The organism is Paenibacillus sp. GQ49 (assembly GCF_059759055.1).
Map to the genome: position 1 here is coordinate 115,343 of NZ_JCAXEL010000002.1, position 461,373 is coordinate 576,715.

399 protein-coding genes, 4 tRNA genes, 1 other RNA gene, 1 pseudogene and 2 other annotated features (2 of these 407 only partly in view) are annotated in these 461,373 nt (G+C 46.4%); of the genes and pseudogenes, 70 read left to right on the plus strand and 335 right to left on the minus strand.

Annotation, left to right across the window (positions count from 1 at the left end; genetic code table 11):
- Nucleotides 1-640, minus strand: partial view of a family 10 glycosylhydrolase gene (locus tag AC6CIF_RS05130; RefSeq protein ID WP_498198336.1) — the 5' portion only. 971 nt of this gene lie to the left of the window's left edge; only the first 640 of its 1,611 coding nucleotides appear in the window; it begins with the start codon at nucleotides 638-640; its stop codon lies off the left edge, out of view.
- Between the two features lie 209 nt (nucleotides 641-849).
- Nucleotides 850-1,278 (minus strand): transcriptional regulator MntR, encoded by a 429-nt coding sequence (mntR, locus tag AC6CIF_RS05135; protein ID WP_036614415.1) that lies wholly within the window; start codon nucleotides 1,276-1,278, stop codon nucleotides 850-852.
- 192 nt (nucleotides 1,279-1,470) lie between these two features.
- Between mntR and splB the strand changes: the two genes are divergently transcribed.
- Complete coding sequence (gene splB, locus AC6CIF_RS05140; protein ID WP_498198338.1) at nucleotides 1,471-2,541, plus strand: spore photoproduct lyase; 1,071 nt, start codon at nucleotides 1,471-1,473, stop codon at nucleotides 2,539-2,541.
- Nucleotides 2,542-2,688: 147 nt separating this feature from the next.
- Here the strand turns inward: splB and AC6CIF_RS05145 are convergent, their stop codons facing one another.
- From AC6CIF_RS05145 to adhE, 17 genes are all read right to left on the minus strand, one after another.
- A complete protein-coding gene (locus AC6CIF_RS05145) occupies nucleotides 2,689-3,402 on the minus strand; it encodes a cytochrome c biogenesis CcdA family protein (RefSeq protein ID WP_498198339.1) in 714 nt (237 codons plus the stop codon).
- Nucleotides 3,403-3,451: 49 nt separating this feature from the next.
- Nucleotides 3,452-4,255 carry a metal ABC transporter permease gene (locus AC6CIF_RS05150; RefSeq protein WP_017687569.1) on the minus strand — a complete coding sequence of 268 codons (804 nt, stop codon included), beginning with the start codon at nucleotides 4,253-4,255 and terminating at the stop codon, nucleotides 3,452-3,454.
- 52 nt (nucleotides 4,256-4,307) lie between these two features.
- A complete protein-coding gene (locus AC6CIF_RS05155; RefSeq protein WP_498198341.1) occupies nucleotides 4,308-5,066 on the minus strand; it encodes a metal ABC transporter ATP-binding protein in 759 nt (252 codons plus the stop codon).
- Nucleotides 5,067-5,165: 99 nt separating this feature from the next.
- Complete coding sequence (locus AC6CIF_RS05160; protein ID WP_498198343.1) at nucleotides 5,166-6,236, minus strand: metal ABC transporter solute-binding protein, Zn/Mn family; 1,071 nt, start codon at nucleotides 6,234-6,236, stop codon at nucleotides 5,166-5,168.
- 237 nt (nucleotides 6,237-6,473) lie between these two features.
- On the minus strand, nucleotides 6,474-8,534 hold the full coding sequence (metG, locus tag AC6CIF_RS05165; protein ID WP_498198345.1) for a methionine--tRNA ligase: 2,061 nt from the start codon (nucleotides 8,532-8,534) through the stop codon (nucleotides 6,474-6,476).
- A gap of 465 nt (nucleotides 8,535-8,999) precedes the next feature.
- Nucleotides 9,000-9,251 (minus strand): membrane protein insertion efficiency factor YidD, encoded by a 252-nt coding sequence (gene yidD, locus AC6CIF_RS05170; protein WP_091018158.1) that lies wholly within the window; start codon nucleotides 9,249-9,251, stop codon nucleotides 9,000-9,002.
- Nucleotides 9,252-9,253: 2 nt separating this feature from the next.
- On the minus strand, nucleotides 9,254-9,718 hold the full coding sequence (locus AC6CIF_RS05175) for a Fur family transcriptional regulator (protein WP_017687564.1): 465 nt from the start codon (nucleotides 9,716-9,718) through the stop codon (nucleotides 9,254-9,256).
- Nucleotides 9,719-10,056: 338 nt separating this feature from the next.
- On the minus strand, nucleotides 10,057-12,309 hold the full coding sequence (locus tag AC6CIF_RS05180) for a stalk domain-containing protein (RefSeq protein WP_498198347.1): 2,253 nt from the start codon (nucleotides 12,307-12,309) through the stop codon (nucleotides 10,057-10,059).
- 275 nt (nucleotides 12,310-12,584) lie between these two features.
- Nucleotides 12,585-14,222, minus strand: a complete 1,638-nt coding sequence (nagZ, locus tag AC6CIF_RS05185) for a beta-N-acetylhexosaminidase (protein ID WP_498198349.1) — start codon at nucleotides 14,220-14,222, stop codon at nucleotides 12,585-12,587.
- A 28-nt stretch (nucleotides 14,223-14,250) separates the two neighbouring features.
- A complete protein-coding gene (locus AC6CIF_RS05190) occupies nucleotides 14,251-15,882 on the minus strand; it encodes a response regulator transcription factor (RefSeq protein ID WP_498198351.1) in 1,632 nt (543 codons plus the stop codon).
- Complete coding sequence (locus AC6CIF_RS05195; protein ID WP_498198353.1) at nucleotides 15,879-17,714, minus strand: cache domain-containing sensor histidine kinase; 1,836 nt, start codon at nucleotides 17,712-17,714, stop codon at nucleotides 15,879-15,881. The genes AC6CIF_RS05190 and AC6CIF_RS05195 overlap by 4 nt, the downstream gene beginning before the upstream one ends.
- 32 nt (nucleotides 17,715-17,746) lie before the next feature.
- Nucleotides 17,747-18,577 carry a carbohydrate ABC transporter permease gene (locus AC6CIF_RS05200; RefSeq protein WP_091028779.1) on the minus strand — a complete coding sequence of 277 codons (831 nt, stop codon included), beginning with the start codon at nucleotides 18,575-18,577 and terminating at the stop codon, nucleotides 17,747-17,749.
- Complete coding sequence (locus tag AC6CIF_RS05205; RefSeq protein ID WP_036614432.1) at nucleotides 18,577-19,461, minus strand: carbohydrate ABC transporter permease; 885 nt, start codon at nucleotides 19,459-19,461, stop codon at nucleotides 18,577-18,579. Before AC6CIF_RS05205 ends, AC6CIF_RS05200 begins: the two co-directional genes overlap by 1 nt.
- Before the next feature lie 51 nt (nucleotides 19,462-19,512).
- Nucleotides 19,513-20,880 (minus strand): ABC transporter substrate-binding protein, encoded by a 1,368-nt coding sequence (locus AC6CIF_RS05210; protein WP_406881067.1) that lies wholly within the window; start codon nucleotides 20,878-20,880, stop codon nucleotides 19,513-19,515.
- A 223-nt stretch (nucleotides 20,881-21,103) separates the two neighbouring features.
- Nucleotides 21,104-21,856 (minus strand): pyruvate formate-lyase-activating protein, encoded by a 753-nt coding sequence (pflA, locus tag AC6CIF_RS05215; protein WP_076215706.1) that lies wholly within the window; start codon nucleotides 21,854-21,856, stop codon nucleotides 21,104-21,106.
- An 83-nt stretch (nucleotides 21,857-21,939) separates the two neighbouring features.
- Nucleotides 21,940-24,198, minus strand: coding sequence for a formate C-acetyltransferase (gene pflB, locus AC6CIF_RS05220; RefSeq protein ID WP_498198356.1), 2,259 nt, complete (start codon nucleotides 24,196-24,198; stop codon nucleotides 21,940-21,942).
- A gap of 787 nt (nucleotides 24,199-24,985) precedes the next feature.
- Entirely contained in the window at nucleotides 24,986-27,598 is a 2,613-nt protein-coding gene (gene adhE, locus AC6CIF_RS05225; protein ID WP_498198358.1) for a bifunctional acetaldehyde-CoA/alcohol dehydrogenase, read from the minus strand.
- Nucleotides 27,599-28,028: 430 nt separating this feature from the next.
- Between adhE and AC6CIF_RS05230 the strand changes: the two genes are divergently transcribed.
- Nucleotides 28,029-28,745, plus strand: a complete 717-nt coding sequence (locus AC6CIF_RS05230; protein ID WP_036614443.1) for a Crp/Fnr family transcriptional regulator — start codon at nucleotides 28,029-28,031, stop codon at nucleotides 28,743-28,745.
- Between the two features lie 87 nt (nucleotides 28,746-28,832).
- On the opposite strand, the gene AC6CIF_RS05235 is transcribed toward AC6CIF_RS05230, so the two are convergent.
- The 6 genes from AC6CIF_RS05235 to AC6CIF_RS05260 form a co-directional block, all read right to left on the minus strand.
- Nucleotides 28,833-29,546, minus strand: coding sequence for a hypothetical protein (locus AC6CIF_RS05235; protein ID WP_017687552.1), 714 nt, complete (start codon nucleotides 29,544-29,546; stop codon nucleotides 28,833-28,835).
- Between the two features lie 197 nt (nucleotides 29,547-29,743).
- Nucleotides 29,744-30,475 carry a hypothetical protein gene (locus tag AC6CIF_RS05240; RefSeq protein ID WP_498198361.1) on the minus strand — a complete coding sequence of 244 codons (732 nt, stop codon included), beginning with the start codon at nucleotides 30,473-30,475 and terminating at the stop codon, nucleotides 29,744-29,746.
- A gap of 191 nt (nucleotides 30,476-30,666) precedes the next feature.
- A complete protein-coding gene (locus AC6CIF_RS05245) occupies nucleotides 30,667-30,963 on the minus strand; it encodes a winged helix-turn-helix transcriptional regulator (protein WP_076333333.1) in 297 nt (98 codons plus the stop codon).
- Nucleotides 30,964-31,294: 331 nt separating this feature from the next.
- Entirely contained in the window at nucleotides 31,295-32,023 is a 729-nt protein-coding gene (locus AC6CIF_RS05250) for a ThuA domain-containing protein (RefSeq protein ID WP_498198363.1), read from the minus strand.
- 24 nt (nucleotides 32,024-32,047) lie between these two features.
- A complete protein-coding gene (locus tag AC6CIF_RS05255) occupies nucleotides 32,048-33,016 on the minus strand; it encodes a sugar phosphate isomerase/epimerase family protein (protein WP_017687548.1) in 969 nt (322 codons plus the stop codon).
- Nucleotides 33,017-33,217: 201 nt separating this feature from the next.
- The gene (locus AC6CIF_RS05260) at nucleotides 33,218-34,330 is read right to left on the minus strand and encodes a Gfo/Idh/MocA family protein (RefSeq protein WP_076216963.1); all 1,113 of its coding nucleotides are present in this window, start codon (nucleotides 34,328-34,330) and stop codon (nucleotides 33,218-33,220) included.
- A gap of 190 nt (nucleotides 34,331-34,520) precedes the next feature.
- Here AC6CIF_RS05260 and AC6CIF_RS05265 point away from each other — a divergent pair, with 190 nt between their 5' ends.
- Nucleotides 34,521-35,339, plus strand: coding sequence for an AraC family transcriptional regulator (locus tag AC6CIF_RS05265; protein WP_017687546.1), 819 nt, complete (start codon nucleotides 34,521-34,523; stop codon nucleotides 35,337-35,339).
- Between the two features lie 25 nt (nucleotides 35,340-35,364).
- Here AC6CIF_RS05265 and yxiS read toward each other — a convergent pair whose 3' ends face one another.
- Both yxiS and AC6CIF_RS05275 read right to left on the minus strand, forming a co-directional pair.
- Complete coding sequence (gene yxiS, locus AC6CIF_RS05270; protein WP_036614451.1) at nucleotides 35,365-35,679, minus strand: protein YxiS; 315 nt, start codon at nucleotides 35,677-35,679, stop codon at nucleotides 35,365-35,367.
- 32 nt (nucleotides 35,680-35,711) lie between these two features.
- A complete protein-coding gene (locus AC6CIF_RS05275) occupies nucleotides 35,712-36,650 on the minus strand; it encodes a Gfo/Idh/MocA family protein (protein ID WP_498198365.1) in 939 nt (312 codons plus the stop codon).
- Nucleotides 36,651-36,849: 199 nt separating this feature from the next.
- On the opposite strand from AC6CIF_RS05275, the gene AC6CIF_RS05280 reads away from it, so the two are divergent.
- Nucleotides 36,850-37,461 carry a TVP38/TMEM64 family protein gene (locus AC6CIF_RS05280; RefSeq protein ID WP_221822185.1) on the plus strand — a complete coding sequence of 204 codons (612 nt, stop codon included), beginning with the start codon at nucleotides 36,850-36,852 and terminating at the stop codon, nucleotides 37,459-37,461.
- Nucleotides 37,462-37,641: 180 nt separating this feature from the next.
- Nucleotides 37,642-38,604 carry a peptide-methionine (S)-S-oxide reductase MsrA gene (gene msrA / locus AC6CIF_RS05285; RefSeq protein ID WP_036614455.1) on the plus strand — a complete coding sequence of 321 codons (963 nt, stop codon included), beginning with the start codon at nucleotides 37,642-37,644 and terminating at the stop codon, nucleotides 38,602-38,604.
- Nucleotides 38,605-38,713: 109 nt separating this feature from the next.
- Here the strand turns inward: msrA and AC6CIF_RS05290 are convergent, their stop codons facing one another.
- The 3 genes from AC6CIF_RS05290 to AC6CIF_RS05300 form a co-directional block, all read right to left on the minus strand.
- Nucleotides 38,714-39,949 (minus strand): MFS transporter, encoded by a 1,236-nt coding sequence (locus AC6CIF_RS05290; protein ID WP_498198367.1) that lies wholly within the window; start codon nucleotides 39,947-39,949, stop codon nucleotides 38,714-38,716.
- Nucleotides 39,950-40,030: 81 nt separating this feature from the next.
- Entirely contained in the window at nucleotides 40,031-40,639 is a 609-nt protein-coding gene (locus tag AC6CIF_RS05295; protein WP_498198369.1) for a TetR/AcrR family transcriptional regulator, read from the minus strand.
- 135 nt (nucleotides 40,640-40,774) lie between these two features.
- The gene (locus AC6CIF_RS05300; RefSeq protein WP_498198371.1) at nucleotides 40,775-41,575 is read right to left on the minus strand and encodes a lipid II flippase Amj family protein; all 801 of its coding nucleotides are present in this window, start codon (nucleotides 41,573-41,575) and stop codon (nucleotides 40,775-40,777) included.
- Nucleotides 41,576-41,965: 390 nt separating this feature from the next.
- Between AC6CIF_RS05300 and AC6CIF_RS05305 the strand changes: the two genes are divergently transcribed.
- On the plus strand, nucleotides 41,966-42,436 hold the full coding sequence (locus AC6CIF_RS05305) for a DUF2188 domain-containing protein (protein ID WP_498198373.1): 471 nt from the start codon (nucleotides 41,966-41,968) through the stop codon (nucleotides 42,434-42,436).
- Between the two features lie 125 nt (nucleotides 42,437-42,561).
- On the opposite strand, the gene AC6CIF_RS05310 is transcribed toward AC6CIF_RS05305, so the two are convergent.
- Entirely contained in the window at nucleotides 42,562-43,296 is a 735-nt protein-coding gene (locus tag AC6CIF_RS05310; protein ID WP_036614465.1) for a YitT family protein, read from the minus strand.
- Between the two features lie 944 nt (nucleotides 43,297-44,240).
- Here AC6CIF_RS05310 and AC6CIF_RS05315 point away from each other — a divergent pair.
- From AC6CIF_RS05315 to cysK, 4 genes are all read left to right on the plus strand, one after another.
- A complete protein-coding gene (locus tag AC6CIF_RS05315) occupies nucleotides 44,241-45,278 on the plus strand; it encodes a nucleotide-binding protein (protein WP_051447360.1) in 1,038 nt (345 codons plus the stop codon).
- On the plus strand, nucleotides 45,275-45,508 hold the full coding sequence (locus AC6CIF_RS05320) for a hypothetical protein (RefSeq protein ID WP_017687536.1): 234 nt from the start codon (nucleotides 45,275-45,277) through the stop codon (nucleotides 45,506-45,508). Before AC6CIF_RS05315 ends, AC6CIF_RS05320 begins: the two co-directional genes overlap by 4 nt.
- 466 nt (nucleotides 45,509-45,974) lie before the next feature.
- Complete coding sequence (locus tag AC6CIF_RS05325) at nucleotides 45,975-46,358, plus strand: YhjD family protein (protein WP_498198375.1); 384 nt, start codon at nucleotides 45,975-45,977, stop codon at nucleotides 46,356-46,358.
- A gap of 162 nt (nucleotides 46,359-46,520) precedes the next feature.
- Nucleotides 46,521-47,477, plus strand: a complete 957-nt coding sequence (gene cysK, locus AC6CIF_RS05330; RefSeq protein ID WP_192134052.1) for a cysteine synthase A — start codon at nucleotides 46,521-46,523, stop codon at nucleotides 47,475-47,477.
- A gap of 489 nt (nucleotides 47,478-47,966) precedes the next feature.
- Here the strand turns inward: cysK and AC6CIF_RS05335 are convergent, their stop codons facing one another.
- Nucleotides 47,967-49,931, minus strand: coding sequence for an ATP-dependent DNA helicase (locus AC6CIF_RS05335; protein ID WP_498198377.1), 1,965 nt, complete (start codon nucleotides 49,929-49,931; stop codon nucleotides 47,967-47,969).
- Between the two features lie 209 nt (nucleotides 49,932-50,140).
- On the opposite strand from AC6CIF_RS05335, the gene AC6CIF_RS05340 reads away from it, so the two are divergent.
- Both AC6CIF_RS05340 and AC6CIF_RS05345 read left to right on the plus strand, forming a co-directional pair.
- Nucleotides 50,141-51,733 (plus strand): catalase, encoded by a 1,593-nt coding sequence (locus AC6CIF_RS05340; RefSeq protein WP_498198379.1) that lies wholly within the window; start codon nucleotides 50,141-50,143, stop codon nucleotides 51,731-51,733.
- A 563-nt stretch (nucleotides 51,734-52,296) separates the two neighbouring features.
- Nucleotides 52,297-53,658, plus strand: coding sequence for a right-handed parallel beta-helix repeat-containing protein (locus AC6CIF_RS05345; protein ID WP_498198381.1), 1,362 nt, complete (start codon nucleotides 52,297-52,299; stop codon nucleotides 53,656-53,658).
- Between the two features lie 137 nt (nucleotides 53,659-53,795).
- Here the strand turns inward: AC6CIF_RS05345 and AC6CIF_RS05350 are convergent, their stop codons facing one another.
- The gene (locus tag AC6CIF_RS05350) at nucleotides 53,796-54,065 is read right to left on the minus strand and encodes a DUF6809 family protein (RefSeq protein WP_498198382.1); all 270 of its coding nucleotides are present in this window, start codon (nucleotides 54,063-54,065) and stop codon (nucleotides 53,796-53,798) included.
- Nucleotides 54,066-54,178: 113 nt separating this feature from the next.
- Here AC6CIF_RS05350 and AC6CIF_RS05355 point away from each other — a divergent pair, with 113 nt between their 5' ends.
- Entirely contained in the window at nucleotides 54,179-54,397 is a 219-nt protein-coding gene (locus tag AC6CIF_RS05355) for a helix-turn-helix domain-containing protein (protein ID WP_498198384.1), read from the plus strand.
- A gap of 741 nt (nucleotides 54,398-55,138) precedes the next feature.
- Here the strand turns inward: AC6CIF_RS05355 and AC6CIF_RS05360 are convergent.
- From AC6CIF_RS05360 to AC6CIF_RS05380, 5 genes and pseudogenes are all read right to left on the minus strand, one after another.
- Nucleotides 55,139-55,477: pseudogene (locus AC6CIF_RS05360) on the minus strand (transposase); the annotation flags it as partial.
- A gap of 529 nt (nucleotides 55,478-56,006) precedes the next feature.
- Entirely contained in the window at nucleotides 56,007-56,786 is a 780-nt protein-coding gene (locus AC6CIF_RS05365) for a hypothetical protein (RefSeq protein ID WP_498198386.1), read from the minus strand.
- A 152-nt stretch (nucleotides 56,787-56,938) separates the two neighbouring features.
- Nucleotides 56,939-57,262, minus strand: coding sequence for a hypothetical protein (locus tag AC6CIF_RS05370; protein ID WP_498198387.1), 324 nt, complete (start codon nucleotides 57,260-57,262; stop codon nucleotides 56,939-56,941).
- A gap of 24 nt (nucleotides 57,263-57,286) precedes the next feature.
- The gene (locus AC6CIF_RS05375) at nucleotides 57,287-57,688 is read right to left on the minus strand and encodes a hypothetical protein (RefSeq protein ID WP_498198389.1); all 402 of its coding nucleotides are present in this window, start codon (nucleotides 57,686-57,688) and stop codon (nucleotides 57,287-57,289) included.
- Nucleotides 57,689-58,212: 524 nt separating this feature from the next.
- Complete coding sequence (locus AC6CIF_RS05380) at nucleotides 58,213-58,353, minus strand: IS3 family transposase (RefSeq protein ID WP_498198715.1); 141 nt, start codon at nucleotides 58,351-58,353, stop codon at nucleotides 58,213-58,215.
- A gap of 852 nt (nucleotides 58,354-59,205) precedes the next feature.
- Here AC6CIF_RS05380 and AC6CIF_RS05385 point away from each other — a divergent pair.
- Nucleotides 59,206-59,769: a DUF4879 domain-containing protein gene (locus tag AC6CIF_RS05385; RefSeq protein ID WP_498198391.1), complete on the plus strand. Its 564-nt coding sequence runs from the start codon at nucleotides 59,206-59,208 to the stop codon at nucleotides 59,767-59,769.
- Nucleotides 59,770-59,974: 205 nt separating this feature from the next.
- On the plus strand, nucleotides 59,975-60,280 hold the full coding sequence (locus AC6CIF_RS05390; protein ID WP_498198393.1) for a hypothetical protein: 306 nt from the start codon (nucleotides 59,975-59,977) through the stop codon (nucleotides 60,278-60,280).
- Between the two features lie 200 nt (nucleotides 60,281-60,480).
- On the opposite strand, the gene AC6CIF_RS05395 is transcribed toward AC6CIF_RS05390, so the two are convergent.
- From AC6CIF_RS05395 to AC6CIF_RS05480, 18 genes are all read right to left on the minus strand, one after another.
- Nucleotides 60,481-60,681, minus strand: coding sequence for a DUF4279 domain-containing protein (locus AC6CIF_RS05395; RefSeq protein ID WP_498198395.1), 201 nt, complete (start codon nucleotides 60,679-60,681; stop codon nucleotides 60,481-60,483).
- Nucleotides 60,682-61,143: 462 nt separating this feature from the next.
- Complete coding sequence (locus AC6CIF_RS05400) at nucleotides 61,144-61,473, minus strand: hypothetical protein (RefSeq protein ID WP_498198396.1); 330 nt, start codon at nucleotides 61,471-61,473, stop codon at nucleotides 61,144-61,146.
- A gap of 17 nt (nucleotides 61,474-61,490) precedes the next feature.
- Nucleotides 61,491-65,363, minus strand: a complete 3,873-nt coding sequence (locus AC6CIF_RS05405; protein ID WP_498198717.1) for an RHS repeat-associated core domain-containing protein — start codon at nucleotides 65,361-65,363, stop codon at nucleotides 61,491-61,493.
- Nucleotides 65,275-66,246 (minus strand): DUF6531 domain-containing protein, encoded by a 972-nt coding sequence (locus AC6CIF_RS05410; protein ID WP_498198398.1) that lies wholly within the window; start codon nucleotides 66,244-66,246, stop codon nucleotides 65,275-65,277. Before AC6CIF_RS05410 ends, AC6CIF_RS05405 begins: the two co-directional genes overlap by 89 nt.
- A 31-nt stretch (nucleotides 66,247-66,277) precedes the next feature.
- On the minus strand, nucleotides 66,278-69,574 hold the full coding sequence (locus AC6CIF_RS05415) for an RHS repeat domain-containing protein (RefSeq protein ID WP_498198400.1): 3,297 nt from the start codon (nucleotides 69,572-69,574) through the stop codon (nucleotides 66,278-66,280).
- A gap of 362 nt (nucleotides 69,575-69,936) precedes the next feature.
- Nucleotides 69,937-70,689, minus strand: coding sequence for a peroxide stress protein YaaA (yaaA, locus tag AC6CIF_RS05420; RefSeq protein ID WP_498198402.1), 753 nt, complete (start codon nucleotides 70,687-70,689; stop codon nucleotides 69,937-69,939).
- A gap of 214 nt (nucleotides 70,690-70,903) precedes the next feature.
- Nucleotides 70,904-71,782: a prohibitin family protein gene (locus AC6CIF_RS05425; protein WP_498198404.1), complete on the minus strand. Its 879-nt coding sequence runs from the start codon at nucleotides 71,780-71,782 to the stop codon at nucleotides 70,904-70,906.
- A complete protein-coding gene (locus AC6CIF_RS05430; RefSeq protein WP_165789856.1) occupies nucleotides 71,760-71,918 on the minus strand; it encodes a DUF8570 family protein in 159 nt (52 codons plus the stop codon). The genes AC6CIF_RS05425 and AC6CIF_RS05430 overlap by 23 nt, the downstream gene beginning before the upstream one ends.
- Before the next feature lie 218 nt (nucleotides 71,919-72,136).
- Nucleotides 72,137-72,418 (minus strand): hypothetical protein, encoded by a 282-nt coding sequence (locus AC6CIF_RS05435; protein WP_498198406.1) that lies wholly within the window; start codon nucleotides 72,416-72,418, stop codon nucleotides 72,137-72,139.
- Nucleotides 72,419-72,480: 62 nt separating this feature from the next.
- Nucleotides 72,481-72,840, minus strand: a complete 360-nt coding sequence (locus tag AC6CIF_RS05440) for a hypothetical protein (protein ID WP_498198407.1) — start codon at nucleotides 72,838-72,840, stop codon at nucleotides 72,481-72,483.
- A gap of 133 nt (nucleotides 72,841-72,973) precedes the next feature.
- Complete coding sequence (locus AC6CIF_RS05445) at nucleotides 72,974-73,648, minus strand: hypothetical protein (protein ID WP_498198409.1); 675 nt, start codon at nucleotides 73,646-73,648, stop codon at nucleotides 72,974-72,976.
- 241 nt (nucleotides 73,649-73,889) lie between these two features.
- A complete protein-coding gene (locus AC6CIF_RS05450; RefSeq protein ID WP_498198410.1) occupies nucleotides 73,890-74,777 on the minus strand; it encodes a cell wall hydrolase in 888 nt (295 codons plus the stop codon).
- 278 nt (nucleotides 74,778-75,055) lie between these two features.
- On the minus strand, nucleotides 75,056-76,273 hold the full coding sequence (locus tag AC6CIF_RS05455) for an MFS transporter (RefSeq protein ID WP_036614537.1): 1,218 nt from the start codon (nucleotides 76,271-76,273) through the stop codon (nucleotides 75,056-75,058).
- 113 nt (nucleotides 76,274-76,386) lie between these two features.
- Nucleotides 76,387-76,698 carry a carbohydrate ABC transporter permease gene (locus tag AC6CIF_RS05460; RefSeq protein WP_498198412.1) on the minus strand — a complete coding sequence of 104 codons (312 nt, stop codon included), beginning with the start codon at nucleotides 76,696-76,698 and terminating at the stop codon, nucleotides 76,387-76,389.
- On the minus strand, nucleotides 76,592-77,203 hold the full coding sequence (locus tag AC6CIF_RS05465; protein ID WP_498198413.1) for a carbohydrate ABC transporter permease: 612 nt from the start codon (nucleotides 77,201-77,203) through the stop codon (nucleotides 76,592-76,594). The genes AC6CIF_RS05460 and AC6CIF_RS05465 overlap by 107 nt, the downstream gene beginning before the upstream one ends.
- A gap of 49 nt (nucleotides 77,204-77,252) precedes the next feature.
- A complete protein-coding gene (locus AC6CIF_RS05470; RefSeq protein WP_017687487.1) occupies nucleotides 77,253-78,125 on the minus strand; it encodes a carbohydrate ABC transporter permease in 873 nt (290 codons plus the stop codon).
- A gap of 3 nt (nucleotides 78,126-78,128) precedes the next feature.
- The gene (locus AC6CIF_RS05475; RefSeq protein ID WP_498198415.1) at nucleotides 78,129-79,403 is read right to left on the minus strand and encodes an ABC transporter substrate-binding protein; all 1,275 of its coding nucleotides are present in this window, start codon (nucleotides 79,401-79,403) and stop codon (nucleotides 78,129-78,131) included.
- 230 nt (nucleotides 79,404-79,633) lie between these two features.
- Entirely contained in the window at nucleotides 79,634-80,818 is a 1,185-nt protein-coding gene (locus tag AC6CIF_RS05480) for an LLM class flavin-dependent oxidoreductase (RefSeq protein WP_498198718.1), read from the minus strand.
- A gap of 692 nt (nucleotides 80,819-81,510) precedes the next feature.
- Between AC6CIF_RS05480 and AC6CIF_RS05485 the strand changes: the two genes are divergently transcribed.
- Nucleotides 81,511-82,383, plus strand: a complete 873-nt coding sequence (locus AC6CIF_RS05485) for a helix-turn-helix transcriptional regulator (protein ID WP_498198417.1) — start codon at nucleotides 81,511-81,513, stop codon at nucleotides 82,381-82,383.
- 448 nt (nucleotides 82,384-82,831) lie between these two features.
- Here the strand turns inward: AC6CIF_RS05485 and AC6CIF_RS05490 are convergent, their stop codons facing one another.
- The 6 genes from AC6CIF_RS05490 to AC6CIF_RS05515 all read right to left on the minus strand — a co-directional run bounded on the left by AC6CIF_RS05490 (nucleotide 82,832) and on the right by AC6CIF_RS05515 (nucleotide 91,220).
- Entirely contained in the window at nucleotides 82,832-83,752 is a 921-nt protein-coding gene (locus tag AC6CIF_RS05490) for a hypothetical protein (RefSeq protein ID WP_498198419.1), read from the minus strand.
- An 8-nt stretch (nucleotides 83,753-83,760) separates the two neighbouring features.
- The gene (locus AC6CIF_RS05495) at nucleotides 83,761-85,128 is read right to left on the minus strand and encodes a nucleotide sugar dehydrogenase (protein WP_307534534.1); all 1,368 of its coding nucleotides are present in this window, start codon (nucleotides 85,126-85,128) and stop codon (nucleotides 83,761-83,763) included.
- Nucleotides 85,129-85,281: 153 nt separating this feature from the next.
- Nucleotides 85,282-86,085, minus strand: a complete 804-nt coding sequence (locus AC6CIF_RS05500; RefSeq protein WP_221825278.1) for a response regulator transcription factor — start codon at nucleotides 86,083-86,085, stop codon at nucleotides 85,282-85,284.
- Between the two features lie 248 nt (nucleotides 86,086-86,333).
- A complete protein-coding gene (locus AC6CIF_RS05505) occupies nucleotides 86,334-87,734 on the minus strand; it encodes a glycosyltransferase family 2 protein (RefSeq protein WP_498198421.1) in 1,401 nt (466 codons plus the stop codon).
- 22 nt (nucleotides 87,735-87,756) lie between these two features.
- Nucleotides 87,757-88,965, minus strand: a complete 1,209-nt coding sequence (locus AC6CIF_RS05510; RefSeq protein ID WP_091018251.1) for a HEAT repeat domain-containing protein — start codon at nucleotides 88,963-88,965, stop codon at nucleotides 87,757-87,759.
- Between the two features lie 26 nt (nucleotides 88,966-88,991).
- Complete coding sequence (locus AC6CIF_RS05515) at nucleotides 88,992-91,220, minus strand: hypothetical protein (protein ID WP_498198423.1); 2,229 nt, start codon at nucleotides 91,218-91,220, stop codon at nucleotides 88,992-88,994.
- An 855-nt stretch (nucleotides 91,221-92,075) separates the two neighbouring features.
- Here AC6CIF_RS05515 and AC6CIF_RS05520 point away from each other — a divergent pair.
- Both AC6CIF_RS05520 and AC6CIF_RS05525 read left to right on the plus strand, forming a co-directional pair.
- The gene (locus AC6CIF_RS05520) at nucleotides 92,076-93,320 is read left to right on the plus strand and encodes a DNA polymerase IV (protein ID WP_036614560.1); all 1,245 of its coding nucleotides are present in this window, start codon (nucleotides 92,076-92,078) and stop codon (nucleotides 93,318-93,320) included.
- A complete protein-coding gene (locus tag AC6CIF_RS05525) occupies nucleotides 93,317-93,658 on the plus strand; it encodes a YolD-like family protein (RefSeq protein ID WP_498198425.1) in 342 nt (113 codons plus the stop codon). The genes AC6CIF_RS05520 and AC6CIF_RS05525 overlap by 4 nt, the downstream gene beginning before the upstream one ends.
- A 215-nt stretch (nucleotides 93,659-93,873) precedes the next feature.
- Here the strand turns inward: AC6CIF_RS05525 and glsA are convergent, their stop codons facing one another.
- The 9 genes from glsA to AC6CIF_RS05570 form a co-directional block, all read right to left on the minus strand.
- Nucleotides 93,874-94,815: a glutaminase A gene (glsA, locus tag AC6CIF_RS05530; protein WP_036614565.1), complete on the minus strand. Its 942-nt coding sequence runs from the start codon at nucleotides 94,813-94,815 to the stop codon at nucleotides 93,874-93,876.
- A gap of 60 nt (nucleotides 94,816-94,875) precedes the next feature.
- On the minus strand, nucleotides 94,876-95,358 hold the full coding sequence (locus AC6CIF_RS05535; protein WP_498198427.1) for a GNAT family N-acetyltransferase: 483 nt from the start codon (nucleotides 95,356-95,358) through the stop codon (nucleotides 94,876-94,878).
- Between the two features lie 258 nt (nucleotides 95,359-95,616).
- Nucleotides 95,617-96,852, minus strand: a complete 1,236-nt coding sequence (locus tag AC6CIF_RS05540; RefSeq protein ID WP_036675050.1) for an L-lactate MFS transporter — start codon at nucleotides 96,850-96,852, stop codon at nucleotides 95,617-95,619.
- A gap of 180 nt (nucleotides 96,853-97,032) precedes the next feature.
- Nucleotides 97,033-97,833, minus strand: a complete 801-nt coding sequence (locus AC6CIF_RS05545) for a LytR/AlgR family response regulator transcription factor (protein ID WP_498198429.1) — start codon at nucleotides 97,831-97,833, stop codon at nucleotides 97,033-97,035.
- Between the two features lie 10 nt (nucleotides 97,834-97,843).
- Entirely contained in the window at nucleotides 97,844-99,496 is a 1,653-nt protein-coding gene (locus AC6CIF_RS05550) for a sensor histidine kinase (protein ID WP_036614944.1), read from the minus strand.
- Between the two features lie 668 nt (nucleotides 99,497-100,164).
- The gene (locus AC6CIF_RS05555; protein ID WP_498198430.1) at nucleotides 100,165-101,718 is read right to left on the minus strand and encodes an alpha-L-rhamnosidase-related protein; all 1,554 of its coding nucleotides are present in this window, start codon (nucleotides 101,716-101,718) and stop codon (nucleotides 100,165-100,167) included.
- Nucleotides 101,719-101,731: 13 nt separating this feature from the next.
- A complete protein-coding gene (locus AC6CIF_RS05560) occupies nucleotides 101,732-102,568 on the minus strand; it encodes a carbohydrate ABC transporter permease (RefSeq protein WP_498198432.1) in 837 nt (278 codons plus the stop codon).
- A complete protein-coding gene (locus tag AC6CIF_RS05565; RefSeq protein ID WP_036614579.1) occupies nucleotides 102,565-103,443 on the minus strand; it encodes a carbohydrate ABC transporter permease in 879 nt (292 codons plus the stop codon). Before AC6CIF_RS05565 ends, AC6CIF_RS05560 begins: the two co-directional genes overlap by 4 nt.
- A gap of 85 nt (nucleotides 103,444-103,528) precedes the next feature.
- On the minus strand, nucleotides 103,529-104,860 hold the full coding sequence (locus AC6CIF_RS05570) for an ABC transporter substrate-binding protein (RefSeq protein ID WP_498198434.1): 1,332 nt from the start codon (nucleotides 104,858-104,860) through the stop codon (nucleotides 103,529-103,531).
- A gap of 131 nt (nucleotides 104,861-104,991) precedes the next feature.
- On the opposite strand from AC6CIF_RS05570, the gene AC6CIF_RS05575 reads away from it, so the two are divergent.
- Together AC6CIF_RS05575 and AC6CIF_RS05580 are read left to right on the plus strand one after the other, a co-directional pair.
- Nucleotides 104,992-106,800 carry a sensor histidine kinase gene (locus AC6CIF_RS05575; RefSeq protein ID WP_498198436.1) on the plus strand — a complete coding sequence of 603 codons (1,809 nt, stop codon included), beginning with the start codon at nucleotides 104,992-104,994 and terminating at the stop codon, nucleotides 106,798-106,800.
- An 8-nt stretch (nucleotides 106,801-106,808) separates the two neighbouring features.
- A complete protein-coding gene (locus tag AC6CIF_RS05580) occupies nucleotides 106,809-108,389 on the plus strand; it encodes a response regulator transcription factor (RefSeq protein WP_498198438.1) in 1,581 nt (526 codons plus the stop codon).
- Between the two features lie 33 nt (nucleotides 108,390-108,422).
- On the opposite strand, the gene AC6CIF_RS05585 is transcribed toward AC6CIF_RS05580, so the two are convergent.
- The 5 genes from AC6CIF_RS05585 to AC6CIF_RS05605 all read right to left on the minus strand — a co-directional run bounded on the left by AC6CIF_RS05585 (nucleotide 108,423) and on the right by AC6CIF_RS05605 (nucleotide 114,218).
- Complete coding sequence (locus AC6CIF_RS05585; RefSeq protein WP_498198440.1) at nucleotides 108,423-108,590, minus strand: hypothetical protein; 168 nt, start codon at nucleotides 108,588-108,590, stop codon at nucleotides 108,423-108,425.
- Nucleotides 108,591-109,003: 413 nt separating this feature from the next.
- Nucleotides 109,004-109,291, minus strand: a complete 288-nt coding sequence (locus tag AC6CIF_RS05590) for a stage VI sporulation protein F (RefSeq protein ID WP_036614589.1) — start codon at nucleotides 109,289-109,291, stop codon at nucleotides 109,004-109,006.
- A gap of 115 nt (nucleotides 109,292-109,406) precedes the next feature.
- Nucleotides 109,407-111,452: an ATP-dependent DNA helicase RecG gene (gene recG, locus AC6CIF_RS05595; RefSeq protein ID WP_498198442.1), complete on the minus strand. Its 2,046-nt coding sequence runs from the start codon at nucleotides 111,450-111,452 to the stop codon at nucleotides 109,407-109,409.
- A gap of 10 nt (nucleotides 111,453-111,462) precedes the next feature.
- Complete coding sequence (locus AC6CIF_RS05600; RefSeq protein WP_339283403.1) at nucleotides 111,463-112,326, minus strand: DegV family protein; 864 nt, start codon at nucleotides 112,324-112,326, stop codon at nucleotides 111,463-111,465.
- 80 nt (nucleotides 112,327-112,406) lie between these two features.
- Nucleotides 112,407-114,218 (minus strand): DAK2 domain-containing protein, encoded by a 1,812-nt coding sequence (locus AC6CIF_RS05605; protein ID WP_127545462.1) that lies wholly within the window; start codon nucleotides 114,216-114,218, stop codon nucleotides 112,407-112,409.
- Between the two features lie 637 nt (nucleotides 114,219-114,855).
- On the opposite strand from AC6CIF_RS05605, the gene rpmB reads away from it, so the two are divergent.
- Nucleotides 114,856-115,044: a 50S ribosomal protein L28 gene (gene rpmB, locus AC6CIF_RS05610; RefSeq protein ID WP_017687459.1), complete on the plus strand. Its 189-nt coding sequence runs from the start codon at nucleotides 114,856-114,858 to the stop codon at nucleotides 115,042-115,044.
- A gap of 194 nt (nucleotides 115,045-115,238) precedes the next feature.
- On the opposite strand, the gene spoVM is transcribed toward rpmB, so the two are convergent.
- The 19 genes from spoVM to AC6CIF_RS05705 form a co-directional block, all read right to left on the minus strand.
- Nucleotides 115,239-115,319 carry a stage V sporulation protein SpoVM gene (gene spoVM / locus AC6CIF_RS05615; protein ID WP_019424875.1) on the minus strand — a complete coding sequence of 27 codons (81 nt, stop codon included), beginning with the start codon at nucleotides 115,317-115,319 and terminating at the stop codon, nucleotides 115,239-115,241.
- A gap of 167 nt (nucleotides 115,320-115,486) precedes the next feature.
- Nucleotides 115,487-115,738, minus strand: coding sequence for a hypothetical protein (locus AC6CIF_RS05620; RefSeq protein WP_076211372.1), 252 nt, complete (start codon nucleotides 115,736-115,738; stop codon nucleotides 115,487-115,489).
- A gap of 3 nt (nucleotides 115,739-115,741) precedes the next feature.
- On the minus strand, nucleotides 115,742-116,401 hold the full coding sequence (gene rpe / locus AC6CIF_RS05625) for a ribulose-phosphate 3-epimerase (RefSeq protein WP_017687456.1): 660 nt from the start codon (nucleotides 116,399-116,401) through the stop codon (nucleotides 115,742-115,744).
- 1 nt (nucleotide 116,402) lies between these two features.
- Nucleotides 116,403-117,311 carry a ribosome small subunit-dependent GTPase A gene (gene rsgA / locus AC6CIF_RS05630; protein WP_498198446.1) on the minus strand — a complete coding sequence of 303 codons (909 nt, stop codon included), beginning with the start codon at nucleotides 117,309-117,311 and terminating at the stop codon, nucleotides 116,403-116,405.
- A 61-nt stretch (nucleotides 117,312-117,372) separates the two neighbouring features.
- Nucleotides 117,373-119,583 carry a Stk1 family PASTA domain-containing Ser/Thr kinase gene (pknB, locus tag AC6CIF_RS05635; protein ID WP_498198448.1) on the minus strand — a complete coding sequence of 737 codons (2,211 nt, stop codon included), beginning with the start codon at nucleotides 119,581-119,583 and terminating at the stop codon, nucleotides 117,373-117,375.
- On the minus strand, nucleotides 119,580-120,356 hold the full coding sequence (locus AC6CIF_RS05640) for a Stp1/IreP family PP2C-type Ser/Thr phosphatase (RefSeq protein ID WP_036614606.1): 777 nt from the start codon (nucleotides 120,354-120,356) through the stop codon (nucleotides 119,580-119,582). Before AC6CIF_RS05640 ends, pknB begins: the two co-directional genes overlap by 4 nt.
- Before the next feature lie 7 nt (nucleotides 120,357-120,363).
- On the minus strand, nucleotides 120,364-121,404 hold the full coding sequence (gene rlmN, locus AC6CIF_RS05645; RefSeq protein WP_017687452.1) for a dual-specificity RNA methyltransferase RlmN: 1,041 nt from the start codon (nucleotides 121,402-121,404) through the stop codon (nucleotides 120,364-120,366).
- 252 nt (nucleotides 121,405-121,656) lie between these two features.
- The gene (gene rsmB / locus AC6CIF_RS05650) at nucleotides 121,657-123,126 is read right to left on the minus strand and encodes a 16S rRNA (cytosine(967)-C(5))-methyltransferase RsmB (RefSeq protein ID WP_498198449.1); all 1,470 of its coding nucleotides are present in this window, start codon (nucleotides 123,124-123,126) and stop codon (nucleotides 121,657-121,659) included.
- Entirely contained in the window at nucleotides 123,123-124,076 is a 954-nt protein-coding gene (fmt, locus tag AC6CIF_RS05655; protein WP_076211380.1) for a methionyl-tRNA formyltransferase, read from the minus strand. Before fmt ends, rsmB begins: the two co-directional genes overlap by 4 nt.
- A 12-nt stretch (nucleotides 124,077-124,088) precedes the next feature.
- A complete protein-coding gene (gene def, locus AC6CIF_RS05660; protein ID WP_017687449.1) occupies nucleotides 124,089-124,577 on the minus strand; it encodes a peptide deformylase in 489 nt (162 codons plus the stop codon).
- A gap of 115 nt (nucleotides 124,578-124,692) precedes the next feature.
- Nucleotides 124,693-127,242: a primosomal protein N' gene (priA, locus tag AC6CIF_RS05665; protein WP_047843685.1), complete on the minus strand. Its 2,550-nt coding sequence runs from the start codon at nucleotides 127,240-127,242 to the stop codon at nucleotides 124,693-124,695.
- Nucleotides 127,243-127,245: 3 nt separating this feature from the next.
- Nucleotides 127,246-128,481: a bifunctional phosphopantothenoylcysteine decarboxylase/phosphopantothenate--cysteine ligase CoaBC gene (gene coaBC, locus AC6CIF_RS05670; protein WP_498198452.1), complete on the minus strand. Its 1,236-nt coding sequence runs from the start codon at nucleotides 128,479-128,481 to the stop codon at nucleotides 127,246-127,248.
- Between the two features lie 138 nt (nucleotides 128,482-128,619).
- Nucleotides 128,620-128,832, minus strand: a complete 213-nt coding sequence (rpoZ, locus tag AC6CIF_RS05675) for a DNA-directed RNA polymerase subunit omega (RefSeq protein WP_036614619.1) — start codon at nucleotides 128,830-128,832, stop codon at nucleotides 128,620-128,622.
- 157 nt (nucleotides 128,833-128,989) lie between these two features.
- Complete coding sequence (gmk, locus tag AC6CIF_RS05680; protein WP_017687445.1) at nucleotides 128,990-129,562, minus strand: guanylate kinase; 573 nt, start codon at nucleotides 129,560-129,562, stop codon at nucleotides 128,990-128,992.
- Nucleotides 129,563-129,575: 13 nt separating this feature from the next.
- On the minus strand, nucleotides 129,576-129,836 hold the full coding sequence (remA, locus tag AC6CIF_RS05685) for an extracellular matrix/biofilm regulator RemA (protein WP_006209218.1): 261 nt from the start codon (nucleotides 129,834-129,836) through the stop codon (nucleotides 129,576-129,578).
- A 51-nt stretch (nucleotides 129,837-129,887) separates the two neighbouring features.
- On the minus strand, nucleotides 129,888-130,787 hold the full coding sequence (locus AC6CIF_RS05690; protein ID WP_498198455.1) for a YicC/YloC family endoribonuclease: 900 nt from the start codon (nucleotides 130,785-130,787) through the stop codon (nucleotides 129,888-129,890).
- Between the two features lie 19 nt (nucleotides 130,788-130,806).
- Complete coding sequence (locus AC6CIF_RS05695) at nucleotides 130,807-132,696, minus strand: bifunctional homocysteine S-methyltransferase/methylenetetrahydrofolate reductase (protein WP_498198456.1); 1,890 nt, start codon at nucleotides 132,694-132,696, stop codon at nucleotides 130,807-130,809.
- 213 nt (nucleotides 132,697-132,909) lie between these two features.
- Entirely contained in the window at nucleotides 132,910-133,743 is an 834-nt protein-coding gene (dapF, locus tag AC6CIF_RS05700) for a diaminopimelate epimerase (protein WP_036614947.1), read from the minus strand.
- A gap of 183 nt (nucleotides 133,744-133,926) precedes the next feature.
- Nucleotides 133,927-136,785, minus strand: a complete 2,859-nt coding sequence (locus tag AC6CIF_RS05705; RefSeq protein WP_498198457.1) for a calcium-translocating P-type ATPase, SERCA-type — start codon at nucleotides 136,783-136,785, stop codon at nucleotides 133,927-133,929.
- A gap of 357 nt (nucleotides 136,786-137,142) precedes the next feature.
- On the opposite strand from AC6CIF_RS05705, the gene AC6CIF_RS05710 reads away from it, so the two are divergent.
- A complete protein-coding gene (locus AC6CIF_RS05710) occupies nucleotides 137,143-138,915 on the plus strand; it encodes an Rqc2 family fibronectin-binding protein (RefSeq protein WP_498198458.1) in 1,773 nt (590 codons plus the stop codon).
- A 287-nt stretch (nucleotides 138,916-139,202) separates the two neighbouring features.
- Nucleotides 139,203-139,649, plus strand: a complete 447-nt coding sequence (locus AC6CIF_RS05715) for a GNAT family N-acetyltransferase (RefSeq protein WP_498198460.1) — start codon at nucleotides 139,203-139,205, stop codon at nucleotides 139,647-139,649.
- A 143-nt stretch (nucleotides 139,650-139,792) separates the two neighbouring features.
- Here AC6CIF_RS05715 and AC6CIF_RS05720 read toward each other — a convergent pair whose 3' ends face one another.
- The 8 genes from AC6CIF_RS05720 to AC6CIF_RS05755 form a co-directional block, all read right to left on the minus strand.
- On the minus strand, nucleotides 139,793-140,662 hold the full coding sequence (locus AC6CIF_RS05720; RefSeq protein ID WP_498198462.1) for a PHP domain-containing protein: 870 nt from the start codon (nucleotides 140,660-140,662) through the stop codon (nucleotides 139,793-139,795).
- Nucleotides 140,663-140,729: 67 nt separating this feature from the next.
- Entirely contained in the window at nucleotides 140,730-141,653 is a 924-nt protein-coding gene (locus AC6CIF_RS05725) for a selenium metabolism-associated LysR family transcriptional regulator (RefSeq protein WP_036674887.1), read from the minus strand.
- 132 nt (nucleotides 141,654-141,785) lie between these two features.
- Nucleotides 141,786-142,223, minus strand: coding sequence for a hypothetical protein (locus AC6CIF_RS05730; RefSeq protein WP_017687436.1), 438 nt, complete (start codon nucleotides 142,221-142,223; stop codon nucleotides 141,786-141,788).
- Nucleotides 142,224-142,388: 165 nt separating this feature from the next.
- Nucleotides 142,389-142,652, minus strand: a complete 264-nt coding sequence (locus tag AC6CIF_RS05735) for a YlbG family protein (protein WP_498198721.1) — start codon at nucleotides 142,650-142,652, stop codon at nucleotides 142,389-142,391.
- A 30-nt stretch (nucleotides 142,653-142,682) separates the two neighbouring features.
- Nucleotides 142,683-143,120, minus strand: coding sequence for a YlbF/YmcA family competence regulator (locus tag AC6CIF_RS05740; RefSeq protein ID WP_036614642.1), 438 nt, complete (start codon nucleotides 143,118-143,120; stop codon nucleotides 142,683-142,685).
- A gap of 152 nt (nucleotides 143,121-143,272) precedes the next feature.
- Complete coding sequence (locus AC6CIF_RS05745; RefSeq protein ID WP_498198465.1) at nucleotides 143,273-144,991, minus strand: helicase-associated domain-containing protein; 1,719 nt, start codon at nucleotides 144,989-144,991, stop codon at nucleotides 143,273-143,275.
- Nucleotides 144,992-145,027: 36 nt separating this feature from the next.
- A complete protein-coding gene (locus AC6CIF_RS05750; RefSeq protein ID WP_498198467.1) occupies nucleotides 145,028-146,722 on the minus strand; it encodes a DNA repair helicase XPB in 1,695 nt (564 codons plus the stop codon).
- Between the two features lie 195 nt (nucleotides 146,723-146,917).
- Nucleotides 146,918-148,087 (minus strand): M20 family metallopeptidase, encoded by a 1,170-nt coding sequence (locus AC6CIF_RS05755; RefSeq protein ID WP_076211400.1) that lies wholly within the window; start codon nucleotides 148,085-148,087, stop codon nucleotides 146,918-146,920.
- A 210-nt stretch (nucleotides 148,088-148,297) separates the two neighbouring features.
- Between AC6CIF_RS05755 and AC6CIF_RS05760 the strand changes: the two genes are divergently transcribed.
- Together AC6CIF_RS05760 and ftsW are read left to right on the plus strand one after the other, a co-directional pair.
- Entirely contained in the window at nucleotides 148,298-148,645 is a 348-nt protein-coding gene (locus AC6CIF_RS05760) for a YugN family protein (RefSeq protein WP_036614650.1), read from the plus strand.
- Between the two features lie 13 nt (nucleotides 148,646-148,658).
- Nucleotides 148,659-149,948 (plus strand): putative lipid II flippase FtsW, encoded by a 1,290-nt coding sequence (gene ftsW, locus AC6CIF_RS05765; RefSeq protein WP_339310018.1) that lies wholly within the window; start codon nucleotides 148,659-148,661, stop codon nucleotides 149,946-149,948.
- Nucleotides 149,949-150,076: 128 nt separating this feature from the next.
- Here ftsW and AC6CIF_RS05770 read toward each other — a convergent pair whose 3' ends face one another.
- Nucleotides 150,077-150,439: an Asp23/Gls24 family envelope stress response protein gene (locus AC6CIF_RS05770; RefSeq protein ID WP_017687428.1), complete on the minus strand. Its 363-nt coding sequence runs from the start codon at nucleotides 150,437-150,439 to the stop codon at nucleotides 150,077-150,079.
- A 183-nt stretch (nucleotides 150,440-150,622) separates the two neighbouring features.
- Here AC6CIF_RS05770 and cax point away from each other — a divergent pair, with 183 nt between their 5' ends.
- A complete protein-coding gene (cax, locus tag AC6CIF_RS05775) occupies nucleotides 150,623-151,693 on the plus strand; it encodes a calcium/proton exchanger (protein ID WP_036674882.1) in 1,071 nt (356 codons plus the stop codon).
- Between the two features lie 183 nt (nucleotides 151,694-151,876).
- Here the strand turns inward: cax and AC6CIF_RS05780 are convergent, their stop codons facing one another.
- From AC6CIF_RS05780 to AC6CIF_RS05800, 5 genes are all read right to left on the minus strand, one after another.
- Nucleotides 151,877-152,170 carry an Fpa/YlaN family protein gene (locus tag AC6CIF_RS05780; RefSeq protein ID WP_017687426.1) on the minus strand — a complete coding sequence of 98 codons (294 nt, stop codon included), beginning with the start codon at nucleotides 152,168-152,170 and terminating at the stop codon, nucleotides 151,877-151,879.
- A 225-nt stretch (nucleotides 152,171-152,395) separates the two neighbouring features.
- Nucleotides 152,396-152,641 carry an HPr family phosphocarrier protein gene (locus tag AC6CIF_RS05785; protein WP_036614658.1) on the minus strand — a complete coding sequence of 82 codons (246 nt, stop codon included), beginning with the start codon at nucleotides 152,639-152,641 and terminating at the stop codon, nucleotides 152,396-152,398.
- Nucleotides 152,642-152,737: 96 nt separating this feature from the next.
- Entirely contained in the window at nucleotides 152,738-153,853 is a 1,116-nt protein-coding gene (locus AC6CIF_RS05790) for an aminopeptidase (RefSeq protein ID WP_076328038.1), read from the minus strand.
- Between the two features lie 111 nt (nucleotides 153,854-153,964).
- Nucleotides 153,965-154,822: a hypothetical protein gene (locus AC6CIF_RS05795; protein ID WP_498198471.1), complete on the minus strand. Its 858-nt coding sequence runs from the start codon at nucleotides 154,820-154,822 to the stop codon at nucleotides 153,965-153,967.
- A 134-nt stretch (nucleotides 154,823-154,956) separates the two neighbouring features.
- Entirely contained in the window at nucleotides 154,957-156,948 is a 1,992-nt protein-coding gene (locus AC6CIF_RS05800; RefSeq protein ID WP_498198473.1) for a sensor domain-containing diguanylate cyclase, read from the minus strand.
- Between the two features lie 465 nt (nucleotides 156,949-157,413).
- Between AC6CIF_RS05800 and rpsD the strand changes: the two genes are divergently transcribed.
- The 3 genes from rpsD to AC6CIF_RS05815 all read left to right on the plus strand — a co-directional run bounded on the left by rpsD (nucleotide 157,414) and on the right by AC6CIF_RS05815 (nucleotide 163,632).
- Complete coding sequence (gene rpsD / locus AC6CIF_RS05805; RefSeq protein ID WP_076211410.1) at nucleotides 157,414-158,013, plus strand: 30S ribosomal protein S4; 600 nt, start codon at nucleotides 157,414-157,416, stop codon at nucleotides 158,011-158,013.
- Between the two features lie 189 nt (nucleotides 158,014-158,202).
- Nucleotides 158,203-160,308 carry a methyl-accepting chemotaxis protein gene (locus tag AC6CIF_RS05810; protein ID WP_498198474.1) on the plus strand — a complete coding sequence of 702 codons (2,106 nt, stop codon included), beginning with the start codon at nucleotides 158,203-158,205 and terminating at the stop codon, nucleotides 160,306-160,308.
- A 228-nt stretch (nucleotides 160,309-160,536) separates the two neighbouring features.
- A complete protein-coding gene (locus AC6CIF_RS05815; RefSeq protein WP_498198476.1) occupies nucleotides 160,537-163,632 on the plus strand; it encodes a transglycosylase domain-containing protein in 3,096 nt (1,031 codons plus the stop codon).
- A gap of 239 nt (nucleotides 163,633-163,871) precedes the next feature.
- Here the strand turns inward: AC6CIF_RS05815 and acsA are convergent, their stop codons facing one another.
- Entirely contained in the window at nucleotides 163,872-165,596 is a 1,725-nt protein-coding gene (gene acsA / locus AC6CIF_RS05820; RefSeq protein ID WP_498198478.1) for an acetate--CoA ligase, read from the minus strand.
- A gap of 298 nt (nucleotides 165,597-165,894) precedes the next feature.
- On the opposite strand from acsA, the gene AC6CIF_RS05825 reads away from it, so the two are divergent.
- Nucleotides 165,895-166,527, plus strand: coding sequence for a GNAT family N-acetyltransferase (locus tag AC6CIF_RS05825; RefSeq protein ID WP_498198480.1), 633 nt, complete (start codon nucleotides 165,895-165,897; stop codon nucleotides 166,525-166,527).
- A gap of 137 nt (nucleotides 166,528-166,664) precedes the next feature.
- Here AC6CIF_RS05825 and AC6CIF_RS05830 read toward each other — a convergent pair whose 3' ends face one another.
- The 4 genes from AC6CIF_RS05830 to AC6CIF_RS05845 form a co-directional block, all read right to left on the minus strand.
- Complete coding sequence (locus tag AC6CIF_RS05830; protein WP_253501826.1) at nucleotides 166,665-167,360, minus strand: 5'-methylthioadenosine/adenosylhomocysteine nucleosidase; 696 nt, start codon at nucleotides 167,358-167,360, stop codon at nucleotides 166,665-166,667.
- A 122-nt stretch (nucleotides 167,361-167,482) separates the two neighbouring features.
- Complete coding sequence (ccpA, locus tag AC6CIF_RS05835; protein ID WP_036614690.1) at nucleotides 167,483-168,496, minus strand: catabolite control protein A; 1,014 nt, start codon at nucleotides 168,494-168,496, stop codon at nucleotides 167,483-167,485.
- Between the two features lie 92 nt (nucleotides 168,497-168,588).
- The gene (ytxJ, locus tag AC6CIF_RS05840) at nucleotides 168,589-168,936 is read right to left on the minus strand and encodes a bacillithiol system redox-active protein YtxJ (protein ID WP_215078203.1); all 348 of its coding nucleotides are present in this window, start codon (nucleotides 168,934-168,936) and stop codon (nucleotides 168,589-168,591) included.
- A 122-nt stretch (nucleotides 168,937-169,058) separates the two neighbouring features.
- The gene (locus AC6CIF_RS05845) at nucleotides 169,059-169,472 is read right to left on the minus strand and encodes a hypothetical protein (protein WP_017687413.1); all 414 of its coding nucleotides are present in this window, start codon (nucleotides 169,470-169,472) and stop codon (nucleotides 169,059-169,061) included.
- 276 nt (nucleotides 169,473-169,748) lie between these two features.
- Between AC6CIF_RS05845 and AC6CIF_RS05850 the strand changes: the two genes are divergently transcribed.
- Nucleotides 169,749-170,273 carry a type 1 glutamine amidotransferase domain-containing protein gene (locus AC6CIF_RS05850; protein WP_498198483.1) on the plus strand — a complete coding sequence of 175 codons (525 nt, stop codon included), beginning with the start codon at nucleotides 169,749-169,751 and terminating at the stop codon, nucleotides 170,271-170,273.
- A gap of 120 nt (nucleotides 170,274-170,393) precedes the next feature.
- On the opposite strand, the gene ptsP is transcribed toward AC6CIF_RS05850, so the two are convergent.
- The 4 genes from ptsP to aroA all read right to left on the minus strand — a co-directional run bounded on the left by ptsP (nucleotide 170,394) and on the right by aroA (nucleotide 176,017).
- Complete coding sequence (gene ptsP, locus AC6CIF_RS05855; protein WP_036614699.1) at nucleotides 170,394-172,154, minus strand: phosphoenolpyruvate--protein phosphotransferase; 1,761 nt, start codon at nucleotides 172,152-172,154, stop codon at nucleotides 170,394-170,396.
- Nucleotides 172,151-174,031, minus strand: coding sequence for a glucose PTS transporter subunit IIA (locus AC6CIF_RS05860; protein ID WP_498198485.1), 1,881 nt, complete (start codon nucleotides 174,029-174,031; stop codon nucleotides 172,151-172,153). The genes ptsP and AC6CIF_RS05860 overlap by 4 nt, the downstream gene beginning before the upstream one ends.
- A gap of 196 nt (nucleotides 174,032-174,227) precedes the next feature.
- Nucleotides 174,228-174,662, minus strand: coding sequence for a CoA-binding protein (locus tag AC6CIF_RS05865; protein ID WP_017687409.1), 435 nt, complete (start codon nucleotides 174,660-174,662; stop codon nucleotides 174,228-174,230).
- 59 nt (nucleotides 174,663-174,721) lie between these two features.
- Entirely contained in the window at nucleotides 174,722-176,017 is a 1,296-nt protein-coding gene (gene aroA, locus AC6CIF_RS05870; RefSeq protein WP_498198487.1) for a 3-phosphoshikimate 1-carboxyvinyltransferase, read from the minus strand.
- A gap of 105 nt (nucleotides 176,018-176,122) precedes the next feature.
- Here aroA and AC6CIF_RS05875 point away from each other — a divergent pair, with 105 nt between their 5' ends.
- Nucleotides 176,123-176,428: a rhodanese-like domain-containing protein gene (locus tag AC6CIF_RS05875; protein WP_017687407.1), complete on the plus strand. Its 306-nt coding sequence runs from the start codon at nucleotides 176,123-176,125 to the stop codon at nucleotides 176,426-176,428.
- Nucleotides 176,429-176,564: 136 nt separating this feature from the next.
- Here the strand turns inward: AC6CIF_RS05875 and AC6CIF_RS05880 are convergent, their stop codons facing one another.
- The 4 genes from AC6CIF_RS05880 to AC6CIF_RS05895 form a co-directional block, all read right to left on the minus strand.
- Complete coding sequence (locus AC6CIF_RS05880) at nucleotides 176,565-177,074, minus strand: shikimate kinase (RefSeq protein WP_036614703.1); 510 nt, start codon at nucleotides 177,072-177,074, stop codon at nucleotides 176,565-176,567.
- Nucleotides 177,075-177,275: 201 nt separating this feature from the next.
- Nucleotides 177,276-178,685, minus strand: a complete 1,410-nt coding sequence (gene gnd, locus AC6CIF_RS05885) for an NADP-dependent phosphogluconate dehydrogenase (RefSeq protein WP_498198489.1) — start codon at nucleotides 178,683-178,685, stop codon at nucleotides 177,276-177,278.
- 172 nt (nucleotides 178,686-178,857) lie between these two features.
- The gene (locus tag AC6CIF_RS05890) at nucleotides 178,858-179,457 is read right to left on the minus strand and encodes a YkzI domain-containing protein (protein ID WP_498198491.1); all 600 of its coding nucleotides are present in this window, start codon (nucleotides 179,455-179,457) and stop codon (nucleotides 178,858-178,860) included.
- A gap of 253 nt (nucleotides 179,458-179,710) precedes the next feature.
- Nucleotides 179,711-181,003 carry an MFS transporter gene (locus AC6CIF_RS05895; RefSeq protein ID WP_498198493.1) on the minus strand — a complete coding sequence of 431 codons (1,293 nt, stop codon included), beginning with the start codon at nucleotides 181,001-181,003 and terminating at the stop codon, nucleotides 179,711-179,713.
- Between the two features lie 176 nt (nucleotides 181,004-181,179).
- Between AC6CIF_RS05895 and AC6CIF_RS05900 the strand changes: the two genes are divergently transcribed.
- Entirely contained in the window at nucleotides 181,180-182,655 is a 1,476-nt protein-coding gene (locus tag AC6CIF_RS05900; RefSeq protein WP_047844430.1) for an aminotransferase class I/II-fold pyridoxal phosphate-dependent enzyme, read from the plus strand.
- A 207-nt stretch (nucleotides 182,656-182,862) separates the two neighbouring features.
- On the opposite strand, the gene AC6CIF_RS05905 is transcribed toward AC6CIF_RS05900, so the two are convergent.
- The 5 genes from AC6CIF_RS05905 to AC6CIF_RS05925 all read right to left on the minus strand — a co-directional run bounded on the left by AC6CIF_RS05905 (nucleotide 182,863) and on the right by AC6CIF_RS05925 (nucleotide 185,753).
- Complete coding sequence (locus AC6CIF_RS05905; RefSeq protein WP_036614722.1) at nucleotides 182,863-183,180, minus strand: DUF1292 domain-containing protein; 318 nt, start codon at nucleotides 183,178-183,180, stop codon at nucleotides 182,863-182,865.
- A 97-nt stretch (nucleotides 183,181-183,277) separates the two neighbouring features.
- Nucleotides 183,278-183,832: a stalk domain-containing protein gene (locus tag AC6CIF_RS05910; RefSeq protein ID WP_036614723.1), complete on the minus strand. Its 555-nt coding sequence runs from the start codon at nucleotides 183,830-183,832 to the stop codon at nucleotides 183,278-183,280.
- A 474-nt stretch (nucleotides 183,833-184,306) separates the two neighbouring features.
- Nucleotides 184,307-184,486, minus strand: coding sequence for a hypothetical protein (locus AC6CIF_RS05915; RefSeq protein ID WP_017687398.1), 180 nt, complete (start codon nucleotides 184,484-184,486; stop codon nucleotides 184,307-184,309).
- A 113-nt stretch (nucleotides 184,487-184,599) separates the two neighbouring features.
- Nucleotides 184,600-185,163, minus strand: a complete 564-nt coding sequence (locus tag AC6CIF_RS05920) for a YdhK family protein (RefSeq protein ID WP_498198495.1) — start codon at nucleotides 185,161-185,163, stop codon at nucleotides 184,600-184,602.
- 170 nt (nucleotides 185,164-185,333) lie between these two features.
- Complete coding sequence (locus tag AC6CIF_RS05925; protein WP_017687397.1) at nucleotides 185,334-185,753, minus strand: organic hydroperoxide resistance protein; 420 nt, start codon at nucleotides 185,751-185,753, stop codon at nucleotides 185,334-185,336.
- A 220-nt stretch (nucleotides 185,754-185,973) separates the two neighbouring features.
- Here AC6CIF_RS05925 and AC6CIF_RS05930 point away from each other — a divergent pair, with 220 nt between their 5' ends.
- Nucleotides 185,974-187,185 (plus strand): chromate transporter, encoded by a 1,212-nt coding sequence (locus AC6CIF_RS05930; RefSeq protein WP_498198497.1) that lies wholly within the window; start codon nucleotides 185,974-185,976, stop codon nucleotides 187,183-187,185.
- A 124-nt stretch (nucleotides 187,186-187,309) separates the two neighbouring features.
- Here the strand turns inward: AC6CIF_RS05930 and AC6CIF_RS05935 are convergent, their stop codons facing one another.
- From AC6CIF_RS05935 to AC6CIF_RS05955, 5 genes are all read right to left on the minus strand, one after another.
- A complete protein-coding gene (locus tag AC6CIF_RS05935; protein WP_047843708.1) occupies nucleotides 187,310-187,996 on the minus strand; it encodes a hypothetical protein in 687 nt (228 codons plus the stop codon).
- A 2-nt stretch (nucleotides 187,997-187,998) separates the two neighbouring features.
- Nucleotides 187,999-188,997 carry a hypothetical protein gene (locus AC6CIF_RS05940; RefSeq protein ID WP_498198499.1) on the minus strand — a complete coding sequence of 333 codons (999 nt, stop codon included), beginning with the start codon at nucleotides 188,995-188,997 and terminating at the stop codon, nucleotides 187,999-188,001.
- A gap of 1 nt (nucleotide 188,998) precedes the next feature.
- Nucleotides 188,999-189,256 carry a hypothetical protein gene (locus AC6CIF_RS05945; RefSeq protein ID WP_498198501.1) on the minus strand — a complete coding sequence of 86 codons (258 nt, stop codon included), beginning with the start codon at nucleotides 189,254-189,256 and terminating at the stop codon, nucleotides 188,999-189,001.
- A 246-nt stretch (nucleotides 189,257-189,502) separates the two neighbouring features.
- The gene (locus AC6CIF_RS05950; RefSeq protein WP_498198503.1) at nucleotides 189,503-191,713 is read right to left on the minus strand and encodes a M1 family metallopeptidase; all 2,211 of its coding nucleotides are present in this window, start codon (nucleotides 191,711-191,713) and stop codon (nucleotides 189,503-189,505) included.
- A 187-nt stretch (nucleotides 191,714-191,900) separates the two neighbouring features.
- A tRNA-Val gene (locus AC6CIF_RS05955) sits at nucleotides 191,901-191,973 on the minus strand.
- Nucleotides 191,974-192,117: 144 nt separating this feature from the next.
- Here AC6CIF_RS05955 and AC6CIF_RS05960 point away from each other — a divergent pair.
- From AC6CIF_RS05960 to AC6CIF_RS05970, 3 genes are all read left to right on the plus strand, one after another.
- Nucleotides 192,118-192,375, plus strand: a complete 258-nt coding sequence (locus AC6CIF_RS05960; RefSeq protein ID WP_498198505.1) for a hypothetical protein — start codon at nucleotides 192,118-192,120, stop codon at nucleotides 192,373-192,375.
- Nucleotides 192,376-192,613: 238 nt separating this feature from the next.
- Nucleotides 192,614-193,057 (plus strand): GNAT family N-acetyltransferase, encoded by a 444-nt coding sequence (locus tag AC6CIF_RS05965; RefSeq protein ID WP_036614958.1) that lies wholly within the window; start codon nucleotides 192,614-192,616, stop codon nucleotides 193,055-193,057.
- A gap of 113 nt (nucleotides 193,058-193,170) precedes the next feature.
- A complete protein-coding gene (locus tag AC6CIF_RS05970; RefSeq protein WP_076211448.1) occupies nucleotides 193,171-193,407 on the plus strand; it encodes a DUF3892 domain-containing protein in 237 nt (78 codons plus the stop codon).
- Between the two features lie 75 nt (nucleotides 193,408-193,482).
- Here AC6CIF_RS05970 and AC6CIF_RS05975 read toward each other — a convergent pair whose 3' ends face one another.
- The 4 genes from AC6CIF_RS05975 to AC6CIF_RS05990 all read right to left on the minus strand — a co-directional run bounded on the left by AC6CIF_RS05975 (nucleotide 193,483) and on the right by AC6CIF_RS05990 (nucleotide 194,850).
- Nucleotides 193,483-193,764, minus strand: a complete 282-nt coding sequence (locus AC6CIF_RS05975) for a hypothetical protein (RefSeq protein ID WP_498198506.1) — start codon at nucleotides 193,762-193,764, stop codon at nucleotides 193,483-193,485.
- On the minus strand, nucleotides 193,748-193,969 hold the full coding sequence (locus AC6CIF_RS05980; RefSeq protein ID WP_076328059.1) for a hypothetical protein: 222 nt from the start codon (nucleotides 193,967-193,969) through the stop codon (nucleotides 193,748-193,750). The genes AC6CIF_RS05975 and AC6CIF_RS05980 overlap by 17 nt, the downstream gene beginning before the upstream one ends.
- A 195-nt stretch (nucleotides 193,970-194,164) precedes the next feature.
- Nucleotides 194,165-194,485, minus strand: coding sequence for a DUF3889 domain-containing protein (locus AC6CIF_RS05985; RefSeq protein WP_036614744.1), 321 nt, complete (start codon nucleotides 194,483-194,485; stop codon nucleotides 194,165-194,167).
- A 56-nt stretch (nucleotides 194,486-194,541) separates the two neighbouring features.
- Complete coding sequence (locus AC6CIF_RS05990; protein WP_498198507.1) at nucleotides 194,542-194,850, minus strand: hypothetical protein; 309 nt, start codon at nucleotides 194,848-194,850, stop codon at nucleotides 194,542-194,544.
- A 261-nt stretch (nucleotides 194,851-195,111) separates the two neighbouring features.
- On the opposite strand from AC6CIF_RS05990, the gene AC6CIF_RS05995 reads away from it, so the two are divergent.
- On the plus strand, nucleotides 195,112-196,014 hold the full coding sequence (locus AC6CIF_RS05995) for a manganese catalase family protein (protein WP_036614750.1): 903 nt from the start codon (nucleotides 195,112-195,114) through the stop codon (nucleotides 196,012-196,014).
- A gap of 223 nt (nucleotides 196,015-196,237) precedes the next feature.
- Here AC6CIF_RS05995 and AC6CIF_RS06000 read toward each other — a convergent pair whose 3' ends face one another.
- The 9 genes from AC6CIF_RS06000 to AC6CIF_RS06040 form a co-directional block, all read right to left on the minus strand.
- Entirely contained in the window at nucleotides 196,238-196,531 is a 294-nt protein-coding gene (locus AC6CIF_RS06000) for a DUF6809 family protein (RefSeq protein ID WP_413407871.1), read from the minus strand.
- Between the two features lie 142 nt (nucleotides 196,532-196,673).
- Nucleotides 196,674-196,853 carry a ribbon-helix-helix domain-containing protein gene (locus tag AC6CIF_RS06005; RefSeq protein ID WP_017687382.1) on the minus strand — a complete coding sequence of 60 codons (180 nt, stop codon included), beginning with the start codon at nucleotides 196,851-196,853 and terminating at the stop codon, nucleotides 196,674-196,676.
- A gap of 191 nt (nucleotides 196,854-197,044) precedes the next feature.
- Nucleotides 197,045-198,130, minus strand: coding sequence for a DUF3626 domain-containing protein (locus tag AC6CIF_RS06010; protein WP_498198509.1), 1,086 nt, complete (start codon nucleotides 198,128-198,130; stop codon nucleotides 197,045-197,047).
- Between the two features lie 179 nt (nucleotides 198,131-198,309).
- Nucleotides 198,310-198,891, minus strand: a complete 582-nt coding sequence (locus AC6CIF_RS06015; RefSeq protein WP_498198510.1) for a DUF3221 domain-containing protein — start codon at nucleotides 198,889-198,891, stop codon at nucleotides 198,310-198,312.
- Nucleotides 198,892-199,016: 125 nt separating this feature from the next.
- Nucleotides 199,017-199,346 (minus strand): hypothetical protein, encoded by a 330-nt coding sequence (locus tag AC6CIF_RS06020; protein WP_498198512.1) that lies wholly within the window; start codon nucleotides 199,344-199,346, stop codon nucleotides 199,017-199,019.
- A 243-nt stretch (nucleotides 199,347-199,589) separates the two neighbouring features.
- Nucleotides 199,590-201,305 carry an ABC transporter ATP-binding protein gene (locus AC6CIF_RS06025; RefSeq protein WP_498198513.1) on the minus strand — a complete coding sequence of 572 codons (1,716 nt, stop codon included), beginning with the start codon at nucleotides 201,303-201,305 and terminating at the stop codon, nucleotides 199,590-199,592.
- 44 nt (nucleotides 201,306-201,349) lie between these two features.
- On the minus strand, nucleotides 201,350-202,381 hold the full coding sequence (locus AC6CIF_RS06030) for a FecCD family ABC transporter permease (protein WP_237174416.1): 1,032 nt from the start codon (nucleotides 202,379-202,381) through the stop codon (nucleotides 201,350-201,352).
- Between the two features lie 2 nt (nucleotides 202,382-202,383).
- Complete coding sequence (locus AC6CIF_RS06035) at nucleotides 202,384-203,439, minus strand: FecCD family ABC transporter permease (RefSeq protein ID WP_036614761.1); 1,056 nt, start codon at nucleotides 203,437-203,439, stop codon at nucleotides 202,384-202,386.
- Between the two features lie 272 nt (nucleotides 203,440-203,711).
- Nucleotides 203,712-204,449, minus strand: a complete 738-nt coding sequence (locus AC6CIF_RS06040; RefSeq protein WP_498198515.1) for a glycerophosphodiester phosphodiesterase — start codon at nucleotides 204,447-204,449, stop codon at nucleotides 203,712-203,714.
- Between the two features lie 231 nt (nucleotides 204,450-204,680).
- Between AC6CIF_RS06040 and AC6CIF_RS06045 the strand changes: the two genes are divergently transcribed.
- Entirely contained in the window at nucleotides 204,681-204,947 is a 267-nt protein-coding gene (locus AC6CIF_RS06045; protein ID WP_498198517.1) for a hypothetical protein, read from the plus strand.
- A gap of 217 nt (nucleotides 204,948-205,164) precedes the next feature.
- On the opposite strand, the gene AC6CIF_RS06050 is transcribed toward AC6CIF_RS06045, so the two are convergent.
- The 5 genes from AC6CIF_RS06050 to AC6CIF_RS06070 form a co-directional block, all read right to left on the minus strand.
- Nucleotides 205,165-205,293 carry a hypothetical protein gene (locus AC6CIF_RS06050; RefSeq protein WP_255319930.1) on the minus strand — a complete coding sequence of 43 codons (129 nt, stop codon included), beginning with the start codon at nucleotides 205,291-205,293 and terminating at the stop codon, nucleotides 205,165-205,167.
- An 83-nt stretch (nucleotides 205,294-205,376) separates the two neighbouring features.
- Nucleotides 205,377-205,961, minus strand: a complete 585-nt coding sequence (locus AC6CIF_RS06055) for an LOG family protein (protein ID WP_498198518.1) — start codon at nucleotides 205,959-205,961, stop codon at nucleotides 205,377-205,379.
- A 230-nt stretch (nucleotides 205,962-206,191) separates the two neighbouring features.
- The gene (locus tag AC6CIF_RS06060) at nucleotides 206,192-206,611 is read right to left on the minus strand and encodes a hypothetical protein (RefSeq protein WP_017687369.1); all 420 of its coding nucleotides are present in this window, start codon (nucleotides 206,609-206,611) and stop codon (nucleotides 206,192-206,194) included.
- 200 nt (nucleotides 206,612-206,811) lie between these two features.
- Nucleotides 206,812-207,489 carry a uracil-DNA glycosylase gene (ung, locus tag AC6CIF_RS06065; protein ID WP_498198520.1) on the minus strand — a complete coding sequence of 226 codons (678 nt, stop codon included), beginning with the start codon at nucleotides 207,487-207,489 and terminating at the stop codon, nucleotides 206,812-206,814.
- Nucleotides 207,490-207,730: 241 nt separating this feature from the next.
- Nucleotides 207,731-208,951 (minus strand): MalY/PatB family protein, encoded by a 1,221-nt coding sequence (locus AC6CIF_RS06070; protein ID WP_498198522.1) that lies wholly within the window; start codon nucleotides 208,949-208,951, stop codon nucleotides 207,731-207,733.
- Between the two features lie 251 nt (nucleotides 208,952-209,202).
- Between AC6CIF_RS06070 and AC6CIF_RS06075 the strand changes: the two genes are divergently transcribed.
- Nucleotides 209,203-209,910 (plus strand): helix-turn-helix domain-containing protein, encoded by a 708-nt coding sequence (locus AC6CIF_RS06075; protein ID WP_017687366.1) that lies wholly within the window; start codon nucleotides 209,203-209,205, stop codon nucleotides 209,908-209,910.
- 152 nt (nucleotides 209,911-210,062) lie between these two features.
- Here the strand turns inward: AC6CIF_RS06075 and AC6CIF_RS06080 are convergent, their stop codons facing one another.
- The 3 genes from AC6CIF_RS06080 to AC6CIF_RS06090 form a co-directional block, all read right to left on the minus strand.
- Nucleotides 210,063-212,984, minus strand: a complete 2,922-nt coding sequence (locus AC6CIF_RS06080) for an insulinase family protein (protein WP_498198524.1) — start codon at nucleotides 212,982-212,984, stop codon at nucleotides 210,063-210,065.
- Nucleotides 212,985-213,356: 372 nt separating this feature from the next.
- Nucleotides 213,357-213,442, minus strand: a tRNA-Leu gene (locus AC6CIF_RS06085).
- A gap of 462 nt (nucleotides 213,443-213,904) precedes the next feature.
- Nucleotides 213,905-214,354 carry a general stress protein gene (locus AC6CIF_RS06090; RefSeq protein WP_076211483.1) on the minus strand — a complete coding sequence of 150 codons (450 nt, stop codon included), beginning with the start codon at nucleotides 214,352-214,354 and terminating at the stop codon, nucleotides 213,905-213,907.
- A gap of 207 nt (nucleotides 214,355-214,561) precedes the next feature.
- On the opposite strand from AC6CIF_RS06090, the gene AC6CIF_RS06095 reads away from it, so the two are divergent.
- Nucleotides 214,562-214,786, plus strand: a complete 225-nt coding sequence (locus AC6CIF_RS06095; protein WP_017687353.1) for a hypothetical protein — start codon at nucleotides 214,562-214,564, stop codon at nucleotides 214,784-214,786.
- A 194-nt stretch (nucleotides 214,787-214,980) separates the two neighbouring features.
- Here the strand turns inward: AC6CIF_RS06095 and AC6CIF_RS06100 are convergent, their stop codons facing one another.
- Nucleotides 214,981-215,463, minus strand: a complete 483-nt coding sequence (locus tag AC6CIF_RS06100) for a NucA/NucB deoxyribonuclease domain-containing protein (protein ID WP_083657086.1) — start codon at nucleotides 215,461-215,463, stop codon at nucleotides 214,981-214,983.
- A 109-nt stretch (nucleotides 215,464-215,572) separates the two neighbouring features.
- The gene (locus AC6CIF_RS06105; RefSeq protein ID WP_498198527.1) at nucleotides 215,573-216,721 is read right to left on the minus strand and encodes a sensor histidine kinase; all 1,149 of its coding nucleotides are present in this window, start codon (nucleotides 216,719-216,721) and stop codon (nucleotides 215,573-215,575) included.
- Nucleotides 216,722-217,037: 316 nt separating this feature from the next.
- On the opposite strand from AC6CIF_RS06105, the gene AC6CIF_RS06110 reads away from it, so the two are divergent.
- Together AC6CIF_RS06110 and AC6CIF_RS06115 are read left to right on the plus strand one after the other, a co-directional pair.
- Complete coding sequence (locus tag AC6CIF_RS06110) at nucleotides 217,038-217,226, plus strand: DUF6199 family natural product biosynthesis protein (protein WP_051447369.1); 189 nt, start codon at nucleotides 217,038-217,040, stop codon at nucleotides 217,224-217,226.
- 140 nt (nucleotides 217,227-217,366) lie between these two features.
- Entirely contained in the window at nucleotides 217,367-218,590 is a 1,224-nt protein-coding gene (locus tag AC6CIF_RS06115) for an MFS transporter (RefSeq protein WP_498198529.1), read from the plus strand.
- 41 nt (nucleotides 218,591-218,631) lie between these two features.
- Here AC6CIF_RS06115 and AC6CIF_RS06120 read toward each other — a convergent pair whose 3' ends face one another.
- From AC6CIF_RS06120 to pyrR, 21 genes are all read right to left on the minus strand, one after another.
- On the minus strand, nucleotides 218,632-218,961 hold the full coding sequence (locus AC6CIF_RS06120) for a DUF1904 family protein (protein ID WP_498198531.1): 330 nt from the start codon (nucleotides 218,959-218,961) through the stop codon (nucleotides 218,632-218,634).
- Nucleotides 218,962-219,120: 159 nt separating this feature from the next.
- Nucleotides 219,121-219,234 (minus strand): YjcZ family sporulation protein, encoded by a 114-nt coding sequence (locus AC6CIF_RS06125; protein WP_082219140.1) that lies wholly within the window; start codon nucleotides 219,232-219,234, stop codon nucleotides 219,121-219,123.
- A gap of 117 nt (nucleotides 219,235-219,351) precedes the next feature.
- On the minus strand, nucleotides 219,352-220,026 hold the full coding sequence (locus AC6CIF_RS06130) for a hypothetical protein (protein ID WP_498198532.1): 675 nt from the start codon (nucleotides 220,024-220,026) through the stop codon (nucleotides 219,352-219,354).
- Between the two features lie 171 nt (nucleotides 220,027-220,197).
- Nucleotides 220,198-220,365, minus strand: a complete 168-nt coding sequence (locus AC6CIF_RS06135) for a hypothetical protein (protein ID WP_498198534.1) — start codon at nucleotides 220,363-220,365, stop codon at nucleotides 220,198-220,200.
- A gap of 145 nt (nucleotides 220,366-220,510) precedes the next feature.
- The gene (locus AC6CIF_RS06140) at nucleotides 220,511-222,067 is read right to left on the minus strand and encodes a tetratricopeptide repeat protein (protein WP_498198535.1); all 1,557 of its coding nucleotides are present in this window, start codon (nucleotides 222,065-222,067) and stop codon (nucleotides 220,511-220,513) included.
- 237 nt (nucleotides 222,068-222,304) lie between these two features.
- Complete coding sequence (locus AC6CIF_RS06145; RefSeq protein ID WP_498198537.1) at nucleotides 222,305-222,727, minus strand: hypothetical protein; 423 nt, start codon at nucleotides 222,725-222,727, stop codon at nucleotides 222,305-222,307.
- A gap of 182 nt (nucleotides 222,728-222,909) precedes the next feature.
- Nucleotides 222,910-222,983 (minus strand) — tRNA-Ile (locus tag AC6CIF_RS06150).
- Between the two features lie 56 nt (nucleotides 222,984-223,039).
- Nucleotides 223,040-223,113, minus strand: a tRNA-Met gene (locus AC6CIF_RS06155).
- 71 nt (nucleotides 223,114-223,184) lie between these two features.
- A complete protein-coding gene (locus AC6CIF_RS06160) occupies nucleotides 223,185-223,349 on the minus strand; it encodes a hypothetical protein (RefSeq protein ID WP_017687342.1) in 165 nt (54 codons plus the stop codon).
- 133 nt (nucleotides 223,350-223,482) lie between these two features.
- Nucleotides 223,483-224,934, minus strand: a complete 1,452-nt coding sequence (locus AC6CIF_RS06165) for an ABC transporter substrate-binding protein (RefSeq protein WP_498198538.1) — start codon at nucleotides 224,932-224,934, stop codon at nucleotides 223,483-223,485.
- Between the two features lie 21 nt (nucleotides 224,935-224,955).
- A complete protein-coding gene (locus AC6CIF_RS06170; RefSeq protein ID WP_498198540.1) occupies nucleotides 224,956-225,819 on the minus strand; it encodes an ABC transporter ATP-binding protein in 864 nt (287 codons plus the stop codon).
- Nucleotides 225,820-225,821: 2 nt separating this feature from the next.
- Nucleotides 225,822-228,740, minus strand: a complete 2,919-nt coding sequence (locus AC6CIF_RS06175; RefSeq protein ID WP_498198542.1) for an ABC transporter permease — start codon at nucleotides 228,738-228,740, stop codon at nucleotides 225,822-225,824.
- Entirely contained in the window at nucleotides 228,740-229,849 is a 1,110-nt protein-coding gene (locus tag AC6CIF_RS06180; protein ID WP_498198544.1) for an efflux RND transporter periplasmic adaptor subunit, read from the minus strand. Before AC6CIF_RS06180 ends, AC6CIF_RS06175 begins: the two co-directional genes overlap by 1 nt.
- Nucleotides 229,812-230,759 (minus strand): ABC transporter ATP-binding protein, encoded by a 948-nt coding sequence (locus AC6CIF_RS06185; protein WP_498198546.1) that lies wholly within the window; start codon nucleotides 230,757-230,759, stop codon nucleotides 229,812-229,814. The genes AC6CIF_RS06180 and AC6CIF_RS06185 overlap by 38 nt, the downstream gene beginning before the upstream one ends.
- Nucleotides 230,760-231,031: 272 nt before the next feature.
- Entirely contained in the window at nucleotides 231,032-231,673 is a 642-nt protein-coding gene (gene pyrE / locus AC6CIF_RS06190; RefSeq protein ID WP_498198548.1) for an orotate phosphoribosyltransferase, read from the minus strand.
- The gene (pyrF, locus tag AC6CIF_RS06195; RefSeq protein WP_498198550.1) at nucleotides 231,670-232,410 is read right to left on the minus strand and encodes an orotidine-5'-phosphate decarboxylase; all 741 of its coding nucleotides are present in this window, start codon (nucleotides 232,408-232,410) and stop codon (nucleotides 231,670-231,672) included. The genes pyrE and pyrF overlap by 4 nt, the downstream gene beginning before the upstream one ends.
- A 103-nt stretch (nucleotides 232,411-232,513) precedes the next feature.
- The gene (carB, locus tag AC6CIF_RS06200; RefSeq protein ID WP_253439279.1) at nucleotides 232,514-235,732 is read right to left on the minus strand and encodes a carbamoyl-phosphate synthase large subunit; all 3,219 of its coding nucleotides are present in this window, start codon (nucleotides 235,730-235,732) and stop codon (nucleotides 232,514-232,516) included.
- Nucleotide 235,733: 1 nt separating this feature from the next.
- Nucleotides 235,734-236,876 carry a glutamine-hydrolyzing carbamoyl-phosphate synthase small subunit gene (carA, locus tag AC6CIF_RS06205; RefSeq protein WP_498198551.1) on the minus strand — a complete coding sequence of 381 codons (1,143 nt, stop codon included), beginning with the start codon at nucleotides 236,874-236,876 and terminating at the stop codon, nucleotides 235,734-235,736.
- Nucleotides 236,877-237,312: 436 nt separating this feature from the next.
- Nucleotides 237,313-238,617, minus strand: coding sequence for a dihydroorotase (gene pyrC, locus AC6CIF_RS06210; protein ID WP_289389866.1), 1,305 nt, complete (start codon nucleotides 238,615-238,617; stop codon nucleotides 237,313-237,315).
- Nucleotides 238,618-238,743: 126 nt separating this feature from the next.
- On the minus strand, nucleotides 238,744-239,655 hold the full coding sequence (locus AC6CIF_RS06215) for an aspartate carbamoyltransferase catalytic subunit (protein WP_445254831.1): 912 nt from the start codon (nucleotides 239,653-239,655) through the stop codon (nucleotides 238,744-238,746).
- A complete protein-coding gene (gene pyrR, locus AC6CIF_RS06220) occupies nucleotides 239,655-240,218 on the minus strand; it encodes a bifunctional pyr operon transcriptional regulator/uracil phosphoribosyltransferase PyrR (protein ID WP_017687330.1) in 564 nt (187 codons plus the stop codon). The genes AC6CIF_RS06215 and pyrR overlap by 1 nt, the downstream gene beginning before the upstream one ends.
- 708 nt (nucleotides 240,219-240,926) lie before the next feature.
- Between pyrR and AC6CIF_RS06225 the strand changes: the two genes are divergently transcribed.
- Complete coding sequence (locus AC6CIF_RS06225) at nucleotides 240,927-243,602, plus strand: YhgE/Pip family protein (protein ID WP_498198554.1); 2,676 nt, start codon at nucleotides 240,927-240,929, stop codon at nucleotides 243,600-243,602.
- Nucleotides 243,603-243,692: 90 nt separating this feature from the next.
- Here AC6CIF_RS06225 and AC6CIF_RS06230 read toward each other — a convergent pair whose 3' ends face one another.
- The 8 genes from AC6CIF_RS06230 to lspA all read right to left on the minus strand — a co-directional run bounded on the left by AC6CIF_RS06230 (nucleotide 243,693) and on the right by lspA (nucleotide 250,210).
- Nucleotides 243,693-244,997 (minus strand): DUF6080 domain-containing protein, encoded by a 1,305-nt coding sequence (locus AC6CIF_RS06230; protein WP_498198556.1) that lies wholly within the window; start codon nucleotides 244,995-244,997, stop codon nucleotides 243,693-243,695.
- A 31-nt stretch (nucleotides 244,998-245,028) separates the two neighbouring features.
- Nucleotides 245,029-245,349, minus strand: coding sequence for an EamA family transporter (locus AC6CIF_RS06235; RefSeq protein WP_336886750.1), 321 nt, complete (start codon nucleotides 245,347-245,349; stop codon nucleotides 245,029-245,031).
- Nucleotides 245,336-245,626, minus strand: coding sequence for an EamA family transporter (locus AC6CIF_RS06240; RefSeq protein WP_498198724.1), 291 nt, complete (start codon nucleotides 245,624-245,626; stop codon nucleotides 245,336-245,338). The genes AC6CIF_RS06235 and AC6CIF_RS06240 overlap by 14 nt, the downstream gene beginning before the upstream one ends.
- Nucleotides 245,627-245,652: 26 nt before the next feature.
- A complete protein-coding gene (locus AC6CIF_RS06245) occupies nucleotides 245,653-246,285 on the minus strand; it encodes an HAD family hydrolase (protein ID WP_339177952.1) in 633 nt (210 codons plus the stop codon).
- 18 nt (nucleotides 246,286-246,303) lie between these two features.
- Nucleotides 246,304-247,194, minus strand: a complete 891-nt coding sequence (locus AC6CIF_RS06250; protein ID WP_498198726.1) for a decaprenyl-phosphate phosphoribosyltransferase — start codon at nucleotides 247,192-247,194, stop codon at nucleotides 246,304-246,306.
- Nucleotides 247,195-247,396: 202 nt separating this feature from the next.
- Nucleotides 247,397-248,650 carry an LL-diaminopimelate aminotransferase gene (locus AC6CIF_RS06255; RefSeq protein WP_036674844.1) on the minus strand — a complete coding sequence of 418 codons (1,254 nt, stop codon included), beginning with the start codon at nucleotides 248,648-248,650 and terminating at the stop codon, nucleotides 247,397-247,399.
- A gap of 110 nt (nucleotides 248,651-248,760) precedes the next feature.
- A complete protein-coding gene (locus AC6CIF_RS06260; protein WP_372238382.1) occupies nucleotides 248,761-249,723 on the minus strand; it encodes an RluA family pseudouridine synthase in 963 nt (320 codons plus the stop codon).
- The gene (gene lspA, locus AC6CIF_RS06265; protein WP_017687321.1) at nucleotides 249,716-250,210 is read right to left on the minus strand and encodes a signal peptidase II; all 495 of its coding nucleotides are present in this window, start codon (nucleotides 250,208-250,210) and stop codon (nucleotides 249,716-249,718) included. The genes AC6CIF_RS06260 and lspA overlap by 8 nt, the downstream gene beginning before the upstream one ends.
- A gap of 222 nt (nucleotides 250,211-250,432) precedes the next feature.
- Here lspA and AC6CIF_RS06270 point away from each other — a divergent pair, with 222 nt between their 5' ends.
- Nucleotides 250,433-251,170, plus strand: a complete 738-nt coding sequence (locus AC6CIF_RS06270) for a TraR/DksA C4-type zinc finger protein (protein WP_076211518.1) — start codon at nucleotides 250,433-250,435, stop codon at nucleotides 251,168-251,170.
- A gap of 41 nt (nucleotides 251,171-251,211) precedes the next feature.
- On the opposite strand, the gene AC6CIF_RS06275 is transcribed toward AC6CIF_RS06270, so the two are convergent.
- The 37 genes from AC6CIF_RS06275 to AC6CIF_RS06455 all read right to left on the minus strand — a co-directional run bounded on the left by AC6CIF_RS06275 (nucleotide 251,212) and on the right by AC6CIF_RS06455 (nucleotide 294,272).
- A complete protein-coding gene (locus AC6CIF_RS06275; protein ID WP_498198560.1) occupies nucleotides 251,212-251,571 on the minus strand; it encodes a DUF5665 domain-containing protein in 360 nt (119 codons plus the stop codon).
- A gap of 165 nt (nucleotides 251,572-251,736) precedes the next feature.
- A complete protein-coding gene (gene ileS / locus AC6CIF_RS06280) occupies nucleotides 251,737-254,835 on the minus strand; it encodes an isoleucine--tRNA ligase (RefSeq protein WP_498198562.1) in 3,099 nt (1,032 codons plus the stop codon).
- Nucleotides 254,836-255,346: 511 nt separating this feature from the next.
- Nucleotides 255,347-255,639 (minus strand) — a binding site (T-box leader).
- A gap of 57 nt (nucleotides 255,640-255,696) precedes the next feature.
- Complete coding sequence (locus tag AC6CIF_RS06285; protein ID WP_458127311.1) at nucleotides 255,697-256,206, minus strand: DivIVA domain-containing protein; 510 nt, start codon at nucleotides 256,204-256,206, stop codon at nucleotides 255,697-255,699.
- Nucleotides 256,207-256,444: 238 nt separating this feature from the next.
- The gene (locus AC6CIF_RS06290) at nucleotides 256,445-257,227 is read right to left on the minus strand and encodes a YlmH family RNA-binding protein (RefSeq protein WP_091014083.1); all 783 of its coding nucleotides are present in this window, start codon (nucleotides 257,225-257,227) and stop codon (nucleotides 256,445-256,447) included.
- Between the two features lie 20 nt (nucleotides 257,228-257,247).
- Nucleotides 257,248-257,514 carry a YggT family protein gene (locus tag AC6CIF_RS06295; protein ID WP_440131282.1) on the minus strand — a complete coding sequence of 89 codons (267 nt, stop codon included), beginning with the start codon at nucleotides 257,512-257,514 and terminating at the stop codon, nucleotides 257,248-257,250.
- Nucleotides 257,515-257,521: 7 nt separating this feature from the next.
- Complete coding sequence (locus AC6CIF_RS06300) at nucleotides 257,522-257,989, minus strand: cell division protein SepF (protein WP_036614853.1); 468 nt, start codon at nucleotides 257,987-257,989, stop codon at nucleotides 257,522-257,524.
- Nucleotides 257,980-258,681, minus strand: a complete 702-nt coding sequence (locus AC6CIF_RS06305) for a YggS family pyridoxal phosphate-dependent enzyme (RefSeq protein ID WP_307416743.1) — start codon at nucleotides 258,679-258,681, stop codon at nucleotides 257,980-257,982. The genes AC6CIF_RS06300 and AC6CIF_RS06305 overlap by 10 nt, the downstream gene beginning before the upstream one ends.
- A gap of 6 nt (nucleotides 258,682-258,687) precedes the next feature.
- Nucleotides 258,688-259,587, minus strand: a complete 900-nt coding sequence (gene pgeF / locus AC6CIF_RS06310) for a peptidoglycan editing factor PgeF (RefSeq protein WP_307416742.1) — start codon at nucleotides 259,585-259,587, stop codon at nucleotides 258,688-258,690.
- A gap of 51 nt (nucleotides 259,588-259,638) precedes the next feature.
- Nucleotides 259,639-260,031 carry a YlmC/YmxH family sporulation protein gene (locus AC6CIF_RS06315; RefSeq protein ID WP_017687310.1) on the minus strand — a complete coding sequence of 131 codons (393 nt, stop codon included), beginning with the start codon at nucleotides 260,029-260,031 and terminating at the stop codon, nucleotides 259,639-259,641.
- A gap of 174 nt (nucleotides 260,032-260,205) precedes the next feature.
- Complete coding sequence (gene sigG / locus AC6CIF_RS06320; RefSeq protein ID WP_017687309.1) at nucleotides 260,206-260,988, minus strand: RNA polymerase sporulation sigma factor SigG; 783 nt, start codon at nucleotides 260,986-260,988, stop codon at nucleotides 260,206-260,208.
- A 111-nt stretch (nucleotides 260,989-261,099) separates the two neighbouring features.
- Entirely contained in the window at nucleotides 261,100-261,822 is a 723-nt protein-coding gene (gene sigE, locus AC6CIF_RS06325; protein WP_017687308.1) for an RNA polymerase sporulation sigma factor SigE, read from the minus strand.
- 11 nt (nucleotides 261,823-261,833) lie between these two features.
- Nucleotides 261,834-262,814, minus strand: coding sequence for a sigma-E processing peptidase SpoIIGA (spoIIGA, locus tag AC6CIF_RS06330; protein ID WP_498198567.1), 981 nt, complete (start codon nucleotides 262,812-262,814; stop codon nucleotides 261,834-261,836).
- A gap of 261 nt (nucleotides 262,815-263,075) precedes the next feature.
- Nucleotides 263,076-264,191: a cell division protein FtsZ gene (gene ftsZ / locus AC6CIF_RS06335; protein ID WP_017687306.1), complete on the minus strand. Its 1,116-nt coding sequence runs from the start codon at nucleotides 264,189-264,191 to the stop codon at nucleotides 263,076-263,078.
- A gap of 150 nt (nucleotides 264,192-264,341) precedes the next feature.
- Nucleotides 264,342-265,625: a cell division protein FtsA gene (gene ftsA, locus AC6CIF_RS06340; protein WP_036614863.1), complete on the minus strand. Its 1,284-nt coding sequence runs from the start codon at nucleotides 265,623-265,625 to the stop codon at nucleotides 264,342-264,344.
- A 293-nt stretch (nucleotides 265,626-265,918) separates the two neighbouring features.
- Nucleotides 265,919-266,686, minus strand: a complete 768-nt coding sequence (locus AC6CIF_RS06345; RefSeq protein WP_307416740.1) for a cell division protein FtsQ/DivIB — start codon at nucleotides 266,684-266,686, stop codon at nucleotides 265,919-265,921.
- Nucleotides 266,687-266,744: 58 nt separating this feature from the next.
- Nucleotides 266,745-268,028 (minus strand): UDP-N-acetylglucosamine 1-carboxyvinyltransferase, encoded by a 1,284-nt coding sequence (gene murA / locus AC6CIF_RS06350; protein ID WP_124116022.1) that lies wholly within the window; start codon nucleotides 268,026-268,028, stop codon nucleotides 266,745-266,747.
- A 17-nt stretch (nucleotides 268,029-268,045) separates the two neighbouring features.
- On the minus strand, nucleotides 268,046-268,951 hold the full coding sequence (gene murB / locus AC6CIF_RS06355; RefSeq protein ID WP_498198570.1) for a UDP-N-acetylmuramate dehydrogenase: 906 nt from the start codon (nucleotides 268,949-268,951) through the stop codon (nucleotides 268,046-268,048).
- A gap of 149 nt (nucleotides 268,952-269,100) precedes the next feature.
- Complete coding sequence (gene murG / locus AC6CIF_RS06360; protein ID WP_498198572.1) at nucleotides 269,101-270,210, minus strand: undecaprenyldiphospho-muramoylpentapeptide beta-N-acetylglucosaminyltransferase; 1,110 nt, start codon at nucleotides 270,208-270,210, stop codon at nucleotides 269,101-269,103.
- 7 nt (nucleotides 270,211-270,217) lie between these two features.
- Complete coding sequence (spoVE, locus tag AC6CIF_RS06365) at nucleotides 270,218-271,315, minus strand: stage V sporulation protein E (protein ID WP_074095851.1); 1,098 nt, start codon at nucleotides 271,313-271,315, stop codon at nucleotides 270,218-270,220.
- 48 nt (nucleotides 271,316-271,363) lie between these two features.
- Nucleotides 271,364-272,785 (minus strand): UDP-N-acetylmuramoyl-L-alanine--D-glutamate ligase, encoded by a 1,422-nt coding sequence (gene murD / locus AC6CIF_RS06370; RefSeq protein ID WP_498198574.1) that lies wholly within the window; start codon nucleotides 272,783-272,785, stop codon nucleotides 271,364-271,366.
- A 3-nt stretch (nucleotides 272,786-272,788) separates the two neighbouring features.
- Entirely contained in the window at nucleotides 272,789-273,757 is a 969-nt protein-coding gene (mraY, locus tag AC6CIF_RS06375; protein WP_047843751.1) for a phospho-N-acetylmuramoyl-pentapeptide-transferase, read from the minus strand.
- Between the two features lie 12 nt (nucleotides 273,758-273,769).
- Entirely contained in the window at nucleotides 273,770-275,182 is a 1,413-nt protein-coding gene (locus AC6CIF_RS06380; RefSeq protein WP_498198727.1) for a UDP-N-acetylmuramoyl-tripeptide--D-alanyl-D-alanine ligase, read from the minus strand.
- Nucleotides 275,182-276,669: a UDP-N-acetylmuramoyl-L-alanyl-D-glutamate--2,6-diaminopimelate ligase gene (locus AC6CIF_RS06385; RefSeq protein WP_307416736.1), complete on the minus strand. Its 1,488-nt coding sequence runs from the start codon at nucleotides 276,667-276,669 to the stop codon at nucleotides 275,182-275,184. Before AC6CIF_RS06385 ends, AC6CIF_RS06380 begins: the two co-directional genes overlap by 1 nt.
- A gap of 140 nt (nucleotides 276,670-276,809) precedes the next feature.
- Entirely contained in the window at nucleotides 276,810-278,762 is a 1,953-nt protein-coding gene (locus AC6CIF_RS06390; RefSeq protein ID WP_076211545.1) for a stage V sporulation protein D, read from the minus strand.
- 94 nt (nucleotides 278,763-278,856) lie between these two features.
- Nucleotides 278,857-281,199, minus strand: coding sequence for a penicillin-binding transpeptidase domain-containing protein (locus tag AC6CIF_RS06395; protein WP_498198577.1), 2,343 nt, complete (start codon nucleotides 281,197-281,199; stop codon nucleotides 278,857-278,859).
- A 12-nt stretch (nucleotides 281,200-281,211) separates the two neighbouring features.
- A complete protein-coding gene (locus AC6CIF_RS06400; protein ID WP_036614881.1) occupies nucleotides 281,212-281,640 on the minus strand; it encodes a hypothetical protein in 429 nt (142 codons plus the stop codon).
- 27 nt (nucleotides 281,641-281,667) lie between these two features.
- Nucleotides 281,668-282,618, minus strand: a complete 951-nt coding sequence (gene rsmH, locus AC6CIF_RS06405) for a 16S rRNA (cytosine(1402)-N(4))-methyltransferase RsmH (RefSeq protein ID WP_498198579.1) — start codon at nucleotides 282,616-282,618, stop codon at nucleotides 281,668-281,670.
- Between the two features lie 18 nt (nucleotides 282,619-282,636).
- Nucleotides 282,637-283,074 carry a division/cell wall cluster transcriptional repressor MraZ gene (mraZ, locus tag AC6CIF_RS06410; RefSeq protein ID WP_017687291.1) on the minus strand — a complete coding sequence of 146 codons (438 nt, stop codon included), beginning with the start codon at nucleotides 283,072-283,074 and terminating at the stop codon, nucleotides 282,637-282,639.
- Between the two features lie 274 nt (nucleotides 283,075-283,348).
- Nucleotides 283,349-284,614: an adenosylhomocysteinase gene (locus AC6CIF_RS06415; protein ID WP_047843755.1), complete on the minus strand. Its 1,266-nt coding sequence runs from the start codon at nucleotides 284,612-284,614 to the stop codon at nucleotides 283,349-283,351.
- A gap of 44 nt (nucleotides 284,615-284,658) precedes the next feature.
- A complete protein-coding gene (gene bshC, locus AC6CIF_RS06420; RefSeq protein WP_498198582.1) occupies nucleotides 284,659-286,290 on the minus strand; it encodes a bacillithiol biosynthesis cysteine-adding enzyme BshC in 1,632 nt (543 codons plus the stop codon).
- Between the two features lie 157 nt (nucleotides 286,291-286,447).
- A complete protein-coding gene (locus AC6CIF_RS06425; protein WP_076211563.1) occupies nucleotides 286,448-288,217 on the minus strand; it encodes an ABC transporter ATP-binding protein in 1,770 nt (589 codons plus the stop codon).
- Nucleotides 288,218-288,234: 17 nt separating this feature from the next.
- Nucleotides 288,235-289,116: an ABC transporter permease gene (locus tag AC6CIF_RS06430; RefSeq protein WP_371129057.1), complete on the minus strand. Its 882-nt coding sequence runs from the start codon at nucleotides 289,114-289,116 to the stop codon at nucleotides 288,235-288,237.
- A 47-nt stretch (nucleotides 289,117-289,163) separates the two neighbouring features.
- Nucleotides 289,164-290,096, minus strand: coding sequence for an ABC transporter permease (locus tag AC6CIF_RS06435; RefSeq protein ID WP_076211567.1), 933 nt, complete (start codon nucleotides 290,094-290,096; stop codon nucleotides 289,164-289,166).
- 189 nt (nucleotides 290,097-290,285) lie between these two features.
- The gene (locus AC6CIF_RS06440; protein WP_498198585.1) at nucleotides 290,286-291,983 is read right to left on the minus strand and encodes a peptide ABC transporter substrate-binding protein; all 1,698 of its coding nucleotides are present in this window, start codon (nucleotides 291,981-291,983) and stop codon (nucleotides 290,286-290,288) included.
- Nucleotides 291,984-292,136: 153 nt separating this feature from the next.
- Nucleotides 292,137-292,511, minus strand: coding sequence for a DUF3397 domain-containing protein (locus AC6CIF_RS06445; RefSeq protein WP_307416729.1), 375 nt, complete (start codon nucleotides 292,509-292,511; stop codon nucleotides 292,137-292,139).
- Nucleotides 292,511-293,470 (minus strand): ketopantoate reductase family protein, encoded by a 960-nt coding sequence (locus tag AC6CIF_RS06450; RefSeq protein WP_498198587.1) that lies wholly within the window; start codon nucleotides 293,468-293,470, stop codon nucleotides 292,511-292,513. The genes AC6CIF_RS06445 and AC6CIF_RS06450 overlap by 1 nt, the downstream gene beginning before the upstream one ends.
- Before the next feature lie 151 nt (nucleotides 293,471-293,621).
- Entirely contained in the window at nucleotides 293,622-294,272 is a 651-nt protein-coding gene (locus tag AC6CIF_RS06455; protein ID WP_076211575.1) for an RsfA family transcriptional regulator, read from the minus strand.
- Nucleotides 294,273-294,586: 314 nt separating this feature from the next.
- Between AC6CIF_RS06455 and AC6CIF_RS06460 the strand changes: the two genes are divergently transcribed.
- Together AC6CIF_RS06460 and AC6CIF_RS06465 are read left to right on the plus strand one after the other, a co-directional pair.
- The gene (locus AC6CIF_RS06460) at nucleotides 294,587-294,823 is read left to right on the plus strand and encodes a DUF2626 domain-containing protein (RefSeq protein WP_017687281.1); all 237 of its coding nucleotides are present in this window, start codon (nucleotides 294,587-294,589) and stop codon (nucleotides 294,821-294,823) included.
- Between the two features lie 191 nt (nucleotides 294,824-295,014).
- The gene (locus AC6CIF_RS06465) at nucleotides 295,015-296,094 is read left to right on the plus strand and encodes a hypothetical protein (RefSeq protein ID WP_498198590.1); all 1,080 of its coding nucleotides are present in this window, start codon (nucleotides 295,015-295,017) and stop codon (nucleotides 296,092-296,094) included.
- 23 nt (nucleotides 296,095-296,117) lie between these two features.
- Here the strand turns inward: AC6CIF_RS06465 and AC6CIF_RS06470 are convergent, their stop codons facing one another.
- On the minus strand, nucleotides 296,118-297,389 hold the full coding sequence (locus AC6CIF_RS06470) for an extracellular solute-binding protein (protein ID WP_498198592.1): 1,272 nt from the start codon (nucleotides 297,387-297,389) through the stop codon (nucleotides 296,118-296,120).
- A gap of 221 nt (nucleotides 297,390-297,610) precedes the next feature.
- A complete protein-coding gene (locus AC6CIF_RS06475) occupies nucleotides 297,611-298,945 on the minus strand; it encodes a PhoH family protein (RefSeq protein ID WP_024628438.1) in 1,335 nt (444 codons plus the stop codon).
- A gap of 151 nt (nucleotides 298,946-299,096) precedes the next feature.
- Between AC6CIF_RS06475 and AC6CIF_RS06480 the strand changes: the two genes are divergently transcribed.
- On the plus strand, nucleotides 299,097-299,795 hold the full coding sequence (locus AC6CIF_RS06480; RefSeq protein WP_498198594.1) for a YhcN/YlaJ family sporulation lipoprotein: 699 nt from the start codon (nucleotides 299,097-299,099) through the stop codon (nucleotides 299,793-299,795).
- A gap of 7 nt (nucleotides 299,796-299,802) precedes the next feature.
- Here the strand turns inward: AC6CIF_RS06480 and AC6CIF_RS06485 are convergent, their stop codons facing one another.
- The 6 genes from AC6CIF_RS06485 to AC6CIF_RS06510 form a co-directional block, all read right to left on the minus strand.
- Complete coding sequence (locus tag AC6CIF_RS06485) at nucleotides 299,803-300,255, minus strand: pyridoxamine 5'-phosphate oxidase family protein (RefSeq protein WP_076211583.1); 453 nt, start codon at nucleotides 300,253-300,255, stop codon at nucleotides 299,803-299,805.
- A 98-nt stretch (nucleotides 300,256-300,353) separates the two neighbouring features.
- The gene (locus AC6CIF_RS06490; RefSeq protein ID WP_036614987.1) at nucleotides 300,354-301,415 is read right to left on the minus strand and encodes an LCP family protein; all 1,062 of its coding nucleotides are present in this window, start codon (nucleotides 301,413-301,415) and stop codon (nucleotides 300,354-300,356) included.
- Between the two features lie 90 nt (nucleotides 301,416-301,505).
- Nucleotides 301,506-301,802 (minus strand): YlaH-like family protein, encoded by a 297-nt coding sequence (locus AC6CIF_RS06495; protein WP_036614990.1) that lies wholly within the window; start codon nucleotides 301,800-301,802, stop codon nucleotides 301,506-301,508.
- A 298-nt stretch (nucleotides 301,803-302,100) separates the two neighbouring features.
- On the minus strand, nucleotides 302,101-303,945 hold the full coding sequence (typA, locus tag AC6CIF_RS06500) for a translational GTPase TypA (protein WP_036614992.1): 1,845 nt from the start codon (nucleotides 303,943-303,945) through the stop codon (nucleotides 302,101-302,103).
- 177 nt (nucleotides 303,946-304,122) lie between these two features.
- Entirely contained in the window at nucleotides 304,123-304,617 is a 495-nt protein-coding gene (locus tag AC6CIF_RS06505; RefSeq protein ID WP_498198729.1) for a hypothetical protein, read from the minus strand.
- A gap of 296 nt (nucleotides 304,618-304,913) precedes the next feature.
- Complete coding sequence (locus tag AC6CIF_RS06510; protein WP_091014030.1) at nucleotides 304,914-305,573, minus strand: TerC family protein; 660 nt, start codon at nucleotides 305,571-305,573, stop codon at nucleotides 304,914-304,916.
- A 90-nt stretch (nucleotides 305,574-305,663) separates the two neighbouring features.
- On the opposite strand from AC6CIF_RS06510, the gene AC6CIF_RS06515 reads away from it, so the two are divergent.
- Entirely contained in the window at nucleotides 305,664-306,374 is a 711-nt protein-coding gene (locus AC6CIF_RS06515; protein WP_076211589.1) for a TerC family protein, read from the plus strand.
- 123 nt (nucleotides 306,375-306,497) lie between these two features.
- On the opposite strand, the gene thiI is transcribed toward AC6CIF_RS06515, so the two are convergent.
- From thiI to AC6CIF_RS06545, 6 genes are all read right to left on the minus strand, one after another.
- Nucleotides 306,498-307,739, minus strand: a complete 1,242-nt coding sequence (gene thiI / locus AC6CIF_RS06520; protein ID WP_498198731.1) for a tRNA uracil 4-sulfurtransferase ThiI — start codon at nucleotides 307,737-307,739, stop codon at nucleotides 306,498-306,500.
- A gap of 5 nt (nucleotides 307,740-307,744) precedes the next feature.
- A complete protein-coding gene (locus AC6CIF_RS06525; protein ID WP_498198597.1) occupies nucleotides 307,745-308,893 on the minus strand; it encodes a cysteine desulfurase family protein in 1,149 nt (382 codons plus the stop codon).
- A 172-nt stretch (nucleotides 308,894-309,065) separates the two neighbouring features.
- Complete coding sequence (locus tag AC6CIF_RS06530) at nucleotides 309,066-309,818, minus strand: lytic transglycosylase domain-containing protein (RefSeq protein WP_498198599.1); 753 nt, start codon at nucleotides 309,816-309,818, stop codon at nucleotides 309,066-309,068.
- A 189-nt stretch (nucleotides 309,819-310,007) separates the two neighbouring features.
- Nucleotides 310,008-310,412 (minus strand): hypothetical protein, encoded by a 405-nt coding sequence (locus AC6CIF_RS06535; protein ID WP_498198601.1) that lies wholly within the window; start codon nucleotides 310,410-310,412, stop codon nucleotides 310,008-310,010.
- 36 nt (nucleotides 310,413-310,448) lie between these two features.
- Complete coding sequence (locus AC6CIF_RS06540; RefSeq protein WP_076211597.1) at nucleotides 310,449-310,667, minus strand: DUF1540 domain-containing protein; 219 nt, start codon at nucleotides 310,665-310,667, stop codon at nucleotides 310,449-310,451.
- Nucleotides 310,668-310,834: 167 nt separating this feature from the next.
- Nucleotides 310,835-311,341 (minus strand): YpuI family protein, encoded by a 507-nt coding sequence (locus tag AC6CIF_RS06545; RefSeq protein ID WP_062835484.1) that lies wholly within the window; start codon nucleotides 311,339-311,341, stop codon nucleotides 310,835-310,837.
- A 283-nt stretch (nucleotides 311,342-311,624) separates the two neighbouring features.
- Here AC6CIF_RS06545 and AC6CIF_RS06550 point away from each other — a divergent pair, with 283 nt between their 5' ends.
- Nucleotides 311,625-313,499 carry a S8 family peptidase gene (locus AC6CIF_RS06550; protein WP_498198602.1) on the plus strand — a complete coding sequence of 625 codons (1,875 nt, stop codon included), beginning with the start codon at nucleotides 311,625-311,627 and terminating at the stop codon, nucleotides 313,497-313,499.
- A 100-nt stretch (nucleotides 313,500-313,599) separates the two neighbouring features.
- Here the strand turns inward: AC6CIF_RS06550 and AC6CIF_RS06555 are convergent, their stop codons facing one another.
- Nucleotides 313,600-313,857, minus strand: a complete 258-nt coding sequence (locus AC6CIF_RS06555) for a hypothetical protein (RefSeq protein WP_076211601.1) — start codon at nucleotides 313,855-313,857, stop codon at nucleotides 313,600-313,602.
- Between the two features lie 86 nt (nucleotides 313,858-313,943).
- A complete protein-coding gene (pdxR, locus tag AC6CIF_RS06560; protein WP_498198604.1) occupies nucleotides 313,944-315,464 on the minus strand; it encodes a MocR-like pyridoxine biosynthesis transcription factor PdxR in 1,521 nt (506 codons plus the stop codon).
- Between the two features lie 107 nt (nucleotides 315,465-315,571).
- On the opposite strand from pdxR, the gene AC6CIF_RS06565 reads away from it, so the two are divergent.
- Nucleotides 315,572-316,801, plus strand: coding sequence for an aminotransferase-like domain-containing protein (locus AC6CIF_RS06565; RefSeq protein ID WP_036615022.1), 1,230 nt, complete (start codon nucleotides 315,572-315,574; stop codon nucleotides 316,799-316,801).
- A gap of 254 nt (nucleotides 316,802-317,055) precedes the next feature.
- Here the strand turns inward: AC6CIF_RS06565 and rnpB are convergent.
- The 24 genes from rnpB to AC6CIF_RS06685 all read right to left on the minus strand — a co-directional run bounded on the left by rnpB (nucleotide 317,056) and on the right by AC6CIF_RS06685 (nucleotide 339,943).
- Nucleotides 317,056-317,465: RNase P RNA component class A (gene rnpB, locus AC6CIF_RS06570), an RNA gene on the minus strand.
- Between the two features lie 81 nt (nucleotides 317,466-317,546).
- On the minus strand, nucleotides 317,547-318,662 hold the full coding sequence (locus tag AC6CIF_RS06575) for a Nif3-like dinuclear metal center hexameric protein (RefSeq protein WP_498198606.1): 1,116 nt from the start codon (nucleotides 318,660-318,662) through the stop codon (nucleotides 317,547-317,549).
- Nucleotides 318,638-319,396 carry a tRNA (adenine(22)-N(1))-methyltransferase gene (locus tag AC6CIF_RS06580; protein WP_498198607.1) on the minus strand — a complete coding sequence of 253 codons (759 nt, stop codon included), beginning with the start codon at nucleotides 319,394-319,396 and terminating at the stop codon, nucleotides 318,638-318,640. The genes AC6CIF_RS06575 and AC6CIF_RS06580 overlap by 25 nt, the downstream gene beginning before the upstream one ends.
- Nucleotides 319,397-319,580: 184 nt before the next feature.
- Nucleotides 319,581-320,720 carry an RNA polymerase sigma factor RpoD gene (gene rpoD, locus AC6CIF_RS06585; protein ID WP_062835490.1) on the minus strand — a complete coding sequence of 380 codons (1,140 nt, stop codon included), beginning with the start codon at nucleotides 320,718-320,720 and terminating at the stop codon, nucleotides 319,581-319,583.
- Between the two features lie 43 nt (nucleotides 320,721-320,763).
- Nucleotides 320,764-322,584 (minus strand): DNA primase, encoded by a 1,821-nt coding sequence (gene dnaG, locus AC6CIF_RS06590; RefSeq protein WP_124115984.1) that lies wholly within the window; start codon nucleotides 322,582-322,584, stop codon nucleotides 320,764-320,766.
- A 47-nt stretch (nucleotides 322,585-322,631) separates the two neighbouring features.
- The gene (locus tag AC6CIF_RS06595) at nucleotides 322,632-323,099 is read right to left on the minus strand and encodes a YaiI/YqxD family protein (RefSeq protein WP_017687254.1); all 468 of its coding nucleotides are present in this window, start codon (nucleotides 323,097-323,099) and stop codon (nucleotides 322,632-322,634) included.
- A 229-nt stretch (nucleotides 323,100-323,328) separates the two neighbouring features.
- Nucleotides 323,329-325,404 carry a glycine--tRNA ligase subunit beta gene (gene glyS / locus AC6CIF_RS06600; RefSeq protein ID WP_498198610.1) on the minus strand — a complete coding sequence of 692 codons (2,076 nt, stop codon included), beginning with the start codon at nucleotides 325,402-325,404 and terminating at the stop codon, nucleotides 323,329-323,331.
- Nucleotides 325,397-326,284, minus strand: a complete 888-nt coding sequence (glyQ, locus tag AC6CIF_RS06605; RefSeq protein WP_017687252.1) for a glycine--tRNA ligase subunit alpha — start codon at nucleotides 326,282-326,284, stop codon at nucleotides 325,397-325,399. Before glyQ ends, glyS begins: the two co-directional genes overlap by 8 nt.
- 410 nt (nucleotides 326,285-326,694) lie before the next feature.
- Nucleotides 326,695-327,447 carry a DNA repair protein RecO gene (gene recO / locus AC6CIF_RS06610; RefSeq protein ID WP_047843778.1) on the minus strand — a complete coding sequence of 251 codons (753 nt, stop codon included), beginning with the start codon at nucleotides 327,445-327,447 and terminating at the stop codon, nucleotides 326,695-326,697.
- Nucleotides 327,448-327,480: 33 nt separating this feature from the next.
- On the minus strand, nucleotides 327,481-327,621 hold the full coding sequence (locus tag AC6CIF_RS06615; RefSeq protein WP_082219141.1) for a YqzL family protein: 141 nt from the start codon (nucleotides 327,619-327,621) through the stop codon (nucleotides 327,481-327,483).
- A gap of 104 nt (nucleotides 327,622-327,725) precedes the next feature.
- On the minus strand, nucleotides 327,726-328,625 hold the full coding sequence (era, locus tag AC6CIF_RS06620) for a GTPase Era (protein ID WP_076211614.1): 900 nt from the start codon (nucleotides 328,623-328,625) through the stop codon (nucleotides 327,726-327,728).
- Nucleotides 328,626-328,662: 37 nt separating this feature from the next.
- Entirely contained in the window at nucleotides 328,663-329,076 is a 414-nt protein-coding gene (locus AC6CIF_RS06625; protein WP_076211616.1) for a cytidine deaminase, read from the minus strand.
- Between the two features lie 257 nt (nucleotides 329,077-329,333).
- Nucleotides 329,334-329,705 carry a diacylglycerol kinase family protein gene (locus AC6CIF_RS06630; protein WP_498198611.1) on the minus strand — a complete coding sequence of 124 codons (372 nt, stop codon included), beginning with the start codon at nucleotides 329,703-329,705 and terminating at the stop codon, nucleotides 329,334-329,336.
- The gene (gene ybeY, locus AC6CIF_RS06635; RefSeq protein WP_036674804.1) at nucleotides 329,705-330,202 is read right to left on the minus strand and encodes an rRNA maturation RNase YbeY; all 498 of its coding nucleotides are present in this window, start codon (nucleotides 330,200-330,202) and stop codon (nucleotides 329,705-329,707) included. Before ybeY ends, AC6CIF_RS06630 begins: the two co-directional genes overlap by 1 nt.
- Nucleotides 330,203-330,420: 218 nt before the next feature.
- Nucleotides 330,421-332,670 carry an HD family phosphohydrolase gene (locus tag AC6CIF_RS06640; protein ID WP_498198612.1) on the minus strand — a complete coding sequence of 750 codons (2,250 nt, stop codon included), beginning with the start codon at nucleotides 332,668-332,670 and terminating at the stop codon, nucleotides 330,421-330,423.
- A gap of 16 nt (nucleotides 332,671-332,686) precedes the next feature.
- Nucleotides 332,687-333,658, minus strand: a complete 972-nt coding sequence (locus AC6CIF_RS06645) for a PhoH family protein (RefSeq protein WP_017687243.1) — start codon at nucleotides 333,656-333,658, stop codon at nucleotides 332,687-332,689.
- Nucleotides 333,659-333,664: 6 nt separating this feature from the next.
- Nucleotides 333,665-334,858 carry a sporulation protein YqfD gene (gene yqfD, locus AC6CIF_RS06650; RefSeq protein WP_076211622.1) on the minus strand — a complete coding sequence of 398 codons (1,194 nt, stop codon included), beginning with the start codon at nucleotides 334,856-334,858 and terminating at the stop codon, nucleotides 333,665-333,667.
- Nucleotides 334,855-335,148: a sporulation protein YqfC gene (gene yqfC / locus AC6CIF_RS06655; protein ID WP_017687241.1), complete on the minus strand. Its 294-nt coding sequence runs from the start codon at nucleotides 335,146-335,148 to the stop codon at nucleotides 334,855-334,857. Before yqfC ends, yqfD begins: the two co-directional genes overlap by 4 nt.
- A gap of 180 nt (nucleotides 335,149-335,328) precedes the next feature.
- Complete coding sequence (locus tag AC6CIF_RS06660; RefSeq protein ID WP_076211624.1) at nucleotides 335,329-335,928, minus strand: YqfB family membrane protein; 600 nt, start codon at nucleotides 335,926-335,928, stop codon at nucleotides 335,329-335,331.
- Nucleotides 335,929-335,941: 13 nt separating this feature from the next.
- Entirely contained in the window at nucleotides 335,942-336,952 is a 1,011-nt protein-coding gene (gene floA / locus AC6CIF_RS06665) for a flotillin-like protein FloA (protein WP_076211626.1), read from the minus strand.
- A 161-nt stretch (nucleotides 336,953-337,113) separates the two neighbouring features.
- The gene (locus AC6CIF_RS06670) at nucleotides 337,114-338,436 is read right to left on the minus strand and encodes an NfeD family protein (RefSeq protein ID WP_076211727.1); all 1,323 of its coding nucleotides are present in this window, start codon (nucleotides 338,434-338,436) and stop codon (nucleotides 337,114-337,116) included.
- A gap of 282 nt (nucleotides 338,437-338,718) precedes the next feature.
- Nucleotides 338,719-339,162, minus strand: a complete 444-nt coding sequence (locus tag AC6CIF_RS06675; RefSeq protein ID WP_017687237.1) for a GatB/YqeY domain-containing protein — start codon at nucleotides 339,160-339,162, stop codon at nucleotides 338,719-338,721.
- Between the two features lie 15 nt (nucleotides 339,163-339,177).
- A complete protein-coding gene (gene rpsU / locus AC6CIF_RS06680) occupies nucleotides 339,178-339,351 on the minus strand; it encodes a 30S ribosomal protein S21 (RefSeq protein ID WP_005547957.1) in 174 nt (57 codons plus the stop codon).
- A 232-nt stretch (nucleotides 339,352-339,583) separates the two neighbouring features.
- The gene (locus AC6CIF_RS06685) at nucleotides 339,584-339,943 is read right to left on the minus strand and encodes a histidine triad nucleotide-binding protein (protein WP_024628477.1); all 360 of its coding nucleotides are present in this window, start codon (nucleotides 339,941-339,943) and stop codon (nucleotides 339,584-339,586) included.
- 220 nt (nucleotides 339,944-340,163) lie between these two features.
- Between AC6CIF_RS06685 and AC6CIF_RS06690 the strand changes: the two genes are divergently transcribed.
- Nucleotides 340,164-341,114, plus strand: coding sequence for a PLP-dependent cysteine synthase family protein (locus AC6CIF_RS06690; protein WP_498198615.1), 951 nt, complete (start codon nucleotides 340,164-340,166; stop codon nucleotides 341,112-341,114).
- A 1-nt stretch (nucleotide 341,115) separates the two neighbouring features.
- The gene (locus AC6CIF_RS06695; RefSeq protein WP_498198617.1) at nucleotides 341,116-342,249 is read left to right on the plus strand and encodes a bifunctional cystathionine gamma-lyase/homocysteine desulfhydrase; all 1,134 of its coding nucleotides are present in this window, start codon (nucleotides 341,116-341,118) and stop codon (nucleotides 342,247-342,249) included.
- Nucleotides 342,250-343,031: 782 nt separating this feature from the next.
- Here the strand turns inward: AC6CIF_RS06695 and AC6CIF_RS06700 are convergent.
- The 6 genes from AC6CIF_RS06700 to AC6CIF_RS06725 all read right to left on the minus strand — a co-directional run bounded on the left by AC6CIF_RS06700 (nucleotide 343,032) and on the right by AC6CIF_RS06725 (nucleotide 358,053).
- Nucleotides 343,032-343,376, minus strand: coding sequence for a hypothetical protein (locus AC6CIF_RS06700; RefSeq protein ID WP_036674796.1), 345 nt, complete (start codon nucleotides 343,374-343,376; stop codon nucleotides 343,032-343,034).
- Between the two features lie 480 nt (nucleotides 343,377-343,856).
- Entirely contained in the window at nucleotides 343,857-347,276 is a 3,420-nt protein-coding gene (locus AC6CIF_RS06705; RefSeq protein ID WP_498198619.1) for an AAA family ATPase, read from the minus strand.
- Nucleotides 347,273-348,457, minus strand: coding sequence for an exonuclease SbcCD subunit D (locus AC6CIF_RS06710; protein ID WP_076211634.1), 1,185 nt, complete (start codon nucleotides 348,455-348,457; stop codon nucleotides 347,273-347,275). The genes AC6CIF_RS06705 and AC6CIF_RS06710 overlap by 4 nt, the downstream gene beginning before the upstream one ends.
- 59 nt (nucleotides 348,458-348,516) lie before the next feature.
- On the minus strand, nucleotides 348,517-352,944 hold the full coding sequence (addA, locus tag AC6CIF_RS06715; RefSeq protein ID WP_498198622.1) for a helicase-exonuclease AddAB subunit AddA: 4,428 nt from the start codon (nucleotides 352,942-352,944) through the stop codon (nucleotides 348,517-348,519).
- Complete coding sequence (gene addB, locus AC6CIF_RS06720; protein WP_076211639.1) at nucleotides 352,941-356,444, minus strand: helicase-exonuclease AddAB subunit AddB; 3,504 nt, start codon at nucleotides 356,442-356,444, stop codon at nucleotides 352,941-352,943. The genes addA and addB overlap by 4 nt, the downstream gene beginning before the upstream one ends.
- A 232-nt stretch (nucleotides 356,445-356,676) precedes the next feature.
- A complete protein-coding gene (locus AC6CIF_RS06725; RefSeq protein ID WP_498198624.1) occupies nucleotides 356,677-358,053 on the minus strand; it encodes a class I SAM-dependent rRNA methyltransferase in 1,377 nt (458 codons plus the stop codon).
- Nucleotides 358,054-358,614: 561 nt separating this feature from the next.
- Here AC6CIF_RS06725 and AC6CIF_RS06730 point away from each other — a divergent pair.
- On the plus strand, nucleotides 358,615-359,616 hold the full coding sequence (locus AC6CIF_RS06730) for a Na/Pi cotransporter family protein (RefSeq protein ID WP_498198626.1): 1,002 nt from the start codon (nucleotides 358,615-358,617) through the stop codon (nucleotides 359,614-359,616).
- 57 nt (nucleotides 359,617-359,673) lie between these two features.
- On the opposite strand, the gene AC6CIF_RS06735 is transcribed toward AC6CIF_RS06730, so the two are convergent.
- From AC6CIF_RS06735 to gpr, 18 genes are all read right to left on the minus strand, one after another.
- Entirely contained in the window at nucleotides 359,674-360,111 is a 438-nt protein-coding gene (locus tag AC6CIF_RS06735; protein WP_076211644.1) for an NUDIX hydrolase, read from the minus strand.
- Between the two features lie 111 nt (nucleotides 360,112-360,222).
- Nucleotides 360,223-361,569, minus strand: a complete 1,347-nt coding sequence (mtaB, locus tag AC6CIF_RS06740; RefSeq protein ID WP_076211647.1) for a tRNA (N(6)-L-threonylcarbamoyladenosine(37)-C(2))-methylthiotransferase MtaB — start codon at nucleotides 361,567-361,569, stop codon at nucleotides 360,223-360,225.
- 2 nt (nucleotides 361,570-361,571) lie between these two features.
- Complete coding sequence (locus AC6CIF_RS06745) at nucleotides 361,572-362,336, minus strand: 16S rRNA (uracil(1498)-N(3))-methyltransferase (RefSeq protein ID WP_498198629.1); 765 nt, start codon at nucleotides 362,334-362,336, stop codon at nucleotides 361,572-361,574.
- A 140-nt stretch (nucleotides 362,337-362,476) separates the two neighbouring features.
- A complete protein-coding gene (locus tag AC6CIF_RS06750; protein ID WP_076211651.1) occupies nucleotides 362,477-363,157 on the minus strand; it encodes a site-2 protease family protein in 681 nt (226 codons plus the stop codon).
- A 3-nt stretch (nucleotides 363,158-363,160) separates the two neighbouring features.
- The gene (gene prmA / locus AC6CIF_RS06755) at nucleotides 363,161-364,126 is read right to left on the minus strand and encodes a 50S ribosomal protein L11 methyltransferase (RefSeq protein WP_498198631.1); all 966 of its coding nucleotides are present in this window, start codon (nucleotides 364,124-364,126) and stop codon (nucleotides 363,161-363,163) included.
- 190 nt (nucleotides 364,127-364,316) lie between these two features.
- On the minus strand, nucleotides 364,317-364,709 hold the full coding sequence (locus AC6CIF_RS06760; protein ID WP_498198633.1) for a hypothetical protein: 393 nt from the start codon (nucleotides 364,707-364,709) through the stop codon (nucleotides 364,317-364,319).
- Nucleotides 364,702-364,881: a YfhD family protein gene (locus tag AC6CIF_RS06765; RefSeq protein WP_076211664.1), complete on the minus strand. Its 180-nt coding sequence runs from the start codon at nucleotides 364,879-364,881 to the stop codon at nucleotides 364,702-364,704. Before AC6CIF_RS06765 ends, AC6CIF_RS06760 begins: the two co-directional genes overlap by 8 nt.
- 28 nt (nucleotides 364,882-364,909) lie before the next feature.
- Complete coding sequence (locus AC6CIF_RS06770; RefSeq protein ID WP_017687219.1) at nucleotides 364,910-365,278, minus strand: hypothetical protein; 369 nt, start codon at nucleotides 365,276-365,278, stop codon at nucleotides 364,910-364,912.
- Nucleotides 365,279-365,519: 241 nt separating this feature from the next.
- Nucleotides 365,520-366,644 (minus strand): molecular chaperone DnaJ, encoded by a 1,125-nt coding sequence (gene dnaJ, locus AC6CIF_RS06775; protein ID WP_062835521.1) that lies wholly within the window; start codon nucleotides 366,642-366,644, stop codon nucleotides 365,520-365,522.
- 129 nt (nucleotides 366,645-366,773) lie between these two features.
- Entirely contained in the window at nucleotides 366,774-368,618 is a 1,845-nt protein-coding gene (gene dnaK / locus AC6CIF_RS06780; protein ID WP_076211666.1) for a molecular chaperone DnaK, read from the minus strand.
- 161 nt (nucleotides 368,619-368,779) lie between these two features.
- Nucleotides 368,780-369,343, minus strand: coding sequence for a nucleotide exchange factor GrpE (gene grpE, locus AC6CIF_RS06785; RefSeq protein ID WP_076211668.1), 564 nt, complete (start codon nucleotides 369,341-369,343; stop codon nucleotides 368,780-368,782).
- Between the two features lie 44 nt (nucleotides 369,344-369,387).
- Nucleotides 369,388-370,419 (minus strand): heat-inducible transcriptional repressor HrcA, encoded by a 1,032-nt coding sequence (gene hrcA, locus AC6CIF_RS06790; RefSeq protein ID WP_076211670.1) that lies wholly within the window; start codon nucleotides 370,417-370,419, stop codon nucleotides 369,388-369,390.
- Between the two features lie 255 nt (nucleotides 370,420-370,674).
- Entirely contained in the window at nucleotides 370,675-371,145 is a 471-nt protein-coding gene (locus tag AC6CIF_RS06795) for an N-acetyltransferase (RefSeq protein ID WP_017687214.1), read from the minus strand.
- A gap of 119 nt (nucleotides 371,146-371,264) precedes the next feature.
- Complete coding sequence (gene hemW, locus AC6CIF_RS06800; protein ID WP_036668565.1) at nucleotides 371,265-372,449, minus strand: radical SAM family heme chaperone HemW; 1,185 nt, start codon at nucleotides 372,447-372,449, stop codon at nucleotides 371,265-371,267.
- Between the two features lie 98 nt (nucleotides 372,450-372,547).
- A complete protein-coding gene (gene lepA, locus AC6CIF_RS06805) occupies nucleotides 372,548-374,362 on the minus strand; it encodes a translation elongation factor 4 (protein ID WP_076211672.1) in 1,815 nt (604 codons plus the stop codon).
- 145 nt (nucleotides 374,363-374,507) lie between these two features.
- Entirely contained in the window at nucleotides 374,508-374,867 is a 360-nt protein-coding gene (locus AC6CIF_RS06810) for a hypothetical protein (RefSeq protein ID WP_047843798.1), read from the minus strand.
- Nucleotides 374,868-374,920: 53 nt separating this feature from the next.
- The gene (locus AC6CIF_RS06815; RefSeq protein ID WP_047843799.1) at nucleotides 374,921-376,216 is read right to left on the minus strand and encodes a stage II sporulation protein P; all 1,296 of its coding nucleotides are present in this window, start codon (nucleotides 376,214-376,216) and stop codon (nucleotides 374,921-374,923) included.
- A gap of 145 nt (nucleotides 376,217-376,361) precedes the next feature.
- On the minus strand, nucleotides 376,362-377,363 hold the full coding sequence (gpr, locus tag AC6CIF_RS06820) for a GPR endopeptidase (RefSeq protein WP_036615103.1): 1,002 nt from the start codon (nucleotides 377,361-377,363) through the stop codon (nucleotides 376,362-376,364).
- 175 nt (nucleotides 377,364-377,538) lie between these two features.
- Between gpr and rpsT the strand changes: the two genes are divergently transcribed.
- Nucleotides 377,539-377,811, plus strand: a complete 273-nt coding sequence (gene rpsT, locus AC6CIF_RS06825; protein WP_024628504.1) for a 30S ribosomal protein S20 — start codon at nucleotides 377,539-377,541, stop codon at nucleotides 377,809-377,811.
- A 189-nt stretch (nucleotides 377,812-378,000) separates the two neighbouring features.
- Here rpsT and holA read toward each other — a convergent pair whose 3' ends face one another.
- The 3 genes from holA to AC6CIF_RS06840 all read right to left on the minus strand — a co-directional run bounded on the left by holA (nucleotide 378,001) and on the right by AC6CIF_RS06840 (nucleotide 381,103).
- Nucleotides 378,001-379,017, minus strand: coding sequence for a DNA polymerase III subunit delta (holA, locus tag AC6CIF_RS06830; protein ID WP_036668560.1), 1,017 nt, complete (start codon nucleotides 379,015-379,017; stop codon nucleotides 378,001-378,003).
- 257 nt (nucleotides 379,018-379,274) lie between these two features.
- The gene (locus AC6CIF_RS06835; RefSeq protein WP_498198639.1) at nucleotides 379,275-380,558 is read right to left on the minus strand and encodes an anti-sigma factor family protein; all 1,284 of its coding nucleotides are present in this window, start codon (nucleotides 380,556-380,558) and stop codon (nucleotides 379,275-379,277) included.
- The gene (locus AC6CIF_RS06840) at nucleotides 380,555-381,103 is read right to left on the minus strand and encodes an RNA polymerase sigma factor (RefSeq protein WP_017687205.1); all 549 of its coding nucleotides are present in this window, start codon (nucleotides 381,101-381,103) and stop codon (nucleotides 380,555-380,557) included. The genes AC6CIF_RS06835 and AC6CIF_RS06840 overlap by 4 nt, the downstream gene beginning before the upstream one ends.
- A 350-nt stretch (nucleotides 381,104-381,453) precedes the next feature.
- Between AC6CIF_RS06840 and AC6CIF_RS06845 the strand changes: the two genes are divergently transcribed.
- Nucleotides 381,454-381,756: a hypothetical protein gene (locus AC6CIF_RS06845; protein WP_145323317.1), complete on the plus strand. Its 303-nt coding sequence runs from the start codon at nucleotides 381,454-381,456 to the stop codon at nucleotides 381,754-381,756.
- 246 nt (nucleotides 381,757-382,002) lie between these two features.
- Here AC6CIF_RS06845 and AC6CIF_RS06850 read toward each other — a convergent pair whose 3' ends face one another.
- The 5 genes from AC6CIF_RS06850 to sigV all read right to left on the minus strand — a co-directional run bounded on the left by AC6CIF_RS06850 (nucleotide 382,003) and on the right by sigV (nucleotide 386,288).
- Nucleotides 382,003-383,442, minus strand: a complete 1,440-nt coding sequence (locus AC6CIF_RS06850) for a polysaccharide deacetylase family protein (protein WP_498198642.1) — start codon at nucleotides 383,440-383,442, stop codon at nucleotides 382,003-382,005.
- 52 nt (nucleotides 383,443-383,494) lie between these two features.
- Entirely contained in the window at nucleotides 383,495-383,641 is a 147-nt protein-coding gene (locus tag AC6CIF_RS06855; protein ID WP_498198644.1) for a hypothetical protein, read from the minus strand.
- A 299-nt stretch (nucleotides 383,642-383,940) separates the two neighbouring features.
- The gene (locus AC6CIF_RS06860) at nucleotides 383,941-384,717 is read right to left on the minus strand and encodes a DUF3298 and DUF4163 domain-containing protein (RefSeq protein WP_498198646.1); all 777 of its coding nucleotides are present in this window, start codon (nucleotides 384,715-384,717) and stop codon (nucleotides 383,941-383,943) included.
- A gap of 171 nt (nucleotides 384,718-384,888) precedes the next feature.
- The gene (rsiV, locus tag AC6CIF_RS06865; RefSeq protein ID WP_498198647.1) at nucleotides 384,889-385,779 is read right to left on the minus strand and encodes an anti-sigma-V factor RsiV; all 891 of its coding nucleotides are present in this window, start codon (nucleotides 385,777-385,779) and stop codon (nucleotides 384,889-384,891) included.
- Entirely contained in the window at nucleotides 385,776-386,288 is a 513-nt protein-coding gene (gene sigV / locus AC6CIF_RS06870; RefSeq protein WP_498198649.1) for an RNA polymerase sigma factor SigV, read from the minus strand. The genes rsiV and sigV overlap by 4 nt, the downstream gene beginning before the upstream one ends.
- A 625-nt stretch (nucleotides 386,289-386,913) precedes the next feature.
- On the opposite strand from sigV, the gene AC6CIF_RS06875 reads away from it, so the two are divergent.
- On the plus strand, nucleotides 386,914-387,366 hold the full coding sequence (locus AC6CIF_RS06875) for a hypothetical protein (RefSeq protein WP_498198651.1): 453 nt from the start codon (nucleotides 386,914-386,916) through the stop codon (nucleotides 387,364-387,366).
- A 15-nt stretch (nucleotides 387,367-387,381) separates the two neighbouring features.
- On the opposite strand, the gene AC6CIF_RS06880 is transcribed toward AC6CIF_RS06875, so the two are convergent.
- The 3 genes from AC6CIF_RS06880 to AC6CIF_RS06890 all read right to left on the minus strand — a co-directional run bounded on the left by AC6CIF_RS06880 (nucleotide 387,382) and on the right by AC6CIF_RS06890 (nucleotide 391,485).
- A complete protein-coding gene (locus AC6CIF_RS06880) occupies nucleotides 387,382-390,189 on the minus strand; it encodes a ComEC/Rec2 family competence protein (RefSeq protein ID WP_498198653.1) in 2,808 nt (935 codons plus the stop codon).
- Between the two features lie 102 nt (nucleotides 390,190-390,291).
- Entirely contained in the window at nucleotides 390,292-390,810 is a 519-nt protein-coding gene (locus tag AC6CIF_RS06885) for a deoxycytidylate deaminase (protein ID WP_017687196.1), read from the minus strand.
- 39 nt (nucleotides 390,811-390,849) lie between these two features.
- On the minus strand, nucleotides 390,850-391,485 hold the full coding sequence (locus AC6CIF_RS06890; protein ID WP_498198655.1) for a ComEA family DNA-binding protein: 636 nt from the start codon (nucleotides 391,483-391,485) through the stop codon (nucleotides 390,850-390,852).
- Between the two features lie 185 nt (nucleotides 391,486-391,670).
- Here AC6CIF_RS06890 and comER point away from each other — a divergent pair, with 185 nt between their 5' ends.
- A complete protein-coding gene (gene comER / locus AC6CIF_RS06895) occupies nucleotides 391,671-392,516 on the plus strand; it encodes a late competence protein ComER (protein ID WP_036615122.1) in 846 nt (281 codons plus the stop codon).
- Here comER and leuS read toward each other — a convergent pair.
- From leuS to spoVAC, 17 genes are all read right to left on the minus strand, one after another.
- Complete coding sequence (gene leuS / locus AC6CIF_RS06900; protein WP_498198657.1) at nucleotides 392,497-394,941, minus strand: leucine--tRNA ligase; 2,445 nt, start codon at nucleotides 394,939-394,941, stop codon at nucleotides 392,497-392,499. The two genes, comER and leuS, sit on opposite strands and share 20 nt — an antisense overlap.
- A gap of 78 nt (nucleotides 394,942-395,019) precedes the next feature.
- Nucleotides 395,020-395,289, minus strand: a binding site (T-box leader).
- 111 nt (nucleotides 395,290-395,400) lie between these two features.
- Entirely contained in the window at nucleotides 395,401-396,357 is a 957-nt protein-coding gene (locus AC6CIF_RS06905) for a phosphotransferase family protein (protein ID WP_498198659.1), read from the minus strand.
- A gap of 225 nt (nucleotides 396,358-396,582) precedes the next feature.
- Complete coding sequence (locus AC6CIF_RS06910) at nucleotides 396,583-397,353, minus strand: class I SAM-dependent DNA methyltransferase (protein WP_498198661.1); 771 nt, start codon at nucleotides 397,351-397,353, stop codon at nucleotides 396,583-396,585.
- Nucleotides 397,354-397,711: 358 nt separating this feature from the next.
- Nucleotides 397,712-398,617, minus strand: a complete 906-nt coding sequence (locus tag AC6CIF_RS06915; RefSeq protein WP_237174336.1) for a CvfB family protein — start codon at nucleotides 398,615-398,617, stop codon at nucleotides 397,712-397,714.
- Nucleotides 398,614-398,961, minus strand: a complete 348-nt coding sequence (gene rsfS, locus AC6CIF_RS06920; protein ID WP_036615136.1) for a ribosome silencing factor — start codon at nucleotides 398,959-398,961, stop codon at nucleotides 398,614-398,616. The genes AC6CIF_RS06915 and rsfS overlap by 4 nt, the downstream gene beginning before the upstream one ends.
- Nucleotides 398,962-399,037: 76 nt before the next feature.
- Complete coding sequence (yqeK, locus tag AC6CIF_RS06925; protein ID WP_498198663.1) at nucleotides 399,038-399,604, minus strand: bis(5'-nucleosyl)-tetraphosphatase (symmetrical) YqeK; 567 nt, start codon at nucleotides 399,602-399,604, stop codon at nucleotides 399,038-399,040.
- Nucleotides 399,588-400,178 (minus strand): nicotinate-nucleotide adenylyltransferase, encoded by a 591-nt coding sequence (locus tag AC6CIF_RS06930; protein ID WP_074095918.1) that lies wholly within the window; start codon nucleotides 400,176-400,178, stop codon nucleotides 399,588-399,590. Before AC6CIF_RS06930 ends, yqeK begins: the two co-directional genes overlap by 17 nt.
- Before the next feature lie 15 nt (nucleotides 400,179-400,193).
- Nucleotides 400,194-400,487, minus strand: a complete 294-nt coding sequence (yhbY, locus tag AC6CIF_RS06935) for a ribosome assembly RNA-binding protein YhbY (protein WP_017687186.1) — start codon at nucleotides 400,485-400,487, stop codon at nucleotides 400,194-400,196.
- Between the two features lie 82 nt (nucleotides 400,488-400,569).
- A complete protein-coding gene (gene aroE, locus AC6CIF_RS06940) occupies nucleotides 400,570-401,439 on the minus strand; it encodes a shikimate dehydrogenase (protein ID WP_498198665.1) in 870 nt (289 codons plus the stop codon).
- Nucleotides 401,440-401,484: 45 nt separating this feature from the next.
- Nucleotides 401,485-402,612, minus strand: a complete 1,128-nt coding sequence (gene yqeH / locus AC6CIF_RS06945; RefSeq protein ID WP_017687184.1) for a ribosome biogenesis GTPase YqeH — start codon at nucleotides 402,610-402,612, stop codon at nucleotides 401,485-401,487.
- Nucleotides 402,609-403,136: a YqeG family HAD IIIA-type phosphatase gene (locus tag AC6CIF_RS06950; protein WP_036615148.1), complete on the minus strand. Its 528-nt coding sequence runs from the start codon at nucleotides 403,134-403,136 to the stop codon at nucleotides 402,609-402,611. Before AC6CIF_RS06950 ends, yqeH begins: the two co-directional genes overlap by 4 nt.
- 110 nt (nucleotides 403,137-403,246) lie before the next feature.
- Complete coding sequence (locus tag AC6CIF_RS06955) at nucleotides 403,247-405,460, minus strand: DUF4129 domain-containing transglutaminase family protein (RefSeq protein ID WP_498198666.1); 2,214 nt, start codon at nucleotides 405,458-405,460, stop codon at nucleotides 403,247-403,249.
- Nucleotides 405,457-406,704, minus strand: coding sequence for a DUF58 domain-containing protein (locus AC6CIF_RS06960; protein WP_498198668.1), 1,248 nt, complete (start codon nucleotides 406,702-406,704; stop codon nucleotides 405,457-405,459). The genes AC6CIF_RS06955 and AC6CIF_RS06960 overlap by 4 nt, the downstream gene beginning before the upstream one ends.
- A 3-nt stretch (nucleotides 406,705-406,707) precedes the next feature.
- The gene (locus tag AC6CIF_RS06965; protein WP_221821935.1) at nucleotides 406,708-407,664 is read right to left on the minus strand and encodes an AAA family ATPase; all 957 of its coding nucleotides are present in this window, start codon (nucleotides 407,662-407,664) and stop codon (nucleotides 406,708-406,710) included.
- Between the two features lie 207 nt (nucleotides 407,665-407,871).
- Nucleotides 407,872-408,222: a stage V sporulation protein AE gene (spoVAE, locus tag AC6CIF_RS06970; protein ID WP_498198670.1), complete on the minus strand. Its 351-nt coding sequence runs from the start codon at nucleotides 408,220-408,222 to the stop codon at nucleotides 407,872-407,874.
- A gap of 5 nt (nucleotides 408,223-408,227) precedes the next feature.
- Entirely contained in the window at nucleotides 408,228-409,244 is a 1,017-nt protein-coding gene (spoVAD, locus tag AC6CIF_RS06975) for a stage V sporulation protein AD (RefSeq protein WP_076214289.1), read from the minus strand.
- Nucleotides 409,241-409,744 carry a stage V sporulation protein AC gene (gene spoVAC / locus AC6CIF_RS06980; protein ID WP_445253694.1) on the minus strand — a complete coding sequence of 168 codons (504 nt, stop codon included), beginning with the start codon at nucleotides 409,742-409,744 and terminating at the stop codon, nucleotides 409,241-409,243. The genes spoVAD and spoVAC overlap by 4 nt, the downstream gene beginning before the upstream one ends.
- A 579-nt stretch (nucleotides 409,745-410,323) precedes the next feature.
- On the opposite strand from spoVAC, the gene AC6CIF_RS06985 reads away from it, so the two are divergent.
- From AC6CIF_RS06985 to AC6CIF_RS06995, 3 genes are all read left to right on the plus strand, one after another.
- The gene (locus tag AC6CIF_RS06985; protein WP_076214286.1) at nucleotides 410,324-411,397 is read left to right on the plus strand and encodes a M42 family metallopeptidase; all 1,074 of its coding nucleotides are present in this window, start codon (nucleotides 410,324-410,326) and stop codon (nucleotides 411,395-411,397) included.
- Between the two features lie 162 nt (nucleotides 411,398-411,559).
- Nucleotides 411,560-411,880, plus strand: coding sequence for a hypothetical protein (locus AC6CIF_RS06990; RefSeq protein ID WP_076214284.1), 321 nt, complete (start codon nucleotides 411,560-411,562; stop codon nucleotides 411,878-411,880).
- A gap of 23 nt (nucleotides 411,881-411,903) precedes the next feature.
- The gene (locus AC6CIF_RS06995; protein ID WP_483874440.1) at nucleotides 411,904-412,023 is read left to right on the plus strand and encodes a twin-arginine translocase TatA/TatE family subunit; all 120 of its coding nucleotides are present in this window, start codon (nucleotides 411,904-411,906) and stop codon (nucleotides 412,021-412,023) included.
- Between the two features lie 87 nt (nucleotides 412,024-412,110).
- Here AC6CIF_RS06995 and AC6CIF_RS07000 read toward each other — a convergent pair whose 3' ends face one another.
- On the minus strand, nucleotides 412,111-412,818 hold the full coding sequence (locus AC6CIF_RS07000) for a metal-dependent hydrolase (RefSeq protein WP_498198673.1): 708 nt from the start codon (nucleotides 412,816-412,818) through the stop codon (nucleotides 412,111-412,113).
- A gap of 275 nt (nucleotides 412,819-413,093) precedes the next feature.
- On the opposite strand from AC6CIF_RS07000, the gene nirB reads away from it, so the two are divergent.
- The 4 genes from nirB to AC6CIF_RS07020 all read left to right on the plus strand — a co-directional run bounded on the left by nirB (nucleotide 413,094) and on the right by AC6CIF_RS07020 (nucleotide 417,645).
- Entirely contained in the window at nucleotides 413,094-415,523 is a 2,430-nt protein-coding gene (gene nirB / locus AC6CIF_RS07005) for a nitrite reductase large subunit NirB (RefSeq protein ID WP_405130490.1), read from the plus strand.
- Between the two features lie 58 nt (nucleotides 415,524-415,581).
- Nucleotides 415,582-415,908: a nitrite reductase small subunit NirD gene (gene nirD, locus AC6CIF_RS07010; protein WP_076214275.1), complete on the plus strand. Its 327-nt coding sequence runs from the start codon at nucleotides 415,582-415,584 to the stop codon at nucleotides 415,906-415,908.
- 49 nt (nucleotides 415,909-415,957) lie between these two features.
- Nucleotides 415,958-416,740: a formate/nitrite transporter family protein gene (locus AC6CIF_RS07015; protein WP_498198675.1), complete on the plus strand. Its 783-nt coding sequence runs from the start codon at nucleotides 415,958-415,960 to the stop codon at nucleotides 416,738-416,740.
- 275 nt (nucleotides 416,741-417,015) lie between these two features.
- A complete protein-coding gene (locus AC6CIF_RS07020; RefSeq protein WP_074095934.1) occupies nucleotides 417,016-417,645 on the plus strand; it encodes a YfbR-like 5'-deoxynucleotidase in 630 nt (209 codons plus the stop codon).
- Here AC6CIF_RS07020 and AC6CIF_RS07025 read toward each other — a convergent pair whose 3' ends face one another.
- Nucleotides 417,646-418,455 (minus strand): response regulator transcription factor, encoded by an 810-nt coding sequence (locus tag AC6CIF_RS07025; RefSeq protein ID WP_221821924.1) that lies wholly within the window; start codon nucleotides 418,453-418,455, stop codon nucleotides 417,646-417,648.
- A gap of 4 nt (nucleotides 418,456-418,459) precedes the next feature.
- Entirely contained in the window at nucleotides 418,460-420,337 is a 1,878-nt protein-coding gene (locus tag AC6CIF_RS07030; protein WP_498198678.1) for a sensor histidine kinase, read from the minus strand.
- Nucleotides 420,338-420,517: 180 nt separating this feature from the next.
- On the opposite strand from AC6CIF_RS07030, the gene AC6CIF_RS07035 reads away from it, so the two are divergent.
- From AC6CIF_RS07035 to AC6CIF_RS07045, 3 genes are all read left to right on the plus strand, one after another.
- Nucleotides 420,518-421,819 (plus strand): ABC transporter substrate-binding protein, encoded by a 1,302-nt coding sequence (locus AC6CIF_RS07035; RefSeq protein WP_498198680.1) that lies wholly within the window; start codon nucleotides 420,518-420,520, stop codon nucleotides 421,817-421,819.
- Between the two features lie 100 nt (nucleotides 421,820-421,919).
- Entirely contained in the window at nucleotides 421,920-422,792 is an 873-nt protein-coding gene (locus AC6CIF_RS07040; protein WP_091028318.1) for a carbohydrate ABC transporter permease, read from the plus strand.
- Nucleotide 422,793: 1 nt separating this feature from the next.
- Nucleotides 422,794-423,618, plus strand: coding sequence for a carbohydrate ABC transporter permease (locus AC6CIF_RS07045; protein ID WP_498198682.1), 825 nt, complete (start codon nucleotides 422,794-422,796; stop codon nucleotides 423,616-423,618).
- Between the two features lie 161 nt (nucleotides 423,619-423,779).
- On the opposite strand, the gene AC6CIF_RS07050 is transcribed toward AC6CIF_RS07045, so the two are convergent.
- The 16 genes from AC6CIF_RS07050 to AC6CIF_RS07125 form a co-directional block, all read right to left on the minus strand.
- Nucleotides 423,780-425,108 carry an MFS transporter gene (locus AC6CIF_RS07050; protein ID WP_133385584.1) on the minus strand — a complete coding sequence of 443 codons (1,329 nt, stop codon included), beginning with the start codon at nucleotides 425,106-425,108 and terminating at the stop codon, nucleotides 423,780-423,782.
- A 20-nt stretch (nucleotides 425,109-425,128) separates the two neighbouring features.
- Nucleotides 425,129-425,764 carry a TetR/AcrR family transcriptional regulator gene (locus AC6CIF_RS07055; protein ID WP_133385585.1) on the minus strand — a complete coding sequence of 212 codons (636 nt, stop codon included), beginning with the start codon at nucleotides 425,762-425,764 and terminating at the stop codon, nucleotides 425,129-425,131.
- 60 nt (nucleotides 425,765-425,824) lie between these two features.
- Nucleotides 425,825-426,592, minus strand: coding sequence for an ABC transporter ATP-binding protein (locus AC6CIF_RS07060; protein ID WP_091028310.1), 768 nt, complete (start codon nucleotides 426,590-426,592; stop codon nucleotides 425,825-425,827).
- Between the two features lie 12 nt (nucleotides 426,593-426,604).
- The gene (locus AC6CIF_RS07065) at nucleotides 426,605-428,938 is read right to left on the minus strand and encodes an ABC transporter permease (RefSeq protein ID WP_498198685.1); all 2,334 of its coding nucleotides are present in this window, start codon (nucleotides 428,936-428,938) and stop codon (nucleotides 426,605-426,607) included.
- A gap of 35 nt (nucleotides 428,939-428,973) precedes the next feature.
- Nucleotides 428,974-429,714: a thioesterase II family protein gene (locus AC6CIF_RS07070; protein ID WP_076214239.1), complete on the minus strand. Its 741-nt coding sequence runs from the start codon at nucleotides 429,712-429,714 to the stop codon at nucleotides 428,974-428,976.
- A gap of 25 nt (nucleotides 429,715-429,739) precedes the next feature.
- Entirely contained in the window at nucleotides 429,740-430,624 is an 885-nt protein-coding gene (locus tag AC6CIF_RS07075; RefSeq protein ID WP_179088561.1) for a hypothetical protein, read from the minus strand.
- Nucleotides 430,621-430,884, minus strand: a complete 264-nt coding sequence (locus tag AC6CIF_RS07080) for an acyl carrier protein (RefSeq protein ID WP_017687156.1) — start codon at nucleotides 430,882-430,884, stop codon at nucleotides 430,621-430,623. The genes AC6CIF_RS07075 and AC6CIF_RS07080 overlap by 4 nt, the downstream gene beginning before the upstream one ends.
- Before the next feature lie 65 nt (nucleotides 430,885-430,949).
- On the minus strand, nucleotides 430,950-431,198 hold the full coding sequence (locus AC6CIF_RS07085) for a hypothetical protein (RefSeq protein WP_498198738.1): 249 nt from the start codon (nucleotides 431,196-431,198) through the stop codon (nucleotides 430,950-430,952).
- 19 nt (nucleotides 431,199-431,217) lie between these two features.
- Nucleotides 431,218-432,069 (minus strand): 3-hydroxyacyl-CoA dehydrogenase family protein, encoded by an 852-nt coding sequence (locus tag AC6CIF_RS07090; RefSeq protein WP_100526999.1) that lies wholly within the window; start codon nucleotides 432,067-432,069, stop codon nucleotides 431,218-431,220.
- A 28-nt stretch (nucleotides 432,070-432,097) separates the two neighbouring features.
- Complete coding sequence (locus AC6CIF_RS07095; protein WP_076214233.1) at nucleotides 432,098-433,417, minus strand: aspartate aminotransferase family protein; 1,320 nt, start codon at nucleotides 433,415-433,417, stop codon at nucleotides 432,098-432,100.
- Nucleotides 433,414-434,394, minus strand: a complete 981-nt coding sequence (locus AC6CIF_RS07100; RefSeq protein WP_498198688.1) for an ACP S-malonyltransferase — start codon at nucleotides 434,392-434,394, stop codon at nucleotides 433,414-433,416. The genes AC6CIF_RS07095 and AC6CIF_RS07100 overlap by 4 nt, the downstream gene beginning before the upstream one ends.
- Entirely contained in the window at nucleotides 434,391-435,542 is a 1,152-nt protein-coding gene (locus tag AC6CIF_RS07105) for an acyl-CoA dehydrogenase family protein (protein ID WP_100526996.1), read from the minus strand. The genes AC6CIF_RS07100 and AC6CIF_RS07105 overlap by 4 nt, the downstream gene beginning before the upstream one ends.
- Entirely contained in the window at nucleotides 435,539-435,796 is a 258-nt protein-coding gene (locus AC6CIF_RS07110; RefSeq protein WP_036615207.1) for an acyl carrier protein, read from the minus strand. The genes AC6CIF_RS07105 and AC6CIF_RS07110 overlap by 4 nt, the downstream gene beginning before the upstream one ends.
- Entirely contained in the window at nucleotides 435,793-439,992 is a 4,200-nt protein-coding gene (locus tag AC6CIF_RS07115; RefSeq protein WP_498198691.1) for a non-ribosomal peptide synthetase, read from the minus strand. The genes AC6CIF_RS07110 and AC6CIF_RS07115 overlap by 4 nt, the downstream gene beginning before the upstream one ends.
- Nucleotides 439,982-456,775, minus strand: a complete 16,794-nt coding sequence (locus tag AC6CIF_RS07120; protein ID WP_498198733.1) for an amino acid adenylation domain-containing protein — start codon at nucleotides 456,773-456,775, stop codon at nucleotides 439,982-439,984. The genes AC6CIF_RS07115 and AC6CIF_RS07120 overlap by 11 nt, the downstream gene beginning before the upstream one ends.
- A gap of 63 nt (nucleotides 456,776-456,838) precedes the next feature.
- Nucleotides 456,839-457,315: a DUF6790 family protein gene (locus tag AC6CIF_RS07125; RefSeq protein WP_026080959.1), complete on the minus strand. Its 477-nt coding sequence runs from the start codon at nucleotides 457,313-457,315 to the stop codon at nucleotides 456,839-456,841.
- A 424-nt stretch (nucleotides 457,316-457,739) separates the two neighbouring features.
- Between AC6CIF_RS07125 and AC6CIF_RS07130 the strand changes: the two genes are divergently transcribed.
- Together AC6CIF_RS07130 and AC6CIF_RS07135 are read left to right on the plus strand one after the other, a co-directional pair.
- Nucleotides 457,740-458,165 (plus strand): Rrf2 family transcriptional regulator, encoded by a 426-nt coding sequence (locus AC6CIF_RS07130; RefSeq protein WP_498198693.1) that lies wholly within the window; start codon nucleotides 457,740-457,742, stop codon nucleotides 458,163-458,165.
- Between the two features lie 162 nt (nucleotides 458,166-458,327).
- A complete protein-coding gene (locus tag AC6CIF_RS07135) occupies nucleotides 458,328-459,185 on the plus strand; it encodes an SDR family oxidoreductase (RefSeq protein ID WP_498198695.1) in 858 nt (285 codons plus the stop codon).
- A gap of 181 nt (nucleotides 459,186-459,366) precedes the next feature.
- Here the strand turns inward: AC6CIF_RS07135 and AC6CIF_RS07140 are convergent, their stop codons facing one another.
- From AC6CIF_RS07140 to AC6CIF_RS07150, 3 genes are all read right to left on the minus strand, one after another.
- On the minus strand, nucleotides 459,367-459,906 hold the full coding sequence (locus AC6CIF_RS07140; RefSeq protein WP_498198696.1) for an RNA 2'-phosphotransferase: 540 nt from the start codon (nucleotides 459,904-459,906) through the stop codon (nucleotides 459,367-459,369).
- Between the two features lie 31 nt (nucleotides 459,907-459,937).
- Nucleotides 459,938-460,378 carry an Imm48 family immunity protein gene (gene imm48 / locus AC6CIF_RS07145; protein ID WP_498198697.1) on the minus strand — a complete coding sequence of 147 codons (441 nt, stop codon included), beginning with the start codon at nucleotides 460,376-460,378 and terminating at the stop codon, nucleotides 459,938-459,940.
- 179 nt (nucleotides 460,379-460,557) lie between these two features.
- Nucleotides 460,558-461,373: the 3' portion of a nucleotidyl transferase AbiEii/AbiGii toxin family protein gene (locus AC6CIF_RS07150; RefSeq protein WP_498198699.1), read on the minus strand. 81 nt of this gene lie beyond the right edge of the window; only the last 816 of its 897 coding nucleotides appear in the window; its start codon lies off the right edge, out of view; the stop codon is at nucleotides 460,558-460,560.

A 461,373-nucleotide genomic window follows, 5' to 3' on the forward strand; every position in this document is an offset into this window, starting at 1 on the left:
TACCTTGCAACGTATCTAGCTGTTTCGTATACTCCTGTTTTTGCTTCTCTACATTTCCCTTGGCACCAGATGTAGGCCAGTCTCCATTCACAGTGGAAATCCAGGCTCCCCGCATCTCTTCAGAAGCTGGTACAGTGCCCGTGCCTCCAGGCTCCGCTGGGGTTACCGGGGTTGGTTCAGGAGTTGGGACTGATTCGTCTCCTGTGTTCAGATCAATGGTCTGGGCAGTCTGATTCCAGTTCACTCGAATGCCCAGGTTCTCACTGACAAATCGAATGGGTACCATGACCCGACCCTGTTTCAATTCGACCGATGCATCCAGACCAACTACAGCGTTATCCACCGTCGCCTGCTGGCGTCCGCTCGTCATAGAGATGACCGAATCGGATTTCTGAATGGTCACGGTACGAGTAGCTTGAGACCAGAGAACAGACGCCCCCAGTCCTTCGCTAATAACACGCAGAGGCACCATCGTTACATTTACTTTGGGCAAGATGTAGGGTGATACATCCGATTCCAAACGGTTGCCGTCTAGAAAAATAGCGATTTCCTTCTGCCCGGCTGCTTGTGCCGTCATGCCTGCTGTCTGTAATCCAAGTACAAAAATGAGTAGCAGCATCAATCCTTTACGAACGTTCATTAGTGCAGTCCTCCAAAATCATTATAAATTTGCGGTAAATTCTACTAGTTTAATAGACGCTCCTACCAATCGTTTGGTTGCGAAAATCACCAAATTATGGTGTGATTGCACAAAAAAAAATGCTTCCTGCCATTGAAACGGCAAGAAGCATCCTTTGATCACAGGATACAATTCATTGTATATCACCATGTGTATTCCACTGCTGAAACTTAAGATTCTGTATTACTCATGACATCCTGAAGATTTTTGAGGTCACGCAACCGACTCTCGTCCTGACGGAAGTATTCAACCAAGGACTCGATGCATGTAATGGAGTCCCAGCTCAGATGATGTTCAATGCCTTCAACATCATTGTAGATATTTTGTTCCTGAACACCAATCGTTGTCAAAAATTGTTCAAGCAGATGATGGCGCTCCATCAAACGTTTGCCCATCTTTTTGCCTTTTGGCGTAAGCACCAGTCCGCGGTACTTTTCATAGATCAGGTACTCGTCTTTGTCCAGCTTTTGGATCATCTTCGTCACCGATGAAGGATGTACTTCCAGTCCTTCAGCTATATCAGACACACGAGCATAGCCCTTTTCATCAATTAATTTGTATATACGCTCCAAATAATCTTCCATACTGGGCGTTGGCATCTGCTTCCCTCTTTTCTCTCTGACCGGCCCCTATTCGTGCCTGGTCCCTATCTTATAATGATACATGTTATCAATACGCATTGGCAAGTCCTGCACAGTTCGGAGCGCGCTGTTTCACAAGTAATTGGCAGGCGTGACTTCTCCCCAAACGAGGCAAACTAAGCAAAGTTCCGCATAGAAAGGAGTGATTTCGTGAGTACAAGTGTAGCCTCACCGCCCGTTCGTAAAGCAAAAGGCACTAAACCTTTTATTCCCGATTTGGTGTATTTTGAACCCGGTGCGTTGGAATATGATAAAGGCAAACGGATTATGGAGTGGGTGACATCCAAAAACATACCTTATCAGATGACCACATCCCATAACCGAATCACAAACTTGCCGGGTGAAACCGAACAAGAAAAATATCGGATGGCGAAGCGTACTCTGGTCGTTGGTGTGCGCAAAACACTCAAGTTTGACCAGTCGAAACCTTCAGCGGAATATGCCATTCCCATCTCTACAGGCTGTATGGGGCACTGCCATTATTGTTATCTTCAAACTACACTTGGTGCAAAACCTTATGTCCGTGTCTATGTTAATACCGAGGAGATCATTCAGGCTGCAAAAGGATACATTGAAGAACGCTCGCCTGAAATCACACGATTTGAAGCTGCCTGTACGTCTGATCCCGTAGGACTCGAGCATATCACGGAGAATTTAAGTGACCTGATTCGTTTTATGGCGGAAGAAGAATATGGACGCTTGCGGTTTGTAACCAAATATCATCACGTTGATCCGTTACTGAACCTTAAACATAACGGACACACCCGTATCCGGTTTAGTGTCAATTCGGATTATGTCATCAAAAACTTTGAACCGGCTACCTCCAGATTTGAGGAACGCATTGAAGCTGCTGGCAAAATTGCACACGCCGGTTATCCCCTGGGATTCATTATCGCTCCGATTATGTGGTATGAAGGCTGGGAAGAAGGATACTCGGATCTGTTGCAGAAGCTGGCAGATACACTTCCAGAGGAAGCAACCAAGGATCTTACCTTTGAGATGATCCAGCACCGTTTTACCAAAACGGCCAAAGCAACCATTGAGAAGCGTTATCCTAAAACCAAGCTGGAGATGGATATCGAGAAACGTAAAATGAAATGGGGACGCTGGGGTCAGTACAAGTATGTGTATAAGGATGACCAGCAAGATGCGCTGCGCGAATTCATTACGGAACGAATCTTTGAACATTTCCCACTAGCCAATATTGATTACTTCACCTAAACGAACAACAGGATTGCCTAAAATCATATGCAGTTAAAAGCATGCCTAACAAACGATTAAAAAGCAGGTTACATGACCCAGAGTGACTCTGGTTAACATGTAGCCTGCTTTGTCATGCATTTTTAAATTCGAATTCAGTTCATCCGTTTAAATAACCATCCAGTCTGGTGTAATCTGCTGCAACCAGATGGTAATCTTCGTCATCTGATCTGTGAAAAGCAATACCCCAAGGAACAACATTAATGCTCCTCCGACTTTCATCATGACATTGGAATACCGTAAGATCCAGCGTGTTGAACCGATGAAAAAGGCCAAAATGAAAAACGGGATTGCAAACCCTGCCGTATAACCTGTAATCAACGCCAGCCAGGTTGTGGGCTCACTTGCAGCCATAGCAATGATTGCTGTTAGAATAGGGCCAATACACGGCGACCAGCCTGCTGAGAAACCGATGCCAAATATAAAAGAGCCCAGATAGCCTGCTGGTTTCCATTTCATATCCAGCTTGCGTTCCTTCATTAGAAACTGTGGCTTAAACACACCAAGCAAAAACAACCCCATAAGCATAATCAAAATCGCAGACAATTGCCGAATCAGTTCACGGTTATCATTGAAAAATTGGCCAAACAGTCCCGCACCAAGGCCAAGCGAATAAAATACAGCCGAGAAGCCTAAAATAAACGCCAGCGTATGCGTCATGGTCTTAAAGCGGACTTCGCGCTGATTGCGGTCATCCTTCAATTGTTGCACCGTCATACCTGTAATGTAGGAGAGGTATGATGGATACAACGGAAGACAACAAGGTGATATAAATGAGACCAAACCTGCTACAAAAGCCATCCATACATTAACATCAGGCATGAAGCGGATGTCTCCCTTCCCCGGGCTCACGTGCTTGCTCGTTCAATCGTCAGGCTCGGAACCCTTTTTTTCCAATCATCGTCAGAATCAGCATCATGATCAGCAGTAATACAATCGTTGCTCCAGGTGCGAGGTTCCAGATACCTGCTACAACCAGTCCAAGGACTACGGCAATTTCGCCAATCACCACGGACAAAATAATAGCGGATTTAAAACTTCGGGCCATCAACAGGCTGACTGCTACCGGAATGGTCAATAGCGCTGACACCAGAAGCGCACCGACAATCTTGATCGCCGTGCTTATGACAAGTGCTGTCATCACAGTGATCAACATGTTCAGAATTCTCACAGGCAACCCTGTAACCGCTGCCGCATCTTCCTCAAAGCTGAGCAGGAAAAATTCCTTATGTAACAATGCCACTACAATTACCACGATCAGCGTAACCACACCTACGAGCTTCAGATCCGTAGCGTCTAATGTATATATACTGCCGAACAAATAACTCATGACATCTGCATTATACCCTTTGCCCAGCGTGAAGAACAAGGAAGCAAGAGCCACGCCACCGGACATGATAATGGCAATCGATAATTCGGCGTAACTCTTGTACGCTTTGCGCAATTTCTCTATCGCAAATGAAGCAAGCACGGCAAATATCAAGCCCACTGCAATGGGGTACACTTCAATCAGGAATCCAAGTGCAACACCGGCAATAGTCACATGAGACAAGGTGTCTCCAATCATGGATAACCGCCGTAAGACCAGGAACAGTCCGATTAACGGAGCGGTAATGCCAATTAACAACCCACCCGCCAGGGCACGCTGAAAAAAATCACTCATTAATATTTCCAAAACAAACACGACTCCTTCGGCCATACTCTAATCTAATGGGCCATAAATACGGCTAGCGTACCTGTGCAGTGGTATGTTGCAGATTGGTCTCAGCACAATCCTGTACCTCATGTGAATGACGGACATGGAAATTAATTTTGCCATTCGTTACCGCAGCTTCAGAACCCAGATAACTCTCCATTCGATCCATATCATGAGACACCATTAGAAAAGTCATGCGGTGATGTTCATGCATATGGGTAATCAGTTCAAAGAAACTGGCCTGTGATTCAGCATCAATACCTACAGTGGGTTCATCCAAAATCAACAGATCCGGGTGATTGATAAGCGCTCGTGCCAAAAATACACGCTGCTGCTGCCCGCCGGACAATTGACCAATACGTTTGTTCGCCAGATCCTCGATCCGCATGACCTGCATCGCATCCGTGCACTGTTGCTGACATTTGCGAGACATACGACGGAACATGTTTTTGTTATTATACAAGCCTGACATGACCACTTCACGAACGGTCGCAGGAAACAACGGGTTAAATGCATTCTTTTGTGGCACATACCCGATTCTGTCCCAGTCCTTGAACCTGCGGATCGACTCTCCGAATAGTTTGATATCTCCCTGCGCAGGAGGAAGAAGTCCTACCAGCATGCGCAGCAATGTCGTTTTACCCGCCCCATTGGAACCGATAATCCCGACAAAGTCCCGTTCCTGGGCCATAAAATCGAGATTCTCAATCACTCGCTGGTCCCCGTAGGAAAATGATAGTTTCTCGATCTCTATAATTGGATCATGACATAGTGACATGATTTGCTGCATGGCAAAGCCGCCCTTCATTATATATAAGAATCCCATAGCGTCCTAAGAGCCTTCACCGTGAACGGTAAAGACTCTTCGATCTGAATACTTCATTCTATCTTATTTTAATGCGATCAGCAGATTTTGCAAATTTTTCTCCATGAGGGTGAAATAATCATCCCCGTTTGTTGCCTGCTCCTTGGTCAATCCCTCAACCGGATTAAGGACCATGGTCTCCACTCCTGCTTCACTTGCCAATGTTTTCGCCAATTTGTCAGATACCAGCTCTTCGAAGAAAATGTATTTAATGCCTTCATCTTTAACGAGTTTCGCAAGCTTCACAATATCCTGTCCTGTCGGTTCAGCATCCGGGGAAAGTCCCATAATGGCATGCTGAGTTAATCCATAATCACGTGCAAGGTAGCCAAACGCTTGGTGCGAGACAACAATCTCGTTGTTTGGTACGTTAGCCAATTCATCTGTAAAACGCTGATCCAGCGTCTCAAGCTTCGTACGAAGCTCTTCATAACGTTGTTCGTAACCTGTTTTGTGATCAGGATCTGCCTCGACCAGACTATTTTTGATGTTTTCAGCCATGATCATGGCTGATTTCGGACTAACCCACGTATGTGGATCAATATGATGATCAGCGACATCTTCACTGGTAGCCTCATCTGTATGTTCATCTGTATGTTCATCTGCATGCTCGTCTTCGTGCTCTTCACCGTGACCGTGCCCATCATCACCCTCAGCAGTTAACAGTTTAACCCCTTCGCTAACGGCAACAGACTTCACCTGTGTATCGCTATTCAGCGACTTCAGGAAATTTGGCACCCATCCTTCCAGTCCAGCTCCATTATAGAGAAACAGCTGTGCCTTGGACGTATTAACAATATCCTGACTCTTCGGAGTCCAGTCATGTGGCTCTACTCCCGTTGGCAGCAGGTTAATAACATTGGCATCCTCACCACCGATTGCAGTCGTAAAAGCATATACAGGATAAAATGTCGTGACAACGTTTACCTTGCCTTCCACAATCTTCGCACTATTGGAACTTTCCTGCCCACACGCTGACAATACCAGCAAAGTGAGAATAAGCAAACCCGTCCACAATAACTTCATGTTGCCTCTTTTGCCCGTCTTCCCAGCCCGGTTATCCTGAACTTGATGTTGCATTTTATAAAATGTCATTATGATTCACTCCGCATCTCTTAATCGTAAACATTACTGAAAGAATTATAGGTAACCTGAACCTACTTGTCAAGCTATCCCGTCCTATTCATTCTTTCCTGAAGTACGGAGTTCATAACAGTATATGCTTGTTCTCTTCCCGTCAGATGCGAATTCTTCCAACAAAAAAAGAGGCCCGAATTACATCGGGCCACCTTGAGTCATAGTTACGACACTATTTATATATTCATTTATATTTTATTTTACTTGTGCGCCATTAGGCATGTTGTCCGGCACTGTAGCAAGTGTAAGCTGGTCGCCATGTGATGCTGCAAGGATCATACCCTGAGACAGTTCACCACGAAGTTTCACCGGTTTGAGGTTGGTCACACAGATGACTTTGCGTCCAACCATCTCTTCTGGCGAATAGAACTTCGCGATTCCCGATACGACCTGGCGCTGCTCATAACCCAGATCGAGCTGCAATTTCAGCAACTTATCCGCTTTTTTGACCGGTTCGCAGGCAATGACTTGTGCGACACGCAGTTCAACTTTGGCAAAATCGTCAATACCGATCTCTTCGGTACCTTCAGGTGCTGTTACCGGTTCAACAGCTGCCGAAGCTCCAGCATCTGCTTGACTTGCTTCAGGTTGTGCTGCTTTTTGGCCACCAGTCATTGCTTCGGAGATATAAGCAATTTCCTGTTCGGAATCCAGACGCGGGAAGATTGGATCCCCTTTTTGTAAGGCGTTTCCTGCTGGAACCAGACCCCATTGCTTGGCTGTATCCCAAGCCGTAAGTTCACCTTCCTGAATGCCAAGCTGTGCCCAGATTTTATGAGGAGCACGTGTCAGGAATGGTTGCAACAGAATGGAAGCAATTCTCAAGCTTTCGATCAGGTGAGCCATAACGGATGCCAATTCATCGCGTTTTGCTTCATCACGAGCCAGCGCCCATGGCTGCGTCTCATCAATATATTTGTTGGTGCGGCTGACAAACTGGCTGATCGCCGTCAGTGCTACGGAAAACTGCAGGTTTTCCATCGCCTGTTCCACTTTTTCCACTGTAGCATGGCCTGCTTCTTCCAGCGAAGCATCAAATTCCGTTACATTCGAAGCAAACGCAGGGGCTTTGCCTTCAAAATATTTGTCTACCATCGCAACGGTACGGTTCAACAGGTTACCCAGATCGTTCGCGAGGTCGGAGTTGACACGTTCTACGAAGCTCTCCGGTGTAAATGTACCATCGGAACCAAACGGTACTTCACGCAGCAGGTAATACCGCAGTGCATCGAGACCGTAACGGTCAATCAGAGTCACTGGATCAACGACATTACCTTTGGATTTGGACATCTTGCCATCCTTCATCAACAACCAGCCATGTGCAAACACTTTCTTCGGCAAAGGCAGATCCAATGCCATCAACATAATTGGCCAGTAGATCGTATGGAAACGAACAATTTCTTTCCCTACCAGATGAACATCCGCTGGCCAGAACTTGTTATAAAGAGATGCATCGGATGAACCGTAGCCCAGAGCTGTAATATAGTTGGACAACGCATCAATCCACACGTAAACCACGTGTTTTGGATCGCCTTTAACTTTGACGCCCCATTCAAATGTAGTCCGCGATACGGCCAAATCTTCAAGACCTGGCTTGATGAAGTTGTTGATCATCTCATTCTTACGGGATTCCGGCTGAATAAAGCCTGGGTTCTCTTCATAATATTTCAACAAACGATCTGCATATTTGCTCATACGGAAGAAGTAGGATTCTTCTTTGACCAATTCAACCGGGTGTCCACTATCCGGGCTCTTGGCCGAGATAATCTCACCCTTCTCATTCTTCTCTACATCCACCAGTTGAGTCTCCGTGTAATACGTCTCATCCGGAATGCTGTACCAGCCTTCATACTCACCTTTGTAGATATCTCCCTGTTTCAGCAAACGGTCAAAGATATCCTGAACAATGGTTTTGTGACGCTCTTCGGTTGTACGGATAAAGTCGTCATTGGAAATGTCCAACTTGTTCCACAGTTCCTTGATCCCCACAACGATATCGTCGATAAAAGCTTGCGGTGTCTGTCCTTTCTCTTGTGCCTTGCGCTCAATCTTCTGGCCATGTTCGTCGGTTCCTGTCAGATAATGAGCATCATAACCGCGTAAACGCTTGTAACGAACCATCGCATCTCCCGCCACAGTTGTATACGCATGCCCAATATGCAATTTGTCACTCGGATAATAAATCGGGGTTGTCAGATAAAATGTTTTTTGGTCAGCCATGAATGACTTCTCCTCCTTCAAATGTTCCTGCTTCATGTGATCCCTTCGTCCAAAACAACTAAAAAAGAACACAAAAAACTCCCGCCCCTATGGGACGAGAGTTGCTCTCACGTGTTACCACCCAAATTCCCCATGTTTTTCGCAAAACACAGGCTCTGTCGGTCCTTCGACCGCCCATTAACGCTGGATCACGCCTCAGCCTTACGACAGCAGCTCTGAAATCACTGTCTGCACGCTCGAAAGAGGTTCCTCCGGGACCATGTTCCATCCTCCTCCCAGACCGGTTCTCAGCTCATCCGGCTCTCTGCACTGGGGGTGTGTCTGTACTTATCCCTTCACTGGAAATCATATAGAAGTTGTTCAAAAAGTAAAACTAGACTTTTTGAACTCGCATATATAGGAAAAATATACTGAAATGCGGACCCCTTTGTCAAGTGGACAGCATCCTCAAGTTCAATCCTGGCCTGCCTTCAGGCCAACTGAATGCTTCCGGCTATAACGTTACTCTGATACCAGAGTAGACTTTTCCGCCTTTGGTGGCACCAGATCTACACCGCCTGGATGAAACGGGTGACATTTGGCAATACGTTTCGCTGTTAACAACGAACCTTTGAGCGCACCGTGCACTTCAATCGCCTCCATGGCGTAAGCCGAACAGCTCGGATAGAACCGACATGTTGGCGGTGTTAATGGAGAGATATAGTTGCGGTACACCCGAATGGGTGCCTGAGCAATTCTGCGCGATAACTTCATGGTCAGTGCTTCCCATGAGCGTGCGTATGTCCCGATGCCGCTTTGGCCGGAGCATGTTCTGCACAGTCCTTACAATATCCAAATACCTCGAACTTGTGGTCTACAACCTGAAATTGCTCAGGCGCATCCGCAAGCTGCATCGGGCAAAAAATAATAGGATATGTCTTCTGACACTTCAGACAGATCATATGATGGTGATGATGATCTTCACTACAGTGCGCTTTGAATTTAACGCCATCTTCGAAGATGACCTGTTCCAGTACACCCAGTTCCTGCATCACCCGCAAATTACGATATACTGTGTCAAAACTCAGTCCGCTGTAAGTCTTACCCATATATTCATAGACGTCCTTGGGTGTAAGATACCCCGGAGACTCGGCAAATAACCGGGCCAGTGTTTTCCGCTGATCGGTAATGCGAAGCCCCTGTGAGGACATGGTCGAAATAATCTGTTCTGTCGACAGCATGATCTAAAGCACCTCCTGTCATACGAGCATTTTGCATCATTCATAGAGCGACAGTTTATTCGGCAAAAGCGAAAACTTTTGCTTTCTTGTATACCTCTAATAATGCATCAAATTACGATTAGAGTCAACGAAGACACCGGTTTAGGTCATTCCAACATCACATAAAAAGGACTCCATGCACATGCATTGCCATTAGTCTAGCTTGAGCTAATGACATTACATTTTTATGGAGTCCCTTCCTGACGGTTCAGATGATCAATCGTTCGGGCGACTTTTGGGGTGAACGGGTATATATGATATAAGCTTTCACTCCAAACCGTCCGTGCATGTTCATGATATTACTTTTCAGCCGGAAGCGGCGTGAACAGCAGGTTAACAGGCAAGTTACTGCCTGGTGCCGCCGAGAAGAGAATAGTTACACTCTCGCCGTACGAACCTGTGCGATACATTACGCTTTGCTCATTAGGTGCAGTTACAGATTTACCTGTGGAAATCTGAACGACCTGTCCGTTCACGAGTGCCACACCTGAGTATCTGCCTCCACGAGGGTTGAATGAAATCAACGTGCGCGGAGCAACATTATTCAATGTAATTTTGTATAATACACCGAAGTTACCTGCGTTGGATGCTTCTGTGAAAGCCATAGGGTCCGTTCCCACGAGGTTTGGATCACTTGCATTGTCTCCAAGTGGAAGACGTGCAGGCTTCGATCCTATTTCCTGATCATACGTAATGATTCGTGTTGCATTCGGGTACGTTCCGCGGTTGTGAACACCATCACGATCTAGAACCGGCAGGCTCGACAACACTTCCATCGGGTCCTTGTTTTCTTCGATCATGATAATGTTGTAATCCAGTTCATAATCACTGAATACATCGGAATACAAGGAAATGACTTGTCCCTGTTGCATCGGAAGAACGCTCAGATCATTGAGAATCAGCTTGCTTTCTCCTGGCTGGATGTACACTTTCTTTTGTCCGGTACCATTCTGCATGGATTGGAACCAACGGTCAATCGACAACTTTCCAGCTACCGTTGCAAAAGGAGACGGTCCTGCAAAGCCCATGTTTTGCTGGTCAATGGACGCCGTGTATGCGTTGTTGTTTGTCGCTACAACATACATTTTTACGTTTTTGCCCGTGTTGTTCACATGGTGAATCATGAAGCGTGTCTGTCCGAAGGAAGATTCCTTGTACACAATGCCTTCTGTGTTCACGGTTTCCGGGCTGTTACTGCGGATCAGCAGACTTGGTTCGTCATAATACGTGAAAGGTACTTTCTCCAATGCCGGTACTCCACCACCGTCAAAAGTGAACTTCTCACCAACTGGTGTGAACAATTGATTGAAATCAGTCAAACTATAAAGCGTTTCGCCCGTAATATTGATCATCTTGGTATAGCTATCGCTAGCACCATGTTTATCGGTAACTGTAATCGTTACGGTCTTCGGTCCTGGAACAAAGAATGCAAGTGCATTGTTATCCCATTCTGTTTTTACAATTGCGTTCTCATCATCTGTACTTTGATCAATATAAGTGATTTTCTCACCCATTTTGTATTCTTCTTTATCTGTCGTAAACATTGCGACAGGTGGCAGATTCGGTCTTTCAACCTTAATCGTAACCGAATACGGATCACTCCATTGACCACTTGAATCCTGGACCGCATAGGTTACTGTGTATACACCTGGTTGGTCGAATGAATCCTGACGACCTGTCCAACGCTCATCTACAATGCTGAGTCCCTTGGGAGAGCTGGATCTGGTTGTGTAGGTTACCTGGTCTCCGGCAAAGACCTCTTTTTGTACCGTGAAGCTTGCCACCGGTTTGGTACTCAGATTCAATACAACCGTTTTGGCAGATTGATTTACTTTATACGTAATGTCCAGAGCCTGTGTAATTGAAGTCAACGGCACCATGAACGTATTTTTTTGTTGATAAGCCGCGCCCTTCATCGTTCTGGACACACCATTAACGGTATAGATCTTGCTGTTTGTTTTGAAACGCAACTCATCTTCACCACTAATAATGATCGTTTCTTTGGTTGTGTTATCATATTTAACATCATAGCCAACCCGATCAACGAGAGCACGGATCGCTACATAGGATACACCATTTTTAACAGCCATTGGCTGTCCAGCAAGATACGTTTTGCCATCTTGCATCATTTTATTACTGTTCATATAAAGAGTGAGGTCTCCACCCCCGCCTCCAGCAACAGATGAACCGCCTGTAGATGGTTGCTCCACTTCTACTGGTGCAGGTGCTGGTGTTTCCTCAGCTGTACCTTCTTCCTCCGTAGGTTCAATTACCGGCTCAACAGGAGTCGCGTCTGTTCCTGTAGGAACATCTGTCTCAGGGTTCACTTCTTCAGTTGTTTCATTATTTGATGTTGGCGTGTTTGTTCCGGATTTCACTTCGGATTCCGCGATGGTCTGTTCTTTCTTCACAACCTCCACGGATTTAACTTTGGCTGTATTCACTGATGTAGTATCGCTCTGATCTGCTGATTGTGCATTGGCAGGAATCACTGCAAACGCCTGAAACACAGCAAAAGCGGTAAGTATGGACAATTTCTTCTTCAAATTCATTCTTTGTCTTTGGCTCCTTCTGCTCCCATTTTATAAATATCCCCCTCAAAAAGTCATATTATTAGACGCTTGGAACCGGGAAAAGTTGCTAAAAAGTTAAGAGGAGAATTGTAAACTTTTAATAGAAGGAAAATACTATGAAAATAGTTATCTATCAATTATCTTTTCGGCATTCATATCCCAAAATTAACCAATAGAAAATTTCAACAAAAAAATCTCTCCGGGAGATGGTCAATTAACACCATATCACAGAGAGATGTAAGGATTGAATACGTCTAGCGCAAACGGACAGGCAGACTTCCTGTTGGCTGCAGTCCTCCGGTTAACACCTGGGACAGTACCCGAACAACTGCGGGTGTATTCTCATACGTACACACATAACTTCCCGGCCTCGAAATCTCCAGCAGATCATATGGATTGCGCAAAGCAATTACAATCAGGGAATGATTCTTACTAAGCTTTTCAACCAAATACTGTTGCCCTTTCGGAAGTTGACCTGCCGATGTGTACGTACATACGATAACTTGTTCATTATCTGACACATCCTTCCATATGTGATCTACTTCCTCATATGAAGGCTGAGTCGTTATTTTACGCTCACGAACTCTGCCCCGCAGCTGCGATAGCGCCATACCCAACGATTCTGTGTGGGACCATGGTTCATCCACCTCTGTCCGTTGCACAACCTCAGGCCAGATGACATATACGTCCTTCTCTGGGTCCAACGGCAACAGCCCATCATTATGAACGATGGTAATACTGCTTGAAGCAATCTTGAACAACGTCAATTCGTTGGGCTCAGTGGGTTTAGTGGATTCAGTGCAATCAACAGGTTCGACATCGGTAGCTTCGACCGTTTCACTCGCTTTCGGCGAAACAAGAAGATCATTCTGCTGGCTGCAGCGCTTTCTTTTCCATGTCATAATGCGTTCCACCGCCTGATGAATAACCTCTTCCGATACTCGCCCCGTTCGAACTGCTTCCACAATGGCTTCCAGCGCAGCAACCTGATCTTGCAAGGTATGACTCACCAGAATCAGATCTGCTCCTGCTTCCACAGCACGAACGGCAGCTTCAGCTACCCCATATGGCTTGGATATCGCATGCATTTCAAGACAGTCTGTAATAATAATGCCTTCAAAACCCATCTCCTCACGTAGCAGACCCGTTAACACCTTATGTGACAACGTAGCCGGAATGGGCTCGGGCTCAATCGAAGGGAACATCACATGAGCTGTCATAATAGCATCAACCCCGGCCTCAATCGCCTTGCGGAACGGTACAAGCTCCATCTGTTCCAGCCTGTTTCGATCATGAGGTACTGTAACCATACCAAGATGAGAATCTACGGCGGTATCTCCGTGTCCCGGAAAATGTTTGGCAGTAGCAGCTATGCCCTGTAATTGATATCCGGTGATGGCTGCTACGCCATGAGTGGCCACACTCTCAGCATGTTCACCATACGAACGCACACCGATAACCGGGTTAAGTGGGTTGTTATTCACGTCGACCACTGGCGCAAGGTTCATATCAATACCAATGCTTTTTAGCTCACGACCCAGAATTTGGGCACACTCTAGGGTATATTCCGGATTGCCTGTCGCACCAAGCGCCATATTACCCGGCACTTGGGTCATTCCCTCTTGGTCAATCCGTGCAACCATGCCACCTTCCTGGTCCACCGAAATCATGAGTGGTAGGGCCCCCGCTTCAGCAGCCATATCTTGCAGTTCGGCGGACAGCCGTGTCAATTGATCTATACTCTCGACATTACGCCGGAAATAAATGACACCCCCGACGTGATAGTCACGGATTAATCCAGTAATCTGTTCATCTGCGTGCTGACTGTGAAATCCACACATCAACAATTGTCCTACCTTTTGCTCCAATGTCAGATCATTCAAGGGTTTCATTTGACCTCTCCTCCCGTTTCCCTTGGTACTACAAACCCAATTGTTTACTCTGCCTGTACTCGGAGGGTTTCATGTGAAAGTGTTTATGAAACACCTTGGAGAAGTAACGGCGCTCCTTGAACCCTGTTGCTTCCCCAATCGCTGTAATACTCCATTCGGTTGTACTCAACAATAAAGCGGCACTTTCCATCCGTTTCTGCGTCATATATTCCACAAAAGTAACACCCATTTGGGTTTTAAATAGCTGGCAAAAGTAACCCGGGCTGATTCCGAGCCAATCTGAGACTTCATCTATTCCCAAGTCCTGTTGCAGCCGTGCATCCATATACTCACATGCAGACAGGATCAGTTCTGATACAGAAGGACGTGGCTGCGTTTTTTTGCCCTGACAGGCATGGGTAACAACCTCTGCAAGTTCAAGGAGTTCCCTCATGGATACAGCCCCTTGCAGTGCATTCCAGTAATTCACTTCGTGCTCTTCAGCGAGGGCCTGTACTTCACGCAGTTCCCGAAGCATGTGTACAAGCATAAACCGAAGATTGGTTTCATCTATCCTGTTGAAGGATTGTCTTGAGTTCCCCATTTGCTGTTTAAGCCGCTCCAATACATCACGCAACCCCTGCTTGTTCCCTTGCCGAATCCACCGAGTAACAAGCTCCAGATCTTCTCTTGTAACCCATGAGTTAGCCCCTTTGGAGGCCGTATGATCATACGATGATGTGTTTTCGGGACAACTCGCCTTTAGCACCCCGTCTTCACTTTCCGAATGGGACATCAGTATTTTTTGACAATGCCGGTATCGCTCCAGAATGTGACTTTCCAGGTTCACGGGTACAGCATCCTGAACAACCCTAACCTTCACATTTGAATCCATGGATAATATCTCATTTAATTCGAGACACAGTTGATGGGCCAGTTCCTCTGAGCGACGTTTCCACTCACCTGATGCCTCCAGCAGGATGCACCACTCCCCTTTGCGAGTCGAAAGAATCTGACAGTCCCCCTCAACTCTCTCTGCTACTTCCCTAAGTCTGGAACTTAAGGTCTCATGCCATCGTTGGTGCTGAAGCTCGGACCAGCCGATCGAATGGCGAAAATAACCGACCGCATCCACCAGCAGCAACGTATACGGTGTAGCAGTTGTTATGAATTCAGGAACAGAGGCAGGATAGGCAACCTTCAACGGTGCTTCTCCTCGTAACAGGTCAATCAATTGTTTGTGTCTGATCCAGCTTTCCATCTCTTGGCTGCGATAACGTTGCGAATCGTTTTCCTGACGTCTCTTCTGGATCTGTCCGGCAAGTTCACGCAGTTTATGTTCCAGATTCAAATAATCAATTGGCTTACATATGTATTCATGTACGTTATATTTAATAGCGGTTCGAGCATATTCAAACTGCTGATAACCGGTCAGCAAAATAATTTCACACGTTTCACCCTGCTCTCGCAGCAAACGAATTAGTTCCAATCCATCCATAGACGGCATCCGAATATCGCACAAGAGAATGTCTGGATGACTTTCTGTAACTTTCCCCAGCGCTTCTGCCCCGCTTCTCGCTGTACCTGTGATTTCAATCCCCATATCTTCCCAGGGTAAAATATAGTTCAGATTCTCCAGAATCGGCAGCTCATCGTCAACCAGCATTGCAGTCAGATTCATCCGGCTTCCTCCTGCTCATATAATGGAATGATGCATCGAATAACTGTGCCATACCCCGGTGCTGAACATATAAATATGCCATACCCGGCCCCGTATTGAATACGAATTCGATCTGCCACACTTCGTAATCCCAATCCCCGGCGTTCCGTTATGGACGATAATAATTCCGCCCCTTCCGCGAGCATAACTTCCGGCGGATCTTCTGCCATATACTCAAATCGTGCGAGCATTTCCTGGGGAATACCGATCCCATTATCCTCAACACATAACATCAGATGATCCCGTTCCGCATATGCGCTTATCCGCAGTACACCTGGATAGGTGATCCCCTCAAACCCATGTTGAATGCTATTTTCCACCAGAGGCTGGAGGGTAAGCTTGAGCAGGATTGAGCTGTATAAATGAGGTGGAATGTCAATCTCATAGGTGAACAAATCACTGAACCTGTACTGTTGAATCTCCAGATAACTCTGCAAATGCCTGATTTCCTCACCCAGCGGAATCTCCTCCTGATCCTGAATGCTGATACGAAGCATATTGCCAAGTCTGGTCACCATCTCGCTTACTTTGCGGCCCTCCCCACGCAGCGCTAATCCATTAATGGATTCCAATGTGTTAAACAGAAAATGAGGTTTGATCTGGGCCTGTAGTACACGTAGTTCCGCTTGGGCCTTCTGCTCTTGCTCTGCCCGAACACGACGGAATAATCCCCCGATCCGATCCAATAGTTCATTGAACCCTTGCGCAAGCAGCTGCATTTCATCGAACCCTTTTCCTTCCACCCTCGCATTAAAATCACCATCATCCACACGACGCATAAACCTTACAAGTACAGCAATGTTACCCGTAATGCGATTCATGAAAAAAAGATTAAAGATCATCGCTGCGAGCAGGCATAATAGAATAATGATGACAGACCAACCGGCAAAGGCATTTGTTTCCGCAGATAAGGCTTCCCATGAAGTCACACTGACGAGATTCCAGTTATAGTTCTTCAGATGATATTGCGAAATGATACTTTCCTTGCCGTCAAAGACCGTTCTGACACTGCTAAAACCTGGACCGTACCTGTCAGATTCAGCACCAAGGTTTTGCATGTTCTCACCGTTATAAATACCTGCAGGATCATAGACGATCAGTCCTTCTTCATTAATTAATAGGAACGACGTATCCTGTGCCGAATCGCTGATTTGCAGGTGACGAAAGATCCGGTCAATCTCTCCTTTTTTGATCTGAACAACAAGCACGCCGATATTTTGAAAATAACTGAGTTCTTTGACCAGTCTGATCTGGGTGAAGACAGGTTCTACCCCGGTTAATTCGGGATATTCCAGAGGTGCGAGCCATTTAGGCACGCCATTAAGTTGCTGAATTTCGTTGAATAAGGGATGTACTTTGAATTGCTGAAAAGGAAGGGCTTGAAAATTTTCTTTAGTGAAAATGGAGACAATCTGGTTATTCTCAGACGAACGCAAATCATATAAAAAGGCATAACTGATGAACGGATAATTATATAGAAGGGAACGGAAATTGCGCTGGCTGGCATTCAGGGATAACTGATTACCGGTTCCCAGATCCTGGTTGGTCGGATCTTTGGCGTTCAACGCCATTTGGAAAACCGATGTGGCTATCCCGTTGTCGGTCACATTGTTAATCTGCTGAAATACATTCTCGATATTGTAACTGATGGCCTGAAGCGCATATTCGGCCTGTTGATTGTATTTTTTCTCAATCGTATGTGATGTGACCAGAAACATGCCAATGCCCAGCGCACACATCGGTACAATGATCAGCAGCAGAAATGCCAAGGCCAGCTTCATTCGCAAGTTCATATCCCGTTCTCCCTATTCACTGGTTCATGGTATTAACCTTTGACACCACCTGCAGTTACTCCTTCTATAATTTTCTCCTGGAGTATAGCGTAGATCACAAGTACAGGTACAACGCTGTATACAATACCTGCCGACATCTGGGCATAGTTCATCTGATATTGATCCCGAAACTGAACCATGCCCACTGGCAGCGTACGCAATTTATCGGTGGATAAGAAATAGTTGGCGAGTAAAAATTCGTTCCAGTTGCCGAGGAAATTAACGATAAAAACGGTAACAATAGCCGGAACCGTAAGAGGTATCACTATTTTAGCAAAGATACCCGGGGCCCTCAAGCCGTCCATGACCGCCGCTTCCTCAATTTCTCCAGGCAGAGAACGCATAAAAGCCGCCAGTATAATAATTGTAAAAGGGATCGCATTGGCCACATAGGGCACGATTAATGCCAGATGTGTATCCAATATGCCCATTTTGCGAACAAGCAGATAAATCGGCAGCATAAGTGCATTGTTGGGAATAAGCATACCCGCCAGAATCAGACTGTACAGAAACAGACTCCATCTCCGGTGTCTCATCCGGGTCACGGCAAAAGCAAACATGGCACCGAGCACAATCGTACACGCCGACGATAAAACCGAAATGTACAGGCTATTCCAGAAATATGTGCCAATCTTTGCATTCACCCAAGCCTCCACGTAATTGTTAAACTCCCATGTTGTAGGCAGACCGAATGGATTCAAGGCGATTTCATTGTTATCCTGCTTAAATGAAGAGAAGATTACAAATAAAAAGGGAAACAAAATCGCGATTAAATACAATATTAACAACACATGAGGTATACTGCTTTTTAAGCTTTTTGCCATCAATATTCCACCTTCTCGCTCCGCCTCGCTACCAGCAGTTGATACACCGCAGTGAGCACAAGCGTCAGAGCAAAGATCAGCACTGCAATGGTATTGCCATAGCCATATTTGAAGTTGGTAATCGCGTATTTGATCATATATGTGGCCAGAACCTCGGTGGACCCAGCGGGCCCACCTTTGGTCATGACAATCACGATGTCGGCGGCTTTCATGGCACCTGCAATGGACAACATGATCACCACTGAAATGATCGGCCGGATCAGCGGCAACGTAATTCGCATTGCACGTTGTACCGCTGTTGCCCCATCGATTGCAGCCGCTTCATCCAGATCACGGGGAATCGCCAGTATGGCAGCCAGCACCATGACAATGTAAAATCCCGTCCACTGCCAGGCATTGGTCACCAAAATGGACAACATGGCAAATCGGTTATCCGATAACCAGTAGATTGGATCGATGCCCAGCACATGAAGTATTTTGTTTAATAGTCCGATATTGGGTTCATAGATGAACCCCCACAAGATACCGATAACGGCTGTCGACATAATGGATGGTAAAAAAACAGCGGTTTTATACAGACCTTTTAGCCTTTTCACATTGGCAATCAGAAGCGAAAACAGGACGATCAGGGGTACCTGAATCAGTACCGAAAATCCGATGAAAAAGCCGTTATTCCGTGTGGAAATCCAAAAGCGTTCATCGGTCAGTGCCTTCACATAATTGGATAAACCCACAAAACGTGGCTCAGCCGATACCCCATTCCAACTCGTCAGACTGTAATACAGGGAGCTGCCAATAGGATATAAGAAGAACATCACAAACAGAATTAGGGCTGGCATTACAAACAGCGTATAGATTAACGGGCTGCGGAGTGAAGTATTCATGGTCAGCCTCCTTCAGTCACTTCAACGATCGCAGTTTCAACTTGGATTGATTTATTCTACGGAAGCGTTTGCTTCCTCCTGCACCTTTTGCAGCTCTTCTGCCATTTTCTCTGGCGTCGTCTGCCCACCAATCAACTTCTGGATTTGCAGATTGCTGATCTCTGTCGTCACATCGGCCTGAACGAGTGCATCAAATGCCGGGAACGACGTCTTGGACGCATTAAGCACAGCCACAATTTCTTTCATCAGATCATCGGTAATGCTGTCGGTCAGCACTTTCTCGTCCAGCTTCATCGCAGGCAACACACCGTCTTCCACAAGACCACGGACCTGCATATCTTCATTGTAGAAATTTTTGATAAAAGCTTTCACTGCTTCCAGCTTCTGCGGGTCATCCGCCACTGCTGCCGAGAATCCGTATCCATTGTTCACATCCCGCATCAAAGACGTCTGATCACCTGCTCCGTTCTCTACCGGAGGCATATTGAAGAATCCAACCTTGCCAATGAGCGATTCACCACTCTGGCCTTCTTTGAATACAGATGATTTCCACGTTCCGTCATACATCAACACCGCTTCTCCGCTCGTAAATTGCGTGGTATATTCGGCATACTCGAAGCCCAGCTCACCTTTTTTGAAATAACCCTTATCCACCCATTCCTTATGTTTGGCAAAACCTTGCACAACACCCGGATCGGTCCACTTCGCTTCACCTGTTGCAAACTTTGCGGTAATCTCCGGTCCGGCATACCGGGACCACAGGTGGTTGGTTAACATAAGCGGTACCCAGCCCGCCTTGGATGCTGAAGCAAGCGGCACTTTGCCATCGGCCTTGATCTCGGCCAGTATATTGTCCAGTTCAGCCATGGTGGTTGGAGCTTTCCATCCTTTTTGTTCGAAGTACTCTTTATTATAGAAAAAACCTTCGCCCGAACCGCCAATCGGCAGTCCATATACTTTGCCTTCATACGTAAACGGTTCAAGCGATGTAAACTGGTCCTGAATGCCCAGCTCTTGCAAGATCGGAGTCAGATCAAGCAGCATACCTTCCTTGGCATAAACTTTGGAATCCGGGCTACCGAACAGTTCAAATATATCCGGCGGGTTACCTGCCGCCATCTCTCCGCGAAGCTTTTCCTTACGATTCACATCAGATTCGACGCCATCCAGCGTAAAGGTCAGATTGGGTATCTCACCTTCAACTTTGTCCACTACATCCTGGAGAATGGCCAGTCTTTTCTGTTTGTCGGCCCCCACCTGTGTGTGGCGGAGAAGCATTTCAACCGGTTCCTTACTTGTTTCCTCCACAGGTGTATTGCCTGCGCCTTGCTGTGGCTCGTTACTTGAGCTTGCACATCCCGCCAAAGTCCATGAAGTGATAAGCAATAATGAAAGCAGTAATGTCATTCTTTTTTTCATCTGGTTGACCCTCCTCAACATATTGAGCATTTGGCTTTACACTCTGATTATAAAAAGCCGGAGCTTACATCGTAAGGATGACAATTCATCAATGGAGGGATAAAATCCTTCACTGGACCCATAATCTTGCATTTACAATGGATAACAGCAAAAAAACAGCCCCTGCGAAACATGTTCGCAAGGACTGCTTGATTGATTGTTTTTACTATATATAAAGGTTAGATTACTTACCTGAACAAGCCACGCCAGCCGTTTCCTGGCGACCTTGTTCGATCAGGCGATACGCCCGCTCCACTTCTTCTTCACTTGGCGAAGGAACTCCATCCAATGGATATACTTTACCGAGCGCTTCCCATTTGTAAATCCCCATCTGATGGTATGGAAGAATTTCGAACTTCTCGACGCCATTTAATGTTCCAATAAATCTTCCGAGGTTAAGCAGATCCTCTTCCTCGTTATGAATGCCAGGCACATACACGTGGCGTATCCACATTTTCCGACCTTGCTCCGATAACCACTTGGCCGTTTTCAACGTTCTCTCGTTGGATTTGCCTGTCAGCTTGATATGTTTCTCATCATCAATATGCTTGAGGTCCAGCAGAACCAGGTCTGTGTGATCCAACAGATCGTGAATCCGTTCCGGTTCGTTAAATCCGTTGCTATCCAGTGTCGTATGCAATCCCCAGCGGCGCTTCACTTCCTTGAAGATCTCGGCTACAAAGTGAGCCTGTAACGTTGGTTCTCCGCCAGATATCGTGAGTCCGCCTCCGGAGCTGCGGTAGTAAGACAGGTAAGGCTCAATTTCAGCCAATACCTCCTCTAACGTCATTTCTTTCCCGCCATCCAGCGCCCATGTATCAGGGTTATGGCAATATTGACATTTGAGTAGACATCCTTGCATAAAAAGCACAAAGCGGATGCCTGGGCCGTCAACCGTCCCGAAAGTTTCGAGTGAATGAATATGTCCGTTAACCATGCTGCCTCTTCCTTTCTGTATCCGCATCCGCTGTGCGTTTAATATGATTTGGAATATCTTGCTCTAGCTGTATTGAAAATTACTTACATGGAGCCATGGAACGTACGGTTGATGACATCCAACTGTTGTTCACGAGTCAGTTTAATGAAGTTAACCGCATATCCGGATACACGTACAGTCAGTTGCGGATAGTTTTCCGGGTGATCCATCGCATCAATTAATTGCTGACGATCAAATACGTTAACGTTCAGGTGATGGGCGTTTTGACCGAAGTATCCGTCCATCATCGCAGTCAGATTGGATTTTCGTGTAGTCTCTTCTTTACCCAATGCTTTTGGCACGATGGAGAAGGTATTGGAAATCCCGTCAAGACTGTGTTCATAAGGCAATTTGGCTACAGAGCCGAGGGATGCCAGTGCACCTTTTTTATCACGACCATGCATTGGGTTCGCACCAGGAGCAAACGGTTCACCCGCTTTACGACCGTCCGGTGTAGTCCCTGTTTTCTTACCATATACCACGTTGGAAGTGATCGTCAGCACGGATTGTGTTGGTATTGCGTTACGGTATGCTTTGTGCTTGCGAATCATGCCCATGAAGTTCTCAACCAGTTCAACAGCAATGCTGTCCACGCTATCTTCATTGTTACCGTAACAAGGGAAGTCTCCTTCGATTTCGAAATCAACAGCGATGCCTTGTTCGTTACGAATTGGTTTTACTTTGGCATATTTGATTGCACTCAGTGAATCCGCTGTAACCGAGAGACCAGCGATACCACAAGCCATCGTACGTACAATGTCACGGTCATGCAATGCCATTTCGATACGCTCATAGCTGTATTTATCGTGCATGTAGTGAATGACATTGAGGGTGTTCATATACAGCTTCGCCAGCCACTCCATCATTGGTTTGAAGCGTTTCATAACCTCATTGTAATCCAGCACTTCGCTAGTGATGGCAGGATACTCAGGTCCAACTTGTGCTCCGGATTTCTCGTCACGACCACCGTTGATCGCATACAGGAGAGCTTTTGCCAGGTTGGCACGAGCGCCGAAGAATTGCATTTGTTTCCCGATCTTCATAGCCGACACACAGCAAGCAATACCGTAATCGTCACCGTAGATTGGACGCATCAGGTCATCATTCTCATACTGGATTGAACTTGTTTCAATGGATACTTTACTGCAATAATCTTTGAAAGCTTCTGGAAGTTTCGTTGACCAGAGAACAGTCAAGTTTGGTTCTGGTGCAGGACCCAGGTTGTGCAGTGTATGCAGGAAACGGAAGCTGTTTTTGGTTACACGTGTTTCACCATTCACGGACATACCACCGATGGACTCCGTCACCCATGTTGGATCTCCACTGAACAGTTCGTTGTAATCCGGTGTACGCAGGAATTTGACAATCCGCAGTTTCATTACAAAATGGTCAACCAATTCCTGAGCCTGTTCTTCGGACAGAATCCCTTCTTGCAGGTCACGTTCAATGTAGATATCCAGGAAAGAAGATACACGTCCCAGTGACATCGCAGCACCGTTCTGTTCTTTGATCGCAGCGAGATAACCGAAGTACAACCATTGGAACGCTTCTTTTGCTGTTGTCGCTGGCAAGGAAATATCGAACCCGTGCATATCGCCCAATTGTTTCAATTCTTGCAATGCACGAATCTGTTCAGACAATTCTTCCCGCAGACGAATGACATCTTCATCAATAACATCAACTTCGAGTGCATTCAGTTCGCCTTTTTTGTTACGAATCAGGAAGTCTACCCCGTACAAAGCTACACGTCGATAGTCACCGATGATCCGACCACGGCCGTAAGCATCTGGCAGACCTGTAATAATTCCTGCTTTACGCGCTGCACGCATGTCGGAAGTATAAGCATCGAATACACCCTGGTTGTGTGTTTTGCGAATATTTGTAAATATATCAATGACGCCCTGTGGCATTTCAAAGCCATATGCCTCACATGCGTCAATCATCATGCGAATTCCGCCTGTTGGTTGAATGGAACGTTTGAACGGAGCATCGGTCTGAACGCCGACAATCTGCTCTTTGGATTGATCCAGATAACCGGGTTGGTGAGAAATAATAGTACCTGGTGTGTTCACGTCAACGTCAAGGACACCGCCGTTATCACGTTCTTTTTTGGTCAGATCAGATACGATCTCCCACAATTCTTTGGTATTCTGGGTTGCACCTGCGAGAAATGCTTCGTTTCCGTAATACGGAGACAAGTTGTGTGCCAGAAAATCATTCACATCTACGGATTTGGTCCATGTTCCTTTGGTAAAGTTTCTCCAGCCTGTTTGTTGTTTGACATCTTTTTCAATCACCGACATCGTAATCCCTCCACTAATTTGGATTTCTGGACACATAACATCTTGCTTCATTCGTAGCATTGTGTGCCCAGAGCCGCGATTAATGTGAATTGTTTCACATAAACCGGAACATGTTCTCTCTACTTGGGAACCGGAACCGCGGGATGAATGTTTTTCTTACATTTTCAGTATACGACTTGGGGCTTTCATCATCTGTGATTTTTGTCACAAAGCCAGTGAACTAACTCACTCCACCTGCGCTGTGTCCCATTGAACCCGGTAAATTCACACTTAGCCACTGCGCGGGCAGAACAACTTCCGATCGCTGTTATCCCCGGATTTTTTCAATTTTATTTTTCAAAGGGGAAAATCCGGGGATAAAGGCGAACGCTCCGCTTCTTCAGTTTTTTCTGCCCTCTCCGTTATTGTGTGAACATCTGGTTCAAACGGCCACATCACGAATTCCGTGCCACCTCTTTAGAACATTTTGCTCCTCCATGCTCGGAGCAAAACAAATCTTAAAATAAATCCTGAAAAACAGATGCTCGCTCTTCTGTTTTTCTGCCCTTTTCTTTATTGTCGAACATCTGGCTCAAACGGCCACATCACGGATTCCGTGTAACCTCTATAGAACCTTTTGCTCCTCTATGCCCGGAGCAAACCAAATCTTAGAATAAATCCTGAAAAACAGATGCTCGCTCTTCTGTTTTTCTGCCCACTCCGTTATTGTGTGAAAGACGGCAATCGGGGCTCCCCTCTCGGGGAACCCTGATCTTCTTGCCGTAAAGCACGCTTTGTTCTAAATTTATTATTCAAACTTTCCGTAGAAAGCGTTGCGGTATACATCAGCCAGTTCAGTTACCAGCGGCAACTTCGGATTGGCGGTTGTACATTGGTCTTCGAAGGCACGGTCAGCCAGATAATCGACATGTGCTTCAAAGTCTTTGGCATCAAATCCGATTTCCTGGAATGATTCTTCAATACCCAATGTTTTGTTCAATTTGCGAATGGCATTGATGAGACTGGTTACGCCTTCTTCTGTCGTACGAGCAGGCAATCCCAAGATGCGGGCGATTTCGGCATACCGCTCATCCGCTACAAAGTGCGAATATTTCGGGAACGATGCAAATTTGGTCGGTTTTTTCGCGTTGTAACGAATGACGTGTGGCATCAGGATCGCATTGGTGCGTCCGTGTGCGGTGTGGTACTGACCGCCCCATTTGTGCGCCAAGCTGTGGTTAATGCCCAGGAATGCGTTGGCAAATGCCATACCGGCAATTGTGGAAGCATTATGCATTTTCTCACGTGCCAGTTTGTCACCTTGCAGTGCGGATTGCTCCAGGTATTGGAACACCAGTTGGATTGCTTTGATCGCAAGTCCATCCGTGTAATCATTTGCCATGACAGACACATAAGCTTCAATCGCGTGTGTCAGTACGTCCATTCCTGTATCGGCAACGGCTGTTCTCGGTAGGGAGTATACAAACTCCGGATCGACAATCGCCACGTCTGGTGTCAGCTCATAGTCGGCCAATGGATATTTGGTGTTACCTTGATTTTTATCTGTGATAACAGCGAACGATGTAACTTCAGAACCTGTACCGGATGTGGTTGGAATCGCTACAAATTTCGCTTTTACGCCGAGACGTGGATATTTGTAGATCCGTTTGCGGATATCCATGAATTTCTGTTTCAGGTCGTTGAAGTCCGTGTCCGGATATTCATAGAACAGCCACATGGCTTTGGCAGCATCCATCGGTGATCCACCGCCAAGTGCGATAATGCAGTCTGGTTGGAAGCGGCGCATCATTTCGGTTCCGCGGTCTACCGTTGTTGTCGATGGATCTGGCTCAACATCAGAGAATACTTCGATCGCTACTGGCATTTGGCGTTGCCGCAGATAGTGTTCTACCTTTTCAACATATCCAAGCTTCACCATCATGGCATCCGTAATAATCGCCACACGTGTGATGTCAGGCATTTTGGCAAGATACTGCGTTGCCCCTTTTTCGAAGTAGACTTTGTTCGGCACTTTGAACCATTGCATATTCACGGTACGGCGAGCCACCCTTTTCACATTGATTAAGTTTACAGCGGTTACGTTGGAAGAAGTCGAGTTACGTCCGTATGATCCGCATCCCAGTGTCAATGACGGCATGTTTGTGTTGTAGATATCCCCGATGGCACCGTGTGTGGATGGTGAATTCACAATAATCCGTCCGGTTTGCAGACGATCTGCGAATTTGCCGATCACTTCTTCATTTGTGGAGTGGATAACCGAGGAGTGACCCATGCCGCCAAAAGCAACCACTTCTGCTGCACGCTCAATGCCCTCTGCTGCCGTTTTGACTTTGTAACAAGCCAGTACCGGACTTAATTTCTCAGCCGACAATGGGAATTTGGTACCTACCCCTTCAATCTCGGCCACAAGAATTTTGGTGCCTGCTGGAACTTCAATACCGCACAACTTCGCAATGCTCACCGCAGATTGACCAACAATCGCCGGGTTCACCGCACATTTCTCGGCATTAATTGCACCTGCTGTCAATTTTGCTGCTTCATCTTTGTTAACAAAGTAACAGCCATTTGCAATCATTTTTTTCTTCACTTGATCAAAGATCGGTTCTTCAATGATGACCGCTTGTTCGGAAGCACAGATCATACCGTTGTCGAAGGACTTGGACAGAATCAAATCCGTTACTGCCTGATTGATATCCGCGCTTTTCTCGATAAAGCAAGGTACATTACCCGGTCCTACGCCCAGTGCAGGTTTACCACAGCTGTACGCTGCACGTACCATGCCTGATCCGCCTGTTGCCAGAATGAGAGCCACATCATTGTGATTCATCAGTTCGTTTGTACGATCCATGGAAGGATCATCAATCCATTGAATACAATCTGCTGGTGCACCATGCTTCACCGCTGCATCACGCAAGATTCTAGCAGCTTCCCGGCTACAATTCTGTGCAGATGGGTGGAAACCAAAGATGATTGGGTTACGCGTCTTGATGGAGATCAGTGCTTTAAACATCGTTGTTGATGTTGGGTTCGTTACTGGGGTGATCCCCATGATGATCCCAACCGGCTCCGCAATTTTCTGGAAGCTTTCGTACTCATTATCTTCAATTACACCTACCGTTTTGTCATATTTAATGCTATGATACACATATTCTGTAGCAAATATATTCTTGGTGATTTTATCCTCATATACTCCGCGGCCTGTTTCTTCTACGGCCATCTTGGCGAGCATCATATGTTTATCTAGACCCGCAAGCGCCATTGCTTGCACAATCCGGTCAATCTGCTTCTGGTCCATCTTCATGAATGCGGCGTGTGCTTTATTCGCTTTGTCGATTAACGTTTGAATATACTGACCTGCTGTCGGTTCTTTTGCTGGGGCGACTTCGTTCTTTACAGCCATCTCCCTCATCCTCCTAAAGGTTCGTTTTGGTTTGTCTCTCTTCTTTACATTCACATCGTACCATGGGTAAAAGGTTAAATATGTGATTTTTTTCACAAAGTATAACAAATTTAATTTAAGTTTTGTAGTGTCCTTCACACGACCATTTTCACTTCCTATTTAAAATAGAGGGCTATAAAATTCATCCTCTCCATCAAAAGTGAATTTAATCACAATGTTTGAAATTTCGTCATTTTTGCCCCCTTTCCTTCCCCCTCAAACGGTAAGATTAGGTATATACTGAACTTAAAAATTGAACCACCGCAATTTGTACCGTCCTTCCTCCCGGCCGAGATGACCCTGATCAGGACGGCAACGGTTTGCGGCGAACCTCGGAGGCTACTGCTCACTACAGAAGGTCGTCCGATGGACATAAAGGGGAGATAGACTAATGAGAGAACTAACAACTGTACTGGAAAAGCGCGGTAATACCAACTGTTTCTCGGAAGCGAATTTCAACCATCTGCTGGTTACCATGAAAGATAGAACCTATCCGGAAGGTACACATCTGTACTGGGAAGGCGACATCTCTGACAAACTTTATTATATGAAACGAGGTCGTGCCCAGATCACCAAATCCACGGATGAAGGCAAGGAACTGATCATGTACATGTATCAATCCGGTGATATGATTGGGCAGGCTGATCCCTTCTTTGGCTCTAAACACAGCTTCTCAGCGGAAGTGCTGGAGGACAGTGAGATTGGTGTACTGGAGCATAAAGACCTGGAAATGTTAATCTGCCAGCATTGTGACTTTGCGATCGATTTTATGAAATGGATGGGCATCCACCACCGGTTGACACAGACCAAATTCCGGGATCTCATGTTATATGGCAAACCGGGTGCACTCTGCTCCACCCTCATTCGGTTGTCGAATTCGTATGGTGAGCCTCATGGAGAGCATGTCATTATTCACAAAAAAATTACCCACACGGACCTGTCCAATATGATTGGAGCCACTCGTGAAAGTGTAAACCGCATGTTAAGCGACCTGCGTAAGAAAGATGGGATTGAATATGACAATGGCATGATTGTTATCAAAGATCTGAAGATGCTGCAAGGGATCTGTCACTGTGAACTTTGCCCGAACGAGATCTGTCGTATTTAATATTTGACTGTGCTAATCGGATATTGCTTATATATTTAATGAAAAAAAGCCCAGTTCTCTAAAAAGAGATTGGGCTTCTTGGTATACTTAGGATGCATTGGTCAATTCAAGCTTTACCGCATCACGTGGATTCAATTTCATGTCGAGACCATTTTCCATTAATTCTTTGTCATTCACCATAATGACCCACCGCTCATTCATACGAGGCGTGACATTCTCGACCGAAACGACAAATTTGTTATTCTCCGACATTCTTACAATGCCGCTGGACTTCAACACATCGCGAACTGTGCACTCTTGAACGTAGACGCCGGCATATTGACGATTAAGGGTTGGCATAATGTTTCCACCGCTAACCTTGAGTAACGTTGTCTGATATGCAACGCCATCCCCCCCACTGTCAGCGGCTTTCACGTAAATGATCACTTCATCTTTGGCATGAAGTTCCATGTCCCAATCTTCCTGCTCAATATCCTTGCCATTTAATTTGACAGCCCAGCTAAGCGAAGAATCCAGAGAAACTTCACCGACGGATTGAATCCGTTTGCCATCTGCCGTAAAATCAACCAGTCCGCTATTAAGTAATGCTTTTTTGAGTGTCAAACCCTCACTAAAATCTCGCTTAATGGACTTTGTTGCATCAGGCAAAAACGTACTGCCATCTACAGCCACTGTGATTGTATTCGCTGTTTCTGTCTCTTTGACAATTGGCTGCTCAGAAGGCTGTGTCTCACTACAACCAGCCAAGATCGCCAGTAGGAGCAAACATACACCTATGTAACCGGGGATTTTTTTCATCATGTAGGTAACACCACCCTGCGTAAAATCATTCACCCTGTTGTCCATAACCTCTATTATGGCACAACCTTAAGCAAAAAAAAGTGTCAAAGCCGTTACTTTTATAGGGTACCGCCTTCAAATAAGGCTTGTACAAGAAAGAGAGCCTGCACACAGGCTCTCCAATCTAAATTATTTTCACGTTATCATTGGTTACGTTATCATTGGACACAAGCCTGCATGTATGTCCGTCCTCCATCGCCATCTTTCAGATATGGATTAAGCCCGAAGAACTGCTCCTCAGATACGTATACCCCTGTCAGCAATCGCCCTTCAAGCAATCCACCGTCCACCTGCACGCAGCATGAAGGTGCGTCTACATATTCCTGATACAACGGAATCTGACCATATTGTTGATGGACCTTGAATACCTTCCCTTGCTCATGCAAAGGTCGTTCTGAGAAATAGGTAGGCACAATATAACGGGCAATGACATCCAGTTCCTGAACGCTATAAAAGGGTTCATCGCCAAGCCATGGTGCAAACATTCGAATCTTCTCATATTGAGACCAGACAACCGCCTGAATCAGCATTTCTGCCTGAACCAACCGACCTTCTCCCACATCCAGAACCCATTGCTTACCATGGATAGTTTCTTCCATCTGAGACATCGTTGAATCAGGATGTCCCAGCTCACATCCGATACACTTCCAGCCCCTGGACGTTTGAATCCATTTTTGCAGCACCGCCGGAGCTAATCTCGGACCATCGCTGTTCACAGAATGTGTATTCACTTCGGCAAAATCATCTTTAACCGAACGCGAATATGCTGTGCGCTTAAACAACTCCGCAGCTTTTTTGTAGATTAGATGGACCTGAATGGATGCGCTCTCAAGTTCTGCAATATCTTTTTTGCCGTAGCGTACTTCACGGGATAAGCTTTCTTCTCTCATGACAAGTGGGCCTCCTTCGCTCCGGCCGTCTGTGGCCATTTTCTATAGATTATACTACAACTCATGACAACATGTGCATAGCCCAAGAGAAAAACGCCGATCAACATAATACTTAAGACAAAAACCCCTGATTTCCACGGAAATCAGGAGTCTATGTCATTCATGCAACGAAAGCGGGTGATGCTTATACGTTAGTCAACCCACTTCTCAGCCCAGTCTTGAATTTGATTCATGACAGGCTGGAGCGCTCTACCTTTATCCGTCAGTTCATATTCAATACGAACCGGCGTCTCGGGGTAGACGTGACGAACCAGAATACCTTCACTCTCCAGATCTTTCATCCGTTCGGATAACATCTTATCACTCATGGATGGGATTAGATTGGAGATATCCTTGAATCGCTTCGAACCACTCATCAACGTTTGAATAATTAAACCATTCCAGCGCTTGCCCAAAAAAGAAAACGCCGTCTCAAAACGCGGACACATCCGCAAGTCTTGACCTTCCACATTAATCACCTCTTTAGAGATCACTCAAATCAACTTACATTTTGTTAGTATATTTCATATTAACATATTTAAGCTTCAAAGAAAACGCCTGCAACTAAAAAGTTTAAATTTTAGAAGCATAACATCCAAAATGGATCATACATCCCAGTATACATTACACGCTACGTCGTCACCATGGGAAATATCGTATAACTTCCCCATAGTACTATCTTACCCAAAAAGAACCCAACTGCCACAGTCATCAATGACTCGGAGAAGGGTTCTTTTTGAATAAAACTTATAATTTCCATTACACGATTGAGTTAGTGAATTAAACTAGCACGCCACCAAATGGTCTTACAGGTTCACTCTTGCCATATTCCGGCTTAAAGCTGCGGGTAGGATATGCCCATTTCACAGCGTTGCTGATCACTCTTAATATTTCCGGCTTGTAATAGGTCGGATATGTCTCATGACCTGGTCGGAAATAGAAGATTTTACCTTCACCACGCCGAAACGTACATCCGCTCCGGAATACTTCCCCACCCTGGAAGTTGCTTACAAACACCAGTTCATCCGGCACTGGAATATCGAAGAATTCACCGTACATCTCTTCTTTTTCCAATACAATCTTGCCCTCAATGCCATCCGCAATCGGATGAGATGGGTTAACACACCATACAATTTCCTGCTCGTCAGCTACACGCCATTTCAGATCACAGCTTGTTCCCATCAGCGCTTTGAATGGTTTGGAGAAATGACCTGAATGGAGCACAATCATTCCCATCCCGTTCAGCACTCGCTGCGCAACCTTCTGTGAGATCTCATCGCTTACGCGATCATGTGCCATATGTCCCCACCATATGAGCACATCTGTGGAATTCAGCACTTCATCACTTAATCCGTGTTCAGGCTGATCCAGTGTAGCTGTACGAATAGCAAAGCCTTCGCCGCCAAGTCCGTCAGCCAGTGCTCGATGCAGACCATCCGGGTAGACTTCCCTTACTTCATCGTGAATTTTCTCATGGACAAATTCATTCCAAATGGTGACGTTGATCATATTCAATTTCCCCCTAGTGTAGCTCTAAACCCACCACATATCGCCCAGCGGTTCTTCAATCAAAACTTGCTGGAGATTTTGCACGGCTTTAGAGAATCCTTCTTCAACCGACATCAGACCGTCTTCGTGTTCAATACTTACTACATAATCATATCCGACCAGACGCAAGGCACTCATAATATCTGCCCAAGTCTTGTTATCATGTCCATAACCAACCGAGCGGAACTGCCAAGCCCGATCCAGCATATTGGTATAGTCCTGCATATCCGTTACACCGTGTTTGTTCACGTTTACCGGATCAATCGTTGTATCTTTTGCATGGAAGTGATGGATAGCTCCTTCACGTCCCAAGATGTGAATTGCCTGAACCGGATCAATACCTTGCCACCACATGTGACTTGGGTCCAGATTGGCTCCGATCACTTCACCTGCTGCTTCACGCAGTCTCAGCAAGGTTGCTGGTGTATGAACGGAGAATCCACCGTGCAGCTCCAATCCAACTTTTACGTTACGATCTGCTGCAAATTTACCCCACTCTGTCCAGTAAGGGATCACTTTGTTCTCCCACTGCCACTTCAGAATCTCCTGGAAGTCATTTGGCCATGGTGCAACAGGCCAGTTCGGATATTTGGCATCCTCATGGTCTCCCGGACAACCGGAGAATGTATTCACTACAGGTACTTCCAGCTTCTCAGCCAGTTCTACCGATTTAACAAAATCATCGTGAAATCCTTTGGCAATATCCTTTTGCGGATGTAGCGGGTTACCGTGACAGCTAAGTGCACTGATCGTCAAACCACGTGATTCCACTGCATTTTTGAAGTTTTTCAATGCTGTAGGATTACTTAACAACTCATCTGGCTTACAATGTGCATTGCCTGGATGTCCGCCTGTTCCGATCTCTACTGCTTTTAATCCCTTGGATGCTACATAATCAAGAGCATCCTCCAATTTACGTCCTCCGAATAGTACCAAAAATACGCCGAGTTTCAAGTGCGATTCCTCCCTGGATTAGATATCGTATGATTGCTGAATTCATGAATATTGAACTGTATACAATTACCGTTCAGATCACATGCCTGTTTGATTAGTGTGGAAAATCGAGAGTGTTTCTATCCTGAAATTGAACGTAAGAATACTGGTTATTCTGCATCACTCGTAAGAGCATCAAGCTTGGATCACTTTTTACTCAGACTAGTGTGATTCCACGGTTTCAACCTCAGTTTGAACTGTGTGAGTTACTGCAAAAGAATCATAGCTGCTCTCCAGATGGATGTGCTTGCCTTCAAGTGAAGAACGCTGGAATGAATGCATGGCTTCCAGTACGTGATAAGCAAGCTTGCCACTGGCTTTGTGTTCCCGTCCGGCACGAATGGATTCAACCATTTCCGTTACGCCGATGCCTCGTTCGTTTTGTCCACTTTCGAAGACTGGTTTGACCGTCTCCCAAGTGTCTTGACCGTATCTGCGAACCTTCACTTCCCCGTTAAAATAATTGGGGTCCGGTACACTAAGCGTACCTTCTGTACCATAGATTTCAATACGTGGCAGATCCGAAGCTCCGCGAATATCAAAACTGGTGATCATGGTTGCAATGGCACCCTCTGCAAAATCAATGGTTCCTGCCAAGTGGGTAGGCGTCTCTACTTGCAGTGCTGTGCCTTCCTTCGGCCCAGAGCCAATCTTGCGATCTGCAATCTGTATGCCTGCCGAGGCGCTGATTCTGCGTATCGGTCCAAGCAGCGTAATCAGAGCGGTCAGGTAGTAAGGTCCCATATCAAACATCGGTCCGCCACCTGCGACATAAAAGAACTCCGGATTAGGATGCCAAGCTTCTGGTCCTCCACCCATAAAGAATGAAGTCGCTGCAACCGGCTTGCCAATGAGCCCATCCTCAATGGCTTTACGAGCTGTCTGTATGCCTGAACCAAGGAAGGTATCCGGTGCAGAACCAACATACAATCCCTTTTCCTCAGCCAACTCAACAACCTTGCGACCATCCTCAAGAGAAATTGCCAGCGGCTTCTCGGCATACACATGTTTGCCTGCTTCGAGTGCAGCCAGATCGGTCATGGCATGACTGCCAGGAACCGTAAGGTTCAACACAAGTTCAATTTCGTTATTTTGCAGCAACTCATCTACATTGTAAACGTTTGCGATATTAAATTCATCTGCCCGTTCCTGAGCGCGTTCACGAATCAAATCCGCAACAGCCACGACTTCAATGACCGGGTTGTTTTTGAGATTTTCCAAGTAGATGGCGCTGATGTTACCACACCCGATGATGCCTGCTTTCATTTTCTCCACTGTGACGTTCATCTCCTTACGCATGGTGAAAATCTGCGTTTGAATGGTTGAGATACATATGTTTTGTTGGATGTTTCCTGTTCCTTGAATCTAATACTATGGTATTCCGTTTCAGCTTCAATTAAAATGAATAATATGATTGAAACATGAACTATCTGGTCATAATTTTCAAATTGCAAGGAGTATGCCCATGCCGACAGATCAATCCTGCCAAGTTCTTACAGCAGGCTTTTCATTTCATCGTAAACCCTACGCTATGGTGCAGCCTGAAGGCGTGAAGAACTACCTGTTAAGACTGCAAACAGACGGACGTTGCCGTGCACGCATAGACGGGGACATGTCCCTGGTAGATGCGGGCGATCTGCTTCTTTTTGATCCTGACGAGCCCTATGAGCTGAGAATAGACAATGAAACCAATCCGATGGGAGAACGACTGGTGGAGAGTGGTGACTATCACATCTTCTTCAATGGTTCCTGGGTGGATGAGTGGTGGAAGCGTCACAAACGGCCGACCCGGATCAAAGTCGAACTGACGGAAAGCCTCTTGGTCCTGTTTCGACAGCTCGTACTGGAGCAGCGCCGCATCTCCAATCCTTATCCGGAAATTTCAAGTTATTATATGCGAATTTTATGTCTCGAAGTGGATCGTCTGCTCGCGGAGCATCCAACGATAACCAACACCAATTATGTGGCTTATGAGATCAAGAACTATATTGAAGAAAACGCTTCCTCTTTATTCAAGCTCGATGATGTGGCAACACATATTGGCATCAGTGTCTCACGGGGGGTTCATCTCTTCAAAGAAGCGTTTGGCAAAAGCATCATGCAATACACGCTTGACGTACGGCTCAACATGGCCAGGGAACGGATTATTTTCAGTCCAATGACCCTGGAGCAAGTGTCTGAGTCTTCCGGCTTTAACAACTATACCTATTTCCATCGGGTATTCCGTTCCCGGTTTGGCATGTCCCCGAAGGAATTCCGCGTCATTCACCGGGAACAGATGTAATCATACCAGTATACGTAAGTTGAACTTATTTGCGCGCGGCTATGGCCTCGGATACAACCATCGCCAGATCTTCATTGCCAAACATGGACAACACGCCAAGTACCGTATCATCCGGGATCTCACCGGCTTCCTCCTTGGATACAATCAGCTTCTGCACCTGCTGCAAACGCTCGTTGCTCTGCTGATTCGGGTAGGCTTGCCGGTACATCTCTTCCGGGTCCAAACCATTATTGACACACCACTGGGCAAATACGAGGATCATCATCTCTTCTTCCTGTTTATAGGTTTCTACAACAGCTTCCTCGATCTGTTTATTACGTTCCTTTTCATATTCATCCATGACTTGTATTCCTCCGTATGTGTATTCTGCAATTATTTCCGAATCAATTGTTCCGCCAGTTCATGACTGTCCATTACATGACTTGCACTGATCAGGCAATCATCAGGTGAGTCCAGACAAGCCAGGAAATTATCAACTGCTCCGCTAAAACCTCTGCGTGTTAACACGGTGTCCCAGCTCCCGAACGTTTCTTTGGTTTCCAGACTCCCCTGTTCCATGCAGCTGATCGTGTCCATGTTCACCACTTCAACAGATCGTCCACCACCATGCAATTCGATCTTCTCCAGATCTGCCCCAGCTTCACGCACCATATCGAATCGACCGTAGGCTGTTCTGCCCAGCTTGGCCGTTCCGGTTGCATGCAGCAGTCTGTCCAGATCATTCTTCCGAATCCATTGATGAAGCAACTCCACATTATGATCCGAGTACCACAACATCAGATCCAGCATATGGATGAGATCATCATAGATGGTTTCTGCCGCAGGACGATCCTGTATGCCTGTACGATGTTTGGTCACTGTCAAGGATTCAAAACCTTTTCCACCCTGCATCCATTCTTTCGCTTTTTGGTACATCGGTGCGAATCTGCGGTTGAAGCCTACTGCGAGTAGCAGCCCTTGTGCTTCGGCAAAAGCAGTCATCTCTTCCGACTCCCGAAGCGTATAGGACAACGGCTTGTCTACGTACACGGCTAATCCCTGTTCCAGACATTGCATGACAATGTCAAAGTGCGCTTCCGTTGCTGTATGTACAAACACCGCATCCAGATCCCAGGACAACAGTTCTTTCAGATCCGTTGTTCCCCGTTCTAATCGATACGCCTCCTGAACGGCTTTGACCGGCTCCGGAGATCGGTTCATTATGCCTACAATCTCCACGTTCGGATGAGCTGTTAACAGCGGCAAATATACTTTACGTGCAATATCGCCGAGGCCGATAATTGCAACTCGTTTACGTTGGGTTGTTTCCATGATGATCATTCCACCTTCAGTTCGGTTCTATATTTCCACGTCCTATAGTGTAACCCTTCGGACAGCAACTTGCCAGTGATTGCAGCACACTTCGCACGAATTGTTCAGACAATGGGCGAACGTGGTAAACTTATGAGGAACAGCAGTACAGATCGGGACACGACTAGACCTGCCTGATCTGAAAGGAGCGTTTGGGATTTTGCGAAAATGGTTATGGCTTCTGTTATATGTTTTACTTGCAGGAGTCACGTTTATTTACAGATATGAACTGCTGGCCTGGACCGATCTCCATCAGTCCATTCCGCTGTTACTCGCCATGGCAACATTGTTTGCTCTTGTGCCAGTAATTCCTTATAAGTTTGTTATTATCGCCTTTGGTTACAGTTACGGTACCACCACGGCAGCCTGGATATGCTGGCTTGGCACAACACTTGCAGCCATGCTCGTGTATGGCGGAGCAAGAACCATCTTCAGACATCAGGCGAGATCGTACCTCGAACGTATTCGGGGTCTAAACCGTTTTACCACATGGATGGAAGCACATCCGTTCATGGGTGTCATGTCGATGCGACTGTTGCCGATCGTGCCTCAGATGGCCGTTAATATCTACGCAGGTATAACGTACACGCCATTCTGGGTCTTCATGCTTGCCACGGCCATTGGGAAAATGCCAGCGATTTTTGTATTTGCCTATGCAGGTGCACAAGCTGAAACCTCCATCTGGCTGAGCCTAGCCATCCTTGCCGCATATCTGGTGTTCATGGCCATTGTTCTGCTCTTATTTCGTTTTCGATCACGCAACAAAGTCTGAATTCAGAATTCGCAAACCGTTCAGATTCAGCTTGTTTTCATTCCGGCTTGGTTGGCTTGCCAATTCAGGATATAATAGAAGAGCAAGCCTAATGCTTGTGTAACAAGTTTAATAAAACGGTAGATTGCTGGAGCTCGAACACGAGCGCTAAATCTTCATCAGAAATGGAGTGACTATAGCATGGAACAACATTCAAGTGAGTTAGCAACTTTTGCAGGCGGATGCTTCTGGTGTATGGTATCCCCCTTTGAAGAACTGCCCGGTATTCATAAGATCGTATCGGGTTATACAGGAGGACATACCGAGAATCCAACATATGAAGAGGTCTGCTCGGAGACAACAGGACATGTAGAGGCTGTACAAATTACGTTTGACCCTGCCATCTTCCCTTATAAGAAACTGGTTGAACTGTTCTGGCAGCAGATTGATCCTACGGATACAGGCGGGCAATTCCATGACCGCGGATCTTCCTATCAGACGGCCATCTTCTATCACAGCGAAGAACAGCGCCAGATTGCGGAAGCTTCCAAAGCGGAGCTGGGACAAAGTGGACGTTTTGACAAACCAATCTTCACGCCGATCTTGCCAGCCAAACCGTTCTATGAAGCGGAAGAACATCACCAAAATTATCACCGGAAGAACCCTGCCCATTACAAACGCTACAGCAAAGGTTCTGGACGTGTAGATTTCATCGAACGCAACTGGACCGGTAACGTGGATAAAGACGGGCTGAAAGAGCGTTTGACGCCGCTTCAATATGAAGTTACGCAGAACAGCGCGACCGAGCCTGCATTCCATAACGAATTCTGGGATCACCACGGTGATGGTATCTATGTGGACATCGTATCTGGCGAGCCATTGTTCAGTTCTACCGACAAATACGACTCCGGCTGCGGCTGGCCGAGCTTCACACGTCCATTGCGTGACCACAACGTGAAGGAAAAAACCGATCTCAGCCACTTCATGATTCGTACCGAAGTGAGAAGTCGTGAGGGTGATTCCCATCTGGGTCACCTGTTCAACGATGGTCCTGCCGAAGCAGGTGGAATGCGTTATTGCATCAACTCTGCGGCACTTCGTTTTGTACCCAAAGAAGACTTGCAAAAAGAAGGATACGGTGAGTACGCCGTCCTTTTCCAATAAGTTATAATACAAATACAAAAAGAGCAGTGGGATGATCCAGATCCCGCTGCTTTTTTGTTGTACATTCTTGTTTTCATAGACGAACTATTGTTGCACGAGAATGCATTGATTAGGTTTGGCTCGAAGAAATTTCCGAAGTCAAATGGCTGGCAGGAGCCGTCTGATCATTATGAAATTGAATACGCATCGCTGGAACAATACCCATGATCATCACGGTAACCGAAATTGCGTAGACGATAAAAATGGATGTGCTGTTCATCAGTACACCTGCCATGGAAGATCCAAGAAGCATGCTTCCTATGAATAAAGGTGTGATGGTGCCATTCACTCTCCCGATCAAGTGCTCATCTATCCGGGTGACCAGGTACGTGGAGATGATAACGTTGATAAATGCCAAACTGATGGAGCTCAAGAAGCTGATCAAAAGGGTCAGCCAGAACCAACTGGATAACACTTCTCCCATCGTGGCTACAGCCAGACACAGCACACCTACGATCAGAGTTAGAGTCTGGTTCAGCTTGGCACTTACAGCAGCCGCAATCCCTCCTCCAATCAATAAACCTAATCCGGACGCTCCAGAGAGAAACTGTAATGACGTTGCTTCAAGTCCCAGACGTTCGGTGATCAGAAATATTCCAAGTGGGCTGATGAGACCCGCAGAAAGCCCTATACAGATGAATACCAGACTAAGCATTTTTAACGATTGAGATCGAGCAACATATTGCCAGCCCTCTCTGATATCCGCTAATAATGAGGTATTTGTTTCCCGCTGGGTGGCGTCTTTAGGCAGAAATGTGAGTAGAAGCGCAGAGATGAGGAACAGAATGAGTAATGCGTACATGGATGCCTGAATGCCCATTGCAGTGTATATAAACGTTCCGACGATTGGTCCGAGAATTAAAAACAACGATTGACCACTCTGTGTAATAGCAATTGCAGACTGCAAATGTTCTCCCTTTACATTTCGCCTCACAATCTTGAGAGAGGATGGTTGAGAAAACTGGCTAACGACAGAGGATACAAACGTGGCTACGTATAGAATCTGCCAATACCCGGAAGATAAGACGCCAATAATCATGACAATAGATAACGCACTCAGAATATCCCCCAGTATCATCGTACGTTTGGGATTCCAGCGATCAGCAAGTGCACCGCCAATGATGGAGAAAACAAAAATTGGAGCATATTCAAGTACAGTAATCAGCGAGACAGCTATTGGACTTCCCTGAGTTTGATCCATCACATAATAGAGGATCGCCATATTCCGGATCCATATCGCCAGATTTTGCAGCAGATCAGACCCTGTCACGATTAAAAAAGCTTTATTTCTGAACAATGTATTCATTCTCCATCTCCTCTTTTAAACCGACTGTCCGGTTTATTAATATTTAAAAAGAAAAACTGACGTTACATCAGCTTTTCATGGTTAACGTTGTTGAATGCCTGCTAGCAGACTGGCCATCCCTTTGTGGTAAATACGACGAATATCCGTCAGGTCCTTCTCATAATAGAGTGTAGTCAATCCGCTAAACAGACCGTAGATAATGTGCATTACATCCTGTGGGTCATCCGGTTTTAACTCCCCATCTTCCATCCCTTTAGTAATAATGGACTCATATGTCGCATACGGAATACGGATCAGGGAAAGCATCTCATCAAGCATCTCCTGGCTGACGACCTGACCCGAGACAAACTCGTTAATGGCGTGATTCAGCGGGTTAGCCAAATCATCCACGTAATGGTCAGCAAGTCCGTACAGTTTGTCTATGGCAGTCTTATACCCGGATTCTTTGTCCAGCCAAGCATCCATCCAATCTTCATTGTTAAGCTTGATTAGATACATGAATAACTCTTCTTTGCTTTTGAAATGATAATAGATGCTGCCTTTACTCCGATTGTTAATCGTACATATGTCTTCCATGGAAGTTGCACTATATCCCTTTTGGGCAAACAGTTCTTTGGTATTACGTGCAATGTCTTTCTTTATCTGGGTAACATCTTTTCTTCGTTTAACTTCGATTGGAAAAACCTCCATAAATTAAACCGACTATTCGGTCTAATAGTATCACAGCACAAATACTCCGTCAATTCAATTTGCACAGGCACCCTCTCATTTGCTGTTTCAAAAGATGTACAAGAGAGTGCCTGGCTAAAATTCAGGAAAGAGTCGTCACATCATACTTACAATCCAACCGATCCAATACGCAAATGGAATTAATAACAACTGTGCCAACAGTGTACCGAATAGACGGGACACGAGCATGCAACCATAAATCTGATTCATGCGATCCAAACCGATCTCGCCACGTAATGATCGGTCACTGAGCAGGGAAATCCGCGGATCAATCAGGATGGTTAACAAAATAGTCGCTATTCCGTTAATCAGCCCTGTTGATTGGGATGCAGCTACAGCCTGCCCTGGGTAAAGATAAGCTGCGTATAAGCTGGACAGGACACCTGTGGTATAGATTGCGGTTACTGCTACATTCAGCATCATTAACCGTCTTGGCATTCCATGTTGTACCAATCGTTTGGCCATCTTCCAGGATGGCGGGGTGAAGTAATACGTTGCATTTCTAATCTTGCTTCGCTTCAGCATACCGCGAACCATCGCAGGGATGGAACCGGCTGCTTCAAAATGTACAACCATTCTTGATGAGAGCTTCACCATGGTTGGGAAACACAATATGGCTAATGCCGTTCCAATTGTTGCCGCACCCATTAACCAGTGCAGCTGCGCCGCAAAGTGTGGATTGGCTCCACGTGTTGCAGTATCCACCAGATTACCTACCATCGGACCTTGGGCCATATTCGAGGTTCTAGAAACCAGCAGCAAGATACCCGCCAAAGAAATGGCTAGCGCAATTCTGCGAGTGCGTAAACCACCAAGACGCAGCGCATATGACAAGCTGTCTGCGGCATGAATCAGCATGGTGAATAGCATAGGGATTGCCAGGCTAAGACTAAACATATATATGTACTCCTTTATCTTCCTTTTGTTGAACTTATTTCTTTCATGGACAGCATTATACTCCTCTGGCTTGCAAAAGTATAGGATCGAGATCCTTTTATATAAGTTGAAATAAAGAATGTTTACACTGGACACTCCGATGACAGAACAACCTTCCGATCGCTGTTATCCCCAGATTTTTTGATTCCTTTTAGAAAGGGGTAAATCCGGGGATAAAGGCGAACACTTCGTTTCTTCAGGTTTTTTCTGTCCTCTCCGTTTCGTGTAAATGTTTATTTCAATTTATATAGATCATCGGTAAATGCACTTACGACCTCGGCTGTTCATCGTTTATCCCTCCCCTCAAAGGGTAATATACAACTAATCCATTATTGTACAGGAGGGGTTCATATGCCTTGGAACAAACAGGATTATCCGGTATCCATGAAGAATCTGGAACCACGTGTCAGACATAAAGCAATTGAGATTGCCAATGCTCTGCTCGATGACGGGTATGAGGAAGGACGCTCGATTGCCATAGCGACAGCTAAGGCGGAAGAATGGGATGAAAATCATCCCGCACCGGAAAGTTCGAAATCGGACTCCACATCTTCTTCCGATAATTCCAACCCTAAAAAGTCGTCTTCCACGGATCGTCGTCATTCCGAGCCCGTTTCTTCGTCAAAAAGTCATGACAACATCCATGTCGTGCCTACTGACTCCGGCTGGGCGATCAAGGAAGAAGGAAAGTCTAGCTATCTGTCCACATTTGATACTAAGGCAGAAGCTGTAAATAAGGCCAAAGAACTGAGTAGCAAACAAAATATTCGAGCGATTATCCATAATCAGGATGGTCAGATTGCTTCTTCGATCAAACCCTGAATGAATCGGAAAACAACAAAATCCCTTTTGCTGCTGAAGAGCAGTCAAAAGGGATTTTGTATGAACTTTAACTATCAAGACCTGAATATGATGCATACAGGTTATCGTTGTTCTGAAACGTATGGTTAATTGGATACACCTCTAGCCACCGTAGTCCGTTGTGAAATAGCAGCAGCGTTAACTGCCTTGGCTGCAGCCGATGGCATCGGCAATTTCACAGCCGAAGTTGTAACCACGGTTCCGCGAGCCGGAACACTAACGACGTACGTGATGACTTTGCTGGCAATCCATACGGCCAGAATCGTATATAAAGTTTCTTTTACCGGAAGAAAGAAAAGCGACAATCCCAATACAAAAGCATCGCTGACAAAGAAAACTGTTCCCAGCTTCCATCCCTTCCAGCGGCTAACCAGCACGGCGAGAATATCGTCTCCACCTGTCGCTCCACCGAATCGAAGCACGATCCCAGCGCCTACCCCTGTCAATATACCGGATAGAACTGCCGGAATCCACAGATTTCCGTTAAACGACAATACCAGTGTGGAGTATCGTTCAAAGCCGTCATAGAATAGGGAAAATGCACCGACGCCAAGCAATGCCTGAATCATGAATTTCCAGCCTTTGAGGAACCAAGCCAGGATCATGACCGGAATGTCCAGTAACAACATACCGATAGCAGGTGATAAGCCTGTTGCGTATTTTCCGAGCAGGGCCAGACCAACAAATCCGCCCTCCGATAAATGATTCTGAAAGTTAATGTGATAATAAGCAAAAGCTAAAATAAATGTACCGAGTAGCATAATGGCGAATTTGATCGCCTCTGTTTTAACGTGTTGTAAGGTTAACGATGTTCTCTTCATTCAGGTTCCCTCGCAGTTTGTAGGTTGGTTTTTTAGACCGACCGTACCCTGCAAAAGGTAAGCCTGGAAGAAATCATCGTGTACGTCCTTCGAATATTCATTCCAATCCCCTCTTTCGCAGAGTCAGCCGTTTTTTTGAACCGGTTGGTGTACTCTACAAGGGGCGCTATGTGTATGAGAGATCGTAACGTTTCCAGATCGTCCTTGGGGAGATTGTCCTTCGGGAACTCATGGTATCCTGATCCTTTCTGTTCTGTTGTGGTTAGCTGTGCTCAGTTAAACTGAAAAATAACTACAATGCATAAGCTTGAACATTTAATTGTACACTTGGATTACAGTACCCTCTTTTGATCGCGGTTATCCCCGGATTTTTGGAATTCCATTTTCCCTCTGGGGAAAATCCGGTGATCGCTTATGCTTCCGAAGCTGCTTTCATTCAAAAAAGCTTTCAGGCGAACGCTTCGCTTCTACAGATGGGTTCTGCACTCTTCGTTCCTGTGTAAATTGTAAATCCAACTTACAGCAGTTGCAAGTTCATTCAGTTTAAACACCAAAGCTAACTTGCTTGTTCTTCTATTATATAACACCAACGTGACCGGGTCTAAACAGCAGACCCCTCAAAAACAGGCATAAAGCAGCCTTTGGACTGCTCCAGCAGTCATACGGCAACACCAGGATAAGCAATGCTTGCTAATGGTGCAACCTGCTCCTTTATTCTATGACCAAAGCTTCCAAAAATAACTGTCAGTCACCCAACTGTGACAAATTGGGGCCTTTTTTTATTTTCTTGCGCTTTTTAAAGGAATCATTTGCCTTTCACACATACACTATAGCAAACGTAATCGGCTTATTCTTTGTCCAGTTCAGACGTTTCCAGACTTACTCTGCTGTTTATGGTATAATATAACAATTGAATCCCACTACCGTTTAAGCGAGGCGGATTGATGAAAACGTTAAAGCCAAGAGTCTTTATTGGCTGCTCGCTGGAAGCGAAGCCGATTGCAGCCGCAGTACACGAAAACTTACGTTTTTCAGCCGAAGTTACCCCTTGGTATTCCGGGGTTTTTAATCCAAGCAGCTATACCATGGACGATCTGGAAGTAGAGGTCCGTACGACTGACTTTGCCATTTTTATTTTTCATCCGGATGATATATCCAAAATTCGCGGGAAGTACTACGCGTCAGTCCGGGATAATACAATGCTGGAAATGGGTCTGTTTATGGGTCGTCTGGGACGAAAACGTATTTTTTTCATTCTTCCTGAGGATATTACAGACATCAAGGACACAACCAAGGTTGAAGGATTGCGTATGCCCACAGATCTGCTGGGATTAAATCCACTCGTATATGAAATCCGTTCTGACGGAAAGTGGGCACCAGCCGTGTCCGTGGCATGTTCCAAAATCGCAGACAGTATTGAGGAACAAGGACGCTGGAGTGATCCAGAATTGGAGAACATCATTGAGAAGCATAAACGCACTGAGGGAGAAGCGAGGTTACAACTGCTTAAGTTGCTGCGGTTCTTTAGGGAATTGCTGCGTACCCGCAAAGCAGATGCCAAGATGCTGGAGCGAATGAGCGATGCCCTGCGTACTGCCTTTGTCTCTCATCCTCCATTCGCTGTACGTGGCACAGCCATATACCGTACAGATGACAGTGGTTATATTGAGCAATTATGTGGTAATGTTGGAGAACCGGGGAGAAAGTATGACTTGTCCGCTAACGACGACAAACAACCGGATGATCCCAAGCGCATCCTGGTGATTGATTCTTACCGGGAGAATAAAATCAAGATTAACCTGTATGATGATTACCTTGAGAAAGAGTATCTGCTATGCTATCCTGTAGCCAAGAGGTATGTAATCACCGTTCACATTATTGGACATATTGAAGCGGATGAGGCGGTATTTCAGCAGATTGACCTACAGAATCGTCAACTGTTCAACGCCATCAACGATTTGTTAGGAGGCGAACCGGAATGAAACCGGAAACGAAAAAAATAAGCAAGCGCTGGGGCAGCGAAAAAAAGGTACGCCTCAGTTCTGCGCCCGAATCATCACGACCGGTTCCGGAACCCAAGGAAGAAGATCGTTTCCACAAGCCGGCCGTACCGCTAACTACCATTGGGCCCTCCCTGAAGGGCAAGGAAAGACCTTATAAGGTCATCCTTGAAAAAGAGGCGTTCTACGAAAAGCCTCAATATCTTGCTTAATTTCTGAACACATCATCAAACCTGCCGCTGAATCGGCAGTATTCCATAGGCCCCGCCGCCCAAGGCAGGGGCTTTTTTGTTGCTCATTTTCGTCCAATTAAAACTGCTTCTACTCGTTGACCTGGTGCCATCATGTTAAGCAAGACAGCCTTGAATCATGATCGCAATTCATTGCAGTAATTCATTGCTTGTAATTACTTCTGTAGCAGACTGCATTGCATAAGGCTTATTTGGTTTATGGCCTTAGGTTTCCTGCAAAACCCATAAATTATACCTTATTTTGGAGCAGGCTTGTCCCTAAATCCCTAGCCTCATTCACGATCTGTATCTTTAGGAAAATGCGGTAAAGTTTGCTTCCAATATTTCTCGGTTGTATTGTGTATCTCCATTACATATATTGATTATAATATAGGAACACATGTTCTGTAAATATAAAATTCCAATTAAAGGTTAAGGAAGTGAACATATGACATCCTCAACTTCCGCCCCATCCCCTTCGGATGAAGACCATCGTCTGATTAAAGGTCTGGTTGTGCGCACGCTATTGCTGGATGTACTTGAACGAGATATTCGCACACTGGATACGCTGCTGCTGAAGATGCCCGAAGTCTACATTCTGTCGCTGACCCGCATTCAGAACAATGTGCTCAAGGAGATGTTGGCCCTTCGTAAACAGATGAGAACCCGCGGTGTCAAAGTACTGGAAGAGAAACGGGAAGCCGAGGGAATCGAAACTCTGTATATGTGCAGAGGGTATTGGCAACGGTTCTATATGCTGTGGACATTTGCACGCAATGAAGTCAAAAAAGAACTCAGTCGGCATCTGCAGATGGACTTGGCGCAGACTTGATACAACTCTAACAATATTGAACCCATCCCCTGCAAAACAAGTTGACCACGGAAGGTTACGTTCATTAAGATGGAGAAGAGATATCCAACCATTCCAATAAGGCATGAATTGATTTCAACCGGATATACTCTCAACGTCTTATCAATCAAGGAGCTGTACTTCATGGATTTGAATACACATTCGATTAAACAAACACCCGCACATACAGGCATTGCCGCAGATGTAACCGAACTGATCGGCCAGACACCTGCCGTTAAACTGAACCGACTCACAGGCAGCGACTCCGCTGATGTATACGTGAAACTGGAATACTTCAACCCAAGTGGCAGCGTCAAAGACCGTGCCGCCTACAACCTGATCGTTCAGGCTGAACTTGCGGGACACTTGCTCCCTGGTGCTACCATTATCGAACCAACCAGTGGCAATACCGGGATTGGTCTTGCGATGAATGCCGCCGCCAAAGGATATAAAGCCATTCTGATCATGCCGGACAATATGTCCAAGGAGCGCATCAACATTCTGAAAGCCTATGGCGCAGATGTGGTGCTCACCCCTGCTGCGGAGCGGATGCCTGGTGCGATTCGCAAAGCGAAAGAGCTTCAGGCAGACATTCCAGGAAGTTTCATTCCGCAGCAATTCGAGAATCAGGCGAACCCGGACATTCACCGGATCACGACGGCTCCCGAGATTATGCAGCAGATGGAAGGCAGGCTGGATGCTTTCATCGCTACGGCGGGAACCGGCGGAACCATTACCGGGACAGGAGAAGAACTGCGAAAGCAGTTACCTGACATCCGCATCTATGCGGTGGAGCCCAAAGGTTCTCCGGTGTTGTCCGGTGGCGAGCCCGGACCACACAAGCTCGTCGGTACAAGTCCGGGGTTCATTCCGGACATCCTGAATACCGACGTGTGGGATGCCATCATCCAGGTGTCCGATGAGGACGCACTGGATACGATGCGGCAGCTTGCTGCCCGGGAAGGGCTGTTGCTCGGCCCTTCCTCTGGGGCTTCGGTGTGGGCCTCCCTTCGCATCGCGAAGGAACTGGGGCCGGGGCACCGAGTGCTCTGCATTGCGCCGGATACCGGGGAACGGTATCTGAGCATGGGTATTTTTTAACACAGCATAAATCTGTACACATCAAAAAGGGGCTTCCATGTCCCATAAGTCATGAGCATGACAGAGGCCCTCCCTTATTAGCGCTCATTGGTCATTGGTTCTAATGAATCTGACACACGCTATTCGCTCCTATTTGCGCAGGTCTGACGTGTAAAGAATCCCAGCGACGTTACTTCTCCAAATTCGGTCGATTTCCAAGTTGAAAAGCCATTTTCGGCGGGATAACGTTACTGAGATACGTTAGAATTTACATCACTTAATTATCACCCTAATAAGGTGCGGTAGGTTCGTTAGAATGTTGGAGCGATAGATAGCGAGGAGCAAGGGAAAATCCCTCGAAAAAAAGGGAAGAGAAGTACATTGAAGAAATCATCAAAATAAAAAAATAAGCTCTTGTTCACATACGAATGGTGAATCCGCAGAAAACAAGAACTTATTTGGGCAAGAAGCCTTATCATCAAAAATAAAAAAACATTTAACCTAAGCTAATTAGTGTGTCAGGGTTGTCCATTCCACACCTTCAGGAAGCAGGGCCGCAATGCGGTCTTTGGCTTCCTTTTTGGTATACAGTGATTCATCGAGAATGACCGCGGAACCGGAATCCGTGCTTGTCCGAATCAGACGTCCGAGACCTTGCTTCACACGCAAGAGCATATACGGAAGATCGATCTCTTCGTATGGTGCTGCCGACGCACTGCGTTTTGCATTGAAGACAGGGTCCTGTGGTGGATACGGAAGCGACCAGATCATGACATTGGATAATGACGGACCTGGGACGTCCAGTCCTTCCCACAGATTAACGGAGCACAGTACACTTTCCTCATCCTGCTGGAACGCAGCGATCAGATCACTGATCTCCCGGTCGCCCTCATACATAAAGCGCAAACCTTCTGCTTCAGGTACATGAACGATGTCCTGCTTGAACGCGCGTAGCTCTTCCATCGTACGGAACAGAATCAGCGCACGTCCTCCACTCTCCTGAAGTAACGACACCGCATCACGCATGCGATTTTCATTCTCAGGGTGGCCCGGTACAGCTTCACCGGTAATCTTCATCTTCATTTTGTCCGCATAATCATACGGGGAAGCCACCGAGAATGATACAAAATCATCAATGCCCAGGCTGTCCGCCACATATCGGAATGAACTGTCCACAGATAACGTGGCGGAGGAGAACACGATTGGAATACCTGTGTTGAACACACGCTCGTTCAGCATTTCCTTCACGGTGCGCGGCATGATCGATAAGGTCGTCTCATCCTCGCTCTCTTCCGCCCAACAGATGTAACCATCTTCCTTGCGGAACAAAGCAAGTGCAGACTGAATCATGTCCAGATGTTCTTCCACGACACGCATCTGATAACCATCCAGCGAGAACAATCCGCTCTCAAATACCAGTTCTTCACCGATCGCATCCAGCACACTCGTCAGACGTTCAATCTCACGCAGAAGCGGTGCTTCTACCCGCACTTCTTTCCGTTCCGACCCCGGAATCGCCACCGTGTAGGTATCCAGCAACGCAAACAGTCGCTCACTGCTCTCAATCGCTTCATCCACACACTCCGCGAGGGATTCACGAATCTCTCCTTCTAACAGACGGGTTACGAGTTCCTCGAAAATACGGTGTTTCAGTTTGTAGCTTAATGCGTTCAGGGCTGCTTCTTCCAGCAAATGTCCTTCATCAAATACAACCGAGCTGTGGTCAGGCAACAGTGGCAATTGTCCCTCGCGTTTGCGCGCATCATAGGTCCACACATGCTCCATGTAATAATCATGGGAACAGATGATGATGTCTTTGGAACGACGGTAATGGTCACGCGACAGCGTGAGGCCGCAGCGTTGTCTTTTTGGACAAACAAAACAATCCTGGAACGGGTCCCAGTTGATTTTGTTCCACTGACGATCATTCAGATGTGGATACTGTTTGCGGTCACCATATGGATGGAAGGCCTGAAGTGTACCCGGCGTGTTCACAAAATCCGGCAGACTCTCATGCACTTCTTCAATAACAGGCGCATCTTCATCCGCAAATCGCATCGCACTTAATTTGTTCAAGCAAACGTATTGGTCCGGTGATTTGCCCAGACGTGCGTCCACTTCCAAGTCCAGATGTGCAGCCAGCTTCGCAATATCTCCGCCGGGCTTCACAAGCTGTTCAATCAAAGACTCATCGGCACAGGCGATCACCGCCGGTTTGCCCGTATAACGTGCATAACAGACCGCGTAGAGCAGATAGACTAACGTCTTGCCTGTTCCGACACCGGCCTCAGCCATAATGGTCTTTTTATCTCCATAGGCCCGTTCGAGCTGGTACGCCATAAAAATCTGTTCATCCCGTACCTCGAAGCCGAACTCTGGCAAAATATCGTAAAAAACATCGGCAACCCATTCTCCCAGACGGGATACAAAAGGTTCAGCCGGATCATATGCAAAAGGATAACGTTGTGTAGACAATCCTAGGTCAGCCTCCATTCTTAGACAAAGCGGTCCAATTTCAATTTTCCGTTCCAAAAAGGCCGCTGGGCAAAAGTTAATTATCTCACGCGATGAAGCGGGTGACAAGCTTTTTTTACGAGATTATTTGCGAGGTTTAATGTATAGAACCAATTTTCAGGGAAAATATATACAGGAATCCACTTTAAGGAAAGGCGGTGCTCCACTCCATGAATCATCAGTCTTCACAACCAGAGCATTCCTCAGACAAATCAGCTGAGACATTAACGGATCGACAAGGGCATCCCATTACGGACAATCAGAATGTACGAACCGTTGGCAGCCGCGGACCGACTACGCTGGAGAACTATCATTTTCTCGAAAAGATTACTCACTTCGACCGTGAACGTATTCCAGAACGGGTGGTTCATGCCCGCGGCGCTGGCGCTCATGGCATATTTGAAGCGTATGGAACGGCCGGGGATGAACCGGTGTCGAAGTACACACGTGCACGCCTATTTCAGGAAAAAGGCAAACAAACGCCCGTTTTCGTTCGCTTCTCTACCGTTATACATGGCGGACATTCACCGGAGACCCTGCGGGATCCGCGCGGATTTGCTGTAAAATTCTATACCGAAGATGGCAACTGGGATCTGGTGGGTAATAATCTGAAAATCTTTTTCATTCGTGACCCGCTTAAATTCCCGGATATGGTACACGCCTTCAAGCCAGACCCGTTGACCAATGCACAGGATATGGAGCGGTTTTTCGATTTTGTCTCGCTGAGCCCTGAAGCTACCCATATGGTGACATTCCTCTTCTCTCCATGGGGCATTCCAGCGAATTATCGGCAGATGCAAGGGTCGGGTGTTAATACATACAAATGGGTCAATCAGGAAGGCACGGGCGTACTCATCAAATACCACTGGGAACCGCTCAATCAAGGGATACGCAACCTGCTGCAAAAAGACGCGAGCGAGATTCAGGGACAGAATTTCAATCATGCGACATTGGACCTGTATCACGCTATTGAAAAAGGGGAGTATCCCGAATGGGAGCTGTGCGTTCAAGTGATGGAGGACGGCGAGCATCCAGAGTTGGATTTCGACCCGCTGGACCCGACCAAGCTATGGCCGCAGGAGCAGTTTCCTTTTCTACCTGTGGGCAAAATGACGCTGAATCGCAATCCCGAGGATTATTTCAATGAAGTGGAGCAAGCAGCGTTTGGCACAGGCGTATTGGTGGACGGGCTGGATTTCTCAGATGACAAACTGTTGCAAGGACGGACCTTCTCCTATTCGGATACCCAGCGTCACCGGGTGGGTGCGAACTATCTGCAACTGCCTGTGAATGCGCCGAAGAACCGTGTTGCGACCAATCAAAGCGGCGGGCAGATGCAGTATCAAGTGGATCGTGCGCCGGGTCAGAATCCACATGTAAATTACGAGCCTTCGTCGCTGGGTGGCTTAAAAGAAGCAACCCCTCGTGGCAAGGATCATGAACCACTGGTGGAAGGCCGACTTGTGCGCGAGAAGATTGAGCGAACCAATGACTTTGGACAAGCGGGGGATACGTATCGGGCATTCGAGGATTGGGAGCGGGATGAGCTGATCAGCAATATGGTTGGCGCATTGGCGCAATGCAAACCGGATATCCGGGAGCGCATGATCTCTTACTTCACCCAAGCGGATGCGGATTACGGTCGGCGCGTCTCTGAAGGGTTAGCCTCTGTTCCAACCGATGATAGTGCAACGGTCCAACCGAAACATGAACCAAGTGTCGAGCAAGCAGAGAAACGCAGTCGTGAGACGGACGGTTATTAAGGTAGATTGACAGCGTTTAGACTGATGATTGATGAGTCTGACAACGTTAGTACATGTGAGTATTTTGGATATGCAGATTACGTTCTGAATTAAACATAGCCCTGATCGTCAAGTTGCCCGTTGCAGCTGCTATCAGGGCTTTTTCATGACTAGCTGGAGTGTAATCTCCACTTCAGGATGCATGTAGCTATGTATTTTAAATTAAAAGAAGTTCATATGAGTGGATCGAAGGTAAGACTTGTGCTCGTGGGATGGAAAAGTGTACTTCTATACGTTCATTTCAGATGATTCTTCGTTAAATGAGAGCTATCACCCAATGGAAAGATTACATAATTCACGTGATATTACAAGCATTGGAAGCTTGCAGGCCTGACCTGCCTGCATGTACCTCCATCTGATCAGATGATTATTGATGATAACGCTTACAACATTTACCATAAAGCTGTGTCCTAGAGATTGCATCTAGCCAGCCGGCATGACTTATTTCGCTTTTGATAACAGTCTGGTACACGGCTACTACGTGCTCTTCATTCTATTCCCAATTAACCAAGGAGGTTTGCGTAATGAAATTATTCCCATCTACATCCACTCATTCATCTGTACGATCCGAACGTTCTCTGAAATCGAAAATGGCCCAGATCTGTCTGAGCGCCGCGTTCCCTCTATTATTGATTGGTGGTGGATCGGTCGGTGCTGAGGAACTGATCGAGAGCAGCTTGCAAAATCCCTCTGAATCGGTGGCGACTTCGAATATCGCACTTGCTGCGGGTGATCTGTATGTGTCTCCTGGGGGTTCAGCCAGCAATCCGGGAACACTCAACAGCCCTACGTCACTCGCTAACGCATTAACCCAGATCGCCCCAGGCAAAACCATCTATCTACGAGGCGGAACTTACAGTTTCTCCGAAACCATTACCATTGAGCGTGGCAATAGCGGTACATCCGGACAACGTAAAAACCTGGTGGCGTATGGATCGGAAAAACCGGTCTTTGATTTCTCAGCCCAAGCCTTCGCTTCCACCAATCGAGGACTGCAAATGTTCGGAGACTACTGGTTCGTCAAAGGGCTTGAGGTGAAGGGTGCGGGCGACAACGGCATCTTCATCGGAGGCAGTTACAACCGTCTGGAGCAGATCGAGGCCCATCACAACCGGGATACGGGTATTCAAATGGGACGTTATGCTTCCACAGCCGCCAAGAGTGAGTGGCCTGCATATAATGAAGTGATTCGTTCGTATTCCCATAATAACTATGACCCGGATGACGGCGAGGATGCAGACGGTTTTGCGGCCAAACTGACCGTAGGCCCCGGTAATGTCTTCGACGGTTGTATTGCGGCCTATAACGTGGACGATGGCTGGGATCTGTACAGCAAAACAGACACAGGCGCCATTGGCGCGGTCACGATCCGCAACAGCATCGCCTACGCGAACGGTGCAACATCAGACGGCACCTCTACCTCCAACAGCGATGGCAACGGCTTCAAGCTCGGCGGTGAGAAAATCGCAGTGAATCATATCGTTGAGAACAGCATTGCTTTTAATAACAAAAAGCATGGCTTCACCTACAACAGCAATCCCGGTTCGATCCAGATGAAAAATAACACCTCCTGGAACAACGGGCAAAGCAACTTTGCCTTCGATAAAGGCACCCACATCTTCACCAACAACCTGTCCTTCCAAGGCGGCGCCAGCGACAAAACAAGCGGAACCGACGTCAGCAGCACCAACGTCTGGTGGAAGAACAAAAAAAGCGAGAACGCCAAAGGCCTGCTCGCCAGCGCAGCCGACTTTGTCTCCCTCGTTCCTTCAGTAACGCGTAGCGCGGATGGCACGCCTGTATTGGGCAATTTCCTCAAGCTTGCGGGTGGTAGTGATTTGGTTGGCTCAGGTACGCCATCAGGTACTAATATTGGTGCACGGTAGGTGGTAAGTAATAAGATAAAAGAATAATTTAAAAGCAAGATCCCCTCCCCCATGCCAGCCTGATCGGTGGTAATGGAGGAGGGGATTTTTGAATTGCTGTGTATTGTCTGCCGCTGGCTTATGAAGTAGGTAAATACTCACGTTTTAGCTAAAACCTCAATTATCAGTCTGCCGCCTGTGCGAAAACCTTGTTCAAACGCTGCTTCCACATACATGGACGTGGACTGTCCGATCAAGTCTATCAGTTGCTCCAGAGCATCGTATTCTGTATCTGTGAGATTTGTTTTGTAGTTCTGCATCAGGTCCGATATCTGGCGATTGATCTCCTGATATTCGGCTTGTTCAGGATGAATCGACTCGTCCAACCGCAGGTTTCCGTGAAACAAATCTTCAATCAGGTTTGACATGTTATCCCCACCTAGTCTTTTTACCAACTATTCTCACTATACTTTAGCGGATTTTCCGCTAAAAATCAATAGCGGATAACACGCTAAAGTATGATATTGGTGAGGTGATGAACATGTATGCTCGTATACGCAATTTGCGTGAAGACAAAGACTTATCCCAAACACAAATGGCCACCTATCTTGGCTGTAGCCAACGTGTCTATAGCAACTATGAACGTGGCGAGTTGGACATTCCAACAGCTATATTGATTAAGCTGGCTGATTATCATCAGACCAGCACAGACTATCTTTTGAATCGGACGGATGTAAGGAAGCCTTATCTTTCAAATTGATTTACTTTGAGTTCTTTCAAACAGAATCCGAGGCTAAGGGCACGCACATTGAAGGCATAGCCTCGGGTGAAGCATACAGTACTGTGACAAAAAAACTGATTCCACCATCCCCATCATGACAGGTACGCGAGAATGAATAGCATTAGTTATATTCAATAGATAAAAAGAGAGGTTTATACTTTCGTTCTCCAAGAATCTGTAAAATAATCTTGAAAACACTCAAACATTTGCTCCTTATTTAGAAGCTTTATTTGACTCAATTATGTCTTACTTTTAATAAATTATAATATATTTTAAAATTTCTTTATTCCTTAAAAATCCATTCAAGCAAATCTTCAAAATTATTTCTTATACAACACATCAAAATTTTACCGATTGTTATCGGACAAAAATCGCATGAATTCGCCCAATTTCTTTCAAGGAAAGCATAGCTTCACTTATTGCTTCATAATCTCCAATGTTACTAATAGTCTCATTCAATTCATCATACTTCTTTTTCCAGTAAGAGTCATATTGTAATAATATTACTAGCGGTTTATATAGTCTATCTTATATATCCCAAGAAACTTCGTCACGCTTAAGGTTGTCTTTTAAAATATTAACTGACGGAGGAGTTGTTCGATATAATCAGATGATTCTATAGACGGGATAAAGTCTCCGATTAACCGCTGACGAATATGTGCATCTGGTAAATTAATAAAAAAACTTGCCTTCCAGTATATATAAGCCCTGTCGAGTTCAGTCTAGCAGTTCCATTCCGCCGAGACGCAGCTTGCGGAATTTGGTTAACAGGCTGGGATCAATCACGTCTTCTTCTGGTGCCATATGTAGAAAAAACTTAAAAGCAAGTTCGGTTTTGGTTCGTTCCACGAGATCTACATCAGACAAGTCATGCATGCATTTTCGCAGCAGATATTTAAACATCCGCACAGGGTCTACCGCTGAACGACCATTGTTCTGGCAATAAGCACTTTGAAGCTCCTCATAGACAAAATGGGAGTCCACAAGTCCATTCATTTTTCGCAGCACATGCTCTTGTGGGATGAGAATACGGTAGAGTTCCACATAGGGACTCAGAATGAAGGTTTACTGCTCTGGAAGCATGCAGATCACCAGCCTTTGTCATGTTACTTTCAGTATAGCGAAAAAATAGACAACTTTCTTTAAAAATCAAGAAAGTTGTCTATTAAGGACTTTTTCAGAGGCCACATACTATGGCCTCTGCTGATTTCTCACCACAAGATTTACTCCAACTTTAGGATTTTTTCCTACTTTGACGTCAGTGAGACCTCCCCGGGTAAGAGCGATAAGCTTCCCCCGCATCCATCTGCCACATTTACATGTTAGGATTGGGTAGTATTGGACTTTGCTTTGTCTAGCAAGCTCGTCCGTCCCCCCATGCCTTTTATGTGGTTTCTGTTCGTCAGACCGAGGGTTTCCCTCCGGCTTCCTTCAAATTCCGCTTCTCGGCGGAAACCCTTGCCTTTAGCTAATAGTTCCTACTGCCAAGCCTGTAGCGAACTTTCACAGCCAAGTTATCGCCCAAGCCGGACGCACAACGAAAAAGTCACTATACTAGGTGACTTTCAAACGAAATGCCTTCAGTATTTTAATTGTCGGCCCTCACTAGCTGTTTAAAATTGAAAATTGTATCAGACAAGTCTTTCTTGATTTGGTTGTTATTACTTGAAAGATTGTTAAGACTCTGATTAAAACCTTGTTCACATTCTACAGAATCAGTGTAAACATTTGGCTTATCATCTAAGTAAAATACATAAGTGGCTCTTGCATCACCAGACTGCTCTTTTTGACAGGGAGTCAATCGTTTCGGAGCGTTTTCATCAGCTAAATTGATTGACTCACCTAAGAATAAAGAAGCTTGATTAATAAAATCATCTTTTAAAAATTTTGTGGCGCTTTCTTTATCATCGAGTAATGCATATGCACACAGAATATTACAAGCAGCTAAAAAATATGTCCATAGTGCTGCGCCTCCTTTATAACGAAGTTTATTTAGTGTATCTTTATTTTTTTCGATGGTGTCACGTATCAGCAGAAGTTCTTCAGCTTCTGCTGATACGTTATAATTTTGAAATAATGAAAAGGTTTGTTTTATTTGTTCCTCATAATACTTCTTTTCGCTTTCATCTAAACGTTCTCTTCTACCACTAAGAAAAAGCCCGCAGTCATGTACGCAAGAAAGAATCACATTTTCCGAGTTAAAATCTCCTGTTCCAGGTGTTACAAAAGGGGGGATATCAACATTTAAAGTTGTTGTGCCCAATTTAATTTGGTTTCGATAAAGCGCTAAAACATACCTTTTATCCCATGAAAGGAAATAGTTGGAGGCAAGTTCAATAAACATGGTTCCTATTGAAAATCCACTCATTAATTCAATCTCCTTTATTATTTTTTTGTTAGAGGCATGTGTTGCTTAAGATGAAGTCTTCGAATTCATGCGTGACGTTATATGTTGGAATCGTGGGTCCTATGTTATAGATCTTTCAGGGGTGATTTTGCTGTCACCTTGCCTTCGTGGAGTTATATTGAAACGGGTTCGATCGTTTCATTGACTATTGTTGTATATACTGATTCTCCATTAAGACGAATTTCTACCTCATTATGTTGATCATCTTCGATATCGATTTGAGATAACCATGGGGTCAAAAGTGTAGGACAAATATCAGGACTACTTGTAAATTCAATAAAAACTTGAGCAAAGCCTGGGTCACGTACATATATAATGTTTCCACCAGGGTATTTATCAACAATTTTAGCAGAATCACAAGGTCTTGGAAGGTTCCCCATAACTAATATTGTAATGACACCTTCTTTTCGATAAGCAATAGCGGATGATATTTGCATTTTGATTAAGCTCCTTAGATTAATTTATTGAACTATGATTGGGACCGATATGGAAATATTTCCGTATCTTCCCATGAGGGTATATATACCATTATCATGATTCACACGGAACGTCGCATTTTTTTCTAAAGTAGCTTGAGGATTCAGTTGAAATTCACGCAGATCACGGGTACAAACCCTCGGTTGTATACTACCTTCGCCAGACCATTCATCTCCGCTTTTTTTCGTTTTAGATATTGAGAAATATAAACTGTTATCGCAAGTACTTGAGCCTTTATAAGAATACGTTTCAGAGCCCGTATTCTTGATGATCCCTCTAACCTGTATTTGATCTCCACGGTTATATACAGGTTTATTAGTGATTAACTGGAATTGAATATGTTCCAACTTACAATTAGTTTCTATTTCTTCCGTAATTGTTGACATTTTGACACCTTCCTGTTAATTAATTGAGTCATTTATCGACCTTCACGAATTAATATAAGCATTATCTTTATAATTTATGTTTAATAAATTTTCCCAATAAGCCAAACTAATTGTAATGGAGAATATTATGGATCTTGTCCGTTTAATATGTGACGGATAGTTATATGAAGTGAGACACCCCGATCCTGATGCTCAATAGATTGGGCTAGCCGCTATTGAGATGCCAATTCGATTTCATACAAGCATATATTTTCTGAACTCATTTTTAGCATTTTAACAAGTGGGGAAATTATTGATCATCATGTTCTTGTCCTTGACTCGGTACCGATAAAATAAAAAGCCTATAATAGCGACTGGTCAAGACCCCATTTGTAGACATTGAAAAAAGGCCCTAGGCTGCAAATTGGCGTCAGTACTCTGATCTTGCCCCCGTCAAGTAGACAGTATTAAAACTGGAGTCATTAAGAAACCTGACTTCGGTACTCCACAGGACTAAGGTTGTCTAGTTTTGCCTGGAATCTGTCTTAATTGTAAAAACTTATGTATTCATGAATAGCGGTGATGAGTGCTTCTTCCGAATCAAATGATTTAAGGTATAAACATTCTGATTTAAAATGCCCAAAGAAACTTTCCATACAGACATTATCCTTTGCCCTTTCTAGTATTTGTCCATTTTATTTCTCAAAATAGTTATAAATGTAACACTCGAGAGATTTTTTGGATTTCATGGAATAATAAAAAAGAAAGCCCCAGAGTGTATCATAGCAATAGAACAATCCAGATTACTTGAAGATGCAGATGTATTGACGATATATCGTATTCACGTAAACTAACAAAAGTTTTAAATTCTTCACCAGTCCTTAACAAAATTCCCCATCAGTTATTGCCTTTACCAATATCTATCCTGCACTGAAAGGACGATTTCAATATAATGCTGATAACAGCAAAAATGTTAAAATTCATTACTTATAAATGGACAAATAAACCATAACTTTAATCACTATTCGGACGCGGCTGTTTAAGCTGAAGATCATAAGCCAAATTCCTCGTTCAAGATACTGAGGGGGTTAGGCTTTTTTTGTCTTTTAAGATCTATTTTTGATAAATAATAGAATTAATGAAGAAACTTGACTGTGCCAATGATTAGGTGTACTATATGTTTGTATAAATGGAATATATTACAATTTAAATATTTATTTTGGAATCTTATATTTTCAAGATGGGTATCAGAGCCTAACATAACTAAGATATCAATGCGTATAAATGAGTTTTACATTTTGTCTGCAACACATAATCATTGGCAGGCATTCATTTTACATATACATTCCTACTTCATAGAGTTTTCTAGCCTGTAGAGTTCTACCTCCTTAATTTCTTTTTCAGTAAAGAAAAAAGGGGAAGAACCATCTTTAAAAGAGAGGAGGGCAAGAGGCTTTAATCTGCAAGCAGGTCTATTTGTCGTAACCGCACGTTTTTGTAAATGAATACCCATAACAAGAAAGGTGGAATTTATTGCTATGAGAAAATTGATTAGTTTAGCTCTTATTCTTGTTCTAATGCTTTCGTTTAATGTTGCTGCTTATGCAGACGGTGACGTGAGTCAAGCCAAACCGTTGACAAAGGAAGAAATTATTAATTCCAAAGAATTCCGTGAAGCTGTGAAAGCGGCTAAGGCTGAATTTGAATCGCAGAAGGCTGATAATGCGGGTGGTCCAGTTCTGTTTGCGCCTGCACCAAAAGTATCTCACATTAATGTATATGGTGTCGTATCTCCTAATGGCGGTCAAGAAATTTACGGATTCAATAACAACCCGCTCTCCACGACCAATGATCATGGTGGGGCTTGGATTCAGTGTATTACTTTCCAGATCGGTTATGACAGTAGTCACTACGGCACACTCGCTGGCAACACAATGACAAACAACTGGTCTGAAGCTATTGATCTGGACGGTGATCGTGTCGTAGATGCTTGGGCCCATTCTTGGGTTTATGAAGCCCCTAGTACAGGGGGACAATTTGTAGGAACGGTCTATTCCATTAATATTCCAACACAGTGGACCGCTTGGATTAATGTTCGTTAACAGGTAGGATGTAATCTGAATATTGGAGGAATTGGCTATCCTGGTTCTATCATGAGGAATACGGAAAGTAAGCCCAAAGGCTCATCAGCTTCGGATACGAATCAAATCGCACCTAAATTGGATGTGACAGCTCCCTCTTCTGCTAACAATTATGTTAGTACATTTTCTCAGGTGACCTTGAAGAATGCGTCTCAAGAAGTCAAGGATGCGTGGAACAAAGCAGAGGAAAAAAAGCAGTGGCTTCAATCCCTTAACTGATGCTGATGGTAAACTTGCAGGTTCCTCCTTGCTCGCGCGACATATGGAGATGGAATACAACCCGATGCTGCGTTATTGTGCTAAGGAAGCCTGTGTACGCATGGACAATGTGGTTGCAGACAAAGATTCTGCCAAGTCTCTAATCCGTACGGCTTTGGAACGAGCTAATCATCCGTTAACAAGTGCTAAAGGCTCTGCCCAGATTGAATTAGAAAAGCATTTTTTAGAGTCTTTTTTATCGCATCTGGATTGATGGACACGGATTTGACTCTTGATTAGGCGCAGGGATATACATCCCCTGCGTCTTTTCTCCGTTGTGACGTGATCCTAAGACCAACATTGCAAAGAGCATCGCCGAGTATCCTGCCACGAACAAGCTAGAAGTTGCAGCCCGCCACTACCACGTTTTCAACTTTTCAATATGTGGCTTCAAAAAATGAGGATCTGGTTCAATTACTGATTGATATCAAAAAATTCCTGATAGTCCGTATCCAAGAACCAACAGGTTTCTTTTCGATACAAATCTCTATCATCAATCTTTTCTCCTTTTATATAGGTTCCTGATGGCTCGATTCCAATCTGTTCTGAGATTAACTTCGGCTCGAAAGGATCTCCCGTAATATTAAATTCAGCCATGATATTCGTTTTGTCCATTAAGAACTCCCAACTTGTTCATATTCATTTGTCAGAAATCACCCAAAATATATCTAATAAATTGCTTAATTATCTCCTCATTGACATTGTCACCGGAGAAAACTTGCGCTAACTCTTCATCACAATCTGAAATGTGTTGTTGATAAACTGCTTTAGTAGTCTTTTACATCAAATTCCCCTCCGATCCCCATGAGTTTCTTACTTCTTCCGACCTTAGATATAGTAATAAAGTTAACAGTAGCCAGAGTTTTTCTAAATCGGGTTATTAATGTGTAGTCTACAATCATAAAATATGCTACGAATATAGAAGTTTCTAAGGAACCCGAATTGAATCGTCCTTATAGCAACATTTGTTTAATGGTTCACAAGTTTATTCAAACATAAAGAAGAACACCAACCTCTATTAGCAAGTTGGTGTTCTTTCTCTTTGCATTTTTATCTAAGTGAACATTTGCTGATTATCTAGTAAAAAACAACATTAAATATAAATGCTTTGTTAGTATCTGTTGAAGACAAGAAATAATAGTTTATGGAATTTAAATGATCTTCTCTAACATATAAAGTTGATTTATACTCAAGGAATTGAACTAGAGAATTAAAAATCTCTTTAGCCGTTACTTTACAGAATTCTCCTAGTTGGATCCTCAAATTATATTGTTCATCTTGAAATGCCAATGAAAAATTCTCAATTTTTTGCTGGCGCTCCATAAAGTCCATTGTTTCAGACCAAACTCCTATTTCATATCTACAATCTAATCCCTTTGACAACTCAAACAATGTACTTTTATTCATTATTTTATACTTCCCTTTCATCGTTTTGGTTTAGGTATATAATTGCCTCCGGCAGCAGGAGAGTGCACAGATATTATACCTCCACTCTCATTAGTTACAACTTTATTTCCTCGAGAATCAATATATTCATAAGTTTTTTTTCCATCTTTGTCAACTTTGCTTTTTCTATTCCTTTTATTGTTATTTATAATATTATCTATTGTTTGTGCAGTGAACCCTCTCTCGTTAGCACGTTCAGCGCCATGTGTACTAAATGAGTGACCTGCTGGAGTCTTGTCTCCTGTTTTATAAAGGCCTAAAGCGCTGCTCGATTTACCAGCCAAGAAACTTCCTGCAACCGATGCCCAAGCAACTTTTACATCATACGAATCTTGCCCTCTTTCCAGTGCATCTAGTAACTGCGTTTTGGCCCATCCAGCATTTCCTTTAGAGTTTTTATATGCACTGGTTTGTGTTAATACTGCATATAAATAATTGAATCTACTTCCCTTGTCATTATATACCTTAGTATAGACTTTTTTAAGACTTGCTTTGTAAGTATTGTCTCCTTTCATTGCTGCATTAAGCAGCATCTCAACTTCGTAATATGTCGAGGTTTTGCGATGCCCACTCGGGTCTACATATTTCAACGGATTATTACTTACATAGGAGTACAAATTCAAACTTAATGGATCATTCAGTTCGCCTTCGTACGTGTCCTCACCGATGAAACGTGCCATGCCTGGATCATACCAGCGTGCTCGCAGATATTGCAGACCTACCGTATCATCCCAATATTCTCCGGCATAGCGAAGCATATTCGGTACGGTTTCTTCAGTCGTTAACGGTCCACCCCAGATATCATAAGTGTAACTGTTCAGCACTTTGCCTGCATCGTCCACGAGGCCAACGACATCGCCATGACCATTCAACTGGTAGTATTCCAGTTTACCTGTTTGCTTGTCCTGGCGAGCCCATAATTGCCCATACAGATCATAGATATAGGCATATGTCAGCTCTGCTTTTCCAGACGTTACAGTGCCTTCAGCCATAAGTTTGGCTTCTTCATCGTAGTAATAACGAATCGTTTGGTCACCTTCCGTACGTTCATACAACAGTCCATCTCCATTATAGCTGTAGGTTACCGTTTTGCCTTCACCCGTTGCTTTAATCAGACGATTCTGGCTGTCATACGTATACTGTGCATCCTTTAGGCCGTATACCTTACCACTTCCGGTACTGTACCGGTTACCATTCGGGTCATAAGTATACGTTTCTTTTTGCGTACCCGTTTCGGTCTGAATCCGGCTCAATTCATCGTATGTGTATTGATCAGTTTCCCCATTCTGTGTACGGGACGTGATGTTTTTATTACCATCATATTCATAGGCGAACTGTTGCACCGCAGATGTCCCTTGAGAGATCGTGATACCCGACAGGTCATAGCCGCTGAACTGGTAGCTTGTGCTGAGGCCCTTGCCAAACGACAATTTCTCCAGCAAGCTATTGGACGCATAACTGAATGTCATACGATCCACAGGCGTCGTTCCCGATGCTGCGAGTGCAGAGGCCCCTCCTGAACCCGAGGTAATATCCATGGAGGTTACCCGATTCATGGCATCTACTTCGCCGTGAATGCGCAAGGATTGTCCTTTGGCATCCGTTAAGGTATACCCTAGACGTTGCTGGGTATTGTTTTCGTAATCAAGTCGTGTCCCATCCGGGAACGTCAGTCCGTTCAACATCCCATCTGCTGCTTGATAACTGTACGTGGTCTTTCCATGATCATCGGTCATCGATGTTCTGCGGCCAATCTCGTCGTACGTATAGGATACATTCGTATCCGGTGCTTTCATACCTGTGAGCATGTTGTCACTGTTATACGTATACTCTGTTACTTTCCCAAGTCGATCCTGTTTTTTAATCAGATTACTTTTCTTATCGTAATATAACGTTGTCGCATACCCGGCTGGACTCGGATGCGTCTGTTTAATGAGTCTTCCCAATTCATCATACTGTTTTGTGACTGTTTGCGTATTCGGTGATACGATCTGTGTCACTTGGCCCTGATAGCTATAGAAGTACCGGCTTGTCTCTTGCTTCGGTGTGGTTACCGTCGTGATTTGTCCAAGCGCATCATACGTATAGGTCGTTTGTTGACCGTTACCATCGATAGATGCAATTACGTTACCATCGATATCATACTCGGTTTGTTGTAACGGAACATATGCACCATTCCGATATTCTTCCACCGCCGTCACTCGACCAAGTAAATCCTTCTTCTCCCGTGTTTGATTGTCAGCAGCGTCCCTATAGGTCACTGTTTGACCCACAGCATCAATATTGGTTGTTCCAATGGTCCCGTCTGGATACTTTGTCTCTATCGTTTGTCCAAACGCGTCGACTACAGCTCTCGTAACATTGCCTTCGGCATCCTCAACAGCCGTTACATTACCTTCGCGGTCATAGGCGTATTTGTACGTAGCCTCAGCCGTCTGCTCTTCTACCAAAAGGCCTAGCGGATTATACCGCTCGGTCGTGACAATGCCATCTGGTGATGTATTTGTAATGATGTTCTTAACATCATCGTACGCCGTAGTTGATTTCGTACCATCAGCATGCACGATTTGCAGAAGTCGCTCTTCCTTATCATACTGATACGATTCCTGTTCCCCGGATGCATCGGTTGTCTTTTCCAGTTCACCAGCATTCGTATATTCATACGATTCCACGAGGGCTTCTGCTTTACCGGCAGCATCATTCACGGTCATGGACTTGGATTTCACCAAATGCCCTGCATTAGCCTGATAACTCAACGTAGCTACGCTGTCTTTAGCTAAATAGCCGCCTTTATCCGTAGTGCTGATGACTCTTCCTTTATCATCCAGCTTCACTTCCGATTCAGTGAGCAACTGACCACCGTATCCATTTTTGGTGGTAGTACGTAATGCGTCACCTTGATTGTTGTATGTCGTCTCGGTATATCGCTCTAACGAGCTGTTAATTTTCGTGGTAGACCGCACTGGCTTAATCCAGTTATACGGAGCTTTGCCAGTTTCGTACGCATAGGTAGATTCCTGTCCTGTACTTTGTTTTTCGGACGTCACCATGCCGTTGGCATCGTAGGTCATGGTCGTGGTTAGCTTCTCGCCCGAACGGCCATTCTCGCTTACCCACTCCGTCATTTGAGTCGGAAGGTTTCGCTTCGTCTGGTTATCGTACTGCAACTCCGTGGAATAAGTCACGTCATCTCCAGTTAACGTGTGCTTATCTGCGCGAACCAAATCTGGATGAATTGCAGCGCTAAACGTTTTGGAAAACGTCCAAGTATCTACAGTGTTCTCTGCTTTCACTTTCGTTGTCCATGATGCAGATTGACCGTAAGAGTCCAGATCTTCTCCAGAGTAATCAAAGTTAACCTTGTCCAGAACGCCTTCGCCATCCGTTGTGCTAAACTGGCTCTTGCGCTCTCTTACTTTGAATACGAAATGGGAGGAAGCTTCGCCAATCTGCTTCAGCGCCGGAATATATGCATAATCCGTTATAGCTGATGAAGGGCTTGTAATGCGCGATAGCAACGCTGTATGCATCACACCTTGAGCATTTTGGTTGCTTTGCAAGTCAGGCAGGAAATTGAATTTGGATTCCGGATAATAGTACGTATACGTCGTTGTGCGATCGAGAGCATCCGTGTATTCTCGCAAAATGCGAATGCCTTCGTCCTCGCGTTGCGTGTACGTTGCTTTCCGATCCGTTCCGGCAAGCTGTACAGTAACCTTCAGGTTGTCATAAGTAAATGTCAGCGCCTGACCTTCGCTGTTTTCAATTCGTGCAATAGCTTGGTTTCCGTTCAATGTCGTATAGTGAAAATTCACGGTATTGCGGTATTTGCAACAGCTCTCCGGCTTCATTAAATAGATAATCGTAGCCGTTTCGGATGGATAGACGATAACTGCTAGATACGCCATTAACAGTCACGGTCGCATCTCGCTTAACGGTTAAGTCATTCCATACGTAACCTTCCAGTTCCAGGTTCGCATTTAAGCGGTAATTGCCCACGCCTGGAATCAGAATATACTGATGATCGCCACGCTTTTCCATGAAAGGAATGTCCCAACGCCAGCCTTGCCCCAATCCAGCAGAGAGTTCTTCCTCGCGTGGCGTAACTATATTAGAATACGTCTGTGTCGTTTCGTCATATTCAACGCCCAGCTGTCCACTCGCTCTAGCGCTGTCATAGACGCGTGTCAGATCAAACGGAATGAGACCAGGTAGAGAAAGGTCAGTACTCTGAATCATCATTTCCCCTGTAGCAGTTGAGATGGATTCTGCTCCATAAGACGTCATATAAAGCGATGCGTCATCTCGGATATCTACATGGTTAAGTCCAGTTTCGTCCACGGTTGTTCCTGTACCTGGAGCATCCTCATTAAGAGCATTAATCGAGAAGTTATTTTGCTGTGATGATCCGGAAGGGCGTAGCCCCTCCATTTGAATCGGTTCGCTTATTTCTTGTGCTTCTAGCCATTTTTCAGCAGCCTCGCCGCCTGTGCGATCTGTCTGTAAAGCTTTATACAATTGGTACAGCGAGTAACCTTGATCTAGTTTTTTCTCAATCCAATCTTCTTTAATACCAAATTGCTCTTTTAAACTATGGATTGTAATGTAGGTAGCGGAAAGGAGGGAATCCCTACCTTCTGCCGCCGCTGCTGCTTGTCCTCCATATCCAAAAGAACTGAACCCACTAAGAACCAATATGACGCACAACCAAATAATCGTTATTTTCTTAAACACTCCATCACCTCAACCTAGATTTAGACAATCATTAATTAAATGGGAAAATCTTTTTCGTTCGTTTCGTTAAATTACCGTTGCGATCATACTCAAACACAATTTGATCTCCTGTAAATAGAACGACTTTAAGCAATTGATTGCCATAGCCGTACTCATAGCTATTGTCATTACGAATGTCCATCCATGCTGCTTTTATGGCTCCCTGAATCGGTTTTCCATCCTTTTCACTTAGCTTGAGATAATAATTCTGTCCACCTTCAAGCTCCCATTCAAGAACGGTATATTGCTCACCATATACCTGTTCTTGCTCTATTGAAGCAGCTACCGGCATGCTCAATTCCTTATCTGAATACAATTCGATCCGAGGTTCAATAGAAAAATCACCTGATTCCTTTATGGCAATCCGATACTTGTCAGAGCTATACGGACTAAAACGGTAGTATACATTCCCTTGCTGAACTTTCGGAAGCGCCGTCTCTGTGTTTTCATACAAAGTCAGAAACTCCACTTCCACTTCCTTGACCGTAAAGTGCCGATAAGCACCTACAAATTTCAGCGTTTGAGCTGACACGTTATGCACCTGAATATCAGACTTTCCAGGTACAAATTGTCCTCCTGTAGCGTTCTTTCCTTCCTTAATAACTACTTGATTCTGATTCCGAATAACGTAATCATAGGTTCCTCCTTCAGAAGGAGAACCAACGAGTATAGCCTCATAAGGTGAGGTATTCGAGAACAAGAGCGTGTTATTTGGCGTCAAATTCCGCTTGATAAGTGCAGGCTCCTGACTTGAGCTGGCTGTCACAGGAGAATGATATTTAATCGTTACAGGTTCCGTAGATACTACGGTAACAACAAGCGTTGCACCTGCTGGAATATCCCATGTTGCATGACTCATACCTTCCACGAAATACAATGCTTTATTAGATTTATCGTAGACTGTATAATCCACAACGGATGCTACTCCTGCGATTCGTTCAATTTGAGCAGGTTCCGAACCCGGATTTGTAAATACTGCGCTCTGCCCTTGGTTAACAGTGATTTCCGATTCTGGTGAAGGGACTTGATCATCTTGTCCACGGAAAACGCGGTAAATCCCACCATACGTTATGGGTTGATCCGAGATGTTGGTAACAACAACTTTTTTACCACCCAAGACATACGCCTCGATCGCTGTTGCTGTTCTACTGCTTGACACTGTTCCATCTACGTTGTAAATCGTGTAATCATACACCCGTCCCGCGCTGCTGGAAGCATCATTTCGGACCCTTTTCGCATCTGAGCTTATGTTGGTGAAGGCATAGCTCTCGCCCTTGTTCAACGTAACGCGCAGATAAGCTGGTTCCTGGCTGTCCACGACAGAGAAATCATCCGTGTATTCAAATAATACAGGTGTACTTCCCCCTACAGTAACGATGGCTTCACCACCAGAAGGAATGGTAGCGAGACTTACATTGCTATTGAATTTGTCACTATGCGCTCTGCCGTCTGCCTTATACACGACAATATCAAACAGTGCACCTATTTTTTTGGCATTACTCCGTATTGGGTTGCTGAGTGAGCCTCCATTATGGAATTTGACCGATTGACCCGGTGATACGGTAATCTTACTTAGTGCTTCATTTGGTCTATCCTCTACATCAAAAATGGTGTAAATCGCACCTATGGTTACAGGCTCCGCAGATACGCCTGTGATTACTGCTTTATTTCCATAGTAAACAACTGGTTCAACCGCTGTGGCTTTTCTTGTACTCCGTTCTGTTCCATCCGGATAATAGGTGACGTAATCAAATATTCGCCCTTGACTGGTGGACGCATCACTGTCGAGATATTCCCGATCGGTACTGTTATTCCAGAATGTCACGCTTTCTCCCTGTTTGAGTGTTACGCGATGGTACGCAGGTTCCATGCTTTCTTCAACCGAGAAATCATCCGTATAACTAAACTCAATTGGGACTTGCCCAACTACGGTCACGACTGCGTACCCCTGTGAGCGAATGATCGGATTAGTATTTTTGTTGAATCCATCCGAATGAACGACGTTTTCTGCTGTATAAAGAACATAGTCAAAAAGGGCTCCATTGGTACTGCTGGCATTGTTTTTTATCGGATTGGCCAACGAACCATTATTACTGAAAATCATAGATTCTCCAGGATATACAGTGATTCGAGTAATTGCATCGCCACCGGCTTTTTGGACATCAAATGTCCGATAGGGTACACCATATGTTACAGGCGTTGCTGTAACCAAAGTTACAACGGCGGTTCTTCCTGCTGCTACAGTAGGTTTAGTGGTCGTATTCGTCCCTGTAGAACTTTCCGTTCCATCCGGAAGATAAACAACGTAATCATGCTTATCTTTGGTCGTTCCATCCGTTTGGAGTGCATCGGATTTGGAACTGATATTAGTGAACTGGTAGCTATCTCCCTGATATAGCGTTGTACGCGTATAGGCTGGCTCATCGCTCCATTCACCGGTATAGACTTCATAGGGAAAACCAACACTAACAGGCTGTGAGCCCGCTCCAGTAATAATGATTTCGTTCCCTCCCGCAAGTGAAGGTTTCCCAGTCGTTTCGAAATTGGAAGCTACAAGACTACCATCTTCTTTGTATGAAGCGTAATCTATCTTCCTGTCCTGAGCTGTGGAAGTATCGGCACTTAGAACTCTTGACTGTGTCCCTTCATTAAAGTATCGATAGCTCTCTCCTTTGGATAACGTAACCCTAAGCATGGCTGGGTTAGCTGATACACTGTAAGAAAATTCTGAACGGATTGTCACTGTAAACGGATTCTGACCCGTTGAGGTGATCACAGCTGTATAGCCTGATCCTACTGACAAACTGCTAATAGAATTCATGTTTTCGCTCATGATGCTGCCATCTGGTCTATAAATAACGTAATCGTATGCACTGCTTCTTGAAGTCGCCGCATTGGTACTTAACGATCTTGCGGCACTTCCGTTATTCGTGAACGTATAGGAATCTCCGGGACTCATGGTCAAAGTTCCGTCTGCCATAGCCATAGCTTGAGGAGAGAAAGAGTTTTCCCCGTATGTATCATCAGTTACCGTCGGTTCATCTTCTGCTTCTTCGATAACTTCATCTACACCTTCTGGTTCTTCGTAGACATCCGGATCAATAACATCTAGATTCTCGCCATCTGTTAAAGCTGATTCCTCCATAGAAACATCAACATTCTCCGCGCTACTTTCACTTATTATTATGGCATCCGATTGATCCGAAAGCGCATAACCGCTAGTCGGATACATGGTTCCAATCAACAACAAAGCCATCAGAAAAACAATAAAACCTTTTCTTAAACTCATGGAATTCATATTCCTCCTTTATGTTTTTTCTCCATTTCCTCCCTCAACAGATGTATAAATGGAGCCTAATAAATCATTATCGTCATTTTCCTTATTTTAGGACATAGTAAATTAGCCCCTAAATTCAGGGACTTTTTTCCTTTTATATCTCAGATAACAATTTAAAATACAACCTTTCATTATCCTGATACAAAATAGAATAATAGATTAGATGCAGTTCAAATGCTATTTCAACTGAGTTAATCTTTCCTATTTAGATTAGGACTTAGAGTTATTATCTGAAGAATAAAAAAAGCCGCCAATTGGCGACTTTTAAGTGAATCAAATAGTATCATTCTGGTACATGATCAGTGCACAGCAGGCTACTTTCCCTCTGCTTGTATGAATACATACGTACTCTCGTCGGATCGTTCTTCTGAAAAAGCGAAGTTCAACCGATCAAAGTTCCTTACGCCCTTCACATCTGTAATCTTATGCTCTGCCATATAACGTACCATTTCACCTCTGGCCATCTTGGCCCAGGTTGCCTTTTCAACAAGCTTCCCATTGACCATTTGTCCGAATACACAAGTAATGAACCGGGTTTCCTCACTCAGAAAAGGTAAAATATTTTTGCTATACTCTTTGGAAGCCAGATTTAGGATGTAGTTGCTTTCTGATTGAAGCTGATCTGCGAGTTTGCTACCCCAGAATTGATAGAGCGTTTTGAAGCCTGGACCTTGCAGCTTGCCCTGCATCTCCAACCGATAAGGAGTTACCCCATCCAGAGGCCGCAACATGCCATAAAAACCGGATAATATGCGTAAATGCTGCTGAAGATACGCCAGTTCCTCATTTTGAAAAACACCTGGAGCCATATACTGATACTGAATGCCCTCATAGGCATAGATTGCTGGTGTCAGATTTGCTTTTATATTCATATTCTGAATCCGCTCCACGTTCTGTTCGGCGATTGCATCGTTACACTTCCACATCGCTTTGAGTTCGTCATAGGATAACTCTTTAAGCAGACTCAATAGCTGTTCTGACTCGTTTATAAACTGCGGCATCTGCGCGATAGCCATAAGATCGGTATCAATCTTCATCTTTTTAGCTGGTGATATAATAATTCTCATCGTGCTGATCCATCCTTAATCTACGTTGTTTTTGTCGTTATCCATTGTACAGGATTGGACAGGCGAATCCAATGCCAAGGCTTAACTAAATCCCTCATGGTACCTTTGAAAAGACTCAAAAATGAACAAGTCAGCCCACGATTGGACCGGCTTGTTCATTCGAATTCAACACATTCAATTGGTGAGAAAGCAAGGCTCGCATTTCAAACCGCTATTAGGGAGATACGCTCCCCGCGCTGCTATTTTGCTCTGTTTTTGTAGTCGGCAATTGAATCATTGGCGTATTTGATCCACTTACATATGGAAGGGCTCCATCCCATTTCTTGATAGTTTCATATTCAACGAGTTGACTCGATAATGATTGTTGAAGTTCTTTATTTGCTTTAGCTTGACCTTCTGCTTCGATCAAAAGTTTGTCTGCATTACCTTGCGCTTCCACGCGCTTGCGCTCTGCTTCTTTTTTGGCGATCTCAAGTTCAGTCGTTTTACGTTCCAGTTCTTGAGAAGCTTCAACACGCTTATCGATTGCTTCCTGAGTCTTAGCGTCAGGTTGAGGAACACCTACAGTAACGTTGGATACAATGAAGCCTAACTCTTTAACATCATCAGAAAAACGTTGTTGCACGTCTACTCCTGCTTCGGATGACTTTTCACCATACACATCAATGACTGTAAACTTGGAAATCCCCTTACGAGCTGCGTCACGGAAACGTGTTTTGAGATATGTATCCTCAATTTCTTGAATGCTAATTGGCCCAAATGTATTAAAGATAGAAGATACTTTACTTGGTTCTACTTGGTAGTTGTAAGCAAAATCGATTGTGATGTTTTTCCCGTCAGAAGTAGCAATCTGAATATCTCTGTATTCCACCGTTTGAATTCGGATCGGATATTTCGTCACTTTATCAAACGCTCCAACGAGTTTCCACCCTTGACTCAGTGTACTATCTTTTACGCCTCCATTGGGTGAATAGACAACACCGACATATCCATTAGGAATTCGTGTGACAAAGAAGGTCACCAGTAGTGCTCCCACAATAATAGCCAATGCCACCGTAATTGCTCCTACCCTAAACGTCTTTGAATTTTTCATCACCATTCTCCTCTTGTTTGAATTTATTGTATTTCTTCAAAATTCTACTACCTATTTTATTGAATAACGGGAACATTAATGACCATAGAATAAATGCTAGGATAAAAATTAAAATGATTCCCCCAATAAATGGCATATCCGTCCTCCCCTCTATGGATGTAACCGAGTACAAATTTATAAATGGTAACTAATTATATCCTCTTTTATATATACTTTGTAAATTCGTATTAGGTTTCAAGGATGTTTAGAGCTTGAAGTACTATTAGGTAAAGTAGAGAAGAGAAAGGTGGGTGAATGGGCGTCCAGTACCATGTTATTCATATTCAAGAAAGTGATCAATAATTCATCTGGCTATTATGGATCAGGCCATAATTGTACCCATTTCGTTTCTCTCTGGGTGTATACAACTTCCTGTGGATTGTCCTTCAATATGACGACTACAGGATACTGTGGCATTTTACTGCGACGAGCAGTGATGCTAATGATATCATGTTCATCCACACCCTTTTCAACGATTAAATACGTTCTTAAACCATCTTCAAGATCCTTCATATCATTCTTATAGGAGCCATACCATGTGACTGAAGCTATCACTATTAATGTGATTACAATCAATAATCCCTTTAAGAATTTCATTTTATTCACCTCACTTTAGCCTGTAGTTTGTAATCTATTAAGATTCCCACTTATTATCACCATCATTTGGTAACCACTATCTTTTCCGAGTTTCCTTCCCAATCAATCTGAACTATAAATTCATCCTCATCCAAAAATGGGGAAATCCCTTCAGCTTTTCCTCTGATCACAGTATTAAAAGGAACTTCTCTTGTAGAATGAATATTTTCGCTCATGAATTTGGTTTTAATTTTTTCGATTAATGAAGGATTATCTCCTAAGTACCTAATTTCATATTCATAGCTTGCTACATCGCTATTACTTTGAACTGTAAATGAGACACGCCAATTCTCACTCTCTCCTGTATATGAAGTGACTTTGTTTGAACAAGCGGATGCTGTCAATAGAAGAAGAAAAAGCAGAAAAAACGATACTCTTTTCATATAAATCCCCTTTATTATGGATTTCAAATGTTAATCCTGTTATTGCAACACAGGACGAACCAGACTTTGACACAAGCAAATATACTATTGTAAAAAAGACTGTCGCATTTGTATGACAATCTGCCAAAGTGATCTATAACACTCCGTTCAAGCCACCGAATAATCGCCCTAGAACATCAAAATATATCATGATGAAAGACAATATTATAGATATTGGTAGTATAATCAAAAATTTAAGTCTTTTCGTAGGAACAATAAATAATAAAATAATGACCATGATTAGATATATTCCCATAAGTATTGGGATCAAATAGTAATGAGTATGCTCGGGCAAGTAAGCGTCGCGCAATTGATACCCTTCGGACAGTAGAGCTGTGATTGGAAGGGATACAACTAAACTAGATACCCATCCATTGCCACGTGCATACCACATCACATAAGCACACATCGGAGATACTACTGCACACATCCCCCAAAAAACAATTTCTCTCCTTGGAAAGAAATGTAGGAAAAACACGGTGTATAGGTAATAAACGGTTAACAGCGACAAAAAAAAGAAGAATACCTTAACTGCTGCTAGTTTAGGAGAATAACTAAAAACTGATATGAGTGTGGCAACAAAAATCCAAATACCTAGACGCCCACCGATATCGTCAAATATGGGGTGAACCCCCTGAGCATCCACAAGCTTTGCCGCTAAACCTAAAATCAATCCGATCGTTATCGCACATACAATTGAAAAAACTTTTTGTTTAGTAGTTGATTGGTTTTCAACTCTAATTTGACTTAACTCATTATGTATTCCCACTGCAATCCTCCAACTTCCATAATTCCTATATTCTAACACAAGCGATCCAGCCTGTAGAATCTGTTCGATCTGTTACTCCGATACATTTCATTGTTATTCTTCTAAAATGGTTCTATGCACAATCCTCACTGCATAAACAAAACATTAAACAACCCCCGGTAGCACGTCTGCATATACAGCAGCGCACAGCCGAGGTTTATCATTATTATCTCAAATATTAAACTACATAACTCAAACTATCTTATCTCGTAAAATCATGCTGCCCAATGGTCAGCAACGTCGGCCTGCTCTTACTCCACACCGAAGTGGCAATCTTCGGATTGTAATAATAGAGCGCTCCGTTCGTCGGATCAGCGCCATTCAAAGCCTTGCGAGCAGCCCTGTAAGAGGTCTGGGTTGGCTTGGTATTAAACTGCCCATCATCTATAGCCGTGAATTGCCCTTTCTGGAAAATAACCTTCGAAATAGATGACGGGAATTCACTCGAATGTACCCGATTCAACACAACCGCTCCGACAGCGACTTGCCCTTCAAAAGATTCTCCGCGCGCTTCACCATGGATCAGCTTCGCCAACTGGCGTAACGTCTCACCTTCGGCTTTAGCCTTTTTGTTTAGCCTATTCAGCGTCACCGGACCTGCAACACCGTCTGCACTCAACCCCTGGGCCTGTTGGAACTTGCGGACAGCACCTTTGGTGATGGTACCGTAATATCCAGTCATTCCGGCGTCAAAGTACCCCAGATCGCTTAATTGCTCCTGCAATTGCAGTACATGCTCGCTGCGAACGCCCTGTTCCAACTTCTGTGCTCCCGCTGAAGGAGCTGCCACGGTTAATCCCAGAGTCAACGCGCAGGCACCGAGAAGCATGCTGACCCGCCCTGCTCTTTTGCCAGCCGTGTTCCCATTCCCATGAGTGACTTTCCGACTGACAGTGATAGGTTCCATGCTGTCAGCAAACATTAATAGATCCCGCCCCTGATTCGTGCTATCAACTGTAGTCCGTTCAGTACTGTTCACATTGCTTACCACCTTCATCTCTGTCATCTCACTCACGCTATCTAATTCACTTATCATATTCTTTTCATTGATTTCATTCGGTTGATCCATTCCAATATTGTTCTTCATCATTCCATTAACCTCCACTTTTCTGAATCCAGATCCCACATCTTCCTCCTGAATCCTCACGGTTGGACATCCCGAGTGTCATTATAGGATATAGAAAAAATGAAGTCTATCGGACCGATGACGCAGTGAAAAAACGACGCTGAACATAACAAAAAGAGGCATGAGCCCATGGTCACACCATGGTCATACCCCTTCTTCTATCAACCTTACACCGCTTGTCCAACCCGGCATTTTCGTAGGCTGGCAGACCTGTACAAAAGTTGCGTTGTATTTATTGACAATTACTCGGCCAGTTCCTGACCCTTCGTTTCCCGGCCCCAGAACAGTACAGCCGCTGCGCCAATGAGGATTGTCACGAAGAAAATCGTGAAAATCAGGCTGATCGCAACCTCACGTTGAACCAGCATACCGACCATTAATGGTGCAAGTACCCCACCGATCCGGCCAACCGATGTGGCAAGTCCAACACCTGTCGAACGAACGGAAGTCGGATACAATTCCGGGCTGTAGGCGTACAGACCACCCCAGGCTCCCAGATTGAAGAAGGAAAGACAGATTCCCGCGGTCAGGATCGTGGCTTCCGTTGTAGCCAATCCAAACGCAATCGCACTGAATGCAGTCAAGGTAAGGTACACAACCAGTACGAACTTGCGCCCGTAACGTTCAATGAAGTACGCCGCGGTGAAGTAACCTGGCAACTGTGCGATCGTCATGATCAGCACGTATTGGAAGCTTTTAACCAACGTAAATCCTTTTGCCATCACAACCGAAGGCAACCACAGGAACATTCCATAATAAGAGAAAATGACGGTAAACCACAAAATCCAGAGCATCAACGTTGTACGGCGATGTGGTGCTGACCAGACGGTAGCCACTTTCTCGCGGAACGTGATTTTATGAAGCTTGGTATGATTCTTGTACCGCGGCGGGTCCTGAATGGCACGTCGCAGATATAATGCGTAGAACGCCGGAAGTGCACCAATGGCAAAAGCAATTCTCCATCCGTACTCCGGGATGACAAAGTTGGCAATGAGCGCCGATACAATCCAGCCCCCTGCCCAGAAACTTTCCAATAATACAACGGCACGTCCACGTTCCGCTGTAGGCATCGACTCCGATACCAGTGTGGATGCCACGGGCAGCTCTCCGCCAAGTCCAATACCCGCAACCAGACGCAGTGCACACAATACCGCAAATCCAGTCGCCAATGCAGACAGACCGCTTGCAATCGTAAAGATTAACAAGGTCCACATCAGTATGGCCTTCCGTCCAAATCGGTCCGCAAGTGCACCTGCAAGCAAAGCACCTAGCGCCATACCGATGGAGTTAATACTCGTAAGCACGCCGACTTGTCCCGGACTGAGACTCCATTCCTTGGCGAGTGCAGCCACGATAAAGGAGATCATGCCAACTTCCATCGCATCAAACAGCCAGCTCATGCCGGCACTGAACAGCAGCTTGCGCTGCTTGGGATTCCGCAATACTTCCAGTTTGCTCATCACTTATAGCTCCCTTGATCTCTATGTAGTCATTCTGACACTAAATCATTATTATGCAGAATGCTCCAGAAATCAATGCAAAATAAGCTTTTCCTTCCGATTTCTGCGATACCTCACCCCTTGAGTGAACCCGCTGTCAGACCTGCTACAAAGTAACGCTGGAGTAGAAGGAACAGCACGATCATCGGAATGGCCGTTACCAGCACACCCGTAAGCATCATCGGATAGTTCGTCACATATTCCCCGCGGAACTGCATAAGCGCGAGCGGTAAAGTGAGCTTGGACTTACTGCTGAGCATCAGCATCGGAATAAGCAAGTCATTCCATACCATGACGAGCAGGAACGTAGCCGTTGCCGCCAGCGAAGGTGCAGCCAGTGGCAGTGCAATCCGCGTATAGAGTCTCCACTCGCTGGCCCCATCCATACTGCCCGCTTCCAGAATTCTCCGAATTGAGCATGCGCATGAAACCTGTCAGCATAAATACAGAGACAGGCATCAGCACAGCTGCGGATACGACAATCAATCCCGTGAGACTGTCCGACCACCCGAGTGTACGCGTGAGAGAATAGATCGGCAGCATACTCACTTGGGAAGGAACGATCAGCCCTGCTACGAACAGAGCAAACACGATTTTGCCTACACTGCCGCCCCAGCGGACAATGGCGTAAGCAATCATGCTGCTCAGCACTAACTCAATGGCAACCGTACCAAGCGTCACGACCAGACTGTTTCCGAAATATTGCCACATCGGCTGATTGCGGAACATGCCGGTGATGTTATCCCACGTAAACGGGTCCGGCCAGCTGAATGGACTGGTGAAGAAGTTGCTGCTTGTTTTGAACGAGGATACAAATACAAAGTAAAGCGGCACCAGAATCAGCAGCGCGTACACCAATAAGATCAGGCGATTGAACCATTTTAAAAACATGTGAACTCCCTTCTGCCTCGATTACAGGATGAATGCTCCAACATCAACCTCAATAACTTACCCGGTCGGCACGCAGTGCCTTGAACTGCAACAGCGTCAAGAGCGCGAGCAACACCAGGAAGATCATGGAACCGGCAGAAGCCAGACCAAATGAATAGCTGCCAAAGGCGGTATGATAGATATATGTTGTTAAAATTTCAGTTGCGTAGTTCGGCCCTCCGTCCGTCATTGTGAAAATAAGGTCAAATGCCTTGAACGACTGAATCGTCGTATAGGCCACAACAATCGTTGCCGAAGGTGCCAGCAGTGGCCAGGTCACGGTACGGAATACCTGCCATTTGCTACCGCCATCCATGCGAGCCGCTTCATACAGTTCTGCCGGGATGCCTTGCAGACCTGCGATGAATACAATCATCATCTGCCCAGCATGGGCCCAGACCTGCACCGCAGCGATGGAATAGATGGCGATCTTGGGATCACCAATCCAGTTACGAGCGATGCTGCTCATCCCGGCTTCATTCAGTCCATAGTTGATCAATCCAATGGATGGATCATACATAAATGCCCAGATCAGTCCAACCGATACGGAGGACAGAATCGCAGGCAGGAAATACAATGCCCGAAGCACAATGCGTGTCTTGGTATTACGTACCAAGAGCAGAGCCAGGACAAGTGAAATAAAGGTTTGTGCAATAACAACCGTTAACATGAACTCCACGTTGTTACCAAAGGCTTTGCGGAATACGATGCTGCTGAGACTGTCCTTGTAATTATCCAGCCCTACAAATGCATACGACGGGGATACCCCATCCCAATCCGTAAAGGAGTAGAACAGCCCCGTCAATGTAGGAAATACAAACAATCCAACGTACAGCAGCAACCCAGGGATCAGAAACAGGGATAGCTGAAGACGGTTTTTCATCGTTTATTTCCCGATATGCTGATCAATGATCGCTTGTGCCTGCTGTGCTGCTTCTTCTGGAGAAGTGCCGCTTAGTACAGCCTGGATGGAGTTGGTTACGGCTTTTTGATTATCTCCATTCAGGATGGTGAACCGTGGCTGGAACACGGTCTTTTTGCTCGCCCATTCTCCGGCTACCTGAAGCTCAGGCGTATCGTACTTCACATCATTCACCGTTACATTCTGTCCCGTTTGGTTGGCATAGTCACTCGCTACATCGGGATTGCTAAGGAATTCGAGGAACTTCTTCGCTTCTTCCGGATGTTTTGATTTGCTGTTCACGGCGAGCATGAATGTGGTCGTATGCACTCCTTCATACTTCGCTTGATCGGCACTTACCGTAATCGGTGCAAGCAGTTTTTGCTCCAGGTTCGGATTCTGCTGCTTGTTCTGAGCCAACTGATACGATCCACTTGCCAGCATCGCTGCTTTCTCTTGAATAAACAGCGCGCCCGCCGCAGGATCTTTGGTACCCAGTGCATCCTGCTGGAAGTAACCTTTATCGTTCAGTTCCTTGATTTGAGTCAATGTTTTCACCCAAAACTCATCTGTCAGTTTGGCTTCGCCCGCTTCTACTTTGGTAAAAATGTCGTCACTCGGTGCATTGTTCATCACCATCGTGTTCATGAATTGCCCTGGGCCAATGTCCGCTCCAGCGAAGGCAATCGGAATGATCCCATTGTCTTTCAGCTTCTGGCAAAGGGCCAGAAAGCCTTCCCAATCGGTTGGTGGCGTCAGGCCGTATTGTTCAAACAGTTTTACGTTATAGATGGGATCGTTATATACGAGTTGATACGGGATCGCATATTGCTTGCCATCGTGCTGTCCTGATTCAATCAGCTTTGAATTGTAGGCCGACAGAAACGATGATCCGGTCAGGTCCGTGAACAGGTCGGCTTTGGTGAAAGCTTCGAACTGTGCACCCGGGAAGGATGCAAATACATCCCCTACCGAACCGTCACTGATTTTGGATTGAACGGTGGATTGGTATTGATCGGAGGGCAGTGTCTGCATCTCAACGTTGATGTTCGGGTTTTCTTTTTCAAATGCGTCAATAGTCTTGTTGAGTGCTTCGGAATCTTCTCCACGCCAGTGCATGAAGCTGAGGGTCACTTTGCCTGAACCAGAGGAGCCGTTCTCTCCAGATGACGCATTATCCCCACCGCCGCAAGCTGACAGCAGGATGGACATGACCAGCATACTGACGAGCGGTAGGATCAATTTTTTATTTTTTTTCATGAAAAGGTGACCTCCTGAGGATGATTAATGTAAGTTGCACGAAAGTTTTTACACGGGGCACTCCGAGTGCAGTACCATCTTCCGATCGCTGTTATCCCCGGATTTTTTGAATCATTTTTCTCAATGGTTAAAATCCGGGGATAAAGGCGAGCGCTCCGCTTCTTCAGATCGGTTCTGCCCTCTCCGTTAAAGTGTAAAAAAAGGGGCACTTACTTAGAGTTGGTAGTAACTTAGTTAGTAGTAACTGAGTGCTGCTTCTGTCTTGTTTTCCATTTCTCGCGAATGATCGGCATCACGGTCCGTCCGAAGATTTCTGCCTCTTCCAGATGCGGATAACCGGATAAAATGAAGGTTGTAACGCCGAGATCTCCATACTCCATCAAACGCTCTGCCACCTGTTCGGCTGTACCCACAATAAGGATCGCACCACCGGAACGCACAACGGACAAGCCTGTCCACAGGTTGGGACCTACGACAAACTGCTGCTTCTCGGACAGTTCCCGTAACTCGTTTTGTCTGCGTTGGTTGGTTGCATCCGTCTCGGCAAAAGCGGCTTTGGCTTTCTCAATCGCTTCTGGTGGTACTTTACTAATAATCTCCCAAGCTGCTGCCCATGCTTCTTCTTCGGTATCCCGAATGAGTACCTGAGCACGCATGCCGTAACGGAGTTGACGATCTTGTCCGGTTTCCTCTTTCACCTGCTGTCGGATGACCTCAATCTCTTCAATCTGCTCTTGAATCCAATCATGAGGCTCGCCCCACATGAGGAACGTATCCGCATGTTTAACAGCGACCTTCTTGGCAATTGGTGAACTTCCTCCCAGATAAAATGGTGGATGCGGATTTTGCACCGTCTCCGGCATGCCTACCGGTCCTTTGAAGTTGTAATACTGACCGTTGAATTCAGGATTGGGATCGCTGGGTGCGTCTGCACCAGATTTTGAACCACTTCCGGCAAACTCCGTCAGATTCAATCCTGTCGATTGAGTCCATGAACGCTTCATCACTTCCATATACTCGCTCGCCCGTACATACCGTTCATCATGCGCATGTGCCAGTGGATCGCCGAGTTCCTCCAGATCTCGAACAGAACTGCCTGTCACCACATTGATCATGGCGCGACCACCCGATAGCTGATCCAGTGCGGCTCCCATGCGTGCAGCGAGTACGGGTGTAACCAATCCCGGGCGAATGGCGACAAGGGGACGCAATGTCTTCGTGTGACTCATTACTGCCGAGCCGACAACCCACGCGTCCAGACAGGCTCCCCCTGTCGGAATCAGTACAAATTCGAATCCTGCCTTCTCCGCCGTCTGTGCCACATCAACCAGATAATCCAGACTTGGCTCCCGCTCCGGGGCAACTCCCACATACTTACCATCCCCTGCTGTAGGCAAAAACCATCCAAACTTCATTTCTTCCTGTTCGCTCACAAAAGTCAATCCCTTCTATGAATAAATAAAGTCTCATGTTAAAAATAAGATCGCTGTTATGCAACTTGGCCGTTACGGTTACGAATCGTTCTTACGATCACTGTTATCTCCAGATTTTTTGATCCCCTTTTCTAAGGGAAAATCCGGAGATAAAGGTGAACACTACGTTTCTTCAGAATCGATTTCGTCCCCTCCACTACTTGGCATCTCTTGAAACTTATTTTTAAAGTGCGCCTAATTTCTAACTCATTTTCAAAGTACACACTCAAATGCCGATTAATTAACTTGGTTTAATAGGTATGGACATCATAACAATTGATTTGTCTGTGAGCAATGTCATTTCGCGGCAATTTCATTTTGTCATTTTGTGGTCTTTTCTCAGATTTAGGTCTTCCTGATCTTGAATATATATAAAACCCACCTGTATAATAGGTTTAAATGCGTGTTCAAAAAGTCTGGTTTTCAGTACCAAGAAGATGGAATGAAGCTAGAAATGGAGTAGCGGAGCGTAGGAAAACTACGTGAGCAACGGACATCTCGGCTGAATTTCAGCTTCGATGTTGATGATGCCACTAGGCATGATTCGTAATCAAAAGTGGACTTTTTGAACTACATCTGTAAGCGAAACTTTTGGAATGTACAAACGATACTTATACAATAAAGAGGTGTTCCTGATGACCGAGAGCATGAAGGAGGACCACCATGAGTTTTTGGATATTATTTTCTTCACTCCATCTGAATTCGAGAAAGCTGGTGGCGCCTGGCCGATTCGCATCGGCCGTAATATAGCCAAAACCAACTATCATATCGGCCCTCGTACCACACCTTATCATTATTTGCTGTTTGTGCTGGAAGGGGAAGGTACATTCATACAGAACGGACAGCGTCATGCCCTTCGAGCAAGGGATGCGTTCTGTCTGTTTCCACATGTTACGCATGAGTACTGGACGGACCCGGAAGACACGTTACAGAAAATATTTATTGCCTTTGACGGTGCACATGCAGCCGAGCTGCTGTCTCGAATCGGACTTACACCCGACTCACCGTATCGTTCAGGTGTACTGACGCCGGAGACTGCAAGCGCCATGCGCTCGTTCATGGAGGATGTTCGCAAACCGCAGGATGGAGCGAGCGATCTGGGACGACTCACCCGGTTTCTAACCCTCTTTGACCGCATAGCCCGTTCCCCGGCAACCAAAGGATTACAACCGGATTCGGCCACACCTTGGCTTCAGAAAGGCAAGGAATACATGGACATTCATTTTGCAGGCGGCATCTCCGTGGAAGGTGTGTCCACTCATGCAGGTGTGGATCGAACCCATTTTGCCAAACAGTTCCGCAAAGCCTATGGTCTGTCCCCTGTACAATATATCCAGCAATTGAAAATGAATCAGGCCAAACGTCTGCTCGTGCAGACGCCGCTAAGCTTAACCGAAGTGGCTCATTCTGTAGGTTACCCGGACTTGTTCTCCTTCTCTAAAGCGTTCAAAAAGCAAGTCGGTTTGCCGCCCAATCGCTATCGCACATCGGAGAGCACGAAAGAGTGAGGGAGCGACCTTTCGCTCCCCAGCCTAATCCATGCCTCTGCACCACGCCTTGTGTACGGTTTGTACGATACCGCGTCTACCAAATTGCCAATAGACTCCTGAGTTTCATATCCTGCACATCATAGTGCTGCAAAACCCATTACTATATAAATTGAACTAAACATTTACACGGGAACGGAGAGGACAGAAATAACCTGAAGAAGCGGAGCGTTCGCCTTTATCACCAGATTTTCTCCTTTGTAAAGCCGAATATAAAAAATCTGGGGATAACAGCGATCAGATGGTTGTTCTGTCATCGGAGTGGCAAGTGTAAATTTTCTTTAGTTCAATTTATATAGATCCACCACCAAAAAAGGCAAGCCCCATCTACTCGGGACTTGCCTTCTTTCTATACAATAGTCTTGACGCATGTACCAGGAACCAGCAACTTGTTAACACTGACCTAACGCTATTCCTTCTTTTCATCCTTGCGCGCAAGCGGAATACCGTTCTCCTTCGCATACCATGCTTCATAATGATGCACAGCTACACCTGCAAATGAAGAATGCGAGGAACCGAAATCAAACACCTTTGCCATCTCTTCATTCATATTGCTAACCGGTTTACGGAAAAAGGTCAGGTGATCCCCCTCGTGTGTATCCGCGAGTTCCGCTCCAATCCAGACTTTCTTGCCGAGATCATCCGCTTCGTCCAGTTCTTCCTTGGACAGATCATACATCTGCTGCCCACTATCCCGGTAAGCCATAATGGCCACCGCATCAAAGTGGGAGATCACCCAGCGACTGAATGTACCTCCTTCAGCCGACTGACGGGCATCAAGCCAGAACGGAATGGCAGCGCTCATGTACAGTCCGGCATCCTCGCCGGCTTTTGTCCAGGCCTTCATGTTGTTCTGCCACTCTGCAATGACGCTGCTCTCCTCGTTCTCCCAGCGCTTCAACTGATACGGCTCCACATCCAGTTGAATACCTTGGAAGCGTTCATTCTTGGCCGAAGCTGCATTGTATGCTCGTACTCGCTCGATAAAAGCAAGTCCTTCATCCCGCTTCTCCTCATAGGCCCAGTCTGCATGACCGTTAAGTCCATGCACTTCAATCTCAGCCTGTCGGGCAGCCGCAATGAATTTACGGTATGTTGCGTCAGGCAACTCATCCTGGATTTGCAGGAAGATGGTATCTACGCCCTGTTCTTTGGAGAAAGCAATAATCTCAGGTGTCTGCTCTGCAATAATGGACGCGTCCCACAGCCAGGTCGCTTTGTGTTCCTCTGCCGAGAACCATTTGAACATCCAGGACAGAAGCAGCAGGCACAACACCACAGCCAGAATAGCCCATTTCGCCATACCCACCAGTTTGCCCCGTTGCCTCATATATTTCCTCAGACGAGCAACGCTTCACTTGGCTCAAGCACAGGATGCTGTACCGAGTGACCAATCTTGTAGATATGCGGATGTGTGTACGAACGGAACGCATTACGTGTATCCAGAATCGGTACACCCATCTCGGCAATATCAAAGTAAGGCAAATCGCTGTGGTTGGTGATCAGCACGATGCAATCGTACTTTTTGAACTGTTCCAGATTGAACACTTCGCTGTGTACGGTCTCCCCATGCTTGTCCTGGAAGGAATCCGCATGTGGATCGTAGTAGCTAACGTTAGCTCCACTTTCCTTGAACAGTTCATATACTTCCAGTCCTGGTGATTCACGCAGGTCGGCAATATTCGGTTTGTATGACATACCGAGGAGCAGAATATTGGATTTACGTACGGATTTAGCGTATTCGTTTAGAATCGTTGACGTTTTGTTCAACACATAATATGGCATGTTGTCATTGGTAGATTGTGCTAGCTCAATGAATTTGCTATAGAAACGGAAGCCTTTGGCCTTCCATGACAGGTACATCGGATCAAGCGGGATGCAGTGTCCACCGATGCCTGGGCCTGGATAGAAAGGCATGAAACCAAATGGTTTCGTCGCCGCCGCGTCAATAACTTCCCAGATATCAATTCCCATACGGTCACACATCATCGCCATTTCATTTACAAAGGCTATGTTCACACTGCGGAAAGTGTTCTCTAGCAACTTGGACATCTCAGCCACTTTTGGCGAAGATACCGGTACTACGGTTTCTACATATTTGCTATATAACGCTGTTCCAAGTTTCAGGCAGGCTTCGGTTGTACCCCCGATTACTTTCGGCGTATTAAATGTGGTGAAACGTCCGTTGGACGGGTCCACACGTTCAGGCGAGAAGCAGAGGAAATAGTCTTTACCTGCTTCATGTCCAATCTTGTCCAGCTTCTGCTGGATCAATTCTTCGGTAGTACCCGGATAAGTGGTGCTCTCCAAGGTAATCAGCATGCCTGGTTTCATATGCAGTTTGATCTGATCCACAACGGTCTCAATGTAAGACGTATCCGGGTCCTGATTCTCACTAAGCGGTGTTGGTACGCAGATACTGAGTGCGTCGATCACGCGCAGCATGCTGTAATCTGTCGTTGGCTGGAAACGGCCGCTTTGCATTACTTTTTTTAACTCATCGGACGAAATATCGTGAATATAGGAATCTCCTTGATAGATACTGTCTACTTTGGACGCATCCAGATCAATTCCGATTACCGTGAAACCTTGATTGACCATCTCCACGGCAAGTGGAAGTCCTACGTAACCGAGCCCGACGACGCCGAGTACAGCTTCTTTATTTTCAATCGCATTCAGTAATGTGTGGAATTGTTGATTCTCCATGATATTCCCTCCGGGCAGTGTATTTGGTGGTGCTTAAAATCCATATAAATAGATGAGTGTCTGTGCTCTAAATGTTGCTCTAATCTATCTGATTCATAGTGTGAAAAAGCTCTTACTTGGCACTTCACACAATCAGCTTATTCAAGCCGTCTTTTAATGCAGGCAGCGTCTGATTCGGGCATCCAGCTCTACAGGTGAGAACGGTTTGGTCATGTAATCATCGACTCCGCTGCGGAAGCATTGGCTGATCGTCTGCTCGACACGTTGCTCGGTCAACACGACAATTTTGGGCGGATGCTCCATCTCCAGGTTCTGAATATGATGGATGAACGGCAGACCGTCGATGCCATACAGATTCAACTCGGTGAGCACCAGGTCTGGTGTGACTTTCTCGATCAATTCCAGTGCAGCCAGTCCATCGACGGCTTCATAGGTTTCGTAGCCCTGCATCTTCAACCGCAATTGCAGAAATTCGCGTACCGTAGGATCGTTATCCACAATCAAAATTCGCTCCGGCTCGTCCGCCGTATTGTCCAGCGTGTAGATATGAATCTCCGACGAATCTATAAGCTTCGAGGACTCAGCCATATGCTGAATGGTTGCCTTCGAAGGGCGCTCCCCTTCCGGGAAACTGGCCAGTGTAATCTGTGGATCGGCACCGGGTACAGTCTCTTGCAACTCATGCTTGATCCGAAGTCCTTCATAATGAACTTCATCCAGTGACAACCCTGGCAGCAGGACGGCAATCGCCTGAGTGGCCCCATCCTTCCACACCTGGAAGGCTGTCCCGCTCGTCTGCTCCAGATGTGTCCTGACCTGCTGCTCAGGTTGAGAGTTTCCTGCACAATGGATGAACATTAAGCCGCATGTTTCGGCACCCGTTTCCTTCAATCCCTGTTCTACACTTCGGTACACATTAACGGCAGCCTCACGCTGCAATGTCGCCGTATTTGGCATGTTCTTTTCCACCCTTCTCCTCGATTATCTATACATGTTCAAAATGTTATTTACACTGACACTCCAATGACAGAACAACCTTTTGATCGCTGTTATCCCCAGATTTTTTGATTCCTTTTAACAAGGGGAAATCCGGGGATAAAGGCGAACGCTTCGCTTCATCAGGTTATTTCTGTCCTCTCCGTTATCGTGTAAATATTTAGTTGAACATCTATATTGCTGTTACTGTATTACCATGATCTCTTTACTTAAGCGGCTTCGCTTGTTTTCTTCTCATCCTCGGACCAGCTTTGGCGTGTCATGGTACCCCATGAGTTGTTGTTTTGCATGAACTGCACATGTCCCTGCAATCTCCACAGTACGCCGAGCTGGTGGTAACCCACGAATTTCAGCGCGGAGTAGACCAGCATTTTGACCAGATCGGAGAGTTTGTTGTAACGCTTGAAAGCAATCTCCTCCAGGACAAGTGCGCCTACACTCAGCAGATAACCACTCACAAAGTTCAGCAGTCCGAACAGAACCAGAATCGGCCATTGCGTCATATCCAGAAGGACATATCCGGCGAGAGCCAGAAGTCCGGTAATCCGGAAATACGGGTTCAGCGCTTCAAAAAGGACGTTATATGGCATGGTCACCATACCCATAACCTTATATTTTGGATTGAACAACATGCCGCGATTCTCGATCATGTTCTTCAGATTCCCGCGGCCCCAGCGCTTACGCTGACTGGACAAGATCCGGTAGGAATCCGGTGCCTGCGTCCAACATACGGCCTCAGGACAGAAGGCAATGCGGTACTTCAATTTGTTTTCCAGCATGTAACGGTGAAGTTTGATGATGATGTTCATGTCTTCCCCAGGATAACCATCCCGGTATCCACCCACGGCGATTACAGCGTCCTTACGGAACATGCCGAAGGCACCGGAGACAATGATTAGACCGTTCATGTGACTCCAGCCAATCCGTCCGCCCAGGAAGGCTTTGAGATATTCAATGGACTGGAACATGGGCCAGATTTTGCGTGGCAGCGATACATCTTGCACTGCCCCGTTTTCAATTTTGCAGCCATTGGCGATCCTTACATCTCCACCGATGGCTACCGTCTCTTCCGGATTCTCCATATACATGCGTGCCATGCGGATCAGGGCATCCTTCTCCAGCAAAGAATCGGCATCGATGGAAGAGATCAACGGATAATGGGACAGGTTGATCCCGGCATTGAGGGAATCGGCCTTTCCGCCGTTTTCCTTGTCAATGACATACAGATCAGGGAACTCGGGATTATGGTAGATCCCGCGAATTTTCTGACAGGCGATCTTGCCCCGAATCTTCGTATTGGGTACTGGCTTCAGACGATATTCCTCCAACAGGATCTTCAGCGTGGCATCACTGGACCCATCATTCACAACAATAACTTCATATGTTGGATAATTCAGCGTCATCAGACAGTTCACATTTTCAATAATCGTCAGTTCCTCGTTGTATGCCGGTACCAGCAGAGAAACGGAAGGTACCAGTTCCGAGCCTGACAATGTATTGTATTTGGAATAATGCGACCGTCGGAAGATCGTCCAGATGTTACGGAACGATAAGGCCAGAATGGAAAAGTAGAGCGTATTTACAAAAACAACATAGTAGATTGCGACCATGCCGTAGATTAATAGTAGATCCCTAAGCAGTGTAATCCCCTCCTACCGTAGCGACACCTGTACGTTTCTTGCTGGTTCTGTTCTCTCGTACAGGGCCAAAATAACGATCGTACAGCAGTCTTTTTTTGTTATGTGCAATCATCTGCTCTACAGCTCTGTCATCGGTTCTCGTATGCTGCATGGTGCTCTCAATCTGCTGCATCGCAATCTCACGCTCAGCAACTGTACCTTGCACCGCAGCCTGACACAGCGCTTCGAATCCCGGTTCACCGAGCTTGCTCAGACTCTCCGCACTGTTATAACGAACTCTCCAGTCTTCATCCCGCAGCGCTTTGCGCAGCAATGGAATACTGCCAGATGCATGCTTCGAACCAAGCGCTTGTACCACTTCGGCGCGAACTTCCGGATCGGGGTCCTGGATCAACTTCAGAATGGTCTCATCCCGGAGCGCCGGACTTGCGCTAAGATACAACTTCACCGCTTCGGCACGTACATCCTGATGTTCTGCGCCTACCAGTCTGTCGAGTGCAGGCATCACTTCAGGTACAGCCTGTCCCCACATGGCAACCAGTCCGACTTTGACAAAATCAGGATTCCGATCCTCCAGCAATTCAATTAGAATTCTGCTCGTATCCAGACTCGTTTCGAGCAGAATATCGGCTGCCAGATGGTGAATGGACTTACCTTTGGTTAACAGCAACGCGAGCATGTCTTTCAGTTCACCTTGCCGAGTCGTACATCTGGAGATGGATCGACCAATCATAATGGCCATCGGGCCCGGTTTCTCATCCTTCAGCAATTCCATCAAACCCGGAACGGCTTCGGGACAACGCATGCCACCCAAGCGATAAGCCGCATCAATCTGGCGACCATAACGCAGACGGCCCAGTTCCTTCAGATCATGCTCTACGAATCCTGCTTCGCGGCACAGTGCAATTAATTTGTCGCGATACTCACCTTTGAACTGGTCGATCCATTCAATCAGTCTGTCCTGAATGACTCTGCGTTCCAGCGGAGCCAGCTTGCCTGGCGGCAATTTGAGCGGACTATTCTCGGTCAAGGCTGTTTGCAGATAGGTGAAGTAGTCACGCTGCTTCAATTCATAAAACGCCGTCTTGCGTCGTTTGCCATTGTGGGACATTTTCATGGCAAACAATACGATGACGCCTACAACAACAAGTGCGATACAGATGTACAAAAACAGATAGGCCAAAGCCAAACTTGGAAACATGTGAAAAGGTCCTCCTTTATACTCATTTATTCGATCTGAAAACTAGGAATTTCTTCATAACTCTTCTTCATTTTTTCGTAGCTTAGCTTCAGGCGTTCACTATACTGCACCTGCTCCCAAGGCTGCCAGCTATATACCGGCAATGTATTAAGATCCAGGGTCGTCTGTTCACCCCCAGGCCAAGATACTTTCTTCGTGGCGCGGTCCGTTAACCACGGAATGAGGGTAACGCCTTCCACAGCAACTGTGGAGAACTCACGTCCATTCTTGAGCGGTCCATAGTCGATCGCTTGCAGCGAACTCGGATCACCGAACCCAAGCAGCATCCAGGGAATTCGCATCTCCACCTGATTGCCGTTATACTGCCATGACGTTAATGAATCCGTATCAGGCTGGCCGGGAGCCGTCGTTCCTCGCTTCAATGTTCCGACCTTTTCATTCATGAACGGTTGAGCAGATCGGGTATCCGGCGGTGTCATCCTCAGGCTGACTGCCAGATTCCATGGGTGGAACGGATTATCTGCGGAATCTGACTGCTGATCTGGCAGCATATCGTATCCTTCTTTGCCGTACAGACGCTGATTAAAGTCATAATCCTTGGCAATCTCCACCTGTGATTCTTCATCCTGCCCCAGTGTAATCACTGTCTCAAGACCATCACTGAGTGTCCGGCCCGGGAGTAACTTGTCAGGCTGACTGCCTCCAGCAAGTGTATCTGTGCCAATTCGCAGCACTGTCTTCTCCGGGTCAAACGGTTGATCCAAGGTCAGCCCAATATACAGATAGGCTTCATCATGGGTCATCTTCATTTCCTGAATGCCGTCCACTTGGCCCTGCCAGGTCGTGACCTCTTCAACCTTCAGATCATCCCAGTCATCCAGTGATCCGTCGATGGTCAACTGTTCCTGTTTACCCGGGTCCATGGCAAGCAGACCAAACATCTTCTCGTTTGTCAGCACGTTCAGCCAATATGCACGGCGATCAGCCGGGATTTCCAGTGGCATCGTGTTCCATGTTTTTTTGAACCATTCATCCTGCCACATGAACACAATCGCTCCCGAGTATCCTTCATCATAGATATCCTGCGTCAGTGACGCGTCAATATCTCCCTGCTCTACTTCGTTATGTCCACCCTGATTCCGGCCTCCCATACCCAGATGGGAAATACCATGAGAAGAGGGTACGCCATATTCTGTAATCATTACAGGCATATCGGAAAACTCGGCTTTTAGCTTGCGCAGATAACTTTTGTACGTGTTGTACTCACCGTTCTCATCCTTGATCGTTTGGAGTGTTTTATCGATATGGAACAGATCAGGGTAATACGGGTACACATGGTAGGCTGCAAAATAACCTCCCTGCCACGCCTCCGGCTGAATATGTCGGGCATCCACACTGACGAGATCCTCTTCATACAGCGGCTCCCCGGGATGATCCAGCACATCGGTGGTTACCCAGTTGGTGAAGGTCATCGGATGCTCCCATCCATATTTCTTCTCCAGGACAGCCGTATGATCCAGCAGTTCTGCGAGCCAGTTCTCGAACGGTGACGCTTCTGGACTGGCGGAGAAATGAACTCCCTTGTATTGCGGCACGTCCGCATGTTTTGCGTTTGTATTGTCTACCATCGCTGGGTCCCATTCCGTACCCACATGCCAAGCCATCAGGTATTTTCCTGCATTCGTTTTGTATTTGCCGCTGGACTCTCCCTGCTTGGCAGGAATGTCCGCATCGCCATAGACAGCAGATACGGCCTTTTCAATCTCCTGCTTGAACGTCTGCTCAATATGCGCCGCATAGGCATCCTGTTTCTCAATTAACTCTTCTTCAGGTGACCATATGCCCTGTATAAAATATAACGGTTGCTCCCGGCCGCGGTTATATTCGACTAATGCAGAGTAGAAAATCGGTTCGTGAACCGTGTATACCCGGATTACATTGGCTCCCAGATCCTCGATCTGCTGGAACCACCGCAAGTAATCCTCTTTGGTCAGCGGGAATTCTCCCGGGTAATGCCCCGGTGAAGTTGCGCCCAGGTTGACACCTTTGACGAACATCTCCCTCCACGTTCCATCTGGCCCGTATTCCATGAACCGGTCTCCATCGGTCTTGAATTTCATCTCCGTGCCGTTCTCCGCTGTGTACGTAACGAGCTTGGGTTGCATATAGTGCCACCCGGCAAATATCCCGCCAGTCACCACCACTGCTCCTGTCAACACCGTTAATAACCAGCGTCTTCGTCTTTGTCTGCTCATGTCTTTAGATTGCTCACCTCTCTATTATGCATCCTGCTTCAACACCGAATGGTCCAACATGAAGCATAGGAATCATTCCGCTTCGGATGTCCGCTTGGTAGAGATGTCAGCGGTGTAGTTCTCACTATAGCGCTAAGACTCTGCATTTGTAACTAGGCTGATGGAAGCAAACATGAAATGGAACATTCTGCCCATGATTCGTAAAAAGGTCCATCAACTACCACTCGGAAGCCTCTGGGATACCTCTGATTCCCAAACACTAATATTTGCTCGAATTGCATGGATTAGATGCCTGCTGATCTTGCACTTCTGGAACCTTTATTGTTATGTGCAACGCGGGTACAGGCATCGTTTTCCGTTGAACACATACCCCATTAAACGCGAGTCATATGTTAAAGTTGCGGACCTTTTTACAGTATTAACCATAAAGATTACAAAATTGATACTATAGTCCGATAACGCATCAGCGATATTCCGCGTCACATCAAGGTTTTCTGAAAAATGCAGAAAACCAAAAAAGGACGTCAGTCCCCCTCTATAGGACTGTACCCATTTATAAACCTTTTACAAAAACCTAAATGAACGCCCGGTCATCACCCAGAGGTCACGGATCTCTCACATTAAATGTAAAAAAGCACATCTTATTTCCTAATTTCTGCCTCTAATATAGCTAATCCATAATTGTGTCCAATTTGCAAAATAATTCCGGTTGCCGCATTTCGAATTGTCAGATATGCTTATAAAACAAGAACACTTGTTCCATACTGTAAATAAACTGTTAATTATCGATGTTCAAATGAAGATAATGGATGCTTAACAGAAGAGCTTAGCATCACGGATAAGGAGAGAAGTCTTATGCCCCGCCAAGACAGACGTGTCATCATGCTGGCAGACTGCCAGTCATTCTATGCCAGTGTGGAGAAGTCTGCACATCCCGAATACAAGGACCGCCCCCTCGTTGTTGCGGGAGATCCGGCGCGCCGTTCGGGTATTATTCTTGCGGCCTGTCCACTCGCCAAGTCCTATGGAATTACGACAGCAGAACGACTGGGCGAAGCGCTCGCCAAATGTCCGGATGTTGTTGTTGTTCGCCCCCGGATGGCCGAGTACATTCGGGTGTCCCTTCATATTACGCGTATCCTTCAGTCTTACACCGATCTGGTGGAACCCTATAGTATTGATGAACAGTTCCTCGATGTCACCGGAAGCCTGGATCTGTTTGGCAGCCCCGAGACGATTGCGCGCAGCATTCAATCGAGGGTGATGGATGAGACGGGTGTGTATATTCGAATCGGTATCAGTGATACCAAGGTCGTTAGTAAGATGGCCTGTGATCTATATGCCAAAAAAGTCCCTGGCGGAATCTGCACGTTGCCTCGCAAAGATCTGCCGTCCACCATCTGGCAGAAGCCTGTACGAGACATGTTCATGGTTGGTTCCCGCATGGCGCAGCATCTCTACAAGATGGGCGTCCATACGATCGGTGATCTGGCCCAGACCCCACTGTCCCGACTGAGAGAACGTTGGGGTGTGAATGGCGAGGTACTTTGGCGTATCGCCCGCGGTATTGACGATTCCCCGGTCAAACCTGGGACATATGCTCATCAGCAGCAGGGAATCGGACATCAGATGACGCTGCCTCGGGACTATGACTCCTGGGAAGATATCAAAGTGGTACTGCTTGAACTAGCGGAGCTCGTCAGTCGACGTTCCCGGGACAAATCGCTCATGGGCCATGTGGTCTCGGTTGGATGTCGCGGACAGGATTATGATCGGCCAACCGGTTTCTCCCGCCAGATGAAGGTGAATGAGCCCACCAACATTACGGATGAAGTATATGATGCGGCAGCAGCTCTGTTCCTGCGCCATTGGGACGGATTACCCATCCGCCGCATCAGCGTGTCACTGACCGGACTAGTGCCTGATTCTGAAGTGCAGCTGTCCTGGTTTGATGACCGCGAACGTAAAAGAGAATTGGAACGTGCCACGGATGATATCAAGCGCAGGTACGGAGATACCGCCATCATGCGGGCATCCTCCCTCTGCTCGTCCGCGCAAGCCCATGAACGTTCTCATAAAATTGGAGGTCATTATAAATGAGTAAAAAATTGCAGCAAAACGGTATCTTCGAATCCTCACGCATGATGCTCCCCGAACACCGGGAAGCCTACATTCTTCATCAGGAACAACTTGCTCCTCGTACCCGCCCATCCCTGGATGCCCAGGCCGCGGAAGAAATGTCCCGTTTGCTCAGCAACTCGATGATGCTTGGAGATATCGTTACCATTACGTTGTTTCACGAACATGACGATATCCGTTACACGGGGCAGGTGCTTCGGCTGGACCGTCCTGCCCGGACCCTCAGACTACTGATGGAAGATGGGTCCCGGGATATTCAGATGAACCTCATTACAGATGTGACCCTAGCCGATGACTGAAGAGAGATATACTCACCCCGATGTTTTGGATATTCCATGATAGATGCAGCATAGCCGTTGCCATGCAGGACTGTCTTCCTACACTTCCAGATGAATACCAAAAGCAGCCGACGAGACATATCCAGACCATTCACTTCGTTCTAAAGAAGCAAAATATCAGATACGTGATTCATCGGCTACATATAAGGGTAAAGCTTCTTTTTTCTGAAAAACTTTTAGAAAAAGCTCCAGTCGAATTCCTTGGACAGACGCTCGAGCAGATGCACGCCGGCAATGCTATTGCCTTTGCGATTCAGAGCCGGGCCAACAAGACCTATGCCGAATTGCCCCGGTACAAGGGTCAGAATTCCACCGGATACTCCACTTTTGGCGGGCAATCCAACCTCGATGGCAAATTCGCCTGATGCATTATACATACCACAGGTGGTCATGAAGGTTTTGGCAATCTGAACATAGCGACGAGGGATGAGTTCTTCTCCCGTAATTGGATCTGTTCCATTATAGGCCAGAACGAGTGACATTCGAGACAGATCTGCACACGTCACTTCAATGGAGCAATGACGGAAATACACGGCAAGCACGTCTTCAACGTCATCCTTAATGACTCCGTTGTGCTTCAAAAAGTAGCCAAGTGAACGATTCATATGACCACTCTCCGATTCGGACTGAAATACCTCTTCGTTATAGCCCAGCTGATCATTATTCGCCAGTTTGCGGAAAAACTCCAGAATGCGGCGTGATTTCTCTTCCTTACAGTCTCCTCCAACAAGCGAGGACACCGTAATCGCACCCGCATTGATTAATGGATTAAACGGAATACCGGGTTCGACTAGTTCAAGCTTGATCATCGAATCGTAATCGTCGCCTGTGGGTTCTTTTCCTACATTAAAGAAGACTGCTTCTTCACCATGGTCCATTAAGGCCAGAATAAGGGTAAATACTTTGGAGATACTTTGCATCGTAAATGGGACACCGCAATCCCCTGCCGACACATAGTTCCCTTCGGCGTCCATGATATGTATACCAAGCTCATCCTGAGAGGCTTTCACAAGCTCTGGGATATAAGAAGCCACCTTACCCTGCCCGGTGTGCAGACGACTGGTCTCCAGCCACTCCGGCAGCAATGCATTCAGACGTTCCATGGTTGAATTGCTCATATGTCATCTCCTCCACATCTCTATATAAGAAAGCATCTGATTACCCTCAGAACAGTGCCTTTACCGCTTCGTTTGAAGATTTAACTCCAAAATCTCACCAGGAAGACCATCGTAATCGCCTGTCCAGGTGGATACAAAGTTCTGTCTGGTCAAGATCCGGCGGGAAGCAGCGTTACCCGGATCGATAACTGCATAGAGTGATCCAATCCCTGCGGCTTGTGCCTGGATAATCAACCGTGAAGCTATGGATGTGCCTTGACCTTGGCCCCAATGTTCAGGCAAGATCATGTAACCTATCTCAGCCTTGGTCGGGTCCTCCTGATCCGGAATCAATTTGGCATACGCCACACCGGCACCCTCTTCACTGAATACCCGGTAATGTCCGCAAGTGGAACGCTCATTAAACTCCAGCATGGACTCGAATTGCGTTCTCGCCTCTTGCTCCGGTATTGCACGTTCTGTAATCTGTTTCATTACTTCCATATTGGAAACCAACGCATAATAATCATCAAAATCAGGTTGTGTGTATTTAATGAACTTCATGATATGCCTCCTCTGGGGTACATAACTTATCTTGGTCTTGTTGAATTCACCTAGAGTATAACAGATGCGAAGGATGGAATGCACACAAGGCACCACGCTTGCAGGCAGCCAGATGATCCGATAGGCCAACAAGTCAGCAATCTGACAACTGTAGATACCAAAAAGCGGCCTCAACTGGAGACCGCTTTGCTTACTTTGTTTTAATTTGCTTTTTAAGATGAAGAAATATTCTCTGTACCGTACTTCCAGTGCATGTTGTTAGCTTGCCCGTGATGAAGGGTTAAGATTCATCTGTTTTTCACGTTGACGTGCACGACGACCTTCACCTGGAGGGGTGATGATCAGTGCGAGCAACAACGAGACAGCGCAGAGTACAGCAATCACAATGAAGGTTAGATGGAATCCGCCCAGCAGGGCGCTGATGAATGATCCAGCCAAAGCACCAAATCCAAATCCCTGATAGATCACACCATAGTTTTTGCTCTGATTTTTCAGTCCGAAGTAATCGGCCACAATCGCCGGGAATACCGTAATGTTACCGCCGAAGCAGAATGCAACGGCCGCCACACAGGCGAAGAAGATCCCGAAGGTCAGTGGAACCAGACTAAGTGTCATGACAGCTACGGCTGTAACCAGCAGCGCACCAGCGATGACTTTCATTCGTCCTACTTTATCCGACAGCGCACCGAGAATAATACGTCCTGCCGTGTTAAAGATCGCAACCATGGCCACTGCATTCGCAGCGGTAGCTACATCAAGACCTGCAAGCTGTACACCGATATCTTTGACAATACCGATCAGATACAAACCGCTCATACACGCCGTGAAGAAAATAACAAACAGCATGTACGCTTCTTTTGTACGCAGCATCTCTTTCACCGTGTAATCATGACGTGCCACGACTTGTTTGGATCCTTCCTTGCTTGCCGGAGCCTGTTCACGAACAACCGCTTCACGGATCAGGAATGATCCCGCAACGACCAGAACCAGAACGATAATACCCCAGTACATAAATGCCTGAGCAGGACCAACGGCACCAATCAATGCCGTGTTCACATATTTAAACAATAAACTACCAGTACCAAAGGCTCCGACCGAGATCCCCGAGATCAGACCTTTACGCTCCGGGAACCATTTGATCAGATTAGACAGCGACGTAATGTACGCCGTACCATCTGCAAAACCAACGACAAATCCAGCCAAAATGTACAGCAGTGTTAGCGAGGTGACTTGGGAACTCAGAATAAGACCCAGTCCAAGCACAACCCCGGCTACACGGATCAGGCGCTGAAGACCCCAACGTTCCTGCAACCGACCTGCAAACAATGTGGCAAATGCCAAAGCAAAACTGGTAATTGAAAAAGTTATCGCGACCGAGCTGACGTCCCATCCGAAACGATCAGACAACGGTTGATTAAATAAACTCCAAGTATAGATGGTTCCAAGACCCATTTGTACAATGATGGTCCCCAAAACAATAAGCCAGCGATTCATTTTGGTAGGTGCAAATGTTGATTCAGGTGTTGATGAAACGGATGAAATTGCTGATTTCATCGTGATCTCCCCTTTGCCGATGTCATATACATGAATGCGTTCACAGGCTAATCATACATGAAAGGGGATTCATTACACCGTTTTGAGCATGAGTTGCATCAGATGCGGAATGAAATGCTTCTAGATGCGCATGAGTTGCCTGAATTCTTTGACCTTCCCCCGACTCACGGGCACTTCAGCCTCCAGATCGCGCAGACGGAGCAGATACGTATTGTTGAACCAAGGTATAATTTCACGGATTTGCGACAGATTTACGACGTACGAACGGTGGCAGCGAAAGAAGGTGTCCTGTGGCAGTCGGCTGTGGAAATCCGATATACTCACTGGCATGGTGAACTCCCCATTTTTGGTATATACCTTCGTCACTTTCTCTTGTGCTTCCGCATAGTAGATGTCTGCCGTATCCGTAACAATAATATTATCATTCCGCAGCAGATTAATTCTTCTGTCCGTATGGGAATTCGTATCTCGTTCTCGTAACAGATCTCCCTGTGCAGCAGATCCGTCCACCATAGGAGCTGGTCCATCCTCAACATGTTGCTCCACCGGCGTATGATCACGCTTGAAAGCCATCTCCAGCTTATGGAGCATTGCAGCAATTCGTTTCTCGTCATACGGCTTCAGAATATAATCAAACGCCTCCAACTCAAAGGCTTCCGCTGCATGTTCCTTATACGCCGTCGTAAATACAATGTAGGGTTTCGTTGCAAACTTTCCAATATGATGGGCCAGCATCATACCGTCCAGCGAGGGAATATTGATATCGAGAAAAATAACATCTACTTCTTGTTCCTGCAAAAACTTCAGTACATCCAGCCCATCTTCAAGGCGATCCACCACTTCAATCTGACTATGTTCCTGGATTAAATAATTCAATTCCTCACTTGCCAGAATCTCGTCTTCCACAATAAGAGCTCTCATTGATCCATCATCACCTTGTTACGACATCTCCTTTGGGCACATCAAATAAAATATCGGTTCCTTGTTCCAGCCTAGTAATGGTTACACCTTGTCCGTAAATAAGTTTGACCCGGCGATGCACATTATATAGCCCGATCTGGTTACCAGGCATACGGTCGTGGTAGACCCGTTCAATAATATCTGCACTGATGCCTGCACCTGTATCACTGACACTGATTCGCACAAACTCCGGATAATCCTGTACCCGAATTCGAACAGTCCCGGGTCCTTTGACCTTGAGAATGCCATGAATAATTGCATTTTCGACGAGCGGTTGGATAACAAGACTCGGAATATGCACCGCGACCTCATCAATGTCATAGATCACGTTAAGCCGACTACCAAAGCGAGCTTTCTCAATCTCTACATAATTACGGACCTGCTCCAGTTCCTTATGAATATCAATTAACTCATCCGACAGCTCCAGATTGTAACGCATGTACCCAGATAGATTCACAATCAGCTCCCGCGCTCGATCCGGTTTGGTTCGGATGGACGAAGCAATCGCATTTAACGCATTAAACAGAAAATGAGGGTGAATGGTTGTCTGTAATGCACGCAGCTCTGCTTTGTTGGCAGCAGCCTTGATCTCTTCTACCCGCGAAACCTCCATCTGGGTCGAAATGATCTGTGACAGACCTACAGCCATCGTTTGCAATGGATAGGTAATTTTGTACGCTTTGCGATAATAAATTTTCAGCGCGCCTGTAATGTCTCCTCGTTCTTTGAGCGGAATGATTAACAGTGAGTGGATATCGGGAGTTTTTTCATCAATCACATCATTACTGATCGTAATCTCCCCGCTGGATATCGTCTTCTTGGTCATCTCACTTATAATTTCATTACCGATATGATATCGTTCCTCGCCAAATCCTACATAAGCCAGTACATTCCGGGTATCCGTAATTGCAACCGCATCAGCCTGAATATCCTCCTGGATAATCCGGCAGATTTTGCGCAGAGAATCCTCATCAATCGAACGGAAATACGGCAATGTTTTATTTGCAATCTCAAGCGCCAGCTTCGCCTGACGAGCTGCAATCATTTCCTTTTCCCCTTCAACACTCTGCACCAAGAGCACAATCAGCCCAATGTTGACTTCACCCAGAATCATAGGCAGCGCAATCTTCGAAACAATGTCAGCACCCAGTGGATCGGGATAGGAAAATAACAGGATTAATAACATCGTCAGCGCTTCACAGATCATTCCAGCACCAATACCGATGATCCATCGCTTGGGCTTGGGCGTGTACTTATGTATATATCCAGAGACCAGACCTGCCAGGATACTTGTGATCAGACAAGGTATAGCTGTGACTCCATCCATATCGATCAAATACCGATGCACCCCGGAGACAATACCCGTAATAATACCCACAGGCGCTCCGAACAAAATACCACCCGATAACACGGCGATGATCCGCACGTTTACCAGTGAACCTTCAACATTAATACCCGTATATGTCCCGAAAATGGCAAAAGCACAAAATAACAAGGTAACCGCAATAGACTCCTGCCACCTTAATTTCCCCTTTTGCAGAATCTGCCTAAACCTTGGCACCCTCGACAGAAAGAATAAAAATATAATCAACAGCGCCGCCCGTTCAAATAAACCCAGCAGCATTGTAAACATTTCCAATCGTACTTCCTCCACATCTGTTTGAAAAATAAAATGCATAGCGACACAGCCACGCCTTTTTGAAAGAACATCTAGGACATTAATCCATAAGGCTAGTACGCTCGTATGCAACAGTTTACCGCTCCCCCCGGAGGAAAGCAAAGTCCGTCCTGTGAAAATGCATCAACAATACTGCAATATGCCCTATAAGGGTTCATCCCTTAACTTCTATGAAAATGTGCGACTCCAGAAAAACCTATGTTATAATCAGTTGTCATGTTATTCCAATTATTCAATGAAATTATACAGAAAGGTGTTCATGTATGCTTGCCATTCTACTCTTAGGTTTGCTTCTGCTTTTTAGTCTTCTATGGTACACCCTATACTTTATCTCCAAACGGAGTCAGAATCCCCATCGCTCATCGGCGATTGTCCTGCGAATAATCTTAAGCATCTCAACTCTGGCACTCATCGTTCAAGTCTACAACCTTAAAGGAAACCCATATAACTTTATTTTAATATTCGTATTTATCGCTTCATTAATAGCCACTCGTTCTTTTAACGTTACGAACAAAAACAGATAATTAAAACAATAGACCATGGCAGGCTCTGTACTATCTGAAACTAATCCAAAAAGGCCAACCAGACGTTCCTGGTTGACCTCAAGTCCATAATTATGAAAAATATCGCCTGATAAAATAACTTGGTGTGCAGCTCCAAGCATGGCAATAACTGTTGACCAAATTGCTGCCATAAGGAGAATACGTTTTGTCGTCCGGGTCATACAACTCCCAGAAGGTGTCCGCTCCATCCTTCAGCATACCGCCCCAATACCTTCGGATCTGCTCCAGTGCCTTCTCCTCTTCCCCGCACATAATCAATGCATCAACATAATGATGAACCATGTACGGCGTGGTCATGCCAATAGCTTCTCCGCTACTTGTTAATCGATCTAGTAATTGCCGAGCCGCAGGAGCATCCATGATCTCAGCCAGAACCATCCATACTTGCGATGCCCAGGATACCTGTCTTTTTTCACCACTGACGAAAAAGCCCTGCTCACCATCCCACAGATATGTCAGGGCTGCTTGCTCAGCGTCTTTGATGTGTGCGTTAATCCATTCCTCATACTCCGGCAGCCCTAGTTCTTTGGCAATCGTTCTTCCCCTTTTCATACTATAGATGAGCACTGCCTGAGCACCCGCCTGTTTATTTAATTCTTCATGCCAGTCCAGAAAACAATACCATGTATCGTCATCCCGTACGATGCCCCGCTCATCAAGTCGTTTAAGTCCAATCTCAATCTGCTCTTGAGCGATCGGCCAAAGTTCTTCCAACATTTCCCTGTCCTTCGTAGCCTCAAAATAGTCCCATAATGTCACAATAAAGAACAACGCATAGTCATATAGGTAAATGTCGTCCACATACGGTTCCGGCTGTTCGTACAAACAGGCTCCTACCTGGCCTCCCTCCAATCTTGTTCCGGCAAAGAGATACAAACAGCGCTTGACGAGATCATTACAGCCGAATGTTTCATAATTGACGAGGGCCTGAAGGCGAAGATCTCCGATCCATAAACGTCGATCGCGCTTTGGTCCATCTTCGAATACCGTCTGCATGCAATCCCGGAGTGTCTTCACGGACACGCGATCTATTTCCACTAGCTCCGTGTCGATACCTTCAGACAATTGAGGTACTGCCCCTATGTCTCCTGATGTCACCGTCATACAATATATATCGTTAATTCGAATATCGTAACGGATCGACGTTTCTACCACCTCGATTTTCAGATACCGAAAGGCATAGCGACGGTCCAGTGTTAGCGTGCCGGGTAACACGTCCACATTCACGATCTCATCTTGAAGCCATGAACGGCTAAGCCAACCCGAATATTCTGCAAAATCCTCACCGACCTCACAGGGCATTTCTCCAAATGTGAGCTTCAACCTGAGAGGTGCATCTGCATTACTGCGCTCGTTAAGAAGCGACAAGGTTAGATAACCGACGAGATGTTCTCCGAAATCCAGCGTTACACTGTCTCCCTTGCACAGCACTTGATCCGATAAGTGTTCTGCTAAGCCGAGTGGTTCGATACGCCATCCCTGAAAAGCCAACGCATCCGGAACTGCGCTCACGATATGTTCCGGATAGACCTTCTGCTGGCGAAGCTCCGGCATCAGACGCTGCGCTTTTTCCAGCCAGGCTTTGTTTATCACATTTTCACTCATTGCAGTGTCCTCCTCAACCTTTGACCGCCCCAACGGTCATACCACCGATAAAATATTTTTGCAGGAACAGAAACGCCAGCAGCAACGGTAGAGCGCACAGAAAGCACGCTGCAAACAGGACGTTCCACTGCGTGGGATTTTGCTGATCGCCCAAAAATCCGAGCATGGCCAGTGGTAACGGCGAATCTCCTGCGCTGGAAATAAAGATCATATTGAAGAAATAATCGTTCCAGATCCAGACACCTTGCGTAATAATGACCGAAACCGTTACCGGAATGAGTAAGGGGAACACAACTGTCCAGAACCGTTGGAATAATCCCGCCCCGTCGATGTGCGCCGCTTCTTCTACCTCCTCAGGCACACCGCTTCGAATAAAACCCGTGTACAGGAAAGTTGAAAACGGCAGACTGCACGTAATGAACATGAAAATAGGCGTATATTGATTCGTTGGAATATGCAGCGCATTAATCATTTGCACAATCGGTATCAATACCATTTGCGCAGGTACCACGAGTCCGGACAAAAAAAACAAATACATGAACTTACTTAGCTTTGTCTTCAAACGGGCCATCGGGTAGGACGCCATTGCCGCAAACAGGACAACGAACACGACCGATATCCCCGTTAACACCACGCTGTTCCATAGCGCTTCCGGAAAGTGCATGCGGTCGAAGGCAGCCTTGTAACTTGCAAAGGACATCTCCCGGAACAGGACCAGCGGATTTGTGTTGTTGCTTGGATCTCGGAGTGATGTCGAAAAGGCAATAATTAACGGAATCAGGTTTAACGCCATCACCAACAACACAACGACCTGAACGGACCCTTTCCCCAAAAATTTACGAAGCGTCATGCCGAAACCTCCCGTTTGTTCATTTTCAGGACAAAAACAGCGGTAATGACGATAATCACGGCAAAGGAAATGACACCAAGAGCCGAAGCTTTACCAAAGAGTTGTTCGGTAAATGCCATCTTGTAGATGGTATATATCAGCGTGTTGGTAGCCGTGCCCGGACCGCCATTCGTCATGATAAACGGGAAGTCAAACGCTTTGAGTCCATTGATCAAACTTAACGTCACGTTGATTGTAATCGCTGTTGCCAGTAATGGAATCTTCACATGTCGCAGCAATCTCCATGAGCCGCAGCCATCGATCCGTCCTGCTTCCAAAAGGTCGCTTGGAACAGTCTGTAGTCCTGCAAGGAAGATAATCATTGTCGTTCCGATCGTCTTCCAGATTTCCACGAAGATAATAGAATACAGCGCGGTCGAGTAATCACCCAGGAAATTCAGTTCATTTGCGATACCCAGTTTATCGAGAAAGGAAGAAATCAGCCCGTAATCCGGCATATAGACGTAGCTCCACAAAAAGCCGACGACAATCGCACTGAACAATGTGGGAATATACGCCAGTGAACGGTAAATCCCGGTTCCTCTTATTTTCATATTTAACAGCAAAGCCATTGCCAAACCGATGATATTGCCAGCTATGACGGTGACGAACGTATAGATCAGTGTATTTTTTAAAGAAATGCCCAGGATGTCGCTGCGGAACAATTCCTTATAGTTGTCGAAACCGATATAGTTATAGGCTTGGGCGTACCCGTTATAGTCCGTTATACTGTACTGGAACAACCGCAGGATCGGGAAGATCCAGAAGGTCAGGTAGAAGATCAATGCCGGCAAAGCAAACCAGTACATGGACTTTTTCATTACAGTAGAGCTCATCCTGCTCCATCCTTTCCAAGAGGGCCTGCGGCAAGGGAAGAAGGACAATCATTCTCCCCTTTACAGCAGACAGCATCGTTTTGTTCTAGTTTTTCCACAGCTCTCTGAACTTGGTTTCCATTGCGTTTGCCACATCTTCTGGCGTTGTTTTCTGTCCAGCGATAATCTCAGCAAACTTTGCCTGCATGACATCCGATACTCCGGCTGGCCACATCTGGTTGCTGAAGTAGACGGAATTTCCAGTTTGCTGATAGTTGTCATTCACTTCCTTGAACAATTCTTTTTCAAGTTCTACGTCCTTATACACACTGATGGAACTGTTGGCTTCCACAAGTGCCTTGAACAGATCTGATTCACCATCGAACAGGTAGTTCAGTACTTCCTTGGCTGCATCCAGGTTTGCCGATTTGGCGTTCAAAGCGTATCCGGCAGATGTTGCAGCAGATACAAATACCGGCTGTTCCGGCTCGTTACCTGGCAATGAGGCGAATCCGCGAGTAAATTCGGCAGCGCCTTTGGAGATCATGGAAGCATAATCCCATGTTCCCGTAAAGGTCATTGCTGCTTTCCCGTCGATAAACAACTGCGCAGATTGGGCACTACCAATGCCAAGCGAGTTTTTCACCACGTAGTTCTTATCATAGAGCTCTTTGTATTTGGATATGGTTTGAACCCACTTTGGATCAGTCAGCGATTTTTCGCCGTTCTGCAGTTTGACATCAAAATCCAGCTCATTCGGATACACGACATTGGCTGCAATCGGATACATACCGAATTGGATCACCCAAGGGTCCTTGTCACCCATCGCGATTGGCGTTACGCCCGCTGCCTGCAACTTTTGACACAACTCCAGAAACGAAGGCCAATCCTTCGGAAACTCGGAATATCCTGCCTGTTGTAACAACTCCTTGTTGTAGTAAACGCCCAGGAAGTCCAGTCCTCTGGCCACCCCGTAAGGTTTACCCTCATAGGACATATCTTCCTTCGCTCCTTGGCTGATGTTGTCCCAGAACTTCAGATCTGACAGATCTGCAGCGAAGCCAGCCTTTGCAAAATCAATGACGCCGCCAGCCGCATTTTTCGGAAAAATCAAGAAAATGTCCGGTCCCTGTCCGGCCGCAAGCTTGGTTCGAACAGATGTATTGTATTGATCATCAGGCAACTTTTGTACTTCCAAGTTAATGTTCGGGAACTTCTCTTTGACTAGGCGCGGCAAGGTCTCCAGCTCAAAATCCTCTCCCTCGGATGCCTTGTTTCCCGAAAGCATCATCGTCAACGTAATTGGCTTTTCTGACTCATCTGTACTCCCGTTATTGGTATCCGTACCGCTCCCCTCCTGGCTACTGGAGCTACATGCGCTCAGAAACATCATGAGGAGCACCAAAGTTAGGGACCACAGTCGTTTTCTTTTTTTCATCTTGTCATTCCCCCAATTCATGTTTATTCTTGCTTTGTGCACATTCTCATCATACTGTGGGCAAAAGTGCATTTGCTTTGGCTCGTATGGTGCACTATTTTTAGAATTGACAAATGGCGGGAGGAGCACGTATGATTCTGTTCAACATCAAAACTAAACTTTTTCTGGTCCTCGTCCTCGTATCCATCGTGCCAATTATCGTTGTTTCTGTCAGTTCCTATCGCAGTTACACGAAGCTGGTGAATGAGCAGACCTCTCTCGTGACGTCGACAACGATAGGTAATTCGGTCAAGAGCATGGAGGAAATTTTGCAGAACATCGACCGGATCTCCGTCACACTCCTTCAGCAATCTTCAAATGCAACCGCTTACAGCACTGTGAGTGATGAACTAATCAAGTTGAACGGTACCAACGATCAATATGAAATCTTCATGATCCGCAGCAAATTGAAATTGATCTTTGAAAACATTCTGCTTGGTTACAATTACATCAATGGTTTGTACCTGTTCACACCTGATGGCAAATGGATAAGTTATGGCAGTAGCGGCACAGACCTACGCCTCGATTATGTCGCACTTCACGAAGAGTGGTATCTGGATACGATCCAGCGTAAAGGCGATTTGTATATTGGTGAAGTTGGCGTCAAGCCTTACATCATTAACGCCAAGGAATCCATTGGCTTCTCCAGAGCTCTCTATGATCCTAACAACAACGAGTTCCTTGGTGTGTTTATGCTGGATTGCAGCATGAACATTTTTGACGGTCTAAAACGTAATCCGGCACCAAGCTTATCCAATCTATATCTGGCGAACGACGCTGGCGAGATCCTGTACTCCACCGATGGAAGTAGAGTTGGCACGCCTCTCTCCGATTCTCTGGCTACGGCAACGCATCAAGTCAGCAACAGTTCACAGTACAAATCAATCCAAGATAATATGATGACGGTAATCCAGAAAGTTCCCGGCCGCAATTGGAACGTGATTGCCAACATCTCTATGGATCGGCTGTATGAGGAGTACAACATCTCGCAAAAGTTGCTGTTATACGTGGCCATAAGTTGTGCCGTCATTTTCCTTCTACTTTCCTTTTTCTTGTCCAACCTGATCACCAAACCCATCATCGAATTGACCAAACTGATGCGCAAAACCAAATCTCATCGTTTTGTGACCATCAAGCCTCAAGTAACGAGGCAAGTCGACGAGATTGGGATCCTTTATCATGAGTTCAACAAAATGATGAAAGATATCGATACGCATATCCGAGAGAGTTACCAGAATAAAATCCTCATGCTGGACTCCCAGATGAAGGCATTGGAAGCACAGATCAACTCCCATTTTCTCTACAATACGTTGGAGTCGATTAATAGCATTGCCGAGATCGAAGAAGTCGAGAGTATTGTGGTGATGACCAAGTCACTCGGGGACATGTTCCGCTACAGCATCAAAACGGACAGCGAGCTGGTCGCGGTCAGCGAAGAACTTCAGCATGTAGAAAACTACATGGCCATCCAGCAGATTCGGTATGGTGACAAGTTCGCGTTCAACCTCAAGGTGGACCCGGAAATTCGGAGTCGTCGCATGCTGAAACTTCTGTTGCAACCACTCGTGGAAAATGCCATCTATCACGGGTTGGAGAACAAACGTGGGAAGGGTTCCGTTACCATTACCGGGTTGTTTCAGGGGGACAGCATCGTGTTCGAGATCTGGGACGATGGCGTGGGCATGTCCTCAACACAAGCGGAGGAACTTCGACAATTGCTCCAGCAGCCACCTGAATTCGTCGCCGTTGGTCAAAGGCATAAACAGAGCATCGGCATCAAAAACGTGCATTCACGAATTGTTTTGTATTACGGAGAGGGTTACGGCCTTTCGTTTCATACCGATTTGAATACAGGAACTCGAATTACACTCGAAATTCCGGCCATTTGGGAAAAGAGGTGACCAAAGAGATGTACACGTATATTGTTGTGGACGATGAACCTTTGATCCGCAAAGGTTTGTTGAAAAAAATCGGGACTTTTGAGCACTCGCTTGAACTCTTAGGCGAAGCAGATAACGGCGCGGATGCCTTGGCTTTGATTGAATCGTTCAAGCCGGACATTATCTTTACAGACATGCGCATGCCTGAGGTTGACGGCAAGCTGTTGATCAGGACAGTATGCCAGCAATATCCGCGCATCAAGTTAATTGTCATTAGCGGACATACCGATTTTGATTATATGCAAGAGGCCATCTCTGCGAAAGTTGTAAATTACCTGCTGAAGCCTTTTAGCCGGGATGAAATCCACGGTACGCTTCACCAAGCCATCCAAGCCATCGAACAGGAGCGCTCTCTTCAGCGGGAAGTCGTTCTAAGAGAAGTAGAAACGGAGCAGATGAAAAGGGATGCAGACATGCAAGCCTTCCTGAATTATGTGCTGGCTCCCCATTCATCCATCAAAACACCTGTGTTCCGCTCTGCGGAATTTGCCGCCATCATGGCTTCTGACCAGTTCATTTTCTTGACGATTTATGGTCCTCAACCACTTACAGCACAGCAACTGCCTACCTTTTCGAATGGCCTGTACATTCCTCATCCACAAACGGATCAGCTACTGTTTTTCCTGATGCATGATCTGGGTTGCTCAGGCCAGCTTGATTTGCAGAAAATGGCGGAACAAACAGCAAGTATAATTTTGACCAAATCCGAAACTACGGATTGTTGTGTGGGGATCAGCTTGCCGCATACAGGCATTGGTGGGGTCCGAGAAGCTCATCATCAAACAATCCTTGCGTTGGACGAACGAGCCATTACCGATTTTGGAAAATGTTACGTATTTTCACCGGAGCAAATTCCTTTACATCAACTGAAGTGGGCTCGAACGTATGAACTGTTATTTTTTATAGAGAGCGGGAATGTACCGAAGGTGGAAGAGCTCATCACCGATTTCTTTGCTTTCTACATACGCCAGCCTGACGCTTTGCTTGCCCACCTGAAAGAGCAGTGCAGAGACATTATTACGGAAACCAAACGGTTGCTGAGTAACTATATCCAGAACGGAGGTAACAGTAGCGCCTCTTCCAGCTTGGAGGCCGTCCTGAACGTCTCGTTCGATATGGAGTGCATTAGGCATTACATGGTAAAGGTGCTGACGGGAACAGCTCTTCTGCTTAAGGAAGACAACCCCTACGCATCAGATCAAGTGATCGACAACGTCAGGACATATATCGATAATCACTATACCAAGGATTTAACGCTGGAATGGGTATCGTCCCTGTTCTACCTAAACCCGAGTTACCTCAGTCATTTATTTAAAGAAATGACATCCGAGAACTTCACTGATTACGTAAACAGACTACGGATCAGGCAAGCCAAGCAGCTCTTAACGAGCACAGACGATAAAATCTATCGGGTTGCCAAACAGCTGGGTTACGACAATCCAAAATATTTTTTTCGGGTGTTTAAAAAATTGACCGGTTGGACTCCAGAGGAATACCGAAAGCAACACAAATCCTTCACCGCAAACAACAAGGAACCAGGCCATGCATGATGGCCCAGTTCCTTGTTTTCGTTGTTGTGGTTCTTAGCGATCATTCGGCAGGTACTGCCCTTCTTCCATCAGCCCATATTCCTTGAAGGCTCGTAAAATCGGATCAAACCATTTCTCGTTTGCTGCCGCTCCCCTCGGCTCAATTCCTAACGCATTCAATGCAGCCATCAACGTTTGAGCTGATATGCTCGATTTAACCAACAAAACATACTCAATGAAACTTTGTTTTTACGGTAACACAAGCCAAGTCATAGGTCATTTCGATAACTAAAACGAATATTCAACCGAGTAATTGCCACAAGGCTTGTCCCTAGTTATAACAATCAAAAGGGCGTTCCATAAGTCATCTTCCTGACTTATGGAACGCCCCACCCACTAAAATTACTTCATAAACATTCGATGTAATTTGGTTTTGTAAAATAAATCAATTTACACAACAACGGAGAGGACAGAAATAACCTAAAGAAGCGAAGCGTGCGCCTTTATCACCGGATTTTACCCTTGTAAAGGTCAATCAGAAAATCCGGGGATAACAGCGCTCGGAAGGTTATTCTGTCATCGTAGTGCCCTCGTGTAAACGAATGTTTTTTTCCACCCAACATTACATCGAATCCCTACCTAAACATCCCCCACAGCTTAATCAAATGAAACGTATTGTTCGGATCAATCTTCTGCGCGAGCACAAAAGCAACAAACTGCTCTTCCTGCGCCGGAGAGAAATTCTCATTCATAATGACTGCTGAAGACTTGACCAACCTTCTGACCTTGGCCTTATCTTGCAGATCAGACTTGGTCACGCCATCAATCAACTTTTTGATACGCTCTTTGACAGCGGGATTTTTCATCTTTAATTTGATCCGCTCCACCAGCTGCGGACTAATTCCATATTGTTGATAACCCAAAACGTATAGCACCTCCCAAAAGAATGAACTCACTTCTTATTCATATGTCGGGAGGGCTTGTACACTTGTCTTTTTTTACAAAGGTAATACGAAAAACCCGCTATTATGGCAACCTTTAGTCAATCAGATCACCCTTGAATACTTGCTGTTGCTGCAGGAAATCACGCAGAGGTGCATAGTCCATAGAGGTCCAGAAGGTCGCATCCTCAATTAAGTGGGTCACGTCATCTCTGGCCTGTTCCAGCACAGTAAAATCGGCAACCATATCTGCAAGACGGAACTCGGGTAATCCGCTCTGTTTGGTACCAAAGAAATCACCCGGGCCCCGGAGATCCAGGTCACGCCGGGATACCTCGAATCCATCCTCCGTTTCCGTCATGACCTTCATGCGTTCCTGTCCAACCTCCGTTTTCGGATCAGCAATGAGTACACAATAGGAAGCATGCGCACCACGACCGACCCGACCACGAAGCTGATGCAGCTGGGAGAGACCGAAGCGGTCCGCGTCCATAATGACCATCAACGTGGCATTAGGCACATCGACCCCAACCTCGACAACGGTGGTGGAGACAAGCAACTGAATATCATTGCTATAGAAGTCCCGCATCATCTCTTCTTTCTCCGCAGCCGTCATCCGGCCATGCAGCAGACCTACACGATATTTTGGAAAGTTCTGCTGCATCTGCACATGCAGATCAATGGCATTCTGCACATCCAGTTTCTCCGACTCTTCAATGAGCGGACAGATCAGATAGGCCTGACGGCCCTGATCCACTTCTCTGGAGATAAAACCGAGCACCCGCTCCATCATATCGTGTTTAACCCAATACGTTGAGATGGGAATCCGTCCCTTCGGACGTTCCGAGATCGTGGATACTTCAATATCACCAAAAGCTGTAATGGCCAGTGTCCGCGGAATAGGCGTTGCCGTCATCGTTAACACATCCGGATTATATCCTTTGCGTCGTAAAACGCTGCGCTGATTCACCCCGAAGCGATGCTGCTCGTCCGTCACCACAAGACCCAGATCTCGGAAGAAAACATCTTCCTGAATCAGGGCGTGTGTACCCACCACGATATCAATCATGCCCATTTGCAACGAGGCGATCAGATCTTTACGTTTGCGTCCATTTACACTGCCCGTTAACAGCCCTACGGTTACCCCAAACGGTTCAAACAGCTTTTGCAGTGAGCGCATATGCTGTTCCGCCAGAATCTCTGTAGGCACCATCAGAGCCCCTTGGAACCCAGATCGAACAGTCGTATATAGCGCAATTGCCGCAATAACCGTTTTACCCGATCCCACATCACCCTGCAATAACCGATTCATTGCATAGGGCGAACGCATATCATGCAGAATTTCAAGCTCCACCTTTTTCTGAGCATCTGTCAATTCAAAAGGTAAACTGCGTACAAATTCACGGATCGTCGTATTGTCCGTTGTATGTACTACGCCATCCATGCGATTCCGGTTCAACGCACGATACGCCTGCATTTTCAATTGGAACAGAAACAGCTCTTCATAGACCATCCGCTGTCTGGCCTGTTGACCTTCCCGGTTGTCCTGTGGACGATGGATTCCAGCAATCGCCTGTTTACGAGGCATCAAGCTGTATTTCTTCAACAAGGACTGAGGCAGAATCTCGGGAATCATATCTCCGAATTGGATTAATCCCTGATTGATCGTTTTCCGCATCCATTGTTGCGTCAGTTTGCCGGTTACCGAGTATACAGGTTGGAGTGTGCCTGAACGCCCATCGCCTTTATCAGGGAACTCCGAGTCAGTCACGGTCATCTGCATACGTTTTTGTTCCCATTTTCCCGTAATCACAATCTCCCGATTGGGTGTAAGTTGTTCTTTGAGGAAATGGCGATTGAACCAGGTGGCTGTAATCATCCACTCTTCCGTCATGATCTTACAGGTAAGACGGGACTTTTTACCGTATCGTTGTAATACAGGAATACCCATCACCTGTCCCTGGACCGTAATCTTGTCCCCATCCTTCACTTCACTAAGTGAACGCAGACGATAATCCTCGTAACGGAACGGATAATATTCAAGCAGGTCTTTAACAGTAGAGATGCCAAAGGCGTGAAGCTCTCCCTCTTTGAGAGCACTCACGCCGTTAATTTGCTTAACTGATATTTCTTCCAATTTCATGTCTAATCCCTCATTCCGGAACAGGCCACATAAAGATCGCAATGACACCAGGTCCAACATGACTGCCTATTACGGCTCCAATATTGGTATAGATCACTTCATTCAGTGTAAAATGACCCCGCAGCTGCTCCGCACAAGCGATCGCTGATCCCGGGTCAGCGGTATGACCTACCGCCAGGTTAACCCGTTTGCCTGCAAGATCCTTCTGGAACAGCTCAATAATGCGTGCCATTGCTTTTTTATGACCTCTGACTTTCTCAACTGCGTAAATAACGCCTTCTTCATCAATAGACAGGATCGGCTTAATGTTAAGCAACGTTCCCAAAATGGCTGAAGCTTTGCCAATCCGACCGCCTTTTTGCAGATACTCAAGGGTATCCACGAGAAAGAACAATTTGCGAGATTGTTGCATCCCTTCAATGGCAGCAGCGATTTCGACTGCTGACTTGCCCTGTTCGGCAAGTTCAGCAGCCTGTACCACCATTAGACCATATCCATAAGATGCTGACTTCGAATCCAGCACGGTGATGTCACCCTCACGCTCCAGCAAAGACTTGCCAAGCATGGCCGATTGATAGGTACCACTCATGCCGGATGACAGGTGGATCGATACAATCGGACGTTCCGGGTTCTCATCAAGAAGTGATTGGTACACATTCATGAAATCGGTTGGAGATGGCTGTGAAGTTGTAGGCAACACAGATACCTTCTTCAACTTTTCGTAGAACTGTTCCGAAGTCAGATCAACGCCATCTGCATAGGTCTCTTCACCGAACAGAACACGTAGCGGAACAATATGAATCCCGTATTTGCGAATGAGTTCTTCGGGAATATCCGCTGTACTGTCTGTTACTATCGCAACCTTGTGGCTCATGACTCTCCTCCTCTTTGCTAGAGTGCTATTAATACATGTTCAAAAAGTCAACAAATGACTTTTTGAACAATCCCTTTATTTTAGGACTCTACGGAGAACAGATAATAATACACCGGCTGTCCTCCAAGATGTACCTCTACCTCAGCATCAGGATACTGTTCTTCAAGCCATGCAGCGAGGGCAGCAGTAACCTCAGGGTCAGCTTCGTCCCCTTCAAGGATTGTCACCACTTCATCTCCACTCTCCATCATCTGTTTGAGCAGACCTTCACATGCTTGAAGCATGGTTTCATCCGTCGCTACAATTTTGGAGTTATGAATACCGATATAGTGCCCCGCCTTAATATCTAATTCATCGTATTGCGTATCACGAACCGCATGAGTCACTTGACCGGACTGTACCCGGCTAATGGCCTCCAACATTTGGTCACGGTTTGTTTCCGCAGACTCATCTTCTTGGAAAGCAAAAGCAGCAGCCATTCCCTGTGGAATGGTCTTGCTTGGAATAACCGTAATCCGGCGCTCATCTTCAAGCAATTCACGAGCCTGCTCCGCAGCCAGTACAATATTCGAGTTATTCGGGAGTATAAATACCTGCTCCGCAGCAATGGAACGAACGGCTTTTACAAAATCCTCAGTACTCGGATTCATCGTCTGTCCACCGGACAGAACAACATCAACACCAAGACTTTGGAAAATCTCTGCAATACCGTCACCGGAGGATACCGCAATAAAACCATACGGTGCCATCTCATCTGCAGGAAGCACAGCCTCTTCCATACTGCGCGCTGCCTCAGGTGGAATCTCTGCAAACAATTCAGGTGATGGAGCAATGTCCATGCCTGCTGTCAGGAGATCCCGATGCTGTTCACGCATATTGAGAATATGAATCTGTGTAATCTCACCATAATGCAGCGCCAGGTTTAATACATCGCCTGGTGTCTTGGAATGGACATGAACTTTGATGACTTCATCATCGGCAATGATGATGATCGAATCCCCATTAACTGACAACGCTTTCCGGAATGCTTCGTCATCAAATGCCACTCCTGCGTTCTCTCCAAGCTCACGATTAATGAAGAATTCCATATCATACAGGAATTCAATATCTTCCGTTTCCAGTCTCGCCTGAGCAGACAATGGCATCTCCGGTGCAATCACCTGCTGCTGTGCAGGCTTCTTGATATCCACTTCTGTCGGTGCAGCCGGTTTCAAAGCAGATGCTGCCACGGATGGGGTTACTTCTTTGTTCAGTGAAGTACGACTCCCTCCGTCACTTTGCAGCAATACTTCCATAAAGCCCTCGTAGATATATACAAGCCCCTGACCACCTGAATCCACAACACCAACCTGTTTCAGTACAGGCAGTAATTCCGGAGTCATTGCCAGTGCTTCTTTTGCTTTTAACAAAACTTCATTCATTAATTCAGTAATATCATTCGTCCGTCTTGCGTAGTAGTTGGCATGTTTCGCCGCTTCCTTAGCTACGGTAAGAATGGTCCCTTCAACGGGCTTTACGACTGCTTTGTAAGCTGCGTCAACACCGTTCTGCAGGGCTGCTGCAAATTGGAGCGTATTCAGTTCCTCATAGGGAGCAGCTGAACGACTAAAACCACGGAACAATTGCGACAGAATAACTCCTGAATTCCCCCGTGCGCCCATAAGCAGGCCTTTCGATAGAATACCGGCAGCTTCGCCGATGGAGGCAGAACTTTTTCTTTTAATCTCTGCGACTCCTGCACTCATTGTCAAATTCATGTTCGTTCCCGTGTCACCATCCGGCACAGGGAAAACATTCAGGGAATTGACGTGCTCTGCATGCTGTCCAAGTTGTTCCGCTCCGGCAAGTACCATTGCGGTGAAATCTGTTCCATTTAAAGAACGTATACTCAAGTGAGAATTCCCCTTCCTAGCTTGATACACGAACACCTTGCACCAAGATGTGGCTGGTCTGTTCATGCGCTAACGCGGACTGCGTTATTCTTCGTCCATACCTTGTCCGGCACAGGCATACAATACAACATGTCAGCCGGATTAACGGTCTGGGCGGCCGGGCTACCAATATCCTGCACTCTCTGCCCCCCTAACTTCGGGGCATACGGATATGCACCGGTATCAAGAGCCGGCATGAATGCCGCATGGAGACTGGTGCCAATGATGGAATGCCGCAGCTCACAGCGTTGCCAAAAAGCAGACCACCGACCTCTAAGTACGGTTTATTCTCCGACTTCCTCGCGGCAACAGCCTGTTCACCACTGTATTATGGACTACTCAACATTGTACTATATTAGACAAGAGAAATAAATAAAGTTTTTGGATCAGTTGACGAAGCTTTTTTAATTATGATATTATATTCAAGTATTGTTTTATGCAGGTTAAGTAATGGAAATGATCCGGTTTATGCCGGCTTAAACAACGCCATTAGCTACTGAAACCTGATCTTTATGATCAGGAAGAACAATTTAGCCCTTATGGAATGACTTTTCGTTTCTGAAGGCAACTGGTTATTTTAGGATAGGAGGTGTAATCTATGTCTCGCAAATGTTATGTGACAGGTAAGAAACCGGGCACCGGTAACCACGTATCCCACGCTAACAACCGTAACCGTCGTACTTGGGGCGTAAACGTTCAGAAGGTCCGCATTCTCGTTGACGGCAAACCAAAACGTGTATACGTAAGCACCCGTGCACTGAAAGCCGGTAAAGTGACTCGCGTATAATCACGCAAAGCTACTATAAATCGGGTAAGCAAAAAGCACCTTGTTCCTTGCAGGTGCTTTTTTGGTATTCAAAAAAGGGATTCTTGAATACGCTCATTAACATGTGAATGGCCGCCGCATGGCGCTTCGCAGGTACGAATTCCAGATAAGCCTGAGCCAAAGCGGCGGTATTCCCTGTTACCTTATCAATCGGATCAGTTCTTTTGAAACGTATTAAGTATCGCCTTTACAAACCCTCCCAAAAACTTCGGCAGTTTGAATGTGTAAAATTTCATAATTCACCCTCCCCATCATGCTCATGCGTCCGCCGTATCCTATGCTTCAGGCCTTCTTTACCTCAAACACGACAAAAAAGGCTACATGAGAAACCTGCTCATGTAACCATATTTATGCGGAACCTTCGATCCCTATTCCACAATGACAAGCCCGAAGATCAGTTCATTTACGTTTGGGAAGGAATATATTGATAGACAGCGATCATGAAAACACTCAGTACATAATACAGTATGCTGAATATGACAAAAGTAACCCGATGTCCCGTACGATCAAATTTGCGGAAATACATAATAACAACGCCTACCCCGATTAAGGACGTAATGGCATTAAACGGGGATTGAATAACCGCAAACAAAGCAAGCACAAGTCCCGTTACAAGACTCGCAGCCATCGTCCACAGTGTCTCCTTGAGGGTCATAGATCAGCCTCCGTAGCTACGGCGAATTTCAGTAATCGCTGCAGCGCGATCCTCACGTCCAAATACGGCACTCCCGGCAACGAGCACATCTGCTCCAGCTTCCACTACAAGTGGAGCTGTATCGGCTGCAATCCCGCCATCTACTTCGATATGTACATCATGGCGTCCCTTTTCGTTCAACCAGGTACGAATCTGCTTGATTTTGTTCATCGTACCCGAGATAAATGCCTGTCCGCCAAAGCCAGGATTGACCGTCATGACAAGAACCATGTCCACATCATCCAGAACTTCGAGAATGGCAGATGCTGGCGTTCCTGGATTAAGGGCAACTCCTGCCTTCACTCCTTGCTCCTTGATTAGATGAATAACGCGGTGCAAGTGCACACAAGCCTCAGCATGAACGGTAATTACCGCTGCACCCGCTTTGGCAAATTCCTCAACATAACGCTCCGGATTCTCAATCATCAAATGCACATCGAGCGGCAAGCTTGTATGTGGAGCGATCGCCTTCACAATCGCAGGTCCAAGCGTAATATTAGGGACGAAATGACCGTCCATAACGTCAACATGAATCCAGTCTCCTCCTGCAGCTTGAGCTTCTGCAACTTCCGCACCAAGGCGGGCAAAATCAGCTGATAATATCGATGGGGCAATTTTAATCATGTTAATACCTCCGCTTCTTATCTTTCATTTCGTTCAGGAACAGCACATAGTGCTGATATCGGCTTTCGGAGATCAGACCTTCCTCCTTGGCCGCAAGCACACGACAGCCTGGTTCATGTGTATGGGTACAACCTCGGAATTTGCACTGATCTGCAAACTGGGCGAATTCCCGGAAACAAGTGGAGAGTTCCTCCACACCGATCTCCAGAAAGTCCAGTTGGCTGAATCCTGGTGTATCCGCAACAAATCCACCATTATCCAACGGAATAAGCTCCACGTGCCTGGTGGTGTGTTTCCCTCGTCCCAGACGCATGCTGATTGCATTTGTCTCCAGCGTCAGGCCCGGCATCAATGCATTTAACATGGACGACTTGCCTACACCGGATTGTCCAGAGAATACGCTGATCTTACCAGCCAGACGCACTCTGAGCAATTCACTGCCTTCACCGGTACGTGAACTTGTCGAGATTACTTCGTAACCCACCCGTTCATACAATGCCTTCACTTCAGCAATGGTATCTTTGGCTGGATCTGCCAAATCCAGTTTGGTCAACACAATGAGTGCATCCAGCCCCGCCTGCTCGATGTGAACAAGGAACTTGTCCAACAGGTTCAGGTTCATATCCGGTTCCTTCACAGAGAACACAAGAACAGCCAAACTTACATTGGCTACAGGAGGACGGATGAGCTCTGTCTCACGCTTCCGGATTTCATCTACCGTTCCTTCTCCGTTCTCTGTCAACATGTAGCTGACGCGATCACCTACAAGCGGTGACGTTCCCCGTTTTCTGAAGATACCTCTGGCTCGACATTGAACGGCGGAACCTTCAACCGAAGGAACCCCGTTGTCTTCCACTGGCATGACATAATAGTAACCGCTTAGCGCTTTAACGATGATACCTTCTGGCATAGCTCCGACGCCCTCCTTTAGATGGTGGTACATTTACTCCAGACGCCAGCATAAGCCGCCCTTATGGACGGCTTGATGCGTTAATGACTTCCTTTTTCTTCTCTTTTTCCTTGCCGTGCCCCTTACCATTATTCATGGCAGAAGTGTCCTCATCTACGCTCTCACCCTCACCGTCTGCCGGTGTGGACTCAGGTTCACCTTCCTGATTGGAATCAACACTTCCCTCATCCACGCTACCTTCACCTGGATCAGGCTCATTTTCTGGCGGCGTCTCCGTGCTTTGTTCCGGGTCAATGGAAGGTACATTTACTGTTCCGTTTTTGGCTTCACTGTAGGAGACAAGATACGTATCCAGGAACTGTCCATCACGATATACGGACACAGCCCCATTTTCATTTGGAGCGAGCACAAGTGGAATGGTCAAGGTCTGGGTTGAGTTCACGGTGCGTGTTCCCCATTCCTGATTCTTGCCGCGTGCGTCTTCATATGTGATACGGATTTTACTGTTTTTGCCCTCTTCTTTGGGTGATACATTGATATCAAAAGGATATTGCAGCGCTTCAGGTGGATACCCTGTGCTGATAAAGATCGTAATCTTATCGCCAGGACTCACCTCTGTGCCCGCTTCCACAGGCCATTGCTGCGTCACTTTGCCCTTTTCTATCGTATAGCTTGGTTCTTCCTGCACCTGAGCAAGTTCCAGTCCAGCAGATTTAAGCTTTTCTTCAGCTTCACTGCGGGTAAGATTTTTCAGATCAGGCATTTTGACCGTTTCAGTGCCTTTACTTACGGTTAACTCAATCTGAACTGTCACAGGATCGAATTCCTCATTCACACCCGGCGTCTGGGAAATAACAGAACCTGAAGCCACATCATTGGAGAAGTCATCTTTCCGCTGAATCTGATCTTCCTTAATGCCAAGCGCAGTCAACTTCTTGACAGCCTCATCATAAGGGTCTTGTTTGACATCAATCATTTTCACCAGTTCTTTTTCTGCCCCAACACTGATCTGGACCTCGGAACCTTCTTTGACAACATCGCCTTCTTTTCTGCTCTGTTCATAGACGATACCGGGTTCGACACCTTCCTGGTACAGACGGATGACCTCATCACTGACGACGAGTCCTTTCTCCTCAAGCATTTCCCGAGCTTTTTCTTCTGTCTGGGTGATCACGTTAGGCACGGTTACTTCAGGTACAACCAGCATACCCTTGACATACCATACAACGCCCACCATGGCGATTAGAATAAGAACGGTTAATGAGATGAGTAGTGCTGGCTTCTTCCAGCTCTTGGATTTGGCCTTACCCTTGCCAGTTTCTTCGTCAGACTCCATCACTGGCACCGCACCCGTCGATGTAACTCCACGCGGTTCAGGCTTGATCGCTGGCATTACGCGAGTCTGGTCTATATCATCCTCATCCGGAAAATCAATCTTCGTTTCATTACGTCTCTCCGGCATCAGGCAAGTTTCCAGATCGGTCTGCATTTCTTTGGCCGACTGATAACGTTCCTGCGGATTTTTACGCATGGATTTTAAGATGACATTTTCCACACTTTGCGGAATCAATGGATTGAATTTGCGTGGTTCATCGAACTCTTCCTGCAAATGCTTCAATGCCACACTGATTGGACTTTCACCCAGAAACGGAAGTTGCCCAGTAAGCATTTGGTAAAGTACGATCCCAAGAGAATATAAGTCCGATTTTTCACCAGTAACGATGCCTTTGGCATGCTCTGGTGAGAAGTAATGTACAGAACCAACTACGGAACCCGTCTGCGTAATCGTTGTAGATGTAACCGCACGGGCAATCCCGAAATCCGTTACTTTCACACGGCCATTCCGGCCAATTAATATATTGTGGGGTTTGATATCCCGATGAATGATTTGATTATGATGTGCATGATCAAGAGCATCTGCAATCTGGGAAGCGATTCGCACCGATTCGTCAACCTGCAGAGGGGCGCGTTCTTTAATAATTTCATTCAGGTTTTTGCCTTCCACGTACTCCATGACAATATAATGAACGTCATCTTCCTGCCCCACGTCATAAATGCTAACTACATTCGGATGAGACAGCGATGCTGCCGACTGTGCTTCCCTGCGGAAACGGCGAATAAACTCTTCGTCATGCACAAACTGTTGTCTAAGGACTTTGATCGCTACATTCCGGTTCAACAGAAGATCCTGGGCTTTGTACACAAGAGCCATGCCGCCACCGCCGACACGCTCAATCACTTCATAGCGTCCGCCTAGCTGGTGCCCAATCATGACTCACACCCCGTTTCCGTATCCACGGAACCTTCCCTCTGCAACTCGAACAAAGCAACCGTGATGTTGTCGTCTCCCCCAGCAAGTAAAGCCAACTGAAGCAGTCGGTCTGCACGATCTTCCAATGCCAGTTCCAGATTGCCGGCAACCTGAATAATCTGCTCATTGCTGACCAGGTTACTGAGACCATCACTGCACAGGAGAAGGACTTCGCCTTCCTCCAGCTTGACGGTATCCAGATCTACCTTCACCTCGGCATCTGTTCCAAGCGCACGAGTCAGTACGTTGCGACGTGGATGATGGGACACATCTTCTTTGCTAATCTGACCATTTTTGAACAATTCATTCACCAGTGTATGGTCCTCGGTTAGCTGGATCACAGCTTTGTTCGCAATTTTGTAGGCTCTGCTATCACCGATGTGTCCAATAACACCTTCCGTATCGTTCAATAAAGCCGCAACCACCGTTGTTCCCATGTTGTGATACTTGTCATCTGTTGATGCCGTGCGGAAGATAACTTCGTTGGCATGCAAAATAGCATCGCTGAGAGCCGCAGACAGAGACGCATGTGACAGACCTGGTTCCAGTGTTCCCAGATCTTTCACCAACGTCTCTACTGCCAAGCGGCTTGCCGTATCCCCTGCAAGATGTCCACCCATGCCATCGGCAACAATACCCAGAATATATCCTGTATCGAGATTACGAATCCAGGCTGAATCTTCATTCACCGAACGCACTCGTCCGATATGGCTCACATGAACTGTTTTGATCAAAACGTTCTCACCTCAACTCCATATGCTTTGCACGAAGCTGACCGCAAGCGGCAGCAATATCATGTCCCTGTTCACGACGAATGGTTACATTAACACCCTGTTCCGAGAGAATCTTCTGAAAATTGAAAATGTCGCTTCTCGATGTTCTTACGTATTTGCGTTCAGGTACATGGTTAACCGGAATCAGATTCACGTGGCACAACATGTTCTTAAGCACACTTGCCAGTTCTGCTGCATGCTCTGGCTGATCGTTTACCCCACCAATAAGTGCATACTCGAACGTAATTCTCCGACCTGTTTTGGCCAGATAATAACGAAGGGACTCCATCACGTCTTCAAAAGGAAAACGACGGTTAACCGGCATCAATTTCGAACGCAGCGCATCATTTGGTGCATGGATCGAAATGGCAAGGTTAATCTGTGTATCTTCATCTGCAAACTTGTAGATGTTCGGAACGATTCCGCTCGTGGATACCGTGATGTGACGCTGACCGATATTCAGCCCTTTTTCATGAATCATAATGCGCAGGAAAGTCATCGTAGCTTCATAGTTTTCGAAAGGTTCACCCGAACCCATGATCACGATGCTGCTGACACGCTCGTTGCGTTCATCCAGAATTTTCTGAGCCTGCACAACCTGGGCAACAATCTCACCAGCCGTAAGGTTACGCTTGAGACCACCCAATGTGGATGCACAGAACGTACAACCAATACGACAACCAACCTGTGTGGTTACACAGATGCTGTTCCCGTAGTTATGCTTCATGATTACTGTCTCAATGGCATGATCATCATGAAGACCAAAGAGGAATTTAACCGTTCCATCTTTGGATTCAAACTTGGTAATTTCCTTAAGTGTTACGAATTCAAATTGCTCTGTCAGCTTTTCACGCAATGGCTTGGACAGATTGGTCATTTCACTGAAATCATTCACACGTTTTACATAAATCCAGTCAAAGATTTGGCCACCGCGAAACGCCGGCTCCCCATTCTCCACAGCCCATTGCTGCAGTTGTTCCAGAGAATAATCATATATAAAAGGTTTCATTTTGTTGTCAACACCTATTCCTTCTTTTCTTTTCGTTGGCTTCCTTCTTTTCGTTCCATTCGTCCTATTCTATCACAAAGACCACGTTACATCCATGTATACCCTTGATATCTGTACTTCATGCATTATAACATCTCAATGCCGCCATCGCACCCTGTCATCACATTCTCTGACAATTATATCGAAGTCCCATCACAAAGAAATCCGCCGAAGTTCCCCTCGGCGGTCATGCTTCCGTGCTCTATTAAACTGTTATTTCGCTGTTTTTGTCAACCGTGCGATGAAAAATCCGTCGCTGTGAGCGTATTGTGGCAAAATCTGAATACCACCGTTCACAACCTTCAAGTTCGCTGTCTCCGATTCAGACCAGACGGATGCTTCTGCTGGACTAAATTCCGGATGTCGATTCAAGAAATCTGCAACCATATCCTCATTCTCAGCAGGCTCAATCGTACACGTGCTATACACCAGAATACCACCTGGTTTTAACAACGACGCAACCTGATCAAGCAATTCACGTTGCAAGCCTGCGATATCTTCGATATCTTTTACGGTTTTGGTCCATTTCACATCAGGCTTGCGGCGAATAACACCCAGACCTGAACATGGTGCATCCAGCAAAATGCGGTCAAACGACGCTTCCGGGTACCGTTCATTCAGGTTTAGCGCATCTCCAGTTACAGCATCGATACAAGTCAGACCGAGACGCTCCGCCTGATCCAGGATCAGCTGGCGCTTGTGAGCATGTACATCATTCGCGACAATACGACCGCGATCCTGCATTTTCTCAGCCATGTGAGCTGTTTTACCACCTGGAGCTGCGCAGCAATCCAATACAAGTTGGTCTACTTCTGGCGCAACTGCTTCAGCGACAAGCATGGAACTTTCGTCCTGTACAGAGAACAACCCGTCCCGATACCAGGACGTTAGAGCCATGTTTCCGCCACTACGTACAAGAATTCCATCGGAACTCAGCTGAGAAGCTTCAACGACTGCACCTGTACTGGTCATCTCATGCATCAGTTTCTCCCGTGTGGTCATTGTGGTGTTGACCCGGACACTCACCGCTGGCGGCTCATTATTCGCACGACAGATCGCTTCCGCCGTCTCTTCGCCGTACTGGGCAATCCAGCGTTCAACCATCCATAACGGGTGGGAATGCTCCAGTGAAATACGTTCGGCAACGGGCAGATGTTCTGGAATACGAAGTTCATCCCGATTGCGGATCATATTGCGGAGCACTCCATTCACCATACCCGAGATTCCCTGATGGCCCAGTTTCTTCGCCAGATTAACCGCTTCGCTCACCACGGCATGCTCCGGAATACGATCCAGGTATATCATCTGATATACGCTGATTCGCAGCAGGCTACGAACCCATGGTTGCAGTTTGGCTACTCCTTTGGCGACGTAACGTTCCAGAAAATAATCAAGTGTATTCAATCTGGCGATTGTTCCATACACCAATTCGGTAGCTAGTCCAGCATCTGCGGGGCTTAAATCCGCCTCTTTCAGACGGCGGTTCAACTCCAGATTACTGTATGCTCCATCTTGCTCAACAGCACTCAGAACCTTGACTGCTAATGCACGAGCAGATGTTTTGGGTTGCTGGGAGCGAGATGCACCACCCGAATTCGGACGACGGTTTCCTTCACGCCCGGATGAATTTCCAGTAGGTTTCTGGCCTTTTCCTGACGAACGACCTGGTATGTTACCGCTCATCGCAGCACCGTTCCAGGTTTCAGTGTACCACCGCGAGCAAAGTCAGCGGCCTGCATCACTTTTTTGCCTGCTGGCTGCACTTCAGTCAACCAGAGAGACCCATTGCCTGTGCGGACTTCAATCCCTGCCTTGTTCAATTGCAGCACCGTTCCCGGTTCTGCTTGTCCAGCATCCGAAGAAGTTTCTAGGTCCACCTGATTGGGGTTAGCCGCAGCCCAGACTTTGAAGACCTGATCATCCCACATCGTAAATGCACCGGAGAACGGCACAAGACCACGAATCTGATTGAACAGTTCACGTGAAGTACGACTCCAGTCCATTTTCTCGTCATCCCGAGTCAGATTGCGAGCATATGAAGCCTCGGCATCATCCTGAGGGACCGCCGTTGTCTCGCCTGCAATCAATCGTGGCATTTCTGCCTGAAGCAGTTTGGAACCAGCCTCACTTAATTTATCAAACATCGATCCTGATGTATCTTCATCCGTAATTGGCAGTTCCACACGCGAGATCATATCTCCAGTATCCAGGCCTTCAGCCATATACATCAATGTGACTCCTGTCACGGATTCCCCGTTAATAATGGAACGTTGGATCGGGGCTCCTCCGCGATATTTTGGCAAAAGAGAGCCATGCACGTTCACACAGCCGCGAACAGGCATATCCAGCACAGCTTTGGGCAGAATCTGTCCAAAGGCCGCGGTTACGATCAGATCCGGTTTCCATTCAGCCAAGCGGGCTACGGCTTCCGGATCACGCAATTTAACAGGTTGAAACACCGGCAGACCGTGGCGTTCTGCCGCGGCCTTAACCGGTGTTGGCGTAAGTACTTTTTTGCGTCCTTGTGGTTTATCAGGCTGAGTCACCACACCCACCACATTGTATCCCTCTGCCATCAGCATATCGAGAGAAGGAACTGCAAATTCAGGTGTTCCCATAAAAACAATATTCAAATCGATCACTCCTTAATTACGACGCGGTCCCGTTTGATCGGCTGCAATTTCGTACACTTTCTCGGCGACATCCGTAAAGAGTACGCCATCCAGATGATCAATCTCATGCTGGAATGCACGGGACAGCAAGCCACTACCCGTAATAATCAGCTCTTTACCTTCACGATCCAGACCTTTAACCGTAACGGTCTCGAAACGGCGAACATCACCATTAATTCCAGGGATACTCAGACAACCTTCAGGTCCAAATTGTTCTCCCTCACTTGCAATGATCTCCGGGTTAATCATCTTGATCAGCCCTTGCTCATCACCTGCGTCGATAACAATCAGACGTTTCAGAATACCAACCTGTGGCGCAGCAAGACCTACACCTTCTGCATCGTACATAGTATCAGCCATATCATCCAGCAATTTTTGTACATTTGGTGTAATTTTGGTTACTTCTTTGGCTCTCTTGTGGAGCACCTCATCTGGTTCTTGCACGATAATGCGAATAGACATGTTGTAAGCACCTTCCTAATCCTCATCATAATTTCAGGACGATATCTGTATTTTGGGGTATTCAATTTAATCTATGTTTATACCGCTTGTTTACATCCGCATTGCTGCAAAATGCTTACATTAACATTTGCGGGTCTACATCCAGACTAATGAGCAATTTTTGCGCCTGAACATCATCGTCCATGCGCCGGGCCGTAGCCAGAGCAAGTCCTATGGCGTCTACATCCCCCCGCCATTTTATCATACATTGGAATCTGTATCTATTCTTGATCCGAGGAATCGGAGACGCTACCGGCCCCAGCACATCAAAGGCATCATTGCTGAATCGATCCAGACTGCCGAGCCATCCGGCCGCATTAGCCTTCTCTTTCAGTATTCGTGTATAGTTCTCAGCAAGACGAATCAATACCGGAAGCTGCTCATGCGAAAAGGTCACCAGAATCAGGCGACAGTATGGCGGATATTGCAAATTGCGACGGTGCAGCAATTCCTCACGTACAAACGACACATAGTCATGCTGACTCGCATGACCAATGGAGTAGTGCTCCGGCGTATAGGACTGAACAAACACTTCACCAGGCAATTGGTGCCGACCAGCTCGGCCAGCTACCTGTGTTAGTAACTGAAACGTTTTTTCCGCAGCACGGAAATCAGGTAAATTCAACGCTGAGTCCGCTGTTATCACGCCAACCAGGGTCACATCCGGGAAATCAAGTCCCTTGGCAACCATCTGGGTGCCCAGCAATACATCCGCCTTTTTCTCACGAAACTGTTTCAGCAGCTTCTCGTGAGCCCCTTTTTCCGTTGTTGTATCCACATCCATCCGAATGACCCGAATTCCCGGAAAGAGCTTGGCAAGTTCTTCCTCGACCCGTTGTGTACCTGTACCAAAGTATCGAATATGCTCACTTCCACAATCCGGACACACTTCCGGAGCCGCTTCCGCATACCCGCAGTAATGACAACGGAGATTATTCGAGCGCTGATGGTACGTCAGTGAAATATCACATTCGGGACAACCTGCCACATATCCACAGCTTCGGCACATAACAAAGGTCGAATATCCACGGCGATTCAGCAGAAGCACCGTCTGTTCACCACGCTCCAAGCGTTCCTCCAGCCCTTTGTGCAAAGCCCTGCTGAACATGGAGCGGTTGCCATCCTTCAACTCTTCACGCATATCAACGATCCGCACTTCAGGCAGCTTGTTACCCAGTGCCCGTGTTGGCATCTCCAGTAAGAGTGGTGCAAAATCATCATTACTCTGCGAGCGTGCAGCGTAATAACTTTCCAGCGAAGGTGTCGCTGAACCCAGAACAACCACCGCCTGATGCTGCTGTGCTCTTTTTACCGCTACATCACGGGCATGATATTTCGGCGTTTCCTCCTGTTTGTAGGAAGTCTCGTGTTCCTCATCCATAATGATCAACCCAAGTCGACTGAACGGAGCAAATACAGCTGAACGCGCCCCAATTGCAACCTTCACCTGACCCTCACGAATCTTGCGCCATTCATCATAACGTTCACCACCAGACAGACGACTGTGCATAACAGCAACTTGGTCCCCAAATCGCCCTTTAAAACGTTCTACCATCTGTGGTGTGAGTGCAATCTCGGGCACCAGAACGATAGCCTGCCGATCCTGTTCGATGCACTGTTGAATGGTTTGAAGATAGACTTCCGTCTTGCCACTTCCCGTAACACCATGTAGCAAAAACACCCCGTGGCGTTGTTCCTGCAATCGGCCATTGATATTGTCGTAGACAAGTTTTTGCTCATCGGTCAGAACCAGTGGTTCAGTCGCTTTGAACGTCCTGCCCTGATACGGGTCACGGAAGACCTCAACGTCCTCGGTGACGATCAGTCCCTTTTCCTCAAGCCCTTTAATCGTTGCAGCCGATACCTGTAGTGTAGATAACACTTCTTTCATCGGCATGGGTAGCAGTTCTTTCATTTCCAGCAAAAAAGCCAGAATCTCCTTCTGCCGCTGTGCTTTCGCCGGGAATGAAGCAAGTGCTTCCTGAGCAGCAGCAATATCTACAGCCAGATCAACGGATTTCATCGTTTTTTTATTTAACTTGTCCTTGATGGCCTGACTTTCCAGCAGCACGCCACCAAGCAATAATTTCTTAATTAGTGCAGCATGATTGGGATATTTTCTACTCAGTTGTTGCAGCGGTACCTGACCCCGACTTTTGACAAAACGGATGATATCCTGCTGTACTTTCTCGGTCGTAGACTCTTCTCCCCAAACAAATAACACCTCATCATCCGGTTGTGCACCCGCCATCTGTCCATCAAGTGCATCTCCCAGCGAGATGTATCGCTCTGCTTTCCCTTTCAATGCCGTCGGCACCATGACCTGCAATGACAAAATCCGGTTACTGGCGTAACGTCCACTCATCCATTCGGCCAACTCAACCAAATCCTTTGACAACGGGGGAACAATGTCCAGCAACTCCTGAATCTGCTTAAGCTTGAATGATTCCTCTCCGGTACGCGGCACAAGATCAATCACGAATCCCTGCACCGTCCGATGACCAAAAGGTACACCCACCCGGCTGCCAATCTCGATCCATTCCCTCATCGATTCAGGTACCAGGTAATCAAACGGCCGGTCTGTTTCCTTCACGGGAACATCGACTATGACCTTGGCAATCTCCATATCCTAATTCCTCCCGGCAATGCGCTCCGCCGCAATCCGGAGCAACCGCTGAGCCACATCGTCCTTGGCCAACACTGGAAGCTCCTCCACCAAACCTTCCCGGTCATAGATATGTACCGCGTTGGTGTCTGTTCCAAATCCTGCACCCGTGCGGGTTACGTCATTGGCTACGATCAGATCACAGTTTTTCCGTTCCAATTTCTCACGTGCATACATCTCAAGCGACTGAGTCTCCGCAGCAAAACCAATCAAAAACTGATGGGTCTTCTGTTTGCCCAGCGTTTCAAGAATATCTATATTTTTAACAAGTTCGAGCGACAGCGTGTCGCCTTTCTTCTTGATCTTCTCGGTATAAACTTCCTTTGGACGATAATCGGCAACTGCCGCCGCCTTAACCACGATATCAGCATCATCCCACTCGCGTGTTACGGCTTCATACATATCCTGTGCAGACTGTACAGGAATCAACTCAACGTTCTCCGGTGGCTTGGCTTGGGTATTGCCCATAACCAATTTCACATCAGCCCCCAGATCACGCGCAGCTGCGGCTATGGCAAATCCCATTTTGCCAGATGAATCGTTCGTAATATATCGTACTGGGTCAATGCGCTCAATCGTACCGCCAGCCGTAACAACAACCTTCTTGCCTTGTAACAACGAAGCTTGTCCCTGCCGACTAATATCTGCAGATTCGCGCTGTTCAAAGAAACGTTCCACCACATCCACAATGCTCTCCGGTTCTTCCAGACGTCCCTTGCCCACATATCCACACGCAAGCAGACCTTCACCCGGTTCAATCATCATGGCGCCCCGTTCAACAAGCAGGTTCATATTATGCTTTACAGCTGGATGATCATACATATGTACATTCATCGCTGGAGCAATCATGACAGGGGCTGTCGTGGCAAGAAGAGTTGTTGAGAGCATATCATCTGCCATGCCATGCGCCATCTTGGCAATTACATTGGCTGTTGCCGGAGCAACCAGAACAAGATCAGCCAGATCGGCCAGATGAATATGAGATACGACTGCCGGTTCACGCTCATCAAATGTATCGGTATATACGGTGTTTCGGGTCAACGTCTGCAGCGTTAATTCGGTAATAAACTGTGTAGCGGAAGCTGTCATAATCACATGTACATCCGCTCCCTTTTGCACCAGTCTGCTGCATAATGTTGCCGCTTTATAAGCGGCTATGCCGCCAGTCACACCAAGCACGATTTTTTTACCGTTCAACATGTTTATTTCCCCCGATATTTATACGACGTCTAAAGAAGATTCCGTTAAAATATGCTTATTCGTAAAAAAATAACAACCTCGCGGTTGTCAATTAATCCGGCTTGCGCCGTATGCAGTTGAAGAGCAGCCGCAGGCGGCTTACTCTTCTTCTTCGTCCTGTCCTTTGATGACAACGAGCAGGTCTCCATAGATTTCTTCCAGTGCAACGCCAACTTGTTTATGGGATCTCGCACCTCTTAAATCCGTTTTTTCACCTTCACGTAGCTGTCTAGCCCGGCGGGAAGCAGCAACAACAAGGGAATACTTGCTGTCGACTTTGTTCATCATTTCATCAATAGAAGGATACAGCATATTAACAAACACCTCTTCGCATTAGTATAATCGCAAGTTGCCGCCTGACAGAACTGATGTGGCATGTCTTCACACCCGGGCATTCCGAGAAGGAGTGCTTCAGTATATGATATGACAACTGCCCCACTTATATCGCATTCTGCAGCGGCAAAAGGGATTATTTATTGATCTTACAATGTTCGGCGATTATGATGCTTTCTATTCTCTTGCACGCCAAATCAATTTCATCATTAACAACAGCGTAATCATACTGCTCCAGCAGACTGATCTCATCAACCGCCACGGACATCCGGTGATCAATGGTCGCTTGGCTTTCGGTACCACGGCCTTGAATGCGATCTTTCAGCTCGTCCAATGAAGGAGGAAGCAGGAAAACAAAGATCCCTTCCGGGAATTTCTCTTTCACTTTTAACGCGCCTTGAACCTCAATCTCCAGAATGATGTCGCGGCCTTCGTTAATCGTTTTCTCCACAAAATCACGCGGTGTTCCGTAATAATTACCAACATACTCCGCATGTTCCAACAATTGATCTTCAGCAATCATGTTCTGGAACTCTTCATGACTTCTGAAGAAATAGTTCACACCATGTTCTTCACCCAGACGAGGCTGACGGGTTGTTGCCGATACGGAATAGATTAATTCCGGAACCCGTTTGCGCAAAGCGCTGCATACAGTACCCTTCCCGACCCCAGATGGGCCGGACAACACTACCAGTAATCCCTTAGACATATTACACTCCATTTTATTCGTCGTTATCATCATCTTTCGAAGAAAGACGATGGGCGACCGTCTCAGGCTGAACTGCAGACAAAATGACATGATCGCTATCCGTAATAATTACGGCACGAGTACGTCTTCCGTACGTTGCATCAATCAGCATGTGACGATCTCTTGCCTCTTGTATAATTCTCTTGATCGGCGCCGATTCCGGACTCACGATGGATATAATCCGGTTCGCCGATACGATGTTACCGAATCCAATGTTAATGAGTTTGATTGCCATAATCAGGTTCTTCCCCCTATACATGCGACTCTTTTGCCGAAATATGGCTGTTCATTCGATATTCGCCGCTTGCTCGCGAATCTTCTCCAGCTCTGCCTTCATCTCGACAACACGATTCACCAGAGCCAAATGGTTGGCTTTTGATCCAATCGTATTGACTTCCCGATTCATCTCTTGAATTAGAAAGTCCAACTTACGACCTACGGGTTCATCACTCTTCAGCAGTTCCCTGCTCTGTCCAAAGTGACTCTGTAGACGCGTAAGCTCCTCTTCTATGTTAGAACGATCGGCAAACATTGCAATTTCCATACCCAATTTATGCTCATCAAAAGGGAAAGAGCCTTCTTCCTGCATTTCCGTAAGCCTCTGTCTTAGCTTGTTGCGGTAATCACTTACCACAGTCGGTGCAAGATCAAGCATCTCGGTATGCAGTGACTCCAGACGGGTAATCCGCCGTTCCAGATCACTGGCCAGATGAAGACCCTCGCGAGCGCGCATCTGTTCAAGGCTGGACAGAGCCTCTTTCAATCCTTCCTGCAGAACTCGCTCCCATTCGTCCTTCTGCTCTTCGAGAATGGAACTTGTCCCATCCGAATGAACCATGACGTCCGGCAGCCCAAGCATATCCACAATACTTGGTTTGCCCTGCATTCCATATTGGGTCTCCAGTTGCTCTGCAGCCTGCAGATAGGCCCTGACCGTCTGTTCATTCAGAACAGCGGGAAGAGCCTGGTCTTCCTCTTTTTCTTTCATTACATAAACATCAATCCGCCCACGTTTCAAACGACTCTGTACGATCTTCCTCAAACCGTCTTCATAATACGTCCACTCTCTTGGCAGACGCATCATCACTTCGCAATAACGATGATTAACAGATTTGATCTCTAATTGTACCTTATAGCCGCCAAAATGAAAGGCGGATTGACCGTATCCGGTCATACTGAATGACATCGGCATCACATCCGTTTTACTATTGTAATTGATTATTAGGGTTGAAACAAGTAGGACATTGATGCTCCGACTTCTCCCATACGTATTGAGTCAGTTCGGCCGTCATGCCGTAGAACATAAACGGTGTCATGAGATAGATGCCTTTGAAATGCGCTGTTGCTACATCCAGCAGTTCTTTGGCAATTTTCACTCCCATCGCACGGCCTTCTTCGCCTTCCAGACCTGCCATACGGGAACGCACTTCATCCGAAAGCTGAATTCCGGGAACCTCGTTGTGCAGATACTCTGCATTCCGTCCACTCGCCAGCGGCATCACACCTACAAAAATGGGCACATCCAGATGTTTGGTCGCTTCGTGCATTGCTACAATCAACTCAGGATCATAGATCGGTTGTGTCATGATGTAATCTGCGCCAGAGGCAACTTTCTTCTCCAGTCGTTGTACAGCTTTCTCCAAATATTTCACATTGGGATTAAATGCTGCTCCGATGACAAAACCCGCTTTTTGCTTCAGCGGTTTACCTGAGAAAGCCACTCCATCGTTCAACTGTTTGATCATGCGTATGATTTCAAAAGAAGTCAGATCGTATACCGAGCTTGAACCCGGCAGATCACCAAATCTTGCAGGATCTCCTGTTACAGCCAATACATGATTAATGCCCAGAGCATCAAAACCCATCATGTGGGACTGTGTTCCAATCAGATTCCGGTCACGGCAGGCAATGTGCACAAGTGGGCGAAGGCCCGTGCGATCCTGAACGAGGTGACCCAGCGCCATGTTACTCATCCGTGTAACCGCGAGTGAATTATCCGCTAGGGTCAGGGCGTCTGCTCCTGCTGCTTTTAATGTCTCGGCACCTTTCATAAACTTGGCAATGTCCAAGTCACGCGGCGGGTCAAGTTCAACGATAACAGTGTGACGCTGCTTGACCAGATCAACGATCGTAGGCTGTCCGCCACGTCCGGAACGCTCATCCACATGTTCATGCAACACAATACGCGGTTTGGATTCTGACGGATCAGGCTCCAAAATAGGCGAAGGCACATAGTCAGCAAGCGCCTCCTTCATAGCGGTAATATGATCAGGTGTCGTACCACAGCAACCGCCGATAATACGAGCGCCCAGTTCAGCAAATTGCACTGCCGTCTGACCAAAGTACTCCGGAGTCGCACCATAACGGAACTGACCATCCACATAATCTGCGGCACCCGCGTTCGGGTAGACGGACATTGGAATACCAATTCGTCCCGAGACGGTTTCCATGGCACGCATAATCCCGTTTGGACCTGAGCGACAGTTAAAACCAATTACGTCCGCACCCTGCTCCCGCATGATTCGGAAGGCTTCAGGCATTGTATATCCGTCCAGTGTATGCCCTACATCCTCTACCGCGAACTGTCCAATCACGGGCAGATCACTCAGCTTGCGCGCTTGCAAAAGGGCAATATCCATTTCCTCGATATCATAGAAGGTTTCAAGCAAAATGCCATCCACGCCTTCATCAAGCAGTGCAAAGATCTGTTGTTGATAAAAGCGTTTCAGTTCACTCGTTGACACGTTCGTCCGCTTGCCACCTCGAATGGAACCAACTGCACCAAGCACATAACCGGTATCCCCAGCTACCTCTTTGGCAATGCGTACGCCGGCACGGTTCACGTCCTCCACCTTGGACTCCAGACCGAACTTGGACAACTTGTCGTAATTGGCAGAATACGTATTTGTTTCAAATATTTCTGTACCTGCATCCCGATAACGGCGATGTACATCCGCCACCACTTCAGGTGAAATCAAGTTTAATTCTTCATATGAAATCCCCACCGGGAACCCCATTTGGTACAGAAATGTTCCCATGGCCCCATCTCCAACGAGAACCCGTTCCTGCATAACTTTGCGCAAATCCGCCTTCATCCCATTTCCCCCCGCCTAGCTGTGATCATTTACATACTAATGTAACACAAAAAACGCTAAAAAACGAAGAAAAACACAGGTTTTTGATGAGTATCCAGCTCATATGGACTTTCTTGCCATACAGCCCCCAAATGTCTCTGTACAGGAGACACGACCTATCCTTTTTGACAAAAAAAGAGGCCCGCAGGCCCCTTTGGTTAAACCTTCCACTTTTTATGAAGTGATTCCCTTAAAAACAACTTCAGCAGGTCCAGTCATGTACACATGATTGTCAGCTTCATTCCACTCAATGTGGAGATCCCCACCCTTGAGGCTGATGACTGCTGTACGATCTGTATGTCCATTCAGGACAGAAGATACCAGTGTCGCACAAGCTCCGGTTCCACAAGCAAGTGTTGGACCCGCTCCGCGTTCCCATACACGCATGTCCACATATCCACGGTCACGAACTGTTGCGAATTCCACATTGATTTTTTTTGGGAACATCGGATGCACTTCAAGAAGTGGGCCCCAAGTCGTGAGATCAAAATTCACAGCGTCATCTACATAGATAACCGCATGCGGGTTACCCATGGATACGGCAGTGAATTTGAATGCATGTCCATTCGCTTCAATGTAGTGATCAACCACTGGGTTAGCATCCACCGTTGTAGGCACTTGAAGACCGTTCAGAATCGGCTCACCCATATCGACACGAACCGTTTCCACTTTACCATCACGAATGTTGAGACTCACAGGTTGTACCCCTGCACCAATCGTTTCAATGGTGATCTGCTCCTGGTTCACGTGACCATGATCGTATACATATTTGGACACACAGCGAATGGCATTACCGCACTGCTCTGCTTCCGAACCGTCCGAATTCATGATACGCATCTGAAAGTCTGCCTTCTCTGAAGGCAGTATATAAACCAGGCCGTCCGCTCCGATGCCAAAGAAACGGTTGCACCATTTCACAGCCAATTCTGCTGCATCTGCCGGAAGCTCCTTTTCACCAAATACAACGATAAAATCGTTACCAAGTCCATGCATTTTCGTAAATTCCATAATCTTGCCCACTCCTTTTGGCAGTCTGCTGCCAAAGCTATATTCTTGCTCTTCTACAGGATTACCATAGAAATTCATATTCAACATTTATACAAAAAAAGCTATCCTGCAAAATGCCAAAGCTGCCGCTTTGAATCATTTTGAGGATAGCATAACGAAATAGGTCAGGAAAAGGTATTGATTTTATGCTGAAAACTTTGTACTTTTCGGTACGAAGCGGCCAGAACCACCCATACGGCGGCGGTTACGACGACCACCCCACACGCTGCCTGCGCCCATAAGGAACGTTGGAATGCCCGCAGCAACGATACAGAGCGCCCATTCACGCAATCCCAGAGGTACGGTTTTGAAGATCGGCTGCAATGGTTCAACGTACATGACAACCAGCATCAGTACAACCGATGAAATCACCGCAAGAACCAGATATTTGTTCTGTAAAGGATTCCGGTGGAAGATGGACCGTGAACTACGGCAATCAAAAACATGGATAAGTTGCGCCAAAACGAGTGTAGCAAAAGCTACAGACTGTGCCTTGATGAGTTGACCCGGATTATCCGGTGCAGCCTGTAAGGTAAGCCAGAACGCTCCGAGTGTGCACAATCCAATCAACACACCCCGGCTGACGATTTTCCAACCCAGTCTGCGGGCAAAAATGTTTTCCTTGGCTCCACGGGGTTTGTGTTCCATCAAATCTTTCTCCGGCTGGTCTACCCCGAGCGCCATTGCAGGCAAACCATCCGTCACCAGGTTAACCCACAGAATCTGGATAGGTACGAGTGGTAGCGGCAAGCCCATCATCATTGCAAAGAACATTGTCAATATTTCGCCCACGTTTGATGCCAGCAAATAACGGATAAACTTGCGAATGTTCTCATAAATATTACGGCCTTCTTCAATCGCAGCCACAATGGTTGAGAAGTTGTCATCACTCAGAATGAGTGCCGAAGCTTCCTTCGTCACGTCTGTGCCTGTAATGCCCATCGCGATCCCGATGTCTGCTGCTTTAATGGCTGGAGCATCATTGACTCCATCACCCGTCATCGCGACGACATGCCCCTTGCGCTGTAATGATTTCACGATGCGAAGCTTGTGCTCAGGGGAAACTCTTGAGAATACATATATGCCCTCTACCTGTTTATCCAGTTGCTCGTCTGTCATGCCTGCCAGTTGCTGACCACTTAACGACGCGCCTCCACGTGGAAGAATACCCAACTGATGAGCAATGGCTTCTGCCGTTGTTCCATGATCACCTGTGATCATGACAGTTCGTATCCCCGCCTTGCGGCATGTTGCAATTGCATCTCGCACTTCACGACGCGGTGGATCTATCATACCTGCAAGTCCTACGAAGACAAGCTGACTCTCGGCGGCGTGTTCGTCAGCCACTTTTTCTTCCGGCCGCACTTCACGATAGGCCATTCCGAGGACACGCAGTGCCGCTCCGGCCATGCTCTCGTTAGCTGCCATCACTTTCTGTCGCAGCGTTCCAGTGAAAGGTACGACCTTGCCTTCCCACAAAATATAACTGCAGTGTCCGATTAACACATCCGGTGCACCTTTGGTGTAGATCATTCGGCCTCCCTGATGATGAACGAGGACCGACATGCGTTTTCGCTCCGAATCAAACGGGAATTCCTGCTGGCGGGCATACAACTCTTTGAGTCCGGCAGGAGTAAGCCCCATTTTGGAGGCCAGTGTGACGAGTGCCCCTTCCGTCGGATCACCTTTCAGCTCCCAGAGTACATTATCTCGTTGAACGGTTTCTTCTTGAAGATCACCTTTTTTCGTGTTTTTCTTGCTGTCCTTTTTGTTATCCTTGCCCTTTTTCTTGCTCCCCACCTCGCTTGCAACACTTTCCACAATACTCGCATTGTTGCAAAGCGCACTAATCTGAAGCATTCTGCGCAGGGACTGGTCACTCTTCAGTTCCACCGTACGACCGTTCTCCAGCATCTGCCCTTCAGGTGCGTAACCATCCCCGGTAACCTTGATGTTACGTCCCTCCAGCCACACATCCGTTACCGTCATCTTGTTCTGGGTGAGCGTGCCAGTCTTATCCGAACAGATTACAGATGCACAGCCCAGAGTTTCGACAGAAGGCAGTTTGCGTACAATGGCTTTACGTTTGATCATACGCTGCACGCCTAGTGCAAGTGCAATGGTTACAATAGCCGGAAGGCCCTCCGGTATGGCCGCCACCGCGAGGCTGACCCCTGCCAGAAACATGCCAACGGCTGGTTGACCGTGTAATATCCCGGCGACGACAACCATAATGGTTAATCCCAATGCGACAAAAATCAGAATTTTGCCCAGTTGTTCCAGCCTGTGCTGTAACGGTGTTTCCTGCTCCTCCGTATTCTGGATCAGATCGGCGATTTTGCCCATCTCCGTCTCCATCCCCGTACGGATAACCACACCTTTGGCTGTACCACGAGTGACCATGGTACCCATAAAACCAATATTCTTCTGATCACCCAGCGGAACGTCCTCATCCGCAATCGGAAGGCAGTGTTTGCTTACAGGAACCGATTCCCCGGTAAGTGCCGACTCCTCGACATCCAGACTGTTCGTTTGCAGCCAGCGCACATCAGCGGGTATGCGGTCCCCACTCTCCACCATGATAATATCCCCGGGGACAAGTTGTTTGGCGGCAAGGTGTACTTCCTGGCCTGAACGAAGCACTTTGGCAAGAGGTGCAGACAACTGTTTCAATGCACGAAGAGATCGTTCAGCCCGGAATTCCTGTACAAACCCCAGAATCGCATTCAGTACGATAATAGCCACAATCGTTACCGCATCCAGATACTCACCCAGTAATCCGGATACCAACGTTGCTCCCATCAACACCAGCACCATAAAATCCTTGAACTGATTCAAGAGCAATGTAATTGGAGAAATGCGTTTCCCCTCGCTCAGCTCATTCGAACCGACCACTTTCCTCTTCTCTGCTACAGCTTCATCCGTCAATCCTTCCTGCGGGCTGACGCCAAGAGTGTTACGAAGCTCTTCATCACTAAGTTGATGCCACTTGGTATGTTCCATGCTTCAAGTTTCCCTCCCAGTCTGTATTTCATCTGCAAAATAAGCTCACATGACTCACCGGCGCGCTGGTCGACAGGCTGTACACTATGCCGGACAAACTACCTGCTCTATATGTATTCGGACAGGTCAGTGATTAGCACCCGGAAGGTGAATCCTTTCCCTGATGGACAGAATAGGCTAAAATAAAAGTCTGCGATGTTCTGCGCAGTACCAATTCCAGCGTTCAACAGGCAAGCAACGAAGAATCTGCAGCCAGTCCTTGTTTTTTTACATACCTGGTTGCACGTTTCAGTTATATAGATGAAGCATTTGGCATGATAAATGCAGATGCTCGATAGAGAGAGGAAGTGGAAAAAAATGGCATTGGACGGCATCGTAACACGGGCCATTGTTCATGAACTGCAAGGCTGCATTGGTGGACGTATCAGCAAAATCCATCAGCCGAATGGCCATGACGTAGTTCTCACCCTGCGTGCTCAACGCGGAAATAGTAAATTGCTTGTTTCGGCAAGCCCAACCTATCCCCGTGTGCATTTTACGGAAAAGACATTCCTTAACCCTACGGAAGCACCCATGTTCTGCATGCTGCTCCGCAAGCACTGTGAAGGTGCAATCATTGAGGAGATCCGTCAGATTGGCATGGAGCGTATTATCCACATCAATGTGCGCCAGCGCGACGAACTGGGGGATGTTTCGGTTAAACGGATCATCATTGAATTGATGGGGCGTCACAGTAATATTATTTTGCTTGATCCTGTTACAGGAACGATTCTGGATGGCATTCATCATGTGACTCCTTCCATCAGTAGCTATCGGGTAATCATGCCTGGATTCGCGTATACTGCCCCACCCGAGCAACATAAAAGTAATCCGCTCGAAGTGAGTCGTACAGCATTCGAGGACAGCTATCATGCCGCTGAAGAAGATGCATCACGCTGGCTTGTGAACTCCTTTAGCGGTCTTAGCCCGTTAATTGCGGGAGAGATTGCTGCACGTGGGATTGCTGCTGAAGGCCCAGTGAGCACTCAGGCTGTGGTGGAGGGTGAGAGCCAAGTTGAGGCTGGTGCACTCTGGAACGCTTTTGAAGCCGTGATGGGGCCTGTCAGAGATCATATCTACACACCTGTAACCGGAACAAACGCCAAAGGCAAAATGATTTTCTCGGCCGTTCATCTTGAGAGCATTCAGGAGTTGGAGAAAACCTATGACACGATGAGCAAGTGCATGGAGGATTATTACGGAGACAAGGCTGAACGGGACACGGTAAAACAGAGAGTAAGTGATCTGCTCCGTTTTCTGCAGAATGAGCGAAGCAAAAACATCAAAAAGCTGGACAACCTGAACAAGGATCTGCTGGAAGCGGACGATGCGGACAAGTTCAGACTATGGGGTGAGTTGCTGTTCGCCTCCCTGCATCAGGTCCACAAAGGGGACAAGAGCGTGGAGCTTGTGAACTTCTACGATGAAGACCAAGCCAACATTACCATTCAGCTTGATCCGCTGCTTACACCATCTGACAACGCACAACGTTATTTCAAGCGGTATAACAAATACAAGAACAGTCTGGCTGTCATTCATGAGCAGCTTGGCAAAACCAAAGACGAGATTGACTACCTCGATAACCTGTTGCAGCAGCTGTCCATTGCATCCATGAACGATATTGAGGAAATACGGGACGAGCTTGTGCAGCAAGGATACCTTCGTGACCGCAATAAGAAAGGTAAAAAGAAGAAGAAAAGTGACCGTCCAACCGTACACCAGTTCACCTCCTCCGAGGGGATTGATATTCTTGTGGGCAAAAACAACCTGCAGAACGAGTACGTGACCAACCGTCTCGCTTCTTCCAACGACACCTGGCTGCATACCAAAGACATTCCAGGTTCACATGTCGTTATTCGCAGTACGGACTTTGGTGAAGCTACATTGGAAGAAGCAGCACAGCTTGCTGCCTATTTCAGCCAAGCCAAGGAATCCAGCAGTGTGCCTGTGGATTACACATTTATCCGTCATGTACGCAAACCAAGTGGTGCGAAGCCTGGTTTTGTCATCTATGATCATCAGAAGACCTTGTTTGTCACGCCAAATGATGAATTGATCAAAAGTCTGCCATCCACGATTAAAAATGGATAAGGCTATATAAGTTGAACTAAAGATTATTTACACTGACACTACGATGACAGAACAACCTTCCAATCGCTGTTATCGTGTAAATGATTAGTTCAACTTATATAGATGTAACAGTAACAATAGAAAAATCCCCTGACCATTAACGGTTCAGGGGATTTTTGTGGTTGCATTAGTTGTTTGAATGATAGTTGAAGCTCGGCTTATTTAGTTTTCTATTTGAATATTAATTCATTTATATGTATAATAATTCAATTGTGATGAATAAAATTTGTAGTTAAAGGAAGTGTACCATGACCATACATATCAGAGAAACTCAACCTGATGATCTGAAACCCCTGATGGCATTAATGCATGACTATGTGGTGGGATTCTACAACAACCCTTGGCCTGGTGATCAATCCATCCAGCTTTTGATCAACAACCTGCTTAATCAGCAGATCGGTGCTCAATTTGTGGCAGTAGAGGACGGAAAGCTTATCGGATTTTCCACTCTGTTCTTTACATATAGCACGATGAAAGCAGAGCGTGTCGCCATCATGAATGACCTATTTGTTACGGAAATATTCAGAGAGGGCGAAGCAGAAGCTAAATTATTTGCACACTGTCAGCAATATACGCGTGACCACGGATGTGCATATATGTCTTGGATCACAGCAGTGACCAATGAGCGAGCACAGCAATTATTCGAACGTCTTGGGGCTACACGTGGTGCTTGGGTAAACTATTCCATTACATAGACTATTTTGAGAACAAAAAAAGGAACATGCAAACATGAAGGTTCAGCCCTATCATGTTTGCATGTCCCTTACTCCTTCGATCTTAAAATGTATCCAGTAATACAGAATTTATTATAGTCAGATAGAGCGTTGCAACGTCTCGCTTACTCTCCCTTTTGCTGTGAAGCAACTGCCTTCAGCCTTTCCAACACATCAACCGTTACGGTCTTGCTACCAAGATCCCCGTGGAAAACAACACCTTGCCGTTTACCATGATAATCAGATCCACCTGTTTCAATGAGGTCGTATTCCTTGGCCAGCTTACCATACCTGCGTTCCTCTTCTGGGCCATGGTCCGAATGAAACACCTCAATGCCATCGGGAAGGGCGTCTTCAATGATGCGACGTACCAATTCATCATCATTATAGAGACCCGGATGGGCAATCACAGCGGCTCCACCTGCGGCTCTGATCCACTCACACGCATCCTCGGGTGCAACGCGGGGTACAGACACGAAGCCAGGCTTGCCTTCAGCAAGATATCGATCGAATGCATCCCGCATGTCGACAGCATATCCCTTCTTTACCAACACGTCAGCCATATGAGGTCTGCCGATACTCTCATCCGGCTCTAGTGGTCTTCCCAGCTCATCCAGTACTTCCTGCCAGCTTATATCAAGCCCGAGTTCTTGGAGCTTGGCAATAATCAGATGATTGCGCTCATCTCGCGCTTCTCTTAATCCGCGCAACCGTTGCAGGAATAGCTCATCCTCTGTATTCACATAATACCCGAGCACATGAATATCTTTCCCACCAGCCCGAGTGCTGATCTCCACTCCAGCAACGACATCAATATCGCACTCTTTTCCCGCTTGCTGTGCTTCGGCTACACCAGCTACTGTATCATGGTCCGTTAGGGCAACCGCAGATAGCCCTTTTTGTTTGGCAAGCTTCACATTATCAGCAGGTGGCTGCATTCCATCGGAAGCCTGACTATGCGTATGAAGATCACAGCGTCCTTGGCGCTGATCCATGATCAACAGCTCCTTTGTTTAAAATTGATTATGATTCAATCTTATCTACCATTGATGTTGCCAACGATTATGCCTTCCCCGTCTTATGTACCGACTGAGGCTGCTCCTGCTGACGCAGATAATTCAGGAAAGCGACTGCTGACAGGGGCAACAAGGACGATTTTAGATGGATGGCATAGAACTGCCTTTTGAATTCGAGTCCGCGGATATCCACAATATGAACAAGTCCCAGAGCCAGTTCATGCTGCACCGAAGAAGGAGATAACATCGTAATACCTACCCCTGCCTCCACGGCCGATTTTACCGCTCCTGTACTACCAAGTTCCATCACAACATTCATATCCTGTGGATCAATCTTTTTCTTTTGCAATTGGTCTTCCATCACCTGACGAGTACCCGAACCCTTCTCCCGCAGCACAAAAGGATAATTCATTACATCCTCAATATTCACTTTGCTGCGCTTAGCCAAATCATGTCCGGCAGGCACAATCAGTTTCAGCTCGTCCTGCATGACAGGCTCCACAATCATGTCCGGGTGGTGCACTGGCGCTTCAATCAGACCAAAATTAAGCTGGTGCTTCAATATATCATCCATAATTTGCGTTGTATTCATCACTTTCATGACAATTGAAATATCAGGATATTGAAGTGCAAATGGTCCGAGCATGCGTGGAAGCACATATTCTCCAATCGTTAAACTGGCTCCCAGCTGGAGTCTGCCCTGTAACATCTGGGTAAACGCCGACATCGCTTCGTCCGTCTGTCTGACCAGCTCTACACTCCGTTTCGCATGAGGTAATAAAGTCCGGCCAGCCTCGGATAATTCTATTTTTTTGGTGGAACGATGCAATAACTTGGTGCCAAAATAATCCTCCAATGATTGAATCTGCATCGTTACTGCCGGTTGAGTCATATGTAATGCTTGTGCAGCAGCCGAGAAACTCCCCTTCTCTGCTACCGTATAAAAAATATGCAATTGGTGAAAATTCATATCTTCGCCCCTCTTCGATTACACTCTCTACATTGTAGCCGATTTCCCGCTTGGCAACAAAAAAAGCATGCAGCTTGTCTGCATGCGATAATACTTGAATCTATGATTTCAACATATTGAATCTACTCGGGCTTACTTATGCTTACGGCTATTTTTGACCAACGTCATTCTTCTTGAATGTCTTAACCATGAATAATATGACTTCAGGTCCCTTAATTCAATGGTCTCCGACATACGTCCCAGAAACGTAACTACAATCATTTTGTGCAGCGGGTTGCCCGCAATATCATATTCTCCTTCGAGTTCGGAAAATTCGGCGACCACAACCAGATCCTCATCAATCAGGTAGACGTCCTGTTCATTACGGTAGTATGGTGTTATACGGTCCTGCTTCAGACACTCCCATAACCACGCCGCAATATGGTCATCATCACTACGTGCAGGCTCAATACGGTCTGCATACCGCATCTTGGCATGATGGGTAATGACGATGTCGGCCACTTTCTTGTCTCCAAGAGCCACGAAAAACGGCTCGTAGGTGCTCCAACGTTGCATCACCTTATCACGCATGGGAATCACTCTCCACCAGATAGGACTTTCTATCTATTTATTACCAAATATATTACAACATTAGTCCCGCAACCTCAAGGCGTAAGTTTAACTTTTTTTCACAATAGCCAATTTGTGTATAATTCAAGAAAAGAGCGACCCCAAAGGGTCCCTCCAGTTTCTCTTCTATATTCCGTAAAAGCTCGTTTTGTCCATCGTTCTGCTGGCATACTCGGTTTTGATCTCATTACGATACGAGCGTTCGATCTTGCGCACATAGGAAAGTCGCTTCACATTTTTCATCGTATCATCTGCCCGTTCTGCATTAACATACATGACTACATAATGCATACGGCGGGAGATATAATGCACGGTGCCATATTTTTCGAGATTACGGGCAGCCTTCAAATCACTGACCCAAATAATGAATCCTGTCCTTTCCGCAAACATCATCGTTCCCCGCCCTTCTATAATGATTACTTAACTGCAACCACACTTGCCGCCACTACCGCAGCCGCCCTTCGGATTCGGGTCATTGCTCGGTACCTTAATGGTCGTTGACACTGCAAATGCAATGGTCTCTGACATCTGGAATAACATATCATCCAGGGACTTCTCTGCCTGTTTGAAGCGGATTACCGCCTCGAAATTTTCCAACTCCTGTTCCAGAGCCTTCACCTGGTCTTTTGCTGCATGATAATCCGGGTGAAAATGACCGAAACGCTGTGTTTCTTCAAACAATTCCTTCTTGGCATTCAGCTTCCGAATCCCCATCTGAATCTCAGGGGTAGTCTCGACTTGCTGCTTCCAATATAAATAATCCGATACTTCGGCAGATTGGTTAATCATGTCGCCCAGTTCATATGCGCCCGTTAACACTTGGGCCATATCGACCGTGTTCATTTCCGCTACGCTCATGAAATATTCATCCTATCTATATATAAAGTTCTACTTAACGTAGACTACCTCATCATAGCATATCCATGAATAGTTAAGAAGAGTTTTTCCTGCAATTAGAAATAGGGGGAACTCGAAAATTCGCCTTTCAACCTGATATTCACGTGAAATAGTCAGGTTATGACATCATCTGGCAGGATAAGACGCATTGTATCCCACTCTGACGGGGAGAATGTACGCCATTCCGTCTCTGATGTATTTTCACTTGAATCCAGCATGCACCAACCGCTTAAAGTCCATTGTTCATGACCCTCTACCTGATGTGGAATGAGGTATTGCGTACGATTTTCCTGTTGTATCCCCAGCTTGGTCTGCCACTCAATGGCTTTGGCAGCAATCTGTCGGGCGGTTGAACTATGATATCGACGCCACTCCTTGTACCAGGTCTCCGGTATCTCCTCAAATCCCAACAGAGAGAACTTCTTCTCAATGACAGAATGATCACGCTCCAACCCATGCAGAGAAGCAGGGACATCAACCAGACCTTGATTATCGGGTGTGTAGAAAGAAGAATATACACCGCTCAACATATCTTTTTCTAATAACTTCGGATCATCTGCGGAGCCTGTACTTGCCTCCATTACCTTCATACTCCGATTTACAGTCAACGGTGCAGCATCCGTCTCCTTGCCCCAATCTGCTAACGCAATCCGTACATTCTCTGGTATGCCTGTCAGCGCATATTGATCCAGAAAATCCATCACTTCATGTAATCCATACCCTCTGGCTAAGGCTGAAATGAATCGTTCTCTTGTCATACGGTAGATGGACATTCGATCACGCGTCACCCGTTCTGCGTATTGCTCCAGCATCCAGATTACATCAGACCCTGCTTCCGGCGGTACCAACACTTCGAAATCAGGCTGCATGTAAAATCCACACGGCTCCGCCTCACTTACCATCTCTTGTTCTCGATATAATAGGCCATGCGGTTCGATCAGCCAACGGAATGCCAGCGCTTCCGACTGATCTTCTCCTACTTCACCATAACCCCAGCAAGCCAGTGCGTATAGCCAGCCCCTGATCCGTGGTTTCAATTCCGAATTCTCTATATGGCACCATATGTTTTTTTCTGGAGCAAACAATGCCAATTGATAACGGAAATGCTGCAACGCGGGTTCAGCTTCTCCGTATCTTTCCATACACGCTTGATATATTTCCCGATGCATCTGTCTCCACGAGAGCTTCAACCATGTTTGTAATCGATGATCTACAATCTGAATTCGTCCATCTGACTTCTGAGCAAGATTCAGACTGAGCAGTAGATCGAGAAGGATTGCTACGTGAGTCGGATACAAATCCGAATGTTCATATTGGATGCCTAAACCATCAAAGTCTGTCGAAGATAACACCGTAATCACACTTAATTTTTGAACACTTTTTTTATGTATCGTGCCTTTACCTGTCAAAGGAAGTCCTTCTCTTTCAATCCACGCGATCAGATGAAGTAGCTCTGCAGCAATATCCGGCTTTCCTTCCTGTAATACATGAGCATGCTGTGCCACCTGTTTAACGGTTATGCCCACTCTTTGTGCGTAAGCAATCGTCAATGTCTCCATCAGCGAAGCAGGAATATAGAATAATCGCTCTCCCCAACTCTTATATACAGATTCAATCCATCTTTGCTGCCTAAGGCTGTCGAATGAAGAATTGGCTTCTGCGACACTTAGTCCTTCGATGGCCCACTGTTCTCGCGGCAGGAGGGAGGAAAAAGGCTGACCGGCATGTTTGTGAAAAATTGCACCAAGCACTTTTTGTTCCACCAAAGACAGCTTTGACCATGAATCAAGGTTCAGTACCACAGGCTCATCTATTGGTTCAAATGAAGACATATTCCAATCCCTCCTCTTTTCGCGAGTATAAATGCACTATTCATTCTCATGAACGATGGCATATTCATATCCCTGCTCCACCAAGAACATCTGACGGTTTAATGCAAACTCCTGTTCCTTACTATCCTCTGATACCAACGCATAGAAATATGCTTTGTTTTCTCCAGCTTTTGGTCTCAGAATTCTCCCCAAACGTTGTGCCTCTTCCTGCCTTGACCCGAAACTCCCGGATATCTCAAGCGCAACAGCAGCATCGGGCAGATCCACAGCAAAATTTGCAACCTTGGATACCACAATTGTTTTAATCTCTCCACGTCGAAAAGCGGCAAACCACTTGATTCGCTCTTGCTGTGACATGGTTCCCGAGATCAGAGGTGCTTCAATTTCCCGGGCAATCAACTCAAGTTGATCCAGATATTGTCCAATCACTAGCGCAGGTAAATCCCGATGACGTTCCAGCAAACGCTTGACTACATGTACCTTCGCCGGATTCTCGGCAGCCAATCGAAATTGGTGCTTAACCTCAGCTTGCAGATAATTCGATCTTAGTTCCGGGGAAAACGGGATACGTATCTCCTGACATTGTACATCAGCAATCCACCCTTGCTGCTCCAGTTGTTTCCACGGCATATCATAGAGCTTTGGACCAATCAGCGAGAAAACATCCTGTTCACAGCCATCCTCTCGAACCAATGTAGCCGTTAATCCTAGTCTTCGCGTAGCTTGAATATCCGCAGTTGCACGAAACACTGGTGCTGGCAGCAAATGTACTTCATCATATATGATCAGCCCCCATTGCCGCTCACTGAGCAGTTTGATGTGGGTAAAATCAGCATCCTTTGATTTCCGGTGTGTAAGAATCTGATATGTAGCTACAGTCACAGGTTTCACCTGTTTTTTCTGACCTGAATACTCACCAATCTGTTCGCTGGTAATCGTGGTTTTGTCTTGAATTTCCTGAATCCACTGTCGCACAGACGTTGTATTGGACGTCAAAATAAGGCATTCACATTGAAGCCGCTCCAGCACGGCCATGCCAATGACCGTTTTGCCTGCCCCGCAAGGAAGTACGAGTAGACCACTTCCTCCCATGCCCTCACTGCCTTCGAATGCATCCACAGCCTCTCTCTGGTAAGAACGCAGCGCAAATCGCTCAGAGTGGTCCCCTGGATCATTAGACCGCCAATCAAATGAAAGCTTGGTTCCCTCCCGATACCCCACGTAATCAAGTACGGGGTAACCTAACCTTGTTAATTCCCTTTTTAATAACCCGCGCTGTTCTCCTGGGAGCAGAAGTTCATGAGCGTCCTTGCGTTCCATGCGAAAGGCAGCTATCGTTTTCAATCCACTTAATTCATCCAGCAACCGCTCATCCTCACTGTAAAGACGCATTCTGGTGTGATCTGCTTCGGAATGCAGCTTTAATTTGCCATACTGATCCATGATTCTCCGAACATCCTGTATGAGTGCAGCAGGCACGTTCCAGCGAGATATCAGCTCCAGACTTGCGATGACCTGATCGGCATTCCATCCCAGCGCAGCCGCATTCCAGAGCGATAGCGGAGTGATTCGGTAGGTATGAAACGCTGCCGGTGTCTTAACCAGTTCTGAATACATCCCAAGCTGCTCTCTTGCTCTTTCGAATCCGGGGTGGCCAACTTCCAGCAAAACTGTAAAATCTCGCTGAACGATACAAGCATCTGTCCTTACCATATGTTCTGTTCCTTCCATTTGGAGCCTTCCTCCTATCACAAAAAAAGTCCAGTTCCGGTAGCTTCCGAAAATGAACCTCTATAAAGTGCACGTTCAAAAAGTCTAGTTTTCAGTACCGAAAAGTGGACTTTTTGAACAACCTCTAATAAAATCCACAAAAAAAACATCCTGCCCATACCTTGGTATGAACAGGATGCCCAACTGCATCTAAAGTCATTCGGCTGTGTAACCTTTAGCCATGGCGATAAATAATCTCACGGCCGTCTGCATCGCGTCTTCATCAAAATCAAACATCGGATGATGATGCGGATAGATCGCATTTTTATCCGGGTTACCTGCTCCAACAAACATAAAGCACCCTGGAACCTTCTGCAGATAATACGCAAAATCTTCCGCTGGCATCAGCATTGGGGATGCTTGCACTCGTTCTGCCCCAAATAATTCTGTAGCTTCTCTGAAGAAACGTGCTGTCTCCTGTTCATTGTTCACCACAGGCGGATATCCCATAATATATTTCACTTGCGTCTCTGCTCCATATGCTGCCCCTGTCTGGGCTACCATGGTAAGCACGCGCTCTTTCATTCCATTTCGGGTCTCTTCATCAAACGTTCTTACCGTACCGCTCATTTTGCATTGCTCTGCAATTACATTCTGAGCCGAGCCCGCCTGCATTGTACCAATGGTCAGCACCGCGGGTTGCAATGGATCAACCGAACGACTGACAACGGTCTGAAGCTGCATCACAAGCGCAGAACCCGCGATAAGACTATCTATCGTGGATTGTGGCATCCCGCCATGTCCACCTTTGCCTTTGATCTCAATGTAAAAATCGTCCGCCGCCGCCATCATCGGTCCTGCTTTACTGGCAACTACACCTACAGGCAACGGGGTCCACAGATGAATGCCATATATGACATCCACGCCTTCAAGCGCACCATCCGCAATGACCTGAACTGCACCGCCCGGCAGCAGTTCTTCTGCAGGCTGGAACAAAAAACGAATCTCTCCTTGAATCTCCTGCTTGTGACGGCTGAAATACAATGCCGTACCGAGCAAGATGGAGATATGACCATCGTGGCCGCATGCATGCATCGCTCCTGCTTGTTGTGATGCATACTCAATATTCTTCTCATCCTGAATTGGAAGTGCGTCCATGTCAGCTCGCAGCATGACTACAGGACCCGGCTTGTCCCCACGAATGGTACCGATGACCCCGTGACCACCAACATGACGCCTCACTTCCACGCCAAAGCTCTCCAACATATCCGCTACAAAAGAAGATGTCTTCTCCTCATGAAAGGAAACCTCGGGATTGCGATGAAGGTGACGCCGCCATTCCACCATGTGGATCTGCAGATCTTCCCACCATATATTATTAGTCATGTCTCTCCACCCTTTCAATCTTAAACGGGACTTATATCAAGCCCGAACCTTCCTCTTCAAACCTATTGCTGTATATTGTAGCAGAATTGGAAGAAAACCGATACGAAACGCCTTTGGAAAGCTTGCACGGGAAGGGGAAACATACTATCATGAACTAGAGAAATACTCGAGAAATTATACTCGGAAGCTTATGAGGAGGATCAAACGCTTATGATTTTTGAGAATACAGGCTTGGATGGCTTGAAGAGCGACTTGGCATACCTGGATGAGAGCGCCGAGAAAGTCGGATTTGTCCGGTGGCAATGGGAATATTACCGTGCTACATATGACTACAAAATTGAAGATGAACTAACCAACTCAGAATACTTTGTACGCATTAATACCCGCGCTGTGGAAGGCAAATTGGAAAAACCGGATACCGTTCTTGCTGTTGAAGCAGTATACCTTGGCAAAGCGACTTTCCCTCACGGCCTGGATTATGACTCTTCCGTTCCGCAACCAGTCGTGAAGCTGGCAGCCCAAAAATTACAGCAGCTTAAAGAACTGCTGGAAGCATAGGCTGGGCCAAACGATGAAACAACAAACGGCCCAAACGAAAACGAAGAGAGGCACGCCGGATTTTCAACTGCTAATCCTCACTTTATTGTTGGTGGGCTTTGGACTGGTGATGGTATTCAGCTCCAGTTCCAGCATTGCAATCGCAAGCGATAAATTTAACAATGATGCCCTTTACTTCACGAAAAAACAACTTATGTGGGCGATTATCGGTCTATTTGGCATGTTTTTTGCCATGAATATCCGCTTCAACAAGTACAAAAAGCTCTATGCACCCTTTTTCCTGCTCACTACGGTCATGCTGGTGATTGTTTTGATCTCAGGTGCAGTATTGAACGGTGCACGAAGCTGGATTCACATTTTCGGTTTCAGTCTTCAGCCTGCAGAGTTCGCGAAAATTGCTATCATTCTCTATCTCTCTGCTCTTATTACCAAAAAAGGTGAGAAATTCAGGGTTTTCAAGACAGGGTATTTTCCCGTCTTGTTCATCGTTGGATTCATCGCAGGACTGATTATGCTGCAACCAGACTTCGGTACCACCTTTATCCTGGTGTCCACCTGTGGTCTCTTGATCTATGCCGGGGGAGCCAGTATGAAACATATCCTGGGTTCGATTCTCTTGGTGGTACTCGGTGGGGCACTGGCGTTTGGAGCGAATTCTCTGTTTTCTTCCATGTCTCCTTCCGACACAACAACTGCTACAACAGCAGTCACTGCGGAGCAGAACTACAAGATCGGACGTATTCAGGCTTTCCTTGATCCATTGTCCGATATTAATGGCGGAAGTCTTAACCTTTACCGTTCCCTTGTTGCCATTGGTGATGGCGGCATGACAGGTTCCGGGATTGGACAAGGCACGATGAAGCTGCACTATTTGCCAAATGCGTATAATGACTTTATTTTCTCCGTAATTGGGGAAGAACTCGGATTCATTGGAAGTGCATTATTCCTGCTCGTTTACCTGTACTTTATCTGGCGAGGAATTATTGTCTCTCTCCGCTGTCCCGATCCATTCGGAACATTGGTTGGCATAGGTATCATGGGACTGATCGCGATTCAGGCATTTATCAACATTGGTGGTGTAACTCAGACCATTCCGGTGACGGGGGTCACGCTTCCATTTATCAGTTATGGGGGTACCTCACTCTTTGTAATGATGGTTGCCATGGGCATTCTGCTCAGTATCTCACGTACTAACAATCTGGACGTGATCAAGGAAGAGAAAACGAAGTCCGTGACTGTACAGACACAGACTCGTACCTCTCCTGCTCTTCGTTCACGGGAGTCCATCCGTCGGATTCGATAAAAAAGCAACACAAAAAAGGTTGTGCACCCAATGGATGCGCAACCTTTTTCTGTGTACTGAGTAAACTCTGTCTATCAAGATGAAGAACAGGTCAATGTAGCTCTGTCCCCCATTGCGGATTGCGAATTCTACAGATCGTCGCCTTTGAAAGATACGCCTTCTACCTTTACATTGACTTCAACCACGCGTAATCCGGTCATGGTCTCTACCGCTTCTCTTACATTCTGCTGAAGCATACGGGAAACTTCATGAATCGGGGTTTCGTACAGGACGATGATGCGCAGGTCAATGGCTGCTTCCAGCTGGCCGACCTCAACGCTCACGCCTTTCTGTACGTTTTTACCGCTGAGTCGCTTCGCCCAGCCCTCTGACAATCCTCCAGACATTGCGGCAATTCCGGGTGTTTCCATTGCAGCCATTCCGGCAATTTTTGCAACCACGTCATCGGCAATCCGGATGTTTCCGCTCTCCAGTTGAAGTTGTTCTGCCATGCCACATCCTCCTTCACTTCGTTACTCGTATTTTAAATCCTTTCCACCCCAAAAAGCAAATTAAACTCAAAAAGATGCGTTTACACCCTACCACCATTTGGTTATATTGAAATATGAAAATAATCTCATAAGCGATTTACAGTGTAATTCAAAACAAAATAATTTATAACCGAGGTGTTTGTTGTGAGAAACCGGATTTCATCCATTTTGCTGATTGCGTTCTTTGCACTCAGTGCCATCGCCCACTACTTGAAATGGGATTCGATTCTACAGTTCGTAATATCAGCCATTTCGGTTATTTTTGTGGCCGGTTTTTTAGGCAAAGCCACCGAAAATGTTGCCCACTATGCCGGACAGCGGCTGGGTGGATTCTTGAATGCAACCTTCGGCAATGCTGCCGAATTGATCATCGCCATTTTCCTCGTCAAAGAGGGACTCTTCGACATGGTCAAAGCAAGTCTGACAGGTTCCATCATCGGAAATCTGCTGTTAGTGCTCGGGTTAAGTATTTTTGCCGGAGGACTCAAGTTCAAAATTCAGAATTATAACGTTTCACTTGCAGGTCTGAATGGTTCCCTGATGATTGTTGCCATCATTGCCCTGTTTATTCCAGCAGTCTTTCTCAATACACATTCCATTACACAGAAAGACACCAATACACTTAGTCTCATCGTGGCCGGATTGCTCATCCTCGCGTATATTGCGTGGTTGCTATTCTCCATGGTGACACATAAGAACTACCTTGCAGACGTTACTGAGGATCGCGATGAAGAGCTACCTCATGAGCATGCTCCGGCGTGGTCCAAGAAAAAATCTATTCTCTACCTGGTGCTCGCAACGGTCATGGTTGCTTTCGTCAGTGAATGGCTGGTGGGCACGCTTGAAGTCTTCACTTCGGAATTTGGACTTAGCGAACTGTTTGTCGGTGCATTCCTTGTGGCCATCATCGGTAATGCGGCCGAACACAGTGCAGCCATCATGCTTGCCATGAAAAATAAAATTGGAGCCGCCGTTGAAATTGCGGTTGGCAGCAGCTTGCAGATCGCACTCTTCGTTGCTCCTGTACTGATTTTTGTCAGCTACTTCACAGGCAGAACCATGGATATCGTATTCACAACGATTGAACTGGTCGCCATCGGCGTATCCGTATTTATTGCGAAGTCCATTACCCAAGATGGTTCAACGAATTGGTACGAAGGTTTACTCCTGCTCGTGGTATATATCATACTCGGTGTATCCTTCTTCCTGGTGTAACCAAGCCCTCACATAACGATTAAAATATACAAGCCACAAGAGGCAGCCCGAATTTACATTTGGTGCTGTCTCTTTATTTGTATACGCCTTCCGGCCGGCTTGTATCCCCATCCCGTTCAGGCGCACAAAAAAAGCATGCATAAACGCCTGCATGCCTTCTATTCTGACCCGCGCATTAGCAGGCTATTGCTCATTCTTCTTGTTCAAGGCTTCATATAAAATTGCCAAATTCCGCTCAAGCGCGCTAACCAGCTGCTTACCTGCACCTTCTGGAAGGAGCCCTGCACGAACAGCAAAATCAACTTCTTTGGAGAACCCATACATCTGTGTATCCAATACTTCCTCATAGAGAGGGCAGTAGCGGGTAGCCAGATTCTCCATCTGTACTTCAATAAGCTTCTGTATTTTATCTGCATCTTCTTGAAGAAGACTGATCGCTTTCAAATTCAGCTGGTCCTGCAGATCAGATGAAGTCATGCATTTTTCCCCCCTATGTCCCAAAAATCGCGTAAAGACGTTCTACCTCTAATATTAGACGAAATGAAGAGCTAATACAAGAACCTGACCAAAATAAGCACGCAAAGTTAAGCCTTCTGTTGAAGCTTAATCCACCTGTTCCAGTCACGTCCAGACGAGTATTCAGATCATTCCATGCCAAAAAACACCCCTGCCTAAAAAGGCAAAGGTGCTTCTTGAGAGCTATTACTCAGATGCAATGCTTACATTCAGTCCATGCTTGGCAAATACTTCTGACATGGCTGCTTTCGCTTCAACTGCATCTGGACCATGAACATGCAGTTCATAACTGTGCGTGCTGATCAGCGTTGTAAACAATCCGAGAATACTTTTTACATCGATATACTTGTTCTCCGAATGAAGCACGATTGAAGAAGTAAACTTGCCTGCTGTTTGAGCAATTTCTACTACAGCCGCGTTATTACTCGACATAGGAATCCCTCCGTCTTTTTACTATTGGTATCATCTATTAATTACCACTACATGATACCGTGAATCCGCTTTCCTAGCAACAGCAAAATCCTGTTCCTACTTCAAACGGTCCGGATTCAGGCATTCCAGCTCAGGAATAACAAAGATACCGTCTTTACGAATCAGCACATCGTCAAAATAAATCTCCCCGCCGCCATAATCCGGACGCTGGATCAATACCAGATCCCAGTGGATGGACGAGCGGTTGCCATTGTCGGTTTCTTCATACGCTTGACCAGGCGTAAAGTGCAAGCTGCCTGCGATTTTTTCATCAAACAGGATGTCTTTCATCGGATGAAGAATATGCGGGTTAAATCCAATCGCGAATTCACCGATATGACGAGCACCCTCATCCGAATTCAGGATTTCATTCAAACGCTCTGTATCGTTGCTTGTCGCTTCAACAATTTTGCCATCCTTGAACGTGAACTTGATATTTTCAAAAGTCACTCCATTGTACAGGGTTGGCGAGTTATAACTAATCGTTCCGTTCACGGAATTACGTACAGGGGCGCTGTACACTTCGCCATCTGGAATATTTTTTTGCCCAGAACATTTTTCTGCACCGATATCTTTAATGGAGAAGCTCAGCTCTGTTCCTGGTCCAGTGATACGAACTTTGTCCGTCCGCTTCATCAGGTTAGCAAGCGAGTCCTGCGCTTTGTCCATTTTGGCGTAATCCAGGTTACATACGTCAAAGTAGAAATCTTCGAACGCTTCTGTACTTGTATTGGCGAGTTGCGCCATACTTGCGTTAGGGTAACGAAGTACAACCCATTTCGTATGTTTGACACGTTGTTCACTATGTACCGGGTGGGAGTACAATGAATTGTACATTTTCATTTTTTCTTCCGGTACATCGGACAGGTCATTCACATTTTCTCCAGCACGAATACCGATATAACAATCCATCTGTTTCATCCGGTTCAGATCAATCTCTGCCCACGTTTTCATCATTTCTTCTGTGGCATTTTTCAGCATCGCACGCTGTACGGTTTTATCGGTCAACTGTACAAAGACGTTACCACCTTTTTTGCCTACCTCTTCAATAATGGCGTTAATCAGATCACGTTCCGATCCAATCATCTCAACCAATACATTTTCACCAGGCTGTACATCTACTGAATAGCCCACCAGGTTTGCTGCAAGCTTTTGAATTCTTGGGTCTTTCATCTTGGTAAAATCCTCCTGTCATCTGCCATACTTGAATTGAACAACGGTAAATTACGATACTATTGTAGCACGCGAACAGTCATCCCGTCAGCAGGCAGTCCCTCACTTCGTTTATTGATATGACTTGAAGTTTACATCGGTGACAAGGGCTTCTTTGTTACTTTTACGGTTGTTGTCCGTGTAACTCATCTGACTTTCAGAGGATAAGCGAAGAGGCAGACTGCTCTTCCGATCTACCGTGAGATGATATACCGTCTGCACGCTCGCTTGTTTCATCATCTGTTGCATCGTTGTTTCACCCTGTTTCCAAACTTTCTCCAGATCCTTCTCAAGCTTCTCCTTACGCGCCCCTTTTACCGTAGCTGCCTTATGCATATATTCTGCCCGAATGGCGTTCATCTCGTCGTTTAGCTGGGTTACAGCCCATGATTTGGCGTCTTCCGGTGCAAGTTCAATACGTAATGTTCTGGTTCGACGACCGGCCCCATACTCCGATTGAATGGTTTTGTGCATCCCATCGATCTTCTCCAATTGGGCAATTGGATTAAAACGAGAAAGAGACCCTCGCAGCGGCTCATGCTGCGCTGACAATGCCATCCATTGCCCTTGTTTCCGCTCGAAAGAAGCCCTAAACCCACTGGGCTGTCCATTGTTTTTTACCGCAGTTGTTTGAATGCCTGTGCCCACAGCAGTTACTTCTCCAGGTAATCGGGTCTGAAGGGTCAGACGATCATGATTCTCCAGCTTGCCTTCAAATTTAAACTGATTCTCGAACAGCCCACTGTTCTCCCGTCGAAGTCCTGCCTCTCCTTCAAAACTCAACGTTTCTTTTCCCGCTATCCCCGATAAAGCTAAGGAAAAAACCTCCTCAGGCGTTTGATCTCGCTGGATTAATCCACAACCCGGAACACCAATAATCACGATGCTCACAAATAACCATAATGTACGTACCGAATGGCGGTTAAACATGTCTATCTTCACCCTTCCGTGAACTTTCTCCATAGATTGCCCTGCCCGTATACGCTTATACTTCCTTCTATACATATCTTGATCTGCGATGCACAAAAAAAAGAGAACGACTCCGCAATTGGAATTGTTCTCTCTTAACGTGTTACATCCTGTTCCTCTACAACGATTCTGTTCCGACCACCATTCTTGGCGCTGTACAAAGCCATATCAGCCCGATAAAACAAGGACTCTACACTGACCTTTTCATCCATCCAATTCCACTCTGCGATGCCACTGGATACCGTAACGGGCGGTCTGGTCTCTTCTGCGACTCTCTTTCGAATCACTTCCGCATAATCTAACGCCTGCCTTACACTCACCTGTGGCATATAGATCGCCAGTTCTTCTCCACCCCATCTGGCACATACATCCTCCGAGCGAACAGAGCTGGTGACGATCTCACTCACTTGCTTTAATACTTGATCCCCCGTCTGGTGTCCGAACGTATCATTCACCTGTTTGAACTGATCAATATCCACCACAATGAGGGAGCCACAGAATTCATGAGCCTGTCGCTCGTGAATCACACTGTCCAGATAATGCCTCACGTACAGACCTGTCAACATATCCAGATTAGCCAAGCGCCGAACCTCGGCATGCAGCGTGGCATTTGACAGGGCAAGCCCGATATGAATAGATAACATCTGCAAGAGCCTATAGTTATCATATGAAAAGTAGTGCTCTCTACTATGTCCCAGCAAAATGGCACCCTTCACTTCACCATTAACTCTGATCGGTGATGCAATCAGTGACATGGATCCCGTATCTTCCATGAAAAAGGAGGACACTTTATCAAATTGCGCATAATTGGCTATAATAAGTGGTTCCTCTGTTCGATACACCAAACCTGCGATACCGTAGTCTACAGAAAAGGATTGGTGAAAAACATCTTTCACGTTAGATGACATGACTTCGAAGTCATTCGTACTATCATTGAGTTGAAGAATGCAACACGTTTCAGCCTGGAATATTTCCTTTAACTCTTGCTCAGATAGTTGATAAATCTCCGAAAGATGCAGACTCTTGTTCAACCGCTGTGTAAGATCATTAATTAAACGAAGTTCCTGAATTAACATATTGGATTGTTCATGCAACTTGGCGTTCTCAAAGGCCGTTCCTGCAGTGTCTACCATCATCGTAATCAATTGCAAGTCCGATTCTTCCATAATCTCTTCATTCATTTCGATATGGAACACACCGTATATGCCTTGTTTGCCTTTCAGCGGAATCCCTACATCTACAATGCGGTTCTCTGCATCATGTGAGCGAGCAACGATCAGCTTACCTTCCATAAATGAACGCACACAAATATCTTCTCCTCGCTCGTGGACAAGCAACGGTTTAATCCGTGGATCAGAGTTGCTCTGATCCTGAGACATATACAATTTGATATAAGTGGCCGGGTACAAGTAGTCCATACTGTCAAATACCTCATCCAATATGGCCTCAACATCCATTTTGTCATGCATTCGCTGAACAATCTGAAAGAGGATGGACCTCCGGTGTTCCTCACGGGCTGTTTGTTCATGAGCATGTAACAGGTCCGTCATAAATATGTATTCAAATCTTCGGTAAAAGCAGGTGTGATAATGCAATGCCTCAGATTGAACCACAGCTTCAGACGTTTCATATCGATTGGATTCATAGATCACAGCAGTGAACACGGCAAACATATCCTTGTTTGTTCTGGAGAATAAGGGATGTGTTATTATGAGATATTCTCCGCGTTCGCTTGTCCCTTTAAAGGACAGGACCTGTCTTTTATCCATACATTCCAATACCAGCCTGCGTGCATCCACACCCGGATCAGCTTCATGATCGCTATCGTATCCTATGCAATCGCCTTCCGTGTTCCACACGCTGTAATAGGTTGATGTCCTGGCAAGGCTTGAACCCACTCTGGAGTTCCAGTCACTGTAGGCCTGCTCTAGCAAGCTGCCCAAATATGAAAAATCAAAAGGTGTGATATCCATTTTTTGCATCCACAACACATGCTCTTCATGAGAACGAGGAGCGGCAAAAGATGCGGAATCGCCCGAACTTCGTGAATTCAAGCTGGCAGGTAAACTTCTTAGATGTTCTAACATGTCAGGCGCTCCTTTGCACCGTTTTTGCATCCACCAGGATGCATTAATCTGCAGACGTTATCGCAAACCTGCAAATTCGTTGCGATAACCTTGTTACATAAAGATGATTTAAAGTTAAGATACAATCTATTTTACTCTGTTTAAAGCTTTTTTGCATCCATATTTCAGAAAATTGTCCCATTATTTTAGGCCCAATGACCTATCGACAAATTTAGACGTTTTTTTGCTTTTATTCTACGCTTGACTTTGTTTCTCTTAAACTGTAAAATAAATTGTTGATGAAGACTACTAATGGGTCTTTAAATTTGGGCATTACCGGTTGTGTCACCCTCATTCTTTTTGTTGCTTTCAGGACAGCGGCTGAACTTTCCTGATCGTTCTATGCGAGGCCAAGCCCGCATCAACAAATTGGAGCGCAAACAGAGCCCTAATATGAACTTTAACTAAAAAGGAGCTACTTTAAACATGGCACGTTACACTGGTCCTAAATTTAAATTGAGCCGTCGCCTCGGCATTTCCCTTAGCGGAACAGGCAAAGAATTGAAACGTCCTTTCCCTCCAGGTCAGCACGGAGCTAACCAACGCAGAAAAATGAGCAACTACGGTATGCAATTGCAAGAAAAACAAAAATTGCGCCACATGTACGGTTTGGGCGAGAAGCAATTCCGCACACTGTTCTCTAAAGCTCAAAAAATGCAAGGTATTGCCGGTGAGAACTTCATGTTCTTGCTTGAGTGCCGCCTTGACAACCTCGTTTACCGCCTTGGGTTTGCTAACTCCCGCGCTGGAGCGCGTCAGTTGGTAGCACACGGTCACGTAACTGTAAACGGCAAAAAAGTCGATATCGCTTCTTACCAAGTAAGCACTGGCGATGTAATCGGCTTGCGTGAGAAGAGCCGCGCTCTTTCTTCCATTAAAGAAGCTTTGGAAGGCCGTTCGCATCTTCCAGCATACGTTGAATACAACGAAGCAGCTGTAGAAGGTAAATTCATCCGCTTGCCTGAGCGTGCTGAATTGTCCCAAGACATCGATGAAAAACAAATCGTCGAGTTCTACAACCGTTAATCGTTGCATTCACATTAAAGATTCAATCCAAACAGCTGTCGAGATTTTCTCGGCAGCTGTTTTTCTATGCTTTTTTTCTATTTATCTTCATTATAGGACCTCAAATATCGATATAAAATATAAACTCCCTTTAGGAGAAGCAGACATCCATATATACATCACAAGAATGACATCGAGGGGGATTAAACCATGCATTTTTTTCGCAATCGCAAGCTCGCTGTTAAGCTTGGACTTTTACTCGGGATCGTATTACTCTGTTGTGTTGGAGCCCTGATTGCATTTAATACCAAATCCATTTACAACAAAAGCCTCCAGTACGGCGAAACCGTTGCTGGACAGGCAGCAAACCGGGCTACGAATGAGTTTATGACTGACATTAATCAGGTTAAAAACACGTTGGACACCATGAGTACCACCTTATTGGATGCCGCTCAGAACGGATCACTCAACCGTGAAGAAATCGTCAGACTCCTTGAACAATATCTGAAAAAGGACGAGAAAGTTTTTGGCTTTTATACGGGCTGGGAACCTAATGCCTTTGATGGAAACGATGCGGAGCACGTGAATAAAAATGACTATGATGATGCTACAGGCCGCTTCATCCCCTACGCCATACGAGACGGTAACACCCTGCATTTTGAGCCTCTGACTACCTATGAGGGAAACAGTGAAACCAGTACGTACTATCAGCAGCCAAAGAAAAACAAATCCATCTATTGGTCCGAGCCTGTTACCTATACGGTTGGTGGAAAAGAAACACTGCTCGTTTCGATTGTCCTCCCTCTATTAGATGAAAACAAAAATTTTCTCGGCATTGTTGGTGCCGACTTTACCATTGATCGTTTTCAGCAAAATATAACATCACTTAATCCGGATCAGGGTTATGCCATGCTTATTACTAGTGAAGGACAGATTGCTGCACACGGCTCCAAACCGGAACTGGCTAATGAAGGAGCCGTGATTCCATCTGAGATGAAGACAGTCATTCAGCGTATACAGTCTGGCGAGTCTCAGTTTTACGCTACAGATCCTGAAGTAGGGGAAGAACTATTTATTGCCGAGCCCGCCAGGTTACAAGGAACAGATTCAAACTGGTACCTTGTATCGGCGCTGCCAAAGAGCCACATCCTTCAACCTTTCTATGACAGCTTGAACTGGTCCATACTGATTGCCGCACTGGCTGTACTTCTGCTTGCAGGTGTGGTTACCTACACCATCCTCTCCATTGTTAGACAGTTGAATCAAGTTAATATCGTCGCTGGACAGCTGGCTGGCGGAGATTTGACACAAAAGTTACCTGTACGATCCAAAGATGAATTTGGCATTATGGCGGGTCATATGAATCAGATGATGGATACACTGCGACATACCATATCGGTTATATCCGAACATGCTTTATCTGTAGGCTCCACTTCTCAACAGTTGACCGCAGGTGCCGAAGAAACAGGTAAAGCAGCCGAACTGATTGCATTAACAGGAGTCGAAGTTGCAGATAAAGCAGGTAAACAGGTGCAGGAGCTGCAAGAGTCCTCCCGTTCCATGAATGAAATATCTGCAGGGATCGGAAGAATTGCAAAGGCCGCCTCCGATGTATCGGATTCATCGCGAGCTGTGGCTGAGCGAACAACTGTTGGAACCGATAAGATTCAGTCCGCCATGCGTATGGTCGATAGCGCCACCTCTTCTGTGCAGACATCCATGACCGCACTGGAGAATTTCCGTCAACGTTCGGAAGAGATTGGCCATATTACAGGCATGATCACGGAAGTTAGCCGTCAAACCAATCTTCTTGCCCTTAACGCTTCCATCGAAGCATCACGAGCAGGTGAACATGGGCGCGGGTTTGGTGTTGTTGCTTCCGAGATTCGTAATCTGGCTGAACAATCCAGAATATCAGCAGCGCAGATTGCAGCATTGATTCATAATGTTCAGCAAGAGGTCCTTTCTCTCGTTGAAAATATGGAACAGGGGAATGCTGAGGTGAGCCATATAGCGGAAGTGATTAATGAAAGTGGTGAACTATTCCTCTCGATTTCATCACAGATTTCAGATGTTAATGAGCAGATTGAGCATGTCTCAGCCATTGCGCAGCAGATGTCAGCTGGATCACAGCAGGTTGATGCCACGTTAGTGCAACTCAAAACCATTGGTCATGAGACAGCAGATCATGCAACTCGTGTTGCCTCTGCCTCTGAAGAACAACTCGCATCCATGGAAGAGATTACGGCGGCGTCTGCCTCACTGGCGAATCTTACCCAGGAACTATTAGAGCTGATTCAACGCTTCAAAACCTGATATAGAATACCTCCAATACGACACATCATTCAGCCACCCTATGCACCTCAGCATGGAGGTGGTCTGCTTATTTTGGCTTACAACTCATGAAATGTGCTTCAATATCGCATGATATATAGCATAATGCATGGCAGAATGGCAAATTTCGACCATTACTTGTATTTCTCAGGCATGCAAACCCGCCTTTTTATGCTATAATAAGTGCTGTTAAAAGGAGGAAGACACTGAATGGTTGATGTTAATAAGAAAAAGCCCGATGAACAGCCTGTACGCAAACGCAGCTTTGCCCGCAGACTGGGAAGTTTCGTCAAATGGATGGTTGTCCTTGGATTTATGGGGGCACTATTTGTAGGCGGTGCTTTGATGGGATACGTCAGTTCCATTGTGAAAGACGAGCCTGTCCGTTCAAGGGCCCTGATTGAACAAAAAGTCAGCGAAAACTCCATCACAGGCTTTGCTTACTTTGCCGACGGCAGTCCGATCGGTCAATTACGTACGGAAGAAGACAGGCGTCCGGTCACTACGGACCAGATCCCACAGAAGGTTATTGATGCTGTCATTTCGATTGAAGACAATCATTTTTACGAACATAAAGGTGTAGACATGAGCGGAACGCTACGTGCCGTGAAACAGAAAGTGCTGAAAGAATCAGTACAAACCGGCGGTAGTACACTGACTCAGCAATTGGCACGTCGTGTGTTTTTGAATCTGGATCGCACGGAAGATCGGAAAGTGAAAGAAATTTTGCTCTCACTCCGACTTGAACGTTTCCTGACCAAAGACGAGATCATGACTGCCTATCTGAACAAAGTTCCTTTTGGTAATGGTTCCAGCGGATACAACGTTTACGGAATCAAAGCGGCCGCCAAAGGATTGTTCAATATCAACGATCTGGAAAAAATCAACATCGCTCAAGCTGCTTATCTTGCTGGATTGCCACAACTCCCCTCCTCTTACTCCGCTTTTAACGGTAAAGGTGATTTTGTAGAGGAGAATTTTGACCGCGCAATCAACCGTCAGCATCTGGTACTGCGCCGTATGCTTGAACTGGGCAAAATCAATCAGTCCGAGTATGACGAAGCTCTTGCTTTTGATATCAAAAGCTCGCTCGCTCCGAAGACCATCAAGGCTTACAACACTTATCCATATCTTATGATGGAAACGGAACGACAAGCTGCACAGATTTTGATGAAACAGTTGAATTCCGACACAGCTGAATCTACAGACAAAGCTACGGATGCAGACACACCTCAGAAGGAAAGCAGTGCATTATTAGAGGAAGCTCAGACGCAACTGCGGACAGGTGGATATCGGATATACACGACCATCAACAAAAGTATCTACAAAACGATGCGTACCATTGCGGAAGATGACAGCAATTTCTCAGCAGATGATCCTGTCAAAGGAAAAGAACAAACTGCTGCTATGCTGATTAATCACAAAACCGGTGCTATTCTAGGTATGATTGAGGGTCGGGATTTCCAGGACGAACAGATGAACTATGCAACACAGATGGTACGTCAGCCAGGTTCAACGATGAAACCTATTGCAGCTTATCTGCCAGCTCTGGATGAGGGTCTTGTCCAACCTGCTTCTATTATTGATGACTCACCGATCATTCTCAAGAATGGTCCGAGCGGCTACCACATTGCCAAGAATGCCAACAACCGGTATCAGGGACTGGTCACTGCCCGCAGAGCACTGAATTATTCTCTTAATATACCAGCTCTGAAGTTGTTTAATGAAGAAGTAGGGATCGAGAAGGCTTGGACCTTCGCCAAGAAACTGGGGATTACCACCATTCAGAAGGAAGATTATCAGGCTCAGACCGGTGTTCTCGGAGGTCTCCAATACGGTGTAACCGTTGAGGAATTAACCAGTGCCTATGGTGCGATCGCCAATAAGGGTGTATATAACGATTCTTACATGATTAGCAAAATCGTAGATTCCAAAGGCAACATCGTTTATAAACACGATACTGAACCTGTCCAAGCCTTCTCGGAGCAGACAGCATACCTGATGACCGATATGCTGCGGACCGTTATTACAGAAGGAACGGCAGATAAAGTACGTGAAAATTACAAATATTCCAAGAGTGTGCCAATCGTAGGTAAAACGGGATCCACTCAAAACTACGCAGATGTCTGGTTTGAAGGTTATACACCAGATGTCACACTTGGCGTGTGGGTTGGATACAAACAGCCGGTGAATACGCTGGAAAGTAAATCACAGAGAAAACGTGCGCAGCAACTGTGGTCGAAAATCCTGAATGAAGTGATCGATACGCAAAAAGATCTGTTCGTTACGGATTCGTTCAAAAAACCATCTGGCATCGAAACGCGCACGGTGTCGGCGTACAGTGGCAAGTTGCCAACATCCATGACTGACAAATTTGTTACGGATATTTTCAACAGCAAGTTTGTTCCGAAGGATAGCGATGACGGTGTAGCCAAAGCCAGGTACATTACTTACAATGGTGTAAACTATATTCCGCGTGACGGAACACCTTCAGACATGTTGAAGGAAAAAACAGTAATCAAGCGTAAAAAACCAATCTCGGATCTCATCAAAGAATTGCAAAATGCATTCTCACGTATGAGTCGACATGAGTCACTTGCTTATTACCTTCCTGAAGATGCTGATGCAGACATGCCAACACAGATTGATCCAAGGACAGATAACGGCAAAGCTCCTGATGCACCAGGCAACGTACGCATCTCAACCTCAGGTGACAGAGCAGTCATTACATTTAATGCCACACCTGAAAATGATGTCGTCGGTTATCGTCTGTACCGTTCTGTAAACGGTGGAGGATTCCAGAACCAGGGTCAAGTTGTCCTGACTGGTGAATCCAGATCATTCTCTGCATTTGCAGCGCAAGGCGGTAACTTCGCCTTCTATGTAACGGCAGTGGATGTTGCAGGCAGAGAGTCTGCTCCTAGCGCTACAGTAAATAGTGCTGGTGTAGCTCCTCCTGTGGAAGAAGAGATTAATGAGCCGATTGAAGTTCCAGGTACAGTCATTACGCCAGGAGAAACGCAGACCGACAATACAACAACGACAGCCCCAGGCACACCTGGTCAAGTCAGCGTAACTGCTCTCTCTCAAGGACTGCGTATTCAATGGGCGTCCAGTCCAAACGCAGATAGTTATGCTGTATATTACAGTGAAACAGGCTCAGCTCCTTACACCAAAATTGGAACAACAGCAGGAAATACCATGGATTATGGAGTACCCGCATCTACCAGTGGATGGTTCAAGGTATCTGCCAGTAACAGTGCGGGTGAATCCGAACCTTCTACAGCCATACATTTTCAACCCTGATTCAGGCATAGCGTTCCAAAACAAGCCGCATCCTCAGACTGTATCTGAGGGTGCGGCTTTTTATTTGTATTTACAGCAGCCAAAAAGCCTGCTTCATGCCATTGGCATAAAACAGGCTTTTATAATCCATTTTAATGGGTAGAGTCACTGTATTCGGAACCGCAGAATATTAACTTCTTCCCCACTACTCAATGCATGACCATCGATACCAACACATTGATGATCCTAGCACTGTCGCGTTAGTCTTCTATGGTGGATAGATCTCCTGTTGGCAGATCAAGCTCCCAGGCTTTCAGGACACGGCGCATGATCTTGCCGGAACGTGTCTTGGGCAGTTTATCCTTAAACTCAATCTCACGCGGAGCAGCGTGGGCAGACAGGCCCTCTTTGACAAAACGATAGATCTCTTCTTTCAGCTCCGGTGTCGCCTCATATCCTTCACGAAGCGCCACAAAGGCCTTGATGATCTCCCCACGTGTTACATCCGGCTTACCGATTACACCCGCCTCTGCTACCGCAGGATGCTCCACGAGCTTGCTCTCGACCTCAAAGGGGCCAATACGCTCGCCTGACGAATTAATCACATCATCAATCCGTCCCTGGAACCAGAAATATCCTTCTTCATCCATATAAGCGGAGTCACCGGATACATACCAACCCGTAAGCCTGAAATACTCCTCGTATTTCACAGGGTTATTCCAGATCTTCGCCATCATGGATGGCCAAGGCGCCCGTATGGCCAGATTACCCATACTGTACGGTGGCAATTCCTGCCCGCGATCATCAATAATGGCTGCTTCGATGCCAGGCAACGGACGTCCCATGGAGCCTGGTTTGATTGGCATTCCGGGATAGTTACAGATCAGCTGTGCGCCTGTTTCCGTCATCCACCATGTATCATGAATTCGCTGACCATAGGCTTTCCATCCCCAACGAACAACCTCCGGATTGAGTGGTTCACCAACAGACATGACATGACGCAGACTGCTCAGATCAAACTGGGCGATGGTCTCTTCTCCCGCTCCCATCAGCATACGGAAGGCCGTTGGTGCACTGTACCAGATCGTGACTTTGTTCTTCTGGATGGTGCTGTACCAATCTTGAGGACTGAAACGACCACCCCGTATCACATTGGTCACTCCGTTGAGCCATGGAGCAAAGATACCGTAAGAGGTGCCTGTCACCCAACCAGGGTCAGCAGTGCACCAGTACACATCATCCTCACGTAAATCCAGAACAACCTTACCTGTATAATAGTGCTGAATCATGGCATTTTGAACATGGTACACCCCTTTGGGTTTACCCGTAGAGCCTGAGGTATAATGAATAAGCAAACCATCCTCACGATTCAGCCACTCTACTTCCATCTCATCCGAAGCGGCAGACATCTCTGCATCAAAATCGATGAGTCCTTCTTCAGTCTGCGCGCCCCCACCCACAATAAATATATGTTTTAGCTCGGGCAATTCGGAACGTTTGATGCGTTTTAGCAATTCGGGAGTGGTCACGAGTGCTACTGCTCCGCTATCCTCCAGCCGATCCTTCACAGCCGTTTCCATAAAAGCTTCGAACAACGGACCCGCGATGGCTCCAGCTTTCAATATGCCCAGAAGACTAAAATACAGTTCAGGACTTCGAGGCATAAAAATAAACACCCGTTCCCCTTTGGCTATGCCATATTTGCGGAGAACGTTCCCGAACCGACTCGACTGTTCACTCAGATCAGCAAAAGTATAGGCCTCTTCACGCGAAGCATCGCTATACAATAAAGCGGTTTTCCCGCCCCTTCCTTCCAGTACATGACGATCAATCGCTTCATGCGCCATGTTTACTTTTCCGCTGGCGTGCCACGTAAAGTGCCTTTCCACCGATTCCCAATCGAACCGGCTTCTCGCCTCCGTGTAATCGCCCAGATTAGATTCAGACACAACCGTTTGCAGCATCTCACCATGTGCTTGACTCATGCTTGCCAGCCTCCTTCAACTCGACATTTCGATTCCCGTTAGGGGTCAATCCTCATTGCCTTTGTGTTGACTGAACTTCCAGTTAGCGCTTACATTAGTAGAGAGAACTTCTCATCATGTACTTGCTCGGCCAAACAGATGTTAACTATACTGTATTGAATTGTGAACATTTTTTGTCTACGCAATTATAGCAAATCTTTTCAATTGTCGTCTATGGCTTTTCAATTTTTTGGATTTTTGCTATAGCGTTCTTTTTGAAGAACAACCTCTATAAGTGGGAAAGAGAGGAGCATGAACCATGGAACATATCAAAGAATATCATATGCGTTCCATCTCCAAGTCCGGCCACCGAATTACTGTTGAAGGCCCAGTGCAGGCCGAGGAGGTAACCCGTCTTGCCTTTCATCCGGATCTGGATGCCTTTCGGCGCCCAATGGAGCAGCAGGAAGCTCTGGCCGAGATTGCAGCATTGCCTGAAGGTCGAATTATCATTGCACACGAAAATGAAACGATTATCGGTTATGTAACCTTTCACTATGCGGATGATTGTGAACGCTGGTCCGAGGGTAATATGACTGATCTGATTGAGCTTGGGGCAATCGAGGTTGCGGACGACTATCGCTCGCTTGGCATTGGACGTGAGATGTTACTTACGGCTCTGGAAGATAAATACATGGAGAACTACATTATTTTCACCACAGAATATTATTGGCATTGGGATCTGAAGGGCAGCGGATTAAACGTATGGGATTATCGCAAAATGATGGAGAGGCTGATGGAAACGATCGACATGACCTGGTATGCAACAGACGACCCCGAAATCTGTTCACATCCTGCGAACTGTTTGATGGTACGTATCGGAAGCCAGGTGCCCATCACATCGGAAGAACAGTTTGATCGTGTACGCTTCCGCCATCGGTTCATGTACTAATTCAATGATCTGTTCGAAAAACGATATACATAACAAAAACCGCCTCTCGCAGCGTTGCTCCATACTTCATGGAACAGCTAATCAAAAGGCGGTTTTTCAATGATTTTGGGTTGGTATTGCAATAGTAATTTATGCCATTACATATTTTCTAACATATGCTCCACAATACGGTGTGAACGCTGGGAAGATTCCACGGTAAATTCAGCAAAGTTAACATGCGCCGAACCATCCGCTTTATCTGACATCCCACGCAGGACAACAAACGGTACTCGATTCATGTAACAGACCTGGGCAACTGCTGCCCCTTCCATCTCGGCACATGCACCGTCCATTTCAGTATATAACATGTTAACCGTATCTTTATTCGCAATAAATTGGTCTCCAGATAACACTTTACCGACCAGGTAATTGGCTCCCTGAGCTTTACACGCTTCTTCAGCCAGTGTAATAAGCGAAGCCTCGGCAGGGAATGCAGATGTCTCCTGGTAAGGAATAACCCCGCGTGCGAACCCCAGTGGCGTTACATCCATGTCGTGCTGAACACATACAGACGATATAACCATATCTCCAATGTTCAGCTCCGGGTTAACTGCACCCGCAACACCTGTGAAGATAATCCGATTAACCTGAAAACGATCAATCAAGATCTGCGTTGTAACCGCTGCATTTACTTTACCTACGCCGGATTTGCACACGACAATTTGCTTGCCCAGCCACTCGCCCGCAACGTATGTAATGCCGGTTTGTTTGACCGTCTCAAGCTGCTTCATACCTGCCAGCAAAAGCTCAACTTCCTCATCCATCGCTCCGATGATACCAATCGTTTCACGCATCTTCTGATACCCCCTGTTTTCATTTTTAAACTAATTCAGCACAAAAGCTCCGTCTCCGGAGCTTTCGCATATCCACTATGTAGAGAGAATAATGACTTCTCCCTTACTGTATATAATCCCGATTAAACTACATCTGCATGACTTACAGACAGACGAAGAATCGTTTCATGCGGCAAAATAACCCGTGGGTTCTCCACATTTTCTTTCTTCATCAACTTGGTCAGCAAACGCATCGCTACTGCGCCAAGGTCGTACATTGGCTGAGCCACTGTTGTCAACTGAGGACGCACCATGGAAGCCATACGGATGTTATCCACACTAATAATGGAGAAGTCATCCGGTACTTTCAGACCGTCATCCTGAATGCTGTGAATGGCACCAATGGCCATTTCATCTGTAGCAGCAAAGATAGCTGATGGTTTTTTCTTGAGTCCAAGGAAATATTTCATTGCTTCCACACCGGATTCATATCGATAGTTACCGATTCGAACAAGATCCTCCTGGTATTCAATCCCCGCTGCTTCCAGTGCTTTTTTGTATCCTTGGAAACGGGCATATCCATTCGCCGGATCTTGCAGTGTACCACTGATCATCGCAATTTCCTTGTGTCCATGACGAATCAGAGTGTTTACCGCATCAAACGCAGCCGCCTCATGGTCAATATCCACTGAAGGGAATGTGCCCTTCTCATCACTTGTTGCACAAAGTACGATCGGCACAGCCGCAGACTGGAACGCCTGAATGTGTTCGTCCGTTACTGTTCCGCCCATGAAGAGCAGCCCGTCTACTTGTTTTTCGAGCAAGGTGTTAATAACACGAATTTCTTTTTCTTTCTTCTTGTCTGCATTACACAAAATAATATTGTAGTGATACATATTCGCAATATCTTCAATTCCGCGGGCAATTTCCGCGAAGGTTGAGTTCGAAATATCCGGAATAACAACCCCGACCGTGGTTGTCTTCTTGCTTGCCAGACCTCTGGCTACCGCATTCGGACGATATCCCAACCGTTCGATGGCTTCATATACTTTTTTCCGCGTTTGCGGTTTGACATTAGGGTTATTATTAACTACCCGTGATACCGTTGCCATAGACACTCCAGCTTCACGTGCCACATCATAAATGGTTACCGTCACAGTACTTCTCTCCATTACCAGTAAATTTTCATACCATTTTCATTAAGATTTATATTACGACAAATTTTTGCATTAATCAATTAAAATAGGCTTTAGGACTCACTCAAAACATTCGCAAGTGTGGTTCTAGTAATATCTGAATGGGAAGTATGCCATACAGGAATTCCCTTTTTGATCAGGATTGCCTGTGGAGATTCGTGCTTAACACCCAGCTTGTCTGCTGCTTCATTCGATACTGGGCGATCTTCCACAACATAGATGATGCCATATTTCACTTGTTCATTGGCATTGTTAAGCAAATAATCGTTCATCTCCTGATAAGCGTTCGAGCTGATCGGACAGCGCGTGCTATGCTTAAACAGAAGCAAGGGTTGATCCTTGGTAGCCTCCACTGCGGAGTTTAGCTGTTCAATACTTGTCATTTTAGTCATGTCAGCCATTAGATATACATCCCCCTTTACCAGGAATACCGCTATGTTGAGCGTTTTCACTCTTCGATATCTTAACAAAAAGTGCGCGAAAAAGCCAATTTTCATGAAAACAAGCATTTTACACGTCAAAATTAGACAGCATTTGAGAAGTACTCCTGCCACACAAATCCGGATAATTGACTTAATCTGCGCTCCGTGGTCTCAATCCACGCCGCATCACCAGACTTCGTTGCGTAACCCATAATGTCCAGCAGCAGATTGATACGCTCCTCCACTGCTTGCTGCATTCGATATTCCATTTCCCGATCGGTCGCATCCGGCCAGGCCAGCAGTAGCTCATGAAACAGGTCCGCCAGTTCATTACGTTCACCAAAAGATACGTCTTGCTTCACGGGCTGTTCACCCAATGTGTTTATGCATTCTGTTAAGTCCGGCTTGACCGGCGGAAGCACTTCGTATGATACACAGTCTGTACACGCAAATACGGGTACGTTTCGAATCTCCACTTTTTTGGCGTATACCACTGTTCTTAATTCCAACTCCATTACATGTCCACATCTGCACGACTTGCGCACCACCATCACCTCATTCGTTCTATACTCTATATAAGTACCATTCGACCTATTTCGGCTCAAATCCTGCTATAAACGAAAGGTTGCACAAATTACCACTCCCACCAGATGAAGGTTATCGAATGCAGGCAGTTACTGACTTGTAATCGCTTCCTCCAAACTGAATATGCACTTCCATGAAGTCCCTTGGAGAATCTGTTACAATTAAAGACGCAACAGACCTAATCACCGCAAAAAGGAGAGATGGACATGAGATTAACTGGTAAAAAAGTCATCGCTCTGGTCGATGAAGAATTCGAGGATTTGGAATTGTGGTACCCTGTACATCGGGTTCGTGAAGAAGGTGCAGAAGTGCATCTTGCTGGAGAGAAAAAAGGAAAAACCTATATTGGCAAATATGGTGTGCCTGCTGAAGCCGAATACAGTTTCGATGAACTGGGCAGTTCAGATTACGATGGCATTCTCGTGCCAGGCGGATGGGCGCCAGACAAGCTGCGTCGTTATCCCAAAGTACTGGAGCTTGTGAAGGAAATGAATGCAGACCGGAAACCGATTGGACAGATCTGTCATGCGGGTTGGGTGCTGATTTCTGCCAAAATTCTGGACGGGGTTACAGTAACCTCTACACCAGGCATTCGGGATGACATGGAAAATGCAGGTGCGATCTGGAAAGATGAAGCCGTTGTTGTTGATGGACATATCATCTCAGCACGTCGTCCGCCTGACCTTCCTCCTTATGGCAAGGCATTCTGTGATGCACTCGCTGACAAATAAAAATAACCCCATTGTGCTCTCATGCACAGTGGGGTTGTTTTATATAACAAGCATTCCAACGAATAATTATCACAAATGTAAATATATTAACTTAAAGGTGTTTATATCCAGTTAACCCAATTATGATGCGTTCGAACCACTTTGTTCATCCGGACTTCCCGTGGAGTCATTAAAGACTTGCAGTCGCTCCTCAATATCTCCGCTGGTCCGTAAGGCGAAGCACTTTCGCGCTTCTTCTTTGGCGGCCGATGCTGTTGTGTTCAGCACTCTGTGCTTCACACGTAACAAGGATTGTGGAGACATACTCAAGTGGCGAATGCCAAGCTCCAACCAAAGCGGAATGGCACGTTCGTCCCCTGCCATCTCTCCGCACACACTGACATCAATTCCAGCCGTATGAGCCGCATCTGCTGTCGCACGAAGCATCCGCAGAACAGCCGGATGATAGGGGTGATACATATGAGCAATCTGCTCATTCATTCGATCTACTGCCAGTACATATTGAACCAGGTCGTTCGTACCAATACTGAAGAAATCAGCTTCCTCTGCGAGCAGATCAGCAATCATCACCGCTGCAGGAACTTCAATCATAATTCCCACCTGAATGTGAGGGTCGTAGGATAATCCGCGCTCGTCCAGATCGGACATCGCCTCACGGAGAATCTCATTGGCCTGCTGAAGTTCTTCCACCGAAGAGATCATCGGGTACATGATTTTGACATTTCCAGCAGCGCTGGCACGCAGAATGGCTGTAAGTTGTGTTTTGAACAGATCCTTGCGGTCGAGACTAATCCGAATGGCTCGGTAACCCAGAAACGGATTGTCTTCCTCCGGCAGTTCAAAGTAATCGAGTTGCTTGTCACCACCGATATCCAGTGTACGAATAACAACAGATTGTCCTGCTGTTTTCTCTGCCACAAGACGGTACACCTCATACTGTTCTTGCTCACCAGGGAAAGTAGCACGGTCCATATACAAAAACTCTGTTCGGAACAAGCCCACACCTTTGGCTCCTTGTTTCAAAGCAAGGTCCAATTCCTTCACCGAACTGATATTGGAAGCCAAGTGCAAAACGGCCCCATCTTTGGTTACAGCATCCACGGTAGCAAGGACTTGAAGTTGTTCCTTTTTCTTCAGTTGTTTGCTGCGAAGCATGGTATACCGTTCAATCGTCTTGCGATCCGGGTCCGTAAATACCAAGCCATTGTCACCATCCACGACAAGCATATCCCCTGTCTCTACTGGCATGCCAAGACTCGCTTCCAGACCGGAAACGAGAGGAATGCCAAGGGCACGAGCCATAATCGCAGAATGTGATGTTTTCCCGCCAATCAAGGTTACAATACCTAGTACATGGGTGGGATTCAGATGCGCCAGTTGAGATGGCGATAGTTCTTTGGCAACAAGTACATACGGCTGGGTATCCGAAGGAAGTGTAATCTCCGGTGCACCGAGCAAATGCTTGAGCAGACGGTTACCCACATCCTTGATGTCAATGGCCCGCTCCTTCATATACTCGTCTTCCAGCAAGTCAAACATCGTGACAAAGTGGTCAATGGCTTCTTTGACCGCCACTTCTGCTGCCTTATATTGACGCTCGATAATGCCGCGAATTTCGTTCATGAATACCGGATCTTCCAAGATGGCCAGATGTGCATCAAAGATACTGGACTCCTCTGGACCAACAACTTCCTTGAACTCATTTTTGATATATTCGATCTCATCCTTAGATGTCCGTATGCCCTCATACAGCCGTTCGAACTCTTGGGCAAGATCCACCGAATCCATCTTCTGATCCGGCAGATCCCATTCCCAACTGGGCAGGACAAATGCTTTGCCGATGGCTATGCCTGCAGCTCCGTTGATGCCTTGTATCTTCATTCTACCCCTCCAACGTTCCTGTCATAGAGCACCACGGACATAACGGATGCCTGACCTTTCTTAACTTGCTTAAATGGAGCAAAACTCCATGATTTTACACGATCTGGATTCGTAATTACCATTGGTGTTGTTAGTGACGCCGCTTGATCGCGGAGTACTGCCAGATCAAACTTGATCAACAACTGCCCTGGCTCCACCGTATCGCCCTCCTGAACAAAAGCTTCAAAATGGCCTTTCAACTGAGAGGTATCGATGCCGATATGCAGTAACACTTCAAGCCCCTCACGGGTAGAAATACCCAAGGCATGCATGGTCGGGTACAAGTGCATAATCGTTCCGTACACGGGTGAGACCAGCTCTCCCTTTTCCGGAACAAAGGCTACACCATCACCGACAAGCTTGGCTGCAAAAATCTGATCCGGCACCTCTTCAATCGGGAGCATTTTGCCCTGAACGGGGGCACAGAACAGCACCTGTTGCAGATCTCTTTCCAGCAGCTTCGCGATTTCTTCCCGAATCAATTCCGAGTAGGTCCCGAATACCACCTGTACGTTACCGCCACCCAGCTTGATCAGTCCGGCGGACCCCATACTCTTCATGGCACCCGTGTCGATCAGGCGGTCATCATGCACAGTCAGGCGAAGACGTGTAATACAAGCTTCAACCTGTACAATGTTACTCTTCCCACCCAATGCTTCGAGGATTAAAGGTGCCTGATAAGGAATGTTACCTACCCAATCTTCCAGCATGGAGCCCTCTTCACGTCCTGGTGTTGGAATCTTGAACGTACGAATTGCCCATCGGAACAGGAAGTAGTAAACCAGCCCATATAGTATGCCAATCGGAATGAGCTTCCAAGCATTCTCCGATAGATGGAAATTGAGTATGTAATCAATAATACCTGCGGAGTAAGAAAATCCATGCCGGATATCAAGCCAGTAACTAATCCACATGGCAACGCCGGACATCACTGCATGCACGATGAACAGATAAGGTGCCGCGAACAAAAAAGCAAACTCAATCTGTTCCGATACCCCGGTTAGAAAACAAACGAGTGCCGATGTCAGAAAAGTTTTCTTGATTTTTGGTTTCAGATCTTCTCTGGCTTCCTGAATAATAGCAAAGGCTATTGCCGGAATGGCAAACATCATGATGGGAAACAAACCCGCCATAAAGAATCCTGCTGTTGGATCACCTGCAAAAAATCGTGGCAAATCTCCTTGCACAATGTTACCATCAGGCGTCTCAAACGTCCCTAACTGGAACCAAAACACATTGTTAAGCAGGTGATGCAGCCCGAATGCGACCAGCACCCTGTATAACACTCCGTAGATGAACAATCCAAAACCCCCGAGACTGTATTCCCAGGTAGCAATGCCGTTCAATCCATGCTGCAGGATCGGAGCGAGCCATAACATAAAACAGGAGAACAATGCCGAACAGAGTCCGACGATGAGTAAAACAAACCTTGAACCTCCAAAAAATTGTAAAATTTCAGGCAGTTTAATGCTTTTAAACCGATTATGCATCCCACCGGCAAGCGCGCCGAGTATGATTCCGATTAAGGAAGCGGGCTGAACGGTGCCATCCCCAAAGTTCCGAGTTACCTGATCATATATCACGATACCAGCCAGAGCAGCAAGTCCCGCTTGTCCGGCCTGGTTGGAGAGTCCCAGTGCTACACCGACAGCGAACAAATACGGTAAGAAATAAAAAATACCGTGTCCGGCCACGGTAGACACTTCACCGACAATATCCAATCCCCAGGCGTCCCAAGGCAGACTGCCAACACTGAGCAAAATTGCGGCGGCGGGCAGGACCATTGTAGGCAGCATTACCGCTCGTCCGAGCTGCTGCAAGGATCCGAGCCAATTCATGGCGACCTCTCCTTTCTATCCTAGATGGTAAGCTTTACGCAACGTTTTGTCAAAGCAAAACAGTAACCAATTGGTAATTAATACGGCAAAAATAGAATAGAAAAAATCCCGTCAACTTCAAGTTAACGGGATTCATCCTATGTTCATTCAATTGGGACAGATCAGGAGATCATTCGATCACAGGTGAACGAGCCTCTCAGCCGCGTCCAGCGCCGCGCAGAACGATGGAATCCTCTACCTTGATACAACGATTCGTTACCGCTGTCATGCCGTTCTCTGCAGCAATCTGGACCGCTTCATCACTATGGATGCCAAGTTGCAGCCACAGCACATTGGCTTTGATGGCAGCGGCGTCACGAGCGACATCCGCGCAAAACTCTTCGCGACGAAATACATTAACAATGTCTACCGGCTCTGGAATATCCGCGAGTGTAGCATATACCGTCTCTCCCAGGATTTCACCTTGCACCTGTGGATTAACCGGGATGATGCGATAACCTCTGCTCTGCATGGCTTCTGCCACCATATAGGAAGTGCGATCTGATTTGTCTGATAAGCCGACGACTGCGATGTTTCCTGCCTTGCGCAAAAGTTGTCCAATTTCTTCACGAGTAGGGTTGTTAAATTCCATGTTCAAGCACCATCCTTTTCTGATTAAAGTGCGTGTTCAAAAAACAGGTTTTCAGTTATTTACTCTTTTACCCATTGAACCGAGGCGCCAAGCGCCTGCAAATGATCGAAATATTGCGGATAAGACTTGGCTACATGGTGTGCATCCCGAATACGAAGCGGCTCCTTGGAACGCAGACCAACGACAGTCAGTGCCATAATTACGCGATGATCGTAGTGAGCGTTAATCTCCACGCCGCCTTCAACGCCTTCTGGACGTCCATGTACGATAATCTCAGCCTGACGCTCTTCAACGTTTGCTCCTGCCTTCCGCAGTTCGTTCAAATAATCGGTGATTCGGTCACATTCCTTGTAACGCAGGTTCTCTACATTATAGAACCGTGACGTGCCTTCCGCAAACACAGCTGCGGCTACCATAGCCAAAACGGCGTCCGTCGCGGCATCCCCGTCGAATTCGATCGCTTTCAGTCTGCCATTACCTTGAACGTGTACAACATCGTTCTCATGTGTCAATGGCACTTCCATCATGCGCAGCACGTCAACGATGGCACGTTCACCCTGTTTGCTCTGCTCCATCAGGCGCAGAATTTTCACATCAGACTGTGTAACCGCTGCTGCGGCAAGAATCGCTGCTGAGCCGGGATAATCCCCTTGAACTGTGTAGGTCGTTGGTTGGTAAGCCTGTCCACCTGGTACACGGAAGGACATATAATCATCACTTGCATGGATAACGATGCCTGCCTGCTCCAGCACTTCGAGTGTCTGTCCGATAACGACCTTGGACTTCAGGTCATTCAGCACTTCAATGGTGCTGTCTTCTGCAAGCAACGGCGTAACAAACAACAATGCACTCAGATATTGGGAACTGACGGAGCCGGATACACGAATGTGTCCACCCTTGGCATTGCCACCCTTGATTGTAATTGGCAAGCGTCCTTGTTCGTGCTGTACATCTACACCCAATTGACCAAGCGCATCGATCAGGTCATCATGGGGGCGTTTGCCCAAAGAATCCGGGTACGTATTCACAAATGTAACGTCAGGGCAGAGCGCTGTAACGCCCATCAGGAAACGAAGTACAGCACCCGCATTCCCTACATTCAATTCACGCACATCACGGGGATGACTGCCAAAACCCTGGATCACAATCTTGCTGTCGTCTTCTTCAAGTACTGCCCCCAGATCACGAATACATCTGCGCATGGCGTCACTGTCTTCACTGTGTGCCGGGAAATGAATGGTACTTGTGCCTTCTGCCAGCGCAGCAGCCAGCAAATAGCGAGTCGTGTAGTTTTTGGAGGACAGAGCCCCGATTTCCCCGTTCAGAGTGGGGGTTGGTTTAACAATAACGTCCATGGATGAAATTCTCCTTCGTTGATTATATTGTGGCCAAATTGACATTCCGTGCATCGCTTGGGTATCATTATAGCGTTAAGTCCATACAGAAAAGAGGACCTGAATATGACACAAATAGCTGAAATTGAAACGTCTGAGCTGCGCCGCCGTTTACAGGCGGGAGAGAAGCTGCAGATGATAGACGTCCGCGAGGACGATGAAGTCGCACAAGGCATGATCGAAGGAGCCAAGCATATTCCGCTTGGACAGATTCCGGACCGACTGTCTGAGATTGAGAAATCAGGCGAGATCGTGATCATCTGTCGTAGCGGTTACCGCAGTGAGCGTGCCTGTGAATATCTGCAACAACTGGGATATGAAGGCTGTACAAACATGGTCGGCGGTATGCTTCAGTGGCAACAGGAAGACTAGAGAAACCCGGAGAGAAGCGAAGTCATTTGTAACCTTGTGACCTCAGCTCTGCTCCACTCCCAGAAACGGGCCTATACGGCCCGTTTTGTTATATCTGCCACCACCTATCAACCATCAAACTTCGATGATAACAAGCTTAGACGCGGTAATGCGCTAAAATTAAACGAGTCACTTCGGCAGCGGATAACTCGGTTGTATCCACCGTATAATGTGCGAACCGATATGCGTCTTTCCGTTCTTCCATAATTGCCTGAATGCGTTCCTCTGCATTACCTGCGAGGAGTGGACGATTGTCACAGCCACTAACACGCTCTACAATCACTGCCGGATCAGCAGTCAAGGCAACAACCCAACCATTCTTCAACATCACGTCACAATTATCCGAACGCAGCACCACGCCACCTCCGGTCGCTATGACCTGTGACTTCTTCTCCAGCACCGAGCATAACATGCGGCTCTCGGCATCACGGAAATATGTCTCTCCCTTGCCAGTGAACAATTCTGGAATCGTACAGCCTTCCTCTTTTTCCACCGCGGCGTCTACATCAATCAATCGATAACCAAGCTCGCGTGCAAGCATGTCAGCGACGGTTGATTTGCCGGTTCCCATCATACCGATGAGAATAATATTGTTAGACTTGCTCAAGGTGTACACTCCTTTAATTCAAGCAATTCGTGAGCACTTTTGTCCTATCATAACACAGCCCTGCGGACTGGGAAAGACCAAAAGAGGCCTGGCGTTAACCGGCAATCACCGGAACGCCAAACCTCTTCTAAGCCCCTCAGCAGGCCAAAGCTCCTGCTTAAGGGCACTTTGGCCAAATCTAATAGACTTGTATATGTGGTACTACTCCATCCAGTTGTGGTGGAAGCTGCCTTCTTTGTCCACACGTTTGAATGTGTGAGCACCGAAGTAGTCACGTTGGGCTTGCAGCAAGTTGGCTGGCAGACGCTCTGTACGGTAGCTGTCGTAGTAAGAAAGGGCGCTGGAGAAGCCAGGTACCGGAACACCTTGTTTTACAGCAGCCGCTACAACTTCACGCCATGCGTCTTGATAAGACTCAACGATGTTCTGGAAGTACGGATCCAAGAGCAAGTTTTTCAGAGCTGCGTCTTTATCATAAGCTTCCTTGATGTTTTGCAGGAACTGCGAACGGATGATGCAACCGCCACGGAAGATCATGGCAATGTTGCCGTATTTCAGATCCCAGCCATACTCGTCGGAAGCTGCACGCATTTGTGCAAATCCTTGTGCGTAGGATACGATTTTACTTGCGAAGAGGGCTTTACGCACGCTCTCGATGAACGCTTTTTTGTCGCCCGAGAACGCTTCAGTCGCTGGTCCACTCAGGATTTTGCTAGCTGCTACACGCTCGTCCTTCATGGCAGACAGGAAACGGGAGAATACGGATTCTGTAATCATGGACAATGGTACGCCGAGATCCAGCGCACTTTGACTTGTCCATTTACCTGTTCCTTTTTGTCCAGCCGCATCCAGAATAACATCAACCATTGGTTTGCCCGTTTCTGGATCGTATTTGGAGAAGATATCTGCCGTGATTTCGATCAGGTAGCTATCCAGCTCTCCTTGATTCCATTCCGTAAAGATCGCGTGAAGCTCTTCAACGGAAACGTTCAATACGGATTTGAGCAAGTGATACGCTTCACCAATCAACTGCATATCTCCGTACTCAATACCGTTATGCACCATTTTCACATAATGTCCGGCACCATCAGGTCCAATATATGTACAACATGGATCGTCACCGACTTTGGCCGAGATCGCCGTCAGGATCGGTTCAACCAGTTTATAAGCACTTTCCTGTCCACCTGGCATGATGGAAGGGCCTTTCAGTGCGCCTTCTTCACCACCGGATACACCTGTACCGATGAAACGAATGCCTTTGTCTTCCAACTCTTTGCTGCGACGTTGCGTGTCAGGGAAGTATGCGTTCCCTCCATCAATGATGATGTCGCCCTCATCCAGGTGAGGAAGCAGTTGTTCAATGGTAGCGTCGGTTGCTTTGCCGGCTTGTACCATGATCAAAATTTTGCGCGGGGATTCCAGGGATGCTACGAACTCTTCAATGGAGAATGAGCCTGTCAGGTTTTTACCTTCAGCTTCTTTCAGAAGATCATTGGTTTTCTCCGGGGAACGGTTATATACCGATACTGAGAACCCTTTGCTTTCAATGTTAAGGGCCAAATTTTTGCCCATGACAGCCAGGCCAATTACGCCAATTTGTTGTTTTGTCATCTGGTCCTTCATCCTTTGCTCCAATTAATTTTATTGAAATAAATTCTCAACAATACTCCCATTTTAACGGTTTTATGTATAGAAGTGAACCCCGTGGCTCAGCTACGCAACGAGAAAACACCCCAATCTGCTGAGGTGTTCATCGTATTTTCATAAATACGGCCTTATCTTGTCAGCCTTCCAACATTAACAGATGTCCGGACAGCTGTTTTAAGACTTCACGGCAAGCATTTGCTTTGTCTATATTATCCATCTTCATGGCCGTGTAGAGACGTTCCAGTTCATCGTCCACTTCCATGCGCAACAACATAAGCCTTTCCTCGCCTTCACGCGAGAGGAACATTTCTTCCATCTCTTCCGCCGTCGGCGCAGGTTCCTTTTGAAAAATGACACGCTGCTTGAACCCGGACACTTCCACGAGCCGTATGACTTCGCCGAATAAAATGTTCTCCACGGTCATCTGCTGATCCTTGAAACGCTTCACAACCGCATGCCCGCGTGTATCTCCAATCAGCTTCTCCAGCCACTCTGCAAGCTTTGCATCCTTAATGATATAATCTCCAGTCATCTTGTAGTTCCCCGTGCGTGTCTGTTGAAAACGGAGCTTTACCAGCTTGCGGCCGGTCCGGACTGACAGGATAAAAAAGGATTCGTCCTCGCTCCAATATAGTGAATATCCCTCACGAATAAGGTCTCTGATCAAATTTTGGATATGCCGACGGTTGAACCGCAGCTCCAGATTGCAATATTCAACTTCATAACTCTTATTCACGGCACTCCCTCCATCTGTACCGGATCAACTCCGGCCCTCGTCTTCAATCGCTTCTACTCAATCGGCTTACCCTATTTTATACTTCATTTTATGTAAGGGTACTTGGTTATTTGACTATTTTTCACCGAAAGGACCGCCGGATTGCAGCTTTCCGCAGACGCACAGGGGCAAGCCCCCGATTATCATGATATAACGGACGCGAAAAAGGGAGTTCCACAACCATGATGGTTAACGGAACTCCCTGTTCTTTTGATTATTTGGCCGGAGCGGTGCGAAACGGATTGCGGGATAACACAAAGTGCACAACGGCAAGTCCTGCCATGACGATGGCACTGCCAATGAATGGAGCCGGATGACTCACGTGGTCCCACAGCAGTCCGGAAACAATGGGGCCTACAACCATGCCTGATCCCTGCAATGTAAGGAAGAATCCCCAGATTGCTCCCCGCTCTCCTTTGGGAATCAGCGTAGCTACAAAAGCATTCCAGGCGGGCAAAATCATGGCATAACTGATGCCGACCAGCATGACAATACCAAACACCACCGGAATGGATGTTATGGAGGAGAATGCGAACAGACTCGCCGCCGCCATCAAAAAACCAATATTCAGGAACGGTTTCGTACCAAACCTGTCTACCATTTTACCTACAGGCAGCAAGGCAATAACGGTTATTCCACCTCCCGCAATCAGCAACAAACTGTAAAGATTCGGTGAAATGTGCAGGTCTGTGCGTGTATATAGCGTGATTACTGGACTAAGCAGCCCAATGACAAACGATTGCATAAACAAGGCAGGATACACGAGTGGATTAACATTAAGCGTGCTGCGTACCCGTTGCAGTGTGCCCTTCACACTCTTTTGCAGCCGGATGAACGGCGTGAGCAGATTCGGTTTGGCTGGATATTTTCCATCACTATTCTTCGCTGCTTGCTCGGCATGCTCCCCTTCAACAACGACACGTCCAGGAAGAATCATGGCCACTAGAATAACGAGAATGGCACAACCCATTAGCACAAGGAATATAGTTCGATAATCATGATGCGTGCGCTCCAGCAGCCAGTTCATCCCTATAGGTCCAAGCCCCGTTCCCCCTAGAGCAGCCATCTCCAGCGCCCCCATTGCTGTACCATTCTTGTTCTGTGGGCCTGACATCGCAGTCACTCCTGTCATGGCGCAAGGCCATAGTGGTGACGTACCAATGCCAAGAATGAGACAGGCCATGGCCAGTCCAAAGGCACTTTTGAGAAAAAGGATCATAATAACAGCGATTAAGGTACAGATTAATGCTGTAACCATCGTTGCGCGGAACCCGATCCGTTCTGCTGCCCAGCCGGAAGGCGCCCGGAACAGATTATCACCCAGATATTGAAGAGCAAATGCCACACCAATGACGCCTGCAGACAGACCCAGTATATTGTCCATATACACGGGCAAAACAGCTACCAACAGGGCTCCTTTGATAATTTCAACTAGAAAAAGTGTCAGCCACATCGCGATAAAAAATGGTGATCGCAAAATTTTGGCTGGTTTTGTGTCGGTTTGCATTCTTTTTCCCCTTTCGGTGTTCATTTGCCTATTCCCTATCCTTAGTGTAACCGTGGGGAATGCGCCCAAATCTCCGCAATTTAAAAAATTGTCGATTATACTGTTGCATTCGGTTCTTAATTTGCTATACTCATCTTTGTTTACCAATTTTATTAGGAAGGGTTGTGACAGCACTGATGAATCACCACCGTACGCCGCTGTTTACCGCTTTAAAAAATCATGCGGCACTCAATCCGGTACAGTTTCATATTCCGGGCCATAAAAAAGGATTGGGAGCGGATACCGAATTCCGTGAATTTATTGGCGATAATGCCTTCTCCATAGATTTGATTAACATCGCACCGTTGGATGACCTGCATCAGCCAACCGGTGTCATTCAGGAAGCACAGATTTTGGCAGCAGATGCCTTCGGAGCCGATTATACCTATTTTAGTGTCCAAGGCACAAGCAGTGCCATTATGACCATGATTCTGTCTGTATGTTCACCGGGTGACAAAATTATTGTGCCCCGTAATGTGCATAAATCGGTTCTGTCCGCGATTATTTTCTCAGGCGCCAAACCCGTATTTGTTTCTCCTTCACAAGATGCCAATCTGGGCATTGACCACGGAGTGACTACACAGTCTATCCGTCGCGCACTTGAGCGTCATCCAGATGCCAAGGCATTGCTTGTAATTAACCCGACCTATTACGGCGTGGTTACCGATCTGAAAGAGATTGTTGAGCTGGCACACAGCTACCAAGTCCCTGTACTTGTTGATGAAGCACATGGCGTACTCATTCATTTCCATGAGGATCTGCCGTTGTCTGCGATGGCAGCAGGTGCCGATATGGCTGCAACCAGTGTTCACAAGCTTGGTGGCTCCATGACACAGAGTTCCGTACTCAACCTGAACACAAAGAATGGGTTCGTGAATCCACAGCGTGTACAGACGATCCTCAGTCTGCTCACCTCAACATCAACTTCATACATTTTGCTTGCTTCACTCGATACATCAAGACGTAACCTGGCACTCCACGGTCGTGAGATTGCACAGAAGGCGATTGAACTGGCTGAGTTTGCCAGACGTTCGATTAACGATATGGATGGACTGTATTGCTTCGGTAGAGAGCTGCTGGGCACAGAAGCGACCTTCAACTATGATCCAACCAAAGTAACGATCCATGTTCGCCATCTAGGTATTACAGGATATGAAACAGAGAACTGGCTGCGTGAACATTACAACATCGAGGTCGAACTTAGTGATATGTACAATATTCTGTGTCTCATCACGCCAGGAGATACGGATGACAGCGTGGATATCTTGCTGAACGCTTTGCAGGATCTCTCCCGTACCTATTATCAAGTGAACCCGGCCCATGAACTGGTCGTAAAAGTTCCGGACATTCCACAGTTGATGCTGACTCCACGTGATGCATTCTACGGTGATACCGAAGTGATTCCGTTTAAGGAATCCGCAGGACGTATTATCTCGGAATTCATCTATGTCTATCCGCCAGGAATTCCGATCCTGTTACCGGGTGAGGTTATCACCCAGGAAAATATCGACTACATCATCGATCATGTCGAAGTTGGATTACCCGTCAAAGGACCCGAAGATCGCAGCGTAACCAATGTTAAAGTGATCGTGGAAGCCGATGCCATTTTCTAAAACAACCCCCTTGCGCTGTGCAGGGGATAAACTTAACGGACCAAGCCCTAGCTTGGTCCTTTTTTATTTTATGGGACAAGCGAGTTTGCATTTTCCCGTCTATTTCGTCGTTCAAACCGGTGGTGTACATGCTCATATACCTCTTAAAAACAAAACAAAAGGCCCCCTGAGATCAAGGAGCCTTCATGTTATGTTCCAAAAGAATGACTATTCTTGTGATGCAACGAGTTCGTTGTAAGCCGCTTCAACGCGGTTCCACTCTTCTTCGTCTTCAATATTGTAGAGCACCATTTCCTCGTCTTCTTCTTCCATACGCAGGATGATGCCGTCAGCTTCAGGATTGTTACGTTCCAGCAGGAGCGCATAAACATGCTTCTCCACGTCAAACGTCTCCACCAAAACCATCTCCACGTCTTGGCCGTTCTCGTCTGTTAATGTGAGAAGGACTTCTTCATGCTCGTGGTCGTGGTCGTGGTCTTGCCCGCATCCGCAGCCATCGCCGTGTTCATGTGTGTGATCGCTCATTGAAATACCTCGCTTTATAAATAGAAATTGTGTAACCTTGCATATCGTAACATGTTCAATGACCCAGGTCAATTTAACTCACAGGGTTATTTTTGCTTCAATCGTTCAGCGCTGTAATGATTTTCTCCGCTACCAGGACGTAGCTGCTGTTTGCATTTTCTTTAATATGAAAGCCAACCTGATACTTGCCAGCACGACTGAAATCGTACGTAAAATCATATGTGCGGAACCAGAAGTTATCCTTCTGTGTCGTAAGCTCCTGGGACTGGATATCCTTCACCTGACCGCTTGGATTGGTAATCGTTACTTTCACCGCAGCTACATCTGCTGTCAGACTGTCCACTTGTGAAAATACATTGAATTTCAGCTTACCTACGTTAACGTTGCCAAATACAGTGTCTCCCTTGAAGAGAAAAATATGTACATTCGGTTTGATCACCGTTACTCTCTTGTTACTGCTGTCCCATTTGACGACGCCTCCGGCTTCTCTTACAGGTACATAGGTCGTTCCATCAATGAGATAACCTCCATCAGCTGCTTCCTTGCCGTTAATGAGAACACGAATCTTCTCGTTCACTGAGTCAGCAAACAATAAAGACCCGCCGAGCAAGGAGAATACCGTGACACAAAGCAATATTCGTTTCCATTTCATCCCGTCAATATTCCCTCCCCTGCTGCTAGCTGTTGTACATTTATACTGCAGATTCATCCACAAAGTTGCGCTGTTTTTCATCATTTTTCATTTTTTATCCAGAATTTTTTCCACCCCTTGGAATGCACAAAAAGAGGCGATCCTCATTAAAGGATGCCCCTAATCTATAACTGTTATATATACGGGATTATACGAAGAGTTATGAAGAAGTATGGCGGGTCAATATACAGGGAACGCCCTTGCCTAAAGCCCCTTCAATTCTCATACGTGCAGCATAATCCATTCCTCGTGTACAGGGTGTCTTACATCTCTCACATACATCCGAAGTGACCAACTTCATGGATACACGTATTTTATCACTCTTTAATGCGGGAGCTTTCTTACCCTTTGCTTTTGCCATCCCGGATTCCCCATTTCCCCAAGTGCTTACTGATGTAGTCCATCATATGGGGATTCGCCCGGTTGTGTGTCTATTTAGAAAACGTATTTAAATAATAAAAATATGACAAGGAGGATACCTCCGAGAATGAGCCAGTTGCTGATTTCATACCAAATGCTCTTGCCTCCGGACAGGTATTTCTGTTCATTCTCCTGATGACGCTGACGGTGGGTATCGGTCTCAGAGCCATGGGGTGGTTTGCTAAAATCCATCATAAGTACATTCCCCTTTCAGCAGTTTTGTATAAACTTTAATACCATTATAACCCATAATTGAGTGTGAAATTGATTTTTATGCTTGAAAAGGCTGTTTCATACAAATGGTTCTATTAGATAGCAGATAATTCTTCTTCTGTGACCCATTTGTGATTCTTTATCGAATCTCCCCCTGTTGTAGGGGTATAATCAACCATATATACCGTTGTCTGTTCAGCAGAATCAATTGTGGCCTTGGCGCCCTTCATTCCTTTCATGTGATCAGCGCTCAACACTACCTCAGAACCTGCCTCATACGCTTGATCCGTATGGTCCTCTATTTCCTCATGGATAACCCATTTATGATTTTGCACGGGATCTCCGCCTGTGGTTGGCGTATACGTAACTGCATATACCGTAGTCTCATATGCTCCAACGATCTTTGCTTTCGCCCCCTTCATGCCTGACATGTGGTCGGCACTCATCAGCGCCTGGCTTCCTATTGGGAAGGTAGGATTGTTTTTTTCGCGCAGTCCTTCTGGTAGCTCTCCCGACTCAGAATGGTGCATCTCACCTGCAGCAGCTGTATGACTGTCATCGTTACTTTCACTAGTCTGCCGAGTCTCCTTGCCACATCCACTCAAAACCAAACTGCTTGTAATCAATATAGTCGATATGGTCAATACGTACTTTTTCATGTTCTGCACTCCTTTAATTCTATTTATACCATTCATTATACCCCCTATAGGTATGTTACAATCATTAATATTGCTTTTTCCGGGCAAAGCACATCTTACAACGGAGCAAAATAAAACCAAAAAAACCTCCGATTTCTCGGAGGCTTCTTATCAATAACAAATAGTATCAGTTACGCCAGTTCCACGTTAACATTCACGTTCCCTTTAATTCCTTTGGAGTATGGGCAGTAGTCATGGGCAAGTTTTACAAACTTCTGTGCTGTCTCCTCATCCAGACCGAGAATCTTAACTTCCAAATCGACTTGAAGCTTCACGCCGTTGTCCTCAGAGTCCGTCACCAACATTACAGTAGCAGCTACGGTACTTCTTTCAATTTCAACTTTGTGTTTCTTCAATTGAAACTCCAGTGCGGAGTTAAAACAAGCACTATACCCTGCTGCAAACAACTGCTCCGGATTGGTAGCTGTTGTCACTTGTCCTCCGAGTTCAGGTGGTGCAGCAACATCCAACATAAACACGTTATCTGGGGATTGTACGATGCCTTGACGTCCGCCTGTATTGATGACTGTTGTTTCATATAATGTTTTCATTTGTGAAAACTCCTTTAGTTGATTAGATTTATTCTGACTAAATTTTGACTTCTCTTGTATCGCTAACAATTACATTGTACACAATTAAATTGTGTATGTAAATAGCTAATATAAAAAAAATAATATAGTTTAATGCTGCGTTTAAATGAATAGCGATGAGGAGGATTATAATGTAGTTATTGGATAACCTGCATCGAACCGTTAAGGAGGAATAACACGTTTGGAGAATAATTCATTTCTAACCCCGGACAAGCCCAAACATAAAGTCAGAGCACTTTCTGAAGTGTTGGCTATATCCACTAAACTTGGCCTGACTTCATTTGGAGGACCGATCGCTCATCTCGGTTACTTTCATGAAGAATATGTTCGCCGTAGAAAGTGGATGGATGAACGAAGCTATGCAGATTTAGTTGCGTTATGTCAATTTTTGCCCGGGCCCGCCAGCAGTCAAGTCGGAATTGGAATTGGCATCATCCGCAGCGGTTTGTTGGGAGGACTGATGGCTTGGCTTGGTTTCACACTTCCTTCTGTCATTGCGTTAGTTTTGTTCGCTTTCCTTCTGCAAGGATTTGATATCAGCAGTACTGGCTGGATTCATGGTCTTAAAATTGTTGCTGTAGCTATTGTCGCTCAAGCGATATTGGGCATGGGGCAAAAACTAACTCCTGACCGTTACAGGGCAACCATCGCTATCTTTACTGCAGCGGCTACTCTTATGTGGCAGACTTCGTTCACTCCAATCCTTTTTATTGTTATTGCAGGCATAATAGGCATGATTCATTATAGAAAAATGACAGGTATTAAGACAGTAGACTTGTCTATCCCGGTAAGTCGTAACTTGGCAATAGTCTGTTTGGCTCTATTCTTTGGAATCCTGATTCTTCTCCCGTTACTCACACCATTTGATCGTTCGGGATGGCTGTTATTCTTTGATAGCTTCTACCGTTCAGGCTCACTTGTATTTGGTGGAGGACATGTTGTACTTCCGTTACTGGAACGTGAATTCGTCCCTACAGGTCTGATGAACAAGTCCGACTTTTTGGCGGGATATGGAGCTGCACAAGCTGTACCCGGACCATTGTTTACCTTTGCCAGTTATTTAGGAGCGATGATGCGTGGGGTTCCCGGTGCCTTGGTTGCAACGATTGCTATCTTTTTGCCAGCGTTCCTTCTAATCGTAGGCGCATTGCCCTTCTGGAATTCTTTATGCAAGAGCTCAAAAATTCAAGGCGCATTAATCGGAATTAATGCAGCCGTTGTAGGTATTTTGTTAGCAGCGTTGTACGATCCGCTTTGGACAACTGCGATCCTAACTCCTGTTGATTTTGCACTGGTGTGTATCTTGTTTCTAATGCTCGTTTTTTGGAAAGTACCACCGTGGATCGTTGTCGTTGCTGGTGCAGCAGGCGGTACAATCATGAACCTTATCTAAATAAAAAAGGTACCTAAACACTGCACTTCTTTTTCAAAGCATCCGTGTTTAGGTACCAAATTACTGCACGTATGTCTTTCACCTATCCATACAGATAATCTATTTTTTCTCTTTGTCATTCCAATCAGTTACTCCAGATATCCACTTTCATCTGTGCACATTTGAAATACTTGGCCTCTGCCTTACTTGTAGTCAGTTTCAAAAGACACTGCAATTCTCCATGTTGGAACAACCCCCCGCTAAGGTCAGCAGCAACACCGCCATATTGATCATCCGCACCAAGCCATACGGACGGTCTCTCGAACCCCGCCGAGAACTGTAACCCGGTACAGAGCAGCACAGTGAGATTCTTACGGTTCTGTGCTTCATCTCCTGCTACGCCATGTGTGGTGAAGAACACCATGTTTTGATTAAAATCCGTGTACGTTCCATCTGCTTTATAGGCACGGACCATACCATACTTCTGATTTACATTTTGAAAAAAAGTGATTCCGGCCTTGCTATCCTTCGATTTAATGCCAACCTGAACTGAGATTCCAATGTTCCCGTTTAATTGTAGCGCTTCCAAAGTGATTGCAATTGCGGTTACTTTCGAGCTGTCAATCAGATGTTTCATTTTCAACTCTGCCGTGGCTCCTGCCGTTGTTGGTGTTGTAACGGTTATGGTCCCTCTGTCGGGCAAAGGCTCAAACGTAGGGGTGCCCACCACCTCCACCCAATCCGGTAACGTTCCGTATAGAAAATCGGCCACAAGCTGTTTGTGAACCTTTCCAAAGGGCACGATCTGACCCGCTGCATCACGTATAACCATCTCTACACCCCCACCGAATAGGCTACACCGATATTATGATCGGTATTGTAATACACGTACACTACACCGTCCATAACGGACACCATCAAGGATTGCATGTTGGTCGTTTCCCAATTCAATGCCGGAAAATATATATCTGTAGGTTTGTCCAGCAGTTGACGAAAGTCTGCGCTGATCTTGGCAATGGCAGGCCGAGCTACAGTCGTAACCCCACCGGAAGCATAAGCTGATAACATGCCCAGCCACCACATGCTCCCTTTGTACATAAATACACCAGCATTGGGTCTCGAAATATTTTCTCCTGCACTTAAAGTGGCATCATTACCACCCATTAATGGTCTTGGATCAGCTAACCAGCTACGTCCGTCATGTGAATGCCAGATACATTTACGACCAAAGTCACCACCACCCATCACCGAGAAACCGATCCATTTGCCGCCATTTCTGAAACACGAGAAGTAACCGGTATGACCATCACCTGGAAACCCGGGAGGTTTGTCCAAAATCAAACCCACTCTTGTCCAGTTGATCATGTCTACAGAGGTCGCAAGTGCCGTCGATTGATTGATCCCCAGACCGTTTTGTTGATAATACATAAAGAACAATTGTTCTTCATCGTTCCAGATCACAAATGGAGTTTCCGTCGAATTCCCAACCACGGTATCGAGATACACCTGTCCGTGTTTGGTCCATGGTCCTGTCGGGCTGTTGGAATAGGCTAGTCCAATTCCTCCGATGTGATGATGGTTGGTAGAATACGTAGCATAATAATCTGCTTTTGCATCAGGGATAAGCCCCTTTACCTTGATCGCCCGAAACCAATAGATCGATTGAAGGCCCGCCATTGCAGCGGTATACATAGGATTGTCCATTTTTTTATCAAATTGAGGCGTGTACATCCGTCTGGTTTCTGCATCGCAATAATCATAAGGTGAAGTGAAACTGTTGGCTGTGACATTAGCAGTCTGTTCTGTCTGGATATTTTTTTCAACCATTGACATGTTACACAACCTCCTTAACGTTCAGGGTGACAATGTCCAATGGAGAGAAGTATACTAATTCCCATGCGCCCTTTAGTAGATTAGAGAGATCAACAACATTACCCATATTCGCAGCCGGCCCCTGAATAACACGAATGATATAGCGAATGCCTGTATTATATGAATACGCTTTCATTTTGTTAATTCCTTTGCTTTCCTTACCGTTGTGATCAGTGACTGTCTCTTTCCATGGCATGCCAGGATAATGTTGATCCTTCATATTAATCCCTCCTATTGTTTTCTCACGATAAGTATATTCATGAAGTTACCTTTCTGTTAAAGCATCATGCCCATTTTAAGGCCTAATATTCCAAGACTGGTTTTCATATAAAACATAAACAGGCTAACCAATAACAATTGGCTAACCTGGTTAGAGGAAGAAACTGCAATATAGATGTTCTCTTAAACAATTATTTCGTGGTGTTACAAGGGATGCTTTCTTAACTTTTCTAAAACCAATGACTTATTACTCCGCAAAAAATGAAGATATGGGATTCGCAATTTTTTTATTGGATTTCTCCTTGCCTTGGTTATCCAATACATAGTACTGGTAAAAGTCGTTAGTGAATCCGATAGATTCCTCTATTTTCAGCTTAAAAGCTTCAAATGCCGCATCACTCAGATGATCCTCATTCCAGAAATAATGAAGCATCAATCGATTCTGGTTATAGGGATGTTTGATCACATATGCACCCGCGGCGAGAGGTTGATTCATGGTATTTTTCCAAGGAAAACCCGTCTGTTTCGTCCGGTCGATAATGTTGAACTTTAAAGCCTGCACCAATCCGTTTGACTTGGCATTGCCAATGACAATAAGGTTGCTGTTGCCGATCTCTTTTTTCATCTTTTGCTTCAATTCCTTGCGATCCCGTATAATGTCGTATCTCATACCGGTCATATCAAGGAATCCGGTCAACTGATTAACCATATCTTCCTGCTGTTTAGTTGCAAGCTTGCTCACCTGATCACTGAGCACAATGGTTAATTCCTCGCCTTGAAGGACTTTGTCCATCAATCGATTCATTACTTCATAAGGCAGATTAGGGATCATGCCCATGACAGCCTGATACTGTTGTTGTAAGATATCATGCACATATGCGGCGGTCTCTTCCTGTGATAATTGGTATTCCGGCTTTAAGACAAAATCAGGCTGATACAGGGCCATCTGCATTTCTGAACGTATTTCTTTACCAAGCACATCTTCAATGGTTTGAAGCAGCCCCTCTACCGTTGCATTTTGGTACACGTAGCGTTTAAAATATGTCCTCATCAACTCGTCAAATTTCTCTTCACCGACGGAACGGTAAAGCTGATAGATCGCTTGTCGCCCCTTCTGATAATATACCAAACTTGCCAAATCCCCAGCTTCATCGTTTGTTGACGCAATCGCCATATCTACGGGCGCAGTATCGAACTGAATGGATCTGAATCCATTTAGCTTGTCTCCCTGTTTCTCGGCAAAATACACCATGGAGAAATCGGCAAAGCCTTCATCCAGGAAGGATTCTGTCTCCGAATTATTACCGATCAATGCATGGAACCACTGATGCGCTATTTCATGAACAAATGTTGTGTCTTCTTCTGGAACAGCACCATTTTGAATCTGTCCCATCTGAATGAGCCTCGCATACTCCACGGCAACGCCTTGTACATACGTCTCGACAATTCGGAACTCTGGATAGGGATACTTGCCATATTTCTCACTATAGAAGTCAATGACCTTGAATGCCTGATTAATGTAGCGGTCAACTATCTTTTTCTTGGATGGATCATCGTTGTAATAATAGTATTCCACCGTCAGACCGTTACGGGTAGCGCGCTCCACTTGAAGATTAGGACTTGCAAAGAAAACAAACTCTCTCGTATTCTCGGCCACAGCAGACACAACTTTACGACCATGTTCTGTACTGTCTTGAGTGGTGATAGAGCCCGGCATGGCTATCTGATACTCATCAGGAACATTGAATTGAACTTCAAAGTCCGATGAGGTGTAATAATCGCTCTCAAATGTTCGACTATACGGTGCCTTGTTCCATTGATGCTTAACCTCGTCGTATACAGACATCACCGGGAACCAGTGCGCACCATTGATCATGTCCTTGTAGTAGGAAACTCGCTGTGAGCCATAGGGTATATTCAACTGAAACTCCAGTTGGAATGATACCGATTCGCCTGGTTGAACGGGATTCTTCAACTGCACGGTCAACGCTTGGTTTTCCTTATGGAAATCCAGCGATTGGCTATCTGCGGTTACAGCCTGAATATCGATGCCACCCAGAAAGTCCTCCGCTGTCTTCTCCGGATGATCTTCACTAATCTTCTCATTATGCTGTTGGTACATTCCCGCCTGTGTAGACTTGGAGAGGTTTGCATCAGCATATGTATGAAGGACCAGCTGCTGGAGTGCATCCTTGCTTGTGTTGCGATACGTTACCTTCTCGCTCCCCTGGATCGTCATGTCTTTCTCATTTAGTCGAGCCTGGATCTGGTATTGAATCGGGGTCTGCTCTAGAGAGTCTTTCGGTGTGTTATATATTTTCGTAGATACAGGTGCTGGGTCTGCTTCCGCGGCAACAACCCCCATGTTGGCAAGTGGGCTTGTTGCCAGTATTAAAGCCAGTGTACCCGCGATCCCTACTCTGGCTAACTTTGATGTAAATGGGTTTGAATAATTCATAAGTTCTCTCCTCTTTGTCGTTTCTGTTGATCTCAGAACCAAGTATAGAAGACGAACCTTACGATCAATTTATGTTTTATTTAAGTTTCGTTTAAAAAGAGAAAGAGAAAATGAAGCACTCGGAAACGCATTAATGTTTGTATGTGAAAAAAGAAAAGAAGCCTTACATCGTAAGACTTCTCGTGTATGATCTGTAGTGGGCTCGAACCACTGACCCCTACCCTGTCAAGATAGTGCTCTCCCAGCTGAGCTAACAGATCATGATATATAATTGTTTCTCAATCAAGTAACAGTATCATATCAAGTAACCGTGTTCATTGTCAATGATTTATTTGGTTATAATTCACCCGAAATGGTGCACAATAAAGGAAAGATTACCATTTCTACAACGAGGTGAATTCCCTATGAGAAACTTAACAAAACGGTCAAAATCCAATAAATATACATTTACCAAATGCTTCTTTCTCTTTGCTGGGCTTGTGATTCTCAGTACAACCGTTACTGGTTGCGGCTTGGAGAGGGATGAACATACGGTACAATTCCAACAATTACAACAGCCCAATGAAAATGATGAGTCTCTGCCCGTTTGGCTGGACGTGTACTCCAAATCTGTAATTCAAGATGTATATTCTCCGCGAGGAAGCAGTGAAGTCTTGCCGTGAAGGTTAACAGGTGAATCACTCGTCTTCATCCCACTTGCGTGAGTATGCTTTCTTCGTAACGTAATACAACAGAGTAATCATTCCCGCTGACATTAACAATGTAATTACCATGATGCCTGTCATGCCCATCACTACCCCCTCCTCTCCCAATATGTTCCAGACTTCACTATACAGGAAAAACATTTTTTTGTATAATTCAGTCTGATATGTCGCGCAAGAGCAGAAAGAAGGAATGGAATTGGCAGCTGAGATTAGTTATGTATCAACAGAAGAACAACTGGAGCAAGCCCTGGGAATTCGCCATCACGTTTTTGTGATCGAGCAACAGGTGCCTGCCGAGATTGAGATTGATCAATATGATGTCATCAGTCCAGATGTGCATCATGTATTGTTAAGTACAGATGGGCAAGCTGTAGCCACAGGACGTCTGATCTATTACAGCAAGGATACGGCCAAAATGCAGCGGATCGCGGTGCTTGAATCTCATCGTTCATTTGGTTATGGACGTGTGCTTTTGCTCGCGATGGAGGAGCTGGCACGTGAACTCGGCTTATCCTATTCTGTACTGGATGCGCAGTGTCAGGCACAGAAATTCTATGAAAAACTGGGTTATGAAGTGATTTCGGAAGAACCTTTTTATGATGCAGATATTCTGCATGTTCGTATGAGAAAGAGCTTGTAAAACCTCCGCGTTGGCAGGTCCTTATTAGCATATGGTGCATACTTCCGATGAATTGGGATAGGCTAATCAGGTAAGCAGATTCCTATCTCGTCATATAAGGAGAGTGTGACATCATGGATCAAACAACACGCGAGAGTTTCACAGCTGTACAGAAAAATGGCGACGGTGACCTGACAGCCTTTCAGACTTCGGCAGGACGTGTACTGGATTATCAGCAGGCACTTGCAGAAGTACAGGCTGGCGCTATTGCCGGTGTGAATGTATTTAAAGGCAAGGATGGCGAAATGTACATTCGTGGCGATGCCGACGGTGACCCAACCAACAACCTGGACCAACTTCCCCATTTCTAAAATAGATGCACATGTCGTACATGTGACACAATAAGCACCGATCCGGTTACCCGGGTTGGTGTTTTCTTATTATGATTAGTAGTCCGTAAAATATTTTACGGAATCACCGGAAGGTTGGCTTTTGCGAATCGGATGTTGTACCTGTTCCCATGCCTGCAAAATCTGTATCCCTTCGAGAGTAGACCGGTTCTCCCACGCGATGTGCCCGGTGCGTTCAAGCTCCAGCAATGACTCATGAATGATAGCTCTGCTTCGTCCCGTCTTGGTCTCCAGTTCATCCATACGCGGCAGCCTGCGCCGTTGTCCTGCATAGTTCACCATAATACGTAAAATCTTGCGTTCAAAGTCGTTCAGCATACTTTACCTCCCCATTAAGGTCCTTAACAGGACGCCATGCCAGAATACCTTGCTCCAGAAAGGTTCGGGGTGAGCCTTCTTTTCCCGCTGATGCTCTAATCATCCCGCCACGTACACTGTTAATTCGAATCTGTCGCTGCGTAATCTGCCCTGCACGATCCATGTAGACAAGCTCCACCATCTGGCCAATATATTTCCCTAGCATAATCATCCCTCCGATAAGAACGTTTGTTTGTATTTCATATTATATGCGAACATAAGTTCTTTATTCAATAGTAAAAAAAGGATTTTGTAAAATAAAAAAACCAGACTTTCACCTTAACGATCAAGGGAGTCTGGTTCCTCTAATAGTGCTGCTCATATAACTACGTGACTTGTAATGACCCAGTTCAGTAAAGGATCAGTGTCGATCCGATTCCGAAAATTGTACTTTCTTTAATTGCTGTGTAGATGGATTAAAATCAACATTCACATAAACTGCGAATTGTTTCCCGTCTTTCGCACGAACCCATAACTTGAACTGTTCCCGTGATTGATCTGCTGTTAGAGAGGTACGACCGATATGCTTATAGTCCAAAATATCCACATTATACTTGGTCTGTGTTTCTTTGACCGCAATAATTCCCCACTTCGCATAATCAGGGATGGCGGCGCCTGTGCCTGATGTAATTCCGGCTAAACTCAGGACTACCGACATGACGGTAACGATGAGCATTCTCATTTTACTCACTCCTTGGGACAATATGTTTCTGTTATATTGCCCGTCCGGGTTTCATTTTACACGAATAAACGAAAGATCCAGGCCAATGGCCGTAGGGAAAAAGGAACCACATGAACAAGTCGGTCAAACGAATCAGGAGGCTCCGTCCGGAAACTCATTCCCCAGTCACCCGAGAAAACGTGTTGTTGTGTCTTCGGCTCCTCAGGACGTTCCAATCCGTATTTCTTTTCAAGTAACTCCCGCGTTTCTTCATCCACCTGAACCTCATTCGTAACGACATATGCTGTGGCAGGCTCGCTGCTTATGTACATCTGAATCATTAGAAACATCACAATCCCAACTATTCGTATCCAACGCTTGTTCATCTCTTACTCCTTTATGGATTCATGACTCTCTTCTCTTGTACGTGAAGACTCGTTTGAATGTTTGATTATACATAAATTTGACCGTATTGGAAATAACAAATGGGAGAAGAGTTGGGGCATGCGTTATGCGATGCTTAAGTCCCATTTGGTTGATTTTTTGTTTAAAAAACCCAATAGACGTGTAATAGGCCATGACAGAGTGACTCCACGATCTGAAACCCTACACGATCTGCAATACCAATATGAGGAGGTTACACCCGAATGTTCAAACGCTTGGATGAAATCCTGATTGAGATTCCCAATGTCGAGAAGCCAGATCCGAATGCTGCGGCAGCTATACAAGAATTACTCGGCGGCAAATTCGGAGAAATGTCAACGTTGAACAACTACCTCTATCAATCGTTTAATTTTCGATCCAAAGAAAAGCTGAAGCCCTTCTATGACCTCGTCATGAGTATTACCGCCGAAGAATTGGGTCATGTTGAGCTCGTGTCTCATGGTATTAACAAGTGCCTCAGAGGTTCAACCGAGTACAAAGAACCCGACGATACACCACTAGGTTCCGTGAAAGATGCTCGTCTGTCGTATCACTACCTGGCAGGTGCACAAGGCGCAATGCCTTTCGACTCTATGGGTAATCCATGGACGGGAGCAAACGTCTTCAACAGTGGCAACCTGGTCGAGGATCTGCTGCATAACTTCTTCCTAGAATGTGGCGCTCGTACCCATAAAATGAAAGTATATGAGATGACGGATCACCCGGCAGCCCGGGAAGTGGTTGGTTTCCTGCTGGTACGTGGCGGCGTGCATGTTGTCGCATATGCAAAAGCACTTGAGATTGCAACTGGCGTAAATGTGACCAAGCTGGTTCCTATCCCTTCACTGAACAACAAAGCCTTCAACGAGGCTCGTAAATATGAAGAAAAAGGCGTACACACCAAGCTGTATACCTATAGTGATAAAGATTTCAACACAATCGGCCAGATCTGGAAAGGAACTCATCCCGAAGATGGACAACCCCTGGAAGTCATCCAAGGGATACCTGAAGGGTTCCCGATTCCGGAAGCTCCTGCGGTCGAGGAAGAATTCGCACCAGGTATATCGCAAGAAGACTTTAAGGAAATTGCGCGTCGTCTGAAAATGGCTGGGAATATTGCGGATTAAGAAACAATTTGTTTAACAGGTTCTTTCCCTATATATAGATTTTTTAACTCTATGTTTAAGTGAAGCCCTCGAACCCTGCTGCTGAATGCAGAGAGGATTTGAGGGCTTTGTTATACTCAATTTATGATACCATTTTATGGTGCAAAATAAGTATTTTGTATGCCGTCATTTTCTGAGAATTTAGCTGTAAAAGTAACCCTGATCTCTGCTCACATCGTTAAACTTAGTTAAACTCCAACACCGATTCCTCCCGCTGACTCATGACTTCAATCAGCATATTGGCACCCAGACGAAAACCTTGTGCAAACGCTGCTTCCGTATGCATGCCCTCACATCTGCCACACAAGTCAAATAACTGTTCAAGCTCAAGAAATTCTTCCTCGCTCAATCGATTCTTCCATTGCTCTGTCAGAGCTGCAATCTGCCGCCCTAACGCTTGGTATTCAGGATGTGTCGGCATCATCATCTCATCCGGTCGAAGTCGTCCATTATATAATGCTTCTAATATCGAATTCATGTGCATCCTCCTGTATATCAATTCGCACCTCACTTGAATGAACGTTCTGCACATGGTAGGATATTTATGCAGTCGCTCATTCAACAAGTGATTGCGGGATAGGAAGCAGCGTGTTCTTCGTGGGACTTGCGCTGCTTCCTTTTTATTTTTGGAGCTCGTCGTAAATCTTCTCAATCCCTTTGCGAACGATGTCTGATCGATTCGTATTCAGCTTCTCAGCCGAAATATCAAGCTTGTTCATAATTTCCTCATCGACACGTATCTCAATCGTTCTGCTTTTGGGTTTGTCAGATTTAGGCCGCCCCATCTTTTTGGCGGACATTTGCTTCACCTCTTTTTTTGTCCTGACAACAATATATTATTGCCAGGACAAAAAGTCAATGTATTTGTAAAACATACGTTCGTTTTTGTGACAGCAGATTTATAGATAAATGTATAGTCAGTAATCCGTTTGAATGATAAAAAACAAACAACCTTGAAAGGCTAGGCGCTCAAGGTTGTTAGAGTACTATTTCACTCTTCCATTGGCTTTCCATATCTCACTAAGACATGCCAGAGTAATTTTAACTCTTGTAGAACTTCAATGTAGGTTCCTCTATCGCTCCAATGGCTTGGGTTTCGTTTCAAGTCCGTAGCTGCATACCCAATCATATTTGCATCAATAAAATCACTTTTTGCAATTCTTTTGGCCAGTGAAGGCATCGAAGGACCTCGAAAATCCATTGGAACGTCATCAACTAATAGTGTAAAGCCCATGTGCCAGTGGAGATCAATGGAATACTTTAAACATATCTGCTCTAAGATTTGTCCTGTATGGGTGCCTTTAAATGATGGGTCGGCAACAAGCATCTTGACGTCTTCTTCAAGGGAAATATCACCATGAACCTGAGCTTCGATATAATGATCCAAATTTCGGTTTGGCTCTTGGTTTGATGGATTTTGGAATGGTTTCTCAAGATTGATGAGCATATGGTCAATCAACTTTTGAACTGTTAGATTTCTTTCACCAATGGCAAAATTACTATAAAATACGTCCCTCAAGAGAGCAGCCAAAACGAGGTCAAATTCCTCATACGTTCCCTTTTCCTCGGGGTCTTGGTGAGAATCCAAATATGTATACGTGCAACGATGAGAGACCTCAGTCGATAAAAGGAGATAACATGATCCAAAACGTGGAGCAGGTCCATCGGGATGTAACATAACATTGAGTGCCCCATACTTGGGCCGTTCGCTATTGGTTGAGCCATTTATTTGGTACGCTCCGCCAAACATTTTATTTTCCCAAACGTCACGTTCACCGCCTGAAAATGCGGATACACTTCCATTCGATAAGAAAGTCTCAAACTGACTTTTATAAACCCCCTGCTCAAGTAGTGCCTCAGCCACGCTTTTCATATTCGGATCTAATCGATCTGGGTGAAAGTGTAGCGCGATACTTGCATGAGATTTTAGTTTAGTGATAGCATCTTCAAATGTCTTCAGCTCGATGTTGGACATACGAATGATTTCCCTAATGGTTTGCTCCGCCTCATTTTTGCGGCTTCTTGCATAATTGGTGACATGCTCTTGAGCTAATTGCTGAGACCTTGATAATTCCATGGGCAGAAGAGTCCTTTCCCTTTTTATAAAATCATAATACATGATGGACAGCGAGGGAACTTACAGGCGTTTCAAAAATCATGATATTGTGCAATGAATCAATCCGTGTCACTTCTTTCAATTTGAATCATATTCATGTGCAACGCGCGTTCTTCCACCATCATAAAGCTATGAACCCCTTATTCTCCGCCTTGTGTCTTAACTTTCTCCTCATCCTTCACGGTCACATGAACTACTTGCCCTTCATTCGCTGTCATCGCATCTCGCATAAGAAGGGTCCATGTCCCTGAATCTGCATCAAACCGCTTGTCCTCAATGACTGGAACACGGATGTTCTCTGCATCAGGTGAAAGAAGTCCACTACGAATCGCATCCGCATCCGTCATATGCGCAACATCCGGTGCCACTGGACAAGATACCGCTATCTTTTCTGCTCTGGCCTGCCCAGGATAGGGTTGATTTTCCGGGCCTCCATCCGTCCAGACTTCAACATAGGAGCCGATCTGTGGATCAGGCGCATTGGAGAACCATTTTGCCGGATAATACCGACTTCCTCCTCCGTTCGCACTGAAATCCTCATATGCAGGATCAACCACAAGAATGGAATCGTCTTTACGATCAACCACATAACCAGTGAATCCATCTTCACTTGGTGCACTCGCTTGAGTCTGCACGGAGTTACACTCGATATGTCCTGAACATCCAGTAAGGCATACGATTAGGATTGAGAGCAATATGAGGACTCGACGAAGATTGGACATATGTAAATCCCCCTTTAATAACACCTCTTTCTAAAATTAACGTTCCATATCAGTTTATTGTTACAAATACAGCTGTCAGCTCACCCTTAACTTCCTGACGGGCTCAGCACGATCAACCCAAATATTCACTTCTTCATATCCCTTTTGTACACGTACCTTCCCCAGACCACCAACGCCGAACACAACAAGATCACACAATAAGCCCATACAAAAAACATGGCAAGCCCCAACCCGATGTTGGCATCCAGGCGCTTATCAAAGATCTCTGTGTATAGCGAAAAACCGAGTGGCACGGCGCCAACAATGAAAAGTCCAATGGACCATCCACCCCAGCGTTGGAAACCGGACCCCGCACGACTTCTGGAAATTTTGCGAATCCCTTGAGTCAGAAGCCACCAAATCAGAATAAATAATAGACAGGTTATAAGAATTTTCAGCATATCGCTCAACTGCATATCGTGTACCTCCTATATCTTGCAAGATGATGAACATATCTTACACGTTGAGTGTTCTCTTTACTATATTACCCGATTCCACATCCATGATCACAGGCAGATATGAGCACAGTACCCCTGACCCACAATTGATTATGAAAAAGAAAAAAACGCCACCGTCCTGACTCCTTCCAAGTCAAGAACGATGGCGTTACTTCTCATATTTACATTTCATTTTACATTGTTACATCCACATCGAACAGGTTACGCACCAAACTGCGCATAGTGCAGACGGCTATATACCCCACCTGCTGCGAGTAATTCTTCATGACGTCCCTGCTCCGTAATGCCTTGTTCAGCAACGACAATAATGCGGTCTGCATTCTTGATCGTAGCCAATCGGTGAGCAATAACCAGTGTGGTTCGGCCCTCTGACAGTTCAGCAAGGGATTGCTGAATCGCCGCTTCCGTTTCTGTATCCAGCGCGGATGTGGCTTCGTCCAGGATCAGAATTGGCGGGTTTTTCAGGAACATACGGGCAATAGATAAACGCTGTTTCTGTCCACCGGACAGCTTCACACCGCGTTCACCAATTAACGTATCCAATCCTTCCGGCATCGATTGAATCAAAGGTTCCATCTGGGCACGTCTAGCGGCCATCCAGATTTCTTCTTCGGATGCATCCAGCTTGCCGTAGGCAATGTTCTCCCGAATGCTTCCATCGAAGAGGAACACGTCCTGTTGTACAATTCCGATATGACTACGTAAGGAGTCCAGTGTCATACCCTGTATCTCCTGCCCATCGATCGTGATGCGACCTTCCAGCACATCATAGAACCGTGGCAGCAGACTGCATAGCGTTGTTTTACCTGCCCCCGATGGACCGACAAGCGCTACGGTTTCACCTGCACGCACGTTTAGATCAATACCTTTGAGCACAGGCTCCTGATCCGAATAACCAAACGTCACTTGCTCATAACGAATATCCCCACGCAAATGGGATACCGTAACGGCTCCTGGACGATCTTCCACATCCGGTTCCATATCAAGCAGCTCCGTATAACGTTTGAAGCCTGCAATCCCTTTTGGATACGTCTCGATAACCGAGTTGATCTTCTGAATTGGTGTCAGGAACACATTGGACAGCATAATAAACGCAATGAACTGACCGTAGGTCATACTGCCTTGAATGACAAACCATGTTCCGCATACCAGGACAAAGAGGGATACCAGCTTCATCAGCATATAACTGACAGAAGAGTTCCAAGCCATGATTTTGTATGCGATTAGCTTGGTCTGACGGAAACGACCGTTGTTCACAGCGAATTGTGCTTTTTCATGCTCTTCATTAGCAAAAGCCTGAACAACACGGATACCTGTAATATTGTTCTCTACACGAGCGTTGAAGTCCGCAATATCTCCAAACATTCGGCTGAATGCCTTGGACATTTTGCTACCAAAGTAGAGCGACAGATAGATAATCAGCGGTACGATGATAAAGGTTAACACCGCCAGATTTCCGTTAATACTCATCATGATGCTGAATGCACCAATTAGCGTCATGACCGCGATAAATACATCCTCTGGACCATGATGGGCAATCTCACCGATATCCATCAGATCGTTAGTCATGCGGGACACGAGATGTCCTGTTTTTGTATTATCAAAGAAACGGAACGACAACTTCTGCACATGATTAAACAGACTTTTACGCATATCCGTCTCGATGTTAATGCCCAACTTGTGTCCCCAATAGGTAACCACGAAGTTCAGGAATGAATTCAATAAGTAGATGCCGAGCAATGCCAGACACGCCCATAGAATCCAGTCCCAGCGTCCGCCTGGCAGCAGATCATCGACTACCCGGTTGACCGCCAGTGGAAAAGCCAGCTCCAGCAGGGCGACTAAAATCGCACAACTGAAGTCAAGAATAAAGAGCTTTTTGTAAGGCCTGTAATAGGCAAAGAAACGGCGAAGCATGGACTGAAGTCCTCCTTATGCAACCACACAATGATGATTACGTTCTATTTCGTCTTGCTTAAGAGATACAGGAAGTATGGCGCACCAATAATGGCAACCAGGATCCCCGCAGGAATCTCCGAAGGCTGCAGGATGACACGGCCCAGCGTATCTGCAACCAGTACAAGCAATGAACCGATCAGTGCAGATGCGGGTAACAGGAATTGATGTTTTGGACCCACCAGACGACGTGCCAAATGCGGTCCGATCAGACCTACAAAACCGATCCCCCCACTCACAGATACACATGAGCCGGCAAGTCCTACAGCAGCCGCAAGCAAAATCAGTCGCTCACGCTCAACCGGAGTCCCGAGTCCGCTTGCCGTCTGGTCCCCCAGATTCAGTACGTTCAATACACGTGCCTTATACAGAACAAGCGGGACAAGAATAATAAGAAACGGTAGCAATGCCGTTACAAATTTCCAGTTCGAACCCCAGATGCTGCCTGCCATCCAGGTAGCTACAAATTGATACTTTTCCGGACTAAGCCGTAACGTAAGCACGATCATGGCAGAACTGATTCCCGCTGCTACCCCGATCCCCGTAAGCAACATACGCGTAGGCAGGATGCCCTCTCCTTTTTTGTAAGAGAGAATGTAGATCAGAAATGCAGCAAAACCGGAACCGATCAGGGCCAGAATTGGCAAAAGAAATACCGGAGCCGCTGTCGTGGTCGGGAAAAAGGAAACAAATAACATGACGACCAGACCAGCACCTGCATTAATCCCGAGGATCCCCGGATCTGCCAGCGCATTCCGAGATACTCCCTGCAAAATACAACCAGATAACGCAAGTCCGGCCCCGACCAGCACCGAAATCACAATACGTGGCAGACGGAATTCAAACAGGATCAATTCCTGTTTCGCCGTGCCTCCGCCAAACAGGGTTCGCAACACCTCAAGCGGCGAAAGCTTGGTAAAACCTGTGTTCATACTCACCACAAAAGCCGTAATAATTAATAGGGCAAGCACAATGAGGACAATCGTACTCTTGGTTCTCTTCTTGCGCTCTGCTCCAACTATTGTTGAGGATTCCATCGTTACAGAGTCCTCCTTTCTTTACGTGCCAGATACAGGAAGAATGGTACCCCGATGAGGGCAACCAATGCGCCAATTGGCGTCTCGTACGGCGGGTTAATCATACGTGCAGCCAGATCCGCAAATACAAGCAGCAAACTGCCCATCACAGCGGAACATGGAATAATCCAGCGATAATCGACCCCAACCAGCTTCCGTGTGAGATGGGGAATAATGAGTCCAACAAAACCGACCGCACCCACCACAGACACAGCCGTACCCGCGAGAATCAGCACAACAATCAGGCCGATGAGCTTGATCAACCCCGTACGTTGCCCCAAGCCCACCGCAATATCTTCTCCGAGACTAAGCAGAGTAATGGAACGGGAGATGAGAAGACCTGCGATCAGTGCCGCGAGTACCCATGGGAACATGACCTCAAGTTGAGACCACTTCGTTCCGGCTACACCACCGGCCGTCCAGAAAGCCAGATCTTGTCCAATTCTGAAATATAATGCAATCCCTTCACTGAGTGCCGACAACATCGCTGATACAGCAGCACCTGCAAGCACAAGGCGTAGTGGTGTAAGACCTGATTTGGAAGCTGCACCAAAACCATACACCAACAGGACACCAAGCCCTGCTCCAAGGAAGGAATACATGATGATATACATAAATGGCAAGCCAGGGAAGAAGGCAAAACAAACTGCCAGTGCAAATCCAGCTCCCGCATTTAACCCAAGCAGACCTGAATCGGCCAGCGGGTTACGAGTCATGCCCTGCATGATCGCTCCAGCTACAGCGAAACATGCACCTACCATTGCTCCTCCAAGAATACGTGGCAACCGAATCTCCCATATGATCTGATGTGGAGTCAATTCAGGATTGAAATCAAAGATAGCCTTCCAGACTACACTAAGCTTAATATCAGCAGCCCCAAAAGAAATGGACAAAGCCATACCCAGAGCGAGTAGCAAAACTCCCCCTGTAAGAATAAGTGTGGCTGCCCACGGACGAGTGTGTATCTTCGCTGTGGGTGAATCCGGATTATGTTTTTCTGGTGAAGCTTGTGAACTCATACGCGCCCACCCTCGTTATGAGTGGAGCTGCTCAAACCTATGTACATAACAATCACCTCTCTATAAATACCGAACTTTAATGATATTGATTCTCATTCCCATAGACCATTGTAAGTGAATCCACGGACTCTGGCAATGGACAAATAGGACATGTTTATTGCATATATGAAGATTTGCACACAATTTTACACCCAAAAAGGCTGCGCAAGAGCCAAAAAGCTCGAACACAGCCTTATCATTGCATATGTAAAACATGTAAAATACAGACTCATTTAACGGGCATATACCGTAAGTAAGGATGCCAGGACATCCGGAACATCGGTAATGATCCCTTGCACACCCATGTCAATCATGGCCTGCATCTCGGCAGGATCATTCACCGTAAATGGATAGGTAACAACGCCATGTGCCAATGCAGCAGCAACATCTTCTTGTGTGACTGCCAGCTTGTAGGGATGAAGGCCGGTAGCTTCGAGTTTGGCGGCATAATCATAGGGACGATATAACTTTTCCATATATAGAAGTGCTGTACGAATCTCCGGGGCAAGACGTTTACATCTCACAAGCGAAGCATGATTGAAGCTCGACAGCACAACCTGTTGCTCCAGATTCCAGTCCCGGATCGCTTGTATGACCTTCTCTTCCATCCCCTTATAACTCACAATACCATTTTTCAATTCCAGATTAAGCAGGGTTCCTTTCCCCTGTACCAGCTTAAATAACTCCTCCAGAGAAGGAATACGTTCGCCGGCAAAATCAGCATGGAACCAGGACCCGGCATCCCGTGTGCGCAATTCATCGTAAGTCGTATCCTTAACCCAGCCATCTGCGCCACCAGTTCGGCTTAACGTCTCATCATGAATCAGTACCAGTCTGCCATCACTCGTCATCTGCACGTCGGTTTCAATCCCTGTTGCTCCAAGCTCCAGACTCCGTTCAAAAGCACTCATCGTGTTCTCCGGGCATACGGCAGATGCACCGCGGTGGGCAATAATCTCCACGTTCCTCATTCCAGCGCCTCCTGTATTCAAGCTTCACTCTATGATCCTCACTATAAACACGGTTTGTTAGAACTGTATTAACAGAGCGTATAATGGGTTGCCTGTTTCGCTAATACTAGCGACCGGGCCCAACATCTAACGGGCTGGGGATTCACTCATTTTTGCGAACTCAATCTGAAAATCGACATAACATAGTATGAACGATGGAAGCACTGCACTCCGTTATAAGGAGGTTGACTATTGAACTCCTCAAAGAAAAAATCGACACCTATGCGCCCTCGCACATCCCAATTACAGTCGGCTTCCAGGCATTCCAGAGCATCTGTCCATATCAAAAACAAATCCGGCAAGACGGCTAATCAGCGTTCCTTTAACTCCAGTTCACCCAACACACTGGATCAGCTGGCTATTGTTGCAGCAATACTCTCCTTAATTGCAGCCGCCATCGGGCTATATATCGCCTGGAAATCGTTAGGTAATCCGGATCAAACTGCTGTTGTGGTGTAAACTGCTTGTTGTGCAGCTATTGGCTCAGGAGGCTCTCTCCTGCTTCTGACCTTATTCAGGGGCAGGTTTTTGCTTTTTCAATCACTCAACGTATGCTGGAAACGTCAAAAAACCGTTCCCCTGAAACGCCGGCATATACCGACGTCTCTTTGGAAAGGTCATTTTTATTCGGGCGCTGCCTCTGCAGCGTGATCCCCGTCCCGGGATACTGACCGAATTACAGAATGAATGTGCGAGAGATAATAACCAACAGAATGAACAATACCAGAATTGCACCTGTCGATGTCCATGCTCCACCACCGAAGCCTCCGCAATATCCGTAACCTGTACCTTTGAGTTCGCTCATCAGTGACACTCCCCTCTTCATCGAAGTACACTATAGACTATGTCCGATAGCGCAACTTGCTTGGGCAGATCGAAAATTCTCCCTCATTTCCCGTTGAGTTGTGACCACTTCTGAGTCAACTCTACAGGAATATAGGATGACATTTGTTTGATCAGTTCAGCCGGATCAGATTCCAGACTCCACAGACTGAGATGCGAAGTGTTGGAGAATCCTTCCTGTACGCTATGTTCTACCATCTTCATCAGCGGTCCATAATATCCGTTGACATTCAATAAACCGACAGGCTTACGATGAATACCGATCTGTGCCCAGCACAGTACCTCGAATAGTTCTTCAAATGTGCCCATGCCTCCGGGAAGGGCAATGAATCCATCGGATAATTCGGCCATTGTAGCCTTCCGTTCATGCATAGTTCCCACTTCAATCAGTTGTGTGAGCCCTCCGTGAACAACCTCGCCCCGGAACAATCCGGTAGGCATTACCCCGATTACTTCTCCCCCTTGCTCAAGAGCAGCATCGGCTACTGCACCCATCAAGCCCATGCAAGAACCACCATAGACCAGTGCATAACCGCTATCAGCAATCTGTTTGCCCAGTTGAACAGCCTTCTCTGTATAATCGGGGTGATTTCCCGGATTGGAGCCTGCAAAAACAGCTATACGTTTCATTGGGTTTCACTCCTTCTCATGATCTATTTTAATAATATATAACATGAATGTTATGGGTATGTACAACAGGTTAACAGAACCAATGGACAAAAAAACCCGACCGTTTGCAGCCGGTCGGGCTCCCATTGCAATACACATCTATTTAGAAGGGGTTGTTACTACCTAATATACAGACCAAACATTAAATCCGTATGATCTTTGCATGAAATGAATATTAAATCTTCGAATAACTAACGTATCCCACGGCGTGAACGTACGACAAACATATGCTTGTCTTTACGAAGAACCCGACCATCTGCAAGTTCAACCTGATCCTCGTCATGACGCAGAATCGTCGTGGATAATGCTACAATTTTGGCCCGGCGCCAGATCATCACCTGTGACTTGAAATAGATCGCATTTTCGAACTGAATCGCCTTTTTCATCACATATCCAACCTTGTGCACTTCAGAACGTGCTTTCTTTAAGGGAAGACTCTCTTCGGGAAGAGGTCTGATCATTGCGATATTGTCAAACGATACCTTAATCCGTTTCGGTCCGATTCGTACACATTCCGCTTCTTCATCCCACTCGACCAGCGTTCCCTTTAATGGCTCCCGTATGCCTGTTGCACGATATACCGCTACTTTTCGTCCTATCCAATGTCGCAATGTTCTCACCTCCATCTGTCTATATAAGTTGACTACAGATTATTTACACAGGCACTACGATGACAGAACAACCTTCCAATCGCTGTTATCCCCAGATTTTTTCGATTTCCTTTTCCGAAGGGAAAAATCCGGGTATAAAGGCGAACGCTTCGCTTTTTCAGGTTTTTTCTGTCCTCTCCGTTATTGTGTAAATGATTAGTTCAACTTATATCGTTTTCAGGTATAGTCCAATCGATCGGTTCAATACCTTTGGAGGTCAAGAAGTCATTGGCTTTGGAAAAGGGGCGACTGCCGAGGAATCCACGATGCGCAGCCAGCGGACTGGGATGTGTAGACTCCAGTACCAGGTGCTTGTCCCTGTTAATAAAAGCACCTTTCTTCTGGGCATGACTGCCCCACAGCATATATACCATTGGCTCTGAACGTTCATTCAGCGCACGAATGACAGCATCCGTAAACGTCTGCCAGCCCAGTGCCTGATGGGAGTTCGGCTGACCTTCACGGACCGTCAGAACCGCATTTAATAGCAGGACTCCCTGCTGTGCCCAATGAACGAGAGATCCATGATTCGGAATGGGCAGGTCCAGATCGGCATGAAGTTCCTTATATATATTTTTCAGAGAAGGCGGTACGCGTACCCCGGGTCTAACCGAAAAGCTTAATCCATGAGCCTGTCCCGCTCCGTGATAAGGGTCCTGTCCAATAATAACAGCCTTAACCTGATGATATGGTGTCAGCTTTAGTGCGGAGAACAGGTCTTCTTTGGGCGGAAAGACCGTCTGCGTTTTGTACTCGGCGGCGAGAGTGTAACGAATCTTGTTAAAATAGTCGGCTTCCGTCTCTTCCTGAAGCACCTTGTCCCAATCGTTTCCAAACATATGTATAGGCTCCTTTCCCCTGATGAATGCAGTTTCGTGCAGCCCAGCTACTGGGCTCTTCCTTCTGAGAGCCGCATGTCATGCAACTCATAGACTATCCACCATTTTAACATAACCGGGGACAGCAGACCAGAATTGCGCATCAGGGTATAAGTTCACCTCAAAATTAACCTTGTTCTTACTGCAATCCGTATACTCATCCGAAAAAGTCACCACGTTATTGCGTGATGACTTGATGACTTTATACTTGAACAGGTACCTCTTCGACTTCTTTCACAAGCACACTGCTGATTCTCCGTAATCCTTCCTGAAGGACAGAACGCGGACAAGCCAGATTCAACCGAATACAACCCTCACCATTGGCTACAAACATATGACCATCTTCGAGCAACACACCCGCTTGCTCCGCGAAGAATAAAGGTAAACTTACATTTTGGGGAGCATATGCCGAGATATCAATCCAGGCCAGATACGTGGCTTCCGGGATGTGAAAGACGGCCAGTGGCAGATGCTGCTTCACATACTGTTCTACGCAGGCAAAATTGGCGTCTAGATAACCTTTTAATTGTTTCAGCCATTCATCACCCGTTTCGTAAGCCGCTTGCGTGGCAGCAATACTCAGAGGGTTTTTGAAACCATAATGGCGTGCCTGCCAGATGTCTCGAAGTGCCTTATTCGGGATGATGACATTGGAGAACATCAGACCAGCCATGTTGAATGTTTTGCTCGGGGACATGCATGTAATGATTCGATCCGTATCCGGAAACAGCTTTGCGAGTGGCGTATGTCTTTTGCCTGTCCGCAGCAGATCACAGTGAATTTCATCCGAAATAATCCATACATTGTTCCTCAGACAGATCTCACCCACACGTTGTAACTCTTCTGCTGTCCAGACGCGTCCAGATGGATTATGGGGGTTGCAGAAAATACATACCGTTACCTTCTCATCCTTGGCCTTGGCTTCAAAATCCTCAAAATCAATCGAGTAACGCCCCTGCTCGTTGATCATATCTGAACATACCAGTTCAAGATTGTTATGCTCCGCAGCTGACTTGAAGAAACCATAAGACGGGGTCACAATCAGTACTTTCTCATCCGATTGACAGATATATTCCACCAGTTCATATAAAGCGGGGATGATCCCGTTTGAGGTCTCCAAATGCTCCTTTGGGAAGGACCAGTCATAGTATCTCTTCATCCAATTCGAAACAGCTTCATAGTATGCCGGATCAAACACTTGGGAGTAACCCATAATTCTACGGTCCAGACGCTGCTTGACTGCATCCAGAATCTCGGGAGGTGTCGCGAACTCCATATCTGCAATCCACAAGCGAATGAATTCTTCGTCCTTAAATGGAAAAGTCATGTCCTCTGTGGCGTTAAAAATATATTGACGGAAACCATCCGTATTCATGGCATTTGTTCCTGTGCGATCAATAATCTCATCAAAGTCATATTTCATAGCTTCTGCTCCTCTATCTGCTTTACTTTTTCATTGTCGTTTCATGTCGTATTACATCTATTATTTCATGACGCAGGAATTGCATCAAATGTAATACAATCTATTCTGACGAAACAAATGAAGTTTATTGTTTCTTCAAAATAGGTATTTCGATGAAAAAGTGATATATTTCTCATATAACATCATTTTTATGAATGACTTTCATCATTTTCACGTACTCTCAAGAAACATTGGCATAAGGAGAACCGGTTATGAACAATATCAATCAGGAAGTTGGCAAGAAAATACGAAACTTTCGGAAGTGGCGGGGACTGACCATTCAACAGCTTGCGGATCAGATCTTCAAGAGCAAGGGTACTCTGTCCAAGTATGAGAGCGGAGATATTACACTTGATCTGGTCACGTTACATCATATTGCGAACGCACTCAACATCCAGGTGGAGCAACTCTTGTACCAAGAGCCAAGACATGCTTCTCCCCTGATGAATGCGGTCCCGTCCAGCTTTTTCAAGAACTCCACTCGTTTCTATTCCTACTTCTATGATGGGCGTAACAACAGTCTCATTCGTTGTGTCATTGACATGATGGCTCAATCGGATGCCAACCGTTATCGCACCGTGATGTATATGAATGTGAAGGATTTTGAGAACTATCAAGAGTGCGAGAATATGTATTGGGGCCACACCGAGCATTATGACACACTCACCACCCTGATTTTGAAAAATCAGGCCACGCCGCTCGAGAACCTATATATTAATATTTTGGCGTCTTTTCAGGAATCGGAGAAAAAGTGGGGACTGATGGCGGGTGTCTCCTTCAGACCTTTCATGCCGATCGCGCTAAAAATGTTATTCTCCAGAACCCCGCTGCCCGAGAATCAGGAGTTATATAATGAATTAAAAATCTCAAAGGAAGATCTGCGGACCTTGAAAATATACAACATGCTCGCTGTCACTTGAACAACGCAGCGCGTCACACATTCTCATATCATATGGGATGGAGATAGTTCCTCCCCATTAGAAAAGGCACCTCTATAAGCTGTTGAAACCAGCTCATAAAAGTGCCTTTTGCTTTGACGCTTATTGGACCGTGGAATAAACGAGACTAACGCTTAGTTTTTAATTAAATCCAGCGTCTCGTCAAACATTTGCTTCTGTTCCTCAATCTTGTTCTCATTACCGATCACGCAGCGCTGTTGCTGTTCAAGTATAGCCGATAAAAGCTCAGCAAAACCGATAATGTCGCTTTCCTTCGTGTTTAACACTTCGTCACGTTCCTGTTGCAGATCCGCTTCAGTCACATTTGACAGATAACACTCGAGGGAGAAAGCTCCTTCTCCATAAGGCGTTCTCGGCGTATCGAGATCCTGAATCGCACCAATGATATAACGTGTCATTTCCCGCTCGTCTGCCCGGAAATCGGTCAAATATTGAGGTATCTCTTCATATATTTTGTACGTTTTATCGAGATTTGGATCACGATACGATGCAACGTAGCTGTCTCCGTTCCGTCTGAATCCTGACATACAGCCATAAGCTCCGCCTTTGGCGCGGATATTCGTCCACAAGTAATCCAGAGACAGGATTCCCTGCAAGACCCGTAGTGAACCGGTGTATTGATATCCTTTGTTGATATAATTGCCCGTTTGCACCACGTACTGCACCTCCGAAGGGGATCGGAATCCTTCTTTATGAGTTGCAGGTGAGAAGGAGAATGCTTCCTTGGCAACCTCATGTGTGAACAGCTTCGCTTTCAGATCAGATACCTGTTGTTCCAGTCCTTCATATCCCTGCTCATCGGCAGTATAACTGACAAGCAAGTTCTCCGGTCTGAAAATATACCCAGTCAACTCTTGCAGACGGGAAGATAACTCTTCTTTTCTAGCCTCAAAATTCGCCTGAAGATCCTCTAACCACTGGTAAAACGCGATACCACTCACCGCTTCTCTGAAATCCGCAACCGCTGAATGTTTGGACGAAGACCGACCAATTCCCGCAGAGTGTCCACTATTGATCAGATTACGTTGCAGATTACCTTTCATCTGAGAGATGATCTCATACAATCGCTTCGAATTGTCGAATCGGGATGTGAACACAATTTCTTTGATCATATCAAAGGCAAATCCAAGCTTGTCATACAACACTTTTGCGTTGAACTCATAGGTCGCCTTGAATTCATTGTGCTTATGCGCATTAGCATAAGATCCAATCCCGCTATGAATACCGCCTGAATGGATATGGATTTCATTGGACAGTTCATTGAACGAGTAGTTTTGAGTGTCCACGTAACCCAATACATTCTTGAGCAATCCTGCATACGGCAGGAGATGACGTGGTACTTCTTTGATATCAAACAGCAGTCTCAGATAACCAATTCCGTTGGTGTAAAGGTTATGATGAAGGATGGTTGTGCCGTCGACCTGGTTCATCGTTTGATGCAACGTAGAGGACTTCGGTTCAATATCTTCAATCGATAACGTCGGAATAACCTGCTGCTGCTCTTTGGTTGAAGGTGTATTCTGATACTCGGCGAGTGCTTCCGTTTTCTGAATCAACGTCTGGACTTCTTCCTCACTAAGACCGGCCTGAATGGTTTTCAGACGTGCTTTCAACGCTTCCTCCTTGCGTGAGTTCAGCCCCTTATCCGGGGTAAGCGCCACAAAAGAAGTATGTGTGTTCTGCAAAATATATTTCTCAATCAGTTGCTCGAAGTAACCTTCGTTCATTTTTGTCCGCAGCTCAGCAAATACATCATTTGCTTCCAAATGGGTGAAAGGTGCTTCCTCATCGTACAACCAGCTTTGCAAGGAGGAGAATCCGTAGATCAGACCTTTCGGCATTCTGCCATAGTCCGCTTCTCTGTGATTGAACTCATACGAGTTAATTCCTGCAAGGAGCGCTTTAGGAGCAAAACCTTCTTTTACCACACGCTCAAGCACTTCTTTGACCGTTCCCAGGAAATCCTCTTTGCTAGACAGATTGCTCTTCTTCAATCCCACAGTGAATACAGGCTGATACAGGCTGTCATCATACGAACCGTAGACATCCTTCGCAATTCCTTTATCCAGCAACGCCTGCTTCAGTACCGCTCCCGGAGCGTTCAGCAGTGCGTATAAAAGAATTTGAAACGAAATGTTCAGTTCCTTGTCCAGACTTGTGCCGATCACCGCGTTATAGGTCAAAAAGCTGTTATCCACTTCCGATTCCGTACTTCCCGCAGAGTAAGTCTTAACCGTGTCTACCCGTTCTGCAAAGGCAGGTTGAAGTTGAATGGCCGAATCAATCTCGATTCGATCATATGCGCTCAGATAATTCTCATCGAGCCATTGCAGCTTCTCTTCCATATCCATATCCCCGTAGAGATAGATGTAACTGTTGGAAGGATGATAGTATCTCGTGTGGAAATCCAGCAGCCCCTGATACGTTAGATCCAGAATAGCTTCCGGGAATCCGCCAGACTCGGAGGAGTATGTAGTATTCGGGAAAAGGGAGTTCAGCACTTCTCTGCGCACCATTCGTTCCGGTGATGAAAAGGCACCCTTCATCTCGTTATATACAACTCCGTTGTAGGTTAACTCATCGTCGGCAGAGGTCAGGTTGTAGTTCCAGCCCTCTTGTAGAAATATCTTTTCATTCTCATAAATATTTGTATTCAATACTGCATCCAGGTAAATATCCATCAGGTTATGGAAGTCATGATCATTACGACTCGCGATCGGATAGATCGTCTTATCGGGATACGTCATGGCGTTAAGGAATGTATTCAATGAACCTTTCAGCAACTCAACAAAAGAATCCTTGGCCGGAAATTTCTTGGACCCACAGAGCACGGAGTGTTCGAGGATATGGGCTACCCCTGTATCATCTTCCGGAGGTGTGCGGAAACCAATACTGAATACTTTGTTGTCGTCCTGATTGGACAAAAGCACAATTTTGGCCCCGGATTTCTGGTGCTCCAACAGATACGCATCCGATTTCAATTCTTCAATTCTGCGCTCCTGTAACACCTTGTATGGCTTAAGCTGTTTCAACATAAACTTGAGTCCTCCGTCCATAAGATTGTTTTATTGGTTTTGTGACTCTACATAAGTTCAAATATGTTTATTTACACTGGCACTCCGATGACAGAATAACAGCTGTCCTCTCCGTTATCGTGTAAATGTGTAGTTGAACCTATATCGTTCAGCAAGGTAAAGGTAATATATGCCTACGGATAGTATACACCATTGTCCCGTCTCTTCATAAAAGTCAGATAAATGTATCTTCTGATATGTATTATGCAGGGTTTATGTTTATGAGCTGCATGGTGATGTGGTCTGCAATGAAGTGACAATCATATTAAAGGGCACAAAAAAAGATCGTATGCAGCTTGATTAACAAGCGTCATACGATCTTTTTTTTTAAGATGCCGAGGACCGGGATCGAACCGGTACGGTAGTCACCTACCGCAGGATTTTAAGTCCTGTGCGTCTGCCAATTCCGCCACCCCGGCATGGATATTATTTCTTGGCGACAAGAAATATCTTACCATGAACTAATTAACTTTGCAACACTTTTATTGAAAATAATCTAACTATATAACTTTAACTAATGATTTACACGATAACGGAGAGGACAGAAAAAACTGAAAAAGCGAAGCGTTCGCCTAAAAGCTTTCTGAAAGAAAGCTACATCGGAAGCATACGCTATCACCGGATTTTCCCTTGAGAAAAGGGAATCGAAAAAATCTGGGGATAACAGCGATTAGAAGTTATTCTGTCATCGGAGTGCCAGTGTAAATAATCTTTAGTTCAACTTATATAAATGAAACAGGCACTGCAAGCGTCAGCTCACAGTGCCTAGAAAGTCCGAGTTGCGGTCTCGGACTTCCGGTAAACCAATCTATATTAAGGGAGGTGTGAGATAAGAATACCTCCCCAACATTAAAGAAACCTAAAATCAGCCTTAAATTAAACTAAAAAAGTAAAATAGGTCGAACACGAGCAGCTTCTTCCTCACTGCACTCCACGATAACCAAGATATGGTCCTTTAACAGCCAATCTTCGTAATACCGCGCATCCTCCTCCGAGATTCCCGCTTCAGTCAGTGTAAGCACCAAATCATCGGTCTCACTCCCAATCTCATTACCAGCGAGTCTGCGCACTGCATTTCCGATCGACATCGTCTGATCCATTCGCTTCCCCAGACCAGCCAATATGCCTTTCAGAGCGCCAAAGGCACCATCTGTTCCGGCACCCTTCAAAGGTTTGGGCAGCCCCGTCTTTTCGCTCACCAGCTCCAGATTAAGCTGCTCCTTCGCCACCGCTCCTAAATATTTATCCTTGATCCCTTCCTCTTTGACCTTATTCAGCATCAATATAGCCTCGTTCTCGGTACGGGCCAGCCCAATGATCAATTTTGTCATTCCGTTCCCCTCCTTTTACCCTAATATAACCCCGTAATCCCCATTCAAAAACGGATCATCCACAGCTAAGACAAATCACCTAGAAGATTGTTGATTTCTCTTCTGGAAATCTATACCTAGTTCTGATAGACTAGATAAAGAAGACAAATTAACCATTGAAAACATTGACATATGGATTTAACATCTCATAATCAGGAGCAATGACTTATGAAAAAAGAGGTAGAAATTGCCATCCGGCGCAAGCAACAGATCATGGTTCGTAATACAAGCGGTCAGACGGTAACCGGATTTCCCGAGCGTACCGCTGATACATCCATTCTCTCCTTACGTACGGTTCACGGCAGTCTGTGGATACCGTTTGATGAGGTCGAACATGTTACGCGTCTGTTAAGCATCCGGTCTCATCATTTAAGCGGAATGCAACTCGTTTAGTCGGCCCTGTAATCCTTGAAACTCCAGTTCGCGTATAGATACTTTAACTAGATCCATTGATGCCAGCACTTTATACCAAAAAACCAGACGCATACACGTCTGGTTTTTCTCTTCTACTTATCCTGTAGCACGCTGCCACTGACCTCACAACAAAGGACTGACTATCCTTGTTTCTGCCCAACCATATCCTGTTGTTACTTCACTACAAACTTCACTCGTGTTCCATCCGGATATGTACTTAACTGATTCCCTACCCATGAACCTGCACCACGATTATCTTTCGGGGTAATGTACTGGATATCTGCACCTGTTCCTCCCTCAGCGCACATCGCCATGGGCCACTCGTCACGATCCTTACCTTTTTTGACCGGAACACCTTTAAGGGATAAATCCCGATTGCCTTCCGCTCCATTACGATCAATGGTGCATACATCCGAATGCCCTGCCTTGATAGCAGCTTTAATATGGTTGGCCGTTTCGGGATAACGCTCTGAAGGGAACGTAATGGTATGGTCTACACTCTTATTAGTCCCTACGAATGGATTAGGTATCTCCTCCGGCCATTCGCCCCCTGCCCAGGCATAGAGGGCTACCAGCAGCATCGCTACCAGCGTCAGAACCTGCTTTTTGAAACCTTGCATGCCTTTACGTTTTCTTCTTGTGCGTCTCTTACTCATGCTGTGTCTCCCCCATTCAACACTTGCATTATAACAGAACGCCCGTTCGTAAAACAATCCAATACAATAAAAAAACAGCCGAGACCGCCCGGCTGTCCTGCTTGTTTGATTATCCTACATTGGGAATGGCCTGTTGGCGCAGCAAGGGCAGTATCACCTCAAACTGTGTGCCTTTCCCCTCTGTACTCTCCACCGAAATCTGACCATTCATCAGTTCCAGCAGTTCTTTGCAGATGGTCAGACCAAGACCGCTTCCACCAAATCGGCGCGCATGGGAGATGTCGGTCTGAGTAAATGCATCAAACAATTGTTCGATCTGATGCTGAGGAATGCCAATCCCCGTATCACGCACAGAGAATACCAATACAACGGTATCCATCAGTTGTTGCCCCACATCCACCTGTAACAGCACTTCACCTTGTTCTGTAAACTTGATCGCATTACTCAGTAAATTATCCAGTACCTGCCGAAGTCTTAGCGGATCACCGATAAGCACATCAGGAACATTCAGATCAGCATGACAGAGCAGACGTATGTGTTTATTCCGTGCCGCAGGCTCATGTGTCTTTACAATCTGTTGAATCAGCTTCAGAGGTTGAAACTCAATGTTTTCAACATCCATTTTGCCTCTGCCCAGTTTCGCCATATCCAGGCTATTGTTAATGATATTAAGTAGCGCCTCACCTGATTGACGTGCTAACTCCAGATATTCTTTCTGTTCATCCGTAGTTTCACCCATACCGGCAAGTTCGATCATGCCCATAATGCCGTTAAGCGGGGTACGAAGCTCGTGATTCAGCTTGCCGATGAATTCCAATTGCCCTCTGCTGTTCATCTCAGCCATGGAAGTGGCAAACTTCAATTGCTGTTCAGCATACTTTCGTTCTGAAATATCGTATTGAATGCCTACAAAATATAAACACTCTCCGGATTCATTAAAGATCGGATCAATATTCAGTTCGTTCCAGAACTTCTGACCACTTTTTGTATAATTTAAAATATCAATCTTAATGGATTGTTGTTTCTTTAATGCATCACGAATCTGCATTACCGTTTCGGAGTCTGTATCCTGCCCTTGCAAAAATCGGCAATTGTGTCCGACAGACTCTTCATACGTGTATCCTGTCAGCCGGGTAAAGTGTTCGTTTACATACATGAGCGGAAGCTCAGGCAAGGTAGCATCGACCACTGTCACGGAGGATTTCACTTTCGAGATGATAAATTCCCATTGTAATGGGAGTTGATTATGTTGGCTCATGCCTTCCTCCTTCATCTCATACACGTTACTGTTTGTATATTCTGTTTTCGTACTTTATATGAAGATACAACTAACCGAATGGTATGTGTTGATATAAAACCAATATATTATAATTGTAACACAGTTATTCAAGTCATGTGTTTCTTGGGTAATAGTTGATAACTAACATTCCACAATAATCTAACAACTCATCAGGAGGAACATACATGAAATTTCTGTTAATTATCATCATTATTATTTTGATTGTAGTCTTTTTTACCAGACGCAAACGTTAAGATAAGATCCGTTATGTAAGAAGTGAGAAAGGAAGATGGGTATGAGAACCCTCTTTTTTATATTCATGGTACTCTGTATCATCAATCTCTGTTTCCCAAAATTCGGCTGGTATCTGCGCTATGGCTGGATTTCCCGGGGTGAAGCCGAACCCAGCAGACCTTATATGACTATGGTCAGAACGACCAGCCTGCTGATGTTACTTATCGCCTTCACACTCGCTATGGCATGAATTACAGGCATTAGAAGATGACTGCCCTGTTGGGCAGTTTTTTTGTGATGAAATGACGGGAAAATGATAACTTTGTTTGTGGTGCAATGATGACAATGCCCGTAATATAGATATATCGTTTCGGAAAGGACATCATTGGCATGAACATCGCATTTTATCCGTACTGGGCCGCCAAAACGCTGCTCTCGCTTATTAATGTCATATATATCATGGTCATTACTACATTTATATACGGTCTCACTGGATCGATACTCTCTGCTGCAATGTTTCCACTTATTCAGATCATTGCACGCATAATAGCAGGTCTCACTTTGCCATTACTTGTGAACCGTTTCCCATTCTCCAGACTATTGATCAGCATTTCCATAACCAAAACATTCATCATGACCTGTATAGCCATTTCGTTGAATCACTTGATTTCACAAATGCCGCTTCTATTGCTCGGAGTGGTCATACTTTCCTTATTGGACGGATGGGAAACTCCGTTACTGAATGCTTTAACGCCACGATTGGTTCAAGGAGAAGACCTTGTGAAAGCAAATAGCCTACTATCTTTCTCCAATCAGACTGTAACCATTGTCGGTTACGCCATGACGGGATTCGCCGTGATGAACTGGGGGGCGTCACAGACCTTCTGGGCAGCTACAAGCCTGTCCTGGGCCGTTCTGATCTTCATGATTGCCATGGGCTCGCTCACACGGAATGTAGAACAACCTCAGAGATCTGCTGTATCGCGGAATGTATTGAGGGACGGCTGGAGTATACTTTGGAACAATCCATCATTACGACTGATTACGCTTGTGGACATTGCCCTGGCTCTTGCGGGTTCCATCTGGATCGGAGCTGTTACGCTGGCCTTTGCAAAAGAATCTCTGGGACGAGGAGAAGGTTGGTGGGGACTCATGAACTCGAGTTACGCTGCTGGAACCATGCTTGGAGGTATTCTGGCTCTTGCACTGGCCAAACGTGTTCAGAAGCATCTAATCGCTAGCATGACCATGGGTTCTCTTCTCTTGAGCCTGCTGACCGTCGTTTATGGTCTAAACAACCTGCCCTGGCTCGCTCTGGTGTTATGCATACTCATGGGTCCAGTTAATCAGATTCGTGATGTGGCTCAGCAGACAGCGCTTCAGAACAGTGTACCTGTCGAATCTCTAACCAAGGTATACACCACTCATGACGTCCTGATATCCACGGTTATGAGTGCATCCATAGTCATCTTTAGTCTAGTCGCCGATCAACTGGGCGTTCGATGGGTATATCTTATCGGCGGAGCCTTGTTTATTGTGTCTGCGATATGCTCATTATCGTTGAGCAGGGTTCACAGGAACCAGCCCATTGGTAAACATACGAAAAATATGTAAAGCAAAAGAGACGAGCAACATTCTGCTCGTCCCTCACAATCTCAATCCAATCGATAATCTGTCAGCGGCTTGCCTTTTTTATAATACAAATTAGGTGACAATATATTGAAGAAAATATGCACATCCGGCATGTATGCTTCTTCCAAAATAGCTTGCACCGACGATGCAATCCGATTATGAATCTCCTGGTCACGTTGAAACATCAGAATCTCTATAGAAGCCGGAGAAGGTGTTAGCGCTTGGACATCATGACGCTCTGCCTTCATTCTCTCCCTTGGAATATGAGTAATTAGGGCCATCTGCTCTGTAATTTGGGGTACAACTTCCTCTAGCTGAGGACCTGTGAATCCTTTAAAGCGAATAAACGGCATTGCTATCCCTTCAATCTCTGTTAATAGTCTCTTATGTGATTTTAAGCACATTGTTTTCAGTTGTCAAATGTATTGGAGGGCATATGTTGCTTCTTATAAACAGGAAAAGCCCCGCTGAAGTCTCAGCGGAGCCACTGTTTGCACGTTTCTACACGTGACTTACAGCCAGAAAGATTTTGTGATGATTACGAGCAGAATGAACAGTACGAGAATTGCACTTGTAGAAGTCCATCCGCCACCAGCATTACAACAACCGTATCCAACTTGACTCATTTTGATTGGCCTCCTTTGAATTTCAAGGTATGCCATAACATATGCGTATTCCGTGCAAGTGACCGGGCGAATTGGCAAGTTCAACAGCCCATTCATCTAGGATTCATGCCCGGTAACCTAACCAGATGGGTCGATGGAGATTTTCAGTTGTTTTTCTTGTGACTCCTGAGGTGAAGGGTCTGTATTTCCTCTGTCCAGAAGGATTGTACGAGTACGTGTATCACTTCGGGATGCCAGAACAACCTCTCCATCAGGAGTTATACAATAAGCGATTGGAATGGAGATCCCGTTATCACGGTACGAACCATCCGCATGGCTAGCCCCCATGACAATACATTGATGCTGGATGGCGATCTGCCGAGCCTCTTCAACCCACTCACTGTACTGCTCTTCACTGAACATGCCCACACCAATGGAATGCATCACAATGTCCACATTTCCTATATTCTCGTTGCGAAATCCTTGCAGGACCAGCTCATCACACAACAAAGTGCTTATTACCCAACCCTGTTCCTGAGCCGTCTCAGCAGGTGTATATTTAGCTTTCTCCAATACAATCTCTCCAGCCTTACTGATGATAATCGATCGGTCCTTTGGACGTTCGTCCAACCTGCGATGACCTGATACAATCATGGTTCCATATTCAGCCGCCAGGCGGCAAGCGTCTTCGACATTCTGGTTCAGATAACCTTCAGGAAAGAATACTACTTCTGCATCAGGATGTTGCTTGAGTTCGGCTTCAAGTTGCAACAAATCCTGTTCGAACCTCGGTTGTCCAATAATAATCTTCATCTGGTATCCCCCATTCATAAATAAAAGCCGGTTCATACCTGAATAAGGTACGAAACCGGCTTAAAGATTGTACGGACAGAACTCCTGCTCATCGTACTTCGCTTCAAGAGTAATTGGTTCTCATGTTATTACTCGACAACACAATTACCTTTACAGTTCAATGATATGTAGTTAGGCATTTCTATGTTCAATACTATCATATATAGCCTGCCCATCATAGCTTCGATCTGTAGCGATATCTTTCACCAATAGGACACTGTTTGCATTTCCAGATAAGATACTCAGTGCCCCCAGCACCCAAGCAAGTGGATATAATGCAACGGATAACATTTTCTTCATAGCTCTGTCTCCTTTATGTACTATAGAAATGATTGGTTGAATATCCCATTAATACGATGAAGTTCAATTAAAGGTTTCAATTTTTATATAAATATTACCAATTACATCCAACATACATACAGGAGACAAACTAAAATTGTTCCGTTCAGATCAACTCGAAACTCTGGAGCAACGCTGCTGCCTCTTCATGATCAGGTTCCAAAGCCAACACTTTATGCGTATATGACAGGGTTTCTTCTTCCAGTTCAAGTTCATAACAGCACACAGCCAAATCGTATAAGACGGCTGGATTATGGTTACTCGGATCTGCAACCAATGATATCTCCAGAAACCGTTTTGCATCCTCATACATGTACATCTCATATAATAGCTGCCCTGCCAGAAATGCGAGACCTCCTTGCTGCTCCATCACATAGTAGGACGACCACATCGTATGAATACCAGACTGAATATCAAGCATTTCCTCATCACTTGCATCAGGAAGAAGACTGGAAATGTGGGTAGCACTGTGAATCAAGAACTCCGCATCATATCCACCCAGACGCCAAAACGGTAAAATATGCTTTAACTCCATACTCTCTATTCGAGAGTCTACCCATTGTTTCATGCTGAAAAAGTCATCCGGTCCAAAACGTTCAACAAATCGATGGTAGGCGAGACGTGTATTCACATAACTGATGGGTTCCTCCACCATCAACATGCATCCAACATTCAGATCTTTATAATGATGTGTTGTGAATCGTGTATGGGCGCCCTGTTGTTCCAAAACATATTGAATGGCATGGTAGTTAGCCGTTAAAGAAAAACTCCCATGAAGAACAAATTCAGGTGGCTCTGCGAACTTCCAGTTATCCAGGCGATGATCCCCTTTATCAGCGGTAATCAACACATAACCTGACTGTGACAGCTTGTTCAACCGTTCGAGACAGGACAACCCGATTGCAGGGAACAGAATGTGCGAATCCTCCAGTTCCTCTTTGTACAATGTGATAAGCTCCTGATACGGATAGTTATCCGCACTGTATTCCGGTGCTCGGCGATACTCATAACTCAGCGTCATATTCTTCAGCATCTCAGCGGGCTCAAGATCAAGACAACGATCCGGAGATTGTACAAGCAGATCGCACTCATAGATATCGCCATCCCCAATATAGATTAATTCCTGCGGAATGCTGTCAAAAAAGTAATTGGCAATTAACAACAACGGCTGTTGCAGATCACCGGGCCGTATAACCGTGCCTGCAACGACCAGATTCAATTCTGTATCCTCTACAGCGTCAAAACGTGCAAAATCCACGATACCTTGTTGAATAAAGGATTGCATGGATGGATGCTCCTGCCAACCCAGTACATTCTCCGCTACCAGATCCGTCATCACATATCTGAAAGGCGGTAACTGTATTCCAGCAAATTCCTTTAACTCAAGCAGTTTCAGGAGAATTTGATGTGCCAAACGCCCTACACCCGCTCCAAGTTCAAGAATGGTTACGGTCTCACTGATCTTTCCTTTGTTCGAAAAGTCCTGAAGAAAGCCAAAAATCATCTCTGCATACGCCGTGGCAATCATCGGATTACTCGTAATATATTGAGGGACTTGGTTCTCTGTCCAAGCTTGTAGCCCCTTCTGTTCATAATAAGCTCTCTGCCAATCCCAGACCGGAGCTTCACTGTAACGAAAACGTTGACTTTCATTTGACGTCATTAAACGGAAACCTGCTTTCTATCACTAATTTCATACGTTTCTCAGATGTTCACGTACTATTTTATATCCAATACCATTCAATCTCTGTAATGCATTATATCATAGAACCCTATTTACTCGATGAAGTTCAGTTTTCCCCTTGAACAGAAAAAAAAACCTGCTTTTGAGGGCAGGTCCTTGAGGCCTTTCATTTAAGAAGACTATTGATCTAGTTTACTTAGGCAAGGACGCTCAACATTAGTCGGAATACACGGCTCCATCAAAGTTCTCAGGGCCTACACGGATCGTACCGAGCAAGTTAGAGCTGATAAATGCAGTGTACGTCAATTGAGGCGTGATCGGTGGATTGAAGTCATCCGCAGAGAACGTAATAATCTGAGGTGCAAGGACACTCAAGCTAAACGAAGACGTTGCGGAATAAATGACAGGGTCTGTTGCCAAAGTTCCTCTGACAATCGTAATCGTTATACCTACGAGAGCCAAAGGAAGTTGTACGGCTACCGTTCCTTTGAATTGTACCCGTGGGTTTGCCCCTGCTCCTTCTGTTTGCAGACCAATCTGACCGAATAATTGTGGTGTATTAATAACCAGGATTGGTATTGCAATAGAGTTAGCCAAACTCGCATTCTGAGATGTTCTTGCATCAAGAAATTGACTCATGAAATCTACCTCCTATGGGTTGGGATAAGGTAGTATATGCGAGATTTGAGATATGGCATGGACATACATTGAGATTCGAAAAAAAGGGCATATTAGAAAGATACCATTAACAAGATACCTTTTACTCCAGTGCTTACATGCAGACAGAAAAAAACCCTTGCTAGGCAAGGGTTTTAAGAGTATGGGCCCTACAGGACTCGAACCTGTGACCAATCGGTTATGAGCCGACCGCTCTAACCAACTGAGCTAAGGGCCCTAGACATAATGTATAACGTGCAGATGATGGCTGTGAATCATCCAAGTGAAACTAAATTGCGGGGGCAGGATTTGAACCTGCGGCCTTCGGGTTATGAGCCCGACGAGCTACCGGGCTGCTCCACCCCGCGTCAGTAAGAAATATTAAAACAGCGACTTAATTAATATACACTATCGTCACCCTATAAGTCAAGGGGTAATGTCAGGGAATAAAACGTACACCGTAACGTCCTTTACGTGATCGATAAACTTCCACTTCCGCTGGTTCATTATGACCGTAAATCCACCCATCTTGCTCCATACGTTTGGCCAGACATCCTGCCTGAAATTTGGTTGCATACAACTTGCTGAAATATACCCAGTGCATACCGCTCGTCCTTTCCGGAGTCGTCATTTATTCCTGCCTTTTGTAGAATACCCCATTTTTATAAAAATAGCCGCCAAAGATTAAAATCTTCAGCGGCTATCCTTAACTTATGATATGACTACTTCATCAAATCTCATTGAAACGTAGCTTTAGGATCCTTTTTCAATTTCTCCAGCATCTCGTTTCCTTTAGCTGCCCACTCACCAAGCGCTTCTTTTGGTGTCTTTTTGTTCTCTAGTACTTGGTTGAAATATTCCATACCTTTTTCATTGACTTGCCATAAACCTGGGGATTTTTGATACATTTTATCCAGATTGGTATTGGTTGGCGGAATCGGCTTCAGCGCATAGAATGCTTGAATGTTATAATCCAGACCGTCTTTGGGCTTAATGAAGCTCTTCCGTGATACCATCTCATAGCTGCTACGTGCTTTGATCTTAGCCCAGTCCTCACTGTTCATGTACTTGATCAGTTCCCACGCATCATCCGGGTTCTGAGCTGCACTATTAATCACCATGAGGTTGCTCAGGTAGATGCTGCCTCCAATTTCAGGAGCTTCCGGGTGAACTGGAGGTGTTACCACATCCCAATCCACTTTCGTAAAGTCTTTCATTTTATCCGCATTTTTATTGGCATCAATTAATTGATTAATATAGCTGTAATCACCAATAACCATGGCTGACTTGCCACTCAGGAATAGGTCACCCTGTACTGGATCATAACGCCCACTCGGATTCTGATCCTGTGGTTCGTCGCCTTTAGGAATAACTTTGTCAATCGCAAGTTTGCTGATGGTGCTCCACACTTTCTCCCATTGAGGAGAATCTACGGTCATCTTCTCTGCTTTGTCATCAAACGTCTTCAGCTGCAACGAGCTGTAGTACTGCTGCATGGAGTAGTACGGCGAACCACCCTGATATGTCGTGAAGGAGAAGCCAAATACATGATCTTTACCTTCACCTTTCGTTAGACGGGTACCCAGATTGAAAATATCGTCCCATGTCATGTTGTCCGTTGGAGGTTCCACGCCTGCTTTTTCAAACATACCCTTGTTATAGAACAAAGCCGATGAGGAGAACGTTGGTGTCAATGCATAGATGCTCTGATCCCCAAGGTCCTTAATTCCCTCCAGTACACTAGGCACGATATCACTGGTATCAAACTTATCTTCCTGCATCAGTGGGTCCAGCTGTTTCACCAGATTCTCCTGAATTAATGATTTCACTGTGGCCGTATCAGCCACGATAACGTCAACCGGGTTATCCCCAGTCATAATCTTTTTCAGACTCTCCATCGTATCCGGAACTTCCGGCTGTTCTTCCGTGTTGCCATACCCATACATGCTGCTCTGATCAACAGCAGCCACAATTTCGATGGTTACATTGGGATGTGTCAATTCAAAAGCATCAGTGAACTGCTGACGGAAGTAACTGTCATCCTGTCCTCCCCACAACGTTGCCACACGTAATACACGCTGTTCCGTATCCTTGGCCTCACTTGCCGTACAGCCGGCAATCAGCGGCAGTGCCAGCGTCGCAGTAGCGATGACAGCCAGCACACGTTTTCCCCACAACCTATTCTTCATCTTCCAATTCCCCCTCATTAATTATCTTGGTGGCGTAATAACAATACGTTCACCGTCAAACTCCAATGTAGCCCGATTATCAATGGATAAGGCCTCCAGATACTCTTTTGGCACCTGAAGCCGTCCTGCACGGTCTATAATGACAAATGCTTCATGGATGTCTGGCATATCCGCCTCGGACAAGTTATGCTCATCATCCAGATTCGGGTTGCGCTTCACAAACTCAGTACTGGTCAAGCCGTCCCGAATCGCAACGATCCGGTCTACCTTGCCAGCAAGCGTCAAGTCATGGGTAACGATGACAATCGTAACGCCAAGTTCCTTGTTCATTCTTCGGAAAATGCCCATGATTGTATCACATGTCTCGGAATCGACCGAACCGGTTGGTTCATCTGCAAGCAAAATTTTGGGACGATTGGATAATGAGATCGCAATCGCTACCCGTTGTTGCTCTCCTCCTGACAATTGATGCAATTTGTTATGCATCCGATCCTTAAGGCCTACCCATTCGAGCAACTGTTTTGCGTAAGCACGATCACGCTTGCCTCCCAGAATCATGGGAGTCTCCACATTTTCCAGTGCAGTGAGATAAGGCAGCAAGTTACGACCGTTATTTTGCCAGATAAAACCTACCGTATGACGTTTGTATTCGACCAATTGGGCATCTGTCATCTTCAGCAGATCCCAGTCTCCCACAACAGCCGTACCAGCCGTAGGACGATCAAGACCGCCCAGAATATTCAGCAGCGTGGATTTACCGCTACCGCTGTTACCGATGATGGCCATCATTTCACCTTGATTGACAGTCAGGTTGAGACCCTGAAGGGCAACGACTTCCACATCGCTGGATTTAAAAATTTTGACAAGTCCTTCGCATTGGATCACGTTTACCTCTCCTCTCCCATTTTGACTGCCTGGTGAACCCGTAATCTGCGAATCTGCCAGAGCAACATCGTGGCACCAATGACCAGCATCACTACGGTGACCCCATACAGTTGCAACATATCTTGCTGTTCAAACACAATCCGGAATGGAGGTACCTGAGCAGATACATTATCTGTCGTTTGCAGGAATGGCAGGAATAAACGACTGGATACCTGACCAATCCCAATACCTAGCAGGATCGACAGTCCCGCTGTGAACACCTGCTCCAGCAGCAGCATGCCGCTCAGTTGTGCCCGGGATAACCCCATCGCTCGTAGCACACCAAACTGCACAACACGTCCAGACAGGTTGAAGAACCAGTACAGCACGTATCCGATCAACGAGATAATAACCGAAACCAGGAAACCAAGGCTCAGAATCCCGAATACGCCACCTCTTGACGGATGTTTACCCTGAGATACCAATTCGGTCCGTACGTCACGCACAGACGATAACTCAATGCCTTCTGCTGCAAGTTTCTCCATTAGTGGAGCCACTTTGGCATCCGGTTCCATTTTCAGCCATACCTCATAAGGAATCAGAGGCACCTGATCATAGATATAATCCAGATTCGCCACGAAGAATGGCATCTGATCCGGATACTGGGCTGGCCAGTAAGGAATGATCCCAAACACGACGAATTCAATCGCCTGTCCCTGTACACCCATGGAGACGAGATCTCCAGTTTTGAGTTTAAACTTGTCAGCAAATTTGGAAGAGATCAATACAGCCCCTTCATATTTACCAAGCAAGTCAAGGTACTTGTAGGGATGTGCCGGGAACAGATCGTTGCGGAACCACGCCACTTGAGCAAAGTCCACATTATCAATTCCGACCAGCATCCCCTGTCCGCCCGACTTACCAGAGACGATAATATTGCCTTTGGTCTGCAGCACTCGTGCTGCATGTTCAACCCCGTCTAATCTGCGGAACACTTCGAATGGAGGTTCGGAGTAGATGACTTTGGATGGCTGCGAAGAACCGCCGCCACCACTTGGAGCACCTCCACCGCCGTTGCCTCCGCCGGAACCCCCACCAGAACCTCCTCCTCCATTGCCACCACCTTGTTGACCTCCACCCGTACCGCCGTTCTGTCCGGAACCACCGGGTTTAACCTCTGGTGTTCCTTCCCACACAGTCTGCATAATCACATCAGAACCATAACGGTACAAGGTACGCTCAGTGGAATTCAGATCAATCGTCCGAGCAGCAGCCGAGTTGTACACCCCAAGTCCCAGTGTCAGTACAAGGAGGATCATCAGTGGATAATATGAAGAAGATGAACGCGATAACTGTGTTAATGTCAGATACAACGGGACCGGGAGAAACTTGCGACCGATCAACTGAATAAGCTTTAATATCCACGGGAACAAGCGCAGGAAGAATAGTCCAAGCGCAAAGATCGCGAGTGCGGGTACAAAAAACAGAAACGGCTGTACCTGCAACTGATCCGTTGTCATTCCGGTCTGGAAAGTCAACATCTGACGTTCATAGAACAGGTAGTATCCATATCCAGCCAGACCCAGCAATACAACATCCAGGAACCAGCGTTGCCATACTGGAGCGCGGTCTGTTCGTGCTTGCCGCCGTTTGGCAGATACAATGGTTGCCCGTGCATAGGTTATCGCAGGGATAAGTGATGCGATGATCGCAACAAGGACCGCTGCTACGCCCAGGAGGATAGCTTCTTTTGATACACCGATCGGAATAGACTTCCGATCTACGAACGAGAGAAAGCCACTTGCTGAACCGATACTTTTGGCCATAAACCAACCAAGCAACGGCCCAATAACCAGCGCAATAGCGCCCAGAAATATGCCTTCAAGCAAGTAGAGAGAGAAGATCTGCCGAGCTGAAGCTCCACGGCTACGTAATACCGCAATATCACTCTCTTGCTTCTGTAATGACTGTCTGGCGTTCATTGCAATAAAATAAAAGACCATCGCAATCATCGGTGCTGCCAAGGTAAACAGCATGGTCTGCAGTTGCAGACTCTGACTGCGGAACTGCTTGAGCAGATCACCGAAGGTGATGTCCACTTTCGTATCTTTCAACCGCTGATACAGATCGATGTCCAGCCTTTCCAGCATGGAAGTCAGACCCGACAATTGGCTGGTTTGAATTTCTTTCAGATCAAAGGCATAATACCAGCGTGAATTCTGAAGTGGAATGCCTTTTTCCTTCAGTAAAACATCATTAAAAACCGATTCATCCACATAAAGTCCATTCATCATGCCGTCAAATCCCTGTACCCAGTAAGGGCTGTTCGGATCATCTGCCTTGAAGGAACCCGTAATCTTCACTCGTAACGTGATATCAAGACCGCTATACACCGGATATTCCAGAATGTCACCGATATGCAGATCGTTACGATACATGCCCTCTTCCAACATGACTGCCTCGATCGTGTCATCTTTGACCTGGTTTCCAGGTTTAACCCCTGCAGAGTAATTCACCTGTGCATCCAGTCCACTCATCGTACCCAGACTCATACTGCGCGCCCTGCTGGCATCCACTTTGGTTGGATCTTCCGGGCTAACCTCTGTGCTGCGAATAGATCTTGAATTCACATACGTATGAAAAGGAAACCCGATGTCGCGCGGAACATCCTCACGAATATAACGATCTACTTCGTCCAGACCCCGAGTGTCTGTCTTCACGCCACCAGGTGCCTGATAGCTCATAAGCAACGAACCGGCTGGCAATCCTTCACTGTTATCCTGCAGCGTCTGCGCGACGACCCGTTTCAACGCACCATCGGCATACATTGGAATACTGACGGTGAACGCTACCGCCACAATCAATCCGATCAGTGTGCTGAATGTCATCCAGCGCGTGTTCCACATTTTGCGGAACAGCAGCCGAAGCAATGGCAGCCCCATTAGCGTCCCACTACTTTCTGGCCTACGGTCAGACCTTTCAGAATCTCAACATCTGTCGACGTCTGCTGACCAACTTCAACGTCCACTTCACGCTTGCTGCCATCACTCTCCACGACTTGTACGTACGTTCTTGAACCGATGGAGCGTAAAGCGGATACAGGAATCACAATCGCGTTCTCGGTACGCTGCGTTACAATCGAGACCGATAGTGGTGTACCACGTTCGACGCCTTTTGGCATTTTTGCAAGTGTAACAATAACATACTTATCCAGCGTTTCCTTGGTTGGAGGCGTACCGCCTTCACCCGTCCCTTCGCCACTGCCGCTTCCCGATGCTTCCGCGATAGGCATAACTTTAATTTTGCCAGCGACTTTACCAGCTCCATTAATATCTACTTCTGCCTTCATACCAGCCGAGAACTTCTCCAGATCTTCCTTGGCAAAGGTAGCGGCTACAACCAGATTGGATGTATCCGCAATGGTAGCAATCGGATCATACGCTTTCACGGCTGCACCCTTCTCTACCTGCACAGCAATAACGGTGCCGCCAAACGGAGCTGTCAACGTGGCTTTGCCCAGTTGTTCCTCCAGATCAGCGAGTTCCTGGCGTAGTTCTTCAAACGCAATCGTTGATTCTTCGAACTCTACCGGGTCCATCTCATCCTTCTTGCGGAGTGTTTCCTTCATTTGAACTTCGGATTTGCGAATAGCCAGTTTCTTGCCACGGATCTCCTTCTCTACACTCTCCACATCGAGGACAGCAAGAAGTTGACCCTTTTTCACTTTATCCCCTGGTTTAACATTTAACTCTTTGATATGCATGCCATCAAGCGTGAAGTACACCTTCTCTTCCCGCTGACTCATCATCTTGCCACTACCACTTACTTTTTTCTCCAACGTTTCCGTCCGGACTTCATATTCCGGTTTCTTGGAGATCGTTGGTGGTGTGATAGGCGGAAGCACTTCTTCCTCTGTTTCTGACGGCAGCAATGAGCAGCCGGACATCGTTGCAACCATTATCGCACCAAGTACAATAAGTGCTGCACGTTTCCCCCTCTTCGGAGCGGCCCCTTTACTTAATAAATCTGCCGTCCGCCATTTCATAAACATGGTCCGCAACCTCCAAAATTGTAGGATCGTGTGTAGTCATACATATTGTTACTTGTTCTACTTCAATAATATTGCGGAATACGGCCATGACCTGAGCGCCCATCTTGGAATCCAGTTCAGCTGTAGGTTCATCCGCAAGCAACAATCTGGGTCTATGGGCAATCGCCTTGGCTATAGCCACCCGCTGTTGCTCTCCCCCAGACATCTCGAAAGGTCGGTGCTTCACCCGTTTGGATAATCCAACCAGATCCAGACAGTGACCAACCCTGTCCTTCCACTCCGCTCGTGGAACATCCGCCATACGCAGCGACAGTTCTACATTTTCCCAAGCAGATAATAAGGGCATGAGTGCATATGCCTGAAAAATAAAACCGATCTCTTTGCGCCGCAAAGCGGTCCGCTGCCGGTCTCCCCAATCCTGAAGAGGCTGACCAGAGAACAGAATGTCTCCACTTGAAGGCTGATCCAGTCCACCGAGCATATTCAGCAGTGTTGTTTTGCCTGAGCCCGATCGCCCCTTCAACATGACCAGTTGTTGCGGATTCACTTCCATATCAATGCCTTTGAGCACATGGATAATGCGACTGCCTGTCTGGAAACTGCGATGCACGTTACGCACCTCCAGTACAGGTCCATCATATGGAGGCAGCATATCCTTCGTTGGTTTGATCTTCTTCTGGGGTTCATCAACAGTGATGACAGCAGCTGCAGCCACTTCATCTGAAGCGATTTCACTTTCAGGTAACGGAGGTTTACTTGTCGGGTAATCATGTTCATTGTTGTATGTATTTTCCCCCGACTCCGTCGATGCCTCAAACGGCGTTTCCCCCTGTTGATGTTCGTCGCCTGACTGGCTCTTGGCAGGTCTTTTTCTGAGAAATAAATTCTTCATGCCAGCAATCACGCTCATCCTTTCTTCAAATCCCGTTCATTTCTTCAAAAAACCTAAAATTAGAAATCTGTTCCAACCTACACTGAATTATAAACGACCGATCCCAACTAAAAGTTACAAGCTTTTTACAACGGTAGAGTGAAAAAGTTAATATTTTGATGAACAAACAAAAAAAGCACCCCAAAGTGCGGGATGCATCTTGCATATTCGATGGTTTTGCCGCTATGACGGCAATCATTACAATTTTGATACCGTTCAATTCTGAACATTTTTTCGAGATGTCAATGATATTATTTACCAAATGAAGAAGGATCTTCACGCCAGGATTTAAGCAACTCAAAGTCACTCTCCTGAATCGTTCCCTGAGCCAAAGCCACATCCATCAGCGCCGTGTAATTGGACAACGTCTGAAGTGGAATTCCAGCATCTTCAAATGCTTTCACACCTTTATCCAGCTGGTAGCTGAAAATGGCAAGTACGGCCAACGGTGTTGCACCTGCTACACGTACAGCTTCGGCTGCTTTGATCGAACTGCCACCTGTAGAGATCAGATCTTCGATGACAACCACTTTCTGTCCTTCGGTAATCAGACCTTCGATCAGGTTCTCCTTGCCGTGTCCTTTCGCTTTATCACGAATGTAGGCCATCGGCAGATCCAGCTTCTGAGCCACCCAGGCAGCATGCGGGATACCTGCGGTTGCCGTACCTGCAATGACTTCTACATCCGGGTATTGGTTCCGAATGATCGTTGCAAAGGCTTCAGCGATATCGTTGCGAATCTCCGGATAGGACATCGTTAAGCGATTATCGCAGTATATTGGTGATTTGATGCCGGATGTCCATGTAAATGGCTGCTGCGGACGTAACGCCACGGCTTTGATTTTCAACAGTTGGGAAGCAATATGATTTGGAATCTCATTCAGTTCGATCATGCGTTCAACATCTCCTTCAAAATGGTTTCTACCGCTTCACGCGGATTGGGGGCGCCTGTAATGGGTCTGCCTACAACAATGTAATGACTGCCTCTGGCAATGGCTTCCCCCGGCGTCAAGACGCGTGTCTGATCTCCCAGACCACTACCCGCTGGACGAATTCCTGGTGTAACAGTGTGAAAAGCACTGCCACACGCTGCCCGAATTGCAGGCACTTCCAGTGGAGAAGCAACAACTCCATCCAGTCCGGCCTCTTGGGCTAGTCCTGCATAACGGACCACAGCAGCTTCCACACTTCCCGGGATGCCAATCTCGTTATTCATCGTTTCCAGACTTGTACTCGTGAGTTGGGTGACTGCAATGATCTCGGGCTTGCTAAGGGAAGAATCAGCAGCGATTGCTGCCTCAGCACCTTCACGTGCAGCACGCATCATGAGAGCTCCACCCGCTGCATGTACATTGAACATGTCTACACCCAGACGTGTGATACTCTCAGCACCGCCACGAACGGTGTTGGGAATGTCATGCATTTTCACATCCAGAAAAACGGAGTAGCCTTTGGATTTCAGCTCCCGAATAAAGTCAGGTCCTGCTGCGTAGAACAGCTGCATACCCACCTTGAGATAACAGGGAATGCCCTCAAGAGCTTGTACCAATTCTTGAGCTTCTTCCGCTCCAGGATAATCCAGTGCCACCATCAGACGGCCAGCCATTTCATTGAAATTCGCTTGATTCATCACCAGCGCTCCCCTCCACTTGCTCATTTTTTCCGTTTTTGCCCGATATAAAGGACATCCCGCCAGCCCACAGGCTGACTGATGTCCTTCATCAGAGAGTTATTTATTTTACAAAGACAGGCATTGCTTCCGAAGAGAAGTTGATCGTTTGCAGCATAATCAGCAGCGCACGAATCGTATCCAATGAAGTCATACATACAATGCCGTTTTCTACCGCTTCACGACGGATACGGAATCCATCACGCTGCGGTGTTTTGCCTTTGGTGAGTGTGTTGAAGACAAAGTTTGCTTCGCCGCTACGGATCATATCCAGAATGTTCGGCGAACCTTCACTTAATTTGTTCACAGTCGTTACCGGAATGTTCGCTGCTTCAAGCGCAGCTGCTGTTCCGCCGGTAGCCATGATTTTGTAACCCAGTCTGTAGAAACCTTCGAGCAAAGGAACCGCTTCGTCTTTGTCTTTGTCTGCTACAGTCACAACAATCGCTCCGGTTGCCGGAATTTTCATTCCTGCGCCGATGAGACCTTTGAACAACGCTTTAGCGTAATTCGGGTCACGACCCATAACCTCACCTGTAGACTTCATCTCAGGTCCGAGGGTTGGTTCTACACGACGCAGCTTCGCGAAGGAGAAGACCGGAACTTTAACAGATACATGATCCGATTCAGGCCACAGTCCATCGACATAACCAAGATCTTTCAGTTTCACACCCAGAATGGCTTGTGTTGCCAGGTTTGCCATCGGAATGTTGGTTACTTTGCTCAAGAATGGTACGGTACGGGATGAACGCGGGTTCACCTCGATAATGTACACTTGACCATCATGGATAACAAACTGGATGTTGACCAGACCTACCGTTTTCAGTTCTTTCGCAATTTTGATTGTAATCTCTACAATTTTCTCTTTCATATCCTGGGACAGGTGTTGAGGAGGATATACCGCGATGGAGTCACCAGAGTGAACCCCTGCACGCTCGATATGTTCCATGATTCCCGGAATCAATACCGTTTCACCATCACAGATGGCGTCAACCTCAACTTCTTTACCCATCATGTAACGGTCGATCAGGACCGGATGCTCCGGATTGATTTTAACCGCCTGTTCCATGTATGTCAGCAATTCAGCATCGGAGTATACAATCTCCATCGCACGACCGCCGAGTACATAGGAAGGACGAACCAGTACCGGGTAGCCCAGACTTTGAGCTGTTTCTACCGCATCATCAACGGAAATGACCGTTTTACCTTTTGGCTGTGCAATCTCCAGACGGGAGAGCAGACGCTCGAACTTCTTGCGGTCCTCCGCCTCATCGATGCTTTCCAGATCCGTTCCGAGAATGGTTACACCTGCATTACGCAGTGGTGCTGCCAGGTTGATGGCCGTTTGACCACCGAACTGTACGATAACCCCTACTGGTTTCTCCTGTTCAATCACGTTCATGACATCTTCGAAGAAGAGCGGTTCAAAGTACAGGCGATCGGATGTATTAAAGTCCGTAGACACCGTCTCCGGGTTATTGTTGATAATGACTGCTTCATATCCTGCTTTTTGCAATGCCCATACTGCGTGTACAGTAGAGTAGTCGAACTCGATCCCTTGACCAATCCGGATTGGTCCTGAACCCAGTACCACCACTTTTTTCTTGTCTGAAGGGATTACTTCATTTTCTGTCTCGTAAGTGGAGTAGTAATATGGCGTTGTGGCTTCGAACTCAGCCGCACATGTATCTACCATTTTGTACACTGGGCGCAGGTTCTCTGCTTCCCGACGAGTTCTAACTTCCGCTTCAGTTGTTAATGTGCCTCCCGGTTGACCTTGCGCACGCAGTTCAGCAATGGCACGGTCTGTGAATCCAAGGCGTTTCGCTTGATACAGAATGTCGGAAGACAATTCGGATTCTTCGCGAATGCGATCTTCGAATGCGATCAGACCTTCGATTTTGTCCAGGAACCACCAGTCAATCTTGGTCAGATCCTGTAGTTGTTGCAACGTATATCCTCTGCGGAATGCTTCAGCAATCAGGAAGATACGCTCATCATCTGCTTTGATCAGACGTTCGTTCAGGGTAGCTTCGTCCAGCGTTTCGGCATCCTTCAGGTAAAGGCGATGTACGCCAATTTCCAGGGAACGCACGGCTTTGTGAATCGACTCTTCGAAAGTCCGGCCAATCGCCATTACTTCGCCTGTTGCTTTCATCTGAGTTCCCAGTTTACGGTTCGCAGAGATGAACTTGTCGAACGGCCAGCGTGGGATTTTGCTCACGATATAATCCAGTGTAGGCTCAAAGCAAGCGTACGTTTGGCCTGTTACCGGGTTCACGATTTCATCCAAGGTATAACCCATCGCAATTTTGGCAGCCATTTTTGCAATCGGATAACCCGTTGCTTTGGAAGCCAGAGCCGATGAACGGCTTACCCGTGGATTTACTTCGATAACATAGTATTGGAAGCTGTGTGGGTCCAGTGCAAACTGTACGTTACATCCACCCTCGATGTTCAGGGCACGGATGATTTTCAGGGAAGCTGAACGCAGCATTTGATATTCACGGTCCGACAGTGTTTGGCTTGGTGCTACAACGATACTGTCGCCTGTATGAACACCTACCGGGTCAAAGTTTTCCATGTTGCAGACAACGATACAGTTATCGTTTTTGTCCCGCATCACTTCATACTCGACTTCTTTCATTCCTGCAATGCTTTTCTCGACCAAACATTGCCCAATCGGGCTGTAGCGAATTCCCGCTACCACGGTCTCCCGCAGCTCTTCTTCGTTCGCACAGATTCCGCCGCCTGTTCCGCCCAGCGTATAGGCTGGACGCACGATGATTGGATAACCAATCTCATTTGCAAATTCAAGTGATTCTTCAAGGGTCGTTACGATTACACTCTCTGGTACAGGTTGTTCCAATTCACGCATGAGGTCACGGAACAGATCGCGATCTTCCGCTTTCTCGATGGATGTCAGCTGTGTTCCGAGCAATTTCACATTTTCACGTTCCAGCACGCCTGCACGAGCCAGCTCTACAGCCATGTTCAGACCTGTTTGACCACCCAGTGTTGGCAACAAGCCATCTGGACGCTCCTGACGGATGATTTGGGTTACAAAATCCAGGGTGATTGGCTCGATGTATACTTTGTCAGCCATGTTTGTATCTGTCATAATGGTCGCCGGATTGCTGTTGATAAGTACAACTTCCACGCCTTCTTCTTTCAGTGCCTGGCAAGCTTGTGTACCGGCATAGTCGAACTCGGCCGCTTGACCGATGACGATTGGACCGGAACCAATCACCAAGATTTTTTTGAGATCTTTGTTAATCGGCATGTTATTGTGCTCCTTTCACTGCGGCTGCCAATACGGCTTGACGCGGCTTTTGCGGGTTAGTGATCTTGTGCTCGCGAATCATCTCGATGAAGCGGTCGAACAGATAGCTGTTGTCGTAAGGACCCGGGGCTGCTTCAGGGTGATATTGAACCGAGAATGCCGGGAATGATTTATGTTTCAGACCTTCAATGGTCTTATCGTTATTGTTGATATGTGTAACTTCCAGGTCTGTACTCTTCACAGACTCTTCGTTTACGGTAAATCCATGGTTCTGGGATGTGATGAAGCAACGTCCGCTCTCCAGTTCTTTCACCGGGTGGTTTCCTCCGCGATGTCCAAACTTGAGTTTTTCGGTGTCTGCTCCTGCCGCAAGTGCGAACAACTGGTGACCCAGGCAGATACCGAAGATCGGGTATTCGCCAAGCAGTTCACTGATCATGTCAACTGCGTGAGGTACGTCTTTCGGGTCCCCAGGGCCGTTGGACAGTTGAATGCCGTCCGGGTTCAGGCGACGAATCTCGTCTGCTGTTATATCGTGCGGAACAACGACAACATCACAGTTGCGTTTGCTAAGTTCACGCAAGATCCCTGTTTTGGCACCGTAATCCACGAGTACAATACGTTCAGCCGTTCCCGGGCTGTTGTATACATGCTCCGTAGAAGTCATTGGCACCTGGTTACGCAGTTCGGCAATGGTGGTGTCTCCCATCATCTCCAGCAGTTCTTCCACAGGCTTCGATCCTGTTGTGAGAATTCCCTTCATTGTGCCGTGATGACGAATCCGGCGAGTCAACATGCGTGTATCAATTTCGCTGATTCCTACGATGCCGTATTCCTTGAGCAGATTGTCTACGCTGTATTCCGCACGCCAGTTGCTCGGCGTTGGCTCATGACGACGCACAACGAAACCGTGTACGTATGGACGAATCGACTCAAAGTCATCACGCGTAATACCGTAGTTTCCGATCAGCGGATACGTCATGGTCACGATTTGACCGCAATAGGAAGGATCCGAAAGCACCTCTTGATAGCCTGTAATTCCCGTATTAAAAACGACCTCACCTGTAGTTTCACCTTCAGCACCAAATGCTTTCCCGGTGAACAGTGTGCCGTCTTCCAACAATAATCTTGCCTGTGCCTGCATCCCATTTCACTCCTCTGTGTTTATCAACGTTGAATACTTTGAGTTGAACATGGGGGACGTTACGTTTGGTGCGGCTCCGTGGGCAGAAAACCCTTTGATCGCTGTTATCCCCGGATTACTTTGATCCCATTCTTAAAATGGAGTAATCCGGTGATAAAGGCGAACGCTTTGCTTCTTCGGGTTCTTTCTGCCCTCTCCGCAGTTACGTTGGTGTCCATGTTCAAAAGCATTATTCAACTGTGTTTTGTATCGTATGTTAGACTCTCGGCATGATTTGCCTCGAGTTAGTTGAAAAGATGTTACTAGTAAAAAAATTATAGATTAGGTTTTAGAGTTAAAAAGATTTGTTGTTTTAAAAAAGTTGAGAATTACTATTACTGATTTAAAGAGTTAAAGATATAGCGTTACTAATTTATCAGTTTACTAAATTACCGTTTTATTGTTGTACAGTGTTGCTCCATACGCTTTTGCCATCCACCCATGTTTGTGTGGCCCAGCCTTTCAGCTTCCAGCCTGTGAATGGGGTGTTTCTTCCTTTGGTTGCAAACGTTGCAGGATCAACCGCTTTTTCCTCGTTCAGGTCAATCATCGTGATATCGGCTGGTGCTCCCTCTTCCAGTTTGCCTGTATCCAGTCGGAATACACGTGCCGGATCAGCTGTCATGCGTTTCACCAGGAAGTCCAGGCTCCACAGCCCTGTTTCCACAAACTTCGTGTACAGCAGCGGGAAGGCTGTTTCGAATCCTACGATTCCGAACGGTGCCAGCTCCATGCCTTTGGCTTTCTCTTCTTCACTGTGTGGCGCGTGATCAGTTACGATCATATCCAGCGTGCCGTCCAGCAAACCTTCGATACAAGCCTGCACATCGCGTGGTGAGCGCAGCGGCGGGTTCATTTTCCAGTTGGCGTCCATACCCGGGATATCTTCATCTGACAACACCAGATGGTGCGGACATACCTCAGCAGTTACTTTAATACCGATGGACTTTGCCAAACGAATCAGACGAACCGATTGCTCTGTACTTACGTGACAGACATGGTAGTGAACTCCCGTTGCTTCTGCGAGCAAGATATCACGGCCAACGTGGATAGCTTCGGATTCATTTGGAATCCCTTTGATGCCGTGGCGCTTCGAAAACTCACCTTCCGTCACATATCCACCAACAACCAGTGAGTCATCTTCACAGTGAGCGATCACGGGCATATCCATGCTTGCAGCGAGGCTCATGGCATCCTTCATCATTTGAGCGTTTTGTACGCCTACACCGTCATCTGTGAATCCAATAGCGCCTGCTTCTTTTAATGCGGCAAAATCGGTAAGTTCACGACCCAGTTCGTTTTTTGTAATGGCTGCATAAGGCAACACTTTAACCAGATCAGCTTCTTTGGCTTTATCCAGTACCAGCTTCACAACTTCCGCTGTATCTGTAACTGGTCTCGTGTTCGGCATGCAAGCGATTGTTGTAAAACCACCTTGTGCTGCTGAACGGGCACCTGTCTCGATCGTCTCTTTGTGTTCGAATCCAGGTTCACGCAGATGCACGTGCATATCGATCAATCCCGGAATGACCAGTTTGCCTGATGCGTCTGTCACACTTTGCGCTGACTTTTCGGCATCCAGTACGGCTTGGTCTTCCAGACCAGCGATCTTTTTAATTTTACCTTCATCTATAATGATGGTTTTCCGTTCAAGTTCCCCTTTTTGGTTCAAGACGTTCGCGTTTTTTATAATCTGTAGCATAATTGCCCTCCGCTTCGGTTCTGTCCGGCTTACCAGGCAAGCCGAATGATTTTCTATATCGTGTACTCTCTTATTGCTCTATAAGAACTACCGTACCGTCAGCCTATGACCCACAGCCAGACCCTGTTACAGTTTCATCGCACGTTCCATAACCGCCATGCGGACTGGAACGCCGTTTGCCATCTGCGGGAAGATCCGCGATGCTTCACTCTCCACAACCGCGTCGTCTACCTCGACGTTGCGATTCACTGGAGCAGGGTGCATGATAATGGTGCTTGGTTTTAGGCGTGATGCCCGTTCTTCCGTCAATCCGTAGTGTTCGCGATAATCCTCAGCTGAAGTAATTAAGCCATGTTGATGACGTTCCAGTTGAACACGGAGCATCATGACTACATCTGCATCCAGCGCTTCTTCAAGACCGACATAAGGAGCATGCTCTGCGAGTTCCGGTGCCTGCATCGTTTGCGGAGCACAGAAGCGTACATCTGCACCAAACTTTTGCAGTGCCCACAGGTTGGAACGAGCTACACGGCTATGCAGGATGTCACCAATGATGGAGACACGCAAGCCCTTCAGTTCGCCAAATGCTTTCCTCATTGTGTAGAGATCCAGCAACGCCTGTGTGGGATGCTCATTGTTGCCATCTCCGGCGTTCACGAGTGGTACATTCACTTTCTGAGCCAGTTGTTGCAGAACGCCTGCCGGTTTCAACCGGATCACGCCTGCATCAATGCCCATCGACTCAAGTGTTCGTACCGTATCGTAGATGGACTCTCCTTTTTCCACACTGGATGCGGCTGCCGTAAAGTTCAGCACTTGTGCACCCAGGCGTTTCTCTGCCATTTCGAAGGAGAAGCGGGTACGTGTGCTGTTCTCGAAGAACATGTTCGCAACAAAGCGTGATTCCAGTACAGGAGCCAGTTTCTCTTTCTGCGCTTCCCAGTGAGCCGCTCTGTTCAGAATGGACTCGATTTCTCCTCGACTAAGTTCCTTCAGTCCAAGCAAGCTTCGGTCTCTCAATGCTGTCTGTGTAATCATTATGCTTGCTCCCCCCGGTTCTGAGTGATTTTGACTTCGTCCTGTCCGTCCGTTTCCATGAGTGCAACTTCGATCTCCTCTGATTTGGAAGTCGGCACATTCTTGCCGATAAAATCAGGTCGAATTGGAAGTTCCCGGTGTCCGCGGTCTGCGAGTACAGCCAGCTGAATGTTCTGCGGTCTTCCACAGTCCATCAGGGCATCCATCGCTGCGCGAATCGTCCGTCCGGTATAGAGCACATCATCGAACAAAATCACTTTTTTGTTATGGATCGAAAGTGATTCAGGTGTCATAATCAACATTTCCTTGCGATTCGCTTTATTTTCGTCCAAGCGGTCATCGCGGTAAGGAGTCACATCCAGTTCTCCCCAGGGGACTTTGGCGCCTTCGATTTCTTCAATCTTCGCGGCAATCCGTTCTGCGAGGTAAACCCCGCGTGTACGGATACCGACCAGCACACAATCGTCGATTCCTTTGTTTTTCTCCAATATCTCATGGGCAATCCGTGTTAATGCGCGGCGGATCGCCGTCTCATCCATAATGACATGTGTCTCTGTGCTCATGCGTTCAGCCTCCTCAGGATTTCCCTTCAGCATCATGGCCCCGTGACGAGGAGAAAAAAAAGACTCCTTGCCGTGTTTATTGGCAAGGAGTCTCCGAACTTCAGACCGCTCTGAAGAAAGTTTACTCTCGGGGATGCATCGCTTCATTTGCCGCAGCAAAAAAACGATGTATCGTTCACGTTACCTTGCCAGTCTCACGGGACTGATTTAAAGGTGCTATTCATGTCGTTCATATTGCAGGACCTCACAGGGTTCTGTAATCAATATGTCCGTTTGTCTTCATGAATTATGACAGAAAGACAACCCCCTGTCAACACCTCACCATCGCAGGTGAAAACCCTCTGCTACGTTCTTCTTAGAATCAGCAGTTAGGCTGAAAAACATCCATGCACAATACATCTCATTGGTTATTCATAATTATACAACATTTCTGCATATTTATCCATAGGCAAATGAGAAATTTGATATAACCAAAATAAACCTTTGACTATACTCAAGTAGAGACAAAACACTTCTTTTTAGAACAAACGGTGAGTTTCATTTAAGTAATATATGAAGACTCCGAATTAGTACCGAGTGAAATGGGTACAGTTTATAAACATGAACCCATTCATAGATGCTGCAATAATGCCGATATACATAAGATTCACAAATATGCGACATAGAAATAAGATACGCCCTACATTTATGTACATTTAGGAGGAAGTCATGCGTCACATTTGGCACGTTTACAAAACAGACTGGTTGCATATTCTGAAGGTCCCCACAGGTATATTTCTAATTGTGGCTATTATTCTACTACCTGGGGTGTATGACTGGGTCAATGTGAAATCCGTCTGGGACCCATACAGCAACACTCAAGGGATCAAAATTGCAGTGACAACCGAGGACAAGGGTGCGACTGTTGAAGGAACCAATGTTAATATCGGAGACGAACTGGTATCCAGCCTCAAACACAACGAAAAGCTGGGCTGGACTTTTGTGGACCAGGCTGAGGCTAATCGGGGTGTGCAAACTGGAGAGTATTATGCAAGCCTGCTCATTCCGGGGGACTTTTCATCCAAAATTACAGGCATCGTTGATGGGAAGCTGGAGCGACCGGAAGTAATCTATACCGTCAATGAGAAGGTGAATGCCATTGCTCCTAAAATCACAGGCTCCGGTGTATCTGCCATAACAACACAAATCAATGAAAGTTTCACTGAAGCCGTCAGTGAGGCCGTTCTAACCAAGTTGAAGGAAGCCGGGGTTGAAATTAACACCCAGCTTCCAACTTTGCGCAAGATGGAGAATGGCATTTTTACACTGGAGAAAAATCTTCCGGCTATTCAAGCCGCAGGTCAAAAGGTTCTGGAAGTAGAAAAAGCCATGCCCGAGATTGTAAAAGATGCTCAAAAGATCGTTGAAATCGAGAAAAAACTGCCTGAAATCAATGAAGCAGCACAGTATGTGCTCAAGGTGCAGGAGTATTGGCCACAAATCAATGATGCGGCTTCCGAAGTGCTGGCTATTCAAGGGCGGATACCGGATATACAAAAAGCGGTAGAACGCATTCAAGAAGTGGATGAAAACTTTGGCCAGGTATCAGATGTCATCCAAACGGCGTTGGATAAAACCAACAAAGCTCTGTCTATCGTAACGGCAGCAGAGCAAGATCTGGACAAAGTATCACAAATCGCTGGCAACGGGATTGAGCTTGCAGAGGGATTAAATCAGTTCGTGGATTCCAGTGAAGAAGCGTTTCAGACAATTGGCCCGGCGATCCACCAAAATCTGCTGCTGGTGCAGCAGATTACTAACGCTGCAGGACACGTATTTGCACAATTGCAACATCCGGATCTTAATAACCTTCCTACAGCAGAAGATATCGACCGGATTGCTTCGCGTTTAGGGATTGCGGTAAAACTCGTGGACAGTATGGCAGAACTACTGGGCAACATCAATAACTTGCTTCCAAGCCAACCACTTGCCGATAAAATTACACAACTGAACTCCATTTCAGATAAACTTCAGTTGCAAATCCGCTTAGCTAGCATCATCAGTGATGCCATGCGTCGTAATACAACTCCACCGACAGACGTCATCGCTCAGTTAAATACTCTCTCGAAGGACATCAGCAGCGGGATTGGCAATATCTTAAACACCTATGAAAGTGAAATATCGCCTGCACTTGCAGCTGGTACGGACAAGCTTAGGTCTATCCTCTCCACTTCAGCAGAAACTCTACAAGGAGCAAAAGATCGTATTCCGGATATTGCGGACATTCTTGCGTCTGCCAAAGAAGGAATTATGTTTGGGCAGACTGAGTTGACAAAAATCCAGAGCGAACTGCCCCAAATACAATCTAAGATCCATGAGATATCAGAGACACTCGCGAACAAAAGTGAAGGTTTTATCCAAGCTCTGAACACAGTGTCTTCATTAATTCGAAACGATCTGCCCAAGCTGGGAAACAAACTGAACGAAGCCGCTGATTTTGTTCGTAATGATCTGCCTAATGCCGAGAAACAGATAGGCAAGGCATCTGATTTTGTCCAGAACCAGCTTCCGGAGGTCGAAAAAGGAGTACATCGTGTTGCCGCGCTTGTACGTGATGATCTGCCAGCATTGGAAAGTGCCATCAGCAAGGCTGCGGACAAGCTCAGGGAAGTCGAAGGTAATAACCAGTTTGCTGAGCTCGCCAAACTTTTGCGCGGCGATATCGAAGAAGAAAGTGCTTTTCTTGCAAGTCCGGTGCAAATCAAGGAACAACAGCTTTACCCGATTCCGAATTATGGATCGGCCATGTCACCATTTTATGGCGTGCTGTCTCTGTGGGTTGGCTCAACACTGTTGATTTCTCTGCTTCGTGCCGAAGCTGAGAATCCTGGGGGTAAGTTCCGGGGATATGAGTTGTATCTTGGACGTCTCGCTACTTTTCTGACCATTGGGTTACTTCAGGCGATATGTGTCACCCTGGGTGATATCTTAATCCTGGGTACCTATGTTGCAGATAAACTGTGGTTTGTCCTGTTTGCCATGTTGGTGAGTGCCGTATTTGTCACCATAACGTACACCCTGCTGTCCGTTTTTGGGAATATCGGAAAAGGGATCGCCATTATCTTCATGGTGTTCCAGTTCTCCAGCTCCGGCGGCACGTTCCCAATCAGCATGACATCACCCTTTTTCCAGGCATTGAATCCGTTCATGCCCTTCACGTATGCAATCAGTCTACTGCGTGAGTCGGTCGGTGGCATATTGTGGTCTACTGCCATCAAGGATATTCTGTGGTTATGTATGTTCATCGGGCTGAGTCTCATCGTTGCGCTCGCTTTGAAACGCCCACTCAGCAGTCTCACCAAACGTTCAGCCGAGAATGCCAAGAAGACCAAAATTATTGCTTAACTCATTTGCTGGATACTAAATAAGATAAGGCCATTGGACTTTCCATCCCATGGCCTTATCTTATTTCATTATATGAATCGATACATTTGATTATTTCACTGAGCGTTCCTGTTCCAACTGATTATAGGAATGTTTGATTGTTGTTAATGTTTCTACATGGCGATAGATGTTGTTACTTGCCGTAACGATAACACATAACATGATCAAGCCTATAACCACTTTTTTCCCCAATCCCGGACGAAGGCTGATGACGAAACCTCCACCCAACAGGAAGAATGCAAACAGATAATGCCCCGCATACAGGTACATATCATATTGAAATACAGCCAGACCAAAGCCCACGACGACATGAAGCAAAAAGGCAAACAAAATGTATGGCACAAGGGTCCAGACTTCACGTTCCCGAATGCCCTTAATGAAGCCCATGAATGCCAGTAGTAAAATAAAGATACCTGTCATCTGCACATAGATTGGATTGAAACGGGATAGATCCGTAACAAAGGCTGCCATGCCCGGGTCCAGTAAATGCATCTTCGGTGTCAGCATCGGATTGATGGTTAACATGTTTAATGCTTTCCAATGAACAGCAAACTGGAATGGTGTTGCATAGCTGGTTCCACCATTTTGAATGCCCAACAGCCAGTTACTAACCCAGCTGCGGCCTCCAAAGGCAACATACTGAATACCAGTTAATACGACGATGATCAGAACCGCCAGTGCCATGATGCCGATGTATTTTTTCAAATTCGCCTTATTGCGCCATGCATGCATATTGAAGAATGTGGCAGCAGCAAATGGTACGATATTGGTCGAGGTTAGTCCAAAGTTAATCGATGCAAGCAATGCGTTAGGTACATAACGTACGTCCTGACGCTCACGAGTATATTGCATGTAAACTACAGAGAGAAGGATAACGAACTGTACATACGGATACGAGTCCGGAATCAACGCAGTATACATCAGGTATGAACTGAAACCAAACAGTAAGGCAAACAGCAGCGGTACGATGGTCGGTTTATCTTCTTTTTGACTCAGGAACAGATACGCCAGCACCACCGAACCCGCATTCACCAGCGATTGCAGGATTAGAAAGAACCAGTTGCCTCCCAGCAGTTTCGCTACAGCCGCAAGGGTGACTGCGAGAAAGGAAATCAGCGGATGGATCACGGAAGAACTGTTGTCCCCATAATACATTGAAGGATCAAAGTTGAATAAATTAATTGGAAACAGCGTCGTATTAAATGGGGTATACGCCCCAAGCATCTCTGTATTATTTTCAATGTACAGAACATACGAGCCGTTCATTAAACCATAGAACAGAGCAAATCCCGCAAACAGGTAAAAGGCTGTCCAGTTGGCTCTGCGATTATAAAATAAGTAATCTAAAAAGTTCATGCTTTCATTTCACATCCTGATTAATTAAGTTCTAAAATACCAGTAATAGTAAGCCGCCCATAATACATGCCACACCGATCCAGCGTAAAGGGCCCACGGTCTCTTTAAATACCAGCCGCGCAATGATGAGAGTCCACACATATGTTAATGCGTTAGCAGGCAACACTACGGTTAATGGAAGAAACTTCAGCAATACAATATTCAGCAACGCGCCCGTTCCGTAGAATCCAAGTCCCATGAGTACATGCAGACGATTGCGACTGGATGCATAAGCTTTCAGTCCGGCCCCGCCCAGGGCACCACACAGTGTCATGACAATTAATACGGCAACCATCCAGCTATCGATCAACACTGGTTAATGTCACCCCGATTCCAAGCAACACAACTGCTGCCAGCTTCTGCACCGTAATTTCTTCCCCAAGCAAAAAATATCCATAGATTAAGGCAAATACGTAGCTGGCACACATCAGAGGATAAGCAACAGAGAGTTTTTCCAGAGCAAAAGCTTTGATCATCAAGATCGCTCCAAGTCCATAACACATAAAACCAACACCCAGGTATATCCACTCGGTTAGTCCCCATTTCCAGAACAATTGACCCGTTGCTGTCAAAAAAGCGGAAACGAGCATCAACCATTTACCGGTATGATTCGATTTTATTTCCCCCACGTTAATGCCTCCATGTCCGGAACACGCTTGTTAATAAAGTATCGTTGACTTACAAGCTGCATGACTGGAAGGTCGGATAAGGAGTCCGAGTAGGAACATGACTGGTCATAATCAATGACCATATTCTTCTCACTCAGATAAGCCTGAATTCGGCGTACCTTCTCTTCCCCTTTGCAATTGCTGCCATCAACTCTGCATGTATAACCATTCGCATGACGGACAAGCTCAGTTCCAATGACATGATCCACCCAGGGAAAATTATTAAAGTATTTCATATAGGCATGCGGAGATGCAGTTACCAGTAAGACGTGATACCCTGCTTCTTTGCGATGTTGCATCTCTACACTGGCCTCGGCAAAAATGGACGTACGCAAGCGAGTATCAAAGAAATGTTCGAGATCTTTTTCAGACATACGCTCAATTTCTTGAAAGTAGGATCGTTTGACTTGTTCAACAGTCATGAAGCCTGCCTTGAATAACACGGTATGTAATGCAATGACAGGTAATCTCCATACCTGCCACGGGTAACGGCGAACACCGTAATGCACAAATTGAAACATGGAATCACTGCGTATGATCGTTTTATCAATATCAAAAATGGCGACTTTCGTGCTTTTCACCCTGATCCCCCTCAGCCTTTATTCAAAGATTGCAAAAATTGTAACAACACTTATCACATACAACATAACCGTAATTAATATAGGCTTGTCCTCATACAGCACACGATCGGGCGAGCCTCCCTGGTTCTTCATGTGGATCAGATACAGATAACGGAACATGCCGTAAATGACCAATGGAATCGTCCACATGAGATGAATGGTTCGATCTGAAGTGAATGTAAACAGGGAATAACTGATAATCGTGGCTGTCGTCACAATCGTATTGAACTGATCCAGTAACGTAATAGAGTAGTTATCCAAAACCTTACGGTGTGATCCCGTATTTCCCTCAAGCAACGTAAGTTCATTTCTGCGTTTGCCAATGGCCAAAAACAACGACAACAACATCGTACAGATCAAAAACCACGGTGTGAATGGCACATGGATCAGTACACCACCTGCAATGGCACGAAGTACAAACCCGGCTGCAATGGTCATCATATCCAGGATAACGAGATGTTTCAGCACAAATGAATACGATACATTCAACAGGAAATAGACAATACATAACACCCCGAATAGAGGGTTCATCATGAAGGCCGTTCCTACTGAAAGGATTAATAGAATAATGCCAAACAACAAAGCATGACTCGGATTCACCTGCCCAGAAGCCATGGGACGATACTTTTTCACCGGATGCTGTCGATCCCTGTCCCGGTCTACAAAGTCATTTAAAATATACACACAGCCTGCAACGAGGCTAAATAGAATAAAACCAAGCAACGTCGCAAGAATGGTTTCCGTCCGAATCTCCTCAAAAGAGAATAGTAACGCAGCAAATAACAGCAGATTTTTAGTCCACTGTTTGGGTCTTAACAATCTGAATAATCCTGACACTGTACTGCCTGTTCCTGTAGCCGGTGAGGACACCGTACTTGTTCGTGATGATAACAATTGTAATAACTCCCTTCAACAACAACTTCTGTATATAACAAATAACGTAAAGATCTAATCATATGTTGCTTGTATAATTTTGTAAAGGGAGTAAATGAAAAAAATCTAATATGGGCATAAAAAAGAGACCGTTTCCGGTCTCTTCGTTAGTACATGATTTAACTATTGGGTGATGCGATTAAAATTCAAATTGTACGTCGCTCAGACGACGTTTGATTTCAGCAATAACACGTTTCTCTTCCTCTTCACCCTTCGCTTCAAAGGTTACGGAGAAACGAACAAAGTTACCGGCATCATCCCAAGGTACGGATGAGATCAGTTTCTCACGGATCAGGAATTGGGAGAAATCTTCGCCGGATTCGAAGCGACGTCCGCCAACCACACCTTTTGGTGCTTCTACATACAGGAAGAATGAACCTTTAGGTTTTTCAGCCTGGAAGCCCAGTTCGTTCAATGCGGCAACGAGCATGTCGTGACGACGGGAATATTTCTCTGCAATTTTTTCCGTGATCTCAGGATGATTCAATCCATAAGCAGCAGCCTTTTGAATCGCGATAAACTGACCGGAGTCATTGTTGTCCTTCACGTCGCTGAATGCTTTGACTACAAGCGGGTTACCCGCTACAAATCCGATTCTCCAACCTGTCATGTTGTAGGACTTGGACAGAGAGTGCAGCTCTACGCCGACATCCTTCGCACCAGGTACCGACAGGAAGCTGAACGGTTTTTTGCCATCGTATGTCAATGCCGCATAAGGAGCATCATGTACAACCACAACATTGTATTTCTTAGCCCACTCCACAACTTCAGTGAAGAACTCCACCGTCGCACTTGCGCCTGTTGGGTTGTTCGGATAGTTAAGGTAGAGCAACTTCGCACGTTTTGCAATGTCTTCCGGGATAGCCGTCAGATCAGGCAGGAAGTTGTTCTCTTTTGTCAATTGGATGTTGAACACTTCTCCACCCAGATACTTCGTATGTGTACCCATAACCGGGTAACCTGGAACGGTCATGATCGTCACATCACCTGGATTGATGAAGCATGAAGGCATCATCGCCAAAGCCGGTTTTGAACCAATGGAGTGTACGATCTCAGTATCTGCATCGATACCTTCTACGTTGAATACATTTTTCAGATAAGAAGCAGCAGCGGCTTTGAATTCAGGAATACCATTGTCAGCATAACCACGGTTCTCAGGTCTGGAAGCTTCTTCTGCAAGTGCAGCTACAATGCCTGCATCAGCCATTTCGTCCGGTTCACCTACACCAAGGTCAATCAGTTCCACATCGGGAAAATCTTTTTTGGCCGAAGCTTTGGCACGTTTGATTTTCTCGAATTTATAAATGTTCGTGTCTTTACCATAGTTGGAGCCACCGATACGGTCGGCAAAATTAGTCTGAATGTAAGTTTCTTGATATTTATCGATACTCATAACGTTGTTCATCTCCTCATTTGACGCAAATTTCTACACTTTAATATGAAGCATTTGCGTGATCAAAGCCATGGACAAAGTATCCGAACATTTGTACTTTCTTGGAGCTGTTAACGACTGCGTAGTGAGGCAAGCACGTCTTCCATATCTTGCGGAATCGGAGCTGAAAATTCAAGGTATTCTCCCGTTGTTGGATGCACAAATCCAAGAATAGCCGCATGAAGAGCCTGTCCTTGCATTTTGATGCCTTTATTTCGTCCATAAGTTGGATCTCCTACAAGCGGGTGACCAATAAATTTCATGTGAACCCGAATCTGGTGAGTACGTCCTGTCTCCAGTTTCAATTCCAGCAAGGTGTAATCATTAATCCGCTCTGTAACAGTAAAATGCGTAACGGCATGTTTACTGTTACGTTCTGTGACCGTATACATTTTGCGGTCATTGGTATCGCGTCCAATCGGTGCATCAATGGTCCCTTGATCATGATTAAGATGACCATGAACAAGCGCAATATACCGTCTATTCACCGTATGTTCCTTCAACTGAGCAGCCAGTGATGCATGAGCACGATCGTTCTTGGCAGCCATGATCAGGCCAGATGTATCCTTATCGATACGATGCACAATACCAGGACGCAACTCCCCATTAATACCCGAGAGGTCTTTGCAGTGATGCATAAGTGCATTAACGAGGGTACCTGACGTATGTCCTGGTGCCGGATGCACCACAAGACCACGCTGTTTGTTGATCACGATCAGGTCGCTGTCTTCATATACCACTTCCAGCGGAATATCTTCGGCAATGATCTCCACAGCAGCTGGTTCTGGAATCTGTAGTTCAATCAGATCACCTTCGGATAACTTGGCATTGGCTTTGACTACAGCACCATTTACCGTAACCATTCCGTCTCCGATCCACAATTGAACCTGGGAGCGAGATACGTTATCCACAGCTTCCGTAATATATTTGTCAATTCGTTCTTTTTTATGTTCAGCGGCAACGGTCCATTCCATACGTTCATTGCCATTCATTAGTTCTTCGTCGTTGATCTGTTCCTTATTCGGATTACTCATGATGTTCATTCCCTTCAATCTTCGCGGCTGCTTTTTCGCGCCGTCCTTCAAGCAATGTCTCCACTATGATCAACCCTACACCGATGCAGATTGCCGAATCGGCGATGTTAAAAATGGGAAACGTATAACTTCCAAAATTAAGCTGTACAAAATCTACAACTTCTCCGGTCAATGCCCGGTCAAGGAAGTTGCCAATTGCTCCACCAAGCACCAAACTAAGCGCCACAGGCAGCAATTTGTGCGGGGTATCTTTTACCTTTTGCAAATACCAAATCAAGGCAACGACCACAATCAACGTAACCACAATAAAGAACCAACGCTGGTCTTGCAGAATGCCAAAAGCTGCTCCTGAGTTACGATGTGATGTGATGACAAAGAAATTGCCGATGACCGGAATCTCTTCTCTGAGTTCCATCCGGGTTGCAATCAGATACTTGGTTCCCTGATCCAATAAAAATACGATAAAAGCGAGGATATAATACACCACGTTTGTTTGTCACTCCGTTCTTGTCTTTTCCAAACGATACCAGGCTTACGCCAGACTTGTTTATTGTAGCACAGCTGTTTGGAAATCGTCCACGACGCACTATATCAGCAATGCTTATGGCAAAAACGATAACATTTCCCTTCTGTAATCTTGCCCTTAATGGCACATCCTACAATAGAGTCAAAATCCGGATTCCAGCATGAAAGCAGAAAGGGGAAAATCATGTCACATTTTACTAACGAACAACTGCAATTTTTACGTTCCCAACTGATGTCCGATAAGCGCGATATTGAACATAGACTTTCGGAAAACGAGCATTATGGCCTTGGAGATTCCCTTAAGCTACAGACAGGTGAATTATCACCAATTGATAACCATCCTGGTGACATAGCCACGGAGGTGTATGAACGCGAGAAAGACATATCCCTGCTGGAACATGATGAATTCCAATTGGAACGAATTGATTCTGCACTGCACTCCATCGAAGAAGGACATTATGGTACATGTGCGGTCTGCCAGCAACCCATCCCTTATGAACGTATGGAAGCTGTTCCCTACACCAAATACTGCAAAAAACATCAACCGGAAACCGTTGTCTCCGAAAACCGTCCTGTAGAGGAAGAATTCCTTGCCCCGGCATTTGGTCGAACCAGTCTGGACGAGCGTGATGACCAAAATGGCTTCGATGGCGAGGATGCCTGGCAGATCGTTGAGAGCTGGGGCACATCGAACTCACCAGCCATGGCTGAAGGACGTGATATCGATAGCTATGATGTTATGGCGATTGAAGCAACCGATGAAGTGGAAGGCTGCGTTGAAGCGTACGAAAGCTTTGTTGCCACGGACATCTATGGTCATGACGTCTCCATCGTGCGCAATCGGCAATATCGCCAGTACCTGGAGAACCGTGAGGGCGAGGGTCTGTTAGAACCGGATATGGAGACGGATGACATGTACTAAATGCACTTTGATATCTTTCACCTTTAATCGCTGCTAATCGCTTAGTATGTGTTCATATCAAGCTGGCGCTGGACAATGCGCACAATATCAGCGATGTAATCTCCAACAATGGGAAGATTGAGCGCCCCAAGTAGCTGCAAAACGTAAATGATCGTTGCTGCAAAAAAGGTAAATCCAATCGCGATCCCCACACCTCGGGCGGCTCCAGACAACAGGTTAAGTCCAATCAATTTCCATGGCCTGTTCAGCAATTCTGTGTATTGCGCTATTCGTGAACGTTCCAGTTCATTCGCCAGACGGTTTGTCAGGGTATGTAACTCTTCAATTTTGTCACGGGAATTCAGATTATCTGATGTTGATTGTTGTGAAGTGGATGCGGTTTGCTTGTCATGTTCGCTCATGTTTTGGTCAGTTCCTTTGATCAATATAGATTGACTGCACTATAGAATCATTGCCTTATTGCCTAAAAAACAAACGAGCCCAGAACCAGGGAATATGTCCCTGTCTCTGCGGCTCGTTGGTTTATACTCTATATTCTGTCCTAATTGAATGGGACATGCTCCGAATTACGCTTCGATGTAAATACCGATCGATTTGCCTCCGGCTTCAACGCGTTCCATGGACTCATTCGAGCCAAATGTAACTTCGGTTACGAGAACATTTTCACGCAACACATCATCAAACGCCTGAATAGCTTCCTGAAGGGATGCATCCACATCCAGCGTCAAACGTACTCTTTTCTCAATCGGCAGGTCCAGTCGTTTCCGGGTATCCTGCACAGCACGAACCACTTCACGGACCCAGCCTTCCTGTTCCAATGCTGGCGTGATTTCGGTATTGAGCGCAACCGTCAGACCGTAACCTGATGCTGAAGCAAAGCCTGATTTGGCCTGTTTATCAACCAATAATTCTTCGCTCGTCACTTGCAGCTCTTCGCCTTCCGGAGAAACGATGTTCAGCACACCCTCCGAAACCACTTTACGCGTCTCATCGGCCGTCATTCCCTTGAAGAAGTTTTGCAGGAATCCTACGTTTTTACCGTATTTCTTACCTGCGACCTTCAGGTTCAGCTTCAATGTAAAGTCAACGAATTCCGCATCATTATGCTCCGTACGGATTCCTTTTACATTGATCTCTTCCTTGATGATCTCTTCATAACTTGCCAGGTCAAACCCTTTATCGAGTGAAACGATCAATTCGGACAGTGGCTGACGTGTCTTGATACCTGTTTCGTTACGAACGTTACGGGCAAGTTCAACCACGCGGCGAGCCGTCTCCATATCCTGTTCCAGTCCTGCATCAATCAGCGCTTCATTAGCTACCGGATAGTCTTCCATGTGCACACTCTCGCCTGTTGCAAGGTTCAGATAGATATCTTCTGCCAGCATTGGTGTGAACGGAGCAACCAACTTCGCGGTAGTCACCAGTACTTCAGTCAATGTACGGTAAGCGTCCAGTTTATCTTCTGTCAGGCCACTTCCCCAGAAACGGTCACGCGAACGACGGATATACCAGTTACTCAACTCATCAACAAATGCTTCAATCGCTTTGGAAGAATTCAGATAGTCGTTAACCAGCAACGCTTTTTCTACAACCAGGATCAGGCTGTTCAGTCTCGACAGAATCCAGCGATCCAGCTTGTGTGCGGACAGTTGGAACGGGTGCTCCTGTGGATCAAATCCATCAATGGTAGCATAAAGCGTCAGGAATGCATGGGTGTTGACCAGCGTATCCACCATTTTGGATTTGGCTTCGCCTACGATACCTTTGGAGAAACGTTTGCTGTTCCACGGTGCACTGTCAGACAACAAAGCCCAGCGGAATGCATCTGTACCGTATTCTTCAATCACTTCCCAAGGATCGATAACGTTACCTTTGGATTTGGACATCTTCTGTCCGTTCTCGTCAAGAACGTGTCCTGTAGCCATAACCGCTTTGTAAGGCGCTTTGCCTGTCAAAAGGGTGGAAACCGCCAGCAAGCTGTAGAACCAGCCACGTGTCTGGTCAATTCCCTCACAGATCATATCCGCAGGATACTGCTGTTCGAATACTTCTTTATTTTCAAATGGATAGTGCTGCTGGGCAAACGGCATGGAGCCGCTGTCGAACCAGACATCGATCACTTCCGGTGTACGTTTCATTTCATATTTGCCACAAGAGCTCATGACTTTAACGTCATCCACATATGGTTTATGCAATTCAAGATTCTCAGGCACATCACCTACCGCACGAGCACGCAATTCTGCAATGCTGTGTGGAGCAAATTGTTCGCCCGTCTCCTCGCACACCCAGATGTTCAGCGGAGTTCCCCAATAGCGATCACGGCTGATATTCCAATCCACCAGATCCTCAAGGAATTTCCCGAAGCGACCTTCACGAACGTGACCTGGGTACCAATCCACTTCACTGTTGTTGGCAATCAATTGGTCCTTGATGGCTGTTGTTTGGATAAACCAGCTGTCCATTGCATAGTACAGAAGCGGTGTATCACAACGCCAGCAGAACGGATAGCTGTGTTCATATTTTTCTTTGCTGAACAAACGTCCATGCTCAGACAGATATCGCACGATATCAATATCACAATCCTTCACGAAACGTCCGGCAAAGTCAGTCACTTCAGCGACAAATTTACCTTCCAGGTCCACCATGTTCACAAAGCTGATCCCGTTCTCACGGCATACACGGTAGTCATCTTCACCATGGGCAGGAGCCATGTGTACGATACCCGTACCACTTGCATCCGTTACAAAGCCTGCACCCAGAATGATGTTGGCCTTCTCAGCCTGTACGTAGTTGAACGGAGGATCATACGTTTTGCCAACCAGGTCTGCACCTTTCAGTGCACCGATGATCTCATACTCACCCTTGGTATCTTTCATCACTTTCTCAACCAGATTGGTTGCCATGATGTACACTTCATCACCTTGACGAACACGGGAGTAGTCCATATCCGGATTCACGGCAAGTGCAACGTGTGAAGGCAGTGTCCAAGGTGTTGTCGTCCAAGCCAGTACAAATTCTCCGCTATCATTCAGTTTGAATTTCGCTGTAGCACTCAGATCTTTGACGTCTTTGTACCCTTGTGCAACTTCATGGGAACTCAGTGTTGTCTGACAAGAAGGACAATACGGGCTCACACGGTGACCACGATACAACAGGCCTTTCTCATGGATTGTCGCCAGGATGTTCCATACACTCTCGATGTAGTTGTTATCAAGGGTGATATACGGGTTATCCATATCCGTCCAATATCCGATACCTTCTGTCAGATCACGCCATTGTTGCTCGTATTCAAATACGCTTGCTTTACATTCATTAATGAATTTTTCCACGCCGTAATCTTCGATTTCCCACTTGTGGGAGATACCAAGCTTCTTCTGTACACCCAGCTCTACAGGCAGACCATGTGTATCCCAACCTGCTTTACGAACGACACGGTAACCCTTCATCGTGTTATACCGTCCAACAAAATCCTTGATTACGCGTCCCAGTACGTGACCGATATGCGGTTTACCGTTCGCTGTAGGCGGCCCTTCATAAAACACGAAGTTTGGCTTACCCTCCCGGTTTTCGATGGTTCTTTTGAATGTGTTCTCCGTTTTCCATTTATCTAACACGCGTAATTCTCTGGCACGTGCCTTCTCTTTGACGTCAACTCGTTGCATGATGATTATCTTCCCTTTCTTTGGTTGGATTGTGGACCGTCCACAAAAAGCGTTTCAATCCCCCTAAATCCCCCTTGCCAAGGGGGACCCCATAGGCGCTCCGCCCTCTGGACACCCGGGATGGGTTGTCGGTGAGGGATCGGTGGCGCTTATGGGCGAGAGTTTATGTGCGTAGTGGCGGCCATTTTGCGGCTATTCCCTGCGTGAACGCCGCATGGCCTTACCGCGAGGCGGGTGTTGCCGGGTGCTTCGCTTTCCCGGCGGGTGGGCTCTCTCCTTGAGATCCCTTCGGGCCTCATGTACGCTCGCCTTAGCGAAACCCGTGTGCCGGGTGCTTCGCTTTCCCGGCGGGCGGCTCTCTCCTTGAGGTCCCTTCGGGCCTCATGAACGCTCGCCTTAGCGAACCCGTGTGCCGGGCGCTTCGCTCCCCCGGCGATTGGCTCTCTCCTTGAGGTCCCTTCGGGCCTCATGTACGTTCGCCTTTTTTGGACACAAAAAAGCCCCGTCCCTGGAAAGGGACGAGGCTATACTCGCGTTACCACCCTAATTCTGTTCATCACAAACCACATCCAGGCAAACCTGGGTATGCTCTGTCATCAACAGCGCTTATGCCCCGCTATACTACCGCAGGGTGCCGTTATAACGTACGGCTTACGGTTCGGCTTACACACGGCAATCATAATCACCGCTTCAGCGTCACTTCTCCGGGGAGATATTCGGCTATAACTCATCCATTGGTTTGCACCAACCACCAACTCTCTGAGGGATGAGATCATAACGTACTGAACCCGTCATGGAATCACTATTCATTATGAATATAGTTATAGCCTCTTTGCAGACAAAAGTCAACCAGGCGACAGACTAATAAATTTCTTTCATCTCCCGCTCACGGTCACGCACTTCCTGCTCCCGGCTCTCCAGCACTTCCCAACCATCCTGAGTCAACAGTTCAAGCTGCGCTTCAACAAGCGTGCGGAAACGGGCACGATAAATCGAGGCCTGCTTTTTCAGTTCTTCCACTTCCAAAGCAATTTTACGCGATTTTCCCAGCGATTCGTTCACGATCCGGTCTGCATTTTTCTCTGCTTCCTTCACGATCAACTGCGCTTCTTTCTTGGCATTACCCTTCACATCATCAGCAGCTTCCTGCGCAATGATGATCGTTTTGCTGAGTGTCTCTTCAATCGTGGCAAAATGATCCAGCTTTTCCTGAACGGACAGCAACTGATTGCTCAGCTCTTTGTTCTCGCGAATGACGCCTTCGTAATCTTTGATGACTTGATCCAGGAATTCATTGACTTCATCCTCGTCATACCCGCGCAAACGTCGGGAAAATTCCTTGTTGTGTATGTCCAGCGGCGTTAATGGCATGCTGTCCACCTCCTGTTAAAGTTCCTTCCCGTCCAGAGAAGGTTTGCAGCATGGGTACCACCCAAGGGGCCGTATCGTTGATGACTAACTTTGGCAACGTATACGGAATGCAGGATCAGAATTGCATCCTCCAACGTTCATGTAAAGCTTTGACTTAATGTATATCGGATACACCGCGTATTTTCTACACCTTTATGATAAACATTTCGACAAGAAAGCGGATTTTCCTGCAACAGACTCAGGCAAATTTGCCGATTTTCACTCGGCAGCGGCCTTTTTTGGTCATCCCATCCTGTTCCATAACCTTGAAACGGCCAAATCCCTGGATGGATACGACATCACCCGCTTTTAGCGATTTGGAGGGATCTTCCTCAACTTTCCAGTTCACACGGCAGCGACCAGCTTTGATTGGCACCAGCACTTTACTGCGACTAAGCCGATACACATCTGCGCAGATTCCATCCAAACGAAGAGAAGCGACCGTAATGTCCATCGTCTCCAGTTTACTCTCTGACCACCGCATCTGATCCAAAGGAAGTAACTCTGTGAACACATGTAACCGATGCACCTGATTCAGTTGAAGCGATAAAAAAGCGCCGGTTTCCGCCGCCACCACTGTATGGCAACCGTCCTCCAGCACTTGGATATCCCCGATCTTTCCACGTTTCATCCCAAGCCCGAGCAGGGAACCCATATAGTCCCCATGCTCCAGCTCCGAGATTTTCTGATCATCAGACGTAATACTGAGCACCTGCATTCCCATATCCTCATCATCCAGATACATATAATCAGGTGCAACCAGCGCACGCTTGCGTTCAGCAGCCTCGTAACCACCATCCAGACGAATCTGAACGTCGTTACGGCGATTGGCAAGAGTCTGTAATATAAAAACCTGTCTTGGATCAAGGAAGTCAGTTAGCTTCATGTCATGATACTTACCTGCCCGCTCAACCCAATCCGAAGCCTTATCTACAAAATCCCGCTCATCATGGCTAAAATGTTCGTAAATTTCACCGCTCATCTATGTCACCCTACCCAACATTATATAAAGTATCGGAGAATGGAGATCAGCCCATTAAGCGCGAGTTGCAGAACGATCAGCGCCACAATCGGGGAAATATCCAGCACACCGAACAAAGGGGGGATAAATCGACGGAATGGTCTTAGATATGGCTCCACTAATTTGCCCAGCCATTCACCGATGAAGCTTTCCCGCGCATTGGGAAGCCAAGACATCAATATGTAGACAATGACCATGTAAAAGTAAATCTGGTATAACGTGTACAACACGCTTTCAATCTGATACAAAAGTGGCTCACCTCATTCTGTTATAATCTTGCTCGCTGTCAGCCAGTATTTCCGTAATTGATCCCTGAATTTCAACCGTATCTGGCGTACAGAGAAAAATGTTTCCGCCGATTTTGGAAATACCGCCACCCAATGCATATACCGTGCCACTCAAAAAATCAATAACGCGCAGCGCTTGGTCCTGGCGAATTCGTTGCAGATTCACCACAACGGTACGATGCGAACGCAGATGGTCGGCAATTTCCTGAGCCTCGTCATAAGAACGCGGTTCATACAGGACAACTTTAACATTTTTCTGGGAATGAATGCTCACCACATTATTCCCCCTTTGGTTTCTACGTTTATCGAGACTGGAGGTTTCAGCTTCCTGATGTTCAGCCTCATTTTCCTCCTGCGCAGCCATTCGTTCACGTTCCACAATCTCTTCCTCTTCCTGAAGTCCGAGGAAATTCATAAATTTATTCATTACGCCCATCGTGAACCCTCCTCTTTTCCTACGAGAATCGATCCTAGCCGTACCCAGGTTGCACCTTCTTCAATGGCCACTTCAAAATCATTGGACATCCCCATTGACAGCTCAGTCAATGGCTCTGCTGTAAGGGCTTGTCCATTCAATTGATCTCTCAGCTCACGCAATCCACGAAATACGGGACGCGTCAGCTCCGGATCTTCCTCATGAGGTGCCATGGTCATCAGGCCGACGACCTTGAGATTGTTGAACGAACGAATATCACGCAAAAAAGAACTTGCCTGTTCAGGCTGTAAGCCATACTTGCTCTCTTCACCCGAAATATTCACCTGCAAAAACGTTTCCACTTGTGTGCCAAGTGAAGCTGCTTTCTTATCCAACTCCTTCGCCAATGACAAACGATCCAGTGAATGTATGTAACGAAACTTGCCAATCACGTCTTTCACCTTGTTCGTCTGCAAATGACCGATAAAATGCCAGGTACCCTTTTGACCAAAAGCTTCCCATTTGGCCTGTGCATCCTGCCACCGGTTTTCTCCAATATGCTCAAGACCATGATTCAGCACCGATCCCGTTGTTTCAAGTGAGACATATTTCGTGACCGCAATCACATTCACATCATCACGATGACGGTTACTGCGCCGACATGCGTCCTCGATCTTCTGATTTACCTGTTGAATACGCTCCTCCAATGACACAGAGGGTCACCTCTCTTCCAGCCCAATCCAGCTCGCCATCCGCCCTGTAACACCATTTTCCTTCCGATAGGAGAAAAATAGTTCGGGATGACAACTTGTACACCATGTTGTACATTCGATATGATCCGGCAATATTCCTGCTTTCATCATAATGTGTCGATTACATTCTTTCAAGTTTAACATCGTTTTATCGTTATTCACGGCTCGATATGCTTGTTTAGAAGCAGAATCCTTGTATTCATCATTAACCGGGGAATCATCAAACCAAACCCGTACATGCTGCATGACCGCCTCATCCACTTCATAACAGCAATCCCCAATCGACGGACCGATTGCAGCTCGAATGTCCTGCCTACGGCTGCCATACTCCCGTTCCATCGTCTCCACCATGGATACAGCGATACCCGCGACTGTACCTTTCCAGCCAGCATGAGCAAGACCTACCGCCTGCTGCACAGGGTCATAGAAATAAAGCGGAACACAGTCTGCGTAGAAAGAAGTCAGCAGCACACCAGGCACATTCGTGACCAATCCATCCGTATCCTGCAACGCAGATTGACGATCAAGTAATCCTCTGCTCCGATCTTCAGCGGTAATTACAGCCACATGTTTGCCATGCACCTGCTCTCCACAGGTCCATGCTTCTGCTGCAAAGCCAAGCTTCTCGGTTACAAGCCTGCGGTTGTTAAGTACAACTTCAGGTTCATCCCCCACATGATAAGCACAATTGAGCGTGGCATACGGAACTTTTCCAACTCCACCATGCCTCGTCGTAAACCCGACTGACAACTGTTCAAATTGCTGTGTCCAGGGCTCAACATATAATAATAACGGATCAGGACCGAAATCTGAATCTGGGTTCTTGGTCCGTTCAAGTAATTCCTTATCCAATACAAAGGGTTCCATTATCTCACCTCACTACTTCCAGTGTACCAAATGAGCCACATTCTGTCTCATTTATATCGTTCGACGCTGATTACGTTCCGACCGTTCAATGCGTTCCACACGCTCTGTTCGGTTATGCTGCTGTTCATCATACAGGCGCGCTTCGCGATCACGCTCGTCATACGTATTTTCCTTCACCTCATCCATCTTCACCAGAATCACATCTGAACCAATCTTCACAATGTTTCTCCAGGGAATCACCAGATCCGTTCCCCCGCCAAAAAGACCCATAAAACGGCTGTACCCTGGCACAACAATCGCTTCAATTCGTCCCTGCTTCAGATCCAGCTCCAAATCACTGATCTGACCGAGGCGTTTACCATCCGTAATGTTAATGACATCCTTTGTCTGAAAGTCCGAGATTTTCATGCCTCGTGCCGCTACTTCGCTCGTATTTACTTTCATTCATTTCCGCCCCCTGTTATTCCTCTTCTGCCCGTTCTTCACGCTTCTATACAATATATGTTTCAGGGGCGAAAAATGTCCTGTTTTTCATTGAATGTGGAAACGGTCCAAAACAAAAAGACGACCAACGGTATACACTGCCCCGATTGATCGTCCTTCTGCCTTTGCATCGTGTTACGACTTTACATGTTTTTGCATCTGCTGTATCGCTGATTTCTCCAGACGTGATACCTGAGCCTGGGAAATGCCAATTTCATCAGCCACTTCCATCTGGGTTTTCCCTTCGAAAAACCGCATCGACAGAATCATTTTTTCCCGCTGACCAAGACGATGCATCGCTTCACGAAGTGCAATTTCCTCGATCCATGACACATCTTTGTTTCTGTCATCGCTGATCTGATCCATAACATAGATCGGATCTCCACCATCATGATAAATCGGTTCGAAGAGCGAGACTGGGTCCTGAATGGCGTCCAATGCAAAAACAACATCTTCCTTCGGCACATTCAGTACTTCCGCAATTTCGAATATCGTCGGTTCCCGGGAATTTTTATTCGTCAGGCTGTCACGGACCTGAAGTGCTTTGTAAGCAATGTCCCTCAAGGAGCGAGATACCCGAATTGGGTTATTATCACGCAGGTATCGACGGATTTCACCGATAATCATCGGCACCGCGTAGGTTGAAAATTTGACATTCTGGGATAAATCAAAATTATCAATGGCTTTCATCAGGCCGATGCAACCAACCTGGAACAGATCATCGACAAACTCCCCCCGATTGTTAAAACGCTGAATGACACTGAGTACCAGACGCAGGTTGCCATTCACTAATTTCTCTCTTGCTGAGCGATCATGGTGTTGCTGAAGGGAATGAAACAATTCCCGCATTTCAGTGTTGGTGAGGACAGGCAATTTTGCGGTGTCCACGCCACAAATCTCGACTTTGTTTCGGGTCATCGTGATTTACCTCCCAAGGAGAAACATTAATGTACATTATCTCCGGGGCAGGCTTTTTTATTCGTACTTGGCACCCTTGCCAGTAATACCCATTCTGACCAAAGATGTATTTCAGACCATTTTATTGAACTCCTTGCGGAGTCTTTTAATGATTCTTTTTTCGAGTCGAGAGATGTAGGATTGGGAGATTCCGAGGAGATCGGCTACATCTTTTTGTGTCTTTTCTTCCCCATCCGTCAAGCCAAAACGAAGCTCCATAATCATTCGCTCGCGCTCCGTTAATTTTTCCAGTGCCTTGTGCAGAAGCTTCCGGTCTACCTGCTCTTCAATATTCCGATAGATTGTATCGTTTTCTGTACCCAGTACATCGGATAATAATAGTTCATTTCCATCCCAATCAATGTTGAGCGGTTCATCAAAAGAAACTTCAGTTCGGATCTTACTATTACGTCTCAGGTACATCAAAATTTCATTTTCGATACAACGTGAAGCATAGGTTGCCAGTTTGATTTTCTTTTCCGGGTCAAATGTATTAACTGCCTTAATCAATCCGATCGCTCCAATGGAAACCAAATCCTCAATATTGATTCCTGTGTTTTCAAATTTGCGTGCAATGTACACCACCAGACGCAGATTGCGCTCAATAAGCATCGCGCGAATGGCCGAGTCTCCCGAGGATAATTTTTGCAGTAAAAATTCTTCTTCTTCCCTTGTCAAAGGCGGCGGAAGTGCCTCACTTCCCCCAATATAATAGATCTCTTCGCTTTTGAGTCCCAATAAAAATAACAGACGGTAATATTGCAGCTGCGCCACCAGTTTCCATTTCACAAGCATGTACGTTCCTCCTATACCACATTCAGCGGCTTTTCTGTTGCTCCCGCAGAGAGAGCCGTAGACTGCGCAGAAGCAGCGTCTTGCACAAGTTCAGGATGAATCACGGCCTGGTATTTCCCATCCGACGACAAAACACCTCCATCCAGCCCAATAAGTACCCTTGTCGTCTCGTAACATGTTTCCTCCATCGTCACCTTCACCCGGTCCGGCTTCATTGCCAGCATAAACGCAGTCCCTTTGTTAATGCCCCGATAAGGCACCAGCCGCAGTCGATCCTGCCACTGAAAACTTTCCTGATCAAGCTCCAGAATAAGGTTGTCCGGCGCCTCGTCCTTGAGTCTACCCTTCCATGAAGCAGGTAACATGTCTTGCCATAACGAAACCTCCATCACCATGACCGGCATGCGCGATAAGGGATCTGTAAGTTGATTGCCCGTATCCAGAAGGCCTGTACAAGAAATGACTACCTCATCGATGTAGACCTCAACTTTGCCCAAATAGGTCGTCATGCGATCCGTTTTCCGTTTGGAACTCTGCACAGCTTTGAATAAAAACAGGACAGCAAAAAATACGATAAACGTGAACCAGAAAGCAATTTTCAGATCAAATGACATACCGCCAGAAGCCGTGAACCAAATGCCGTTAAACAACTCACCGGAGCTCTGAAGCATGTAATGCACACCTAGAATACCTCCGGCAGCGACAAAATTAATCACATAGAAGGTACCGAGCGTCCTCGCAAAAGCCTGCAGACCTTTAAAACCAAAAGCAATCGTAAGCATGACCAGCGAGAACCCGAACTTGATCAAAAAGGTGAACATAAAATCAAACTCCGGTACAAACATCATGACCACGTATAATGCACCCACAATGGCTGACAGCAACCATCGCCACCAAACCAGCTTTGTCTTGCGCATCCAGGCGGTCATTCCGATGAGTGCACCGTCAATACACAGGTTTGTCAAAAAAATTAGATCCACATAAACAACCAAAGTCTTCACCTGCCTGCGCGCAACATATCGAAATACCGGTACCCGATATCCTGATATTCATGAGCATATTCACAAGTATACGGAGCCCCCTGTTCAAAGTCTGTCTAATCATGGGGGTGTGGTTCCAACTTTTTTTGTCGGAATTGCTCAGGCCCTTTGTTCAGAATTTGTTCATTACTGTATGCTATGCTATCTAAATAAACAGAAAAAACCCGGTCGCTCCATAAGGAGTACCGGGTTTCCAATAAATTGATTTGCGTATTAATCGTTGTTGTTATTGCGTGAACGATTGCGTAAAAATGTCGGAATGTCCAGCTGATCATTGCTCGGCTGATTTCCAAAAGGACGCAGGTTCGGCGAACGCGTATCTGTCGTCTCCGCTGTTGCTGGAGCTGGCTTACGTCCTGGTGGTGGTGGAGCAGGTTTATCTTCAAAACCAGTTGCAATAACTGTAACCTTAATCTCCTCTTTCAGGTCTTCGTCAATGATGGCACCAAAGATCATGTTTACTTCCGGGTCGGAAGCAGACGTTACGATCTCTGCCGCTTCATTCACTTCATACAGGGACAGATTAACGCCACCCGTAATGTTCATGATTACCCCGCGAGCACCTTCAATAGAAGTTTCAAGCAAAGGACTCATAATGGCTTTCCGTGCTGCTTCTGCGGCACGATTCTCACCAGTTGATTCACCAATCCCCATAAGGGCTGAACCACGTTCGTGCATAATCGTTTTGACGTCAGCAAAGTCAAGGTTGATCAGACCCGGTACAGCGATCAAATCAGAGATACCTTGTACAGCTTGACGAAGTACGTTATCCGCTTGACGGAATGCTTCAAGCATAGGAGTCTTTTTGTCTACGATTTCGAGCAAACGATCATTAGGAATCACGATCAGTGTGTCGACTTTTTCCTTGAGAGCTTCAATACCTTGCTCTGCATGGCTGGAACGCTTGCGTCCTTCAAATGTAAATGGACGAGTTACGACACCAACGGTAAGTGCACCACACTCTTTAGCGATTTCGGCAATAACCGGAGCCGCACCTGTACCTGTACCACCGCCCATACCGGCTGTAACAAATACCATGTCTGCACCTTTCAACGTGTTCATGATCAGATCGCGGGACTCTTCCGCTGCTTTTTTACCTACATCCGGGTTGGCACCAGCACCAAGACCACGAGTCAATTTATCACCGATTTGCAATTTATGCTCGGATTTCGCCAGGTGTAACGCCTGAGCATCCGTATTTACCGTAATAAATTCAACACCTTGTACACCATTTTCAATCATACGGTTGACTGCATTGCTTCCGCCGCCGCCTACACCGATGACTTTAATTTGAGCCAAGCTCTCCATCTCGAAATCAAATTCCAACATATTATTCCATCTCCCCCTCAATGTGCATGGATGGCCCGTCCAATTTTTGATTTGAACCGAATCAATTTCATATATCGACGAACGAAAGCGTTTATTTTAGTACCGGCGCATTCAGACGGCTTCAAGAATGTATGAAATGGATCCAACCTGTTATATAAATTCGCTGAACATATTCTTCAGCCGCTCGAACAGACCGGGTTTTTGCTCCGATTCCTGTGCCGTATTTGGCTTCGGACGGTTGGTCGGTTTCTTGTTGTTATTGTTGTTGTTGTTATTTCCACCGCCGTTATTGATCGAGGGACGAATGCGCAAACTGCGAATTACACTGTGCAATATGCCGACTCCGCTTGTAAACCCGGGGTCACGCACACCAATATAATCCGGAACTGCAACTCGTACCGAAGCAGCAAGCTCATGCTGAGCGACCTGCAGAACCCCCGGCATAGAGACCGTACCTCCCGTTAGTATATAACCTCCAGGAAGCTCGTTGTAACCAAGACGCTTCACTTCTTGGGATATCATCTGGAATATTTCTTGAACCCTAGGTTCAATAATTGCTGCCAGATCCTCCTGTGAAAACTCCTTGTCTACATTACTACCAATTCGGGTGACTTTGAACATCACATCCGCAGCAGCATCATCCAACCAGGCGCAGCCATATTTCAGTTTCACCTTCTCCGCCTGATCCGTTAACGTGCGTAAGCCATAGGCGATATCATTTGTTACGAATTCCCCGCCTATAGGCAACGTTGATGTTGCAACAAGACTGTCTTCTTCAAAAATGGCGATGGTTGTTGCACCTGCTCCAATATCAACAAGCACTGAACCCATCGTTTTTTCATCTTTGGACAAAGCCAGTTGACCCGCTCCAAGCGACATGAGAACCAGATCGCTTACTTTCAGACCCGCTTTTTCCACGCAGCGCAAAAGATTATGTATCGCGGTTTTTGCACCCGTAATGATCGTTGCTTCAACTTCCAGACGAACACCAATCATACCACGGGGGTCCTGTATGCCCTCCAAGCCATCTACAACATATTGCTTGGCGACAACATCAATAATTTCCCGTTCCGGCGGAACTGCAATGACTTCGGCTGCTTTCAACACCCGTTCCATGTCTTCTTCTCCGATTTCACGATCCTCGTTAGACACAGCCACGACGCCGTGACTGCTCATCAGTCCGATATGATTTCCCGAGATTCCAACATACACTTCGGATATTTGAATACCTACCATACGTTCTGCATGATCCACTGCGTTGCGAATCGACTGCACCGTCTGATCGATATCTACGATTACACCTTTGCGAATTCCCTCCGAGTCGGCAGATCCAACTCCTATAATATTAAAGGTTCCATTATTCATTTCCCCAATAATAGCGCGAATTTTGGATGTACCGATGTCCAAACTAACAATGATGTCATTGTTGCTCAAGTCTGTGGCACCTCCTGACTCCAATAGTAAATTACGTTCGAATTTAAACACTCTTAAAACATATTCAACACACTTCAGGCTTTCCCTCTTTTTTCTACAATGTTTTTGGGTGTCAAAATCTGGTTGCCAGACATAAAACATTGAAGAAAAAAGAAGGAGGCAACTCATGTGCCATAAGTTCAAGTGTATCATTTTTTCTTCATCTCAGAAAGAACAAGTTTCATTGCTCTGACGGGGCCAAACCCCGACCTGCCTAGGCTTTCATATTCAGTCCAGCCTCATCATGGCAAAGATCAGGGGGTTGCTCCTAGTTCAGCATCATCTTCCGGGTCATCCGGGATGAAAGGGACATAAGTATCTGCCTCAAGCATGGTGATTTTCCCAGGCCGTTCGGTCTCAATCACCTGATTCAGATACTCCACTTTATCCGATAAAAGAGAGACGGTTGTAATCACTTCAAACTGCGATTTGGTATACATCCGAATCTGATCCGGAAATGAAGGCGTTGGATTCGGAATAATTTCCGAAATATCCGTCGTTAATTCATTCGGAATTTTAGCCAGTGTCTGGCTCAGTTTGGCTTTGAGTGGATCATCAGCCTTCCATTGGGTCAATATGGGCTTCTCCACAGCAACACCAATTGTTGCCGGAACCGTCAAGCTTGTCCCACTGGCTAATATCGCTTTTAGCGTACCGTCAGAACCAAGCTCATAAGCAACCGTGGCATATTCCTGAACCTTGATATGGATAATACCTGGAAACTTTTTGTCCACGGTAACGGTGGAAATGGCCTTGATGGTCTTGAGACGCTCAATAACCTCGGCAGTACTTGTCCCAAAAAATTGTTCGCCTTCTTTCAGCCCGCTTTTCTCCAGCAGTTCTGAAGTTGCTGTATATACATTACCCGTAATTTCAATTGCCGAAATCCGACTCATGGAAGAACGAAAGAATAATACAGCGAGCAATACAATAAATAATAATAAGAGAATAATTACAATTTTGCGGCTTGTGTTTCCTTTTGGTCGATTCTTCTTCAGAACCGGAATTTGACTTTTAGGCATAAGTAGCGCTCCACAAAGCCTCAGGTCCCCTCCCTTCAAGAAGGGGACGCCAAGGACGTTAATTGGCAAAATCCAACTGTTTCGAAACGGGCGACTGTCGCTCAACCGATGCTCCAAGACTTTGGAATAACTTCTCGATCTGATCGTAGCCCCGGTCAATATGATGCACTTGCTCCACAACCGTTTTGCCTTGAGCAGCCAGACCAGCAATTACTAGAGCTGCACCTGCACGAAGATCGGTTGCTTCTACTGTAGCCCCGTACAGACGGGGAACACCACGGATAAATGCTGCGTTCAGATCGACTGAAATATCAGCCCCCATCACATTCAGTTCATCCACATGTTTGAACCGGCCCTCGAATACCGTTTCCTTCATCACGCTGAATCCGTCTGCCAAACTGAGCAGCACCATGATTTGCGATTGCAAATCTGTCGGAAACGAAGGATACGGAGAAGTCACAATACGGTCTACTGATTTGGGACGGCTCATACAGCTCACCGTCATTATATCATTGCAGACTGTGATTTGAACACCAGTGCGCTTCAATACATGTATAAGTGAAGTAAGATGAGCAGGATTGCAGTGTGTAAGCGTAACATTGCCTCGTGTTGCTGCTGCTGCAATCATTACGGTTCCAGCAACGATTCGATCCGGTATAATCTCATAGGAACAAGGCTTCAGTTTCTCAACGCCATTGATCGTGATTGTATCCGTTCCTGCACCAATAATGCTTGCACCCATAGCATTCAAAAAGTGTTGCAGGTCTTGTATTTCAGGTTCTCTTGCCGCGTTGCAAATGGTTGTTGTCCCTTTAGCCATAACGGCTGCCATCATGATATTCTCGGTCGCTCCCACACTCGGGAAATCCAAATGAATATCTGTACCCACCAGATTTTGCCCATGACAGATGATCTGTTGGTCCTGCTCTTCAATCAAAGCTCCGAGCGCTTCCAGGCCCCGGAGGTGAAGATCAATTTTGCGTTCTCCAATGGCACAGCCTCCTGGCTGATACACTGACACTTGCCCAAACTTAGCCAGCAATGGTCCCATCAAAAAAATGGAAGAGCGCATCTGCTTCATTAGATCTTCTGGCACATCATATGACCGGATAGACGAGGTATTAATCGTCACTGTTCCCTGTTCATGCCGACACGTGCATCCAAGCCGTTCCAGGATATACAGCATCACTTCAATGTCCAGCAAGTGTGGAACGTTATGCAGTGTAACTTCTCCATCTGCCAACAAACTTGCGGCCATAATCGGTAAAGCGGCATTTTTTGCTCCATGGATGCGTATGGATCCTGAGAGGGGTTTCCCGCCTTCAATCACCAATTTGTCCAATGTATCACCTCCGGGGTTTACCGCTCACCCACTACGAAGACTTCCGGTACCAGGTTAATACCGTTTTGAGATGATATAGTGCTCTGTATCTGCTGCATTAGGGTGATAACGTCCTCTGCTGTTGCTTGGCCTGTATTAACAATGAAATTGGCATGCATGGTGGATACCTGTGCGCCTCCCTGGGTCATTCCTTTCAGCCCTGCTGCTTCAATCAGGCGGGCTGCATGATCACCCGGTGGATTTCGGAATACACTACCTGCACATGCCATCTGCAGTGGCTGTGTGCGGCGCCGGCGATCTTTGTAAGCCGCCATAGTTTCCGAAATGACGTTGCGCTCTCCATGCTGGAGTTCAAATGTAGCTTCCAGCACGATGCCTCTCCGATCATGCAGAACAGAGTGGCGGTAGGCAAAATCCATGTCCTCCTTGCTGTAACGTACCAATTCCCCTGTCTCCAGTACAATCTCAGCGAATTTGAATATCCGTGACACATCCGATCCATGCGCGCCTGCATTCATGTACACAGCTCCACCGACAGTGCCGGGGATACCGCTGCCGAATTCCAGACCGGTCCATTCCTTTTTGGCAGCAACCACACTGAGTTTAACAAAAGAATGCGCCGCTCCGGCGGTTACACCGCCTTCGTGAAATTCGGCATAATCAAAGCCCTCGCCTGGTTTCACCACAACACCACGTATTCCTTTGTCTGACATCAGCATGTTTGAACCCCGTCCAAGTTGCATCCAAGGAATCTGATACGTGTGAAACAATTGAACGAGATTCATCATGTGCTCTTTATTCTCGGGAATGACCAGTGCATCCGCAGGACCGCCGATCTTCCATGTGGTGTATTTGGCTAGCGGTTCGTTTTCAAGAACTCTGCCAACATTATTCTGGGATAGTAACGATATCCACTGATGCATGTTTGCTTCCTCCTTTGCTTCAAAACCGATGAGCACGGTATGTTCTGTTGTTACAGACCGTGTTCTGGCGCCATGGAACGATGGTCACGATTTATACGGTATCTTATGTCAGCCCCGTCTTGTGTGTGACAATCGCCCACAAACGCACTTTATCGGCGTGCAGCAAGACGCTGAATTTCATGAACAAGCACTTCAGCTGCATCGGGTTTCCCCAGTTTCCGGGAGGCTTCAGCCATTCGTTTGCGTCCCGATTCATCATTCATAATCTTGGCGATGGCTTCATACAGGACTTTGCCTGTAAGATCCTTCTCCAGCATCGTGAGTGATGCGCCCCCACCTTCAAGCGTGCGTGCATTGGCTTCCTGATGATTATTAGTCACGTTAGGTGACGGAATCAGGATCGAAGGAATACCCAGTGATGTAATCTCCGCAAGAAATGATGCACCTGCGCGGTTTACAATCAAGGATGTGCAGGCAAGCACCTCAGGCATATTATGCACGTAAGGCAGGACATGCAGGTGATTTGGCATCGTACCCAATGAGCTGCGAATGGCTTCACGCGTTTCATCAAAATAGGTATCCCCTGTCACGTAAACGACATGTACATCGTCCAGTTGATCCAGCATTGGAGCCATGTCCACCATGGCCTGATTGATTGCTTTTGCCCCGCGACTGCCACCAACCACAAGAACAACACGGCTGTTCATCGGTACACCTAACGTGGCAAAACCACGATCACGGCTAGCCTGGGCTACCGTAGTCGCTCGCGGATTACCGGTGTAGATCACCTTTTTTGCGCCGGAAAACGATTTTTCAGAACCTTCAAAGCTAACGGCAACCGTGTCCACATAACGCATCAAAAATTTGTTCGTCAGACCAGGGATGGCGTTCTGTTCATGAATTATACTCGGAATTCCCAGTTTTGTTGCTGCATATACCACAGGTCCACACACATATCCACCTGTACCAATCACAACATCCGGTTTGAATTCCTTCAGCATTTTTTTGGACTTGCGTACACCTTGAATGAAACGCATGACCGTTTTCAGGTTGTCAATGGACAATTTCCGACGAAAGCCCGTAATATCAATGGATTTAAAAGGAATATTTTCTTGGGGAACCAGCTTGCTTTCCAGCCCTCTGGTTCCTCCGATGTATAGAAATGTCGAGTCCGGGTTCTCCGCCTCGCATTGTCTTGCTATGGCAACGGCCGGATAGATATGTCCACCCGTACCGCCACCGCTTAGAACGACTCGCATCGCATAGTCACCTCGCATAACGGGATAAATTCACTAAAATGCCCAGTGCTGTGAGCATGAGGGTCAATGATGATCCACCGTAACTGATCAGAGGCAATGTAATGCCCGTAACAGGCATCATGCCAATGACAACACCAATGTTAATAATGACTTGTACGGCGACCATACCTACGATACCAACACCAAGCAGACTGCCGAAGGCATCCGGAACGGTCATGGCTACACGCATTCCTCTCCACACCAGCACCAGAAACAACAATAATACAATCATTCCACCTATAAAGCCGAGTTCTTCGGCCAAAATACTAAAAATAAAGTCCGTTTGAGGTTCAGGTACATAACTGTACTTCTGCCGACTCATACCCAGTCCCAATCCCGCCAGTCCACCAGGACCAATCGCGTATAAGGATTGAATGATCTGATATCCGGCACCCAGCGGATCGGACCACGGGTCCAAAAACGCTGTGATACGCTGCAACCGATAGGGTGCTGCTGCAATCAAAGCTGCAAACCCCGCTACGCCGCCAAGAGCAAGCAAGCTCAGATGTTTCATTCGCGCTCCGGCTGTGAAAATAATAAGCATCGATGCGCCCATCATCACGGTGCCAGTCCCCAAATCAGGTTGCAGCATAATAATCCCAAAAGCCAACCCGATCAATCCCAGCGGTGGCAGAAGCCCCGATGTGAAGGTTTTGATTTTGCCCGGTTCCTTGCTCAGCCAGTGAGCGAGAAACAGAATCATGCCCAGCTTCATGAATTCTGAGGGCTGAATACCGAACGAACCAATGCCCAGCCAACTTCGTGCACCACCGCGAACCACACCGATTCCAGGAATGAGCACCGCAATGAGCATAATAAAACAGGCAATCAATATAGGCTTGGCGTATTTCCTCCACACCCGGTAGTCTACATTAGCAGTTACGAACATGGCCACAAGCCCAAGCACCGCAAACAGGGCCTGTCTTTTTACAAAATAAAATGAATCGCCATAGTCATGAAAGGCAAGCACCGAGCCCGCACTATATACCATAATAATGCCGATGGCAAGCAATGCCAAAATACAAATCAGCAACCAAATATCTGGTGCCGGTCGCGTCTGTTTCATCAGGAGGCCACCCCTTGCATGGAAGTAGGGGCTTTTCCACCCCCCTACTTACAAGTTATGCGCCGCCTCTTTAAAAATGCGTCCCCGCTCTTCATAGGAAGCAAACATGTCCCAACTTGCACATGCCGGGGATAACAAAACGACATCACCGGCACTGGCAAGCTTCGATGCTTCCTGCACAGCAACGGTTAACGTCCGGGCAGCGTCCTCCTCATTATCGACGACCTTAATTTGCTTTAATCCGGCAAGTTCCGCGACCTTGGCAATTTTTGTCCGTGTCTCTCCAATTGCAACGACAGCTTTTACCCGTTCCTGGAACAAGGGTAACAACTCCATCATGTCTGACCCGCGGTCCAACCCTCCAGCAATTAATACAACCGGTTCCTTGAACGAATTCAGGGCCATAACCGTAGCTTTCGAATTGGTCGCTTTGGAGTTGTTGTAGTATGCAGAGCCGTTATGCTCCAGGACATATTCAAGTCGGTGTTCAACTCCCTTGAAGTCTGCAAGCGGAGCAGCCAGCACCGCAGGATCAGCTCCTGCCGCTACAGCAATCGCCACAGCAGCCAGTGCATTTTCCACATTAAATCGCCCAGGAAGGCCAATGTCCTCAACGTCGATAATGATGTGGTGATCTCCGTTTTCATCCGCGTAGATTACCTGACGCTTCACATCATCCTCTTCTCCATCCACATAAGGGGGATCTGCATACACACCTGTATCCAATTTCTCTGTCACTGAGAAGGGGATCAATCTGCCTTTGATGTAAGGAACCAGACCACGACATACCGCATCATCCCAATTTAGAATGGCTACGTCGTCAGGCTGCTGATTGGCGAACAGTTTTGCTTTGGAAGCCACATAATCATCCATGTTCCCGTGATAATCCAGATGCGTCTCTGCAACGTTAAGCAAGCTGGCAATCCGAGGACGGAAATCAACCGTTCCTTTGAGCTGGAAACTGCTAAGTTCAACAACCATCCAGTTATCTGGAGAAGCTTGCTCTGCCGCTTCACAGAGAGGTGTTCCGATATTACCGGCAACGATCGGCTTGAGGCCGGCATGCTCCAACATTTTACCCACCCAAGTGGTCGTTGTTGTTTTTCCGTTGGAACCCGTAATCCCGATCATGGGTGCAGCACATAGATGATAAGCTACCTCTACTTCGGTCACCACTTCAATGCCCAATGCCATAGCTTGCTGCACAGGAGCTGCATGGTATGGGATACCCGGGTTTTTAACGACCAGCTTCACACCACTGTGAATCAGATCATCCGGATGTCCTCCGCATACAACAGAAATTCCCAAAGCCTCCAATTCGGAAGCTTCGGGACATTGATCTCTCTCTTTTTTATCATTTACTGTAACCTTCGCTCCGGCGCGATCCAGCACTTTGGCGACCTGTACGCCGCTTTTGGCCAATCCGAGCACAACTACTTGTTGTCCGCGATATGATTCAGGATGGTTCATGATCTACAACCCCTTGTTGAGATAAAGTCCAAGAGCGGCCAAAATTGCGCCTACCGCCCAAAAGGTAATAACAACCCGCCATTCTGACCAACCACTTAATTCAAAGTGATGGTGAATGGGGCTCATTTTGAATACACGCTTGCCACGAGTCTTGAAAGATACCACTTGAATGATGACAGACAGGATCTCGATAACAAAAATACCGCCAATGATGACAAATAGAAGCTCTGTCTTGGTTACAATCGCTACCGCACCAATCGCACCGCCAATACCCAGAGAACCGGTGTCTCCCATAAACACTTTAGCCGGATGTGCATTGTATACCAGAAAACCGAGTACAGCTCCGATCATCGCTGCTGCACACACTGCTGCCGGCATCGACGTGGCTTGCATCGCCACAATGGCAAACGCGCCAAAGGCAATTGCACTTACCCCTGACAGCAAACCATCCAGACCGTCGGTAAAGTTAACCGCATTGGTAATGGCAAGCATCATGAATACGACAAATGGATAATAGAACCATCCGGTCCAGTCAAACGAGAATGACGTACCCGGAATAGAGATGGCTGTGCTGTGTCCATTCTGGATCAGCAAGAAACACATCACTGCACTAAAGAACAATTGGCCCAGCATTTTTTGTCTGGCCGTCAGTCCCAGCGAACGTTTGAACACAATTTTGATGTAATCATCCAGGAAGCCAATCAGCCCGAATCCCAGGGTAGCCACAAGCAAGACATAAAAGTCTGTATTCTTGACTGCCGAAAATTTCAAAAAGGCCAATGTGAACGCAACTAAAATGACGACTCCACCCATTGTAGGTGTTCCGCTTTTTTTCAAATGGCTCTGAGGCCCATCTTCCCTAACTTGCTGTCCGAATTTCATTCGACGTAACAGCGGAATCAGGAGCGGTGCGGCAATCACCGCCAGAATAAATGAAACACCGATTGTTAACAGTAATACCTGAAAATCCATGGGTTCACCCCTCTAGTCTACTCGATTCTGTAATGGTGCTATTTGTAATGCTTCGACCACGTCCTCCAGCTTCATGCCTCTTGAGGCTTTGAACAAGACAACGTCTCTGGGATGTAGTTTCTCCAGTAGATAACGGGTCATTTCTTCTTTATCTATAAAAGCATGCACAGCCTCTGCCGGCATATGCTTTCTTGCTCCTTCAGCAATATGTGCTGATAGCGGGCCATATACGAGCACCATGTCCATTTTGGCAGATGTAATATACTCACCAATTCCAAGATGCAGATCCTGCTCCTGAGGACCGAGTTCAAGCATATCACCAAGCACAGCCACTTTCATGCGGTATCCTTTCAGACCTTCTAGTACATCAATTGCGGCCTTCATGGAGGTTGGACTTGCATTGTATGCATCATTCAGCAGGGTTAGACCACTAACGCCTTGCGTAACCTCAATACGCATGCCTGTCAGTTTCAAGCGAGACAATCCCGCGGCAATCTGCTCCGTCGTCACTTTGAAATGACGAGCTACAGCTAAAGCAGCCAGACAGTTAACGACATTATGCGTTCCTAGCAGAGGTAGCGTAAATGCATGTTCTCCAGACTGTTTGGTCGTGAAAACTACGCCGTTCTGCGCATTCATAAGTCCGGTAGGATAGTCATCATTATCGGTTTGCAGACCAAATGTAAACCGCTGCAATCCATCGGGTTGTTTCGTTGCGGGCTCTTCAAGAACTTGTGCAATTAAAGGCTCGTCTCCGTTGTAGATCAGTAACCCGCCAGGCTTCAATCCCGCGGCAATCTCGGCTTTGGCTCTGGCAATCTCCAATCTGGACCCCAGCTGAAGCAGATGAGATTCACCAATATTGGTTATAATCGCTACATCTGGCTGAGCAATAACCGACAAATCGTTAATTTCCCCGCGACCACTCATACCCATCTCCAAAATGATAATCTCGGTATCCGGGTCCATGCTTAATACAGTCAGTGGTAAACCAATGTGATTATTGAAGTTGCCTTGCGTCTTATGCACTTTGAACGTCGTCGAGAGAATGGCATCAACGATGTCCTTTGTTGTTGTCTTGCCGTTGCTGCCTGTAATGCCAACAACAGCCGCTTTATTCTCCGCTAGATAAGCAGATGCGAGTGCTTGCAGTGCGACAAGTGTGTCGTCAACAACAATGACAGCTCCTTGCGGCGGAATACCATGATCCTTTTGCCAGATCGCCCCTGCAGCCCCCTTCTCTAGACAGGCTTGCACAAATTCGTGTCCGTCAAACCTTTCACCCACTAGTGGGATAAACAAACTGCCTTCCAGAGGTTTACGCGAATCGGTAAACACCCCTTCGACTATTACATTGCCATGAGCGGCAACGTCACTTAATGTTCCTCCACACATCTCGGCCAATTGTGCCAATGTTCTTTTTATCAATTGGATTTGCCCCTTATCGCTTCTTTGGCTATGATTCGGTCATCAAAATCGGTTTTGGTTGTGCCGATAATCTGATAGGTCTCGTGACCCTTGCCCGCAATCAATACTACATCGGCTGGGCTTGCCATTTCAATAGCTTCATGAATCGCCTGGCGTCGATCCACAATCATCGTATAACGTTCAGCAGGAACGGATTCTTCAATCAGGCCCTGTTCAATGTCTTTGAGAATCAGATCCGGATCTTCTGTCCGTGGATTATCGGAAGTAACCAGTACAAAATCACTATAATTCGCAGCAATTTTCCCCATGAGAGGGCGTTTGGTACGGTCCCTGTCACCACCACAGCCAAACACGCAAATTACACGTCCTTCGGCAAATTCCTTCACCGTCCGCAGCACATTCTCCAGTCCATCCGGTGTATGGGCATAATCGACAATAACAGCAAATGGCTGTCCTTCGTCCACTCCTTCAACACGTCCATCCACGCCCGGAACCGTCTCCAGACTGCACTTGATCTCTTCCAGCGGAATACCCTCCACCAGCGCTGCAGAGATGGCTGCCATTGCATTGTACACATTGAATTTGCCTACCATACGCAAGCGAATATCCGTACTGCCTGCAAATGTATCCACGTGGAAAGAAGTTCCCTGAGACGTGATTGAGATTTGGGATGCGCGTACATCCGCCTTTTCACCCATGCCATATGTAATCACTTCAGCCGCAGTCACAGAGATGAAATAAGCCGCAGCCGGATCATCTGCATTGATGACAGCGAATTTACGCTGTGAGACATCTTCCGTATAACCGTTACCCAGACGTGCAAAGAACAATCCTTTGGCCCCGCGATATTCCTCCATGGAATGGTGGTAGTCCAAATGATCCTGCGTCAGGTTAGTGAATACGGCAGTACGGAAATTTGTTCCCTTTACTCGCCCTTGTTCCAATGCGTGAGAAGAAACTTCCATAACACAGCATTCCGTACCCTTCTGAACCATATCATGCAGACTACGCTGCAGATCAAGCGCCTCTGGTGTTGTTCCTGACATCGGGTAGGTGCGACCGTCATACCGCATTTGAATAGTACCGATTAATCCCGTCTTGCGTCCGTAATCACTCATGATTTTTTCAATCAAATAGGTGGTCGTTGTTTTTCCGTTCGTTCCCGTTACACCAATCATATTCATTTTTTGGCTTGGCGAGTCAAAAAAGAAATCTGCCAGAACAGCCATCGCAAATCGGCTGTCCTTCACCAGCAATTGTGGTACAGGCAGGTCCAGCTGCCGTTCAACCACCAATGCAACTGCACCGGCATTTACAGCTTTTTCTGCATAATCATGACCATCTACCGTATGTCCCGGAAGACAGATAAACAGATCACCCGGTTTTACCTGCCGGGAATCTGTCTGAAGGTTTTGACATTCTGTATTTGATTCGCCCACGAGGCGGGCGGTGGTCAGCATCGATGCAAATTGTTTTAAAAGCACATGAATAACCTCACTTTTCCAATTATACTTCTGTTTTAACATATGTCTGTATTTATTAATATCGTCAATACAACCCAATAATGAAACGCACATGGATGAATTTTGTTGCGCTAGAAGCCTCAAACTACCCCTAAGTCCTGTTATTCATCCTTTGTGTGATCATGTGCATCATTCAGTACATCCCCCATATAAATGCGGATGGTTGATCCCTGATCTACCCTCGCCCCAGGTTTGGGTGCCTGATTAATCACGTATTTACCACTGCCAGACTTCGCCAGCATAAAATTCATGTTCAGGTCTTCGTACAGATCTTCAACAGTAGCTCCTGTCAGGTCTGGGACTGTCACGATTTTGGTTTCACCATACTTGTATTCTTTGGCGACCTGATCCTTCCGAACAGGGACATTCATATAATGCAAAGCATCTTCAAGGATGTTCTGCACAATCGGGGCGGCAACCACACCTCCGAACTGAATTCCTTTGGGATTATCAACTGCGGTATAGACCACAATCTGTGGATCATCTGCTGGTGCAAATCCGATAAAGGATACGATATGCTCGGTCGAGGAATAACGTCCGTTGATAACCTTCTGGGCTGTACCTGTTTTGCCACCGACCCGGTATCCATCAATGAATGCTGGACGCCCGGTACCTTTTGCAACAACACTCTCGAGTGCTTCACGTACTTGTTTGGATGTATTCTCCGAGATCACCTGACGAACCAGTTCCGGCTTGGCTTCTTCCATGACTTCCCCTGTGACCGGATGGACCCACGCTTTCGTAACATAAGGCTTGTAAAGTTTCCCCCCATTGATGGCCGCTGACACAGCTGCTACTTGCTGAATGGGCGTTACGGATACACCTTGACCAAAAGCCGTTGTTGCAAGCTCGACAGGTCCCACTCTGGACAGTTTGAACAGAATTCCACTGGCTTCTCCGCTGAGGTCGATCCCTGTCTTGGTACCGAAACCAAAGTCTTTAATATAGGAGAAGAGCGATTCTTTGCCCAGCCTCTGCCCCAAAGCCACAAAGCCCGGGTTACATGAGTTCTCCACAACTTGTAAGAAGGTCTGACTTCCGTGGCCGCCCTTTTTCCAGCAACGCAGACGGGCTCCACCCACCTCAACATATCCGGGATCAAAAAATTGATCCTGTTGCAGATTGACCTTTTTCTCTTCAAGCGCTGCCGCCAAAGTAATGATCTTAAATGTGGAGCCCGGCTCGTAGGTCATCCAGATCGGTAAATTGCGATTGTATATCTCCGCTGGATATTGCTGATAATCGGCAGGTTCGTATCCCGGCCTGCTGGACATCCCCAAGATTTCACCCGTTTTGGGATTCATCGCTATGGCCAATGCTGAGTTCGCCTGGAACTTCACCATGGCCTGATCCAGTTCTCTCTCCATGATGGACTGAATGGATTTATCAATGGTCAGCTTGAGGTTAAGGCCGTCCTTCGGTTCCACATACTTCTCGGATGAGCCCGGCATTAGCCTTCCGGCCGCATCGGACAAGTAGGACACACTGCCATTCAAACCATTCAGCTTATCATCATATTTCTTCTCAACACCCGTTAAGCCCTGATTATCAATGCCCGTAAAACCAAGAATATGGGCAGCCAAATCATCATAAGGATAAAAACGTTTATTGTCCTCAGCAACAACGATACCCGGAAGCTTCAAATCACGGATGCGCTGAGCTTTCTCCATCGTAATTTTGCGGCCGCCGGGTTGTAGTCGTACAATGAGTTCTCGTTTCTTGATGGTTGCGAGCACTTTTTCTTCCGTCATCCCAAGCAATGGGGCCAGCGCTTTAGCTGTCGTTTCAGCTTCTTTAACCTGAGCCGGAATAGCCATAATGGTTGGTGTTGTCACATTATAGGCCAGAGAGGTTCCATTTCGATCCAGGATCTCCCCCCGCTTGGCTGAGTAAGGAATATTACGCCGCCAGGATTCTTCTGCTTTTGCTGACAATTCAGGGCCTTCCCCGAGCTGTACATAAGCAAGCCTGATCATCAGGGCCGAAAATAACAAAACTAAAATCATTAAACTCCATAGCAACCTGCGTCGCAGATTTACGCTTGATCCCTTCACGAAAAGATCCCCCCACTCGTCCCAAAATCATGACATTCGTTCCATTCATGAATATTCAGGACAACCGGGGGTTAGAACAAGCTGTCATAGCTCCCTAAGGAAGCGAAGCTCCGTTTGTTGCTGGATCGTCAGAGGATTCGGATTCATTGGCAGGAGCTTTGTTGTTATCTGTTTCTTCTGTTCCGTCTGTTTCGTCGGTTTTAGCTTCTCCGCCCGAAGGCTCTTGTTCCTTCACTTCAGCTTCTGACGACGGATCAGAAGAGATCGGAGCCTCATCGGCTATACCTGTCACTGCAGCTTTGGCAGTTTGCAAGTTCAACTGTACAGTTCTCTGCTCACCTGCGACCTGCTCGGTTTGCTTCACGACATAGCCCTCACCCTTGACCGTAACCCCCACCTTCATGAGAGAAAGTACTTCAAGGGCATCACGCAGAGATTCACCTGTTAGATCGGGAATCTTCATCTTGCTGCTTTCTTCCGTTAGCAGATAGATTCGTTGGCCTGGATTCATAGAGGCGCCAGCAACCGGATACTGCCGAATTACATTATCACCTTGACCAAGAGTCACATAAGCAATACCTGCGCTTAGAAGCTGGCTTCTGGCTTGTTTGGCTGTCTTGCCACTCAAGTCAGGCGCCTTGGCTTGCACGACAGAGACTTCTTTTGACTTTTTGTCAGGAGTTTTGACTGTATCTTTGGGTATTCCCATGTATTGAAGAGTCTGGCTGACAATCTTTTTGAACACCGGCGCAGCTGCAGTTCCTCCCCCAATGTTGGTTCCATCCGGTTGGTCAATGACAACAAGTATAGCAATCTTCGGATTATTCACGGGCGCGAATCCAATAAACGATACAACGTCTTTCGACTTGCTGTATGCTCCGTTAACAACCTTTCTTGCCGTACCTGTCTTACCAGCTACACGGTAACCTTCAATATAGGCGTTACGACCGGTACCAATCGTCTGGTCTGCAACCACTTGTTCCAGATAACCGCTCACCAGTTTGGAAGATTCCTTGGAAATCACCTGACGAACAACTTTGGGTTTGATGACTTCCGTTGTGCCATCATTCGGGTTCTTGATCTCCTTCACCAGATGTGGCTCCAGCAATTTGCCGCCGTTGGCGATCGCAGAGATGGCTGCGACCTGTTGAATTGGTGTTACCTGTACAAGACCGTGACCGTAAGCAGCAGTAGCAATCTCGGATTTGTAAACCAGTGGCTTGATCGGGGACGCTGCCTCATTTGGCAGATCAATACCCGTCTTTTTGCCGAAACCGAATTCGTCTATGTAATGACGCAGACGTTCACCGCCAAGCATGTTGTAACCCAAGTTAACAAAAGCAATGTTACTTGACCGTTTAACACCTTCTAGATACGAGATCCAACCATAGGCATGACCATTATCACTAATCGGGAAACCACCGATATACATGCGTTTGGATTCAAAACTTGCATTGGGATCAAAGAGTTTTTCTTCAACAGCCCCTGCTAGCGTAACTATTTTGAATGTACTACCTGGCTCATAGATGGATTGAGTAGCATGGTTGATAAAATTCTTTTGATCAGGTGTACTTCCATACGTATTCGGGTTAAAGGTTGGCCAGTTCGCCATCCCCAGAATTTCCATGGTGTTTGGGTCCGCAGCAATGACCGTCATGCTCAATGGATTATACTTGGCAACGGCTTCTTTCATTGCATCCTCAATGTAGAACTGGATCGTATCATCGATGGTCAGCGTAAGGTTCTTACCGTTCTGAGGTGGCAGATAGTTATCCTGTGAATCCGGAAGTTTAATGCCTTTGGCATCCTTCTGATAATTCAGATATCCATCTGTACCTGTCAGTGCTTCATCATATGAGACTTCAAGTCCATTGACAGCTTTCCCATCACGGCTCATATATCCCAAGAGGTGAGAAGCAAGTGTTTCTTCAGGGTAAAAACGCTTCGACTCCTGAGCCATCACAATTGCATTACGCGCCTTATATTCATCATGCAGTTCTTCACGCAACTCGTTGACTTGTGCCGCAAGTTCAGGACTTATTTTATATCCTTCACTGCGTACTTCACGCTGCTGAAAAAACTCACCATTTTTTTTCTTCGCTGTGACCAGAGCGCGCATCTCACTCTCATTTTTCCCAAGAAGGGTAGAGAGTTTCTCCGTAACAACATCCTGAATTCCGAGTTCATTAATTAATAACGGATTAACAGAAACCGTATACGCAGGGGCATCAGTAGCCAAAATATTTCCATTTCGATCCGTAATCGTTCCACGTGCAGCCTTAATCGTCTGTTCCCGCTCTACCAAACCGGCTGCCCGTTCCTGCCATACACCGCCATTCACAACTTGAATGAAAAAGATTCGGGTTACGAGTACAAGAAAAAAGAGGGTAATACATCCCCCTATAAGCAACGTGCGCATCTTTATTCTTTTTATCATCGGAACACCTCTTTACTTACTGCTTGCTGTATTTGAGGACGATTCAGTACCAGTTGATTTCGTACTTGTTGAGCGAGGTACATAAATGACATCCTTACCGGAAGCTTCAACGTAACCAAGTTGTTTTGCATTTTCGATGACCTGGTTGTTCAATGTTTCTTTTTCCACCTGCAGGTCTGCAATCGTCTTTTCATACACCTTGATATCCGAAATAGTGGACTGCGCCTGCTTGTTCAGATCATAGATATGAGCATAACGAGACATCAAGGCTCCTCCAACAAGGATAACTGCAACCAGGGTAATCAGATACAAAATCTTCTCGCGTGCCGGAAGACCCGTACGACGGGTCACCACTTTGGTGGTTTCTTTGTATCGTTGCTGGGTCACACGTTCCTGGGACGCTTTTTCTTTTACAGCGAGATTACCACGTGTATATGCCATACTCCGATTCTCTCCTCCACTCTTGATCTACAATTTCTCGGCTACGCGCAGCTTGGCTGAACGAGCACGTGAATTTTCGGTCAATTCCGTTTCCGTTGGAATCAACGGTTTTCTGTTAACTAAACGCAGGGTCCCCTTGCCGCCGCATACACACAACGGAAAATCGGGTGGACATGTACATTTTTCCAGATAACTGCTGAAAATCTGTTTACATATCCGATCCTCAAGGGAGTGGAAGGTAATAACAGATACACGTCCTCCTGGTGCCAGACAACGAACAGCCTGATGCAAGCCTTCTTCAAACGCACCCAACTCATCGTTGACGGCAATGCGTAATGCCTGGAAGCTGCGTTTGGCAGGATGTCCACCAGTACGGCGAGCTGCCGCCGGGATGCCTTCCTTGATCAGTTCCACGAGTTCACCTGTTGTCTCAATGGTAGACTGCGCTCGTTTTCCGACGATAACACGGGCAATTCTCCTCGAAAATTTCTCTTCACCATAGCGATACAAAATTCGAGCAATCTCTTCTTCTGGCCACTCATTCACAATCTCTTTGGCCGTCAGCATTGCATCCTGGTCCATTCGCATATCGAGCGGAGCATTGTGATTGTAGCTGAATCCACGTTCTCCTTCATCAAATTGCGGGGATGACACACCCAAGTCGTACAAAATACCGTCGACCTGTGGTGCACCATCCTTCATTGGTACATCCAGATCCTTGAGTACCTGTTCCAGATCCCGAAAATTGGTTTTCACCAATGTTACACGTTCTCCATAAGCTGCGAGCTTCTCGCGAGCATTATCCAAAGCCCAATCATCCTGATCAAGTGCGATCAGACGTCCCCCTGGACCGAGCTTGGAAGCAATCACGGAGCTATGTCCGCCACCGCCTAAAGTGCAGTCCACGTATATACCGTCCTGCTTGATGTTTAATCCCTCTGTTGCCTCTTCTTTGAGTACGGTTATGTGGTGAAACAACCTGCACCCCTCCTGACTTTATAAATCAAAATTAAAATCGACCAGCTTTTCGGCAATGTCGTTGAATGCTTCTTCGGATTGATTGAAATAACTCTCCCATATGCCTTTGCTCCAAATCTCCACCCGGTTTGACACGCCAAGAACAACACAATCCTTGTCCAGCTTGGCATACTCTCTTAAATTGCCCGGCAGATTTACCCTGCCCTGTTTGTCCAGTTCACATTCGGTTGCACCCGAGAAAAAAAACCGGGTAAACGCACGTGCATCAGATTTCATCAATGGCAGTGCTTTGAGCTTCTGTTCCATGACCCCCCACTCCTCCATGGGGTACACGAAAAGACACTGGTCCAAACCCCGTGTGACAACGAAAGACGGTCCCAGAGATTCGCGGAATTTAGCCGGAATGATAACCCGACCCTTATCATCAATGCTATGTTGGAACTCCCCCATAAACATTGGCCCACTCACTCCTCACCCGTTTCTCCCACTTTGCCCCACTTTCCACCACCTAAGCATAATAGATTCGCACAAAAAAATCAAAACCCTTCTTGCATTAGTTGATTTTTTAATTTTTCAGCATAAAAAAAACGTCCTTGATCCTGTCACTCAGGATCAAAGACGCTTCCCGTAAACGGGCAATCGTATGTCTACCCGCACATGAGCCATATCATCAATAAACCATTCTATACCTATTGAATCATTTCATCAGCTTGTAATTATTGGATAAAGCTTAAAATTTCCAACTATCCAGGTATTTCTCTTGCTCAGCTGACAAGGAGTCGATGCCAATATTCAGGCTTTCAAGTTTATAGCTGGCCACCTGCTGGTCAATATCATAAGGTACATTAACAACGTTTTTACCCAAGTTTTCATAATTCTCACTTACATAACGCAGACCAAGTGCCTGCAGGGCAAACGTCGTATCCATGATTTCGGCAGGGTGACCATCTGCTGCACCCAGGTTCACAAGACGACCTTCTGCAAGAAGGTACATTTTACGACCATCTTTGAAACGATATTCCTCAATGTTGCGACGAACTGTGCGAATCGATTCCGAACGTTTAGCCAATTCAGGTTTATTCACTTCAACATCAAAGTGACCTGCATTACTCAGGATCGCTCCGTCCTTCATTACATCGTAATGCTCACCTGTGATAACATCCTTATTGCCTGTAACTGCAATAAAGAAATCGCCCAATTTGGCGGCTTCCACCATCGTCATGACCCGGAATCCGTCCATGTGTGCTTCTACCGCTTTGATTGGATCGATCTCGGTTACGATCACATTCGCTCCAAGACCTTTGGCGCGCATCGCTACACCTTTACCACACCAGCCATAACCTGCTACCACTACGTTTTTACCAGCGATAACCAGGTTAGTTGTACGAATAATCCCGTCGAATGCAGATTGTCCAGTACCGTAGCGATTGTCAAACAGATACTTGCAGTAAGCGTCATTAACCGCAACCATCGGAAACTTCAATTGGCCTTCTTTCGCCAATGCTTTCAAACGAATAATACCCGTTGTCGTTTCTTCTGCTCCACCGCGAATTGTTGCTGCGAGGTCCGGGCGCTCGGATGCAATAATGGTTGCAAAGTCTCCACCATCATCAATAATGAGATCAGGCTTCACCTCAAGCGCACGCAGTTGCAGTGATTTGAATTCCGCAGGCTCCGGATTGTACTTCGCATACACCGTAACGCCGTCTTCCACCAATGCTGCGCAAACATCATCTTGTGTAGACAATGGATTGCTATGCGTAATGGTTACTTCTGCACCACCCGCTTGGATCACTTTTGCCAAGTAAGCTGTTTTCGCTTCCAGATGAAGACAAATGGCAACCTTCAAACCTTTGAAGGGCAGATCCTGTTCGAACTGGCGACGAATGCGGTTCAGTACCGGCATATGCGCTTCTACCCAGTCAATTTTCAGGTGACCCTCTGAAGCGAGTCCCATATCTTTAACAATACTGTTTTGCAATGCAGGTGTAGTCATATCATATCCTCCTCGTTTTGGTGTTTCTTCTATTATAAAGGGCTCTATAGTGCAATAACCTTATGCTCTCCAAGGAATTCGCTTGAGGCCTTAATCAGTTCATCGATCCACTCGGTGCCATAACGATTCAGGTAAAAGAGTGCATTATGTACTCGTTCCTGTGGTTTGCCCGTTGGGAATAAGGAGTTCTGAATGCCATTCCAGTGCCTTAGACTCACATTGTGTTTATCTTCGATAGCTTTGTGAGTCTGCTGTTTCAGATACTGCATTTGCTCGTTGATTTTACTCAAATTGGTATCGCCAATTCGTTCCAGCCCCGGATGAATCTCCGCGATCTCATCTAGCAACGGTCCATACAGATCAAGAAACGCTTCCTGAACCTTGTCAAACTGTTCATCTACCTGGAACGTCTCCTGCTGTGCGAGCCACTGCTCCTTCTTTTTTTCCATATGATATTGAACATCCTGAAAAGAAAGTCCATATTGTTTCATATGTTTGTGATGAGTATCTTCCATAATGGTGAAAGACAACCGTGGCAACAAAATGGGCATTTGCAGTCCGAACTGACGGAATGCCTCCCGAGTCAAACCCCAATATGCAATTTCACCTTGCCCCAAAATAACAGCGGCTACAGGCAGCACAGAATCTTGCATTAATGGTCGTGTCAGTACGTTGTTACTGAAGCGCTCCGGATGTTCTCCCAGTTCCTGAAGCAAACGTTCCTCTGTGAAAGAAACCAAACCTTTGCGATCACTATATAACCCGTCTTTCAACAACAAGAGTAGACGCGCACCTTCATGAATGTAGAACAGATTGGCTCCATCCTCTGCTACTTCGGCAGGCATAGCATAACCAGCTTGTTGTACCAGCGAAGCACCTTGTGTGTATGCGTTGCGCAGCATTTCATTTTTTCGTATCAACCGCTCAAACACAGGCTGTTCCAACCTGCGTAAATCTGGATCCGATGCATCCATTAGAACAAGGCCACTGCTGGCAAACAAGGCAGATATCATGCGGGCAAATGCATCACTCAGATTCGAACTGGAATGATGGATCTCTGTGATACATTTCATCAGTCCTGGTTTATGTATCGTATCAGGTAAAAGATGTTCCACCTGTTCGAGTACATTCATCCACTGCTGTGTATCCACATGAACATTACTGACAGAATCCCTTCCTGCGAATCGTCCTTGTAACTTGACCTTCTTGATGTCTCCCTGATGATCAGGCAGATACGTGTGGTTAACCTCATCCCAGTCATGGTCTTCACCGGCAATCCAAAATACTGGGACTACCGGACGTTGAAGTCTTTCTTCCGCTTCACGCGCAGCTGCCACTACGCTGGCGGCTTTGTATATGACGAACAGTGGTCCGGTGAGCAGACCGCTCTGCTGTCCTCCTGTAACCACTAGTGCATCTTCTTCTGCAAGACGTGTGATGGACGCATGAACCTCTCCATGGTCGTTCACCCGCTTATTATATATACGTAAATACTCTGCCAGATCACGACGATCAATACGTGTGTTTTCCGATTGGTCCAGCCACTCGGCACGCGCCTGAAGTCCTGATTCCCAGCGAATGTCATACTCGTAAAGGCCACGCGCAGCATCTCTTGAACAGATATAATCTTCTGCAAGTCTTGATCCGCTGCGGAGTGCCTCGGTAATACCGTTCATGAGGTCTGCCTCCTATTCTGCTTCAAAGAGCCTTTCTTGATTGTACCGAATTCAAGGCCGCTTCGTCAAAAGAAAGTGATTAAAATACGAAAAAAACCGCCGAACGAGTCGGCGGCTCTTAATACATCAATAATAGCATATCGCTTTAAAATTACTGTTATACGTAAGGTTCTGCAACCCAGTGACCTTTGGAAACCTCAATCAATTGAGCATTTTCCAGATTGTACGGGTCATTTGCAGGACCACCAGATCCATTCTGAATCGGGCTCATATGCTCTTCCGGCAGCAAGATGCGACGTTTGTTCGCTTCCACTTCCGGATCAGGTACAGGGATTGCTGAAAGCAACGTTTTGGTATAAGGGTGGACAGGGTTCGCATACAGTTCTTCACTTTCTGCGAGCTCAACCACTTTACCCATGTACATTACAGCGACACGGTCACTGATATGTTTAACCATCGACAAATCATGCGCAATAAACAGGTATGTCAAGCCGAGACGTTGTTGAAGTTCTTCAAGCAATTTCACGACCTGCGCCTGAATGGATACATCCAGTGCAGACAATGGCTCATCACAGATGATGAATTTAGGGTCTACAGCAAGTGCACGCGCAATTCCAATCCGTTGTCTTTGACCACCAGAGAATTCATGTGGATAACGGAGTGCATGACTTGGGTTCAAACCTACCAGATCAAGCAGCTCTTCCACTCGTCTCTTGCGCTCTTTAGAACTGGAAGCCAGACCATGAATATCGAGGGACTCCCCGATAATATCCATAACATTAAAACGCGGGTTAAGAGATGCATATGGATCTTGGAAAATCATTTGCATATCTTTACGCATTTCTTTCATTTTGCGCGGGGACAACTTGTAGATATCCGTTCCGTTGAAGTTAACATTTCCGCCAGTTGGCTCATAAAGACGCAGAATGGTACGACCTGTTGTGGATTTACCACAGCCAGACTCACCTACAACGCCAAGTGTTTCACCTTCAAAGATATCAAAGCTTACGTCATTGACCGCTTTGAGAATGTTACCTTTACCCAAATTAAAGTGCTGTTTCAAGTTTTTCACTTGTACCAGAGGCTTATTGCTGCCTTTGATAATACCAGCCGGAGCTGGTTTTTCCTTTTTGGGCTCGTCCAGACGAGGCAAAGCATTCAGCAATTTAATGGTGTATGGATGTTGAGGGTTACTAAAGATTTCAGCAGTCGTTCCTGTTTCAACAACTTCGCCTTCCTTCATAACAACAACACGGTCACACATACCTGCTACAACACCAAGGTCATGCGTAATCAGCATGATCGATGTTCCCAGCTTTTGCTGCATGTCTTTCATGACATCCAGAATTTGAGCTTGAATTGTAACGTCAAGTGCAGTTGTCGGTTCATCCGCAATCAGAAGGGATGGACGACATGCAAGTGCGATCGCAATCATGGCACGCTGACGCATACCACCAGAGAATTGGTGAGGATAATGATTCATGCGAATAGCCGCATTTTTGATACCGACAAGTTCAAGCATCTCCAAAGCTGCTTTATTCGCCGCTTGTTTGGACATGTTCTGATGCTTGCGCAATACTTCGGTAATTTGTTTACCAATTTTAATGGTAGGATTCAATGAAGTCATTGGATCTTGGAAGATCATACCGATATCTTTACCACGAATCGCTTCCATTTGTTTGTCTGTCTTATTCAGCAGGTCTTGCCCGTGAAAAGTAATTTCTCCGCTTTTGACCTTCGAAGGCGGGGAGGGAATCAATTTCATGATGGTTTGGGCGGTAACACTCTTACCACTACCCGATTCACCTACGATCCCCAGCGTCTCTCCTTTGCCAAGTTCAAAACTCACATGTTTAACGGCATCAAATTCACCAGAACGTGTTGAGAACGACACACTCAGGTCTTTGACAGTTAAAATCGGCTCCATAATCCCACCTCCTGTTTCTATTTACGTAATTTCGGATCGAGTGCGTCACGCAGGCCGTCTCCGAGCAAGTTAAATGCAAGCATTGTAAGAACCATCAGACCTGCTGGGAACCACATCCGCCACGGGAATAGCGTCCAGCCTGTAAGTGCATCATTGATCATAGAACCAAGTGAAGATCTTGGTGCTGATACACCCAATCCAAGGAAGCTCAGGAACGCTTCAGCAAAGATTGCATTTGGAATAGACAACGTCAATGTTACAAGAATCGGCCCTATTGCATTGGGCAGCAAATGACGGAACAATTGACGCCCTGTGCTTGCTCCCATGGACCTTGCAGCAAGAATAAAGTCTCTGTTTTTGAGTTGCATGATTTCACCACGCACAATCCATGACATGCTGATCCAGCCTGTGATGGTGAGGGCAATGATAATCGTTGTCAGACTTGGTTCCAGTACAACCAGCAACAAAATTACAACAAGCATGTACGGCAAGGAGTAGAGGATTTCGGAAAACTTGTTCATAATTCCATCTACACGTCCACCGTAGAAACCCATGATCGCTCCATAAATAACCCCGATAACAAGGTCAATCAAGGCTGCGGCCAAACCTACAGTAAGGGATACACGTGCTCCTACCCAAGTTCTTACCCACACGTCACGACCAAGCTCGTCCGTACCGAACCAGTGCTCCGCACTCGGCGCTGCATTGGCATTCAACAAATCATTGGAATAATAATTATAACTTGTAAACAAAGAAGTTGGACCAATCAAAGAGAAAATCACGACAAGAACCAATACACCCAGACTTATCATAGCAGCCTTATTGGTTGCAAGTCTGTACATGGCATCTTTAAAAAGGGATACACTTTCTTGCGGTTTAACCGCTGCCTGACTAGTCAGGTTCGTGTTCGCCGTTTCATTCTTTTTATTATTCGTGCCAGACAACGTTATGCCCCCTTCCGGCTTTCCAGCTTAATTCTAGGATCAATCAGCACGTAAGCGATATCCGTAAAGAAACGAGCCAACATCAGGAGGATACCATAGAAAATTGTAATCCCCATGATCATAGTGTAATCACGGTTTGTGATACTCTCTACGAATACTTTACCAATTCCCCCGATGTTAAAGATCTGTTCAATTACAACGGAACCTGTGATGATATTCGCTGTCATTGGACCAACATAAGTTACTACCGGTAGAATACCGTTTCTTACAACGTGTTTGAACATAATTGCAGGCCATTTCAGACCTTTGGCTTTAGCTGTTTTGATATAATCTGCATGTAAGACTTCAAGCATGCTTGAACGCGTCAAACGAGCGATAAAAGCAATCGGAGATGCAGATAGCGCTGCAACCGGAAGAACGTAATCCAATGGACCATCAAAGCCCATAACGTTAAACCAGCCTAATTTAGTAGCAAAGAGATACTGCAATAGTGACGCCAGCAAGAAGCTCGGAACAGCTATACCTATGACAGCCAGGATCATCGTGATATCATCAATGAGTTTACGATGGTAAACTGCAGCAATAAGCCCCAGCAAAACACCCACGATAATGGAGATAACAATTGCAAACACTCCAAGCTTCAACGAAGCGGTGAATGTTTCGCCGATCATTCCGGCTACATCTCGATTGAGATATTTCATTGAGACTCCGAAATCTCCCTTAAGGATTCCACCCATATACTTCAGGTATTGTTCATACATCGGTTTGTCCAATCCATACTTCTGTTCCAGCAAGACCCGAATTTCAGGCGATACTTTTTTCTCGGATGTAAAAGGGTCACCCGGAATAGCCTTCATCAGGAAGAAGGTTGCAGATGCGAGTATGAAAAGCGATAGCAGCATAAATAATAGTTTTTTCAACACATACTTAACCAACCCTTGCACACCTCCACAAACAATATTTTGTATACAAATCGATTGTAGAATTAGACAGAAATAAAGTCCAATCCATTTATCGGAAATTTCAAGAATTATAAGGAAAATCGGTGCACATACAAAAAATCGGGATATATATGGAATTCCACATATATATCCCGAAGTATTCATATTAGACTTCAGAACAACTTATTTCTCTTCCAGATATGCACGCGTGAAGTCAATAGCTCCACTGAAATCAAGTTGTACGCCTTTCAGGTAAGGCTTAGTCAAAGATACGTTAGTGTAATAATAGATTGGCATAACGCCCATTTCATCTTGAATCAGGATTTTCTCAGCGTCAGCAAATGCAGCCATACGTGCAGCTGGATCAGCAGATTTTACAGTTTCTTTAACGTCTTTGTCATACTGTTCGTTGCTGAATTTGGAATCATTGTTTGTGTTTCCAGTAGTCCACATTTCCAAGAAGTTGTATGGATCGTTGTAGTCAGCAGACCAACCTGCACGAGCTACTTGGAAGTTTTGGTTTTGACGGTTCTCAAGGAATACGCCCCACTCTTGGTTTTCTGTTTTCACATCAACACCAAGATTTTGTTTCCACATGTCAGCAACCGCCAAAGCGATTTTCGCGTGACCATCACTAGTGTTGTAGATCAACGTAACAGCTGGCAATGTTGTGTAACCTTCTTCTTTCATACCTTCAGCAAGCAATGCTTTAGCTTCTTCCACATTTTCTGTGAAGTAATCGTCTTTGTGCTCATCACGGAATTCGCCGTTTTCACCACGGATACCTGGAGGTACAAAGCCGAATGCTGGAATTTGTCCACCTTGTGTAACTTTGTCAACAATCAGCTGACGCTGAATTGCCATTGCAAATGCTTTACGGATTTTAACGTTGTTAAATGGTGCTTCGTTTACGTTGAACTGATAGTAGTACGTACTTGCAATACCAGTAGCTTTGAACTCGTCCGGCAATTCCGCTTTTACAGAAGGAATTTGGTCGGATGGAATTTCACCGTTAGGTGCACCAGTGTAGTCCAATTGTCCTGATTTGTAAGCTTGCAGTTCGGAAGCACTGCTGTTTGTCAGAGACATATCGATTTGAGCCAATTTAATATCGGCAGCTGCATGGTAACCATCGTTTTTCTTCACAACAATTTTTTGACCTTTAGAGTATTGATCCATTACAAATGGTCCGTTAACGATCATGTTTTTGTAGTCTGTGAAGAATTTGTCATTGGTGTCAGCAGATGCATGTACTGGGTAGTACGTGTAGAATGCTGTCAGACCCAAGAAGTAAGGTGTTGGGTTTTCCAACGTTACTTCCAATGTGTGCTCATCAGTAGCTTTAACGCCTACTTGTGAGAAATCTGTGACTTTAGTACCTTTGTATGTTTCATCTTTGCTGAGGTTGTAACCTTCAGCACCTTTAATATAGTACAATTGGTATGCATATGGAGAAGCTGTTTCCGGTTTCAAAGCACGTTCCCAAGAACGAACAAAGTCTTCGGCAGTGATTGCATCACCGTTGCTCCATTTAGCATCCGGGTTCAGGTTGAAAACATATTTCAAACCATCTTCGGAGATTGTCCAGTCTTTAGCTACGCCCGCTTGTTCTTTACCATCAGCATCGATGCGTACAAGACCTTCATACAAGAATTTCAGAACTGTGTTGGTTTGGCTGTCTTTTGCTTGAGCCGGGTCCAACGTAGGAGGTTCAGCTGACAGGTTGATTTTCAGAATTTGATCTTTCGCAAGACCATTTCCTTCGCTTGCAGAACCAGTATCGGTGTTACCTGTGCCTTCGTTTTTCGATCCGCACGCTGCAAGTACGGTACCGAACGCCAAAATCAGCGTCAAAAGGACTAATAGACTTTTCCTTTTCATCTAACACGTTCCCCCTAAATTGATATGGTTTATATGTTTATAGATTATACAACCACCGGTCAAAAAAATCTACATTACTTTTTCAGAAAGTAATGTTTTTTTCAGTTTTCGACAAAATCGACACATTTTTTGCCTCTTTTGCGTTATGTAACCTTACATCTGTTTCATGAAGTATCTAAATAATCCAAATAAAGTAAACAAAATATACCCGAAACTCATAATGATGAAGGCCATGCGCCATACGGCCCGGAACATTCTTCCCCCATCGACCTTCCCCTTTAGTCGATTTTGCGCACCTCCGATGAATCCAAGTGCTAGTAGTATGAGTAATAGTGTCAGATAAAAACCAAAATTCGAATCAAATGTTAAGTTGAATAACGCCGATACTGAAAAAACAAGAAAAAAAGTGGTTACATCCATTGCCATCCGCATGGCGTTCCGTTTGTCTTTTTTCCATACGTACATTCCCCAATAAACAAGAAAGAACGGAAAAAAGGGCAATATGCTCAACACAATAAAAAGTCCCATTAATTCACTCCTTCCAGTTGCATTCCTTCAATCAGATGAAGCAGTATTTCATGTGTAGGTGCAACAAGGTTCAACTTCTGTGCCATTCTTACAATATGACCGTTGATTGACCTCACTTCTGTACCACGTCCAGCGAGAACATCTGCAAGCATGGAGGAAGTATTCGTGGCAGTAGAACGACAGACCGATATTAGTTGATCCCACATATCCTGATCCAAACATATTCCACTTGCAGAGTAGATTAACAATACTTCATCATATAACTGGCGCATTAGCCTCTTTCGTTCTTCCTTGACGATCAATTCTCCATTAGGGACTCGCCATAGTGCCGTGAGCGGGTTAATGACTGAATTAATCAATAGTTTCCTGTATATCAGCTTATCGATTTCATTCGACACTGTACAGTCAAATCCTGCCTGCTGCAACGATCCCGACAGAGTAAATGTTCTCTTCTCCTCTATAGAGGTAGAAGCTACAATATGTATGTTGTACCTCCCCAGCCTGGTTTCACCTGTACCTGCACGAGTCACCTGACTTTGTGTACGCTTCGCACCTTCTGTTGTAACCGCACTACACAGAAGCGACTTTGGCAAAGCTGCTTGAAGTTTTGCCAGATGGCCCATCCCATTCTGAAAACAAGCGACATTCAGCACATGATCTTGTAATGGACTAATCTCATGAATGAAATCATCCATGCTTGTCTGCTTAACCATGAGCAGTAACCACTCTCCTGGTGTTTTCTTCCATGTGTCAGTCAGTTCACTTATTGGTTTCGCCTGTATTTGATCCGGTAGAATATGTATCTCCTCGTCTTGTTCCACAATGGTTACTCCATCATGGCTGAGGAGGTCTGCCTGAGCAGTTGTTCTCGTCCAAAACCTGACCTGGTTACCTGACGCCAGTAGTTTCCCTCCATACAAAAGACCAAGTGCTCCCGCTCCTACGATGTCAATGATCATATGATGCACTCCTCTCCGCTTCAGTAGTTACTCTTCTATATATCTATAATAGAACAAAAACACCAAACTAAAAACCCGTCATACCTGCCGTTGTGTAACGGAGGTGTGGCGGGTTCATACCTGACTTTCACCAATCAAACGTCTGAACTTGTTATTCAATTCGTTCCAGATTCCCGTTGGCATCCATCTTGAAACGTGTCTTAAGTTCCTCTTCTTCTTCGGACAAAAATGCGAGTCTGCGAGCCCGATCCATAATCTGAATCAAAGCTTTGTAGTCGTCATTCACCACACGGTAATCCGTCTGTACTTCATTCACTTCCTTGGAGAGACGGTCATTCTCAAGACGTAGTTCAAGCAATTCATCTTCTTTCTCCCGAAGCTCCTTCTCCAGCATCTTGAGTTGACGATTACTCTCCTGCACCGTTCCCTTCCATTGTCGCAGGAAGCGGATTACTGCATCCATCGATAATGAATCGTCTGAGATCCCATCTGATTTGTACAGATGTTCTTCCGTGTCCAGGGTAGACAACGCTGCAACCTGCGGTCCGAGCATAGCTGGCTGCTTTCTGAGATAACTTCGTTTTTGTCGTTGTGCCTTGGCGTTACTAATGGCAGAATCATACTTTTTACGTACACAACTATTCCAGCGAAAACCGCATGCGGCAGATGTTCTGCCTATTTTTTCGCCCACCTCTTCAAAAGCGGCCAATTGTGTACTGCCTTCCCGAATATGACGCAAAGTAACCTCAGCCAATATCAAATCGTCCTCTGTACTCCAAGCATCCTGTCTCACTGCAGTCATGCTATAATACCCTCCTAACAACATCCTAAAATAACCGTCCGCATTACCGGAAGCCCGGTATGTGAATTAGGTATAAAAGCTGCTTCATTCATTCTTATGCCTCTCATAGAGTTCATAGAATTGATTTCATACTAAAATGTATTTCCACATTCAGGCTTGCTCATACGTGACATATGCAAAACATATCCCTCTATACTTACTTTTAGCAAAAAAAGAATTCGCTTTCATATCCAAATTTGTTTACACGTTTTTCCTTTCCCGGTATAATGTTGTGTAGACAATCTATGAACGTACTTAGGAGAGGAGGATTTACCGTGGCACGCATGTTTCGGGTACTCGGGTTCTTCACGCTTGCAATTGGCCTGATGGCTTTTGCGGGAGATCTGGTCGAAATGGCTTTGCTTTTTTTCCTGCAGACTGCGTTTTTTGTCATTTTGGGATACTTGAAATTTACCGAGCGAACGTACATATTGCTCTTCTGGGGTTATATGATCGTAACATTCACGGGGTTCAGCTACTGGACCGTATTCGAAATGGGGTTGCCGCTCTAATCCACCTGCAGCATCAAAGTGATCCGATATCTGTCGGGTTGCTTTTTTGTTTTGTTCAGATTAAATGAATGTTCGTGGTGTTATGTAACCACTAAGGATATTTCACGTATTTGTTTCATATATTGTCTGGAAGGCAACCAGCCTGTACGATAGTCATTTAAGAAGTGGAAAGTGGAAAGGAGAATGGATCGGTGAAACGTCAATACGGCATTGCCGCCTTTATATTATGCATCATTTTATTCCTCCAGCTACCTTTAGCCCATGCCTATGGAGAGTCTTCACCTGAGGATACACGTGAGATATTGCAAAAAAGTCTATCCATTGTTGAAATCGATCACGAAATCGAACGCATCGCCGAAAGGCAGAAGCAGTTGGCTCAACAATACGAGACATTATCCGTCCAGCTTCAGGAACAGGAAGAACAGATACATATTCAGCAAGATCGGGCCGGAGCTGTAGTAAGGTCCTACTACACAGGAGAACGCGACAGCCTCCTCATGACGGTTCTGGGAGCCAGGTCATTCAAAGACCTGTTTGTACTGTATGATTATTACCAGATTATTATCGGACGGGATCAGGCTGTGCTGGACAAGTATCAGGACCGTTATCGCAATCTGCAACAGACTTCCACTCAGATTCGTCAGACTACAACAGAATTAACCGAAATGAAGACTAATCTTCAGAACCAGCGGGAACGTGTAGTCACCTTGCAAAAAGAAATGGATGCCCAAATAGCCACTAGCGGAGATGCGGCAGCAATTCAGAAAATGATGGATGAACTGACCCTTTATTGGGAGAATATCGGCATCTATGAGGTGAAACGATATTTCAAAGCATTGGCATCTGCCATGCAGAACCTGCCCGATTTTATCCAAAAACAAAACGGAGGCATATCCACGACTGGAACAACGTATACGATTCGAATTGGGCAGGATGAGCTTAATGCATTTCTGCGTTCCCAAAATTCAATCTTTGAAGACTTTGCCTTTCAGTTTAACCAGGATAAGATTATAGCTTCCGGTCAGCGGGATCAGTTGCAATTAAGCATTGAAGGACATTATACGGTAGAAAATGAACCTCAAAACTCCATTCGTTTTCATGTGGACAAACTTGTATTCAACCAGCTTGAATTACCAGATACGACTCGTCGAATGCTGGAAAGAGAATTTGACCTTGGGTTCTATCCGCAGAAAATCCTGTCGTTTGTCAAAGCAACCGATGTTTCAACAAGTGAAGGCGTACTGGAAGTGAAACTAGCTATATCATTTTAAAGAGGTTGAACACGAACTTAAAGTTAATTCGTCGTTCTAATACTGTCTACGTATTGATTCGCTGTAATTTCTCCTTTTAAGAATTGTTGTACTTTTTGATGAAAACGAGTTATTAGAGTATGACTTTTGGTCGTTGCAGCGGGGACATCTTGGGTGGTTGAGAACCAGGATTGTCCCTTTGTCATGTCGTAACGTCCAACGAGTTTCTCAGACTCCATATCCAGTTCCTGTTGCTTAGCGGGCAACCGGTTAACCTGTTGGTACCATTTCAGCTGTGTCGTAGCGGACGTCATTCCTTCAATCCATCTACTGGCCTCCTCAGCCTCAACCGAACCCGCAGTAATAACAAAGCTTCTGGAGTTTACAGTTTCCAAGGTTTCGAAAGAAATCCGCTCCAAAGAATCTTTATCAAGAGTACTCGCTTGATCCGCACTTAATAATTGAGATAACAATGATACAACCATCGGTGTGTCGTTCTGGTCAGCAGTCGGAGAGAACCCCGAATTGGTAGAATCAAGCCTAATAAGGGGCTGAATCTGATTCATCAACTGAATCCCCTGCTGAAGATCTCCCGTTTGCGAATCTATTTGTGTTCGTTTGACTTGATCTGGTGCCATCCTCGGTTCCAAATGATTCAGCCACGCATTCGTCCCGTACACATCATTGATGTTCATTGTTATTAAAGGGATGCCTTCCGCAATGGCTTGTTGAGTAAGTTTGACCCACTGATCTTTATTGCGAGGTAATGACCCCAGACCAGCTCTCTTCAGAAATGAAGATTGTGCAGCCAGAATGTACGGATCAAAATCAAAAGGCATTCCCCACTGATAACCATTCCACTCTGTCATTCCCCGTAATCCAACAACCGTATCTCCTAGCGACTTCGATAATGTGGTTCCGTTTAACGGATACAGGTACCCTTTTTGGGCATAGTATTGCACTTCCTCACTACCAAGCAGAACAACATCACCGTTCTCTCCCAGTGAAAATTCAAGATCCAAAACATGTTTATATGTATCCGGCTTCTCATTCCGAAGATTAATTTCTACCAGCTGGGAAGCAGCAACTTCTTTGGCTATTTTTTGAAAGGCTTGGAACTCTTCATCCGACATGGCCACTACAATCTCCAACGGAGCTTGAGCATCTTCATTACGGGACGAAGACCCAGGAAAAGCATCCTTCTCCTGATCGCGTTCCTGATTGAGCTGCGAACCTCTAAAGTCAAAACTCGGTGACAAGATCGTTAACGAAAGCAGCAATACCGCGAACAAAACAACCTGATGTCTACGCTTCATTAACTTCCCTCCCTGCTCACCTAGTTTTTTCCTGCAGCAATTATTGTAACAAATAAATAGTACTCTTGTCCTACCCTGCCGAAAAACACTTTTTCGGATTTTTGCATAATACGAGCATATCGAGTTCTGTGTAATAACGCTTACTTATTTTTTCAGCAAAAAGCCGGCTCCTTGAGCCGGCTTCAATAACAACATTTTCCGGGAAATAAATCCCCTAAATATTACAATAAATCAGCTGCAAGTTGTGCCAGCTTGGACCGTTCTCCTTTTTCGAGCATGATGTGTCCGCTGATTCCCTCTTGTTTGAACCGTTCCACGATATAGGTCAGACCGTTACTGGCAGAATCAAGATACGGATGGTCTATCTGTTCGGGGTCTCCCATCAAAATAATCTTACTGCCTTCACCGACCCTTGATACAATGGTCTTCACTTCGTGGCGCGACAGATTCTGGGCTTCATCAATAATGATAAACTGTCCAGGTATCGATCTTCCACGAATGTATGTTAAGGCCTCCACCTGAATACTGCCAAGCCCCATTAGAATTTTATCGATATCTCCGGCTTTTTTGGTGTCAAACAAAAACTCCAGATTATCATATATTGGCTGCATCCATGGACGTAGTTTTTCTTCCTTCTCACCAGGCAAGTAACCGATATCTTTCCCCATCGGAACGACAGGACGAGCGATCAACAGTTTTTTGTATTTATGATCATCCTCTACCTTAAGCAGACCTGCTGCAAGTGCCAGCAAGGTTTTCCCTGTTCCGGCTTTACCGGTGATCGTAACAAGCGGGATGTCATCATTCAAAAGCAGTTCCAGTGCCATGCGTTGTTGTGCGTTACGTGCGCTAATACCCCAGACATTATCATTACTGAGGAAAAGCGGCTCCAGCTTTGTTCCCTCTGTGTTCACTTTAAGCAAAGCCGATTTATTGGTTCCCATCTCATCCTTGAGAATGACAAATTCATTCGGGTACAACGAATAAGACAACTGTAACGGTTTGATCGGTAAAAAACGATATGTGTAAAACTCATCAATCACTGACGGATGAACTTTTAGGGCCGTATAACCTGGATATAACTCACTGAGTCCTGCCGTCCGATCTGATAAGTAATCCTGTGTAAACAGACCAAGTACATCCGCTTTGATACGCACAAGTACATCTTTACTGACAAGCACGACCTGACGTTCGACTACTTCCTTTTCATTCTCCTCAATCTGGTAATTCAGTGCGACAGCCAAAATGCGATTATCGTTGGACACTTCACCAAACATTTCCTGAACTTTCACGAAACTCCGATGATTCAGCTCTACTTTCAGGTTACCTCCATTAGCCAAAGGTACCCCACTGTGCAAGTGACCCAGCTCTCGCAATCCATCCAACAGTCTGGACACATTACGGGCATTACGCCCAATTTCATCGGCATTTCTTTTTTTGGAGTCGATCTCCTCCAGTACAACCGCGGGAATGATTACCTCATGTTCCTCAAAGGCAAATATGGCATTGGGGTCATGCAGAAGCACGTTGGTATCCAATACAAAAATCTTTTTCATTCAATCCCCTCCAAAGCGGCGTCGTTAAAGGCATGGATAGTGTGATCTTTCAGCAGCGGCATGGACAATCATGATCCCATACATAAATGTATTCGACTAGGGCAAAATAATTGTCAACCATTCTGAAAAACTCCAAGAAAGGATGACATTTATGAAAAAATGGGTTTGCACGCTGCTTCTGATCTTTATACTTACAGGTTGCAACAGTTCCACACGCAGTGCTTCACAGGAGCCACATACATCGCATCCAAGAAGTTACGGAGGAAATATAACAACTCAGCAAGATCAAAGGAAAGGATCTCGCATGCTCAATGCACAGGAAGATCGGATGAATCCTTCACGTTTGGACCACCTCAATGAGGATACAGGTGAAGTCCATGATACCAACATTGCGGATGATGCAAAGAGTGGCCGGATGCCCAATGAAAAACGAATCAATCACCTTAAAGCCCTTGCCAAGCAAGTGGAAGGTGTTGAAGATGCGAACTGCGTCATACTCGGAAATACAGCCGTAGTTGGGATCGATGTTGATGGTGAACTGGAACGTGCTCGGGTTGGTACCATTAAGTACGCTGTTGCCGAAGCACTTCGCAAAGACCCCGAAGGTGTAGATTCCATCGTTACTGCAGATGCAGATGTTACTGAACGAATTAAAGAAATCGGTGAACATATTCGGCAAGGGCACCCAATCTCCGGTTTTGCTTCAGAACTTGCTGACATGGTGGGACGAATTATCCCTCAACTCCCGAAAGACGTCAAAGTCCGTCAGAATCCGGATGAACATGTGAATCAAAAACAACAAATGCAGCAGCTGCATTCATCCGACAAAAGACAACAAAAAGCCCAGTGATCTCTCACTAGGCTTTTTTCATGGCAGCAAAAACCTGCTCATCTAATTTCTCAGCAGCACGCTGATCATATATTTTGACATATTGAGGCACAGAGGACAATTGAGCGCCGTAAAACAGAGCATTCCTCACCGCTTCAATTGTAATGTCGAAACAGCACATATTAAATGGAACGTCCTGCAGCGGATCTTGTCGTACCGCAGCACGCCCGTTCACTGCGTACACCGTCTCTTCTCCAAAGACAGTCACCGTAATGAGCGGATTAGTAATCATGTTATTCACCAAACGTGAACGATGATCGATCGCTAAACGAAAAGTAGAAGCATTCTCCGCATAAATCCAGGAGATGGCTGTTGAAGTCGGACCTCCGGATTCTACATCCACTGTGCTAAGAAGCACAAAGGTCTCATTCTTGAATTGCTGTAAAAGAGATTCAGTTAATTGTGTGACGGCTTCGGACATTCAACCAGCCCCCTAACCTTCTTTATGCAATTCTTGTACTTGGTTTATGTTATTATAGCATACCGATTAACGTGCTTCCAATCCCAAAAGAATGAAGGTTATTCGCCTGAAGGTGAAGCCGTTACTTTACCTGAAAGTGTATCTTGTAAGGCCTGCTTTGCATTGGCGAGTTCCGTCTCATTAATATACACATATGGACTTCTCCACTCTCCGGTAACCGGAGTATAGTGCACATCCGAAGTGGAAATGTTCCAATACGTCGAGATAAAGTTTTTCATTTGTTCCGATTCCACATCTGTCGTCATATTCTTGTCAACTGCACCAATCACTTTGCTGATCTTTGTAATGCCCCCAAGAGATTTCATCTGATCCAGCATGGAGTTTAGCACTTGGTTTTGACGTTTATTACGATCAAAGTCATTGGATTCATCAGTCTTTGGATTACAATTGGATTTGCGGTAACGAACAAAATCTAGTGCTGCTTTACCATCAAGATGTTGTGCGCCTGCGACCAGATTGATATCTGTACCATCGGCTGTATCTCTATAACACATATTTTTATCCACAGTCACATCCACGCCACCCACGGCATTGACAGCATCACGGAATGCCTGGAAATTCAGGACGGTTGTATAATTAATATCTACATCCAAATACTTGCCCATCATTTCTTTCATCTGATCCTCTGCATTTTTGCCAGTGGTTTTTTCCTGTGCTTTGAATCTTGGATAATAGGAATTCAGCTTGTTGGATTTGTACCCATCCAATTGAATACGCGTGTCTCGAGGCAAAGATACAATGGTTGCCGTCTTGGTCTCCGGATTCAACGAAGCCACCATAACAACATCCGAGAGATATGTACCAGTTTCAGGACGGTTATCTGTGCCTAATAACAGCATCGTGATCGGTTTGGTTGTGGCTGACATCCCGGGAGGTACCGGTTTATCGATGCCTGTATCCACGACTTGATTGTATACCCAGTACGCATATCCACCGCCTACCACAATGGCAATAACCAATAGACTTAAAAGGATTCTGCCAAAAGCATTCATTCTCTTTTTCTTCTTAGGCTGCTTGCCCTTGCCATTCTTCGATCCAGAAGCACCAGATTGCGTTGGTGCCTGTCTCCGTGGAGGCAGTCCGTTCGAATTTGAGTTCATATCTTCAACACCTTTATCACATCTGTTTTTGTCTAAATAAAAGACAACCGCTTTCCCTAAGGAAAACGGATGGTCTGTACAAGACAGGATTTATGAGTTTCGAGCGGCAGCTTCCGCTTTTTTCTTTTGACGACCTTCAATAAAATAACGCACTCTCACTAATAACATCAAACCAACCGCCACCAGCAAACATTGAATGATGGGCAGCTTGTCGATTTGAAAAATAAGAAGCATGAATGTGCCCATCGCCATCAAAATATAGAGAACGATTTCCTTACCCAGTGGCAATTTCTGACGTACCCGAAACACCTTGTTATATACGTAAGTAATCAATACAAAGATGACGATGTAGGCTACGATCGGGTGTGATGCGAACCATGCTTGCATGCACAGCCAGCTCCTTTCGTGTTCATGCTAGGATAAGTTAACTGGTTGATGGAATTCCCTTTAGCAACTTAGAGAGCCAGTACGTGCATCGTGACCGTTTCGGTCTCAGCTCGTTCTTCTGATCGCTGTTATCCCCAGATTTTTTTGATCCATTTTTCAATGGTAAAATCCGGGGATAAAGGCGAACGCTTCGCTTCTTCAGAATCGATTCTGATCCCTACACTACTTTAGCTGTACAACCCTCTCGTTACTTGCCGGGCCCATCAAATGCTAACTTATATAGTTTATTTTGTTGTTATTAGGCTTTAGAAGCCATTTTGCGTTGTTTTTCTGCACGCTCACGCTCGGATTTGTTCAGGATCTTTTTACGAAGACGAATAGATTTTGGTGTAATCTCACAATATTCATCTTCATTCAGATATTCAAGCGCCTGTTCCAATGAGAAGATAATCGGAGTTTTAATTTTAACCGTATCATCTTTACCGGAAGAACGAACGTTAGTCAGTTGTTTTTCTTTGCAGATGTTAACAACGATATCATTGTCACGTGTATGTTCACCAACAATCATACCTTCGTAGATTTCAGTACCCGGCTCCAAGAAGAGCGTACCGCGATCCTCAACGCCCATCATGCCATAGAACGTAGATGTACCCGTTTCAGTTGAGATCAACACGCCTTGGTGACGTCCACCCACTTGACCGGATACTACTGGAGCGTAGCTGTCAAATGCATGGTTCATTACACCATAACCACGAGTCAATGTCAGGAAGTTGGTGCTATATCCGATCAAACCACGTGCTGGAATCAGGAACTCCAGACGAACTTGACCACTACCTGTGTTAACCATGTTAACCATCTCTGCTTTACGTGCGCCCAGGCTCTCCATTACGGAACCCATGCTCTCTTCAGGGATATCAATCAACAAGCGCTCAACAGGTTCCATTTTCTTACCGTCAACTTCTCTTACGATAACTTCTGGTTTGGATACTTGAAGCTCATATCCTTCACGACGCATATTTTCAATCAGGATACCCAAGTGAAGCTCACCACGTCCGGAAACGATAAATGCATCAGGGCTATCCGTTTCGTCAACACGAAGGGAAACATCTGTTTCCAACTCTTTCAACAAACGCTCACGAAGTTTACGAGAAGTTACCCATTTACCTTCACGACCTGCGAATGGACTGTTGTTCACGAGGAACGTCATTTGCAGTGTTGGCTCATCAATTTTCAGAACTGGCAAAGCTTCCGGGTTGTTAGGGTCGGCAATGGTTTCACCAATGTTGATGTCCTTGATCCCTGCAATGGCAACGATGTCGCCTGCTCCTGCTTCTTCCGTCTCAATACGTTTGAGACCTTGGAAACCAAACAGTTTCTCGATACGTGCAGTTTTGCTCTTACCATCACGCATAATAACCGTTACCGATTGTCCTTGACGGATCACACCGCGGTTAACACGACCAATGGCAATACGGCCAAGGTATTCATTGTAGTCCATCAAAGTAACGAGGAATTGAAGTGGCTCTTCAACATTTTCGGTAGGGTGTGGGATATGACTAACGATGGTATTGTAGATCGCCATCATGTTGTCATCTTGTTTGGCAGGATCATTATCCATGCTGGATGTTCCGTTCAATGCGGAAGCATATACAACAGGGAATTCGAGTTGTTGATCGTTGGCACCCAGTTCAATGAACAGGTCCAATACTTCATCAATAACCTCAGTCGGACGAGCCGCTGGACGGTCAATTTTGTTTACAACAACGATTGGTGTCAGGTTATGCTCAAGTGCTTTACGAAGTACAAACTTCGTTTGTGGCATACAGCCTTCATAAGCATCAACAACGAGCAATACACCGTCAACCATTTTCATGATACGTTCAACTTCACCACCGAAGTCGGCGTGTCCTGGTGTATCCACAATATTAATCAGGTAATCTTTATAAGTTATAGCCGTGTTTTTGGCCAAAATCGTAATACCGCGTTCACGCTCCAAATCGTTGGAGTCCATTACGCGCTCCTGTACCGTTTCGTGATCTCGGTAAGTACCGGATTGCTGGAGCAACTTGTCAACGAGTGTTGTTTTTCCGTGGTCGACGTGGGCAATAATCGCAATATTGCGAATGTGTTCTCTTGAATGCATGTTTTGTATCCATATCCTTTCCAATTTCAAATCATATCTACTTAAACTTCCCGCAATTTCGCAGGTTACTCACAAAATAAGCGTCGGTGATATCCCGACGCATGTCTATATCCCTTATATTATAGTTTATTATAGGTAAAAATCAAGATATTTCGCACGAGAAGACCACTGGGAATGTTACCCGCCTCTCCCTTGACGTCCTCGTCCAAGTAATAACCAGACTCCGCCCAAGATCAAAAGGACAGCAAGTACATAGATTATTCCCGTTTGCAGCAAGGTAAATCCGAAGAATATGATGGACAGCGCACCAAGGATCAAAGCTGCAGGTAACACATATTCCGGTCTTCGCCGCTCAGCCATTCCATATTCGAGTAACCCTACGGCGATCCCAAGCAAGAATGCTGGCCACAGCCTGCTCATAAGTCCAGCGCCCCATGTATTCGTTATACTGAATAAAACACCATACACCGTTAGTATGCCGGCAGGAACGAGTGACCACGATGGTGAAATACGCGCATAATATAACGCATGAATTGCGATGCCTGGCAGCAGGATCAGCAAAGGCCAGAAATTGCGACCAATAAATCCGAACACGCCAAACTTGCCAAGCAGAATAATAATTCCCGCAGCTACAATAAATAGTCCAATCGCTTTTTCATTTCTCATCCTCATCATCAATCACCTCTTATACTATGGCTATGTACTTTATTTCTTCATAAGCGATACGCATTCCATGTTGACTGTTGATTTTCCAAACCTGTAATCCTGCTACTAGTGTATCCGATGTTTCGGCAAAAAACTATACTTTATGTCGCACTTTGCGTGAGTTCTTTACCTGTATTACCCTAAAATGTGCAACTTATGACAGTCCATTGGTTGTTGTATTCAAAGTGTATTATCCCAACAAAAAACCGCCTAAACCCGACGGTTCAGACGGTCATATGTTCAAACTTTTAATAAAAATTACACTATGCGTTCTTACGCACAAATTTATGTGCGCCTCCAATTGCAACCACAAGACAAGCCATTGCTACGGGAAGCAGCGTATGCACCTCTGATGCCATACCTCCCAGCCATTCTCCTAACTTGGGGTCTTTCATCACCATCTCACCTGCTGTGAAGGCCAGAATGCCTGATCCGACGAATACAAGAATCGGAAATCGCTTTAACAAACCAACAATTAACCCGCTCCCCCATACGACGATGGGGATACTGATTGCAATACCAATGACGATCAAAGCCAAATCTCCATCCGCCAAAGCCGCTATGGCCAAAACATTATCCAGACTCATTACAAAATCGGCAATCAGAATGGTTTGAATGGCTTTCCAGGTCGTAGAAGCTTCTCGAATATGTACCTCATCATCATTTTGAAGTAGCAGCTTTACTGCAATCCAGAGTAGCAACAGCCCACCTGCTGCTTGGATAAAAGGAATTCCCAGCAACAATACCGCTACAAAGGTTAATACACAACGCAGCAGCACCGCACCAAAAGCTCCCCACCATACCGCTTTTTTGCGTTGTATTGGTGGCAGATCCTTGCTGGCAAGCGCAATAACAACTGCATTATCTCCACTCAATACCAGATTGATCATTAAAATTTCAGTTAAAAGCCATAGTGTATCCATGTCCTCATCCCCCCACATTAACTTGTATGTCGGAGTTGTCCATGCTATTCTTAATGATTGAAGAAGCGTATATAAGGAGTGACATATCTCATGGAGCTATTTAGTCCCACATTCTGGCTGGCTTTGCTGAACGTTGTCTTTATTGATCTAATTCTGGCTGGAGATAATGCCATCGTCATTGGTCTCGCAGCTCGAAATTTGCACCCTTCCGTGCAGAAAAAGGCGATTCTATATGGAACTGGCGGCGCACTTTTGATTCGAATTTTAGCAACAGTTGTTGTTTTATGGTTGCTTAAAGTTCCGTGGCTCTTGCTTGTGGGAGGCATACTTCTGATCTGGATTGCCTATAAATTATTGGCGGATCAGGGAGATGAACATAATGAGGTCCAGGCGGGAACTTCCTTGTGGACCGCCATTCGTACCATCGTGATCGCGGATGCAGCCATGGGATTAGATAACGTGATCGCAGTTGCTGGAGCAGCGCAGCAGCATCTCGTGCTTGTCATCCTTGGACTCCTGATTAGTGTACCTATTATCGTCTGGGGCAGTACCCTGTTTATCAAACTAATTAATCATTTTCCTTGGATCATCTATGTCGGAGCCATTGTTCTCGGGTATACGGCTTCCAATATGATCACGGAGGAACAGCGACTCTTGCCTTACTTTACTGAACATCCGGCATTGCGCATTCTCTTCATCGTTGTGGTTATTGCAGGCGTAGTCTTTGCAGGTTATCGCAAACGCTCCAGCAGTTCCAGCCACAAGGGATCTGGCGGGGAACAGCAGCGCTCCTATTCGTAGGCTAATTTAAACTAAAAATTTCATCTGAATACAGCAAAGGACTGAACGATATTTCATCGGACAGTCCTTTTTTTGCAGTTAACATAGCCCTTATTATGTCAGCCATGCTAATTTTTATTGAGTTTAGAACCAGTCATCCTTCATGCCATTGTCTCCTGTTGGATTCGTTACCACAGAAGTTTCACCGGCATGCAGTGTGATCGTTTCAGTTTGTTCCACCGCTTGATCTACCCATTCTGACAGATGGCTCATTGTTGATTCAATTTTATCCACAATCCGAAGATTTGGATTGGTTGAAGGTGACTTTGGCACAAAGAGAGTACAGCAATCCTCATATGGCAAAATAGATATGTCATACGTTCCGATCTGTTTGGACAGGGTAATGATCTCCTGTTTATCCATCATAACCAGTGGTCGCAACAGTGGCAGATCCGTCGCACGACCAATGACATTCATACTCGGAAGAGTCTGACTCGCTACTTGGCCCAGGCTATCCCCGGTGATCAGTGCTAATGCCCGCTCACGCTCGGCAAGTTTGGATGCAATTCGCAGCATTGAACGTCGCATCAGCGTAATAATCAGATTATCCTGACCCAGCTGGGTAAATGCCGTTTGGATCTCCGTAAATGGAACCAGATGCAGCTTGATTGTTCCTGCATGATCAGCAAGGGCACGGGCCAAATCAATGACTTTCTCTTTGGCGCGCTCGCTTGTGAACGGGTAACTGTAAAAATGTACACATTCCACTTCAAGTCCACGGCGCATGGAAGACCAGGCTGCCACCGGGCTGTCTATTCCACCTGATAGCAGTACCATCGCTTTTCCATTCGTGCCCAGCGGAAACCCACCTACTGCCGGAATGGTTTCGTTGAAAATATAGGTACCCTGATCCCGAATTTCCACTCGCAGTTCAATATCAGGTTGACGAACATCAACACTTAATTGCTGAAACTTCCGAAGGATAGGGGAACCGACCAGATGATTCATTTCATGGGAAGAGCTCGGGAACTCTTTCCATACCCGCCTTACATTTACCTTAAATGTGGTGCCTTCTTTGAATTCATCTTCCCTTTCGTCCATAAACGCGACTGCTGTTTTCACAATCTCATCAAGCTCGGATGGAGTAACTTTAACCGGACTAATCGACATCACACCGAATACCCGCTTCAGCACCTTAATCAGTTCAGTATGTGATTCACCGCCAAGATCCACATAGACACGGCCATATTCTTTGCGAAGGCTCGCTCCTGGATAAGGTTTAAGCAAAGCTTTCACCTGTGTAATGATCGTTTTCTCAAATCGGGCACGATTTTTCCCTTTTAACATAAACTCTCCGAAACGGAGAAGCAGCATATCATATTTCATATCCATTACATCCGCCTTTCGAGGGGCCGCAACTGCGCCACCATCTGATGTAAAGCCCGCTCAAGCAAGGCTACATCTTCTTCTGTATGTTCATCTCCAAGACTAATACGCAATCCGCCACCAGCACAAGCTGCATCTCTGCCCATCGCAAGTAGAGCCCGACTCGGTTCAGCCGAACGCGAAGAACAGGCAGATTGAGTCGATATGGTTACGCCAAGTTGCTCCAAAGTGTGCAGCGCCACTTCTGCCTTCATCCCGGGATAGGAGAAGTGCACAATATGAGGTGCACCCTCTGTGCGACTGTTCAATTCAAATTCAGGAATGTCACGTATCGTGTCCATCAACCGATCACGGAGCACCGTTGTACGCCGGGCAAAATCAACCTGATCTTCTGCTGCCATTCGCATGGCCTTTGCCATGCCTACCAGCAAGGCCACGTTTTCTGTGCCTGCTCTTAGGCCCTGCTCCTGTGATCCCCCTGACATTAGTGGCGTAAGCTCCACTCCACTTCGCACATACAGGAGACCTGCTCCCTTCGGTCCACGAATCTTGTGAGCAGACAGACTATACAGATCTGCACCCCAAGCGGCAGGTGTCGCCTCCATTTTCCCAAAACCCTGAACACCATCCACATGGAAAAGCACGCGTGGTGCTTTCTTTTTGAGCTGTTTGCCAATTTCTGCAATCGGATGGATGGCTCCTGTCTCATTGTTTACATGCATCAGACTCACAAGCACCGTGTCGGGCCTGATCGCGTCTACAACCTGCTGAGCATTCACCACACCAGCGGAATTGACAGAAATAAACGTCACATTCCATCCCCACTGCTGCAATTGCATAAAACTTTCGTACACCGAGGCATGCTCGGTAGCCGTAGTGATGATATGTCTGCCTCGTGACTGATAACGTAATGCCGCACCTTTTATCGCAAGATTATTACTCTCTGTCGCACCGGAAGTAAATACAATCTCTTCAGGCTTAACGCCAATTGCCGCAGCACATCCAGATCGAGCACGACGCAGCAACTGATCGGCACGCTCTCCATACCCATGGATGGAGGAAGGATTACCAAATTGTGTCTCCATAATTTCGGCCATCGTACGAATCACATCAGGATGGGGAGGTGTGGTTGCAGCATAATCAAAATATTTCAAATGAGGTTAGACCTCCCTTATCTCTTCGTTCATGAACCTACAGTGAGCATTGTAACACGATACCCATACAACACAAAAAGACCAACCGGGAACAGGCGTTTCAAGCCCTACTGCTCCCACATTTGATCTCATCCTGCCTATCATGTGTTTTCACAACTGTCTATCTGTGAGTTTAGATCACATATTTCGACTGTGCCTTCTCCACCTTGGAGATATAATTCTGTGTTTCGGAAGGCAAACGGTTAAGTACACTCATCAGTTCGCTATCACTAGACACGCCCAGACGTGAAACACGGCCCGGTCCTGCATTATATGCAGCAAGTGCCATCTTCACTTCTCCACCGAAACGCTGGAGCTGAAGGGAAAGATACTTCGTACCCGCATCAATGTTCTGGGCAGGATCAAATGAATTACTCACACCCAGCCCTGCAGCCGTACCATCCATTAACTGCATAAGCCCTTTGGCACCCGCGGAGGAAACGACATTTGGGTTAAAATTGGACTCTGTGTCAATGACGGCCTTGATCAATGATTCAGGAACACCGTATTTAGCACTTGCCTCGGAAATCAAAGATTCATAATCCGTAGGTACAGATGCACCGGAATCCACGATTCCTGTATTGGATGAAGATAATAAAGACCCAACGATGTTATTGGAGACAGAGGACGATCCTGCCGTATTTATATCCGGATTGTACGTGCTTCCGAGTTGCAGCCACAACAAACCATCACTGGATCTTTTGGAGACCGTAGCGGTGGAATCCGTATTACTCGTTGAATTGGCACCCGTACCTAACAGCCCGTCCATCACATTGGCGAAATCCGCTGTTGAACCAGCATCCGATTGTGATCCACTAGTTTGGTTATTCACATTGGACAATTGCAGTTCCAACAACTGCCGCGATCCGCTTGGATCAATCTGCATGAGTTATACCCACTCCCGTATAATTAAGCGTATTATGACCTTATTCTACATGGTTTTACAGCAAGGTTCCATTGTTTTCAAAAAAATATATGAATCTTCCCACCTAACCTGCACATATACGAAAAAAACCTTCTGTAATTCACCGCATTTGGGTGAGAACAGAAGGCTGTTGAATGAACATTTTACACTCTAGCGAGCAAATGGAATCATGAAAAAATAACTCAGCGTGGCTACAATACCGAGTCCAATGGACCAAGCTCCCGCTGTTTTCCGACCATTGACATACGCATAGTAACCCAGAACGGCTGCCGCTGGTCCAAGTACGATTGACCACATGAACAACGACGCGATGCCAAAGGCCAGCCCCATATAACCTGCGACCTTGCCTGTTGACTCCATGACACGGTCTGCCTCATGTTTCTCTGGTACAGGTTCTGAGCGTTCGGTTCTTACGACAGTCGGAGGAGCAACCTCTGCCCCGTATTCTTCCCGATGTGTTTTTCTGGGATAATCGACGCGCATACGCTTTTTTTCACCTTCAACATTGGTTTCAGGGCGATCTTTAAAATTAAACTTATTATCGTCATTTTCCATTTGGAAGCACCTCCGTTATGAAATAGGGATGACTGCTCACTTGGGTTTGAACGTGTGACAGCATGTTGCAGAGGATGTGCGTGCATGATCATGGTGATCGGAGTCAAATGTCTCACCGGCAAATTCCTCATGCAGACGACGGGTGGCATGTTGGTCAATGTCAATCATGATGGCATCAGCTTGGCAGAAGTTGTTCTCTCCCCAAAAGTTGCAGTTGGAGACGCTGCATTTGACAATTGGTTTGTCTTGGCTCATTTTTTATCACCTCGACTACTATTGTCTCCCCGCCACAAACCTGATATTCCCCCGTCAAAATGCCAGATGATGACATGATCAACCCCGTTCTGATCCTCACTGAAAACACAAAAAAAACCGCCACAAGGGCGGTTTCGTCCAATTTCATATTCAGGTTTAAACGTTCATTAGGCGTGATTTCGTTGATTTTGCATACGGCGCTGAGTCAGGTAATCACTTTCATAATATGCCAGATCATCGCGCAATTCTTCGTACGTTTTGGAAACCTCAAGAATGACATCCCGTACTGCACGGATTGGCTTGTCACGGAAACGAATGGCATCTTGTCCTGTGTAAGCGTATCTTCCGTCTTCGGAATAACATTCATTTTTGGGATAGAAAAAGCTGTTTACGCATTGGTGATACGTATTATAAAGAGCCTTTTCGGCAAAATCGACATCAAAGTTGGCACGACGCAGCACAACGCCAAGTTTTTCGTAAGAAACTTCAGAAAAAACGAGCAAATGACGGAGATCTGAAAGAAATCCTTTGTAGAAGGCTGTTGATTCTTCCGTCTGATTCTGATCCAGTTCAGGCAAAGCATTCTCATTCAAAAATTTTTCAATCCGATCGATAGCCGGTTTTAACTTTTCCCTAGTTGACTCACATGTTTTCTGTACATTGGCTGCTGACATAAAGGTAGCTCCCCCTTAAATAAGTCCTTACATATAGGTCGGCCAACGGTGGTTTTCCCCTGACCTTTGAATTCTCAGCTATAATCCTACCATAAAAAGATGACGAGCGGTATCCCTTAATCATGCTTTCCGCTTCTGCCGTTAAACTTGCCTATTATACGCAGTCAGACTCGAACTCGCCTGCATAAAAATATCCACTTTTTCTAACGATAGATATAACCAGTGACAACGACGAAGCACTGTTAATGATTGTCCAAAATGAACGAAGGAGGTTCCATCCACCATGTCCAGACCGAAATGGATTAACTGGGCCCTTGCAGCTGGTGCAGGAGCACTCGCCCTGACACTTCTGCTTCCAACATCCAATCGTCCCGAACCTAAGCCAGGTGCCCTGTCTGACTCTGCTCATGAGGAGCACACGAGTAAGCAGCGTCTGAAAGTGCAGGATGTCAAAGCAACCGATCTTCTGACTCGTATGGATGCCAAGCAACATCTCAGTATCATGCTGGAGAAAACCGCTACAATGAATGTTGCGCAGGTTAACCGATATGTGAATGATCTCCAAAGTTCACATGAACATATCAGATCCATTCATCTCATGAATACCAATGGCTCTTTTAACAAACCCTTTGATCAGGCCTCCACACAAGGAAGCAAGTTGGAACAACAGAAGCTTCAACATGCGTTCAATCTTGCCAAAAAAGCGGTAAACAAACGTCAAAGTTTTGAATCCTCTTCTTTTCCTTTGGGAAAAGAAAAATATTTTGTTATGGGGCAACCCTCCAAAGATGGGAAAAGAGCTGTCATTGCTTTGTTCAGCCAGAACGTATTAAATGCTGTTGAACAACATCAGCGCAAAAATCTGCGCATGATCCCTTATCCGCGTGAGGGCAAATTCAAAATTGAATCTGTTCACCCGGATACGCTTAACGAAATCACAGTGAAGACCGGACATGATAATGCCAATGCCAGTCATTTTTACGAAAATGAAATCGTCATCCGTTTTCGCCAGGATCCCGGTGAACGGGACATGCGTATCATTAAATCTGATCTGAGAGCGCAATCTGCGCGCAAGCTGGGATACACATATGTTTTTCGGTCAGAACACATGAGTTACAAGCAATTGCATAGTTATTTCGAAAGCAAATGGAATCCACTCTATATGGAGCCCCACTATATGTATTTAACCAATGAAGCCGTAACTGAACAAACAGATGTAACGATACCCAACGACATTTTGTTCTCCGATTATCAGTGGAACCTGCCTGCGATTGAGACAAACAGAGGTTGGAATATTACCAAGGGAAACAAAGATGTCATCGTTGCGGTGGTTGATACGGGAGTTGATATGAATCATCCTGACCTGAAGGGCAAACTCCTTGAGGGTTATAATGTGGTCGAGCCGGGAAGCCAACCGATGGATGATGTGGGACATGGGACACACGTCGCAGGCATTATCGGCGCTATTGTCAACAATAACGAAGGCGTGGCAGGCATGAGCTGGTATAATAAGGTGCTCCCGGTTAAAGTACTCGACAACTCGGGTTCTGGTACCACGTATGCCGTTGCCGAAGGCATCATCTGGGCAGCCGATCATGGAGCCAAAGTTATCAATATGAGTCTGGGCAATTATGCTGATGCGCAATTTCTTCATGATGCCATTAAATACGCTTTTGACCGGGATATCGTCCTGATTGCAGCCACGGGGAACGATAATACAGAGCGTCCAGGATACCCTGCTGCTTATCCGGAAGTATTTGCCGTATCTGCTACGGACCCGGATATGAGCAAAGCTTCCTATTCCAACTATGGGGATTATGTAGATGTGATGGCTCCAGGGTCCAGTATCGCCAGTACCTATCCAAACAATCAGTATGCGGCCTTGTCTGGAACGTCCATGGCTAGCCCCCATGTAGCCGCACTTGCAGGTTTGATCCGTTCGTTGAACCCGGACTTGACCAACACGGAAGTGATGGATTTGATGCGCCAAAGTGTTATTGACCTCGGTGATCCGGGTCACGACAAGTATTTCGGCTATGGCCAAATCGATGTCTATAAGGCACTGCAAGCCGCATCAGGCAACAGCGCTCCTTTGCAGTTCTGGCCGCAACATGTCAGACAACAAATGGATAATACGATGAAAAAGTATACTCCTTAATCGTAATAAATCTACTCCGTAAAAATACAAAAGCAGCTGCGCCCCGGGGCGTACGCTGCTCTTTTGGTTTATATCCAATTCCCCGGGGCACCCGCTGCGCTTAGCGCTTGCGAGAAGATGTGCGGGCTTTACTTGATTTTTTTACGGATTTTTTCTTCGGATTATGGCTGGATACATAACAAGGGTCTTCTTCTTTGACAACAACAGGATACATGTGGTGATGAATCGGAACACAGTGATGTTTTTTGATCACTTCAATCGGGTGGATTACAGGCACGATTTGTGGGATGTAATAATCCTCAACAACCTGGATCGGGTCACAGACAATCGGGCAAAGCGGTGGACAGTAATGGTTCATTTCAAAACCAACTCCCTTTCTGGTGATACTATAACCTATTGCAGCAGATCGAAAGTGGATTGGATGTATGTCCATAGTCCGAAAAATTATATAAGCGGTAGCCTGTCCGCCACTGTCCCACCCTGCCCAGGTGTTACTCTGTCAATGACTTGGCACAGTACACGAAGTCCTTCACACAAAAGCTCAACGTTTGTTACCGTGAAACAGATACGCAGACTTGGTGTATCCATCTCCCCTACATAACAGGCGGAACCGGGGAGGAAAGAAACCCCTGCAGCAAGTGACTGATGATGCAACTCACGCATATCCAGGTTACTCGGAAGTTGGAGCCACAGATTGAGTCCTCCCTCTGGAAAGCGCCATTGCATACCCGGAGTAGCATGCTGTTCCAGCACTTCGGATGCTGCGCACAAGCGAGTATACAATTCATCCCTCAATCGGGATACATAGGCACCATACTGATTCTGAATGAAAGATTGCAGCGCCTTTTGTGTAAGCAGCGGACTCCCCAGATCCGCCGTAGATTTCGCGGCCACAAGCCGGGTCAATACACTTCCGTCTGCGATGGCGCAGGCTATACGGCAACCGGGAGAGAGCACCTTGCTGAAGCTTTTGATATATACAACATGACCTGTCCCATCCATCGATTTAATGGACGCCGGAGGAGGCTCACGAAAATAAAGATCAGCAAAAGGATCATCCTCCAGAATGAGGCAGTGGTAGCTTTGCGCCAGATTAAGAAGCTGTGCCCGTCTTCTTGCACTCATCGTGATCCCTGTTGGATTGTGATAGGTCGGGATCGTATAGATCAGTTTGGGCGGATAGGTATCACATAATCGGGTCAACAGATCAATACGCATGCCTTCGTCATCCATCGGGACCGTAATGATCTTCGCGCCTCTACTCGTAAATACATCAATGGCTCCGGTATAGCTTGGTGCCTCCATGTATACAACATCCCCAGGTCCGACAAAAGTTCGCGCCACAAGATCGATCCCCTGCTGAGCACCACTTGTAATTAACATGCGTTCAGGTGTAGCCTGTAGTCCACGCTCGGCAAAATGTTCGGCAAAGATCTGTCTAAGCTCCCGATCCCCCTGAAAAGATCCGTAAGCTGCCATACGCTCTGTATGATCAGAGGAGAGTCGGTAGGCGCTGTCGATAATCTCGCGTGTAGGCAACAGTTCAGGCTGAATCGCTGACATATGAAGTTCATACCGTACTTGAGGTGACGTATCAAAATGTCTCCAGAGCTGGGCTCGCGGTAAATAATCTACCAGTGCCATCTGCCAATTCCATGACGTACTGGATTCACTGTTGGCATTATTTCGCTGCGTTCGGTCCACATCCTCCATCTGATCCACGTTCAATGTACCTCTCACATAACAACCTTTCCCCTGGGAGCAGGTGATCAATTGAATCGCTTCAAGTTCAGCATACGCTTTGGATACAGTGACCAGGCTGACACCCAAATCCGCAGTCATTTTACGAACAGAAGGAAGCCGGGTTCCGGGTTCAATGAGTCCTGATCTGATGCGATCGGCAATCGTTAGCGCAATCTGCACGTACAATTTGGTACTGCTTCCCCGCTTTAATTCAATATGCATATGTGCTCCCCCAACTGTTATGATCTTCATTTTACTGTTATAGTGTAGTCCGTCTATTATAGTTTATAATATCAGTATAACAGTGAATAACAGGAGATGAGAATAACATGAGTATCCCTTGGTCCAAAATGGCACAAAACACCCCGTCCTCTGTCGTTCGCGACATGCTCCAGGCCGCTCAGGCACCTGGAATGATCTCACTAGCCGGTGGATTACCAGCCCAGACTTCATTCCCGCTGGAAGCTATCCGCGTTGCATATGAAAAAGTATTTATGAGCGGAGCAGCCGCTCTTCAATATGCGGAGACTGAGGGTTACCGTCCTCTTCGCGCCAAAATTGCCGAACGTCTTGAATCCAAGGGCATTCCCGCTTCACCCGATCACATGCTTCTCACTACGGGGTCACAGCAATCCATTGACTTGGTTTGCCGCATCCTTCTTGACCCGGGTGACCGCGTATTGGTTGAATCACCAACCTACCTCGCTGCTCTGCAAGTCATTCATTCCTATCAGGCTGAATCTCACGGCGTAGCCTGTGATGATCACGGCATGTTACCTGAATCTCTGGAGGAACAGCTCCAGTTGCATCGTCCAAAACTTGTCTATATTAATCCAACATTCTCCAATCCTACGGGAAAAGTATGGTCGCGAGAAAGAAGACAGCAGGCTGTGGATCTGTGCCGCAAGTATGGTGTACTCATTCTGGAAGATGATCCCTATGGTGAAATTCGGTTCAATCCGGAGCAATTGGATGTCCCTGCACTCGCAGAACTGGATGCAGTGTCCTATGACGGCCCTTCCAACGTTATCTACACCAGTACATTCTCCAAAACGGTAGCACCTGGCCTTCGTACGGGCTGGATACTGGCTGCTCCCGATATTGTCAAAATGGCAGCACGAGCCAAACAAGGTGCCGACTTGCACTCCAGCAGTATTGACCAAAGAGCGCTTCATGCACTGCTTGAATCTTTTGATCTGGATGCGCATATCCGCCATATTTCAGAGGATTACGAACAACGCATGAAAACACTGACGACTCTCATGGCAGCCAAAGCCTGGGAAGGCATCTCGTGGAATTCACCACAAGGTGGCATGTTCTTGTGGCTGCAACTACCTGAAGGCATGCTGGCAAGCAATCTGTTCACTTATGGTATCCAGGAGAAAGTGTGCATTGTCCCGGGTGATTCCTTTTATGCAGGTACACCAGAGTTAAACCGCATGCGAATCAACTTTACTCATACGGACCCTGAGCTTCTTCCGGAAGCCGTGGAAAGAATGGATCGCGCCATCCAACGTTGGCATGCTTCCTTAACATCGGACAGTGTTGTTACACTGTAATGAACTGTCATAAACGTTTGACTATTCCATTAGCGTATGAAGGTTAATAACTTGATATGAGAAATAAAAATAAGGCGGCAGACCCGGAATCTCGGAACTGCCGCCTTATTTTTATAGAACCTGTTATAAACAGGAGTTATGTTTTTTCAGATGTTCATGGGTCCTTCTGATCAGTCAGGCCATCGGATGATTCATACGAGTTTGTCCTTGACTGATAGGTGGACTACATTGTGTTGCAATAGTGTTGTTGTAGTTAGGAAAGCTTACCGTAAGCCGGGTTCTGTGCTCTTCGTGGTTCATACGGGAACTACCCTCCCACCAGAAGCGACAATCATCTATCTAGGCCATACATTGCTGCACAGCTCAAGCGACCAACCTAGACACACCTCGGGCTAAGGTTGCCTCCTCCGAAAAGGCGGCTGTGTCCCATTAGGTCTTGCTCCAGATGGGGTTTACCAGGAACGAAGTCACCAGCGTTCCTCGGGGTCTCTTACACCTCGGTTCCATCCTTGCCTGTGCCGGAAAATCCGGCCATCGGCGGTCCATTTCTGTGGCACTATCCTTCAACTCGCGCTGACTGGACGTTATCCAGCATCCTGCCCTGTGGAGCCCGGACTTTCCTCTCGTGGCAACAAAGGCCACCAGCGATTGTCTGTCAAGCTTTCCGAACAACATTACATAGTATACAGGCATTTAGGTTCCCAGACAAGCTTAATATTACTGGAAACCACATAGCAAAGGTTTTTTAGATAAATTGGAATACTTCCGTATTTACCTCTGAAGCTGTAACTTGCGTATCATATCGTTTTTCTTCCAAACGGGAACGAAGCCAATCCGCTGTTTTTGGTTTCATAACCTTCTCGGAATTATGTCCAGGGTCGATGATACACATACCTGCCATTAACGCATCATGAGCCGTGTGATAATCAATATCTCCGGTCACAATAACATCCGCACCTTTGAAGCGGGCAGTCAGCGCGTAACGGCTGCCAGAGCCGCCAAGAACCGCTGCTTTTTTGATCTGCTTGTTCAGATCTCCTACTACACGCACATGAGGCACATTGAATTGGGTCTTCACAACCTCCACAAGCTCACCTAATGTCTTAGGCTCCCTAAGGGGTCCCAAGCGTCCCAGACCAAGCGTACGGCCCTTTAAATCCATTGCATAGAGGTCGTAGGCCACTTCCTCATACGGATGAGCCTTTAGCATCGCCTGAACGACCTTACTGCGCAGACTTTGGGGTACGATGGTCTCAATCCGCATTTCTTCCACACGTTCCATCTGCCCTTGAGTACCGATAAACGGTTGAGTCCCTTCACCAGGTACAAACGTTCCTGTACCTTCCGTGTTGAAGCTACACTTGTTATATTGACCGATACTCCCCGCTCCGGCTTCCAGAATGGCCTGAAGAACATGTTCATGATGGGTACGAGGCACAAACACAGCCAGCTTGTACAGATGATCTGTGTGGACATCTTCCAGCGATTCTTTACTCTCGATGCCAAGTGCCTCGGCCATCCAGTCATTCATACCACCCTCTGCCACATCCAGGTTTGTATGACTGATATAGACAGCAATATCATGCTTAATCAGCTTTTCATACAATTTACCCATAGGTGTATCTGTACTCAGTGACTTAACCGGACGGAAAATGATCGCGTGATGAGCGATAATCAGGTTGGCACCAATACGAATCGCTTCGTCCACCACTTCATCCGTCACATCCAAAGCTACTAATACGTGACTGATTTCTTTTTGCAAACTGCCGAGCTGCAGACCAATGCGGTCATCCGGTACAGCCAGATGTTTGGGAGCGAGTTGCTCCATCAGTTGAATTACAGTTTGACCTTTGGCAAACATGCCAAAACCTCCTTCAAGTTTGCGATAAGACGCTCTACCTCAGCCGCCTTGTCCCGGGAAGAATCCTGATCGGATTTGGAGATCGAGTTTACAACCCCTTGCAGCTTGATGATCTCACTTTCCCATTTGGCAAAAAATACATCCGTTGGACGATCCACCAAATAAGGTCCCATCCGTAGCAACAAATCTTCCGTTAATTCTGCCCCGCCTTGAAGCGGACGTGCACGATACACCTCTACATTGGCAATCGGGCTTACGGATTGTGGCATCGCCGTTATAATCTCATAGATCTTGCCATCTTCTTCGAGCAATTGTTCTGCTACAACCACCCAGTGATGCTCCAACAACCAGCGTCTGAGGAGATCCTCTCCCACATTTGGTTGCAAAATAAGTAACTGGACGCCTTCCAGTTTGGATAAACCTCGGTCCAAAATAGAGGCAATCAGGGCACCACCCATGCCTGCAATGGTGATGACATCCACTTCCCCTGCAGAGATTACATCCAATCCGTCTCCACGGCGTACCGTTATTTTTTCTTTTAGGCCAGCATCACTGACTTGTTTGCATGCAGCATCATAAGGTCCAGGATTGACTTCCCCGGCTACTGCACTTGCAGCTTTCCCACTGCGGATTGCGGCTACTGGCAGCAACGCGTGGTCTGAACCGATATCAGCCATGCGGCTGCCATCGGGAATTTGATCATGTATTCGCTGTAATCGATTCGAAAGTTTCATGAAGCACCTACACCATTCATTTAATTTATTGATTTGCATTGAACAAGGAAAAGCGATAAAATAAAATCCAATAAAACATTTCAAGGATGAATTTCCAAAACCAAGAAATCAAGACGCTTAAATTAAAAATAAAGGAGACCCCGCCGCCGCTAAAGCGTCTTGCGGAAAGTCTCCCATAGTTCGATTATTCGAGGAAATCCTTGAGTCGTTTACTACGACTCGGGTGACGCAATTTACGAAGAGCCTTGGCTTCGATCTGACGAATACGCTCACGCGTAACACCAAATACCTTGCCGACTTCCTCCAGCGTTCTCGTCCGTCCATCGTCCAGACCAAAACGTAGACGAAGCACGTTCTCTTCACGTTCAGTCAGTGTATCCAATACATCTTCGAGCTGTTCTTTCAGCAACTCATACGCAGCAGCATCTGCCGGAGCAAGTGCTTCCTGATCCTCAATGAAGTCACCCAGATGGGAATCATCTTCCTCACCAATCGGGGTTTCCAGAGAAACCGGTTCCTGTGCAATCTTCGTAATTTCACGAACTTTCTCTACACTCAGATCCATCTCAGCAGCGATTTCTTCTGGTGTCGGTTCACGCCCAAGTTCCTGCAACAGCTGACGGGATACCCGGATCAGCTTATTAATCGTCTCCACCATGTGCACAGGGATACGAATTGTACGCGCCTGGTCAGCAATAGCACGAGTGATCGCTTGGCGAATCCACCATGTAGCATACGTACTGAACTTGTATCCTTTTTTGTGGTCGAACTTCTCAACCGCTTTGATCAGACCCATATTACCTTCCTGAATCAAATCAAGGAACAACATTCCACGTCCAACGTAACGCTTGGCGATACTGACTACAAGTCGAAGGTTCGCTTCAGCCAGACGACGCTTGGCTTCTTCATCCCCGTTCTCAATCCGTTTAGCCAGTTGTACTTCATCATCTGCCGACAACAGTGGCACACGACCAATTTCCTTGAGGTACATACGGACAGGGTCATTGATTTTGATACCTGGCGGCAAGCTCAGATCATCATCAAAGTGGAATTCGTCCTCTCCCTCTCTGGTGTTGTTCTCGGAATCTTCACTAGGACGAAGTGTAACCTCTTCATCATTTTCATTCACTACATCGATACCCAGATCGCTCAGTTGCTCATAGAACTCATCCATTTGCTCTGCATCCTGCTCAAAAGGAGAGAGTTTCTCTATAATTTCCTTGTAATTCAGCGAAGCTCTTTTTTTACCTGATTCAATCAATTGATCTTTAACCTGATCCAGTGTCAATTCTGTTTCTAGTTCAGTATGCTGATCATTCGCCATAACTCGACTCCCTCCTCCCTAGAAACATCTAATCATCAGACGTTCACTGTCTCTCTAGGGCAATCATTTCAATTGCAATCTGTGCCGCGCGTACAGAATCACCTGCCCGCTCTGCAGCAATCATTTCTTCTTTTTTCAAATCGTACTCTTTTTTACGCGGATACTTCAGCACTTCCCTGATGCAATCATCGAGCATTTGAATACTCCATTCACCTGGACCATCCATCATCGAGATTGAACTGACCGTTTTTTCCAGGCGATCGTCATGCAGTGAAGACATAAAACGGCTTGTATCCGACGGTTTGCCTTGCGCATAGTAGGCATATAGATAAGCAGCAATAGCTGCATGATCATCCAAGTTAAAAGCTTCACCAAGATGCTCATTCACGTACTGGGCAGCCTCATCATCCTGCAACATCCAGGCAATCAGTTTGCGTTCGGCAGCGTGATAAGCCGGCAACAGATTCGGTGTAGGCACCTGCCTATTTTGTTGCCTACCATTATTCCACCTTTTCGGGTTATTATCCCCGTACTGGAGGTTATTTTTCATTGCCTCCCGTTCTTCATTACACTCCTGCTTCAATGTTTCGAAGGATACGTCCACTTCTGCAGCCAGTTCACGAAGATACACTTCCCTCTCTGTTGGAGAAGGTAAGGGTGCAATCAATTTTACTGCTTCTTTCGAATAGGCGATTTGTCCGCCACCCTCTAGCAGTATATGGCTTTTTTTTAAGTTTATAAGTTTAAATTTTGTAGTTGTCACGGCACCATCCACAATCTGGTTTCGGAACCGTTCACCACCATGCTTCCGGATAAAATCATCCGGGTCAAGTCCCTCGGGAATGAGAGCCACTTTGACCTGCAATCCAGCTTCCTCAAGAATAGGGAAATTTTTGAGTGCAGCAGCCTGTCCTGCTCGGTCACCGTCATAACATATGATGACTTCGTCGCACATGCCTTTGAGCATCAGGGCCTGATTCTCGGTTAACGCAGTACCCATTGCTGCTACACCATTCTGGATATCCTGATCCCATGCGGAGATGACATCACCATATCCCTCAAACAAAATGGCTTGTCTTTGTTTGCGAATTGCATTTTTGGCATGATGCAGATTATAGAGAACACGGCTTTTGTTAAATAACCGGGTTTCCGGTGAATTTAGATACTTCGGTTGCCCATCTCCCAATATGCGTCCTGCAAATGCAATTGGCTTACCGCTCCTGCCATTAATCGGGAACATAATCCGGTCTCGGAATCGGTCCACATATCCCTGACCTTCATTTCGCGGTGACAGAAGTCCACCCTTTTCCATCTCTTCGAGCGGATAGTTACGTTTCTCGAGAAATTGTACCAGTGTGTCCCAACGATTTGGTGCGAAACCAATCTGGAACTGGTCGATCAATTTGTCGCCAAAACCTCTTGAGCGTAAATACTCCATGGCTGACTTGCCATGCTCTGTATTTTTCAACAAAAAATGATACAGCTTCGCGGTAAGCTCATAAGCCTCCAACAGACGTTCCGTCTCCGGATTCACATGAGCAGATTCACGCCCTTGCCAGTCCCCCATAGAGATGTGACTTTCTTCCGCCATCGTTTTGACAGCCTCGGGAAAGGATAACCCTTCGATTTCCATCCTGAATTTGATGGCATTTCCACCCGTGCCGCAACCGTAGCAGTAGAAAATTTGTTTCTCAGGTGTAACGGTGAACGAAGGCGTCTTCTCGGAATGAAAAGGACAGAGGCCCTTCATATACTTCCCCTGTTTGGTCAGATGCACAAATCGGCTCACCGTATCGACAATATCATTCTGCTGTAACACCGATTCAATAATACTTTCGGGTATACCGCCTTGTCCGGTACTCATCTCTGGCCACCTTCATCTCTTCAACACGTAAATATAATTCGATAAACTTACACATTCTCCTGCAAATCTTTTAAAAGTTTTGTCAGTTTATGTTGAAACATTTCTCGATCCTGCTCTGTGAAAGGCTTTGGGCCTTTTCCGTAATGGCCTCTTTTTCGTGCTTTGGCCGCAGTATGACGAGAATCCAACATGAAATCAATGTCACGATCGTTGAATTCACGACCACGAAAGGACAAAACATAACAACGTTTGCCGAGCGCAAGTGCCGCAAGTCCATAGTCCTGAGTTATAACCACATCATATGGCTTAATATGATTAGCAATATACAGGTCTGCGCTCTGATCACTGCGATCCACTTGCACGGTTCGTACCCCTTCTCCTCCTTGAAGCAAATGATCAAATGAAGAGACTAACAATACGGGGATGTTGAAAAGGCGAGCGGTTTGCGCAATCTCGGTTTTGACCGGGCAAGCATCACCATCCACAACAATGTGACGTATATTTAACTCACTCAAACCCAGACCACCCGGTTTCATAAAATAGCTGCATATTGTTATATACGACCCCGGCCAGGCAAAATCCTTCTGGCACAACAAGGGAAATCAAAGGCTAAAATACGGAGCGGTTGTAAAAAATACATTTCACAACCCGTTCCGTATATTTATACCCTCATATATCCTTCTTTAATACTGAATTTTAGCTTTGCGCCAAGTTCGTGGAAAAGGACTCATGAAATACACCCAATTACCAAACCAACTTGGAAAAATCAGCAAATCCTTTCAAGTCACGATCAATAGCCGCGAGCAAGGCAAGTCGATTTGCCCGAACAGCTTCATCTTCGGCCATAACCATGACCGAATCGAAGAATGAGGTAATACCATCCTTCCAGGCAGATGCAATAGCCAGCGCTTCAGCAGCATCATGCTGAGTCAACGCCTGACGATATTCTGCATTCGTTTTGCTCCATGCCTCATGTAGCTGACGTTCTCCATCTTCTGTGAACAGTTCTGGATGTACGGAAGCATTGGATGCTTTGGCAGCCAGATTACCTACACGGTTGAACGATTCAACCGTTGTTTTGAATGCGTCTCCTGTCAGAACAGCCGCCATCAACGCTTCACCTTTTGGTACCACAGCGCTGATATCATCGAATCCCGAAGAAATTACGGCATCCACTACGTCGTAGCGAACAGTTTCGGACAACAATTTTTTCACACGAAGACCAAAGAAGTCTTGCAGATCTTTACGAACCTCTTCATCTGCACGTTTCAACAGGTTCATCTGTGCATGCACTTGAAGTGCTACTCCGAACACGTCTGACAATGTCAGCGGAAGCTTGTGATCCAGCAAAATCTGTACAATCCCTGCAGCCTGACGGCGCAGCGCGTACGGATCCTGGGAACCCGTTGGAATAATGTTGATGGAGAAACAACCCACGATTGTATCCATTTTGTCCGCAGCACTCACAATGGCACCAACAAGAGAAGCAGGAGATTGATCTCCAGCGAAACGTGGCTGATAGTGTTCGAATACCGCTTTGGCCACTTCTTCTTTTTCGCCAGCTTTACGAGCGTAATCCTCACCCATCACACCTTGCAGTTCCGGGAATTCACCCACCATCAGTGTCACCAGATCGAATTTGCAGATATCTGCTGAGCGGCTAACGGATTCAGCAACATCACCGGATACTTGCAGTTTGGCAGCAAGTCCATCGGCAATCTTGCGAATACGGCGTACTTTATCTCCAACCGTTCCCAGCTCTTCCTGGAAGACGATACTTTCCAGCTTCGACAATGCATCCTTAATCTGTAGCTTCTGATCTTCCTCATAGAAGAACTTGGCATCAGACAGACGTGCACGCAGAACTTTTTCATTCCCTTTGGCAATAACGTCCAGTGAATCACTTCCACCGTTACGTACCGTCACGAAGAATGGCAACAATTGTCCTTCATTGTCCAGTACAGGGAAATAACGCTGATGCTCACGCATGGAAGTAATCAATACTTCTTGTGGAATATTCAAGAATGAGGAGTCAAATGTCCCGAACAATACGGTAGGTGTTTCCACCAGGAACAGGACTTCCTCCAGCAAGTCTTCCTTAATCGCGATATCCCATTTTTTCTCAGCAGCCAGTGCCTGAATCTGGGATACAATCATCTGTTCACGTTCCTGAATATCTACAATGACATGTTCGGAACGCAGGACTTCTACGTAAACGGCAGGCTTCGAAATTACCACATCATCGCCAAGGAAACGATGCCCGCGTGTGACATTGTCAGACTTCACTCCGGCCACTTCAAGCTCGATAACTTCACTGCCAAACAAAGCCACAATCCAGCGGATTGGACGTACAAATTTGAAATCATAGGAAGCCCAACGCATGAATTTCGGGAACGTCATGGCATGTAATACAGAAAGTAATCCTTCGCCAACCACGGAAGCCGTCTCTACACCTTTGCTGCTCTTCGTTGCATAGATATATTCGACACCGTTCAGTTCCTTGAACGTAAACTGGTCCGGTTCAACACCTTGACTGCGGGCAAATCCGAGTGCAGCCTTGCTCCAATTGCCACTGTCGTCCAGGGCAATTTTGCGTGAAGGACCTTTCACTTCTTCCTCGATATCTTCCTGTTTTTCAGCCACATTTTGAATCAAAACAGCCAGACGGCGCGGTGTAGCATATGCATTCACTTCACCATAAGCAATGCGGGATGAATCAAGCCATTTCACGACACGCTCTTGCAGCTGTGCGATTGCTGCGCGCATAAAGCGTGCAGGTACTTCTTCCAGCCCGATTTCAAACAACAGATCCTTAGACATGCTCGGCTCCCCCTTTCTTGATCAGCGGGAAGCCTAGCTTCTCACGCTCTTCCATATATGTTGCAGCGACTTGGCGAGCCAGATTACGGACACGTGTAATGTAACCCGTACGTTCCGTTACACTGATAGCCCCACGTGCATCCAACAGGTTGAACGTGTGGGAACATTTCAGCACATAGTCATATGCCGGGAATACCAGATGCTGCGCCATGGCCTTGTTTGCTTCTTCTTCATGCATGTTGAAGAGTGTAAACAGCATTTTGACATCAGATACTTCAAACGTATATTTGGAGTGTTCGAATTCTGGCTGACGGAATACATCACCATAAGTGATACCTTCCACCCATTCCAGATCAAACACATTCTCTTTATCCTGAATGTAAGAAGCCAAACGCTCCATACCATACGTAATTTCAACAGCTACCGGATTTGTCTCGATTCCACCAACCTGTTGGAAATACGTAAATTGTGTAATTTCCATTCCGTCCAACCATACTTCCCAACCAAGACCTGCACAACCAAGGGAAGGATTCTCCCAGTTATCTTCAACAAACCGAATATCATGTTTGAGCGGATCAATGCCCAGACGTTTCAGACTTTCCAGATAAATTTCCTGAATATTGTCCGGTGAAGGCTTGATGATTACCTGGAACTGATGATGCTGGTACAGCCGGTTAGGGTTCTCACCATAACGTCCGTCCGAAGGACGACGGGAAGGCTCCACATAGGCCACTTTCCAAGGTTCGGGTCCAAGCGAACGCAAAAAGGTCATCGGGTTCATCGTACCTGCCCCTTTTTCCGTATCGTATGGCTGGACAATAATACAGTTATGCTCGGCCCAGAATTGTTGCAGCGTTAGAATCATCTGCTGAAAATTCATAATCATGCTCCTTTTCAATGGTTTGTTAGCAAGCTTAGGACGGTGAAGACAACAATAAATAGCCCCCGTCCTACGCCTGTTGTACAGACGTAGGGACGAGAGCTATTCCCGCGGTTCCACCCTACTTGGCTTAGATCAAACAGGATGATCCTGTTCGTTCCAGCCCACTTTTCCGTGTCCATTCATGCTCCCGAGTGCCGTTTCAAAGACCGATTCAGCCAGGCTCCCACCATCCCCGGCTCGCTCATTCATGATTGTCAAGTGTTATACAACGACTTGTCTCCATAAATGCAATAAATCCAGTCTTTTACTTTCTCGTTCAATGCATGTCTCATAAAGAGAAATTATATTTCATAATATATAAAATCTAGTATGAAGTCAAGATATAGTTTCGCTTCCACCAAAACGCCTCAAATCCCGTACTTCTCCATCTGATCGAGGAAAGAACGGGATTTAAGATTCAGACCGAGTTGATGATCCATAAAAGCACGCATCAACTTTTTGATCTCATCACGGGTAGACTCACTCACTGATATATTCCCCAAGCGTTGCAGATCCAACTGCGCGAACAAACGCAACAACTTCAGAGCCTTTGGACTAACTGACATCGCTGGAGGATCGAAATGTTTGCATGCTCGACACAAGACGCCACCAAGTCTGGGACTTATAAACAACTGCTCATCTGGTCGCTCCTGATTGCATGAGATGCACTCATCGAACTGTGGACCATATCCGGATGCCTGTAATATTTTCATTTCGTACAGACTTGTAATAACAACCGGATCTTTCTCTTCCTTCAACGCCTGCAAACACGCCTTTAACTGTTTGAACCAAAATGTACCTGTCTCTTCATCCTGAAGCACCCGATCCAATAGTTCACACGCATAAGAAGCATATGAGGCCTTGACCAGATCTTCACGCAACTCATGATAAGATTCAACAATTTCTCCAGCGTTCAGTGTGCCTAGACCTGTATTGCGAAAATATACATATTGACCATACGTAAACGGCTGCACCAGTGCAGCATGTCGGCTCTTGGGCTTTTTGGCACCGCGGACGAGTACCCCTACTTTCCCGCCGCTTTCGGTGCAAAGCGTAATGATTTTGTTCCCTTCGCCGTAGTCCATGCTGCGGATGACAATCCCTTCCACCCTGTATAGCATGCCTCGTCACCTAACCATTCCCGAATCAGCCAATTATCCTTCGGCTTCTTCATCTTCAATCACTTCCCTTGCATTCTCCGACTCCTGTCCTAACGAGTTACACGCCTCGGTATATAACAAATAGGACTCCACATCCCCCGTCATCGCAAAAACCTTCCACGAAAAATCTCGCATCGGAATTTCATCCTCTCTTCGGAAATGACGTCTGCATCTACCAAATAGGATGGAGTCTTGCAAGGTAAACTATGTGTTGCAATTACTGGATACAATTCCGACGATTAGTCGCGGCCAAAGCCAAGGTCACGCAGAACTCTATCCTGATTTCTCCAGTCTTTTTTCACTTTAACCCACAGGTCCATGAAAATTTTGGAGCCAAGCAAATTCTGAATGTCATGTCGAGCTCGTTTACCCACTTCTTTCAGAAGGGCACCTTGCTTGCCGATAATGATACCTTTTTGTGAGTCCCGTTCCACAAAAATGACGGCCGAGATATAAACGACACCATTATCCTGCACTTTCATATCTTCGATCGTTACAGCGATGGAGTGAGGCACTTCTTCACGAGTCATTTGCAGAATTTTCTCACGTATCAACTCGGCACATACAAACTGCTCCGGATGGTCAGTAACCTGGTCATCAGGATAGTACTGTGGACCTTCAGGCAAATACTTGCCGAGCTGTTCCAGCAACGTGCTGACGTTGCTGCCAAGCATGGCAGAGACAGGAACGATTTCAGCGAAATCGTGAAGCTTGCGATACGTCTCAATGAGTGGAAGCAGTGCTTCCGGCTCAATTTTGTCAATTTTATTCATGACAAGAATGACAGGCGTACGAATATTTTTCAACTGTTCCGCAATATAACGGTCACCGCCACCCATGCCTTCCGAAGCATCAATCAGGAACAACGCTGCTTCTACTTCTCCAAGTGTGTTCAGAGCAGTCTGGTTCATGTAATCGCCAAGTTTGGATTGACGTTTGTGAATACCCGGTGTGTCCAGGAAAACGATTTGCTGATGTTCGGATGTATACACACCATGAATTTTATTACGTGTGGTTTGTGGCTTGTCCGACATGATCGCAATTTTCTGTCCGATCACCTGGTTCATCAGTGTGGATTTACCTACATTTGGACGTCCAATAATGGCTACGAAACCGGATTTGAATGCTTGTTTTTTCATATGTTCCTCCTCAGGCGCCTAGGCCTGGAATATTGGTTTATTTTTTGGCAGAATTCAGATCAGAAGGCCCAAAAGCCCAAGGTAACAGTTCAGCAACGGTGGTCTCTTGCAGATCACCTTTCATGTTCCCCAAGATAACTTTCATATCCGGTTCACACAGTTCGTACATCACCTGACGACATACACCACATGGAGCAATCGGACCATCCGTGTCGCCCACAATGGCAATCGCTTTGAAGCTGCGAGGCTTCTGCCCACCTGCAATGGCACTGAACATCGCCGTACGCTCAGCACAGTTACCTGGTGTATACGCAGCATTCTCAATATTACAACCATGATGCACATGACCTTCACTGTCAAGCAAAGCCGCGCCTACACCAAAATGGGAGTACGGCGTATACGCTTTCGTACGTGCCTTAATTGCTTCTTGCATTAACAAACCGTTATCCATTAATATTCTCTCCCTTAGGGTGCAATATAAAATCAAACTAGTGCATTTACACTGGACACTCCGCTGTCAGAACAACCTTCCGAGCGCTGTTATCCCCAGATTTTTTTAATCCCTTTTAATAAGGGGAAATCCGGGGATAAAGGCGCACACTCCGTTTCTTCAGGTTTTTTCTGACCTCTCCGTTATCGTGTTTGCATCAAGTAAATTTATATTAGTGTGTAGTATTAAAATCAAATCAAAACAAGGTTAAAACAAAATCAGTACAAACCCAGCCAATTCATCACGGGCTTAATGAAAACGATACTACCGATAATGACGGCGAATACCGCAGCCAGCAGAACTGCCCCGGCCGCGGTATCCTTTGCCGCTTTTGCCAGCGGATGGATATGGGGGTGTGCCAAGTCAACCGCTGCCTCTACAGCCGTGTTCATCAATTCAGTCACCAGGACCAAAAAGACAGCGGTCAGCACAAACATCCAATCCGTTCTTGAGATTCTGAAAAAAAAGCCGGCTACACACATCAAAATAGCCACTCCCGTGTGAACTCTCACATTACGCTGAGTCCGCAACCCATATGCGATTCCTTCCGCAGCATTGCGGAATACCAGACCCCAGGAGCGCCTTTTCATTATCGTGTCAACCCGGCCTGGGCCAATACAGCTTCTTGTTTGCCCATCATTTCAGCCTCACTTGCTTCATCCTGATGGTCGTATCCGAGCAGGTGCAAGAAACCATGGACAAACAGAAAACCAAGTTCACGTTCAAATGAGTGTCCATACTCTTCACTTTGCAGGATGGTCCGTGGTACGGAAATGATGATGTCTCCAAGAACATCCGGCATTTCTTCCATTTCTTCATCTTCGTCCAGCTCATAGATAATATCGAGCTCTTCATCCACCGTTTCGTTCATCGCAAAAGACAGTACATCCGTAGGACGATCAATGCCGCGATAATCACGGTTCAACTCATGGATCTGCTCATCGTTTACAAAAGTCAGAGCCACTTCTCCGTCTGCAACACCTTCCGCTTCTCCGGCGAGATTCAGCAACTGTTCCAGCATTGCAATCATTGGTTCTGTAATTTCTTTATCCTGTTGTTCATTATTCCATGCCAGATTAAGACTCATTCCTTCATAACTCCTGTCTACTCATATTAGAGGTTGTTCAAAAAGCCCGCTTTTGATTACGAGAGATGCCTAGGGGCATCATCAGCATCGAATATGGAATTCAGCCGAAATGTCCGTTGCTCACGTAGTTTTCCCTACGCTCCGCTACTCCATTTCTAGCTTCATCCCATCTTCTCGGTACTGAAAACCGACCTTTTTGAACACGAACTATCATTAAATTAGCCCGCTTCGGGTGAGGTCGGCTTTGGTTTCTTAATCTCCTCCGGATATTCTATCCTGGAGTGGAAGATACCCATCACCGTTTCCTTTAATGTTCTGGCGACGATATCAAGTTCACGCATCGTAAGGTCACAATCATTAAATTGATGATCGTCCAATCGTCCTTTAATAATCTTCTCAATCATGGACTCCACTTGCTCCACTGTCGGTTTGCGCAAAGATCTCACAGCAGCCTCCACACTATCGGCAATGCCAACAATAGCCGATTCCTTGGACTGAGCCTTCGGCCCAGGGTAACGGAAATCTTCTTCCGTGAAATCAGGCTCAACACCCGCTTCTTCAGCCTGGCGCAGTGCTTTGTGATAGAAATAGTGGAGAAATGTCGTGCCGTGATGCTGTTCCGCTATATCCCGAATAGGTCTGGGCAGCTTGTAATCCTTCTGCATTTCCACCCCATCGCGCGCATGGGCAACGATAATGGATTTGCTCAGTTTCGGATCAATTGAATCATGCGGATTCTCCATATTGTTCTGATTCTCAATAAAATAGATGGGGCGTTTCGTCTTGCCAATATCATGATAATACGAACCCACTCGGCAGAGCAATCCGTTAGCTCCTATGGCTTCTGCTGCTGCTTCGGACAGATTCCCTACCATAACACTGTGATGATAGGTACCCGGTGTCTCCGTCAGCAGCTTGCGCAGAAGCGGATGGTTCGGATTAGACAGTTCTACCAGTTTGAGCGCTGACAAAATGCCAAATGAAGTTTCAAAAAATGGCATCAGCCCAATGACCAGTATGGCAGTCAGCACGCCACCAGCAAATGCAAACCCAACGCCATACAGTGTCGTGGTTCGATTCCAATCGCCCGAGTCAATCAAAGCCAAGGTGAAGACGGCTATGGACCCGAACAAACAGACCATAATAGCCCCTTTCAGGATCGTGGATCGCTGGCTAGCCTTATGTGTTGCGAAGATCGCAACAAATGAAACCAATACAGCGAAGAACCCTAATTCGAAGTCAAAAAGTTGACCCTGATGCGTATTCAAAATAATGCTGGATAACATACCGATCAATATCGAACATACAAAGGCAAGCGACGTATCCAGCAATAAGGCAATTAACATCGCCCCTACCGCAACAGGTGCAAGGAAGCCCACATAAGACCTCTCATTGGTTTGGATAATCGCTGTCACATGCATAACCACAATTGTAATAATAAAAATGAGAACAAGCATCAACAGCTGCGCATTATTATATTTGAAATGCGTTCCGCTGCATTGCTGAATATACATCAGAATTGCTGCTGACAACAGGCAGGAAAACATAAGCAGACCAAGCTGTGGCCAGTAGTTCACTTCATTTTTCAGCAAATCATTCTCATCCAGCAAAGTATACATCTCCGGGGTGATCATCTCACCCTTGGCCACTAATGTGTCCCCTTGCTTGATAAAGACAGTTTGCGTGTTCTCACGCGCCTGAACTTTGGCTTCCTTGGTTCCCTCTTCATCGTAGAAGCGGTTAGCGGTCACCACGAGGCGAGCAAGCTCTTGCACGACCTCACGTTGCGTACGCTTACCAAGAGAGCTGACACTCACCATCTCGGCAACTTTGGCACGGGCAGTGGTTGCATCGCTGATCTGATCCGTCATTAACCGGGCAACAATATCCCTCGCAACTGGTTTCATCTCCTGGATATCATCCGATGTCAGACGTGAGATTTTGATGTAGGTTTCTTCGGGAATACGGTAGCTTTGCTCCTGTATCACATTTCTGATCTCTTCCAAAAGAGTCTCGGAGTATGTACCGGCTTTCCGATTATTATTGATATAGTTGGTCACAAAATCCTTCTGGCGCTGCGGAATTTCATCCCGATAAATATCAATCTTGTCCTGACTTGATATCTGATCATCCTGATTTAATCGATCTACACGGTCAAGCAGGGTAGTCATCAAATTTTCGTTTCGCAACTGGACAATCTGAAATATCGGCTGTACCCGTTCGGCAGCTTCTTCCTGTGCTTTGAGTGTGGCCTTGTTATTCGGAATCTGCATGGGCGCAGCAATGTCCACTTCACTCCGTGTCCCTTCCTGAATATCATACCGCTCAGGGAGCAGCTTGGAAGCCAGACTCACGTAGAAAAGAATCACCAGAAACAAAAACAGAAGATAGCGTGCCCACACGCTATACTTCCATCCTGTAGCCTTATTCTGAAAAGATTTGCCTTTTGACGGTTCCTTCGAGGTCACTTTAGACAATCCCTTTCTATGCTTGATTTTCTGCGGCGTGGTTGTAAGCCACGATAATTTTCTGGACGAGAGAATGCCGTACAACATCTTGCTCGGCAAAATAGACAAATCCAATCTCGTTAACTTCGTTTAAGATCGTATTCGCTTCCACAAGCCCGGATTTCTTACCACGCGGTAAATCAATCTGTGTCACGTCCCCGGTGATGACCATTTTGGAGCCAAAACCAAGACGGGTCAGGAACATCTTCATCTGTTCCGGTGTTGTATTCTGTGCTTCATCCAGAATGATGAAGGAGTCATCCAGCGTACGCCCCCGCATATAGGCGAGTGGTGCGATTTCGATTAAGCCACGCTCCAGTGCCTTAGCGGTCTGTTCTTGTCCCATAACGTCATACAGGGCATCGTACAGCGGTCTCAGATACGGGTCTACCTTCTCCTGAAGATCACCTGGCAAAAAACCAAGACTCTCTCCTGCTTCAACAGCAGGCCGTGTGAGTACAATGCGTTTGACGCTGCCTTCTTTAATTGCGGCAACAGCCAGTACAACAGCAAGGTAGGTTTTACCCGTACCAGCAGGACCAATGCCAAATACAATATCACGTTTTTTAATTGTAGTTACATAGTGCTTCTGTCCGATGGTTTTAACACGGATTGGTTTACCTCGGTATGTCGTCGTAATCTCGCCTTTGAACAGGTCCAATAGTTGGTCTGCCCGCATATCCTTGGCAAGTTCAATCGCATACTTCACATCTCTCTCGGTTAACACATATCCATTGCGTATCAATTGCAGTAACACATCAAATAATTGTTCAAGCGATTCCACCTGCTGTGCGTTGCCAAAAATCACAATCTCCGCTTCACGGGATGCAATCTGGGCGGGAATCTCGGATTCAATCAGTTTAAGAAAAGTATCTTGGGGTCCAAAAAGAGATTGGCCCTCTCCCGCACTCTGGAGGGAGATTTGTATGCTGCGTGTTTGCTCTGACAAATATCCTCATTCTCCTTGACTATGGACTAGCGGAAGTTCTTCCGCAATGCTTTCTTCTACTTCAAATAAGACTTTCATATAAACTTTACCATTCTCTTTCTTCTCATGCAAAATTTTTTCACTTATAATTTTTGTTCCTTTGCCGTTTTTGGCGATAATATCGTTCCTTGCTCCTTCCAATCCTTTTGTTCTGGCCCATTCTATCGTCTGTTGCTGCTCGTGCTCTCGAGTCTCCAGATCTTTCTCTGTCAGCCAACCCATGGGAAGTGTAAAGGATCGCCACGTCAATGGTTTATGGTTACTCTCGGTATCAAATGAACTGAACGGTGTACTTCCGTACCCCCACAGTTGGATTGCCCATTTCCCCAGCACCATGTAAAAACGTTCTTTGCTCTCACCTGTCATTGTATTATGTTTTTGCACCAGTGGAACCTCTACCTGATACTCACGCCATACCAGACCACGAACTTCGCCTTTGGCAACGATGGTTTTGGTGTTCTCCTCATCCCCGAGAATCCCCGAGATCAATACCTGACCCTTTTTGACACGCATGTCCTTCTGAACAACAGGGCGTCCCTGCTCCGCATAGATTTGAGTGACAACAGCATCTGACTTGCTGATCAGATGTCTGGGATTCAGTAATGGTTCGCGCTTTGGTTGGGCCGATTCTACGACCTGAATGGTGATGGTTGTCCCCTCTTTGCTCACGCCAATCCAGGTTACATCCGGAAGAGCGAGTGCAAGCTGCCTGGAGAGCTTGTCTTGGCTTTGCAAGCGGAACCCCCATTGGAAAGGGTATATACCCTCTTTCTTCGCTGCTGCAAGCACCTCGTCGGTGGGAATGGTGACGTTACCCTTGACCTCCACACTCCATACCATGGACGACAACGCAAACAAAGCTGCCACAAAAAACAGCATCCCTCCAAGAAAGAACTTCCTCCGCAATAAACGGGCCGCAAAAAAGGGGAAACCACTGCGATGGGTTACTTTCACCCTGCAGCCTGTCCGTTTCAACACAGGACGCAACCTGAAAAAATGCGGCAGCAGAATGTTCATCTCTGCCACGCGTCCATCGTGAGCACGCAGGTTCCACACTTCCAGTCCCTGCTCTGCCACCGTGTTGATTAATGTTTCAATGTCTCCCCCAGTGACCGTGATTCGGACTGCTCCCCGCAGTTTATACAGACTGGGCTGCTTCATCCGTTCCCCTCCACTCCATTCATATGAATATCCAGAATCGTTCCTTCAACAGCTACTTCATCCGGCAAAATGTTACGTATCACCAAGGCAGTTCCTTTGATCTCCAACTGGCCTTGGGAAAGAGCCAACACGATACGATCCGGGGTGAAATGGATGACACCGCGATGATTCTCTATATACAGTTGCTTACTGCCAATCAGGGTTAACCGTGGCATATCATAAAGCACATCCTGCGGCAGATCCAACACTTCACTGGTCCATCTGCGCAGCTTGCGGCTGATCCGGGTCATTCGAAGGTCTTCCCCCTTCCTCTACAGTTCAACTTATGCGCAGATTCATGAATTTATGAAAATTCCGGGGCGTGTTAGGGACGAATGTTGAGAAAAAAGGATAGAACAGAGAAAAAGCCGTCTCCGGCGGCTTTCTGCGCACCAGAGACGGCTCTTTTTCTGTTCATTATGAAGACTTGTTTACAGTTTCCCTCTTGTACCAAACGGCTGTTTGGAACGAGGAGGACCCAGTACTTCTGCCCACAACACACCTGTACGAATATCGGCAGGGCGAAGCGGAGATGCTCCCGATTCATCGGTGTTGGGTATATCCCAACTGGAATCAGACACAACAGGTTTATTTGCAGAAGAGAAGCGATTTAATCTCTCTTGAATCAAACGCTCCTGTCGTTCCACTTCTTTCATTTGTTGCTCAAGCGAGCTTTCCATGTTGCTCAAAGAGTTCTCACTTTTATAGTCACTTGCGGACGGAGAAGAAGGAGCAGGCTCCGAATATGGCTGACCATACTGATTCTCATATTGTTCATCTTCGTACCGATCGTCATACTGTTCATCATAACGGGGATCTGTATGTCCGGAAGACTGCTGCGGAGATGAATTGTCTCTTGAGCGTTCTTCCCGGTCTGAATCACCGCCGCCTCCAAACGTAGGCATCCCGCTGGCAGGACGCTTTTTGTTTGGATCAGCCGATTTGGCAGCTTTCCCCAAAAATGAGAAGAGCGCAAAACCGACAACAGCCACAATGTACAAGTTATCAAAAATCCATTCGAATAGGCCCATATGCACTCACCGCCTATCTTCCGTTTTTGGAATCACCCTGATCGTTGGAATTCGAACCTTCAACAGGTTTCCCCAGTGTATTACGCATTTGAGTATCTGCTTCAATATTTTTGAGATTCATGTAGTCCATCACACCAATTTTCCCACTACGCAAAGCCTCTGCCATTGCAAGTGGTACTGCCGATTCAGACTCAACAACGCGCGCTCTCATCTCTACAACGCGTGCTTTCATCTCTTGCTCTTGTGCTACAGCCATCGCACGACGTTCTTCCGCTTTGGCTTGAGCAATTCGCTTGTCAGCTTCCGCCTGCTCAGTTTGCAAGAAAGCACCAATATTTTTACCGATATCCACGTCCGCAATATCAATGGACAGGATCTCAAAGGCAGTTCCAGAATCCAAACCTTTGGACAAAACTGTACGAGAGATCAGATCCGGATTTTCCAAAACCACTTTATGCGTTTCTGCTGAACCGTTGGTACTTACGATCCCTTCACCGACACGGGCAATGATTGTTTCTTCACCAGCACCACCGACGAGTCGATCGATATTCGCACGAACTGTAATTCTTGCTCGAACATTGACTTCGATACCATCTTTTGCCACCGCAGATACAACAGGCGTTTCAATAACACGCGGGTTAACACTCATTTGAACCGCCTGCAATACGTCACGACCAGCAAGGTCAATCGCAGCAGCACGTTCAAATTCGAGTGGAATGTTTGCACGCTGGGCAGCGATCAGAGCGTTAACCACACGGTCAACGTTACCACCAGCCAGGAAGTGACTTTCCAGTTGATTCATCGACAATTGAATGCCTGCTTTAGTGGCTTTGATCATCGGATTTACGATTCGGCTAGGTGTTACACGTCTGAGTCTCATCGCAACCAGTGTAATAATACTAACACGCACACCGGATGCAATTGCCGAGATCCAGAGCATGACCGGGAAAAAGCTGAAGAATACGCTCAATACGATGATGGCTACTACCGCAATGAGCAAAACCGTAATCATAGTTGGTTCCATTGTTTAATTTCCTCCATTTGCAATTTGATTTTGATAAAAACACTTGAGAAGACATTCATGAGTCCGCTGCTAAATTAAAGAATGCACCACCTCGCTGGCAGCTTCAGCTACGTGGTTATGTACATTGCCGAAGCGTTAATCCGCTTCGACAACAGAGCAGGTTACACCGGTAATGCTTGCTGAACAACAATCCGGGTACCTTCCGCTTTAATCACAATAATCGGGGTGTCAACCGGAATGAAATCACCATCTGCCACAACATCAATTCGTTCTCCTTCAAACATCGCTGTTCCAGAAGGTCGAAGCGGTGTGAGACTAATGCCTTGCAGTCCAATCAACTCTTTACGCTCTGTAGCGGATGAGTATCCACGCTCAGCTGACATACTGTCACTCAGTATGAATCTATTCCATATCCCTCGATCTTTAAACAGTACTGCGATAATCGCAATCACTACCAATGCTGCTCCGAAAGCGATACCCAAGGAAACGAATGCATCACTCGTATCATAAGCAGCCCTCACAACACCTGCAACAAGCGCAATTGATCCCAGAATACCCAAGATACCCATACTTGGTATGAACATCTCCAGAATCATCAAGATGAGTCCAACAGTGAACAACACCCACGTCTCTGCTCCTGCAAAACCGGCAACGTAATTTCCTGAGAAATACAGGACAAAACATACAATACCGACAATACCAGGTACTCCGAACCCAGGAACGATCAATTCAATGGCCACACCTGCGATTCCGAGGAACAACAATATGGTCATGACAACCGGATTGGTAAGAAAGGATGAGATGTTCTCTGCTGTCGTCCGTTCTACCTTAAATACGTCATCCTGACTGTAACCTGCCCAAGCTGCCGCTTCTTCCGGTGTGTTGCTAATGTGGTCGGCATAACCAACTTTCAGCGCTTCTTCAGCCGAGAGAGCAATAATTTCACCTTTTTGCTTGGTTTTATTGATCTCTGGCATTTCAACAACGATGTTAACATCCGTCATTCCAGCTGCAATCTTGCCATCACGACCACTGATTTCTGCCGCTCCCTGCATTTTGCTTTTCCAGAATGCAACAAGCTTTGGATCATCAACATGTTTACCCGTACTGTCCACCATTGCTGCCGCACCAATCATACTGCCTGGTGACATTACGATCTTATCTGCATTCAGAGCCAGAAAACTCCCGGCTGAAGCAGCATCTCCACGAACAAATGCAACAGTCTCAATCGGACTGTCCTTGATCAGGATACCCAATGCTTCTGCAGTGTCGACACGGCCTCCCGGCGTATTGATATCAAGAACGATCAGGCCAGCATTCATCTCTTCTGCTTGCTTGAACCCGCGTTCCATGAACTTGCCAAGTCCCTGCTCGATTGGTTTATCAACCGGAATAATATATACGGCACCACTCTTCTCAGCTGCATGCGCTGACGGTGATCCAATCCAGACAGGAAGCAACAGCGTCAGCAGCATTAAGAGCATCAATGGCCCCGTAAGCTTCTTCCGGCGCTTTCCCTTCACAATAGTCCCCCCTTTTCCATTAATGTTATACTGTCCAGCTTATGGTATTTATTACGTGCAATGCAACATTTCGTTTCAAAATCTTAAAATTATATTTGAAAACCCGATCAATTGCAAGAATAAAAATCCATAATAATATATATTAACCATTAAAAAGGAATTTTGTCATCCCAAGGACATCATGCTTTCTGATAAATGGAAAAAACACCTCCTGACAAGTCAGAAGGTGTTTATTGATTTGCTTTATTGCAGAAATTGTTGAACTGCTTGATTTACCAGTTTGCCGTCCGCTTTGCCTTTAACTTTCGGCATAAGGGCCGCCATGACTTTCCCCATCTCGGCTTTCGAAGAAGCACCGGTTTCCTGGATGGTCTGCTGTACAATAACTTTAATTTCTTCTTCGGTAAGCTGTGTGGGAAGGTACTGGATGAGTACTTCAATTTCCGCTTTTGCATTTGCCGCGAGATCTTCACGGCCCGCTTTGTCAAATTCTTGGAGGGCATCTTTGCGCTGTTTGATTTCACGACTCAGGATATCAAGCACTTCGTTGTCATCCAAATCTCTTTTCAAATCTATTTCAAGATTCTTGATCGTCGAACGAATCAACCGAATGTTGGAGAGTCTGAACTTGTCCTTACTCTTCATCGCTTGCTTCATATCTTCGTTCAATCGTTCGCTAAGATTCATGTAGTTAAAATCCTCCTAAAACTTTCTCTTACGAGCAGCCTCGGACTTTTTCTTGCGCTTTACGCTTGGCTTCTCATAATGCTTACGTTTCTTCACCTCAGCCAATACGCCATCTTTAGCGATGGAGCGTTTAAAACGACGAAGTGCAGCATCAATAGTCTCGTTTTTGCGAACTTTAGTTTCAGACACCAGTTTTCCCTCCCTCCGACCAGACCGTCCAAGAGCAATAACACGGTTCATCATCTTACATTATAGGCGAAAGATAATAAAGGTGTCAACCTCAATGTAATGATCACTTATTTGAATCCATTTTATAACTCAAAGGTATTATGAAATGAATTCATTATATAAGCATTTGGTCACACATTCGTGGATTTAATGCATATGACTAAATCCTCAATATTAGTACCCATTAGCTCGTTTATTTGTGAGAATCGGACAGACTTGTCAACACGCCAAGTCTCGTACCACCCAACAAATGGTAATGCAGATGATGAACGGTTTGTTCTCCATCCTTACCACAATTGTTGATTAAGCGATATCCTGTTTCCTCCACGCCAAGACGCTTCGCCGCTTCTTGAGCAGCCAGATGAATCTCGCCGATCAATGGCAGATCTTCTGCAGTAACTTCATTCATGGAAGCAATATGTTTCTTCGGAATGACAAGAACATGTGTCGGTGCAGCGGGCTGGATGTCATGAAAAACGATAACATGGTCATTCTCCAGTACTTTATTGGAGGGAATGCTGCCCTCTACAATTTTGCAAAATAAGCAATCCATAGTTCATACCCTCCTTTGTATTCCAGTGTATGTATTCCCTTCTATCATACTAGAAGTAAAAACCCACGTCCAATCTCTAGACACACAACCAGGCAATCTACGTCAACTCTCCATATATCATCGAGCCGAACACTATACGACATTGGATGTATACCACGCCATTACATTGAAATATGGTTTTATCACGCACTTTTTCCAATTAAACAAATATGTATGGTTAATGACACACAAAAGGAGATTGGTTAATTTGACCGTTTATCAACATGTACAGGAACTTATCGGTAATACGCCACTGCTTGAATTAACTCGTTATCCATTACCGGAAGGAATCCGCCTGTTCGCCAAACTGGAATTCATGAATCCTGGAGGAAGTGTGAAGGACAGGATTGGCAAGTTTTTATTGGAGAAGGCCTTGGCACGAGGAGTTGTTAAGCCAGGTGGAACGGTGATCGAAGCTACCGCAGGCAATACAGGCATTGGTCTTGCAATGGCGGCTGTAGGCCTTAATTTAAAGGTCATTTTCACGGTACCTCAGAAGTTCAGCGTTGAGAAGCAGCAGTTGATGAAAGCCCTTGGTGCTACGGTCGTCAACACCCCCACATCTGAAGGAATCACTGGTGCCATACGCAAGGCGGAATCACTGGCGAAAGAAATACCGGGTTCCTATATTCCAGGTCAGTTCTCCAATGCGGATAACCCACTCGCACATTATGAACATCTGGGCCCTGAGATTTGGCGTGATCTGAACGGGCAGGTGGATGTATATGTCGCCGGAGCCGGGTCTGGCGGAACTTTCATGGGAGTATCTCGCTATTTGAAGGAGCAAAACCCGTTAATTAAAACTTGTATCGTAGAACCCGAAGGTTCGATTCTGGCAGGAGGTCCATCGGGACCACATCGTACAGAAGGAATAGGGGTCGAAACATTATCTTCTTTTATGGATGTGAGTTACTTTGATGCCATTCATACGATCTCAGATGAAGATGCCTTTGAGCGGGTCAAGGATCTGGCCTTGTTGGAAGGCTTACTGGTAGGAAGTTCCTCAGGTGCAGCTATGCAAGCCGCATTAAACGAAGCTGTTCACGCAGCTCCCGGAAGTAACATCGTTGTTATTTTCCCGGATAGCAGCGAACGGTATTTAAGCCAAAATATATATAATGGAGGACAATGAAATGAGACCAAAAACCAAGCTGATTCATGCAGGTATTGTTGGTGATCCACACACTGGAGCAGTGAGTGTACCGATCTATCAAGTGAGCACGTATGAGCAAGAATCGGTTGGCGTACACAAAGGATACGAGTATTCACGTACAGGCAACCCTACCCGTCATGCGTTGGAAGAAGTCATTAAAGAGCTGGAGGATGGCGTTCGAGGTTTTGCTTTTAGTTCGGGCATGGCTGCAATTCACGCTGTACTGTCTCTGTTGAAAACTGGAGATCACGTCATTCTGACGGATGATGTATACGGCGGGACTTACCGTATTTTCACCAAGGTGCTGAGTCGTCTGGGGATCGAGTCTACCTTTGTAGATACTACCTCACCACAAGCACTGGAAAAGGCTTTGCAATCCAATACAAAGGCCATCTATGTAGAAACACCTACCAATCCGTTACTCAAGGTCACCGATATTACTGCTGTAGCGAAATGGTCAAAACAACATGAATTGATGTTCATCGTGGATAACACGTTTAGTACGCCTTATTGGCAAACCCCGCTGGCTCTGGGAGCGGATATTGTACTACATTCTGCAACAAAATATATCGGTGGTCATAGTGATGTCGTGGCAGGACTTGCGGTTGTCAACAGCGAGCAACTTGGTGAAGATCTGCATTTTATTCAAAATGCAATTGGCGCAGTCCTGGGACCTATGGATTCCTGGCTGTTAATGCGAGGTCTGAAAACATTGGGATTGCGGATGGAAGCGCAAGAACACAATACAGAGCAGATTGTGACATTTCTGAATCAACATCCAACAGTGAGCAAAGTCTATTATCCCGGGTTGCCCAACCATCCGCAGCACAAGCTCGCTTCCACGCAAGCGAGAGGATATGGCGGTATGGTTTCCTTTGATGTAGGCAGTGCTGAAAAAGTAGATGAGGTGTTAAGCAAAGTCCGTTATTTCACATTGGCTGAAAGTCTGGGCGCGGTGGAAAGTTTAATTTCTGTACCTGCCCGAATGACACATGCTTCCATTCCCTATGAACGTCGGCAAGAATTGGGGATCACGGATGGTTTGATTCGTATCTCCGTTGGGATCGAGGATGTTGAGGATTTACTTGAGGATTTGAAATCTGCATTAAGTTGAGGGTATTTTGAAGTCCATGCTGGCGATCTTGGAGAAGGAGTAGTGGACGATGGACGATTTTCCAAGGAACACAGGGCGTCTTATTTGGCGTTCAGGCCACATTTGAAATTATAAGGAACATCAGGCACGTTATTTACCAAAACAACCTCAAAAAAATGCTGAAAGCAGCTGTTTGTTCGGTTATAACGTGTATCAGATTCCTTAAAATTCTGAGGGCGCTTCAAAGCCTTGAATAAGATGCCTCAGATTCGTCAGCACTCACACATCATGCTTTGCTCCTCCAATCCTGGGCAAGAGAACAGCATCGATTCCGCCCGAAGCTAAGCTTTTAATCGGAAATGAGAATTAAAGCTTTCCGGTTTCTTGATCGTTTGCTCGCACATAGGCACGTTCTCGTATATTCAGGATGCAGTACACCGATTGCTGCTACGGACACGTTAAGGCCAGGTTCTGATTTCAGCAGGTTTAAATACAAGTTATGTGCTATCCGTTCATCTTCGATCTTACACTAATCAGGTTCAAAAAAAGGTCATGCCTTACAGAAGTTCGCTTCTGCCTAGGCATGACCTTTTTTTGATATTCGGTATGTTGCCAGTTGTATTGCAATGACTATGGCGATACATCAGGCTGAGACTCTGTATGTGATAAGACCTCTGTATTTCATTCTGTACGGTACCATGAATGAAACATCCGTCCTCAGCTAGTTATTTTCGAGGATTTTCATAGGATGCCCATAGGGTACATAAGAATGTGTCACTTGCAGTTATGCCTGTTTTTTAATTTCAATAGTACGGTAAAAGGGTTAACGCTGTAAGCGCAAATAACGGGAGCACCAGTCGGTTAAAACGTCTACGGCCATAACCATAATACGGATAAGGTGTAGGGTAGCCGTAACCTGGATAAAATCCGCGAGTATGACCTATCGGATAGTTTGCTCCCGGCATTGCATTTGGAGCCCAGTTCGCATGATTCACCATGGCTTCCGGTCCAACGGGAACAGCCAGATAGATCATTTCGTCATCCACATTTTCCATAATGCCATCGTAGTGCATACCGTCATTCATCTGTACACATACATAACGGTGCATGTGTTCCTTACATATTTTCTTCGCTTCCACTTTTTCCACTTGCCAACGCCTCCCTGATTCTGCTCTTGATCACCTTTTCATGGTATTCAGAACTGGGCGAATTGACACTACTGACGAAAAAACACAAAAAAAAGAAGCACCCCGTGAGCGGCTTCCTTGGAAGGCTGCTGCGCGGACATCTATTCAGGAAACGTCCTGATCAGATGTCCGCCGGGGTACTTAAATAAAGTTTGTCGGCTTAACTGTAGTATAACAGCGGGATGAACCTGTATCTGTGATGTAACTCACTCCGCTATATTGTAAAAGCAAGAAAAGAAATATTTTTACAAAAATAACATTCGGAAATAATCAGTTACTTGGGCAGAGAGAAGTGTAATGCCTTCCTCTTTTCTCCATGTCGTGCCGTTAAATCGGTAACAGGTCACTTCTCCAGACAGACAAACATACATCCGCACTATATTTTCAGCATTCTGGTCCAAGCCCGGATTGTAAGCGGATAAACATCATACACGTTTCCCTCTACAGGGTCTCCAAGACCACCCGTGAGCCGTTTCCGGCCTCACCTGCCGGAATCACCACAAGTTTGCGCGGCAAGCGTGCACGCAGTTCAGGCACGTGACTGATTACACCAACAGCCAATCGGTCGTCATGCAATTTTTCCAGAGACGTAATGACGGTATCCAACAGTTCAGGGTCAAGGGTACCAAACCCTTCATCCAGGAAGAAGAATTGAAGTGGGTACTGACCTCGCAGCTGAATCTGGGCTGACAGTGCCAAAGCCAGTGACAACGAAGTCAAAAACGTCTCGCCACCTGACAACGTTGATACCGGTCGTTTGACTCCCCCGTTAGCATCATCACAAATCACAAAACCACCACCGGAATCCACCTCGAGTGAATAACGCTGTTTGGTCAGGAAGCGCAGACGCTGAGATGCCGCATGACTAACCTGCATCAGTTGTTCTTCGGCAATATACTCGACAAAAGCATTGCCTCTGAACGCGGATTGAAGTTTGCTGAGCAGTTCGCCTTGACGGCTTACCTCCACCCGCTTGTTCTCCAGTTCGGTCCAGCGAACATGTCGCTGCTCCACATCCTCCAGATCACGTTCTGCACGTGCTTTGGCACGAAGGGCAGCCTCGTCCTCAATTCGGACCTGCTGCAAACGTTCGGTGCAGGCTAACCACTGTTCCTCCGATACGGCAGCACCACCCAGCTTTTGTTCCAATTCACGTAACTGGGATGCCAGTTCACGCTCACGTTCACGGTGCTGCTGGATCTCTCCTGCCAGTCGTTCTGCTTCCTGGGAAGGAATCGCCGCAGACACAACGGCATCATCCGAGTCAAACGGGGATTGTTCCAGCAATTGCTTCCACCGTTCCTGTGCCTGTTGCAGATGTTCTGTGGCCGAGGCGGCTGCCTGCTGTGCCATGACGTCTTTCTTGGCTGATTCCTGCTTCAGTGTGTCCGCTTCTTTGAAGCGTTGTGCCGAGTCCGAAGCTGTTTTCCGCAGTCCATCCAGACGAGCCTGAGCCGCAGTAATCAGATCTTCTACCCGTTGCTCCCCAACCCACTGGCGCAAGCGTTCTTCCTTCTCGGCCAGCTGTTTGCTATTGCCCTGCCACTCCGTTTGCCACTGAATCAGTTGTTTGTCCAATTCCACCAGCTTCTGCTGGAGAGATTGGATGATTTGGTCTTTTTCCTCAAGGAACGTCACGCTTTTGTTAAGACGTTCCTTGATGTCTTCGGCGCGCGCATCGCGCTCCTGCATCGCCTGATAGAGGGCCTTGGCCTCCTCCTGAGCGATGCCCGGCAGTTCCATGGCCCAGCGGCTCTGCAAAGTAGCCGCTGCGGCCTCGCTCTCAGCCAGCTTGCGCTCCGCCTGGGTGAGCCCGGCACGGCCGGCCTCTTGCGCAGCTGCCGCTTCCATGCGGCGCTGCTGCGCGCCCACAGCCGCCTGCTGCAACGCGGCGGCTTCGGCCTGGAGCGGCGCTGCTGCGGCAGCCAGCGCCTGCGCGGCTTCGCGCAGCGCAGCGGCACGCGATGCCCAGCCTGCCGGGGAGCGCCCGTGTTCGAGCGACCCGGCGGGCTCGGGCTCCGCTGCCGCAGGCGCGGCCTCGGCTGCGGCCGGAGCTTCGCCGGCCGCGGCGCCAAGCTGCGTCAGCAGGCTGCGACGTTCGTGCAGCTGCTGGCGCAGCCCAAAGCGCAGCTCCTGCAGCTCCGCGTGCAGGCTGCGCAGCACTTCCAGGTCCGCATCGCCTGCATGCGGACCTTCTCCCGGCGGCGCAGCCGGGAGCGGGTGATGCGGCGAGCCGCACACCGGGCATGGCTCGCCATCTTGCAGCTCGGCGCGCAAGGCGGAGGACAGCCGGTGCAGCTCCTGCTCACGCATCGTGCCACGCAGCTGTTCCTCCGCTAGAGCCAGTAGGCTCTGTTCGCGGCTAATATCCTGCTCACAGGCAAGCAAGGCCTCAAGACCTGCTGACGCCTGTTCTACCAGATGCTGACGCTGATCACTCAGGCGTTGTTCTTCCTCAGCCGCCGCCTTCAGCTTGTCGGCTCCCTGTTCTGCCGACTGCTTATAGGCTTGCATGTCAGCCTTATTTTGCTGCAACTGCTCCGCGGCAGTATCCACACGATGTTTCAGTTCAAGTGCAGCTTGAAGTTGCCTGCGTTCCTCTGACTTCACTTCATTTGGCTTAAGGCTCTCCTGTAGTTCCTCACGCCGTTTTCGTCCACGCTGTTGCAATTCCTTTTCTTTCTCAAGCTGCTGTCCCAGCGCAGTCTGTTCGCTCTGCCCCTGTTCCAGCAACTGTGAGAGGCGCGAGCAATCGGCCTGAAGCCCGTCCCGTTCCCGTTGCAGCTCTTTTGCTTGTTCGAGTTGCTCCAGGCGCAGCAAAAGTTTCGGTTCTTCCTCAGTCATTTGCTTGCGTGCCGTCTCAGCCTTCTCCGCTTCCTGAACAGCCAGACGCTCATGTTCCAGTGCTTGCTGATGAGCTTTCTCGGCGGTATCCTGCCGCTGCTTCTGTGTAGCCGTGGCATCTCGAACCGTCTGCAGCGCAGGCAGTATTGCATCTGCCGCAACGGATTGTTTCAGCCGTTGTTCGCCTGCCTCTATCTGTGGTTCCAGTGCTTTCAGCTTCTGCTGTTCATCCATCCGGGCCTGCCGTTCGTTACTTAACTCACGAATTTTGCCCAGTTGTTCAGCTTCCTTCGCAGCTTCATCCAGCGCTTTGCGGGACAATTCAGACTGCTGAACAGCGGTTTGAAGAAGACGTTTCGTTTCTTCCAGCGTCTCCTTGCTGGCATTACCAAGTCCCTGTTGCTCCGCAGCAAGAGATTGGTGAACCATATCATTATCCTTGACCCGCCGACTTAATTTGATGGCCAATTGGTCCCCATACTTCTCCAGATGGAATAATCGTTGCAGCATTTGGCGACGTTCACTGCCTTTGAGTGACAAAAACTCGGCAAACTTCCCTTGCGGAAGCACCACTGCCCGTGTAAAATCATCCATCTTCAAACCGATCACATCTTCAACGCAGCGATTCACATCTGCCAATTTGTCGGCAAGTACCTGTTCTTCGCCATTAACCGTCTCTATGAATTTGCTGATCGTGTTACTCACCGAAACTTCATTATTTCGTTTGAAACGTCGCTCTACCCGGAACCTCCGAGTGCCTTCCGCCGACATCAGTTCAAATGTAAAAGCAACCGACAACGAATCCTCTGCATGATTCATAATGCCTTGCGTCCCGTTCACCGCACGTTCCACTTTTCCGTACATGGCGAGTGTGATGGCATCGAGCAAGGAAGATTTACCACTACCCGTTGGACCGAAAATACCAAATAGCCCCGTCTCCGTCAGCACGGTAAAATCAATTTCCTGCATCTCCCGGTAACTTTGCAGTCCGGCAACTTTTAATAGAATTGGCTTCATCTTTCCTCGACCTCCTCACGCGCACCCGGCTCGTCTTCATCCACAAGTTCCAGGAAAAGCTGTACCAGGCTGTCTTCCGGTTGTGCACCACCGGTCTGACGCTGATAAAATTTACGGAACAGTTCGTGGACCGGCAGCTCGGATCGTTGTTCCAAAAGTCCTGCTGCAGCCATCTCGGGATACACCGGGCGAATATGAATGATACCTTCATGTGATTTTCGCAGTTGCTGAATCTCCTTCAGGGACATCGCCTCGTCCAGCCACACTTCCATGTCGATAAAAGCCTGTGGATCACGCCCCTCATCCAGCCAACGATATACTTCTGCCAGACCACCACGGGCCTGCCAACGTACAAGCGGACGCCCGGAGGTTAACAAAACTTCTTCTACCTGTGCTGCTCCACCCGGCGCCAGATCAACCATTGTGACAGACTTGCTCTGCCCTGCTTCCGAGAAGCTGTAGGCGAGCGGAGAACCGCTATATCGAATCACACCGTCTCCTTTGACAGCCTGTGCACGATGAAGATGCCCGAGTGCCGTGTATTGCGCACCAGTCGCTAAAGATGAAGGGTCCACCGTGTAGGCCCCACCGATCTGAATCGGACGTTCCGAATCACTCTCAAGTCCGCCGAGCACATAGATATGACTCATGGCCAAGTTCACGGTATCCGGGCGAAAAGAAGCTGCCAGACGCTGCATTAACATGCCCACCCGGTGACTGTATGCCTGACGAAGCACATTTTCGTCCCCATCTGTTGTCAGCAATTCATTCAATCTGGCTTCAGAAGGATAAGGTAATGCAGCAATCTGTGCAATTTCTCCGGTTCGCTTTGCATGGATGGTTACCGCTTCTGAAGTAGGCATCCCTACGAGTGTGATGCCCTGTCTGTTCACAAGTGGAGTTACGGAAGCTACACGTTCTGGCTGATCATGATTCCCTGCAATCACCACAAGAGGTCTTCCATGCTCCGTCAGACGTGCTGCCGCTTCATAAAAAAGCTGTTCCGCCGCTGCGGGAGGATTCACCGAATCATACACATCTCCGGCCATCAATATGGCATCCGCCTGCTGCTCATCAGCCAACCTGACGAGTTCATCAACGAAATCTTCCTGTTCACGCAGTCGGCTTCGTCCTTCCAGCGTTTTTCCCAAATGCCAGTCCCCTGTATGCAAAATACGCATCGTCCGTTCCACCCCTCTCCCATATGAAATCCATGGTTTACAATTCCGCTCCAGTTCTTTTACAATTCCACTGCATGTCCACCATCAAAAAAGTACAGCCATTTCCGGTCAACTTTCCGTCCCAATATATCTTCAATAGCCCGTCCATACAGATCCAGCTGGAAGCGATAATTTTTGGTGAGTTCATCCAAACCACCACGATGCTCCAATACCCGATCCGTCTTGTAATCAAGCAAGACAAGCTCGCCGTCCACCTCATACAGACAATCGATAATCCCCTGTACAAGCACGGTTTCATTTTCAATCGTTGCCTGCATTTTGCTATCTTCTTTTAACATCTGTATATCTGAGTTCGCCGCCCGTTCATGAAGCCATTCCACTGGAGACTGGTGTGCCGGAAGTCCATACACAAACGGAATTTCCCGTTTCATCCACGTTGCACGCAATAATTCTTTCCCTGGTTCTGTATTGAAAAATCCGGCCAGTTCTTCAGGTTCGATAGCCGCAGCATGATGGGGCAGCAAAATCTGAAGGTTAATCAACCGCTCAATCGTCTGTTCAATAAGCTGTGAATCAACGGATGATCCATCTATAGGAAGATGCTGCATCAACGTATGATACACATTCCCCCGTTCTGCCCCTGTCAGCTGCGTTGCCTCCATGAATTTCGGACGACGCAGATGCAGTTTGAAAGACGTACCCGCAGATCCCGTATCTGGAACATTCACCGTACGGTTTGAATCTGACCCTGATCCAGTCTCAGGCTCGTTAGATTCATCGGATACGCCACGTAGTACATGGCCTGCTTCATCTTTGCCGTAATTGATTCCTGGGGTGTTGTGAGCCAATAATTTCTCGGACTGTTCTCCCAGTTCCTCCATCACCTCTACGGACTGGATATCCTGCATCGCAAGTAACGTTTTCAACTCCGTGACAGATGTACTGGCTGCTACTTGAGTTGCTGCTTCATAGGGGTACGTCCATGAAAGCCGTTGATCAACCTCGTTGATCAGCTGTGTCTCCTCTTGTTGAAGAGCTATTGTATCGGCACCTTCATTCTCAATGTTTTGGTTAGCCGTATCTTGTGCACTCTTCGTCAGCTCTTCTACCGTTGAGGATGTAACCAACTTCACAGGCTGAACCGCTTTTAGTGCAGCAATTCGCTCTTTCCGCACCGCAGTCATCCCGTCTTCTTCTCCGAGTGTCTGATCCACCACATGGTCACGGGATACCTGATCAGCGGAAATAATAGAGATCGCCCATCGTGATTGATCATCTGCAAGACAAGCTGAGAACGAATCATTGCTTCCAGCAAGTTCACGCAGCACAACCGCATCTGGATGTCTCATCAGGGATGGTCCAATCCAGTCCAGGTAACTCCGTCCAGCAGCAAGCAGATAGTCTGGCAATGCCAGTTCAGGGCTATCCTTGACCTGAGACCACGCGAGCGTTTTTTTCGCGGCATCTTTTACAGTACCCAGCAAAATCATTTTCTCTTTGGGACGGGTCAACGCAACATACAGCACACGCATCTCTTCAGCAAGCAGTTCAAATTGCGCACGACGACGAATCGCCAGATTGGCTAATGTAGGATAGGCAACCCGGTTCTCACGATCCACAAACCTCGGACCAAATCCCAGTTCCTTATGCATTAGAAACGGTGCGTTCAAGTCCTGCTGATTAAACATCTTGGATATGCCACCGACAAAAACAATTGGAAACTCCAAACCCTTACTCCGGTGAATGGTCATGATACGTACGGCGTTGTCCTGCTCACCAGAACTACTTGTTACAGTCCCGAGGTCTCCCCCGTTTTCCCGTAGTCTAGAAACATAGGTCAGGAAACGGAACAAGCCACGATTTGCAGTTGATTCTTCATATTGTCGTGCGCGATCGTACAATGCCTTAAGATTACTTTGACGTTGCAGTCCTCCTGGAAGACCACCAACCCAGTCTAAATAACCGGTTTCCCGATACATACGCCAAATCAGTTCACTTAGACTGCCTTGCCTTGCCTCAAGTCTCCACTGCTCCAATTGACGCATAAAACGAATTAACTTTTGCTGTAATTCCGAGCCTGAGATCTCCGTTATGCCCAAATCCTCACTTGCATGTCCCGCAACACCAGCATCTTGCATTCCATCTGTATGCAATGTATGCACATCGAATTCGTGTACATCGTCCAGAATCTCTGCCTCAACAGAAGCTGCTGTCTCCCGCTCCCCCTGTTCCATCTCTGACCAGGCTTCCGGCCACTGCAACTGGACGATATTGGAATCAGGATGCTTATCCTGCCGGGATTGTTGTACAGCATTAGTGGAGGAATCGCTCCAATCTCCCGCAGCCGATATAACCGCATCATAGAATGACTGTCTTTTGTCACCGAGCCGAATCTGTGCCAGTTCCTCTTCATCCAGTCCGACAATCGGGGAACGAAGCACGGAAGCAAGCGGAATATCCTGCCTTGGATTATCAACAAGCTGAAGCAGAGACATCATGATTTCCACTTCTGTAGCCTGAAAATAGCCCTTGCTCTGCTCTCCTCCAGCAGGAATTCCCTGCTGTCTGAATTCCTCAATCATGAGCGGAGCCCACATCAAGGTCGAACGCAGCAAGATGACCATGTCACCGTAACGTGCCGGGCGCATCGTTTGCAGGGCTTTGTCATATACATGGAGGGCAGGTTTATCCGTATCCCCAACCATCTCACGAATACGCCTTGCGATCGCCCGCGCCTCCAACTGGGCCGTTTCAAGTTCGGCACTCTCCAGTTCTGCGGAGACTGATACATCCCCATTCTCATCCGTACTCTCTGTCAGATCAGGACCACCGCCCTGACGATCGATCAGCATAAGTTCAGGTGTATACGCCTTATCACCAAGTGTTTCTGACGGGAACGTAGCCCCATATGCCAGTTGAGCTCGTTCATCGTAAGCAATCTCTGCCACACCTTCGTTCATGAGTTGCCGGAATATCATATTGACTGAATGCACGACTTCCGCACGGCTGCGGAAATTCCGTGCAAGATCAATACGTTGACCTGTACGACTCAGACGATCTTCCACCATTCCATCTTCGCATGTGCTCACTCCATATTGGCGATACTTGTTCATAAACAGACCCGGCTCAGCCAAACGGAAACGGTAGATACTCTGCTTGACATCACCGACCATGAATCGGTTACCCGGGTTTTCTCTGGAGATGAGCTTCACGATATCTTCCTGAACCGTATTGGTGTCCTGATATTCATCAAGCAACACTTCATCGAATCGCGAACGGTACTCCATAGCCGCATCGGAAGGCATCGACAGTTCAGGCGTTGAATCCTCATGCCGCAAAATGTGAAGACAGTAATGCTCCAGATCACTGAAGTCAACTTGCCCCCGTTCCTGCTTGGCCTGTCGATAACGTTCTCCAAACGTACTAACCAGCCTCGACAGTTCCTGCATGAGTGGTGCCGCTTGCTCCAGCTCCTGCCAGAACGAAAAAGCACTTCTTCCGAACAATGAACCTTTCAGGTCGGAAACGGCCTTTTTCGCAGCCTCCCGGAGTTCCTTCACCTGATCCTGTAAAGCAGGGTCCGTTTGATCCTTTTTGCAGGGTTTCAGTTTGCCAAATGCAGCGGGTTGAAACACTTCAGGCAACTTCTCCCATGGCATAACCTGGGCCGCAGACAGCAGCTCTTCCACCATCACCAGATCTTCTTTTAACGTATCTGCATAAGGTGCCGGACCTTCAGGCTGCATGGAAATATGAATACCTTGACGGAGTAGTCCTGCTGCACCACTCAAAGCAAGAGCCGCATCACGCAAAATACTCTGAACCCATGCTGAATGTCCAAGTGCCTCCACACTTTCCACCTGAAAAGCAGATGCCATCTCTGACAGCCAATGATCCGGCCAGGAATGACTGCGGGAGAAATCATACAATCGTTGCACCAGTCGATGCATCGCATCATCATTTCGTTCTCCACTGAACCAGTCGACCAATTCGCGGAATGTACTACCTTCATCTTCTTCGCCATACTTTTCCTCAAATAGTTCTTCAAGCAGTTCCTGGCGCATGATCTCCGCTTCATTTTCATTCAATATACGAAAAGCCGGGTTCAACGGAATTTGCTGATAGTAACGGCGAATGACTTCCATACAGAATGAATGCAGCGTTGTAATAGATGCCCGTCCAAGCAGCGACAGCTGCTTACGCAGATGCTCTTCTCCAGGCTGTTCTTCAAGCGCACGTTCCAGCGCTTCCCGAATCCGTTGTTTCATCTCGGCGGCCGCCGCTTTGGTAAACGTGGCTACAAGTAAACGATCTACACTGAATCCTTGGGAGGGATCTGCGATCTTGCGAATAATTCGTTCAACCAGCACGGCTGTCTTGCCTGATCCCGCCGCTGCGGCAACCAGAATGTCTTCTCCGCTTTCCGAGATGGCACTCCACTGGTCATCACTCCAGAAGCTACCCTCCGGTTTTGGCATATTCGTCATGATGTTTCCCCTCCCTTGTTGTGAGATAACATATCCCAGATTTGCTGTTTGCCCGGTTTGGACAACAGATTATACTCATTTCCTTCTATATTCTCATCAAACTGACAAACAGGCTTATACGGACAGAACGTACACGCCACTTCCTGCTGAATGCGATAAGGCTCAATAGCCACATCCCCATCCGTAATCCGGGTACCAATCTGACGGATATTACTGCGAACCGAAGCAAGCAGCGTATCCCATTGCTCTGGCGTAGCTACAGCGGCGCTGCTATAAAAGCTTCCGTCCGCCTTAAGGGCAACTGGAATAATCGCTGAATACCCCTTATCCAGGGTGTTATCCATTTGAGCGATTGCGTCCCGATCCGCCAGCAGCAAACCTTTCATTTTGAACCGTTTCAGCAGTTCTTGTCCTGCCTGCTCCGATGTCATGCCGTTTGCGGATTGCAACAGCGGGTTATGCACATGGAAATACAACGTTCCTCCCGGCATCGCCGTTTCCCCAAGCCATTCTTCGGCAGCACTAAGCAGCACCTCCAGATAGGTGAGCATCTGCAATGACAGACCATAGTACACTTCATGTAACTTGAGGTCCGTCTGGCTTGATTTATAGTCAATGACACGCAAAAGCAGACCATTCTCGCCTTCTGCCACATCCACACGGTCAATCCGACCCACGATCTCCATCACACATCCGTTCTCCAGTTCAAAACGTAGTGGCGGCAGTGTTTTATCCGGTCCAAAATCAAGTTCCAGCCCAATCGGTTCAAAACTTCCACGTCTGGACTGTTCACCGAGAATAACGGATGCCCGGCTAACAATGTCCTTCAATTTGCGGAAAATATAACCGTATCGCTTGGTGCTTAGCAAAATCTCCCCTTGCAGCTGTGGTGCAATCTGCTCCACCGTTTGCTCGGCTTCCTGACGACATTGGTCTGGAGTCAAGCTGCCCCAACTACGATTTTCTTCACGCAACCGCATAGCCAGCTGGCTTAGTGCAGCATGAAACAGCTGTCCGATATCAGGAGCCTGAAGGCGGTATAATTGCCGTTCTTTGAGACGCAGCCCGTGCGAAGCAAAATGGGAGAACGGACAAGCAACGAACCGCTCCATTCGCGAGACACTCGTCCTCACCTCTGTACCATACAGTCTGCGACTGGTAGCTGTACGTAGTGGCAATGCCCGATTACGATAAAAGATCGATCCCATCAACCGCTCCAGCTGAGGTCTGCTTGTCTCTCGAGATACATGCCAATTGTAGACCGCCCACCACATTTCAGGGATGTCTTCTCCACGGCGCCATTTGCGCAATTGTCCAATGAGCGCAGACAGACTCTGACCTGGATGGGTGACATAGGACCAATGCGCTTCTTCCGAGTTCGCAACCGGTGGTTGAGCGAGTAATGGCTGTTCTTGGAGACCAAACATTTTCCGTGCATGGCGGACAATCTCGGAAGGAAGCAGTGCTTTCCCCTCATCATCAGCAACCGGGTAACTCAGCCACAACTGGCTGCTTGCCGCTGTAAGTGCCGTATAGATCAGGAAACGTTCATCCAGCATCTGTCTTGTTGCTCCTGGTCCAAGCGCCACGCCTCTTTCTGTCAGTAACGCTCTTTCCAGTTCCGTTAATACGCCATCATCCTGAGGTACGGCAGGTAATTCACCATCAACGGCGCCAAGGATAAATACGTATTTGATGTCCTGAAGGCGTGTACGGTCCATGGAACCAACCAATACCTGATCAAGTGCTGGTGGTACCAGACCCAGCTTCAGTTCCGTCAATCCGGTCTCAATCATCCCGGCAAACAGCGTGATATCCAGCCGTTCATTCCCCATCATATCAACCATCTGATCCAATAAATCCAGCACAGCTCCCCACATCTGCCGATGTTCTCTCGACCGTTCGGGGTCACCTTGAGCCTTAGCTTCAGCAGACATGTTCTCCAGCTTCCATGGGATCTCAGCATCTTCCAGCAATCTGTATAGTGCCTCGCACTGGGCTTTGGCTGTCTTTGCCTTTTTCATTCGTTTCTCAAAAACACCCAAGGAATCTGTAATGACCGTTCGGCAGCTCTCCATTAGAGAAAGCATCTGGTCCCGTCCTCGACTACGGCCATCCTGACCGTTATCTTCCAGCGACAGGCTTGGTACATACTTCCATGGTTTGCCATCAGTCCAGCGATACCCGTGAATACCACAAGCCAGTACATAATTCTCAAGCTGGTCCATATCTTCACGAGTGATGGAACCATCACGCGGAAGTAGCAGATCCGTTTTGACACAGCGAAATACATCCTCGTAACGCCAGTGGCGCCGAACAATATCCAGTGCAGAACGGATAAACTCGGACAATGGATGATGAAGTTCATTTCTTCTGCGGTCCAGAAAGACGGGTACGCCATAATCCCTGAATAGAGGTTCAGCTATATCAGCGTAGGTATCCAACTGCCGGACAAGTACTGCCATATCCCGGTAACGCGCACCTTCGTTTTGTGCCAGGCGCCGCATCTCACGCAGTGCCCCCTCCATCTCAGCTCGTCGGTTTTCCGCTGCAACCAGTCGGATTCCGGAATCAAGGCCTTCACTTTTCCAACGAATTCGCCGGTCGAAACCAGCCTCCAGATGAGCAAGTCCCGGACGATCTTTGTATCTCGGTGGAATCTCCGAATCTAGCACGGTTATATCACTCGGTATACCCAGTTCGTCAGCCATCCCTTTCAGGCGCGCATAGGCACTCGCTGTGGGATAGAACAGTTCCAGTTCTCCAGGCAGTGCGCCGTGATCATAAGGACGATCCAGTGTCAGTGCAATCGTCACGGAAGAGGACTGCAACATCAGCCGACCGATCACACTCATCTCCTGTGGCGTGAATCCCTGAAAGCCATCAATCCAGATCTGGGCATCCTGCAGCAATGCACTTTCCGACAAACGATCTGTCAGCTCAGTCAACGTGTCTTCATCATCAATATATAAATGGGTCAGTTCCTGTTCATAGTCACGATATATCAGATTCAAGTCATGCAACTTGTCCTCCAGAATCGGCGAAGTGGATGAGGTATTCCCTCCAGACAGCCCTTCTTCCAGCAATGATGGATCAACTTCATAACGTTTAAATTCACTATATAAGTCATTTAATTCACCTATAAAACCCAGCTGGCTGCCGGATGCACCAAACAACTTCAATTCTTCCTTACGGCGCTGGATGACCTTGTAGAGCAGCATCTTTTTGCCTTCGGCTCCGATCGGAATACGAGCAGAACCACCTGCTTCCTGCATTACACGATAGGCTAAACGGCGAAAGCCGAGCACTTCTGCACGCATGGTACCTTTAATTGCTCCAGAAGACACCAATGCCTGCTCTGTGCGAAAGGAACTCTGTTCCGGAACGAGTAAAATCAAAGGTTTACCTTGCGGTTCTTGTTGAAGCAGGGTTGTAATTTCCCGGGTAATCAGCGAGCTTTTGCCGCTGCCTGCCCGGCCAATAACAAAACGAACGGACATGTCTAATCCTCCAAACTACACGTACAAGATTTTAATTCCCAGTATAACATATCTGACTTGGTTCGGAACATACGTTTGCCACTATCCGGTAAAAACGGAGATCATCTCCGTTAACACAGCCAAACAGCAAAAAGCCCGCAGCTATCACACTGTGGACTTTTTGCCAAAAGTATCATTCATTTAAAATTCACTTTATCTCACGAGAGATTAAAAAAAGTGAAACCAGACTCTTCTAATTCTTTTTACTACGCACTTCGAAAATAGCAAATTTCAGGTAATGTCCTTCATCCACGCCTAAAATTTGCGGGTGGTCCTTACCTGCTGCCTTCCAGTCAATTAGACGCAGCACTTTGCCTGCATCTTCCGCTGCATCCGCAATCGTATCCAGGAAAAGGTCAGGACGCATGTGATACGAACAGCTGGCTGTCACCAGATATCCGCCCTCATTAACCAGTTTCATTCCTTGCAGGTTGATATCCTTATATCCACGGCATGCACCTTTGACTGCTGATTTCGTTTTGGCAAATGCAGGAGGATCAAGGATGACGACATCAAATGTTTTACCGCCAGCTGCCAGCGCTTTGGATGTATCTACTTTCTGTTCGCCTGCACGTGCACGTACGGTACGTTCATCCAGCCCTTTCACTTGTTCACGCAAGTACTGGAATGCATCAGCAACTACGAACTCAACACGGTCGGTAAAACCGTTCAGCTCCACATTTGTTCGTGCACTCTCAATGGCATGCTCCGAAATATCAAGACAAGTCACTTTTTTGGCTCCATACTTGCAAGCATTCAACGTGAAACTGCCTGTGTGTGAGAAGCACTCCAGCACAGTGGCACCATCCCAATAAGGGAATGTAACTACTTTACCGCTTTTATTCACAGGCAAGAGCTGCTCTGTGCCATCCTGCTCAGTCGTTTGTAGTGTGATTCCACTCTTGTAGCCCCAACCCTTCATGAGCGGTTCGATGGCTGCACGATTCTCGCGTTGGTCGAAGAAGTAACCTGTCTTCTGTCCTTCCACGATATCCACTTTAATGAGTAGTCCATTTTCTGTAACGGTGACATGTCGTGGGCACTCTCCGTACAGTGGACCCTTGGTCTGCTCCAAACCTTCCAGTTCACGAATTGAGACATCACTGCGCTCATATATGCCTTCTGGCTGCATTACTTCAATGAGTGCCTGTACGATGGCTTCACGGCAACGATCCATGCCAAGTGTAAGCAACTGTACAACGAGGACGCTGCCAAATCGATCAACGATCAATCCTGGCAGAAAATCTGCTTCGCCATAAACGAGGCGGTATGCCTCTCCATCCTGGATAAAACGTTCCCGATGACGCAAGCAATCGCGGAAACGCGCTGCAAAGAACGCCGTATCCATCTGTTCGGACTCCAGCGGTTGATAAGATACAACTCTTACCGTGATCTGAGATGCGAGATTGTAATATCCTGTCGCCAGATAGCGACCTTGATGATTCAATACATTGACCAGATCTCCCGGCTCCGGGTTTCCGTCAACAGAGGCAATTTCATTGTTAAATATCCATGGATGTGCATGTTCTAGCCGCTTTTTGCGACTGCGTTCGAGTGTAACTGATGGCAAGGTAGATCCACTTCCTTTAATTTAATAGTTCAAAAGATAGGTTTGGTGCGGCGCGTAGGTGGCGTTTCGGTTACGAATCGATCTTCCGATCGCTGTTGTCTCCAGATTTTTTTGAACTCCCTTTTCTCAAAGGGAAAATCCGGGGATAAAGGCGAGCGCTTCGCTTCTTCGGTAACAATTTCGTCTTCTTCGCTGCGTTTGCACGAATCACCGTATCTTTCGAATTGGGGTGGGGCAGTTGAGAGCATGTTGGCGCTAAGCTGTTACTTTAAGCGCTGTATGAGTGACACTACAGCGACGATTTGTTCCTCTGATCGCTGTTGTCTCCAGATTTTTTTGATTCCCCTTTCCTAAAGGGAAAATCCGGACACAAAGGCGCACGCTTCGCTTCTTCAGATTCGATTTCGTCCCCTCCACTACGTTTGCACGAATCATCGTATCTTTCGAATTGGGGTGGGGTAATTTAGGTCGCTTCCCTCTGAATTCCTTTAGGCTTGTCATGGCTGTCTTTTCTTACTCATAGGATGAGTTAAGGAACCCGGACGGAAGGAATGATTTTGTATGTTTAGAGATGTGATATTGCCCCTACTCTATGGGCTTATTATCTTTTTTGGTGGCATGAAGCTGATGGAGACGGCCTTGCAGCGCATGGCAGGACCCATGTTGGTAGGTTGGCTCAATCGTGCCACCTCTGCTCCTTGGAAAGGCATGGCCTTCAGTGCAGGTGCAACGGCCCTGTTACAGAGCAGTACTGCGGTCACCGTACTCACCATTGGACTGGCTAATGCCAGATTAATTACCTATGGACGCACACTTGGAATCATCCTCGGCACCAACATCGGGACATGCCTGACAACGGAGCTGGTGGGACTGCAGATCGGCCGTGCTTCCCTGCCGCTACTCGTCCTGTCTCTAACGGGCTGGGCCCTGTTTGTTGTTCTTGGTGAACGCAATCTGGCCGCTCCTGAACGCACCCGCCAGACTCTGTTTAACATCCAGTACAGCTTCCTCGCAGCCGCGGGATTTGCACTTGTTATGACAGGCATTCAGGTGATGCAATCCATTGCCTTACCCTTGCGGAGCATGGGCGTATTTCAATGGTTTCTCGACCGCTCGGCCGACAGCTTGTGGTGGGGCTTCCTGGCAGGTGCCTGTCTGACAGCACTCATTCACAGCAGCGCAGCTGTCATTAGCATGGCGATTACGCTCGCAGCCACAGGAGTATTACCTGTGGATATCGGCATCGCCATTGTGATCGGGTCCAATGTGGGGACCTGCATCACCGCTGTGATTGCTGCTGCGGGCGGAGCATCCGCAGGCAAATTTGTCGCAGCCTCCCATGTTGTATTAAACATTGCGGGAGCGCTGCTGTTTATGCCGCTGATCGGCCAGCTGCATGCAGCTTCGGCCTGGCTGTCAGCGGACAACGGGGCACAGATTGCGCATGCCCAGACCCTTTTTAACGTCACCAGTTCACTGCTTGCTTTGCCATTCTGTTACTTGCCAATCTGGCACAAAAAACCACCGGTCCACGCCCCCGCGGCGAAGTCACCCGTGGCTTGATGATCTGCCTATCCAGACCCACAGAGCTCGCGGCTAACTGACTCGAACAATAGTGCGTTATACGTTAATGCCTAACTTGTTCAGGGCTACACGCAAGATATCATCGTTATTATCATATCCGCTCTGCTGCTGTAAGGACCATGCTTCTTCCGGAGCATACCAATCCACACCCTTGATTTCTTCAATCTGAGGCTGTAGATCACCACTCTCGGCTTCAACGAGATAATAATGAACTTCCTTGTCCACCGGGCCAAAGTCTGCATGTTGGTACGTGTAAGCAATGATATCAACCGGCTCTACAATGCGGCCCACCATACCTGTCTCTTCCAAAATCTCGCGCAGTGCCGTCTGTTCAATTGTTTCTCCATCTTCCATTTTGCCCTTGGCGAGAGTTGTTTTACCATAACGATCTACGATAAGCTGAATTTGAAGACGTCCGTCTTCCCCTGTTCTATAAACAACTCCGCCTGCTGAAATTTCTTTTTTGTTCATCATGCTCTCCCCCATCAACTTCGATATCTTTATCTTATTTTTTTGCAAAAGAAGGACCTCATCTCCCCGGGTAAGCTCCCCAAGGAAATGAAATCCTTGTTTCTGACGCCTCGATCACATCGCGGCGGACTTAAGATTCTCTTCCAACACACGTACCAGCGTAGCCTGACTCTCGTTGACACCTGCTTCAACCACTTTGACTCGGCACACTTTACCGACCATGTCCATCGTTCCATCAAAGACCAGTTGAATGTAGTTGTCGCTATAACCGTGCAGCTTGCCACTTCCCTCGCGGCCTTTGGCTTCACCTTCGGGAATAACATCCAGTACCTGTCCGACAAACTGCTCAGCGTACTCCAGCTGCATCTGCTCAGACAAGTCAATCAGTTCATGCACACGTGCATTTTTGACCTCTTCGTCCACCTGATCTTCCATCCGTGCTGCTGGTGTACCCGTACGTTTCGAATAAGGGAATACGTGCATTTCGGAAAAACCGATCTTCCGCATCAACTCATAGCCATTACGGTACATCTCATCCGTCTCACCAGGAAATCCAACAATGATGTCTGTTGTAATCGCTACATCCGGCATTGCTTCCCGAATGCGAAGCATCTTGTTGTAAAACTCTTCTGTCGTATATTTACGGCGCATGCGTTTCAATACCGTATCATCACCCGCTTGCAGCGGAATATGGAAGTGACGAACAAGTTTGTCCGAACGTTTGATCACGTCGAGCATACGGTCGTCAATCTGACTGGCTTCAATCGAGCTGATTCGAATACGCTCCAGCCCCTCTACCTTGTCCAGGTCCCACAGCAGATCGGTCAGATCATAATTCTCCATGTCATCACCATACCCACCTGTATGAATACCGGTCAGAACAATCTCCTTGTATCCGGCGTGTACGAGCTGATGCGCCTGTTGAATAATGCTATTCGCCTCACGGCTGCGTGAGAGACCACGAGACCACGGAATGATGCAGAACGTGCAAAAGTTATTGCATCCATCCTGGATTTTCAGGAACGCTCGGGTACGATCAGCAAAATCAGGTACATCCATCTCTTCAAACACACGGGTTTTCATAATATTACGCACCGCATTAACGGGTTGACGGGACTCCTTAATTTCATTAACATATGGCAAAATCTTGTCACGGTCCTGTGTACCGATAACCAGATCCACCCCCGGGATGTCCAGAATCTCTGCCGGAGAAGTCTGCGCGTAGCAGCCTGTAACGGCCACAATCGCCTCCGGGTTGCGCCGAATGGCACGACGAATAATTTGACGGCTCTTTTTGTCGCCGGTATTGGTTACTGTACAAGTATTAATCAAGTATACATCCGCTGTCTGTTCATCAAAGTCCACTTGATCGTAACCTTCGTTTTTGAACAATTGCCAAATCGCCTCTGTATCATAGAAATTAACTTTGCAGCCTAAGGTGTAAAACGCCACGGATGGCATAATTACATTCCTCCCATTTCTCCGGATTCATATAACACGCAAGTTAGTGCTGCCATTCCAGCTGTCTCAGCACGCAAAATGCGTTTGCCCAGTCCAACAGATACAGCACCTGCCTGATCAGCCTCTGCCGTCTCCTTATCAGAAAATCCACCTTCCGGTCCAACCACGATCAAAACTTCTGCACTTGCATCAGGTGCAAGCTGCTCTATAAACGGCTTCAGTGCATCTCTCAGCTGTTTACCATTTTCTTTCTCATAACAATAACATACCAGGCTATAGCCCTCAAAAGAAGATAACAGCCCTTTCCAGGAAAGCGGCTGCTCAACGGATGGAATACGATTCCGGTGACTCTGTTCGGCAGCTTCCTTGGCAATTTTCCGCCACCGTTCCAACCGTTTGCCTTCTTTCTTTGCATCATATTGCACAATCGTACGCTCTGATAGGAAGGGTACAAATGATACCGCCCCAATCTCAGTACATCTCTGGATGACTGTTTCCATCTTGTCGCCCTTGGGCAAACTCTGTGCCACGGTTACACGAATCCGTGCTTCACGGTCCATAACCAGAGACTCTACAATATTTGCAGTAACTTGGCCAACTTCAATGGTCTCAATTTCCACGAGTGCTTCTCTGGAGTTTCCGTCACTGACAATCAGTTTATCTCCAGGTTTACCACGCATGACCTTGCCGATATGGCGTGCATCATCACCTGTGATGATCACAGCGTGTTCATTAAACTGTTCTGCAGATACAAAATATCGCTGCATTAGTCAATCCACCCATTCTGTCCTGTTATGACTGGAATTCACCCCGCCTAATGACAAGCATGAATCCAATCGCCACAGATGATCATACAACTTTTACGTGTTTCTGACCAGTATATCCGTCCAAAACACGATACGCTTTTTTAGCGATATAATTCGATAATTACCTTTGCCAGATCCACATACATCGTTTGCGCAAACTCATACAAAGGTTGAATCGTTACATTTTGCAACGGAGGTATAACAAGAATCAACAGGAAGATAAAAATGGACCATTGCTCCACCCCTTGCAGCTTGCGGCTGATTGAAGGTGGCACTACATCTTCCAGAATCCGATAACCATCCAACGGGGGCAACGGAATCAAGTTAAACAGGAACAGGAAAAAGTTGGTTAAGTTAAAGATAGCGAAGAACGTCGTGATTGCTGTCAGCAGCCGCTCATTATCAATGCCGCCGAGAGCTCCCGAACCAACCAGTGAAGCATAGATGATTGTACCGATGATCGCGAGCAAAAGATTACTCAGAGGCCCTGCTGCAGATACGATGATGCCCATCAATCTAGGTTTGTCGAAGTTAGCCCGATTAACGGGAACTGGACGGGCCCAACCAAAGCCGGCAATAATGAGCAACAGCACACCAAACAAGTCAAAGTGTACAACCGGATTCAGCGTGACCCGACCCAACAGCTTCGCTGTTGGATCACCGAATTTGTTGGCAAAATACGCATGCGAGAATTCATGCACCGTAAATGCGATCAGAATGGTCAGCAGGAAAAACGGAAGCTGATCGATCGGATAACGAAAGAACGAATTCCAAAAGTCCATACGTTACCCCTTTCTGGCTACAAACGCCAGCCAATCCTCATCACGGTGGATCTCACTCACTTCAAACCCGGAGGCTTCCAGTGCATCATGCACAACCTGCTCTTTGTTCTTCCAAATGCCGGATACAATATAGGTACCACCAGACTCAAGCGCATGATAGACATCGTCTACGAACAACAAAATGATCTCTGCCAGAATGTTCGCCACGACAACCTTAACTGGCAGTTGCACACCTAGCGCAGGGTCCTGACTCCCGAGGACGGACAATAGATCACTCTCTTTAACCGTAATTTGTTGCTCCAGCCCATTCAGTTCCACATTCTCCCTGGCACTGATTACCGCAACTGGATCAAGATCAAGCGCCAGTACATGTTTTGCCCCTAGTTTTATCGCTCCAATAGCCAAAATACCAGAACCTGTACCTACGTCAATGACTTCCTCGCCGCCCTGAATAACCGTTTCCAGTGTGCGCAAGCAGAGGGAGGTCGTTGGATGTGTTCCTGTACCAAAGGCCATGCCTGGATCAAGCTCTATAATTTTCTCATCCGGACTTTCAGGCGTATACTCTTCCCACGTTGGCTTGATCGTCAGACGTTCCGATACACGTACCGGCTTGAAATATTGCTTCCAAGCTGTTGCCCAGTCATTTTCATCCACTGTACGCGTCTCATAACGAACTTCACCTGTATCAATTCCGAATTCGGGAAGTTCCTCAATTCTCGGATTAACTTCGGACTGCAATGCAACCATATCCGTACCTTCGGAGAAGTACCCTTTGATGACCGCAAAGCCTTCTGGAATATCATTCAAAGGAACGTCGTATAACTCCCCATATGTCGTGTCCCGTTTTTTATTTAAAGTACCGGACTCTTCAATCGAAACCCCTCCAGCACCCGCTTCATGTAAAAAATTCGAAATCATCTCCACAGCTTCTTCTGTGGTATGTATTGTTAGTTCATGCCATAACATACTTGGTTTTTCCTCCTCATTTTTCAAACATCCCAACTATTGTACTACACAAGCTACTCGGAGCACAAAGCCGCACCAGTAAAAGAAAAACAAAACAGGATATCCGCAGCCTGACTGCTCGAATATCCTGTCATCTATTCATTCATATCTGTTTCATTTACTTCAGCATTTTGTATAATTCGAATCTCACTTAGCAAAAACGTCCACCGTTCTGTGTGATCATCTCTGCGGCTTGCGGGAGCGAATCGTTGGATACGGACACGGTCAGCAAAATTTCTTGTTTCAGCCTGTTTGCCGAGTCCTCTTTGGGTGTATCATACACCTGACCATTGGACAACATTTCCGTTTCATCACTAATCAGGGCAAGTACATTCAGTTCGCCACTAAACCCTCCGACAACGGCCGTAGGAGAATTATCGAAGCCCGTAACACCATTTGAGTCCAATGCAGATGCTTCATTGCCAAGGCTCTCAATACTCAATTGGTTCGGGTGCAACAATTCCAGGGCTCTGCGTGCAGACTCGGCCTCAGTCCAGCTTGTAAAAACAGCTTCGATGGTCACTCCCGAGCGATCTTCAGTCATTAAGCTCCCGTCCCTGACGTCGATCAGCCGCTTCGCTGCGGCGTAGTGCTTCTATATCTTCATGATCCGCAGCTTCAGCGCTGAATTCCACATCTTCATTTTTGGCGGACTGCAATCGTTTCATCTTTTCCGTTTTTGTGAGAATCTTGCCTGGACGTTCATGTTCTGCCATTGTAATGCTCCTCCTTCATATTGGGAAACTAGATCATTCCACCGGCTTGTTCGATTATAGACATAGCACGGTGATGTACCGATTCATCTACGATGACAGTAAGTAATACATCTCTTCCCGTTGGTCCACCCTGTCCACCATCACTCATGCCGCTTGCAGAAGGGTCCGCCGCAGCCATGATTCCAGCACTGGCATTTGTTTGCATCGAATCGGGCACCCATGATGAAAAACTGCCGGAAACGCCCGGCTTGTAGGAAGCCCCGCTTGGTCCTACACCCGCATAACGGCTGAATCGATTAATTGACAGGTCCTCCACTCGCAATGCCTCCAGTTTTTTGGCTGCCCCTTGAGCCTGCTCCGGGCTGTGAAAGTACGCCAAAATATTTTTCTCGGTCATCCGCTTCACCTGCTTCCCTAATTTCTCGCATATCAGCTATGCATATCATTCTCGCCATGCTATCTTTCCGCAAGTTCGCTCAGAATATACCGAAATGCTCCCACAAATTGCTGTCGTTCTTTGTAGCATAGATCCATGGATGTTGCCAAAATCACTGAACCACTAAAAAAAGGCGTACAAAAAAGGACACCTTACGGTAAAAACCGCTGTGGTGTCCTTAAGGACTTGCTTTATTTTATTCTCAGTCGCCGCGGAAGGCGCGTTTCACTCTATCAAAGAAAGATTGTTCATGCTCATGTGTTTGCTCTCCATCCAGCGCAGCAATTTGGCGAAGCAGATCTTTCTGCTCGTCATTCAGCTTACTAGGTGTAACCACAACCACTTTCACATGCTGATCTCCTTGCCCCATACCACGCAGGCGTGGTACACCTTTGCCTTTGAGTCGGAAATACGTTCCTGTTTGTGTACCAGCTGGTACTTTCAACTTCACTTTCTCGGTCAACGTTGGGATTTCAACTTCATCTCCCAGAGCTGCCTGAGCAAAGGTAAGTGGGATTTCGCAATAAATATCGTCACCTTCACGCTCGAAGAAATCATGTGATTTCACGCGAATGACAATATACAGATCTCCCGCTGGTCCGCCACGCAGGCCTCCCTCGCCCTCACCTGTCATACGCAGTTGCGCGCCATCATCAACACCCGCTGGAATGCGGACATGGATTTTGCGTTGCTTGCGAACTTTACCGCTACCACTGCACGTTGTACATTTTTCTTTGATAATTTGGCCCGAACCACTACAGTTCGAACATGCACGACGATTAACCATACGTCCAAACGGTGTATTTTGCACGACTTCCTGCTGACCGCTACCTTGGCAGACCGAGCAGGTTTCCGGTTTCGTTCCAGGTTTGGCACCTGAGCCATGACAGGTATCACAGCCTTCGGTACGCGGAATCGTAATATCCGTTTCTTTACCGAATACAGCTTCCTTGAACTCAATCGTCATCGTGTACTGCAGGTCATTCCCCCGTTGGGGAGCATTTGGATCACGTCGTCCACCGCCACCGCCGCCAAAGAACATGTCGAAGATGTCGCCAAATCCGCCGCCGCCAAAATCACCGCCACCACCGAATCCACCTTGATTCGGATCGACATGACCATATTGATCATATTGTGCACGCTTCTGACCGTCACTCACTACGTCGTAAGCTTCTTTAACTTCTTTAAATTTAGCTTCCGCATCAGCAGCCTTGTTTACGTCAGGGTGATACTGACGGGCAAGCTTACGGTAAGCCTTTTTAATCTCATCGTCGTTAGCCGTTTTACTAACGCCAAGCACCTCATAATAATCACGCTTTTCAGCCACTCTTCCACCCCCATATCATTCACCTTATCGCACATCGTGACAAAAGGAAAGCCAAAGCGCGGGAGCCCCGGCTATGACTTTCCCTCTAATTCGAACGTCACCGATGTTTAATTCGCGTAGAACTACGAATTAGTTTTGTTTTTTATCTTCATCCACAACTTCGTAATCAGCGTCTACGACGTTATCACGTTTAGCGGAACCTTGTTGCTCTTCAGCACCTTGTGCTTCTTGCTCTTGCGCCTGAGCTTGCTCATACAGTTTCACGGACAGTTGTTGAACGATCTCTGTCAGCTCTTCTGTAGCAGCTTTGATATCTTCCAGGTTGTCGGAAGCCAGAACGCCTTGCAGTTTTTCTTTGGCAGCATTTGCTTTTTCAACTTCGCCAGCATCTGCTTTTTCGCCAAGATCTTTGATCGTTTTGTCAACAGAGTAGATCAATTGATCTGCACTGTTTTTCGCTTCAACGAGTTCTCTGCGTTTTTTATCTTCTTCAGCGTGCAACTCAGCATCTTTCATCATTTGCTCAACTTCAGCATCGCTCAAACCGCTGGAAGAAGTGATTGTGATTTTTTGAGTTTTGTTTGTACCTTTATCTGTTGCAGATACGTTAACGATACCGTTGGCATCAATATCGAAGCTAACTTCGATCTGTGGAACGCCACGTGGAGCTGGTGGAATATCACCCAACATGAAACGTCCAAGCGATTTGTTACCCGCTGCCATCTCACGCTCACCTTGCAGAACATGAATCTCAACGCTTGGTTGATTGTCTGCATATGTGGAGAATACTTGAGATTTGCTTGTAGGGATCGTTGTGTTACGCTCGATCATCTTAGTGAATACGCCACCTGCTGTTTCGATACCAAGGGACAGTGGAGTTACGTCAAGCAATACAACGTCTTTCACATCACCTGTCAGTACGCCCGCTTGTACAGCAGCACCCAAAGCTACAACTTCATCGGGGTTAACGCCTTTGTGTGGATCTTTACCCGTCAGTTTTTTGATTGCTTCTTGTACTGCAGGAATACGTGTGGAACCACCAACTAATACGATCTTGTCGATATCGTTAGCTGTCATACCCGCATCACTCAATGCACGACGAGTTGGTTCAAGCGTACGCTCAACCAGACCTGCAGAGATTTCTTCAAATTTCGCACGGCTCAGGTTCAACTCCAAATGCTGTGGAACGCCATCAGCAACCGTGATGAACGGCAAGGAGATTGTTGTAGTCAATACACCGGAAAGTTCTTTTTTCGCTTTTTCCGCTGCATCTTTCAAACGTTGAACCGCTGCTTTATCTTTACTCAAGTCAATGCCTTGATCTTTTTTGAATTCACTTACGAGATAATCAATGATTACTTGGTCAAAGTCATCCCCGCCCAGTTGGTTATCCCCGCTCGTTGCTTTAACTTCGAAGAAGCCGTCACCCAGTTCAAGAATGGATACGTCGAACGTACCGCCACCCAGGTCATATACGAGAATCGTTTGGTCTTCGGATTTCTCCATACCGTATGCCAAAGCTGCTGCTGTAGGCTCGTTGACGATACGCAGAACTTCCAAACCTGCAATTTTACCCGCATCTTTAGTCGCTTGACGCTGACTGTCATTGAAGTAAGCTGGTACAGTGATAACGGCTTGAGTTACCGTTTGACCCAGATAAGCTTCAGCATCAGTTTTCAATTTTTGCAGGATGATTGCAGAGATCTCTTGTGCAGAGTAGTCTTTGCCATCGATTGTTTCCTTGTGGGAAGTACCCATGTGACGTTTGATCGACATGATGGTACGATCCGGATTGGTGATCGCTTGACGTTTTGCAGTTTCACCAACAACGCGCTCTCCATCTTTTTTGAAACCAACTACGGATGGAGTTGTACGTGCGCCCTCCGGATTTGGAATTACGACAGCCTCGCCGCCTTCCATTACTGCTACGCATGAGTTTGTTGTTCCTAAGTCAATACCAATTACTTTGCTCATCCGAAAATTTCCTCCCTCAACAATTTAAAATGAATGGGTCTGATCTAACCCTTATTTAGATGTTCATGTTGCTAATCGTGCTCTATGTGTACAAACCTTTATATTAAACTTCGCCCACATTGTTCAACTATGGAGCCGACTCATTCCTTCCTATAAGGAAATTATGAGCTGACTTTAACCATAGCTGGACGAAGCACTTTATCTTTCAGCATGTAGCCCTTTTGGACTTCCTCAACAACGATACCTTCTTCGTACTCGTCGCTCTCCACTTGCATAATTGCTTGGTGGAATTCAGGATTGAACGGTTGTCCTACCGATTCCATTGCCGTCAGACCTTCGTTATTCATCACGGTTTCCAATTGACGGAAAATCATTTGGATGCCCTTGGAGAAAGATTCGACCTCTGCACCTTCCGGTACAGTAGCCATGGCGCGCTCGAAGTTATCAATAACCGGTACCAGTTCGGTGACCAGCTTCATCGAAGCGTATTTAGCCAATTCTTCTTTTTCCTTCTGAGTACGACGACGGAAGTTATCGAAATCAGCCTGTGCACGGACATAACGCTGCTGTTGCTCCTCAGCTTCTGCCTTCAGACGTGCAAGCTCATCCTGCTCCTGATCAGCCATCTCTTCAGCTTGTGCTTCTGCAGCGCCAGCTTCATTAATAGGTTCCTGCTCAGCTGCTGTTACCTCTTGTTCTTCTGTAAATGATTGCTCCTCTTTCAAGATGTTCACCTCCTTATACGAATGAAATGGTTCATTCCCGAATCTTATTTGAAACGATGTGTCAGCATCGCCGTCAAGTCACGGGATAGTGTATTTAGAATATGAATGACACGTGCATAATCCATCCGCGTGGGTCCTAGAATACCGATCGAACCCAAAGCCTCACCGTCCAATGAATAGGAGGCTGTAATCAGGCTGCAGTTGGCAAAGGCTTCATGATCATTCTCAGTGCCGATTCGCACTTGAATACCAGATCCACCCGGCACGGGCATCATCAATTTCATGAGTGTTGGTGTCTCTTCCAGCAGGTCAAGAATATCTTTTACCTTTTCGATATCTTTAAACTCCGGTTGAGTCAACATATTGGTGGCACCACTGAGGAACAGACGATTATCATGTTCGTTGTCAAAGGCACTGTTCAGCACCTGCATAACTTCCTCGTAACGTGTAATATGCCGTTCCATCTCTTGCCCAAGTTCAGTATAGAGACGGGATTTCAATTTGTAAATTGGCACACCAACCAGCTTGGTGTTCAACAGTCGAACCACTTTCTCCATCTCGGCTACCGAAATTTCTGGAGGAATCTGGACCGTCTTGTTCTCCACCTGACCGGTATTGGTCACAATGATTGCCACAGCTTCACTTTCGTTCAGAGGAAGCAATTGGAAGTGGCGAAGGGACGTATGGAATACTTCCGGTCCAAGCAGGATCGAAGTATAATTCGTCATATGTGACAAAATATTGGATGCATGTTGAATAACTTGTTCCATGACATTCAGCTTTTCGGCGAAGAACGACTTCAGATCGTCCAATTCCTGGGGCTCCACCTGATTCCAAGGAACCAAATGATCGACGTAATATCGATAGCCTTTATGAGAAGGAATGCGTCCTGCCGATGTATGCGGCTGTTCCAGGAAACCCATATCTTCAAGGTCCGCCATTTCATTACGGATCGTCGCCGGACTATATCCAACATCTCCCCTTTTGGAAATGCTCCGGGACCCTACGGGCTCAGCTGAACGGATATAGTCATCCACTATAGCGTTCAGAATCATTCGTTGACGCTCTGTTAACATGGTGAGTATTCCCTCCTTCTGACTGTACTGTCCCATGTCGTTAGCACTCCGGTTAGATGAGTGCTAAGCGGTAATACAAAAATACCAAACTGACGTGAACATTGTCAAGTGAGTTTGATGAGTGGGCTCATCTATTTATAGTATAGACCAATGTCGACAAGTCCTAACAACTTTATTGAACATACTTTGAAGTAAAAAAGGACTGCATGTAGGGCAGAGGCTGACTCGGCTCGATCCATGCAGTCCATTCAGTTGTTAGGCTGAAACGTTAAGCTCTTTTAATACCGCGATCTCATCACAACAATCCTGCTTGCTGCAATGAACACAGTCGGTCCATACTTTCTCGGGAAAAATCTCTTTTTCCACTACGGCAAAGCCGTTTTTGAGGAAGAAGGATACTTCGTATGTCAACGCCATAACCTTAGGAATCTGTTGTTTCTCCGCTTCTTCTACCAGTCGGTCCAGCAATCGGGAGCCAATACCGAGCCCTTTGTGTCCTTCCGAGATACCGAGTGATCTGACTTCCACCAAATCATTCCCCAGACGACAAAGCGATCCGCAACCCACCACTTCACCATCAACTTCGGCTACAACAAAGTGCTCCAGCTGCCGGTGCAGTATTTCCCGTGATCGCGGAAGCATGATCCCACGCTCTGCATAGCCCTTAATCATTTCATACAGTGGTTCAACATCTTCCGGCACGGCTTTTCTGCATATTACCGACATCCTGCTCTCCTCCTATTACCAAGCTTTCCAGAGGAAAGCTGACTTCGTAGTTGTTAAAATTAACACGCTCTGTAAAATCAATATGAATAAATATACAACAGAGCGTATAGAATTTCAAGCTATGAATTCAGCGATATGGACCCGATAAACTCCGCAAAAACGTCATTTCCGAACAGGATACCCTGCTCGCTCAGTCGGAAGCCGTCTGCCGTCCGCTCAAGCAACCCTGCGTTCAACATTTTGCCCAAAGGCTTCGCAAACACTTCTTCCATGGACTCTCCGAACTGTTCGCTAAAGCGTGAGGCCGAAGCCCCCTCCAACATTCTCAGCCCAACCATCAGATAATCTTCCATGGCCTCCGGGCGAGCAATCTCAAAATGATCCAGACGAGGCAGCCCTGCTCGTGAAGCTTCGACATAAGGATTTATACCTTTAATATTCATATGCCGTTCACGGCCCACATACCCATGTGCACCTGCACCAAGACCGTAGTAGTCCTCATTACGCCAGTAGGTAATATTGTGACGACTCTCAAAGCCCGGCTTGGCAAAGTTACTGATCTCGTATTGCCCATAGCCTGCTTCTTTCATTCGTCTCATTAATAGAAGATACATTTCCAGCTCATCATCTTCATGAGGAAGTGGTAACTGGTTCTTCTGATACAGTGTATGGAAAAGTGTATTTTCTTCCACTTTCAGGCTGTAGATGGAGTAATGCGGCAGATCCAGTTCGAGCGCTTTGTCGATACTCTCATTCAACATTTCTACGGTCTGGTTTGGCAACCCAAACATCAGGTCAATGGACAGGTTATTCAAGCCTGCTTTACGAGCATTCTCCAAACTGCGATATACATCATCCGTATTATGAATACGGCCAATACCTGTCAGCAGATCATTCTGAAACGCCTGCACGCCAAAGCTGACACGGTTGACGCCGCCTTCTTTCATCGCAGCAAGTTTCTCCGCATCCGTTGTTCCCGGGTTGGCTTCCATCGAAAATTCAATATCGTCCGCCCAATTCGGGAAATACGTCTTCACGGAACGAAGAAATACCGCCATCTCATCCGGTTTCAGAGCCGTTGGCGTGCCCCCACCTACAAATATGGTCTTGATCTCACCCGGTGGATTGGCCTTAACTGTATGTTCCATCTCCCGTTCCAGCGCCTCGAGATACTGCATCACGGGCTGATCTTTCAGAACGTAGGAGTTAAAGTCGCAATAAAAACATTTATTCGTACAAAAGGGAATGTGAAGATACACCGCTTGGGGCGCACCTGTCTTCCGGCTGTGTGCTGCCAATGTCATGGCAAGTCCCCCTCTATTTGAAAAAAGGAAAGCCATCCGGCTTCCCTTTCAGCTTAGTTATTTAATATTTGTTGTAACCCTGTTTGCAAGCAAACGTCCTAGTCATCAATTTTCAGTACTGCCATGAATGCCTCTTGTGGCACCTCAACGTTACCAACCTGTTTCATCCGCTTCTTACCTTCTTTCTGCTTCTCAAGCAGTTTCCGTTTCCGCGAGATGTCACCACCATAACACTTGGCAAGTACGTTTTTACGCATGGCTTTTACTGTCTCACGAGCAACGACCTTGGTACCTACAGATGCCTGAATTGGCACCTCGAACATTTGCCGTGGAATCAGCTCGCGCAGTTTCTCACAGACAATGCGTCCGCGATTATAGGCACGGTCACGGTGAACGATGAAGGACAGAGCATCCACCTGTTCGCCATTAAGTACAATATCCATTTTCGCCAGATTGGACTGACGGTAACCGGACAGCTCATAATCCAGGGATGCATATCCTTTGGTACCGGATTTCAACTGGTCGAAGAAGTCATATACAATCTCGGACAGCGGAATCTCATAGGTAATGGTAACCCGGGTTGTGTCCAGATATTCCATATTCACATATTCACCGCGTTTATTCTGACACAGCTCCATAATGGTACCTACATAATCATTCGGTACGATAATATCTGCCTTGACGTATGGTTCCTCGACGTAATCAATCCGGCCCACCTCAGGATAGTTGGATGGGTTGTCGATTTTCATCACTTCACCATTGGTTAAGGTGACGTGGTAGATTACACTTGGTGCCGTTGTGATCAACGGAATGTTAAACTCCCGCTCGATCCGCTCCTGAATAACGTCCATGTGAAGCAGTCCAAGGAATCCGCAACGGAATCCAAAACCGAGTGCACTGGATGTTTCCGGTTCAAAGCTCAGAGACGCATCGTTCAACTGCAATTTCTCCAACGCTTCACGCAGATCAACATAGTCCGATGTTTCGATCGGATAGAGACCACAATACACCATTGGGTTAATTTTACGATAACCCGGCAAAGGTTCAGGTGTTGGATTTTTGGCATCCGTTACCGTATCCCCGACTTGTGTATCGCCAACATGCCGGATACCTGCAACGATAAATCCTACATCCCCGACGTTCAGCTCGTCCACGATGGTCATACGAGGTTTGAACGCTCCAACTTCAATGACTTCAAATGATTTCCCTGTTGCCATCATTTTGATTTTGGAACCGGATTTGATTTTGCCGTCAACAACACGTACATATACGATTACACCTTTGTACGGGTCATAGTGCGAGTCAAAAATCAGCGCTTTCAAAGGCTGATCAGGATCACCAGTTGGTGCCGGAACACTTTTCACCACTTGCTCCAAAATTTCTTTGATTCCGATTCCTGATTTGGCCGAAGCCAAAACCGCATTACTTGTGTCCAAACCAATAACATCTTCCACTTCCTGCTTCACCCGTTCAGGATCAGCGCTCGGAAGGTCAATTTTGTTGATAACCGGTAAAATCTCAAGGTTGTTATCCAATGCCAGATACACGTTGGCAAGTGTTTGGGCTTCAATTCCCTGAGCCGCATCCACAACCAGCAGAGCACCTTCACATGCAGCAAGACTGCGTGATACTTCATACGTGAAGTCTACGTGTCCCGGTGTATCAATCAGATTCAATAAATACTCTTCTCCATCATCCGCTTTGTAAGTCAAGGCTACTGCTTGTAGCTTGATTGTTATTCCACGTTCACGTTCAAGGTCCATCTTATCCAGAACTTGTTCCTGCATTTCACGTGAAGTGAGCGCACCTGTGTGCTCCAAGATCCGGTCCGCAAGTGTTGATTTGCCGTGATCTATATGTGCAATAATAGAAAAGTTACGAATTTTACGTTGTCTTGCCCGAATGTCAGTCATTCCTTACCCCCAGAAACAGCCTAGTGTCAATCACTTCATTATAACAGTTGAAGCACAGTGCATCAATCCCGTGATGTCTCAACTTTATAATAAAGTGTCATCATGCACTCCCGGAGGTTATATTGTACCTTAACATTATGGTATTTTATTCAGCGACGCCGCTAAAAAGAGAGACCACCCACTTGATTCCACTGTGTGAGAGATTTTGCAATAATCCAGCCGTTTTGTCTGCCAACACATCAACCGGAGCCTTATTTTGATCTGCCCCAAGCACTTGGCTTGGTGACTGAACAGGTACAAATGGTGGTTCTTTGATTTCCTTTTGGACAGGTGCAGTCGGGACAGATTCGGTAACCTGTGAAGTTGGCTCTGTTGTCACAGCGGTTGACGTGCCTCCTGACGGATTGCCCATATGAAAGTTGCTGCCCGCCAGCTGCATTCCAAACAGCACACCCAGCAACATTAATACAGCGATGGATAACATTCTTTTACCGAATCTGGACATGTGGATTGCCTCCTGTCACTCTCTACTATTTTTCCTTTTTACATATATGGTTCCTATCCACCCTGCGACGAGGTTTTGGCACTGGCTTTGTCCACCTTCTGATCTTCCCAATACACTTGGGCAATCATGTCTGCTAGAATCTTCGATGTCCGTTGGAGCTCAGCTCCTGTGTTGTCGATGCCGCCAATCTCAATCAAAATGCTGTTGGGTGAAAGGGTTTGGTTATACTCTCCGTTGTTGGCTCCTCCGCCGTCCTTGCCCCACACACCACGGGATACCCCAGGATACTTGGCTTCCAGTTTCTTATGAATTTTCGCTGCAAAGGCTTCATTCTGCCGCCAATTTGGATTTTCATGTCCAATAATGAAATACACTTTGGCGTAGCCCAAGTCATTAATAGTGGTTGTTGTTTTGCCATGACGTTGTGAATCGCGATGAATGTCTATGAGATACGTCAGATCATCATTTTGGGAGAGTGCCGCTTTTACCGTTTGACGGGAGTATTTATAAGAATAGTTCCAGTTGTAGTCCTTTACTTTAGTGGGGTAATCATCCTTGGCGTGTTCTACGCCGATTCCCAGCTTCTCCAGACTATCTGAGAGGTAGGTTCCCACTTGAAACACATTTCCTGTTGATTTGCCTGATGATGGATTATCACTTTTCGTACCTAGCAGTGGATTGTAGCCTTCCCGTGGATGGGAATGATAGATAAGAATTGACTTTTTGCCTGTTGTCGGTGAGCCTGAATTGTCTTTCTCACCATTCTTTGCTGGGGGATCTTCTTTACCTTCTCCATCTCCAGGCTCACTCGACTCAGGTGGATCCGTATTGTCCTGACCTGGTGGAACATGCAGCTCACTACCGGGTTTTCCTCCACCTGCGGAAGCTGTGTCCGTAAGACCGGGACCGGGCTGATAATCTTCGGGAGCCTCGGCTTTTTCGTTACCAGATCCAGGACGGAGCAGAACAGGTTGGTTGGAACCCATGCCCGGCATTTCTCTCGCAATCAGGCTCTTCGGATCTTGAGGATTTACATTCGTTAGTAATTGGAAAACAAATGAGGTGAGGTTTTCACCGGATATAGCAGACGTCTGTTCCTTCTGGGTAAGATGGGGCATCTCCATACCGAGCATATCGACGAAAAAGCGGCTTGATACGGCACTCGCAAATCCTTTCATGGAAGAAACGGGTGAATTATTCAAGCGTTTCTCTGCCATCCCCCCCAGACCCAGTACGACAAAAAACAAGGCAGATATGATCATAAGCAACAACAACGTACGGCCCATGGCCAGCACGTGCAGACATCTTTTTTTCCACTTCCCAATATTCCAGGCCAATATCTTGTTCATTCTGCTGTCTCCTTCCCTGCTGGACAACTCTTATACTTCAACTCTATGAGCCCGCCCAAATTGATAGAACAGGAAAATGAAAGATTCCAGAAACAAAAAAAGAAAGTCCGATAGATTCGGACCTTCTTCTCAGCAGTTTTAAGTTTTAATGTGTATAGGCCGCTACGTTATCCGGATTCACGGCATCATGGAGTGCGGCGTTAAGTCCTGTAGCGATAACATTGGCAATTCCCTCAATAAACTCATCGATTTCCTTTGGGGTAACAATGAGGTCATGCCCCAGTGGTTCCAGTACCTCTTTCACCAGACTCAAGCGATCCTGCTCACCGATGTCGTCCAGCATACCCATGATCTGTTTGGTCTGATCCGTTTCCTGGCGGAAGTGTGAACGCATCATCTCAATCACATTGTTCACGATGGTGGACGCATAACATACGGTTGGTACTCCGATGGCGATGCAAGGCACACCTAATATCTCACGGGTCAGGCCACGCCGTTTGTTTCCAATACCGGAACCCGGATGAATACCAATGTCCGCTACCTGAATTGTTGTATTTACACGTTCCAAGGAACGGGAGGCCAGCGCATCAATCGCAATAATGGCATCCGGCTTGGTCCGGTCTACAATCCCCTGTACGATGTCACTGGATTCAATACCCGTTGTACCGAGCACGCCGGGAGCAATCGCGCTGACTTCCCGATACCCTGGCGCAACCTGATCTGGTACCAATTCGAAATACTGACGCGTCACCATCAGATTTTCCACAACAAGTGGACCGAGTGAATCCGGGGTGACATTTAAGTTGCCCAAGCCAACAATTAAAACCTTGGATGTTTTGTTGATTCCGGCCTTAACCATAAAATCTTCCATTTCACGTGTGAACTCGGCAGCAACTCGCTCCTGTAACTCGGTATCACCATTCCGTAGTGAAGGTACTTCCAAGGTGACATAGTGGCCTTTTACTCGACCAATAGCCGTAGCTGCTTCTTCAGTCAGGACATCAATACGTGTAATCGTAATGCCCTCTTTTTTCTCTACATCTTCCTGTAGTCCGGGAATCGTCTGTTTCTGTCCACCTTGCGCCATTTCCTTGGAATCGATCGCCAAATCGGTACGAACTGTATAGTTTTGCAAATCCAGTGTCATTCTGTCCCTGCCTCCCTTACCGCATTTGAGCATATTGTGTGGGAAAAAGGGTTTCTTTATACAGCATGTCGAACATCGTAGGAATATCTGTTGCATTTTACATGCTAGCGTGATAGAATATTTTAAGTTGTGAAACGTTTGTATTCATGCAAATGCCTTACAGGAGGTGAATGTAATGCCAAACATCAAATCCGCTGTTAAACGCGTAAAAACGAGCGACAAGCGCCGCGCACTCAACGCTTCCCAGAAGTCTGCACTCCGTACAGCTGTTAAAGCTGCTGATGCTGCTCTGGTAAGTAACGAAGTTGATACTGCAAAAGCTGCGATTCAAGCTGCTTCCAAAAAGCTGGACAAGGCTGTAACTAAAGGTCTGGTTCATAAAAATGCTGCAGCACGCAAAAAGTCTCGCTTGGCGAAAAAACTGAACGCTCTTTCCGCACAAGCGTAAGAAGCGTTACTTATACGATCCAATGGAAAAATCCTGAACAGCATAGGCTTTCAGGATTTTTTAGTATCTGATTCGATAAGTATAAGACACAAACAAAAGCGACCTTTATTCCGATGATTTAACGATCATGGAGCAAAGGTCGCTTTGTTTATTGTTCACACTAGTAATCTATTACGTTTACGTGTCCATTCATGCACCAAGTCTTAATAAGAACAGCTCCAGACCAAGCACTTTATCCACAGCTCCTGTTTTCATCTGGTAATCCAGTTCGCTGAGGTGACTCAGAATCATTCTCAGACGTTCCGGCTGAAATTTACGGGCCTGCTCACCCGCAATCTTAACAGCATACGGATGCAAACCAAGCTGACTGGCAATCTGCTGCTGGGAGTAACTTTGTTGCCCCAACTCTTTCACCTGGATCATGATGCGAAACTGGCGTGCGATTAAAGCGGCAATTTTAATTGGTTCTTCCCGCTGCTTCAGCAACTCATAGAAAAGAGCCAATGCTTTCTCCAGTCGCAAATTAGCAAGTTCTTCCACCAGCGAGAATACATTCTGCTCTGTACTACGGGCAACCAGTGACTCGATATCAGCACGCTTGATTGTCCCCCCATTACCCGCAAACAAACATAACTTGTCTACTTCAGCAGACAGGGTCTGAAGACCTGTTCCTGCATAGCTGATCAACGTTTCCGCCGCTCCCGTCTCCAAGGAAACATCCCGCTGCTTCGCAAGTTTCACTATCCAATTCAATAACTCTTCTCCACTGAGTGGAGCAAAAGCAAGAACTACTGCCTGTTTCTTGACAGCTTTCACCAGTTTCTTACGCTCATCCAGCTTATCCCCTTGGGCCAGGAAAACAATCGTACTGTAATCTGCCGGATTCTCCATATATGTAAGCAGACGATCAACCTGATGTTCAATCTTGGATTCTTTACCTGCGGTGAACAGGCTCGCGTCCCTTACAATAATTAATTTACGCGGAACCAGAAAAGGTACAGTCTCCGCTTCTTCAATAACAACCTCCACAGCCGTTTCAGACAAATCATATGGAATAATCGCAAAATCACGATGTTCTTCTTCAATAACCTGTTCTTTTAACATGTCGGTAAATTGCTGTATCTGGTACTTCTCCGTTCCGTACAGCACATAGATCGGTGCCGTTTCTCCATTACGTATTGCCTTTGTTGCACTTTTTACATCCATTCACGGCGCCTCCTTATCCCTCTTATCCTACCAGAAAAAGCGTAAGACAACAAAGGGACCTTACATCCAGTTGCGGATGAAGGTCCCCTGTCCTACATCTATATAAACGCAGACACCAGCAGTTCTAGAAAAAGCCGGTGCGCGGTCATACGACGTCAGTTGTTTGAACTGAGATAGGACGTTTTGTTACTTCCACTATATGCTTGTCATACTGAAAATGTTCTTTCGTTTAGAGGAGCGCACTCCCCCATTTTTAATTATTTCGCAGGAGCTCCACCTGAAACAGCAGGTACATTAAACGAATTCTTCGCCGTTGTTCCGTCCTTGTCCGTTTCGTAATTAAAAAGGGTACCATCCTTTGACCAACTCGCTGACTTCAGTGTCCCCTCTATGCTACGTTGTTCAACCAAATTTAGAACATCCGGTTCGCTCACAGGTTTGGAGTATATGCTGATTTGATCACCAATAAGCATAACTACATAGGAACCGTCAGGTGACTTCCATTCTTTTGGTGCTGCTGTTGTAGTCATTCCCTGATCCGGTCCTGCTGCGAATCCGTTGTTCCCTCCAGAAGCGTCTGCACCTGCACTGGAATCAGGTACAGTGTTACCTTCAACCGGAACATCTTCAGTCATATTAGGTGTTGTATCCTGAGAAGTGAAGGATTGGGCATCTCCATTTTCTGTTTCTGTTACTCCATTCTCTTCCCCATCTGCAGAAGATTTAGGAGAATCTCCTGATTCCTGAATTCTCTGCTCAGAATCTTGGTTCTGAGCCGGATTCTTCTGATTATCGGTCGAAGGAGTTCTGGACGAATTATCCTGCGGTCCTTTATTCGGAGCAGGCGTTGATTCAGTAGCCGGTTGTTTAGGTGTCGGATCTGACTGAACTTCAGGCTCCTGTACCTCATCTCCACCGTTCTCTTCAGGCATTGTTTCTACGTCTTGGTTATCTGGTTTAGTTGGTGAATCATTCGATTGACCTACAAACACATCGTTGCTGCTTGGTTGGGACGAAGTGGCAGGATCATAATTTTCAATATTCTTGCTTAATGAATTCTCATCCAAATTGCCGCTCTCTTGAGAAGCTCCAGAGCTCATCAGCATGGAATCGGCATTCTCAATCTGTTCAGGCGGATTTCCCCAGATGGCGAATCCCAATATAACTGCCGCAGCCGCTGCACCCATGGACATACGTCCTGCCATCGAGTTAAGCCATTTTTGCTTCGTTTTCCGCTCACTTGAACGTTGTAAATTCTCAAATGCAGCGGGGACAGGATTCATTTCCTGTATGGTGCTACTTTGTTCCTTCCGCGCTTCGTCAATAGCATCAAGCTGTGGCATAATCGCATCAACCAGACTAAATTTCGGGCTTACTTGCGGTAATTCTTCCAGTTCTCTGGAAAGAGCTCTGAGTAAACTAAAATTCTCGGCGCACTCCGGACACTTTGCCACATGCTGTAGCATCTGCGCGGTTTCCGCCTCGCCCAGATCATGATCCAGATAGCGGTGCATCCATTCCACCACCTCTTCGCATTTCATCCTGTCACACCACCTTTCTGATATTCCTGTAGTAGATTCTGTAACTGCTGTCTGGCTCTAAATAAATAAGATTTCACCGTATTCAACGGAAGATCGAGACAATCCGCAATTTCATTGTAGGATAAGTCCTGCAAATATCTTAGAACAATAACGGTACGATGATGCTCGGGAAGCTTGTTGATCGCATCCTGAATGTCCTGGGCCACATATGTAGACATGACCTCGTACTCCACATCCTGATTATCCTGAAAAACCATGTCATGTTCGTCAATGGAGACGGACGGTTTGGTTCTTCTGAATTTATCAATACAGATGTTTGTGACGATGCGTTGTACCCATGTTTTGAATTGGGCCTTTTCTTCGTATGAATTGATTTTGGTGTAAATTCGGATCAACGCTTCCTGAGCAGCATCCAAAGCGTCCTGTTCATTATTTAGAATGTAATATGCGGTCCGATAGACATGTTGTTCAATCTCCCGCAATAGGGTAATTAGAGCGTCGCGATCGCCCGATTGAGCGGCTCTGATGAGTTCCGGCTCTACCACAAAGGATCCCCCTCTCCCTGCAACCTTACAGACGTGATCATCAATAAAATTGTTGCAAAGTTAAGTATTTTTTAAATTTGCCATAACAAAATAACGGCGTATGTATTAGGGCCGCTGAAATCTTCTCTTAGAATAACAGAAATTGCATAACGAGTCACCAAACGTATCCAAAAGGGATTCCATTACTTACACGACTCAATTCAAATGCAATGGCATACATTATAGATAAGTACTTTTTTGGGTTCTAAAATAAAAAAGTCGAAATTTGTCCAAATTTAAGCTGATTTTAATGCAATTTTCATGAAAATAGTGTATTGTAAATTTACATTCATAAACACGAGGTGATGAGCATGCCAGCTCTTGCGAAAATTCAAGCTTTAAAAGAACAAATGCCCAAAGAATACCAAAGTATTTCCCATTTTGTAGAACATGCATTGGAGTCCATTGATACTCTGGTCGAAGAACATCGGAAGTACGTAGCTGCACAGGCATTATACGGCGATAAAATCGTTGGAACGGAAGAACGCTTGTACAGAGAAACCGTACTTGATGTCAGAGCACAGCTGTTGATGACTCTTGAGAAAACGGTAGAAGATCTGTTGCACAAAGGCGACAAACACTGGAACAAACACTTTAAGGATGGCGTAGAGTAGTTCTTATATTTCTTCTACATTTTTAAAAAATGGCCCGTTTTCCGATATTCTCCCTCGTGGAGTGTAACGGAAAGCGGGCTTTTTTTGTGCTGTGCTGTAACCTGCAATCAAATGAAACAGCAAGGAATGATTTTTAAATCCAAATAAATGAAGGTCGGTTTATATAGGATAGTGCAAATCCATTCTTATAGAAAAGGCACAAACCTTAGAAAAACGAAGGTTTGTACCTCTTTTTGTGTGATGAACTTATTGATTATAATAAGGGCCATTTCCTGTGGATTTATTCAAGGACAACAACTGAGAAACCGTTACGAATTGGTAGCCTTGCTTTTTTAGTGATTTAAGCATTTGTGGCAGCGCATCAGCTGTAGAAGCGTGAATATCATGCATAAGTACAATCGAACCTGATCTGATGTTTTTAGCAACCTCTTTATTTACAGCTTGGGCGTTCCGGCTTTTCCAATCCAGCGAATCCACAGACCATAAAATAATGGGTGTTTTCTGTTCTTTGGTGACTTTTTTGACTGATTCATTCATAGCACCATAAGGCGGACGGAATAGGGTTGGTTTTTCTCCAGTCGCATCTTTGATTCGGTGCGATGATTCTATGATTTGTTTGCGCACCTCACTCAGGCTCATATTCGCAAGATTCGGATGACTCTTGGAGTGATTGCCGATCTCGTGGCCGGCCTCAGCAACTTTTTTAGCCATACCAGGATAATACTCTACTTGTACGCCCAGCATGAAGAAAGTAGCCTTCGCGTTGTACTCCTTCAAAGTCTTTAGAACTCTAGGTGTCACCTTTGGGTGAGGCCCGTCATCAAAGGTAAGAGCCACATATTTCCCTTTAGGATCAAGCCGAGGCTGAATTGGCCCCTTCCCTTTTGGCTTATCGTTATTTCCATAAGTGATATTCCATTTTTCGGTGAGGTCCTTTTTCAAGTAGGAATGCAAGGATTTCAGTGGAATGTTCACTTGGATCGTCCCGGCTGCACCAGCAGCGATCTCGTATTTATTAAAGTATAAAGTAAAGACTCCGTTACCTAAGGACCATTTCCATTCAGATGGATTTTTTATGGATTTTTGAAGTTCTGCTTCGAATACATAAGAGTGGACGTTTTTCTGTTTCTTCAATTCTTCCTTCACGATTGACATAATATGGTCAACTGCTGCTTTGTCATAAGTCATGATATCGGATAAATTTAAAATTTTATTTTCAGCTATGTCGATATTAAAAGATTTTATTATCGATTGTCCATTAGCACCGCCTGTGGTGATTTGATAGGAATTGAACACTAAACTATATAAATGGTCATTAATTTTATTCGTATCTACTGTAATATTCAATTCAGAACGATGATCGCCTTGAAGCGTTTTTGCATCTTTCTCAACCTGGGTTAAGAATTTCTTTTCCTGATCATTGACCCACGTCTGAATAGGAGTATTAATCTCCTTGCTATTTGTTAGGACGTTGCTAATCGACAATACATAATGCTTCGTATTCTTCGTCCTTGTTTCGATATTTAAGCCTGGGTATGCACTGGGCGACAATTCAACGTTCTCTGTAGCGCTGTTGTTTGCAGCTAGAACATTTTGCACCATTAGATTGATTCCTAGAATCCCGCCAGCTAATACAATAAATCCAATCAGCCAAATGGGCCATCGTGTTTTCTTCCTTTTGTTCATTTCATATCATCCTTATCTTTATTCTAGTCATAAAACTGCAAGTCATTGTCTATCATTTCTTCCGGCGATGGTAGGCCATGACAGCCATGACGGATAATGCCCTTAAGCCATCAAGTCCTGGCATATAACGTTTACCGTCGCCTCGTACCGGTGCAAAGTTCCGGATTAAACTTCCGAAATGATTCGTGTTGTCATGCATTTTGCTTTCGTCCCTATCCTTTTTGATTTGTCGCTCATAGGCAGGACGCCGAGGTTGTGAAAAAAGTTTTCTCCAATTAATGTAATCAATGAAGAGAACAAAACAATTTCATGAAACTTCTACCTTTAGAACTAAAAAAACATCCCGTAAAAAGAGTGGCTACGGGATGCCATATTCAGAATAATCGTCATGTTTCCAGCATAAGACTTGAATTAATGTTGTACTTGCATTTAGAATGTCGGACCTTTTTCAGATCCAACTTTACTGCGACTTCTGGCTTCATGTCATTCGGCTTTGCCTCAGAGGCTGGCATTCTTCAAATTGAAACGGAACTCCGGTGAACCCACATATCCCGGCGCGATACTGTATTTTGGGAAGACGATAACCAGTTCGCCTTTTTCAATATAAAACGACTGTTCCGTGAACGTCCCTTTGAATTCTTCCAGGAAGTATTGATCGGGATCCTTTCTCATTTGCGCAAGAATATCTGCATCAAGCTTTTCTTTGTAGTTAGAACCGAGAAGATCCTCCAGTGTCACGCGCTGAGCCGCAGAGGCATTTTTCAAGTTGTAGGTATCGATCCGGGGCATGCTTGTTCCGCCCCCGTAACCTTCCGTGATTACTTCAAGCGAAACTACCCCTGCCGGGTTTCCAGTTCCGTCCGACTTTAGCTTATAGCTGACGTAAAATTCATAGGGGTGGAACTTCTGGTGATTTACTTTTGCCTTTTTGGCCGTTTCTGCGGCATCCTTCTCCCACTGAGCAAGATCCTTTTGCGCATGGGATAAAAGGATGTCATTCAGTTCATTCTGGTATCTGGTGTCCAGCATGCCGTCCAGCTGCGGTACCTTGATGTTCACAATAAGGTTCTTGCTTGTTGTGCTCAGTACCTTCTCCACGATTTTTACTCCTGTAGCCATAGGTACGGTTTCATGTACCTTAGAGCTGACAGTTACGTTCGCTGAAACAGGTGCCGAGGCCAGCGCATTTGCAGATAAGCTCGCTGCGCCAACGCCGAGCATGGCTACACAGCCCATGGCCCCCATCTTCATGAATTTTATCGTTTTCTTTTTCATAGCTTTCATCCTCCATCTCTTTGTATGAGTGTCTAATCTTGCACACTCATTGGCTAGACGCATGAGATGGTACAGAAAGTTTTAGGAAAATCAAAAACAGAACAATGTCTCTTCGACCAAAGTACTAACAAAAAAAACCGGCGCGGGTTTCCCGATCACCGGTCTCTTCCATTACTTAATGTATTTGTTGTTAATCAGAACGTCTTTCAACACATCCGTGGGAATGACGAATTCCACAGAACCCATATAGCCTGGCGCGACGTCATATTTGTTGAAAGCAATCACCAGCTTGCCGTCGTTGTTGATATAGAAGCCTTGATCCTTCGCGATGCTCTGGAACTCACTGGTGATCGGCACGTCGGTAGCTCCCGGAGCCCAGTAAATCTTATTAGGGTCCGCTTTCATTTGCACCTGCATCTGCTCTTTAACGTTGTCGCTGATGAGCCGTACATAACGATCGTCCTTGAACAGCATTGGCAGAGTTATGAGGATTTGGTTTTTCTTATCGATCGTATCAAACTGAAGCTCCTCCGAGGATGAAGCGGCGGTATTGACCACGTATCTTTGTATAGATAAAATCTCGTCGTTGTCCGTCTTTACTTCATATCCGACATCAAGTCCCAGATGGCCTCCGCCTTGCTTCTTCAATTCGCTGATTTCCGCCTGGAACTTATCGTAAAGCGCCTTGTTTTCCTTCATATATTTCTCGTTCAACCCGCTTTGCAACTGCTCATTCTCCATATCGGTAATGGAAGGCACTTTGATACTCGCATTGTAATTAGACTCGTCAACCACGTATTCCTTGAACGTGAGCACCTGGATAATCCGGTCCACACCCGGTACGGATGACAAGGCTTTCGCTACAGGAGGACTGACATTGATCGCAACAAGGAATATGAACGCAGCCGCACTAGAAACGGCTAACCATCTGTACTTTGAGCCGCGGCCCCTCCTTCCCTCCTTAGAGAATTTATGAATCGATTGGTTTACAATGCTATCCAATTCATCTGGAATGGGTATTTCTTGATATTCTTTTCGCAGCTGTTCCATGTTATTGTTCATCTTACTCGATCTCCTTTGGTTGTTTCATCATTCATTTTGATTCGCAATAGCTGATGCGCCTGATACAGCCTTGTTTTAATCGTATTCACATTCTCATCCAGCACAGCCGCAACTTCTTCGATCTTCATGTCTTCAAAATATCTCAGTATAATGACGCTCTTGTATTTATCCGGCAAGGATTCGAGCGTTCGCTTCAAATCAATGTCCGTATACGTATCTTCTGCCCCGAGGCTGTAGGTTTCGATCATTTCATGATCCATCGCCTGAACCTTTTTGTTTCTGCGCAGAAAATCCAGGGCGGTATTCACCACAATCCGGTAAAACCAGCTTTTGACCGCATCTGGGTTCTTCAAAAGTTCGAGATGCGTCATCGCTTTGTATATGGAGTCTTGTACGATATCCAGGGCATCATCCTTATTTTTGACATAGCTATAAGCAAGTCGGTATACATTCTCTTTATGCTCGGTAATACAGTGTGTAAGAATTTTTTCAGTTTTCCTATTGAACATGGCCGATTATTCCTTTTCTATATAAATCTTTTGTCGTAACAAGAAGTAAGACGTATACGGGTTCCCAAAAAGTTTTCGCATCCAAAATTTTTTTTTACTTCTGCAAATCGTTCAAGGCCCTCACAAGCAGGTCAGCGTAAACCTCGGCGCCTTTATTAAAGGCACCCCGTCCTTTTAAAAATAATCTTCCCTTCCTTCACTTGCCAAATACCAGTCTACTACCGATGACCGAATTCATTTGAAACTTTTGAAGGTTTCTTTCCGAAAAACAATGTATCACTCGGAACCGAAAGTCGTTTGGTAGTCTGTAGCGCCTTTGTCGTTGTAGGCTTTCTATAGTAACGATATTTCATATTTTTAATCCGTCTCCTTCTGATCTGTGCCGGTGGAACCACGCTCCCCTCCCTCATTTCCTACCAGGCCACTACCAAAAAAATATATGTCACCACCATGAAATTAAGAAAAAAGTCGTTCGCAGCGAAACGACTTCTTTCTTTTATAGGTCAACTAAGTACTTTCTTTCTCTAATTCCCACTTTTCTTCAACCTCTGTATGTTAAAATATAGTAACGCCTTAGCCTATCTCTTGTTGAATATAGTTATTTAAGATGGAGGTCAATATTTAAATGACAAACACCCATAGAATCAATAGGCCGCGCGGAAAAATAGTTGCAGCTGTATTAACTGCAGTTCTCATTTCACTTGCAATGGGGATATATCACTATGTCCCTATAGATGAAAGATTAGAGAATACTTACTATTATTCATTCGGGTATAAATTTGCGGTTGGATTATTGATTAACCTCGCTATTTTACTTTTCTTAATTACGCCACTTTCTATATTGGTAGATGGATTACTTTTATACAGAAAAAAAGATAATACGTATATGAGATTGCTCGTTGCTATTGCCGCATATGGTCTATTAGGCTTCATAGGTGGGATCATCTACTCGATATTTACAGTTAACTTCAATACTTTTTCCGCTCAGACTATCCACATTGTTGTATGTTCTCTTGTCTTTTTAACCTTCCAGTTGGTATTAAATCGGAGTTTTCTTCACTCATCTTCACACCGATAAATAGATTGCCTGCCTTCACTCAACTCCAAACAACTTGTACCGGATATCAATCTTCCCATCTTTCACCCTCATCTGAACCTCGCCCATCTGATCTGTTCGATAAATATCTGACCCGGTAGCCTCCAGACGTTCCATTACTCCCGGATTGGGATGCCCATATGTATTATTAACTCCTGCAGATATCACAGCGGTTTTGGCGTTCCAGTATTGGAGCCAGGCTTCGGTGGACGACGTTTTACTTCCATGATGAGCGACCTTCAACACGTCAATGGATACAGATGCTGAAACATCATTTGAACTAACCTGCAACGGTCGTATAAGTACCCTTTGTACAACTCCCTCTGTAACTCCAATATCTGAACCTTTCTGTTCAAACTGAGCAGCCAATGAGCCATCTTGAATCATATAGAGCAGGTCCTGCTCGGCCGCAGCATCCATATCCCCGGTGAACAACATGGAAGTCCCAGCCATGTCTAGCAAAAAGACAACGGAATCATGATTCTGATGTTCAGACACAGGCAAATTGCCTGAAGCATTTACATTGATATGTGCCAGATCCGGAGCTATAAAATGTAAACTCGTCTGCTTGTCAGCCTTATAGGACATGCCTTGCTGAATGGCGTACAAAGGAATTTTCCGTTCCATGGCTGTGTCCAGCAACTTATCAAAGTTATCCTTACCGCTGGTCGTTCCATTAAACATGAAACGTTTAACCGGAATCTGTTCCAGCACAGCCTGTAGTCCTCCGGCATGATCCTGATCAGCATGTGTGACAATGACAGCATCCAGTTGATGGATACCTCTCTTTTTCAATAAAGGAACAACCACCTTGGCTCCCACCTCATACGGATCACGCCTTGTTTTCCACGATTGTTCGGTGTTCCCAAAACTAACCGTTCCCCCGCCATCCACCAGAATGTGTTTGCCTTCCGGGGTTGTAATCAATGTGCTGTCCCCTTGCCCAATATCCAAAAACTGCACGATTCCGGTTCCAGCAGGCTTGGGAGTCTGATATGCCCACCATAATCCAGCAATAAAGCTGAGCGCGAGCAACCCACACAACCATTGCTGAGCTTTACTCATTCGTACATTTGAATAATAACCTGCACCTCGTGCGGTAAATGCACTTGTATACTCCGGCCAGGCAATACTGGCTCCTAATGTCGTTAATGAAGTTTCTTTTCCATCTACACGGTTCTTACCAGGTTGTCGCCTCACAAGAGGTGCCGTATCCTCCTCAACAAACGCTGTTTCTTGCTGTCCACCATTACCACGATGCAACAGGCAGAGTAAGGCATACAACACGGCATAATATGCGGCAATCCATAACAAGGGCGGTGTTGCCCAGATCAACACAAAACCTGGCAGGCTGTTCATCCACTCCACGCTTACAAATGTCAGTTGATTCAGTTGCATCGCAATCCATGCGAGGGGTTTTGCCAAGGGAACCCATATGGATGACAATAACATGGCGACCGTCCCCAAAGGTAATACAATGGCGCTAATCAAAGAAACCAGCAGAAAGTTGGCCACAAATGAGAGTAATGAGAACTGGTTGAAATACAGAATGGTTACTGGGAACGAAATCAACTGAGCGGTCACGGTAACGGATGCTGTCGCTGCCAGAGATTTAGGCCAACCGCTAAACAGTCGGTTAATTAATGGCATATAGATCATCAAACCTGCGGTCACGAGAAAGGATAACTGGAAGCTCACGTTCAGCAAAAAGTACGGGTCCCACCACATCATCAGCAACGCTGCTGCACTAATCATCTGAAGGCCGTCTCTGGCGAGACCTCGACGTGCCATATACAACCCAATCATGGACATCATCCCTGCCCGAATCACTGAAGGTGAACCACCGGATAACAGTACATAAGCTGGCACCAGGATCAGAACAATCGTGAGTGCCGTCTCTCTGGTAAGCCTTAGCCAAGATAGAATGAGAAGCAACGAAGCAACATATACAGCGACATGGGTTCCGGAGATTGCCAGGATATGCGTTAGACCCAGTTGTGAAAACTGACCATAGGTACCGGGATCGATATCAGTAGCCATCCCGATAATAAGACCCTTCATATATCCTGCATGAGGCTCTGGAAATAACTGCTCAACCGCCGAGCCCAACTTATGCCTAGTCCAATCCGTCCACCGTAGTACGTTATATTGTCCAAGTCCCTCAGGAGCAACTGCTGTTACCGAACTGGCTCCCTTCACTTTGAACAACCAGTGGATATGCAGGGTACGCAAATAACTGCGATAATCAAACCCGCCAAAGTTCCTTGCTTCGCCAGGAAGGGCAAAAGAACCATTAAGCGTAATCAAATCGCCCCTCTTCCAGCCCGCTGCTACCTGTTGTTCTTCTTCCTCCAACAGTCTGACTTGTACGATCAATTGTTCATTTATGTTGAATGCAGAAGATGATGCAAGATCTGCATCTACTGACGAATCCGATGTTGGCAATATTGAAGACATCTGCATCTTAAAGTCAGCCCGATCTCCATCAATACGTACATCTGACACAAGCTCACCCTGAATTTCAGCTGACCATCCGTCCAACTCATGAGCAGCGATATGCATGGTCTCCGGCAGACTGCTATGATTGCCTGCATCATTCCATTCCCAATGTGCAGCGCCTCCAATAAAGGCAGCGAGTAAAAATAAAACAGACCATCCACGCACATTAATAAAATGAAGTAAAAGTGGCAGACATGCCAGAGCTCCAATTAACCCCCAGATTAACGTCCAGCCTGTCAACGCGCATGCTATCCCGCTCCCGCACAACCAACAAATCGTAAAACTTAATAACGGTCTGCCTTTCATTTCTAGCCCTCCCTCATTTCACCCGTTGAACGCAGAAAAACCCCCGGAAAGCCAATTCAGGCTTGCCGGAGGTTCTCCCTCACATATTCGACCATATTCACATTAATTGCTCACGGTCATCATCGTTTCCCGCGGGGGCTGGTAATTCTCCAGCCTGCGGAACGTTATGCCCTTCTGTTCCATCATATTGGTAACCTTGCCGGTATCTTTAGGATAAGAACGATGAAACACGATTTCTGTAATCCCGCTATTCGCCAGCATATTGGCACATGTCCAGCACGGTTCGTCGGTCACGTACACGGACGAGCCTTCGCGGTCGATTCGATCTGTGAATAAAAGTAAATTTTGCTCCGCATGAATTGTGCGAATGCATCGTTGCTTTTTCACCATTTCTTCTTGCCCATCGGTCACGACCAACTCATACTCTTCCGATATCATGCAACCTGCTTCAGAACAATCCGGGACGCCGGTGGGTGCACCATTATAGGCTGTTCCCAGCAGTTTCTTTCCCTGAACAAGAACGGCACCCACATGACGACGCGAACAGCGGGAACGGGTGGAAACCATATACGCGATGTCCATAAAATACGTATCCCAGTCCTTGCGTACCTCTGTACTCATGCTGCTTTCCTCCCGCTTGATACAATTTATATTTTAATTTTACCGGATCTGCACATACGGCGCCATCTTCTCCAGCATCTTCATCCCGATTCCTTTAACCTTTGTCAGATCACTGACTTTTGCAAAAGGACCATGTGCATTCCGATAGTCCACAATAGCTTGAGCTTTCTTCTCCCCAATTCCGGGAAGCTCGATAAGCTTGGAGACAGGAGCGGTATTCACATCAATCTTGCCATTGTCGCCAGATTCCTCACGAACTACAGGTGGATTACTGCTTGATGCCGTCTCGGAGGTAACCGAAGGATTCGAATTCGTACCCTGCGTAACTGGTTCAATCGAATTTGAGGTGTCCGGTGGATTATCATTCGTCTGATTTGGAGTTTGAACTCCCAAATCACCTTCAACCCTAACGCTCACAAGCTCTTTAGACTCTTCTGCCTTAGCCTCATTCCCAGTCTGCATCCCACTTGCATCCGCTCCCGAAGATACTCCTGTATTGCCCTGAACCGAAGTAGCCGACTGTACAGCAGGGAGTTCCTGCTCTATCGTCGGCTTCTCGGTGCCGAGCTGCAAGGGTTCCCAGCCACTAGGTGGTTGTTCACTTTTGCCCGACCATAATATAAGTACACTTCCAACCACCGCAGCAGCAATGGTCATTCCTTTATTCCATCTCATTCTTCCACACCTCTCCCTGAATTCAAAATTATTCATTTCGAACACGGGCGGTGCTTCCGAACCGTTGAACTTTCCTGATGAAACAAGTTGTGCATTTTTCATGTCATGTGAAACAGGTCCTCACGCATAGAATAGAGGGAATGAACTGCGCCAGTACCGTAAAGCATGAAAGGAGGCCTGAAACAATGAAGGTTGGATTTATCGGAACCGGCAGCATGGGCAGCCTGCTAATCTATGCCCTGATCCAATCGGGTGCACTCGAGCCCCGCCAGATCGCGGCCAGCAATCGAACCCCGTCCAAAGTACGTCAGTTATCCCTCCGTTACCCCGGTCTGCATGAATCCCAGAGCAATCGGGAAACGGTGATCCGAAGTAATATCATCTTCCTGTGCGTGAAGCCGCTTGAATTCAAACATGTCATTGACGACATCCTGCCTGTCGTGAATCCCAATCATATAATTGTCTCGATCACCAGTCCCGTGCAGCTGCGACATCTGGAATCTTCACTTCCTTGCAAAGTCTCCAAGGTAATTCCCAGCGTCACACACCAAGTCGGCAGTGGAGCATCTCTCTGTATACATGGCGAACGAATGACCAGTGAAGACCGCGCTGTGTTAGAAAGTCTGCTTAGTCATATAGGCAGGCCGTACCAAGTGGATGAAGCCTGTACACGAATCACATCCGACTTCTCCAGCTGCGGACCTGCATTCATATCGTTCTTTTTGGAACAGTGGATCGAAAGTGCAGTGAAGCTGACAGGCATTAAAAGGGCAGATGCCTGCGCTCTGGCTGGCGAAATGCTCCTAGGAACAGGCAAGCTGCTCACCGAAGGAGGGTACACCCCGCAAGAGCTTCAGGCTCGTGTCGCTGTACCTGGCGGTATTACCGCTCAGGCACTTGCACTGCTGAAGGTTAGTCTTGACGGCGTTTTCGACAGCCTGATCCACACGACACATGACAAATATGATGAAGATTTGTTAAAGCTGGATGAACTGTTTCGAGCCGGTGAGATTAACCGGCAACAATATTAACGAGTTTGCCTGGAACGGCAATGACCTTGCGAATGGTCTTGCCTTCCAGCGCCTGCTTAACAGGTGCCAGCTCCATCGTAAAGTCCTGCATACCCTGTGCATCCAGATCCTTCGCGATCGTAGCACGAGTTACAATTTTACCGTTTACCTGAACAACGATTTCTACTTCCGCGTCCACTGTCATAGACTCATCATATTCAGGCCAAGCCACGTAAGAGATTCCACCTTCATGACCCAGACGGCTCCACAGTTCCTCTGCCATATGCGGTGCCAGTGGTGACAACAGTTGCACAAAGTTTTCCATCGCTTCGCGAGGCAGTGTATCTGCTTTGTATGCATCGTTGATGAAAATCATCAGCTGGCTGATGGATGTATTGAAGCGCAGGTGTTCCAGATCTTCCGTAACTTTTTTAATCGTTTTGTGAGCAGTCCGCTTGAACTCATCCGTTCCACCGTCCACAGTAATCTTGTCATTGATGGCTCCTGTGTCTTCGTTAATGAAAAGACGCCATACACGTGACAGGAAGCGGTGCATGCCTTCAACCCCGTTTGCATTCCACGGTTTTGTCGCTTCCAATGGTCCCATGAACATCTCGTACAGACGCAATGTATCTGCACCAAATTCATTGACGATTTCATCCGGGTTAATGACATTACCACGAGATTTACTCATTTTCTCATTATTGGTACCCAGGATCATACCTTGGTTCACCAGTTTGTGGAAAGGTTCTTTGGTCTCCACAACACCCAGATCATACAGCACTTTGTGCCAGAAACGAGCGTACAGCAAGTGAAGCACCGCGTGCTCTGCTCCGCCAATGTACAGATCAACTGGCAGCCACTGCTGCTGTTTCTCCTTAGAGATCAGTTCCTTGTCATTGTGCGGATCGATAAAGCGCAGGTAATACCAGCAGCTACCCGCCCATTGTGGCATGGTGTTGGTCTCGCGGCGTGCCTTCATTCCCGTTTCTGGATCTACCGTATTCACCCACTCCGTAACATTCGCCAGTGGTGATTCTCCAGTACCCGAAGGTTTGATCTGGTCGATATCAGGCAACAGCAGTGGAAGTTGATCTTCAGGTACTGTCTTCATCGTTCCGTCTTCCAGATGCAGAATCGGAATTGGCTCACCCCAGTAACGCTGACGGCTGAACAGCCAATCGCGCAGACGATAGGTCACTTTCCCTTGCCCTTTACCGTTCTCTTCCAGCCAAGCAATCATCTTGGCAACCGCTTCTTCATTGTTCAGTCCGTTCAAGAAATCGGAATTCACATGCGCGCCATCACCCGAATACGCCTCTTGTGTAACGTCTCCACCTTGAATAACTTCGATGATATCCAGACCAAACTGCTTCGCAAATTCCCAGTCACGTGCATCATGACCCGGAACTGCCATAACCGCACCTGTACCGTAACCTGCAAGAACGTAATCAGCAATCCAGATCGGCAGTTTTGCACCATTAACAGGGTTGATTGCATAAGCGCCAGTGAATACACCTGTTTTGTCTTTGGCCAAATCTGTACGTTCCAGATCACTTTTACGAGAAGCCTGCTCCTGATAAGCCTGAATCGCTTCACGTTGGTCATCGGTTGTAATTGCTTCTACCAATTCATGTTCTGGAGCAAGTACTGCAAAGCTCGCACCGAACAATGTGTCCGCACGGGTAGTGAACACCTTGATAACTTCCTCGCGACCCTCAATGGCAAATACCACTTCCGCACCTGTGGATTTACCGATCCAGTTGCGCTGCATATCCTTGATGCTTTCAGACCAATCCAGCTCTTCCAGGTCTTCCAGCAGACGCTCTGCATACTCGGTAATTCTCAGAACCCATTGGCGCATCGGTTTGCGTACAACCGGATGTCCTCCACGTTCACTCTTGCCATCAATAACCTCTTCATTAGCAAGTACCGTTCCAAGGGCTTCACACCAGTTAACTGCAACTTCATCCACATAAGCCAGGCCTTTATTGTACAGCTGGATAAAGATCCATTGTGTCCATTTATAGTATTCAGGGTCCGTTGTGCTGATCTCACGATCCCAGTCATAAGAGAAACCGAGCGATTTGATCTGGCGACGGAAATTGTCAATATTACGGAATGTAATATCTCGTGGATGTTCACCTGTATCCAGTGCATGCTGCTCAGCAGGCAGACCGAAAGCGTCCCAACCCATTGGGTGCAATACGTTGTAACCGCGCATACGTTTGTAACGGGAAACGATATCCGTTGCCGTATATCCTTCCGGGTGGCCTACGTGCAGACCTGAACCGGATGGATAAGGGAACATATCCAGTGCATAAAATTTCGGTTTAGCAGGGTCCTCACCCATTTTAAACGTTTTATTTGCATCCCAGTATTGCTGCCAACTTTTTTCCATGACTTGTGGCTGATAGCCGTGTTTCGGCTGGTTATTCTCACTCATCTATTGTTCCTCCTTCAGGTTATTCGCTTTAGCTTTAATTGCAACAAAAAAACCTCAGCATCCCGTAGCGTTTGCAGCGCTAGGGACGAGAGGTTGAATTCCCGTGGTACCACCCTAGTTAGCGGACGAACGTGCTTCGTCATCCACTCCCTTTGGACCTGTAACGGCGGTTAACCGATGCGGATTTCCATTCCTGAACCCAAGCTTTATACAAGCAGGTTAAACAGAATGGTGTAATCACCGCATTTCTCCAAGGCGAGTTCGCAAATCACTGTCAACCGGCTTGCACCAACCGCCGGCTCTCTGTTATGTACAGGAATTACTACTGATCCTCATCATCGAAATATGTATACAATATCGGGACCATTATATAAAAAAGCAAGCCCAAAGTCAATATTACACGTTATAATCGCCATCTTGAAGTCTACGGTTCGTACCTTTCATGACGCTGGTTTCTTTTCAGGATAACCGAAAACGCTCAATGCCTTCCTCCAGATTATGAATAGCCCAATTCACATGTTCCTGATTATCATATTGACGATAAGCGCACTCAATACGTAATACCAGATCAAAATACAAGTCGTATAGACTTCTTCTCCTCAGCTCACTTTCAGTGGTAATCGCATGCCCATATCCCTTCACGAATCCGGGAGTATAGTTAAAATGACTAAAGTAATGCTCCATCAGAGGATCTGCCCACAGAGAACGTTCAAAATCAATAATCGCTGTGATGCGACCTTTGTCTACCAGAACATTGCCATCCCACAGATCCCAACTCACAAGCACAGGTTCTTTGACATCGTCCAGCACATCCGATTTTTCTTCAATCAAACGTCTCAATTCAGGGTAATCGATCGAAAATGTAATTCCGGCTTCTTCACCATCGGTAAGAATGTCTTCCATCAGATTCATAAATGCATCTTTCCATGTGGAATATCGCTGTTTTTGCTCCGAGAAATATCCAAACTGCTCGCCCTTGATTTCATTAATTCGACGATTGTACAGACCGAGCTGGTATTCAATGGCCTCCTGCTCTTCCGCAGAATATTGATCCTTGACCTGATTATAGGGTGTTCCAGACATGTACTCCATGATAAAATAACGTGCTGAAGCCATGGTTAAAGAGTCATCATAAGCCAGCACTTGAGGTACGGGGACATCCTGTAGCTCGGTGATGAGGCGTAGTGCCTCAACCTCGGCAATCATGAGATCCTGCTCACAGCGCATCAGATTTGTCGAAGCTGACGGTGCAATTTTGAGTACCACTCGCTGTGCGTCACTCAGTGTAATGAGGTATGCATGATTGGCCCAGCCATCCACCATTTCCTTGTAGTTCTGTATACTTGTAGAGAAATGTTGTTCTATAATGGCATTCAGTTGTTCTGAGGTAAGTCTTGTTTTATATGTACTTTCCATTTCTACACCTCACATTGACAATTGATTTATTTTCTCAGAAAACGCTTTCTATCCGACTATTATCGCCTCATTTACTTTAACTGGCAATACTTTTTGTCACGTCGTTATGTCTTTTCTTTCATTCCTTTACCCTATTTAAGACTATTGCTATTCATTCTCCATGGAAAATCAAACAAAAAACTGCCCTTATGCACCAAACATAAGGACAGTTCTCATTATTCGCTCTTACTTCACAGCCACATAGAACAAGCGCTGAGCGCTGTCTCCGGCCTCTTTCCATTCAAAATCCGCATATACCTTCACGTCTCTAAAACCTGCCTTGGATAACTCCAGCTTCATCCAGTCCGGATTATACGCGCGCTGGACATGAACTTCTTCAAACCGCTGGTACATATCCTTGTTACCATCATCCACACGCGAAAAAATACTGAGATGATGTTCAATCTCACAGCGATCCTGGTCCAAATCACAAGTCCAAATATAAGATATGGAGCGCTCATCCAGTACAAAAGGCTGCTCATCATCATAACGAATAAGGGTATTGGGATGATGCACATCAAACAGGAACGTTCCATCAGGCTTCAGCATCTCATATGTCCGCTGGAATGTACGAATGACATCTTCTTGTTCAAGCAAATAATTGACACAATCACAGAAAGATATCACCGAATCCACAGGTTCCGGAACTCGCCATTCCCGCATATCCTGCTGCACCCAACGGACACTGCCTTCCCGATATAAACGATGACCCTGAGGCGTAGCCTCCATCTTGCTACGTGCAACCGACAGCATATCTGCTGAGAGATCAATGCCTGTAACTTCGAAACCGGAGTTCACGAGCGGGATCGTAATGGAACCCGTTCCACAGCCAAGTTCAGCGACACTTTTGGGCATTCCATGCTTTTCCCATGCTGTTCTTGCAAACCTTATCCAGTCCGGATAAGGCATATCTTCCATTAATTCATCATACACATAGGCAAATTTCCGGTAAGACATGTCAGGCACCGCACTTTCAATTTCATTTTCGAATTGATCTATATAAATTGAACCAAAGAATATTTACACTGGACACTCCAATGACAGAACAACCTTCCGATCGCTGTTATCCCCAGATTTTTTTGATTCCTTTTATAAAGGATTAAATCCGGGGATAAAGGCGAAGTGTATGCTTTCGAAGTAGCTTTCTTGCAGAAAGCTTTTAGCTCCGCTTCTTCAGGTTTTTTCTGTCCTCTCCGTTTCGTGTAAATGTTTAGTTCAATTTATATAACAAAAGAAAAAGCAGGGGCATCCGGTGTTTACCCAGCCTATCCCTGCCTTATCCGAGTTCCATATTACAACTATTTAATCAGGAAGATTACTTGTCTTCACTTTGATCTGCAGGAGCAGATTCGGACAGATACGTCCAGCTTTCCTTTTGGACCACCAATCCGTCTTTCATCAATTTGCCCAAGGCACGCTTGAAAGCAGACTTACTGATGCCAAAGCGCTGCTTGATGATATCCGGCGGAGTTGCATCCGAATAAGGCATGCCACCCATAGGGCGTTCTTTCATGAAAGCGAGCAGCTTGTCTGCATCTTCGTTACGTCCAACTTGTTTGAGTTGAGTCATGGCCAGATTCACACGTCCGTCTTCACGTACCAGTGTCACCCGACATTTCACTTTCTCACCAAGACGCAGCATATGACTACGTTCGGATGAATGAATCATACCAATCGCGCCAAAGCCCAGTACACCGCCTTCTACAAGTACAAAAGTACCCATCTGCAGCGGCTTGTATACCGTCGCTTCAACCCACTCGTTTAACCATGAAGTTGGCGCATGGAAAGACAATGGTGAAAGCTCACGTTCCCCGGCCAATTTGGCACGCAGACGTCCCTGCTTGTCATGTTCCATGATTACAAAGACTTCATCCCCTACTTGAGGACGCAGTTCTTCCAGTTCAGGCAATTCACGAATAGGAAGCAGCAATTGCCGTCCAAGTCCCATTTCCAGGAAACAGCCCAGTCGTGGGTGAACATCAGCCACAACCAGTCGTGCCATTTCGCCAAGCATGAGATAAGGCTTTTTCATCGTTACGGCCAGACGATCTTCTGTATCAAAGAATACAAATACCTCAAGCGTCTCACCAATTTTAATATCCCGTGTTAACTCGGTGTAGTGAAGCAGTACATCTTCCGATCCTGTCGTCAAAAAGAAGCCAAACGGAGACACTTCACGTGAAACCGGCAATGAGACGACTGTTCCAGCAATCAAACTCATACAGTTTCCACCACTTTGGCATCAGACCAGAGTCGTTCAATGTTGTAGTATTCACGCTCGTCACGGTGGAAGATATGAACAACAACATCACCCATGTCCATCAATACCCAACGTGCTGAATCCATACCTTCGATACCTTTGATCGTCGCTCCGGCTGCATGAGCCTGTTTGCGAATTTCAGTGGCAATGGCTTGTACCTGTGTATCGGAATTCCCGTGACAAATAACAAAATAATCTGCCACCAGGGAAACATTAATCAGATCCAACGCTACAATGTTGGATGCCTTTTTGTCGTCAGCGGCAGCAACCGCCATATTCATAAGTTCTTTCGATGATACTGTCATGAACCAACCTCCATAATCTATAATTGTGTGTTCAAAAAGATCCTTCGTAATCAAAAGTGGACTTTTTGAACAACCTCTATAATTGTGCAATTAAGTCATTCCGCGACAGCATGGTCAAAGGATAAATGACACGGCGCTGCGAGATCAACAAGCTGATCGTCGAATCGAATCCGGCAATTAAACCTTCCTCCAGACTACGTTCAGCCTGTTCGCGAATGTGATCCACTCCCGGGAAATCTCGTCCCCGTTCAATGTAATCGGCAAGACACACCACTTTGTCCAGCAAGCTCATGCCTACCCGCCCCGAGGTATGCCACCGGATGGCATTAATAACTTCGGAATCTTCCACACCGTAATCACGCTCGGCTACAAAAGCACCGACTTCGGAATGCCAGAGCTGCTTGTCATGCTGCAGAAGTTCCTGGTTTAAACCGTTATCACGGATGACCGCTTCCATCTCCGCTACGGGCCAGTACTTCGCCACATCATGCAATATCGCTGCCAGATCTGCTTTCACAGGATCAGCACCGTATTTCTTAGCCAACATCACTGACGATTCCATTACACCCAGTGTATGCTTCCAGCGTTTTTCCGGCATTTGTCCGGATACGGCTTGAATCAGTTCATCACGGCTTAGTGCCATATAAACCGCTCCTTACAATGTATTGGTGCACTTCATCAGGAATCATGAAGCGTACCGAATGTCCTTTGGCCAGACGTCTGCGTACGGCTGTCGATGAAATATCGACCAAGGGCATCTCGGCCAGCAGGACCCGATCCTGTAACTCGTCTGGTAAATCATCGAGATGTAACTGGAAGCCCGGCCGACCAACTCCGATAAAGGTTAAGCGTTCTGCAAGCTCTTCAATCTGCTCCCATTTGGGAAGATAGTTCACCATATCCGCCCCGATAATGAAATAAAATTCATGTTCAGGATGGCGACGCCACAGTTCCTTCATCGTATCGATGGTATAAGACACTCCGCCCAATTCCATCTCAATACCCAGCACCTCATATTGCTGCACACCCTTCACAGCCGCTTCCGTCATATCGAGACGTTGTTGTCCCGAAGCTCCGGCTCCGCGTTTGTGAGGTGGAACATGGGAAGGCATGAACCAGATCTCATCCAGTGCATGCGAGTCCCTTGCCGCTTCAGCTGCCAGGAGGTGTCCCATGTGGATCGGATCAAACGTACCACCCATGATGCCGATCTTCACCTGCGTCACGCTCCCTTATCTAGGTAGTTCGATTTGTTTGTTATCGCGAGATTCTTTGTACAGGATGATTGTATTACCGATGAGTTGTACAAGCTCACTTCCCGTTTCACGGGCAACTTCTTCTGCCATCTCTTTTCTGTCCTCGTCATTGTTGTTCAATACTTGCACTTTCATCAATTCGCGCTTCTCAATCGCATCTTCGATGTGACGGAACAGGTGCTCATTGGTTCCACCTTTACCAATCTGAAATACAGGGGTCAGGTGATGTGCCTGTGACCGCAAAAAGCGCTTTTGTTTACCGTTTAACATGAATACTCCATACTCCTTATGTTGAGCAGGCCCTGATCGACAGCGCAAAAACTGTCCGGACCTGACCATTCAATTATTATTTTCACACTTCAAAACTGTTTAGTACTGCACGTCTCATCGTCTCCACAGGAGCCGGGATGCCAAGCCAATGTTCAAAGGCCACTGCGCCCTGGTATACAAACATACCCAGACCACCGTGCACCGTGCATCCTCGCATCCGCGACTCCCGAAGCAGACGGGTCTCCAGCGGATTATAGATCAGATCACTCACAGCTGCGCCTTCACGGATCAGTGCAGGATCAACCGGCACGTCATCAACATGAGGATGCATTCCGGCAGCCGTTGTGTTAATCACAATATCAGCCGTAGCCAGTACCGTTGCAGCGTCTTCCATGCCACTGCCCGAGATTTCTCCCAAGCCATGGGCACGTAAATCCGAAGCGAGTGCAATAGCCCTGTCCGCTGTACGGTTCAGAATGTGGATGCGTTCAGGTTTCTCCAATGCAAGTGCGTATATAACGCCTCTTGCCGCTCCACCTGCTCCCAGTACAGCAATACGTTTACCCGCAAGCTCAGGCACAGCCTCTTCCTTCAGCGATCGGACATAGCCAATACCATCCGTATTGTACCCTGTCAGTGTTCCACTTTCATTGACGATGGTATTCACCGCACCAATCAGGCGAGCACTTTCATCGATCACATCCAGGTACTGCATCACCTGCTCTTTATGCGGGATCGTGACATTGACACCACGATAGCCCAATGCCACAATTCCCCGAACTGCCGCTTCCAATTGATCCGGATGAACATGCAGCGGCATATACATTCCATTCACTCCTGCAGCCTGCAGGGCCGCATTGTGCATTGCCGGTGATTTGGAATGAGCAATAGGATCACCCATAACGCCAAGCAACACGGGAAGTGAAGGGTTGCCCTTTTTATCCTCAGACATAGGTCCGCCTCCAATCCGCTCTGATGTACAGGTTCTGAGATTACATTAGATTAAGGATGGGCGGATCTGTACACGAATGCCTTTTGGAGCATGAACAGCAACAAGCGCTCCAATATCGCCATTCACCTTAATCCAGCCCAGACCCGAGATGAATACATCCGATTGACTGCCGCGTTTGATGCGGAATTCATGTCTGGTCCATTCAGCCATCTCTGCTGCATCCTCACGGGTTGGTGGAGACAATAATTCTCCCAAGTGGTCGCGGTACAGATCATCTGCACGCTCCAGCTTCGTCCGGTGAATATCAAGCGCAGTGCTGATAAAACAAGTGAACGACTGGCGATCACCTTCCACAAAGTCAAATCGAGCCATGCCGCCAAAGAACAGCGTCTGACCGGAATTTAACTGATACACAGCCGGTTTAAGCGGTTTTTCCGGCATGATGGCAGCGAGATCCTTACGTGAAACAATCTCGCTGAAACGCCATGGATACACGATTCCAGGTGTATCAATGATATATTTTCCATCATCCAGCGGAATGTTCACCATATCAAGCGTTGTTCCCGGATAACGGGATGTGGTCAGTTCCTGCTCCAGATCGCTGTAATCACGAATCAGACGGTTAATGAGTGTGGATTTACCCACATTGGTACCGCCAACCACGTACACGTCACGATCTTCGCGATACGTTCCTACAAGCTCAAGCAGTCGGTCGAAGCCCTGATTTTGCTTTGCACTGCACAAGACTACATCCACTGTACGCAAACCCTGTTCTTTGGCTTGCTTCTGTACCCAGTTGCGAACCTTGTTCCAGTTGGTTACTTTCGGAAGCAAGTCCGTTTTGTTCACAGCAAGCAATACCGGATTGTTGCCTACAAAACGTTGCAGACCGGAGATAATGCTGCCATCAAAGTCAAACAAATCAACGATATGGATGACAAGTGCATCCTTATCCCCGATTTTGCTAAGCAGCGCCAGGAATTCGTCCTGATCCACCGTAACGGATGATGACTCATTGTAGTTTTTGATGCGGAAACAGCGCTGGCATATAACCGGTTCACGATCCAATGCCTTCTCGGGGATAAACCCTGGTAATTCCGAATTTTCTGTTTGCAGATGCACGCCGCATCCGCTGCACCTTACGGCAAGATTGCCGTTATGCGGTTCTGTCATTTCTTCTTTTCCTCCTCAAGCCATAAGCCTTTCCTGCGTAAACTCGTTAGAGCAATCCGTTCCACGCGTCGATTGAAGCGGGTCATAAAACCTTCGTCCCCAATGGAGATTGGCAGTACCAGAACGGTATATAACCCCATTCGGTTCCCTCCATAAACGTCCGTAAGCATCTGATCGCCTACTACAATCGTGTTTTCAGGAGATAACTCCATCATTTTCATTGCTCTACGAAACGGTACATTCGATGGTTTGCGTGCACTATGCACAAACTGGATATCCAGCGGGGTCGCAAACAGGGATACACGATTCAAATTGTTATTTGACACAATCATCAGCTTGAAACCTGCCTCTTTCACACGTGCAAACCATTCAATCAGTTCGGGCGTAGCGTCAGGGGCTTTGGCTCCAACGAGTGTGTTATCCAGATCAGTTATAATTCCACGGTAGCCTTGAGCGTACAGCTCTTCCAGATTAATGTCAAAAACCGTGTCTACACGCAGCTTGGGCATTAACATTTTAAACAAAGAAGTCACCTCAGTTTCATACGACACACTATATCACAAATCCGTCTTTCCTGAAAATGCATACAGCGCCTGATGGCATAGGAAAAAAGGAAAAACGGGACGGGCAACAACTATGCCCGTTCCGCTTTCAGTTCCTTCCGCAGCTTCAAGGCGGTCTGATAGACGCCCTTCCAGTCGTCGGCAGTTACGGACGCTGGGCTGTAACGAGTCTGTTCAAACTTCGTGAGAAGCTCATGCAATGTTTCTTCTGCAGCAGGTTTGGCCTGGCTCCAGCGGGCTACCGATTCACGAAGTGTCTCGTCTCCGCTCCGGGTCAACCCTTTGCGTTTCACATACTGAATCCAACGCTCGGTCTCTGCCACTACCTTCTGTTCAGGGGTGAGCGGTCCACCTGTCCGCAGACGAAGCAGGAGGAATCGCAAGGAGAAGCGATTACGCCAGAACATATATGCTATCCACAATGCGATGATGGCTCCTGCAGCCCAGATGACAAAAGTCGGGATGGCAGACGATGTCTGCTCAGGTGCAGGGGGCTGCTCTTCCTCTTGTACCGGCTCCTCTTCGGGCTCTTCTTCAGGCTCATCTACAGGTTGTACATCAGGCTGTTCCGTCAGCAGCGGCATATCAAAGCCCGGCGTTGCTTCAACAGGAATCCAGCCATACTCACCAAAGTAAACCTCTGCCCAGGAGTGTGCATCTGCATTGGTAACGGTGTAGGTCGTCTCAATCTCCGCGCCAGGTTGACGTGGAGCCTGCATGTCCGAGTTCAGGGACAGTTGTCCAGGCGCATAACCTTTAACCCACCTTGCAGGAATGCCCTCCGAGCGCGCCATCATCACCAGCGCAGTGGAGAAGTAGTCACAGTAGCCTTCCATAATATCGAACAGGAAACCTTCCACAAAGTCGCTGCTTACTTTTCGAGATAAATCCGGATTGTTCGTGTATTCAAAATTAGTTTGTAAATAGTTTTGCAGTAATGCCACTTTTTCATACGGAGTATTTGCAGATGCCGTTATCTCAGCTGCCAGATCTGACACCCGGTCAGGGAAACGGGATGGTAACTGCAAGTACATATCGTCTGCCGGATTACTGTTGTACAGATCTTCAAAAGACTTTGTACGAAGCTCATCCTCCACAATCACAGGGGCTTCCGATACGATAGTATATGTCTTGGGATACTGTGGTTGCTGACGATCTGTCACCACGTGCAGTTCCGCCTGTTCGGCATTCCACAACATCCGTTCCGTTCTGTCCTCACCATTAATCGAGCTCACTTCGGAGATCGAATAAGCACCAAAGAGAATCGGATAGACATTATCATTCAGCATCGTTACGTTCTGAGTCACTTGTTTGGTATTCACATTACCGGATTCCTGGTTCTCCAGAGGCTGTCCGGCTTCAACATTCTCTGTTGAACCCCGTCCACGGTCATCCCAGCCTGTGCCTGTATACTCTGCACGTGTCTCACCGCGCCAGTAACTGCGCTCATTAGTGGTGACTGACATGACAGGGGTATAGTCGAAGTTGAATCCTCCACCAAGCTGATTGTCTTCCCTGCTGTATCCCGATTCGGTAGCCGCGGGAATATCAAGGTTTCCATTACCAGCCTGATTTGTGGAAGTTCCGGTATAGTTACGCCAAGCTGTGTATGGGTCCGTCAAGGTGGGTGGAATCTCCGGCATATTGATGCTGGCTACAATAATCAAAGAAAAAATAATGGCAATATTGGCCAGGACTTTATAAGGATAACGGATGATTCGTTTCCAACCTTGTGGATACTGTAGCTGATAGTTACGGAAATGCTGACATACGAGCCATCCCATCCCCGCAAACATCACCCACGCGATTTCAATCCAGAGTGGAATCTGAGTGAAAGAATCGAGAATCCCCATCGAAATGATGTTTACACCCAGAAAAACAAGAATGCGACGTGTTGTGGTCACGAGTCGAAGCGCAGCTTCAAGCATCACCCATGCACACAGGGAGAACCAGATGTACGGCGTCATGTGTAATATGAATTGTTCCGCTCGGTCCGTTAAAGAGCCATAAGGGATGTACACCGTATAATCAATTAGCGTTTTATGCAAAATGTAACCAACTACGACCGCCTTGATGATCGCCCGATACATCGTTTTGAGAGGCAGAATGACCTCCAGCACACTGACCGCTGCAAGTGTCCATAACACCAGAGAAGTTGTCTCCGTGTACCACGATTCCTGCGTAAATGAAATCCACTGCATTCCAATCAGGAAAATCCAGAGCAACGACGCTGCATGGTACCAGGATCGCTTGCCTGCAATACTTTCATTTCCTTTTGTACTCATACAGAACCTCCCCCCATCACCGTTGGAAGCTCCTGCAAGTGAGAAACAGTGAATGACCTCGTGCCTCTTCCACGCAACATGGCATTCCACTCCGCACTCCGGCGGGATTCACTGGTATCAATCAGAATATGACATGGCGTCATGCCCCGCGTATCGGCCCAGCGCAACAGTTCCATTATTTTTTCATCCTTCTGGGGAGAAATCACGACAAAGTAGGCTCCCTGAGGCAGTTGACGTGCGATTCTTTCCACGCCGGGCAACAGATGGGTATCCTGACCGTTATATTGAATATCCACCAAATGATGCATCATCTTCTGTCGTTCCATCAGACTTTCACTGGGGGCCATGAAGGATGTCTGTTCTGACAATGTCAACAAACCCATCCCCATTCGTTCCCTGACACCATACTCCAGCAGAGAGGCAGCTGTGGAAACGGCAATTTCGAAAGCATCCCCATGTTCATAACTTGATGCCAGCGCATCCAGAACCAGTATGGTTTTGGGCACAGACTCATGTTCAAACTCCTTGGACTTCCAGTTCCCTGTCTTTGCCGTGGCATTCCAGTGAATGCGTGAAAGTCGATCTCCGTATACGTAGTCACGTACACCATTGATCTGAGTGGTCTCTCTCCGTGAACGGGTTAACGCCGTCTGAGGACCGGATAACCGTGATTTACGGTCGTAGAGCTGCCAATATGGAATAAATACCGTTCTTGGCAGTACACGAAACTCACCTTTGGCCTTAAACTTTCCTCGATGTTCAATCAGTCCAAATATGTCCTCGCTGGCACATTCCGTTTCTGAAAAAACATACTTCCCCCGCTCCAGTGGCGGTGTCTGGAATGACAACTCCCCATTACCTCGCATATTGGGAATCAAACTTTCCTTGAACGACCACGATTCTCCGTTATGCCGATGCAGCATTTCACGTACAACAACATAGGGAAGCGGGAGGAATCCCGGAATCGTCAGACTCAGCTGTACTTGAACCTGGTCACCCGCATGCAGCAATTCTTCGTGGTCTGGACCAGAAGATAACCTGCGAACTCCTTGAGCACGTCTTACCCCGCTAAGTCCAGCTATGGCAAGGTACACACAGAGCAGGGTCACCATCGACAGCAACATAAGGGATGTCTTCCCGCCCTGAAACAAAACATAAGCCAGACAGCACATCCACACCATTGCGATGCTCCATACGCGTGGGTGGCGTAACCCTCTATTGACTGTTCTAAAAAGCGGCTTCATGAACTATTGCCCCATGGAGACGGGCACGCGTACTTGCTGGAGTACGGCTTTCAAAACGGCCTCGGAACTCATACTGTCCAGTCTCGATTCGGGACGAAGCACAATACGATGAGAGATCACATAAGGGGCCATCGTTTTCACATCATCCGGAAGCACATAATCACGTTCCTGCAAGAAAGCAAAGGCTTTTACGGCCATCATGAACGATATGGCTGCCCGTGGGCTGGCACCCAGCAATACAGATGGGTGGGAGCGGGTTTGGCGAACAACATCAAGCAGATAGTCCATAACCGGATCACCGATAAAGACCTCTTTAATCTCCTGCTGGATTGCCGAGATCTGGTCCATATGAGTCACGGATTCAAGACGATCTACAGGCTGACCGAGTTGATGCTGTTTCAATAGAATTTTCTCAATTTCCTTATCGGGATAACCTAGACTTATTTTCAACATAAACCGGTCGAGTTGTGCTTCCGGCAACGTATACGTACCTTCAAAATCAATCGGATTCTGAGTTGCACAGAGCATGAATGGATGTGGCAGATCATACGTATCGCCATCAACGGTTACGCTGCGCTCCTCCATCACTTCGAGCAGAGCCGATTGGGTTTTTGTTGTGGCCCGGTTAATCTCATCAGCCAGCAAAATGTTGGTCATCACAGGACCTGGCCGGAAATAAAACCGCTCATCCTTCGGATGAAACACAGATACCCCCGTAATATCACTAGGTAAAATATCAGGATTACATTGAATGCGTCGGTACTCACCACGCATGGATTTCGATAATGCCTTGATTAATTGCGTTTTGCCAGTTCCCGGTACGTCTTCAATCAGAACGTGCCCACCTGCAAGCAAAGCTGTAAGTAAAAGTTGAATTTCAAAGGATTTCCCCATAATACAGGATTCCAGATTTGAACGAACTGCGGATATGATTTGGATCGACTCTTTGCGCACAGGCATGTGGTCTAACCTCCTAAAAAAGCATACAGATTTCCTTTTATTGTACATGATCCAGAGTCACGAGTACACTCGAAGGAACTCACAATTTGTTTCCAGCCCGTCAGATTCACCGCAGTTCTCGCATGAATACGACAAAAAAGGCCCGGATAGAAGTTATCCCAAGCCTTTGTTGAGTCGCAATATGTTAAGTAGATTTCTCATTCTATGTTAGCCTTTTGGTTTAACCACCAATGCCGCGAGAAAAGAAAAGATGATCGCTGACGATATTCCCGCCGCAGTCAGATCGAAAATCCCTGTAATCACACCCAGCCAACCCTCTTTTTCCAGCTCCGTCAATGCCCCGTGCACCAAGGAATTACCGAAACTTGTGATGGGAATGGTTGCACCCGCACCTGCAAATTTAACAAGGGGGTCATACACGCCAATTGCATCCGCAAGCGCACCTGTCACAACAAGTGTACTCATGGTATGAGCTGGCGTCAGTTTAACCCCATCCATTAGAAGCTGTCCGATAACACAGATTAAACCGCCAACAATAAATGCCCACAAGAACTGCATTACCTTTATCCCTCCTTTTCTATGGCTACGGCATGAGCAATACAGGGAATACTTTCACCCTGTTGGTAGGAAATCGGAGATAACAGCGCACCCGTAGCAACGACGAGCACCCGTTTAAGATCACCCTTCTGCATCCGGTTCAAAATGTGACCATAGGTGACGGTGGCAGAACATCCGCAGCCACTTCCCCCGGCAACAACATAAGGCTGTTTCTCCCGATCATAGATCATCAGGCCGCAGTCATTAAAAACCGTCTGTTCCATGGGAATGCCTTCTTTTTGCAAAAGCTCTTTTGTAATTGGCAGACCGACGGAAGCCAGATCCCCGGTCACAATGAGATCATAATAGCCGGGTTCCAATCCCGTATCCCTGAAATGAGAGATGATGGTGTCGGCTGCTGCTGGCGCCATGGCTGAACCCATGTTAAAGGGATCTTTGATGCCCAAGTCCATAATGCGTCCAATCGTGGCTTTGGTAACAACGGGACCATCACCAGTACGGGAGACCACACCACACCCTGATCCTGTGACGGTATATTGCGCATAAGGCGGCTTTTGGGAGCCATACTCCGTCGGATACCGAAATTGTTTTTCCACCGTACAGTTGTGGCTCACCGTTCCTGCAAGGACATAATCTCCAGCTCCGGAGTCAACTATCATGGACGCTAACGCTAACGTTTCCATGGAAGTAGAACAGGCTCCAAAGACACCCAGGTAAGGCACACCCAGTTTTCGCGCTGAAAAGGAACTGCTGATAATCTGATTCATCAGATCTCCACCCACAAAAAATTGAAGCTCTTCCTTGGTGATATTTGCATTAACCAAAGCCAGCTGAGAGGCCTGTTCGAGCAGTTTGCGTTCTCCCTTTTCCCACGTTTTCTCGCCGATCTCGAGGTTGTCATAGACATAATCGAAATCAGATGACAGTGGACCCTCGCCTTCTTCTGGTCCTACAACTGCGGCTTTACCGATGATCCGCGGACGATTCTCAAACTGCCATGTCTGGCGACCCAATCGTTTCACAGGTGCCCACCTCCAAATCCCAAAAAGGCGTAAACGATCCCTACGAGAAATGCTGCCACGACACCAAACACGATAACGGAACCAGCAAGTTTAAACATGTTGGCCCCTACACCGAGCACCAGTCCTTCAGCACGATGTTCCAGTGCAGCAGAACACATGGAATTGGCAAAGCCGGTAACCGGCACAGCAGTTCCTGCTCCTGCCCATTGAGCCATTTTATCGTAAACCCCGAGGCACGTTAGAATAACCGATATGAGAATCATGACCGCCACCGTAGGACTGGAAGCTTCCTTCGATGTCATGTCGAAACCGGCCATAAAAGCCTCTTGAATGGCCTGTCCAATCAAACAGACGGTACCCCCAACCAGAAATGCTTTGAGGCAATTTTTCAGGATTGGACGAGGCGGCTCATGTTTTTTTGCGACTTTTTTGTACTCTTTTTCATCCATGGACAGGGACGATGATTTTTTTTCGCTTCCGGATGCAGATTGAGCTGGCAAGATACAAGACCTCCTCTATGTGAAATGGTTCAAAGCTACGGCTGAATGCCAATGTGTGTAATCCTATATTCATTGTTTGTTAATAATCGGAAGGTTATGTATCCGGCGACAGACAGCATATGTTTCCAACAAGATCATGTTGTGGAAGCAGGATGCGAATACGCCGGTTCTGAAGACTTTTAGATACGTTCTATAAATAAAGAAGAACAATCACGAGCAAGATAAAAAGAACGATAAACAGTACTTTTTCCGTGCCCTCTTCTGGAGGCTTCATTGGATATTTAGCTCCTTCCTGAAACAGACAAACAAATATCGAACATAAAGAACATCACAAAATGATGACATCTCCTCCATATATTCATATTCATTAAAGTGTCATCAGGACTAAGACTAAAGCGGATAGAGTCATGAAACTTGGACACGGTAAGCGCCCAAAATATGCCTTAAATACGTGACATAAACATGGACAATCACTTGCGCAAGGTTCATACTGTAATGTGACCAGTGGTTAAATAACAACAGGCGGGTAGCCGTTCTACTGTGACCTGAAATACATACCAACAGAGGAGTTGTTGACACATGAATGAAAAAACGATGGATATGTTTCGTACTTTGACGGAATTCCCTTCCGCATCCGGTTTTGAACGTGAGCTTCGCGGCTGGATGAAAGATAAGCTTTCCGCTTATACCGATGAGTTCGTCCAGGATCGCCTGGGGAGTCTATTTGGAGTATTACGCGGGGAGGAATCCGGTCCCAAAGTTATGGTAGCCGGACACTTCGATGAAGTAGGTTTCATGACTACGGGCATTACGGAAACAGGCATGATCAAGTTCCGTCCACTGGGTGGATGGTGGAGTCAGGCTGTATTGTCCCAACGATTGGAAATCATCACACCTGATCGTCGGATTACCGGAGTGGTTGGTTCTACACCTACACACTTGCTGGACGAGTCCCAGCGGAACAAACCTGTGGATCTGAACACCATGTATCTCGACATTGGGGCGGACAACCGTGCGGAAGCAGAATCTTGGGGCATCCACCCAGGTATGCAGATCGTGCCGATCTGTGAATTCACACCTATGGCCAATCCTAAGAAAATTATGGCTAAAGCGTGGGATAATCGTTACGGCGTAGGACTTGCACTTGAACTGGTTGAAGCGCTTCACAAGGAAAAACTGCCTAACACACTCTATGCTGGTGCAACGGTTCAGGAAGAACTGGGGCTTCGTGGTGCACGTACGGCGGCCAATCTGATTCAGCCCGATATCTTCTTTGCACTTGACTGTAGCGCGGCGAATGATATGACAGGTGACAAACAGTCATTTGGACATATCGGAGAAGGCGCATTGCTTCGTATTTTTGACCCGGGTATGTTCACCCATCGCGGAATGGTGGAATATGTTCAAGATACGGCTTCATCCAATCAGATCAAAATGCAGTATTTCATCTCACCAGGTGGTACCGATGCAGGTCAAGTTCACCTGAGTGGCATTGGTGTACCATCAACAGTTATTGGTATCTGCGCACGTTATATCCATACCTCATCTTCCATCATTCACACGGATGACTACGATGCAGCCAAAGAACTGATTGTGAAGCTGGTCAAAGGTCTGGATCGGACAACGATGAATACCATAATTAATAACGCGTAATAGCTGACAAGAGACCTCCTAACATATCGGGAGGTCTCTTTTTTTTATATTCACAACGATATCAGTTAGACACGTAGATTAATAGGCAGAACATTATAGGGAATTACACATAAGATACAATAACGGAAGATGAATTAAACACCAAGCAGCGGGGGACCTGTTATGGCAGTGAGAAGGAATGGAAAATCGAATAAAGGCTCCAAAAAAACAAATGCCGCAAACACCCTTCTCAATGGCAACCTTAAAGGAAGAAATCTGGAACTTATCGTTGCAGCATTACTGGTCAGTGGGAAGTTAAGAGTGGATGCGGTCACGTTGTTTCGAGAAGCTACACTGGTCGTTGAACTGGTCGGACAATATAAAACGTTACAAAATATTACACCATCGAATCAAGACAAACTGGTGCAATTCCTGGATGAGATTGGTGGGGACATGACGTTGAATGATGTTATACGGGCTTTCCAACAAAGAATCAATTCTTAACGCCAAGAAATGAGGTTGAAGTGATGTCTGACTTTGACGGAACTGGGTTCGCTGAACTACTGATCATTGTCATTCTTGTTGTTTTATTTGTATTTGGTTCTTCCGATATTGATGACCTGACTGATTCTCCTTCTCAATCCTGAACTGGCTAGGTTATTACGATTTATTGATTATGAAGTGCATACCTGTAAACGCCAGCCCACAATATGCGGGCTGGCGTTTTTGGATGGCTATAGAAATAGCGGTGAGAATGCAATCCAGGCCAAAACAAGAGTAAGCACAATGCAGACATTCTCTACAACGGCCCCACGCTTGGTCCCTGTACTCATCAGATTCACCCGTATGCGCCACTTGAGTGGTGGTAACGGACGAATACCACGATTGGTTAGTGAATCGGCCAACAGATGCATCGCATATGCAGTTCCTCCCGCTACCCAGATCTCCGGTCCCTGCTGCTGGGTCGTGCTGTACAACAAGCCCGCCCATATTGCGGTTCCGTACAGGGTATGTGTCAGTCCCCTATGAGTCAGTGTGGTGCAGAGCATTAACAAACTGCCTGCAATCAAGTTCCACGGTGCGAACGCGTGACCATAAAAGACCAGCCCCAGTCCAATCGCAAACATCAACACTTTGCGAAGCGAACGCGAAGGCAGGAATGACACAAGCGCAATGAGGATCGCAAGCAACAGGTTCCATGGTTTGGCATGAACATAGAAGTACACAAATACAGCTGTGGGCAACAGAATCGTCTGTAACAGCCTGATCAGACTGTTAGGCAAGGCTCTGGATACCAGCAGTGAATTTGGCTCATCAATGTCAGGCAATAACGAACCAATCAGAGCAACCGTAACTGCCGGCGCTGTCACCGGCATACCGGCCAACTGCAGAACAGAAAGTGACACACCTGTCCCGATAATAAGGTGGGATCTTCCCATCATGATGCAAAAACGTCCTTTCGAAGAAATCGGGAACAATACGGCCCATTTCCGATTTTACAACGAAAACAAAATAAGAACAATAGTTCGCATTTCTTATTTGTATGAAAATAAATATCACTTTCTGTGATGGGGCTCACACTATTATATTTATGACTCTTTTATCTTTATTAGTGAATTAAATCACATAAACTGTCGTCAACTACTTGTATAATTTCAAATATAAACCACTAAAATTGTTGATAATGTACAGCGTCTATCCAAGGAGGCATACACACATGAACGGAAAAAAAGAGAAACTTGTTATCATAGGTAACGGAATGGCAGGAATCAGTACCGTAGAACAAATTTTGAAATTAACTACGCGATTTGATATTACTGTTTTTGGCACAGAGCCCTACCCTAACTACAACCGCATTATGTTGTCCTATGTATTGGAAGGAAGCAAAACACTGGATGACATTGTCCTGAATGATCTCCACTGGTATCAGGATTATGGTATTACCCTCCATACAGGAACAACCGTAACCCGAATTGATTCGGATACCCATGAGGTTGTGACGGAGGATGGAACTCGCTTCCCTTATGACAAAATCATCATTGCGACAGGCTCTAACTCCTTTATTCTCCCCGTACCTGGACATGACAAAGAAGGTGTTGTCGGTTTCCGCGATATCGCCGATTGCAATGTCATGCTGGAAGCTGCTAAGCAGTATAAACGAGCAGCCGTTATCGGAGGCGGACTGCTAGGCCTTGAAGCTGCCAAAGGGTTGGTACAGCTTGGTATGGAAGTTACCGTAGTACACTTGATGCAGGATCTGATGGAGCGTCAGCTTGATCCGCAAGCTTCAGCCATGTTGAAGGCGGAACTCGAACGTCAGGGTATCCGGTTCAAAATGGGTGCACAGACTTCCGAACTGCTGGGCGGCGAACGGGTTGAAGGGATACGTTTTGCAGATGATACAGTTCTGAATGTTGATTTTGTGGTCATGGCTGTAGGCATTAAACCCAATACGGCTGTAGCCCGCGAAAGCGGTATGGAAGTCAACCGGGGTATTGTCGTGGATGACTATATGCAGACTTCACTTGAGAATGTGTACTCGGTCGGGGAATGTACAGAGCACCGCGGGGTATGTTACGGCCTCGTTGCCCCATTGTTCGAGCAAGGTATGATTCTGGCGAAACATATCTGCGGGGTTGAAACGGCTCCTTATGAAGGTTCTGTAGTATCTACGAAATTGAAAATTTCGGGTGTGGACGTCTTTTCAACTGGTGAATTCATCGACAGTCCGGAGCACACCGTCATTTCGCACAAAGATGACTGGAAACGGACCTACAAAAAAATTCTGCTTCGTGATAATAAAATGGTCGGCGCCGTGCTCTTTGGTGACATTACGGATTCTGCCGAATTGCAGAAGCTGATTAAACAGCAGACCGAAATGACCGAAGAATTGTATGGTTCACTCATGGGTACAGGCTGCGGTGGTCATAAGAAAGCAACCTCTGTTGAAACGATGCCCGAGGACGAGATCGTCTGTGGATGTAACGGGGTAACCAAAGGAACCATTGTTGATGTCATCACAAACCAGGGCCTTACTACTGTAGATGAAATCAAAGCCTGTACCGGTGCAACCCGCTCTTGCGGTGGATGTAAACCGGTGGTTGAACAGATTCTGCAATATGTACTTGGAGACAGTTTCAGTAGTGGAGCCAAACAGGGAATATGCGGATGTACTTCCATGGGACGGGATGAGATTGTAGCCGAGATTCGTGCAAAGGGATTACAAACGACCAAAGAGGTCATGAATGTACTGGGTTGGAGTCAACCTGAAGGTTGTTCCAAATGTCGTCCGGCGATCAACTACTACCTTGGCATGATTGCACCAGATACACACGAAGATGAGAAAGAATCCCGTTTTGTTAACGAACGGATGAACGCGAATATTCAAAAAGATGGAACGTATACGGTTGTACCTCGGATGTATGGCGGGGTGACTACACCAGCGGACCTCAAACGTATCGCTGACGTTTCAGTCAAATATGATGTAAAAGCAGTCAAAGTGACTGGCGGTCAGCGTCTCGACTTGATTGGTGTTAAAAAAGAAGATTTGACCAAAGTCTGGGCTGAACTGGATATGCCTTCAGGTTATGCATACGCCAAATCGCTGCGTACGGTCAAAACATGTGTCGGCTCCCAATTCTGCCGATTCGGTACACAGGATTCCATGGCCATGGGCGCTCGCATCGAACGTAAATTCGAACGTCTGGATCTGCCAGCCAAGTTTAAATATGCTGTCAATGGTTGTCCACGGAACTGTGCAGAAGCATGTACAAAAGATATCGGTATCGTTGGTAACGACGGAGGCTGGGAAATCTTCATCGGTGGTAACGGCGGTATTAAAGCACGCCTGGCTGATTCCTTATGTAAAGTAAAAACAGATGAAGAGTTGATTGAACTGTGCGGAGCCATCATGCAATATTATCGCGAGACAGGTAACTATCTGGAACGGACGTCCGAGTGGGTGGAACGCATGGGTCTGGAGCATATTCGTTCGGTGGTTGTGGATAACCTTGAGGAACGTAAAGCGTTGATGCAGCGGATTGAATTTGCACTTGAGCATGTTGAAGAACCTTGGCAAAAAGCGATTCGCAATGAAGAAGGCCAAAGCAAAATGTTCCATGGTATCGAAGTATCGGCTCGTCCATAAGTAAGTTCGCAAGATTAATATTGCCGGAATGTTAAATATAGATAAGGAGTGGTTTAAGATGACGACCAAACAATCAGGCACCTACTTCCCTGCCGGAGTAGTTGAAGAATTCCTGCCACGAATCGGAAGAGTAGTTGAAATTAAGGATCAACAGCTTGCTGTCTTTCGTGCATCGGATGGAACCATCTTTGCTGCGGATAATCACAATCCCCACCCTAAGGGTGGGCCGCTGGCTGAAGGCATCGTGTCCGGGCATTATCTGTACGATCCGCTGTATGATTGGAAAATCGACCTGACTACCGGTCTTGTGCAAGCACCGGACAACGGTCAAGTACAGATGTATCCGGTGAAGGTAGAGAACGGCCAGGTCTGGATTGAAATATAGCTCCATTGAAACGTTCAAAGATTGATGCAAAATAATGGGGGAAACCGTGATGTATACACCAAGTGTTGAGGGAATTATTGAAGCTGCGGTTAAAAAACGGGATCAAATGAACGCAAACCTGTCACGATATATGGTTGCTGCCTTGATGGCTGGTGCCTATGTAGGGCTTGGCATCGTTCTGATCTTCAGTATTGGTGCTCCGCTCCTAGCGGCACAGTCACCGTTGCAAACCATGTTGATGGGCATGTCCTTCGGACTCGCGCTCACGCTGGTTATCTTTGCCGGATCGGAACTGTTTACAGGTAACAATATGTTCTTTACCATGAGCACGCTCGCAGGCCGGACCACAGTGAACGAAACGCTGAAGAACTGGGGGCTCGTCTTTGTTGGTAACCTGCTCGGCGCAATTCTATTAAGTCTACTCATTGTAGGCAGCGGCCTGTTCAAAACGGCTGCGCCCGAACATCTTTTATTTGTCGCTTCTGCCAAAAAGATGGCTGCTCCCGTATCGGAGTTGTTCTTCCGCGGCATTCTCTGTAACTGGCTCGTCTGTCTGGCGATCTGGATGGCTGCTCGCACGAAAGAGGATATCGCCAAAATTGCTCTCATCTGGTGGTGTCTGTACGCCTTTATTGCAAGTGGGTATGAGCACAGTGTTGCCAATATGACTTTGCTGTCCTTATCCTGGTTGCTGCCAAACCACCCGGATACAATCACGATGGCAGGCTGGTTCCACAACATGATTCCGGTGACACTTGGTAATATCATCGGTGGTGCCCTCTTTGTCGGCATGGCGTACTGGTACACTTCACCGGTACGAAAAAAGGCATAATAGTTGACCTATTGCACTTATCTACGTTAGGTAGCATAACATTTGCACAGATGAAGCCACGATGGATGCCGAACTCACGTTCAGTCACACATCGTGGCTTTTTATTGTTTGTCGATAAGCTGTTACTCTCTCGTACGGTTCCCATTCATCCTCTCGTCCTTTTATAGCTTCATTTTACCTTCGTTGCTATCCGCGTTAATCCACAGTTGACATAACTGGCGTATAGTCGATGGATACTCACACTTATACTCAACCAGCAAAGGATGATCGCTTATATGGGAATCCATACGTACTTCAGGTCACTGAATGATCTTGAACGTATTATTCGTACACCTGGCAAATTCAAATTCGAAGAACATAGCGTATCCGCTCATTCCTGGAAAGTGGTACAGTACGCCAAAACGCTCGCAGATATTGAGGAGCAACATGGAACCACAATCGATTGGAAGAAGTTATACGAAATTACGAGCAGTCATGATTATGGCGAAATCTTTATCGGTGATATCAAAACACCAGTCAAACATTATTCACTGGAGCTTCGTTCGATGCTGCAAAAGGTGGAAGAAGGCATGGTGGAACATTTTATTAATGAAAATATTCCTGAAGAGTTCCAGCCTATATTCCGCAGACAGCTGCGTGAGGGCAAAGATCAATCGGTTGAAGGACTGATTCTCGAAGTCGCAGACAAGATGGATCAGGTATATGAAGCCTTTGCTGAGCTCCAACGTGGCAATACGGAGAAAGAATTTATCGTTATGTACCGTTATGCCTTGGTCAAAATCAAAAATATCGACCTCCACTGTGTGCAGTATTTCCTGGAACAGATTCTCCCCGACATGATCGAAGAAGGTATCCGCTCCCCGTTTGATATTCGCAAAATAACCGAAGAAGCTCTTGCCCAGTGATCAGCTCAAGTCAACATGGTGCTCATCATCCATGGACAGGGCTTTTTTTCGTTCCTGCAGTTGCAGTCGGTATTCGCTAGGGTACATGCCCGTTTTGTTTTTGAAAATCCGGCTGAAATAGTGGGAGTCACTGTACCCTACCGCTCCACCAATGGTCTTGATATCCATATTCTCGTGCGTGACGAGCATGCGTTTTGCTTCATTAATCCGCAGACCTGTCATATATTTTAGCGGAGTCTCACCCGTTACTTTCTTAAAACACTTTCCGAGATAGTCCACACTAAAATGCATCTGTCCCGCCATATCCTGGAGTGTAATCTCATGCATGTAATTCTGCTTCAAATACAACTTAACGGCCTCTGCGATATCCTCCGGCTTCACCTGCTCATCTAGTACGGCACTGACATGCGCAAGCGAATCCACAGCGCTCCCAAGCTTCAATTCCATCGCATCCAGCAGTGTACGAAGCTGGTCTTCCGATAATGGTTTGAGCAGATAATCCTCCACCTTGTAACTGATCGCCTGCCGTGCATATTCGAATTCATGATAACCACTCAGAATGACAATTTTCACATGCGGATAGGCAAAGTACAGATGTTTGGCGAGTTCCAATCCATTCATTACCGGCATCTGTATATCGGTTACAACCAGATCAGGTACAGAATGTTCAATGAGCTGTAATGCTTCCTGACCGTTCCGCGCTTCACCGATCACCTCGAACCGGGTGTCCAACTCTCTGAATTTGCGCGAGACATTCCGGCGAATCAGGGCTTCATCTTCCACAATAATCGTTCTATATTTGATTGTCACGGGTTCAGTCATGCTCCTTTCGAATGGAACCACCTATCGTAATCTGGACACCGCCGGAAGGCTTGTTCGTAATCTGCATGTGGGCTACTGTGCAATACCATAATTTCAATCGGACCCATATATTTTTGAGTCCCATGCCGTTAATTTCGAGGTCAGGCATACGCTCCCACTCCTGTGACTGTTCAATGTAATGCATGATTTTGGCAAGTGCCTCGGGTTCCATGCCAGGTCCATTGTCTTCCACGCGGATCTGCCAGGTCTGCTGTACCGCATCCATATCTCCAGTAATATTCAGTTTCCATGGCGGGGTATCACCCAGTCCATATTTCATGGCATTTTCGAGTAGTGGTTGTACCATCAGCATCGGAACCTGGATATACTTCATCTCTTCCGGAATATGAAACTCGTAGTGCAGATCATCCTCAAACCTAATCTTCATACACTCCAGATATCGCTCACAATAATCCAATTCTTGAGACAGGGGAACCCCGTTCTTACCCGGAGTAGAAATATAACGCAGCATAGACGCAATATTGGCGCAGAACGCGACAATCTGCTCATTCATGCCTTCTTCCGCCATGATGCTAATATTAGTGATGTTGTTATAGAGAAAATGCGGGTTCATCTGGGATTGCAGCGCCAGTAATCTCGCTTCTGTCTCCTGAGATTTCATCGCCAGCCTGTCCTGAAACGATTGCACAAGCTGTTGATTCAGCCGGATAAACGTATCATTTAGCTCATCCATCTCCCGAATAGAACCGGGATGCTCCAGCTTGAACAATTGACCGGAATCCTGACCCGATACCAGATCATTCTCACCCGTTTTGAGAATAATGCGCTGCAAACGATGCAGCGGCAAAGTAACCCGTTTGGAGATCAGATACGAGAGAATCAGAATCAGCATGAGAGTAGCTAGCGTGGCACCGATAAACATCACAGCCATCCGGTTGAGACTCGCGAAAAGGGACTGTTTGGACTGCATGACAATAACGGTCCATCCCGTCTCCTGTGACGTCATGTACGTCATCATCTGTTTGGACTGACTCAAAGGATCGCTAATCTCCTGCATCGTATCAGGCGGAAATGAAAGATTTTGAATCAAGTCCACATCATCGAAATGGCCTGCTTGAGAAGCATCGGCATCCGAAGAAAGTGGATACAACCGTGTATTTTGTTCATCCACTACATAGATCCGAAGATCATCGTTACTCGCCTGCAAATCATTCAAATGCTGGAACAGGGTTCCGGCATCCTGCAAAATCTCAACAACACCCTGGCTGACATAGTTGCCATCTTTGTACACCCGAGTAAGGGAAATGTAGGATTGATCTGATTTCCCCTCACCTGTTGGCATGGGCAAAGCTCCCCCCTCTAACAGTTGAATCACCCGCCAGCCGCTCCGCTCCCAGGTTTCCTTGTACCACGGTCGCTTAGTCAGATCCACAGACAGTTGACCGTTGAATGCACCCGCTCCCAGCATCTTGCCATTTACATCATAGATATTGGCCTGTTTGGCTGTATTGGAGCTGCTAATGATCGCGAGAATGACATCAATTAGTGTGGTTGTATCCTTATACAATGCCGGATCACTCGTCATTGTCTGCTCGCTATCTTCCGCTGGTGCCAAGTAGTGACTGAAGTGTTCTTTGACCAGATTGGAGTACACGATATTCATGGAGAAGTTGTTCATTTTCACCACTTCCTGATCCAGGTTACTGACGATTGACACCCCCAGTTGTCTCTGTTGTTCTTCACTTCGATGACGAATGTCACTTGCGAGAAAAACATACAGAAGCCCCGCCACAATCAGCGAAAAGATAATAAATACCGCAGAGTAATAGGCAAACAGACTTTGCTGAAGCGTTCCAAATCGATATCGCAATTCCCACACACCTCGTCTTATGATGATATCTGTCACACCATTCGAAAATGTCCACCCAACAGAACGCTTTTGTCTATTGAGCACATCCGCTGTTCACAGTAAAGTTATCCACATAAGAATACGCTTACATTAAGCGTTTCGGCAAGTGACAATTTTCTTTATATTCCGGGAGGTTTAATGATGAGAAAACGATTTCTATTTTCGCTTGCAAGTGTGCTCCTGCTCTCCACTCTGCTGCTTGCCGGGTGCAACTCAGGTAAAAGTACGGAAGGTTCGGGTAAGGTGACTCTCACGTTTGGAACAAGCCAATCCGGTATACCGCGTACAGGCATCATGCAAACGATGGCCAAGGAATATGAGCAGGAGACCGGTGTCAAAATTGATTTTCAGGTCGTACCTGACGCACAGTGGCGTGACCTGATCAAGGTAAAGCTGGCCTCTGGCGAAGCACCTGACATTTTCAATGTTGATGTGGACCCACTGAGCATGCCGGCTAACGTAAGACCGGAGGAAAATGCCATTGACCTAACCAATGAGGAATTCACAGGTCGGATGTCTGAAGAGATTTTGCCAACCGTCAGTCACAATGAAAAGGTGTATGGGGTTTCTTTTGCGCCAACGAAAATCTGGTATGTGTACTATAACAAACGTATCTTCCAAGAGCTCGGCATAGAGCCTCCTACATCCTATGCCGAATTCAAGACAATCAGCCAGAAAATTAAGGATAAAGACATTATTCCGTTCTATCAGGCACCTGCCAGCGGGTGGTATCAGGTTCTGCCTTTGTTCGAAACGGGACCTAACTATGAGCAAACAACAGCGGGAACCTACGAGAAATTAAATAACAATGAGATGAAAGTCGCAGATATGACTCAACTCAAGACGGTCATTGAACAGTTAAAAGAATTTGCGGATCTCGGTTATTTCGGCAAAGACTTCTTGTCCAATACGGTAGAAGCGGGAATTGAAGCGTTTGGTCAGGAAAAAGCTGCTATGTTGCTTCGGGTTCCAGGGACGGAAAAGGAAGTTTCCGAAGCGTATCCGGCAATGAAAGACAATATGGGGTTCTTTGTCATGCCGTGGGGAGATAATCAGACGATTGGTGTGAATCCCGGCGGTTCAGCTGCCATGTTTGGTAACAAAAACAGTAAACATCCTGAAGAAGTGCTGAAATTCTTCCGCTGGATTACAGAGCATGATCATCTGCAACGTGTGTTCGATGAAGGTGAAGGCAATCTGACGATCTGCTGGCCGGAAATCGAACCTAAGCTGACACAGGACTATATTGATTATGAGAAAAATCATGAAAAAGGTACGGTCATGCAGGCCGCTGTGAAATATATTGATCCACAATGGATGGATATTGGCAAGGACTTGTCAGGCATGTTCGCTGGCGCAATGACACCGGATCAGATTTTGCAAAATATTGATAAACGTCGTGCTGAACAAGCCAAAGTGCTGAAAGATGAGAAGTGGCAGTAACAGCGCATATTTCAGATAAATATAAACGCTGAACAGTGTTACATGCAGCGGGCGTTTGCCCGCTCATGTATTTTGGCAGGAAGGAAAGGTGTTACCGGTTATGAATGCAAACAAAATCTATCCCTGGTATTTCTCATCTGGAGCGATTGTATTATATCTGCTGTTCATCGTTGCTCCCGCCCTGCTGGGCATCTATTATTCCTTCACTGACTGGAATAGTTATAGTTCGGAGAAGAACTTTATCGGTCTGGAGCATTTCCGCACTATTCTGGCGGGTGATCCGACCTATCTGCTTTTTATCAAAAACACAGTCCTCTTCACCCTGGTTACATCCATCGCCAAGACGGTTCTCGGCTTGTTTCTGGCCCTGCTGCTGGTCAGCGGTGTAAAGGCCGCGAATCTGCACCGGATGATCATCTTCTCCCCACAGGTGCTGTCGTTCCTGATTGTTGGGCTTGTGTTCAAAAGTCTGCTCGACCCAAACAACGGGTTCGTTAACGTAACCCTGCGTTCATTAGGGCTGGATGTTCTCGCCCAGAACTGGCTGGGCTCCCTAACCTGGGCCATGCCATCCATCATGGCAGTGGACACGTGGAAAGGCATGGGGTACATCATGGTGCTGTTCATCGCCGGACTGCTCGCCATCCCCCGGGATTATTACGAGGCAGCGTCCATTGACGGCGCCGGATTTGGGCAAAAGCTGTTCCGGATCACCATTCCGATGCTGATGCCTACCATTACCATCGCCACGGTACTCAATATTACGTATGGGCTGAGAGTATTCGATGCCGTATACGTGCTAACCAACGGTGGCCCCGGTAACGCAACAGATGTCATTAACACGGCTGTCTATTCCTCTTTTGCCAAAGGGTATTGGGGACTGGGGAGTGCGCTATCTACCATTCTGTTTGTCATCATGGCGATCATCTCCTTTTTCATCATTCGTTTGATGAACCGAAAGGTGGAATACTGACATGCGATTGAGAAAAAGATTGGCTTCGATCGGGTTAAATGCACTCGCCTGGCTGCTTAGCCTGGTGGTCTTGATTCCTTTTGTGGTCATTGTACTGAATTCATTCAAGTCGGACGCCGAGGCCAAAGTGCTGAAACTGACGCTGCCCGAGAAGTTTATCTTCGAAAATTACAAAATCGTCTATGAACAGGGACACTTGGGCGGTTCTTTTTTCAACAGTCTGCTGCATTCCGGGGCTTCTTCTATGCTACTGGTGTTTGTTGTGGCCTTCTCAGCCTTCACGTTATCACGCAACCATTCGAAGCTCAGCAAGTTTCTGTACTTCTTCCTGATTCTCGGTATCACACTGCCGCTCAACTACATTCCGCTGATGGAAGTCATGAAGTCCATGGGTATGATCAATTCACATGTCGGCATGATTCTGCTCTACACGGCTATGGGTATTCCAATCTCGCTGTTCATTACGTATGCGTTTGTGTCTAACATCCCGAAGGAGCTGGATGAAGCCGCGATCATGGACGGATGTAATGGGATCAAGCTGTTCCTGAGAATCATTGTACCTTTGTTAACCTCGGTGCTGGTAACGGTATTTGTTCTTAATTTCCTGAGTGTCTGGAATGAGTTTACTGCCCCACTCTATATGCTGAATACAGTGGAGATGTGGCCGATGACACTGGCTGTATATAACTTCTTCGGGCAATTCAGTGCCCAGTGGAATCTGGTCAGTGCCGATATTGTGCTCACCTCATTGCCTGTGTTGATTGTGTTCCTCATTGGGCAAAAGTATATTGTAGGAGGACTAACTTCTGGGGCTGTTAAAGGGTAAGCTCCACCGACAATCCAATACACAAACGCATCTTGTCTAAGTACATCTGCTGACTCCTCAGCACAAAAAAGCCCTTGTCTGCTCATCGTGTGAATAACTTCTTCGTACAGAAGAAGCATCACACGCTGCTGCGGACAAGGGCTTACGCTGTTGGATTCGAATTAATCGTGCGCCAATCCGCCAACATCGGATGGAGTCGCTATATCTGGGCTCTGCTCCAGAGATTTGATCATTTTCAAACGGGATGTGATTATTGCGATCAGAATAACAAACAGACCCGCGATGATAAACAGAAAGGCAATACCTCTGCCTGGCCCAGTTCCAATAATTTGACCAACAGACGAAGCCAGTGCTCCCCCCTCCATCAGCAACGGATTAAACACATGGTCGGCCAGAAATCCAGCCAAACTGTACGCGATAATAAACCCGAGTTGTGACAGAATACCAATGATTCCCCATACCCTGCCCTGCTTTTCGTTGGCGATATTGTTTCGCACCAGCACATCTGCGCTCATGTTGACAAACGGCAGCGATGACAGGAACAGAAAACCTGCGAAGATAATAAAATAAATGTTGGTGGATATCCCCAGAAGCGAGAAGGACAAACCGCACAAGATCAGACCCATCACAAGCACACTTGCGTATCTCTTTGTTATTGTAAATATGCCGATGCACAAGCTGCTAATCAGCATGCCGATGGCGCTAACAGACTGAAACGTTCCAAGTGTCTTTGCATCCGTGAATGACAGAAGCATCGGACCAATGAGTGTCTCCAGGAATCCTAGATAAAAGGTGACAAGTGAAATAATCACCACCAGCAACAGTACTCCCTTGTTGGTTACAACTTCCCTCCAGCCCTCTTGCATATCGGTGATCCAGTTTTTGTCTTCTTGATCCTCTCGCTCCACCTTCATGCTCTTCCGAATAACCAGCACAGCTAGAATGGCAACCAGGAATGTCAGAATATTAATGACCAGAATGACTTCAATGGTTGTTATACTAAGCAGAATGCCCGCAATGATGGGTGAAAACAGAAACTTCGAGGATTCAGCCAGTTGTACAAGACCGCTTCCTTTCGAGAACTGATCCTTATCCAGTAGGTCCGTAGCAGAGGCCTTATATGCCGGGCTCTGCAGCGCGGAAAACACGGAACTAAAGGCCACTCCCACATAGATATGCCATAATTGGATATCACCTGTGAGCATAATCGACAGAATGAAAATCAAACCGGCTGCCGACCCCAGGTCGCCGATAATCATCATCGTTCGACGGTCGAATCGGTCGGCCAGTACCCCTCCAATAGGTCGAAGCAGGATATTCGGCAGAAACGTGAATAAGGTAATCAATGCAACACTTGTTGCCGTATTCGTTTTTTCGAAGGCATACACCCCCAGGGAGAAGGCTGTCAGTCCAATCCCAATCATGGAGATGAGCTGACCGAACCATACTACCAGAAACTTTTTAAATGATTTTTGAACGGTATGTTCCATGGATGATACTCCTTTCTCGGCTAACCTTGATTCGGAAAATAAAGACGAGTGACGTAGGCGAAGCTTCCTTTTTCTGCTCCCAGCACACGTTCCATAATATGTGTGAATGCTTCAACCTTTTTTTGGAGTTCTTCCTCCTCCCATTGAAAGATGCCTCGATCCAGCAAAAATTGTGACGATACAAGCAGGAATTCGATGGATTCCTTTGGGTTAGGTGTATGAAATACCCCCTCCTGAATGCCCTGCTCTACCACCTCGGCCAAGATGGGACTTAATCGAATTACCGTCTCTACAAGACTCTTTTGGTGCATCTCCACATTATGAACACTGTGCAATTGCTCGATGAGATCATGTTTTCTGCCGTCTGGCTGATTCTGCGCCATCATGATGCGAAAAATTTTGTCATGGGCATTCAGTTTGGGATCGGACACCACGTGCCTAGCCGATGCCTCCCCGCTCAGAATAAAACGCATAACGATGGCGTTCATAACCTCTTCCTTGGACTGAAAATAATAATAAAATGTACCCTTGGCAATGTTGCACGCCTGTAGGATATCCATGACCGTAGCTTTGGTATATCCCTTTGTTACAAACAGAATCTCGGCGGCATCCAAAATCTCATTCCTGCGTTCTTCCGGGTTTTTTATCAGTCTCATATCCTGGCCTCCGATACGTTCGACCGACTGTCGGTCTATTGTAGTCATGGAGTTCTTTTTTTAGAACCCCATTTCAGTCAACCATTGCGCCAAATGGCTTTCCCTTGTTTTCAGATCCTGACGCTCTCTTGCATATTTTCCAATATTTTTGTCTGCAACCAGCTTACCGTCCATCATAAACAGTACACGTTCCGATCTGGCAGCGACTTTCACATCATGGGTCACCAGCAGAATGGTTGTACCCGTTGCATTAATATCGCCCAGAATATCCATGATCTCATACGTTGATTTGGAATTCAGCGCCCCCGTTGGTTCATCGCCGAATAAAATATCTGGATTATTGATCAGCGCACGGCAGATGGCAATCCGTTGAAGCTGTCCGCCTGAGGCTTGGGTGATGTTATGCCCGGCCAGCTCATCAATCCCCATTTTTTTCATTAATGACATTGCCCGTGTATTAATCGTTTCTCTGCTGCTATTCTTGGCCAGATACGCGGAAAGTACGATATTGTCTAATAGATTCAGATTCTTGAGCAGATGAATATTTTGAAAGATGAATCCCATCTTGGTCAAACGTAGACTTGCCAGATCTCTCTCCTGAAATGCCGATATTTTTTTGCCATTAAAATAGACACTTCCAGCGCTAATCTGATCCATACCACTTATGTTGTACAGTAAGGTAGACTTGCCTGAGCCAGAGGGCCCCATGATGGAAACAAATTCTCCCTTTTTTAATTGAAGATTGATATCTTTCAAGATGTTATGTTCTTCATTCTCGCCGATCGCTACGGATTTATTCACGTCTTTAGCCTCAAGTATAGTTGTCATCGTTGATCCTCCCTATTCGACAATCATTTTGGATATGCTCGTTTCCTTGATCGATTGGATGCTAATCCATGCTGTCAGTACAATCGTGCCTGCAAGTAACAATGGACACAAGATATATGCCTGTAACGGGTTAACAACAAAAACAATATTGGAAGCACCGAACGTCGACATAATGGCACTAACCAGCAACGGACCCAACGTATTGGACAATATCGTTCCAGTAACAACCCCTAAGATTAATATGACAAGTGACATCACGACATACTTGAACTTGATTTTAGACAAGGCAAACCCAAGGCTTCTTAGTACAGCAATATCGTTGTTGTCCTTGGCTACTAACATCTGAAGGAACAGTGCTGTAATTAAAATAGATATGAAGACACCGATGACCAAGGCCAGCATCGTCACCAATTTCAATTGTTGGATGGTTCCGCCTAACGTCTGATCCAGATAACCTTGAAGATCGGTTACTTTGGCTGGCGAGAAAGCCGCCTCATATTCAGCAATTTTGGTAGCCATGTCGCCGCGATTATTCAAATCCAAACTGACCACATACCACAACACACTATCCTTGTTGTAAGGCAATAAGGCCTTCGCCGTTTTGCCACCATTTGTAACGTCCTGGTATATTCCGCTGACCGTCATCATCTGGTCCTTGCCATTAACCAGCAAGGTAAGTTGCTCACCAGTCTTCAGACGCAGCTCGCTACTGTTTGCATCAGATAACGCAATTTCATTCTCGGTTGTTGGTGCATTACCACTAACATAAGACAATGGGAAAATACTGAAATCCCCAGTTTCTACACTGAGATTGTCGTAAATTCCTTCCGCATTTTTAATCTTGAACTGGCTTGTTACCAATGGGGAATACGTTTTGATGTCTTTATCATTTTGGATCTGGGCAACCAGATTGTCATAACGCTGCTCCACATCGTCTGTGTGCCTCAAGTCAATGCGAATATCACTTTGTCCAACACCCATATAAGAAATAAAACTTGGCGCCTGCAAAGTGTTCAGGAAGTTGACCGGCACAATCATGATAAATGAACTGACTACAAAGACAAATAACAATAATCGGAACATCTTGATTCGCTGTATCACTTCCTTCAGACCAAGAAAGACTGGTACGGAGGACCAGCGATTGCGGGACAAACTGAGCCGATTTCGAATGATCTGTGTATCTCCCAGGCTCCCGGTACGGAGAGCATCCACCGCGGAGATGGAACGAAAACGCCGCAGTACCGTTCGACAGAACAGAACAACCATGGCAAATATTATTCCAGCGGCTAATAACGGAATCGCGAAATGCAACAGGGTTGCAGGTGCTTTTCCCATATACAACATGATGTTGGAAACAAATAGTCTGTTAACGCCCAGTGATGCAATGTAACCAAGCACGGATGCGAATCCTGCCATAAATACATACTTCATCAGATACAGTCTCTTAATATCCTTCTCTGCGATCCCTATCGCTTTCATGACACTAATCTCACGATAATCCTCTTCGATGGTCGCAAGCATCGTGAATCGGATGCAGAGCATCGCGATCAGAATCAGCACAAGACTGACCAAAATAATAACGGCTGCAATAACTCCGTCGGTCATGGCATTCAGTACCTGGAACAGCCCATAGGTTACGACGGGACCCGCGTTGGGAAGTCCGGCATTTTGGTAAGCCTGGGTAAATTCACTCGTCAGTCCGGGATCCGTCAACCGGAATTCGATGAGATACTCCATCTCTCCGATGCTCTGCTTCAGTTCCTGCAAATTCCCTGCACTCACAATAAACCGTTTGGAGTGAACAACCGATGGATTCATCTGCGCATCACGGACAAAATCAACGATAGTGTAAGAACGCTCAAATTGACCATTATCGATCCGAACCTGGTCGCCCACGCTCAATTTTTTTTGCTGCATGTAATATACCGGAACCGCGATCTCGCCATCGTTCACCTGAATAATCTCACTGTCCAGATTCAACAAATAGTCGAAACCCTGATTCTGTGTAACAAAGTCAATGTCCATAACACTGTTCTTTTCGGACTCTGCTCCGAGGAACAGATTAGAGCCGTCAATGTTGACCATTTCCACAATCTGATGCTGCTGGACCATGGCATTTTCTTCAGCCCATGTGTTCACTTTGGCCTGATCGATCTCTCCGGCATGCATTTGCACAAAGTGTGGTGTTTTGGATTCAGAAAATAGATATTGGATGGAACTCGTCAGTTCCATAATCATTCGTGACCCTGAAGATACCAGCAAGGCGGCCAGTAGTACAAAAATAAATAAAGCAGCCGTAATCCCTTTTTTTCTCGTTATATCGTTTCTCAGCATTCGTAGCAGCATAAACGAACATGGCTCCTCTCATCTACAAGTTGTTCCTATTTATCTGGAGTCATAAAGCTTGTCAGATAATGCGCCACCGTTGAAGGTTGATGCATCATGAACATGTGAGCACCCTCTTTGATGGTTTGAAGCTTCATGGATGTGTCAAAATATCGGCCCCATCTCAACGCGGATTGAAGGGTAACAGTACGATCCCGTTCTCCCCACAGATACAATACCGGCAATGAGAGCGGCTCATATTCAAGCGTTGCTGCAGATTCCAGCATCCTGAAATCCGCCCGGATGACGGGCAGAAAATAATTCAACAATTCTTTTTCATGTATCAGTTCTTGCGGAAGAGCTTCATAGGAAAACAGATGATCAATCAGATTTTCGTCTGACATCCGATCATAATTCTGCATCCCGCATTCGTCAGGCGTGTTGCAGGCTGATAACACAAGCCGTAGCGTTTTAGCTACATCTGGACGTTCCTGATATAAGCGCTGCGCAACGAAGTAGGCTGTAATCCCTCCCAGACTATGTCCAAATAACAGACTGCCAGGCTGTATAACATCCAGCAGCTTGCTGGTATACAGTTCTACGAGTTGCTGCATATGCTTCAGGGGTGTTTCGGTGTTCACACCATGACCCGGGGGCGTAAACGCCCAAATTTCCGTGTCAGGAAGGTACGGCACTAGGGGCTGAAAACTGTTGGAGTTGCCACCGAGATAAGGAAAACAGACCATTTGTCTGTTTCCCTCCCCCTTTTGTAGCTGCTCCAAATAGATCGGTTCCATCACTTATCCACCACCATAACCAGGCTTACTTTCTTTCCAGAACATATGCAGGGAATGTCTGAAGTGAAGTATCCACATTTTTACGCTTGAAGATGACATGTATGACAATAGCCGATATTGCAAAAAAGAAGAATTGCATAATTTGAACTTGCGGATTAAAGTAGTACAAATCAATTTGACTTCCTGTGGCTACAAGCCAGAATGCAAGCAGATAAAACAGAAGTGTACCTTTGGTTGCATTGAAGATATAACTTTGGAACACGATAAATGCCATAAGCTGAACAACGTAGTATATGTAAGTGGTTGAGGTGCCAAAAGAGGAAATCAAGTATCCCGGAAGCACCCATAATCCGAACAACAGGCCGGTAATCAGACCACTTGTTATATTATTTTTTAACTTCCCTTGCAAGAATGGAAGCAAAAATCCGATCCAGCCAAACAGCCCACCAATCAGCCCCGTCTCCTTGATCAGATTCACAATCCCCAACCAGATCATTTCAGGTACACTATATGTCAACTCAGGGACCGGTATGCCGAATAACAAGGAACCAAAGTGCATTGTTGATGCAAAGATGATGGAAATACCAATAATGAGCGGTATCCAGAACAGGTCCTGTCTGCGCGGAACCAGCTTCATAAACATTCCTTTTAATGCTTCCGTTCCGCCCATCACATAACAAGTAATTAATCCGGCAATGGAAGGTGAATACAGAGCAACGATCGCAAGTGGATGCATCAAGGTTAACTCACCTGTTATGGGTACAATAAAATCCGCAAAGAACAAGAACAAACTTGCGATTCCATAACATGTGCCAAAGGAAATTCCCAAAAACAAATACATATATTTGTTGGACGGGCTGGTTGCCGGACTTGTGACTGGACGAATGGATGCCTGATTAGCTGTAATCATAGTGCCGCCTCCTTCTCAGTCAACTTTCTCTCAATAAGATCATGCAAACGGTTAATCGTGCAGAAATTAGCCAAATCCAGATCTTCATTTGCTATCTCAATCTGGAATCTACGCTCTACAAAGTCCACCAAACGCATCGCAAAGAGCGAATTGACGAACCGCTGCTCAAAATAATTGTCATTATCATTAATTTGAGTGTCTTCATGATCCATGGTGAGGTTGTTCCCGATAAACTCCCGAATTTCCTGACGATAATCCACTGCCCTTCCCCCTTGTTATTGATGTTGCCCCTCGGGCACTAAAACCTCAATGTAATCTGGAAACGCTACAGCCTGCTGCAAATCATGATAAAACAGCACTCTTCCTTCCTGATCTGCAGATTGCTGCTTGAAACCGGCGAAGCTGCATCATTTTTACTGGCAACAGAATGCAAAATACCTCGCTGGTCCAGTTTTTCAATCACCTCCTTTAAGCCCGGCTTCAGATGCACATCTGCAGATTCAAGCAAAACCCCATCCCATATGGTGTGGTCCAGATCCCAAACGATACATTTGATATCCTTGAGCTTTTCCATGGTCATGCCACCCTTCATCTTAGTAGGCATAGAATCCTTGACCCGTCTTCCGCCCCCACTGTCCTGCATCAACCATTTTCTGCAACATCGGACAGCATCGGAATTTGGGGTCCTGATAGCTGTCGTACAATACTTTCAATGAATGCACGACCGTATCCAGACCAATCAGATCCGCCGTCTCCAGCGGCCCCATCTGATAATTGAAGCCCTTCTTCATAATGGCGTCCACCTGCTCGGGTGTAGCGATTCCATCCTGTACAATGTACGCCGCTTCATTCATTAACAAGTGCGAGAGGCGATTAGAGACAAACCCGGGCAGATCCTCTATGACAACTGGACTTTTATCAAGAGTTTCCAAAAACGCTACCATCTCATGTTCCGTACCCTGCGTTGTATGATGTCCTTTGATCACCTCCACCATGGATTTAACAGGAACTGGATTCATCAGATGCACCCCAATAACTCGACCTGGGTCAGGCAAAAATGAAGCGAGCTTTGTCACGGAAATACAGCTTGTATTTAGCGCAAATAAAGCATCCGGACGAACCTTGTGGGATAGTCGTGCGTAAACTTCCTTTTTCAACTCCAGGTTCTCGGTTACATTTTCAATAATGATACTTGCCTCTTCCACACCTTCATCTTGTGTCTGAAACGAGATTCGTTCCATGATCTGATCCAGTGGCACCTGACCGTACCCTTGCTTCAGAAAGCAAGCTGAACGATATTCACGACGTATAACATCAGGGGCGTGTTCTATGACCGACGCCGAAATATCCTGCAAAATTACACGATAACCAGCCCTCGCGACATCCAGTGCCGTAGCGCATCCCATCACCCCTGCGCCAATGATTGCAATGAGTCGATTATGCATACCTAATCACCTCCTTATTGAGCTACCATCAGATCAGCTCGTCGTAGATCTCTTTCATTTCTGCAAGTGCTGCAGGGACACGCTCACCGAACCAGGCAACATCTTGCATATCAAGCAGGATATTCGGATACATCCGCGAGAGCGTAGATACCAGAACACCGTGCTCAGCAAGCTTGCTATTTAACAAGATATCAAAAGACATTAATTCAAACGTATAATCAGCCGTATCCGTAAGCGGCTCCGTGCAGCAGTGATAAGAAGCACAGCCAGACGGCCCTTGAACAATTAAAGGCAGACCTACCTTCACTGCTTCCTGGCAGAGTATGTCATGCATCATCTCAGCATGGCGGTTCATGCTGTGCATCGCCTGTCCTCCATTGCGGCCCAACATTTCCAGTGTAGCTTTTACAGCAGCTGTACCTAATGGATAGCCATTAAACGTACCCGCATGAATTACTTTTTTGTCTACAAGCAACTTCATGATATCCGCTCGGCCAACCAGGGCTGACACCGGAACTCCGCCACCGGCGATGGCCTTCCCAAGTGTAGTCAGATCGGGCGTTACACCGAATAACTGTTGGGCACCACCGAGACCCATACGGAATCCTGTTATAATCTCATCAAAAATGAGCACGACCTGGTATTGATCACATAACTGTCTGACTTTTTGCAGATAACCCGGAGCAGGCATGACTCCGCCACCATTTACACAAACCGGCTCCATGATTACTGCTGCAATGTCGTCTCCATGCTGGTGAAATAGTTCCTCCAGACGGGCTGCGTCATTCCATGGCAAGAGGTAGGATTGAGATTCCATGGCATCCCTTGCCCTCCCCTTTGTTCCTTTCATGTCACCAGGATAGTCTGAAGGTACAGGCAGACCTGTACGTGCAGTCTTGCCACCCATAATATTGTCCGCATTGCCATGATAATGGCCTTCAAAACGTACAAAGCGATTTTTACCTGTCCACGCCCGGGCAAGACGAAGTGCATTCTGGACAATCTCCGTGCCTGATAACCCAAAACGAATCATCTCTGCTGAAGGAACATATTGATGGATCAGTTCCAGAGCCTCTGCATCCAGATCGCAATGACTTACGGAAAGAACACGGTCAATGGTATCCTTCAGACACTCGTTATACTCCTCGTTGCCGTGACCAACAATGAGGGCACCAAAGCGGGCATATAGATCCAAATACTCGTTGCCGTTCATGTCCGTCACTCTGCTTCGGGAAGCATGCTTGAAATGGAGCGGCGTCTCTTCCCAAGGAAGGTGAAAATTATAGTGCACACCTCCAGGCAGCCATTGTTTCACCCGCTGATTGTACTGCATCATCTCCGTGATCATCCCGTATCGCCTCCCCCACTTGTCTGGTTTACTGCTTCATATCGCTCCAGTAACCTGGATCGATCTTGCGGATCATCCAGCGAATAGGCTGCAGGCAAGGTCTTATTCTCAGCCAGCATATTTCTTACGCTCTGGCCTGGACCGATATCGATCCATACCGTCGCTCCCAGATTTTGAACTCGTGCCAATGCCTGATTCCAACGAATGGGTTGCAAAAGCTGTCTGCTCAGCAGCTTAGGAATGTCCTCGGCTCCGCGAATGAACTCACCATGTACTGTAGAGCAGATGGGAAACACCGGTGCAGAGAAGGAAATCCCTGCAAGCATCTCTTCAAGCTCAGGCAGAATGAACTGCATCAACTCGCTATGATAAGGTGCATCTGCCTTCATTGGCATCATGCGAAAAGGAATGAATTCCCCACCGTAGCCATCCACCTGATCATCCAGCAGTTGAAGACCCTTCGCAGTACCTGCAACGACAAACTGTCCCGGTGAATTATAACCGGAGATCGTCACATACTCGTTCTGACGAATATTCTCGACTAATTCTTCAAGCGCTTCTTGGGTTACATCAACGACAATACCCGCTCTTCCTTTTTGCTCCTGAATGGAGCGATGCATCAATGCACCACGCTGAGCTGTAAAACGGATTCCATCAGCAAATCGCAATGCTCCTGCCGCTACCAAAGCCGAAATCTCCCCCAAACTGTGACCTACTGCATAATCTGGAGTCATTCCTGTCCGGCGAACAAATGAGTCAAATAGAACGTAGCTTGCCGTCAGTACAGCAGGCTGAGCATATTCAGAGACCGTCAATTGATCCAGGGTCCCTTCCATAACCAGTGCCTTCAAATCAAATCCGATCACCTCGCTCGCTTCCGCAAAGATCTGATTCGCCTCCGGCTCACTGTCCAACAACTCGCTGCACATTCCGATATACTGGCTTCCCTGGCCGGGAAATAGCGCACAGAACGTCATACGCTACCGCCGCGCTTGTAATAGGCTTTTAATCCGTAATGCGAGATCATCTCCTGCTGCATCTGAGAAGAGCCTTCAATAATCTCCAGAATTTTGGCTTCCTTATACAGCCTGGCAACAGGATATTGGTTACTAATTCCGTTCGCACCATGAACCTGTAACGCATCACTTGCAACTTCAACAGCAACTTTGGACGTAAAATATTTGGCGATCGTTGTCTCCATGGCGGCCTGCGGGTCCTTGGCTTCTCTCAGCTCGGCTGCCCGTAAACATAATGCTCGTGCTGCATGGACTTTTGTCACCGCATCTCCAATCATGCCGCGAATCAGCTGAAAATGACTCAGCTTCTGGTCAAATTGCTTCCGCTTCCTTGAGTAAGTCACCATGGCATCCAGCGCTTCCTGCGCAATCGCCAGCCCTGCCCAGGCAATGCTATATCTGCCCTGGTCCAGCGCCCCGGTTACGATGTACTCAAAACCTTCATTCAGACGTCCAATAATGTGATTCTTTGGTACACGCACCTCATGAAGATCAATCTCAGCTATACCAGTCTCTCCCGCAACCATGACACCTTCAATAGGTTGGGTCTGTACACCCTCAAACTGGCGTTCGACCCAAAAAGCAGTGCTTCGTCCCTGATTCGAGGCAATAATGATAAATACATCTGCCAGATGTCCAAACGTGATCCACTTCTTTTTTCCATTCAAAACATAACAGTCCGATTCTTCTCTCCACTCGGTCTTTACACTTTTGGCATCTGAACCAACTTCCGGTTCAGTCAGGCCAAAGGCAGCAATCCATTCTCCCTTCACCAACTTGGGCAGCCAGGACGATTTTTGCTCAGGCGTTCCGAAACGTACCAAAGTTTCACTTACAAGTGAAGTATGTACCGTTAACAAGCTGCGAACGGCTGGAAGAGCCTTGCCAAATACTTCAGTCAACAGCCCGTACGCCTTAGGGCCGAGACCCATGCCGCCATATTCAGCCGGGATCGAGGCAGCCAAGTAACCTTTTTCAGCCATGGCACGGATCAATGTTCTGGGAATGGCTTGCTGCTCTTGAATCTGTTGAGCATAAGGGCGAATTTCACGGGCAGCAAACAATTCAGCTTCATGAATGATCTCTTGCTCTACATCCACTTCAATCATTCGGCAACCCCCTCTTGAAGAAGAGATTCATTGAGATAAGTGGCGAATTCGGCAATTGTTTTGTATTCAAACAACGCAACCGGACTGATGTCAACTTGAAGATGCTTACGCGCACGGTTAATGATCTTGAGCGCCTGCACAGATGAGACACCAATTTTCAGAAAATTCATCTCTTCATCGATGTCCTCTGGCTCCTGATTCAACGCTGCAGCAATCTCGCTTTTAAGAAAAAGCTCAATTTCTTCTTTTGTCATATCATGACCTCCGTTCCCTGATTCACATCTATCCAATGTACATACGGCTCGAATGGGTGTGCTGGCAGATGTACGATCTGGCCAGATCCATTCGGATGTAACTGTTCCCAATCCAGTGCAGCACCACGTACATAAAGCTGTCCCAGTAATAAAGCAAGCTGATCCTCCATGGTAAGTGTCGGCTCGGCAGACAGGCGGATGAAGCTCTCCTTGCCACTGTATTCGAGCTGCTGCACTGTCTGATCTGCTGCAATCATAATTACAATGTCGGCGTTTGCCATCTTGCCAGGTGTGTCTTGCAGACTCTCTAATGTCACTCTGTTGTTCACTGGAATGGATTGGCTTGCATGAGCGCTGTGATGTTCCTCGCCATCCAGATGTAAACTGGATACAAGTTCCTCTCCAGCAGCTATTCCTCGAATCTCTTGAATGGAAGGGACCAGACGTACAAGTGTCTCAAGCAAGGTCACCCAGTAGTTCAAGGTTGATACGGTATCTTCATTAGAATCGTCTGGCCTGATTACCTTACGAGCTTGAGCCTCATCTTCTCCGCAAATCTCATGCCCCCCAACCACAATATTGACACGAGCAGCTCGGTTTCTAGGCTTGAAGCCAAATTCCATCTCTTCAATGTTCCACTCTCCGGTTGAGCTGACAGCTACTGCCGCACGATACCGATAATGTTTTCTATATCTGTTCCGGGTAAAACAAAGATCCTCTAGTGCCAGGTCCGCATGTTTCTTCACATACTGCTCCGTGTTATCAATCAGCTTTTTTAAAGCCTGCTCTGATTTCGCAGAGAACGTTAACAACTGGCCACGTGCCGGGGCAGCTGCACGGACAGGGGCTTTCCATTCCTCCAGCACAATGTGGGCATTCGTACCTCCCAGGCCAAATGAACTGATGCCTGCCTTCCGCGTTCTCCCTTCAGGTACATCCCACGATCTATGCTCGCTAACGATATGGAACGGCGATTGGTCCAGTCGGAGGGCCGGATTCGGATTATCCATATGCAGACTTGGTGCCAGTTCCCCATGCTGCATACTGAGCAGAACCTTGGCAAGACTGGCTCCACTAGAGGCTGCAAATAAATGTCCAATATTGGTTTTGACTGAACCTAATCCAATCGAATTGTCGCTTGGATATCCCTTTTCCCGGAACAGTCGGAGCAAGGCATTCACCTCAATTGGATCTCCAATTCTTGTCCCCGATCCATGTGCTTCAATATAAGAGACCTCGCTCGGGTTTAGGTTGGCATCGCGATAAGCGGCACGGAGTACCTCATATTGCCCCTGAGGGTTGGGTGCCATAATGCCAAGTGAATATCCGTCGTTATTCACCGCTGTCCCGCGAATCACACCATAAACATGCTTATTGTTGCGAACTGCCTCTGTTAGCGGCTCCAGATATACAACAACAGCACCTTCCCCCAGGACTGAACCATCTGCTTCCCGATCAAATACCTTCGTATGTTGAGTGGAAGAACAGATTCCAGCATTGCGTGATAGTTGATGAACATGCGGTGTAGCCAAAATGTTCGCTCCACCTACAACTGCCCCAGAGATACGCTTGTCCTGAATGGCCGCCACAGCTTGCGTCAGTGCGACCAGAAAAGAAGAACATGCTGTATCTATGGACAGTGCCGGCCCTGTAAAATTGTACATGTGTGAAATGGAGGCCGCTGCAATATTGGACATATTACCTACCATAGCGTGAGAATGAACAGCCTTTCCAAGACTCCGGTTCATATAATCAATAACCAGATCGAAGTATGTGCTTGGGTTAATCCCTACATACACACCCACATCACGCTTATCCTCATGATCCACGAGCATACCTGCATCCTCCAGCGCCTCATGAGCAACTTCCAGCAGCTTCCGATGCTGCGGATCCATAAATGCAGCTTGTTCAGACGGGATTTCAAAGAACTCATGATCAAACGTATCCGGTTGCTTCAGTTCCCCAATCCAGTCATCCCAACCGGGTTGCTTGGAACGTGTTGCACGCTCTAAACTAACCCGGTCAACACTATCTAACCCGTTAACCAGATTGCTCCAGAACTGCTCTTGGGTGTCGGCATCAGGCAGACGCAGAGACAGTCCGGTAATAGCAATAGCACGATGTACATTCAGGTGATTATCTGTTGTTTCAGCTTGTTCAAAGTCCTTCGTTTCTGCTGGAAGTTCCTGCAGATATTCCACCATCTCACGTACTGTACTGCAAAAAACAAGTAGTTCTTGTCCTAATTCACGTCCCATATGTGCAGACAGCTTGTCAAGTAATTGATAAGAGAGAATGGAATTGCCTCCAAGTGCGAGAAAAGAAGTATCCATCTCAATCTTTCCTGCGGGCAATTGAAGAATTTCGGCCCAGGCTTTACGTACGGTATACTCCAAAGACGATGCGGAAACCGTCTCGTATCCTTGCTGTTGTGTGTTTTCGCGAATCAGCTCTTCAATGGCCTCGATGTCCTTGGTAAATACTCCACGCTCATATTCGTTTCTCAGCATGAAGCGCTGGACCTTGCCACTCGTGGTTTTGGGAATAACCTTGATTGGGAGAACATGGGTGATCTCAATACCCAATCCAGCCCTCATACGTTGGATCAGATCCTGTCGTACATCCAGGAACTGTGGAGTACCCGATTTGTATTTAACAAATACAAGCAGCTCCTCTACTTGTTTGAAGCTGTTAAAGTGTCCGACTACCGTCAGATTCCCTCTCGGAATGCTGCTATTCTGGTACAAAATTTCTTCAAGATCATGCGCATAATGGTTCTGTCCCCGAATAAACACAATGTCCTTGATTCGTCCGCTTACAACCAGGGAGCCATCAGCCATATAACCCAAGTCTCCAGTGCGAAGCCACCCATCCACATACATTTCACGATTGATCTCCGGGAGACTGTAATATCCGGAGGTTACCGATTCCCCACGAATCTGTATTTCGCCAACAACCCGCTCATCCAGCACTTCACCCTGTTCATCCGCAATCCGGATCTGAATCCCTGTCATGGGATATCCTTCATGGACAAATTCGATCACATCCGATGTATGGCTATCACTGCTAGGTAGCTGGACTGGCACAGCCAGTCCTTCCTGCACCAGCCGTGTACGCGAAATACGTTCAATTCGTGGCTCTTCCCCCAGTCTGGAGGTACATACACCTACTGTCGCTTCTGCCATGCCATATGCAGGAAACATCATATTGGGACGATAGCCACAAGAGCGGAATTTTTTGACAAATCGCTCAATAACAGACGTTGATATAGGCTCTGCACCATTCAAGGTCATACGCAGTGAAGACAGATCAAGCGTTGAGAGCTTGGAATCCGGGATCTTCTGAACCATCCATTCGAAACCGAAATTGGTACAGCAAAACCATTTTCCCTGATGCTCCGTAATCTTGCGCAAGAACAGATAAGGCGACCTTACGAAGGTATAAGGTGACATCACCATGATGTTGGCTCCACTCAGGACAGGTGTCAGATGCTGTCCAAATATCCCCATATCATGCGTATGCGGCAACCAGGTAAACACATTATCTCCTTCTTCAGCTCCAAGAAAAGTCTTGCATGCAATACTGTTGGCGATAATATTGTGATTTGTTAACTGCACGCCTTTGGGAATTCCCGTGCTTCCTGATGAGAATTGCAGGAACACAATGTCATCAGGAGAGGTTGGGCATAGATCAGCCATCTGCTGGCCTGCTTGAAGCTGGTTCACGCTAATCAACATAAGACCTTTGAATACCGGACTTTCCGCAAGCTGTTTATACTTGGGCATGTAGGCTTCCTCGACGATAACGACCGGACGCCCGAGTACCTCCCACACTTTCGTGAATTTCTCCAGACCGGCTGAGCCTGGTTCCCAGGCAGCCGGAGGACTAACCGGGGCGACAATAATGCCCCCCAGCATACAAGCCCAAAAGGTACGGTAAAATTCCTGTGACTGGTCAATTTCCAAAATAACAACCTGTCCTTGTTGAATGCCTTGCTCCTGAAGAGACTTCAGGTACTTGCGCGCCTGCATCAGTAATTCAGGATATGATTCAAACTGTTCGTCACCTGAAGAGCTGATATAGGTCATTCCCTTTTCTGGATGAGTATCTGCAATGTAGATTAGCATCTCAGCCACTGTTGAATAATGTTCTGGCACAATCAGCTCGGGTCCTCGCTGTATGGATTTACTGGACATGTTGCACCTCCATTGCCTCATTGTGAACTACCACTCTCACATCGCTACCAACCTTGTCATCAATCAGCTGTTTCATACGGTTGATGTCCAGACCAGCCTGACAGGCCAGATGTACGTACAGACACTCTTCGTCGTAGCGAATAACCCATTCGAATTGGGCGAGTCCCGAATTCGAATCTTGGTCATCCGACGACTGAGACGACATTGGGATCGCTTCGCTACTGGAGATGAAGCCTTGATAATTAAACAGAATCATCTGACGCGTCTCCTGTTCTGTTTGCCTGTAGGCAGTTCCCAATTGTTCCTGTATGCCATCATATTGTGCCGAGAGGGAAGAATCATGTGTAAGTGCCATAAAGTTAATGCTGTGTTGCTTCGTAAATTCCAGACGTTCCAACAGATCTTCCTGTGTGAATTCACTGTCTACCAGTACTGGAATCAGATCAAGGAATTCTCCCACATAATCGTAGTAGGATTCTTCGCCATACTCCCTTCCGTAATGCACCAGGGCTATCGGCAATTGGCTTATGTTCAGATAAGCCGCAATAATGTTGGAAAAAGTTTCAAAGCATGTCCACCAAACATCTGCAGGCTCCTTCCCTGCAAGGGACAACTCAGCAGTCATCGCTGAATATGACAATGTTTCTGTTTCCTTCAACTTGTTCATGACGATGGTGTTACATCTATTCCATGCTTGAAGTGAAAATTGTTTCTCTATTTCATCTTCTGATACCCCTATGGGGCCTTGAGACAGAAAATTTACATAATCCTCATAATTTCGTGCTTGGTACAGAAGATCACTCTCGATCTCTATACCTTGCGGTCTATATAATGCCTTCGACTCAAGTTGCTGCTTGATGATCTGGGCACTCATACCATCAAACGCAAGGTGATCAAAACTCCAAATCAGCTTATGCTCCGTGGCTCCTGTACGCAAAATACACAGACGCCAAGGTAGTTCCTTCAACGTATACGTTTTGTGTAACAGAGACTGAACCAGTTTGTACTCCAACTGCTCAATCGTAGCCGAAGCATAATGACGAATATCAAGATATGGGATAAGCTGTTGCAGCATGTCCGCCGCTAACGACATATCACATGGATGCCAATACAATTGTTCTTCCTCATATATCATGCTGTGCAGCAACTGATGCCGGGATATAACCCCAAGAATCAGGTGTTTTACAGCTTGTTCATTCAATTCGCCTTCCAGCGTTGTTGTAAATCCGCTTGCTCGTGAAGTCGTAGAAGCATGTGCTTGTTGAATTGGAGATAGTGGGAATTGACCCATAGGGGTCATGCCCAACATAAAAGATGAAACCTGATTGCAGCTGTTTAAGACATGCAGGACCAGGCTGTCCAGTTGTTTCTCATGAAGTGTTAAGTCCTGTGGTATGACTATCGGGGACTGAATATGCAGGCTATCTTCGGACCAAACTGACGCCGGAGGATTAATATCTACCAATTTGGCAAGTCCTCTAACTGTCGGATATTGGAATAATTCGTTCACATTGATGGCAATTCCTTCTTTTGCCAAAATTTGAGTGAATGCAATCGCTTTGAGCGAATGCCCCCCATTTTGAAAGAAGTGATCTTCCACACCAATGCCTGGATTACCCAGGATCTGTCGCATGGCGGCAAGAATGACACGCTCTGTTTTTGTCCGAGGTGAACTCACTTCCAGAGACCTCTGCTGCTCTTCAACCAAATGCTCGGACAATGCCCTTCGGTCCACTTTGCCATTGGCATTAATCGGAAGATGATCCATTCGAATAATGCGTGCAGGCACCATGTACTCTGGCAGCTGCTGATGAAGTTGTCTTCGAATATACTCAACATCTGCCCCAGTATTGCTTGTATAAAAAGCGGCAATGTATAGACTTCCTGATGGTTCTGTAACTGTCATGACAAAGGCATCACGAACTCCCGAAAGACGCTCCATGCAATTGCCTATCTCCGATAACTCAATGCGGAAACCTCTAATTTTTACCTGGAAATCCGAACGTTCAATAAAAATCAGACTGCCGTCAATTAAACGTTTGACGATGTCACCTGTCCGATACATTCGTTCTCCCTTGCGGAAGGGATCATCAAGAAAGTGTTTTCGGGTTAGATCCTCACGGTTAAGATATCCAATACCTACCGCATCCCCACTGATATACAGTTCACCTGGAACGTTGGGTGGCACAGGCTTCAGCTCATCATCCAGAACATACAAGGCTGTGTTAGACAGGGGATAACCTATAGGCAGCGACCCAGTATAAGGCTCTGTTTGCTGTAATAAGTGGTAGGAGGCAAAAAAGGTCGCTTCCGTTGGCCCATATCCATTTAACAGCCTGCCCGGCCCCACGCATGCAAGCGCTTTGTTGGCATGACTCACCGATGCGGCTTCACCACCAAACATCACTCTACGCACATTCCTCAAGCAATCAGCATCCCAATCCACCAGCATATTAAACAAGGATGTCGGAATATAAAATACTGAAATCTGTTGCTGTCGGATGACATCCGCCAAACGAGCCATATCCAAAATGGTCTCTTTTGAGATTAATACAAGAGTAGCGCCATTTATTAATGAAGCAAAAATATCGAAAATGGAACCGTCAAACGCATAGTTAGAAATTTGCAGGATACGATCCTCTGGCACGACGGTGACAAAATTGCTATTTTTCATGACTTTGGTCACATTGCGATGACTCATCACAGTCCCTTTCGGGGTTCCTGTTGACCCTGATGTATAAATGATATAAGCCGGGTCAAGAGCGGTCATGTTCATATCTTCAACGGGCTCCTGCATATTTCCTGAATCAAATGCTGCCAGTTCATCTGCCGGCACGATACAAGGAACTACAGATTGCCATGTGGAGGCATACGCCGTTTCAGTCAATAACACAGCCGCATCGCAATCTTGCAAAATAAATTCAATTCTCGATGGCGGCGAAGCCGGGTCAATCGGAACATAACTGCACCCCACTTGGAGTGTAGCAAGGATACTGATCATCTGGATCGGTCCACGGTCCAGAATGAGAGCAATACTGGAGCCTGATTTTACCCCTTGTCCAAGCAACCTGGACGCCAGCCACTGAACACGTTCATACAGATCCGCATAGCTCCACTCATCGTCTTCCCAGACCAATGCTGTCTTCTGTGGATGCATATGAACTTGTTCCTCGAATAATTGGGGAATGGTCGCATCTCGCGGATACTGGGCGGCATTATCGTTGACACCGTACAGCAGCCATTCCTCTTCCTCCGGTGTAGTGAGCTTAATCTGACCAATTCGTTCATTATCCCCTGTTGTGATCTGAGACAGGATATACCGGAATTTATCCAGCATTCGTTCCATGGACTCCGCTTTAAACAAATCCGAGCGATAGTCAAGTTCAACCGTGTAACATTGCTTATGCTCGACCAGTGTCCAAGTCAGATCAAATTTGGCATCCACCTTACCTTCGACCCATGGTTCAAGTATCAGTTCCCCGGCTTCAGGATCATCGGTTCCCATATTAATGTAATTTAACACCACATCAAATAGGGGATTGCGGCTTAAATCACCGAATAGACCAAGTTGTTCCACCAGTGCTTCATAAGGATAATGTTGATGCTCATAACAGGATAACAGCTTGCCACGCATCTCATTCAAATACGTCTCTGTGGACCATTCTCTGTCCATGCTGGTGCGAATGGCAAGCATGTTCACGAACATACCCATAACGTTGTCGAGTTCTGGCTTCTCACGTGCGGCAACCGCTGTACCAACGACCAAGTCTTCCTGACCCGTATACTTCCAAATTAATAGATTCAAAGTTGCCATGAACAACATGTAGGGTGTAAGCCCTTGTTGAGTACAGAAGTCATTGACCTGTGTGCTTAACGACTCACCAAGTTCAATGGAACGTCTGTCTCCGCTGTAGGATGACACGCCATGTCTTGGGAAGTCTGTAAGCAATTCAACCGGTGCAGGTATGTCCTTGAATTCCCGTATCCAAAACTCGGCGTCTTCAACAGATTGTCCATGTGACGCAGCTTCATCACGCCATTCCGCATAATCCTTATACTGAATGTCAAGAGATTGCAATGTTTCTCCTCTGTACATGCGAGCAAAATCCTGCATCAGGATAGCAATGGAACTCTGATCCGAAATGATATGATGCATGTCCATGAATAAGATGTGTTCCTCTTGAGAAAGGCGAATGAGCTTAACACGAACCAATGGTGCGCAGGTCAGATCAAAAGGCTTGATCCATTCCATGATCTGCTCTAACCCTGCCGTTTCTAATTCCAGCAACTCCACAACGCTTGGAACCTGATCCTCAACAACCTGGAAAAGCTCACCATCAATCATTTCGAACCTGGTACGGAATGCTTCATGTCTCTCTACCAGTGCATCCATTATTAATCTGAATTGGGCAGGGTCAAGTTTTCCTCTTACCCTATAAGAGCTGGCGAGATTGTACGCCGTACTCTCACCTTTCATCCACTCATGTACCACATACATTCTTCGCTGTGCAGAAGTGGTCTTGTATTTCTCTTTCTTAGTTACAGGCATGATTGGGTTCATTGAATCAGAGTCACTTGTAGCCTGATGTTCAGCAATCCATTGAACCATGTGTTCAAACACAGAATGATCAAAAACCTCTTCCAGCCCCAAATTTAATCCAAACATTTCTTTAATCCTCGACGCCAAGGAAATCGCTTTTAAAGAATGACCTCCAAGTTCAAAGAAATCATCTTCAAGGCTGACTGCTCCATTACCAAGCAACTCCTGCCACAATTGCGACAATACATGCCTTATCTCATCATCAGTCCGTTGAACCCTGACTTTCCCCGCTGGAGATTGGTCTAATGCTGTGATAGAACCCGCTGCAACCTGTGACATACCTGCAAGCTGATATAACGCAACATCATGTTGATGAACAATGGGGTCAAAGGAATACGTTGGCAGAGAGATTTTTTGCCTACGCCCCGTTCCGTTTAACTGTTCCCAATCCAACTCCATGCCAGAGCACCAGCAAAAAGCAAGTACTTTCATTAAATACACGTCTGCCTCAAGCAAGCTCTGACGATCTCCAGTAAGAGCAATGATGTTTGGCTCTGAAAATGAATCCGGGGTTATTTGTTCTGTATCCTGCTGCTGATTCGAAACGATCCACAGCGTATGCTCAGCAGATTCAGAAAGCGTCTTGCGATTTAGCAGCGTAAACAGGAAATTTGGAGATAACAGTGGTGCAATACTCGACGCAAGGTCTGTTACAGTTGCATCTGTCATCCTTCCTGTCAAAGCATCTGACAATGCTCCTTCTTCTAGTGACCAATGCTCCAGATTGTATAAAAGCCCCACGGCATGTACTGGATCAAGTGCATCACTAATAACCAACCCCACCAGTTCGCCAACGCCTTGCCCACAGACAGCATCTGGCTTGATACCAAGCTGCATTATGGTTTGATAAAGAGCATATTGCACAACAAAGCACTGCATGCGCTCAAGCCTTGAATCGGTTAACGATCGCCCTATGCCTTGGCGGATGGCATACTGTTCCTTGGACTCAAAGAGGTTCAATATCTCTTCAAAGTGCTGTTTGAATATCTCTGAGACCTGGCTGCGATACACAGAAGCATATAGTTCCCGAATCTTGCGCGCTTCCCAACTTGCATTTCCGCTGAGATAAAACATGACCTTAGGCTTCCCATTTATCACACTTGCCTGTGTCTCAAACTCCACAGATTGCTCGCTTGGCGGAATATAACCGTCTACAACGATCAGTGCTTTACGATGAATGAATCTGCTTCTTCCCTTTTGCAGAGTCCACGCAGCATTGGGCAACTGCTCCGGCAATGCATGGATCGCCTGTAGAACCGAATCGTACGTGCGTTCCAGCGCAGATTCACTCTTGGCCGAGAAGGGCAGCAGAAGCAAAGATTCATAATTGGCTTGGCTCTCTTGGAAGGGTGGTTGCTCCAGAATGACGTGAGCATTGGTCCCCCCGATCCCAAACGAACTGACACCCGCTCGCAGGATACGCTTCGCGTCTTCTAATGGCTGTGGCTCCTTGTTGATATAGAAGGGACTATGCTCCAGCTCCAACATCGGATTCGTCCGATTCATGTGAATCTGTGGCGGAACCACCCGGTGATAAAGCGTCAGTACGGTTTTAATAAAACCGGCGACACCTGCTGCCGCATCAAGATGTCCAATATTGGCTTTCACAGAACCTAGAGCACAATAATTTCTACGATCTGTTCCCCATGACTGCCTGAGCGCTTCGATTTCAATCGGGTCACCCAATTTGGTTCCTGTTCCATGCGCCTCCAGATAGGAGATCTCTTTTGGAGATACTCCCGAACGATGCAGGGCAAATTGAATAACCTTGACCTGCCCGGCCACACTCGGTGCCGTATATCCAATTTTGTCCATGCCATCATTATTAATCGCTGAACCTTTAATGACTGCATAGATATGATCTCCATCTCTCTGCGCGTCGCGGAGTGACTTGAGCACAACCATTCCACATCCATTACCAGACACAGTACCAGATGCCTGCTCATCAAACGGTCTACAATGACCATCCTTGGAATAAATCATGCCTTCATGCCAGTGATAACCTTCTTTGAGCGGATAGGAGATAGAGACACCTCCCGCAAGTGCCACATCACACTCCCCCCGAATCAGCGATTCAGCAGCTTGGTGGATAGCGACCAAAGAAGTCGAACATGCAGTCTGTACGGCCATACTCGGCCCTCTCAGATTTAATTTGTGAGATACTCGGGTTGTAATATAGTCCTTTTCATTTAAAGTCATGGCTTCAAAAGCCTGTAGCAAATTACCGGAACGACCTAGAAATTGCACCATCCATGGTAAGCTCAGTCCACTTCCGGCAAACAATCCTATAGATCCCTCATAACTGTAAGGATCACACCCGGCATGCTCAAGCGCCTCCCATGAGCACTGATGCAGCAGCCGTATTTGCGGATCCATCATGTTGGATTCCTGATGCGGATATTCGAAAAATCCGGAGTCAAAATACTCAGTATCTTGCAGTACACCTTTGGCCCGTACATAATCAGGATGTTTGAAGTCTTCCGGTCGTACACCCGCAGCGGTTAGATCCTCCTCATTCAGACAAGTGATACCATCCTTACCTGCCATTAGGTTATCCCAGAACTCCTCAATATTTCTTGAGCCGGGAAAATGCCCTGCCATGCCAATGACTGCGATATCCGACGAAGAAGAAATTCTGCTACTCTGTTCTGAAGCAAACGGGATACTCTGTTCCGGTCTGTTCTGATCTGGTGTGCTCTGTTCCACTTTGCTGTGTTCAACTGTGCTCATCACATACTCTTTGGGAGCTGTTCTCGGGTCCGGGTTCGTAACAGGATATCCAGCCGAAGCGATATGCCCGCTCTCCTCTTGTACCTGTTGTGTAACTGTCGGCAGCATCTGCTCAGCCACCAGATGACTGACCAGTGATGCAATAGAGGAATGCTCAAACAATTGCACCAGCGGAACGCTTTTATCCAGATAGGCATTCAGCCGATTATTGATCAGAATAAGCCCCAGCGAGTTGCCTCCGATGTCAAAAAAGTGATCATGGATATTAACCGTATCCAGATTCAATATTTCCTTCCACGTTGCAATGAGCATCTGCTCCAGATCAACTTTTGCCCGCTCCATTCCTTGAATCGATGAGCCATACACCAGAGTCGGGTTATCCCTCTCTGCCGTTTCAAAATCAGCCAGACGAAGGGCATTGCGATTCAGTTTGCCATTAGGCAGCACAGGCAGATTTTCCAGACGAATCAAGCGAGAAGGCATCATGTACTGTGGAAGCCGCTGCTTTAACCAGCTCCGAAGCTGTACGTCTTCATCTTCCATACCGGACGGTCCAATCTCAGGCTTCAGACTGTAGAAAAGGATTAATTGCAATGAATGTTGCTCGGCCCCTTCTACCTTAACTACAGCCTCCCTTACACGTTCATAATTCATCGCTGCCTGCTCAATCTCGTTCAGTTCAATCCGGTAGCCACGAATCTTCACCTGCTGATCTAACCGTCCCATTAACTCAACATCCCCATCCGGCAGTATACGGGCCAGATCGCCAGTTCGGTACAAACGGCCTCCCAAAACATTGGAGTTTGCCATGAATCGGGCATCGGTCTCAGCAGCATTATGCAGATAACCGCGGGATAATCCTTTTCCTGCAATGCACAGCTCTCCATAACTTCCAGGTGGCAGTATTTCACCTTCATCATTCAGAATATAAATCTCTGTATTGGTAATGGGCTTGCCAATGGTGATCGCGGCTGTGTCATTCAATTCTTTGGTCGTTGACCAGATTGTAGTTTCCGTTGGTCCATACATGTTAAAGACTCGAGCGGGCGTAAGCCGCTTCAGATCGGTGAGGAGTCCCACAGGGACATTTTCCCCTCCGGTAAGAACACACCGCAGATTGCCCAGCGCCTGAGCGAATACCGGATTTTCGACAAATGCCTTAATGCGTGAGACCGTGCTAAGAATGTGTGTAACACCATGTTCACGTATTCGACGGGAAGCAAGAGCCGGGTCAAGCTGCTCCGGCTCATTGGCCAGATACAGCGAATATCCGGTGCATAATGGTGTCCACACTTCAAATCCGAAAATATCAAAAGATATGGTCGTCACACTGATGATGCGATCTGTCTCATGTGCAAAAATATGTCGGTGCCTGATGTCCTCAACAAAATTGACCATTGCCTCATGAGTAATCATGGCCCCTTTGGGACGACCGGTCGATCCTGAGGTGAAAATCACACAGGACAGGTCCGAAGACAGGACGCTTATGTCCGGGTTAACGGATGAGCGCACATCCTGGACAGTTGGATCATACACGAATCGCTCTCCGCTAAAAGTCACTGTGCCTTCTTCATCAGGCGTACACAGCAATACGTTCATTCGGCTGTCTTCAATCATATTCACGATGCGCTGCGGCGGAAAAGCAGGGTCCAGAGGCACATAAGCCGCCCCAGCTTTCAGCACCGCCAATAACATAATGATCAACGATTCATCTCGTCTGGATAATACGCCTACAGGTTCATCCCGGCGCACACCTTGATCAATCAGCTTCCAAGCCAGCGTATTAGCTTTTTCATTAAGCTCCCTGTAGGTAAAAGCGGCGCCGGATGATACAAGGAGGGCTTTCTTGTCTGGTGTGAGTTCTGCCTGCAGCTCGAACAGCCGATGCAGACCCACCGCAGGAGTGTAATCCAGACGCGGACCAGCAAGACAATGGACTGGGTGCTCGTGAGAACGTTCGTTTCTCTCAAACAGTTCGCTCAGAGACAGATTGGGCTGTTGTACAACCTCTTGGCAGAGTCCGATAAACTCCTGCATCATACCTTCAACTGTGTCCCGGCGGAACAGATCCAGCGAGTATTCGATATATCCTTCAATCACCTGCTTCTCCCTGTTTTCTTGACAGGTCATTAACAGATCATAAGTAGACGTACCCGTCTCCACCGGAAAAGAACTGAATTGCAAACCATGAAGTTCAAGTCCATGCAAATCCATGTTCTGATAATCAAAACAAACATCAAATACCGGATTTCGGTTCAACTCACGTGTCACGCCCAGTTGTGCCACAAGCTCATTAAACGGATACTCCTGATACGCAAAAGCATCCAGTGTATGTTGTTTAAGTTCGCGTAAAAAATCAGTGTACGTACGATCAAACGTTGGAAAATTCCGCATCGCAATCATATTGACAAACATGCCTACCGTCTCTTTCCACTCCTCTTGCATCCTTCCTGCAACAGGCGTTCCTACCACAATGTCCTGCTGACCTGAGCGGTGTGCAAGAAGAAGATTCCACACACTTAGCATTACCATATACATGGATGCTTCCGATGAGGAAGCCAGTTCGTGCAAGTGTTGTGTTAACGAACGATTCAACGTGAAATGGAGACGTCCCCCTTGCATGGATCGCTGTGATGGACGCTCATGGTCAAGTGGAAGCTCCAGCACAGGTAAAGAAGGGCCAAGATGGTCCAGCCAGTATGTTTGATGTGAAATGTATTCCTGTGAAGCGAGACGCTGCTGCTGCCATACCGCGTAATCTTTGTACTGCAATCGGACTGCTTGCTCTTTGCCAAAATATAAATCATTGAAGTCACGAGTGATGATTTCGACAGATGTACCATCCGCGATAATATGGTGAATATCAAAGAATAACAGGTGCTTGCGCTCGCCTATCTTAATCAGTTCAACCCGCATAAGCGGAGCACTCCCCAGATCAAAAGGACGAATCAATGTCTCGATCATCGCAGGCAACTGTTGGTCATCTGCCACATGCTGCTCTGCATAGCCCATACTTAAGCGAACCGAAGGTTGGATGATCTGAACGATCTGACCACCCCGTATCTCAAACGATGTTCTGAGCGCCTCATGATGCTGTATCAACTTCTGCAAAGCAGCCTCAACTCTTATACGGTCCAATTCACCTTCAATAATGGTTGCAGATGGTAGGTTGTAAGCCGTATTGCCTGGATCAAACATCGCTTGTGTGAACATACGCATCTGTGCAGAAGAGATTGGATACGCATCCATAGTGGGTGCAGATTGAATGGTCTGTTGGTCCACTTTTGGTTTCGCCATGACATAGAGATGCTCCGCCAGTTGAATAGGCGTTGAATGATTGAAAATATCTGCTACCTCAGGCTGAATTCCAAAATGAGACCGGATCCATGCAGACAAGCTGACTGCTTTGAGAGAATCTCCTCCGACCGCAAAGAAATTAACCTCTTCATCTAGATCATCGATGCCAAAAATCGTTCGATATGCGTCCAGGACAATCTGTTTCAGTTGGTCGGAATCACCTGTATAAACTGTCCCTTTTACTAGAGTAGAGCCACTTCCCTTACCCTGCTCTGCATGCCCCGTATCATCCCCGGTACCCATTCCTTCCGCTGCTGATGACCCAGAAAGAGAAACACTGACAGGATAGGATTGTTTGTTGAAAACATAAGTAGGCAGAGAGCATTTGCGTCGTACCGTCTGCCCTTTGAGCACCTTCCAGTCCGGTTCAATGCCTTCGCACCATAACTCCGCAAGTCTGCGGTTCACATAGATACTATCCTGCTCCGTTTCCCTTACGTGACGCAGCATATTCAGTACCGCCTGGGAATCTCTTGATTGACTGTGCTGTCTGGCAAAGGAACTTAGCGTTCGTCCTGCACCTACTTCAATTAATACAGCCCGCTCATCCTTCAACACTTCAGCCAGGTTTGATTCAAACAACACCGGCTGTAAAATATGACGGGACCAATAGTCAGGTTTAGTGATTTCATCTCCAAGCGCCCATGTTCCACTGGTGTTGGACAGTAATGGGATCTGTGGCGTATGAAGTGAATGCTCTGCTAGATAACGTCTAAATTCCTCGGCAGCCTGATTCATCATTGGCGTATGGAATGCATGGGAGGTCTTCACACGAATGCATTTCCAGCCCAGTCCTTCAGCCTTGGCTTCCATCCGGGAAATGGCTTCAGCTGTCCCACCAATTACACTGGAACCTGTAGTATTCACCAGGGCAAGCCACATGTCTTCCTCCAGTTGTGACTTCACCTGCTGTGCATCCGCCATAACGGCAAGCATGACCCCGGGTTGTTGTTGCTGCATCAGACGTCCGCGAAGTCGAACTAACTTGACAGCATCTCCGAGTTCGAACACACCCGCTACCGCTGCGGCAGCCAATTCACCAATGCTATGCCCGATCATGCCATCTGGCTTGATGCCCAGATCCAGCAGCGATTTGGCCAGCGCATAACTTGTCATGAACAGTGCGAATTGGCTGTACTCTGTCTGGTTTATTCGCTCAGGCTGCTGATCTCCGTATACAACGGACAGCATTTCTTCTCGTTCTTCCGCAGGCAGAAGGTCCAATATTTCCTGAATATAACTTCTAAAGATTGGAGCTAGTCCTGCTTGCTCTGTAGATCTGTATAGTTCTGCACCCATTCCCTGATACTGACTGCCTTGTCCGGGGAACATAAAGTATACGGGACGGTTGCCTTGAGCTGAATGGTATACGCGTGCTTTCCCCAGCTGCTGTATCAGCTTGTCCGGATTATCCTTCCATGTCTTATCCAGAATGAGTGCCTTACGATACGCAAAAACAGATCTACCTGACTGCAAGGTCCACGCTGCGTTCGATACAGATTGCTCCGGGTGCTGAGTCAGATGTTCCATAATCCGTTCAGCGGTGCGGTTCAGCGAGTACTCTGTTTTGGCGGAAAAAAGCAATATATTTACGTCATCATCCGGACTGCACTTCTCCATCTCGGGAGCCTCCTCCAATACCATGTGAGCATTCGTGCCCCCCACACCAAATGAATTGATTCCTGCGCGCATGACTCCAACATGGCCCTGTTTCCAGTCCACACCTTGTGCATTAACTTTAAAAGGCGTATTCAAAAAATCAATTTTGGGATTAGGCTGCTCATAATTCGCTGTTCCAGGGATATAACCTTGTCCAAGACTGAGCGCTACCTTGATTAAACCAACCACACCTGCGGCTGTATCCATATGTCCCACATTGCCCTTTACCGAACCCAGATAGCAAAATTGCTTTTGGTCGGAAGCAAAGGCCCGAGTTAAGGAGTTTACTTCAATTGGATCACCAAGCAACGTTCCCGTACCATGTGCTTCGATATAACTCACCGTTTCCGGGTCTACTCCGGCTACCTTATAAGCATCCTGAATGACTTCAGCCTGTCCGCTTACGCTTGGAGCAAGAAAACTGAGTTTCTCTTGTCCGTCATTGTTAATTGCTGAGCCTTTGATGACCCCGTAGATATGATCTCCGTCCCGCAGAGCATCGGTTACCCGCTTCAGCACCACGATTCCCATACCATTGGAGAAGACGGTTCCACTGGCTGCCGCATCAAATGGACGACAGTGTCCATCTGTGGAGAACATCATCCCATCCTCAAATATGTAACCCCCTTCATTGGGCAACTCCACGGTGATCCCACCAGCCACAGCCACATCACATTCTCCAACGATCAAAGATTGACATGCCAGATGAGGTGTAACCAATGAAGTAGAACATCCCGTCAGAGCGGTATAGGCCGGCCCTTTTAAGTTCAGCTTATAAGCCATTCGGGTAGCGAGAAAATGATTGGTGCTGAGGGTAAATGCTTCGTATTTACTGCTATAGTTAGCATCGTTAAAAAGCACTTGACGGTACCATTCGAAGTCATCGGACCCGCCAAGGAACACACCCACCTTACCCGCTTCATCCGGTCTGCAGCCTGCATCCTCCAGCGCTTCCCATATTCCCTGATACAAAAGTCTGAATTGGGGAGACATCATTTTGGCTTCACCGGGAGTATAGTCAAAGAACCCTGCGTCAAACTCATCAATGCCGTTGGCACGTCCTTTTGCCTTGACATAACGAGGTGAACGCAGCAACGCTTCCTCGACACCAAGCTCCCTCAATTCATCATCACTATAAAAGTGAATGCTTTCCCGCCGTTCAACAAGGTTACTCCAGAACTCCCTTATATCCTCCGCGCCCGGCACATTCACCGCCATGCCCACAATTGCAATGTCCTCACGCATAATGCCTTCTTTTCGTTGAAACAACTGTTCCCTTTCAGTCGGTATCCGAACTCCCTCATCTTTTGGTCCCAGCGCGGCAAATTGACGCAATGTCGGGCATTCGAAAAAACGAGGAACAGGGAACTCCACATCGGTATAATGTTTTAGTTTATTGTGAGCCTGAATGACAGAAAATGAATTTCCGCCCAATTCAAAGAAATGGTCATCGCGCCCTATTCTCTCAACACCGAGCACTTCGGCCCACACTTTAGCTATAACCTTCTCAAGCTCAGAAGACGGGGCGGTATAAAACGTACTGGAAGCGTGAGCATGCGTGATATCTGCCATGAGTGCCTTCCGGTCAATCTTCCCACTGCTATTCAATGGAAATTCGGATTTATGTACAAAAACGGATGGTATCATATATGCCGGTAACAAACGAGACAGGTGCTCTCTCAATTCGACAGAAGGCAGCTCCTGCTCTGACAGATAGTAGGCATACAGCAAGCCGGACCTACCTTCAAATGATTTCATGACTACCACGGTCTGGATGACACCCGGATAGGTTGACAGGGTATTCTCAATTTCGCCTGTCTCCAGTCTGGCTCCCTGAATTTTAACCTGAAAATCAATGCGTCCCAGATATTCGATCGTACCGCTTGGGAGTGAACGTACCAGATCCCCTGTGCGGTACATGTACCTGAAATGCTCTGCGTCCTGTCCTTCTTGAAAGAAAGGATTAGGAACAAACTTCTCTCGGGTCATCTGTTCCAGATTCAGATATCCACGTGCAAGCCCAACACCGCTAAGACAAAGCTCCCCTGGAATACCTAACGGCTGAAGCTCATCATGATTTCCGACGACATACCATCTGGACTCATTGAGCGGGTAGCCAATCGGTACATTTCCCAAGCCTTCGTAATGGCTTAATGGATAATGAGAAACCCATATGGTGCATTCGGTTGGACCATAAACATTCTCAAGACTTGCTCCAATGCCTAACCTGTTAAATTTCTCAATGATGTCTGGCGTGACTGCCTCTCCGCCAACAAACATCCATTTCAGCGTTTCCAATGCTGACAGATCGGAGCGAAGCTCCATCGTTTCCAGAAAAAGACGGAATAACGTTGGAACAAAGTTGATGTGGGTCACTTTGTGTGATGCCACCGTAGACACAATACGAGCAGGGTCTTTTTCTGCTCCAGGCTCAAGAATACTTAGTGCGCCTTCACCCATGAACCAGCCGAAAAGTTCAGTGGCGGACACATCAAAGGTATATGCTGTTTTCAGCAAGTAAACATCCTGTGCCTGCATTGGAAAACGACGCTCCAGATCAAGCAGTGTATTGACTACGCTATGATTTTCAACCATGACTCCTTTTGGCTTGCCTGTTGATCCGGATGTGTACATGATATAGGCAAGGCTATGCGGATTCAGCGCCTCTTCGAGATTTGAGACATCCCCCGTATAGGCCTGATCGCCCTCAACGTAGATGTACTGGACATCCAGCATCTCGTCATCTTTTTCGGGCTGCATAGCCAGCACGATGGATATGTCTGCATCCGATATAATATAGTCCTTTCTGGACAAAGGATAGGACGGGTCTACAGGCACAAAAGCACATCCGGCTTTTAATACAGCCAATAGGGCAATGACCATATCCGAGGAACGTGGCATCTGCACGCCAACTGCCGCGTTATCACTTTTTTTACTCGCAACGATCTGCCTAGCCAATTGGTTCGCTTTTGCGTTGACCTGCGCATAGGTCTGATGCTGCTTGCCTTCCATTAGAGCTACCCGCTCCGGGAAACGTGCTACTTTATCGTGAAATATATCCATAATATGTTGTGGAGTGTAGGGAGAATAAGAAGTTTGATTGAATCGGTACAGTAGGTTTTCTTTCTCATCCTGCATCAGGAGGCTGAACTCACTGATTTTTTGATCAGAATTGGTTACTAGTTGATTCAGCAAGTATAGAAACCGTTGGCCCATTCGCTCCATTGAATCTTCACGGAACAAGCTCGGTTTATATTGCAGCTTCAACTGAGCACCTTGCGGTAAACGACTCAACACCACCATCAGATCTCCTGGAAACGTAACCTTATCCTGATCCAGAATACGAGTTCCGAGGATATCTTCCTCATAGGAATCATAAACAAAGGAGATATCAAACAACGATGGTGATCCGGGTTGAGCCTGTAACATACTGTCTCTGACAATGAGGTTATTGGGATATCCGATGTTCCTGTACGTATCCATCCAGGTTGTGGCTACTTGTTGCAGCAGAGGTTTTAGAGTTGATTCGAGGTCAATATGGAATCGCATAGGCAGCATATGGACAAAACATCCAATCGTTTCTTCCAAGTCCATACCGGGACGATGAGAATATGGGGAGGCAAAGGTGACATCGTCTGTACCGACATATTTACTCATAAGAATGCCAAAGGCACCCATAAAGAACATAAAAACGGTTACTTCATTATCTTTGGACATCTGTGTAATATCAGCCATTAACGATTCCGAAATATCAAATCGCAGTTCATGACCAATTCCTTCTTGTAAAGAACCTGCTGGAAAGTCGTGCTTCAGAGAAAGAGGTTCCGCTCCCTTCATTTTGTTTAACCAGTATTCCCGCTCTTTGGAGTATTTGTTTTCGTGCAATTTCTTGTTCTCTGCCTCAACATAAGAGATGAATCCTTCATCCAGCTTGACATCCACAGGCTGATCTTCAAGAAGACATGTATATGACTGGATAAGTTTGTTTTTCATCAGTTCAAGCGACAAGCCATCACATATTAAATGATGAATACATAAGGTCAGAATATATCGGCTTTTATCCATCTGAACAATCATTATACGGAACAGAGGACCTTTCTCCAGCTCAAAAGGTGTCCCGATGCATTCATCCACCAGTGCTTCTAACTGTTGTTCCTTTGGATTCTCCTGATTCTCGCTACTTAGGTCCCACAAGGTAAGTGAATAATCCATATCTTCATGAACGGATAACACGGGTACATCATTTTGAATCTCAATCCGAGTACGCAGCACCACTTGCTCATACATAAGCAATTCGATGGCCCGGCGAAATATCTCCATTTGAAGATGATCAAATTGCATTGAAGCTGAGATGTTATACGAAGTGGGATCATTCACCTGACAATCAAAATAGATTCCCTTTTGTGTTTCGGAAAGTTCAACGGTTTTTTGTACCATCACGACCACACCTCATCGTTTAATTGAGATTCAAGCTGTGTAAGGCAAAAAATCAATTACAGCTTAGTGCATTACCCAGATTCCGCCAGCCAATACGGAGAGAACCGTGATAAACGTTTGATACACCACATCCATAATCAGATTTCCGATACTGTCTCCATCTGCCTTGCGATTTTTAATCATGACATAAGTATGTGACCAAAGACCACTTAATCCGTATATGTACATCGTTACCAATACACCTACCCAAAAGTTACCCTGGAACCAGATGGCCATAATCCCCATAACTCCAAGCCCTACCTGGGAAAAACCGTATTTAACCTGAAATGGTCCACCAGGCCATCCTAACATTTTGGCTGTCTGATCCGCTCTGGCAATGTTGACAACATAACCAATCACTCCAACCAATCCAAACGTAACCACAAACTGATGCAGCAGCAATACCCTGCTAATCTCGCTCATTTCCCCGGGAAAACCTAACACATATAGGTGTACTCCCCCTGAAATTAGACCTAACAACCATAGAACCAAAAACCACATGCCTGTCCCACTCCCGCCGTTTGTTATTTGGAATCATTTGTAACTAAATGTACAATCTTGTAGATAAACACATTATATAATCGCTTTTACATTTGTCAATTCATACATAATTTTCTAGTATGTCGAAGCTTTTGTCATTTTTGTTCTTCTGTACGCAAACAAGAAAACCATATAGTTCCATTTAACTTGAAAATAATAGGAGTTTAGCCCTAATATTACATTAAGATGTTTGAATCCTACTTCTTTTTTAACGCTTCAAAAGAACCACAACTCATTTATTTGACATAGGTGATAGTTCAATTATCATCTGGTTGATCATCTACAATTACAGGATAACAACAACTATCAATTAACAATATGATATAAAAGAATTGACATCCGATCACTTTGTAACTATTATAGTTACAACGGTGGTGATTATCCCATGAGACAAATCAGCAGTCGCTTTTCCATTGCGGTTCATACACTGTCCCTGATCGCTGTTATGCCCAATGAATGCACCGGAGATGTGATCGCGTTGAGTGTGAATACAAATCCCGTGATTATTCGGCGGATTATGTCCAAGCTGAAACAGGCTGGTCTGATTGACGTCAGACCCGGTGTGGGCGGTGCTTCCTTGTTGAAAGATCCGGCCGACATTACCCTTCTTGATGTATATCGAGCGCTTGAGGTCGTGGAGGATGGGGAATTGTTCAACTTTCACAAACATCCGAATCCGAAATGTCCGGTCGGCAACATGATTGAGCACACCTTGCGTGCTGAACTCATTGAGGCTCAGACCGCCATGGAACAGCGCTTGAATCGTGTAACCATACAGCAGATGATGGATCAGATTCATGTCTCTGAATAAAAAAGCTCATTGCGAGCTTTTTTTAACCCTTTCGTTGTAATCACACCTGTTATAACGTTTTTGATTACATCCATATGCAAGCAATAAGCGTATACGACTTATCTGGCTTGAGTTAAGCACGTCGTATCCAACCAACAACACATATCATAGGAGGAAAAGAAAATGAAAATTTTGGTTACTGGCGCAACAGGTCAATTAGGTTCACTGGTCGTAGAGGCATTGTTAAAAACGGATACTGCCAAGGATTTGGCAGTAAGTGTACGTAATCCGGAGAAAGCGGAAGCTCTCCGTGTTCAAGGCGTTGACGTGCGTCACGGTGATTTCGATCAACCGGAGACGTTGGAGAAAGCTTTTGCCGGTGTAGACCGTCTGTTACTCATCTCCACCGATGGTGACAATGAAACGCGTATTCGCCAACATCAGGCTGCCATTGACGCTGCCAAGAGCGCAGGTGTTGGTTTCATCGCTTATACAAGCGTTGTGAATGCAGAGAAAAATACCCTTTCCCTGGCGGAAGTTCACCGCGCTACAGAAAAAGCTATTCGTGAATCCGGCATTCCGTATTCCTTCCTGCGCAACAACTGGTATCTGGAAAATGAAGCAGGCAGTGTGCAAGCAGCTACGCAAGGCGCACCTTGGGTTCATGCCACCAACAACAGCCAAGTGGGCTGGGCTACCCGCAGTGACTACGCCCATGCTGCAGCAGCTGTACTCGCAGGAGAAGGACATGAGAATACAGTGTATGAATTGTCCGGCAAACTACGCACGCAAGCTGAACTGGCTGCCATTGTTGGTGAAGTGCTTGGGCAGGAAATCAACGTGCAAAACGTGGACGATGCCACTTACGCTGACATCATGAAAGGCGCAGGTCTACCAGACTTTGTCGTATCAATGCTCGTTGATATGCAAAGTGCCATCCGTGAAGGCGCATTGGCAGTAGAAAGTGATACATTAGAGCAATTGCTTGGCCGTCCAGCTCAGCCACTTAACGAAGGTATTAAAGCAATTGTAGGCAAGTAAGTTTTGGATATAAGAAAGGGACACACCAACGAATGTTGGATGCGTCCCTTTTTTTGTGTAGCTAACGATCAATACAACGATATACCCGTTGAACGGATGACTGTACACTCACCCGTTGATTGCGACTGCTGCAATTTGAGATAGGTATTTATGCTGTATACAACAGTTCATCACTCACTGCTCACTGCTCAAGAATATAACGTGCGGGAATGTGATCGGCCAGCCAGATATTTTCGTTTCCATGATAAAAAAGGATTCCGTCTGTGGCCGCTTGAGCAGCATTGATTTTCAAAATGACAGGCTGATCATCCCGTCTTCGTCCCACCTGATTGGCCGTATCGATATCTGCGGACAGATGTACATACTGCCTTTGCCGCGGCTGTAAGCCATGTTCCATAATAGAATTCACTGCGCGTGCCGGGGTCCCATGGTACAGGGTTTCCGGTGGCTCAGCAGGTGACTTGGATATCTTATGGGGCGTCGAATGTCCATACAACGCCCGGATGCGGCCAGAACGGATTTCATGTCTCTTTTTCTCCGAGGCTTGAATCATCTGCTCCAGATCGGCTTGCGTGACTTCCTTCCACTGCGGACTTTCATGTAAAGCCACCAGCAATTGCGAGATTTCCACCCAACCCTCTTCGTCCAGTTCCAGCTCATACTCCCATGGTGCATGTCGCAGAGCGTAGGAGAGTTCCTTGCTTAATTTCATCAGATCCATTGCAATCATCTCCCACATCTAATAAAACCGTCTATTTTTGCGATTGAACCGCTGTTAAAATCTCCTGAATGTTACGTTCCAGCCCTTCATCGTCTTCCTGATTGAATTGGCGGTGTCCATCAATCCCACGTTGGATAATCGTATTCATCACCGGATGAACCTCACGATCGGAAGCCACCCGAATCAGATCATCGGCAAAATCAACCGCCTGCTGCTCACTGTAGTTAAACGGCTTAATCAGCATCCGAATACTTAGTGCATGCGCTTGTGGCTCCGCCAGCTGATCCCTGTTCGTAATACCATAGACCGCACCAAACCCAAAAGCAGCCATCACCTGACGCTCCAGTTCCGTCATTTGTTCCAACGGTGTGCCCATCAGCTCACATATTTTGTCAACCATCTGCTCCAGCTCATTTGCTGCCGCAGCCAGAATTAGGTCATTAATATCGTCAGCCTTGATAAATTCAGTCATATTGGTTTTCTCCATTTCTGCACCGTATTTGATCCATTCTCTCAGACTCTATGAGAACATTGTATCGGAGTTGGGGTGTTCGTTTCAAATTCATCTACGAATAAAGGCGAAGTGAATGCTCCCGAAGCAGTTTTCTTACAGAAAGCTTTTAGGTCTGCTTCTTCAGTGCATGAAGATCTTTATGTATGCGTGGGGCAACTTGGTAAATGTTCATATGCGTCACTGTTAATACCAACGTGATTCATCGTTTGGCGCAGCTCCGATACAAATTCCATAAAATACACTTCAGGACTACGGCTTCCGGCATAATACTGCAAGTCATAATCGTAATTTAACCTCGAAAATACATCATGCAGATCGTCAACCAGTATCTTTTTCATATCCTCTCTCGTAATAGCTGGGTCCATGCTACACTCGTTGGCCAGGGTCTGCATTGTCTCCTTGAGCGCCTGCTGATCGTATAACGGGTTAGACAACAGATGTTGCAAATCATACAAGTCTTTAAACCTGGGCCTCACTATCGTTTGATGCAGCTTCCATGCAATTTGGATGGAGAGTGGTACAGTGTAAGGAACGACAAAAGCTTCACCAACCATGGGTTGGTAGGATAGAGTAACAGGCTTCTCATCCAAGTCGAGGTTAAAAGATATATCAAGATGCAGTTCATCCTCATACTCATTTTCATTCCTTGGTTCACTATCAATATAAAAGGCAAGCTCCGTGTTCACCGTAGGAAAATCATCCGCCATCGCGTAGTCTATTCTTCTCCAGAAGGCATTCTCCCGAAAGCTTCGGAATATGATACCGTCATTCAGGTCCATCTCCGTTACCCGGATCATCCAGTCTGTAAATACTGCATTGGCCTGATCCTCAGTCTCAATTCGACCTGTATACAGAAAGTCGATGTCATCCACATAACGAATATTGGGATTCTCCAAATACTGTCTTGTTAATAAGCTTCCTTTTAATACAAATGGACTATTCACTAGAGAAGC

Coding starts and splice junctions, on each gene's coding strand:
- AC6CIF_RS05565 (WP_036614579.1), bottom strand. CDS start 103,443: ATGAGCTCTACTGTAATGAAAAAGTCCATGTACTGGTTTGCTTTGCCG.
- AC6CIF_RS06845 (WP_145323317.1), top strand. CDS start 381,454: ATGCCAGCTCTTGCGAAAATTCAAGCTTTAAAAGAACAAATGCCCAAA.
- prmA (WP_498198631.1), bottom strand. CDS start 364,126: ATGTTATGGCATGAACTAACAATACATACCACAGAAGAAGCTGTGGAG.
- AC6CIF_RS05435 (WP_498198406.1), bottom strand. CDS start 72,418: ATGAAATTCTTAAAGGGATTATTGATTGTAATCACATTAATAGTGATA.
- AC6CIF_RS06915 (WP_237174336.1), bottom strand. CDS start 398,617: ATGAGTTTGATTGCTGGAACAGTCGTCTCATTGCCGGTTTCACGTGAA.
- rsmB (WP_498198449.1), bottom strand. CDS start 123,126: ATGAGCGGTAACATACCAGGTCGTTCGTCAGGAAAAGGCCAGAAACCT.
- murD (WP_498198574.1), bottom strand. CDS start 272,785: ATGAACCATCCTGAATCATATCGCGGACAACAAGTAGTTGTGCTCGGA.
- AC6CIF_RS05830 (WP_253501826.1), bottom strand. CDS start 167,360: ATGCGTGAAACGATTGGTATCATCGGAGCGATGGATGAGGAAGTTGAG.
- AC6CIF_RS06445 (WP_307416729.1), bottom strand. CDS start 292,511: ATGGGACTTTTTATTGTGTTGAGCATATTGCCCTTTTTTCCGTTCTTT.
- AC6CIF_RS07075 (WP_179088561.1), bottom strand. CDS start 430,624: ATGATTACAGCTAATCAGGCATCCATTCGTCCAGTCACAAGTCCGGCA.
- AC6CIF_RS05480 (WP_498198718.1), bottom strand. CDS start 80,818: ATGAAGTTTGGATGGTTTTTGCCTACAGCAGGGGATGGTAAGTATGTG.
- AC6CIF_RS06035 (WP_036614761.1), bottom strand. CDS start 203,439: ATGAGTTCACAAGCTTCACCAGAAAAACATAATCCGGATTCACCCACA.
- AC6CIF_RS05465 (WP_498198413.1), bottom strand. CDS start 77,203: ATGTTTTTAAAATGGTTCAATCGCCTGATCTTATTGGTGTACGCGCTG.
- AC6CIF_RS05425 (WP_498198404.1), bottom strand. CDS start 71,782: ATGAAAAATTCAAAGACGTTTAGGGTAGGAGCAATTACGGTGGCATTG.
- AC6CIF_RS05810 (WP_498198474.1), top strand. CDS start 158,203: ATGCATTTTTTTCGCAATCGCAAGCTCGCTGTTAAGCTTGGACTTTTA.
- nirB (WP_405130490.1), top strand. CDS start 413,094: ATGAACGGAAAAAAAGAGAAACTTGTTATCATAGGTAACGGAATGGCA.
- AC6CIF_RS06135 (WP_498198534.1), bottom strand. CDS start 220,365: ATGAAGAAAATGTTATCCGTTGCATTATATCCACTTGCTTGGGTGCTG.
- AC6CIF_RS05580 (WP_498198438.1), top strand. CDS start 106,809: ATGTACACGTATATTGTTGTGGACGATGAACCTTTGATCCGCAAAGGT.
- AC6CIF_RS05875 (WP_017687407.1), top strand. CDS start 176,123: ATGACACAAATAGCTGAAATTGAAACGTCTGAGCTGCGCCGCCGTTTA.
- AC6CIF_RS06880 (WP_498198653.1), bottom strand. CDS start 390,189: ATGAAAGGCAGACCGTTATTAAGTTTTACGATTTGTTGGTTGTGCGGG.
- AC6CIF_RS05790 (WP_076328038.1), bottom strand. CDS start 153,853: ATGAAAGACCCAAGAATTCAAAAGCTTGCAGCAAACCTGGTGGGCTAT.
- AC6CIF_RS05295 (WP_498198369.1), bottom strand. CDS start 40,639: ATGGAGGTTTTTCCAATCGAAGTTAAACGAAGAAAAGATGTTACCCAG.
- AC6CIF_RS06555 (WP_076211601.1), bottom strand. CDS start 313,857: ATGAACCATTACTGTCCACCGCTTTGCCCGATTGTCTGTGACCCGATC.
- AC6CIF_RS06855 (WP_498198644.1), bottom strand. CDS start 383,641: ATGCATGACAACACGAATCATTTCGGAAGTTTAATCCGGAACTTTGCA.
- AC6CIF_RS07095 (WP_076214233.1), bottom strand. CDS start 433,417: ATGATCACGGAGATGATGCAGTACAATCAGCGGGTGAAACAATGGCTG.
- floA (WP_076211626.1), bottom strand. CDS start 336,952: ATGGAACCAACTATGATTACGGTTTTGCTCATTGCGGTAGTAGCCATC.
- yxiS (WP_036614451.1), bottom strand. CDS start 35,679: ATGGATGAATATGAAAAGGAACGTAATAAACAGATCGAGGAAGCTGTT.
- AC6CIF_RS05395 (WP_498198395.1), bottom strand. CDS start 60,681: ATGGACAAAACGAATATCATGGCTGAATTTAATATTACGGGAGATCCT.
- rsgA (WP_498198446.1), bottom strand. CDS start 117,311: ATGCCAGAAGGTATCATCGTTAAAGCGCTAAGCGGTTACTATTATGTC.
- AC6CIF_RS05745 (WP_498198465.1), bottom strand. CDS start 144,991: ATGTCTTCATTTGAACCAATAGATGAGCCTGTGGTACTGAACCTTGAT.
- AC6CIF_RS07015 (WP_498198675.1), top strand. CDS start 415,958: ATGTATACACCAAGTGTTGAGGGAATTATTGAAGCTGCGGTTAAAAAA.
- AC6CIF_RS05250 (WP_498198363.1), bottom strand. CDS start 32,023: ATGATCAACGTCACCATTTGGAATGAATTTGTCCATGAGAAAATTCAC.
- AC6CIF_RS06470 (WP_498198592.1), bottom strand. CDS start 297,389: ATGAAGCGTAGACATCAGGTTGTTTTGTTCGCGGTATTGCTGCTTTCG.
- AC6CIF_RS07110 (WP_036615207.1), bottom strand. CDS start 435,796: ATGACAAAAGAAGAAATTGAGCTTTTTCTTAAAAGCGAGATTGCTGCA.
- AC6CIF_RS05375 (WP_498198389.1), bottom strand. CDS start 57,688: ATGTCAACAATTACGGAAGAAATAGAAACTAATTGTAAGTTGGAACAT.
- AC6CIF_RS05780 (WP_017687426.1), bottom strand. CDS start 152,170: ATGACTTCATCTGATCTGCAGGACCAGCTGAATTTGAAAGCGATCAGT.
- AC6CIF_RS06995 (WP_483874440.1), top strand. CDS start 411,904: ATGTCTGACTTTGACGGAACTGGGTTCGCTGAACTACTGATCATTGTC.
- AC6CIF_RS05350 (WP_498198382.1), bottom strand. CDS start 54,065: ATGTCAAACCTGATTGAAGATTTGTTTCACGGAAACCTGCGGTTGGAC.
- aroA (WP_498198487.1), bottom strand. CDS start 176,017: ATGGACGTTATTGTTAAACCAACCCCCACTCTGAACGGGGAAATCGGG.
- pyrF (WP_498198550.1), bottom strand. CDS start 232,410: ATGAATCAAGCGAATTTCAATGAAATGGCTGGCCGTCTGATGGTGGCA.
- AC6CIF_RS07040 (WP_091028318.1), top strand. CDS start 421,920: ATGAATGCAAACAAAATCTATCCCTGGTATTTCTCATCTGGAGCGATT.
- AC6CIF_RS05440 (WP_498198407.1), bottom strand. CDS start 72,840: ATGAAAAGAGTATCGTTTTTTCTGCTTTTTCTTCTTCTATTGACAGCA.
- AC6CIF_RS06120 (WP_498198531.1), bottom strand. CDS start 218,961: ATGCCGTTTATTCGCTTTAAAGGATTCACAGGTCCTCAGCTAGAGGAA.
- AC6CIF_RS05545 (WP_498198429.1), bottom strand. CDS start 97,833: ATGAGAGCTCTTATTGTGGAAGACGAGATTCTGGCAAGTGAGGAATTG.
- AC6CIF_RS05860 (WP_498198485.1), bottom strand. CDS start 174,031: ATGAATTGGCTCGGATCCTTGCAGCAGCTCGGACGAGCGGTAATGCTG.
- AC6CIF_RS05995 (WP_036614750.1), top strand. CDS start 195,112: ATGTTCAAACGCTTGGATGAAATCCTGATTGAGATTCCCAATGTCGAG.
- AC6CIF_RS05975 (WP_498198506.1), bottom strand. CDS start 193,764: ATGCTGAACGACTTTGAACGCAAGATTTTACGTATTATGGTGAACTAT.
- sigE (WP_017687308.1), bottom strand. CDS start 261,822: ATGCTTGTGAAATGGAAACTGGTGGCGCAGCTGCAATATTACCGTCTG.
- bshC (WP_498198582.1), bottom strand. CDS start 286,290: ATGAACGGTATTACCGAGGCACTCCGCAGCGGATCAAGACTTGCAGAA.
- AC6CIF_RS06125 (WP_082219140.1), bottom strand. CDS start 219,234: ATGAGTCAAGTTGGATACGGTTGTTGTAATGCTGGTGGCGGATGGACT.
- sigG (WP_017687309.1), bottom strand. CDS start 260,988: ATGACCCGAAACAAAGTCGAGATTTGTGGCGTGGACACCGCAAAATTG.
- AC6CIF_RS06750 (WP_076211651.1), bottom strand. CDS start 363,157: ATGGACTTTTGGAATTCGTTCTTTCGTTATCCGATCGATCAGCTTCCG.
- AC6CIF_RS07130 (WP_498198693.1), top strand. CDS start 457,740: ATGAGACAAATCAGCAGTCGCTTTTCCATTGCGGTTCATACACTGTCC.
- AC6CIF_RS05705 (WP_498198457.1), bottom strand. CDS start 136,785: ATGGAACATACCAAGTGGCATCAACTTAGTGATGAAGAGCTTCGTAAC.
- AC6CIF_RS06100 (WP_083657086.1), bottom strand. CDS start 215,463: ATGAGTAAGAGACGCACAAGAAGAAAACGTAAAGGCATGCAAGGTTTC.
- AC6CIF_RS05740 (WP_036614642.1), bottom strand. CDS start 143,120: ATGAGCGTAGCGGAAATGAACACGGTCGATATGGCCCAAGTGTTAACG.
- remA (WP_006209218.1), bottom strand. CDS start 129,836: ATGGCAATCAAACTCATTAACATTGGATTCGGTAACATCGTATCGGCG.
- rlmN (WP_017687452.1), bottom strand. CDS start 121,404: ATGAAACCTTTTATATATGATTATTCTCTGGAACAACTGCAGCAATGG.
- AC6CIF_RS06230 (WP_498198556.1), bottom strand. CDS start 244,997: ATGAACTTTTTAGATTACTTATTTTATAATCGCAGAGCCAACTGGACA.
- ung (WP_498198520.1), bottom strand. CDS start 207,489: ATGTTTGGAAACGATTGGGACAAGGTGCTTCAGGAAGAGACGGAAGCC.
- AC6CIF_RS06875 (WP_498198651.1), top strand. CDS start 386,914: ATGACAAACACCCATAGAATCAATAGGCCGCGCGGAAAAATAGTTGCA.
- AC6CIF_RS06040 (WP_498198515.1), bottom strand. CDS start 204,449: ATGAGGAACGTGGAGATTATTGCCCACCGCGGTGCATCTGCCGTATGC.
- leuS (WP_498198657.1), bottom strand. CDS start 394,941: ATGAGTGAGAATAACCAGCCGAAACACGGCTATCAGCCACAAGTCATG.
- AC6CIF_RS06395 (WP_498198577.1), bottom strand. CDS start 281,199: ATGATAAAAAGAATAAAGATGCGCACGTTGCTTATAGGGGGATGTATT.
- comER (WP_036615122.1), top strand. CDS start 391,671: ATGAAGGTTGGATTTATCGGAACCGGCAGCATGGGCAGCCTGCTAATC.
- murB (WP_498198570.1), bottom strand. CDS start 268,951: ATGCATCAGTGGATATCGTTACTATCCCAGAATAATGTTGGCAGAGTT.
- cysK (WP_192134052.1), top strand. CDS start 46,521: ATGGATTTGAATACACATTCGATTAAACAAACACCCGCACATACAGGC.
- yqeH (WP_017687184.1), bottom strand. CDS start 402,612: ATGACAGAACCGCATAACGGCAATCTTGCCGTAAGGTGCAGCGGATGC.
- AC6CIF_RS06290 (WP_091014083.1), bottom strand. CDS start 257,227: ATGAGCGGTGAAATTTACGAACATTTTAGCCATGATGAGCGGGATTTT.
- glsA (WP_036614565.1), bottom strand. CDS start 94,815: ATGAGCAATTCAACCATGGAACGTCTGAATGCATTGCTGCCGGAGTGG.
- mtaB (WP_076211647.1), bottom strand. CDS start 361,569: ATGCCATCCGTGGCGTTTTACACCTTAGGCTGCAAAGTTAATTTCTAT.
- AC6CIF_RS05320 (WP_017687536.1), top strand. CDS start 45,275: ATGAAACCGGAAACGAAAAAAATAAGCAAGCGCTGGGGCAGCGAAAAA.
- AC6CIF_RS06505 (WP_498198729.1), bottom strand. CDS start 304,617: ATGAGGATGAGAAATGAAAAAGCGATTGGACTATTTATTGTAGCTGCG.
- AC6CIF_RS07090 (WP_100526999.1), bottom strand. CDS start 432,069: ATGCATAATCGACTCATTGCAATCATTGGCGCAGGGGTGATGGGATGC.
- AC6CIF_RS07085 (WP_498198738.1), bottom strand. CDS start 431,198: ATGGAAAAGCTCAAGGATATCAAATGTATCGTTTGGGATCTGGACCAC.
- msrA (WP_036614455.1), top strand. CDS start 37,642: ATGGAACAACATTCAAGTGAGTTAGCAACTTTTGCAGGCGGATGCTTC.
- AC6CIF_RS06630 (WP_498198611.1), bottom strand. CDS start 329,705: ATGAAAAGGCGCTCCTGGGGTCTGGTATTCCGCAATGCTGCGGAAGGA.
- AC6CIF_RS05725 (WP_036674887.1), bottom strand. CDS start 141,653: ATGAATTTTCACCAATTGCATATTTTTTATACGGTAGCAGAGAAGGGG.
- AC6CIF_RS05300 (WP_498198371.1), bottom strand. CDS start 41,575: ATGTTTAGTCTTAGCCTGGCAATCCCTATGCTATTCACCATGCTGATT.
- ytxJ (WP_215078203.1), bottom strand. CDS start 168,936: ATGGCTGACATGACTAAAATGACAAGTATTGAACAGCTAAACTCCGCA.
- AC6CIF_RS05845 (WP_017687413.1), bottom strand. CDS start 169,472: ATGGAGTTGGAATTAAGAACAGTGGTATACGCCAAAAAAGTGGAGATT.
- AC6CIF_RS06735 (WP_076211644.1), bottom strand. CDS start 360,111: ATGATGAACAAAAAAGAAATTTCAGCAGGCGGAGTTGTTTATAGAACA.
- AC6CIF_RS05275 (WP_498198365.1), bottom strand. CDS start 36,650: ATGGAAACAACCCAACGTAAACGAGTTGCAATTATCGGCCTCGGCGAT.
- AC6CIF_RS06510 (WP_091014030.1), bottom strand. CDS start 305,573: ATGGATACACTATGGCTTTTAACTGAAATTTTAATGATCAATCTGGTA.
- addB (WP_076211639.1), bottom strand. CDS start 356,444: ATGTCCGTTCGTTTTGTTATTGGCCGGGCAGGCAGCGGCAAAAGCTCG.
- AC6CIF_RS05720 (WP_498198462.1), bottom strand. CDS start 140,662: ATGGATCAGCGCCAAGGACGCTGTGATCTTCATACGCATAGTCAGGCT.
- AC6CIF_RS06675 (WP_017687237.1), bottom strand. CDS start 339,162: ATGAATCTTAGCGAACGATTGAACGAAGATATGAAGCAAGCGATGAAG.
- adhE (WP_498198358.1), bottom strand. CDS start 27,598: ATGGCTGTAAAGAACGAAGTCGCCCCAGCAAAAGAACCGACAGCAGGT.
- AC6CIF_RS05905 (WP_036614722.1), bottom strand. CDS start 183,180: ATGAGCGATCACACACATGAACACGGCGATGGCTGCGGATGCGGGCAA.
- AC6CIF_RS05180 (WP_498198347.1), bottom strand. CDS start 12,309: ATGAATTTGAAGAAGAAATTGTCCATACTTACCGCTTTTGCTGTGTTT.
- AC6CIF_RS06955 (WP_498198666.1), bottom strand. CDS start 405,460: ATGAGTACAAAAGGAAATGAAAGTATTGCAGGCAAGCGATCCTGGTAC.
- AC6CIF_RS07125 (WP_026080959.1), bottom strand. CDS start 457,315: ATGTGGTTTTTGGTTCTATGGTTGTTAGGTCTAATTTCAGGGGGAGTA.
- glyQ (WP_017687252.1), bottom strand. CDS start 326,284: ATGAATTTTCAGCAGATGATTCTAACGCTGCAACAATTCTGGGCCGAG.
- AC6CIF_RS06160 (WP_017687342.1), bottom strand. CDS start 223,349: ATGCACTGGGTATATTTCAGCAAGTTGTATGCAACCAAATTTCAGGCA.
- pyrE (WP_498198548.1), bottom strand. CDS start 231,673: ATGATCGAACTGAATGAGATTCCAAATCATATTGCTTCCCAACTGTTG.
- AC6CIF_RS05230 (WP_036614443.1), top strand. CDS start 28,029: ATGAGAGAACTAACAACTGTACTGGAAAAGCGCGGTAATACCAACTGT.
- pknB (WP_498198448.1), bottom strand. CDS start 119,583: ATGATTGGGCACCAGCTAGGCGGACGCTATGAAGTGATTGAGCGTGTC.
- AC6CIF_RS06105 (WP_498198527.1), bottom strand. CDS start 216,721: ATGAGCCAACATAATCAACTCCCATTACAATGGGAATTTATCATCTCG.
- AC6CIF_RS05495 (WP_307534534.1), bottom strand. CDS start 85,128: ATGGAGAATCAACAATTCCACACATTACTGAATGCGATTGAAAATAAA.
- AC6CIF_RS07070 (WP_076214239.1), bottom strand. CDS start 429,714: ATGGAACCGATCTATTTGGAGCAGCTACAAAAGGGGGAGGGAAACAGA.
- AC6CIF_RS06050 (WP_255319930.1), bottom strand. CDS start 205,293: ATGAGCGAACTCAAAGGTACAGGTTACGGATATTGCGGAGGCTTCGGT.
- AC6CIF_RS05400 (WP_498198396.1), bottom strand. CDS start 61,473: ATGAATAAAAGTACATTGTTTGAGTTGTCAAAGGGATTAGATTGTAGA.
- rpe (WP_017687456.1), bottom strand. CDS start 116,401: ATGATTAAAATTGCCCCATCGATATTATCAGCTGATTTTGCCCGCCTT.
- AC6CIF_RS05920 (WP_498198495.1), bottom strand. CDS start 185,163: ATGAAAAAGTACGTATTGACCATATCGACTATATTGATTACAAGCAGT.
- AC6CIF_RS05200 (WP_091028779.1), bottom strand. CDS start 18,577: ATGGCAAAAAGCTTAAAAAGCAGTATACCTCATGTGTTGTTAATATTG.
- hemW (WP_036668565.1), bottom strand. CDS start 372,449: ATGACATTGGCAGCACACAGCCGGAAGACAGGTGCGCCCCAAGCGGTG.
- AC6CIF_RS06905 (WP_498198659.1), bottom strand. CDS start 396,357: ATGGAAAGTACATATAAAACAAGACTTACCTCAGAACAACTGAATGCC.
- AC6CIF_RS05960 (WP_498198505.1), top strand. CDS start 192,118: ATGAGAAACTTAACAAAACGGTCAAAATCCAATAAATATACATTTACC.
- AC6CIF_RS06010 (WP_498198509.1), bottom strand. CDS start 198,130: ATGGAATTATCAAGGTCTCAGCAATTAGCTCAAGAGCATGTCACCAAT.
- AC6CIF_RS06815 (WP_047843799.1), bottom strand. CDS start 376,216: ATGAACAAGATATTGGCCTGGAATATTGGGAAGTGGAAAAAAAGATGT.
- AC6CIF_RS06090 (WP_076211483.1), bottom strand. CDS start 214,354: ATGACAAAATTGATCATTGGGCTGGCCCGTACCGAGAACGAGGCTATA.
- yqeK (WP_498198663.1), bottom strand. CDS start 399,604: ATGGCACTAAGCCGTGATGAACTGATTCAAGCCGTATCCGGACAAATG.
- AC6CIF_RS05815 (WP_498198476.1), top strand. CDS start 160,537: ATGGTTGATGTTAATAAGAAAAAGCCCGATGAACAGCCTGTACGCAAA.
- AC6CIF_RS06030 (WP_237174416.1), bottom strand. CDS start 202,381: ATGGAATCCTCAACAATAGTTGGAGCAGAGCGCAAGAAGAGAACCAAG.
- dnaG (WP_124115984.1), bottom strand. CDS start 322,584: ATGAGTACCGGACAAGGCGGTATACCCGAAAGTATTATTGAATCGGTG.
- AC6CIF_RS05505 (WP_498198421.1), bottom strand. CDS start 87,734: ATGGTCGCAATCTACTATGTTGTTTTTGTAAATACGCTCTACTTTTCC.
- AC6CIF_RS05310 (WP_036614465.1), bottom strand. CDS start 43,296: ATGAAGAGAACATCGTTAACCTTACAACACGTTAAAACAGAGGCGATC.
- mraY (WP_047843751.1), bottom strand. CDS start 273,757: ATGGATTTTCAGGTATTACTGTTAACAATCGGTGTTTCATTTATTCTG.
- thiI (WP_498198731.1), bottom strand. CDS start 307,739: ATGAAATATGATATGCTGCTTCTCCGTTTCGGAGAGTTTATGTTAAAA.
- lepA (WP_076211672.1), bottom strand. CDS start 374,362: ATGACTGACATTCGGGCAAGACAACGTAAAATTCGTAACTTTTCTATT.
- AC6CIF_RS06885 (WP_017687196.1), bottom strand. CDS start 390,810: ATGAGTACAGAGGTACGCAAGGACTGGGATACGTATTTTATGGACATC.
- AC6CIF_RS05160 (WP_498198343.1), bottom strand. CDS start 6,236: ATGACATTTTATAAAATGCAACATCAAGTTCAGGATAACCGGGCTGGG.
- AC6CIF_RS05770 (WP_017687428.1), bottom strand. CDS start 150,439: ATGGCAGAACAACTTCAACTGGAGAGCGGAAACATCCGGATTGCCGAT.
- AC6CIF_RS05915 (WP_017687398.1), bottom strand. CDS start 184,486: ATGATGGATTTTAGCAAACCACCCCATGGCTCTGAGACCGATACCCAC.
- AC6CIF_RS05315 (WP_051447360.1), top strand. CDS start 44,241: ATGAAAACGTTAAAGCCAAGAGTCTTTATTGGCTGCTCGCTGGAAGCG.
- AC6CIF_RS05385 (WP_498198391.1), top strand. CDS start 59,206: ATGAGAAAATTGATTAGTTTAGCTCTTATTCTTGTTCTAATGCTTTCG.
- rpmB (WP_017687459.1), top strand. CDS start 114,856: ATGTCTCGCAAATGTTATGTGACAGGTAAGAAACCGGGCACCGGTAAC.
- AC6CIF_RS05460 (WP_498198412.1), bottom strand. CDS start 76,698: ATGGATGGGGCCAGCGAGTGGAGACTCTATACGCGGATTGCACTGCCA.
- AC6CIF_RS06705 (WP_498198619.1), bottom strand. CDS start 347,276: ATGAAGCCAATTCTATTAAAAGTTGCCGGACTGCAAAGTTACCGGGAG.
- spoVAE (WP_498198670.1), bottom strand. CDS start 408,222: ATGCAGTTCTTGTGGGCATTTATTGTTGGCGGTTTAATCTGTGTTATC.
- AC6CIF_RS06565 (WP_036615022.1), top strand. CDS start 315,572: ATGAGTATCCCTTGGTCCAAAATGGCACAAAACACCCCGTCCTCTGTC.
- AC6CIF_RS05970 (WP_076211448.1), top strand. CDS start 193,171: ATGGATCAAACAACACGCGAGAGTTTCACAGCTGTACAGAAAAATGGC.
- mntR (WP_036614415.1), bottom strand. CDS start 1,278: ATGCCAACGCCCAGTATGGAAGATTATTTGGAGCGTATATACAAATTA.
- AC6CIF_RS05290 (WP_498198367.1), bottom strand. CDS start 39,949: ATGAATACATTGTTCAGAAATAAAGCTTTTTTAATCGTGACAGGGTCT.
- AC6CIF_RS05800 (WP_498198473.1), bottom strand. CDS start 156,948: ATGTTAGAACATCTAAGAAGTTTACCTGCCAGCTTGAATTCACGAAGT.
- addA (WP_498198622.1), bottom strand. CDS start 352,944: ATGACGAATATGCCAAAACCGGAGGGTAGCTTCTGGAGTGATGACCAG.
- AC6CIF_RS06415 (WP_047843755.1), bottom strand. CDS start 284,614: ATGACTACACCTGCATTGCAAAACAGTATTGTTAAAGATATGGGACTC.
- AC6CIF_RS05205 (WP_036614432.1), bottom strand. CDS start 19,461: ATGAATACTTCACTCCGCAGCCCGTTAATCTATACGCTGTTTGTAATG.
- carB (WP_253439279.1), bottom strand. CDS start 235,732: ATGCCGATTAACAAAGATCTCAAAAAAATCTTGGTGATTGGTTCCGGT.
- AC6CIF_RS06145 (WP_498198537.1), bottom strand. CDS start 222,727: ATGAGTCAATTTCTTGATGCAAGAACATCTCAGAATGCGAGTTTGGCT.
- AC6CIF_RS05795 (WP_498198471.1), bottom strand. CDS start 154,822: ATGTTTAACCGCCATTCGGTACGTACATTATGGTTATTTGTGAGCATC.
- pflB (WP_498198356.1), bottom strand. CDS start 24,198: ATGTCGGTGATTGAAAAAGATGTCAAACAACAAACAGGCTGGAGAAAC.
- AC6CIF_RS05925 (WP_017687397.1), bottom strand. CDS start 185,753: ATGAAAACATTATATGAAACAACAGTCATCAATACAGGCGGACGTCAA.
- AC6CIF_RS05305 (WP_498198373.1), top strand. CDS start 41,966: ATGCCTTGGAACAAACAGGATTATCCGGTATCCATGAAGAATCTGGAA.
- ftsW (WP_339310018.1), top strand. CDS start 148,659: ATGAAACAACAAACGGCCCAAACGAAAACGAAGAGAGGCACGCCGGAT.
- AC6CIF_RS06455 (WP_076211575.1), bottom strand. CDS start 294,272: ATGACTGCAGTGAGACAGGATGCTTGGAGTACAGAGGACGATTTGATA.
- AC6CIF_RS06440 (WP_498198585.1), bottom strand. CDS start 291,983: ATGAAAAGGAAAAGTCTATTAGTCCTTTTGACGCTGATTTTGGCGTTC.
- AC6CIF_RS06240 (WP_498198724.1), bottom strand. CDS start 245,626: ATGCTCGTTTCCGCTTTTTTGACAGCAACGGGTCAATTGTTCTGGAAA.
- AC6CIF_RS05560 (WP_498198432.1), bottom strand. CDS start 102,568: ATGACGCTTCGTAAATTTTTGGGGAAAGGGTCCGTTCAGGTCGTTGTG.
- yhbY (WP_017687186.1), bottom strand. CDS start 400,487: ATGTTAAACGGTAAACAAAAGCGCTTTTTGCGGTCACAGGCACATCAC.
- AC6CIF_RS06000 (WP_413407871.1), bottom strand. CDS start 196,531: ATGAATTCGATATTAGAAGCATTATATAATGGACGACTTCGACCGGAT.
- AC6CIF_RS06110 (WP_051447369.1), top strand. CDS start 217,038: ATGAGAACCCTCTTTTTTATATTCATGGTACTCTGTATCATCAATCTC.
- AC6CIF_RS06515 (WP_076211589.1), top strand. CDS start 305,664: ATGGAGCTATTTAGTCCCACATTCTGGCTGGCTTTGCTGAACGTTGTC.
- AC6CIF_RS06910 (WP_498198661.1), bottom strand. CDS start 397,353: ATGTCTTACCGGAAATTTGCCTATGTGTATGATGAATTAATGGAAGAT.
- AC6CIF_RS05985 (WP_036614744.1), bottom strand. CDS start 194,485: ATGAGAATGCTCATCGTTACCGTCATGTCGGTAGTCCTGAGTTTAGCC.
- AC6CIF_RS05695 (WP_498198456.1), bottom strand. CDS start 132,696: ATGAAGGCGGATTTGCGCAAAGTTATGCAGGAACGGGTTCTCGTTGGA.
- mraZ (WP_017687291.1), bottom strand. CDS start 283,074: ATGTTTATGGGGGAGTTCCAACATAGCATTGATGATAAGGGTCGGGTT.
- AC6CIF_RS05825 (WP_498198480.1), top strand. CDS start 165,895: ATGGAACATATCAAAGAATATCATATGCGTTCCATCTCCAAGTCCGGC.
- AC6CIF_RS07135 (WP_498198695.1), top strand. CDS start 458,328: ATGAAAATTTTGGTTACTGGCGCAACAGGTCAATTAGGTTCACTGGTC.
- AC6CIF_RS05900 (WP_047844430.1), top strand. CDS start 181,180: ATGAATCACCACCGTACGCCGCTGTTTACCGCTTTAAAAAATCATGCG.
- AC6CIF_RS06535 (WP_498198601.1), bottom strand. CDS start 310,412: ATGGAAAATGACGATAATAAGTTTAATTTTAAAGATCGCCCTGAAACC.
- AC6CIF_RS07045 (WP_498198682.1), top strand. CDS start 422,794: ATGCGATTGAGAAAAAGATTGGCTTCGATCGGGTTAAATGCACTCGCC.
- AC6CIF_RS05735 (WP_498198721.1), bottom strand. CDS start 142,652: ATGTTTGCGGAAAGGACAGGATTCATTATTTGGGTCAGTGATTTGAAG.
- rpoD (WP_062835490.1), bottom strand. CDS start 320,720: ATGGCGAATGATCAGCATACTGAACTAGAAACAGAATTGACACTGGAT.
- AC6CIF_RS05510 (WP_091018251.1), bottom strand. CDS start 88,965: ATGTTTCCAAGTTTGGCTTTGGCCTATCTGTTTTTGTACATCTGTATC.
- AC6CIF_RS06965 (WP_221821935.1), bottom strand. CDS start 407,664: ATGCCTGTGCGCAAAGAGTCGATCCAAATCATATCCGCAGTTCGTTCA.
- era (WP_076211614.1), bottom strand. CDS start 328,625: ATGAAAAAACAAGCATTCAAATCCGGTTTCGTAGCCATTATTGGACGT.
- AC6CIF_RS06490 (WP_036614987.1), bottom strand. CDS start 301,415: ATGAACTCAAATTCGAACGGACTGCCTCCACGGAGACAGGCACCAACG.
- AC6CIF_RS06185 (WP_498198546.1), bottom strand. CDS start 230,759: ATGAGCGTGATTGCTGGCATGAAGAATTTATTTCTCAGAAAAAGACCT.
- AC6CIF_RS06685 (WP_024628477.1), bottom strand. CDS start 339,943: ATGGATTGCTTATTTTGCAAAATTGTAGAGGGCAGCATTCCCTCCAAT.
- AC6CIF_RS05455 (WP_036614537.1), bottom strand. CDS start 76,273: ATGAGCAAACTGGAAGTATTGCGGAATCCCAAGCAGCGCAAGCTGCTG.
- AC6CIF_RS05345 (WP_498198381.1), top strand. CDS start 52,297: ATGAAATTATTCCCATCTACATCCACTCATTCATCTGTACGATCCGAA.
- AC6CIF_RS06695 (WP_498198617.1), top strand. CDS start 341,116: ATGAGACCAAAAACCAAGCTGATTCATGCAGGTATTGTTGGTGATCCA.
- AC6CIF_RS05370 (WP_498198387.1), bottom strand. CDS start 57,262: ATGCAAATATCATCCGCTATTGCTTATCGAAAAGAAGGTGTCATTACA.
- AC6CIF_RS06710 (WP_076211634.1), bottom strand. CDS start 348,457: ATGCGTATTTTGCATACAGGGGACTGGCATTTGGGAAAAACGCTGGAA.
- AC6CIF_RS07055 (WP_133385585.1), bottom strand. CDS start 425,764: ATGAGACTGATAAAAAACCCGGAAGAACGCAGGAATGAGATTTTGGAT.
- AC6CIF_RS06315 (WP_017687310.1), bottom strand. CDS start 260,031: ATGAAAGTAAATACGAGCGAAGTAGCGGCACGAGGCATGAAAATCTCG.
- AC6CIF_RS07140 (WP_498198696.1), bottom strand. CDS start 459,906: ATGGATCTGATGAAATTAAGCAAGGAACTCTCCTACGCTCTGCGACAT.
- AC6CIF_RS05265 (WP_017687546.1), top strand. CDS start 34,521: ATGCCGACAGATCAATCCTGCCAAGTTCTTACAGCAGGCTTTTCATTT.
- AC6CIF_RS06075 (WP_017687366.1), top strand. CDS start 209,203: ATGAACAATATCAATCAGGAAGTTGGCAAGAAAATACGAAACTTTCGG.
- rpoZ (WP_036614619.1), bottom strand. CDS start 128,832: ATGCTGTATCCTTCTATTGATGAAATGATGAACAAAGTCGACAGCAAG.
- rsiV (WP_498198647.1), bottom strand. CDS start 385,779: ATGAACAATAACATGGAACAGCTGCGAAAAGAATATCAAGAAATACCC.
- murG (WP_498198572.1), bottom strand. CDS start 270,210: ATGCGAGTCGTTCTAAGCGGTGGCGGTACGGGTGGACATATCTATCCG.
- AC6CIF_RS06080 (WP_498198524.1), bottom strand. CDS start 212,984: ATGTTGAAACAGCTTAAGCCATACAAGGTGTTACAGGAGCGCAGAATT.
- AC6CIF_RS06660 (WP_076211624.1), bottom strand. CDS start 335,928: ATGGGCCTATTCGAATGGATTTTTGATAACTTGTACATTGTGGCTGTT.
- AC6CIF_RS05945 (WP_498198501.1), bottom strand. CDS start 189,256: ATGAAGGATCAACATTATCCTGGCATGCCATGGAAAGAGACAGTCACT.
- dapF (WP_036614947.1), bottom strand. CDS start 133,743: ATGGAATTTACGAAAATGCATGGACTTGGTAACGATTTTATCGTTGTA.
- AC6CIF_RS05210 (WP_406881067.1), bottom strand. CDS start 20,880: ATGAAAAAAAGAATGACATTACTGCTTTCATTATTGCTTATCACTTCA.
- AC6CIF_RS05405 (WP_498198717.1), bottom strand. CDS start 65,363: ATGAAGCCGGAGAGCTGTTGCAAATACCGCAATACCGTGAATTTTCAC.
- nirD (WP_076214275.1), top strand. CDS start 415,582: ATGACGACCAAACAATCAGGCACCTACTTCCCTGCCGGAGTAGTTGAA.
- AC6CIF_RS06810 (WP_047843798.1), bottom strand. CDS start 374,867: ATGTCCAGATTCGGTAAAAGAATGTTATCCATCGCTGTATTAATGTTG.
- AC6CIF_RS06835 (WP_498198639.1), bottom strand. CDS start 380,558: ATGAAATGCGAAGAGGTGGTGGAATGGATGCACCGCTATCTGGATCAT.
- AC6CIF_RS05540 (WP_036675050.1), bottom strand. CDS start 96,852: ATGAATCGCTGGCTTATTGTTTTGGGGACCATCATTGTACAAATGGGT.
- AC6CIF_RS05430 (WP_165789856.1), bottom strand. CDS start 71,918: ATGCCATTTATTGGGGGAATCATTTTAATTTTTATCCTAGCATTTATT.
- AC6CIF_RS05620 (WP_076211372.1), bottom strand. CDS start 115,738: ATGACCCTCAAGGAGACACTGTGGACGATGGCTGCGAGTCTTGTAACG.
- AC6CIF_RS06745 (WP_498198629.1), bottom strand. CDS start 362,336: ATGCAGCGATATTTTGTATCTGCAGAACAGTTTAATGAACACGCTGTG.
- AC6CIF_RS05910 (WP_036614723.1), bottom strand. CDS start 183,832: ATGAAATGGAAACGAATATTGCTTTGTGTCACGGTATTCTCCTTGCTC.
- AC6CIF_RS06270 (WP_076211518.1), top strand. CDS start 250,433: ATGTCACATTTTACTAACGAACAACTGCAATTTTTACGTTCCCAACTG.
- AC6CIF_RS05730 (WP_017687436.1), bottom strand. CDS start 142,223: ATGCGTGATAAGGTGATGCAACGTTGGAGCACCTACGAGCCGTTTTTC.
- AC6CIF_RS06115 (WP_498198529.1), top strand. CDS start 217,367: ATGAACATCGCATTTTATCCGTACTGGGCCGCCAAAACGCTGCTCTCG.
- AC6CIF_RS07020 (WP_074095934.1), top strand. CDS start 417,016: ATGGGAATCCATACGTACTTCAGGTCACTGAATGATCTTGAACGTATT.
- AC6CIF_RS06765 (WP_076211664.1), bottom strand. CDS start 364,881: ATGGCAGAACATGAACGTCCAGGCAAGATTCTCACAAAAACGGAAAAG.
- AC6CIF_RS06690 (WP_498198615.1), top strand. CDS start 340,164: ATGACACACAAAAGGAGATTGGTTAATTTGACCGTTTATCAACATGTA.
- AC6CIF_RS05245 (WP_076333333.1), bottom strand. CDS start 30,963: ATGTGTCCGCGTTTTGAGACGGCGTTTTCTTTTTTGGGCAAGCGCTGG.
- AC6CIF_RS06260 (WP_372238382.1), bottom strand. CDS start 249,723: ATGAGTAATCCGAATAAGGAACAGATCAACGACGAAGAACTAATGAAT.
- AC6CIF_RS05365 (WP_498198386.1), bottom strand. CDS start 56,786: ATGAGTGGATTTTCAATAGGAACCATGTTTATTGAACTTGCCTCCAAC.
- yqfC (WP_017687241.1), bottom strand. CDS start 335,148: ATGACCCGGATCAGCCGCAAGCTGCGCAGATGGACCAGTGAAGTGTTG.
- AC6CIF_RS06475 (WP_024628438.1), bottom strand. CDS start 298,945: ATGAAAAAGATTTTTGTATTGGATACCAACGTGCTTCTGCATGACCCC.
- AC6CIF_RS05865 (WP_017687409.1), bottom strand. CDS start 174,662: ATGGAATTTAACAACCCTACTCGTGAAGAAATTGGACAACTTTTGCGC.
- ptsP (WP_036614699.1), bottom strand. CDS start 172,154: ATGAAGATACAAGGCATCAACGGAGCTGCAGGCATAGCCATCGGCAAA.
- AC6CIF_RS06450 (WP_498198587.1), bottom strand. CDS start 293,470: ATGATCATTGACATCGTAGGAGCGGGAGCACTTGGTCTTTTGTATGGA.
- glyS (WP_498198610.1), bottom strand. CDS start 325,404: ATGTCTAAGGATCTGTTGTTTGAAATCGGGCTGGAAGAAGTACCTGCA.
- AC6CIF_RS07100 (WP_498198688.1), bottom strand. CDS start 434,394: ATGACGTTCTGTGCGCTATTTCCCGGCCAGGGAAGCCAGTATATCGGA.
- carA (WP_498198551.1), bottom strand. CDS start 236,876: ATGCAGGCACAGGCAAGATTATTGTTGGAAGACGGCACACTGTTCACC.
- AC6CIF_RS06580 (WP_498198607.1), bottom strand. CDS start 319,396: ATGAAACTTTCGAATCGATTACAGCGAATACATGATCAAATTCCCGAT.
- priA (WP_047843685.1), bottom strand. CDS start 127,242: ATGGAGATTGCCAAGGTCATAGTCGATGTTCCCGTGAAGGAAACAGAC.
- AC6CIF_RS06025 (WP_498198513.1), bottom strand. CDS start 201,305: ATGCTTCGCCGTTTCTTTGCCTATTACAGGCCTTACAAAAAGCTCTTT.
- AC6CIF_RS05515 (WP_498198423.1), bottom strand. CDS start 91,220: ATGAGCAGACAAAGACGAAGACGCTGGTTATTAACGGTGTTGACAGGA.
- AC6CIF_RS05600 (WP_339283403.1), bottom strand. CDS start 112,326: ATGAGCCACAAGGTTGCGATAGTAACAGACAGTACAGCGGATATTCCC.
- AC6CIF_RS05490 (WP_498198419.1), bottom strand. CDS start 83,752: ATGAGGCAACGGGGCAAACTGGTGGGTATGGCGAAATGGGCTATTCTG.
- AC6CIF_RS07035 (WP_498198680.1), top strand. CDS start 420,518: ATGAGAAAACGATTTCTATTTTCGCTTGCAAGTGTGCTCCTGCTCTCC.
- AC6CIF_RS07060 (WP_091028310.1), bottom strand. CDS start 426,592: ATGACAACTATACTTGAGGCTAAAGACGTGAATAAATCCGTAGCGATC.
- rpsD (WP_076211410.1), top strand. CDS start 157,414: ATGGCACGTTACACTGGTCCTAAATTTAAATTGAGCCGTCGCCTCGGC.
- acsA (WP_498198478.1), bottom strand. CDS start 165,596: ATGAGTCAAGCACATGGTGAGATGCTGCAAACGGTTGTGTCTGAATCT.
- yaaA (WP_498198402.1), bottom strand. CDS start 70,689: ATGAGAATTATTATATCACCAGCTAAAAAGATGAAGATTGATACCGAT.
- AC6CIF_RS06425 (WP_076211563.1), bottom strand. CDS start 288,217: ATGGAGCCGATTTTAACTGTCAAAGACCTGAGTGTGTCGTTCTCAACA.
- AC6CIF_RS06255 (WP_036674844.1), bottom strand. CDS start 248,650: ATGAGTATCGATAAATATCAAGAAACTTACATTCAGACTAATTTTGCC.
- AC6CIF_RS06860 (WP_498198646.1), bottom strand. CDS start 384,717: ATGAAAAAGAAAACGATAAAATTCATGAAGATGGGGGCCATGGGCTGT.
- AC6CIF_RS06020 (WP_498198512.1), bottom strand. CDS start 199,346: ATGCAGTTGAGCGATATGCTGAAAATTCTTATAACCTGTCTATTATTT.
- rpsT (WP_024628504.1), top strand. CDS start 377,539: ATGCCAAACATCAAATCCGCTGTTAAACGCGTAAAAACGAGCGACAAG.
- sigV (WP_498198649.1), bottom strand. CDS start 386,288: ATGTTCAATAGGAAAACTGAAAAAATTCTTACACACTGTATTACCGAG.
- AC6CIF_RS06180 (WP_498198544.1), bottom strand. CDS start 229,849: ATGTTTATGAAATGGCGGACGGCAGATTTATTAAGTAAAGGGGCCGCT.
- AC6CIF_RS05550 (WP_036614944.1), bottom strand. CDS start 99,496: ATGCTGCTGGGTTTATTTGAACGGGCGGCGCTGTTGATTATATTTTTA.
- AC6CIF_RS05390 (WP_498198393.1), top strand. CDS start 59,975: ATGCGTGGAACAAAGCAGAGGAAAAAAAGCAGTGGCTTCAATCCCTTA.
- AC6CIF_RS06615 (WP_082219141.1), bottom strand. CDS start 327,621: ATGCGAGATTTTTCGTGGAAGGTTTTTGCGATGACGGGGGATGTGGAG.
- AC6CIF_RS07115 (WP_498198691.1), bottom strand. CDS start 439,992: ATGTCCAGTAAATCCATACAGCGAGGACCCGAGCTGATTGTGCCAGAA.
- AC6CIF_RS06485 (WP_076211583.1), bottom strand. CDS start 300,255: ATGTCCGAAGCCGTCACACAATTAACTGAATCTCTTTTACAGCAATTC.
- coaBC (WP_498198452.1), bottom strand. CDS start 128,481: ATGTTGAACGGTAAAAAAATCGTGCTTGGTGTGACTGGCGGCATAGCC.
- AC6CIF_RS05470 (WP_017687487.1), bottom strand. CDS start 78,125: ATGAAAAACCGTCTTCAGCTATCCCTGTTTCTGATCCCTGGGTTGCTG.
- AC6CIF_RS06005 (WP_017687382.1), bottom strand. CDS start 196,853: ATGTCCGCCAAAAAGATGGGGCGGCCTAAATCTGACAAACCCAAAAGC.
- rsfS (WP_036615136.1), bottom strand. CDS start 398,961: ATGACAGTATCATCGAAAGAACTTATGAATATGGCGGTTGCTGCCGCT.
- AC6CIF_RS06575 (WP_498198606.1), bottom strand. CDS start 318,662: ATGTTTGCCAAAGGTCAAACTGTAATTCAACTGATGGAGCAACTCGCT.
- AC6CIF_RS05980 (WP_076328059.1), bottom strand. CDS start 193,969: ATGCTAGGGAAATATATTGGCCAGATGGTGGAGCTTGTCTACATGGAT.
- pyrR (WP_017687330.1), bottom strand. CDS start 240,218: ATGAGCACAGAGACACATGTCATTATGGATGAGACGGCGATCCGCCGC.
- AC6CIF_RS05760 (WP_036614650.1), top strand. CDS start 148,298: ATGATTTTTGAGAATACAGGCTTGGATGGCTTGAAGAGCGACTTGGCA.
- AC6CIF_RS07065 (WP_498198685.1), bottom strand. CDS start 428,938: ATGCTGCTACGAATGCTGAGAAACGATATAACGAGAAAAAAAGGGATT.
- AC6CIF_RS06480 (WP_498198594.1), top strand. CDS start 299,097: ATGAAAAAATGGGTTTGCACGCTGCTTCTGATCTTTATACTTACAGGT.
- spoVM (WP_019424875.1), bottom strand. CDS start 115,319: ATGAAATTTTACACATTCAAACTGCCGAAGTTTTTGGGAGGGTTTGTA.
- AC6CIF_RS06495 (WP_036614990.1), bottom strand. CDS start 301,802: ATGCAAGCATGGTTCGCATCACACCCGATCGTAGCCTACATCGTCATC.
- yidD (WP_091018158.1), bottom strand. CDS start 9,251: ATGAAGTTATCGCGCAGAATTGCTCAGGCACCCATTCGGGTGTACCGC.
- AC6CIF_RS07105 (WP_100526996.1), bottom strand. CDS start 435,542: ATGATTGAAGTGGATGTAGAGCAAGAGATCATTCATGAAGCTGAATTG.
- typA (WP_036614992.1), bottom strand. CDS start 303,945: ATGCATTCAAGAGAACACATTCGCAATATTGCGATTATTGCCCACGTC.
- AC6CIF_RS06275 (WP_498198560.1), bottom strand. CDS start 251,571: ATGAGCGAACATGACAAGCAAACCGCATCCACTTCACAACAATCAACA.
- AC6CIF_RS05575 (WP_498198436.1), top strand. CDS start 104,992: ATGATTCTGTTCAACATCAAAACTAAACTTTTTCTGGTCCTCGTCCTC.
- AC6CIF_RS05785 (WP_036614658.1), bottom strand. CDS start 152,641: ATGTCGAGTAATAACGCGGCTGTAGTAGAAATTGCTCAAACAGCAGGC.
- AC6CIF_RS06300 (WP_036614853.1), bottom strand. CDS start 257,989: ATGGGCGTAATGAATAAATTTATGAATTTCCTCGGACTTCAGGAAGAG.
- AC6CIF_RS06670 (WP_076211727.1), bottom strand. CDS start 338,436: ATGCTCTTAATGCTGCTGACGCTGTTGCTTCCTGTCTGGATTGGATCA.
- nagZ (WP_498198349.1), bottom strand. CDS start 14,222: ATGAAACCCTTGAATGATCTGACATTGGAGCAAAAGGTAGGACAATTG.
- AC6CIF_RS05485 (WP_498198417.1), top strand. CDS start 81,511: ATGACCGAGAGCATGAAGGAGGACCACCATGAGTTTTTGGATATTATT.
- AC6CIF_RS07050 (WP_133385584.1), bottom strand. CDS start 425,108: ATGGAACATACCGTTCAAAAATCATTTAAAAAGTTTCTGGTAGTATGG.
- AC6CIF_RS05535 (WP_498198427.1), bottom strand. CDS start 95,358: ATGAAGTTCATTAAATACACACAACCTGATTTTGATGATTATTATGCG.
- AC6CIF_RS06550 (WP_498198602.1), top strand. CDS start 311,625: ATGTCCAGACCGAAATGGATTAACTGGGCCCTTGCAGCTGGTGCAGGA.
- AC6CIF_RS05235 (WP_017687552.1), bottom strand. CDS start 29,546: ATGATGAAAAAAATCCCCGGTTACATAGGTGTATGTTTGCTCCTACTG.
- pdxR (WP_498198604.1), bottom strand. CDS start 315,464: ATGCATATTGAATTAAAGCGGGGAAGCAGTACCAAATTGTACGTGCAG.
- gmk (WP_017687445.1), bottom strand. CDS start 129,562: ATGTCTAAGGGATTACTGGTAGTGTTGTCCGGCCCATCTGGGGTCGGG.
- yqfD (WP_076211622.1), bottom strand. CDS start 334,858: ATGAAGCAGCCCAGTCTGTATAAACTGCGGGGAGCAGTCCGAATCACG.
- AC6CIF_RS06165 (WP_498198538.1), bottom strand. CDS start 224,934: ATGAAGAATAGGTTGTGGGGAAAACGTGTGCTGGCTGTCATCGCTACT.
- AC6CIF_RS06345 (WP_307416740.1), bottom strand. CDS start 266,686: ATGCCTAAAAGTCAAATTCCGGTTCTGAAGAAGAATCGACCAAAAGGA.
- AC6CIF_RS05895 (WP_498198493.1), bottom strand. CDS start 181,003: ATGCAAACCGACACAAAACCAGCCAAAATTTTGCGATCACCATTTTTT.
- pflA (WP_076215706.1), bottom strand. CDS start 21,856: ATGGTTAACGGACATATTCATTCACTCGAAACTTTCGGGACGGTTGAC.
- spoVE (WP_074095851.1), bottom strand. CDS start 271,315: ATGAAACAGACGCGACCGGCACCAGATATTTGGTTGCTGATTTGTATT.
- def (WP_017687449.1), bottom strand. CDS start 124,577: ATGTCTATTCGCATTATCGTGCAAGAACCAGATGAGGTGCTCCACAAG.
- AC6CIF_RS05145 (WP_498198339.1), bottom strand. CDS start 3,402: ATGCCTGATGTTAATGTATGGATGGCTTTTGTAGCAGGTTTGGTCTCA.
- AC6CIF_RS05175 (WP_017687564.1), bottom strand. CDS start 9,718: ATGCTGTCGACAGAACAGATTATTTCGACCATGTCCTCACAGGGGCTT.
- ileS (WP_498198562.1), bottom strand. CDS start 254,835: ATGCAACGAGTTGACGTCAAAGAGAAGGCACGTGCCAGAGAATTACGC.
- AC6CIF_RS05450 (WP_498198410.1), bottom strand. CDS start 74,777: ATGATGAAGAACAATATTGGAATGGATCAACCGAATGAAATCAATGAA.
- AC6CIF_RS05195 (WP_498198353.1), bottom strand. CDS start 17,714: ATGAACTTGCGAATGAAGCTGGCCTTGGCATTTCTGCTGCTGATCATT.
- AC6CIF_RS05525 (WP_498198425.1), top strand. CDS start 93,317: ATGAGTAAAAAATTGCAGCAAAACGGTATCTTCGAATCCTCACGCATG.
- gnd (WP_498198489.1), bottom strand. CDS start 178,685: ATGACAAAACAACAAATTGGCGTAATTGGCCTGGCTGTCATGGGCAAA.
- AC6CIF_RS06730 (WP_498198626.1), top strand. CDS start 358,615: ATGTTTAGAGATGTGATATTGCCCCTACTCTATGGGCTTATTATCTTT.
- AC6CIF_RS05240 (WP_498198361.1), bottom strand. CDS start 30,475: ATGAGAGAAGAAAGCTTATCCCGTGAAGTACGCTACGGCAAAAAAGAT.
- AC6CIF_RS05755 (WP_076211400.1), bottom strand. CDS start 148,087: ATGACTAATAATATATGGTGGGAAGATCTGCAGATCCACATGGTGGAA.
- AC6CIF_RS05715 (WP_498198460.1), top strand. CDS start 139,203: ATGACCATACATATCAGAGAAACTCAACCTGATGATCTGAAACCCCTG.
- AC6CIF_RS05415 (WP_498198400.1), bottom strand. CDS start 69,574: ATGAGTTTAAGAAAAGGTTTTATTGTTTTTCTGATGGCTTTGTTGTTG.
- AC6CIF_RS06095 (WP_017687353.1), top strand. CDS start 214,562: ATGAAAAAAGAGGTAGAAATTGCCATCCGGCGCAAGCAACAGATCATG.
- AC6CIF_RS06400 (WP_036614881.1), bottom strand. CDS start 281,640: ATGGCATATACACGTGGTAATCTCGCTGTAAAAGAAAAAGCGTCCCAG.
- pgeF (WP_307416742.1), bottom strand. CDS start 259,587: ATGGAACCCTTTGTATTGGATAAGGAATTACTTGAACGGACCAAGAAC.
- holA (WP_036668560.1), bottom strand. CDS start 379,017: ATGGATGTAAAAAGTGCAACAAAGGCAATACGTAATGGAGAAACGGCA.
- AC6CIF_RS06225 (WP_498198554.1), top strand. CDS start 240,927: ATGCGTCACATTTGGCACGTTTACAAAACAGACTGGTTGCATATTCTG.
- AC6CIF_RS06545 (WP_062835484.1), bottom strand. CDS start 311,341: ATGTCAGCAGCCAATGTACAGAAAACATGTGAGTCAACTAGGGAAAAG.
- AC6CIF_RS05520 (WP_036614560.1), top strand. CDS start 92,076: ATGCCCCGCCAAGACAGACGTGTCATCATGCTGGCAGACTGCCAGTCA.
- AC6CIF_RS07000 (WP_498198673.1), bottom strand. CDS start 412,818: ATGATGGGAAGATCCCACCTTATTATCGGGACAGGTGTGTCACTTTCT.
- AC6CIF_RS06990 (WP_076214284.1), top strand. CDS start 411,560: ATGGCAGTGAGAAGGAATGGAAAATCGAATAAAGGCTCCAAAAAAACA.
- AC6CIF_RS05850 (WP_498198483.1), top strand. CDS start 169,749: ATGAGATTAACTGGTAAAAAAGTCATCGCTCTGGTCGATGAAGAATTC.
- AC6CIF_RS06760 (WP_498198633.1), bottom strand. CDS start 364,709: ATGACTGAAGATCGCTCGGGAGTGACCATCGAAGCTGTTTTTACAAGC.
- AC6CIF_RS05935 (WP_047843708.1), bottom strand. CDS start 187,996: ATGGTTATACGTGATGCAGCGGGTCAGATCGTGCCCTTTGGAAAGGTT.
- ybeY (WP_036674804.1), bottom strand. CDS start 330,202: ATGAGTCTTAATCTGGCATGGAATAATGAACAACAGGATAAAGAAATT.
- AC6CIF_RS06985 (WP_076214286.1), top strand. CDS start 410,324: ATGAATGAAAAAACGATGGATATGTTTCGTACTTTGACGGAATTCCCT.
- AC6CIF_RS05710 (WP_498198458.1), top strand. CDS start 137,143: ATGGCATTGGACGGCATCGTAACACGGGCCATTGTTCATGAACTGCAA.
- AC6CIF_RS06215 (WP_445254831.1), bottom strand. CDS start 239,655: ATGATTACACAGACAGCATTGAGAGACCGAAGCTTGCTTGGACTGAAG.
- AC6CIF_RS06625 (WP_076211616.1), bottom strand. CDS start 329,076: ATGGATAACGGTTTGTTAATGCAAGAAGCAATTAAGGCACGTACGAAA.
- AC6CIF_RS06850 (WP_498198642.1), bottom strand. CDS start 383,442: ATGAACAAAAGGAAGAAAACACGATGGCCCATTTGGCTGATTGGATTT.
- AC6CIF_RS07120 (WP_498198733.1), bottom strand. CDS start 456,775: ATGGTACAAAAAACCGTTGAACTTTCCGAAACACAAAAGGGAATCTAT.
- AC6CIF_RS05500 (WP_221825278.1), bottom strand. CDS start 86,085: ATGCCAAATACGGCGACATTGCAGCGTGAGGCTGCCGTTAATGTGTAC.
- AC6CIF_RS06770 (WP_017687219.1), bottom strand. CDS start 365,278: ATGACCGAGAAAAATATTTTGGCGTACTTTCACAGCCCGGAGCAGGCT.
- pyrC (WP_289389866.1), bottom strand. CDS start 238,617: ATGCTACAGATTATAAAAAACGCGAACGTCTTGAACCAAAAAGGGGAA.
- dnaK (WP_076211666.1), bottom strand. CDS start 368,618: ATGAGCAAAGTAATTGGTATTGACTTAGGAACAACAAACTCATGCGTA.
- AC6CIF_RS06130 (WP_498198532.1), bottom strand. CDS start 220,026: ATGAAGATTATTATTGGACAACCGAGGTTCGAACAGGATTTGTTGCAA.
- AC6CIF_RS05475 (WP_498198415.1), bottom strand. CDS start 79,403: ATGAAAAAAAATAAAAAATTGATCCTACCGCTCGTCAGTATGCTGGTC.
- AC6CIF_RS05190 (WP_498198351.1), bottom strand. CDS start 15,882: ATGAATCTGACTGCAATGCTGGTTGACGATGAGCTGCCGATTCTGGAG.
- AC6CIF_RS05325 (WP_498198375.1), top strand. CDS start 45,975: ATGACATCCTCAACTTCCGCCCCATCCCCTTCGGATGAAGACCATCGT.
- AC6CIF_RS05690 (WP_498198455.1), bottom strand. CDS start 130,787: ATGTCATTCAGTATGACCGGATACGGTCAATCCGCCTTTCATTTTGGC.
- metG (WP_498198345.1), bottom strand. CDS start 8,534: ATGAAGCAGGAACATTTGAAGGAGGAGAAGTCATTCATGGCTGACCAA.
- AC6CIF_RS06960 (WP_498198668.1), bottom strand. CDS start 406,704: ATGAAGCCGCTTTTTAGAACAGTCAATAGAGGGTTACGCCACCCACGC.
- recG (WP_498198442.1), bottom strand. CDS start 111,452: ATGAAATTGGAAGAAATATCAGTTAAGCAAATTAACGGCGTGAGTGCT.
- AC6CIF_RS06015 (WP_498198510.1), bottom strand. CDS start 198,891: ATGTCCAATCTTCGTCGAGTCCTCATATTGCTCTCAATCCTAATCGTA.
- AC6CIF_RS06530 (WP_498198599.1), bottom strand. CDS start 309,818: ATGCAGATTGATCCAAGCGGATCGCGGCAGTTGTTGGAACTGCAATTG.
- AC6CIF_RS06140 (WP_498198535.1), bottom strand. CDS start 222,067: ATGACGTCAAATGAAAGTCAACGTTTTCGTTACAGTGAAGCTCCGGTC.
- AC6CIF_RS05155 (WP_498198341.1), bottom strand. CDS start 5,066: ATGCAGCAAATCATGTCACTATGTCATGATCCAATTATAGAGATCGAG.
- AC6CIF_RS05990 (WP_498198507.1), bottom strand. CDS start 194,850: ATGAACAAGCGTTGGATACGAATAGTTGGGATTGTGATGTTTCTAATG.
- AC6CIF_RS05940 (WP_498198499.1), bottom strand. CDS start 188,997: ATGTCAATGGTTGAAAAAAATATCCAGACAGAACAGACTGCTAATGTC.
- AC6CIF_RS05555 (WP_498198430.1), bottom strand. CDS start 101,718: ATGAGTGAAAATGTGATAAACAAAGCCTGGCTGGAAAAAGCGCAGCGT.
- AC6CIF_RS05750 (WP_498198467.1), bottom strand. CDS start 146,722: ATGGAAGGAACAGAACATATGGTAAGGACAGATGCTTGTATCGTTCAG.
- AC6CIF_RS05355 (WP_498198384.1), top strand. CDS start 54,179: ATGTATGCTCGTATACGCAATTTGCGTGAAGACAAAGACTTATCCCAA.
- AC6CIF_RS06285 (WP_458127311.1), bottom strand. CDS start 256,206: ATGCCATTAACGCCGCTGGACATACACAACAAGGAATTTTCCCGACGT.
- AC6CIF_RS05950 (WP_498198503.1), bottom strand. CDS start 191,713: ATGAATTATTCAAACCCATTTACATCAAAGTTAGCCAGAGTAGGGATC.
- AC6CIF_RS06175 (WP_498198542.1), bottom strand. CDS start 228,740: ATGGGGCTGCCATTGCTTCGGCTGCTGTTCCGCAAAATGTGGAACACG.
- gpr (WP_036615103.1), bottom strand. CDS start 377,363: ATGACACTGGATTTGCAAAACTATACAGTTCGTACCGATTTGGCGATC.
- AC6CIF_RS06795 (WP_017687214.1), bottom strand. CDS start 371,145: ATGTCGGTAATATGCAGAAAAGCCGTGCCGGAAGATGTTGAACCACTG.
- AC6CIF_RS05340 (WP_498198379.1), top strand. CDS start 50,141: ATGAATCATCAGTCTTCACAACCAGAGCATTCCTCAGACAAATCAGCT.
- aroE (WP_498198665.1), bottom strand. CDS start 401,439: ATGTCTGAGGATAAAAAGGGCAACCCTTCACTTCCCGTGTTGCTTGGC.
- recO (WP_047843778.1), bottom strand. CDS start 327,447: ATGCTATACAGGGTGGAAGGGATTGTCATCCGCAGCATGGACTACGGC.
- AC6CIF_RS06055 (WP_498198518.1), bottom strand. CDS start 205,961: ATGAAACGTATAGCTGTTTTTGCAGGCTCCAATCCGGGAAATCACCCC.
- AC6CIF_RS05570 (WP_498198434.1), bottom strand. CDS start 104,860: ATGAAAAAAAGAAAACGACTGTGGTCCCTAACTTTGGTGCTCCTCATG.
- AC6CIF_RS06070 (WP_498198522.1), bottom strand. CDS start 208,951: ATGAAATATGACTTTGATGAGATTATTGATCGCACAGGAACAAATGCC.
- hrcA (WP_076211670.1), bottom strand. CDS start 370,419: ATGTTAACAGAGCGTCAACGAATGATTCTGAACGCTATAGTGGATGAC.
- ftsZ (WP_017687306.1), bottom strand. CDS start 264,191: ATGTTGGAATTTGATTTCGAGATGGAGAGCTTGGCTCAAATTAAAGTC.
- AC6CIF_RS06540 (WP_076211597.1), bottom strand. CDS start 310,667: ATGAGCCAAGACAAACCAATTGTCAAATGCAGCGTCTCCAACTGCAAC.
- AC6CIF_RS06890 (WP_498198655.1), bottom strand. CDS start 391,485: ATGAGATGGAATAAAGGAATGACCATTGCTGCTGCGGTGGTTGGAAGT.
- imm48 (WP_498198697.1), bottom strand. CDS start 460,378: ATGACTGAATTTATCAAGGCTGACGATATTAATGACCTAATTCTGGCT.